The sequence below is a fragment of the Microbispora bryophytorum genome, from assembly GCF_043197435.1.
GTDB lineage: Bacteria > Actinomycetota > Actinomycetes > Streptosporangiales > Streptosporangiaceae > Microbispora > Microbispora bryophytorum.
Genome location: NZ_JBICTF010000005.1, coordinates 277,727 through 728,051 on the forward strand (window position 1 = coordinate 277,727; position 450,325 = coordinate 728,051).

Annotated in this window: 413 protein-coding genes, 2 pseudogenes and 5 riboswitches (2 of these 420 cut by a window edge); of the genes and pseudogenes, 214 read left to right on the forward strand and 201 right to left on the reverse strand. The window is 72.1% G+C overall.

Annotated features, from left to right (window positions below):
* Nucleotides 1-271 carry the 5' end (the start) of an NADP-dependent oxidoreductase gene (locus ACGFIB_RS18700; RefSeq protein ID WP_393373347.1) on the reverse strand. It extends 671 nt beyond the left edge of the window, so only the first 271 of its 942 coding nucleotides appear in the window; the start codon lies at nt 269-271; its stop codon lies beyond the left edge, outside the window.
* An 83-nt stretch (nt 272-354) separates the two neighbouring features.
* On the opposite strand from ACGFIB_RS18700, the gene ACGFIB_RS18705 reads away from it, so the two are divergent.
* Nucleotides 355-924 carry a TetR/AcrR family transcriptional regulator gene (locus ACGFIB_RS18705; protein WP_142571096.1) on the forward strand — a complete coding sequence of 190 codons (570 nt, stop codon included), beginning with the start codon at nt 355-357 and terminating at the stop codon, nt 922-924.
* 98 nt (nt 925-1,022) lie between these two features.
* Here ACGFIB_RS18705 and ACGFIB_RS18710 read toward each other — a convergent pair whose 3' ends face one another.
* The 10 genes from ACGFIB_RS18710 to ACGFIB_RS18755 form a co-directional block, all read right to left on the reverse strand.
* Complete coding sequence (locus ACGFIB_RS18710) at nt 1,023-1,547, reverse strand: DUF6294 family protein (protein ID WP_393373350.1); 525 nt, start codon at nt 1,545-1,547, stop codon at nt 1,023-1,025.
* Nucleotides 1,548-1,783: 236 nt separating this feature from the next.
* The gene (locus tag ACGFIB_RS18715; protein WP_393373353.1) at nt 1,784-3,019 is read right to left on the reverse strand and encodes an iron-containing alcohol dehydrogenase; all 1,236 of its coding nucleotides are present in this window, start codon (nt 3,017-3,019) and stop codon (nt 1,784-1,786) included.
* A 1-nt stretch (nt 3,020) separates the two neighbouring features.
* Nucleotides 3,021-3,230, reverse strand: a complete 210-nt coding sequence (locus ACGFIB_RS18720) for a hypothetical protein (protein WP_393373356.1) — start codon at nt 3,228-3,230, stop codon at nt 3,021-3,023.
* A complete protein-coding gene (locus tag ACGFIB_RS18725; protein ID WP_393373359.1) occupies nt 3,227-4,687 on the reverse strand; it encodes an NAD-dependent succinate-semialdehyde dehydrogenase in 1,461 nt (486 codons plus the stop codon). The genes ACGFIB_RS18720 and ACGFIB_RS18725 overlap by 4 nt, the downstream gene beginning before the upstream one ends.
* A 76-nt stretch (nt 4,688-4,763) precedes the next feature.
* Nucleotides 4,764-4,928 (reverse strand): hypothetical protein, encoded by a 165-nt coding sequence (locus ACGFIB_RS18730; RefSeq protein WP_393373362.1) that lies wholly within the window; start codon nt 4,926-4,928, stop codon nt 4,764-4,766.
* A 35-nt stretch (nt 4,929-4,963) separates the two neighbouring features.
* Complete coding sequence (locus ACGFIB_RS18735; RefSeq protein ID WP_142571092.1) at nt 4,964-6,040, reverse strand: ABC transporter ATP-binding protein; 1,077 nt, start codon at nt 6,038-6,040, stop codon at nt 4,964-4,966.
* The gene (locus tag ACGFIB_RS18740; RefSeq protein WP_393373365.1) at nt 6,040-7,107 is read right to left on the reverse strand and encodes an ABC transporter ATP-binding protein; all 1,068 of its coding nucleotides are present in this window, start codon (nt 7,105-7,107) and stop codon (nt 6,040-6,042) included. Before ACGFIB_RS18740 ends, ACGFIB_RS18735 begins: the two co-directional genes overlap by 1 nt.
* Entirely contained in the window at nt 7,107-8,018 is a 912-nt protein-coding gene (locus ACGFIB_RS18745; RefSeq protein WP_142571090.1) for a carbohydrate ABC transporter permease, read from the reverse strand. Before ACGFIB_RS18745 ends, ACGFIB_RS18740 begins: the two co-directional genes overlap by 1 nt.
* On the reverse strand, nt 8,018-8,884 hold the full coding sequence (locus tag ACGFIB_RS18750; RefSeq protein ID WP_208762196.1) for a carbohydrate ABC transporter permease: 867 nt from the start codon (nt 8,882-8,884) through the stop codon (nt 8,018-8,020). Before ACGFIB_RS18750 ends, ACGFIB_RS18745 begins: the two co-directional genes overlap by 1 nt.
* A gap of 80 nt (nt 8,885-8,964) precedes the next feature.
* Entirely contained in the window at nt 8,965-10,323 is a 1,359-nt protein-coding gene (locus ACGFIB_RS18755; protein WP_393373368.1) for an extracellular solute-binding protein, read from the reverse strand.
* 479 nt (nt 10,324-10,802) lie between these two features.
* Between ACGFIB_RS18755 and ACGFIB_RS18760 the strand changes: the two genes are divergently transcribed.
* The 3 genes from ACGFIB_RS18760 to ACGFIB_RS18770 all read left to right on the forward strand — a co-directional run bounded on the left by ACGFIB_RS18760 (nt 10,803) and on the right by ACGFIB_RS18770 (nt 13,028).
* On the forward strand, nt 10,803-11,522 hold the full coding sequence (locus ACGFIB_RS18760; protein WP_393373371.1) for a GntR family transcriptional regulator: 720 nt from the start codon (nt 10,803-10,805) through the stop codon (nt 11,520-11,522).
* A 95-nt stretch (nt 11,523-11,617) separates the two neighbouring features.
* Complete coding sequence (locus ACGFIB_RS18765; protein WP_142571086.1) at nt 11,618-12,187, forward strand: DJ-1/PfpI family protein; 570 nt, start codon at nt 11,618-11,620, stop codon at nt 12,185-12,187.
* 19 nt (nt 12,188-12,206) lie between these two features.
* Nucleotides 12,207-13,028 carry an alpha/beta fold hydrolase gene (locus ACGFIB_RS18770; protein WP_357252316.1) on the forward strand — a complete coding sequence of 274 codons (822 nt, stop codon included), beginning with the start codon at nt 12,207-12,209 and terminating at the stop codon, nt 13,026-13,028.
* 345 nt (nt 13,029-13,373) lie between these two features.
* On the opposite strand, the gene ACGFIB_RS18775 is transcribed toward ACGFIB_RS18770, so the two are convergent.
* The 3 genes from ACGFIB_RS18775 to ACGFIB_RS18785 all read right to left on the reverse strand — a co-directional run bounded on the left by ACGFIB_RS18775 (nt 13,374) and on the right by ACGFIB_RS18785 (nt 19,023).
* A complete protein-coding gene (locus ACGFIB_RS18775) occupies nt 13,374-16,202 on the reverse strand; it encodes a glycosyl hydrolase family 95 catalytic domain-containing protein (RefSeq protein WP_393373375.1) in 2,829 nt (942 codons plus the stop codon).
* Between the two features lie 259 nt (nt 16,203-16,461).
* A complete protein-coding gene (locus ACGFIB_RS18780) occupies nt 16,462-17,775 on the reverse strand; it encodes a poly(ethylene terephthalate) hydrolase family protein (protein WP_393373378.1) in 1,314 nt (437 codons plus the stop codon).
* 849 nt (nt 17,776-18,624) lie between these two features.
* Entirely contained in the window at nt 18,625-19,023 is a 399-nt protein-coding gene (locus ACGFIB_RS18785; RefSeq protein ID WP_142571082.1) for a hypothetical protein, read from the reverse strand.
* 245 nt (nt 19,024-19,268) lie between these two features.
* Between ACGFIB_RS18785 and ACGFIB_RS18790 the strand changes: the two are divergent.
* Nucleotides 19,269-19,397: pseudogene (locus ACGFIB_RS18790) on the forward strand (FAD-binding protein); the annotation flags it as partial.
* A 217-nt stretch (nt 19,398-19,614) separates the two neighbouring features.
* On the opposite strand, the gene ACGFIB_RS18795 reads toward ACGFIB_RS18790, so the two are convergent.
* The 9 genes from ACGFIB_RS18795 to ACGFIB_RS18835 form a co-directional block, all read right to left on the reverse strand.
* The gene (locus tag ACGFIB_RS18795; RefSeq protein ID WP_393373381.1) at nt 19,615-20,778 is read right to left on the reverse strand and encodes a thiopeptide maturation pyridine synthase; all 1,164 of its coding nucleotides are present in this window, start codon (nt 20,776-20,778) and stop codon (nt 19,615-19,617) included.
* Complete coding sequence (locus tag ACGFIB_RS18800) at nt 20,766-21,800, reverse strand: lantibiotic dehydratase C-terminal domain-containing protein (RefSeq protein ID WP_393373384.1); 1,035 nt, start codon at nt 21,798-21,800, stop codon at nt 20,766-20,768. The genes ACGFIB_RS18795 and ACGFIB_RS18800 overlap by 13 nt, the downstream gene beginning before the upstream one ends.
* Nucleotides 21,797-24,421, reverse strand: coding sequence for a lantibiotic dehydratase (locus tag ACGFIB_RS18805; RefSeq protein WP_393373387.1), 2,625 nt, complete (start codon nt 24,419-24,421; stop codon nt 21,797-21,799). The genes ACGFIB_RS18800 and ACGFIB_RS18805 overlap by 4 nt, the downstream gene beginning before the upstream one ends.
* A 147-nt stretch (nt 24,422-24,568) precedes the next feature.
* Nucleotides 24,569-24,748 carry a hypothetical protein gene (locus ACGFIB_RS18810; protein WP_142571078.1) on the reverse strand — a complete coding sequence of 60 codons (180 nt, stop codon included), beginning with the start codon at nt 24,746-24,748 and terminating at the stop codon, nt 24,569-24,571.
* Between the two features lie 79 nt (nt 24,749-24,827).
* Entirely contained in the window at nt 24,828-26,477 is a 1,650-nt protein-coding gene (locus ACGFIB_RS18815) for a SagB/ThcOx family dehydrogenase (RefSeq protein ID WP_393373390.1), read from the reverse strand.
* Nucleotides 26,474-28,447, reverse strand: a complete 1,974-nt coding sequence (locus tag ACGFIB_RS18820; RefSeq protein WP_393373393.1) for a TOMM precursor leader peptide-binding protein — start codon at nt 28,445-28,447, stop codon at nt 26,474-26,476. Before ACGFIB_RS18820 ends, ACGFIB_RS18815 begins: the two co-directional genes overlap by 4 nt.
* On the reverse strand, nt 28,437-30,383 hold the full coding sequence (locus ACGFIB_RS18825; RefSeq protein ID WP_393373395.1) for a hypothetical protein: 1,947 nt from the start codon (nt 30,381-30,383) through the stop codon (nt 28,437-28,439). The genes ACGFIB_RS18820 and ACGFIB_RS18825 overlap by 11 nt, the downstream gene beginning before the upstream one ends.
* A gap of 289 nt (nt 30,384-30,672) precedes the next feature.
* Complete coding sequence (locus ACGFIB_RS18830) at nt 30,673-31,239, reverse strand: GNAT family N-acetyltransferase (RefSeq protein WP_393373398.1); 567 nt, start codon at nt 31,237-31,239, stop codon at nt 30,673-30,675.
* An 8-nt stretch (nt 31,240-31,247) separates the two neighbouring features.
* Nucleotides 31,248-33,257, reverse strand: coding sequence for a heavy metal translocating P-type ATPase (locus ACGFIB_RS18835; protein ID WP_393373400.1), 2,010 nt, complete (start codon nt 33,255-33,257; stop codon nt 31,248-31,250).
* A gap of 65 nt (nt 33,258-33,322) precedes the next feature.
* Between ACGFIB_RS18835 and ACGFIB_RS18840 the strand changes: the two genes are divergently transcribed.
* Complete coding sequence (locus ACGFIB_RS18840; protein ID WP_393373403.1) at nt 33,323-33,697, forward strand: ArsR/SmtB family transcription factor; 375 nt, start codon at nt 33,323-33,325, stop codon at nt 33,695-33,697.
* A 320-nt stretch (nt 33,698-34,017) separates the two neighbouring features.
* Here the strand turns inward: ACGFIB_RS18840 and ACGFIB_RS18845 are convergent, their stop codons facing one another.
* The 3 genes from ACGFIB_RS18845 to ACGFIB_RS18855 all read right to left on the reverse strand — a co-directional run bounded on the left by ACGFIB_RS18845 (nt 34,018) and on the right by ACGFIB_RS18855 (nt 35,828).
* Complete coding sequence (locus ACGFIB_RS18845) at nt 34,018-34,329, reverse strand: type II toxin-antitoxin system PemK/MazF family toxin (RefSeq protein WP_142571071.1); 312 nt, start codon at nt 34,327-34,329, stop codon at nt 34,018-34,020.
* Nucleotides 34,326-34,586: a hypothetical protein gene (locus tag ACGFIB_RS18850; protein WP_142571070.1), complete on the reverse strand. Its 261-nt coding sequence runs from the start codon at nt 34,584-34,586 to the stop codon at nt 34,326-34,328. Before ACGFIB_RS18850 ends, ACGFIB_RS18845 begins: the two co-directional genes overlap by 4 nt.
* Nucleotides 34,587-34,733: 147 nt before the next feature.
* Complete coding sequence (locus tag ACGFIB_RS18855) at nt 34,734-35,828, reverse strand: NAD(P)-dependent alcohol dehydrogenase (protein ID WP_393373407.1); 1,095 nt, start codon at nt 35,826-35,828, stop codon at nt 34,734-34,736.
* 45 nt (nt 35,829-35,873) lie between these two features.
* On the opposite strand from ACGFIB_RS18855, the gene ACGFIB_RS18860 reads away from it, so the two are divergent.
* A complete protein-coding gene (locus ACGFIB_RS18860) occupies nt 35,874-36,461 on the forward strand; it encodes a TetR family transcriptional regulator (protein WP_357159127.1) in 588 nt (195 codons plus the stop codon).
* 43 nt (nt 36,462-36,504) lie between these two features.
* Here the strand turns inward: ACGFIB_RS18860 and ACGFIB_RS18865 are convergent, their stop codons facing one another.
* Nucleotides 36,505-37,530, reverse strand: a complete 1,026-nt coding sequence (locus ACGFIB_RS18865) for an SDR family NAD(P)-dependent oxidoreductase (protein ID WP_393373410.1) — start codon at nt 37,528-37,530, stop codon at nt 36,505-36,507.
* A gap of 46 nt (nt 37,531-37,576) precedes the next feature.
* Here ACGFIB_RS18865 and ACGFIB_RS18870 point away from each other — a divergent pair, with 46 nt between their 5' ends.
* The gene (locus tag ACGFIB_RS18870; protein ID WP_142571067.1) at nt 37,577-38,512 is read left to right on the forward strand and encodes an AraC family transcriptional regulator; all 936 of its coding nucleotides are present in this window, start codon (nt 37,577-37,579) and stop codon (nt 38,510-38,512) included.
* Between the two features lie 735 nt (nt 38,513-39,247).
* Here the strand turns inward: ACGFIB_RS18870 and ACGFIB_RS18875 are convergent.
* Nucleotides 39,248-39,943: an alpha/beta fold hydrolase gene (locus ACGFIB_RS18875; protein ID WP_393373413.1), complete on the reverse strand. Its 696-nt coding sequence runs from the start codon at nt 39,941-39,943 to the stop codon at nt 39,248-39,250.
* Nucleotides 39,944-40,019: 76 nt separating this feature from the next.
* On the opposite strand from ACGFIB_RS18875, the gene ACGFIB_RS18880 reads away from it, so the two are divergent.
* On the forward strand, nt 40,020-40,676 hold the full coding sequence (locus tag ACGFIB_RS18880) for a TetR/AcrR family transcriptional regulator (RefSeq protein WP_393373416.1): 657 nt from the start codon (nt 40,020-40,022) through the stop codon (nt 40,674-40,676).
* A 705-nt stretch (nt 40,677-41,381) separates the two neighbouring features.
* Entirely contained in the window at nt 41,382-42,578 is a 1,197-nt protein-coding gene (locus tag ACGFIB_RS18885; protein ID WP_142571062.1) for a coiled-coil domain-containing protein, read from the forward strand.
* A 73-nt stretch (nt 42,579-42,651) separates the two neighbouring features.
* Here ACGFIB_RS18885 and ACGFIB_RS18890 read toward each other — a convergent pair whose 3' ends face one another.
* The 6 genes from ACGFIB_RS18890 to ACGFIB_RS18915 form a co-directional block, all read right to left on the reverse strand.
* A complete protein-coding gene (locus tag ACGFIB_RS18890; protein ID WP_393373418.1) occupies nt 42,652-43,881 on the reverse strand; it encodes an NAD(P)/FAD-dependent oxidoreductase in 1,230 nt (409 codons plus the stop codon).
* A gap of 115 nt (nt 43,882-43,996) precedes the next feature.
* Nucleotides 43,997-44,410 (reverse strand): SRPBCC family protein, encoded by a 414-nt coding sequence (locus tag ACGFIB_RS18895; RefSeq protein WP_393373421.1) that lies wholly within the window; start codon nt 44,408-44,410, stop codon nt 43,997-43,999.
* A gap of 119 nt (nt 44,411-44,529) precedes the next feature.
* Nucleotides 44,530-45,018 (reverse strand): MarR family winged helix-turn-helix transcriptional regulator, encoded by a 489-nt coding sequence (locus ACGFIB_RS18900; RefSeq protein ID WP_393373424.1) that lies wholly within the window; start codon nt 45,016-45,018, stop codon nt 44,530-44,532.
* A 177-nt stretch (nt 45,019-45,195) separates the two neighbouring features.
* Nucleotides 45,196-46,146 (reverse strand): RNA polymerase sigma-70 factor, encoded by a 951-nt coding sequence (locus ACGFIB_RS18905; RefSeq protein ID WP_357242924.1) that lies wholly within the window; start codon nt 46,144-46,146, stop codon nt 45,196-45,198.
* A 48-nt stretch (nt 46,147-46,194) separates the two neighbouring features.
* A complete protein-coding gene (locus tag ACGFIB_RS18910) occupies nt 46,195-47,394 on the reverse strand; it encodes a PAS domain-containing sensor histidine kinase (RefSeq protein ID WP_393373427.1) in 1,200 nt (399 codons plus the stop codon).
* Nucleotides 47,395-47,582: 188 nt separating this feature from the next.
* The gene (locus ACGFIB_RS18915; RefSeq protein WP_393373431.1) at nt 47,583-48,965 is read right to left on the reverse strand and encodes an MFS transporter; all 1,383 of its coding nucleotides are present in this window, start codon (nt 48,963-48,965) and stop codon (nt 47,583-47,585) included.
* A 122-nt stretch (nt 48,966-49,087) separates the two neighbouring features.
* Here ACGFIB_RS18915 and ACGFIB_RS18920 point away from each other — a divergent pair, with 122 nt between their 5' ends.
* On the forward strand, nt 49,088-50,017 hold the full coding sequence (locus tag ACGFIB_RS18920; RefSeq protein WP_393373434.1) for a LysR family transcriptional regulator: 930 nt from the start codon (nt 49,088-49,090) through the stop codon (nt 50,015-50,017).
* Nucleotides 50,018-50,131: 114 nt separating this feature from the next.
* Here the strand turns inward: ACGFIB_RS18920 and sigJ are convergent, their stop codons facing one another.
* A complete protein-coding gene (gene sigJ / locus ACGFIB_RS18925; protein ID WP_393373437.1) occupies nt 50,132-51,070 on the reverse strand; it encodes an RNA polymerase sigma factor SigJ in 939 nt (312 codons plus the stop codon).
* 158 nt (nt 51,071-51,228) lie between these two features.
* Between sigJ and ACGFIB_RS18930 the strand changes: the two genes are divergently transcribed.
* From ACGFIB_RS18930 to ACGFIB_RS18945, 4 genes are all read left to right on the forward strand, one after another.
* Entirely contained in the window at nt 51,229-51,858 is a 630-nt protein-coding gene (locus ACGFIB_RS18930) for an LUD domain-containing protein (RefSeq protein WP_142571054.1), read from the forward strand.
* Between the two features lie 204 nt (nt 51,859-52,062).
* Nucleotides 52,063-52,512: a helix-turn-helix transcriptional regulator gene (locus ACGFIB_RS18935; RefSeq protein ID WP_357242940.1), complete on the forward strand. Its 450-nt coding sequence runs from the start codon at nt 52,063-52,065 to the stop codon at nt 52,510-52,512.
* Between the two features lie 5 nt (nt 52,513-52,517).
* Nucleotides 52,518-52,928 (forward strand): VOC family protein, encoded by a 411-nt coding sequence (locus ACGFIB_RS18940; protein WP_357242943.1) that lies wholly within the window; start codon nt 52,518-52,520, stop codon nt 52,926-52,928.
* A gap of 159 nt (nt 52,929-53,087) precedes the next feature.
* Complete coding sequence (locus ACGFIB_RS18945; RefSeq protein ID WP_393373440.1) at nt 53,088-55,472, forward strand: ATP-binding cassette domain-containing protein; 2,385 nt, start codon at nt 53,088-53,090, stop codon at nt 55,470-55,472.
* A gap of 92 nt (nt 55,473-55,564) precedes the next feature.
* On the opposite strand, the gene ACGFIB_RS18950 is transcribed toward ACGFIB_RS18945, so the two are convergent.
* From ACGFIB_RS18950 to ACGFIB_RS18970, 5 genes are all read right to left on the reverse strand, one after another.
* Entirely contained in the window at nt 55,565-56,023 is a 459-nt protein-coding gene (locus ACGFIB_RS18950) for a DUF5990 family protein (protein WP_393373442.1), read from the reverse strand.
* Nucleotides 56,024-56,141: 118 nt separating this feature from the next.
* Complete coding sequence (locus ACGFIB_RS18955) at nt 56,142-56,489, reverse strand: ArsR/SmtB family transcription factor (protein WP_357260461.1); 348 nt, start codon at nt 56,487-56,489, stop codon at nt 56,142-56,144.
* Between the two features lie 113 nt (nt 56,490-56,602).
* On the reverse strand, nt 56,603-57,277 hold the full coding sequence (locus ACGFIB_RS18960; protein ID WP_357242955.1) for a CHAP domain-containing protein: 675 nt from the start codon (nt 57,275-57,277) through the stop codon (nt 56,603-56,605).
* A 14-nt stretch (nt 57,278-57,291) separates the two neighbouring features.
* Nucleotides 57,292-57,425, reverse strand: a riboswitch (cyclic di-AMP (ydaO/yuaA leader).
* A gap of 182 nt (nt 57,426-57,607) precedes the next feature.
* Nucleotides 57,608-58,813: a sensor histidine kinase gene (locus tag ACGFIB_RS18965; RefSeq protein WP_393373444.1), complete on the reverse strand. Its 1,206-nt coding sequence runs from the start codon at nt 58,811-58,813 to the stop codon at nt 57,608-57,610.
* On the reverse strand, nt 58,810-59,463 hold the full coding sequence (locus ACGFIB_RS18970; protein WP_393373447.1) for a response regulator transcription factor: 654 nt from the start codon (nt 59,461-59,463) through the stop codon (nt 58,810-58,812). Before ACGFIB_RS18970 ends, ACGFIB_RS18965 begins: the two co-directional genes overlap by 4 nt.
* A 160-nt stretch (nt 59,464-59,623) precedes the next feature.
* On the opposite strand from ACGFIB_RS18970, the gene ACGFIB_RS18975 reads away from it, so the two are divergent.
* The 4 genes from ACGFIB_RS18975 to ACGFIB_RS18990 are packed head-to-tail and all read left to right on the forward strand — an operon-like array spanning nt 59,624 to nt 63,220.
* Nucleotides 59,624-60,178, forward strand: a complete 555-nt coding sequence (locus ACGFIB_RS18975; RefSeq protein ID WP_393373450.1) for a hypothetical protein — start codon at nt 59,624-59,626, stop codon at nt 60,176-60,178.
* Nucleotides 60,175-61,239: an efflux RND transporter periplasmic adaptor subunit gene (locus ACGFIB_RS18980; protein WP_393373453.1), complete on the forward strand. Its 1,065-nt coding sequence runs from the start codon at nt 60,175-60,177 to the stop codon at nt 61,237-61,239. Before ACGFIB_RS18975 ends, ACGFIB_RS18980 begins: the two co-directional genes overlap by 4 nt.
* Nucleotides 61,236-62,027 carry an ABC transporter ATP-binding protein gene (locus ACGFIB_RS18985; protein ID WP_393373455.1) on the forward strand — a complete coding sequence of 264 codons (792 nt, stop codon included), beginning with the start codon at nt 61,236-61,238 and terminating at the stop codon, nt 62,025-62,027. Before ACGFIB_RS18980 ends, ACGFIB_RS18985 begins: the two co-directional genes overlap by 4 nt.
* Nucleotides 62,024-63,220, forward strand: a complete 1,197-nt coding sequence (locus ACGFIB_RS18990) for an ABC transporter permease (protein ID WP_393373458.1) — start codon at nt 62,024-62,026, stop codon at nt 63,218-63,220. Before ACGFIB_RS18985 ends, ACGFIB_RS18990 begins: the two co-directional genes overlap by 4 nt.
* Before the next feature lie 5 nt (nt 63,221-63,225).
* On the opposite strand, the gene ACGFIB_RS18995 is transcribed toward ACGFIB_RS18990, so the two are convergent.
* From ACGFIB_RS18995 to ACGFIB_RS19010, 4 genes are all read right to left on the reverse strand, one after another.
* Nucleotides 63,226-64,578: a serine hydrolase domain-containing protein gene (locus ACGFIB_RS18995; RefSeq protein WP_142571040.1), complete on the reverse strand. Its 1,353-nt coding sequence runs from the start codon at nt 64,576-64,578 to the stop codon at nt 63,226-63,228.
* A gap of 107 nt (nt 64,579-64,685) precedes the next feature.
* Entirely contained in the window at nt 64,686-65,633 is a 948-nt protein-coding gene (add, locus tag ACGFIB_RS19000) for an adenosine deaminase (protein WP_393373461.1), read from the reverse strand.
* Nucleotides 65,634-65,816: 183 nt separating this feature from the next.
* Complete coding sequence (locus ACGFIB_RS19005; RefSeq protein ID WP_393373464.1) at nt 65,817-66,668, reverse strand: alpha/beta fold hydrolase; 852 nt, start codon at nt 66,666-66,668, stop codon at nt 65,817-65,819.
* Nucleotides 66,665-67,102 (reverse strand): MarR family winged helix-turn-helix transcriptional regulator, encoded by a 438-nt coding sequence (locus tag ACGFIB_RS19010; RefSeq protein WP_393373466.1) that lies wholly within the window; start codon nt 67,100-67,102, stop codon nt 66,665-66,667. The genes ACGFIB_RS19005 and ACGFIB_RS19010 overlap by 4 nt, the downstream gene beginning before the upstream one ends.
* A 121-nt stretch (nt 67,103-67,223) precedes the next feature.
* On the opposite strand from ACGFIB_RS19010, the gene ACGFIB_RS19015 reads away from it, so the two are divergent.
* Nucleotides 67,224-67,538 carry a hypothetical protein gene (locus tag ACGFIB_RS19015; RefSeq protein ID WP_393373469.1) on the forward strand — a complete coding sequence of 105 codons (315 nt, stop codon included), beginning with the start codon at nt 67,224-67,226 and terminating at the stop codon, nt 67,536-67,538.
* A gap of 190 nt (nt 67,539-67,728) precedes the next feature.
* On the forward strand, nt 67,729-67,872 hold the full coding sequence (locus ACGFIB_RS19020) for a hypothetical protein (RefSeq protein WP_393373472.1): 144 nt from the start codon (nt 67,729-67,731) through the stop codon (nt 67,870-67,872).
* On the opposite strand, the gene ACGFIB_RS19025 is transcribed toward ACGFIB_RS19020, so the two are convergent.
* A complete protein-coding gene (locus ACGFIB_RS19025) occupies nt 67,856-68,362 on the reverse strand; it encodes a winged helix-turn-helix transcriptional regulator (protein WP_393374123.1) in 507 nt (168 codons plus the stop codon). The genes ACGFIB_RS19020 and ACGFIB_RS19025 overlap by 17 nt on opposite strands.
* Before the next feature lie 88 nt (nt 68,363-68,450).
* Between ACGFIB_RS19025 and ACGFIB_RS19030 the strand changes: the two genes are divergently transcribed.
* Nucleotides 68,451-69,152 (forward strand): SDR family oxidoreductase, encoded by a 702-nt coding sequence (locus ACGFIB_RS19030; RefSeq protein WP_393373474.1) that lies wholly within the window; start codon nt 68,451-68,453, stop codon nt 69,150-69,152.
* 36 nt (nt 69,153-69,188) lie between these two features.
* Nucleotides 69,189-69,614 (forward strand): tautomerase family protein, encoded by a 426-nt coding sequence (locus tag ACGFIB_RS19035; protein ID WP_393373476.1) that lies wholly within the window; start codon nt 69,189-69,191, stop codon nt 69,612-69,614.
* A gap of 96 nt (nt 69,615-69,710) precedes the next feature.
* On the opposite strand, the gene ACGFIB_RS19040 is transcribed toward ACGFIB_RS19035, so the two are convergent.
* Nucleotides 69,711-70,655 carry an alpha/beta hydrolase family protein gene (locus ACGFIB_RS19040; RefSeq protein ID WP_393373479.1) on the reverse strand — a complete coding sequence of 315 codons (945 nt, stop codon included), beginning with the start codon at nt 70,653-70,655 and terminating at the stop codon, nt 69,711-69,713.
* 15 nt (nt 70,656-70,670) lie between these two features.
* Entirely contained in the window at nt 70,671-71,516 is an 846-nt protein-coding gene (locus ACGFIB_RS19045; protein ID WP_393373482.1) for an LLM class flavin-dependent oxidoreductase, read from the reverse strand.
* Between the two features lie 236 nt (nt 71,517-71,752).
* On the opposite strand from ACGFIB_RS19045, the gene ACGFIB_RS19050 reads away from it, so the two are divergent.
* On the forward strand, nt 71,753-72,343 hold the full coding sequence (locus tag ACGFIB_RS19050) for a TetR/AcrR family transcriptional regulator (RefSeq protein WP_393373485.1): 591 nt from the start codon (nt 71,753-71,755) through the stop codon (nt 72,341-72,343).
* 86 nt (nt 72,344-72,429) lie between these two features.
* Nucleotides 72,430-74,685, forward strand: a complete 2,256-nt coding sequence (recD2, locus tag ACGFIB_RS19055; protein WP_142571031.1) for an SF1B family DNA helicase RecD2 — start codon at nt 72,430-72,432, stop codon at nt 74,683-74,685.
* Between the two features lie 60 nt (nt 74,686-74,745).
* Here recD2 and ACGFIB_RS19060 read toward each other — a convergent pair whose 3' ends face one another.
* Complete coding sequence (locus ACGFIB_RS19060) at nt 74,746-75,840, reverse strand: hypothetical protein (RefSeq protein WP_142571030.1); 1,095 nt, start codon at nt 75,838-75,840, stop codon at nt 74,746-74,748.
* Nucleotides 75,841-76,156: 316 nt separating this feature from the next.
* Between ACGFIB_RS19060 and ACGFIB_RS19065 the strand changes: the two genes are divergently transcribed.
* The 5 genes from ACGFIB_RS19065 to ACGFIB_RS19085 all read left to right on the forward strand — a co-directional run bounded on the left by ACGFIB_RS19065 (nt 76,157) and on the right by ACGFIB_RS19085 (nt 80,839).
* Complete coding sequence (locus ACGFIB_RS19065) at nt 76,157-77,281, forward strand: cytochrome P450 (RefSeq protein WP_393373488.1); 1,125 nt, start codon at nt 76,157-76,159, stop codon at nt 77,279-77,281.
* Nucleotides 77,278-78,087: an isocitrate lyase/PEP mutase family protein gene (locus ACGFIB_RS19070; RefSeq protein ID WP_393373490.1), complete on the forward strand. Its 810-nt coding sequence runs from the start codon at nt 77,278-77,280 to the stop codon at nt 78,085-78,087. The genes ACGFIB_RS19065 and ACGFIB_RS19070 overlap by 4 nt, the downstream gene beginning before the upstream one ends.
* Nucleotides 78,088-78,226: 139 nt before the next feature.
* Entirely contained in the window at nt 78,227-79,438 is a 1,212-nt protein-coding gene (locus ACGFIB_RS19075) for a L,D-transpeptidase (RefSeq protein ID WP_393373493.1), read from the forward strand.
* A gap of 58 nt (nt 79,439-79,496) precedes the next feature.
* Entirely contained in the window at nt 79,497-79,829 is a 333-nt protein-coding gene (locus tag ACGFIB_RS19080; RefSeq protein WP_357243013.1) for an ArsR/SmtB family transcription factor, read from the forward strand.
* Nucleotides 79,830-79,933: 104 nt separating this feature from the next.
* Nucleotides 79,934-80,839 carry a TIGR03620 family F420-dependent LLM class oxidoreductase gene (locus ACGFIB_RS19085; RefSeq protein WP_393373495.1) on the forward strand — a complete coding sequence of 302 codons (906 nt, stop codon included), beginning with the start codon at nt 79,934-79,936 and terminating at the stop codon, nt 80,837-80,839.
* A 15-nt stretch (nt 80,840-80,854) separates the two neighbouring features.
* Here the strand turns inward: ACGFIB_RS19085 and ACGFIB_RS19090 are convergent, their stop codons facing one another.
* Nucleotides 80,855-81,034, reverse strand: a complete 180-nt coding sequence (locus tag ACGFIB_RS19090) for a hypothetical protein (protein ID WP_142571026.1) — start codon at nt 81,032-81,034, stop codon at nt 80,855-80,857.
* 356 nt (nt 81,035-81,390) lie between these two features.
* Between ACGFIB_RS19090 and rox the strand changes: the two genes are divergently transcribed.
* Nucleotides 81,391-82,815, forward strand: coding sequence for a rifampin monooxygenase (gene rox / locus ACGFIB_RS19095; RefSeq protein WP_393374125.1), 1,425 nt, complete (start codon nt 81,391-81,393; stop codon nt 82,813-82,815).
* A 119-nt stretch (nt 82,816-82,934) separates the two neighbouring features.
* Nucleotides 82,935-83,282, forward strand: coding sequence for a MerR family DNA-binding protein (locus ACGFIB_RS19100; RefSeq protein ID WP_393373498.1), 348 nt, complete (start codon nt 82,935-82,937; stop codon nt 83,280-83,282).
* Between the two features lie 85 nt (nt 83,283-83,367).
* Here ACGFIB_RS19100 and ACGFIB_RS19105 read toward each other — a convergent pair whose 3' ends face one another.
* The 3 genes from ACGFIB_RS19105 to ACGFIB_RS19125 all read right to left on the reverse strand — a co-directional run bounded on the left by ACGFIB_RS19105 (nt 83,368) and on the right by ACGFIB_RS19125 (nt 87,310).
* Nucleotides 83,368-84,129 (reverse strand): phytanoyl-CoA dioxygenase family protein, encoded by a 762-nt coding sequence (locus ACGFIB_RS19105; RefSeq protein ID WP_393373500.1) that lies wholly within the window; start codon nt 84,127-84,129, stop codon nt 83,368-83,370.
* Between the two features lie 181 nt (nt 84,130-84,310).
* On the reverse strand, nt 84,311-85,810 hold the full coding sequence (locus ACGFIB_RS36700; RefSeq protein ID WP_409348769.1) for a cellulose binding domain-containing protein: 1,500 nt from the start codon (nt 85,808-85,810) through the stop codon (nt 84,311-84,313).
* A 459-nt stretch (nt 85,811-86,269) separates the two neighbouring features.
* Nucleotides 86,270-87,310, reverse strand: coding sequence for a LacI family DNA-binding transcriptional regulator (locus ACGFIB_RS19125; RefSeq protein WP_142571020.1), 1,041 nt, complete (start codon nt 87,308-87,310; stop codon nt 86,270-86,272).
* A gap of 285 nt (nt 87,311-87,595) precedes the next feature.
* On the opposite strand from ACGFIB_RS19125, the gene ACGFIB_RS19130 reads away from it, so the two are divergent.
* Complete coding sequence (locus ACGFIB_RS19130) at nt 87,596-88,672, forward strand: RNA polymerase subunit sigma-70 (RefSeq protein WP_393373503.1); 1,077 nt, start codon at nt 87,596-87,598, stop codon at nt 88,670-88,672.
* Nucleotides 88,673-88,841: 169 nt separating this feature from the next.
* On the opposite strand, the gene ACGFIB_RS19135 is transcribed toward ACGFIB_RS19130, so the two are convergent.
* Complete coding sequence (locus ACGFIB_RS19135; protein WP_357243033.1) at nt 88,842-89,405, reverse strand: dihydrofolate reductase family protein; 564 nt, start codon at nt 89,403-89,405, stop codon at nt 88,842-88,844.
* Nucleotides 89,406-89,777: 372 nt separating this feature from the next.
* On the opposite strand from ACGFIB_RS19135, the gene ACGFIB_RS19140 reads away from it, so the two are divergent.
* Complete coding sequence (locus tag ACGFIB_RS19140) at nt 89,778-90,638, forward strand: class I SAM-dependent methyltransferase (protein WP_357260387.1); 861 nt, start codon at nt 89,778-89,780, stop codon at nt 90,636-90,638.
* An 85-nt stretch (nt 90,639-90,723) separates the two neighbouring features.
* On the opposite strand, the gene ACGFIB_RS19145 is transcribed toward ACGFIB_RS19140, so the two are convergent.
* On the reverse strand, nt 90,724-91,173 hold the full coding sequence (locus tag ACGFIB_RS19145) for a carboxymuconolactone decarboxylase family protein (protein WP_393373507.1): 450 nt from the start codon (nt 91,171-91,173) through the stop codon (nt 90,724-90,726).
* 83 nt (nt 91,174-91,256) lie between these two features.
* Here ACGFIB_RS19145 and ACGFIB_RS19150 point away from each other — a divergent pair, with 83 nt between their 5' ends.
* Nucleotides 91,257-92,141 (forward strand): sigma-70 family RNA polymerase sigma factor, encoded by an 885-nt coding sequence (locus ACGFIB_RS19150; protein WP_393373509.1) that lies wholly within the window; start codon nt 91,257-91,259, stop codon nt 92,139-92,141.
* Between the two features lie 144 nt (nt 92,142-92,285).
* Here the strand turns inward: ACGFIB_RS19150 and ACGFIB_RS19155 are convergent, their stop codons facing one another.
* Together ACGFIB_RS19155 and ACGFIB_RS19160 are read right to left on the reverse strand one after the other, a co-directional pair.
* Entirely contained in the window at nt 92,286-93,434 is a 1,149-nt protein-coding gene (locus tag ACGFIB_RS19155; protein ID WP_393373512.1) for an epoxide hydrolase family protein, read from the reverse strand.
* A gap of 214 nt (nt 93,435-93,648) precedes the next feature.
* On the reverse strand, nt 93,649-94,674 hold the full coding sequence (locus tag ACGFIB_RS19160; RefSeq protein WP_393373514.1) for a radical SAM protein: 1,026 nt from the start codon (nt 94,672-94,674) through the stop codon (nt 93,649-93,651).
* Here ACGFIB_RS19160 and ACGFIB_RS19165 point away from each other — a divergent pair.
* Nucleotides 94,657-94,851: a hypothetical protein gene (locus ACGFIB_RS19165; RefSeq protein ID WP_393373517.1), complete on the forward strand. Its 195-nt coding sequence runs from the start codon at nt 94,657-94,659 to the stop codon at nt 94,849-94,851. The genes ACGFIB_RS19160 and ACGFIB_RS19165 overlap by 18 nt on opposite strands.
* A 94-nt stretch (nt 94,852-94,945) precedes the next feature.
* Here the strand turns inward: ACGFIB_RS19165 and ACGFIB_RS19170 are convergent, their stop codons facing one another.
* Entirely contained in the window at nt 94,946-96,097 is a 1,152-nt protein-coding gene (locus ACGFIB_RS19170) for a TetR/AcrR family transcriptional regulator (RefSeq protein WP_393373519.1), read from the reverse strand.
* Nucleotides 96,098-96,200: 103 nt separating this feature from the next.
* On the opposite strand from ACGFIB_RS19170, the gene ACGFIB_RS19175 reads away from it, so the two are divergent.
* From ACGFIB_RS19175 to ACGFIB_RS19195, 5 genes are all read left to right on the forward strand, one after another.
* A complete protein-coding gene (locus ACGFIB_RS19175; RefSeq protein ID WP_393373522.1) occupies nt 96,201-97,421 on the forward strand; it encodes a cytochrome P450 family protein in 1,221 nt (406 codons plus the stop codon).
* 195 nt (nt 97,422-97,616) lie between these two features.
* On the forward strand, nt 97,617-97,940 hold the full coding sequence (locus ACGFIB_RS19180; protein WP_030508172.1) for a DMT family transporter: 324 nt from the start codon (nt 97,617-97,619) through the stop codon (nt 97,938-97,940).
* Between the two features lie 108 nt (nt 97,941-98,048).
* Entirely contained in the window at nt 98,049-98,717 is a 669-nt protein-coding gene (locus ACGFIB_RS19185) for a TetR/AcrR family transcriptional regulator (protein ID WP_393373525.1), read from the forward strand.
* Nucleotides 98,714-99,031 carry a DUF952 domain-containing protein gene (locus ACGFIB_RS19190; protein WP_142571010.1) on the forward strand — a complete coding sequence of 106 codons (318 nt, stop codon included), beginning with the start codon at nt 98,714-98,716 and terminating at the stop codon, nt 99,029-99,031. Before ACGFIB_RS19185 ends, ACGFIB_RS19190 begins: the two co-directional genes overlap by 4 nt.
* 52 nt (nt 99,032-99,083) lie before the next feature.
* Nucleotides 99,084-99,482: a VOC family protein gene (locus ACGFIB_RS19195; RefSeq protein WP_357260362.1), complete on the forward strand. Its 399-nt coding sequence runs from the start codon at nt 99,084-99,086 to the stop codon at nt 99,480-99,482.
* Nucleotides 99,483-99,558: 76 nt separating this feature from the next.
* Here the strand turns inward: ACGFIB_RS19195 and ACGFIB_RS19200 are convergent, their stop codons facing one another.
* Both ACGFIB_RS19200 and ACGFIB_RS19205 read right to left on the reverse strand, forming a co-directional pair.
* The gene (locus ACGFIB_RS19200) at nt 99,559-100,302 is read right to left on the reverse strand and encodes a helix-turn-helix domain-containing protein (protein WP_393373528.1); all 744 of its coding nucleotides are present in this window, start codon (nt 100,300-100,302) and stop codon (nt 99,559-99,561) included.
* Nucleotides 100,303-100,330: 28 nt separating this feature from the next.
* On the reverse strand, nt 100,331-101,353 hold the full coding sequence (locus ACGFIB_RS19205) for an NAD-dependent epimerase/dehydratase family protein (protein WP_393373531.1): 1,023 nt from the start codon (nt 101,351-101,353) through the stop codon (nt 100,331-100,333).
* Between the two features lie 84 nt (nt 101,354-101,437).
* Between ACGFIB_RS19205 and ACGFIB_RS19210 the strand changes: the two genes are divergently transcribed.
* The 3 genes from ACGFIB_RS19210 to ACGFIB_RS19220 all read left to right on the forward strand — a co-directional run bounded on the left by ACGFIB_RS19210 (nt 101,438) and on the right by ACGFIB_RS19220 (nt 103,318).
* Nucleotides 101,438-101,887, forward strand: a complete 450-nt coding sequence (locus ACGFIB_RS19210) for a MarR family winged helix-turn-helix transcriptional regulator (RefSeq protein ID WP_393373533.1) — start codon at nt 101,438-101,440, stop codon at nt 101,885-101,887.
* Nucleotides 101,888-102,233: 346 nt separating this feature from the next.
* A complete protein-coding gene (locus ACGFIB_RS19215) occupies nt 102,234-102,557 on the forward strand; it encodes a VOC family protein (protein ID WP_357260350.1) in 324 nt (107 codons plus the stop codon).
* A 59-nt stretch (nt 102,558-102,616) separates the two neighbouring features.
* The gene (locus ACGFIB_RS19220; protein ID WP_393373536.1) at nt 102,617-103,318 is read left to right on the forward strand and encodes a 2-phosphosulfolactate phosphatase; all 702 of its coding nucleotides are present in this window, start codon (nt 102,617-102,619) and stop codon (nt 103,316-103,318) included.
* Nucleotides 103,319-103,490: 172 nt separating this feature from the next.
* On the opposite strand, the gene ACGFIB_RS19225 is transcribed toward ACGFIB_RS19220, so the two are convergent.
* Nucleotides 103,491-104,252, reverse strand: a complete 762-nt coding sequence (locus ACGFIB_RS19225) for an SDR family oxidoreductase (RefSeq protein ID WP_393373539.1) — start codon at nt 104,250-104,252, stop codon at nt 103,491-103,493.
* Nucleotides 104,253-104,444: 192 nt separating this feature from the next.
* On the opposite strand from ACGFIB_RS19225, the gene ACGFIB_RS19230 reads away from it, so the two are divergent.
* Nucleotides 104,445-105,293, forward strand: a complete 849-nt coding sequence (locus tag ACGFIB_RS19230; RefSeq protein WP_357243085.1) for a helix-turn-helix domain-containing protein — start codon at nt 104,445-104,447, stop codon at nt 105,291-105,293.
* Here ACGFIB_RS19230 and ACGFIB_RS19235 read toward each other — a convergent pair.
* On the reverse strand, nt 105,282-106,319 hold the full coding sequence (locus ACGFIB_RS19235; RefSeq protein WP_357243088.1) for a helix-turn-helix transcriptional regulator: 1,038 nt from the start codon (nt 106,317-106,319) through the stop codon (nt 105,282-105,284). The genes ACGFIB_RS19230 and ACGFIB_RS19235 overlap by 12 nt on opposite strands.
* Nucleotides 106,320-106,487: 168 nt before the next feature.
* Here ACGFIB_RS19235 and ACGFIB_RS19240 point away from each other — a divergent pair, with 168 nt between their 5' ends.
* A complete protein-coding gene (locus ACGFIB_RS19240) occupies nt 106,488-106,910 on the forward strand; it encodes a VOC family protein (RefSeq protein WP_357243091.1) in 423 nt (140 codons plus the stop codon).
* Nucleotides 106,911-106,924: 14 nt separating this feature from the next.
* On the opposite strand, the gene ACGFIB_RS19245 is transcribed toward ACGFIB_RS19240, so the two are convergent.
* Genes ACGFIB_RS19245 through ACGFIB_RS19255 form a run of 3 tightly spaced genes read right to left on the reverse strand, consistent with a single transcriptional unit; the run spans nt 106,925 to nt 109,453 of the window.
* Nucleotides 106,925-107,725, reverse strand: a complete 801-nt coding sequence (locus ACGFIB_RS19245) for an ABC transporter permease (protein ID WP_393373543.1) — start codon at nt 107,723-107,725, stop codon at nt 106,925-106,927.
* Complete coding sequence (locus ACGFIB_RS19250) at nt 107,725-108,516, reverse strand: ABC transporter permease (protein WP_142571000.1); 792 nt, start codon at nt 108,514-108,516, stop codon at nt 107,725-107,727. Before ACGFIB_RS19250 ends, ACGFIB_RS19245 begins: the two co-directional genes overlap by 1 nt.
* A gap of 1 nt (nt 108,517) precedes the next feature.
* On the reverse strand, nt 108,518-109,453 hold the full coding sequence (locus ACGFIB_RS19255; protein ID WP_208762191.1) for an ABC transporter ATP-binding protein: 936 nt from the start codon (nt 109,451-109,453) through the stop codon (nt 108,518-108,520).
* 186 nt (nt 109,454-109,639) lie between these two features.
* On the opposite strand from ACGFIB_RS19255, the gene ACGFIB_RS19260 reads away from it, so the two are divergent.
* Nucleotides 109,640-110,089, forward strand: coding sequence for a universal stress protein (locus tag ACGFIB_RS19260; RefSeq protein ID WP_357243100.1), 450 nt, complete (start codon nt 109,640-109,642; stop codon nt 110,087-110,089).
* Between the two features lie 22 nt (nt 110,090-110,111).
* Here the strand turns inward: ACGFIB_RS19260 and ACGFIB_RS19265 are convergent, their stop codons facing one another.
* Nucleotides 110,112-110,891, reverse strand: a complete 780-nt coding sequence (locus tag ACGFIB_RS19265) for an ATP-binding protein (RefSeq protein WP_393373547.1) — start codon at nt 110,889-110,891, stop codon at nt 110,112-110,114.
* Nucleotides 110,892-111,104: 213 nt separating this feature from the next.
* Between ACGFIB_RS19265 and ACGFIB_RS19270 the strand changes: the two genes are divergently transcribed.
* From ACGFIB_RS19270 to ACGFIB_RS19290, 5 genes are all read left to right on the forward strand, one after another.
* Entirely contained in the window at nt 111,105-111,500 is a 396-nt protein-coding gene (locus ACGFIB_RS19270) for a DUF3224 domain-containing protein (RefSeq protein ID WP_191050096.1), read from the forward strand.
* A 29-nt stretch (nt 111,501-111,529) separates the two neighbouring features.
* Nucleotides 111,530-112,483 (forward strand): diacylglycerol/lipid kinase family protein, encoded by a 954-nt coding sequence (locus ACGFIB_RS19275; RefSeq protein ID WP_393373550.1) that lies wholly within the window; start codon nt 111,530-111,532, stop codon nt 112,481-112,483.
* 1,420 nt (nt 112,484-113,903) lie between these two features.
* Nucleotides 113,904-115,235, forward strand: a complete 1,332-nt coding sequence (locus tag ACGFIB_RS19280) for a nitroreductase/quinone reductase family protein (protein ID WP_393373553.1) — start codon at nt 113,904-113,906, stop codon at nt 115,233-115,235.
* Nucleotides 115,236-115,442: 207 nt separating this feature from the next.
* Entirely contained in the window at nt 115,443-116,423 is a 981-nt protein-coding gene (locus ACGFIB_RS19285) for an alpha/beta hydrolase (protein ID WP_393373555.1), read from the forward strand.
* Between the two features lie 116 nt (nt 116,424-116,539).
* Nucleotides 116,540-117,307, forward strand: coding sequence for a group II truncated hemoglobin (locus ACGFIB_RS19290; protein WP_393373557.1), 768 nt, complete (start codon nt 116,540-116,542; stop codon nt 117,305-117,307).
* 62 nt (nt 117,308-117,369) lie between these two features.
* Here the strand turns inward: ACGFIB_RS19290 and ACGFIB_RS19295 are convergent, their stop codons facing one another.
* Nucleotides 117,370-117,789: an ester cyclase gene (locus tag ACGFIB_RS19295; RefSeq protein WP_167748222.1), complete on the reverse strand. Its 420-nt coding sequence runs from the start codon at nt 117,787-117,789 to the stop codon at nt 117,370-117,372.
* Between the two features lie 285 nt (nt 117,790-118,074).
* Between ACGFIB_RS19295 and ACGFIB_RS19300 the strand changes: the two genes are divergently transcribed.
* Nucleotides 118,075-119,391 (forward strand): phosphotransferase, encoded by a 1,317-nt coding sequence (locus ACGFIB_RS19300; RefSeq protein WP_393373560.1) that lies wholly within the window; start codon nt 118,075-118,077, stop codon nt 119,389-119,391.
* Here the strand turns inward: ACGFIB_RS19300 and ACGFIB_RS19305 are convergent.
* The gene (locus ACGFIB_RS19305; RefSeq protein WP_393373563.1) at nt 119,386-119,985 is read right to left on the reverse strand and encodes an ArsR/SmtB family transcription factor; all 600 of its coding nucleotides are present in this window, start codon (nt 119,983-119,985) and stop codon (nt 119,386-119,388) included. The genes ACGFIB_RS19300 and ACGFIB_RS19305 overlap by 6 nt on opposite strands.
* A 117-nt stretch (nt 119,986-120,102) precedes the next feature.
* On the opposite strand from ACGFIB_RS19305, the gene ACGFIB_RS19310 reads away from it, so the two are divergent.
* A complete protein-coding gene (locus tag ACGFIB_RS19310) occupies nt 120,103-121,053 on the forward strand; it encodes a DUF2218 domain-containing protein (RefSeq protein WP_357243126.1) in 951 nt (316 codons plus the stop codon).
* Between the two features lie 23 nt (nt 121,054-121,076).
* On the opposite strand, the gene ACGFIB_RS19315 is transcribed toward ACGFIB_RS19310, so the two are convergent.
* The 3 genes from ACGFIB_RS19315 to ACGFIB_RS19325 form a co-directional block, all read right to left on the reverse strand.
* Nucleotides 121,077-121,958 (reverse strand): NmrA family NAD(P)-binding protein, encoded by an 882-nt coding sequence (locus tag ACGFIB_RS19315; protein WP_357243129.1) that lies wholly within the window; start codon nt 121,956-121,958, stop codon nt 121,077-121,079.
* A gap of 84 nt (nt 121,959-122,042) precedes the next feature.
* Nucleotides 122,043-122,972: a helix-turn-helix domain-containing protein gene (locus tag ACGFIB_RS19320; RefSeq protein WP_393373566.1), complete on the reverse strand. Its 930-nt coding sequence runs from the start codon at nt 122,970-122,972 to the stop codon at nt 122,043-122,045.
* Nucleotides 122,969-123,871, reverse strand: a complete 903-nt coding sequence (locus tag ACGFIB_RS19325) for an MBL fold metallo-hydrolase (RefSeq protein WP_357243135.1) — start codon at nt 123,869-123,871, stop codon at nt 122,969-122,971. The genes ACGFIB_RS19320 and ACGFIB_RS19325 overlap by 4 nt, the downstream gene beginning before the upstream one ends.
* A gap of 124 nt (nt 123,872-123,995) precedes the next feature.
* On the opposite strand from ACGFIB_RS19325, the gene ACGFIB_RS19330 reads away from it, so the two are divergent.
* The 7 genes from ACGFIB_RS19330 to ACGFIB_RS19360 all read left to right on the forward strand — a co-directional run bounded on the left by ACGFIB_RS19330 (nt 123,996) and on the right by ACGFIB_RS19360 (nt 129,632).
* Complete coding sequence (locus ACGFIB_RS19330) at nt 123,996-124,475, forward strand: ribosomal protein L7/L12 (RefSeq protein WP_393373568.1); 480 nt, start codon at nt 123,996-123,998, stop codon at nt 124,473-124,475.
* Nucleotides 124,476-124,527: 52 nt separating this feature from the next.
* A complete protein-coding gene (locus ACGFIB_RS19335) occupies nt 124,528-125,631 on the forward strand; it encodes a tyrosine-type recombinase/integrase (RefSeq protein WP_393373571.1) in 1,104 nt (367 codons plus the stop codon).
* A 123-nt stretch (nt 125,632-125,754) separates the two neighbouring features.
* Nucleotides 125,755-126,162, forward strand: a complete 408-nt coding sequence (locus tag ACGFIB_RS19340) for a YciI family protein (RefSeq protein ID WP_142570980.1) — start codon at nt 125,755-125,757, stop codon at nt 126,160-126,162.
* A complete protein-coding gene (locus tag ACGFIB_RS19345; RefSeq protein ID WP_393373573.1) occupies nt 126,159-127,322 on the forward strand; it encodes an RNA polymerase sigma factor in 1,164 nt (387 codons plus the stop codon). Before ACGFIB_RS19340 ends, ACGFIB_RS19345 begins: the two co-directional genes overlap by 4 nt.
* Before the next feature lie 143 nt (nt 127,323-127,465).
* Nucleotides 127,466-127,789: a YciI family protein gene (locus ACGFIB_RS19350; protein ID WP_142570976.1), complete on the forward strand. Its 324-nt coding sequence runs from the start codon at nt 127,466-127,468 to the stop codon at nt 127,787-127,789.
* Nucleotides 127,790-128,004: 215 nt separating this feature from the next.
* Entirely contained in the window at nt 128,005-128,763 is a 759-nt protein-coding gene (locus ACGFIB_RS19355; RefSeq protein WP_142570974.1) for a MerR family transcriptional regulator, read from the forward strand.
* Between the two features lie 116 nt (nt 128,764-128,879).
* Entirely contained in the window at nt 128,880-129,632 is a 753-nt protein-coding gene (locus tag ACGFIB_RS19360) for an HAD family hydrolase (protein ID WP_357243150.1), read from the forward strand.
* A gap of 51 nt (nt 129,633-129,683) precedes the next feature.
* Here ACGFIB_RS19360 and ACGFIB_RS19365 read toward each other — a convergent pair whose 3' ends face one another.
* The 3 genes from ACGFIB_RS19365 to ACGFIB_RS19375 all read right to left on the reverse strand — a co-directional run bounded on the left by ACGFIB_RS19365 (nt 129,684) and on the right by ACGFIB_RS19375 (nt 135,480).
* Entirely contained in the window at nt 129,684-130,478 is a 795-nt protein-coding gene (locus ACGFIB_RS19365) for a GNAT family N-acetyltransferase (protein ID WP_393373577.1), read from the reverse strand.
* Between the two features lie 8 nt (nt 130,479-130,486).
* On the reverse strand, nt 130,487-131,914 hold the full coding sequence (purB, locus tag ACGFIB_RS19370) for an adenylosuccinate lyase (RefSeq protein WP_393373580.1): 1,428 nt from the start codon (nt 131,912-131,914) through the stop codon (nt 130,487-130,489).
* A 272-nt stretch (nt 131,915-132,186) separates the two neighbouring features.
* Complete coding sequence (locus ACGFIB_RS19375) at nt 132,187-135,480, reverse strand: efflux RND transporter permease subunit (RefSeq protein WP_393373583.1); 3,294 nt, start codon at nt 135,478-135,480, stop codon at nt 132,187-132,189.
* A 111-nt stretch (nt 135,481-135,591) separates the two neighbouring features.
* On the opposite strand from ACGFIB_RS19375, the gene ACGFIB_RS19380 reads away from it, so the two are divergent.
* From ACGFIB_RS19380 to ACGFIB_RS19390, 3 genes are all read left to right on the forward strand, one after another.
* Nucleotides 135,592-136,149, forward strand: a complete 558-nt coding sequence (locus ACGFIB_RS19380; protein WP_357260266.1) for a MarR family winged helix-turn-helix transcriptional regulator — start codon at nt 135,592-135,594, stop codon at nt 136,147-136,149.
* 58 nt (nt 136,150-136,207) lie between these two features.
* The gene (locus tag ACGFIB_RS19385) at nt 136,208-136,981 is read left to right on the forward strand and encodes an SDR family NAD(P)-dependent oxidoreductase (protein WP_142570967.1); all 774 of its coding nucleotides are present in this window, start codon (nt 136,208-136,210) and stop codon (nt 136,979-136,981) included.
* Between the two features lie 265 nt (nt 136,982-137,246).
* Nucleotides 137,247-137,702: a hypothetical protein gene (locus ACGFIB_RS19390; protein WP_393373588.1), complete on the forward strand. Its 456-nt coding sequence runs from the start codon at nt 137,247-137,249 to the stop codon at nt 137,700-137,702.
* Between the two features lie 116 nt (nt 137,703-137,818).
* Here the strand turns inward: ACGFIB_RS19390 and ACGFIB_RS19395 are convergent, their stop codons facing one another.
* From ACGFIB_RS19395 to ACGFIB_RS19405, 3 genes are all read right to left on the reverse strand, one after another.
* A complete protein-coding gene (locus ACGFIB_RS19395; RefSeq protein WP_393373591.1) occupies nt 137,819-138,100 on the reverse strand; it encodes a hypothetical protein in 282 nt (93 codons plus the stop codon).
* A 491-nt stretch (nt 138,101-138,591) separates the two neighbouring features.
* Nucleotides 138,592-139,551: a quinone oxidoreductase family protein gene (locus ACGFIB_RS19400; protein WP_357260257.1), complete on the reverse strand. Its 960-nt coding sequence runs from the start codon at nt 139,549-139,551 to the stop codon at nt 138,592-138,594.
* Nucleotides 139,548-139,820 (reverse strand): hypothetical protein, encoded by a 273-nt coding sequence (locus ACGFIB_RS19405; RefSeq protein ID WP_393373594.1) that lies wholly within the window; start codon nt 139,818-139,820, stop codon nt 139,548-139,550. The genes ACGFIB_RS19400 and ACGFIB_RS19405 overlap by 4 nt, the downstream gene beginning before the upstream one ends.
* An 81-nt stretch (nt 139,821-139,901) precedes the next feature.
* Here ACGFIB_RS19405 and ACGFIB_RS19410 point away from each other — a divergent pair, with 81 nt between their 5' ends.
* Together ACGFIB_RS19410 and ACGFIB_RS19415 are read left to right on the forward strand one after the other, a co-directional pair.
* Nucleotides 139,902-140,534, forward strand: a complete 633-nt coding sequence (locus ACGFIB_RS19410; protein ID WP_393373596.1) for a TetR family transcriptional regulator — start codon at nt 139,902-139,904, stop codon at nt 140,532-140,534.
* Nucleotides 140,535-140,690: 156 nt separating this feature from the next.
* The gene (locus ACGFIB_RS19415) at nt 140,691-142,751 is read left to right on the forward strand and encodes a cellulose binding domain-containing protein (RefSeq protein WP_393373599.1); all 2,061 of its coding nucleotides are present in this window, start codon (nt 140,691-140,693) and stop codon (nt 142,749-142,751) included.
* Between the two features lie 205 nt (nt 142,752-142,956).
* On the opposite strand, the gene ACGFIB_RS19420 is transcribed toward ACGFIB_RS19415, so the two are convergent.
* The gene (locus ACGFIB_RS19420; protein ID WP_393373602.1) at nt 142,957-144,426 is read right to left on the reverse strand and encodes an MDR family MFS transporter; all 1,470 of its coding nucleotides are present in this window, start codon (nt 144,424-144,426) and stop codon (nt 142,957-142,959) included.
* A gap of 90 nt (nt 144,427-144,516) precedes the next feature.
* Here ACGFIB_RS19420 and ACGFIB_RS19425 point away from each other — a divergent pair, with 90 nt between their 5' ends.
* Together ACGFIB_RS19425 and ACGFIB_RS19430 are read left to right on the forward strand one after the other, a co-directional pair.
* Entirely contained in the window at nt 144,517-145,152 is a 636-nt protein-coding gene (locus ACGFIB_RS19425) for a TetR/AcrR family transcriptional regulator (RefSeq protein ID WP_357243185.1), read from the forward strand.
* Nucleotides 145,153-145,240: 88 nt separating this feature from the next.
* Entirely contained in the window at nt 145,241-145,831 is a 591-nt protein-coding gene (locus ACGFIB_RS19430) for an HAD domain-containing protein (RefSeq protein ID WP_393373606.1), read from the forward strand.
* Here ACGFIB_RS19430 and ACGFIB_RS19435 read toward each other — a convergent pair.
* From ACGFIB_RS19435 to ACGFIB_RS19465, 7 genes are all read right to left on the reverse strand, one after another.
* Nucleotides 145,785-146,489, reverse strand: a complete 705-nt coding sequence (locus ACGFIB_RS19435) for a Clp protease N-terminal domain-containing protein (protein WP_393373607.1) — start codon at nt 146,487-146,489, stop codon at nt 145,785-145,787. The genes ACGFIB_RS19430 and ACGFIB_RS19435 overlap by 47 nt on opposite strands.
* Complete coding sequence (locus ACGFIB_RS19440; protein WP_393374131.1) at nt 146,486-147,088, reverse strand: helix-turn-helix domain-containing protein; 603 nt, start codon at nt 147,086-147,088, stop codon at nt 146,486-146,488. Before ACGFIB_RS19440 ends, ACGFIB_RS19435 begins: the two co-directional genes overlap by 4 nt.
* Nucleotides 147,089-147,258: 170 nt before the next feature.
* On the reverse strand, nt 147,259-149,031 hold the full coding sequence (locus ACGFIB_RS19445; protein ID WP_393373610.1) for an ABC transporter ATP-binding protein: 1,773 nt from the start codon (nt 149,029-149,031) through the stop codon (nt 147,259-147,261).
* Nucleotides 149,028-150,863, reverse strand: a complete 1,836-nt coding sequence (locus ACGFIB_RS19450) for an ABC transporter ATP-binding protein (RefSeq protein WP_393373613.1) — start codon at nt 150,861-150,863, stop codon at nt 149,028-149,030. Before ACGFIB_RS19450 ends, ACGFIB_RS19445 begins: the two co-directional genes overlap by 4 nt.
* Nucleotides 150,864-150,953: 90 nt before the next feature.
* On the reverse strand, nt 150,954-151,697 hold the full coding sequence (locus ACGFIB_RS19455) for an alpha/beta fold hydrolase (protein WP_393373616.1): 744 nt from the start codon (nt 151,695-151,697) through the stop codon (nt 150,954-150,956).
* Nucleotides 151,694-151,816 (reverse strand): hypothetical protein, encoded by a 123-nt coding sequence (locus ACGFIB_RS19460; protein WP_393373618.1) that lies wholly within the window; start codon nt 151,814-151,816, stop codon nt 151,694-151,696. Before ACGFIB_RS19460 ends, ACGFIB_RS19455 begins: the two co-directional genes overlap by 4 nt.
* Nucleotides 151,817-151,821: 5 nt before the next feature.
* A complete protein-coding gene (locus tag ACGFIB_RS19465) occupies nt 151,822-153,381 on the reverse strand; it encodes an MFS transporter (RefSeq protein WP_393373621.1) in 1,560 nt (519 codons plus the stop codon).
* A 115-nt stretch (nt 153,382-153,496) separates the two neighbouring features.
* Here ACGFIB_RS19465 and ACGFIB_RS19470 point away from each other — a divergent pair, with 115 nt between their 5' ends.
* Nucleotides 153,497-154,063 carry a TetR/AcrR family transcriptional regulator gene (locus ACGFIB_RS19470; protein WP_393373623.1) on the forward strand — a complete coding sequence of 189 codons (567 nt, stop codon included), beginning with the start codon at nt 153,497-153,499 and terminating at the stop codon, nt 154,061-154,063.
* A gap of 105 nt (nt 154,064-154,168) precedes the next feature.
* Here ACGFIB_RS19470 and ACGFIB_RS19475 read toward each other — a convergent pair whose 3' ends face one another.
* The 3 genes from ACGFIB_RS19475 to ACGFIB_RS19485 all read right to left on the reverse strand — a co-directional run bounded on the left by ACGFIB_RS19475 (nt 154,169) and on the right by ACGFIB_RS19485 (nt 156,972).
* Nucleotides 154,169-155,539, reverse strand: coding sequence for a phenylacetate--CoA ligase family protein (locus tag ACGFIB_RS19475; protein WP_393373625.1), 1,371 nt, complete (start codon nt 155,537-155,539; stop codon nt 154,169-154,171).
* The gene (locus ACGFIB_RS19480) at nt 155,536-156,177 is read right to left on the reverse strand and encodes a TetR/AcrR family transcriptional regulator (RefSeq protein ID WP_393373628.1); all 642 of its coding nucleotides are present in this window, start codon (nt 156,175-156,177) and stop codon (nt 155,536-155,538) included. Before ACGFIB_RS19480 ends, ACGFIB_RS19475 begins: the two co-directional genes overlap by 4 nt.
* Before the next feature lie 153 nt (nt 156,178-156,330).
* Nucleotides 156,331-156,972 (reverse strand): LysE family translocator, encoded by a 642-nt coding sequence (locus ACGFIB_RS19485; protein ID WP_393373631.1) that lies wholly within the window; start codon nt 156,970-156,972, stop codon nt 156,331-156,333.
* Nucleotides 156,973-157,365: 393 nt separating this feature from the next.
* Here ACGFIB_RS19485 and helR point away from each other — a divergent pair, with 393 nt between their 5' ends.
* On the forward strand, nt 157,366-159,513 hold the full coding sequence (helR, locus tag ACGFIB_RS19490) for an RNA polymerase recycling motor ATPase HelR (RefSeq protein ID WP_393373634.1): 2,148 nt from the start codon (nt 157,366-157,368) through the stop codon (nt 159,511-159,513).
* A gap of 178 nt (nt 159,514-159,691) precedes the next feature.
* Here helR and ACGFIB_RS19495 read toward each other — a convergent pair whose 3' ends face one another.
* Entirely contained in the window at nt 159,692-160,435 is a 744-nt protein-coding gene (locus ACGFIB_RS19495) for an SDR family NAD(P)-dependent oxidoreductase (RefSeq protein WP_357243224.1), read from the reverse strand.
* Between the two features lie 196 nt (nt 160,436-160,631).
* Between ACGFIB_RS19495 and ACGFIB_RS19500 the strand changes: the two genes are divergently transcribed.
* On the forward strand, nt 160,632-161,585 hold the full coding sequence (locus ACGFIB_RS19500) for an RNA polymerase sigma-70 factor (RefSeq protein WP_142570931.1): 954 nt from the start codon (nt 160,632-160,634) through the stop codon (nt 161,583-161,585).
* Between the two features lie 39 nt (nt 161,586-161,624).
* Here the strand turns inward: ACGFIB_RS19500 and ACGFIB_RS19505 are convergent, their stop codons facing one another.
* A complete protein-coding gene (locus tag ACGFIB_RS19505; protein WP_393373637.1) occupies nt 161,625-162,650 on the reverse strand; it encodes a helix-turn-helix transcriptional regulator in 1,026 nt (341 codons plus the stop codon).
* 71 nt (nt 162,651-162,721) lie between these two features.
* On the opposite strand from ACGFIB_RS19505, the gene ACGFIB_RS19510 reads away from it, so the two are divergent.
* The 3 genes from ACGFIB_RS19510 (at nt 162,722) to ACGFIB_RS19520 (ending at nt 165,339) form a co-directional block, all read left to right on the forward strand.
* Nucleotides 162,722-163,501, forward strand: a complete 780-nt coding sequence (locus ACGFIB_RS19510) for a DeoR/GlpR family DNA-binding transcription regulator (RefSeq protein ID WP_357260225.1) — start codon at nt 162,722-162,724, stop codon at nt 163,499-163,501.
* Nucleotides 163,502-163,769: 268 nt separating this feature from the next.
* On the forward strand, nt 163,770-165,014 hold the full coding sequence (locus ACGFIB_RS19515) for an MFS transporter (protein WP_393373640.1): 1,245 nt from the start codon (nt 163,770-163,772) through the stop codon (nt 165,012-165,014).
* A 64-nt stretch (nt 165,015-165,078) separates the two neighbouring features.
* Nucleotides 165,079-165,339: a winged helix-turn-helix domain-containing protein gene (locus ACGFIB_RS19520; RefSeq protein WP_208762187.1), complete on the forward strand. Its 261-nt coding sequence runs from the start codon at nt 165,079-165,081 to the stop codon at nt 165,337-165,339.
* 31 nt (nt 165,340-165,370) lie between these two features.
* Here ACGFIB_RS19520 and ACGFIB_RS19525 read toward each other — a convergent pair whose 3' ends face one another.
* From ACGFIB_RS19525 to ACGFIB_RS19535, 3 genes are read right to left on the reverse strand one after another with little or no spacing between them, the layout of a single operon-like run.
* Nucleotides 165,371-165,949: a GNAT family N-acetyltransferase gene (locus ACGFIB_RS19525; RefSeq protein WP_393373643.1), complete on the reverse strand. Its 579-nt coding sequence runs from the start codon at nt 165,947-165,949 to the stop codon at nt 165,371-165,373.
* A 17-nt stretch (nt 165,950-165,966) separates the two neighbouring features.
* Nucleotides 165,967-167,439 carry an APC family permease gene (locus ACGFIB_RS19530; RefSeq protein WP_357260216.1) on the reverse strand — a complete coding sequence of 491 codons (1,473 nt, stop codon included), beginning with the start codon at nt 167,437-167,439 and terminating at the stop codon, nt 165,967-165,969.
* A 29-nt stretch (nt 167,440-167,468) separates the two neighbouring features.
* Complete coding sequence (locus tag ACGFIB_RS19535) at nt 167,469-168,110, reverse strand: GOLPH3/VPS74 family protein (RefSeq protein WP_393373646.1); 642 nt, start codon at nt 168,108-168,110, stop codon at nt 167,469-167,471.
* A 374-nt stretch (nt 168,111-168,484) separates the two neighbouring features.
* Between ACGFIB_RS19535 and ACGFIB_RS19540 the strand changes: the two genes are divergently transcribed.
* Nucleotides 168,485-169,021 carry a hypothetical protein gene (locus ACGFIB_RS19540; protein WP_357243239.1) on the forward strand — a complete coding sequence of 179 codons (537 nt, stop codon included), beginning with the start codon at nt 168,485-168,487 and terminating at the stop codon, nt 169,019-169,021.
* A gap of 102 nt (nt 169,022-169,123) precedes the next feature.
* Here ACGFIB_RS19540 and ACGFIB_RS19545 read toward each other — a convergent pair whose 3' ends face one another.
* The gene (locus tag ACGFIB_RS19545) at nt 169,124-169,987 is read right to left on the reverse strand and encodes an SDR family oxidoreductase (protein WP_393373648.1); all 864 of its coding nucleotides are present in this window, start codon (nt 169,985-169,987) and stop codon (nt 169,124-169,126) included.
* Between the two features lie 135 nt (nt 169,988-170,122).
* Between ACGFIB_RS19545 and ACGFIB_RS19550 the strand changes: the two genes are divergently transcribed.
* The 9 genes from ACGFIB_RS19550 (at nt 170,123) to ACGFIB_RS19590 (ending at nt 180,617) form a co-directional block, all read left to right on the forward strand.
* Entirely contained in the window at nt 170,123-171,739 is a 1,617-nt protein-coding gene (locus ACGFIB_RS19550; protein ID WP_393373650.1) for a pentapeptide repeat-containing protein, read from the forward strand.
* Nucleotides 171,740-171,902: 163 nt separating this feature from the next.
* Nucleotides 171,903-172,790, forward strand: a complete 888-nt coding sequence (locus tag ACGFIB_RS19555; RefSeq protein WP_142570912.1) for an ABC transporter substrate-binding protein — start codon at nt 171,903-171,905, stop codon at nt 172,788-172,790.
* The gene (locus tag ACGFIB_RS19560) at nt 172,781-173,743 is read left to right on the forward strand and encodes an amino acid ABC transporter permease (protein ID WP_357243247.1); all 963 of its coding nucleotides are present in this window, start codon (nt 172,781-172,783) and stop codon (nt 173,741-173,743) included. The genes ACGFIB_RS19555 and ACGFIB_RS19560 overlap by 10 nt, the downstream gene beginning before the upstream one ends.
* Before the next feature lie 17 nt (nt 173,744-173,760).
* Complete coding sequence (locus ACGFIB_RS19565; RefSeq protein WP_142571145.1) at nt 173,761-174,513, forward strand: amino acid ABC transporter ATP-binding protein; 753 nt, start codon at nt 173,761-173,763, stop codon at nt 174,511-174,513.
* Nucleotides 174,510-176,117: an N-acyl-D-amino-acid deacylase family protein gene (locus ACGFIB_RS19570; RefSeq protein WP_393373653.1), complete on the forward strand. Its 1,608-nt coding sequence runs from the start codon at nt 174,510-174,512 to the stop codon at nt 176,115-176,117. The genes ACGFIB_RS19565 and ACGFIB_RS19570 overlap by 4 nt, the downstream gene beginning before the upstream one ends.
* Nucleotides 176,118-176,130: 13 nt before the next feature.
* Entirely contained in the window at nt 176,131-177,021 is an 891-nt protein-coding gene (locus ACGFIB_RS19575; RefSeq protein WP_393373655.1) for a serine hydrolase, read from the forward strand.
* Nucleotides 177,022-177,151: 130 nt separating this feature from the next.
* Nucleotides 177,152-178,411, forward strand: coding sequence for an NAD(P)/FAD-dependent oxidoreductase (locus ACGFIB_RS19580; RefSeq protein WP_393373657.1), 1,260 nt, complete (start codon nt 177,152-177,154; stop codon nt 178,409-178,411).
* A 97-nt stretch (nt 178,412-178,508) separates the two neighbouring features.
* Nucleotides 178,509-179,549, forward strand: coding sequence for a sigma-70 family RNA polymerase sigma factor (locus tag ACGFIB_RS19585; protein ID WP_393373660.1), 1,041 nt, complete (start codon nt 178,509-178,511; stop codon nt 179,547-179,549).
* Nucleotides 179,550-179,705: 156 nt separating this feature from the next.
* Complete coding sequence (locus ACGFIB_RS19590; RefSeq protein WP_142570901.1) at nt 179,706-180,617, forward strand: LysR family transcriptional regulator; 912 nt, start codon at nt 179,706-179,708, stop codon at nt 180,615-180,617.
* Between the two features lie 87 nt (nt 180,618-180,704).
* On the opposite strand, the gene ACGFIB_RS19595 is transcribed toward ACGFIB_RS19590, so the two are convergent.
* On the reverse strand, nt 180,705-181,172 hold the full coding sequence (locus ACGFIB_RS19595; RefSeq protein ID WP_357243262.1) for an SPW repeat protein: 468 nt from the start codon (nt 181,170-181,172) through the stop codon (nt 180,705-180,707).
* 224 nt (nt 181,173-181,396) lie between these two features.
* Between ACGFIB_RS19595 and ACGFIB_RS19600 the strand changes: the two genes are divergently transcribed.
* Complete coding sequence (locus ACGFIB_RS19600) at nt 181,397-182,314, forward strand: DMT family transporter (protein WP_357243264.1); 918 nt, start codon at nt 181,397-181,399, stop codon at nt 182,312-182,314.
* Here the strand turns inward: ACGFIB_RS19600 and ACGFIB_RS19605 are convergent.
* Nucleotides 182,226-183,359: an MGDG synthase family glycosyltransferase gene (locus ACGFIB_RS19605; protein ID WP_357243267.1), complete on the reverse strand. Its 1,134-nt coding sequence runs from the start codon at nt 183,357-183,359 to the stop codon at nt 182,226-182,228. The two genes, ACGFIB_RS19600 and ACGFIB_RS19605, sit on opposite strands and share 89 nt — an antisense overlap.
* Nucleotides 183,360-183,406: 47 nt before the next feature.
* On the opposite strand from ACGFIB_RS19605, the gene ACGFIB_RS19610 reads away from it, so the two are divergent.
* From ACGFIB_RS19610 to hpnH, 7 genes are all read left to right on the forward strand, one after another.
* On the forward strand, nt 183,407-184,189 hold the full coding sequence (locus ACGFIB_RS19610) for a polysaccharide deacetylase family protein (protein ID WP_393373664.1): 783 nt from the start codon (nt 183,407-183,409) through the stop codon (nt 184,187-184,189).
* 171 nt (nt 184,190-184,360) lie between these two features.
* Nucleotides 184,361-185,212 (forward strand): squalene synthase HpnC, encoded by an 852-nt coding sequence (hpnC, locus tag ACGFIB_RS19615; protein ID WP_357243272.1) that lies wholly within the window; start codon nt 184,361-184,363, stop codon nt 185,210-185,212.
* Complete coding sequence (locus tag ACGFIB_RS19620; protein ID WP_393373667.1) at nt 185,187-186,185, forward strand: phytoene/squalene synthase family protein; 999 nt, start codon at nt 185,187-185,189, stop codon at nt 186,183-186,185. The genes hpnC and ACGFIB_RS19620 overlap by 26 nt, the downstream gene beginning before the upstream one ends.
* Nucleotides 186,182-187,594 carry a hydroxysqualene dehydroxylase HpnE gene (gene hpnE, locus ACGFIB_RS19625; RefSeq protein WP_393373670.1) on the forward strand — a complete coding sequence of 471 codons (1,413 nt, stop codon included), beginning with the start codon at nt 186,182-186,184 and terminating at the stop codon, nt 187,592-187,594. Before ACGFIB_RS19620 ends, hpnE begins: the two co-directional genes overlap by 4 nt.
* Nucleotides 187,591-189,537 carry a squalene--hopene cyclase gene (shc, locus tag ACGFIB_RS19630; protein WP_393373672.1) on the forward strand — a complete coding sequence of 649 codons (1,947 nt, stop codon included), beginning with the start codon at nt 187,591-187,593 and terminating at the stop codon, nt 189,535-189,537. Before hpnE ends, shc begins: the two co-directional genes overlap by 4 nt.
* Nucleotides 189,534-191,075 carry a 4-hydroxy-3-methylbut-2-enyl diphosphate reductase gene (ispH, locus tag ACGFIB_RS19635; RefSeq protein WP_393373674.1) on the forward strand — a complete coding sequence of 514 codons (1,542 nt, stop codon included), beginning with the start codon at nt 189,534-189,536 and terminating at the stop codon, nt 191,073-191,075. The genes shc and ispH overlap by 4 nt, the downstream gene beginning before the upstream one ends.
* Complete coding sequence (gene hpnH, locus ACGFIB_RS19640; protein ID WP_357243287.1) at nt 191,075-192,079, forward strand: adenosyl-hopene transferase HpnH; 1,005 nt, start codon at nt 191,075-191,077, stop codon at nt 192,077-192,079. Before ispH ends, hpnH begins: the two co-directional genes overlap by 1 nt.
* A 51-nt stretch (nt 192,080-192,130) precedes the next feature.
* Here the strand turns inward: hpnH and ACGFIB_RS19645 are convergent, their stop codons facing one another.
* A complete protein-coding gene (locus ACGFIB_RS19645) occupies nt 192,131-192,913 on the reverse strand; it encodes an SDR family NAD(P)-dependent oxidoreductase (protein WP_393373678.1) in 783 nt (260 codons plus the stop codon).
* A gap of 117 nt (nt 192,914-193,030) precedes the next feature.
* Between ACGFIB_RS19645 and ACGFIB_RS19650 the strand changes: the two genes are divergently transcribed.
* The 5 genes from ACGFIB_RS19650 (at nt 193,031) to ACGFIB_RS19670 (ending at nt 196,488) form a co-directional block, all read left to right on the forward strand.
* Nucleotides 193,031-193,267: a ribbon-helix-helix domain-containing protein gene (locus tag ACGFIB_RS19650; protein ID WP_142570881.1), complete on the forward strand. Its 237-nt coding sequence runs from the start codon at nt 193,031-193,033 to the stop codon at nt 193,265-193,267.
* Nucleotides 193,264-193,713 (forward strand): hypothetical protein, encoded by a 450-nt coding sequence (locus ACGFIB_RS19655; protein ID WP_142570880.1) that lies wholly within the window; start codon nt 193,264-193,266, stop codon nt 193,711-193,713. The genes ACGFIB_RS19650 and ACGFIB_RS19655 overlap by 4 nt, the downstream gene beginning before the upstream one ends.
* A 97-nt stretch (nt 193,714-193,810) precedes the next feature.
* A complete protein-coding gene (gene ligD / locus ACGFIB_RS19660; RefSeq protein ID WP_393373681.1) occupies nt 193,811-194,779 on the forward strand; it encodes a non-homologous end-joining DNA ligase in 969 nt (322 codons plus the stop codon).
* A 97-nt stretch (nt 194,780-194,876) separates the two neighbouring features.
* On the forward strand, nt 194,877-195,617 hold the full coding sequence (locus tag ACGFIB_RS19665) for a VOC family protein (protein ID WP_357260163.1): 741 nt from the start codon (nt 194,877-194,879) through the stop codon (nt 195,615-195,617).
* 331 nt (nt 195,618-195,948) lie between these two features.
* Nucleotides 195,949-196,488, forward strand: a complete 540-nt coding sequence (locus tag ACGFIB_RS19670; RefSeq protein ID WP_357260161.1) for a DUF1062 domain-containing protein — start codon at nt 195,949-195,951, stop codon at nt 196,486-196,488.
* A gap of 63 nt (nt 196,489-196,551) precedes the next feature.
* Here the strand turns inward: ACGFIB_RS19670 and ACGFIB_RS19675 are convergent, their stop codons facing one another.
* Nucleotides 196,552-196,785, reverse strand: a complete 234-nt coding sequence (locus tag ACGFIB_RS19675) for a hypothetical protein (RefSeq protein ID WP_357243305.1) — start codon at nt 196,783-196,785, stop codon at nt 196,552-196,554.
* Nucleotides 196,786-196,967: 182 nt separating this feature from the next.
* Between ACGFIB_RS19675 and ACGFIB_RS19680 the strand changes: the two genes are divergently transcribed.
* Both ACGFIB_RS19680 and ACGFIB_RS19685 read left to right on the forward strand, forming a co-directional pair.
* Complete coding sequence (locus ACGFIB_RS19680) at nt 196,968-198,161, forward strand: sensor histidine kinase (protein WP_393373686.1); 1,194 nt, start codon at nt 196,968-196,970, stop codon at nt 198,159-198,161.
* Nucleotides 198,158-198,877, forward strand: a complete 720-nt coding sequence (locus ACGFIB_RS19685; RefSeq protein WP_393373689.1) for a response regulator — start codon at nt 198,158-198,160, stop codon at nt 198,875-198,877. Before ACGFIB_RS19680 ends, ACGFIB_RS19685 begins: the two co-directional genes overlap by 4 nt.
* Before the next feature lie 22 nt (nt 198,878-198,899).
* On the opposite strand, the gene ACGFIB_RS19690 is transcribed toward ACGFIB_RS19685, so the two are convergent.
* From ACGFIB_RS19690 to ACGFIB_RS19700, 3 genes are read right to left on the reverse strand one after another with little or no spacing between them, the layout of a single operon-like run.
* A complete protein-coding gene (locus ACGFIB_RS19690) occupies nt 198,900-199,595 on the reverse strand; it encodes a haloacid dehalogenase-like hydrolase (protein ID WP_357260155.1) in 696 nt (231 codons plus the stop codon).
* Entirely contained in the window at nt 199,592-200,197 is a 606-nt protein-coding gene (locus tag ACGFIB_RS19695) for a TetR/AcrR family transcriptional regulator (protein ID WP_393373692.1), read from the reverse strand. The genes ACGFIB_RS19690 and ACGFIB_RS19695 overlap by 4 nt, the downstream gene beginning before the upstream one ends.
* A gap of 54 nt (nt 200,198-200,251) precedes the next feature.
* Nucleotides 200,252-201,355 carry an enolase C-terminal domain-like protein gene (locus ACGFIB_RS19700; RefSeq protein WP_393373695.1) on the reverse strand — a complete coding sequence of 368 codons (1,104 nt, stop codon included), beginning with the start codon at nt 201,353-201,355 and terminating at the stop codon, nt 200,252-200,254.
* A gap of 103 nt (nt 201,356-201,458) precedes the next feature.
* Between ACGFIB_RS19700 and ACGFIB_RS19705 the strand changes: the two genes are divergently transcribed.
* Genes ACGFIB_RS19705 through ACGFIB_RS19720 form a run of 4 tightly spaced genes read left to right on the forward strand, consistent with a single transcriptional unit; the run spans nt 201,459 to nt 207,731 of the window.
* A complete protein-coding gene (locus tag ACGFIB_RS19705) occupies nt 201,459-203,225 on the forward strand; it encodes a thiamine pyrophosphate-dependent enzyme (RefSeq protein ID WP_357260146.1) in 1,767 nt (588 codons plus the stop codon).
* Between the two features lie 4 nt (nt 203,226-203,229).
* The gene (locus tag ACGFIB_RS19710) at nt 203,230-206,232 is read left to right on the forward strand and encodes an FAD-binding and (Fe-S)-binding domain-containing protein (RefSeq protein WP_393373698.1); all 3,003 of its coding nucleotides are present in this window, start codon (nt 203,230-203,232) and stop codon (nt 206,230-206,232) included.
* Nucleotides 206,229-206,720, forward strand: a complete 492-nt coding sequence (locus ACGFIB_RS19715) for a MarR family winged helix-turn-helix transcriptional regulator (protein ID WP_393373701.1) — start codon at nt 206,229-206,231, stop codon at nt 206,718-206,720. The genes ACGFIB_RS19710 and ACGFIB_RS19715 overlap by 4 nt, the downstream gene beginning before the upstream one ends.
* Before the next feature lie 39 nt (nt 206,721-206,759).
* A complete protein-coding gene (locus ACGFIB_RS19720) occupies nt 206,760-207,731 on the forward strand; it encodes a zinc-binding alcohol dehydrogenase family protein (RefSeq protein ID WP_357243330.1) in 972 nt (323 codons plus the stop codon).
* A 67-nt stretch (nt 207,732-207,798) separates the two neighbouring features.
* Here ACGFIB_RS19720 and ACGFIB_RS19725 read toward each other — a convergent pair whose 3' ends face one another.
* Entirely contained in the window at nt 207,799-208,839 is a 1,041-nt protein-coding gene (locus ACGFIB_RS19725) for a family 2 encapsulin nanocompartment cargo protein polyprenyl transferase (RefSeq protein ID WP_393373704.1), read from the reverse strand.
* Between the two features lie 168 nt (nt 208,840-209,007).
* Here ACGFIB_RS19725 and ACGFIB_RS19730 point away from each other — a divergent pair, with 168 nt between their 5' ends.
* Nucleotides 209,008-209,943: an aldo/keto reductase gene (locus ACGFIB_RS19730; protein ID WP_393373706.1), complete on the forward strand. Its 936-nt coding sequence runs from the start codon at nt 209,008-209,010 to the stop codon at nt 209,941-209,943.
* On the opposite strand, the gene ACGFIB_RS19735 is transcribed toward ACGFIB_RS19730, so the two are convergent.
* From ACGFIB_RS19735 to ACGFIB_RS19750, 4 genes are all read right to left on the reverse strand, one after another.
* A complete protein-coding gene (locus ACGFIB_RS19735; protein ID WP_393373709.1) occupies nt 209,944-210,612 on the reverse strand; it encodes an ABC transporter ATP-binding protein in 669 nt (222 codons plus the stop codon).
* Entirely contained in the window at nt 210,605-211,576 is a 972-nt protein-coding gene (locus ACGFIB_RS19740) for an ABC transporter ATP-binding protein (protein WP_393373711.1), read from the reverse strand. The genes ACGFIB_RS19735 and ACGFIB_RS19740 overlap by 8 nt, the downstream gene beginning before the upstream one ends.
* Nucleotides 211,560-214,031 carry an FtsX-like permease family protein gene (locus ACGFIB_RS19745; RefSeq protein WP_393373714.1) on the reverse strand — a complete coding sequence of 824 codons (2,472 nt, stop codon included), beginning with the start codon at nt 214,029-214,031 and terminating at the stop codon, nt 211,560-211,562. Before ACGFIB_RS19745 ends, ACGFIB_RS19740 begins: the two co-directional genes overlap by 17 nt.
* Before the next feature lie 62 nt (nt 214,032-214,093).
* Nucleotides 214,094-216,751, reverse strand: coding sequence for an FtsX-like permease family protein (locus tag ACGFIB_RS19750; protein WP_393373717.1), 2,658 nt, complete (start codon nt 216,749-216,751; stop codon nt 214,094-214,096).
* Nucleotides 216,752-217,053: 302 nt separating this feature from the next.
* Nucleotides 217,054-217,249, forward strand: a riboswitch (cobalamin riboswitch).
* A gap of 30 nt (nt 217,250-217,279) precedes the next feature.
* On the opposite strand from ACGFIB_RS19750, the gene ACGFIB_RS19755 reads away from it, so the two are divergent.
* Genes ACGFIB_RS19755 through ACGFIB_RS19775 form a run of 5 tightly spaced genes read left to right on the forward strand, consistent with a single transcriptional unit; the run spans nt 217,280 to nt 223,418 of the window.
* Nucleotides 217,280-218,827 carry a cobyric acid synthase gene (locus ACGFIB_RS19755; RefSeq protein WP_393373719.1) on the forward strand — a complete coding sequence of 516 codons (1,548 nt, stop codon included), beginning with the start codon at nt 217,280-217,282 and terminating at the stop codon, nt 218,825-218,827.
* Nucleotides 218,821-219,378, forward strand: coding sequence for a histidine phosphatase family protein (locus ACGFIB_RS19760; protein ID WP_393373722.1), 558 nt, complete (start codon nt 218,821-218,823; stop codon nt 219,376-219,378). Before ACGFIB_RS19755 ends, ACGFIB_RS19760 begins: the two co-directional genes overlap by 7 nt.
* A complete protein-coding gene (locus tag ACGFIB_RS19765; protein ID WP_393373724.1) occupies nt 219,375-221,462 on the forward strand; it encodes a VWA domain-containing protein in 2,088 nt (695 codons plus the stop codon). Before ACGFIB_RS19760 ends, ACGFIB_RS19765 begins: the two co-directional genes overlap by 4 nt.
* Nucleotide 221,463: 1 nt before the next feature.
* Nucleotides 221,464-222,066 (forward strand): cob(I)yrinic acid a,c-diamide adenosyltransferase, encoded by a 603-nt coding sequence (cobO, locus tag ACGFIB_RS19770; RefSeq protein WP_208762183.1) that lies wholly within the window; start codon nt 221,464-221,466, stop codon nt 222,064-222,066.
* Nucleotides 222,060-223,418, forward strand: coding sequence for a cobyrinate a,c-diamide synthase (locus ACGFIB_RS19775; RefSeq protein WP_393373727.1), 1,359 nt, complete (start codon nt 222,060-222,062; stop codon nt 223,416-223,418). The genes cobO and ACGFIB_RS19775 overlap by 7 nt, the downstream gene beginning before the upstream one ends.
* Here ACGFIB_RS19775 and cobN read toward each other — a convergent pair.
* Complete coding sequence (gene cobN / locus ACGFIB_RS19780; RefSeq protein ID WP_393373730.1) at nt 223,376-226,975, reverse strand: cobaltochelatase subunit CobN; 3,600 nt, start codon at nt 226,973-226,975, stop codon at nt 223,376-223,378. The genes ACGFIB_RS19775 and cobN overlap by 43 nt on opposite strands.
* Nucleotides 226,976-227,028: 53 nt before the next feature.
* A riboswitch (cobalamin riboswitch) is annotated at nt 227,029-227,151 on the reverse strand.
* Nucleotides 227,152-227,250: 99 nt separating this feature from the next.
* On the opposite strand from cobN, the gene cobG reads away from it, so the two are divergent.
* Genes cobG through ACGFIB_RS19795 form a run of 3 tightly spaced genes read left to right on the forward strand, consistent with a single transcriptional unit; the run spans nt 227,251 to nt 230,533 of the window.
* Nucleotides 227,251-228,387: a precorrin-3B synthase gene (gene cobG / locus ACGFIB_RS19785; protein ID WP_357260111.1), complete on the forward strand. Its 1,137-nt coding sequence runs from the start codon at nt 227,251-227,253 to the stop codon at nt 228,385-228,387.
* A 16-nt stretch (nt 228,388-228,403) separates the two neighbouring features.
* Entirely contained in the window at nt 228,404-229,030 is a 627-nt protein-coding gene (locus ACGFIB_RS19790; RefSeq protein WP_357243362.1) for a precorrin-8X methylmutase, read from the forward strand.
* 6 nt (nt 229,031-229,036) lie between these two features.
* Entirely contained in the window at nt 229,037-230,533 is a 1,497-nt protein-coding gene (locus ACGFIB_RS19795) for a precorrin-2 C(20)-methyltransferase (protein WP_357243365.1), read from the forward strand.
* On the opposite strand, the gene ACGFIB_RS19800 is transcribed toward ACGFIB_RS19795, so the two are convergent.
* From ACGFIB_RS19800 to cobF, 4 genes are read right to left on the reverse strand one after another with little or no spacing between them, the layout of a single operon-like run.
* Nucleotides 230,521-231,261 carry a cobalt-precorrin-6A reductase gene (locus ACGFIB_RS19800; RefSeq protein ID WP_393373734.1) on the reverse strand — a complete coding sequence of 247 codons (741 nt, stop codon included), beginning with the start codon at nt 231,259-231,261 and terminating at the stop codon, nt 230,521-230,523. The two genes, ACGFIB_RS19795 and ACGFIB_RS19800, sit on opposite strands and share 13 nt — an antisense overlap.
* Entirely contained in the window at nt 231,249-232,001 is a 753-nt protein-coding gene (cobM, locus tag ACGFIB_RS19805; protein ID WP_142570826.1) for a precorrin-4 C(11)-methyltransferase, read from the reverse strand. The genes ACGFIB_RS19800 and cobM overlap by 13 nt, the downstream gene beginning before the upstream one ends.
* Nucleotides 231,998-233,233 (reverse strand): precorrin-6y C5,15-methyltransferase (decarboxylating) subunit CbiE, encoded by a 1,236-nt coding sequence (gene cbiE, locus ACGFIB_RS19810; protein WP_393373737.1) that lies wholly within the window; start codon nt 233,231-233,233, stop codon nt 231,998-232,000. The genes cobM and cbiE overlap by 4 nt, the downstream gene beginning before the upstream one ends.
* Nucleotides 233,230-233,988: a precorrin-6A synthase (deacetylating) gene (gene cobF / locus ACGFIB_RS19815; RefSeq protein WP_142570822.1), complete on the reverse strand. Its 759-nt coding sequence runs from the start codon at nt 233,986-233,988 to the stop codon at nt 233,230-233,232. Before cobF ends, cbiE begins: the two co-directional genes overlap by 4 nt.
* A gap of 64 nt (nt 233,989-234,052) precedes the next feature.
* A riboswitch (cobalamin riboswitch) is annotated at nt 234,053-234,216 on the forward strand.
* 30 nt (nt 234,217-234,246) lie between these two features.
* Here cobF and ACGFIB_RS19820 point away from each other — a divergent pair.
* Together ACGFIB_RS19820 and ACGFIB_RS19825 are read left to right on the forward strand one after the other, a co-directional pair.
* Nucleotides 234,247-234,459 (forward strand): CbtB domain-containing protein, encoded by a 213-nt coding sequence (locus tag ACGFIB_RS19820; protein WP_393373740.1) that lies wholly within the window; start codon nt 234,247-234,249, stop codon nt 234,457-234,459.
* 10 nt (nt 234,460-234,469) lie between these two features.
* On the forward strand, nt 234,470-235,225 hold the full coding sequence (locus ACGFIB_RS19825) for a CbtA family protein (RefSeq protein ID WP_357243378.1): 756 nt from the start codon (nt 234,470-234,472) through the stop codon (nt 235,223-235,225).
* A 7-nt stretch (nt 235,226-235,232) separates the two neighbouring features.
* On the opposite strand, the gene ACGFIB_RS19830 is transcribed toward ACGFIB_RS19825, so the two are convergent.
* Both ACGFIB_RS19830 and ACGFIB_RS19835 read right to left on the reverse strand, forming a co-directional pair.
* Nucleotides 235,233-236,048 carry an NAD-dependent protein deacetylase gene (locus tag ACGFIB_RS19830; RefSeq protein WP_393374133.1) on the reverse strand — a complete coding sequence of 272 codons (816 nt, stop codon included), beginning with the start codon at nt 236,046-236,048 and terminating at the stop codon, nt 235,233-235,235.
* Nucleotides 236,049-236,120: 72 nt separating this feature from the next.
* On the reverse strand, nt 236,121-236,729 hold the full coding sequence (locus ACGFIB_RS19835; protein ID WP_223853354.1) for a YceI family protein: 609 nt from the start codon (nt 236,727-236,729) through the stop codon (nt 236,121-236,123).
* 33 nt (nt 236,730-236,762) lie between these two features.
* On the opposite strand from ACGFIB_RS19835, the gene tsaA reads away from it, so the two are divergent.
* Nucleotides 236,763-237,182: a tRNA (N6-threonylcarbamoyladenosine(37)-N6)-methyltransferase TrmO gene (gene tsaA / locus ACGFIB_RS19840; RefSeq protein WP_393373744.1), complete on the forward strand. Its 420-nt coding sequence runs from the start codon at nt 236,763-236,765 to the stop codon at nt 237,180-237,182.
* Between the two features lie 754 nt (nt 237,183-237,936).
* Nucleotides 237,937-239,286, forward strand: a complete 1,350-nt coding sequence (locus ACGFIB_RS19845) for a glycoside hydrolase family 30 protein (RefSeq protein WP_142570818.1) — start codon at nt 237,937-237,939, stop codon at nt 239,284-239,286.
* A gap of 74 nt (nt 239,287-239,360) precedes the next feature.
* Here ACGFIB_RS19845 and ACGFIB_RS19850 read toward each other — a convergent pair whose 3' ends face one another.
* Entirely contained in the window at nt 239,361-240,230 is an 870-nt protein-coding gene (locus tag ACGFIB_RS19850) for a universal stress protein (protein WP_393373747.1), read from the reverse strand.
* 150 nt (nt 240,231-240,380) lie between these two features.
* A complete protein-coding gene (gene arfA, locus ACGFIB_RS19855) occupies nt 240,381-241,889 on the reverse strand; it encodes an arabinosylfuranosidase ArfA (RefSeq protein ID WP_393373750.1) in 1,509 nt (502 codons plus the stop codon).
* Nucleotides 241,890-242,067: 178 nt separating this feature from the next.
* Here arfA and ACGFIB_RS19860 point away from each other — a divergent pair, with 178 nt between their 5' ends.
* Entirely contained in the window at nt 242,068-242,958 is an 891-nt protein-coding gene (locus ACGFIB_RS19860) for a hypothetical protein (RefSeq protein ID WP_393373753.1), read from the forward strand.
* A gap of 23 nt (nt 242,959-242,981) precedes the next feature.
* Here the strand turns inward: ACGFIB_RS19860 and ACGFIB_RS19865 are convergent, their stop codons facing one another.
* From ACGFIB_RS19865 to ACGFIB_RS19875, 3 genes are all read right to left on the reverse strand, one after another.
* A complete protein-coding gene (locus ACGFIB_RS19865; protein ID WP_393373756.1) occupies nt 242,982-245,885 on the reverse strand; it encodes a family 43 glycosylhydrolase in 2,904 nt (967 codons plus the stop codon).
* A gap of 156 nt (nt 245,886-246,041) precedes the next feature.
* Complete coding sequence (locus ACGFIB_RS19870) at nt 246,042-246,671, reverse strand: MBL fold metallo-hydrolase (protein WP_142570810.1); 630 nt, start codon at nt 246,669-246,671, stop codon at nt 246,042-246,044.
* Nucleotides 246,672-246,740: 69 nt separating this feature from the next.
* Nucleotides 246,741-247,247, reverse strand: coding sequence for a CBS domain-containing protein (locus ACGFIB_RS19875; protein ID WP_142570808.1), 507 nt, complete (start codon nt 247,245-247,247; stop codon nt 246,741-246,743).
* Between the two features lie 177 nt (nt 247,248-247,424).
* Here ACGFIB_RS19875 and ACGFIB_RS19880 point away from each other — a divergent pair, with 177 nt between their 5' ends.
* Nucleotides 247,425-248,030 carry a CBS domain-containing protein gene (locus ACGFIB_RS19880; RefSeq protein ID WP_393373759.1) on the forward strand — a complete coding sequence of 202 codons (606 nt, stop codon included), beginning with the start codon at nt 247,425-247,427 and terminating at the stop codon, nt 248,028-248,030.
* Here ACGFIB_RS19880 and ACGFIB_RS19885 read toward each other — a convergent pair.
* Nucleotides 247,980-248,960, reverse strand: coding sequence for a universal stress protein (locus ACGFIB_RS19885; protein WP_393373761.1), 981 nt, complete (start codon nt 248,958-248,960; stop codon nt 247,980-247,982). The genes ACGFIB_RS19880 and ACGFIB_RS19885 overlap by 51 nt on opposite strands.
* Nucleotides 248,961-248,987: 27 nt before the next feature.
* Complete coding sequence (locus tag ACGFIB_RS19890; protein ID WP_357243402.1) at nt 248,988-250,667, reverse strand: sensor histidine kinase; 1,680 nt, start codon at nt 250,665-250,667, stop codon at nt 248,988-248,990.
* Nucleotides 250,668-250,843: 176 nt separating this feature from the next.
* Between ACGFIB_RS19890 and ACGFIB_RS19895 the strand changes: the two genes are divergently transcribed.
* Complete coding sequence (locus tag ACGFIB_RS19895) at nt 250,844-251,299, forward strand: OsmC family protein (protein WP_142570801.1); 456 nt, start codon at nt 250,844-250,846, stop codon at nt 251,297-251,299.
* Here ACGFIB_RS19895 and ACGFIB_RS19900 read toward each other — a convergent pair.
* Nucleotides 251,266-252,069 (reverse strand): SAM-dependent methyltransferase, encoded by an 804-nt coding sequence (locus ACGFIB_RS19900; protein WP_357243405.1) that lies wholly within the window; start codon nt 252,067-252,069, stop codon nt 251,266-251,268. The genes ACGFIB_RS19895 and ACGFIB_RS19900 overlap by 34 nt on opposite strands.
* 53 nt (nt 252,070-252,122) lie before the next feature.
* Nucleotides 252,123-252,890 carry an IclR family transcriptional regulator gene (locus tag ACGFIB_RS19905; RefSeq protein WP_142570796.1) on the reverse strand — a complete coding sequence of 256 codons (768 nt, stop codon included), beginning with the start codon at nt 252,888-252,890 and terminating at the stop codon, nt 252,123-252,125.
* 70 nt (nt 252,891-252,960) lie between these two features.
* Between ACGFIB_RS19905 and pobA the strand changes: the two genes are divergently transcribed.
* The 7 genes from pobA (at nt 252,961) to ACGFIB_RS19940 (ending at nt 258,304) form a co-directional block, all read left to right on the forward strand.
* Nucleotides 252,961-254,136, forward strand: a complete 1,176-nt coding sequence (pobA, locus tag ACGFIB_RS19910; RefSeq protein WP_357260073.1) for a 4-hydroxybenzoate 3-monooxygenase — start codon at nt 252,961-252,963, stop codon at nt 254,134-254,136.
* Nucleotides 254,133-254,837 (forward strand): protocatechuate 3,4-dioxygenase subunit beta, encoded by a 705-nt coding sequence (gene pcaH / locus ACGFIB_RS19915; RefSeq protein WP_393373765.1) that lies wholly within the window; start codon nt 254,133-254,135, stop codon nt 254,835-254,837. The genes pobA and pcaH overlap by 4 nt, the downstream gene beginning before the upstream one ends.
* Nucleotides 254,834-255,325 (forward strand): peptidase associated/transthyretin-like domain-containing protein, encoded by a 492-nt coding sequence (locus tag ACGFIB_RS19920; RefSeq protein ID WP_393373768.1) that lies wholly within the window; start codon nt 254,834-254,836, stop codon nt 255,323-255,325. Before pcaH ends, ACGFIB_RS19920 begins: the two co-directional genes overlap by 4 nt.
* Entirely contained in the window at nt 255,315-256,520 is a 1,206-nt protein-coding gene (gene pcaB / locus ACGFIB_RS19925; protein ID WP_393373770.1) for a 3-carboxy-cis,cis-muconate cycloisomerase, read from the forward strand. The genes ACGFIB_RS19920 and pcaB overlap by 11 nt, the downstream gene beginning before the upstream one ends.
* Nucleotides 256,517-257,284, forward strand: coding sequence for a 3-oxoadipate enol-lactonase (gene pcaD / locus ACGFIB_RS19930; protein ID WP_393373772.1), 768 nt, complete (start codon nt 256,517-256,519; stop codon nt 257,282-257,284). Before pcaB ends, pcaD begins: the two co-directional genes overlap by 4 nt.
* Complete coding sequence (pcaC, locus tag ACGFIB_RS19935) at nt 257,281-257,661, forward strand: 4-carboxymuconolactone decarboxylase (protein ID WP_393373775.1); 381 nt, start codon at nt 257,281-257,283, stop codon at nt 257,659-257,661. The genes pcaD and pcaC overlap by 4 nt, the downstream gene beginning before the upstream one ends.
* Before the next feature lie 73 nt (nt 257,662-257,734).
* Complete coding sequence (locus ACGFIB_RS19940; protein ID WP_393373777.1) at nt 257,735-258,304, forward strand: nitroreductase family protein; 570 nt, start codon at nt 257,735-257,737, stop codon at nt 258,302-258,304.
* 23 nt (nt 258,305-258,327) lie between these two features.
* Here the strand turns inward: ACGFIB_RS19940 and polX are convergent, their stop codons facing one another.
* Nucleotides 258,328-260,046: a DNA polymerase/3'-5' exonuclease PolX gene (polX, locus tag ACGFIB_RS19945; protein ID WP_393373780.1), complete on the reverse strand. Its 1,719-nt coding sequence runs from the start codon at nt 260,044-260,046 to the stop codon at nt 258,328-258,330.
* Nucleotides 260,047-260,195: 149 nt separating this feature from the next.
* On the opposite strand from polX, the gene ACGFIB_RS19950 reads away from it, so the two are divergent.
* Both ACGFIB_RS19950 and ACGFIB_RS19955 read left to right on the forward strand, forming a co-directional pair.
* Nucleotides 260,196-261,419, forward strand: a complete 1,224-nt coding sequence (locus ACGFIB_RS19950; RefSeq protein ID WP_393373782.1) for a sensor histidine kinase — start codon at nt 260,196-260,198, stop codon at nt 261,417-261,419.
* Nucleotides 261,416-262,021, forward strand: a complete 606-nt coding sequence (locus tag ACGFIB_RS19955; protein WP_142570780.1) for a response regulator transcription factor — start codon at nt 261,416-261,418, stop codon at nt 262,019-262,021. Before ACGFIB_RS19950 ends, ACGFIB_RS19955 begins: the two co-directional genes overlap by 4 nt.
* 12 nt (nt 262,022-262,033) lie before the next feature.
* On the opposite strand, the gene ACGFIB_RS19960 is transcribed toward ACGFIB_RS19955, so the two are convergent.
* The 3 genes from ACGFIB_RS19960 to ACGFIB_RS19970 form a co-directional block, all read right to left on the reverse strand.
* Nucleotides 262,034-263,032, reverse strand: a complete 999-nt coding sequence (locus ACGFIB_RS19960; protein WP_393373785.1) for an acetamidase/formamidase family protein — start codon at nt 263,030-263,032, stop codon at nt 262,034-262,036.
* Nucleotides 263,033-263,037: 5 nt separating this feature from the next.
* Nucleotides 263,038-264,438: an APC family permease gene (locus tag ACGFIB_RS19965; protein ID WP_357243435.1), complete on the reverse strand. Its 1,401-nt coding sequence runs from the start codon at nt 264,436-264,438 to the stop codon at nt 263,038-263,040.
* 80 nt (nt 264,439-264,518) lie between these two features.
* Entirely contained in the window at nt 264,519-265,625 is a 1,107-nt protein-coding gene (locus ACGFIB_RS19970) for a substrate-binding domain-containing protein (protein ID WP_357243438.1), read from the reverse strand.
* Between ACGFIB_RS19970 and ACGFIB_RS19975 the strand changes: the two genes are divergently transcribed.
* The 3 genes from ACGFIB_RS19975 to ACGFIB_RS19985 all read left to right on the forward strand — a co-directional run bounded on the left by ACGFIB_RS19975 (nt 265,626) and on the right by ACGFIB_RS19985 (nt 268,217).
* Complete coding sequence (locus ACGFIB_RS19975) at nt 265,626-266,078, forward strand: MarR family winged helix-turn-helix transcriptional regulator (RefSeq protein WP_268239459.1); 453 nt, start codon at nt 265,626-265,628, stop codon at nt 266,076-266,078.
* 105 nt (nt 266,079-266,183) lie between these two features.
* Nucleotides 266,184-266,939 (forward strand): TetR/AcrR family transcriptional regulator, encoded by a 756-nt coding sequence (locus ACGFIB_RS19980; protein WP_393373789.1) that lies wholly within the window; start codon nt 266,184-266,186, stop codon nt 266,937-266,939.
* A 15-nt stretch (nt 266,940-266,954) separates the two neighbouring features.
* Nucleotides 266,955-268,217, forward strand: coding sequence for a cytochrome P450 family protein (locus tag ACGFIB_RS19985; protein WP_393373792.1), 1,263 nt, complete (start codon nt 266,955-266,957; stop codon nt 268,215-268,217).
* Between the two features lie 57 nt (nt 268,218-268,274).
* Here ACGFIB_RS19985 and ACGFIB_RS19990 read toward each other — a convergent pair whose 3' ends face one another.
* Nucleotides 268,275-269,873: a peptide chain release factor 3 gene (locus ACGFIB_RS19990; protein ID WP_142570765.1), complete on the reverse strand. Its 1,599-nt coding sequence runs from the start codon at nt 269,871-269,873 to the stop codon at nt 268,275-268,277.
* A 521-nt stretch (nt 269,874-270,394) separates the two neighbouring features.
* On the opposite strand from ACGFIB_RS19990, the gene ACGFIB_RS19995 reads away from it, so the two are divergent.
* Complete coding sequence (locus tag ACGFIB_RS19995; protein ID WP_393373794.1) at nt 270,395-273,154, forward strand: HNH endonuclease signature motif containing protein; 2,760 nt, start codon at nt 270,395-270,397, stop codon at nt 273,152-273,154.
* A gap of 173 nt (nt 273,155-273,327) precedes the next feature.
* Here ACGFIB_RS19995 and ACGFIB_RS20000 read toward each other — a convergent pair whose 3' ends face one another.
* From ACGFIB_RS20000 to ACGFIB_RS20010, 3 genes are all read right to left on the reverse strand, one after another.
* A complete protein-coding gene (locus ACGFIB_RS20000; RefSeq protein WP_393373797.1) occupies nt 273,328-274,629 on the reverse strand; it encodes a condensation domain-containing protein in 1,302 nt (433 codons plus the stop codon).
* Nucleotides 274,630-274,799: 170 nt separating this feature from the next.
* A complete protein-coding gene (locus ACGFIB_RS20005) occupies nt 274,800-275,639 on the reverse strand; it encodes a phosphoenolpyruvate hydrolase family protein (protein WP_393373800.1) in 840 nt (279 codons plus the stop codon).
* A 1-nt stretch (nt 275,640) separates the two neighbouring features.
* Nucleotides 275,641-276,900 carry a Tm-1-like ATP-binding domain-containing protein gene (locus tag ACGFIB_RS20010; RefSeq protein ID WP_393373803.1) on the reverse strand — a complete coding sequence of 420 codons (1,260 nt, stop codon included), beginning with the start codon at nt 276,898-276,900 and terminating at the stop codon, nt 275,641-275,643.
* Between the two features lie 91 nt (nt 276,901-276,991).
* Between ACGFIB_RS20010 and ACGFIB_RS20015 the strand changes: the two genes are divergently transcribed.
* The gene (locus ACGFIB_RS20015) at nt 276,992-278,383 is read left to right on the forward strand and encodes an aminotransferase-like domain-containing protein (protein WP_393373805.1); all 1,392 of its coding nucleotides are present in this window, start codon (nt 276,992-276,994) and stop codon (nt 278,381-278,383) included.
* 69 nt (nt 278,384-278,452) lie between these two features.
* On the opposite strand, the gene ACGFIB_RS20020 is transcribed toward ACGFIB_RS20015, so the two are convergent.
* The 9 genes from ACGFIB_RS20020 to ACGFIB_RS20060 all read right to left on the reverse strand — a co-directional run bounded on the left by ACGFIB_RS20020 (nt 278,453) and on the right by ACGFIB_RS20060 (nt 287,273).
* The gene (locus tag ACGFIB_RS20020; protein WP_357019838.1) at nt 278,453-279,211 is read right to left on the reverse strand and encodes an SIS domain-containing protein; all 759 of its coding nucleotides are present in this window, start codon (nt 279,209-279,211) and stop codon (nt 278,453-278,455) included.
* A gap of 11 nt (nt 279,212-279,222) precedes the next feature.
* Nucleotides 279,223-279,966: a GntR family transcriptional regulator gene (locus ACGFIB_RS20025; RefSeq protein WP_357243460.1), complete on the reverse strand. Its 744-nt coding sequence runs from the start codon at nt 279,964-279,966 to the stop codon at nt 279,223-279,225.
* A complete protein-coding gene (locus ACGFIB_RS20030) occupies nt 279,960-280,814 on the reverse strand; it encodes an ROK family protein (RefSeq protein ID WP_357243463.1) in 855 nt (284 codons plus the stop codon). Before ACGFIB_RS20030 ends, ACGFIB_RS20025 begins: the two co-directional genes overlap by 7 nt.
* Nucleotides 280,811-281,635 (reverse strand): carbohydrate ABC transporter permease, encoded by an 825-nt coding sequence (locus ACGFIB_RS20035; protein ID WP_142570750.1) that lies wholly within the window; start codon nt 281,633-281,635, stop codon nt 280,811-280,813. Before ACGFIB_RS20035 ends, ACGFIB_RS20030 begins: the two co-directional genes overlap by 4 nt.
* Complete coding sequence (locus tag ACGFIB_RS20040; RefSeq protein ID WP_357243466.1) at nt 281,632-282,537, reverse strand: carbohydrate ABC transporter permease; 906 nt, start codon at nt 282,535-282,537, stop codon at nt 281,632-281,634. Before ACGFIB_RS20040 ends, ACGFIB_RS20035 begins: the two co-directional genes overlap by 4 nt.
* Entirely contained in the window at nt 282,534-283,853 is a 1,320-nt protein-coding gene (locus ACGFIB_RS20045; RefSeq protein ID WP_393373809.1) for an extracellular solute-binding protein, read from the reverse strand. Before ACGFIB_RS20045 ends, ACGFIB_RS20040 begins: the two co-directional genes overlap by 4 nt.
* 120 nt (nt 283,854-283,973) lie before the next feature.
* A complete protein-coding gene (locus tag ACGFIB_RS20050; RefSeq protein ID WP_393373811.1) occupies nt 283,974-285,191 on the reverse strand; it encodes a hypothetical protein in 1,218 nt (405 codons plus the stop codon).
* A 112-nt stretch (nt 285,192-285,303) separates the two neighbouring features.
* Complete coding sequence (gene hsaA, locus ACGFIB_RS20055; RefSeq protein ID WP_357260018.1) at nt 285,304-286,470, reverse strand: 3-hydroxy-9,10-secoandrosta-1,3,5(10)-triene-9,17-dione monooxygenase oxygenase subunit; 1,167 nt, start codon at nt 286,468-286,470, stop codon at nt 285,304-285,306.
* Nucleotides 286,471-286,532: 62 nt separating this feature from the next.
* Nucleotides 286,533-287,273: a TetR/AcrR family transcriptional regulator gene (locus ACGFIB_RS20060; RefSeq protein WP_393373815.1), complete on the reverse strand. Its 741-nt coding sequence runs from the start codon at nt 287,271-287,273 to the stop codon at nt 286,533-286,535.
* A 113-nt stretch (nt 287,274-287,386) separates the two neighbouring features.
* On the opposite strand from ACGFIB_RS20060, the gene ACGFIB_RS20065 reads away from it, so the two are divergent.
* Genes ACGFIB_RS20065 through ACGFIB_RS20075 form a run of 3 tightly spaced genes read left to right on the forward strand, consistent with a single transcriptional unit; the run spans nt 287,387 to nt 291,532 of the window.
* Nucleotides 287,387-287,977 carry an NADPH-dependent FMN reductase gene (locus tag ACGFIB_RS20065; protein WP_393373818.1) on the forward strand — a complete coding sequence of 197 codons (591 nt, stop codon included), beginning with the start codon at nt 287,387-287,389 and terminating at the stop codon, nt 287,975-287,977.
* 1 nt (nt 287,978) lies between these two features.
* Nucleotides 287,979-289,736: an ABC transporter ATP-binding protein gene (locus ACGFIB_RS20070; protein ID WP_393373821.1), complete on the forward strand. Its 1,758-nt coding sequence runs from the start codon at nt 287,979-287,981 to the stop codon at nt 289,734-289,736.
* Nucleotides 289,733-291,532, forward strand: a complete 1,800-nt coding sequence (locus ACGFIB_RS20075; RefSeq protein ID WP_393373823.1) for an ABC transporter ATP-binding protein — start codon at nt 289,733-289,735, stop codon at nt 291,530-291,532. Before ACGFIB_RS20070 ends, ACGFIB_RS20075 begins: the two co-directional genes overlap by 4 nt.
* A gap of 165 nt (nt 291,533-291,697) precedes the next feature.
* On the opposite strand, the gene ACGFIB_RS20080 is transcribed toward ACGFIB_RS20075, so the two are convergent.
* The 4 genes from ACGFIB_RS20080 to ACGFIB_RS20095 form a co-directional block, all read right to left on the reverse strand.
* Entirely contained in the window at nt 291,698-292,036 is a 339-nt protein-coding gene (locus ACGFIB_RS20080) for a TraR/DksA family transcriptional regulator (protein ID WP_191050232.1), read from the reverse strand.
* Nucleotides 292,023-292,802 carry a rod shape-determining protein gene (locus ACGFIB_RS20085; RefSeq protein ID WP_393373826.1) on the reverse strand — a complete coding sequence of 260 codons (780 nt, stop codon included), beginning with the start codon at nt 292,800-292,802 and terminating at the stop codon, nt 292,023-292,025. The genes ACGFIB_RS20080 and ACGFIB_RS20085 overlap by 14 nt, the downstream gene beginning before the upstream one ends.
* Nucleotides 292,799-293,167: a TraR/DksA family transcriptional regulator gene (locus ACGFIB_RS20090; RefSeq protein ID WP_393373828.1), complete on the reverse strand. Its 369-nt coding sequence runs from the start codon at nt 293,165-293,167 to the stop codon at nt 292,799-292,801. Before ACGFIB_RS20090 ends, ACGFIB_RS20085 begins: the two co-directional genes overlap by 4 nt.
* A 311-nt stretch (nt 293,168-293,478) precedes the next feature.
* Nucleotides 293,479-293,850: a hypothetical protein gene (locus ACGFIB_RS20095; RefSeq protein WP_142570727.1), complete on the reverse strand. Its 372-nt coding sequence runs from the start codon at nt 293,848-293,850 to the stop codon at nt 293,479-293,481.
* Between the two features lie 235 nt (nt 293,851-294,085).
* Here ACGFIB_RS20095 and ACGFIB_RS20100 point away from each other — a divergent pair, with 235 nt between their 5' ends.
* Nucleotides 294,086-294,499 (forward strand): hypothetical protein, encoded by a 414-nt coding sequence (locus ACGFIB_RS20100; protein ID WP_393373831.1) that lies wholly within the window; start codon nt 294,086-294,088, stop codon nt 294,497-294,499.
* Nucleotides 294,500-294,532: 33 nt separating this feature from the next.
* Entirely contained in the window at nt 294,533-296,791 is a 2,259-nt protein-coding gene (secD, locus tag ACGFIB_RS20105; protein ID WP_393373833.1) for a protein translocase subunit SecD, read from the forward strand.
* Nucleotides 296,792-296,804: 13 nt separating this feature from the next.
* Here the strand turns inward: secD and ACGFIB_RS20110 are convergent, their stop codons facing one another.
* Nucleotides 296,805-297,518, reverse strand: coding sequence for a glycoside hydrolase family 25 protein (locus ACGFIB_RS20110; RefSeq protein ID WP_357243498.1), 714 nt, complete (start codon nt 297,516-297,518; stop codon nt 296,805-296,807).
* Between the two features lie 12 nt (nt 297,519-297,530).
* Nucleotides 297,531-297,676, reverse strand: a riboswitch (cyclic di-AMP (ydaO/yuaA leader).
* A 376-nt stretch (nt 297,677-298,052) separates the two neighbouring features.
* Between ACGFIB_RS20110 and uppS the strand changes: the two genes are divergently transcribed.
* From uppS to ACGFIB_RS20130, 4 genes are all read left to right on the forward strand, one after another.
* On the forward strand, nt 298,053-298,757 hold the full coding sequence (gene uppS / locus ACGFIB_RS20115) for a polyprenyl diphosphate synthase (protein ID WP_393374136.1): 705 nt from the start codon (nt 298,053-298,055) through the stop codon (nt 298,755-298,757).
* Nucleotides 298,754-300,229: an oxygenase MpaB family protein gene (locus tag ACGFIB_RS20120; RefSeq protein WP_393373837.1), complete on the forward strand. Its 1,476-nt coding sequence runs from the start codon at nt 298,754-298,756 to the stop codon at nt 300,227-300,229. The genes uppS and ACGFIB_RS20120 overlap by 4 nt, the downstream gene beginning before the upstream one ends.
* A gap of 198 nt (nt 300,230-300,427) precedes the next feature.
* Complete coding sequence (locus tag ACGFIB_RS20125; protein ID WP_142570718.1) at nt 300,428-301,000, forward strand: flavin reductase family protein; 573 nt, start codon at nt 300,428-300,430, stop codon at nt 300,998-301,000.
* 118 nt (nt 301,001-301,118) lie between these two features.
* Nucleotides 301,119-302,804 (forward strand): alpha/beta hydrolase, encoded by a 1,686-nt coding sequence (locus ACGFIB_RS20130; protein WP_357259991.1) that lies wholly within the window; start codon nt 301,119-301,121, stop codon nt 302,802-302,804.
* On the opposite strand, the gene ACGFIB_RS20135 is transcribed toward ACGFIB_RS20130, so the two are convergent.
* Together ACGFIB_RS20135 and ACGFIB_RS20140 are read right to left on the reverse strand one after the other, a co-directional pair.
* A complete protein-coding gene (locus tag ACGFIB_RS20135) occupies nt 302,790-303,392 on the reverse strand; it encodes a TetR/AcrR family transcriptional regulator (protein WP_357019896.1) in 603 nt (200 codons plus the stop codon). The two genes, ACGFIB_RS20130 and ACGFIB_RS20135, sit on opposite strands and share 15 nt — an antisense overlap.
* Nucleotides 303,393-303,450: 58 nt before the next feature.
* Nucleotides 303,451-304,722 carry a C39 family peptidase gene (locus ACGFIB_RS20140; RefSeq protein ID WP_393373842.1) on the reverse strand — a complete coding sequence of 424 codons (1,272 nt, stop codon included), beginning with the start codon at nt 304,720-304,722 and terminating at the stop codon, nt 303,451-303,453.
* A 302-nt stretch (nt 304,723-305,024) separates the two neighbouring features.
* On the opposite strand from ACGFIB_RS20140, the gene ACGFIB_RS20145 reads away from it, so the two are divergent.
* Both ACGFIB_RS20145 and ACGFIB_RS20150 read left to right on the forward strand, forming a co-directional pair.
* On the forward strand, nt 305,025-305,867 hold the full coding sequence (locus ACGFIB_RS20145) for a D-alanyl-D-alanine carboxypeptidase family protein (RefSeq protein WP_357259985.1): 843 nt from the start codon (nt 305,025-305,027) through the stop codon (nt 305,865-305,867).
* A gap of 156 nt (nt 305,868-306,023) precedes the next feature.
* Nucleotides 306,024-307,610, forward strand: a complete 1,587-nt coding sequence (locus tag ACGFIB_RS20150; protein ID WP_393373845.1) for a M28 family metallopeptidase — start codon at nt 306,024-306,026, stop codon at nt 307,608-307,610.
* Between the two features lie 200 nt (nt 307,611-307,810).
* Here ACGFIB_RS20150 and ACGFIB_RS20155 read toward each other — a convergent pair whose 3' ends face one another.
* Nucleotides 307,811-308,692 carry a DMT family transporter gene (locus tag ACGFIB_RS20155; RefSeq protein ID WP_357243519.1) on the reverse strand — a complete coding sequence of 294 codons (882 nt, stop codon included), beginning with the start codon at nt 308,690-308,692 and terminating at the stop codon, nt 307,811-307,813.
* 198 nt (nt 308,693-308,890) lie between these two features.
* Here ACGFIB_RS20155 and ACGFIB_RS20160 point away from each other — a divergent pair, with 198 nt between their 5' ends.
* The 11 genes from ACGFIB_RS20160 to ACGFIB_RS20210 all read left to right on the forward strand — a co-directional run bounded on the left by ACGFIB_RS20160 (nt 308,891) and on the right by ACGFIB_RS20210 (nt 319,345).
* Nucleotides 308,891-309,484: a TetR/AcrR family transcriptional regulator gene (locus ACGFIB_RS20160; protein ID WP_393373849.1), complete on the forward strand. Its 594-nt coding sequence runs from the start codon at nt 308,891-308,893 to the stop codon at nt 309,482-309,484.
* Complete coding sequence (locus tag ACGFIB_RS20165; protein WP_393373852.1) at nt 309,481-310,632, forward strand: FAD-dependent monooxygenase; 1,152 nt, start codon at nt 309,481-309,483, stop codon at nt 310,630-310,632. The genes ACGFIB_RS20160 and ACGFIB_RS20165 overlap by 4 nt, the downstream gene beginning before the upstream one ends.
* Nucleotides 310,633-310,715: 83 nt before the next feature.
* Nucleotides 310,716-312,047, forward strand: a complete 1,332-nt coding sequence (locus ACGFIB_RS20170; protein ID WP_393373855.1) for an MSMEG_0569 family flavin-dependent oxidoreductase — start codon at nt 310,716-310,718, stop codon at nt 312,045-312,047.
* A 17-nt stretch (nt 312,048-312,064) separates the two neighbouring features.
* Nucleotides 312,065-312,880, forward strand: a complete 816-nt coding sequence (locus ACGFIB_RS20175) for an amidohydrolase family protein (protein WP_393373858.1) — start codon at nt 312,065-312,067, stop codon at nt 312,878-312,880.
* A gap of 37 nt (nt 312,881-312,917) precedes the next feature.
* Entirely contained in the window at nt 312,918-313,433 is a 516-nt protein-coding gene (locus ACGFIB_RS20180) for an MSMEG_0572/Sll0783 family nitrogen starvation response protein (protein ID WP_142562294.1), read from the forward strand.
* A 4-nt stretch (nt 313,434-313,437) separates the two neighbouring features.
* On the forward strand, nt 313,438-314,502 hold the full coding sequence (locus tag ACGFIB_RS20185) for an MSMEG_0568 family radical SAM protein (protein WP_393373861.1): 1,065 nt from the start codon (nt 313,438-313,440) through the stop codon (nt 314,500-314,502).
* Between the two features lie 7 nt (nt 314,503-314,509).
* Nucleotides 314,510-315,940 carry an MSMEG_0567/sll0787 family protein gene (locus tag ACGFIB_RS20190; protein ID WP_393374139.1) on the forward strand — a complete coding sequence of 477 codons (1,431 nt, stop codon included), beginning with the start codon at nt 314,510-314,512 and terminating at the stop codon, nt 315,938-315,940.
* The gene (locus ACGFIB_RS20195; RefSeq protein ID WP_393373863.1) at nt 315,937-316,797 is read left to right on the forward strand and encodes a carbon-nitrogen hydrolase family protein; all 861 of its coding nucleotides are present in this window, start codon (nt 315,937-315,939) and stop codon (nt 316,795-316,797) included. The genes ACGFIB_RS20190 and ACGFIB_RS20195 overlap by 4 nt, the downstream gene beginning before the upstream one ends.
* Entirely contained in the window at nt 316,794-317,630 is an 837-nt protein-coding gene (locus ACGFIB_RS20200) for a carbon-nitrogen hydrolase family protein (RefSeq protein WP_357243543.1), read from the forward strand. Before ACGFIB_RS20195 ends, ACGFIB_RS20200 begins: the two co-directional genes overlap by 4 nt.
* Nucleotides 317,627-318,709 carry an MSMEG_0565 family glycosyltransferase gene (locus ACGFIB_RS20205; protein ID WP_357243546.1) on the forward strand — a complete coding sequence of 361 codons (1,083 nt, stop codon included), beginning with the start codon at nt 317,627-317,629 and terminating at the stop codon, nt 318,707-318,709. The genes ACGFIB_RS20200 and ACGFIB_RS20205 overlap by 4 nt, the downstream gene beginning before the upstream one ends.
* A 9-nt stretch (nt 318,710-318,718) precedes the next feature.
* Nucleotides 318,719-319,345: an HAD-IA family hydrolase gene (locus tag ACGFIB_RS20210; RefSeq protein ID WP_357243549.1), complete on the forward strand. Its 627-nt coding sequence runs from the start codon at nt 318,719-318,721 to the stop codon at nt 319,343-319,345.
* 14 nt (nt 319,346-319,359) lie between these two features.
* On the opposite strand, the gene ACGFIB_RS20215 is transcribed toward ACGFIB_RS20210, so the two are convergent.
* Complete coding sequence (locus ACGFIB_RS20215; protein ID WP_357243552.1) at nt 319,360-319,935, reverse strand: NADPH-dependent FMN reductase; 576 nt, start codon at nt 319,933-319,935, stop codon at nt 319,360-319,362.
* Nucleotides 319,936-320,200: 265 nt separating this feature from the next.
* On the opposite strand from ACGFIB_RS20215, the gene ACGFIB_RS20220 reads away from it, so the two are divergent.
* A complete protein-coding gene (locus ACGFIB_RS20220; RefSeq protein WP_393373868.1) occupies nt 320,201-320,644 on the forward strand; it encodes a hypothetical protein in 444 nt (147 codons plus the stop codon).
* An 83-nt stretch (nt 320,645-320,727) separates the two neighbouring features.
* Here the strand turns inward: ACGFIB_RS20220 and ACGFIB_RS20225 are convergent, their stop codons facing one another.
* Both ACGFIB_RS20225 and ACGFIB_RS20230 read right to left on the reverse strand, forming a co-directional pair.
* Complete coding sequence (locus ACGFIB_RS20225; RefSeq protein WP_357243558.1) at nt 320,728-321,867, reverse strand: acyl-CoA dehydrogenase family protein; 1,140 nt, start codon at nt 321,865-321,867, stop codon at nt 320,728-320,730.
* On the reverse strand, nt 321,864-325,340 hold the full coding sequence (locus ACGFIB_RS20230) for an indolepyruvate ferredoxin oxidoreductase family protein (protein WP_393373871.1): 3,477 nt from the start codon (nt 325,338-325,340) through the stop codon (nt 321,864-321,866). Before ACGFIB_RS20230 ends, ACGFIB_RS20225 begins: the two co-directional genes overlap by 4 nt.
* A 177-nt stretch (nt 325,341-325,517) precedes the next feature.
* Here ACGFIB_RS20230 and ACGFIB_RS20235 point away from each other — a divergent pair, with 177 nt between their 5' ends.
* The gene (locus tag ACGFIB_RS20235; RefSeq protein ID WP_142570688.1) at nt 325,518-325,997 is read left to right on the forward strand and encodes an Lrp/AsnC family transcriptional regulator; all 480 of its coding nucleotides are present in this window, start codon (nt 325,518-325,520) and stop codon (nt 325,995-325,997) included.
* Here ACGFIB_RS20235 and ACGFIB_RS20240 read toward each other — a convergent pair.
* The 6 genes from ACGFIB_RS20240 to ACGFIB_RS20265 all read right to left on the reverse strand — a co-directional run bounded on the left by ACGFIB_RS20240 (nt 325,972) and on the right by ACGFIB_RS20265 (nt 333,531).
* Nucleotides 325,972-327,576: a serine/threonine-protein kinase gene (locus ACGFIB_RS20240; protein ID WP_393373874.1), complete on the reverse strand. Its 1,605-nt coding sequence runs from the start codon at nt 327,574-327,576 to the stop codon at nt 325,972-325,974. The two genes, ACGFIB_RS20235 and ACGFIB_RS20240, sit on opposite strands and share 26 nt — an antisense overlap.
* 98 nt (nt 327,577-327,674) lie before the next feature.
* Nucleotides 327,675-328,703: a LacI family DNA-binding transcriptional regulator gene (locus ACGFIB_RS20245; RefSeq protein ID WP_393373877.1), complete on the reverse strand. Its 1,029-nt coding sequence runs from the start codon at nt 328,701-328,703 to the stop codon at nt 327,675-327,677.
* 33 nt (nt 328,704-328,736) lie between these two features.
* Complete coding sequence (locus tag ACGFIB_RS20250; RefSeq protein WP_393373880.1) at nt 328,737-330,467, reverse strand: amylo-alpha-1,6-glucosidase; 1,731 nt, start codon at nt 330,465-330,467, stop codon at nt 328,737-328,739.
* 27 nt (nt 330,468-330,494) lie between these two features.
* A complete protein-coding gene (locus ACGFIB_RS20255; RefSeq protein WP_142570682.1) occupies nt 330,495-331,301 on the reverse strand; it encodes a carbohydrate ABC transporter permease in 807 nt (268 codons plus the stop codon).
* Nucleotides 331,298-332,203 (reverse strand): carbohydrate ABC transporter permease, encoded by a 906-nt coding sequence (locus ACGFIB_RS20260; RefSeq protein WP_393373883.1) that lies wholly within the window; start codon nt 332,201-332,203, stop codon nt 331,298-331,300. Before ACGFIB_RS20260 ends, ACGFIB_RS20255 begins: the two co-directional genes overlap by 4 nt.
* 77 nt (nt 332,204-332,280) lie before the next feature.
* On the reverse strand, nt 332,281-333,531 hold the full coding sequence (locus ACGFIB_RS20265; protein ID WP_393373886.1) for a sugar ABC transporter substrate-binding protein: 1,251 nt from the start codon (nt 333,529-333,531) through the stop codon (nt 332,281-332,283).
* A 551-nt stretch (nt 333,532-334,082) separates the two neighbouring features.
* On the opposite strand from ACGFIB_RS20265, the gene ACGFIB_RS20270 reads away from it, so the two are divergent.
* Entirely contained in the window at nt 334,083-337,700 is a 3,618-nt protein-coding gene (locus ACGFIB_RS20270; protein ID WP_393373888.1) for a LamG-like jellyroll fold domain-containing protein, read from the forward strand.
* Nucleotides 337,701-337,771: 71 nt separating this feature from the next.
* Here the strand turns inward: ACGFIB_RS20270 and ACGFIB_RS20275 are convergent, their stop codons facing one another.
* A complete protein-coding gene (locus ACGFIB_RS20275; RefSeq protein WP_393373891.1) occupies nt 337,772-338,359 on the reverse strand; it encodes a TetR/AcrR family transcriptional regulator in 588 nt (195 codons plus the stop codon).
* 200 nt (nt 338,360-338,559) lie between these two features.
* Between ACGFIB_RS20275 and ACGFIB_RS20280 the strand changes: the two genes are divergently transcribed.
* Entirely contained in the window at nt 338,560-340,011 is a 1,452-nt protein-coding gene (locus tag ACGFIB_RS20280; protein WP_393373894.1) for an MFS transporter, read from the forward strand.
* 23 nt (nt 340,012-340,034) lie between these two features.
* Nucleotides 340,035-340,922, forward strand: a complete 888-nt coding sequence (locus ACGFIB_RS20285) for an oxidoreductase (protein ID WP_357259931.1) — start codon at nt 340,035-340,037, stop codon at nt 340,920-340,922.
* 86 nt (nt 340,923-341,008) lie between these two features.
* Here ACGFIB_RS20285 and ACGFIB_RS20290 read toward each other — a convergent pair whose 3' ends face one another.
* Complete coding sequence (locus tag ACGFIB_RS20290) at nt 341,009-342,703, reverse strand: AMP-binding protein (protein WP_393373897.1); 1,695 nt, start codon at nt 342,701-342,703, stop codon at nt 341,009-341,011.
* 224 nt (nt 342,704-342,927) lie between these two features.
* Here ACGFIB_RS20290 and ACGFIB_RS20295 point away from each other — a divergent pair, with 224 nt between their 5' ends.
* The gene (locus tag ACGFIB_RS20295) at nt 342,928-343,413 is read left to right on the forward strand and encodes a class I SAM-dependent methyltransferase (protein WP_393373900.1); all 486 of its coding nucleotides are present in this window, start codon (nt 342,928-342,930) and stop codon (nt 343,411-343,413) included.
* On the opposite strand, the gene ACGFIB_RS20300 is transcribed toward ACGFIB_RS20295, so the two are convergent.
* The 5 genes from ACGFIB_RS20300 to ACGFIB_RS20320 form a co-directional block, all read right to left on the reverse strand.
* The gene (locus tag ACGFIB_RS20300) at nt 343,352-347,737 is read right to left on the reverse strand and encodes an SbcC/MukB-like Walker B domain-containing protein (protein WP_393373902.1); all 4,386 of its coding nucleotides are present in this window, start codon (nt 347,735-347,737) and stop codon (nt 343,352-343,354) included. The two genes, ACGFIB_RS20295 and ACGFIB_RS20300, sit on opposite strands and share 62 nt — an antisense overlap.
* Nucleotides 347,734-349,212 (reverse strand): DUF2398 family protein, encoded by a 1,479-nt coding sequence (locus tag ACGFIB_RS20305; protein WP_393373905.1) that lies wholly within the window; start codon nt 349,210-349,212, stop codon nt 347,734-347,736. Before ACGFIB_RS20305 ends, ACGFIB_RS20300 begins: the two co-directional genes overlap by 4 nt.
* Nucleotides 349,209-350,843 (reverse strand): TIGR02677 family protein, encoded by a 1,635-nt coding sequence (locus ACGFIB_RS20310; RefSeq protein WP_393373908.1) that lies wholly within the window; start codon nt 350,841-350,843, stop codon nt 349,209-349,211. Before ACGFIB_RS20310 ends, ACGFIB_RS20305 begins: the two co-directional genes overlap by 4 nt.
* A gap of 195 nt (nt 350,844-351,038) precedes the next feature.
* Nucleotides 351,039-351,899: a haloalkane dehalogenase gene (locus ACGFIB_RS20315; RefSeq protein WP_357243604.1), complete on the reverse strand. Its 861-nt coding sequence runs from the start codon at nt 351,897-351,899 to the stop codon at nt 351,039-351,041.
* Nucleotides 351,900-351,967: 68 nt separating this feature from the next.
* Nucleotides 351,968-352,786, reverse strand: a complete 819-nt coding sequence (locus ACGFIB_RS20320; protein WP_393373911.1) for an NAD(P)H-binding protein — start codon at nt 352,784-352,786, stop codon at nt 351,968-351,970.
* A 254-nt stretch (nt 352,787-353,040) separates the two neighbouring features.
* Between ACGFIB_RS20320 and ACGFIB_RS20325 the strand changes: the two genes are divergently transcribed.
* The 9 genes from ACGFIB_RS20325 (at nt 353,041) to ACGFIB_RS20365 (ending at nt 367,280) form a co-directional block, all read left to right on the forward strand.
* Entirely contained in the window at nt 353,041-353,946 is a 906-nt protein-coding gene (locus ACGFIB_RS20325; protein WP_393373914.1) for an ABC transporter ATP-binding protein, read from the forward strand.
* Between the two features lies 1 nt (nt 353,947).
* The gene (locus ACGFIB_RS20330; protein ID WP_357259908.1) at nt 353,948-354,688 is read left to right on the forward strand and encodes an ABC transporter permease; all 741 of its coding nucleotides are present in this window, start codon (nt 353,948-353,950) and stop codon (nt 354,686-354,688) included.
* Nucleotides 354,685-355,911 (forward strand): sensor histidine kinase, encoded by a 1,227-nt coding sequence (locus ACGFIB_RS20335; RefSeq protein ID WP_357243615.1) that lies wholly within the window; start codon nt 354,685-354,687, stop codon nt 355,909-355,911. Before ACGFIB_RS20330 ends, ACGFIB_RS20335 begins: the two co-directional genes overlap by 4 nt.
* Complete coding sequence (locus ACGFIB_RS20340) at nt 355,904-356,563, forward strand: response regulator (RefSeq protein ID WP_393373918.1); 660 nt, start codon at nt 355,904-355,906, stop codon at nt 356,561-356,563. Before ACGFIB_RS20335 ends, ACGFIB_RS20340 begins: the two co-directional genes overlap by 8 nt.
* Nucleotides 356,564-356,929: 366 nt before the next feature.
* The gene (locus tag ACGFIB_RS20345) at nt 356,930-358,360 is read left to right on the forward strand and encodes a family 43 glycosylhydrolase (protein WP_357243621.1); all 1,431 of its coding nucleotides are present in this window, start codon (nt 356,930-356,932) and stop codon (nt 358,358-358,360) included.
* Nucleotides 358,361-358,555: 195 nt separating this feature from the next.
* The gene (locus ACGFIB_RS20350) at nt 358,556-361,027 is read left to right on the forward strand and encodes an N-acetylmuramoyl-L-alanine amidase (RefSeq protein ID WP_393373921.1); all 2,472 of its coding nucleotides are present in this window, start codon (nt 358,556-358,558) and stop codon (nt 361,025-361,027) included.
* Nucleotides 361,028-361,290: 263 nt separating this feature from the next.
* Entirely contained in the window at nt 361,291-361,518 is a 228-nt protein-coding gene (locus ACGFIB_RS20355) for a hypothetical protein (RefSeq protein WP_142574894.1), read from the forward strand.
* Between the two features lie 805 nt (nt 361,519-362,323).
* Nucleotides 362,324-363,883 (forward strand): alpha-L-arabinofuranosidase B, encoded by a 1,560-nt coding sequence (locus ACGFIB_RS20360; protein ID WP_393373924.1) that lies wholly within the window; start codon nt 362,324-362,326, stop codon nt 363,881-363,883.
* Between the two features lie 502 nt (nt 363,884-364,385).
* The gene (locus tag ACGFIB_RS20365) at nt 364,386-367,280 is read left to right on the forward strand and encodes an immunoglobulin-like domain-containing protein (protein WP_393373927.1); all 2,895 of its coding nucleotides are present in this window, start codon (nt 364,386-364,388) and stop codon (nt 367,278-367,280) included.
* Between the two features lie 37 nt (nt 367,281-367,317).
* Here ACGFIB_RS20365 and ACGFIB_RS20370 read toward each other — a convergent pair whose 3' ends face one another.
* Nucleotides 367,318-367,446 carry a hypothetical protein gene (locus ACGFIB_RS20370; protein ID WP_393373930.1) on the reverse strand — a complete coding sequence of 43 codons (129 nt, stop codon included), beginning with the start codon at nt 367,444-367,446 and terminating at the stop codon, nt 367,318-367,320.
* Nucleotides 367,447-367,643: 197 nt separating this feature from the next.
* On the opposite strand from ACGFIB_RS20370, the gene ACGFIB_RS20375 reads away from it, so the two are divergent.
* The 5 genes from ACGFIB_RS20375 to ACGFIB_RS20395 all read left to right on the forward strand — a co-directional run bounded on the left by ACGFIB_RS20375 (nt 367,644) and on the right by ACGFIB_RS20395 (nt 372,986).
* Nucleotides 367,644-368,213: a TetR/AcrR family transcriptional regulator gene (locus ACGFIB_RS20375; RefSeq protein WP_357259890.1), complete on the forward strand. Its 570-nt coding sequence runs from the start codon at nt 367,644-367,646 to the stop codon at nt 368,211-368,213.
* Nucleotides 368,214-368,300: 87 nt separating this feature from the next.
* The gene (locus tag ACGFIB_RS20380; protein WP_393373932.1) at nt 368,301-369,506 is read left to right on the forward strand and encodes a GDSL-type esterase/lipase family protein; all 1,206 of its coding nucleotides are present in this window, start codon (nt 368,301-368,303) and stop codon (nt 369,504-369,506) included.
* A 211-nt stretch (nt 369,507-369,717) separates the two neighbouring features.
* Nucleotides 369,718-371,067: a TrkH family potassium uptake protein gene (locus ACGFIB_RS20385; protein WP_357243642.1), complete on the forward strand. Its 1,350-nt coding sequence runs from the start codon at nt 369,718-369,720 to the stop codon at nt 371,065-371,067.
* A gap of 1 nt (nt 371,068) precedes the next feature.
* Complete coding sequence (locus ACGFIB_RS20390; RefSeq protein ID WP_189104911.1) at nt 371,069-371,722, forward strand: potassium channel family protein; 654 nt, start codon at nt 371,069-371,071, stop codon at nt 371,720-371,722.
* A gap of 223 nt (nt 371,723-371,945) precedes the next feature.
* Complete coding sequence (locus ACGFIB_RS20395; protein WP_142574887.1) at nt 371,946-372,986, forward strand: PP2C family protein-serine/threonine phosphatase; 1,041 nt, start codon at nt 371,946-371,948, stop codon at nt 372,984-372,986.
* 45 nt (nt 372,987-373,031) lie between these two features.
* Here the strand turns inward: ACGFIB_RS20395 and ACGFIB_RS20400 are convergent, their stop codons facing one another.
* Together ACGFIB_RS20400 and ACGFIB_RS20405 are read right to left on the reverse strand one after the other, a co-directional pair.
* Entirely contained in the window at nt 373,032-373,679 is a 648-nt protein-coding gene (locus ACGFIB_RS20400; protein ID WP_142574886.1) for a response regulator transcription factor, read from the reverse strand.
* Entirely contained in the window at nt 373,670-375,700 is a 2,031-nt protein-coding gene (locus ACGFIB_RS20405; RefSeq protein ID WP_393373937.1) for a sensor histidine kinase, read from the reverse strand. Before ACGFIB_RS20405 ends, ACGFIB_RS20400 begins: the two co-directional genes overlap by 10 nt.
* Before the next feature lie 134 nt (nt 375,701-375,834).
* Here ACGFIB_RS20405 and ACGFIB_RS20410 point away from each other — a divergent pair, with 134 nt between their 5' ends.
* The 8 genes from ACGFIB_RS20410 (at nt 375,835) to ACGFIB_RS20445 (ending at nt 384,160) form a co-directional block, all read left to right on the forward strand.
* Nucleotides 375,835-376,479 (forward strand): hypothetical protein, encoded by a 645-nt coding sequence (locus ACGFIB_RS20410; protein ID WP_393373939.1) that lies wholly within the window; start codon nt 375,835-375,837, stop codon nt 376,477-376,479.
* 186 nt (nt 376,480-376,665) lie between these two features.
* Nucleotides 376,666-376,899 (forward strand): hypothetical protein, encoded by a 234-nt coding sequence (locus tag ACGFIB_RS20415; RefSeq protein WP_357243657.1) that lies wholly within the window; start codon nt 376,666-376,668, stop codon nt 376,897-376,899.
* Between the two features lie 54 nt (nt 376,900-376,953).
* The gene (locus ACGFIB_RS20420) at nt 376,954-378,720 is read left to right on the forward strand and encodes a thiamine pyrophosphate-dependent enzyme (RefSeq protein ID WP_357243660.1); all 1,767 of its coding nucleotides are present in this window, start codon (nt 376,954-376,956) and stop codon (nt 378,718-378,720) included.
* 221 nt (nt 378,721-378,941) lie between these two features.
* Nucleotides 378,942-380,195: an MFS transporter gene (locus ACGFIB_RS20425; RefSeq protein WP_393373942.1), complete on the forward strand. Its 1,254-nt coding sequence runs from the start codon at nt 378,942-378,944 to the stop codon at nt 380,193-380,195.
* Nucleotides 380,196-380,328: 133 nt separating this feature from the next.
* Nucleotides 380,329-381,216: an NAD(P)-dependent oxidoreductase gene (locus ACGFIB_RS20430; protein ID WP_393373945.1), complete on the forward strand. Its 888-nt coding sequence runs from the start codon at nt 380,329-380,331 to the stop codon at nt 381,214-381,216.
* The gene (locus ACGFIB_RS20435) at nt 381,213-381,962 is read left to right on the forward strand and encodes an SDR family NAD(P)-dependent oxidoreductase (protein WP_393373947.1); all 750 of its coding nucleotides are present in this window, start codon (nt 381,213-381,215) and stop codon (nt 381,960-381,962) included. The genes ACGFIB_RS20430 and ACGFIB_RS20435 overlap by 4 nt, the downstream gene beginning before the upstream one ends.
* On the forward strand, nt 381,962-382,099 hold the full coding sequence (locus ACGFIB_RS20440; protein WP_393373950.1) for a hypothetical protein: 138 nt from the start codon (nt 381,962-381,964) through the stop codon (nt 382,097-382,099). Before ACGFIB_RS20435 ends, ACGFIB_RS20440 begins: the two co-directional genes overlap by 1 nt.
* Before the next feature lie 342 nt (nt 382,100-382,441).
* Entirely contained in the window at nt 382,442-384,160 is a 1,719-nt protein-coding gene (locus ACGFIB_RS20445) for a hypothetical protein (RefSeq protein WP_393373953.1), read from the forward strand.
* A gap of 194 nt (nt 384,161-384,354) precedes the next feature.
* Here the strand turns inward: ACGFIB_RS20445 and ACGFIB_RS20450 are convergent, their stop codons facing one another.
* The gene (locus tag ACGFIB_RS20450; protein WP_393373956.1) at nt 384,355-385,647 is read right to left on the reverse strand and encodes a DUF2716 domain-containing protein; all 1,293 of its coding nucleotides are present in this window, start codon (nt 385,645-385,647) and stop codon (nt 384,355-384,357) included.
* A gap of 321 nt (nt 385,648-385,968) precedes the next feature.
* Between ACGFIB_RS20450 and ACGFIB_RS20455 the strand changes: the two genes are divergently transcribed.
* Complete coding sequence (locus ACGFIB_RS20455; RefSeq protein WP_357248924.1) at nt 385,969-386,826, forward strand: hypothetical protein; 858 nt, start codon at nt 385,969-385,971, stop codon at nt 386,824-386,826.
* Nucleotides 386,827-387,075: 249 nt separating this feature from the next.
* On the opposite strand, the gene ACGFIB_RS20460 is transcribed toward ACGFIB_RS20455, so the two are convergent.
* Complete coding sequence (locus tag ACGFIB_RS20460) at nt 387,076-387,522, reverse strand: hypothetical protein (protein ID WP_357248927.1); 447 nt, start codon at nt 387,520-387,522, stop codon at nt 387,076-387,078.
* A gap of 603 nt (nt 387,523-388,125) precedes the next feature.
* A pseudogene (locus ACGFIB_RS20465) lies at nt 388,126-388,304 on the reverse strand (transposase); the annotation flags it as partial.
* Nucleotides 388,305-388,410: 106 nt separating this feature from the next.
* On the opposite strand from ACGFIB_RS20465, the gene ACGFIB_RS20470 reads away from it, so the two are divergent.
* Nucleotides 388,411-389,358 (forward strand): TolB-like translocation protein, encoded by a 948-nt coding sequence (locus ACGFIB_RS20470; RefSeq protein WP_393373961.1) that lies wholly within the window; start codon nt 388,411-388,413, stop codon nt 389,356-389,358.
* A gap of 98 nt (nt 389,359-389,456) precedes the next feature.
* Here the strand turns inward: ACGFIB_RS20470 and ACGFIB_RS20475 are convergent, their stop codons facing one another.
* Nucleotides 389,457-390,371 carry an AraC family transcriptional regulator gene (locus ACGFIB_RS20475; protein ID WP_393373963.1) on the reverse strand — a complete coding sequence of 305 codons (915 nt, stop codon included), beginning with the start codon at nt 390,369-390,371 and terminating at the stop codon, nt 389,457-389,459.
* 128 nt (nt 390,372-390,499) lie between these two features.
* Between ACGFIB_RS20475 and ACGFIB_RS20480 the strand changes: the two genes are divergently transcribed.
* From ACGFIB_RS20480 to ACGFIB_RS20490, 3 genes are all read left to right on the forward strand, one after another.
* On the forward strand, nt 390,500-391,546 hold the full coding sequence (locus ACGFIB_RS20480) for a LacI family DNA-binding transcriptional regulator (protein WP_393373966.1): 1,047 nt from the start codon (nt 390,500-390,502) through the stop codon (nt 391,544-391,546).
* A gap of 244 nt (nt 391,547-391,790) precedes the next feature.
* A complete protein-coding gene (locus ACGFIB_RS20485; protein ID WP_393373968.1) occupies nt 391,791-394,067 on the forward strand; it encodes an alpha-galactosidase in 2,277 nt (758 codons plus the stop codon).
* A 129-nt stretch (nt 394,068-394,196) separates the two neighbouring features.
* Nucleotides 394,197-396,740, forward strand: coding sequence for a CBM35 domain-containing protein (locus ACGFIB_RS20490; RefSeq protein WP_393373971.1), 2,544 nt, complete (start codon nt 394,197-394,199; stop codon nt 396,738-396,740).
* Nucleotides 396,741-396,807: 67 nt separating this feature from the next.
* Here ACGFIB_RS20490 and ACGFIB_RS20495 read toward each other — a convergent pair whose 3' ends face one another.
* From ACGFIB_RS20495 to ACGFIB_RS20510, 4 genes are all read right to left on the reverse strand, one after another.
* Entirely contained in the window at nt 396,808-397,320 is a 513-nt protein-coding gene (locus ACGFIB_RS20495; protein WP_229689569.1) for a GNAT family N-acetyltransferase, read from the reverse strand.
* 109 nt (nt 397,321-397,429) lie between these two features.
* Nucleotides 397,430-398,698 (reverse strand): cytochrome P450, encoded by a 1,269-nt coding sequence (locus tag ACGFIB_RS20500; protein WP_393373975.1) that lies wholly within the window; start codon nt 398,696-398,698, stop codon nt 397,430-397,432.
* 1 nt (nt 398,699) lies between these two features.
* Entirely contained in the window at nt 398,700-398,900 is a 201-nt protein-coding gene (locus ACGFIB_RS20505) for a ferredoxin (protein ID WP_393373977.1), read from the reverse strand.
* Nucleotides 398,897-399,526, reverse strand: coding sequence for a TetR/AcrR family transcriptional regulator (locus ACGFIB_RS20510; protein WP_142574869.1), 630 nt, complete (start codon nt 399,524-399,526; stop codon nt 398,897-398,899). Before ACGFIB_RS20510 ends, ACGFIB_RS20505 begins: the two co-directional genes overlap by 4 nt.
* A gap of 269 nt (nt 399,527-399,795) precedes the next feature.
* On the opposite strand from ACGFIB_RS20510, the gene ACGFIB_RS20515 reads away from it, so the two are divergent.
* The 5 genes from ACGFIB_RS20515 (at nt 399,796) to ACGFIB_RS20535 (ending at nt 404,657) form a co-directional block, all read left to right on the forward strand.
* Nucleotides 399,796-400,926: a sensor histidine kinase gene (locus tag ACGFIB_RS20515; RefSeq protein WP_357248950.1), complete on the forward strand. Its 1,131-nt coding sequence runs from the start codon at nt 399,796-399,798 to the stop codon at nt 400,924-400,926.
* 161 nt (nt 400,927-401,087) lie between these two features.
* On the forward strand, nt 401,088-402,239 hold the full coding sequence (locus ACGFIB_RS20520) for a glutathione-independent formaldehyde dehydrogenase (protein WP_142574867.1): 1,152 nt from the start codon (nt 401,088-401,090) through the stop codon (nt 402,237-402,239).
* Nucleotides 402,240-402,383: 144 nt separating this feature from the next.
* Nucleotides 402,384-403,289, forward strand: coding sequence for a D-isomer specific 2-hydroxyacid dehydrogenase family protein (locus ACGFIB_RS20525; RefSeq protein ID WP_393373981.1), 906 nt, complete (start codon nt 402,384-402,386; stop codon nt 403,287-403,289).
* An 86-nt stretch (nt 403,290-403,375) separates the two neighbouring features.
* The gene (locus tag ACGFIB_RS20530; protein ID WP_393373983.1) at nt 403,376-404,077 is read left to right on the forward strand and encodes a hypothetical protein; all 702 of its coding nucleotides are present in this window, start codon (nt 403,376-403,378) and stop codon (nt 404,075-404,077) included.
* Nucleotides 403,974-404,657 carry an endonuclease V gene (locus tag ACGFIB_RS20535; RefSeq protein WP_393373986.1) on the forward strand — a complete coding sequence of 228 codons (684 nt, stop codon included), beginning with the start codon at nt 403,974-403,976 and terminating at the stop codon, nt 404,655-404,657. The genes ACGFIB_RS20530 and ACGFIB_RS20535 overlap by 104 nt, the downstream gene beginning before the upstream one ends.
* Nucleotides 404,658-404,749: 92 nt before the next feature.
* Here the strand turns inward: ACGFIB_RS20535 and ACGFIB_RS20540 are convergent, their stop codons facing one another.
* From ACGFIB_RS20540 to ACGFIB_RS20565, 6 genes are all read right to left on the reverse strand, one after another.
* Nucleotides 404,750-405,058, reverse strand: a complete 309-nt coding sequence (locus ACGFIB_RS20540; RefSeq protein WP_393373989.1) for a thiamine-binding protein — start codon at nt 405,056-405,058, stop codon at nt 404,750-404,752.
* Between the two features lie 73 nt (nt 405,059-405,131).
* Complete coding sequence (locus tag ACGFIB_RS20545; RefSeq protein ID WP_393373992.1) at nt 405,132-405,617, reverse strand: DUF6194 family protein; 486 nt, start codon at nt 405,615-405,617, stop codon at nt 405,132-405,134.
* Between the two features lie 133 nt (nt 405,618-405,750).
* Nucleotides 405,751-406,608, reverse strand: a complete 858-nt coding sequence (locus ACGFIB_RS20550; protein ID WP_357259826.1) for a universal stress protein — start codon at nt 406,606-406,608, stop codon at nt 405,751-405,753.
* Between the two features lie 268 nt (nt 406,609-406,876).
* Nucleotides 406,877-408,265: a cellulose binding domain-containing protein gene (locus ACGFIB_RS20555; protein WP_393373995.1), complete on the reverse strand. Its 1,389-nt coding sequence runs from the start codon at nt 408,263-408,265 to the stop codon at nt 406,877-406,879.
* Nucleotides 408,266-408,569: 304 nt separating this feature from the next.
* Complete coding sequence (locus tag ACGFIB_RS20560; RefSeq protein ID WP_142574856.1) at nt 408,570-408,779, reverse strand: hypothetical protein; 210 nt, start codon at nt 408,777-408,779, stop codon at nt 408,570-408,572.
* Nucleotides 408,780-408,929: 150 nt separating this feature from the next.
* Nucleotides 408,930-409,649: a hypothetical protein gene (locus tag ACGFIB_RS20565; RefSeq protein ID WP_393373997.1), complete on the reverse strand. Its 720-nt coding sequence runs from the start codon at nt 409,647-409,649 to the stop codon at nt 408,930-408,932.
* A 17-nt stretch (nt 409,650-409,666) separates the two neighbouring features.
* On the opposite strand from ACGFIB_RS20565, the gene ACGFIB_RS20570 reads away from it, so the two are divergent.
* Nucleotides 409,667-409,882: a hypothetical protein gene (locus tag ACGFIB_RS20570; protein ID WP_357260555.1), complete on the forward strand. Its 216-nt coding sequence runs from the start codon at nt 409,667-409,669 to the stop codon at nt 409,880-409,882.
* On the opposite strand, the gene ACGFIB_RS20575 is transcribed toward ACGFIB_RS20570, so the two are convergent.
* The 3 genes from ACGFIB_RS20575 to ACGFIB_RS20585 all read right to left on the reverse strand — a co-directional run bounded on the left by ACGFIB_RS20575 (nt 409,867) and on the right by ACGFIB_RS20585 (nt 411,724).
* On the reverse strand, nt 409,867-410,613 hold the full coding sequence (locus ACGFIB_RS20575) for a sulfite exporter TauE/SafE family protein (protein ID WP_357248975.1): 747 nt from the start codon (nt 410,611-410,613) through the stop codon (nt 409,867-409,869). The two genes, ACGFIB_RS20570 and ACGFIB_RS20575, sit on opposite strands and share 16 nt — an antisense overlap.
* 85 nt (nt 410,614-410,698) lie before the next feature.
* Nucleotides 410,699-411,142 (reverse strand): protein-tyrosine phosphatase family protein, encoded by a 444-nt coding sequence (locus tag ACGFIB_RS20580; protein ID WP_393374000.1) that lies wholly within the window; start codon nt 411,140-411,142, stop codon nt 410,699-410,701.
* Nucleotides 411,143-411,190: 48 nt separating this feature from the next.
* Nucleotides 411,191-411,724 carry a GNAT family N-acetyltransferase gene (locus ACGFIB_RS20585; protein WP_393374002.1) on the reverse strand — a complete coding sequence of 178 codons (534 nt, stop codon included), beginning with the start codon at nt 411,722-411,724 and terminating at the stop codon, nt 411,191-411,193.
* 573 nt (nt 411,725-412,297) lie between these two features.
* Between ACGFIB_RS20585 and ACGFIB_RS20590 the strand changes: the two genes are divergently transcribed.
* Nucleotides 412,298-413,887 carry a flavin monoamine oxidase family protein gene (locus ACGFIB_RS20590; RefSeq protein ID WP_357259811.1) on the forward strand — a complete coding sequence of 530 codons (1,590 nt, stop codon included), beginning with the start codon at nt 412,298-412,300 and terminating at the stop codon, nt 413,885-413,887.
* Nucleotides 413,888-414,037: 150 nt separating this feature from the next.
* Nucleotides 414,038-415,087, forward strand: a complete 1,050-nt coding sequence (locus ACGFIB_RS20595; RefSeq protein ID WP_357259808.1) for a LacI family DNA-binding transcriptional regulator — start codon at nt 414,038-414,040, stop codon at nt 415,085-415,087.
* 23 nt (nt 415,088-415,110) lie between these two features.
* Here ACGFIB_RS20595 and ACGFIB_RS20600 read toward each other — a convergent pair whose 3' ends face one another.
* Together ACGFIB_RS20600 and ACGFIB_RS20605 are read right to left on the reverse strand one after the other, a co-directional pair.
* Nucleotides 415,111-416,481 (reverse strand): GH1 family beta-glucosidase, encoded by a 1,371-nt coding sequence (locus ACGFIB_RS20600; RefSeq protein WP_393374006.1) that lies wholly within the window; start codon nt 416,479-416,481, stop codon nt 415,111-415,113.
* 47 nt (nt 416,482-416,528) lie between these two features.
* Nucleotides 416,529-416,786 (reverse strand): hypothetical protein, encoded by a 258-nt coding sequence (locus ACGFIB_RS20605; RefSeq protein WP_393374009.1) that lies wholly within the window; start codon nt 416,784-416,786, stop codon nt 416,529-416,531.
* A gap of 418 nt (nt 416,787-417,204) precedes the next feature.
* Here ACGFIB_RS20605 and ACGFIB_RS20610 point away from each other — a divergent pair, with 418 nt between their 5' ends.
* The 3 genes from ACGFIB_RS20610 (at nt 417,205) to ACGFIB_RS20620 (ending at nt 419,752) form a co-directional block, all read left to right on the forward strand.
* Nucleotides 417,205-417,807, forward strand: a complete 603-nt coding sequence (locus ACGFIB_RS20610; RefSeq protein ID WP_357248994.1) for a TetR/AcrR family transcriptional regulator — start codon at nt 417,205-417,207, stop codon at nt 417,805-417,807.
* 16 nt (nt 417,808-417,823) lie between these two features.
* Nucleotides 417,824-418,645 (forward strand): class I SAM-dependent methyltransferase, encoded by an 822-nt coding sequence (locus ACGFIB_RS20615; protein ID WP_357248997.1) that lies wholly within the window; start codon nt 417,824-417,826, stop codon nt 418,643-418,645.
* Between the two features lie 90 nt (nt 418,646-418,735).
* Nucleotides 418,736-419,752 (forward strand): zinc-binding dehydrogenase, encoded by a 1,017-nt coding sequence (locus ACGFIB_RS20620; RefSeq protein WP_393374011.1) that lies wholly within the window; start codon nt 418,736-418,738, stop codon nt 419,750-419,752.
* 30 nt (nt 419,753-419,782) lie between these two features.
* Here the strand turns inward: ACGFIB_RS20620 and ACGFIB_RS20625 are convergent, their stop codons facing one another.
* Nucleotides 419,783-420,550: a sulfite exporter TauE/SafE family protein gene (locus tag ACGFIB_RS20625; RefSeq protein ID WP_142574844.1), complete on the reverse strand. Its 768-nt coding sequence runs from the start codon at nt 420,548-420,550 to the stop codon at nt 419,783-419,785.
* A 263-nt stretch (nt 420,551-420,813) separates the two neighbouring features.
* Between ACGFIB_RS20625 and ACGFIB_RS20630 the strand changes: the two genes are divergently transcribed.
* Nucleotides 420,814-422,127, forward strand: a complete 1,314-nt coding sequence (locus ACGFIB_RS20630; RefSeq protein WP_393374014.1) for an alpha-amylase family protein — start codon at nt 420,814-420,816, stop codon at nt 422,125-422,127.
* A gap of 301 nt (nt 422,128-422,428) precedes the next feature.
* The gene (locus ACGFIB_RS20635; RefSeq protein WP_142574842.1) at nt 422,429-423,652 is read left to right on the forward strand and encodes a beta-ketoacyl-[acyl-carrier-protein] synthase family protein; all 1,224 of its coding nucleotides are present in this window, start codon (nt 422,429-422,431) and stop codon (nt 423,650-423,652) included.
* Between the two features lie 8 nt (nt 423,653-423,660).
* On the opposite strand, the gene ACGFIB_RS20640 is transcribed toward ACGFIB_RS20635, so the two are convergent.
* Nucleotides 423,661-424,437, reverse strand: coding sequence for a hypothetical protein (locus ACGFIB_RS20640; RefSeq protein ID WP_393374017.1), 777 nt, complete (start codon nt 424,435-424,437; stop codon nt 423,661-423,663).
* 125 nt (nt 424,438-424,562) lie between these two features.
* Here ACGFIB_RS20640 and ACGFIB_RS20645 point away from each other — a divergent pair, with 125 nt between their 5' ends.
* The 3 genes from ACGFIB_RS20645 to ACGFIB_RS20655 are packed head-to-tail and all read left to right on the forward strand — an operon-like array spanning nt 424,563 to nt 427,467.
* On the forward strand, nt 424,563-425,606 hold the full coding sequence (locus tag ACGFIB_RS20645; protein WP_142574840.1) for an AAA family ATPase: 1,044 nt from the start codon (nt 424,563-424,565) through the stop codon (nt 425,604-425,606).
* The gene (locus ACGFIB_RS20650) at nt 425,603-426,523 is read left to right on the forward strand and encodes a DUF58 domain-containing protein (protein WP_357249011.1); all 921 of its coding nucleotides are present in this window, start codon (nt 425,603-425,605) and stop codon (nt 426,521-426,523) included. Before ACGFIB_RS20645 ends, ACGFIB_RS20650 begins: the two co-directional genes overlap by 4 nt.
* Entirely contained in the window at nt 426,520-427,467 is a 948-nt protein-coding gene (locus ACGFIB_RS20655) for a VWA domain-containing protein (protein ID WP_357249014.1), read from the forward strand. The genes ACGFIB_RS20650 and ACGFIB_RS20655 overlap by 4 nt, the downstream gene beginning before the upstream one ends.
* Nucleotides 427,468-427,472: 5 nt before the next feature.
* Here ACGFIB_RS20655 and ACGFIB_RS20660 read toward each other — a convergent pair whose 3' ends face one another.
* From ACGFIB_RS20660 to ACGFIB_RS20670, 3 genes are all read right to left on the reverse strand, one after another.
* Nucleotides 427,473-428,897: a hypothetical protein gene (locus tag ACGFIB_RS20660; RefSeq protein WP_393374021.1), complete on the reverse strand. Its 1,425-nt coding sequence runs from the start codon at nt 428,895-428,897 to the stop codon at nt 427,473-427,475.
* A gap of 108 nt (nt 428,898-429,005) precedes the next feature.
* A complete protein-coding gene (locus ACGFIB_RS20665; RefSeq protein WP_393374024.1) occupies nt 429,006-429,884 on the reverse strand; it encodes a hypothetical protein in 879 nt (292 codons plus the stop codon).
* Complete coding sequence (locus ACGFIB_RS20670; RefSeq protein ID WP_393374026.1) at nt 429,881-430,441, reverse strand: RNA polymerase sigma factor; 561 nt, start codon at nt 430,439-430,441, stop codon at nt 429,881-429,883. Before ACGFIB_RS20670 ends, ACGFIB_RS20665 begins: the two co-directional genes overlap by 4 nt.
* Nucleotides 430,442-430,569: 128 nt before the next feature.
* Between ACGFIB_RS20670 and ACGFIB_RS20675 the strand changes: the two genes are divergently transcribed.
* Together ACGFIB_RS20675 and ACGFIB_RS20680 are read left to right on the forward strand one after the other, a co-directional pair.
* Complete coding sequence (locus ACGFIB_RS20675) at nt 430,570-431,214, forward strand: class I SAM-dependent methyltransferase (protein WP_393374028.1); 645 nt, start codon at nt 430,570-430,572, stop codon at nt 431,212-431,214.
* Nucleotides 431,211-431,762, forward strand: coding sequence for a TrmH family RNA methyltransferase (locus ACGFIB_RS20680; protein ID WP_393374031.1), 552 nt, complete (start codon nt 431,211-431,213; stop codon nt 431,760-431,762). The genes ACGFIB_RS20675 and ACGFIB_RS20680 overlap by 4 nt, the downstream gene beginning before the upstream one ends.
* Before the next feature lie 124 nt (nt 431,763-431,886).
* Here ACGFIB_RS20680 and ACGFIB_RS20685 read toward each other — a convergent pair whose 3' ends face one another.
* Nucleotides 431,887-432,450: an EF-hand domain-containing protein gene (locus tag ACGFIB_RS20685; protein ID WP_191050329.1), complete on the reverse strand. Its 564-nt coding sequence runs from the start codon at nt 432,448-432,450 to the stop codon at nt 431,887-431,889.
* 75 nt (nt 432,451-432,525) lie between these two features.
* Between ACGFIB_RS20685 and ACGFIB_RS20690 the strand changes: the two genes are divergently transcribed.
* The 6 genes from ACGFIB_RS20690 to ACGFIB_RS20715 all read left to right on the forward strand — a co-directional run bounded on the left by ACGFIB_RS20690 (nt 432,526) and on the right by ACGFIB_RS20715 (nt 438,348).
* Entirely contained in the window at nt 432,526-433,587 is a 1,062-nt protein-coding gene (locus tag ACGFIB_RS20690; RefSeq protein ID WP_393374034.1) for an SDR family oxidoreductase, read from the forward strand.
* Entirely contained in the window at nt 433,584-435,254 is a 1,671-nt protein-coding gene (locus ACGFIB_RS20695; protein WP_393374037.1) for a fatty acyl-AMP ligase, read from the forward strand. The genes ACGFIB_RS20690 and ACGFIB_RS20695 overlap by 4 nt, the downstream gene beginning before the upstream one ends.
* Nucleotides 435,251-435,556, forward strand: a complete 306-nt coding sequence (locus tag ACGFIB_RS20700; RefSeq protein WP_393374040.1) for an acyl carrier protein — start codon at nt 435,251-435,253, stop codon at nt 435,554-435,556. Before ACGFIB_RS20695 ends, ACGFIB_RS20700 begins: the two co-directional genes overlap by 4 nt.
* A gap of 57 nt (nt 435,557-435,613) precedes the next feature.
* Complete coding sequence (locus ACGFIB_RS20705) at nt 435,614-436,411, forward strand: glycerophosphodiester phosphodiesterase (RefSeq protein ID WP_142574830.1); 798 nt, start codon at nt 435,614-435,616, stop codon at nt 436,409-436,411.
* A gap of 117 nt (nt 436,412-436,528) precedes the next feature.
* On the forward strand, nt 436,529-437,878 hold the full coding sequence (locus tag ACGFIB_RS20710) for an MFS transporter (RefSeq protein ID WP_142574829.1): 1,350 nt from the start codon (nt 436,529-436,531) through the stop codon (nt 437,876-437,878).
* A gap of 125 nt (nt 437,879-438,003) precedes the next feature.
* Nucleotides 438,004-438,348 (forward strand): RNA polymerase-binding protein RbpA, encoded by a 345-nt coding sequence (locus ACGFIB_RS20715; RefSeq protein WP_142574828.1) that lies wholly within the window; start codon nt 438,004-438,006, stop codon nt 438,346-438,348.
* 116 nt (nt 438,349-438,464) lie between these two features.
* On the opposite strand, the gene ACGFIB_RS20720 is transcribed toward ACGFIB_RS20715, so the two are convergent.
* The 9 genes from ACGFIB_RS20720 to ACGFIB_RS20760 form a co-directional block, all read right to left on the reverse strand.
* Entirely contained in the window at nt 438,465-439,352 is an 888-nt protein-coding gene (locus tag ACGFIB_RS20720) for a universal stress protein (protein ID WP_393374044.1), read from the reverse strand.
* Nucleotides 439,353-439,419: 67 nt separating this feature from the next.
* Nucleotides 439,420-441,582, reverse strand: a complete 2,163-nt coding sequence (locus tag ACGFIB_RS20725; RefSeq protein WP_393374047.1) for an MMPL family transporter — start codon at nt 441,580-441,582, stop codon at nt 439,420-439,422.
* 23 nt (nt 441,583-441,605) lie between these two features.
* Complete coding sequence (locus ACGFIB_RS20730) at nt 441,606-442,154, reverse strand: TetR/AcrR family transcriptional regulator (protein WP_393374050.1); 549 nt, start codon at nt 442,152-442,154, stop codon at nt 441,606-441,608.
* Between the two features lie 67 nt (nt 442,155-442,221).
* Complete coding sequence (locus ACGFIB_RS20735; RefSeq protein ID WP_393374053.1) at nt 442,222-442,944, reverse strand: class I SAM-dependent methyltransferase; 723 nt, start codon at nt 442,942-442,944, stop codon at nt 442,222-442,224.
* The gene (locus ACGFIB_RS20740; protein ID WP_393374055.1) at nt 442,892-443,743 is read right to left on the reverse strand and encodes an SRPBCC family protein; all 852 of its coding nucleotides are present in this window, start codon (nt 443,741-443,743) and stop codon (nt 442,892-442,894) included. Before ACGFIB_RS20740 ends, ACGFIB_RS20735 begins: the two co-directional genes overlap by 53 nt.
* Nucleotides 443,736-444,305, reverse strand: a complete 570-nt coding sequence (locus ACGFIB_RS20745) for an ArsR/SmtB family transcription factor (protein ID WP_191050339.1) — start codon at nt 444,303-444,305, stop codon at nt 443,736-443,738. Before ACGFIB_RS20745 ends, ACGFIB_RS20740 begins: the two co-directional genes overlap by 8 nt.
* A 77-nt stretch (nt 444,306-444,382) precedes the next feature.
* Nucleotides 444,383-445,663, reverse strand: coding sequence for an RNA polymerase sigma factor (locus ACGFIB_RS20750; RefSeq protein ID WP_393374057.1), 1,281 nt, complete (start codon nt 445,661-445,663; stop codon nt 444,383-444,385).
* A gap of 22 nt (nt 445,664-445,685) precedes the next feature.
* Nucleotides 445,686-446,057, reverse strand: coding sequence for a YciI family protein (locus tag ACGFIB_RS20755; RefSeq protein ID WP_357249057.1), 372 nt, complete (start codon nt 446,055-446,057; stop codon nt 445,686-445,688).
* 48 nt (nt 446,058-446,105) lie between these two features.
* Nucleotides 446,106-446,747 (reverse strand): DUF998 domain-containing protein, encoded by a 642-nt coding sequence (locus ACGFIB_RS20760; protein ID WP_393374060.1) that lies wholly within the window; start codon nt 446,745-446,747, stop codon nt 446,106-446,108.
* 223 nt (nt 446,748-446,970) lie between these two features.
* On the opposite strand from ACGFIB_RS20760, the gene ACGFIB_RS20765 reads away from it, so the two are divergent.
* Nucleotides 446,971-447,924, forward strand: a complete 954-nt coding sequence (locus ACGFIB_RS20765) for a methyltransferase domain-containing protein (protein WP_393374063.1) — start codon at nt 446,971-446,973, stop codon at nt 447,922-447,924.
* A gap of 59 nt (nt 447,925-447,983) precedes the next feature.
* Here ACGFIB_RS20765 and ACGFIB_RS20770 read toward each other — a convergent pair whose 3' ends face one another.
* Entirely contained in the window at nt 447,984-448,928 is a 945-nt protein-coding gene (locus ACGFIB_RS20770; RefSeq protein WP_393374066.1) for an SDR family NAD(P)-dependent oxidoreductase, read from the reverse strand.
* A gap of 140 nt (nt 448,929-449,068) precedes the next feature.
* On the opposite strand from ACGFIB_RS20770, the gene ACGFIB_RS20775 reads away from it, so the two are divergent.
* Nucleotides 449,069-449,668, forward strand: coding sequence for a TetR/AcrR family transcriptional regulator (locus tag ACGFIB_RS20775; protein WP_357259753.1), 600 nt, complete (start codon nt 449,069-449,071; stop codon nt 449,666-449,668).
* 22 nt (nt 449,669-449,690) lie between these two features.
* Here the strand turns inward: ACGFIB_RS20775 and ACGFIB_RS20780 are convergent, their stop codons facing one another.
* On the reverse strand, nt 449,691-450,325 hold the 3' portion of the coding sequence (locus tag ACGFIB_RS20780) for a DUF1206 domain-containing protein (protein ID WP_142574817.1). It continues 178 nt past the right edge of the window; only the last 635 of its 813 coding nucleotides appear in the window; its start codon lies off the right edge, out of view; it ends in the stop codon at nt 449,691-449,693.

Here is a 450,325-nt window from a genome sequence, read left to right on the forward strand (position 1 = left end):
GCACTTCGTCGCCGACGTGGAGCCGGGTGACGCCGGCGCCGACCGCCTCGACGACGCCCGCGAAGTCATAACCCATCGCGCGCGGGAAGCGCCGACCGGTCACGTGCTTCATGCGGCCGGCGCGGATCCCGAAGTCCATCGGGTTGACCGCGGCTGCGCGCACCCGGACAAGGACCTCGCCGGCGCCGAGCGGCGCCGGCTCGAAGGCTTCGAGCCGCATGACCTCCGGCCCGCCGTACTGGTGGTACTGGATGCGCTTCATCGCTTCCATGGGGGACTCCTCGCAGAACGAGTGACGGGACTTGGTTCCATCACCGTAGCATGTGATGGAACCAAGTCCCGTACACTGTGTTCATGGCACGCTGGGAACCGAACGCAGCAGAACGGCTCGCGCACGCCGCCCTCGACCTGTTCGCCGAGCGGGGCTACGAGAACACGACCGTGATCGACATAGCGCAGCGCGCGGGGCTGGCGAAGACCACCTTCTTCCGGCACTTCCAGGACAAGAGGGAGGTGCTCTTCGGCGGCGGCTCGATGAACGAACTGCTCGTCGAGGCGATAGCCGCAGCCCCGGCGACCGCCGCCCCGCTTGAGGCGGTCGCTCACGCGCTGGACGCGGCCGGCAGAGAGGTCTTCACGCCGGAACGCCGCGAATTCATCACCCGCAGACAGGCGGTGATCGCCGCCAACCCCGAACTGCAGGAACGCGAAGCGCTGAAGAACCTCGCCCTCATCGCGTCAATGATCGACGCGCTCGAACGGCGCGGCGTTCCCGGCCTGACCGCTCGGGTGGCCGCGGAGCTCGGCGCACTCGCCTCCACGATCGCCTACGAACGCTGGAGCCAGACGACCGCCGGCGACGACTTCGGCAAGGTCGCGCGACAGGCGCTCGACGACGTGCAGGCGTCTACGGCCTTTTGCTGACACGGCGGCTGCCGCCGGACGACAGCCGTGAACCAGCCGTCCGTCCTGTTGCGCATCGGGGGGTGTTTCATGACCATCAAGCTGGTGCTGCCGCGGGCTCAACAGTGCTTCGACAGCGACATGCTCTTGATCAGCGGGTACAGGCTCGGGTCGAACTGACCTTTGGCCAGCCACCGGTACTCCTGCCAGGCAACGGGCAGGTTCTTGACGAACTTGGTGCTGTTGCTGCCGGCCACCCGTATGTCGGCGAGGATAGCGCCATTCGCGTCCTTGAGGTGCGCCCACATCAGCCAGGCGTCGTCACCTGAAAAGCTGTCGACCGTGCCATCGAACTGCGCCGTGCCGTTCGGATAAAGCGTCCACTTCGCGCCGATGTACATGTTGCAGTGGCCCGCTGTCGAGCCTTTCCAGGTGAACGACTTTGAGGCCGTAGACGCGCCGGCCGCGCCGTTCGAGGCGCCTTTGGCCACCCGGCCGGCCGCGGCGGCGTTGTCGGCACGCACCTGCTGGCGGACGGTGGGGGTGACGCAGACGTCGTCGCCGGAGAACGCCTCACGCCAGACGTATCCCCGGGCGCAGGTGTGCGGGCCATACGCGCCGGAGACCCAGCGGGAGGCCTTCATCTGGCCGCCGGTGCTCTAGCCGAGGCCGACTACCTCCGCATCCGGCCGGCAGAACGCGCTGGCGGCGGCGCTGCCGGCCGGGTCGGGGCAGGGAGCGGATGCGATCACGACTTGGTGTTCACTCGCGTTGATCCATCCGCGGCGGAATGATGACGTTAGGTCACCGCGTGGAGCGAGGCGGGCCGGTGGGGTCAGGGTCGGGCAGGGAACTCGTCGTCATGTGAAAGGCCCGTCCGCTATCTCTGCTCCGGGGTCAGGACGCGTCGGCTCCGGTCCCCGGTCCAGGCCGCTTCGAGGATCGCGTTCAGGCTGGCGATGTCGGTCGGGCCTGGATGGTTCTGGACCAGGCGGGTGACGCCACTGGCCATCTCCGCGAAGCGCGGGAGGTCGGCGCGTGCCACGCCGATGTCCGCCAAGGTGGCAGGGATGCCGATGTCGGCAAGGAGCCGGTCGAGCCAGGTGAGGAACATATCTGCGGCCTCGGCATCCGAGGCGTCGGTCACGTCGAGCCCGCACACCCCGGCGAGGATGGCCAACCGGTCGGCGATGGCATCCTTGGCCGCGTCCAGCGCGTAGGGCAGCAGCATGCCGACGCCCAGGCCGTGCGGCGTGTGGGTGGCTGCGCCGATGGGGTACTGGAGGGCGTGCGGAGCCGCGGTGCCCGCGTGGGAGAACGCGAGCCCGGCGAGCATGGACCCATAGGACATGTCCGCGCGCGCCTCCTTGTCACCTCCGTCCCTGACGACATGGGGCAGGCTGCGGGCGATCCGCTCCGCGGCCAGGAGCGCGTAGTGATCGGTGATCGAGTTGCGGCCGAGGAAGACCTGCTCCACCGGGTCGCGCGGTCCGTGGGGCCGGGGCCGCGCGGTGTAGCTCTCCACCGCGTGACAGAACGCGTCGATCCCGGAGTGGGCAGTGACGGTCGCAGGGCAGGAGTACGTGAGCTCGGGGTCGACGATGGCGAAGTCGGGCACGATGTGGACGCTGGAGACCCCCACCTTCAGCTCGCGGTCCGGGTCGGTCAACACCGAGACGGGCGTGAGCTCGGAGCCGGTGCCTGACGTCGTCGGGACCGCGACGAGAGGAATCGTCGGCCCCGGCACCTTCGACTCGCCGTAGAAGTCGCGCGGCGTCCCACCGTGGCGCCGGATGACGCCGACGATTTTGGCGAGGTCGATCACCGTGCCGCCCCCGATGGCGAGGATCACGTCGGCGTCCACCTCTGCGGCGACCGCGACGGCCAGGTCGACATCGGAGAGTGGCACGTCCGGAGTCGCGTCGGCGAACACCCCGACGACTGCGACCTTCTCCCGCACGGCGGCCACGATCCCGGCCACGCTCGGCTGCCCAAGGAGAACCCGGTCGGTCACGATGAGGACTCGCGAGCCACACTCGGCCACCACTCGTGGGATGTTCTGCGCGACCCCTTCGCCCACTATCAGCTGGCGTGGTCCGCGGACGGTCTCAAGCATGTCAGTGCCTCTCTGGAACGTCGGCGGTGATTTGCGGGGCGGACGTCCGGGTCACCTGCGCGACCGGGACGGCGTCGGCGGCGTCCCCGGGTGCCGGCGGATTCGTGCCGGCCATGGCCCGGGGCCCGCCCCACGGGTGGAGGCCGGTCAGGTCATGCGTGCACAGGGCGCGGTGACCCTCGGCGGGCACCCGGAGCAGCAGACCGGTCACGGTAGGTCGATCGCCGCGTAGGTGACGTCGAGGTACTCAAGGATGCCCTCGTGCGACCCCTCCTTGCCGATCCCGGACTGCTTCACGCCTCCGAACGGAGCCGACGGGTCCGAGATCAGACCCCGGTTGATGCCGACCATCCCCGTCTCCAGCCCCTCGGCGAACCGGAGCGCCCGCTGGAGGTCACGGGTGAAGACGTATCCGACCAGGCCGTGCTCGGTGTCGTTGGCCTTCGCCAGTACCTCGTCGTCGGACGTGAACGAGATGATCGGCGCCACCGGGCCGAAGATCTCCTCCTCCAGCATCTGCGCGTCTTCGGGCACGTCGACGATGACCGTAGGCGGGTAGAAGTGGCCCGGCCCATCCGGACGCTCGCCGCCCACCAGGACACGGGCGCCGCGATCGACCGCGTCGGTGACGAGCTCGTCGATCTTGTCGACCGAGGCCTCGTCGATCAACGCCCCGACGTCCACGCCGTCGTCGAGACCATGGCCCACCGAGAGCGCGCCCATCCGCTCGGCGAAGCGCGCCGTGAACTCCTCGCGCACCGGCTCCTCGACGTAGATTCGGTTGGCCGCGATGCAGGACTCCCCGATGTTGCGCATCTTGGCCACCATGGCGCCGTCGATCGCGACGTCCAGGTCCGCGTCGGCACACACGATCAAGGCCGCGTTGCCGCCCAGTTCCATGGAGGTGCGCAGCACGTTGTCCGCCGCCTGCCGGAGCAGCACGCGCCCGACCTCGGTCGACCCGGTGAACGAGAGCTTGCGGGTCCGGCGGTCGGCCAGCAGCGCTGAGACCACCTCGCCGGAACGCTTGGTCGTCACGACGTTGACGACGCCCGGGGGAACGCCGACCTCCTCCATGATGCGGGCCAGCAACAGCATGGTGAGTGGTGTCTGGGCTGCCGGCTTGGTGATCGTCGTGCAACCCGCCGCCAGCGCGGGAGCGATCTTGCGGGCGCCCATGGCCAACGGAAAGTTCCAGGGCGTCACGAAGACGCACGGTCCGACCGGCTTCGGCACGGTGAGGATGCGATATCCACCGGCGGGAGCGGTGTTGTAACGCCCCTCGATGCGCACCGCCTCCTCGGCGAACCAACGGAAGAACTCGGCGCCGTAGGCCACCTCTCCCCGAGCCTCGGCGAGCGGCTTGCCCATCTCGAGCGTTATCAGCCGGGCGACCTCCTCGGATCGCTCGGTCAGTGCCCGGTACGTCGCCCTCAGCAGCTCTGACCGCTTTCGCGGCGGGGTCGCCGCCCACTCCGCCATTGCCTTGTCCGCCGCGTCCAGAGCGGCGAGCCCGTCGACGACGCCGGCGTCCGCCACCTCGGCGATGGTCTTGCCGGTGGCCGGGTCCTCGACGGCGAAGGTGGCTCCGCTGGCAGCGTCGCGCCAGGCGTCGCCGATCCGGAGCCGCCGGTGCTCAGGGGCCAGGACGTTCATCGGGTCACTCATTACGTCGCCTCCTGTGATGTTCTTGGTGATGTCCAGCGTGACCTCGGCGATCGCGCCACGCGCGTTGACGAACGGGTCACACGACCTCGTCGGTGCCGAGGTCGCCGAGCGGGTCGAACGTCGCCTCGGCCGTGGCCGCGGGGCGGCGCCCCGCGCCACCGATCGCCTTGCCGGGCCATGGCTGCTTCAGCGTCGTCAGGCCGTGCTCACCGGTGACGGTCCGCCGAGGCTCGATGGCCACATGCGGGCGCATGTCGACGTCGCCGCCCCGCGCGGCTACCTCCCGGCCTCGGCCAGCGCCAGCCCGGTGCTCGCATCGAACAGGTGCACACGGTCCAGGTCGACCGTGACATGCAGCCGCTCGCCCGGCGTACCGGTGATGGTGGGTCGTGCCTTGACCTTGAGGATCTCCGTCCCCACTCGGACGTCGACCACCGTCCGGTCACCGAGCGGCTCAAGGCCGTAGAGCTCACCCGGCAACGACGCGTCCCCGCGCTGCTCGACGGACAGGTCCTCTGCGCGCAGGCCCAGCAGCAGCGGCCGGCCGTCTTCAGCCGTGGTCCAGCGGGGCCGCGGCAGCGTCCAGCCTTCCGCCCCGACCAGACGATCTCCCTCGGCGTGGCAGGGGAGGAGGCTGATTGCCGGGCTCCCGACGAAGCCCGCGACCCACTGGTTGGCGGGACGCTCGTACACCTCGGTCGGCGTTCCGACCTGTTGCACCGTCCCCTCCTTGAGGACCGCGACCTGGTCGGCCATGGACAGGGCCTCGACCTGGTCGTTGGTCACGTAGACGAAGGTTCCCCCGAGGCTCCGGTGGATGCGGGTGAGCTCGGTGCGCATCTCGACGCGGAGCTTGAGGTCGAGGTTCGTCAGCGGCTCGTCCATGAGGAACGCGCGCGGGCGACGGACCAGCGCCCGGGCCAGGGCGACACGCTGCATCTCACCGCCCGACATCTGCGCGGGACGACGCTGCAGCAGACGTTCGATGTGCAGCAGGCTCGACATCTGCTCGACGGCGGCGGCGATCTCGCTCGAAGAACAGCGCCGTGCCCGCAGCGGCGAAGCGATGTTCTCGTACGCCGTGAGTCGCGGGTAGAGGGCGTAGCTCTGGAAGACCATGGCCAGGTCGCGTGCGGCCGGGGGGTCGGCGGTCGCGTCCCTCCCGTCCAGATGCACCGACCCGGCGTCAAGCTTCTCAAGGCCGGCGATCGCTCGCAGGGTCGTCGTCTTGCCTGCCCCGGAGGGGCCGAGCACGACGAAGAACGAGCCGTCCGGCACGTCCAGCGTCACCCCGTCCAGGGCCTGGACTTTGCCGAAGGACTTGCGCAGCCCCTGCACTGCCACGGTTCCCATCAGGCCACCAGCTCTTCCGTGCTCACGTCGTAGACCGGCGGGGGCCCGCCGGTGTGCCGCAGCCCGACCGGTGCGTCAGCGGCGAAACGGACAGTCGGCGGCATCCGGACCCGCACGTCGCGCTGGCCGCCGTGGTCGACCACGTAGATGATTTCGTCGCCCAGCCACTCCGCCGAGACCACGCGTGCCGGGACCGAATTTTCCGCCCCTTGTTCTGTGACTTCCAGCGCCTCCGGCCGGACGCCTGCGACCAGGCGACGGTCGCGCGGCAGCCCTGGCGGTGGCGTGAGGACCAGTCCGCCCTGACTGCGCAGCTTCCCGTCGGCCACCTCGACCTCGATCAGGTTCATCGGCGGGGAGCCGATGAACGCGGCGCAGAAAAGACTCGCCGGACGGTCGTAGACCTCCAGGGGCGTGCCGATCTGCTCGACGCGGCCCTTGTTGAGGATGGCGATTCTGTGGCCGAGCGACATCGCCTCGACCTGGTCGTGGGTGACGTAGACCATCGTCGTCCCCAGTTGCCCCTGGAGGTGCTTGATCTCCGTGCGCATGTCCGCCCTCAGCTCCGCGTCCAGGTTGGTGAGGGGTTCGTCCATGAGGAACGCGCGCGGTCGTCGCACCAGGGCGCGGGCAAGCGCGACGCGCTGCTGCTCCCCGCCGGACAGCCGGTGCGGTCGCCGGTCCAGGAGCGGACCAAGCCGCATCAGCCGGGCGGCCTCGTCGACCCGCTCGTGCACCTCCGACTTGGGCAGTCCCTCGGCCCGCAGCGGGAACGCCAGGTTGTCGCGGGTTCTGAGATGCGGGTAGAGAGCGTAGAACTGGAACACCATGGCGATGTCGCGCTCGGCGGGCGGCAGGTCGTTGACCAGCGTTTCGCCGATGCGGATGTCGCCCGTCGTCTGCCTCTCCAGGCCGGCTATGGCCCGCAGCGTGGTCGTCTTGCCGCACCCCGAAGGGCCGAGCATCACGAACAGCTCGCCGTCGCCGATGGACAGGTCCACGTGCTCGACCGCGACCGTGCCGTCCGGGTAGCGCTTGTGCAGGGCGGTCACCTCGATGCCCGCCATCAGCGTCGCACCGCCCCGAGCGTCACACCGGCGACGAGGTGCTTGCGCACCAGGTAGGCGAAGATGAGCACCGGTAGGGCGAACACCAGGGAGGCGGCGGCCACGAGACCCCAGTCCACTGTGGTTCCGCCGATGAGGCCGGCGATGGCGGGTGGGGCCGTCCGCACGCCGTCGCTGGAGGTGAGGAAGATGGCGAACACGAACTCGTTCCACGAGAAGATGAGTGCGAAGACCGCCGTCGCGGCGATCCCGGGCAGGAGCAGGGGAAGGGTAAATCGCCAGAACGCCTGCAAGCGGGTGTAGCCGTCGAGCATGGCGGCATCCTCGTACTCCGCGGGCACCTCGTCGACGAACCCCTTCATCATCCAGATCGTGAACGGGACGTTGAACGCGGCGTAGATGAGGATCAGGCCGAGCTTGCTGTCGATGAGCCCGACCTGGCGGTACATGAGGAAGATCGGGATCACGACCACCACAGGCGGCATGAAACGGGTGGACAGGATGAAGAACAGCTGGTCCTTCTTGGCCTTCACGGAGAAGCGTGAGTAGGCCCAGGCCGCCGGGACTCCCAGCACGGTGGCGAGCACCGTGGAGACCCCGGCGACCAGGACGGAGTTGAGGAACGAGACGGACAAGGCCGAGCGACCGCCGCCGGAGGCGACGAACACGTCCTTGAAATGGTCCAAGGTGACCTTGAAGTCGAAGAACTTGGCCGGGATGGCGTAGACATCCCGGTTCTCCTTGATGGACGTCTCGATCATCCACAGCACCGGAAAGAGCATCACGACGGCCAGCACGGCCAGCAGCGCGACCTCCAGCACGGTGCGGCCCAGGCCGCCACGGCGGCGCGCGGAGCGCGTGCGATCCGGCGCAGGACCTGTGGCCACGGCCTCGTCGACGGAGACGGCCATCAGTCCTCCTTGAGCTTGTTGAGGTAGCGCAGGTAGAGCTGCGTGAGGACCATGACGATGAGGACCATGAGGATCCCGTACGCCGAGGCGGTTCCGGTGTTGAAGCCCAGGAACGCGACCTTGTAGACGTGGAACGACAGCGTCTCCGTGGAGACCCCCGGACCTCCGCTGGTGAGGATGTAGACGAGGTCGAACAGCCGGAAGGCCTCGATGGCCCTGAACAACACGGCGATGAGGAGCAGCGGCCACACCAGCGGAAGAGTGATGGTGCGGAACCGGAACCACTCGGACGCCCGGTCGATCGAGGCGGCCTCATACAAGTACTTGGGGACCGCGGTAAGGCCGGCGAGTGCGATGAGCATGATGAACGGCGTCCACTGCCACGTGTCGACCACGATCAGGGAGAACAACGCCGTCTGCTGCCGGGTGAGCCACTCCACCTGCCCCAGGCCGAGCGAGCCGAGCATGCTGTTGATCACGCCGAACTGCGCGTCGAGCATGAATCGCCAGAACAGCCCGACCACGACCGGCGACAACATCATCGGAACCAGGAACAGAGTGGTCAGCAGTCCTCGCCCGTGCGTACGCCGTGAGATCAGGTAGGCGATGGAGAAACCGAGCACGGTCTGCAGGGCGACCGCGCCGACCACGTAGATCAGCGTCGTCAAGGCCCTCAGGTGGACCTGCGCCGAAGCCAGGATGGCGGTGTAGTTGCCGAACCAGACGAAATTGGCGGGCCCCCCGCGGGTGGCCGAGTAGTCGGTGAAAGACAGGTACAACGCCCATAGCAGCGGGAAGACCGACATCGCCAGCAACAGCAGCAACGCGGGGGAGATGAAGACCACCGCGAGCCAGCGGTCGCTCAAGTGGCGGGACCGGCCCGGAGCAGGCGGCGTCGCGGACGCCACCTGCCCGGGGCGGTCGGTCGTCAGAGGGGCGGGGTCACTCACAGTCCGCCGCCGCCCTTGCGGCCGCTGGAGTCGAGCACGCTCTGCTGCTCCTTGGCGATGTCGTCGAGCGCGTCCTTCGGCTGCTTCGCGCCGTTGAGAGCCGCGTTGACGTTGGTGTTCTCAATGTCGATGAGGCGCGCGTACTCGGGGACGTTCCACATGTCCCGCATCCGCGGAACCGAGTCGGCGTACACCTTGTTGAACGGTCCGGCGTTGAGGAACTCGGGCGACTCCAGGGCGTCCGTACGCGCCGGCACGCCGCCGGCCGCGGCCCACTTCTTCTGGATGTCAGCCTGCTCGAACCACTTCATGAAGTTCAGAGCCTCCGCCTGCTTCTCCTTGGAGGAGTAGGCCGACACGTGCATCCCCATGCCGCCGAGAGGCACCAGGTTCGTCTTCTGGCTCGGCAGGGTGGCGAATCCCAGCTTGCTGAGGATTTCCTCCCGCGTGGAGCCGAGCGTCGACTGCTTCGGGTCGAGCAGGCCGCCGCTCGCGGCGATCCAGTTGAACGCGATGCATGCCTTGCCCTGGGCGACCGCCGCGTTCACCTCGTCGATGAACCAGTTGCCGGAGCCCTTGGCGGTCAGCGGCTTCATCTTGTTGACCAGGACGTCCATCGCCTCCTGGCCCGCAGCGTCGTTGATGACGCCATCGATCTTGCGCGCCTTGGAGTCCCAGAGGTTGCCGCCGTAGAGGCCGTTGACCGTGTTGTAGGTCACGGCCGCGGCGTCGGAGCCGTTGGCCTGGTGGAAGGCCAGCCCGCTGATGCCAGGGTTGTCGGCCTGGCACTTCTCGGCGGCTGAGATCATCTCGTCCCAGGTCTGCGGTGGCTTGTCGCCGATCAGATCCTTGCGGTAGATCATCGTCCAGGTGTCACCGAGCAGCGGCAGTCCGTACAGGCTGGCGTTTTCGTCGCGCTTCCCGGTCTCCGCCTGGGGGAACTGGCCGTAGGCCGCCAGGAGGTACGGGTTGTAGGCGTTGACGTCGATGTTCTTCTTGACGAAGTCGGTGATGTCGAGGATGTTGCCGTTCGTCACGGCCTCGCCGATGTGCTGCGAGTCCAGGACCGGAATGTCGAAGTCGGTCTTGTGCGCTGCGAACTGGGTGAACATCGCGTCGTGCCAGTTCGCGTTCGGCACGGTGTTGACCTTGATGGTCACATTCGGCCGTTCCTTGGTGTACTCCGCGTTCGCGAAGGTCTCCAGGGCGTGGGCGGGGGGCCAGTCGAACCAGATGAAGCTGAGGGTCAGCGGGTCCTTGGTGAGCTCCGGGATGGTCGCCGGCGCCTTGGGGGCGCTCGCACTCGCGCCGTCGTCCTGGCCGCCGCAGGCCGCCATGGTCGTGGCCACCAACATGGCCGCCGTCGCCAGCTGCGCCGTTCTACGGGGAACGGACAGTCGTCCGCTTCGCTTTAAATACCGCATCTTCTTGCCTGCTTTCTGGGTGGTGACCTCTGGACCCTTGCTGCGTGCTTCGCCGAGCAGTTGCTGGGGGGGTGTTCAGGCGTGTTGCCGGCTGTCGCAGGGGCTGACCCGCAGACCGGCGTCACGAGTACGCCGCGACGTAATGGCGCTTCAAGCAGTCGAGAGGTCCTTCGGCCCTTGTACGGCCCGGTGGCGAACCGAGTAGGACGTCGAGCGTGCTCATAGGAGCTCCAACTGATCGAAGAGGAGCGATGGCGGAAGGTTCCGCGATGGGTGCAGGATGGCTGGCATCCGCCACCTTTCCTATACGATCCGGGTGGGGGCGTCAACATCCCGCAGCGTTGCGACGGACGTCAACAGGTTTCTGAAAACACCAGAAAGGACCTCACGTCACGATGGACGACGAAACGATGATCGCGCGGCGCCGTGGGGTCATGACGGGCGGAACGCCGCCGCGAAGATCTCGCGGCCGGCTTGCCGACGAGGTGTACGACACGCTGCTCGGACAGCTGATGTCGCTACGGATCGAGCCTGGCTCCCGCGTCACGATCGACGTCCTGGCGCGAGAACTGGGGGTCTCGCAGACGCCGATCCGAGACGCTCTGAACCGCATGGAGGCCGAGGGCCTGGTCGTGCGGGTGCCCCATGCCGGCTACCGCATTCCCCCCCAGATCACCCGTCAGCGATTCGAGGACATGCTTGAGGTCCGCCTGCTCCTCGAGCCGGCGGCGGCGCGCAGATCCGCAGAACGCGCATCGTTGAAGCAGGTGGCCGGTCTGCGACGGATGCTGGAGGAGATGGCGGAGCTGGAGGGGGGCAACGGGCTCATGGCCTATGGCGCCTTCGGGCTACGCGACGCCGCTTTTCACGATCTCGTCGCCCTGAGCGCGGAGAACCAGGTCATCCGCGAAACGCTCGCTCGCCTGCACACGCACGTGCACCTGTTCCGGCTCCTCCACGACACCCAGGTCACCCACCTGGCCATGGCCGAGCACGAAGAGGTTCTGGCCGCGGTCGCCGCACGTGACCCCGACGCCGCCGCCTACGCCATGCGCCGGCACATTCTGCTGTCCGGCGAGCGGTTCCGGCGATTGTTCGACGAAGTCAAGGACGCGGACGGAATCGCGTAAAGGCTTGACGGGCGGGCCGAGCCAGGGAATGCTAACGCAATCGGATCGGATCGGATTGGATCCACCTCACCCGCCCGAGATGCGAGGAGAAGTAGGTGCCTAGAGCACTGCTCCTTACCGGCGATGCCGCCGAGGAGCTCGACACCATGTATCCGTACTATCGCGTGCAGGAGGGCGGCTGGGACGTTGACGTCTCGTCACTGACGATGCGTGACGTTCAGCTGGTCATCCACGAGTTCGACCCCAACTCCGACGCCTACGTCGAGAAGAACGGTCGAAAGCTGCCGGTCGACGTGCCCTGGGCCGAGGTCGACGTCGAGCGCTATGACGCCCTCATCATCCCCGGGGGCCGTGCCCCCGAGTGGATCCGGGTCAACGCCGACGTCAGGCGCATCACCGAGCACTTCTTCGCGCGCAACCTCCCGATCGCGCTGGTGTGCCACGGCGCGCAGGTGCCGGCTGTGTACGGGCTGCTGAAGGGTCGAAAGACGGCGTGCTTCCCCCCCATCACCGGTGACATGGAGAACGCGGGCGCGACGGTCATCGACGCTCCCGACGTGGTGGACGGCAACCTCGTCTCCTGCCGGGGCTGGCCCGACATGCCGCAGTTCGGCAGGGCGATGATGGAGGTCTTCTCGAAGTCCATCGGCTCCGCATCGGCATGAGCACACCTGACCTGTCCCGGTGACGGCACTTCGGACCGTCACAGTCGACGGCTCTCCCGTCCACGTCCTGGAGAGCGGCACCGGGCCCGCAGTGCTGATGCTGCACGGCTCCGGACCCGGTACGACCGGATCCGGAGCCTGGGCGACGACGGCACAGGCGCTGGGCACGTCCTGGCACCTGGTGGCTCCTGACCAGGCGGGGTTCGGCAGTACACCGATCCCGTCGGGCTCCAGGGGTGGGCTCCGGCTGTGGACGGAGCAGGCCGCGGGCCTGATGGACGCTCTCGGTTTCGAGCACTACGCCGTGGTGGGCCACTCCATGGGCGGCGCCGTGGCGCTGGCGCTGGCGGCCGCGCGTCCCCAGCAGGTCACCCGTGTCGTGGCGGTCTCGACGATGGGCGCCCCTGGGGCGCCCCTGTCCGCTGATCTCGACGCGGTCTGGGCCGCCCCCGCCGGCCCGCTCGGGGCACGAGACATGTTGAGTCGCCTCGTCCTCGACCAAGCGCTCGTGACCGAGTCGGCCGTCGCCGCCCGTGCGGCCGCGATGCGAGCGGGGGCGGACGCATACGCGACGTTGTTCCCTCCGCCCAGGGCACGTTGGGCCGAGGACCTCACCCTCTCGGCGCAGACGCTGGCAGGGGTCCGCGCGCCCGTGCTGCTCGTCCACGGCGCCGAGGACCGAGTCACCCCGCTCGGGACGTCGGCCCTGCCCCTGCTCGAACACCTGGCCGATGTCCGTCTGCACGTCTTCGGCCGATGCGGGCACGTGCCGCCGCTTGAGCACCCGCACGAATTCAGGCGACTCCTGTCGTGCTTCCTCGGCCGGGAAGGAGGGCACTGATCGCTGCGACAGGTCCGCAGCCTGTGCTCAAGCAGATCGGCATGAAGCAGGCGTGATCCCCCCCCCACGCGCGTGCCGGAAGGCGCGAGCGTATCGGTGTGAGGTGATTCGGCCGATCGCGCCGACACCTTCATCTGCCCGGCATCTGCCTGGCATCCGCCCGATCAGCCTCGGTGACGGCACCGAGGCTGATCGGCTCGCACCACGTCCGGCCGCGCCGGGCGGGTGCTCCCTCCGCCCGGCGCGTCGTGCGCGTCCTCCGGCTCCGCGAGCCGCGCACCCGCCGTGTGCCCACGGCGGACGCCGCGGCCCCGGAACCCTCCTGTCATGCCCGGATCGGCCAGGTCAGACGGTGGTGATCGTCCACTGGTTGTTGGTGTTGCCGTTGGGTGTCCACATGCCGACGGCGGAGCCGGCGGTGGTGTAGCCCATGCCGTCGAGGGACGTGCCGGTGCCGCGGTTGACGATCTGGTAGCGGCCGTTGCCGAGGTCGTTCAGGCGCCACTGCTGGTTGTTGCCGCCGTTCCAGGCCGACTGCCGGGCGTTGGCGCCGTTGGCGGTGTTGCCCCAGCTGTCGGCGACCATGCCGTTGGTGCGGTTGACGATCCGGTACCAGCCGCCGCCCAGGTCGACCAGCTGCCACTGCAGGTTCGTGCTGCCGTCCCAGTTCCACTGCTTCAGGTTCGACCCCGACGCCACGTTGCCGCCGCTGTCCAGCGCCAGGCCGGTGGTGGCGTTGGCGATCCGCACGTAGCCAGTCGGGGTGCTGCCGCCGCCGGACCCGGTCAGGCGATAGGTGCGGCCGGCCTGGCCGGGCAGCGCGATGACGTCGGCCTCGGGTTTGGTGACGGTGACCGCGCCGCCGGTCTCGGCGTCGACCACCTGGTAGGTGCCGCTGAAGATCCGGTTGCGCACGTTGACCGTGCCGGTGCGGTCGAACTTGACGAGGATCTCGGTGTTCCCGCCGGAGCTCCACGTCGCGCCCACGGTGTAGCCGCCGCGCCCTCGCAGGCCCTGCACCTTCCCGCTCGGCCAGGCCGACGGCAGCGCGGGCAGCACGTGCAGCTCGCCGTTGTGGCTCTGCAGCAGCATCTCGGCGATGCCGGACGTCGCGCCGAAGTTGCCGTCGATCTGGAACGGCGGGTGCAGGTCGAACATGTTCGGCGCGAGCCGGTCGGTCCTCACCAGCAGGCCGATGAGGCTGCGCGCCTTGTTGCCCTCCTCCATCCGCGCCCAGTAGTTGATCTTCCAGGCGAGGGACCAGCCGGTGCCGTCGTCGCCGCGTAGTTCGAGGGTCCGCCGCGCGGCGTTGTAGAGGGTGGGGGTGCCCCGCTTGGTGATCTGGTTGCTGGGGTGCAGGCCGTACAGGTGGGAGATGTGGCGGTGGTTCTGCTCGGTCTCCACCCAGTCGGACAGCCACTCCTGGATGTTGCCGCGCGAGCCGACCTTCATCGGAGGGAGCCGGTCCCGGGCGGCCAGGACCTGGCTCCGGAAGCTCGCGTCGGTGCCGAGGACCTCGCTGGCCTTGGCGCAGCCGTTGAACAGGTCGCGCAGGATCTGGTTGTCCATCGTGGGGCCGGCGCACACGCTGACACCCGAGTGGTGGGGAAGCTCGGGGGAGTTCGACGGGTTCGTGACCAGGTAGCCCAGGCTCGGCTCCTGCACGAGGGTCTCCAGGAAGAACTGCGCCGCGCCCTTCATCGCCGGGTAGTTCTGCCGGAGGAACTCGACGTCGCCGGTGAACAGGTAGTGGTCCCAGATCATGGTGGACAGCCAGGCGCCGCCGGTCTGCCACATGCCCCAGAGCGCGCCGTCGACGACCGAGCTGCCCCGCCACGCGTCGGTGTTGTGGTGGGTGACCCAGCCGCCGGCGTTGTACTGCACCCGGGCGGTTCGGGCGCCGGTGACCGTGAGGTCGTTGATCATCCGGAACACCGGCTCGTAGCACTCCGACAGGTTCGTCGTGTCGGCCGGCCAGTAGTTCATCGGGAGGTTCGCGTTAAGGGTGTACTTGGAATCCCATGACGGGCTGAGGGAGTCGTTCCAGATGCCCTGGAGGTTGGCCGGCTGGCTCCCCGGCCGCGAGGAGGAGATCAGCAGGTAGCGGCCGAACTGGAACAGCAGCACCGAGAACTGCGGGTCGTTGGTGTTCGCGTGCTGCGCGATCCGCACGTCGGTCGGCTGGTCGGCCGCCGAGGTGCGGCCGAGGTCGAGCGTGGTGCGCCCGAACAGCCGCTGGTAGTCGGCGACGTGCCTGGAGCGCAGGTCGTCGTAGGTCCTGCCGTTGGCGGCGTTGAGGTACCCCCGCGCGATGCCCTGGTAGTCACCGCTGGTGTCCTTGTAGTTCACGTAGCTGGAGCCGATGGAGATCAGCACGGTCACGCTGTTGGCGTTCCGCACCTGCAGGGTGCCGCCGGAGCTGCTGACGCTGCCGCCGTCGGCGACGGCCTTGGCCAGCGCCAGGAACTTCACCTTGCCGGACAGGCCCCGCTGGTCGCCGGAGACGCCGTCGAGCGCCACCGTCGTGCCGTCCGGGCTGGAGCGCGTGGTCCGCTGTGGGCTGTCGAACGTCGCGGAGAACGTGATCGAGCCGCCCCTGTCGGCGGTGAGGCGGATGGCGATCACCTGATCCGGCGCGCTCGCGAGCACCTCACGCTTGTACCGCACGCCGTTCTGCAGGTACGACGTGGTCGTGGTGGCCGTGGTCAGGTCCAGGACACGGCTGTACTCCGAGACTCCGCTGCTGCTGCCGAAGGTGAGCCGCAGGTTGCCGACGGTCTGGTACGCCAGCTGGGCCGAGGGGTTGCCCAGCATGTTCTGGTCGATGAGGCTCTGGGCCTGGCTCCACTGGTTCTGGAAGACCAGCTGCCGGATCTGGCCGAGAGCTCCCGCGCCCCTCGTGTTGCTCTGGTCGTACGGGCCACCGGCCCAGACGGTGTCCTCGTTGAGCTGCAGCCGCTCGGTGTCGACGTTGCCGAACACCATCGCGCCCAGCCGGCCGTTGCCGATCGGCAGCGCGCGCAGCCAGTCGGTGCCGGCGCTCTCGTCGTACCAGAGGGCCAGGTCGTTCGCGGCGCTCACCTCGGAAGGGGTCGCCGCCGCGGCCCGGGCGACCGCCGTCCACTGGAACGGCGCCAGCGCGGCTCCGGCTCCGGCCGCGCCGAATCGCAGCACTTGCCGTCGGGTGAAATCAGACAATTCAGTTCTCCAAGTCCATGGGGGGTACGGACACTCAGAATCGTTTCGGCCGGGAGCTCCGCTCCGGCGAGACGCAGCGGGTGCCAGGGGGATGACCTGCGACCCGAAGGCCCTGAGCAGGGTCCTGAGCGAGGTGGCGGTGAGGACGGGTGTTCTCCGGCAGGGTCTCCCACCGCCATGAGAGGCCCTGCCCGGAGTCATTGGGACATCGATCGGCACAACGTGCCGGGATCGGTTACGGGCTGGTGCAGGTGAGCGAGGGGGTCGACGGCGTACCGGTGGCGAGGAACCCGAAGGTGGCCGAGCCGGACGCCGGGATCGAGCCGTTGTAGGAGGCGTTCTTCACCGTCACCGCGGAACCGCTCGTGCTCAGCGTGCCGTTCCACAGCTGGCTGATCGTCTGGCCGCCGCCGAGCGTCCACCTGACGGTCCAGCCGTTGACCGCCGTGCCGCCCGCCGTGACCGTGACCAACGCCTGGTAGCCGCCGGGCCACGAGTTCATCGTGCGGTACTCGGCCACGCAGGCGCCCGGCGGCGGGAGCGACGGACTGGCGGACGGCGACGGCGACGGGGACGGAGATGGGGACGGCGAGGGCGAGGGCGAGGGAGAGGGAGAGGGCGAGCGCGACGGGCTGGACGAGGGGGAGGCGCTCGGCGACGGCGACGATCCGCCCGGCGGCACGTACGGGCATTTGTCGCGGTACATCGAGATGCCGGTGGAGTCCGCCAGCGGGCACAGGAACTGGGTGTACCGGGTGTCGTTGTCCACCCAGATCTTCAGCCAGGGGATCAGCACCCGCATCTCGGTCGTGTTGGCCCGCGTCGCGAACAGGTGGTCCACCCCGGTGATCTCCACCCACGCGCTCGGCGTCGTGGCAGGCAACGTGCTGTACAGCCCGTTGAGATACGACTGCGTGACCGTCGTGTCCCGCTGCCCGGAGATGAACATCGTCGGCACCCGGTCGCTGTACAGGTCGTAGTTGCCCACGGGGGAGCCGGGCGCGAGCCCGACCCCGGCCTTGAGGGAGGGCCGCCGGAGCAGCGCGCTGAGGACTCCCGCGCCGCCCGCCGAGTGGCCGACGACCGACAACCGGTTCGGGTCGACCCGGTCGCGCACCGGACTGCGCTGGGTGAGGTAGTCCAGCGCGGCGAGCAGCTCGGTCCCACGGGCGTCCGCGCTGTCGGTGCGGCTGTTGGTCTCGATGCCGATCACGACGAAGCCGAACGAGGCGAGCCAGGGGCCCATCCAGGCCTCTTCGTCGGCGAACAGGGCGGAGTAGCCCGGCACGATCGCGACCCCGCCGAACGTCCCCTGGCTGGTGTCGGTCGGGTAGTAGACGACTCCGCCGCCGAAGCCGTTGCCGGCCGGCACGCTGGTCTGGGCGGTCGCGAAGGTCCCCCTGGTGGCCGCGACGCTCGCCACGGTCGGGTTCGGCCCGCGCTGGAAGGGGTTGTCCGCAGCCGAGGCCGGCCGCGTCACGATGGCCGCCGAGAACAGCCCGAGGACGGCCACCGCCGCCGCCATCGTCCGGCCAACCGTCCGGCCCATTGTCCGGCCAATCGCCCGGCCCATCGCACGCCGGAGCGACCGGCTCCGCGATCCGGGGCCGGACGCGGACGGGTCCGCGGGGGGCCACCGGGTCTCCGGCGGCGGAACGGCGGGTGCGCTCATGCCTGAGCCTCCATGACTGCGACCAGAAAAAGGGGGAAACGCGCGGCATCAAGCGATGGACGCCGTGCTCCCGTACAAGGGAGCGCACACCACGAGGGCGTCGCGAACGGCGGGCCTCCGCCCCGCGCACCACCACCGGACAGCGGGAGACCGTCTCGGGGCTCAGTGTGGAAACCTCGCCGAAATGTGTCAAGAGCAGGGGGGCGCCGCGAAAGGCGGAGCCGTGTAAATCACCTCGTGATCCCGGAACCGCCGTGGCCGGTGCGCGCTCCGGTGGCGCAGTCATCGGATGAACGTTTCACCCGGTCGCCGCCGCCGGCGAAGCCGGACAGTTCCCTGATGCGGCAGTTGGGGTGCCTCCGCACCCTCCCGCGTTCGCGTCCGGAGGCACCGCGCCACTTGACACCGTGCCCTCTTCTCGGCTTTGCTCCGCTCCACCACCACCGGTCGATCTGTCGAAGTGGAGGAGGACGATGGCGACTTCAGATTGTTAACGCTAACAATCATCCGAGGTGCACGGCTGCCAACCATCCGAGCAGGGGTCAAGAGGCACCCGCTCGCGGTCACGGCCGAAGCCGCACCCGTCCGTGCGCAGGCGGCGGCGACGAGCCGCTCGGACTCGCGGACGGTCGGCTCGTCGGCGACGGGCGAACCCGCCTGCCCTGAAGGCGGCGCGCATCCGGTTGAGGTGGTCACAGGCGGGCTCGCGGACAGGCGTGAGCGCCTTCAGCCCCCCAGTTTGCCCCCGGCGACCACGTCGATCGCGATCCGGTAGAAGCTGGAGATCGAGTCGCCGCCCTCCGTACCGTTGCGAAACTGCTTGCGCACCTTCGCGAAAGGGTAGGCCAGGCAGCCGTTCGGGAAACGCACGCCCCAGCCGTTCTCGTCGCTGTAGTGCCAGGCGCCGCCGGCCGCCGCGATCAGGCAGGCGCCCAGGAACGAGCCCAGCACGCCGGTCAGGCCCTCCACGTTGTCGGGGTCGAACCCGGGACGCTCGCGCTGGCGGTCGATGAAGCCCTCGACCCAGGCGACGGACTCCTCGTTCAGGCCGAAGGGCACGTCGCTGAGCGGGCCGAGCCTCTCCATCGCGAACGCCACGTTGGCCTCGATCTTCTCCATGCTCATCCGGGCATCGTGGCACGCGGCCGAATGCCCGATCATCAGGATTTCCACGGACGACGGGGCGAACCGGTCGCCCGCCTCACCCAGTGGGCCTTCGCGGCGGGCTACACCGTCACTTCCAGGGTGGCCCGCGGGGTGCCGGTCATCGCGGTCAAGGCCAACGCCGTCGTGCCTTGCGAGGCCCCCCTGACGCCGTCGGTCATCCCGGCCCGCTCGTGCCGGGGGAGGCGGACCGCCGCACCCGGGTCGTGTCGCGTACGGCGGGGGAGAGCACCGGCCGGCAGCAGCTCACCGAGGCCGACATCGTCGTGTCCGGCGGTCGCGGTCTAGGCGGAGCCGATCAGTTCGCCCTGGTCGAGCGGCTCGCGGACGCGCTGGGCGGGGGACTGCTCGGTGTCTCTCCCCGGTTGCCGTTCTTCGTGTATGGCGTGGCGGTCGCCATCGCGACCGTCGCGCTGGCCCGGGCCGCGCTGGTCACACCGCCGCCGCCCCCCGCGGGGAGCGCCCGGCCGGGCATCTCGCTGGCGCGGGCGCTGTGGAGCCGGCAGAGCCCTGAAGCGCTCGACTGCGTATGGAGTTGCAACTTCTTCGTTGTCAGCCTCCGGGACGAGTCTCCTGCGCGGCGGCGAACCGCCGGAGCGCGTCGAGGGCCGACAGGCCATAGACGTCCTCGACGGCGTCGGCCAGCAGATGGCACATCCGGAATCTGTCGAGCGGGGTCAGGCCCATCCGGGTGAGGTGCAGGTAGGTGTAGTTGAGCAGCACCCGGTAGCGCAGAAAGCCGGGGTCGGCGAAGACCGCCTCGTGGTAGGCCGGGCTGTCGAAGATCAGGCGCTGGAGCTCGTTCGGCTCGCGCCGAGGCACCGGCAGGTCGCCGAGCCTGGCCTCGAACGCCTCGCCCGGCCTGGTCGTCGGCTGGACCAGCCGGCCGTCGTCGATCAGGGCGCCCGCCCGGCCGCGGTACCGCTCCAATAGCGCCGCCCACTCCCGCGCGAACGGCGCGGACGGGGCGGACGGGGCGGACGGGTCGTCGAGCGCGGCGACCACGTCCCGCACTCGCGACGTCAGCGCCTCGCGCCGCTCACGGAAGTCGCGCTCGAAGGCGGCCCGGGTGGCCTCGGGGTCGGCCGCCCAGGTGATGAACCCCTCCGCGTGCATCCGGTAGGACAGGTAGCTGCGGGTGATGGGGTGCGAGGTGTGCGCGACGGTCAGCATGAGGCTCATCGCCAGGCCCAGTTTGCTGTCATCGCCCCCGCGCACATGGTCGAGCATGGCGAACAGCAGCGGCGTGCTGTCGGCGTAGAACGAGGTGAGCAGGTCGACCGCCTCGTCGCTGCCGAGGACGTGCCGCCGGGAGTCGTATGGCGCGTCCCGGATGGAGTTGTCGGGCGGCCACGGGGTGAGCGGCCCGTGCTCCTGCTCGCGCACGGCGAGCAGGCGGTGCCGCGTCAGACTCTCGTCCGGGTCGAGCACGGTCGTGGAGGGATGCTCGTGCAGGTAACCCCCGACGACCTGGTCGACGCGCGGGCGCACGACCTCCTCCCACAGCCGGGACGTCGCCTTGACGTTGATCCGCACGTGGGGGCCCTGCCGCCAGTGCCGCAGCACGTACGCCGCCTCCACCTGGCCGCGCAGTCCTTCCAACAGGGGACGTACGGCGTCGAGCAGCAGCCCGTCCTTGTCGGGGGCGTGGTAATAGACGTGGACGCAGTGCCAGATCGGGGCGTCCTGCGTGGGCGAGCCAGTCAGGGGGACCACCTCCGGGAGCCGGCCAGGCCGGCGAGGTCGGTGAGGGCGCGGGCGACGAGGAAGGACACGTGATGCTCGGTTCCCGCGCGCAGCCCCAGCCGGTTGTGGAACAGATGGGCGCATCGCAGCAGGATCAGCGGCACCGTGCGGCGCTCGGGCGGCACGGCGGTCGCGAGGAAGGCGTGCGGCGAGCCCGGGTCGGACGGCCCGCACCTGCCCGCGGCGTGCAGCGCGTCGAGGTCGTCGCGCAGGGCGCGCACCGACGACGCCCACATGCCGAGCAGGCCGCCGTCGGAGTCATGCGGATCAGCGCGGTTCGGCAGATCCCACAGCGCGCGGGTCTGGGCGAGCACGGCGTCGGCGCGGCGCAGCCAGTCGTCCTCCCCGCCGGGGATCTCGGGCCGCTTGTCCGCCTCCCCGATGGTCTCCGCGAACGCGCGCGCGGCGGTGAGCAGGTCGGGCTCGCAGGCCGCCAGCACGATGGTGAGCGCGGCGAGCCCGATGGCGGCGCGCTGCTCCATCGGCGCTCCCGCTCTCAGCACGTCGAGCGCGAGCGTGCTCGACACCGTGAAGTGCCGCTCGGCGGCCTCGACGCAGGCCGCGTCACCGTAGGCCGTGTGCTCGGGCCGGTAGGCGACGAACTCCACCGAGTCGGCGGGGCGTAGCCGGTCGTCGTACCGCTCGCGCCGCTCGCCCCGGGCGACGGCCGCCGCGAACGCGCGGTACGCCTCCAGGTTGACCGGGGGAGAGGGGTGCGTGGCGAAGTGGGCCGCTGCCCGCTCGCGCACGAGGCGGTGAACGCGTGAGACCCGCGAGGGGTCGGGAACCTCGAGCCGCAGCCGCACATGCTGGCCGCCCTCCCAGTAGCGGAGGAAGAAGTGGCCACGCGCCGTCCCGTTCGAAGTCAGCTCCCGGACGGCCGGGTCCACGACACCGGTGACCAGGGCGTCGAGGTCGCCGAAGTGGAACAGGTGGGCGCTGACCCAGCGGCCTCCGGCCTGCTCGGCGGCATCCGTCGGTGTCGCCGTCATCCGACCGGCCTCGCCGACAGCTGGACGACGTACTCGGTGACCCGTCTCCCGGTGCCGTACAGGGGGGCGTCGGCCGGGTCGGGCAGGGCCTCCTCCAGCACCACGAGTGATCCGGGATCGCGGAGCGAGCGCACGAACCCGGCCAGCAGCAGCATGTCGGCGACATCGACGTACATCGGCTTGCGGTCCTTGCTCAGCAGCCCGACCAGGAGGCCGTCCCCGAGGCCGACCACCCGGGCGAAGAAGCGGCGGGGAACGCCGTGCATCGCCAGCCACCCGGCGAGCCGCGGCAGGTAGGCGGCCTCGCTTTCGCCCTTGTCGGGCACGGGAAAGTCGCCTGCCCGCAGCCGCCAGGCCGCACGGGCGAGCGTCACCCGTCCGACGTCCATCCGCGGCCACCGCTCCACTTCGCCCTCCGCCGGCACGTCGCCGCGGGTGCGGAAGACCCAGCCCGGCACCATGGCCGTGGACGGCTCGCCGAAGGCCCGTACGAGGAACTGCAGCCACGGCGGCAGCCAGTGCTGGGCGGTCATCCCCAGATGGACCGGCCGGACGGTGCGGCCCTGTCGGTCGAGCAGCGCCAGCCGGTCGCGCCCGGCGTCGTAACCGACCGCGAGGTGCGCGGGCGCGAGGGGCGGCAGGTCGGCGTCCCCCGGCGCGAAGGGGTAGTCGAGGGCGAGGTCGGCCGTCGCGGGGCGCACGTTGAGCCCGCCGCCCACGAGTCCCCGGCACTCCGCCACCAGCACGTCACCCTGGTCGGCCCGCAGCTCCTCGGCGGGCGGGACCTCCCCTCCGGCCAGCGCGACCAGCCGGTGCAGCCGCGACAGCCCCCGGCCGTACCCGGCGGAGACCGAGTTGACGACGGCGCGCACCCCGTCCGGCCCGTCGGGTACGGCCTGCAGGTAACAGCAGATTGACCCGGGCGGCTGGACGAAGCGCGGCCAGGAGGCGGCCAGATCGACCAGGCGGGCAGCGGCGGCCTGGACCGTCGCCTCCCGCGCCGAGGGTCCTGCCCCCATCAGCTCCCAGAACCCCCGCCGCAGCTCGGACAGCTCGCGCAGGCCCAGCGGGGGCTCCTCCCCGGGCACCGCGCGGGGGGCCGCGACAGGGTTGCGCAGCATTCCGCGCAGCAGCGCGCCGCCCGCCCCCGGGGCTCCGGAGTGAATCTGGCGGTAGAGGTCCAGGGCGGAGATCCGGGCTCCGGGGCCGTGCAGGTCGAGGAAGAAGGCGGTGGCCGCGATCTTGACGGGCAGGTCGGGGTCGAACAGGCCCAGCAGGCGGCGTACGGCGTCGAGGTCGTCGAACACGTGCCGCCACGCCGTCGCGTTCAGCCGTCCCGCGACGCCGGGGATGACGGCGCTGTGCCAGAGCAGGTTCTTGTCGGGCAGCGACGGCCCGGCCGGCAGCACCTCCTCCAGCGCCTCGCGCGCTACGGCGGCGGGGTCTGCGGTCTCCTCGTGCGGCATGCGGGGCGAGGAGTGACCGGCGGCCTCCCGCAGCGCTTCGGCGATCCGGACGACCGCCGCCGCGCGCGGCGCCGCCGCCGGGCCCTCAGCGAGCCAGGACGCCAGCCGGCCCACCGGATCGGCCGCCTGCTCGTCGTACGGCGGGACCAGCTCCAGCAGCCCCGCGTCGACCAGCGGCTCGATCCCTGGCGCCTCGGTGAGGGTGGGGAAGGGATGCGCTCGGACCCAGTCGAGGGCCCGGCGCACAGCGGGGCCGGCGGCCACGCTCGTCAATGACTCGTCGGCGCCGGGACCGAGGAACCAGATCCGGCTCCCGTCGTCGGCCGCCGACGGGTTGACCCGCAGCCGCGCCCGCTCGCGCACGGCCCGGTGCCGCGTGAACGCCGACCACAGCGGGCGCAGAACCGCCCGGTCGAGCTCCGCGACGACCTGCCAGGACGGCTCGCCGCCGCTTCGCACCGCGGGCCCGACCGCCGTCCACCGGCCGAGGCCGCTGAAGGTGAACGTGGCGTACGGGCTGGTCTTGACCGTCGCCCTGGCGACGTACCTGGCCAGCCGCAGCAGCTCCTGCCGGCCCGGCGGGCGGTCCGCCGGACCCGCGAGCCACGCCTCGAGGCGGGCGGCCAGCACGGGGCTGCCCAGAGCGAGTCCGCGCCGGAAGGCGGGGCCCGCCACCGCCTCGCGCAGCAGGGCCGTCTTCTCCCGAGTCTCCTCCGCCAGCAGGGCGGGTAGTGCGGCCCGCAGCGTGTCGGCGTGGTCCCTGCGTACGGTCCACTGCCTGATCCGCTCGGCCAGGTCCTGGGGGAGAGCGGCCATCACCTCGGCGGAGACGGCTCGGCCGGACGGCCGGCGCCCGGTGAACACCGCGCGCCGCAGGGCGACCAGCCCCGCCCTGCGAGAGCCCGCCCCTGTTTCGCCGATCACGTCGTGCAGCGGGCCGGACAGGTCGGCGCCCTCCCGCCGCAGCCACGCCGAGACGTCCGCGAGCTCATCCACGACCGCCCAGGTGCGGGTGCAGCGCAGCCGGTCGAGCCCTGCCAGGGGCAGGCCCGCGACGCGTACCGCGAAGATCGGCGACACGGCATAATCTCGACCGGCGAGCCGTGCGGGACCGCCGCCCTCGGTGACGGGGGCGGCATGCGCTGAATGCGTCAAAGGAACGCGCTCCTCGTGTGGGTCGCCGGGGGCCGAGGGCGCCCGTGCCGTGGGCGCCCTCGGCCCTGCTGCTCGTCTCACCGGCGGCCCCGCGGGGTCACCGGTCCTGATCGCCGCCCGGGGCTCGCGGCCCGGGCGCCGCGGGGCTTACGCCTCGGGAGCCCAGCAGCTGGTGGCCGACAGGTAGGAGGAGCAGTAGCCGGCGGCGGAGGAGGCGCCCGTCTCGACCGCGCCGTGGCCCTCCGCCACGATGGAGTCGGCGGACAGCACGTCGATGGAATCGACGTCGAGGCCACGCAGGTCGAGCTTCAGGCTCTCGTTGGACATGTGCGTCTCCTTTTTAGGTCACTGCTTGCCGTACTGTTTTCCGCTTGCCGTACGAGGCCGTGCGCCGGAGGGCACGGCGTCATCCTGTGGTGCGCCTCACCTCCTCGTGTGAGCCGGCCGGGATCCCGCGGGCCACGAGGGGCCCGCTGGTCAGGGGCGTGCCCATCGCCAGGAAGGACAGGCTCCGCAGCGGAGTTCCGGCGATCCCGAGCACCTCGTCGGTCGTGTCGTTCGCGCCGTCGGAGTGGATGCGCGCGGCCAGGCCGAGGGCAGCGGCGGCCAGCGCCGCCCGCTGGGCGGCCAGGCCCGCCTCGGCCTGCTGAAGGCGGTACCAGCGGTCACCGAAAAGGCCGGCGCCCGCCAGGGGATCGCCTACCGGGACGAGCACGGCGGCCGCTCCCCGCAGGGCGGCCCGGGTGTTGCCCAGCAGGCGTCCGGCCGCCACCGCGGGCATCGGGTCCTGGCCGGCGGCCTCGTGCAGCATCCGCCGGTCGTGGTCATACCAGTACGCGCCGCGGGGTAGCCCGTGCACACGAAGGGCCAGCAGGCACAGGACGGTCGCCGCGAGTCCCGTCCCGGCCGCGGGTAGGTCGGCGGGGTAACCACCGCCCGCGGCCGCCAGGATGGCGCCGAGCTCGCCCGCCCGAAGGGGGACCGGGCGGTAACCGGCCGGCGGGGACGCGCGGCGCGGCACCCCCGCCGCCAGGCACACCCCGGGCGCCGGCTCCGGGACGGGGATGGCCGGGCCGATCCCCGGGGGAGGGGCGGGCCGCAGCCGGGTGGAGGAAGACGAGGACGCGCCGCCGCCGGCCGTGCTCGCCCGGTGCAGAGCGGCGGCGGGGCCGTCGGGCATCGGCAGGGGGAGCGGCATGCTCTCCCCGGCCGCCTCCCGGGCCGCCGGTCGCCGTGTGCTCCCGCCGCGGGGGGTCCGCGGGACTTCCCGGTTGACGAGAGAGCCGTGTGCTCGGGGCAGCGTGAACGTGAGCACGGCCATCGCGGCCTCCCGCGCGCCGTCAAGCCCCACTAGGCGGTCGACCTCCTCGTCCGAGAATCGCAGGTGCGCCCGGCCGGCCACGCGCAGCCGTCCGGCGACGGCGAGCGCTTGGGCGATGAGCACACCGGTCTCCTGGCAGATCAGGCGGTAGCCGAAGTCGCCGTACTTGAACATCGACCGCCAGAACACCGCCGACAGCACGAGCGTGACGTCCGGGTCCGGCGCGTCCGCGACCAGGCCGGTGAGAGCCGGGGTGTGGTCGCCCTCCCGCACGCGCTCCAGCGCGTGGTGGACCGAGTCGTAGTGGTACAAGGCGGCGGGCAGGCCGGGAACGCGGCGCTCCCCGGCCGCGACGTACGCCTCGATCGGGTAGAGCCCGCCCCCCGACGGCGCCGGGCGGCCGAGGAGGAACACGGGCGGCTCCCCCAGGGGGTCGCCGAGGTCGTCCATCGGGTGATACCAGACCACCCTGGCCAGGCCGAGCAGCTCCCGCAGCAGCTCGCCGACCAGGCCGAGGGCGGTGCCGTCCCGGGTGGCCCAGGGCAGGACGACGCGCTCGGCCCCCGGGTAGCGCTTGTGCCGGGTCGGTGCGTTGGCCCAGTCGATGGACAGCGGGCCCCGGTCACGCATCGCGGCCAGGTAGCGGCGCGTGGCGTCACCGGACGCGCTCGTCGCCGTGATGCCGTGCATCCGGTCTGCCTCGCTTCCTTCGTCGGTGCCGATGGGGCGCGTCATGGGAAGGGATGGGGGTGCGGGTTGAGGTCCTCGGGCCGCAGGTCGTCGTCCCGGTAGCCGAGCAGTCGGGGCAGGGACAGCAGTCGCGGCAGGCCGTGGACACGCCGGTACCGGTGCCCGAACGTCATCGGCATCGCCCCCGGCACGATGACCTTCGCACCGGCGAAGCCGCCCGCCCGGGCCTCGGGAGAGGTGATGTCGACGGCGATCACGTCGAGGCCGCTCGCCAGGTAGCGCCCGGCCAGCTCGGCGAGGTCCGCGGTGAGGTCGTCGTGCTCCGGCCAGCCGAGCCGGGCCGTGACCTCCGCCACCGTCAGGGCGGGCCCGTCGACCGGCAGGAAGCCCAGCCGCCCGAACGCCTCCGGGTGACCGTAGAGCAGAGGATGGTGCTCCAGGAGCCGCACCTCGCCGGGGTCGGCCGCCAGCCTGGCCGCCTCCGCCGGGTCGTAGCGCTCGATGTGCCCTACCAGCATCGGGCCGAGGTCGTCGAGCGCCCGGCGCAGCGCACGCTCGGGCATCAAATCGGCGGCGGTTCCGCACAGCGCCCGCGGCCGATCCGGTCGCCCCGTCGCCTCGACGGCCATCACCCAGAACACCGGCACTCGCTGCTCCAGCATGGCGGCGAACGCGTACACGTCGTAGCCCAGCCGATCCCGAATGCGCTGGGCGATCATGGGGATGCGCCGGTCGTGCGCCGACGCCAGGTCGACGCGGGGGATGGGCATCCGGGCGTACCACGTGGTGAGGAACGCGTCCCGCTCGGCCACCTCGAGCAGGCCGTGAAGGATCGCCTCGGCGGGGTGGCCGCCGAGGGCGCACCCGTTGGAGCACTCGTAGGCGAACCCGAGGTCCCCCGCCGGCCGAGGGCCGAAGTACGCGTAGCTCTCCGGCACCAGAACCGGCTCGTCCCGCTGGAACGAGTACGCCCACACCCACGACGTGGGCAGCTCCGGCCGGAAGCGGGTGAACCAGAAGTCGGGCTGGTCGTACCAGTCGTCGGGGTAGAGGCCCAGTGTCCTCGGGTCGAGGGCACGGTCGGCGACGTCGGCGTACGCGGCGCGCACGACGGTCCGCCGCCCGCGCGGATGGATGCCGGCGATCCGCTCCAGTGCCTCGGCGACCGCGGTCGCCCGCGCCGAGGCGAAGTCGTCGCTGCGCCCGTACCCGTGGTGGCTTTCGTGCGCGGTCCGCGCCGGGCTGAGCCGGGCGACCGCCATGGCGCTGCCGCCGCGCTCCTCCGCGACCAAGGCCTGCACGATTCCGGTCTCGGCGTCGACGAACCGCCGTTCCAGCTCCCCGGCCCTGCCGCTGATGGCGCCGACCCTGAACGCCCCCGGATGCGGTTTGGGCGCCGGCGCGGGGACGTAGCGGCCGGCGTCGGGCCCGTCGTCGGGTCGGGCGCCGCAGTCCGGGCAGAGCGGGTCGGGCAGGAACAGATGACGGCGCACCGTGCCGGTCGGCACGTGGACCCTGAGCAGCGCGCCCGTGGTCCGCGCGGACGCGGGGTCGCGCCACAGCCGGTCCACCTCGTCGGCCACCAGCGCCGCGACCGCTTTCGCGACGAGCGGCGTGAGGAGGGCGCACGGCCGGGTGTCCAGCTCCGCACCGTACCGCTCACGCAGCGCGTCACGCCCCAGCGCGTCGGGCCGGTTGCCCCTGCGCCGCCGCTCGACGCAGCTCGGGCAGCCCGGCAGCGGCGGGCGCGCCGCCGGGCCGACCAGCACCCAGCCGGCGTCGACTCGGACCGGCAGCCACGGCACACCCTGCTCGGCCGCGCGGCGCGCCACAGAGGGATAGGGCCGGACGTCGTCGGCGTCGCTCGCGACGACGATCGTCCCGCCGCCCGGACCGGCGGGTCCCGGAGCCGTGACGGCCGCGCGGATCGCGGCGCGCAGCCTGCCGATCCCCAGCACGGTCACGAGGGCCGGTGACTCGGCGAGCGCGCTCGTCGGCGCGTTCTCAGCCCTCAAGGAGCACGACCTGTGTGACGTAGGGGAGCAGCCGCGAAGCCTCGGCATCGCCGCCGAGCGGCACCGCGACCGGCACCCTGCCGGTCGCGCGCAACGCGCCCGCCATCAACCGCACGGCCTCCGCGGGGTCCCCTGCGGGCGCCCAGAGGGGACGGGCCCCGGCGTAGGCGCTCTGCCCTTCGGCCCGGGACTGCCAGCGCAGCAGCAGCCGTTCCAGGCCGTCCCGCAGCGCGGCCGGTGCAGTGGCCGCGGCCGACACCAGGACCGGCCCGCCGGGAACGGTGAAAGACAGAGCGGGTACGCCGAGGACGGACGTGTGGTCGCGCACATCCGGTCGCTCGCCGGCCAGCGCGAGCTGCCGCGCCGGCCCATCGGCAGTGAGATCCACCGGTAGGCCCGCTTCCGCCGTAGGGTCCTGCCGCAGGCGCGCGGCCAGCAGGGTTTCGCAGTGGGTCCGCAGCCCGGCGGCGACCGCCTCGGCCCAGCTCAGTCCTGCCCCCGCGCCGTCGGAGACCTGGAGCGCCCCGGCCCCGGCGAGGTGTAGGGCGGCCACAGGCACAGAGCGCGGCCGGCCGCCCGGCAGCTCGACGCCCCATAGGACGTCCTCCCCACCGGCGCGAGCGGCCGGCCCGGCGGCGAGGACGCCGTAGGTGGCGAGCGCGGCGAGCAGGCAGCGCAGCCGCGCCGTCCGCCGGTCCTCGCCCCACCCGACGACCCGAGGAGGCGGTGTCCAGCGCGGCAGCGCCCCGAACGGGTCGGAGACGGTCGCCAGGCAGACAGACAGCGGGGCCTGCGCCAGTCCCCGCTCGTCCAGCATGCCGAGGAGGCCCAGCCGGGAGTCGACCGCTTCCGCCGCCCGGTCGAGCAGTTCCCCCGCGTCGACCGAGGCGCCCGACGCCGGCGACCGCACCGCGTCCCGCACCGCATCGGCGCGCGGGGCGGCCGCACGGGCGCCCGCGCGGGGATGGGGGACGAACCGGTGCGGGACGGTGTCGAGGTTGCGCAGATCGACTCGGGTGAGCTGGAGCTTCTGGCTCGTGCCGACGGTGTCGAGGCCGGTCAGATGGGAGAAACAGGCCAGGGCCAGCATGGAGGCCACCACCGCGGGCACCGGGCCCACCAGCCAGTCCTCGCCTGAGCGGGGCGGGGTCACGGCGGGCATGGCGGCCAGCCGGTGCCAGCCCGACTCGGCAGCCGTCATCGAGGGCCTGCCGACCTGGCCGAGCCACACCTCCGCGGGGCGGACGAGGGCCTGCCCCAGGACGACCTCGGCCGCCTCGCAGGCGCGGGCGCTCGTCACGAGGGTGTCGATGTCGGTGCCGACCTGGAGGACGACGTCCGCGTCCCGGGTGAGGGCGCGGGGGTGGTCCTGGGCGGAAACGGCGTGTATCTCCTGCCCCGGATCGCGGCGGGCGCGGTCCGTGGCCTGGGCGACCGCCTCCGTGTCGGGGCATATCACGGTGATCCGTTGCCAGCCCGCCCCGGCGCACGCCTCCAGGAGCGCCACCAGCAGTGGACCGTCGCCCGTAACGACCAGCCGGGAGCGGCGGAGCCGCTCGAACCGCCACTCGGGGGAGTCGAGTACGTAGCCGATGAAGGCGATCTCCTCCGCGTACGTGCACCGCTCGGCCTCGGTCAGGCCGTGGGGCCGCGCCTGCCGGGCATCGACGACGAACCGCTGCTCCGCCAGCCGGCGCACCAGGCCCTCGACCATGTCGCGCTTGTCGTCCGGCAACTGTGCGGTCAGCTCCGCCAAGCTGTGCCGCCCGGTGAGCACCGGAGCCAGCCTGCTGAGCCAGGCGTACGCCTGGCGGCCCCGCAGCGTGCACGATCCGTAGTCGCTGTGGACGTACACCCCCTCTGGGCATTCGACGAACCGAACGTCGTCCCGCAATCGCGGCCGCATCGCCGTATCGGCGTGTGGGAGCGCTCCCATAGGCTCGATATTAAGATCGAATGACAATTAAGTAAAGTATGCGGCAATCTTTTTTGCACATCCGTTTCCATGTAAAATCCCCAGTTTCCGAATTCCCACGTCTCGGGCAATTACCGGAAACATGATCAAGAGGCATCCGGTAGAAGGTCTTCTCGCGCAGGCCGACCTCACGGTGGGCGATCAGACGGTCGATCGTCATTTTCGAGCGCGGCGGGGTCTGGCTGTTGGGCACCACCAGCCGATGCCGCAGATGAGAGGCCGTTTCCACGTACATGAACGGCGGTCGGGGCTAACCTGTGGCGGGCTGCCCCGCCCGGCAATGCAGCCAGGTGCGCAGCGGGTCGCGGGCGCCATCGCGGGTGACCAGTGGTGCCGTGGTCAGCTCGAAGCCCGCCGATCGGGCGACCGCCGCGCTGGCGCTGTTGCCCGGCGGGATGCGCAGGATCACGCGGGTGGCGTCCAGGGTGTCGTAGGCCCAGGTGGTGATCAGCTGGACGGCTCGGACGGCCAGGTGCCGGCGGCGGTACGCGGCGCCGACGGCGTAGGCCAGCTCCACCTCCCGGCCGGCGCCGGTGGGGAACAGCAGGATCTCGCCGAGCGGCTGGTGGCCGTCGGTGGTGATGGCGAGCTGGAGCCGGGCGCCGTGCGCGCGCCGCCGGCGGGCCTGATCGAGGTAGGCGCGGGCGGCCGTCTGGTCGAAGGGGGCCCGGAGCGGGGTCCACCGGTCGACGGCCTGGTCGTCGAACAGTTCGGTCATGGCGGGCACGTCGCCGTCGTCCCATTCGCGCAGGATGAGACCTGAGCCGGTGAGCTGGAGGTGCGCTGGGACGGTGATGCCGCCGGGCGTTGTGGTCATGGCGCAGATCAGCCTTCTGTGCGGCTGGCGGCGACGGCGCGGCGCCAGGCGGCGTCGCGAAGCAGACGCAACCCGTTGAGGCCGACGATGACGGTGGAGCCTTCGTGCCCGGCCACGCCCAGTGGCAGCGGCAGGTCGCCGAACAGGTCCCAGGCCACCAGCACGGCGATGAAGGTGGTGGCGATGACGAGGTTGGCCATCACCAGGCGGCGGGCCCGGCGGGCGAGCGCGATCACCGCCGGGACGGCCGCCAGCTCGTCGCGGGTGATGACCGCATCAGCGGTGTCCAGAGCCAGGTCCGATCCGGCGCGGCCCATCGCGATGCCGACGTGGGCGGTGGTCAGCGCGGGGGCGTCGTTGACGCCGTCGCCGACCAGCGCCACCTGTGCGCCGCCGGCCTGCAGCTCGCGCACCGCGGTCACCTTGCCGGCCGGCAGCAGGTCCGCGCGGACCTCGTCGATGCCCGCTTGGGCGGCCAGGCGCTCGGCGGCGCGGGCGTTGTCGCCGGTCAGCAGTACCGGTCGGGCCCCGGTCAAGTCGGTCAGCTGCGCGACCGCCTCGGCGGCGCCGGGGCGCATCCGGTCGGCCAGCGCGAGCACCCCGGCCAAGGCGCCGTTGACGCGGACGACGACGGCGGTGTGCCCGCTGTCCTCCAAGCCGGCCACCACCACTGCCGCGGCGGCGGTGTCCTGTCTGCGGTCGCCGTGGAGCAGCTGGGCGGGGCTTCCCACCTCGACCAGGTGGGCCTGCACGCGGGCTCGCACCCCGCGCCCGGGCTCGGAGCCGAACTCCTCGGCGGGCGCCGACATCAGACCGCGGTCGCGCGCGGCCCGCACCACCGCGCGCCCCAGCGGGTGCTCGCTGCCCTGCTCGGCCGCGGCCGCCAGGGCCAGCAGCCGGACCTCGGACACCTCGGCGCCGGGCAGCGCGTGCACGCCGGTCAGGTGCGGGCGGCCCTCGGTCAGCGTGCCGGTCTTGTCGAAGGCCACCTGGGTGATGTCGGCCAGGTGTTCCATCACCACCGCCGACTTGACGAGCACGCCGTTCCGGCCGGCGGTGGCGATCGCGGCCAGGAGCGGCGGCATGGTGGCCAGCACCACCGCACACGGCGAGGCCACGATCATGAAGGTCATCGCGCGCAGCAGGCTGTGGTGCACGCTCGCGCCCCACAGCAGCGGCAGCGTGAACAGCGCCAGCGTGGCGGCGACCATGACCACCGAGTAGCGCTGCTCGACCTTCTCGATGAACAGCTGCGTGCGCGCCTTGGTGGCGCTGGCCTGCTCCACCATGGCCACAATCCGGGCGATCACGGTCTCACCCGCCGCGCGGGTCACCCGCACCCGCAGCACGCCGGTGCCGTTGACCGTCCCGGCGAAGACCTCGTCCCCGGCCTGCTTGTCCACCGGCAGGCTCTCTCCGGTGATGGAAGCCTGGTCGACCGGGCCGGCCCCCGACAGCACCCGGCCGTCGGCGCCGACGCGTTCCCCGGGCCGGACCAGGATCACCTCGCCGACCTGCAGCACCGCCGCGTCGACGATGTCCTCCCGGGCATGGTCTCCGGCACCGGTCAGACGGGTGGCCTGCTCGGGCGTCAGATCCAGCAGGCCGCGCACCGAGTCGGCGGTGCGTTTGGTGGCCACCGCCTCCAGGGCGCCGGAGGTGGCGAAGATGACGATCAGCAGCGCGCCGTCGAAGACCTGCCCGATCGCCGCGGCGCCGATCGCCGCGGCGACCATCAGCAGGTCCACATCCAGCGTCCGCTCACGCAGCGCCCGCAGCCCTGCGAGGCCCGGCTCCCAGCCGCCGGCCGCGTAGCAGGCCAGATACAGGTTCCACCACAGCCACGGCGGAGCCGCGCCCAGCTGCGCGGCGCCGCCGGCGGCGAACAGCACGCTGGCGGCCGCCGCCCAGCGCACCTCCGCCAGCGACCACGCCCCGGACCGCCACCACGCGCCGGCGGCCGGGGGTGATGCGGCGGTCGCCGGCCGGGGATCGGCGGTTGCCAGTTCGGTTATCACCGCGCCATCGTACATGCGCATTCACGCAGATACGCAAGTAAGAAGATGGTGGGTAGGATGGGGGCATGCACACGTCGCTGCCGGACTTCGACATGCCGAACGAGGAACAGGTGCACCTGGCCGCCGAGTCGTTCCGGCTGCTGTCCGACCCCACCCGCATTAAGATCCTTTGGGCGCTGCTGCAGGGCGAGTCCAACGTCGCCTGCCTGGCCGAACTCGCCGACGCCGCGCCCACCGCGGTTAGCCAGCACCTGGCCAAGCTCCGCCTGGCCGGCCTGGTCAAAGGCCGCCGCGAGGGCACCTTCGTTTACTACAGCGCGGCCGACGAGCACGTCCGCCGACTGCTGACCCAGGGCATCTACCACGCCGACCACATCGACCGGCAGGACACCGACCGCGCGGCCGGCCATGCCACGGTCGACGGGCCCGCTGCCGGGTAGTCGCAGCAGCTCCCGGGTGTCCGGGGCGTCAAGCGTGGCGAGCGCGTCCCATCGCTCGTCGCCGCGATCGCAGAGTTCGGCATCGCGAACGCCACCGGGCCACAAGGTCATGCGGGCACTCAGAGCAGACGGCTTGATGTTCCAGAGCTCGGATGCGGCACGAACCAGACGTGCGTCGAGGACATGCGCCGACGCTATCCGGCCCTCACCCTGGCCGAGGTTGGCATGGGCCCTTCCCGTGTTGCGTCACGTCCGCCATGTATCGGGCTCATGGATGAGGAGCCCCCGGGGGTGAATCGCCGGGGGGCATACGCGTGGGATCAGCTGGCGAAGCCGAAGATGGCGGCGAGCATGCCTCGTACGTCGGCGAGCCGCGCCTCAGGCAGGTCGCCCACTTTCTCCTTCAGCCGGCCGCTGTGCACGGTTGCGATGCGGTCGACCATCGCCGCCCGGCCTCCACCCACGTCGATGGAGAACGCCGTCAACGCGCTGGCCATGTCGGCGGCTTCGACGTATGCGGTGAGCACGTTGTCGCCGTAGAGGGTGTGGTAGAAGTCGCCGGATACGACGAGACGTACCTCTTCGCGGTCGCCGAGCTGGACCGTCCAGAGTTCCCCGAACCGGTGGCTCACGCGGCGGCCCCGCCCTGCTTGTCCTTCAGATGGGCACGGATGTCGTCGTGCAGAGCGGCCTCGTCGGCTTCCTGGGCGGCGATCGCGGGGGAGCCGTAATACGCGGCGCGCGCGGACTGGTCGTGGGATGCGGCGAGCTCGCGCAGGATGCCCCGCTCGATGACGGCCGACACGCTGAGCCCGTTCGCCTCCGCGTGCGCCCGCGCCTTCTCCAGAATCCAGGGGGCGATGCTGATTGAGGTCTTATCCTTCGCCATACCCAGAGTGTAGCCATCAGGTATTACCTGGGGTAGGGAAGCCGGAGAATGCGGTTGGTCCCAGCTGCTTCTTTAATACTTTTTTGACGAACGGGTGCCGCACCTGCCCTAGATGTACGCCGGTTGGGGCGCTGTGGCCCTGGCCGCTCAGCTCAGGTCGGACATGTCGAGTACGAAACGGTAGCGGACATCGTTGCGGCGGAGGCGGTCGAGGGCCTCGTTGACCTGCGACGAGGGGAGCAGTTCGATCTCGGCGGTGATGCCTTTGTCGGCGCAGAAATCCAGCATGGCGGCAGTTGCGGGACGGCCGCCGCTACCCGCGGAGGTAAGTTTCTTGCGCCCCACGAGCAGGTCCATGGTCTCCACGGTGAGGGGTCCGAGATGCCCAATGTGGCTGAGCGTGCCGTCCAAGGCGACCAGTCGCAGGTACGGGCTGAGGTCGTGCGAGGTGGAGATGGTGTCGATGACAACATCGAACCCGTCTCGGGCCGAGGCCAGCTGTTGCGGATCTGTGGACACGATGAAGCCGTGGGCGCCGAGCCGGCGTGCGTCGTCTGCTTTGTCGGGTGAGCGGCTGATGACCGATACGGTAGCGCCGAGCGCCACTGCCATCTTGACCGCGAGATGCCCCAGGCCGCCCAGCCCCGCCACGGCGACGCGGCTGCCGGGACCCACGCCCAGCGCGTGCAGGGGTTCCCAGACTGTGACGCCGGCGCAGAGCAGGGGAGCGGCGGCCGCCGGGTCCAGACCGGGGGGAAGCGGGTAGGCGAACCGGTCGCGGACGACGTACTCGCGGGAGAATCCCCCCAGGGTGGTCGATCCGTCCTGCCGGTCGGTGCCGCCGTAGGTCAGGGTCGGGAAGGCGTGACAGAAATTCTCCTGACCGGCCCGACACATGGGGCACTCGCCACACGAATCGACGATGTTGCCGACCGCGACCCGGTCGCCGACGCGAAAGCGGGTGACCGCGGGCCCGGTCTCGGTCACCACGCCGGTGAACTCGTGACCCGGCACCAACGGATGCTCGGCCGCGCCGTCGTGGTCGCGCAGCGCGTGCAGGTCGCTGTGGCAGACGCCGCAGTAGTCGATCCGCACAGCGAGATCGTCGGGGCGCAGGTCGCGCCGCTCCAGCGGGGCCCGACGCAGCGCCGCCGCCGGGCCGTCCGCCCGCCATCCGATCGTGGTCCGCACAACAACTCTCCTTAAACAGACTGTTCGGTCTATCAGAAGAGTACGCGCCATCCACCATCGCAACAAACCAACCGTTCTGTCTGGTAGCGTCGCGGCATGGTGGACCAACCCGTGACCTCGCGCGGAGCCGCGACCTACCAGCGCATTCTCGACGTGGCTACCCGGGAGTTCGCCGAGCATGGCATCGCTGGGGCCCGCATCGAGCGGATCGTGTCCGCCGCGCGCACCAACAAGGCCCAGCTCTACGCCTACTTCGGCAACAAGGACAAGCTCTTCGACACGATCTTCTTCGGCTCGCTGGAGCGGATCGTGAACGTCGTCCCAATCGACGCCGCCGACCTTGCGGACTGGGCCGTACGCCTCTACGACGAGTATCTCCGCCGCCCCGACCTCATCCGGCTGGCCACTTGGGCGCGACTGGAGCGCCGGCCAACCGGCCACCTCGTGGAGGACCACGATCGCCTCGACGATCACAAGCTCCGTGTCATCGCCGAAGCCCAAGCCGCTGGGCGAGTGCGCCAGGGAGACCCGTTCGACGTGATGGCCATGGTCATCGCCATGTCCATGGCCTGGTCACCGGTCAGCAACGTCTATGCGGCGACTGCCCAAGAGCCCTCAGACGTACACGAACGGCGCCGCACCCTGCTCCACGAATGTGTTCGGCGCGCGGTTGCGCCCAAGTGACGCCGGCGGACGGCCTCGCCCCTCGCCGAGATCGCGGCAGGCGTCAGGCCTTGAGTAGTTGCTCGCTCAGCTCCCAGAGCCGCCGCGCCGACTCCGGATTGATGGCGTGCGGCACGACGTTGGACGAGACGATTCCCTCGGGGCCGAAGGTGACGGGCTTCGGATCGTGATCCAGCGGCGAGATGTCGTTGTTCCTCAGGTAGACACCGCCGATCTCGGCGAGCAACGGGCTGGTCGCGGCGAACACGATGGTGCTGGCCCCCTGCTGCGGCGTCTTCTTCTCACGGTCGGGGTCGATGATCGGCCGGCCGGACTCGTCAATGAGTCCCATGGCCAGGTTGACGGCCCGCGCTTGGTCCTCGGGCATCGAGCTTCCCAGGTTGGTGCCAACGATGATGCCGGGGTGTACGGCATAGCCGCGGATTCCCTCTCCGGCCCATCGGCGGTCCAGCTCGACGGCGAACAGCACGTTGGCGGTCTTGGACTGAGCGTAGGCGAGGTGGCCGTCGTAGCCGGTGGTGAAGTGCGGGTCGTCCCAGCGGATGTCGGAGATCCGCTGGGCGCCGGACGTCACGTTGACAACCCGGGCGCCATGGGCGGCGCGCAGCGCGGGCAGCAGGGCCAGTGTCAGCTGGAAGTGGCCGAGATGGTTGGTCGCGAAGTGAGATTCGTACCCGCGCGTGTCTCGGACCAGGGGGCCGCCCATGATGCCGGCCCCGTTGATCAAGATGTGAAGTGGACTGCCGGAGTCGAGGTAGCGGGCAGCGAAGGCGTCGATCGACGCAGGGTCGAGCAGGTCCAGCCGGCCGATCTCCACGCGCTCGATGCCGGCCAGCTCAGGCCCGGCACGGTCTGGGTTGCGCGAGCCCACCGTGACGGATGCGCCGGCCTTGCTGAGCGCACGGGTGGCCTCCCGGCCCAGGCCGACGTGGCCCGCGGTGACGACGACGTTCGTGCCGGACAGGTCGATGCCTTCGAGAACTTCGTCAGCCGTCGATGCCGCGGTGAAGCCGGATCCAATGGGGTGCTGCTTATGTGTCATGCCAGCAGTCTGCGTACGGCTGCTCAAACTCTGAATAGTTGTCCGTTCGCTTTTTTTGCGCGATAGTACGGAAATGGTCGCTGATCCCCTGTCGGAAGTGTTCGACGTCGTCAAGATCCGCGGCCTGGTGTCAGGCGGTTTCGCGGTGCGGGGCCCTTGGGTGGCGCGCGCGCCCATCGAGGACCCGCTGAAGCTCATCGCGATGGTGTACGGCCGGTCCCGGCTGATCGCCGACGGCAGCGACAGGCCGATCGAGTTGGAAGCGGGCGACGTCGCCATCCTGAACAACCGGTCGTGGCTGGAGCAGGAGGGCGGCATAGGCGACGAACCACGCCGCGAGATCAAGCCCGAGGAGAACTTCGCCCGACTCGTCGGTGCCGACCGCGGCACCGACGACGTCGTCATCGGAGTCGCAGTCGACATCAACCCGGCAGGTCGAGCGCTGATGCTGCAGGCGCTTCCGCCGCTCGGCCACGTCCGGGCCTTGGCTGCCACGGCGAGGAACCTGCGCGGCACGCTCGACCGGCTGTTCGACGAGGTGACCGGGAACCGGCTGGGCTCGGCGTTCGCGATTCGGCAGTACGGTCAGCTCCTGCTGCTCAATGTGCTGCGCGCCTACGTCGACCAGGCCCAGCTACCCCCGGGATGGCTGCAACTGCTGACCGACGAACGGTTGCGTCCAGCACTCAGCCTCATGCACGCCCAGCCTGGAAGGCACTGGAGCTTGGAGGAGTTGGCGCGGACTGTGGCAATGTCGCGGACGTCGTTCGCCGTACGCTTCCGGGCTGTGGCGGGCGTACCGCCGCTGACCTACCTCAACCGCTGGCGGATGCTGCTGGCGCAACGCGCTCTTCGTGACGGCGATGTCCGCGTCGGGTCACTGGCGGCCGAACTGGGCTACGCGTCGGAAAGCGCGTTCAGCACCGCGTTCAAACGGGAGGTAGGGGTGTCACCGCTGCGTTACCGATACCGGGTCCGCGATGAAGTGACGCACGCACCAAGTCGGTAGAGGTACTACCTGCTTGACCGGAACCTCTCTGCCTGCTGCTGCAACAGGGGCGCAGCCGGAATATGACACAAAGACACCGCGGAGCCTGACGGCTGGTCGTTAGGTGGCCGTCGTCGTGTTGGCTCCCCGTAATCTCTTCAAGGCAGCGTGCAGTTCCTCCTTGCCCTGCTCCAGTGCGTCTGCCGCGGTCGGCGGTTTGCCCACCAGGCGGCAGTACTCGCTGCGCCGGGGCGACCACTGCTCCGGCGTGTACAGGTAGGTGGCCGGGTAGTCGGCGTATTTAGACGGTCGGCTTCCCTGCAGGCACCTTGGCCGCCGAGCCGGTTCATCTCCTTCACAACGACCACAGCTTCCATCAGCTCGCCCGTGCCCGGCCCCTGGAAGTCGCTCGTGGCCAGCACGTTCGGGGTGAACTGGCGCAGGTAGGTGTGGCGCGCTCGATCAGCGCCTCGTCGGTCTTGGACTTCACCCGCGACTCCGAGCGGACACGGCCTGGTCGAACAGGGCCACCACCTCGTCGAGCTGGTCGACCGTGGCCTGGGCGACGAACGCCAGCATGATCGGGAACTTACGCTCTTGCGCCGCTCCAGCCCCTGGTTGGTCGAGCGGCGTGCGACCTGCGCCAGGAACCGGCGGCGCTCGTTCGGCAGCACCGACACATCCATCGGGTGCGCGTCGATCGCGGGCAACCAGGTCAGCTTGTCGATTGCCGGCCCGGCTCGTCCGTGGCTGCCGTCACAGGCTCAGCAGCAGGTCCCGGACCGCGGCGGGCTGGGACAGGAACGGGTGGTGGCCGGCCTCGAGTTCGACGACGTTGCCGGCCCGGCGAGCGAACTCGCGCTGTAGCCGCGGCGGGGTTCCCCGGTCCTGGCCGCAGATGAGGTACGTCGAGGGCACCTGCTGCCATGCGGCCGCCCCGACCGGCTGCCCGGTCACCCGCACGCTTTGCCGGGCGAGGTGGTCCGCCGCCTGCGCCTGGACCACGGGGTCGCAGTCCTGCAGGAACGTGTCCACGAGCAGCTCGGGGCGAACCCCGAAGGTGCCGGCGTCGGGGTCGACGTCGAGGAACGGGGCGGGGCCGCCGTCCCCGAACTCCGACAGGCTCTGCCCCACCTCGGGCAGGTAGCTGGAGACCAGCAGCAGGTGGCGTACCGACCCGATTCCCGCTGCAGCTTCCGCGGTGATGATGCCGCCGTAGCTGTGGGCGACCACGACGGTCGGCTCGTCGCTTTCCCGCAGCACCTGCCGCACCGCGGCAACGTCCTCGGACAGCCCCGGACCGTCAGCGCCACCGGGCAGGCCCGCCTCGCCGCAACTCGGCAGCGCCGGGGCCACGCTCGGCACCCCTCGCTCCTGCAGCAGCTCGGCGGTGCGGTGCCACCACCACGACCCGTCCCGCACGCAGGCCCCATGCACGAACACGACCCTCATCGCTACCTCCGCGTCTGCCTTGACTGCCTTTAGACCAACGGTAGACGTAATAGTCGTTACGTGAAAAGGTGGGGTTGTGGGTAGACGACCGGAACCGCATATCAAGGAGAGGCTGCTCGATGCCTGCACTGATCACGTCCTCGCGCATGGCCTCCCCGACCGGCTCGAGCCGCTGGCCACCGCCACCGGCACCTCAGCCCGGATGCTGATTTATCACTTCGGCACCCGCGACGCCCTGCTGCGGGCCGTCCTCGGGCGCGCGCGGCAACGTCAGCTCGACACATTCGGCGACCTCCTGCGGGTGCGACCCGACGAGCCGTACACGGTCACCCTGTATCGCGCCTGGACCTCCATCACCGGCCCGGACGGGCAGCCGTACCTGCGGATGTTCGGTCAGCTGCGCGAGAGCGCGGAGCAGAAGTTGTGGCCCAACTTCCGGCGCACCGCGACGACCGACTGGCTCGGCCCGCTCGAGGACGGCCTGCGCAGCATCGGTCGCCCGGATCTCGCGACGCTCGTTCTCGCCGTCATCCGTGGTCTCCTCATGGACCTCGATGCCACCGGCGACGCCACCCGCACCGACCAGGCCTTCCACGACTTCCTCGGCGCAGTCGAGCACCTGTCCACCGACGGAAGCGACCCGGGCGGCATCCGACTTGCCGATGTGAGCGAGCCGACTAGTGTCCCATCACGCAACCTTGGTCGGGTAACTGGTCCTGCTTCTGATCGGTGAGCTGGCGGCGAAGTTCGTCTTGGGCTCTGGGCCCGGGCGCTGCGCCAGGTCCAGCGTGAGGATGTCGGCCCCTGCAGCCGAGCGAGCATCACCGCGTGCGCGTCCTGCCACAGCGACAGGCCGCCGCCGGTCAGCCGTGCGGCGGCCTGCCCGAGTTCGAGCGCGTCATTGATGTTCAGCCGGGCGCCGAGAAGCGGCGGCCTGTGGTCCAGCGCCTATGGTTCCTGCAACGGATCCGGGCAGGAGGGAAACCCCTGGCACCTGTCGGCGCCGGAATCGGCCGGTATCGATCCGGGCAGCGTGCACCTGTGCGAGTAGCCGGGTGACGGCCGCCGACGGCCTGCCCGCCCCCAACGGTGCTCCTCTGCGAGAGTCGCACACGGGGAGGCGGGAGGCCGTCTGGTCGTCCGCAACGGCTACCACCAGCCGGCGCCATTGAGGCCAAGGCGCCGCGCGTCAACGACAAGCGCATCATTGAGCACCACCGGTAGACGGCGTCCAGCGGCCGGTTCTGCCACTTGGGCATGCCGTCCCGCCCACCCTGGGCGCGTGTTGAACCCGCCGGAGACGGGGGAGACCGCCCGGTTCGAATAGCTTGCGGGAATTACCCTTCTCACAAGCTATCCAAGCGGCACCGGCACACAACAGATCTCCTTTTCTGTTTTCTATTTCCAGAAATTCGATAAATCGCTACGCTGGGCCTCCGTGAAGACCTCCGTGACCGTCACCGCCTGCAAGCACTGCGGTGCGCCCATCGAGCAGCCGGCCCGGCGGGGCAGGCCGCGGGAGTACTGCCCGGACGGCGACTGCCAGGCGGCGGCCAAGAGGGAGCGGGAGCTCCGCCGCGCCACACCGGGCCTGGAGGGCGCGCTGGCGCGCGTGGAGGACCTGTACGAACGCATGGAGAAAGGCCTGGCGGCGGCGATCGAGCCGCTGGCGCAGGTGCTCGCCCAGGAGCTGAGCCCGGCAGGGGTCGAGGCGAAGCTGAGCGCGATCCAGGCGGAGGCGCACACGAGTGTCGCCATCGCCCGCGCCGAGCGCGAGCAGGCGCTGGAGCAGGTACGGCTGGCCCGCGAGGCCGCCGAGGAGGCCAGGCGGGAGGCGGAGGAGGCCCGCCGCCGGACGGAGGAGGCCTACGCCGAGCGGGACAACGCCTTCGCCGACGCGGAGACCGCCCGCGAGCAGGCCCTGGCCGCGCTCCGGGAGGCGGCGAGCACGGAACGCCGGGCCAGGCAGGAGGCCGACCAGGCCGTGCACCGGGCCGAGACCGCCGAGGCCGCCCGCGAGCAGGCCGTACGGGAACTGGCCGACCGGGTGGACCAGGCCGCGGCCGAGGTCCGCCTGACCCGGGAACAGGCCGAGCAGGCCGTTCAGGAACGCGACGCGGCGCAAGCCGACGCGCGGACGGCGCGGACGGAGGCGGAGCTGGCCCGCCGCGCGCATCGCGAGGCCGAGCAGTCCAGCGCCGCCGCGCTGGCCCGCGCGCAGGCGGCCGAGGCCGAACGCGACCGCGCGGTCGCGCGTGCGGAGGCCGAACGCGACCGGGCCGTGGCGCAGGCCCACGACGAGCGTGACCGGGTGCTGGCCAGGGCCGAGGCGGCGGAGGCGGCCCGCGAGCAGGTCGTCGCGGAGGCCGCCAGGCTGCGCGCGGAGGGGGCGCAGGCCGAGGCGCGCGCCGGCGCGGCGGACGCGGAGGCCGCTCGGGCGGAGCAGGACGCCCGGGCCGCCACGGCGGAGCGGGAGCGGATCCAGGCGGAGCTGTCGCTGGAGCGGGCCCGGCTGGCCGACCTGCGCGCGCAGCTCGACGTGGCCAGGGCCGAGGCGGCCCAGCTGCGCGAACGCGCGGTCGCCGCGGAGCTGCGGCTGCGACCGGAGGCTCCCGAGCTCCCGCCCGGCCCGTGACGACGCCCCGTCGCCCGCCCCATCGTCTGCTCCGTCACCTGCCTCGTCACCTGCTCCGGCCGCCTGCTTCGCGCTACGCCGACGCCTTGACGGCCGAGTCCGCCGCGGCCGGCTGCCGCGTGACGCGGCGGCGCCGGGTGGGCAGCCCGAGCGTCGGGTTGGCGACGCCCCAGGCTGCGCCCTTGCAGACCAGCTCCTTGTAGACGGCGGCCGGCCATCCGGTCAGGACCGCCCGGACGGCGCGGTCGTCGGCGGTGACGTACTGGATCAAGCCCTCCTTCCGGCCCAGCGAGATGCACTGGTTGAAGTAGCGGATCGGCGCGTTCGGGAGCTTCCCGCCGGTCAGGCGCGCCGCGATCGCGTCGGCGGCCTGCCAGGCGGCCGGGGTTCCCGAGGCGCACGACATGCGCAGCGGCTTGTTCCCGGGGCCCATCGCCATGGCGGCGTCGCCGATGGCGTACACGTCCGGGTGGGAGACCGAGCGCATGGTCCCGTCGACCACGATCTGGCCGGTGCCGGTGACCTCCAGACTCGTGGCCTTGGCGATCGGATGGACCGCGAAGCCGGTGGTCCACACGGTGACCGCGGCGGGGACGGCCGTGCCGTCGGCGGTGAGCACGCGCTCGGCCTCGACGCCGGTGACGGTGGCGTGCTCGTGCACGGTGATCCCGAGCGTGCCCAAGACCTTCCGCAGGTGCTCACGGCCCTTGGGCGACAGCCAGTCGCCGAGTCCGCCGCCGGTGACGACGGAGACGTGGAGGTCCGGGCGGGCTTCGGCGATTTCGGTGGCGCACTCCAGCCCGGTGAGGCCGCCGCCGACGACGACCACGGTCTGCCCGGCGTCGAGGCGGGTCAGGCGCTCGCGCAGCCGGAGTGCTCCGGGCCGGCCGGCGATCTCGTAGGCGTGCTCGGCCGCCCCGGGGACGGCCTGGGAGTTCCAGCCGCTGCCGAGGGCGTAGACGAGCGTGTCATAGGCGAGTTCTTCGGCGCCGGACCCGGGCGCGGCCACATCGGCGCCGTTCGCGTCGGCGTCGCTGACGGTTACGGTCTTGCGGTCGACGTCGACGCGGGTGACCTTCGCGAGCCGCAGTTCGACGCCGGTGCCCGCGAACATCTCGCTGAACGGCCGGGGCCTGAGGTCCTGGCCGGTCGCCAGCTGGTGCATGCGGACGCGTTCGACGAAATCGGGCTCGGCGTTGACGAGGGTGATGGCGACGTCCTCGCGGCGGAGCCGCTTGGCCAGGCGCCCGGCGGCGATGGCTCCGGTGTATCCGCCTCCGAGGACGATGATGCGGTGCTGCATGCCCATGCTCCTGTCTTGCGCGATTTGCCTCTTGAACCGGGCGGTGCGCCGTTTCCTGACAGGAACGCGGTGTGAAGCACCTCACACTGCGAAGGGGTTCCCAGGGGTGGGTGGCTCAGCCGCGTGCCGCGGCCTCGATCGCCTGCTTCATCTCCCGTGCGCCGTGCTCGACGCGAATGCGGACCTCGGTGGCGCGCGTGTGCGGCAGCACGTTGGTGGTCCAGATCAGCCGGCCCGCTTCGTCGCCCTCCGGGCGAACTTCGAATGAGGCGTGGTGGTGCTCGAGCGGAGGTCTCGCGCCGTCAACAACCGAATAGGCCAAGCAGCGGGAATCGTCATCGATCGCGACGATCAGCTCGCGGATGACGTGCCCGTCAGGGAAGGTCAGGAACCGCTGGTCGCCTTCCAGCCGGGTGTTCGTGACACGGCCCGGCAGCAGGCGCTCGTGTACGGCTCCGACGTCGCGCAGCACATCCCAGATGTGGTCAGGGGACGCGTCGATGACGATCTCGTGGCGGATGGAGGCCATGAGGTGGGGGACTCCTCTCGGGGATGGGGCGGTTCCTCGGCGGCAGACAGGGGACGCCACCCGTGGCCGGCGTGTTCTTCGGCGCGCGGTGCGACGGGTCTGTTCCTGAGCGGCCGTGGTCACGGCTGCTGTCCGGTCTGGCGCAGACGGTCGGCGAGGCGATGCTGGTTGGCGGCCAGCCGCAGGCACAGGTCGCGCAGAACGACCAGCTCTTCAGGGGCGAAGCCGTGGAACATCGCCCGCATGGCAAGCTGCGACGGTTTGCGGAACGCCTTCATCCACGCCCGCCCGGCAGGTGTGATCTCGGCCAGAACCGAACGCCGGTCCTTCGGGTCGGGGACCCGGCGGACCAGCCCGTCGTGCTCCAGCGTGTCGACCAAGCCGGTGGCGTTGCGGGAGCTGACCCCAGCGGTCCGGGCCAGCTCGCCGATGCTGATGCCGTGCTCGCTGCCGTTGAGGCGGATCAGCAGGTCGAGCGCGCCCGCGCTGACCCCTCGTCCCTGGGAGCCGTGGGCCCGCATGCGCTCGACGGCAAGGTTGGCGGTGCGGACGGCGGCGCCCGCCTCGAAGGTGAGCAGATCGTCGTCGCTGTCGGTGAACTGGGTCATCGCGGCCCTGACCCGAGGATCGTAGAGGAGGCCGTCAGAGTCGCTCTCGTAAGTATTTACATCCTTCATTATGTGGCACGACATTAGTACGTGCTTCCAGATTTGCCAATCCGCGCGTGACGTTCACGCTCACTCAGGGCGCCGGCTGGCGTAGGTGCGCGGGCCGCAGCGGCCGCTTCACTCCTCGGACCACCTGAGCAGCGGCTCCCCGTGGTCGGCGGCCGCCCACTGCGCGGTCGCGCGTTCGAGCTTGTCGGGATTGACCTGGCTACGGACCGCGGAGATGCCCCCGGCGGTGACCTCCAGGCACATGACCCCGACGACCCGGCCGTCCACGACGACCACGACGGCGGGCTCGCCGTTGGCGGTCCAGATGTAGACCTCGGGCGAACCGCCGACCAGGGCGCGCTTGACCTCGGCCGGTTTGAACAGGCCCCGCAGGAACTTCGCGACCGCGACGGCGCCCTGGAACGCCTTGGCACGGGCCGGGATCTTCCCGCCGCCGTCGCCGACCGCGACGGCGTCCTCGGTGAGCAGGCGTACGAGCGACTCGATCCGGCCGGTGGTCGCGGCCGTGAGGAACTCCTCGACGATGCGCCGGGCGGCGGCCTCGTCGGTCGCGGTGCGGGCCTTGCCGTCGGAGACGTGCTTCTTGGCGCGGTGGAAGATCTGCTGGCTGGCGGCCTCGGTGATGTCGAGGATCTCGGCGATCTCCCGGTGCGGGTAGTCGAAGGCCTCTCGCAGCACGTACACCGCCCGCTCGTTGGGCGACAGGCGCTCCATGAGCGTGAGGACCGCGTATGAGACCGATTCGCGCTGCTCGGCGGTGTCGGCCGGGCCGAGCAGCGGGTCCCCGGCGAGCAGCGGCTCGGGGAGCCACTGGCCCACGTAGGTCTCGCGGCGCGCCCGCGCGGAGGTGAGCTGGTTGAGGCACAGGTTGGTGAGGACCTTCGTCAGCCAGGCCTCGGGGACCTCGATGTGGTCGACGTCGGTGGCCTGCCAGCGCAGGAACGTCTCCTGCACGGCGTCCTCGGCCTCAGCCGCGGAGCCGAGAAGGCGGTAGGCGATGGCCTGCAGGCGCGGCCTGGAGGCCTCGAACCGGTCGACGTCGTCCACGGTCAAGGGCATGACACGATCCTAGATCGGGCGGCATGCACCGTCGCCAGCCACCGGGTTTCAGCGGTACCGCTCGGTGGCGAGGGGGAGACGCAGGACGAAGCGGGCTCCGCCGTGGTGTTCGGCGGCATACAGCCGGCCACCGTGCTCCTGGGCGATCTCCCGGGCGATGGACAGGCCGAGCCCCGACCCGCCGGGATCCCGCACGCGGGCCTCCTCCCGGCGGTAGCGGCGCTCGAAAACGCGTTCGCGGTCCTCCGGCGGGATGCCCAGGCCGTCGTCGAGGACCTCGAGGACGGCGTCGGGAGGGTCGGCGGTGACCACTACCTCGATCTTGGTGTGGGCGTGCCGCTCGGCGTTGGTCAGCAGATTGCCCAGCAGGCGGGCCAGGCGGATAACCGAGGCGCGTACGCACACGTGCGGATCGAGGCGGCTGAGGACGGGGGTGCCCGGAGTGCGGCGATCGAGCTCCTCACCGACGAACACGGCGAGTTCGATCAGGCGCTCGCTCTCGCGCGTCTCGCTGTCCACCCGGGCGAGGGCGAGCAGGTCGGTCACGATGTCGTTGAGCCGTTCTGCGTCCCGCAACAGCTTGCGCAAGATTGTCTGCAGGTCGATGCCGGGATCGGACAGCGCGACCTGCAACTCGGTGAGCAGGCCCGCGATGGGGTTGCGCAGGTCGTGTGAAGCGTCCTGGACCAGCCGCCGCTGCCGTTCGATGGCCTCGCTCAGGGCGGAGGTCGTCTCGCGCTGCTCCCGATGCGCCCGCCTGAGCTGGTCGTTGAGTGTCTGTAGCTGCAGGGCCAGGGAGTCCTGCTCGCAGGCCGGGCCGGAGCGCCGCAGCGCGCGGACGAAGTCGGTGACCTCCTCGCAGATGAGGAGGATGCACCGCACTTCGCCGTGCGAGCCGAGCACGGGCGTGTTGACCGTGCTCCAGTACCGCTCCTCGAACACGCCGGGCCGGTCCGCCATCTCGACGTCGTACCTCTGCAGAGGCATGAAGTCCCGGCGGCGGGTGGTCATCACCTGCTCCAGGGACGTTCGCAGCATCTGCGCACCCTGGTGCTCGGAGTCCTCCGGCGCGGCGGGGTTGGGCGGGAAGACGTCGAAGAGGTCGCGGCCCAGCAGGTCCTCCCGGCGGTGCCCGCTCACCTCCAGGAAGGCGTCGTTCACGGCGACGATGACGAGGGTGGGCGTCAGCACCGCCGACAGGGCCGGGCCGGTCCTGAACACCGCCTCATAGTCGATCTCTGACCTCATGACCACGGGGCCTTCCCAAACCTCGTCCTCCGGTCCAGGCAGTCGGGCATGCGGGGCCGCTCACCCGCGGCCGTACCGCGTCCCATTCCCGCGAGAGCCCGGGTCAACGGGGTACGCCCTCGGCCGGGCGACGGAAAAAGAGATGAACGCGCCCGAGACCATCACGCCGAGCGTTCGTCGGTCGCGCCTCATCGGGCCGGGCGACGGGCCGGCCGTGCGACGGCGACGGCGGCCGCGGCGCAGACCACGGCCGGCGCGATCAGCGCGTACGCCGCGCCGTGGTGTCCCTGATCGGGAACGCCGACGGTCACGAACGCGCCCGTCACGGCGACGCCGATCGTGGCACCGCACTGCCGGGCCGCGTTGAGCAGCCCACCGGCCACGCCGGCGGCGCCTTCGGGAGCGGCGGTCACGACCAGGGTGGCCAGGGCGGGCAGCGCGGACGAGACACCGAAGCCGGTGGCCACCAGCCCGGTCAGCAGGAGCGGGTAGGAGGCGCCCGCCCAGACGGCCGCGCCGAACGCGACACCGCCCGCCGTGAGCAGGCCGAGCCCTGCCAGCACCGGCGGCCGTGGCCCGGACCTGGCGACGATCCTGCCGGTCAGCAGCGGGTTGACCGCGAAGGGCAGCGTCATGGGCAGCAGCGCCGCCCCGATCTGCCCCGGCGTCAGGCCCAGCGCCTGCTGGAAGAGCAGCGGCAGCACGAACAGCACCCCGCTCATCGCGAAGTTGACCGCCGCCCCCGCCAGCAGCGCGCCGGGGACGCCGGGCCTCCGCAGCACGGCGGGCGCCAGGACCGGCGCGTGGCCCTGCCGCTCGCGTACGGCGAAGGCGCACACCGCCACGGCCGTGGCGCCCGCCGACCATGCGGCGTGGACGAAGGAGTGGGCGCCGAGCGCGATCAGCGTGTCGGTGAGCAGCGCCACGGCCGCGCAGGCCAGGATCTGGGCGGCCCAGTCGATACGCCGGTCGCCGCGCGGGCAGCGTACGGCGGCTCCGGCCGTGAGTGCGAGGGTGACGGCGGCGAGCGGGGCGTTGATCAGGAAGATCGCCCGCCAGCCCGCCAGGTCGGTCAGCGCCCCGCCGGCCACCGGACCGGCCACGAGCGCGGCACCGCTGGTCGCCGCCCAGACGGCGACGGCCTTGGCCCGCTCGGCGGGCACCGGGTACAACCGGGCGATCATCGCCATCGATGCGGGTACACAGCCCGCCGCGGCCAGGCCGAGCAGCGCCCGCAGGCCGACGAGCGCCCACAGCGACGGCGCGAACGCGCTCAGCAGGCTGCCGAGGCCGAAGGCGGCGACGGCCGCCCGGAACACGCGGTGCGCGCCGTACCGGTCGGCCACCGACCCGGCCGTCAGCAGCGCGGCGCCGAACACGAGGGTGTAGCCGGTCACGGTCCACTGCAGCCCCGCGACGCCCGCGCCGCCGAAGGACCGGGCGAGGTCGGGCTCGGCCACCGACAGGACGGTGGTGTCGAGCAGCACCATGAAATAGCCGAGCGCGATCCCGGTCAGCGCGCGGGCCCGGGCGGGCGCCGCCGGGGGAGCGGCGGAAACAGTCGACGGCACAAGGATCTCCAGGAGGTAGACGAACTGGGGGTCACTGTGGCGTCGGACGCCGAAGGGCTCCACCGCCCGGGCCGCAGGCGGCGTTCGGAATAACCGAACGCTCCCGGCCTGTTCGGTGCGGCATGGAACTGCGGCAGTTGCGCACCTTCGAGGCGGTTGTGGCACATCGGACGGTCACCGACGCCGCCGTCGCCCTGGATCTCGCGCCGTCGTCGGTGTCGGAGCAGATCAGGACCCTGGAACGGGACCTCGGAGTCGCACTGTTCGAGCGGGGTCCGCGGGGGATGCGCCTGACCGCGACGGGCGAGCGCCTGCGCGGCTGGGCGCGCCGTCTGCTCGACCAGGCCGACCAGGCCCGGCGCGACGTCCAGGAGACCCGCCCGGTGCTGCGGCTCGGCGCCCTGGAGACGATTGCGGCCGTGCACGTGCCCGCGGTCCTGGCACGGCTGGCCGAGCGCCGTCCCGACCTCGTGGTGGAGGTGCGGTCGGACGGCGCCCGCGACCGTCTCATGGACGCGGTCGCCGCCGCGGACCTCGACGCGGCGCTGCTGCTCGACACCGGGAACGATCTGGGCGGGCTCGGCTTCGGCGCGCCGGCCGCGCCGCTGGCCTTCCTCGATCTCGGTCCTGTGCCGCTCGCGCTTGTCGCCGCGCCGGACCATCCGCTGGCCGGCGCGTCCCGCCTGCGCAAGGAGGACCTGTACGGCCGGCGGCTGCTGGTGAACGTGCCCGCCTGCTCGTTCTGGCTGGCGGGGGAGCGCCTGCTGGGCGACCGGGTGGAGCGGGTGCGGGCGGGCGGCGTGCCCGTCATGCGGGCGTGGGCGGAGCGCGGCCTCGGGATGACGCTGCTGCCGTGGTTCGCGGTCGCCGACCGGGTCGCCGCCGGCGCCCTCGCCCGGCTCGCGTTCGACGTCCCCGGCCTGAGCCTGCGCCTGGTGTGGAGGGCCGACCGCGAGGCGCTCCCGGGCCTGCGCGAGATGCTGTACGCGAGCGCCGCCTCCGAGGCGGCCGGTCTCCCTTCACCGGCCGATCAGGGGGTCGCCTCGCGGTAAGGGCAGGTGGAGAATCGAGCCCGGCCTCGTTCCCGCTCGCTTGAAGGTGTCCCGCCGGTGAAGGTGTCCCGGCGGGTCGCGGCGGTGAGCGGACCGGTGGCGTGGAGACGCGGGTCAGCCCGTCGTCCAGCGACGGAGTTTCTCGGGGTTGCGTACCACCCAGATGCGCCTGATCCGGTCGCCCGCGACGTCGAAGGCGTACACCGTCACGGTGACGCCGTCCTGCTGAGCCACCAGGCCCGGCTGACCGTTGACCGTACGCTCCAGGAACGTCATGGCGCCGGTCCTCCTGCGGGCGATCTCGATCCAGGCGTGCGCGATCTGCTCGCCGCCTTCGATGGGGCGCAGGAAGGTGACGGCGAGGCCGCCGCCGTCGGCGATCGCCGTGGCGTCGGGGTCGAGCAGGCCGATGAGGGCGTCGATGTCCTTGGCCTCCCACGCCTGCTTGAAGTCCCTGACGATGCCGGCCCGATGGGCCGCCGGAGTCGCGGAAGGCTGCGAGGCCCGGATGCGGCGGCGGGCCGAAGAGGCCAGCTGACGGCACGCGGCCGGGGTGCGGCCGACGATCTCGGCCACTTCGGCGAACGAGTGGCAGAAGACGTCGTGCAGGATGAACGCGACGCGCTCGGCCGGGGTCATCGAGTCGAGCACGACCAGGAAGGCCAGGTTGACCGACTCGTCCAGGGTGACCCGGTCGGCCGGGTCGACAGCGGCGCCGTTCGGCCGGCCGGTGCTCCGCTCCGTACGTTCGGGTAGCGGCTCGGGGATCCACTCGCCCACGTAGGTCTCTCGCCGGGCCCGGGCGGAGCCGAGCAGGTTGAGGCAGATGCGACCGGCGACCGTCGTCAGCCAGGCGCCGGGAGATCGAATGGCGTCCTGCTGCTGCGGCGACATGGCATACCAGCGGGCGTAGGTCTCCTGGACGGCGTCCTCGGCCTCGGCCAGGGAGCCCAGGAGCCGGTAGGCGATATTGATCAGTTGGCCCCGCTCGCTCGTGATCGCGTCCAGGCCGGGATCGGGCCGGCCGTGTCCCGGCCGGGATTGGGTGGTCATGGTGCCGACGGCTCCCTCGGTCGCGTCTTCCCTCACCGGTTCGACAAGGCGGCGCACCGGAATGTGAGGCCGGTGCGCCGCCTCACATTCCAGGGGGCTGTGTTGTCGGACCGCTGAGACGAACACACGTCATCCAGCGAACAGGAAGTTCAGACATCATGACTACCTCGATGCCGGCGGCGCCCTTCGCCGACCCGGCGCCCGCGCCGCGCCTGGAGCGGGCGGCCGCCGCGCTCACCGCGCATGGGTTCACCGTCGAGATCCTCGACGACGCCGCCGCCGCGCGCACCCGCGTCAAAGAGCTGATACCCGAGGGCGCCAGCGTCTTCACCGGCGCCAGCGAGACCCTACGCCTGTCCGGCATCGATGAGGACATCAACGGCAGCGGGCGATACGCGTCCGTCAAGGCACGCAGCACGACCATGGACCGGGCCACCCAATTGGGCGAGATCTGGCGGATGATCGCCTGCCCGGACGTCGTCGTGGGCAGCGTCGCCGCGGTCACCGAGACCGGATCCCTTGTGGCCGCCTCGGCCAGCGGAAGCCAGCTGGCGGGCTACTCGGGCGCCGCGGCCCGCGCGATCTGGATCGTCGGGGCGCAGAAGGTGGTGCCCGACCTGGGCACCGCGCTGCGGCGCGTCGAAGACCACTGCCTTCCGCTGGAGAACGAGCGCGCCATGAAGGCCTACGGGCAGCCCAGTGCCCTCAACCGCCTGCTCATCCTCAACGCGGAACCTCACCCCGGGCGCGGCACCGTCCTGCTGCTCCGCGAAGCCATCGGCTACTGAACCTTGGTGGCGGCCGGGTCGCCGAGCACCTGAGTGATCTCCCGCGTGCCACGGCCTCACGCGGACGTTCGGGTCCGTCTGATGGGGTGGCGCCGGGGTGAGCCGCGGTGATCCGGCCGCGCCGCAGGTCAGGCGGCAGGTCAGGAGGCAGGTGCACGTCGCCCGGCACGCCGGATTGTCGGTGGCAGGACGTACGCTTCTCGCGTGACCAGCAAACCCGCCCCGGCACAGTACCTGCGTGATCTCGCGCTGCTGCGCCGAGTCCGCGACCGGATCGACCGGGAGTACGCCCAGCCGCTGGACGTCGAGGCGCTCGCCCGGGGCGTGAACGTGTCCGCCGGGCACCTCAGCCGCCAGTTCCGCCTCGCCTACGGGGAGTCGCCGTACAGCTATCTGATGACGCGGCGGATCGAGCGCGCGATGGCGCTGCTGCGCCGTGGCGACATGAGCGTCACCGAGGTCTGTTTCGCGGTCGGCTGTTCGTCGCTGGGCACCTTCAGCACCCGTTTCACCGAACTGGTCGGTGTGCCCCCCAGCACCTACCGGCGCCAGGCGGCGAGCGGGACGGCCGGGATGCCGCCGTGCCTGGCGAAACAGGTCACCAGGCCCGTCAGGAATCGAGAAGCGCGCGCCACCGAGCCGCAGCTAGCGTGACTACCATGGACGTCACCATTCACTCGGCCTTCCTCCCGCACGACGACCCCGACGCGGCGCTGGCCTTCTACCGCGACGTCCTCGGGTTCGAGGTCCGGGGCGACGCCGGTTACCGCGGCATGCGCTGGATCACCGTCGGTCCCGTCAACCAGCCCGGCACGTCCATCATCCTCTACCCGCCGGGCGGCAACCCCGGCATCACCGACGACGAGCGCCGCACCATCGCCGAGATGATGGCCAAGGGCACCTACGCCATGATCACACTTTCCGCCGAGGACCTCGACGGCCTCTTCGAGCGGCTGGCGGCCCACGGCGCCGAGGTGGTGCAGGAGCCGATCGAGCAGCCGTACGGGGTCCGCGACTGCGCCTTCCGCGATCCCGCCGGCAACCTGATCCGGATCAACGAGCTGCGCTGACCGGCCGCGCCGCACCGCCGGGTCCGCGTCCCCCACGCCGGCACGAGAACCAGACGGAGAACCACACGTACCGCTCGAAGCTGCTTGGATCGAGCCTGGCGACGCCGACGGAGACCACCGAGGCGGCCCCCGCCTGAACACATGGAGAACACGATAAGCATGACCACCAGGACGGATGCGCAGTCCCCCGCGCTGCACGTTGCCGACACCCACGATCTGATCCGCGTCTACGGCGCGCGCGAGAACAACCTCAAGGACGTCAGCATCGAGATCCCCAAGCGCCGGCTGACGGTGTTCACCGGTGTCTCGGGCTCGGGCAAGAGCTCACTGGTGTTCAGTACGATCGCCGCCGAATCGCAGCGGCTGATCAACGAGACCTACTCCGCGTTCGTGCAGGGTTTCATGCCGACGCTGGCACGGCCCGAGGTCGACGTGCTCGACGGGCTGACGACCGCGATCGTCGTCGACCAGGAGCGGATGGGCCCCAACCCCCGCTCCACGGTCGGCACCGTCACCGACGCCAACGCGATGCTGCGCATCCTGTTCAGCAGGCTCGGCCGGCCCCACATCGGCTCGCCCCAGGCGTTCTCCTTCAACGTGGCCTCGATCAGCGGAGCGGGCGCGGTCAAGTTCGAGCGCGGCGGCAAGACCGTGAAGGAGCGGCGCGAGTTCACCGTCACCGGCGGCATGTGCCCGCGCTGCGAGGGCCTGGGCCGGACCTCCGACATCGACCTGTCCCAGCTGTACGACGACTCCAAGTCGCTCAACGAGGGCGCGCTCACGATTCCCGGCTACAGCGTCGACGGCTGGTACGGCCGCATCTTCGGCGGCTCCGGCTTCTTCGACCCGGACAAGCCGATCCGTGACTTCACCACGACCGAGCTCCACGACCTGCTCTACAAGGAGCCGACCAAGATCAAGGTCGATAACATCAACCTCACCTACGAGGGTCTGATCCCACGCATCCAGAAGTCGATGCTGTCCAAGGACAAGGAGGGATTGCAGCCGCACGTCCGGGCGTTCGTGGAGCGGGCGGTCGCGTTCACGACCTGCCCCGAGTGCGGCGGCACCCGGCTCAGCGAGGCCGCCCGGTCCTCGAAGATCAAGCAGATCAGCATCGCCGACGCCTGCGCGATGCAGATCAGCGACCTGGCCGACTGGGTGCGCGGCCTCGACGAGCCGTCGATCGCGCCGCTGGTCACCACGTTGCGGCAGCTCCTCGACTCGTTCGTGGAGATCGGGCTGGGATACCTGTCCCTCGACCGTGCGTCGGGCACGCTGTCCGGCGGCGAGGCGCAGCGCGTCAAGATGATCCGCCACCTCGGCTCCTCGCTCACCGACGTCACCTACGTCTTCGACGAGCCCACGACGGGCCTGCACCCTCATGACATCCAGCGGATGAACGACCTGCTGCTGCGGCTGCGGGACAAGGGCAACACGGTGCTGGTGGTGGAGCACAAGCCGGAGATGATCGCGATCGCCGACCACGTCGTGGACCTCGGCCCCGGCGCCGGCACGGCGGGCGGCACGGTCTGCTTCGAGGGCACCGTCGAGGGGCTGCGGGCCAGCGGAACGATCACCGGCCGCCATTTCGACGACCGGGCCGCACTCAAGGAGAGCGTGCGCACGCCCACCGGCACGCTGGAGATCCGCGGCGCGACGGCGAACAACCTGCGCGACGTCGGCGTCGACATCCCGCTCGGGGTGCTCGTCGTCGTCACCGGAGTCGCCGGGTCGGGCAAGAGCTCGCTCATCCACGGGTCGGTCCCCGGCGGTGCCGGTGTGGTGTCGGTCGACCAGGGCGGCATCCGCGGCTCGCGGCGCAGCAACCCGGCGACGTACACCGGACTGCTCGACCCGATCCGTAAGGCGTTCGCGAAGGCCAACGGGGTGAAGCCGGCGCTGTTCAGCGCCAACTCCGAGGGCGCCTGCCCCGCCTGCAACGGCGCCGGCGTCATCTACACCGACCTGGCGATGATGGCGGGGGTCTCCACCACCTGCGAGGAGTGCGAGGGGAAGCGGTTCCAGGCGGCGGTGCTGGAGCACAAGCTCGGCGGGCGCGACATCAGCGAGGTGCTCGCGATGCCGGTGGCCGAGGCCCAGGAGTTCTTCGGCTCCGGCGAGGCGCGCACGCCCGCCGCGCGCGCCGTCCTCGACCGCCTCGCCGACGTCGGGCTCGGCTACCTCACCCTCGGCCAGCCGCTCACCACGTTGTCCGGCGGCGAGCGGCAGCGGCTCAAGCTGGCCACCCACATGGCCGACAAGGGCGGCGTCTACGTCCTCGACGAGCCGACCGCCGGCCTCCACCTGGCCGACGTCGAGCAGCTGCTCGGGCTGCTCGACCGGCTGGTCGACTCCGGCAAGTCGGTCATCGTGATCGAGCACCACCAGGCGGTCATGGCACACGCCGACTGGATCATCGATCTGGGTCCCGGCGCCGGTCACGACGGCGGCCGGATCGTCTTCGAAGGCACGCCGGCCGACCTCGTCGCCGCCCGCTCCACCCTCACCGGCCAGCACCTCGCGGCCTACGTCGGCGCCTGACCCGGGCCGTCGAGGTCTCCGGTGTTCAGGTTCTTCTTGGTCCAAAGGTCCTCCACCGGAGACCTCACTGCCTGTCGGGGCACGGCACGCCGTCAGACGGTGGGGGCGGACCATTCCACCAGCGGCGGGCGCACCGCCGCGCACAGCGGCTGACCGCGAGAATCGGTCAGCCCCAGCCGGGCCACCAGCAGGTCGTTGCCCACTGCGGCGTCCATCACGGCCCCGGGGATGCCGTCGAACGACAGCTTCGCCCGCCGGAACATCGCGAACACCCCGGCGTCATCGACAGTGCCCCACGACAGGTACACAAACCGGGCGCCCGGCCTGCCCTGCACACATGGGCCCCGGAGATCCCATCCGGTCTCCCTGCGGGCCGCGGTCACCTTCAGCTTCCAAACCGCCGAGGAAGCGTCTCCCGCATGCAGGTCGAGCAGTTCGTCACGGCGGCCGCGCCGCTGCACGCCGACATGGATGTTGCGGTAGCCGGGGAAATCGGGTGTCTGCCCGCATTCCCGCCCTGGCAGGTTGGATGCCTCGATACGGATCAGCACACCAGCATCATTCCCCAGGCTCCGTGCGGCAGGCGGGGAACACTCCGGTGCCGAGCCAGGGGGAGGAGGACGCCGAATGCGAGCGGCGAGTGCCCGGCACGGGTCAGGTGGCGCGCGATCACGGACGGGCGTCGTCCTGCAGGCGGCGCTCCCGCTTCCCGCGGGCGAGTTCGGTGCCCAGGGCGTCCAGGCGCTGGTTCCAGAAGCGGCGGAAGTGGTCGAGCCAGGTGTCGACTTCGCGCAGCGGCGCGAGGTCGACGGTGTACAGGCGCCGGGTGCCCTCGGCCCGGACCGTCGCGAAGCCGCTCTCCCTCAGCACGCGCAGGTGCTGTGACACCCCGGGCTGGGAGATCCCGAACTCCTCCTGCACGATGGAGCCGATCTCCCCGGCGGAGCGCTCGCCCTCGGCGAGCAGTTCCAGGATCCGGCGGCGCACCGGATCGCCGAGGACGTCGAACGCGTGCATGCCGCCAGGCTCGCAGCTCACGACCGCACAGGTCAATGTGATCAAGGCCCGGCGCCCTCGGCGGGGACGCCCGAAGCGCGCCGGGATCACCGGCGCGCTTCGGGCGTCGCCTGTCAGGAGGAGGCGGAGGTGTCCCCGGGATACACCGGGTAGCCGTATCCGGCCACCTGCCAGGTAGGACGGGTACGGGCCTCGACGGCGCCGCCGTCGCCGGTGTTGCCCTCGATCGTCTGGATAGTGCCGTCGTCGTTGTCCTTGACGACGAACCCCACGTGCTCGATGTCGTCGATGTCCTTGCTGCCGTTCCAGTTGAAGAACACCACCGCGCCCGGCTTGGGGGTGTGGCCCCAGCGGCCGTGTTCGGCGAACCAGCGTGCGTGCTCCACGGTGTAGGCGTCGGAGCCCATGACCGGAGCGATGCCGAGCTGCTGTCCCACCCACGAGACGAACATGTCGCACCAGGCCGCGTTGAGGTAGCCCTTCAGTGTGCCGCCGTCGCGGGCGAGGGTCTCGCGGGCGCGGGGCGTGGACATGTACCACTCCTGGAACTTGGTCCCGCCGCCCTTGGCGTTCTCACTGATCCCGATCTGGCTCCTGGCCAGGGTCAGCACGTCGGCCGCGCTGATCCTGGGCAGCGTGGAGGCGATCTCGGACGTGGACTTCGCGACCGCCGGGCCCTTGCCGGTGGCCGGGTTGTCCGCGTGCGCGGCCGGTGAGGCGATCAGCACGGCCGAGGCGAGGACCCCGCCCGCGAGGGCAGCGCGAAGACAGGTGTTGACGACGTGCATGGTGGGGCGTACTCCCTTGCTTCCATGCCGCCTACCGGGTTAGCTGACGGGTTCGGGCTGGAAGTCGCCCTACGGCACGTATGCCGATTCACCCCAGGAGAGGTGGGTCCCCGGCTCCGCGCGGACGCGGACTCGGCGGCCGGGCGACCGGCCGGGATCGGCCGGTCGCGTCGGTCTGAGGAGGGCTTCTTGACCATTGAGATGAGCAAGTGCCCCCGAGTTGCCTAAAACGTAATAGACCAGGTCAAACCGGTCAAGTTAGAACAACCCAGATTTTACCGGGCAGTAGGCAGCAGACCTCGCACTTGGGGGTAAAGGGCCCGCCGGTGATCACCGGCGGCAGGAGGATCCGGGCTGACCGGGCAGTCGTACGGTCACCGCCAGGCCGCCCTCCGGCCGGGCGAGCGCCTCCACCTCGCCGCCGTGCGCCACGGCGATGGCCCGGACGATGGACAGGCCCAGCCCCGACCCCCGGGCGGAGCGGACGCGGTCGCCGCCGAGCCGGCGGAACGGCTCGAACAGGTCGTCCACCTCGTACGGCGGGACCAGGGGCCCGGTGTTCTCCACCGTCACGCTCACCCCGGCCTCCTCCTCCCGCAACCGGACCCAGACCTCCCCGTCCCGCACGTTGTACTTGATCGCGTTTTCCAGCAGGTTGACCAGGCAGCGTTCGAGGAACAGCGGGTCGCCGTGCGCGACCGCCGGGCTCAGGTCCTCGTGGACGACCACCTTCCTGCGGCGCGGCTGCAGGTCGATCTGCTCCATCGCCGTACGGACGACCTGCCGCAGGTCGACCGGCTTGCGGGCCGTCGGCTCCTGCTCCGACTGCGCCAGCATGAGCAGGCCCTCGATCAGCCGCTCGTACCTCGCGTTGGTGCCGAGCAGCGCGCGGGCCAGCGCCTTGAGGTCCTCCGACGCCGCCGGTTCCTCCAGCGACACCTCCAGGACCGTACGGTTGACCGCCAGCGGGGTGCGCAGCTCGTGGGAGGCGTTGGCGATGAACCGGCGCTGCGCGTCGAACACGCGGTGCAGCCGGTCGAGCATCGCGTCGAAGGTGTCGGCGAGCCGCTTGATCTCGTCCTGCGGCCCGCGCAGCCCGATCCGCTCGTGCAGCGTGCTCTCCGACAGCCGCTGCGCGGTCTCGGTCACCCGGTCCAGCGGGCGCAGCGCGCGGTCGGCCACCAGGTAGCCCAGCACCACCGCGACGGCCCCCACCAGGATCATGACGATCATCGACGACCTGAGCACGTCGCTCAGCGCGTCGGCCGCCCCCTGCTCGACGTTGGTGCGCACCCGCTGCGCGAGCACGTCGCTGTCGGGCAACTTGCCCCCCAGCACGGCACCGCCGTTGACACTGGGGGCACCGGTCACCTTCGACGCCACCGCCACCACGAACCGCTGGTTGAGCGCCCGCGCGGTCAGCAGCTGGGTGAACCACAGCAGCACCGACCCCGCCAGGAAGAACAGCCCGCCGTACAGCAGGGTGAGCCGCATGCGCAGGCCGAGCCTGCGCCACGAGGACAGGACGCGGGTCACAGCCGATACCCCCGGCCCGGCACGTTCTCGATCACCGCGGGCTCGCCCAGCTTGCGGCGCAGCGAGGTGATCGTGACGCGCAGCACGCCCGTGCCGGCGTCGGCGTGCTCGTCCCACACGTTCGCGCGCAGCAGGGCCGAGGTCACCAGCCCTCCGCCGGCGCGCATGAGCTCGTGCAGCACGTCGAACTCCTTGCGGCCCAGCGCCACCTGCCGCCCGTCGCGCAGCACCGTACGGCGGGCGGGGTCGAGCCGGATCCCGGCCCGCTCCAGCACAGGCCGCACCGCCCGGGGCGAGCGCCGGGCCAGCGCCCGGATCCGAGCCACCAGCTCGGCGAACGCGAACGGCTTGACCAGGTAGTCGTCGGCGCCCAGGGACAGGCCCCCGACCCGGTCACGCACCCGCCCGGCCGCCGTCAGCATGAGGATGCGGCTCGCCCCGCGGGCCGTGACCAGCTCCCGGCACACCTCGTCGCCGTGCACCTCGGGCAGGTCGCGGTCGAGCACGACCACGTCGTAGTCGACGTAGGCGGCCAGCTCAAGCGCCTCCTGACCGTCGTAGGCCACGTCCACCGCGATCGCGTGCAGCCGCAGCCCCCGTGCCAGGGCCTCGGCCAGCTGTTCCTCGTCCTCGACCACGAGCACCCGCATCCCCACCAACCTCCCACTCGGCTCCGAGAGTGGCGCAGGCGGTGTTAGCCGCGGATAAGCCGGGCTCGCTTATCCGCGTTTAGCACCGCCTCCGCTGAAGTTGGGCCCCGTCCCGGGCGGACGCCCCGGACGAGAAGGAGCGACAGAGGAGGAACGACCCATGCGCTTACGACCCATGCGCTTACGACCAGTACGGGCCCTGGGCCCGGCACTGGGGCTCACCGTGGGGCTCGCACTGGCACTGGCCGGCTGCGGCGCGGCGCCCGCGGACGACGGGATCGCCAGCGCTGGCGGCGCCACGTCAGGCGGCGGCGCCACGGCGGGACCGTCGGCGTCGGCCCCGGTGGACCGCCAGGAGGCCCAGCTCAAGTTCGCCCAGTGCATGCGCGAGCACGGCGTGGACATCCCCGACCCCGGCCCGGACGGCCGCGTCCGCATCATCGGCAAGAAGGGCGACCAGGCCTCAATGGAGAAGGCCATGCAGGCCTGCCGGCACTTCATGAAGGACGCGGTCGGCGACAAGCTCGGCGGCGACGACCCCCAGGCGCGCGACCGGATGGTGAAGTTCGCCCAGTGCATGCGCGAGCACGGCATCGACATGCCCGACCCGGCCCCCGGCCAGGGCATCCAGGTCAAGATCAAGCGGGGCCAGGAGAAGGCGATGGAGGAGGCGCAGAAGGCCTGCGAGGAGCTCGCACCCGGGAGGAAGCCGTGAGGAAGAGCCTGGTGATCGCGGGCGCCGGTGTCCTCGCCCTGGCCGCCGCGGGAACCGCCGTCGCCGTGGCGGGCGGCGACGGCGCGGGCGCGGCCGAGTCGTCCCCGCCCCCGGTCCCCGCCACCGCGTCGATCGCGCGTCAGGACCTGGTCGACACCAAAACCGTGGAAGGGTCGCTGACCTACTCCGGCGAGCGGCAGGTCAGCACCGACGCCGCCGGCACCGTGACCTGGGCGCCCGCCGAGGGCGCACTCGTCCGGCGCGGCCGCCCGCTGCTCAGGGTCGACCGCAGGCCGGTGGTCCTCATGTACGGATCGCTGCCGATGTACCGCCCGCTGCGGCAGGGCGTCGACGACGGCCCGGACGTCGAGCAGCTCGAACGCAACCTCAAGGTCCTCGGCCACGGCGACGACCTGACCGTGGACGACCACTTCAGCTACGCCACCTATCTGGCCGTCAAGGAGTGGCAGGACGACGCCGGGCTCCCCGAGACCGGGCAGGTGGACGCCTCCCAGGTGGTCTTCCTGCCGGCCGCCGCCCGGGTGACCGACGCCAAGGTCGAGGTGGGCGACAGGACCGCCCCCGGACGTCCGGCCCTCACCGTGTCGGGCGTACGGCGGCTGGTGCACGTGGACCTGTCCACCGACGATCAGTCGCTGGCCAGGAAGGGCGCGAAGGTCACCGTGGAACTGCCCGGCGGCGAGCGGGTCACCGGGAAGATCACCTCGGTCGGCACGGTGGCCGAGGCCGTCTCGTCCGGTCAGGGCCAGGACGAGGGCAGCACCATCGACGTCGACATCACCCTGAGCAAGACCCCGAAGACCCGCCTCGACAGGGCCCCGGTCGAGGTGGAGTTGGTCAGCGAGCGGCGCGAGAACGTGCTGGCCGTCCCCGTGGAGGCGCTGCTGGCCCTGCGCGAGGGCGGCTTCGGCGTCGAGGTGGTCGAGGGCGCCTCCACCCGCCTGGTCCCGGTCGACCTCGGCGCCTTCGGCAGCGGCATGGTCGAGATCACCGGCGCCGGGCTCGCCGAGGGCATGAAGGTCGGGGTGCCCGCCACATGAGCGTCCCGCAGCCCGAGCGGCCCTACGTGGTGGAGCTGCGCGAGGTGACCAAGGAGTACGGCGGCGGCGTGCGGGCCCTGCGCGGGGTGAGCCTGCTGGTCGAACGCGGCGAACTGGTCGCCATCGCCGGGCCGTCCGGCTCCGGCAAGTCGACCCTGCTGCACCTCATCGGGACCCTGGACCGGCCCACCACGGGGACCGTACGGATCGCCGGGCACGACGTGGCCGGGCTTTCCGACCGTGAGCTGTCCGCGCTGCGCGCCCGCCACCTGGGCTTCGTCTTCCAGCAGTTCCACCTCGCGCCCGGGGTGAGCGCGCTGGACAACGTCGCCGACGGCCTGCTCTACACCGGCACGCCGCTGCGGGCGCGGCGGGAACGCGCCGCCGCCGCGCTGGAGCGGGTGGGCCTCGGTCACCGGCTGGGCCACCGCCCCAGCCAGCTGTCCGGCGGCGAGCAGCAGCGGGTGGCGGTGGCCCGCGCCGTGGCGGGCGACCCGCCGCTGCTGCTGGCCGACGAGCCGACCGGCAACCTGGACTCGGCGGCGGGCGGCGAGGTGCTGGGGGTTCTGCGTGACCTGCACGCCGCCGGCACCACGATCGCGGTCATCACCCACGACCCCGAGATCGCCGAGTGGTGCCCCCGTCAGGTGCGCGTACGCGACGGCCGCGTCGTCGCCGACGCCGGCGCGGGCACCGGACGACGCCCTCCCGGACCCAATCCGAAGCGCACCCCCGAACCGGCGCCGGACGCCGGAACAGCGGGAGCGGCGAAGGGAGCACCACGATGACCCGTCAGCGACCGGCCCCCGCCAGGCTCGGGCCGTCCGACGTCCTGCGGACCGGCGCGGCCGGGCTGCGCACCCGCCCCGCGCGGGTGGTCCTGTCCGCGCTCGGGATCGCCATCGGCATCGCCACTATGATCGCGGTGCTGGGCATCTCGTCCTCCTCCCGCGAGCAGCTGCTGCGCCAGCTCGACCGGCTCGGCACCAATCTGCTCACCGTCGCGCCCGGGCAGACGATGTTCGGCGAGGAGGCCAAGCTGCCCGTCGAGGCGCTCGGCATGGTCCGGCGCATCGGGCCGGTCCGCACGGCCTCGGCCACCGGCACGGTCGACACCACGATCCGGCGCACCGACCGCATCCCGAAGGCCGTGACCGGCGGCATCGCCGTCCAGGCCGCGACCGCCGACCTGCTCACCACCCTGGAGGGCCGGGTCGTCACGGGCGCCTGGCTGAACGCCGCAACCGAGGCGCGGCCCGCCGTCGTGCTGGGCGCCAAGGCCGCGATGCGGCTCGGCATCTCCAGGACCGGCGTACAGGTCTGGATGGGCGAACGGTGGTTCACCGTCGTCGGCGTCCTCGGCCCGATGCCGCTCGCCCCGGAGATCGAGCGCTCGGCGCTCGTCGGGTTCCCGGCCGCCGAGAAGTACCTGGCCTTCGACGCTCACCCGACGACCGTCTACGAGCGGTCCGCCGAGGAGTCGGTGGAGGCCGTACGGGCCGTGCTGCCGCGCACGGTCAACCCGGAGAACCCGGAGGAGGTCACGGTCAGCAGGCCCTCCGACGCGCTGGCGGCCCGGGCGGCGGCCGCGAGCGCGTTCACCAACCTGCTGCTCGGGCTCGGCGCGGTCGCGCTGCTGGTCGGCGGGGTCGGCGTGGCCAACACGATGGTGATCTCGGTGCTGGAGCGGCGCAAGGAGATCGGCCTGCGCCGCTCGCTGGGTGCCACCCGCGGGCAGGTGCGCCTGCAGTTCCTCGCCGAGTCGCTGCTGCTGTCGGCGCTCGGCGGGATCGCGGGGGCGGTGCTGGGCGGCCTGGCCACCGCCGGCTACGCGCTGTCGCGCGACTGGCCGCCGGTGGTCCCGGCCTGGGCGTTCGCGGGCGCCGTCGGCGCGACGCTCGTCATCGGCACCCTCGCCGGTCTCTACCCGGCGATGCGCGCGGCCCGCCTGTCGCCGACGGTCGCGCTGGCCACCACCTGAGGGGTCTACCTCCAGCCGGCCGGGTCGACGCCGCCCGGCACCGGGGCCGCCGGGTCGTACGGCTCACGCGTGAAGATGAACGTGTTGAGGTCGAGGTGGGTCACCCCGCCGGGGGAACGGACCACCCGCAGGGTCTCCCCGGCGTAGTAGCCGTCGAGCCCCACCCAGGTGCCCTCGGCCCGCGGGGCGAACCGGGAGGCGCGGCCCTGCCCGCTCACCGGGGTCAGCGAAAGGCCGCGCTGCGGCAGCACGCGGAGCACGTACGGCGTCGGCCCCCAGTACCACGGCCCGGTCAGCGCCAGCAGGTCCTCGTCCACCGGGGAGGGCGACCACTCGGCCGGCAGCGGCGGCTCGTGCTCGGCAAGGATGTCCAGCAGGGCGGTGTCGATGTTGCGCACGCCCGAGGTGGTGTTGGCCATCCACAGCACGGCCACGCGGTCGGCGGGGTCGGCCCACACGGTGGCGAGGAAGCCGGGCATCGACCCGGTGTGGCCGGCCAGCCGGCGCGGGCCGCCGGGGCCGATGTGCCGGGTGAGCTGGAGGCCGAGCCCGTAGCCGCGGATCCAGGCGTCGCCGTCCTCCACGACGGCCGGCTCGCGCATCTCGGCGACCGTGGCCGGGCGCAGCACCTCGCCGGTGTCGCCGCCGATGAAGGCCGCCCACCGGGCCAGGTCGGCGGCCGTGGACCACATCTGCCCGGCGGGGGCCATGGCGCCGTGGTCGTTCTCCGGCTCGGGCAGCAGCGCGTCGGCCCAAGGGTGCACCGCATACCCGGTGGCGTGCGGTGCACGGGGGCGCGGGGTGGTGTCGCGCATGCCGAGCGGCTCCAGGACCTCCTCGCGTACGACCTCCTCCCACGGCGCCGACCGCTTACGCGCGACCAGCTCGCCGAGCAGCGCGAACCCGAGGTTGGAGTAGTGGTAGCGGCGGCCGGGCCGGTGCCGGGCGGACTCGGTGCCGAGCGCGGCGATCAGGTCGCCCACCGGCACACCCGGGGTGCGCTCCCACCACTGGCCGGGCGACTCGGCGGTCAATCCGCCGCTGTGGGACAGCAGCTGGGCGACGGTGACGTCACCCAGCGGTGTGCCGGGCACGTGCTTGTCCAGGGGGTCGAGCAGGTCGAGCCGGCCCTCGTCGCGCAGCCGCATGACGACGGTCGCCACGAGGGTCTTGGTGATGGACCCGATTCGGTACTGGGTGTCCCGGGTGGGCGGCTCACCGCCGACCCGGCCGCGCGCCCCGAACCAGGCGATCTCGCCGCCCCGCACGATCGCCGCCACCATCGACGGCACCCGTGCCTCCGCCTGCTCGGCCGCCAGCCTGCGCAGCAGCGCGCGGGCCGTCCCCTCCAGCACCATTCCGGTCGTCCCCTCTCCGTGATCCGCACCAGGCTAGCGTCCCGCCGTCCACGCGGCCCGGTAGTCGGCCCAGGGCGCGCATCGTCTCGGGAAGGCGGAGCGGGCTCTCATCCGCTCAGCCAACGACTGATCTCGGCGCCGATCCGCGCCTTCACCTCGGCGGGTGCGAAGCTGCCCTCGACCGAGGCGCGGGCCAGGTTCGCCAGTTCGGCGTCACTGCATCCGAAGACCTCCCTGACGCGCTGATACTCCGCCGCCGGCGACGTCTCCCCGTCGGTGTTCAGGGTGACCGTCAGACCGGCCTCGACCAGGCGCGGCAGCGGGTGCTCCGCCAGCGAGGGGACCAGCCCGAGCAGGACGTTCGATGAGGGGCAGACCTCCAGCGGCACGCGGCGTCCGCGCAGTTCGGCCACCAGGTCCGGATCCTCCAGGACGCGGATGCCATGGCCGATCCGCTCCGCGTGCCCCACCGTCAACGCCTCCCGGACGCTGGCCGGGCCCGCCGTCTCCCCGGCGTGGTGCACCAGGTGCAGCCCCGCCTCGCGGGCGGCCTGGAACACCTCGGCGAACGGCGCCGCCGGGTAGGCCTCGTCTCCCGCCAGGCCGACGGCGACCACCCGGGGGTGGCGGGTGGCCAGCGTGAGGCTGCGCCACAGCCGCTCGACGGGACGACGGCGGGAGTGGTCCAGGATCACCCGAGTCTGGATGCCGTACCGCCGCTCGCCGGCGGCGAGTCCCTCCAGCACGGCCTCCAGCGGCATGTCCGGATCGCCGAGACGCTCGCCGTGCGCGGCGGCGGTGAAGGTGACCTCCGCGTAACGAACGCCCTGGGCGGCCTCGTCCTGGCAGAACTCCTCGGCGATCCGACGGAAGTGCTCATGGTCGCGCAGTAGCGCGCGCACCATGGCCCGTTGGTCGGCGAACTCCCTGAAATCGCTGAACGGCCGGTCCTGGACCGGCGGCTCGCCTCCCAGCTCGCGGATCGTCGCGGGACGGACGGTGCTTTCCAGGTGGGTGTGCAGGTGAGCCTTGGGCAACAGGCGGAGATCTCTCACCGGCAGAACCCTAGGCAGTCGGCGCCCGCGCCACGACGGGATTACGACGCGCGAAGGTGCCGGCGCCCTCGCCTCCCCGATGCCCGAACCGCCGCTCATCACCGAAACCCGCCGGCCCTTGAGCGCCATGACGGCCACCTCATCGGAGATCGCGGGCGTGGTCCGGCGACACGAGCGTCCACGTCATCGTCCCAGGAGGAACGGCAGGGCCCGCTCGGCCACGACCGGGCCCGTTTTCGGTTCCGTGGGCGACAGATGGTTCAGTCCGTCGATGGTGTCGAGGGTCGCCTCGGGAAGGGTGTCGCGGAGCATGGCGAACTCCGCTCGGTGCCCGGGCTTGGAGCGGCCGCCGACGAGGAGCAGCACCGGGGCGGTGACGTCGGCGAACTCGGCGAGCCGGCCATACTGGGCGGCGAGCTGCTCGTGCTCGGCCAGGCAGGCTCCCAGAAGGGGCCGCATCCGCTGCCAGGCCGGCCCGCGGAAGACGATGCGGAAGACCATGCGCAGATACCAGTGCGGCAGCTTGGTCATGAAGTCCGGCGCGCCGCCGGAGCCTTGGATGAAGTGGATGAACGCGCCGTAGTGGTCGCCGGCGGCCAGCCGTTCCCGGAAGGGCGCCATCCAGGCGGTGGGGACGGGGGAGCAGGGCACTCCGGGCTCGTAGACCGCGATGCGGTCGAACAGCGGGAAGGATCGTGCGGTCTCCAGGACGACCAGTCCGCCGTAGCTGTGGCCGAAGGCCAGGCGCGCCCCGGTGGCGGCCTGAACGGCGCGCAGGTCCTCCACTTCCCTGGCCAGGCAGTAGCCGGGTCCCTGGGGGTCGCTGGCGCCGCGTCCGCGCCGGTCGACGACGTGCACCGTGAACGAGCGGGCCAGCGTGGCGGCCGGCGGCAGGTAGTCGTCGGAGGTCCGCAGAGTTCCGCCGATCACGATGAGGTCGGGGCCCGTGCCCAGCGTCTGGTAGCCGATCGCCGTGCCGTCGGCGGAGACGGCCGTGCCTCGGCGTAAGGGCGGGGTGTCGATGGTCCTGCTCACTTGCCCGCCTCCCGCTCCAGCCGGTCGAACGTCGCCAGCAGCCGCGCGGTGTGCTCGGCGTACTCGGCGTACGGCACGCCGCTGTGGGCGACGACCATGGCCAGCCGATCTTCGAACTCCTGCCGGATCGAGGTCACCCGCCGCTTTCCCTCGTCGGTGAGGCTCAGCCGCCGGCGGTTCCCCCCGGCGGGGTCGGGCTGGACGTCGAGAAGACCGTCGGCTGCCAGGACGGTCGTCATGCGGCTCACCGACGGCTCGGTCACGCCGAGGTATTCGGCGAGGGTCCGCTGCGTCGAGGCTCCCAGCTCTCCCACCAGGGTCAGCGCCAGGAACCGGCTGTAGGAGATGCCGTGCTCCGCCCGCAGGATCCGGTCGGCGGCCCGGTCCAGCCGGGCGGTGAGCACATGCAGGTTGAGGCTGAGGTTCTGCTCCATGCGAGTAACTTAACATGCTAACTTGCTTAAGGCAACATGTAGGCGTGCGTGCACGGACAGTGACATCTAACTGCGACGCGGTGACGTGCGAGATCGATTTCTCGTCGGTCACACTGGGTCGATGGAATACGTCGGCCGGGTGCCCGCGCCGCCGTTCGACCGGTTCATCGACGACATCTACTGCCTGACCGGGGTGCCGCGACACCGCCGCGACATCGCATCGGCCACCGAGACGCTGCGGGTGGTGGAGGAGGAGCTGCGATCGCGATTCGCCGAGGCGGGGCGCGGTCTCGACCTGGTACGGCACACAGGCGGGCGTCTGGAGACCTCCTACGGCGCGGTCCCGGTCGGTGCGCTGGCCGAAGACGCCGGAGTGAGCGGCAATCACCTGGCCACTCAAGATGGGAGGGCCGGCCGCCCGCGGGCGACCACGTGATCGTGGTGTCCCACCGGCCCAGGCCCGACGGCTGGCACCCGGAGGGGTCGTACCACTTCGTCGATGGCGTGGCGGCCGCGATCGACAAGGCCCATGAGCTCGCCGGGGAGCGAACCGTCGTCGTGAACGCCGGCGACGTGGGCGGCCAGATCCTCGCGGCCAGATCCTCGCGGCCGGTCTCGTGGACGAGGTGGCGATGGACGTGGTGCCCGTGGTGTTTGGATCGGGCAAACGCTACTTCGGCAGCAACGACGGGCCGCATCCGCTGGAGGATCCCCATGTGGTCGTCCAGGGCGACGGAGTGCTGCACCTGAGGTTCAAGGTGCGCCGCTAGCCGCGTCCCAGGCGGGGTGCACCCGGATCTCGATGTCGTCGCACACCGTCTCCGGCGCCGTCTCCGGCGCCGGCTCGGCGCTGACGCGGACCTGTATCGGACGGCCGGTGCCGGCCTCGACGAACGACAGGGGCGGGCGGCCGTCCTGCAGGTGCCTGTCGCCCCACTGAATCAGCGACAGGAACACCGGCAGCAGGTCCTCGCCGGCCTCCGTCAGCCGGTATTCGTCGCGGGCCCGGCTCCCCGGCTCCCGATAGACGACGGGCGCGACGATGCCCGCGGCCTTCAGCTGTCTGAGCGCGCGCGACACCGCGGGCGCCGAGGCCCCGACCCGGGTCACGAAGTCGTCGAACCGCGTTGTGCCGTAGAAGCATTCGCGGACCACCAGGAACACCGTCTTGGTGCTGAGCAGGTCCAGCACCCGCCCGGCCGAGCATCCGTCGCCGATGGACCACGCGTCCCGGTCGCTCAGCCGTTCCTCGAACTTCATCGCCACCCCGGCATTGTAGCTAACGCTTGCGTTAGTCAGCAGGGTGTGATGCAATCTCGCTAACGAAGTCGTTACTCAGGGGGACGTCATGGTCGCGGTGGCGGGCAGGGTGGTTGTGGTGACGGGGGGCCGGCGTGGACTCGGCGCCGCGCTGGTCGACGAGGTGCTGGCCCGCGGGGCGCGAAAGGTGTACTCGACCGCGCGCTCGGCGTACGTCGACGACCGTCCAGGCGTCGTCGCCGCCCAACTGGAGGTCCGCTCGGCGGCGTCGGTCGCCGCCCTCGCGGAGATCGCCACCGACGCCGAGATCGTGTTCAACAACGCCGGGATCCTGCTGCCCGCCCCACTGCTGACGGGTGACTTCGAGGACGTCACCGTGACGTTCGACGTCAACGTCTTCGGACCCCTGCGGATGGCGCGGGCCTTCGCACCGATCCTGGCCGCGAACGGCGGAGGCGCGCTCGTCGACATGCACTCCGTGCTGTCCTGGCTGGCCGGCAGCGGCGCCTACGGAGCGTCCAAGGCGGCGGCGTGGTCCCTCACGAACTCGCTCCGGATCGAACTGGCGCGCCAGAACACCCAGGTCGTCGGTGTGCACGCGGGGTTCATCGACACTGACATGGTCTCCGCCCTCGAACTGCCGAAGGCCGATCCGGCCGACGTGGCCGCGCGGATCGTCGACGGCCTGGAGTCCGGGGCCGCGGAGGTGCTCGCCGACGACGTCACGGTCGCCGCCAAGGCGGCGCTGTCGGGCCCCGTGGAGAACCTGACCTTCTCGACCGCCCGCTGAGACCGCATCTGCGCACCCAAGGAGTACCGAACCGCCATGCCACTGTGGACCATTCATCACACGCCCGGGATCTTCACCGACACGGAGAAGCACCGGCTCGCAGCCCGTATCGCCGACCACTACGAACAGATCGGGCTGCCGCAGTTCTACGTGATCACGCTGTTCCACCAGACCCGGCCCGAGGACTTCTACGTCGGCGGGGAGCCCACCCCGGCCGGTGTCCGCATCACCGTCGACCACATCGCGCGCAGCAACCCCGACCAGGAGAGCCGGCGCCGGACCGCCCAGTGGATCAAGGGCATGCTGCAGCCCCACCTCGAAGGGCACGCGGCGCTGCACTGGGAGTTCCACGTCGACGAGACCAGCGAAGACCTCTGGATGATCAACGGGATCGCGCCGCCTCCGGCGGGCTCCGACGCCGAGAAGCACTGGGCCGCGAGCAACTCGGCGTCCCCTTACTGACCGCGCCGCCAGTGCGTCGCCCCGGCCGGTGAGCGACCGCGCGCCCCCGCCGGTGACGAGGCGGTTAAGGGGGCGCGCGGTGCGCTTGTCAGGGATTCATCGGGATTCGGTCCGGCCCAGCGGGTCGCCGGCCTCCGCCAACGCGGCACGCGCCGCCGGCCAGGCGGAATCGTCGAGGCCGAGCGCGGTGCGGAGGTAGGCCCACGTGAGCCGCCGGATCAGGGCGACCCGCGCAGGGTTCTCGTCCGTCGTCTCCGTGACGTTGTATCCGGAGATCCCGCCGAGCGAGTGTTCCGCCCCGAAGACAGTGAGCAGGCTCTTGCCGCCCGGGCTCAGGACGTACGCGTCGGTGAACCAGTCCGGCCCCCGGACCGACAGCAGGGACTGGTCGCGATCTCCCGCGACGATGAGAGCCGGTGTGGTCATCTCCGCGAAGCCCGGGTTCATGAAGGGGAAGTGCTCGGCGGCGAACGGAGTCAGGTCCGCTCCGCCCGTGCCGGGGACGGCGAGCAGCACACCCGCCGTGATCCGCGGGTCGGACAGGTCCTCTCCCGGCTCGCCCTTGGGATCGAGGACGCGCGCGCCCAGGAGCATGCTCGCCGTCTGGGCGCCCCAGGAGTGCCCGGCCACGGCGACGCGGCCTCGGTCGAGCCGCCCGCCGAGGCCGGGAACGGCGGCTTCGACGAGCTCCAGCCCGTCGAGGACGTGCTTCAGGTCCTCGACGCGCGACCGCCAGATCAGCGGCGTACGGGGGTCGTCGGGAGGAAGGTTCAGCGTCCTCGAATCGAGATGGGTGGGCTGGATCACCGCGAATCCGTGGGCGGTCCAGAAGTCGGCCAGCGGGCCGTAGCCGTCCATCGACTCCCCGAAGCCGTGCGAGAAGACGATGACCGGCAGTTCGCTCCCGGTCGCCGGCGCGGACACGCGCACGCGCAGATCCTCGCCGCGGCCGGGGGCCGGCAGCACCACCGGCTTCACCGAGACGACCGCGGTGGGCGCGCCGACGGCCATGTCCGTGGTCGCCGTGCCTGTGTGGCTCATGGGTGGGTTTTCCTCTCAGTTGTTTCGTGAGGTGATGAGTTCGTCGGCCACCCACCGGGCGACGCCGGCGGGGTAGGGCGATGGCAGTCCGAGGACGATGTGCCGGAAACCGGCGTCGATCGCCTCGCCGATCGCGTCCCGGGTGGGGCCGGGCCGGTCGTAGGAGACGGGCAGGTGGATCGAGCGGGTGATGGAGGCGGGGTCGCGGCCGATCTCGGCGCAGTAGCGGTCGAGCAGCGCGCTGCGGCCGACGACGTCGTCGATGTCGCCGCCGGGGATGTTCCACAGGTCGGCGTGTTCGGCGGCCACGCGCAGCGTCGGGGACGAGCGTCCGCCAATGAGGATCGGCGGATGGGGGCGCTGGACGGGTTTGGGGCTGCAGAACGCACCGGTGAGCCGGACGTGGGCGCCGTCGAAGTCGAACGGTTCGGCCTCGGTCCACAACCGCCGGATCACCGTGCATGCTTCGGCGAGGCTCTCCACGGCGTGCGCGGCGTCGTGGAAGGGCAGGCCGTGTGCGTCGTACTCACGCCGGGCCAGAGGGTGGCCGGGGCGTGAGCCGGCGCCGATGCCGAAGTCGAGCCGTCCGCCGCAGATGTCGTCGACGGTCGCGGCGATCTTGGCGAGCATCGCGGGCGGCCGGAACCGGTTGCTGGTCACCAGCACGCCGAGCCGCAGTCGGCGGGTCTGCGCGGCGAGGGCCGCGAGCAGCGTCCAGCCTTCGTAGGCCGGCCCGTCCGGGTCGCCGCCGATCGGCATGAGGTGGTCGAGCAGCCACGCGTGCTCGATCTGCGGGATCGCGTCCGCCTCGCGCCAGACCCGCAGGACGTCGTGGTAGGTGACCTGCTGCGGGGCGGTCATGACCCCGAAAGTGGGGTGAAGGGAATGCGGCATCGGATCGGTCCTTTCGGCACCGGCGGCACCGGAGTGGGGCGCGCGCCGCCGTCGTTCATCTGGGAGGGATACGCGGGGGCGACGCGCATGGCTTGGTCGCCGGCCCGCCGCTCTGGCATGATGAGCAAGCGGGACCGCGTTCCGTTTTGACGATACGAAACAGTGTCCCGTTTAGCAAGCCGGGCGACGGAGGGAGCCGCGCGATGAACGACAGCGACCGGGGCGCGGAGCGGGCGGCCCGGCCCAAACGGGCGGACGCACAGCGCAACGAGAAGACCCTGCTCGACGCGGCCGCCGCGGTCTTCGTCGCCTCAGGTGTGGACGCGCCCGTACGCGACATCGCGGCCAAGGCCGGTGTCGGGACGGCGACGATCTACCGCCACTTCCCGACGCGAGCCGATCTCATCATCGCCGTGTACCGGCACCAGGTCGAAGCCTGCGCCGAGGCGGGACCGGCCCTGCTGGAGGCCGGCGCGACGCCGTACGCCGCGCTGGAGCGCTGGATCGGCCTCTTCGTCGACTTCCTGGTCACCAAGCACGGACTGGCCGCCGTGCTGCGCTCCGACGACGCCGGTTTCGACGCCCTGCACGCCTACTTCCTCGACCGCCTCGTGCCCGTGTGCGCCCGGCTGCTCGACGCCGCGGCCGCCGTCGGCGAGATCCGCTCCGACATCCCGGCCATCCAGCTCATGCGCGGCGTGGGGAATCTCTGCATCGGCGCCGAGCACGACCCGCACTACGACGCACGCCGGCTGGCCGGACTGCTCATCGCAGGACTGCGCCTGCCGCGCTGACCGCCCGGACGCCGGGCGCGGGGTCCGTCCCCGGCGGCGCGGGTTCCGGTCGGGCGGGTCCCGCCGTTTGGGAGACAATGCGACCCATGACGAATCCTCCCGGAGGCGCCGCGGGCAGGCCGCCCGGCGTGCAGCTCGACGCCGTGCTGGAGCGGATCACCTACGCCAACGAGGAGACCGGCTACACGATCGCCAGGGTCGCCACCGAACGGTCCGGCACCGAGCTGCTGACCGTCGTCGGCCCACTGCTCGGGGCGCAGGTGGGCGAGTCGCTGCGGCTCACCGGCCGCTGGGGCTCCCACCCCAGGTACGGCAGGCAGTTCGAGGTCTGGTCGTACTCCACCGTCCTGCCGGCGACGATCCAGGGCATCCAGCGCTACCTCGGCTCCGGGCTGATCAAGGGCATCGGCCCGAAGATGGCCGAGCGGATCGTGGACCACTTCGGCACCGACACGCTGCGGGTGATCGAGGAGGAGCCCAAGCGCCTGGTCGAGGTCCCCGGTCTCGGGCCCAAGCGGACCAAGATGATCGCGGCCGCCTGGGAGGAACAGAAGATCATCAAAGAGGTGATGATCTTCCTGCAGGGCGTCGGGGTGTCCACCTCCATCGCCGTGCGCATCTTCAAGCAGTACGGCGAGGACTCCATCGACGTGGTCCGCAAGGAGCCCTATCGGCTCGCCGACGACGTGTGGGGCATCGGGTTCAAGACCGCCGACACCATCGCGCAGGCCGTGGGCATCCCGCACGACAGCCCCGAGCGGGTCAAGGCCGGCCTGCGCTACACGCTGTCGCAGGCCGCCGACGACGGCCACTGCTTCCTGCCCGCCCCCAACCTGGTCGCCGACGCCGTCAAGATCCTGGAGGTGCCGCCCGACCTGACCTCGGCGTGCCTGGAGGAGCTGATCGCCGAGGAGGGCGTGGTCCGCGAGGAGGTCCCGGCCAGGGGAAACGGTGAGCGGGACGGGGACGACGGCGAAAGCACCGTCCCCGCGATCTACCTCGTCCCCTTCCACCGCGCCGAGCTGTCGCTGGCCGGCACGCTGCGCACCCTCCTGACCTCCGGCCACGACCGGCTCGGAGCGTTCGAGGACGTGGACTGGCCGGCCGCCTTCGACTGGCTGCGCGGCCGGACCGGCGCCGACCTCGCCCCCGAGCAGGCCCAGGCCGTACGGCTCGCGCTCACGGAGAAGGTCGCCGTCCTGACCGGCGGCCCCGGCTGCGGCAAGAGCTTCACCGTGCGCTCGGTGGTGACCCTCGCCCGCGCGAAACGGGCCAAGGTCATCCTGGCCGCCCCGACCGGCCGGGCGGCCAAGCGGCTGGCGGAGCTGACCGGGCACGAGGCCACCACCGTGCACCGGCTGCTCCAGCTGCGCCCCGGCGGGGACGCGACCTTCGACCGCGACAACCCCCTCGACGCCGACCTGGTCGTGGTGGACGAGGCGTCCATGCTCGACCTGCTGCTGGCCAACAAGCTCGCCAAGGCGGTCGCCCCGGGCGCGCACCTGCTGTTCGTCGGCGACGTCGACCAGCTTCCCTCGGTCGGCGCCGGAGAGGTGCTGCGCGACCTGCTGGCCGCCCCCGGCATCCCCCGGGTGCGCCTGACGCAGATCTTCCGCCAGGCACAGGAGTCCGGCGTGGTCGTCAACGCCCACCGCGTCAACACCGGCCAGCACCCCCTGGTCCGGGATTTCCCCGACTTCTTCCTGTTCCCCTGCGAGGAACCCGAGGAGATCGCCGCCCTGACCGTGGACGTGGTCGCCCGCCGCATTCCCGGCAAATTCGGGCTCAACCCCCGCAGGGACGTTCAGGTGCTGGCGCCCATGCACCGCGGCCCTGCCGGTGCGGGCGCGCTCAACACCGCCCTGCAGGAGGCGCTGACCCCCGCCCGCGAGGGCATGCCGGAGCGCCGGTACGGCGGGCGGGTCTTCCGCGTCGGCGACAAGGTCACCCAGCTGCGCAACAACTACGACAAGGGCGCGGCCGGGGTGTTCAACGGCACCGTCGGCGTCGTCACCGCCATCGCCCCCGAGGAGAGCAAGCTGACCGTGCTGACCGACGAGGACGAGAACGTCGACTACTCCTTCGACGAGCTCGACGAACTCGCCCACGCCTACGCGGTCAGCATCCACCGCTCCCAGGGCAGCGAGTATCCGGCCGTGGTCATCCCGCTGTCCACCAGCGCCTGGATGATGCTGCAGCGCAACCTGCTCTACACCGCGATCACCCGGGCCAAGAAGCTCGTGGTCATCGTCGGGTCGCGGCGGGCGCTCGGCCAGGCCGTACGCACGCGGGGGGCGGGCCGCCGCCACACGGGGCTGACCCACCGCCTCCGCGTGCCCTGATCTTTCGTGGCCCTGATCTTTCATGATCCGGGCCGGCGCGCCCGCCCCTGCCGTCGGTCGTCAGTACACCGAGGTGTAGGTCACGAACGACGCCTGGTTGACCCTGGTGGTGGCGTTGTAGCAGGCGACGTCACGGACAACGGCGGTCGAACCCGAGGTCGTCCACAAGGTGAGCAGGTTGCAGAACCCCGGACCGGGGCCGTACGCCGTGACCTGCACGTCGTTGGGCAACGCCCCGACCTTGGGGAAGGTCACAAGGCGCAGGCCGGTCCCGGCCGACTGGATCGTGTTGACCGCGCCGGGGTAGTTGAAGTTGATCGCGGGGGGCACCGGCGCGTACGGCCCGGGGTTGGCCGGGGTGTTGTCGAAGGTGTAGGCGAACAGCTTCGGCGGCGCGAACGCTCCGGTGATGGCCCGCTCGCGCTGGTAGGTGAGGGTCCAGCCGGTGTCGAGTGGGTTGACGGTGGCGTCGTGGCACAGCACCTGGATCTTCTGCCCGGACGTCGCCCAGCTCCAGGCGCCCACCTTGCACCGCGCCGGCTGCCCGGAATCGACCGCGGTGACCTGGATGTTCCCCGCCTGCACGGACGAGCCGAGACCGGGCAGCCAGACGGTCCAGTCACCGGTGGCGTTGTGGAAGACGGAGTTCACCCCGAGCGAGGAGTTGTAGTCGGAGCCGATGGAGCTGCCGTTCCAGAAGACGTAGCCGAACGCCTGCGCCGCGGAGAACAGCGCCCCGCTGCTGCTTGCGAAGACGATGGAGAACAGCGCCTTGGCCGGGCCGCCGCCGTACCGGTAGCACCGCACCGCCACCATCTCGTCCGTGCCGACCTGGCCCCACTTCTCGATCTGGCACCACTCGGCCGACTGCGAGATCGCGGTCACGTGCGCGATCCCGCCGCCCTGGGGGATCCCGATCTGCGGGAACCGCACGAAGTACTCCCCGGGAACGCCGGGCGTGACGGAGACCGCACCGGATGTCCAGCTGCCCGCCTGGTAGGACAGGTTCGGCACGCCGGAGCTGGTGTCGACGTAGGCGAACCCCCACGCGTCGGGAACCGCCGCGTTCGCGGTCCCCGACCCGGCGACGGCGCCGGCGGCGACCATCGCGAACAGTAGAAGTAATCGAGTGAACACGTTGCGTAACAGGCGCATGCCGTCCTCCATCGCGGTGGTGCCCAGTGGGCGTACGAGATGCCGACGCCGGATGCCCGGCGAGTGGTGCCCGGTCGTGGAGCGGTGGAACGTTCTAGAAGGGCGCGGGGATCACGATCAACCCTCCTGCCCTGTGATAACCCGCGGGCCGATCTTTGAGAAGACCCAAAGGCCCATACGCCGCACAGCGCACATTTAGGCGTGAAACGTTCATCTTTCGACGGTTGCCGAAGGATCACGGCCCTAGCCTGCCGGGGAGGCGACGAGCACCACAGAAAGGGGGGAAGGGGGCGGCCTCCACGGCCCCCGGCCACCGATGACAGTAGATCCGCCCGCCGTACCGGAACGGCGGCTCATCCGGCACGCGGACGTGCGGTCCGTGCTCGCCGATCCCCGCTTTCTGGTACCCGCCGCCCCCGCCGCGCGACCGGGAACGGGAATGGCCTGGCTGCGGGGAGCGGTGAGCAGGTTCAGCAATGGAGCCGAACACGGCCGCCGCCGCGCGCGCGTGACGGGGATGCTCGGCGCCCTCGACCCCGTACGGCTGCGCCGGGAGGCGTTCGAGCGGACCGGCGCCGAACTGGCGAGCGGCGCCCGTGTGGACGTGATGGCCAGGATCGCCCGCCGGGTCCCCGTCGGCGTCCTCGCCACGCGGCTCGGCGTCCCGGAGGACCGGCGGGAGGAGGTGGTCGCCGCGGTGACCGCAATGGCCGCCGCCTACCACCTCCCGCCTGCCGCGGGTGCGGCGCCCGCGGGGGATGCGGCGGTGGGCGTGCTCGCGGCGGCGCTGGGCGACGGGGAGGAGCCCGAGCCCGGCCTGCTGGCCGCGGTGGCGGGGGCGCTGATCCAGGCGTGCGACGCCACCGCGGGCCTGGTGGGCAACACCCTCGTCGCCGTGGCCCGCCTGCCCGCCGGCCCGCCCTCCGGCTGGTCCGCTGACTTGTCCGCCGGCTTGTCCGCGCGGTGGCCGGTCGAGGCGCTGCTCGCCGAGACCCTGCGGTGGGACCCGCCCGTACGGCTCACGCGCCGGGTGGCGGCCGAGGATGCCGCGGCCGGGGGAGTGCGTGTGCCCGCGGGGGCCGTCCTCCTGCTGGACCTGGCGGCGGCCAACCGGGACCCCGACGTCTTCCCCGACCCCGACCGTTTCGACCCCGGCCGTTTCCTGCCGGGCGGTTTCGACCCGGCCTGTTTCGAGCCGGGCGGCGGGGGCGGCGGGCATCTGGGTTTCGGCAGCGGGATCAGGCCCTGCCCGGGGGAGCGGGCCGCGCTCGCCCTGGCGGCGGGCGTCGTCGAGGCTGTGCTGGCGCACCGCCTCGCCGGCCCCCCGAATCCGCACGAGCAGGTTCCGTACGAGCAGGTTCCGTACGAGCCGTCGCCGAACCTGCGTGTGCCCGCCCGTCTCTACCTGGAGGGCGCCACCACCACGGAAGGACCCCGATGACCACCCACGCCGAGACGTTCCGGGCTCTGCATCATGCACCGCGTCCCCTGGTGCTGCCCAACGCCTGGGACCACGCCTCGGCGGCCGTTCTGGCCGTCGCCGGGTTCGCCGCGATCGGGACCACGAGCCTCGGCGTCGCCGCGGCGGCGGGCAAACCCGACGCGACCGGCGACACCGCGGCGGAGACGCTGTCACTGGCCCGGCGACTGGCCGGGCTGCCGTGCCCGGTGTCGGTGGACATCGAGGGCGGCTTCGCGCAGACGCCGGAGGGGGTGGCCGAGATCGCCGCCGAACTCGCCGCCCTCGGCGTGGCCGGCGTCAACATCGAGGACGGCCGGCCGGCCGGGACGCTGGCGGACCTCGCCGAGCGGTGCGAGACGATCGCGGCGGTCAAGTCGCGGGCGCCGCGGTTGTTCGTCAACGCCCGCACCGACACCTACTGGCTGGGGGCCGGCGGCCTGGAGGTGACCGTCGCCAGGCTGCGGGCCTTCGCCGAGGCCGGGGCCGACGGGGTGTTCGTCCCCGGGGTCGCCGCCGACGACGACGTGCGGGCACTGGTGGACGCGGTCGACCTACCGCTCAACGTGCTGTTCCTGCCCGGCCGCCACACGGTCGACGGCCTGGCCGCGCTCGGCGTCCGCCGGATCAGCACCGGGTCGCTGCTGCTGCGGGCCGCCCTGCACGCGGTGACCGAGACCGCCCGGGCGGTCGCCGCGGGCGGGCAGATGCCCACGGGCCTTCCGTCGTACGCGGATGTGCAGGCCCTCGCCGCAGCGGGTGCTGACTCGCCACTTGATCAGTCTTGACGTGCACCTTACCGTCTACAGGGACGCGTCCACCGAAGAAGCGACCGAAATGTGACCTGAGCCCTGGAGAAAATGCCAACATAGGAGGCAACCCCGCATAAGGTCTTATGGTGCCCTTCGCGCTCATGGGGGAGTAGTTGTGCTGAGCACTGGAAGTCGTTCGAGGTGGCCGATCGCCGCAGTCGCCGTGGCGCTGACCGCGGCTCTGTCGGCATGCTCCGGCGGGTCGGGCACGCCGGGCACGCCGGGTGCGGCGGGCGGAGACTCCGGCGACACCGCGCCCGCCGTCCCCGCCCCGAAGATCGCGATCAGCCCGGCGACGGGCAGCGCGAAGGTGCGCCCCGACAAGACCGTGGTCGTCACGGCCGCCGACGGCGAGCTGGAGGAGGTCGTCGTCCAGGCGGGCGACGAGGCGGTCGAGGGTGAGTTCGACTCCACCCACACCAAGTGGACCTCCAAGGAGCCGCTCAAGCCCTCCGCCAAGTACACGGTGTCGGCCAAGGCCACCGGCAAGGGCGGCCCGGCGACCGCGACCAGCCGCTTCACCACGCTCAAGCCCAAGGTCGGGCTGGAGGTCGTGGACGTCACGCCCGGAATCAAGGGGGAGACCGTCGGCGTCGGCATGCCGATCATGGTGCGGTTCAACGCGCCGGTGCAGGACAAGGCCGCCGTGGAGCAGGCCCTCGAGGTGGACGCGGAGAAGCCGGTCAAGGGCGCGTGGCGGTGGATCGACGACCAGTACGTCATCTACCGGACGTCCAAATACTGGCCCGCGCACCAGAAGGTGAAGTTCACCGCGCACCTGACCGGCGTGAAGGCCGGGCCGGACACCTACGGCCTCGAGGACCACACGACGACCATCAAGATCGGTGCGGCCTGGATCAGCTCGGTCAGCACCAAGAGCCACATGATGGTGGTCCGGCGCGACGGCAAGGTCGTGCAGACCATGAAGATCAGCGCCGGCATGGCGACCACCCGCGAGTACACCACCACCACGGGCATCCACCTGACCATGGAACGCGGTAACCCCGTCACCATGATCTCCCCCGGCAAGAAGGAAGGCGACCCCGGCTACTACAAGGAGGTCGTCAACCACGCCGTGCGGATCTCCAACAGCGGCGAGTACGTCCACAGCGCGCCCTGGTCGGTCGGCTCGCAGGGCCGGGCCAACGTGAGCCACGGGTGTGTCAACGCCAGCCCCTCCCAGGCCAAGTGGTTCTACGACAACTTCCACCGGGGCGACGTCGTGAAGATCGTCGGCACCAGCCGGATCCTGGAGTGGAACAACGGCTGGGGCTTCTGGCAGATGCCGTTCAGCAAGTGGCAGCAGGGCAGCGCGCTGGAATCGTGATTCCTCGATCACATCGAGGAAATGCGAACTATCGGTGGGGGAGCTGTAGCCTGGGTTCATGGAGGAGACTGCGATCTCACCGGATCCCGGGCTGGTCGACGCGTTGCGCGCGCTGTCGAACCCGGTGCGGTTGCAGATGCTGATGTGGCTGCGTGAGCCGGAGCGTCACTTCCCGCTGGAGGAGGCGATCGCCGATCCGGCCGAAGTCGGCGTGTGCGTGAGCCACATCCAGGCCAGGGCGGGACTCGCACAGTCGACGGTGTCGGCATACATGGCCGAGCTGCAACGGGCGGGCCTGGTGAAGGCCACACGGGTGGGCAAATGGACCCACTACAAGCGCGACGATCAGCGCATCGCCCAGCTCTTCGCCACCTTGATGGAGACGCTCTAGAACCGCGACGCCGCACGACGAGGGACTCCGCATCGCACCTCATATCGATAATCTGCGATACTTCGATATGTACTGATGCGGAGACGAGCGCGAGGAGATCATCGATGGGCGACCTCGACGGCCTGGACCTGGGCAGGTTCGGGATCTACACCTTCGACTTCGAGCACCAACCGACCGCGCTGATGCGCGAGTCGGTGCAGGAACTGGAGGACCGGGGATGGCCGGCGTTCTGGATCCCGGAGCTGGCGGGGCGTGAGGCGTTCACGCACGCCGGTTACCTGCTCTCCTGCACGCGGCGGATCACCGTCGTCAACGGCATCGCGCAGATCTGGTCGCGCGAGGCCCCCAGGGCGTACGGCGCCGCGCTGCTCCTGGCCGACGCCTACCCCGGGCGGCACGTGCTGGGCCTGGGGTTCGGCGGCGTGCCGCGGCCGGGGATCACGCCGCTGGCGGCGATGGCCGGCTACCTCGACGAGATGGACGGGCTGACGACGCCCAACCCGCTGCCGCGGACGCCGATGCGCCGCATCCTCGCGGCGTACGGGCCCAAGATGCTCGAACTGGCCCGTGACCGCTCCGCCGGCGCGCTCACCTATCACGTCACCGTGGCGCACACCGCACAGGCGCGGGAGATTCTCGGGCCGGACGCGTTCCTGGGCGTCGAACACGCGGTGCTGTTCGAGTCCGACCCCGCCAGGGCCCGTGCGGCCGCGCGCGAGCACCTCCACCGTTACCTGAACACGCCGTACAACATCGCCAAGTTCCGGCGGCTGGGGTACGCCGATGAGGAGATCACGGGCGGCGGCAGCGACCGTCTCATCGACGACCTGGTGTTCTGGGGCGACCTCGACACCATCGTGGCCAAGCTCCGCGCGCACCTCGACGCGGGCGCCGACCACGTCGCGATCCAGGTCATCGGGATCGAGCCGGGGCGGTCGGCGATGCCGTACTGGCGGATGCTCGGCGACGCGCTGCTTCCCCAGGGGACCGGCGTCCGCCGCACGGCGTGAGGGGAAGCCGCGGTCCTACTTGACGCCCCACTTCATGAGGGCGAACGCGCCCACGATCTTCAGCGCGACCAGCGCGATGACCACGCAGAACACGATCAGCGCGGGGCGGTGCTCGAAGTGCTTGCCCTCCTTGAGCGGAGGCCGCTTGGCGACGCGCTCGGCGATGCGCTCTTCGAGGGGTTTGCGGTGGAACATGAACGCAGACTACTACCCGCGTCGCCCGGCCCATCTGCTGATCGGAGGGCCGGAAAAAGGATTGGACGAGATCACGCCCGGGCTTGTAGCGTGCGGTCTACCGTGACACCGTCCGAGGAGGTGAGACCCATGAACGCTGCATCGACGTGGGTGCTCCCCCTTCCCGTCACGGCCGGGCGATTGACGTAGGTGTCGCCGGGAGTGCCTCGCCATCACGGCACTCCCGAAAGGCAACACCTATGCGTTCTCAGTTCACCGCCGAGCCGTCGTCGAGCGACATGGCCGATCGCGACTTCACCGTGGGCGAGGTCCCCGCAGTTGTCCGGGCACCCGCCACCGACGCCGATCGCGCACCCGTGTTCGACGTGATCATCGCCGGGTGCGGGCCGACCGGCGCGATGCTGGCCGCCGAACTGCGGCTGCACGACATGCGGGTGCTCGTCGTGGAGAAGGAGACCGAGCCCAAGTCGTTCGTCCGCATCGTCGGTCTGCACATTCGCAGTATCGAGCTGATGGCGATGCGCGGACTGCTGGAGCGCGTTCTCCCGCATGCAAGACGGCGTCCGGCCGGCGGCTTCTTCGCCGCCATCGACAAACCCGCGCCCCAAGGGCTGGACTCCGCGCACGCCTATCTGCTGGGCATCCCGCAACCGGTCATCGAACGCCTGCTTGAGGAGCATGCGACCGAACTGGGCGCGCAGGTGCGGCGTGGTCGCGCGGTGACCGGTTTCGAGCAGGACGACGAGGGGGTGACCGTCGAGCTGGCCGACGGGGAACGGCTGCGTACGCGCTATCTCGTCGGCTGTGACGGCGCGCGCAGCACGGTGCGCAAACTGCTCGGCGTCGGCTTCCCCGGCGAGCCCTCCCGCACCGAGACGCTGATGGGCGAGATGGAAGTGGGTGTGCCGCAGGAGGAGATCACCGCCAAGGTGGCCGAGATCAACGAGACCCGCAAACCGTTCTGGCTCAGGCCCTTCGGCGGTGGGGTCTACAGCGTCGTCGTCCCCGCCGTGGGAGTCGTCGATCGCGCGGAACCGCCCACCCTCGAGGATTTCGAACACGCGCTGCGCGCCATCGCCGGAACGGATTTCGGCGTGCACTCCCCACGCTGGTTGTCCCGCTTCGGGGACGCCACCCGGCTGGCCGAACGGTATCGGGCCGGGCGGGTGCTGCTGGCCGGCGACGCGGCACACATCCATCCGCCCATCGGCGGACAGGGCCTCAACCTCGGCGTTCAGGACGCGGTCAACCTCGGCTGGAAACTGGCCGCGCAGATCCGCGGCTGGGCGCCGGAAGCGTTGCTGGACACCTACCAGGCCGAACGCCGTCCGGTCGCCGAGGACGTGCTGGACAACACCCGCGCCCAGAGGGAACTGCTGTCCGCCGAACCGGGCCCGCAGGCCGTACGCAGACTGCTCAGCGAACTGATGGACTTCGACGTGGTGAACCGCCATCTGATCGAGAAGATCACCGCGATCGGCATCCGCTACGACTTCGGCGACGGCCCCGACCTGCTCGGCCGCCGCCTGCGCGACATCGACGTGAAACAGGGCAGCCTCTACGATCTGCTGCATCGCGGCCGCGGCCTGCTGCTGGACCGCACCGGACGCCTGAGCGCCGGCGGCTGGTCGGACCGGATCGACTACCTCGCGGATCCCACCGCGGCGCTGGACGTCCCATGCGTCCTGCTACGCCCCGACGGCCACGTCGCCTGGATCGGCGACGATCAGCAGGATCTTGACGCCCACCTCTCCCACTGGTTCGGCACGCCCGCCGGCTGACCCTCCCGGGCACCGGTCATCTCGCGTGTCCTGGCGGTCATGACGGCCTGCCGGCTGGATCGGCGGCGAGGACGCAGGTGACGGGCGGGTCGAGGTCGAGGGTCTCGACCCGCAGGCCGGTGAAGCCGGCCCGGGTCTCGGGCCAACGGCGTTATCCGCCGTCGGCGGTCGGGCTGGTCGGTGTGGTCTTGATGCTGCGGGATGTCGGTTTCACGCTGCGCGAGGTCAAGACGTTCGTCGCGTCCCGGTCGCCGGCCGGCGACGGCTGGCGGGAGCTGTACCACCGCAAGCTCGCCGAGCTGGATCAACGGATCGCCCGGGCTCAGGTGGCCCGCACCGCCATCGCCCACGGCTTGGCTTGCCCGCACGAGGACATCTTCGAGTGCTCCAACTTCGCGAGTGGAGTCGGGGCGATCCTGGAGGGGCGTTCTCTCGAAGAGGCTCACGAAGAGACCCACTCGCACTGACCTCGCCGCCGAGAGCCGCCGAGAGCCGCTGGGAGCGGCCCGTGCCCGCCGCCGTACGCGGTAGTGCGGCCCGAAGCCGCGCCGGTCAGCCGCCGAGCCCGAGCCGTACGGCCCGCGCGAGGGGGGTGGTGTCGCCGGAGGTCAGCGGCTCGGTCAGGAAGAACGGAATCTGGGACATGAAACGAGGCCGGGTGCCGCGATGGGGCTGAGCGGCGTGGACGAGGTGCGGGTGGCACAGGTAGACGTCGCCGGGCAGTCCCGTCGCGCGGGTCTCGGGCCGATGCGCGGTCGCCTCGTCCAGCACCGGGCCGGAGGCGAAGAACTCCAGCCCCTGCGCGCCGTGCGGCTCCAGGACGCGGACGGTGTCGAGGTGGGAGCCGACCCTGATGCGGGTGGGCGCGTCGTCGGGACCGACCTCGGACAGCAACACCAGCACGAGCATCGTGTGGGACGCGAGGGCGACGGTCCCCCAGGCGCCGGCCGGGCCGGGGTCGTTCTGGTCGATGTGCCAGCCGGTGTCCCCGGCGTCGGAGGGGTGGGGGAAGCGGACCGGCGTGTTGCCGATGGTGCCGCGCGGCACCCACCCGCCCTTGCCCGCGACGAGGTCCAGCGCCTCGGCAAGACGCGGGCCGCGCATCGCCTCCCCGAACGGGCCCTGCCCGGCGGGGTCGGGGGCGGCCCACACCACCGGCTGCGTCCAGTCCTCCGGCCGGTCGGGGGACAGGCCGATCTGCCGCCACAGCAGATCCCTGATCCCGTCCCCCGTCTCGCGCGGGAACGCCTCCTCCACCTTGAGGAAGCCCTCGGCGACGAAGCGGTCGAGGTCGGCATCGGTGAAAACAGCCATGGCCGGACGCTAGCGAGCTCCGGCGCCGGGTGTCGATCGATTTATCCGGCGCCTCACCCGCCGAGCCCGGACGCCTCGCGGCGCGACGTTCCGCGGCGGGTGTGCCGTCGATGCAGGCGACCCGGTCAGGCCACCGGGTCGGTGCGAGGTGGCCTGACGGCGTGATGAGGCGTTCGTCGGGTCACGGGCTGGTGCAGGTGACCGTGGGCGATGCCGGCGATCCGTTGGCAAGGAACCCGAACGTGGCGGAGGCGTTCGCGCCCAGCGAGCCGTTCCAGCTCACGTTCTTCACCGTCACCGCGGAACCGCTGACACTCAAGGTGCCGTTCCAGAGCTGGCTGATCGTCTGCCCGCCGGCCAAGGTCCAGCGTGCCGCCCAACCGTTGATCCCCGAGGTCCCGGCGCGTACCGTCACCTCGCCCTGGAATCCGCCGGGCCACGAGTTGATCGTCGTGTAGGTGGCCGAGCACGCGCCGCCGACCGGCGACGGGCTCGCCGACGGCGAAGCCGAGGGGCTCGCGGACGGTGAAACCGACGGGCTCGGGGACGGCGAGGCTGATGGCGAGGCTGAGGGTGAGGGGCTCGGGGACGGTGAAACCGACGGGCTCGGGGACGGCGAGGGTGACGGGCTCGGAGACGTTCCCTTGTACTCCGCGGCCACCTTGGCCAGGTTCGTTCCCGTCCCCCTCATGTAGGTCTGGTTGACCCACGAGGTGAAAGCGGTTTGGACGGCCGACGACGAGGTGCCCGACCACCGCTCCTCCTTGTCCTGGTCGAAGTAGACGACGTTCTTCAGGTCGGGGTAGCGGCCCGACTGCAGGACGGACGCCATGTCGTTGATCCACTGGGCCTTGTTGCCGCCGTCCTCGCTGGAGCCGACCTCGCCGATCATGACCGGGCGCTTCGGGGCGACGGAGCGTGCCTTGGCGTAGGGGCTGGCGAACATCGAGTCGAAGCTCGTCCAGTAGTTGCCAGAGGGGTCCCAGGACGGGCCGAGGCCCCAGTTGTAGCCGTCGATGCCGACCCAGTCGACGTAGGCGTCACCGGGGTAGGACTGCCCGGGGTCGTTAAAGGAGGAGTTGGGGGTGGAGCTGTTGTTGAAGCACCACACCCACTGGACATTGGTGGCGCCGGCGGCGACGACCAGGTCGTGCACCCGCCGGTAGGCGCTTATGTACAGAGCGGGGTTGCTGCCGTTGTTGACGACGCCCCAGGGGTACCAGTCGCCGTTGAACTCGTGTCCCCAGCGCACCATGATCGGCGCGCCGACCGAGGCGAACTCCGCGCCGCGGGCCCTGATGTAGCTGTCCCATTTGCCGTTGACTATGTCCTGGAGGTGGATCTGGTTGGAGTCGCTCACGCTGAGAGCCGGGTTCCAGGGTTCCCAGGTGAAGTGCGTCATGACGCCCTGGTTCCACAGGGCCCTGGCCTCGGCCGCGTTGAAGGCGTTGCCGGTGGCCCAGCTGTCGAACCACTGGACGCTGGCCGGGGTGACCCCGTACCGGCTGACGGTTCCCGAGAGGATCTGGGAGGGGCTCGTCTCGCGGAACACCCCCAGGTACTTGGTTGAGGCGTCCGCGGTGGCGGCCTGCGGGGAGATGGTCAGCGCCGCGCACACGAGGAGACCGGCGACGAAGATGACCATGGTTCGGAGCCGCCCGAACTCGATCCGGTGTTTCATATGTCCTCCATGGATGTGACGCGATCCGATCGGGTCACGCGGATATCCGCGTGATCAGGTCCGTCGGCCCGCGCCACTCGCGCCGTCGGCCGCTCGTCGGCGCTTCGGGTCTGGTTCCGGCGGGGGCGGCGGCCGCGGCGGGCCCGTGCGCAGGAAGGGTCTGTGGCCGCTGCTCCCTGCCGACGGTGTTTCGACGGCTCCAATGGACGATCATGACCGCGGATGCGGACTACCGGCGCCGCCGCGCGCGGGGATGTTGATCTGTTCACCATTGACCCCTTAGGGCGTTCTGGGAGTTCGCGTGCCCAAATGGTGAAACAGCGGGCTATGCGGCGAACACCCCACGCTGGTTGTGGCGACCGTTTCCGCAGGTGAACGCGGATAATGGAATGAATGCTTCTGAAAATTGCACGAAACACTCGTTCCTGGGCCGGCCTGCGGATGGCCGGTAAACCTGGGTCAGAGGAGGGGAGCGGTGCTGGAGCGCACCTCCAGCCGGGTGGCCAGCTCCACCCGGTCCTCGACCGGGGCTGCGCGGGAGGCCAGGGCCAGCACCATCTCGGCGGCGCTGGTCCCCATCTTCTGCAAGGGCTGACGCACGGTGGTCATCGGCGGGTCCGCCCACTGCGCGAGGGGCAGGTCGTCGAACCCGACGACGCTCAGGTCCTCGGGAACGCGCAGCCCGGCCCGGTGGGCGGCCTGGTAGACCCCCAGGGCCTGCAAATCGTTGGCGGCAAAGATCGCGGTCGGCGGATCCGCGAGCGCCAGCAGCGCCTGGGCCTGCGTGCGGCCGCCCTCCACATACAGCGGGCCGGTGCGCACCAGGCCGGGATCGGCCGGGACGCCGGCCGAGTCCAGGGCGGCCCGGTAGCCGTCCAGTCGGGCCCGGCAGCACATCAGCGTGTCCGGCCCGTTGATCATGGCGATCCTGCGGTGGCCCAGCTCCAGCAGGTGGCGGGTGGCGGCCAGGCCGCCGTTCCAGTTGGTGGCCCCCACCGAGGGGACGCGGTGGTCGGGCTCGCCGCGGGGGTCCAGGGCGACCAGCGGAATGGAGCGGCTGGCCAGCCGGGCCCGCTGGCGTTCGCTGAGGTCGGCCGAGACCGCGATCACCCCGAGCGGGCGGCGGGCCAGCACCTGGTCGATCCAGCCCGAGTGCGGGGAGCGCCGACCGCGCATGTCGGTCAGGCCCAGGATCATGCCACGGTCCTGGACGACCTCGTCCATGCCCCGGATCAGCTCCAGCGCCCACAGGCTGTCGAGGGACTCGAAGACGACCTCCACCACCGCACTGGAGTCGACCGCGTCCGGCCGGCGCCGCCAGCCGTGCTCCTGCACCAGTTCCTCGACCTTGCGGCGGGTGCCGGCCGCCACACCGGGATGGCCGTTGATCACTTTGGAGACGGTCGGGGCGGACACGCCGGCCAGCTTCGCGATATGCGCCAGCGTGACCTCCGGGCGGGGACGCGGGGCCGCGTACGGGTCGTGGGGGGTAGCGGTCACACCGAGATTCTACGAAGAATAGAAGCAGTCAAGAAAATTGCGGAATCATTCGCCAGAAATACCATTATGAGCGGCGCGAAATCCTTTCTCATGGGGTGTCCACGAACCTTGGCCGGTCACTGCGCCAGAAGGAACCTCGGGTCCTCGCGAAGCCCGCTCCGCTCCACCCACCCCGGTGAACGTTCCCGACGAACGGCCCGGTGTCAGCGGCTTCACCGCTCAGAAATCCTCCGCCACGTCGTCAGTTCTGGCAGCCCCTCGCCACCCGCGGAAGGATTGACGACCATGACCGACGACAGACCGCTGGGCGACGACGAGGCCGCCTTCATCGCGGCGGCCCGCTCACGTGACGCAGCGCGGTTTGCGCTCATCACGGAGCGCCACCGGCGTGAGCTGCAGGTGCACTGCTACCGGATGCTCGCGAACTACGAGGACGCCCAGGACATGACGCAGGAGACGTTCCTGCGGGCGTGGCACAAGCGGGAGTCGTTCAAGGGCCACGCTGCGCTGCGGACCTGGCTGTACCGGATCGCGACGAACGCCTGCCTCGACTTCCTGGACAAGCGCAACGACCGCACACCCGTGCCTGCCGAGCTGCCGGGCGCGGGCTCGGAAATGCGCTACCTGCAGCCCTACCCGGACCGGATGCTCCCGGAGGACCCACAGGAGTCGGTGGTGGCTCGGGAGACGATCGAGCTGGCGTTCATCGTCGCCGTCCAGCACCTGCCGCCGCGGCAGCGGGCGGTGTTCATCTTGCGCGACGTCCTCGGCTGGCCGGCGTCGAAGGCCGCCGACGCCCTCGAACTGACCGTCGCATCGGTGACCAGCGCACTGCAGCGGGCGCGCGTGACGATGCGCGAGCAGCTGCCCGACCGCCGCCTCGACTGGCGGAGCCCTGCCACGCACGAGCTGTCGGATGACGAGCGCGGCGCGGTGAAGTCGTATATGGACGCCCATGAGCGCAACGACCTCGACGGGCTGATGGCCCTGCTGCGCGACGACCTGCGCTTCACGATGCTGCCCGAGCCGGGCACCTTGAGCGTCACGGCCAAGGACGCGGTGGACGGCTGGGTTTCCAATGGGCTCTTCCAGCGCGGCTACAACGACTGGCGCTGCATCGCCACGACGGTCAACCGCATGCCTGCCGCCGTGCTGTACCTCCGCACCCCCGACGACCCGGAATACCGGCTGTTCAACATCGCGGTCCTGCACATCGTCGACGGGAAGCTCGCCGAGCTCACCGGATTCGACGCGACCGGCAAACCATGGCTGGGCCTGCCCCCGACACTGTCATCGAACAAAGGCCCCGTCGTCGCCGAGTCCAGCGCACGGGCCGCCGTCACCGAAGCCACCGCCGAATGAGCACCCCGGCCAGCGGGACACCAACGCGGCGACGCGAACACCACCGCCCCGCCGGCGTTGCCGGCGGGGCGTCTTCATGCCCGACGATCATCGTCAGGATCAACGACGCCGTCGCCCTCCTCTCTGCTGCTCACTTGGAACGCGAGGAAGGGCCTGGGGGAGGGTTCCCTCATCGCCTCGTCTCGTATCGGGTCAGCACCACGCCGCCGGGAAATGCCCGCGTCTCGACCAGGTGCAGGTTCACCCAGCTGTCCAGCGCGGTGAAGAACGGCGTGCCGCCGCCCACCAGGACCGGCATGGTGACCAGCGCGTACTCGTCGATCAGCCCGGCCCGCATGGCGGCCCCGGCGAGCGTGGCGCCGCCGATGTCCATTGGGCCGCCGTCCTCGGCCTTGAGCCGGGTGATCTCGGTGACCGCGTCGCCGGTGACCAGGCGGGTGTTCCAGTCGACCGTGCTGGTCGTCGAGGAGAACACCACCTTCGGCATGTCCCGCCAGCGGCGGGCGTACTCGATCTGCGCCGGTGTGGCGCCGGGCTGCTGGTCGGCGGTCGGCCAGTGGGAGCTCATCGTCTCCCACAGTTTGCGCCCGTACAGCGCCAGGCCGGTCGCCCCCACCCGGTCGGACCACCACTGGAACAGCTCGTCGCTCGGTACGCCCCAGCCGAGGTCGTCGCCGGGCGCGGCGATGTAGCCGTCCAGGCTCAGGTTCATGCCGAAGATCAGTTTCCGCATCGTGCCAGCCTCTCGTGAGTCGATCTCACACGTACAGACGGGCGCGGCGCGGAAACCTCATCGGTGCACGAGCTGCGTCCGCAGGTAGTCCTCGCGTTCCGGACTCAGCGCGGCGTACTCGGCGGGCTAGAGCACCACCGATTCGCCGAGCGGCCTCCCGATGCGAAGGTGAACCAGCCGGCCATCTCGTGGACCCCGACGACCTGGCCACCGTCAGCCCGCTGATCACGCGTACCCTACGCCGCTTCGGTGACCGGCACCTGGACCTCACCCCGCCCAAGGACGTCGTCGCCACCAGGCTGGACCTGGCCCCGGAGCGCTGTTCCCGACCGCGCCGGTGTGACGCCCCGGCGGCCTGGCTAGGCTGCACGCATGACTGATGCGGCCGGAAGGGTCGAGCCGTCCGGGGTGTGGGCCACAGCCGTGGGCGTGGCCCGGGTGAGGGCGATGGAGACGGCACGCGAGCAGCCGCTGTTCCGGGACCCACTGGCGCTGGCCTTCGCCACGGCCGGTGGGAGAGGCCCAGGGACGCCGCCGCCCCCGCGCGCGGACGAGGCGGCGCGGCGCCGCTGGCTCGGTGTGGCCCTCTCGATCGTCATCCGGACGAAGTTCCTGGACGACCTGCTGGACCAGGCGGTCGCGTCCGGCGTCCGGCAGGTCGTGCTGCTCGGAGCCGGGATGGACAGCAGGGCCTTCCGGATGGACTGGCCGGCGGGGACCCGGCTGTTCGAGGTCGACACGGCCGAACCGCTGGGCTTCAAGGCATCGGTGCTGCGTCAGGAGCGGGCCGTTCCGCGCTGCGAGCGGATCACCGTCCCGGTCGACCTGCGCGAGGACTGGCCCGGCGCCCTGGCCGCGGCCGGGCACGATCCGGCGCAGCCGACAGTGTGGATCGCCGAGGGACTGCTGATCTATCTGCCCAAGGACGCGGTGCAGTCGCTGCTCGAACGGGTGGGCGCGCTGTCCGCCGCAGGCAGCAGGATGGGCCTGACGCTGGGCCCGCGCGGTGTGGTCGAACGCTTCCGCGGGGACGCCGCTCCGGGATCGGCAGCGTCGATGTGGGTCTCGGAGATGCCGGAGGACCCGGTCGGCTGGCTGGACGGCCTCGGCTGGAAGGCGGAGACCTTCACCCTGCGTGAGCGCGCCGAGGCCTACGGCCGTCCGGTGCTCACCCCGCCGCAGCAGGACGAGGGCAGCGGCGGACTGGTCTCGGCGGTGCGCGCGGCGCACTGAGCACGACGAAGGCCGCCGCGTGTGGCGGGGCGCCGGCCTTCGACTGTCGCCCCTGCTGTCACCGGCTGATGACGCCCCGCCCGGCTCACCAGGTCGTGCCGGCCTGCTCCCGGACCGCGCGGTTGATCCGGTTGAAGAAGTTGGTCAGCGAGACGTTCAGGATGATCGCGGACAGCTGCCCGTCGTCGAAGTGGGCGGCGGCGGCCTCCCAGATCTCGTCGGTCACGCCCGGCGCGCCGTCCTGGATGCGGGTGGCGGCCTCGGTCAGCGCGAGCGCCGCCCGCTCCGCCTCGGTGAAGAAGGGCGTCTCGCGCCACGCCACCACGCTGTGCAGCCGCTCGTCGGTCTCTCCGTGCTTCTTCGCCGACGCGACCCCGGCGAACACGCACGGGCTGCAGCCGTTGATCTGGCTGGCGCGCAGGTGGACCAGCTCGAGGACGCGCGGGTCGACGCCACCGGCGTGAATCGCCTTGTAGAGGTGCTGGACTGCCGTGATCACGTCGGGATTCGCCGGGCTCTTCATGCGTGCTTCCATCAGTGATGCTCCTTCATCGGTTACCTCGGCCCGTCCGGGCCCGTCATCCCGATGACGAAGCGCATTCGAGGAAGGTAACAAACATGTCCGACACCAGCCCGGCGGACCTGGTGGCCCAGACGTTCGAGGCCCAGCGCGACCGGCTGCGCGCGGTCGCCTACCGCATGCTCGGATCCCACGCCGACGCCGAGGATGTGGTCCAGGAGGCCTGGCTGCGGCTCTCCCGGCAGGACACGGCGGCCATCCACAACCTCGCCGGCTGGCTGACCACGGTGGTCGGCCGGATCAGCCTCGACGTCCTGCGATCGCGCCAGGCCCGCCCCGAGGCGTCCTACGACGACCGGCTGCCTGAGCTCGTCGTGACGGTCGACGACGGCCCCGCGCCGGAGGACGACGTGGCGCTCGCCGACTCGGTCGGGCTCGCGCTCCTCGTCGTCCTCGAGTCGCTCGGGCCGGGCGAGCGGCTGGCGTTCGTGCTGCACGACCTGTTCGCGGTGCCGTTCGACGAGATCGGCCAGATCCTCGGCAAATCCGCCGCCGCCGCCAAAATGCTCGCCAGCCGCGCCCGCAGGAAGGTGCAGACGACCGAGCACCCGGCGCCCGCCGGACCGCAGCAGCGCGAGGTGGTCCAGGCCTTCCTGGCGGCGGCACACCGGGGCGACTTCGAGGGACTGCTGCGCGTGCTCGACCCCGAGGTGAAGCTGACCGCCGACACCCCCGGCGGCGTGGTCGTCGTACTCGGCGCCACCGAGGTCGCCACCGGCGCACAGAGCCGTGTGGCCGCCGGCGCGGCCGTGCGAGGCCGGGCGGTGCTCGTCGACGGCCTTCCCGGATACGTGTCGTGGCGCGCGGACGGCACCCCGCTGTCGGTCATGGCGTTCACCATCGCCGACGGCCGGATCACCGGCATCACGGTCGTGATCGACCCGGCCAGGCTCGCGGCGATGGACCTACCCGAGCCGGAGTGAATCGCCGCTCTCGGTCATCATCGACCACAGGCTCACGTTGCCCGACGCCGACGTGACGAAAACCGGCAGGTCGAAGCCGTCGTCCTCGTCGGCCGGTGGTAGGTGGCCGGTGGCCGGTGTGGGCCGTACACGCCGGCCATGCCCCTACCGGGCTCTCAGACTCCGGAAGAAGTCCCGGATGTCGGCGACCAGGAGATCCGGGGCCTGCAGCGAGGCGAAGTGCCCGCCACGGGGAAACCGCGACCAGTGGACGACGGTGTTCGACAGCTCGGCCAGCCCGCGGATCGCCCGGTCACCGAGGAAGTTCGCCACCCCCGTCGGCACCGGCGAGGGCGGGGGCCGCCGGCCCCACGCCTCCGACGCGGTCTCCAGGTACAGCCGCGCGGCCGATCCCGCCGTGGCGGTCAGCCAGAAGATCGTGACGTTGGTCAAGACGGTGTCGCGGTCGACGGGGGTTCGCTCGGTGCGGGTGGGATCCCAGTCCACGAACCACTCCAGGTTCCACGCCAGCTGGCCGGCCGGGGAGTCGTTGAGCGCGTACGCCAGGGTCTGCGGCCGGGTGGACATCTGGGTGGCGTAGCCGGAGTGGCCGTACCACCACGACTGGTTCCGCCTGGCCTGTTCGCGTTCGTCGCCGGACAGCGCGTCCAGCTCGCCGGGGTCGATCGGCGTCGAGGCGGTGGCCAGCGCGTTGACATGGACGCCGATCACGCGCTCCGGCGCGATCCGGCCGAGCTCGGGGGAGACGATGCTGCCGAAGTCGCCCCCCTGCGCGCCGAAACGCTCATATCCCAGGCGGCGCATGAGCTCGGCCCAGGCCCGGGCGACGCGGCCGGCCCCCCACCCGGTCTCGCGGGTCGGCCCGGAGAACGCGAAACCCGGCACCGAGGGCGCGACGACGTGGAAGGCGTCCGCCGGATTCCCACCGTGCGCCCGGGGGTCGGTCAGCGGCCCGAGGATGTCCAGGAAGTCGTACACCGTGCTCGGCCAGCCGTGCGTGATGATCAGCGGGGTGGCGTCGGGCTCGGGGGAGCGTACGTGCAGGAAATGAATGTTCTGGCCATCGATCTCGGTGGTGAACTGCGGGACCTTGTTGAGGCGGGCCTCGTGCTCGCGCCAGTCGTAGCCGGTGCACCAGTGTTCGACCAGCCCCATGAGGTGGTCCTTGTTCACCCCGTAGGACCAGCCGACGCCGGGAAGCTCATCGGGCCAGCGGGTGCGGGCCAGACGGCCGGTCAGGTCGTCGAGGTCGGCCTGCGGGACGTCGACGCGAAACGGCTGTGGTGTGCTCATGGCGGCCAGCCTCCCGTCTGTTTAGGACAGTTGCCGTCCTACATGTCCATCACCATGGACGGATGTCGGACACCCCGGCCCGCCTGCTCCGCATGCTGTCGCTGTACTCACCCGGCACCTTCGCGGGCTGCCCGGCCGCTTCGCCGGTGCGGTGGCGCAGCGGTGACGGGGCTAGCGCCGCGACGGCTCCGGCGCATCCTCGTCCGCATTCTCGTCAGACGAGGGCGAGCTGGCGGGCGGGGGAGCGGCGCCGCCGCCACCGCCGGGCGTCCCTGCCGATGCCGTAGGTCTCGGCGAGGGCGCGCACCTGCTCGGCGATCCGCCGCCGATAGCCGTCCTCGGCGACCTGGCCCCTGCCGTACAGCGCCTGGTAGCGCGGCACGAGACCAGGATGCTCACGCTCCAGCCACCCCATGTACCACTCCCGGGCACCGGCGGGCAGGCGCAGCACTACGGGCGTCACGCTGACCGCGCCCGCCTCGGCCGCCCGCCGTACGGTCGCCAGCAGGTGATCGGTGGAGTCGGTGATGAGCGGCAGGATCGGCGCCATCAGCACACCGCAGGGAATGCCGGCCTCGTTCAGCGTCGCGCAGACCTCCAGGCGCCGCTGCGGCGTCGCGGCCCCTGGCTCGACGGCGCGCCGCAGCCGGTCGTCGACGAAGCCGACCGACACCAGGGCACCGACCTGCGTCACCTTCGCGGCCTCGCGTAACAGGTCCAGATCATTCAGGACGAGCGGGCTCTTGGTGAGCACGGTGAACGGGTTGGCCGCGTCGGCGAGCGTCCGGATGACGCCGGGCATCAGGCGGTAGATCTCCTCGGCGGGCTGGTAGCAGTCGCCGGTGAGGCCCAGCGCGACCGGCTCGCCGCTCCAGCGGGGGGAGTCCATCTCGCGCCGCAGGCGGCGGGCCAGGTCGGTCTTGACGACGATCTTCGTGGAGAAGTCGCAGCCGGGATCCAGGCCGAGGTAGCGGTGGCCGCGCCGGGCGGTGCAGTAGCCGCAGCCGACCTCGCAGCCGCGATAGGGGCTCGCGCCCCAGGTGAAGGGCAACTCGGCGGCCTCGGGCACCCGCTCCAGCGCCGCGCGGGCCGGCACCTCGTAGCAGGTGATGCCGTCGAAGACGCGGGTGACGGCCTGCCGCTCGATGCGCGGGCGGGCGGGCCCCTCACCGACGAGCGACTGCTGGACAGACGGTCCTCGCTGCCGCCCGGACTGCGCGGGTTGCTCGGACTGTCGCACGGACTGCTCAGGCTGCTCGGGCTGTCTCATGGAGTGTCCGGGCTGCTGCGCCGTCTGCTCGGGCTGCCGCGCCTGCTGCTGCCCGGACCGGCGCACCGTCTGCTGCTGCCCGCGGGGCCGCGCATCGGGCTGGTCCTCCGCGCAAGAAGTGGCGTCGCGACGCATGAGGTTCAGTAGAACACGCATTCGACCCTCGCGCCAAGTGTCCACGCCCGCGCGCGCCGCCCGTCGCCCGGCCTCCCGGCGGTCGGCCCAGCGGTCGGCGCGTCGATCAGAGTTCGGCGGAGGCGGCGGCGTGACAGGCGCCGTACCCGTCGGCGCGGGCGACCACGCGGCCCGACCGCACCAGCACGGCCGCCTCGGTCCCGTCGCTCACGGCGGTCACCCCGGCCGCCGCCGCCACGGCTCCCTCCTCGTCGTGCACCACGCGCAGGCGCGGCCAGGCCGGCGCGGGCAACACCTGCCGCAGGCAGGCGCGCAGGTCGGCGAGGGTCAGCCGGGCGAGCGGCCCCAGCTCGCCGGCATCGCCGGTGACCAGGACCGCGGTGACCTCGCCGCCGGGTGGCATGGCCCGCACCGCTTCCTCCACGGCCTCAAGACGGTGCAGCCCGAGGACCGCCACCACGCCGTCACGCGCGAGCGGGACCGGCTCGCCCCGCACCGCGTCCACCGCGAGCGGCGGCGACCAGGGCTCGCGGGCGGGCCGCGCGCGGGGCACGAAGGGCAGGTGAGGAGGATCCCACCGGTCGCCGAGATCGAGGTCCGCCAACCCGGCGCACGCCGCGACGATGTCGAACGGCTCGACGAACCCGGGCGCCGCGTCGGCCATCTGGCTCGCGCCGTGCAGTGTGGTCAGGGCCGTCTCCGCGACCCGCACCCGCCGCCGCGCGCGGGCGTGCCCGTCCAGTCGTTCGAGCGCGAGCCCGAGCACGATCGCGTTCAGCTTCATGAGCTGCGCGAACGGCTGGCGGATCCGCTGGTCGGCGAGCACCTCCGGCATGAGGTCCATGCCGAGCCTGGCCGGACCGTCGGTGGCCAGCGGAAGCCGGGAGACCCAGGCGCGGGCGAACGCGCCGAGCGCCTCGCGGGCCGTGGCCGCGGCGGGTGTCCCCAAATCAACCGTCCCGGCATCGTTCGTCTCGGCATCGGCCTCGCCGACGGGTGTTTCGCCGGACGCGGGGGAGGACCGCCGTAGGCCGTCCGGCTCGGCCTCCCGCTCGGCCAGGTCGGCCAGCACCGAGAAGTACAGGGCCCGCTTGCCCGGAAAGTTCGAGTAGACCGCGCCGCGGGTGAGCCCCGCCCGGTCGGCGATCGCGTCCACCTTGGCGTCGCGGAACCCCCGCTCGGTGAACTCGTCGCGGGCGGCGGTCAGCACCCTGGCCCGGTTGCGCGCCTGAAGCTCGGCCCTGGTGAGGCGTTCCATCCCTCTCCTCGTCCGCGTACGCCCGCTTGCCGTACGGCGGGACCCAAGATACCGTCGCCACTCAGATGATAAGACCATCTGGAATGAACATTTGGAGTTGCCTGTGACCCCCGTGCCCGAGGTGGACCTCACCGATCCCGAGGTCCTGCGCGACCCCTTCACCGCGTACGGACGGGCGCGCGAACGTGCGCCGCTCGCCCGGCTGCTGATTCCCGGCCTCGGCCCGATATGGGCTCTGACCAGGCACGATGGCGCGCGGGCGATGCTGGCGGACGCCCGTTTCGAGCTCACCGCCGACAGCTTCATGCGCCCGCAGGTCCCCGACGACTGCCTGCCGTACATGCGGACCATGAGCGAGATGAGCGGCCCCGGGCACGCGCGGCTGCGCCGGCTGGTCGCCCCGGCCTTCACCCCCCGGCGGGCCGCCCAGTTCCGGCCCCGGATCGAGGCCCTCGTCGAGGCGCTGCTCGACGACCTGCTCGACAATCTGCCCGCCCAGGCGGACGGCGGGCGGGTCGACCTGCTGCGGCACTTCGCCCGGCCACTGCCGATGGACGTCATCTGCGCCCTGGTCGGCATTCCCGAGCAGGACCGCCCGCGCTGGCGCGAGTGGGGCGCCACCGTCGCCGCCGGGGCCGGCCAGGACTTCGCGCGGGCCATTCCGGGCATCATGGCGGGCGCCGCGGACGCCGTCGCCGCCGCTCGCGCCGGTTACTCCGACAAGCCCGGGGGAGTGCCGGGCGAGTTGCTGGGCGAGTTGGTGCGCGTCCAGGCCGAAGACGGAGACCGGCTGAGCGACACTGAGATCGTCACCCTGGTCTGGCACCTGGTCATCGCCGGGCAGACCCCGACCAACCTCATCGCCAACGCCGTGGCCGCCCTGCTGTCCCACCCGGCCCAGCTCGCCGCCGTACGCGCCGATCCCGCGCTGATGCCGGGCGCCGTCGAGGAGCTCATCCGCTGGTGCGGCCCCACGCTGCTGGCGATCCCACGCCACGCCCGCCAAGACGTCGAACTGCACGGCGTGACCGTGCCCGAGGGTGCGAAGGTGACCGCCCTGATCGCCGCGGCCAACCGCGACCCGCGGGTGTTCGACGACCCCGACCGGCTGGAGGTGACCCGGGCCCCCGGCGCCGGCCACCTCGGGTTCGCCCACGGCCCGCACTTCTGCCTTGGCGCCTCCCTGGCCCGCGTGCAGACCCAGGTCGCGATCGCCGCGCTGCTGCGCCGCTTCCCCGGCCTGGCCCTGGCCGTCCCCGCCGACGAGCTGCGCGCCCCCGACCCGGGCACGTGGCGGCTGACCGCGCTGCCGGTGACCCTGTGAAACGCGGCCGATGACGCGGTGCTCGTCCTCGGGACGGGCGCCCAGGACCGGCCGGGCGCGGCAGGGCGCGGGGATGGTCCCCGTCTGCGCGACCGGTCGACAAGCCTGGAGCGCCTGGTTGGCCGGCCCATGGCTTTGCGGGGCGACGCCACGTAAAATTGGGACAAGCGTACCGTTTTTATTGAAGAGGTTCCCATGGCCTGGCTCCTGCTCGTCGGCGCGATCGCCTCGGAGGTCCTGGCCACCTCCGCGCTCAAACTCAGCGACGGCCTGACCCGCTGGGGCTGGACCATCGTGGTCGCCGCCGGGTACATCGCCTCGTTCCTCCTGCTGGCCTGGGCGCTCAAGCTCCGTATGCCCGTCGGCATCGCGTACGCGGTGTGGGCGGGCACCGGGACCGCGGCGATCGCGCTGATCGGCGCCCTGTTCCTCGGCGAGCACATGAACCTCGTCAAGGCCGCCGGCATCGCGCTGATCATCGCCGGGGTCGCCGTGCTCAACCTCTCCGGCGCGCACTGACCGACCGGGCACCGATCGTTTGACCCGGCGGCACACGCCCGCTAAGGGTGATCCGGACGGCTCCCCGCCCGGCGGCGGAGCCCCGACGATCCAGGGGAGGATCACGGCGTGCCCGATCAGGACCGGCCCGCACCCGTCCCGGCGGCGGCCCCCGCACGCGGCGTCGCCGTGCGGGCCGTCTCGCCCCAGTCGCGGCGCCCGCAGGAGCGCGCCGTACGCCGCAGGGAGGCGCTGCTGGACGCGGCCGTCGACCTGCTCGGCAACGGCGGCTTCGCGGCCGTGACGCACCGCGCCGTCGCCCGCCGGGCAGGACTGCCCCTCGCCGCCACCTCCTATTACTTCACCAGTCGCGACCAGTTGCTGGCCGAGGCGTTCGCCCTGCTGGTCGAGCGTGAACTCGCCCGCATGCGGACGACGGTGGACCACCTCGCGGGCCGTACGCCGCCGGCGGTCGCCGAGACCCTCACCGGCGTGTACGCCTCCGACCGGCTGCGCCAGCTCGGCCTGTGGGAGCTGTACCTCCAGGCCGGCCGCGACCCGGCGTTGCAGGCCATCGCCCGCGCCTGGACCGACGGCTGCGACGACGTCGTCGCCGCGGTGCTCGAATGCGCCGGTTACCCCTGCGGGCCGGGGGAGGTCCGCTTCGTCGCCGGTCTGCTGTCGGGACTGTGGGTGGAAGAGGTCGTGGAGGCCCGCCCCGACGGCGGGCAGCGGGCCCGGGAGGCGGTGGCCCGCGCGCTGGCCGCACTCGGACCGCCCGCTAGGGTCGGCCCATGATTTTCCATCTCGCGCTGGCCGCCGACTGGGACGCGGCCGTCATCACGGGCGAATACCGCGTTTCGACCCTCGGCCGGACCCTGGAGGAGGAAGGCTACATCCACGCCTCGGCCGACCCGGCCCAGGCGCGCGGCGTGGCAGGCCGCTACTACGGCCACGTCACCGAGCCCCTGGTGCTGCTGGAGATCGACGAGGACCGGCTCGGCTGCCCGGTCAGGCGAGAGGTGCCCGAGGGGGCGGACGAGGAGTTCCCCCACATCTACGGGCCGATCCCGGTGACCGCCGTCACGGCCGTCACGCCCTTCTCCCGCTGAGTGTCCGTTTCGTTCAAGACGACCGACCGGCCCGGCCCCTAGCGTGGTCGTCATGGCACCTACGTTCGATCTCATCGGCCTGGTCGTGACCGACATGGCCGCCTCCCTGTCCTTCTACCGCCGGCTCGGGCTGGACATCCCGTCCTCCGCCGACACCGAGCCCCACGTGGAGGTGACCCTGCCCGGCGGGCTGCGCCTCGTATGGGACACCGCTGACGTCGTCCGTTCGTTCGACCCTGCCTGGTCACCCGGCAGCGGTGGGCCGCGCATGGCGCTGGCCTTCCGCTGCGACGGCCCCGAGGAGGTCGACCGCCTGTACGCGGACCTGGTCGAGGCCGGATACGAGGGATACCTGCCGCCGTGGGACGCGTTCTGGGGGCAGCGCTACGCGGTGGTGCACGACCCGGACGGCAACGGCGTGGACCTGTTCGCCGCCCTGCCCACCGCCTGACGGGGCCCCAGACCAGCGGGTCCCCAGGTAACGGGTCACACGGGTCGGCGGTGACCCGGATTGCGGGCGGCACAGCTCAGCGGATCAGCGCGCCGAGGGTCACGCCGGTCAGCGACCTCACCTCACGAGACAGGTGGGCCTGGTCGGCGTACCCGGCGACGGCGGCCACTGTGGCCGGCGGCGTGCCCCCACGGGCCAGGTCCACCGCCCTGTTCATCCGCAGGATACGGCCGAGCGTCCGCGGCCCGTACCCGAACGCGTCCAGGCACCGGCGGTGCAGCCGCCGCTCGCCGATCCCCGTGTCGGCGGCGATCCGCGCGACCGGCCGGCCCGCGCGCACGCCCTCGACGACGCAGCCGACGAGAGGGGTGTCGACGGGGCGGCGCGTCGCGCCCAGGCGGCGCGCCGCCTCCTCCTCAAGCACCGCGCCCAGAACAGGGGCCAGTGCAGGGGCCAGTGCAGGGCCCAGTGCAGGGCCCGCATCGGCGGCCTCGCCCGCCCGCTCCGTCAGCCGCCGCGCCTCGGCGTCCGGCCACAGGTCGTCCAGCGGCACCCTCAGGTCGCGCAGCTCACGCGCCGGGACCCCGAAGACGGCCGGGCCGGTGCCTGGCCCGAAGCGAAGCCCCACGTAGCGGGCGCCGGGCCGGTCGGTCACCACGTGCGCGGCGGTGTCCGGGCCCGCCACCAGCAACGCGCCGTCCGCCCAGATCACGTCCATGCATCCGTCGGGCAGCACGCGTCGCCCGGCGGTCGCGGTGCCGGGGGCGGTGCTCCACCACAGCACCGCGTCCGGCACCCGCGACACCCTCTCCCGGTACATGGCCCGCATTATCCCGTGGGCGCGGCGATCAGCGGGGGTTGCCCGCCCGCAGCCAGCCGACGTAGTCGGTGATGGCCCGGTCGAGGTCCCACTCGGAGGCGTAGCCGGTGTCCTCCCGCAGCCGGGAGATGTCGAGACAGGCGTCCACGGCGGGCGCTCCCTGGGAGCGCCCGGGGAGCAGCGCGGGTGCCGCTCCCGGCACGGCCCTGCCGATGGCGGCGGCGACCTCCCGGTTGGCGACGGCCCGGCCCCCGCCGACGTTGTAGGTGCGGTGGCGCAGCGTCGCCGTCGTCTGCAGGAGCGCGAGGGCCCGCCCGCAGTCGCGCGCGTAGCACATGTCGACGGCGTCCTCCGCGTAGGAAGGCGCCGCCTCGCCTGGCACGCCGCCCTCGCCTGCGGCCTGGGTTTCCCCCGCGCGGGCGGTAGAGGAGACGCTCGCGCCGCCGGCCGCCATCGCATGCCGCGCGGCGGTGTGCACGAGCCGGGGAGCGGCGAGGAACGGCGAGGACGGCCTGCCCAGCGGGCCCCAGATCGCCCCGATCCGGGCGGCGACGACGTCCAGCCCGGAGGACGCGGCGGCGTCGGCGACCACTTCTGCGATCTTCTTGCCGGCGGGAATCGCATGCGGGCTCGCGACCGGCAACGGCGCGTCCTCGCGGAGGACCTGGTCCGTGACCCCCGCGTACACGCCGATCGTGCTCGCGACGACGACGCGGCCGGCGCCCCACTCCCGCGCCGCGCGCAGCACGGCGAACAGCCCGGCGGCGTTGGCCGACAGCTCGTCCAGCGGCGCCGATGCGCCCATCCCCGCCGCCGCCAGGTGCACGATGCCGGTCACGCGGTGACGCCTGCCTGCCGCCAGGACGCTGCCGGGGTCGGTGCAGTCCATCGGCTCCACCACGGCCCGCCCCTCCCGCACCTCCCGTTCGCTCACCAGGGCCGGCGGGGGTCCCGCCGCCCGCTGGCCGAGCACGCAGCGTTCGCCGAGGTCGAGCAGGGCACGCACGGTGTGCGCGCCGATGAAGCCGCGTCCGCCCGTCACGAGGATCATGCGGATCCCTCCAAATCGATAGCAAGCTAATGATAAGCGTAGCGGCGGGATCATTAGCGCGCAAACGAATCGTAGGATGGCCAGGTGACCGAAGTGCTGAGGCTGCTCACGCGGGCCCAGAAGCTGTTGCGGGCGGCGGCGGACGAGGCGATGAGCCGCCACGGCGTGCGCGTGGGGCAGAACCTCGTGCTGGAGGTCCTATGGGAGACCGACGGGCTGACACCCGGGGAGCTGGCGGCCCGCCTGCAGGTCACCACCCCGACCGTCGTCAACACCGCCACCCGGATGGAGGCGGCCGGACTGCTCGTGCGGCGCCGCGACCCGGCGGACGGCAGGCTCGTCCGGCTGCACCTGACCCCGAAGGCTCGCGCCGCGGAGCAACCGATCGCCGAGGCCAGGCGCCTGCTGGCCGAACATGCCACCGCGACCCTCACCGACGAGGAGCGGCGCCACCTGCACAGCGCACTGAAGAAGATCATCGAACGGATGACCGCATCCGCACCACCCCCCGGCCCCGGTGCGGACGGGGACTGAGGTACGCCCGCGTCCAGCTCCTCCGAGGGAGGACGCCATCAGCGCGGCAGCGTCACGAGTCCGGGACCGCCCTGTCTCGCGCGCCCAGGCCACCACCTCCAGTGCCAGGCGCTCGGCGATCCGACCGCCTCTGGCCCGGGGACGCACCCACATGCCGAACAACTCGACGGCCCCGGCAGGCGCAGACGACGCCAGGTGCGCCAGTCCTCACCGCTGAGACGGCCTATGGCAACCGGGCTCATGCTCACGCCCCCTCGGAAGATCCTCCTTCTGTCATGGTCGATATCCGGTCCGGGCCGGACAACCGGGCCCGGACATAATCGATCCGTACGCCGAGAGGGGAGCAATGAGCATTCGCGTGGGTGGCGTGGTCATCGACGTCAACGACCTCGACGGGCTCGCCGCGTTCTGGAGCCGCCTGCTGGAGCGGGACATCACCCGTCGCGAGGACGACTGGATCAGTCTCGGTCCCGACCTGGCCCTGCAGCGGGTCTCCGAACCCAAGACCGCGAAGAATCGCGTCCACCTGGACCTGGTCACCGACGACTTCGCCGCCGCGGTCGCCCGCGCCACCGCGCTCGGGGCCACCCCGGCAGGGGAGATGCACGAGGATCTCTGGCAGGTCTGGCGAGATCCCGAAGGCAACGAGTTCTGCGTGTGCGTGTCCTGAGCGGGCCTGCCGCCGACCCGCCCGGGTGCTCCGGATCGGGAATGTGTGATCATGACTGGATGGACGTCCGCTTCCTTGGGATCGCTGAGCTGGCCGAGACCCCGTCCACAGCGGTCGTCGTCGACGTCATGCGTGCCTTCACCGTGGCCGCCTGGGCCTTCGCCCGGGGAGCGGAAAAGATCGTTCTCGCTGAATCGCTGGACGAAGCCCTGGCGCTCAAGGCTCGCCACCCGGATTGGGTGACGCTCAAGGACGGTCCGCCCGCGGCCGGGTTCGACACCGTCAACTCACCGGGCCTGCTGCGGTCGGTCGACCTTGCCGGGCGGACCGTCGTGCAGAAGACCACGGCAGGGACGGTCGGCGCTCTTGCGGTCAAGGAGGCGTCGCTCGTGCTGTGCGCCGCCTTCGTGGTGGCGGAGGCAACGGCCCGGCTGTTACTGACACGCGAGTGCGGCAGTGTCACGTTCGTGGTCACCGGCGACGACGGGCACGCCGAAGAAGATCTGGCATGCGCCCAATACATCGCCCAGCGGGCCACCGGGGCCAGGACGGATCCGACCGAGTTCCTCCGCCGCGCCGGCACCTCACGCGCCGCCGCCGAGTTGGCGCAGGGCGTGCGTCAAGGAGCCCATGCCGATGACGTCGCGCTCTGCCTCGAACTCGACCGGTTCCCCTTCGCCATGGTGGCGGCCTTGGAGGAGCCGCTCATGGTCCTCCGCCCGTACGCCGTGCCCCCGCTGACCGGCGAGGCCTCGACCTGATCGCTGGTGAGGTCCGACCCTCGCCACCGCCCGGCGACGACGGCGAGGCGTCCCCGAAGTCCCGCGGCGAGTAGCCGCCGCCCGGCCACGCACGAGCTCACCACGGCCGGACGTGCTCTCCTCGAGGCGGCCCCGCCCCAACCATGACCGGTCCGGGACTGCCCGTCCGCGCCTACTGACGGCTCGGGAGCATCGCGAGCGCCTGCGACCGCTGGGCGACCAGACCGGCGTACGTGCCGTCGCGCTCGGCCCAGCGGTGCATCAGCACGCCCTTGACGAGGATCTCGCGCGGAGTGGGATCGGCCTGGAGCAGATCCATCACCTCGGCGGCGAACTCGGCGAGGTCGAGCGCGCGGGGGTTGAGCCGAGCCTGCTCGGGCGTGGTGGCCACAGCCGGGGGGACGAGCTCGGACACCTCGATGCCCGTGCCGTCCAGTTGCGCGCGCAGCGCCTCGGTGTAGGCGTGCACCGCGGCCTTCGACGCCGCGTACGTCGGCATGACCGGGAACGGCAGGAACCCGATACCCGAGGTGACCGTGATGACGGCGCCGGCGCCGCGCCCGACCAGGTGCGGGGTGAACGCGTCGATGACGCGGATGGTGCCCAAGAGGTTGGTGTCGATCATCTGCCGTGCGGCGCCGAAGTGCGCGGGATCGCGCAGGTCCTCGGGCATCCCGATCCCGGACATCGTCACGATCGTGTCGAGGCCCGGGTGGCTGCGGAGGATCGCGTCGCGGGCACGGCCGACGCTGTCCTGGTCGGTCACGTCGATGGGAACGGTGCCGAACCCCTCGGCTGCGAGCCGGTCGAGCAGGTCGGCCCGCCGGCCGCCCAGGACGACGGAGCTGCCGGCCGCGGCGAAGCGGCGAGCGAGCTCTAGACCGATTCCCGAGGTGGCGCCGGCGATGAAGACCGTGCGGTTGGTGATGTCCATTGATCGCTCCTGCTCAGGGCGGGCCCGTCGGCGGCAAAGCCGCTGGGCGCGCTCGTCGAAGTTCCGGATCGCGGCTCCTGCGCCGCGGCGTCTTCAGTGTCGATCCGCTCTCCGGCTGGAGGCAGTGCCCCCGTCTTCCGGGGTCCTGCCAGGGCCCCCTTGGCGCGGAAAGCCCGAAATACGATGGCGAACATGAGCGACGACACGCGTGCCAATCTGCTCGGCGGCTACCTGCGTGCCCGGCGGGCCCTGGTCACCCCGCAGCAGGCCGGGCTCGCGCCGGGCCTGAACCGGCGCGTTCCGGGGCTTCGCCGTGAAGAGGTCGCCATGCTCGCGGGCATCAGCGCCGACTACTACCTGCGGCTGGAGCGCGGCCGCGACAGGAACCCCTCAACGCAGGTGCTCGAATCGCTCGCGCGGGTCCTGCACCTCGACGAGCTCGAACAGGACTACCTTCTCGGCCTGGCCGCCGCACGTCCCAGGTCCCGGCCGCGCAGGAAGCCCGAACGCGTCCCCGCGCGGTTGCACCAGCTCCTCGCGAGCGTGCAGGTCCCCGCCTTCGTGGAGGGCCGCGCGTTCGACGTGCTCGCCTCCAACCGGCTCGCGGTCGCGCTCTCTCCGCGCCTCCAGCCCGGGTACAACCGTCTGCGGTCGCTGCTACTCGATCCCGAGGAGCAGGCGTTCCAGCAGGACTGGACACGCTCCGCGGAAGGATTCATCGCCGCCTTCAGGAAGTCCGCCGGGGACGACATCGACAACCCGCGCTTCGTGGAACTGGTCGGCGAGCTCGCCCTGTCGAGCGAGCGCTTCCGAACCCTCTGGGCGCGCCACGACATCCGCACCCTCGACGGCGGCACCACCACCGTGAACCATCCCGTCGTCGGTGAGTTGCGCCTGCACCGGGACAAGCTCCCCGTGGACGGCCTGCTCCTGGTGCTCTACTACGCCGATCAGGGCAGCGAGAGCGACGAGAAACTCCGCATCCTCGCCTCTATGGCCCGGACGGCACCCGCCCCGACGGGCGCCGGCTCACCTACATGACCTGAGCATCGGATCGGCCCTCCCCACGCCACCCCTCGCGCCGATCGCGGCCCTGGCGTAACGGCGGGCCAGCTGCGCGAAAGCCTCCCTGAGCTCGGCCGGGCCGACGACCTCGATGTCGGCGTCGAACCTGCCGACGGCGGCGGCCAGGCCAGGCCACGACCATGAGCCGAGTACGAGCCGGCAGCGGTCCGGGCCGAGCTCCTCCACGACTCCGTCGCGGGTGTATCCGGACACGGTGGCGGCCGGCAGGTCGAGGATCACCTCACCCCGGCAGGGCCAGTCGCCGGAGCCGTCGAAGCCCCGGAACCTTCCGGCCACGAAAGCGGCCACATCACCTCCGGGCACCTCGCGCGGAGGGAAACGCGGCCCGGTGGGGGAGCGGGGGGTGATCCGATCGGCGCGGAAGGTGCGCCAGTCCTCGCGGTCGAGGTCCCAGGCGACCAGATACCAGCGCCCGCCCCAGGTGACCAGATGATGAGGCTCCACCCGGCGCGGCGGCGTCAGCACCCCGTCGTCGTCCGCCTCCTGCGGGGACGCGGCCGCGTAGTCGAAACGCAGCACCTCACCGGCGTGGACGGCGGCGCTGAGCGCCGCGAGCACGCCGCCGTCGACCCGTACGTCCGGCCGCGTCGCGGGCCCCTCGACGGCGGTGACCTGGAGGGTGTCGATCCGGCGGCGCAGCCGCGCGGGCATGACCTGCCGGACGGTGTTCAGCGCACGCGCCGCGGCCTCCCCGATGCCGGCGCCGGTTGTGGTGGCCGTTTGGAGGGCCACGGCGAGGGCGACGGCCTGGTCGTCGTCGAACAGCAGCGGAGGCAGCCGCGAACCGGCATCGAGCCGGTATCCGCCGTCGGGCCCCTTGAAGGTAGTGATCGGATAACCGAGCTCGCGCAGACGGTCCACGTCACGGCGGACCGTACGCGCACTGATGCGCAGCCGCTCGGCCAGGTCCTCGCCCGACCAGTGACGACGGGTCTGCAGCAGCGACAGAAGCGCGAGCAGTCGCGCGGACGTCTTCGGCATGAGGCCCATCCTGCTCCCGGTAGCGGACACACCCTGTCCGCTACCGGTGGAAACCTGAGGTCACCGACGCCGGACCGGGGGCCGCACCCGCGGCAGCGACACACGCCCTGCCGCTTGTGACGCGAGCCCCTCCGGCGCTTGTCCCAGTGATCCAGGCGAGGAGCCGTCATGTCCATCACCACCACGACCCACCTGAACTTCCGCGGCGACGCCCGCGCAGCGCTCGACTTCTATCACTCCGTCTTCGGCGGGAACGTCGCCGCCGTCACCTACAAGGACGCGGGCACCGCGCAGAACCCGGACGAGGCCGACTGGGTGATGTGGGGCCAGGTGATCGCGGACAACGGCTTCCACGTCATGGCCTACGACGCGCCCTCCCACACACCGTGGAACCAGGGTGAGAACGCCGTCTTCGTCTCCGTACGCGGCGACGACACCGGCGAGATCACCGCCCTGTGGGAGAAGCTGGCCGCCGGCTCGACCGTCGTGCGGCCGCTGGAGCCCGCGCAGTGGGCGCCGCTCTACGGCATGCTCAAGGACCCCTTCGGCGTCGTCTGGGTCCTGGACGTCGCGGCCCTCTACACCGGCTGACCTTCCCCACACGGTCAGTCACACAAGGTCCTGGCCAGGCGCCGGGAGGCGAACCAGACCCCCGCCCCGGCCAGCACGACCAGGTAGGCCGCGTGCCCCAGCAGCCCCCACTCCAGCACCCCCATGCACAGGCCCCGCACCAGCTCCACCGCGTGGTAGAGCGGCGTGAGCTGGATCAGCACCTCGACCCCGACCGGGTAGCCCTGCACCGGGGAGAACGTCCCGGAGAACAGGAACAACGCGAACTGCCCGGTGCCCATCAGATCGAAGTCCTGCCACCCGCGCATCAGCGTGCTGACCGCCATGCCCAGCCCGCCGAAGGCCAGCCCCACCAGCACGGTCGCCGGAAACGCGGCCAGCGCCCAGCCGGGCTCCACCAGCCCCATCACCACCATCACGACCAGGAAGATCACGGTGTAGAGCGAACCCCGGACGATCGCCCACACCAGCTCGCCCACCGCGATCTCGATGGGCCGCACCGGCGTCGCCAGCACCGCCTCGAACGTCTTCATGTACTTCAACTTGAAAAAGAAGTTGAACGTCGTCTCGGCCAGTGCCCCCGACATCGCCGACACCGCCAGCATCGCCGGCGCGACGAACGTCGCGTACGGCATGGTCCGCCCGTCCACCGTCAGCTCACCGATCAGCGCGCCGACACCGACACCGATCGACAGCAGATACAGCAACGGCTCGAAGAAGCCCGACAGCAGCACGATCCAGTACGACGGCCCGGAGCGCAGCGCCCCCACATTGCGGCCGATGACGGCGCCCACCCGGCCGGGGGAGACCCGGGACGCCACCAGCGTCGTCACCATCAGTCCTCCAGCTTCCGGCGGAACGCCCGCACCGCCAGGAAAAGACCCGCCACCGCCCACACCAGCAGGTAGCCGGCATGCACCGGAACCGGCCAGGCCGGGGCCCTGCCCAGCGTCGCCGCCCGGCACAGCTCCACCGCATGCCACATCGGCGAGGCGTACGCCAGCGGGCGCAACACCGCCGTGAGCTGCTCGACCGGGAAGAACACCCCCGAGAACAACGACGCAGGAAGCACCACGAGCCGAAACAGCAGTGAGAAATAACTGTCATGGTCGATCGTGGCGGCGAACGCCGTCACCGGCGCCGCCACCGACACCGTCAGCAACGCGCACACCAGCGGGGTGACCAGCGCCCACGGCGAGTGCAGCCCGCCGAAGAACACCACCACGACCAGGAAGGCCACGACGGCGATCGTCACCCGGAAGACCAGGTAGAGCAGATGCCCCCGGACCATGTCCACCGGCTCCACCGGCGTGGCCCGCATCGCGTGGTAGGCCCGGACCCACTTGAAGTCACCCAGCACCGAATAGGTCGACTCGCCCACCGCGATCTGGAACGCCGTCGACGCGAGCACGCCCGGCACGATCCACGACAGGTAATCGACCCCCTGCACCCTGCCGACATAACCCCCCACCCCGATGCCGATGCTCAGCAGGAACAGCACCGGCAGCACGAACGAGGAGAACACCGACGCCTGCCACAACCGCCGGTAGAGGGTCAGGTGCCGCTCCAGCACCGCGACCGTCGGATGCACCACCCGCGCCGCAGCCGTCTCGGTCCGCAGTGCCATCTCAGTCCACCAACGTCCGGCCCGTCAGATGGAGGAACACATCCTCCAGCGTCGACCGCCGCACCAGCACGCTCGACGGCTCCAACCCGCGCCGCTGGATCTCGGCCAGCGCGGCGTCGCCGTCGTCCACGTAGACCAGCACCCGATCGGGCAGCGGATCGACCCGCTTGCCCACCCCCTCCAGCGCCCCCGCGTACCGCGCCCCCGCCTCCGGCATGCCGGGGAAACGCACCTCGACCACCTCGGCCGTCGAATAGGTCTCGATCAGCGACCTCGGCGACCCCTCCGCCACGATCCTGCCGCCGTCCATCACGACCAGCCGGTCGCACAACTGCTCCGCCTCGTCCATGTAATGCGTCGTCAGCACCAGCGTGGTGCCCCGCTGCTTGAGCCGGAACAACCGCTCCCACAACAGATGACGAGCCTGCGGGTCAAGCCCCGTCGTCGGCTCGTCGAGCAGCACGAGATCAGGCTCGTTCACCATCGCCCGCGCGATCGTCAGGCGCCGCTTCATGCCCCCCGACAGCGGCTCCACCTTCCCGCCCGCACGGTCGCGGAGCTGCACGAACTCCAGCAACTCGTCGGCCCGTCTGCGGCTCTCCGCCCGCGACAGCCCGAAATAGCGGGCGTAGGTCACCAGGTTCTCCCGCACCGTCAGATCGGGATCGAGATTGTCGAGCTGAGGACACACCCCCAGACGCGCGCGGATCCTCGGCCCGTCGTGAACCGCGTCCATGCCCAGGATCCGCAGCTCCCCGGCGGTCGGCGTGGACACACACCCGATCATCCGCATGGTCGAGGACTTGCCGGCCCCGTTGGGCCCGAGGAACCCGAACGCCTCACCCGGCGCCACATCGAGGTCGATCCCCGCCACGGCGGTGAACTCCCCGAAGCGTTTGACCAGGCCACGCGCGTAGATCAAAGGTTGACCAGCCACGATCCGAGACCCTAACCAACGGCCCCGACATTTCCGCAACAGATTATCCGCGCCACCCCGACCGGCCCTGCCCCACCTCCCCGGCGACCACCGCGAAGACGGTCACGCCGCACCTGATCCACCACGACCCGCCCCCAGCCCCGGCCCCGTATCCAGGGGCCCCCCGCGAGCCGTACGCTGACTGGCGTGAACACGTTCGAGCTGGGCACCGACGGCCCGCGAGTGATCCTCGTCGGCATCGACGGCTCGGATACCTCCCTGCGCGCCGCCGCGTACGCCTGGGGGCTCGCCCGACGCCAGGGCTCGCACGTCGTCCTCGTCTACGTCACCAACCCCGGCGCGATCAGCACGATGATGCCGGCCGCGTCGGCCTCGGTCATCGAGGCGGGGGAGGAGGTCGCCACGGACTTGCGCGCACAGGTGGAGCACTTCGCCCAGACCACGCACTCACGCGTCGACTACACCTTCCGCACCGAATACGGCGATGCCGCCGGCGTCCTCGCCAAGATCGCCGACGAGATCAGGGCGGACGCGGTCGTGGTGGGAGCCTCCACCCAGGCCGGCCACCGCTTCATCGGCTCGGTCGCGCTCCGCCTGGTCCGCACCGGCCGCTGGCCGGTCACCGTCGTTCCCTGATCCACCGCACATCCACCGGGGCTCAAGCTCGGCGGCGGTCCGGGTCCGACACGTCCAGCGCCCGCAGGCCTTCCAGCACCCGCAGCAGCGTCGCCTCGTCCGGGCCGTCCGTCCGCGCGCCCACCGGATGCCGCCGCCCCCGCCGCGGCAGCACCCCCGCCGACACCCCCGCCGACACCCCCGCCGACACCCCCGCCGACGCTGCGGCCGATGATCCTGCCGCTGCTCCTGCTCCTGCTCCTGCCCCTGCCGACGCCGCTGCCGCCGTCCGCCCGCGCGGCCCGGAACCGGCGGCCGGAGCACCCGCCGCCCCCGGCGGACGCGACACCTCCACCGGCGCGATGGCCAGCTCACACCACACGATCTTGCCCCGATCCGGCGCCGAATAGTGGCCCCAGCGCAGGGCCAGGCTGCCGACCAGCACGAGCCCCCGGCCGGTCTCGCCCAGGTCGCCTTCCCCCTCGCCGTGCGGCACCGGCTCGCGGTCGCTGACGTCCCACACCTCGATGAACAGGCTGCGCCGCTCCGGCGCCACCCGGACCCGCAGCGCCACCGTACGCAGAACCACCGGGAACATCGACGAGGCCATCGGCGGGCTGACCACGGCGTCCGTCGCCCGCACCGCGTTCGTCACCAGTTCGGAGACGACCAGCTCCGCCGTCTCGGCCAGGTCCGCGAGCTCCCACCCCCGTAACTGGCACCGCACGAACGCGCGGGCCCGCTGCGGGGCGCTCGCGGCCGACCCGAACACCTTGTAGGCGATCCTGCGGCCCTCCTGTGAAGGGAAGGGAGAGATCAGCATCACACCGGCCGGGCCTCGGCGGACCGGCCGGCGAGGACCGGGACGGCCGGTCGGGGAATACACATGCCTCCGATCATCTGTCATGAACGGCTGAAAAGTGACGGGCTTGACGGCATTCGTCTGACTTTCTCCTCCCGCTCACCATTGGACAGCACCGCATGGACACCGCCGTACCTGACGGAAGGTGTCAGGAAAACGCGGCACGCTGGACATATGAACGGACACGCCACCGGCGCCTTCGACATCACCAACTGGACCGAACTGGCCACCGAGGAGAAGGAAGGCACCACCTTCGGCCGCAACCACATCACCAAGGCCTTCCACGGTGACCTCGTCGGCACCAGCACCACCGAAATCCTCACCGTCGTCACCCCCGATGGGCCCGCCGCCTACGTCGGCGTCGAACACGTCGAAGGCACCCTCCACGGCCGCAAAGGGACCTTCGCACTCCAGCACAGCGCGGGCAGCCACAACGGCGAACAGTGGATGAAATGGCAGATCGTCCCCACCAGCGGCACCGGCGAACTGGCCGGCCTCACCGGCGAGGGCACCATCCGCGTGGACGACGGCCACCACTACCTCATCGACTACACCCTCCCCGAGGCCTAACCCGCCCCCATCCGGGTAGCCGCCGGTCCATGGTGAAATCCGCTGACCGGCGGCCCGCGGACGACCCCGCCGCCGCGCCTGCCACCCCCCGGACCCCGGTGCCCCGCGTCGCCGTCATCGCGCACCGCAAGAAGACCCTCGGCGGCGGCCTCGACGAGCTCCGCAAGATCATCACCGGCTACGACGTCGACGACCTGCTCTGGTACGAGGTCCCCAAGAGCAAGAAGGCCCCCAAGAAGGTCCGCCAGGCCCTCAAAGAAGGCGCCGAGCTGTTCTTCCTCTGGGGCGGCGACGGCACCGTGCAACGCTGCATCGACGCCCTCGCCGGCAGCGACGCCACCGCCGCCATCGTCCCCGCGGGAACCGCCAACCTCCTCGCCCGCAACCTCGGCATCCCCGAAGACCTCCCCGAGGCCGTACGGATCGGCTTCGAGGGCCGCCGCGCCAAACTCGACCTCGGCAAGATCAACGGCGAACACTTCGCCGTCATGGCAGGCGTCGGCTTCGACGCCGAGATGATCGCCGACGCCGACCGCGGCCTCAAGGATCGCCTCGGCCGCTTCGCCTACATCTGGACCGGCCTGCGCCACGTCGGCGGCGCCGTCACCCCCATGAAAATCAAAATCGACGACAACGACTGGTTCGAGGGCGACGCCAGCTGCGTGCTCATCGGCAACGTCGGCACCGTCACCGGCGGCATCGACGTCTTCGAAGACGCCCAATACGACGACGGCTGGCTCGAAGTCGGCGTCTCCACCGCGGAAGGCCCCATCCAATGGGCCCGCGCCCTCGGCCGCATGAGCGCCGGCAACGCCGAGAAATCCCCCTTCGTCCGCATCACCCGCGCCCGGAAGGTATCGGTCAAACTCCGCACCCCCATGGCGTACGAACTGGACGGGGGAGCCCGCGACCGGGTCAAGCGCATCACCGTCAAAGTCGTGCCCCAGGCCATCACCGTCTGCCTGCCCGGCACCACCACCTGACCCCACGATTCCCCAACGCTCCGCGCCCGGCTCAGGGACGAACCCCACCATCCGAACCGGCCGGGCGCCCCGAACGGCGACACGTCGCGCTCATGCACGCGGCCACGAGCGGCTGAACAGCGGGGGAGAGGGGCTGGATGGTCCGGCCGGATGACTCGGGTGTGTCCCGAGTCATCCGCAAATGATCATCTGTCGGCGCGACAGGGGGAGTAGCCCGTCACCGCTGACCTCGTCGGGCCTGAAGGCCTTCGCTGCCACACCCGCCCTCGGGGCAGCACGACCGGCTCGGTCCCGGGCCGCCCAATCCCGAGTGCACGAGCGCTGTGAGCCCGGCGTCGTCGTGATGCGGTGACGGGTCAGGATCGCGAGCGAAGAGTACGCGGGATCGGGCGGCGGGAGGAGCGGCAGGAACAGCTTACTTGACATAATGTTCATTATCGGGCAACAGAGAAAGGGGCTCGAAGGGCCCGCTCGACAGGGATTGTCCGATCGTCCGGCGGACTGCTCACCGGCTCGCCCGGCGGACTACGCCGTGCACGAATGACGCGGTACGCAAATGACGCAGCGCCCCGATGACGGCGTCCGGGCCGTCGCCGCGACGGGCTGCCGGCTGAGCTGTTCGGCCGCCGCGACGGTGATCCTTTTCGGGGGCCGGAGTGCCCGAGCGGGACCCCCGGGAGTCGCATTCTCGGCACCCGGGGTCCCGAGATGCTCCTTCCGGCTGCCCGCCTCGCCGAACGGGAACGCTCTCGCGTCTCTCCGCCGGGACGCAAAAACCCCCACCATGGGCGAAACACTCCGATTCTGGCTCATACCGGACAGAAGGTGAATTCTGTTCGGTTAGAGAGTGGTGTCCGATCTCTCTGTCGTCGGCCCCGCAACTGCTCGATCGGCTGCCGTACGCACCGCATAAGGGTGCCGTCACACGGGCGTGCACCTCGGCCATCCGCGGGCCGGTCGGCTCGCTCCGGCGATCTCGATCCCTCGGTCTGAACACGGCCGCCCGGAACGCCGCTCCCCCGCCTGCCGGCCGGTCAGGGAGTGACGACGCGGTGGCCCTGACCGAGGTGCCGTTCGAAGAACCGTAGTGACCCGAACTCAGGGATTTTGGCGCAGATGTGGTGTTGCCACATTTCTGCGGTGACGATAACGTCACACCGTGACTGCCGGGTCGGCCATGGGCCATAAGCGAGTGAGGCACCCGGCCACGGCGTGATGGCTGGGCGGGCGCGAGGCCCGCCGCATCTGCGACCTCCTGATTCGGAATTCTTCTTCCCGCGTGTCGGCACGCCCCTCGGCGCCGGCGACATCTCCGCCGCGCCTCCCCTTTGCCGTGCGCGGTTCCTTCATTCCTTCGTGACCGCCGTCCCTCATTCGGCGACGCGGTCGATTCGCCATGCCCGAAACAAGAAAGCAGAGAATGCCGCACGACTTCAATCAGCAAATCATTCAGGAATTCCGCGCGAACCGCGGGAAAGTGGGCGGCCCCTTCCAGGGAGCCAGGCTGCTCCTCCTGACCACCACCGGCGCCCGCTCGGGAGCCCCCCACACCGTGCCCCTCGGCTACCTGGATGATGAGGGGGGCCGAATGCTCGTCATCGCCTCGGCCGGCGGATCGCCGCGCCACCCTGCCTGGTATCACAATGTGCGTGCCAACCCCCACGTCACCGTGGAGACGGGCGTCTTCACGATCGAGGCCGAGGCCACTGTTGTGGAAGGCGCGGAGCGTGAGCGGCTCTTCGCCCGCGCCGTGGAGGCGGACTCCGGCTGGGCCGACTATCAAACGAGGTCCGGGCGCGTCCTGCCCGTCGTCGCGTTGACTCCGCGCTCCGGTTCCGAAGGGCACCGGCGCGAGGAACATCTGGACGTCACGCGGGTCCCCGCCACGTCCGACGACCGTGCGGCCGTGACGGCCTCGATCCGGGCTCTGGTCACCGACCCTCCGGCGCTCGCCGCCGACGTGACGCCCGCGCTCCCCCATACCGGAGGCGTACCGGGACGGTGGGTCAGCGCGGCCGGCGGGTCGGCCACCGAGGACGGCGTCACGCTGTACGTGCACGGAGGCGGCTTCGAGCACACCCAGCCGACCTTGGAGCCCCTCATGGCCTGCCGCCTGTCGCAGGCGACCGGGCGTCCCGCGTTCAAGGTGGACCAGCGCCTGGCGCCCGCCCATCCGTACCCCGCCGCTTTGGACGACGTCGTGGCCGTCTATCGCAGCCTGCTCCAGCAGGGCGTTCCCGCCGATCGCGTCATCGTGTGCGGCGAGTCGTCGGGCGGCACGCTCGTCCTGTCGGCGCTGCTGGCGCTCAGGCAGGCGGGTGATCCCCTCCCCTGCGCGGCCGTCGCGATTTCCCCGCTGACCGACCTGACCCTGTCGAGCCGGTCTCTGGACTCGGGCGACGGCCGCGATGTGATCGACCGCCGAGTCGCCGAACACGTCACCGCCCAGTATCTGGCCGGGGCCCGCGCCGATCAGGCTCCTCAGTCTCCGCTCCACGGTGACCTGCACGGCCTGCCCCCGCTCCTGCTCGTGGCGGGGACCGCGGAGGTGCTGCTGGACGACACCTGTCGCTTCGCCGCAGCCGCCTCGGCCGCCGGTGTCGAGGTGACCCTCGACCTGTATGAGGGCATGCCGCACGCGTTTCACGCGAGCGTGATGGCACAGGACCCGCCCCCCATCGCCGTGACGTTCCTGCGCCGCCTCACCGGCTGGGTCGCTGGAACCCGGGCGGGGAGCACGAGGCTGCGCTGATCAGGCCATAGCGGCCCCTGACCGCCCGAGCAGAACAACCCGCTGAGCGCCCCGTCCCGGGACGGGGCGCCCGGAAATCGGGGCTGCTCGGGCGGTCACCTCGGGAACCCACGTCAGTCAAGGCCCCGGAGGCCGTCCATGCCACCGCTCACGGTAGATTCCATGGAATATAGTGCAATGGAAGCTACTTACGGCGGGAGCACACCAATGAGCAAGGAACAGCGCGCCCAGATCGACGCGATGATGCGACAGCCGCGGCCCGATGGCCCCCGGTCGGTCGAGGCGATCCGAGCCGGGTTCAAGGCGCTGATGGCCCGGATGATCGTGCCTGACCGCATCCGCGTCACGCGGACGACGCTGGGCGACCGGCCCGCACTGCGTGTCGAGCCGGACAACGGGCACCGCGCCGGAACGATCCTGTACTTCCACGGCGGCGGCTGGGTCTTCGGCTCTCCGGAGACCGCCCTGTCGCTGACCGGAAATCTGGTGGCCAAGACCGGCTTCGGAGCGTACTCGGTGGACTATCGGCTTGCCCCCGAGCATCCGTTCCCGGCCGCAATCGAAGACACCCTGGGCGCCTACCGGGCCCTCCTCGACAGCGGGGAAGATCCCTCGACGATCGCGTTCGCCGGCGACTCCGCGGGCGGCGGCCTCACCGTCACCACCTGCCTGGCCGCCCGCGACGCGGGTCTTCCGCTGCCCGCCGCCATCGTGGCCTTCTCCGCGGGCCTCGACGCCACCCGGACGGGCGAGAGCATGGACACCAAGGAGGGCATCGATCCGATCTTCACCCGCGAGGCCGTCGAACGCACCGGAGCCATGTACCTCGCCGGAGCCGACCCGCACCAGCCCCTGCTCAGCCCGGCCGTCCTCGCCGATCTGACCGGCTTTCCTCCGATGCTGCTCCAGGTGGGCACCAATGAGATCCTCCTGGACGACTCCACCCGCCTGGCCGCGCGCGCCAGGGCGGCGGGAGTGGATGTCATCCTGGACGTCACCGCCGACGTGCCGCATGTGTTCCAGTCGTTCGCCGGTGTCCTGGACGAGGCGGACGAGGCGCTGGACCGCGCGGCCGTCTTCCTCGGTCAGCGCGTGCGCGCCGGGGGGCGTGGCGCGCACGCCGGTGGAGTGGGACCGGCCACGGCCGTCCTTGAGCTGATCGGCACCGATCCCGGCGACTCCGCGTGATCAGCCGGATGTGGCGGCGCCGACCCGTCGCCGCTCCGCGCACTCGGTGGGAGTTACATGATTACACTGCAACGGTTACCTTTTCTTCGGCAGTGCGACCTCTGGGGTGAAGATCAATGATTGTCGAGTACATCCGCTACCGGATCGGCCGGCCGGACGCGGAGGAGTTCGAGGTCGCCTACGGACGTGCCGCGGCTTCCCTGGCGGCCGCGCCGCAGTGTGTGGACTACGAACTGTCCCGGTGCGTGGATGAGCCCGAGTGGTACGTGCTGCGCATCACGTGGACCTCGGCGGATGATCATCTGCAGGGTTTCCGCGGTGGCGAGCACTTCGCGGCGTTCTTCTCCGCGATCAAACCCTACGTCCAGCAGATCGAGGAGATGCGGCACTACGAGCGCACCGCCGTGCGCGGCGCCGGCTCCTCGGTCCCGAGCATGTACGACTGGGCGGGCGGCATCGAGGCGTTGGAGCGGCTCACCGAGACGTTCTACGAGCAGGTGCTCAAGGACGACCTGATCGGTCCCCTCTTCGCCCACATGGACCCGGGACATCCGAAGTACGTCGCGATGTGGCTGGCGGAGGTCTTCGGCGGGCCGTCCCGCTACACCCACGAGCGGGGCGGCTACCATCACATGCTGGTCCAGCATCTCGGCAAGGCCATCACCGAACCTCAGCGCCGCCGCTGGGTGAATCTCCTCATGGACGCCGCCGACGTGGTCGGCCTGCCGTCGGATCCCGAGTTCCGCGCCGCCTTCGCGAGCTACATCGAGTGGGGCACCCGCCTCGCGTTCGCCAACTCCCAGCCCGGCGCCCGCCCTCCCCAGCAGGCTCCCGTCCCCCGCTGGGGCTGGGGGGTGGCCCCGCCCTACTCCCCCACGTCGTGATCTGTCACGGCCGGCGGGGTCGTCGATCCCGCCGGCCGGCGGCTGGGCATCGCGGCGGCGGGTCATCCGATCGGCATGCCGAGCTGGGCCAGCAGTTCCAGTTGGTCGAAGTAGAGGCGCATGCTGACGATCAGCCCGTTCTCGATGGCGCAGACATAGCAGCAGCGGAGATTCAGCGGGCGGCCTGTCGACGGGATGATCTTGCCGCCCGGTCCCAGGTAAGGCCCCTTGTGGGTGCCGATGAGCACCAGCTCGTCGACTGTCATGTCGTCGACGTCGAACGACTCCAGGACCACCGTGTGCACGTCGGGGAAGGCCGCCCAGAACTCCTCCAGGTAGGAGCCCAGCTCCTCACGGCCCTCGGCCATGCCTTCCGGGGTGAGGAACGCCCCGTCAGGGCTGACCGTGCCGAGCAGCGCGTCAATGTCATGCGCATTGAACGCGGCGTTGTATCTGTCGCGCACCCGGCGGGCTTCGCCCACGATGTCGGCCCTCCTTATCCGGATGGATGCCCTCGGAACGCGGCAAGGTGTCCCTGTCTTCGCAGTCTTTGCCGGGCTCTGTTCACAGCCATTGCCCGCCTGAGGCGTTTTCGTCCCGTACGGTGAGGCGGCCTTGGCCGTCGGAGGTCACCTCCGAGGGTCGCCGTGTCGATCCCGGCGCGTCCGCCCAGTGGTGGACCGGCTGCTTCGGCAGCGCGGCTACCCTGCAGCGCGAACACTATGCAGCGCTGGAGCCCAGCACGCCGGGTCTCGTACGATCACGGCATGGCGGAGCTCGACCGGCGTCATCCCGAGGGGCCCGAGCCGGATGGGCCGATCCCCCACAATAGGGAGGACTTCGATGTCGCCGCCTACGTGCGGCGCGTCAGGGGTGGTCCCTGTTTCGTCTGCGCGGTGGTGGCGGGCGACCCCGGCTACGACTTCGAACAGGTCGTGTTCGAAGACGATCATCACATCGCTTTCCTCGACCGTTACCCCACGTTGCCGGGGAAGGTCCTGGTGGCGCCGAAAGCCCACGTCGAGCATGTGGTGCGGGACCTGGACGAGGAGGCGTACGTGCGGCTGATGCGGACGGTGCGCCGGGTCGCCCTGGCGGTCGAGGCGGTCGCCCCCTCGGAGCGTACGTATCTGCTGTCACTGGGCAGCGGGCAGGGCAACGCCCACCTGCACTGGCACATCGCGCCACTGCCGCCTGGGACGCCGTACGAGCGGCAGCAGTTCCACGCGCTGATGACGGAGAACGGGGTGATCCCGTGGTCGCGGCGGCAGGCGGCCGATCTCGCGGAGAGGTTACGCGCGGCGCTCGGCGGTCCAGCCGGCCCGCGTGTCCCCGAAGAGCGCGAGGAGGTGCTGACCGGGGGTGGGGTCAACCGTGTCGTGCGGGTCGGCGGCACGGTGCGCCGACCGGCCCGCCGGTGGACGCGGGCGGTGCATGCCCTGCTGGACCATCTGGCGGCGGCCGGGTTCGGTGGCGCGCCGCGAGCTCACGGGTGCGACGGCGAGGGCCGGGAGGTGCTGGATTTCCTCCCGGGTGAGGTGCCGGACTATCCCCTGCCGGCGTACGCGATGGCGGATGAGGCGCTGGCCGGCGCCGGGGCGTTGCTGCGGGACTACCACGACGCGACGGTGGGATTCGCGCCTGCGGAGGGCGCCGAGTGGTGCTTTCCGCCGCGTGCTCCGGCGGAGGTGGTCTGTCATGGTGACGTGGCGCCGTACAACTGCGTGTTCCGGGAGGGGCGGCCGGTGGCGTTCATCGACTTCGACACCGCGCATCCGGGGCCGCGGGTGTGGGATGTGGCGTATGCCGCCTACCGGTTCGTGCCGTTGCATGATCCCGGCCGTGACCGGAGCGCTCCGGGAGTGGAGGAGCAGGCGCGGCGGCTGCGGGTGTTCGCCGACGGCTACGGGCTCGGTGTGCGGGACCGGGAGGTGCTGACGCGGACGGCGCGGGCCCGGCTGGAGCATCTGGTCGTCCACATGCGTGCGGAGGCGGCGGCGGGTCACGAGGCGTTCGCTGCTCATGTTCGCGGAGGGGCACGATCTGCTGTATCTCACCGACAGCGCGCATATCGCGCGTCATGAGGTGCTGTTCCTGGCGGCGCTTTCGTCGGAGGGGCGGGGCGGCAGGGTCGGGATGTCGGCGGGGTAGAGCGAGAGCAGCAGTCCGTACGGCTCGCCGCCGGGGGGCGGGGTGCGGCCGGGAGGGGGCAGGAGGTCGCGGAGCCGGGCGATGAGGGCGTGGGCTTCCTGCTGGGTGAGCCAGAGGTGGTTCAGCAGGGTGTGCTCGGCCTGGCCTGGCCGGGCGGGCAGCATCTCGGCGAGGGCGGCCCTGATGAGGAAGTCGGGGCCTGCCGCGGCCTCCTCGTGCAGCCGGAAGCCCTGGCTGACCAGGGCGAGGGTCTGCTCGGTGCCTCCGCGTACGTGCCGGGTGCCGGCGAGGCGGACGATGCCGGCGTCGCGCAGGACGCGGACGTGGTAGCCGACGGTGCCCTTGGCGGCCCCCAGTGCCGTGGTCAGCTCCCCGAGTGTCGCGGGGCGCTGGCGGAGCAGGTTGACGATGCGGTGACGGACGGGGTGGCCGAGGGCCTTGAACTGCGCGGGGGTGCGGAGCTCCAGAAGGTCGGGGTCGTGCGGGGGTGTGGCGGGGGGCTCCCCCGTCGTCGTCTCGTCGTTCACGGAGAAAAGTGTCGAGGATCGTCGATGCTTTGACAAACGGGTGGGGTGGCCAGCAGAATCGCCGGGTCGGAAGCGTCGAAAAGTCTCGACTCTTGATGTCTCACTTGGAGGAAGCCGATGCCTCATTCGACGGCGTACGTCGTCACCGACAGGCCCGAGCGCTACATCAAGCAGCTCGTGTCGCACATGAATCACAAGGTGGAGGCCGTGCTCGGCGGCGACGGCCGGGCGGTGATCGAACTGGGGTCCGCGCGGTGCGTGCTGCGGCCCCGCCGCGGCGGATTCGAGATGATCGCGACCGCCGCCGGCGAGGAGCCGCTGGCCGGGGTGCAGGACGTCGTCACCCGTCACCTGCTGCGGTTCGCCGCCCAGGAGGAGCTCGTGGTCGACTGGTCGCCGCCGGTCGGGGGCGACGCGGCGTGGACCCTGTCCCCGGTCGTGGACGACTACCTGCTCACGCACTGCTCCCCCGCCGACGAGGTGCTGCGGGATCTGGTCGTCAGGACGCGGGAGGAGACGGCCGGCGCGGCCGGGATGCAGGTCTCCCACGACGAGGGCGCCCTGCTGACGATGCTGGCGCGGATGTCGGGCGCCCGCCTGGCGGTGGAGGTGGGGGTGTTCACCGGCTACTCCTCGATCTGCATCGCCCGGGGGCTGCCCGCGGGCGGGCGGCTGCTGGCGTGCGACGTGAGCACGGAGTGGACCTCGATCGCCAGGAACTACTGGGAGCGCGCGGGCGTGGCCGACCGCATCGACCTGCGGATCGCGCCGGCGCTGGAGACGCTTCGGGCGCTTCCGGCCGAGCCGGTCATCGGTTTCGCCTTCATCGACGCCGACAAGGAGAGCTATCCGGACTACTACGAGGAGGTGGTCACGCGGCTGAGCCCCGGCGGCCTCGTCGTGGTCGACAACGTGTTCCAGGGTGGGCGGGTGTTCGACCCGGCCTTCCAGGGGGACGCGCAGGTGGCCGTACGCCGCCTGAACGAGACGATCGCGCGTGACGAGCGGGTCGAGTCGGTGATGCTGCCGGTGCGCGACGGCGTCACGATCGCCCGGCGGGTGGGCTGACCCGCAAGGGCTGGTGCGGGGGTTCAGTTGATCAGGCGGGCGAGGAATTCCTCGAAGGTCGTCGGGGTCGCGGTTTCGGCGTCACGCGGCTGAGTCATGGCGATCCGGCGCTCGGCGACGTCGATGGTCATGGCGGTGGTGCCGTCTGCCATGTGCGGGGAGAATCCCGCCGCGAGGAGACCTTCGCGCATGGTGGCGGCGTCGATCCGTTCATAGCGAGCCCCAGGTCGTCCGACCGCCTCGCCGATCGCGGCGGTGATCTCGTTGAGCGTGATCTCTCGGGGGCCCTGCAGTTCGAGTGCGCCGGCGCCGGCTTTGCGGCGCCCGGCGAGAAGATCGGCAGCGACGGCGCCGATGTCGGCCGTGGCGATGGCCGGGAGCGGAAGGTCCCCGGGAATGAGTCCGTGGGCGGTGCCGGTGGCCCGCACCTCCTCGATCATCGGCAGGGCGTTCTCCATGAACCACCCGGGCCGCAGGTGGGTCACCTCCACACCGGTCAGGGTGTCGAGCGCTTCTTCGAGTGGCCGCAGCCCCCACACCGGACCACGGGCACCGGCATAGTTCGCGGCCCAGCCGCTCAGACCGACGATCCGGGTGAGGCCGTCGAGCGCGTCGAGCGCCCGACGGTAGGCGCTGATCACGCGCCGCTGGTGGGCGGGGAAGTCACTGCTGCCGGGGATGAGACCGGGTGCGATCATGACGAACGCCCCGTGGGCATCGGCGAAGGCCTCCCGGAGGCTGTGGGGGTCGTCGGTGCGTACTTCGGCCGCTTCGGCGCCGCGCTCCACGAATCGCCGGAGGCGGTCGCGGTCGCGGCCCAGCACCCGAACCTGGTGTCCAGCGGCGAGCAGCGCGTCGGCGACGGCGGAGCCGGTGTTGCTGGCGGCGGATGAGACAACGATCATGAGTGTTCCTTGCGTGTGGGATCTGCGATGTGTTGGCGACCGGCGTGCGCGCAGGCCGGCGGTCGGCGGCGCGGACCCGGCCGGTCAGCCGGCGGCGCGGGCGCCGAGAAGTGCGAGCCGGTCGGCCGAGCGCGTGCCGGCCCCGGCGGCGCTGACGATCAGACGCTGCCCCGGATCGTCTGGCAGGCGGAGGATTTCCTCGTTCAGCTCCAGCTCGCCGACGAGAGGATGCCGATAGCGGCGAACGGTGTGCAGGCAGTCGCGTACCGGATGGTCGCGCCACAGGCGGGCGAAGTCGTCGCTGCCGGTGGCGAGCTCGGAGACGAGCCGGTGGAGGGCGAGGTCATCGGGCCGCTCCGCCGTGGCCAGCCGCAGGTAGGACGCGAGATCCTCGGCCTGGCGCTCCCAGTCGGCGAACAGATCGCGGGAATATGCGCCGAGGAAGACCCGCCGGGCCTGATTCGGTGCGTCAGGTGTCCCGATGGCGGCGATCTCGTCGGTCGTGAGGCACCACAGCGCGTATCCGAGCGGATTACCCCCGAGGATGTCCGTGCGCCGTCCGACGAGCACGACGGCGCCAAGGCTGCTGTCGACGAGATCACGGATGGAACCGCGTACGTGGTCCTCGTGGCCGGTCCCCCGCACGGGCGGGAGGGCCCGTGCCAGGCGGTAGAGGTGCGCGCGCTCGTCGGGTGACAGCTTCAGTGCCCGTGCGACGGACTCCAGGATCGCATCCGAGACCTGATGGCTCTCGCCTCGCTCCAATCGGGTGTAGTACGTCGTGCTGAGCCCGGCCAGCTCGGCGAGCTCCTCCCGTCTGAGTCCCGGCACCCGCCGGCGGTCCCCGTAGGAGGGGGTGATGCCGAGCTCCTGTGGGGTCACCGCGGCACGACGTGCCCGGAGAAACTCACCGAGCTCCTCCGACGAGGACTTGCCGGTCATCACCCCTCCATCATGTCTCGTCGCCCGGGCGGCCTGGTCGCGCCGGGAACCGCTCTCAGGGCCGGTGGTCATGCGGGCTCCAGTGGGCGATACGGCGCGGGCACCCACCGGGCCTCACCGTCACGGAATCGGATCCGCCCGATGCCGGGGAAGGGAAGATGTGCGCCTCCGACCACCCACCCCCGCGTCCGAATCTCCTCCAGGACGCGCATGCGGGCGGCGCGGGCACCGGGCCGATCGCTGTCGATGTCCATCGCGACGTGCGGGGCCCGCAGCTGAACGGTGTGACTGTGCATGGTGTCACCCCACAACAGCAGCTGCTCCCCTTCACCGCTCACCAGGTAGCCGCTGTGGCCTGGGGTGTGGCCGTGGAGATCCACTGCGGTCACGCCCCGCACCGGCTGCTCACCGTAGGCGAAGGTGGAGAACCGGCCGCCGGCGCGATATGGCGTCAGAGCCTGCACGGCCCATCGGTGGATCTGTGCCTGCACACCCTCGGCGTTCGCGGCTGCGGCGTCGTTCAACCAGTGCTGAGCGTCGAGTCTCGACAGATGCACGGTCGCGGACGGGAAGGCTGCCTCCCCGTCCGCGGTCACGAGACCGAAAGCGTGATCGGGATGCAGGTGCGTGATGAGTATGTCGTCGACCTGTTCCGGGCGGACTCCGGCGGCGCGAAGGTTCTCCAGCAGATGACCGGTGCCTGGTCCAAGGGATGTGCCGGCGCCCGCATCGACCAGCACTGTGCGTCCGCCCGTCTGGAAGAGGAAGGTGTTCACGGCCGTCAGAAGGTCGCCGTCCGGCGGGAGGAATCCGTCAGCCAGGAGCTCGGTGATCCGCTCCGGCGACTCGCCGTGCATGTCGACGGCGAGGATGGGCAGCGCCCCGTCGTAGACGGTGGTCACTGTGATCGCACCGACGCTGGTGCGCGCGAATCCCGGAGCCTGGGCTGAAGCTGTCGCGGTCGAACTCATGACTTGAGTATTCGAGAGCGCGGCTGTCGTGTGCCTGTCCATGTCGTGGTCAGGCACACGACCGCGGTATGGCGCTCGCCGGGAGGGGCTGACTGTTCCATGAACCGGGGCATACGATCACCACATGTTCGGCTTGGGCACGGTCGAGGTGTTGATCCTCGCCGTCATCGTGATCGCGCTGCTCGCTGTGGGATTCGCGGCCATGCGGGCCGGCGCCCGCCCGGCCGGGCCGCTGGCCTGGCGCAGCCCCGGGCTGCTGCCGCCGGTCTCGGCCGACCTGCAGCACCGGGTGCGGGACCTGTACGCCGAGGGCAAGAAGATCGAGGCGATCAAGGTGATCCGCGAGCAGACCGGGCTGGGCCTGACGGAGGCCAAGGACCTGGCCGACGCCCTGGCCTCCGGGCGGCCGCTGCCGGTGGCGCCGGGGCACGCGCGGCCGGACCTGGCGTCGCGGGTGCGGGAGCTGAAGGCGGCCGGGCGCGGCGAGCAGGCGGTGTTCCTGGTGCGCGGCGAGACGGGCATGGGCCAGGCGGAGGCCGAGCGGTTCGTCGAGGCGATCGACGTCACCGACGCGGGGGGCGACGCGGGGGGCGGCGGGGCGTAGGAGAGCGCCGCCGCGGCGTTCGCTGTCGGTGCGGCTCGGTACGGTGTCGATCATGCTGCCCGTACAGGTGAACAGGCTGACCGTGCAGGAGGCCGCCGACCGCTATGTGGAGCTGGTCCGGGCCAAGACGGTGACCGGTGCGCTGTCGCCCGCCACGGCCGAGGTCTACGCGCGGGACGTGGCCACGTTCGTTCGGCTGGCCGGGCCGGACCGGGTGCTGGACGACCTGACCGGTGAGGACGTGGACGCGGTGCTGCTGGCCTTCGCGCGCAAACCGGACGAGCGCAGGAAGATCAACGGCCGGGGGGAGGCCGCGGGGAAGAGCACGGGGAAGGAACCGGGGCAGAGCGCGGCGTCGCAGGCGAGGTTCCGCCGGTCGGTGTCGGCGTTGTTCCGGCACGCCACGTCGGCGGGCTGGGTGCATCTGGATCCGATGGCGGCCTCCTCGGTGCGGGCGCGGGAGCGGGGCGGGCTGCGGCCTGAGCGGCGGGCGCTGACACGGGAGCAGGCCGAGGGCCTGATCGAGGCCGCCGGCTCCCCCGGCGCGCCGCCCGTGGAGGCGACCGGTCCCGGCTCTGGGCGCCGCAGGCGGGCCGACCAGCGTACGGAGGTGCGTGACGCGCTGGTGGTGCTGCTGCTGACCACGCTCGGCCCGCGGGTGTCGGAGCTGGTGCGGGCCAACGTGGAGGACTTCTACACCAACGACGGGGTGCGTTACTGGCGGATCTTCGGCAAGGGCGGGCGCACCCGGGACGTTCCGCTGCCCGATGCCGTCGCGGTGGCGCTCGACGCGTACCTGGCGGTGCGGGCGGGTGGCGACGGCGAGAAGGCGCTGTTGCTGTCGTGGCGGGGCAGGCGGCTGGCGCGGGGCGATGTGCAGGCCGTCATCGACCGGGTGCAACGGCAGGTGGATCCGGGGCGGCGCCGGGAGGTGACCCCGCACGGGTTGCGGCACACCACGGCGACGCACCTGCTGGCGGACGGCACCGACATGGACGCGGTACGGCGGGTGCTGGGCCACAGCGATCTGTCGACGCTCGGCCGCTACCGGGACGACCTTCCCGGGGAGCTGGAGGTGGCGATGGGGTCGCATCCGCTGCTGCGCCGCCGGCGCGGCCAGGCCGTGCAGGACGACGAGGCCGGGCCGGACACCTGACATGGGAGAGTCCACCGCGGGATTTCTGGAAAAGTTGTCGCGCCGGGTGTCGAGAATGCGGTGGCGGCTCCGTCCCAGGGGCAGGAGCGGCCACGACGGGCCGCGCGAAGAAGGAGAACCACCGTGAAATACCTGCTGCTGAAGCACTACCGAGGTGGCCCGGCCCCCGTCGTCGACTACGGGTCGCTGGACCAGTGGACGCCGGAGGAGGTCGACGCGCACATCCAGTTCATGCGCGACTTCGCGGCCCGCCTGGAAGAGACGGGCGAGTACGTCGGCGAACAGGCGCTGGCGCCCGGGGGCACGTTCGTGCGGTACGACGGCGAGGGGCGCCCACCGGTGACCGACGGTCCGTTCGCCGAGACCAAGGACCTCATCGCCGGCTGGATGATCATCGACGTGGACTCGTGGGATCGTGCGGTGCAGTTGGCCGGGGAGCTGTCCGCCGCTCCCGGGCCCCGCGGCGAGCCGATCCACGAGTGGCTCGAGGTCCGGCCGTTCCTCACCGAGCCGCCCACGGTCACCGAGTGAACGAGTCACTGCTGCGGGAGCTGGTGCCCGCGGTGATCGGCGTCCTCGTCCGGCGCGGAGCCGACTTCGCCTCGGCCGAGGACGCCGTGCAGGAGGCCCTGATCCGGGCGCTGGACACCTGGCCCGGCGACCCGCCGCGCGATCCGAGGGCCTGGCTCGTCGCGGCCGCCTGGCGCAGGTTCCTCGACGCGGCGCGGGCCGAGGCGTCGCGGCGGGGGCGGGAGCTGACCGTGGAGGCCGAGCCTCCCGCCGGTCCCGCGCCCGCCGCCGACGACACGCTGCGGCTGTACTTCCTGTGCGCGCACCCCGCCCTGCCGCAGAGTTCGGCCGTCGCGCTGACGCTGCGCGCGGTCGGCGGCCTGACCACGCGGCAGATCGCGGCGGCCCACCTCGTTCCCGAGGCGACCATGGCGCAGCGGATCAGCAGGGCCAAGCGGCGGATCGCGGGGCTGCCGCTCGACCGGCCCGGCGATCTCGGGACGGTGCTGCGGGTCCTCTACCTCGTCTTCAACGAGGGGTACGGAGGAGACGTCGACCTGGCGGCCGAGGCGATCCGCCTGGCGCGCCAGCTCGTCACCTTGACCGGCGAGCCCGAGGTCGCCGGGCTGCTCGCGCTCATGCTGCTGCACCATGCGCGCCGCGCGTCCCGCACCGGCCCGGGAGGCCGCCTGGTGCCCCTCGCCGAGCAGGACCGATCGCGCTGGGACACCCGCCTGATCGCCGAGGGGGTGGCGATCCTGCAGGCCGCGCTGGCCCGCGACAGGTTGGGCGAATATCAGGCACAGGCCGCGATCGCCGCCCTGCACGCCGACGCCCGCAGCGCCTGCGAGACCGACTGGGTGCAGATCGTGGAGTGGTACGACGAGCTGCTGCTCCTCACCGGCAGCCCGGTGGTGCGGCTTAACCGCGCGGTGGCGGTCGGCGAGGCCGACGGACCGCAGGCGGGCCTGGCGGCGCTGACCGGCGTGGACCCCGGCCTGCCCCGCCACGCCGCGGTGCGGGCCTACCTCCTCGAACGCGCCGGCGACCTTACGCAGGCCGCCGAGCTGTATGCCGAGGCCGCCCGCGCCGCCACCAGCGTGCCGGAACGCGACCACCTCACCCGAGAGGCCGCCCGGGTGCGGCAACTGCTGCGGCGCCCGGATCGGGGGCTTCGGTGAGGGCCGCCGGTGTCGTGCCGGGTCTACCGGCCGGATGGGCGCCCGCGATATGCCACGGCCTGAAGGCCCTGCCCACCGAACAATGCTGTCGAACCATCCTGTCGAACTCATGCTGTCCCGACACCTCAGGAGGCGACCTTCAGATGCGGTACCTGGTTTCCGTGATCGACGACAAGAGCAATCCCGGCAGCACGGACAGGCAGCCTGCCATCAGCGCGTTCAACGAGCGACTGATCGCCGAGGGCTACTGGGTTTTCGCGGGCGGGCTCGCGGACACCGACGCGGCCACGGTGATCGACAACCGGGGCGAGCAGGCGGTGTTCAGCGACGGGCCTTTCGTGGAGTCGAAGGAGTACCTCGCCGGTGTCTGGGTGTGGGAGGCCCCCGATCTGGATGTGGCGCTCAAGCTCGCCGCCGAGGCGTCGAAGGTCTGCGATCGGAAGATCGAGGTGCGGCCGTTCCAGTGAGCGACGCCGAGGAGGCGATCACCCGGGCCCACCACGACGAGTGGGCGCGGGCGGTGGCCGCCCGGTCGCCGTCTGACCCCGCAAGGTACCGCCGGCCGGCCACCATCGGGCAACCATCGCGCCGCCGTCGGGCCGCAAGGGGCGTACGGGCGTAATCGGTTGACCCTCACGTAACGGGAGGCCGCAGGCTTGGACCTCGGAAGGGAGGAGAGCCCATGGGCTACTCGGTCGGCCAGGCCGCCCGCTTCGCGGGGATCACGGTGCGCTCGCTGCACCACTACGACGCGATCGGGCTGCTGCGGCCCAGCGAGCGGTCGGCTGCCGGATACCGGCGCTACAGCGACCCGGACCTCGACCGGCTGCAGCAGGTGCTGTTCTACCGGGAGCTCGGGTTCTCCTTGGAGGAGATCGCCGTCATCCTCGACGATCCGGGCGTGGACCCGGTGACCCACCTGCGCCGCCAGCACGAGTTGCTGCGGCGCAGGATCGGGCGCCTGGAGGCGATGGCGGCGGCGGTCGAACGTGCGATGGAGGCCAGGAAGATGGGGATTTCCCTCACGCCGCAGGAGCGGTTCGAGGTGTTCGGCGACGTCGATCCCGAGCAGTACGCCGAAGAGGCGGAGGAACGCTGGGGCGGCAGCGACGCGTTCGAGCAGAGCCGCCGCCGGACGGCCCGCTACACCAAGGACGACTGGCGGGCCGTCACGGCGGAGGCCGGAGAGGTGCTGGAGGCGTTCGCGGCGGCTTTCGCCGAGGGGGCGCCCGCGGACGGCGAGCGGGCGATGGGCGTGGCCGAACGGCACCGCGCGCACATCACCCGCTGGTTCTACGACTGCACGTACGAGATCCACAAGGGTCTCGGGGAGATGTACGTGGCCGATCCGCGTTTCGCGGCGAACTACGAGCGGGTCGCCGAGGGGCTGAGCCGCTACGTCCGCGACGCGATCCACGCCAACGCGGCGCCGCACGCCTGACGGTAGAGCCGGCGCCTGCCGTCCCTGCATTGGAACGACCAGGCGCGCCGGGTGTCTCTGGGGGCTTCACAGCCGGGAAACGCGTTGGAAACACGGCCCAGTCAAGATGGGGACTCGTGATCAGGGCCATTCTGTTCGACCTCGACGAGACCCTCTTCGATCATCGCCGGGCGGTCGCGCACGCCGCGACCCGCTGGACCGAGTCGGTCTGCCCCGGTCACGAGCTGCTGCCGGAGACACCCGCGCTGTGGCTCGACCTGGAGGACAAGCACGTGCCCGCGTGGCAGTCCGGGGAGTGCTCGCTGGCCGAGCAGCGGCGCCGGCGGCTGCGCGAGTTCTGCCGGCGGCTCGGGCTGCCCGAGCCGCCGGACCCGGACGCGGCCTTCGCCGGCTTCCTGACCCACTACGAGTCGGCCTGGGCCGCCTTCGCCGACGTGCCCGAGACGCTGGAGGCGCTGGCGGCCCTCGACGACGCCCCCGTGCTGGGCGTGCTCACCAACGGGGTGGCCGTGCAGCAGGAGGCCAAGCTTCGCCGCATCGGGCTGATGGACCGCATGGAGGTGGTGCTGACGCCCGACACGCTCGGTGCGTTCAAGCCCGCCCCGCAGTGCTACCACGAGGCGGCGGCGAAGCTCGGCCTGCGCCCGCAGGAGGTGCTCATGGTCGGCGACAACCTCCTGCTCGACGCGGTCGCGCCCACCCGGGCGGGGATGCGCGGGGTGTGGCTCGACCGCTACCGCGCCGAGCCCGGCGCCTCCTCCCCCGCCGTGACGAGGATCACCACCCTGCGCGACCTGCCCGATGTGCTGGCCGCGCTGAGCCCGCGCCTGCTCGGCCCGTCCCGCGCCGCCCGGTCCCGCGCTGCCTGAAGCGCGGCCCTGAACCGCGTCCCTGAACCGCGTCCCTGAACTGCCCAAGGCTCAGGCGCGTAGGCCGGTGGCGGCGACCCGGCGGCGGGCGAAGCCGAGCCGTTCGTAGACGACGACGGCCGCCCGGTTCGAGTCGTCCACCATCAGCGCCGCGCGGCCGTGCTCCGCGAGCAGCGCGGACGCCACGAACCTGCACACCCGCTCCCCCAGCCCCCGTCCCCGCGCCGGTGCGGCGGTCGCGACGCCGGCGAGCAGGCCCACCGTCGGCGCGGACCACGCGTCGGCCGCGACCGCCAGCAAGGCGCCCGATCCGTCGTCGCGGACGCCGGCCCAGCGGCGTACGCGCGGCAGGCCCGGCACGGCGTAGGAGCCGGGGTTGGCGGCGGCGAGAAGCGCTGCCACCTCCGGGGCGGCGGAGTCCGCCAGCCACGAGGCCGTCCCCTCCCGATACGCCCTCTCAGCGCCTGTCACCTCTGGGCCTGTCACCTCTTGACGGGGCGGGGCGAGTTTCTCGGTGCCCATCCAGGAGAAGCCGGCCGCCGGCTCCAGCTCCGGCACGGCCGCGACGACCTGTTCGATCAGCGCGGCGTCGCCGAGAGGCCGGTACGACGGCCCGGCCTCGGCCAGGGCGTGCCGCACAAGCGGGACGAGCCGGGCGGCCGTGCCCCCGGCTGTGCCCCGCACCACGAGGCGGTCGCGCCGGGACGCCGCGGGGCTGGCCACCGCCACCGCGTCCCCGTAGGCCCAGGCGCGTACGCCGGGCCGCATGCCCTGCGCCGCCCACACCACGAGGTCGTCGTCGCCCGAGGCGGCGACGACCTCGGCCTCGCTGACCAGCTCACGCACGCGTGTCCCTAGAGGATCGCGCCCGGGACGTAGGCGGCGTCGCCGGGATGGCGTGCGGTGATCTCGCCGACCCGCGCGGTCACGGCCGTCACCTGGCCGGCGGCCGCGCCCGCGAAGGAGGCCCGGTCGGCCAGCAGCGCGTCGAGCTCGGCCCGGCCGAGCGGGAAACGCTCGTCGGCGGCCAGCCGGTCGAGCAGCTCGTTGCCCACGCCGCGCGACCGCATGGCCAGCGCCGAGGCGACCGCGTGCTCCTTGATGATCTCGTGGGCGGTCTCGCGGCCGACCCCGGCCCGTACGGCCGCCATGAGCATCTTGGTCGTGGCGAGGAACGGCAGGTAGCGGCCCAGCTCGGCCTCGATGACCGCCGGGAACGCTCCGAACTCGTCCAGCACGGTCAGCATGGTCTCCGCCAGGCCGTCGAAGGCGAAGAACGCGTCGGGCAGGGCGACCCGGCGCACCACCGAGCAGGACACGTCACCCTCGTTCCACTGGTCGCCGGCGAGCTCCCCGCCCATCGAGGCGTACCCGCGCAGGATCACGGTGAGGCCGTTGACGCGCTCGCAGGAGCGGGTGTTCATCTTGTGCGGCATCGCCGACGAGCCGACCTGGCCTTCCTTGAAGCCCTCGGTGACCAGCTCGTGCCCGGCCATCAGGCGGATGGTCTTGGCCAGGGAGGACGGGGCGGCGGCCAGCTGCACCAGCGCGGTCAGCACGTCGTAGTCCAGCGAGCGGGGGTAGACCTGGCCGACGCTGGTGAAGCGGCGGGCGAACCCCAGGTGCGCGGCGACGCGGTCCTCCAGCTCGGCCAGCCGCTCATCGCCGCCGAGCAGGTCGAGCATGTCCTGCGCGGTGCCGACCGGGCCCTTGATCCCGCGCAGCGGGTAGCGCTCCAGCAGGTCCTCCAGCCGCTCGTAGGCCACCAGCAGCTCGTCGGCGGCGGTCGCGAAGCGCTTGCCGAGCGTGGTCGCCTGCGCGGCGACGTTGTGCGAGCGCCCCGCCATGACGGTCGAGGAGTGCTCGGCGGCCAGGCGGCCCAGCCGGGCCAGCAGCGCCACGACCCTGGCGCGCACCAGCAGCAGGCTGTCGCGGATCTGCAACTGCTCGACGTTCTCGGTCAGGTCGCGGGAGGTCATGCCCTTGTGGACGTGCTCGTGCCCGGCCAGGGCGTTGAACTCCTCGATGCGGGCCTTCACGTCGTGCCGCGTGACCTTCTCCCGCTCGGCGATGGAGGCCAGGTCGACCTGCTCGGCCACCTTCTCGTAGTCGGCGATCGCCTGCTCGGGCACCTCGATCCCGAGGTCGGCCTGGGCCCTGAGCACGGCGATCCAGAGCCTGCGTTCCAGCACCACCTTGTGCTCGGGAGACCACAGACGGGCCAGCTCCGGCGAAGCGTAACGGGCGGCCAGGACATTCGGGATACGCGGCTTGGCATTCACGTTGGCTCAGTCTATTGAGCCCGTTCCCTCCCGTTGTCCGCAGGTGCCGGGCACGGCGGGCGCGGCGGGCACGGGTGAGGGGCGCAAGCCGCGGCGGGCACCGGCGCCGCCTCACCTGACGCCCTCACCCAACGCCCTCACTTGACGGCCCTCACCGGGCAGGCTCGGCCGCCCGGGACCGCGAACAGTCCTTCGCGAAGACCTCTTCACGAAGGACTGTTCGCGGTTCATCTCCGCGGTGGGCTCATTGCGGTGGGCTCATTGCGGCTGGCTCACTTGGCCGGTTCGAGGGCCTCCTTGCCGTACACGGTCAGGTCACCGTCGCCGCCGCCCGATGCGGGCTGCTCCGGCGTACGGCGCATGCGCTCCTTCAGGCGCTCCACCATCGTGTAGAGGGTCGGCACCAGCACCAGCGTGAGCAGCGTTGAAGAGATCAGGCCGCCGATCACGACGATGGCCAGCGGCTGGGAGATGAACCCGCCCGAACCGGTCACGCCCAGCGCCATCGGGGTGAGCGCGCAGATCGTCGCGATCGCGGTCATCAGGATCGGGCGAAGCCGTCGCCGGCCGCCCTCCATGACCGCCTCGACCACGCCCAGCCCCTTCTCGCGATACTGGTTGATCAGGTCGATCAGCACGATCGCGTTGGTGACGACGATGCCGATCAGCATCAGCATGCCGATCAGCGCGGGCACGCCGAGCGCCGTGTCGGTGGCCAGCAGCAGCCCGATCGCGCCGGTCGCCGCGAACGGGATCGACACCAGCAGGATCAGCGGCTGCATCAGGCTGCGGAACGTCGCCACCATGATCATGAAGACGATCGCCACCGCGAGCAGCATGGCCAGCCCCAGGTCGGCGAACGCGTCCTGCTGCTGGGAACTCGCACCGCCGATCTTGTACGTCACCCCGGCCGGCAGCGTCAGCGTCTTCAGCGTGTCGGTGACCTTCGTGGTGATCGCACCGAGGTCGGACGCCTCGGCGGTGCCCGACACCGTCGCGGTGCGGTCGCCGTCCTGGCGGGTGATCTGGGTCGGCCCGTCGGCCTGCACCACGTCGGCGACGTCGCCCAGCTTCACCATGCCCGTCGCCGTCGGAATCGCGAGCTTCCTGATCGCCGCGATGTCCTCGGGCGCATCACCGCCGGCGCGCAGGATCACGTCGCTGGAGCGGCCGTCGACGTCGATCGAGCCGACCGGCGCGCCGCGGAACGCCTGCGCGACCAGCTGCCCGATCCCGGCCTCGGTCAGGCCCCGGGCGGCGGCCTTCTCCCGGTCCACGTGCACCTCGACCCTCGGGACGCTGTCTTCGAGGTTGGAGGCGACGTCCCGCAGCCCGCCGATCCCGGCCATGGCGTCGCGCACCGTGGTGGCGGCCGTCTTCAGCGCGGCCTGGTCCGAGCCCTGCACGATGACCTGCACCTGGTTGGAGTTGAACCCGCCGCCGCCGCTGCCGCCGACCGTGATGTCGCCGATTCCCGTCAGGCCCTTCAGCCTGTCTCGCAGCCGGTCCTCCAGTGCGGAGGTCTCCACGCCCTGCTTCAGCGTGATGGAGAACGACGCGTGGTCCGAGCCGCCGCCCACCCCGCCGAGGAAGCGGTTCCCGCCGCCGACCGTCACCTGGTAGGACTCCACGCCGCCGTCGGCCGCCAGCACCGTCTCGACCTTCTTGGCCGCCGCGTCGGTGGTCGCCAGGTCGGTCCCGGCCGGCATCCGCTGGCTGATCTGCGTGGTGTCGTTGCCCGAGTTGTCGAGGAAGTTCGTCTTGAGGTTGGGCGCCAGCGCCATCGTGGCGGCGAACACCACCACCCCGATCAGCAGCGTGACCAGCCGCCGCCGCGTCGCGAACCGCAGCACCGGCAGATAGACCCGCTGCAGCGGGCTGCGCAGCTCCTTGCGCTCGGCGTCCTCGCGCACGGCCTGCGCCTCCTGCGGCGTGAGCGCCGGCGCCTTGAGGAACCAGTAGGCCAGCACCGGGATGACGGTCAGCGCCACCAGCAGCGACGCCAGCAACGCCACGGTCACCGTGATCGCGAACGGGCTGAACAGCTGCCCCACCATCCCGCCGACGAAGGCGATCGGCAGGAACACCGCGACCGTCGTGAGCGTCGAGGCGGTCACCGCGCCGGACACCTCGCGCACCGCGCCGAGGATCGCCCGCCGCTTCTCCTCGCCGTAGGCGAGATGGCGCTTGATGTTCTCCAGCACCACGATCGAGTCGTCGACCACCCGGCCCACGGCGATCGTCAGCGCCCCCAGCGTCAGCAGGTTCAGCGAGTAGTCGCCGATCCACAGCGCGATCAGCGCGATCACCACCGACAGCGGGATCGACACGGCCGTGACCAGGGTCGAGCGGACCGACAGCAGGAACACCAGGATCACGAGCACGGCGAACGCCAGGCCCAGCAGACCCTCGGTGGTGAGGTCCTCGATGGACCGCTCGACGTACGGCGCCTGGTCGAACACCACGGTCAGCTCGGCGCTGTCGCCGAGGGCGCGGGTCAGGTCCGGCAGGGCGTCGTTCACGTCGTGGGAGATCTGCACGGCGTTGCCGTCGGGCACCATCGTGATCGACACGCCGAGGCTCGGGGTGCCGTTGGTGCGAGTGAGCGTGGTCGCGGAGGTGTCCTCGACCTTGATGTCGGCCACGTCACTGAGCTTGACCGGCTTCGGCCGGGCCACGGGGGTCCGCGGCTGCGCCGCGCCCTGCCCAGCGGCCTGAGCACCCTGCCCGGCGGTCTGTCCTGTGGCCTGTCCTGCGCTCGCGCCGCCGCGCGCTCCGGCCGCGGCGCCCTGGCCCGCTGTCGTACCTTGGCCCGCGGCGGGGACGGCGGGGGCGAGGTAGAGGTTCTCGAGGTCCTTGACCGTACGCACCGGGTCGCCGATCTGCACGGTCAGCGACTTGCCGTCCTCGCTGAGCGTGCCGGCGGGGATGGACACCCCGTTGGCGCGCAGCAGGTCGGGGATGGCCGCGGCCGACAGCCCCCGCGCGGCGAGCCTGCCCTGGTCGGGGGTGATGACGACCTGTTCCTCACGGGCGCCGCTGACCGCGACGTCCCGGACTCCCTCGATCGACTGCAGCTCCGGCACCATGATCTTCTCGATCTTGTCGGCCATGGCGTGCTGGTCGCCGCCGTCGCCCACCGCGAGCGCCATCACCGGGATGTCGTCGGTGCTGCCCGCGACCACCTGCGGATCGACGTCGGCCGGAAGCTGCGTCTTGATCCGGCTCACGGCCTGCTGCATCTTCGCGATCATCTGGTCGATGTCGGTGCCGTAGTCATAGGCCACCTGCACCTGGGCCATCCCCTCACGCGAGGTGGAGGTGATGTCGGTGACGCCGGCGATACCCTGGAACGCGCTCTCGATCGGTTTGGTGACCTGCTCCTCCACGATCTCAGGAGCGGCACCCGGATAACTCGCCACCGTGAACGCCGCCGGGAACTCCAGCGACGGGAAAAGCTGTTGCTTCAGCGAGGGGATCGCGAACAAGCCGAGACCCGCGAGCACCAGGGTGATCATGATCACGAGAGTGCGGTTGGCAAGGCTCAGCCTGGCCAAGGAGGTCATCCGAGCTCCTGACATCGGGGGAAAGTATTTGCCCAAGCCTAACACTTCGCCTTGTCCGAACATTCCGCTGTCGTATTAACGGCTGGTAACCTCTTGACCCGAGAGGTGACAGTGAACGACAGCCCAGCCGAGTGCCGCGCCACAGCCGGCGCGGCGGCCGCCCCCCGCCCGCAGAAAGACCCCGCCACCCTCAGGGAGGCCGGGGAGGACCCCGAGCGCGGGTGCCTCATCGCCCACCTCGCGGAGCTACAGCGCAGCGTAGGCCGCTTCTTCGCCCGCGACCGCTCGATGCCGCTGCTGGCCTCCACGCTCACCATGCAGCAACTCAAGGTCGTCATGTTCCTGTCGTTCGCCGGGCCCGCCTCCGGACAGGAACTCGCCCGCCACCTCGGCGTCGGCCTGGCCACCGTCACCGGCATCGTCGACCGCGTGGTCGCCCAGGGCCTGGCAGGCCGTCACGAAGACCCCCACGACCGCCGCGTACGCCGCGTCGAGCTCACCGAGGCCGGACGGCGACTCACCAGCGAGATCATCGAAGCCGGCACCGGCGGCTACATCCGCCTCCTGCGGCGCCTCGACACCGAGACCCTGCGCACCATGGAGACGGTGATGCGCAAGATCGAGGACGTGATGCGCGAGATTCACGCCGAAGACGCCGAAGACGCCTGACCCGCCTGCCCGACCCGTCCGCCGGGCCCGCCCCGGCCTGCTGCTAGCTTCCGGCGATATGCCGATCTACATCGAGGAACTCTTCTCCCTCACCGGCCGGGTCGCCCTGGTCACCGGAGGCAGCTCCGGCATCGGATACGCCGTCGCCGAGGCACTCGGACGCGCCGGGGCGGCCGTGGTCCTGGTCGCCCGGCGGCGCAAGGAACTCGCCGAGGCCGTCGGCAGGCTCCACGGCCACGGCGTGCGCGCGGCCGCGATCAGCGCCGACCTCGGCGACCGCGCCGACGTCGCCCGCGTGTGCGAGGAGGCGGAGGACTTCTTCGGCGACATCGACATCCTCGTCAACGACGCCGCCAACAACATCCGAAAGCCCATGGCCGAGCTGACCGTCGACGACTACGACCAGACCATCGCCGTCAACCTCACCGCGCCGTTCCTGCTCGGGCAGCACTTCGGCCCGCGCATGGCCGGCCGGGGCCGGGGGCGGATCATCAACATCGGCTCCCAGCAGTCGATCAGCGCCTTCGGCGACAGCGGCGCCTACGGTGCGTCCAAGGCCGCCGTCTGCGGCCTGACCCGCTCGCAGGCCGAGGCGTGGTCGGCACACGGGGTCACCAGCAACACGATCATTCCCGGCTTCATCCTGACCCCGCTGACCGCGGCCGCCCAAGCCGTCCCCGGACGGGTGGAGCAACTGGCCGCCCGGTCCATGAGCGGGCGCAACGGCGTCCCCGGCGACTTCCGCGGCGTGGCCGTCTTCCTCGCCTCCGACGCCTCGTCGTACGTCACCGGCCAGGCCATCTGCGTCGACGGCGGCTTCAGCGTCCACTAGCGGCGGCGCCGCTCGTCCGCGACCCGGCGGCCCCACCCGACAGCGCGGTCGAGCGTGTCCGGCTGATCCGGCGGTCGTACGTCGCGACACCACCGCGCCGATCGGTCCACCTGCGGGTTTCCGGCGCCATGGACGACAGCTGATCACCGCTTGGCCTCGCGCCGCAGCTACGGAGTTCCGGGCCCGGGTATGAGGGGCACGTCCCGGCTGGAACCGGACGAGCGACAGCGAACCCCGGGGCAGGAACAGGAAGGCGCACACCGAGATGTCCCGCTCCCGCGCGCGCGACCCGCGCGACACCAAGGTCCCCGCGTTGGGCCTCTCGTTCCGGCGGCTGGCCATGGCCGCGCTCGTGATCGCCGGGGCGGGAATAGCGGTCGCGCAGCCCGCGATCGCCCGCCTCGCCCCGCATCACCCGCGCGAGGGGCTCACCGCCCTCCGCAACCCCCGCCCGGGCGGAGACGGCCAGATGATCAGAAGAGGGCGCGCGGGCGGCGGTCAGACCATCAAAGGAGGGCGTGCGGGCGGCGGTCAGGGGCAGTCCGGCGCGGGCCGCTTCAATCAGAACCTGACCGGTGTCGTCAGCCCCACCTTCGTCCAGGGGAAGGCGCAGCAGGCCGTCACCGACCACGGCGTGTTCGAGGTGCAGTCCGCCTTCTGCGGATCCCAGCCGGACAACTGCTGGGTCGGGCAGAACCTGCCGGCCCGCCACGGGTCGTGACGCAACGGGACCACAACCGCGAGAGGCCTTCGGCGAGCACCCCCGGCTCGCCGCGGTCCGGGGCCCGCCGTCCGGGGCCGCTCCCCCGCGCCGCCTGACGCCTGCGGCGCCAGCCCTCACCCTGGCAGAACGGCCATCGACTCGGCGGAGAGCGTGACCTCGACGGTGATGTACGGGTTGTCCAGCCGCGGGAGCTGAAGCCCGCGCGTGAACTCGTCCGCATCGTCCGGCATCACCTTCGGCTGAACGACGACCTTGATGTGGCCGGTCTCGTCATCCGGGCGGGCCGTCATCGTGGCCACCTCGGAACGGGATCGGAGCCAGGAGACGACCGTGTCCTGGGCCCGCCGGAGCTCCGCGGCCGAGAATCCCTTGCCCCCGATCAGGGTGACTTCCAAGGGGAGGGTCCTGGCCAGCTCGATCGCGCGAGCCGGGATGGGACCCTTGAAGCCGACGCGCAGCCCCCGCTGGTCGTCGACGTACCCGACGCCGGAGATCTCGTCGGGGAACTCCGCGTTGAGTTGATCGATCCACCCGGGTCGCGTACCGCTTGACCAGCTCCTCCAGGGGCCGGCCCGACGACGCCGCCTCTCGCTCGAGCCCCTCCAGAGTGGGCCGGTGCACTGTGGGCTGATCGGCCCGGGACAACACGATCGTCTCGGTCCCGGCCGCAGCGGACATCGGACCAGCACCAGACTGGCCGCAGGCGCACAACGACACGAGCACCGCGACGACGGCCAAGCGCGATCTCTTCATACCTGAGGGACGCGCCACCGGCGTGGACGGTTCATCCAGTCACCCCGTCCAGTAAGGCGAAGCCCGTTCGTCAGAGTGCGCCTCCCGGGACGGTTCCGCTGATCACCGCTGGCCTGCACGTGGACGGGGCCGGTCACGGCATCACGACGAGTCGCCTGCCTTTGAGGTCGGTTCGCTGCCAGGCGGTCTCGATGTCGCTCAGCGGGACCTTCTCCATGTCGAAGGTGAGCTCGCCGGACCGCGTCCACGTCACAATCCGCTGGTACGCCTCCTCCATGGTCCGCGGGTCGAGCCCCTTGGCCGCGCCGTAGATCTCCACGCCCGAAGTACGCAGGCTCGACGCGGCGAGGGTGAGTTCGGCGCCGGCCGACTCGCCGATCTGGACCACGCGGGTCGGCTTGCCAAACGCGAACGACCGCGGCACCAGCGCGCGCAGCAGGATCTCGCTGGGCCTGCCCCACAGGTAGTCGAGGACGACGTCGTAGCCGTCCCCCCTGGCGTCGAGGTAGGCCTGCGCCAGCGCCTCGTCGGAGACCGCGGTGTTGATCACCGCGTCGGCCCCGATGGCCTGCACCTCGCGCAACTGGTCGTCGTCACGGCCGGTGGCGACGATCCGGCCGGCGCCCAGCAGCCGGGCCACCTTGACCGCGAGCCGCCCGGCAACCCCGGTGGCGCCCAGCACCAGCACCGTCTCCCCGGGAACGAACCCCGCGGCCGCCTTCATCGACATCGCGGTGACCGCCGAGGCCATCACGCTCGCCACGGCCGGGTCGACGCCCTCGGGGATCGGCACGTAGGAGCCCTGGGGCACCACGGTCTTCTCGGCGAGCGCGCCGTAGGGCAGGCGGATGCCGCCGAACCCGACGAGCGTGCCGTCCGGGAGGGCGCCGACGCCGTCGAAGGCAGGGATCACCGGGAACCGGCCGATGTACTTCTCACTGGCATAGTGCGTGCCGGCCGCGATCGCCTTGTCGACGTTCTCGACGGCGACCGCCTTGACGTCGATGATCACCTCTCCGTCGGCGGCCACCGGATCGGGGAAGTCCTCATAGCGCGGGATGCCGCCGGCCTCGTGAAGCACGGCTGCCTTCATCCCAGTTCCTGTCCGAACAGGCGGGCGATCCGCGTCTGCCACGCGGTCAGGACGCGAGGCGGACGGGCCGGAGAGTGGTTGAACCCGTGATGGTGCGAGCGGCGGTGCGGACGGTGGTGCGTGAGGGAGTCCTGCCACCCCTGAGCGTGGCGGGCCTGGCCCTGATGCCCGGCCGAGTGCCCGGCCAGCTGCCCGGCGTGCGCGGGAACACCTGGAATGCGGTGGGTCGCGCGGTGCAGCAGGTCGCGGAGCGAGTGCCGGTGTCTCATCGTTGCCTCCTCTGGCACGCGTTTCTCTATCACCGATAGGGAACCCTATCACTGCTAGAGTGCGCAAGGGAGGTGCCGGAATTGGCTCTGGACAAGCGGCGGATCGTCACCGAGGCGGTCGCGCTACTGGACGCGGAAGGCCTCGACGGCGTGACCACGCGCAGACTGGCCGCCCGGCTCGGCGTACAGTCGCCGACCCTTTACTGGCACTTCCCGAACAAGGCCGCGCTGGTCACCGCGATCGCCGAGGCGATTCTCGAGCAGCAGTTCCCCGAGCTGGAGCCGCCCGCGCCGGAGGAGCGCTGGCACGAATGGCTGATCGGCCTGGCCGGGCGGCTGCGCCGCGCGCTGCTGGCCCACCCGGACGGAGCCCGGATCATCGCGGTCTCCCAGCTGTCCCTCAAGATGGCCGCCATCTCCGAACTGGCGATGAGCACACTGGTCGGGCGGGGCATCGCCCTGCGGCAGGCTCGCCTGATCGTGTTGACGGTGCTGCGCTTCACCATCGGCTACGTCCTGGAGGAACAGGCCGGCCGCCCCGACGCCGACGCCCTCGACGGCTTCGACATGGCCGCGTACGCCGCGGCGTACCCCACCGTGATGGCCGGCGTGACCGAGTACTTCAAGCCCGGCCGCACCGTCGACGATCTGTTCCGCGACTGCCTGGAACAGATCATCCATAGTCCTGCGGCGCAGTCCGGCCCCACATCCTGACCACCCGGCCCGGCACGCTGCGGCGTTCCGCGTGAAAGTTGCACGACCCGCCTAACTCCGCCGCAGCTCAGGGCCCCTCCGGGGGCCTTCCGCTTGACCGTTTCAGTACGTCCTGATCACGATCGCACGGGCAAGATCCTCCAGAAAAGGGACGTAATGAGCACCCTGCGCATCGCCAGGCCGGCCATCGCACTCCTCACGGGCGCAGCGGTGGCCGCCCAGGTCCTCACCGGCGTACCCGCCGCGACCGCCGACACCGCGCCCGTCAACGTCACCGTCAACACCCGCGCGGGCCTGGCCGCCGCGTCCGACACCGCCGTCGGCACCAACCACGCGATCTGGGACAGCAACCTCGGCACGAACGAGACCGCCGACCTCCTCAAGGCCGCCGGCGTGAAGATGCTGCGCTACCCGGGTGGGTCGTACAGCGACATCTACCACTGGAAGACCCACACCGCGCCCGGCGGCTACGTCGCCCCCGACACCGACTTCGACACCTTCATCAGCGGAGCCAAGCGCACCGGCGCCCAGCCGATCGTCATCGCCAACTACGGCACCGGCACCGCCCAGGAGGCCGCCGACTGGGTCGAGTACGCCAACGTCACCAAGAAGTACGGCGTGAAGTACTGGGAGATCGGCAACGAGAACTACGGCAACGGCCACTACGGCGCCGACTGGGAGGCCGACGACCACGCCGACAAGAGCCCGGCCGAGTACGCCAGGAACCTCGTGCAGTACTCCGACGCCATGAAGGCCGTCGACCCCACCATCAAGATCGGTGCGGTGCTCACCACCCCCGCCAACTGGCCCGACGGCATCGTCGCCGCCGGCGACCAGGCCACCTGGAACGACACCGTCCTGTCGATCGCCGCCTCGAAGATCGACTTCGTCATCCTGCACTGGTATCCCCCGTACAACGACGTGGCCGACGTCCTCACCAAGACCGCCCACATCCCCGACATGATCTACATGGTCCGCAAGCAGATCGCCAAGCATGCCGGCGCCCGCGCCGGCGACATCGGCATCGCGGTCACCGAGATCAACAGCGGGATCGCGCCGAACACCCAGCCCGGCGCACTGTTCGCCGCCGACGCCTACGCCGGTTTCATGGAACAGGGCGTGTTCACCGTCGACTGGTGGAACGTCCACAACGGCGCCGGCACCATCAGCACCGTCGCCGGCCACACCGACTACGGCGACTTCGGCATGCTGTCCAGCGGCACCTGCTCGGGCGACACCTGCGAACCCCCGCTCAACACGCCCTTCGCCCCCTACCACGCGCTCACCATGGTCAGCGCGTTCGCCCGCCCCGGCGACCGGTTCGTCCGCGCGGCCACCGACGAGCCGCTGGTCGTCGCGCACGCCGCCCGCCGCCCCAACGGCGACCTCGCCGTCCTGCTGATCAACCGCGACCCGGACGGCGAACACCAGGTGGAGATCGGCTACGCCGGGTTCACCCCCGCCGCCGAGGCGCCCACCGTGCAGACCCTCACCAACGGCGCCACCTCGGTCAGCACCGGCCACGCCGGCACCGCCACCACCCAGACCCTCCCGCCGTACTCGCTGACCACGCTGGTGCTGCACCCGGCCACCACCACCACGGGCGCCCCCGCGGCCCCCGGACAGCCCACCGCGAGCGGCGTCACCGACAAGACCGCCACCATCTCCTGGCCCACAGCCGCCCCCGGCGCGAGCCCCGTCGCCAAGTACGAGATCCACCGCCAGAACGGCGCCGTCACCGAACAACTCGGCGAGACCCCCGGCACCTCCTTCACGGTCCGCAACCTCGTCCCCGGCACCCGCTACACGGTCAACGTCATCGCCCGCGACACCGCCGGCCGCGTCTCCTGGGCCTCCGCGCCGCTCACCTTCACCACCGGCACCCCCGACGAGAGCTCCTGCGCGGTACGCCTGACGGACACCAGCGACTGGGGCAACGGGTTCGTCGCCACCGTGGACGTCACCAACACCGGAACGGCCGCCGTCGACGGCTGGACGCTCCACTTCATCTGGCCCACCGGATGGCAGACCGTCAGCAGCGGATGGAGCGCCAACTGGACGCAGAACGGGACCGCGGTGAACGTCACCAGCACCCCGGACAACGGCAAGCTCGCACCCGGCGCGAGCACCTCCATCGGCTTCGTCGGCGCCTACAGCGGCCCCAACATCCTGCCGACCGCCTTCACCCTGAACGGCACCCTCTGCACCGCCCAATGAGCCGGCCCAATGAGCCGCACTCGATGATCCCCGGGTTGACCTGGAGCGCGCCGCGACTCCCCCGCGTGGCGCGCGGCTCGTAACGCCGGCCCGCCGACCGGCCGCCGACCGGCACCGCCGCCGTCAGCCGGCGCGTTCGACAACGTTCGCGCCGGCCACGGAGTACCGTTCGCGGATCGCCGGCACGGCGTCCGCCTCGTGCACCTCAACCTGCCCGAGCGTCCACGGCGGCGGACGCCGCCCGCCCGACATGACGCGACCGTGAGGCAGCCGGTCCGCGGCCCGTCGGCTTGCCGGCCGGGAGAACGACGGCGGGGATGACCGCGGCGACGGCGATGCCGGCCGCCCACCAGAACGCGCCCTGGAATGCGCCGGTGGCGCTCTGGCCGAGGAGCGACTGCAGGACGACGGCCACGATCGCCGTGCCGAACGAGGCGCCCACCTGCTGGACGATGCGGGTGTTCATGGTGGCGTGCGGGATGCCCGCCGGTTGGATGTCCTGGTAGGCGATGGACATCGGCGGGATCAGCACCGCCCCGATCCCCAGACCGCGAACCAGCAGCACGGCTCCCAGCCACCACAGGCTCGTGTCCGGCCCGGCGAGCGCGAACGGGACGGTGGCGACGGCGGCGAGCAGGAAGCCGGCGATCGTCACGGCTCGCGCCCCGAACCGGTCGACCACCCTGCCGATCAGGAAGCGCGAGGCGAGCGCGCCCACGCCCTGCGGGATCATCAGCAGCCCGGCGTCCAGCACGCTGTCGCCCCGCAGCTGCTGGTAGTACAGCGGCAGCAGGAACATGCCCGCGTACATCGCCGCGCCGGCGGTGAACAGGACCGCGGACGCGCTGCCGAGCGAGCGCACGCGCAGCAGCCGCACGTCGACGATCGGCTCGCGCTCGCCGGGCCGGGAGGCCCAGGCGATGAACGCGCCCAGCAGGACGACCCCGGCCGACAGCGGCACCAGCACCCCGGCGTGGCCGATCCCGCCATGCTCCGACAGCTGCGAGAGGCCGAGCAGGATCCCCGTCAGCGCCGGCGCGAGCAGCACCAGGCCGATCCAGTCCAGGCGCCCGCGCCCGGCGGAGGAGCCGGGACGGTCGGCGGGCAGGAACCGCCACGCCAGCAGCAGCCCGGCGGCGATCACCGGCACGTTGACGAGGAACAGCCAGCGCCAGTTCAGCCAGTTGAGGATCACGCCGCCGATCACCGGGCCGAGGATCGGACCAAGCGCGATCGGCAGGCTGACGGCCGCCATCAGCCGGCTGCTGACACGTCCGCCCGCGGCTCTCACCGCGAGCGTCTGCATCAGCGGGAAGATCAGCCCGGCCGAGAAGCCCTGCAGCGCCCGGAACCCGATCAAGCCGGCGTCGTTCCACGCCGCCGCGCACAGCACCGAGGCGAGCATGAACAGCACCAGCGCGGCCATCCACGCCCGCCTGCCGCCCCAGCGGCGTTCCGCCCACCCGGTGACCGGGATCGCGACGGCCATCGCCAGCAGGAAACCGGTGGTGACCCACTGGATCGTGTCGGCGGTCGAGTGCAGCTTCACCGCGAGCGTGTGGATCGCCAGCGTGACCATCGTCGAGTCGAGGATCGCCGCGATCCCGCCCACGATCAGCGCGGTCAGCGCGTTCTTCACCTGCGGCGACAGCTTCGCCTCGGTGGTCTCTGTCATCGCCCCGCCCTCACATTAAGAGTGGAATCCATCTCTTATGAGAGTAGGGTGCCTTTGCTAGGGAATGCAAACCTTCCTTATGATGGGGTCGTGACCACATCTGGCACCGAGCCCTCTCGCCAGCGCCGACGCGGGCCCGAGCTTGTGGCCGCGTTGCTGGACGCGGCCTGGGACGAGCTGGTCGAGGCCGGCTTCGCGAAGCTGACCATGGAGTCCGTCGCGTCCCGGGCCGGCACCGGTATCGCCGTGCTCTACCGCCGCTGGGCCAACAAGGACCAGCTCGTGCTCGCCGCGCTGGAGCACTATCGCAACAGCCACCCGGTCGACCTCCCCGACACCGGCACACTGCGCGGCGACCTCCTCGCCGCGCTGACCGGCATGGGCGAGGCACGCGCCGGCTTCTCCGCCATCGCCGCAGCCACCGCCTTCTCGGGGCTGCTGGCCGACACCGGGCTCACCCCCACCCAGGTGCGCGACAGGATCATCGGCGACCAGCGGCTTCCACGCGTTCGGGCCATCTACCAGCGTGCCCATGACCGCGGCGAGATCGACCTGGAACGGATCCCTCCCGCGGTGCTCGCCATGCCGTTCGACCTGGTGCGCCACGACCTGCTCATGGACCTCGAGCCCCTGAAGCCCGCCCGCATCCGATCGATCGTCGACGAGCTCTTCCTGCCCCTCGTTCTCAGCCACCACTATGGGCCGGGTCAGGCGGGAGCCGTCTGACCGCACCGCCACCTCACTCCGCGGCCCACAGGAGTCGGCGCATGAACATCGCAACCCCTTGTCGCGCGCACGCCAGGCATGCCGGCCGATGAACCGGCCGGTGTGGTTGCTCGACGTCGACGGCGTGATCAACGCCTCCCGGCCCGGCTGGGGAGGCGCCCCGCGCAGCGGCACCGCCTACTCCGGCAGCGACGCCTACCGCATACGGTGGGCACCGGCTCTGCTCGACCGCATCCGCGCTCTGCACCGGACGGGCGGTGTCGAAATCCGCTGGTGCAGCACCTGGTGCGCCGACGCCGACCAGATGGAACGGCTCTTCGCTCTGCCCCGCCTGACCCGCGCCTGGTCCGAGCAACTGTCCAGCACCGCCGCCGCGACGGCCAAACTCGCCGCCGCACGGCAGGTCCTGGCGCACGGGCGGGGGCTCATCTGGACCGACGACGTCGAAGTGCCCACCAGCGGGCCGGTCCACGACGAACTGACAAAGGGCGGCCGGGCCCTGCTGATCGCGCCGTTACCCAGCAGAGGTCTGCAGCCCGAACACATGGACGCTATCGAGGACTTCGTCTCCACCTCGATGACCGAAGCTCCCCGCTCTGCCGCGGACGCCGCCCTCGCGGCCGTGGCCCCCCTTACTGCGTGTCGTGCCTGGCGGACCGCTTGGCGATCTCGGTCTTGACGGTCTCGTGCAGCTCGTCCGACGCGAAACCGAGGTTGCGCAGGATCTGCGCGGACAGGCTCTCCTCGACGCGGATCAAGCCCAGCAGCGTGTGTTCCGTGCCGACCCAGTCGTGATCGAGATCGGCCGCCGCGCGCGATGCCTGCTCGATGGCCTCCTTGCTCTCCGGCCGGAACGCGATGTGACCCCGCAGCGCCTTCTGCCCGGCCGGCGGCATCGCTTCCTCGATCGCGTCACGGATACGTTGCTCCGACTCGGTCTTCGCCACCAGCACCTCGTACGCCAGGCCCCGCGGCTCGCCGAGCAGGCCGAGCAGGATGTGTTCGGTGCCGATGAAGTCGTGCTTGTGCGTCCGGGCGGCCTCCTGCGCCAGCACGATGCTGTGCCGGTTCAGGTCGGTGAACCGTTCGAACACGTTGGGCGCGTGGCGTTGCTGGGCGGCCTGTTTGGACACCCCGATGGCGTCGCCGACCTCGCTCCACGACGCGCCGGCCTGCCTGGCCTTGCGGACGTAGTGGTCGATGAGCTGGTCACCGAGGTCGGACAGGGTCTGGGCACGCAGATGCGCCTCGGAGATGCGGGACAGGTGGTCGGCGTCGCGGAATTCCTCGTCGAGACGGGCGATCAGGTCGGCGAGACTGACGTTGAGTGGGCTCATGCGTCAACCGTAGATTGACGATTCTCGATCGTCAACCTGTAGTTGACGGACACTCCCGGTGCACACGGCTGCGCCTGGGGTCCCGGAATACCGCGGCGCCGGCCAGAGCGGTCGGGGCCGGCGCCGCAGAGCAGGAATATCGAACCAGGCCAGGCACCGCCTAACATCACCGGAGGCGCGTGTCCGAGGCGGTTCCACGCGAGGACGTCGGCACGGTGATCGATCACGATCGCCGGTGTTCCAGGCATGGCGGCGAGCAGTTCACGCACTGAGGGCCTCAGCTTGCTTCTACGGGCACGAGGACGAGTCGGGCGTCGCGGAGCAGCAAGGATCCGCAGATGTTCGTGCTCAGCCGGAGAGAGCTGCAACGCCGCGGCCAGCGCGTCGATGACAGCATCAGAAGCGCTGCCACTGGCCCCCTGCTCCAGGCGCGTGCAGTAGCCGATACTGACCCGGCAAGTTCGGCCAGCTCTTCCCTGCGCAGCCCCCGGGACTCGCCGACGAGTAGCGCAGGGCTCGATACCCGCAGCGTCTGGCGTCAGGCGTTCGCGTCGACTACGCAGAAAGCCGCCGAGATCGTTCGCTCCTTTGTTGACCACCAGCCCATCGTCGCGCCGATCGCCGATTTCTGCCTGCCCCAAACACGGATACCTTCGCGGACCTCCCGTGCGTTACGCGCTCCTCTCATAAACGGTCCTTATGTCGAGGTCTTCGCGGTGGTACGCCCCTCCAACCGGGCGTGTTACACACACAACCTTCGACTACGGGCTCAGACGAAGTACCGGGCCTGCAGGCGGAACAACTCCGCGTAAAGCCCATCGGCCTCACTCAGCCTGTCGTGAGTGCCGGCCTCGACGACCCGGCCGCCGTCCAGAACCACGATGAGATCAGCCGCCCGGGCGGTGGTGAAACGATGCGTGACGAGGATGGTCACCCCGCCCTCCAGGCGGCTCAAGTCGGAGTACCGCTGGAACAGCCACTCCTCGGCCCGTGCGTCGAGACTGGCGGAGGGCTCGTCCAGGACCCTCAGCAGCGGCGCCTGCCGCATCGCCGCCCGGGCGTTGGCCACCGTCTGCCACTGGCCCCCCGACAGCCCCTTGCCGTCCCACGATTCTCGCCCGAGCCGGGTCTCCAGGCCCTCGGGCAGCGAAGCGAGAAGCTTGTCGCCGCCGGCCGTCCGCAGCGCCTCGAGGATCCGCTCCGGGTCGTCGCGATGCTCGAGCCAGCCCAGTCCGATCGTGTCCTTCAGGGACATCTCGATGTGTACCGGATCCTGGAAGGCCGCCGTGATCCGGGCGCGCCAGTCCTCCGGCGCGAACTGCGTGAGATCGGCCCCGTCCACCAGGACGCGCCCTGCGCTCGGCCGGTAGAGACCGCTGAGCATCTTGACGAGCGTCGACTTCCCCGCGCCGTTCTCGCCGACCAGGGCCACCACGGCGCCGGCCGGGAGTTCGAGGTCGATGTCGTTCAGTGAAGGCTGATCGCGGTTCCAGTACTGGAAGCTGAGACCCTCCACCTTGATGCCGCCGTCCAGCCGGGCCGGCACCGTCACCGGCGTGCTCGGCACGACGGCCGCCCGCTCCACTGCGCCGTCCTCCACGACGTCGAGGAACGCCCGGGCTGCCCGAAGCGACTCCAGCGTCCAGAAGGTCAAGGTCAACGAGCTCTGCACCTGCCCAGTGATCTGGCTCGCGACGGCGATGGCGGCGACGACGAGGCCGAGCGAGGCGTCCCCGGCCAGGCCGGCCCGCACCATCAGGACGATTGCGGTCGCGTACGCCAGCACGAAGAACAGCCAAGCCAGCGCGACCGGCACCCGGGTCCGTCGATCGGTCCGGGCGATGTCCTGGCCTGCGGAGTCCCACTCCTCGCGGTGCCTGCGCCGCAGCTCGCTCGCCAGTCCGAAAAGGCGGGTCTCGCGCCCGGGTGCGGCCGTGGTGGCGAGCGTGAACAGATGACCGGCCAGCCGGGTCCGAGGCGTAGCGCACTGCACGGCCCGACCGCGCTTCTTGTCCGCCGCCTGGGTGGCCAGCACCGCGGGGACGGCGAAAAGCGGCAGTACGGCGAGGATGGGAACGACCGAGGCCATCAGGACGGCCGAGGCGATCAGGGCCAGCGCGGCTCCGGCCAGCCACAGCAGCCGGTCGAAGGCCGGCCCGATGTCGCCCCGCGCACCACGGACCGCCGCCGCCTTTTCCGAGCGGCTCGAACGCTCGTGGATCTCCAGCGTCGGCGTGGTGCCGACGACGTCGATGAATTGGCGCTCGACTTCGTTCTGGATCTCCTCCTGCAGGCGAAGGCGGGTGAAATAGCCGGCGATGAAGGTGCCCTGGGTGAGCATCACGAAGATCGCCACGCACAGCGCGAGTGTCCCCGCACCGCTGATCGAATGCCGGCTCGCCACCTCGCTGAACAGTCCGAGCAGCACTGCGAGGCCGACCCCGGTGACCTGTTCGAGAATCGCCACCGCCACCACGAGCAAGGACCGGACCCAGTCGATGCGGGGTCCGGTCGTGAGAACAAAACGCAGGGCGCTGATCAAGACGGTGTCTCCTCGAAACGCTTCGCCTGCAGGCGGAACAGCTCGGCGTACCGGCCGTCGGCGGTGATCAGATCCTCATGCGTGCCATCCTCGACGATCTGGCCGTTATCGAGCACGACCACCCGCTCCGCCTTGCGCACGGTCGCGAACCGATGCGAGATCGCGATGGTGGTGGCGCCCGCGGTGAGCTCGTGGAACGTGTCGTAGAGCTGGGCCTCGGCGCGGGCGTCAAGGCTCGCGGCCGGCTCGTCCATGATCAGCAGCCGTGCGCCGTGCCGCAGACCGAACAGTGCCCGGGCGATGGCGATGCGCTGCCACTCGCCGCCCGACGCGTCGACCCCGCCGTCGAAGCCACTGGACATCACCGTGTCCCAGCCCTTTGGGAGTCCCTCGATGATCTTCAGGAGCCCGGCCTGGCGCGCCACAGCCCGCAGGCCCTCCTCGTCGTCCGCATGGGCCAGGGAACCGAAGGCGATGTTGTCCCGCACAGTCAGCTCATAGCGGCCGAAGTCCTGGAAGACGGCGACCACCTGACGCTGCCAGCTCTGGCGATTGGCGTCCTCGATCGGGGTCGCACCGACGCGCACGCAACCCCCGCTCGGAGCGTCCAGGCCGGCGATGAGCCGGGCCAGCGTGGTCTTGCCGGCCCCGTTGAGACCGACGATGGCGAGCGACTGACCCGCGGGAATGGCGAGGTCGATGCCGTGGAGCACCTCGCCGGAGGCGCCACCGTAGCGGAAGCGCAGATCCTCGCAGGAGATGGTCGCGACCGGCGCCGACCAGGGATCGGTGTCCGGCCCGACCGGCGTCGCCACGACCGGAAAAGCGAACGCCTCGGCGGCCGCCTTCGAGCCGAAGCCGATGCGGAGGTCGTCCTCGTCCGCCCGGAGCACCTGGAGGAGTGCCCGGACGGCAAGGCCGCCGAGCGCCAGATCACCCACCGTCGAACCTCCGGTTGCCGCCCGGTATCCCAGGTAGTAGAAAACCGAGGCGACCGTGACGCCGGTGACCACGACCACAATGACGACGAACAAGCGATGCTCACGCCGCCGTTGCCAGACCTCCATCATGTTCACGCGCCACTCCGCCTGGTAGGCATCGCGGAAAAAAGCCGCGAGGCCGAAGAGACGGACCTCCCGGGCCACACCCGGCGTGGTCGGCACGTCCCGCAAGTAGGACGTACGGCGCAGTTTCGTCGTCTGACTCACGGTCTCGATGACAGCGATCCGGTAGTTCCGGACCAGCCGGAAGTGGATCACGACGAAGACGGCGAAGACGATGAGCCCCAGCCCCCAGGTGACACGGGTGAGCAAAGCCGCGGAGCCGATGCTGCTCACCCACAGCGAGGCCCTGGTGGAGAAGCCGAAGATCGCTTCCCCGGGCGGCATGTCGATGGTCCCGTTGCCCCGGGCGCGCTCGATCCGGCCGAGGTAGGCCGGATCCTCGAGGTGGCCGATGGTCGCCGGCCCGGAGGCGGCCATCATCACTCGCTCGCTGAGCCGGCCGGTGACCCGGCGGCCGAGTGCCCGCCCCAGAGCCGTCCGCGCAGACTCGGTGATATGAGTGAGGAAGAACAGCATGACGATGAGGACGACCCAGCGATAGCACTCCCGCGCCGCCGGGGTGCCCAGCCCTTGGCCGATCGCCGAGGTGAGCCCGTCCACCAGCTCACCGATCCCAATGGTGATGCCGACCGGGGCCGCGCCGGCGAGGACGGCCAAGACCGCGGTCAGGGTGGTCAAGGCCGGTGCCACGGAGAAGGAGTATCCGACCAGGGCGGGCATCACCCACCTCGTCGCCGGAGACGGCAGCCGACTCGTACGCGCGGTCATGCCTGCTCCCCCGGCCTTGTTTGCTGGCTTTTCGCGGATATCGCGGCGATCTCTATATTTTGCAGCAAGCGGGCGCCTTTACAAAGTAGATTAAAAAAGGAACCCGGCCAGCAGCCGGGCGACCTCGGCGGGGCGCTCCAGGCTCGGCAGGTGGCCGGCCCAGTCGAGATCGAGCAGCGTCGCATCCGGCAGCGCCTCCGCCATGTGACGCCCGCTCTCCCGGAAGTACGGCAGGTCGTGGCCGCCCGTGACCACCAGCGTGGACGCGGTGACCACCGTCAGATCGATCGGCTCCCTCCGCCGCTCAGGCAGCGGATCGGCGGCCAGTTGCACCTCGAACGCGTGCCGCTGCATCGCCGCCAGCCGCGCCCTGGTCGGCGCGTCCGCCTCGGGACCCAGCCACGTGCGGACGTTGAGGTCCACCGCTCCCCCGACGTCGCCCGCCTCGATCAGCCGGTCCTCCTCTCCCCCGAACGCCTCAAGGTCGGGGGTCGCCGGCAGGCCACAGCCCGCGTTCAGCAGCACGAGCCGCGAGACGAGATCGGGATGACCGGTCGCGAGCTCCAGCGCGACCCGCCCGCCGTACGACGATCCGACGAGTCGGACCCGGCGCAGCCCGAGCGCCGCGAGCAGATCCGCGACGTCGCCGGCGTCCGAGTACGGCCCCTCGGACGCGCACGGCGTGTGCCCGTGTCCCCGGAAGTCGAGCCGGATGAGGCGGAACCGCTCCCCCAGCGGCTCCCACTGGGGATCCCACATGCCCGAGTCGGCGACGCCGGCGTGCAACAGGACGACGGGCTCACCGGAGCCCCGCTCCTCGTGCCAGACCGTCACCGGACCTCCAACGCGCCGAGGGCGACCAGGACGGCCCCCGGGGTGGGGAGGCTCTTGACCGGTTCGGGGGCTTCCGCGCGGCCGGCCACCGTGCGCTCTTCGATGGATACCTGGGTCACGTGGTTCAACGGGACTTCTCCTGTTCGTGCTCGGCGGCGATGCGTTCGATGTCGGCCGGGGTTCCGGCCCTGAGGGATGCCTCGTTCGATGTGGTGATCGCATCTGGATCGGTGGAACGTTGCGGCGCCGCGGAGCCTTCCGCGGGCTTGGACCTCGCCAGCCACAGGCCGGTGAACACGGCGGTGGCCAACGTGATGGCGCCGGCCGCGACGAAGGCGCTGTCGATGCCTGCCTCGAAGGACGCGCCGCCGGATTGCCGGGTGCGGACGATGGCTCCGAGTACCGCCACGCCGAGCACCGCGCCGATCTGCCGGGTCGTGCTGCTGATGCCAGAGGCGAGGCCGCCTTCCTGCGGACTGACCGCTTCGATGGCGGCGCCTGTCAGCGGGGACATGGTCAGGGCGAAGCCGATGCCGACGATTCCCAGCCGCCACCACACGTTCCCGTAGCCGGTGTCGGCGTGCACCATGCCGAGTGCCAGCAGTCCCAGGCCGGCCAGGGCCAGGCCGGTGGTGACCACGATTCGGAAGCCGTACCGGGCGGCGAGCCGGCCCGCGAACGGGCTGACGATCACCATGGCGAGGGAGGCGGGGAGGGTCTGCAGGCCGGCGCGCAGGATCGAGCTGTCCTGGACGTACACGAAGAACTGGGAGAAGAAGAACGACGAGCCCATGAGCGCGAACCCCACCACGATCATGGCGGTGTTGGACACGGTGAACAGCCGCTGCCGGAACAGCCGCAGCGGCAGCATCGGTGCCGAACAACGCGCTTCGACGGCGACGAAGGCGGCGAAGAGGATCACCGCGGCGGCGAAGCCGCCCAGGATCACCGGCGACGTCCAGCCGCGGGCACCACCCTCGATCAACCCGTAGGTCAGCGCCCCCACCGCCAGAACGGACAGCACCGTCCCCGGAACGTCGATTGCGGGGGCGCTCGGATTGCGGGCCTCTTCAAGATGGCGCAGGCCGACCAGCAGAAGGACCACGCCGATGGGCAGGTTGACCAGGAAGATGGCGGACCAGCCGAAGGCATCTGTCAGCACGCCGCCCGCCACGGGGCCCGCGGCCAGGCCGATTCCGCTGAATCCGGCCCACAGCCCGATCGCCTTGATTCGTTCTCGCGGCACGGGATAGGCGGCGGCGAGCAGGGCCAGCGAGGCAGGGCTCAGCGCCGCGGCCCCGATGCCCTGCAGCACCCGGCCGGCGACCAGCCAGCCGACCGAGGGCGCGAGGCTGCACAGCACCGACGCGGCGGTGAACACCACCACGCCGGTCAGGTACACCCGCTTGCGGCCGAACCGGTCGGCGAAGATACCGCCGGACAGCAGCAGCATGGCGACCAGCAGTACGTACGCGTCGACGATCCATTGCAGACCGGTCAGCTGAGTGCGCAGCCGGTGCTGCATATCGGGCAGCGCCGCTCCAACGATCGTGTTGTCGAGCAGGACCATGAATTGGCCTAGGCAGGTCACCGTGAGCAGCACGGCCCGGTTCGATCGACTGCCTACGGCCGCATGCGATGCGGTTATGGGGATTCCTCTCAATCGTGAGTTGCGCCCGGCCACGGCTGACGCGGGTGGCGATACACCTGAGCGCTCTAAAGCAGTCAAAGACTGCGTTAGGAGACCATAAGGTGGATTGCCATACAAACGCAAGTCGCGACTGCGTTAAGGTGATGGCATGGACGAGCGACAGCGGGCCCGGCGGCCTGGCGGGCGCAGCGCCCGCGTCGGCGCGCAGGTGCACCAGGCCGTCACCGAGCTGATCAGCGAGCACGGCTACGGCAACTTCACCGTCGGCGAGGTCGCGGTCCGCGCGGGCGTCGCCGACAGCAGCATCTACCGCCGGTGGGGCAGCCTGGAAGCCCTGCTCACCGACGTGGCGCTCACCCGCCTCAACACACGGTCGCCGATGCCCGACACCGGGAGCCTGGCCGGCGACCTGCGCACTTACGCGGCCAACGTGGCCCGCGAGATCACCGGACCCGACGGTCCGGCGGTGCTGCACCTGGCCGTCGCCCTGTCCGGCAACGGCCAGCAGGGCCGGCAGGCTGGTGACGACCTCCGCGCCGAACGCATGCGGCAACTGCAGTCCATGCTCGATCGCGCCCGCGAACGCGGCGAGCACGCCCCCGACGCGTTCGGCGTGCTGGACCACATCCTGGCCCCGATGTACATCCGCGTCTTGTTCGGCATGGGCCCGCTCACCCCGGACTACATCGACGGGCTGGTCGACCGGCTGCTGTGACCTCGGGGATCCCACATGCCCGAGTCGGCGACGCCGGAGCGCGACAGGACGACGGGCTCACGTACGGTGAGCGTGGTTCGGGGGCGAGGCCGGCCCGCGCCGCAGTCAGCGGGCCAGGGGGATGACCCTGCGGAACTTGCCGCCGGCCGACTGCTCCGGCGGCTCCTCGGCGCGTTCCAATGCGACGTGCTCGGCCCTGTGTTCGGCCAGCAGGCGCGAGATCTCCTCGCGCACGGTCCGCCACACGTGATCGGGATCGGCGCCGTCCGCCTGCTTCAGCCGCACCCGCAACGTGGCCGGCGCGCTCTGCACGACCTGGAACTGCGCGATGCCGGGGACGCGGTCCAGCAGCGTGCCGAACGCCATGGGGGAGATGCGGACGTGCCCGCCGTCACCGGCGGGGAACTCGAGCATCTCCGCCGCGCGGCCCTGCACCTGGACGGCGGGCAGCGGACTGCCGCACGGGCAGGCGTCGGGCCGCACCAGGACGTTGTCGCCCAGGTCGTAGCGGAGGATCGGCTGGACCCGGTTGGCGAGATTACTCAGCAGGACGGTGTGCGAGGGCCGCCCCGGCGGGACGGGCCGGTGGTCGGCGTCGACCGGCTCCAGCACCGCCCAGTCGGCGTTGACGTGCAGCCAGTTGTGCGCGCAGCCGTAGGCGAGGAAGCCGCACTCGGTGGCGGCGTAGGCGGAACGGACCTGGGCGTGGAACGCGGCGGCGATCCGGGCGCGGTTCTCCGCGGTGAGCGCCTCGCCGCCGGCGATAACCATCCCCGGGTGGATGCGCAGGCGGCCGGCCTCCTGCTCGCCGGCGAGCAGCCCGAGCATGCCGGAGAAGCCGGCGAGCGAGCTGGGGTTGTATCGGTTCAGCCCGGCGGCCAGTTCCGGCAGCGGCATGTGGATGGAGAACTCCCGCAGCATCCAGCCCAGCCGCGGGTGGTCGCGCCGGAACCGCGCGGCCGCGGCGACGGTGGAGAAGTGGCCAGGCGGCGCGGAGACGATGGCGGTGCGGCCGGCGCCGCGCATGAGGCGCACGAGGTCGCCGACCCCCAGCCCGGCTCGCGCGCGCCGCCCGACCGCGTTGCCCACGGCCACGCTCCGTTCGTCCTGCAGGAAGATGCCGCGCAGCCCGCTGGTGCCGGACGTGGTGGCCACCAGGTACCGCCCCTGGAAGCGCTCGCCCACGAGGGCGGGGTCGGCGACGAACTCCCGGGCCTTGGCCAGCGTCACGTCCGGGTCGGTGACCCAGTCGTCGAAGCGCGCCATGAGCGCCTTCTTGCCGGTGACCGGGAGCCGCGCCGGGTCGTCGATCTCGTCGGGCAGCGCCCGGTACAGCTCGCGGTAGTAGGGCGAGTGGGCGCGGGCATAGGCCACAGCCTCGGCCAGGCGGGCCCGTTGCCGCCGCGCGATCCCCTCGGGGCCCTCGCGCAGCGCCCGCCGCGCGTCGCGGGCGAGGCTCCGTTCGTTCTCTGTCATGACGGGTCGCTCCCTTCTGCGGCGTCCGCGCGGACCGAGAGCAGGCCGCGCGCGGCGACGTCGAGGCCGTGCCGCGCGGCCTGCCACAGCTCGTCCTGCGACCGGCCGAGCTCGACGCTCGCCAGGCTCGCCTGCTGGACGGCGCCGATCAGGGAGCCGGTCATCGCGGCGGCGGTGATCGGATCCAACTGGTCCGGGAACGCCTTCAGCAGTTCGCCGGCCATCCTCCGCTGCAGGTCCAGCATCAGGTACAACCCCTTGGCCTGCAGCGCCGGCGTCGTCATCATCAGGCGGACCCCCGCCGACAGCTCCTCGGGCTCCTTGCGGGGCACCTCGGGGCGGCGCCGGGCGGCGTACTCCTGCACCGCCCTGGTCAGCAGCTCGCCCGGCCCCTCCTGCGGCCGCGGCGCCGCCAACGCGCCGAGCAGCATGTCGAAGATGTGCTCGGTGTCGGCGAACACGACCTCGTCCTTGGCGCGGAAGTAGTTGAAGAACGTCTTGGGGTCGACGTCCGCCGCCACGGCGATCTGCGCCACCGTGGTCTGCTCATACCCCTGCTCGGCGAACAGCCTCATCGCCGCGGCGACGATCCGCTGCCTGGTCAGCCGCTTCTTACGATCGCGGCGCGATTCCTCCATGCGCAAAACATACATCACATGGAAATTTCCAGAGACTGGAGGATGTTTCGAGCCGGCCGACGCGGCCGCGCGTTCACGAACCGCGACGTGATTTCTCACACAGCTGCTTCGGGGCCGGGGACACCTTCGGGAGCGGAGGGCCCTGCCGGACCGTCACCGCACCTCCAACGCGACGCGGACGCCGAGGGCGACCAGGACGGCCCCCGACACCTGTTCCAGACGACGCCGGACCGCGGGTCTGCCGAGCACGGCACCGGCGCGGCCGATCAGCCAGATCACCCCGACGTACCAGACGACGTCCACGGCCACCCAGATCCCGGCGAGCAGCGTCAGCGTCAGCGGAACGTGGGCGCCCTGGGGCACGAACTGCGGCAGGAACGACATCGCGAACACGGCGGCCTTGGGGTTGGCGCCGCACGTGGCGAGCCCGAGACCGTACGAGCGGCGCAAGCCGCCGCCCGTGGTCCGCGCCTCGCCCCCGTCGTACGGCACGGACGCGTCGAGGGGCACGGACGCGCGCCTGGCCTTCCACAGCGACTGGACGCCCATCACGACCAGGAGCGCCGCGCCGACCGCCTTCATCGCGCCGTACGCCACCTCCGAGGCCAGGACCAGCGCGGACAGACCGAACACGGCGGCCATCGCCCACAGGAAGATGCCGGTTTCGTTGCCGAGGAGGGCGGCCGCTCCGGACGAGCGCCCGGCCCTGAGCGTCTGCCGCAGGATCACCGCGGTGCTGACACCCGGGATCATCGCGAGCAGGAGGCAGGAACCGACGAAAGCAAACCAAACCATATGCTCATCGTCCTGGCGGGAGTCCGAGCGCCACAACCGGATTCCCGCCCGGCGCACCGCGCCGCCGTAGCCGGGCTGACGCGGCCGGAAGGTGACGGGGCAGGAAGGGTTGTCCGTCCGCAGCGGACGATGCGAGGAACGGGGAGGCTCCACTCCCCTCCACTCTCAACGTATAGCGGCCAGGGGGACTTGCGGCAAGACCCCGGTCGTGCCGCACAATCGTCGGCCGGAAGCAGCGCCGGCGGAAAACGGGGGATGCGAACGTGCGTATGGTGTCGTGGACATATGGATCAGGGAGGCAGCGTTGCCCGTCATGGCCACCTGGCCGTCACGGCGGTTCGGGCGCCTTGGTGCGCGTAACGGTCGCAGCCGACCCAGATCGGAGCTGATAGCGTGAACCCGCTGCCCACCAGCGCGTTCGACCTTCCCGACCGCCTCGCCCACAAGGCCGATCCGAAGCTGATCGCCGCCGACGAGCGGCACTTCGCAGCCATCGCGGACAGCCTCGACCAGTCGATCGCCGACCTGGCCGGCCGCCTCGACGCCGAGCTCAGGGCGCCCGGCGGCAGAGGCCGGCAGGCGATGGACCGGGACCTGGAGGTCCATCGGCTGACCGCGCGCCTGCGCGTGCTGCGTCGTTTCGGTCTGGATCTTTGTCTCGGGCACATGGTCGGCGAGGACGACCCCGAGCCCGTGTACATCGGGCGGCTCGGCCTCGCCGACAGCGCGGGTCGCCGGCTGCTGCTCGACTGGCGCTCCCCCGCGGCCGAGCCGTTCTTCGGAGCTACCCACGCCAACCCGATGGGCCTGACGAGCCGCCGCCGGTATCGCTGGAGCCGTGGCCGGATCAGCGACTACTGGGACGAGGTGTTCACCCCGGACGGGTTCGAGGGGCACGCCGCGCTCGACGACCAGTCGGCGTTCATCGCCAGCCTCGGCAGCAGCCGGTCGCCGCGGATGCGCGACGTGCTCGGCACCATTCAGGCCGACCAGGACGCCGTCATCCGCGCGGGGTCCCAGGGCGCTCTCGTGGTCGACGGCGGCCCGGGAACGGGGAAGACCGTCGTCGCGCTGCATCGCTCCGCCTATCTCCTCTACTCCGATCCCCGCCTCGGTCACCGCCGGGGCGGCGTGCTGTTCGTCGGCCCGCACCAGCCCTATCTGGCGTACGTCGCCGACGTCCTGCCCAGCCTCGGCGAGGAGGGCGTGCAGACCTGCACCCTGCGGGACCTCGTCCCCGAGGGTGCGGCGGCGGCGGTCGAGACCGACCCGGACGTGGCCCGGCTCAAATCGTCCGCGGATCTGGTGAAGGCGATCGAGCCGGCCGTCAGGTTCTACGAGAATCCGCCCGCCACGGGGATGACGGTCACGACCCCCTGGTCCGGCATCTGGCTGAGCGCCGAGGATTGGGCCGAGGCGTTCGAGGCACCCGACCCGGGCACTCCGCACAACGAGGCGCGCGACCAGATCTGGGCGGAGCTGCTCACCATCCTGGTGGACAAGTACGACGGCGACACGCCCGCCGACCTGCTCCGCAAGTCGCTGCTGCGCAACAGGGAACTGCTCACGACCTTCAACCGCGCCTGGCCGCTGATCGAACCGAACGATCTCGTCGGCGACCTCTGGTCCGTGCCCGCCTATTTGCGGTTGTGCGCGCCCTGGCTCAGCCCCGAGGAGATTCGGAAGCTGCAGCGCGCGGACGCCCACGCCTGGACGGTGTCCGACCTGCCGCTCCTGGACGCCGCACGACAGCGGCTCGGCGACCCGCAGGCGTCACGGCGCAAGCGCCGGCGGGACGCCGCCCTCGCCGCCCAGCGCGAGCAGATGGCCCAGGTCGTCGAGAACCTGATCGAGGCCGACGACGACGGTGAAGGCCTTGTGACGCAGCTGAGCCGGGAGGACCTCCAGCGGAATCTGGTCGACGAGTCCGAGCTGCCCGCGCTCGACGCGGACACGCTCGCCGGTCCGTTCGCGCACGTCGTCGTTGACGAGGCTCAGGAGCTCACCGACGCGGAGTGGCAGATGCTGCTGCTGCGCTGCCCGTCCAGGAGCTTCACCATCGTGGGAGACCGCGCCCAGGCCAGGCACGGGTTCACCGAGTCGTGGCAGGAGCGGCTCAAGCGGGTCGGGCTCGACCGGATCGAGCTCGCGTCCCTGAGCATCAACTACCGGACGCCGGAAGAGGTCATGGCGGAGGCCGAGCCGGTCATCCGGGCCGCGCTCCCGGACGCCAACGTGCCGACCTCCATCCGCAGCGGCGGCTTCCCCGTCGTACGCGGATCCGTTTCGGAGCTGAGCGGGATCCTCGGCACCTGGCTCGCCGAGCACGCCGAAGGGACCGCATGCGTCATCGGCGATCCCGCGTTCGAGGAGACCACCCGCGTCCGGTCGCTGACCCCGGAGCTGTCGAAGGGGCTCGAGTTCGACCTGGTCGTCCTCATCGACCCGGAGAGGTTCGGCGAGGGCGTCCAAGGAGCGGTCGACCGCTATGTCGCCATGACCCGGGCAACCCAGCGACTCGTCATCCTCACCAGCTCCTGACGCCGACCGGGGCGACGGCCCTGTCCGGCTCGCGCGACGGCATTATCCGGCTCGGGGCGGGGCCAGGCTCGGATCGCACGAGCCGGGCTCCTTCCTCCCCTCGCCGGAGACGACCGCGAGGTCACCGGGTGCGCGGCGGCGCCCAGGCGCTGCCGCTGGCCGCCGTCACCAGGCGCCGTCACCAGGCGACGGGACCGAGGCGGTCGGTGAAGATCCCCGTCGGCCCGTCGGCGTCGATCATCGCGAGTCCGATGATCGAGTCCGTGCCCTCGGTGACCGTCAGCTGACCGGTGTGATTGTTCATGTCGGTGGCGGCGAAGGTTCGGTTCGCGACCTCTCCGGGAGTGGTGGCGTTGAACTTGATCTTCGGAAGGGCTTGGGCGTACCGGACGGTGACCATGTTCAGCGCCGCTTTCGACGAGGTGTAGGCGAGCTCGTGCATCCTCGAGACAGGCTGCTCCGGATCGGTCACGACCGCGAAGGAACCAGCGGCGCTGGACACCATCACCACCCGCGGATGGTCCGCCGCCTGCAGCAGGGGAAGGAACGCGTGCGTGACCCTGATCGGCCCGTACACGTTGGTTTCGTAGACGGAATGGATCTCGTCCACCGTCGCGTCCGCAGGCGGGACGACCCCTCCCGGCGCGCCGGCGTTGTTGATCAGGACATCCAGCCGGTCGGTGTGCTCCCGGACGAGCCGTACGGCGCCGGCCACCGACTCGTCCGAGGTCACGTCCAGTGGGACCATGATCACGTTGACGCCATTGGCGGTCAGCTTGTCGGCGGCCGCCCGCCCCCGGCCCTCGTCACGCGAGCCGAGAAAGACCGTCCACCCCTCTTCCCCGAGCCGCCGGGCCGTCTCGAAACCGAGTCCCTTGTTGCCTCCGGTGATCAGCACCGAGGTCTGCTCCGAGTTCGTCATCCGTCCTCACCCCTTGGAGTCACATGCCGCGCGGATCGTCCGCGCGGCGTCCTGACGAACACGAGATGCCGCTGCCCCGCTCCCTGTGACGGCACGGTTGTGTGACATACGCCACCGGTCACCGCGGTCACACAGCCGCGAGCACCGGCATCTTGTGCGTGTGGCACAGTCGAGAGCGATCAGGCAGGAGCCGGTGATGAGCGGAGGACAGGTGGACGCAGCCAAGCCGCTTGTGTGCGGGGAACCCACGGACCCGGCCACGGACCCGGCCACGGACCCGGCCACCGGGGCGTTCGTCGACCACCGCAACCTCTTGTTCACCGTCGCCTACGAGATGCTCGGTTCGGCCGCCGACGCCGAGGACGTGCTGCAGGAGACCTGGCTCCGATGGGTGGGCGTCGATCTCGGCACGGTGCGGGATCGGCGTGCGTACCTGGTGCGGATCGTCACCCGCCAGGCGCTGATCCGGCTGCGTGCGCTGGGGCGGCGCAGGGAGTCCTACGTCGGCCCTTGGTTGCCCGAGCCGCTACTGACCGCGCCCGACGTGGCCGAGGACGTCGAACTCGCCGACAGCGTCTCGATGGCGATGCTGCTGGTGCTGGAGACGCTGTCGCCGACCGAGCGGGCGGTGTTCGTGCTGCGCGAGGTGTTCGACCTCGACTACGACGAGATCGCCGAAGCCGTCGGCAAAAGCCAGCCCGCGGTCCGCCAGATCGCCCACCGCGCACGCGCACACGTCGCCGCCCGACGCCCCCGCGACACCGTCTCCCCGAACCAGACCCGCGAGGCCCTCCATGCCTTCCAGCAGGCGGTGGAGACCGGCGACCTGCAGAGCCTGCTCGACATCCTCGCCCCCGACGTCGTCCTCCTGAGCGACGGCGGCGGCATCAAACACGCCCTGCTCCGGCCCGTCGTGGGGGCCGGCAAGGTGGCTCGTCTTCTGGCCGCCGGCCTGGACAGGTTCGGCACCGAGGTGTCGGTCGAGCCGGTGGGGGTCAACGGTCACCCGGGTCTTGTCATGCGGATCCACGGGGAGATCGACGGCGTCGTGGCGATGCGAATCGAGGGCGGCCTCGTCACCGGGGTCTACTTCGTCCGCAATCCCGACAAGTTGTCGCATGTGGAACGAGAGACCTCACTGAGCCGCTGAGCAGCGGAACGACCGGCAGTCCGGGCCGGTGCCGGCCGCTTAGCTTTCGCCTGCGGCACCGGTCTCGCCCTCCGGGACTGGGCCGCCGCCCTCCGGGACCGCGCCGTACACGCGGGACAGGTCCGCGACCGCCTCGGCCATCAGTGCGCGGAGATCGGCCGGCTCCAGCACCTCGACGAGCGCGCCCATGCGCAGGAACAGCCACCGGGCGTGCGTGATGGACTCGATCGGCAGCGTCAGCCGGGTCCAGCCGCCGGGCTCCGGCCGCCCGTCGGCCAGCGCCTTGTCGACCACGTCTCCCCCGAGGGTGTATCGGAGCAGATCCTCCGCGCCCGGCGCGAGCCGCACCACCGCCTCGGCCGTGTACATGCGCGAGGCGAACTCCGCGGCGAAGCCGCGCCAGAACGCGGCGAGATCGAAGTCCTGCGGCCGTTCGAAGCGCTCCGGCAGCACCTCGGCCTCGATGATCCGGCTCACCCGGTAGGTCCGCACCGTGCCCGAGCAGGCGGCGGCGAGATACCAGGAGCCACCCTTGAGAACCAGCCCGTAGGGATGCAGCAGCCGTTCCACCTCGGCCGGCCCCCACCGTCGGTAACGCAGCCGGAGGACGCGCTCCTCCCACACCGCCTCGGCGACCTCCATCAGGAACGGCGCCTCGTCGGCGCCGCGATACCAGCCCGGCACGTCGAGGTGGAACCTCTCCCGCATCCTGGCCGCGTGGGAACGCGGCTCGGGCGGCAACGCGGCCAGCAGCTTCAGCTCCGCCGCCGCGGCGAAGTCGGCGAGCCCGAGTTCGGCGGCCGGGCCGGGCAGGCCGGCCAGGAACAGCGAGGACGCCTCCTCCACGGTCAGCCCGTTCAGGCGGGTACGGTAGCCGTCGAGCAGCCGGTATCCGCCGAGCGGCCCGCGGTCGGCATAGACGGGGACGCCGGCGGCCGACAGGGCTTCGACGTCCCTGTAGACGGTGCGGACCGACACCTCCAGCTCTTCGGCGATCTCTGGCGCGGTCATCCTGCCGCGGGTCTGCAGGAGGAGCAGCAGAGACAGCAACCGGCTCGCACGCATGTGACCCAGTGTGCCACCTTTACAAAGTAGATTTATTTGATTTCGCACATGTGCTGTGTTCAAATGCACACATGGAAAGTGCCGATCGGATCCGGGCCATCATGAACGCGTTGCGTACGTGTGACAGCGTCTCCGTGGCCGAACTGGCGCTGGCGTACGGCGTCTCGGAGATGACCATCCGGCGCGACCTTGACGAACTCGCCCAGCAAGGCGTGGTGCGCCGCGTTCGCGGCGGAGCCCTGAGCCTGCTGTTGCGCGGCGAGGAGCCGCCCTTCGGCGTGCGCGAAAGGGAGGCGATCGACGCCAAGCGCCGGATCGGCGCCGAGGTCGCCGCTCTGCTGGCCGACGGCGAGGCCGTGCTGCTCGACGGCGGCACGACCGCGCTCGAAGTCGCCAGAGCCCTGCACGAGCGCCGCCTGACCGTCCTGCCGCTGGCGCTGCAGGCGGCGCAGGAGCTGGCAGGCGCACCCCGCATCCGCCTGGTCCTGCCCGGCGGCGAGGTGCGGCACGGCGAGATGAACTTCGTGGGGCCGCTCACCGAGATGTCGATCAAGGCCCTCCGGTTCGACACCGCGGTGATCGGCTGCTGCGGCCTGTCGGCCGAACACGGCCTGACCGCGCACGACCTGCCCGAAGTCGCCATCAAACAGGCGGCGATCGCCTCTGCCCGTCGCGTCGTCGTCGCGTGCGACTCGGGCAAGTTCACCCGTACGGCGTTCGGCGCGGTCTGCGGGCTCGACCGGCTCGACATGGTCGTCACCGACGAGAACATCCCTCGGGACCAGCACGACGCTCTCACCGCCGCCGGCGTCGCCGTACGCACCACCCCCGCCTCCGTTCCCGTCACCTGAGCATCGCTCTCCCCGCGAACCGGCGCCGCCCGCGTCGCCTCACCTCACCCACGCCAGGCGGGCGACACGAGGGGGAACACGGGAGAGCACGGGGAGAGCACGGGGAGAGCGCGCACACCTCTCCTGATCGTTCGCACAGCTCGCCGACGACACCCGCGACGACATGTGCGGCGGACACCCGTGATGAGCCCCGCGATGACCCCCCGTGACGACTCCCGTGATGACACCGACGAATCGTACGAACCTCCCAGCGCCCGAGGAGCACACCATGGCCTTGTCCGCCCCCGCTCTCCCGGCACTCCTGCGCGCTCGCGTGGCCGTCTACGGACTGTTCCTGCTGGCCGGCATGGCCATCGGCACGTGGACGAGCAGGATCCCCGCCATCAAGGCGGACCTGCGGCTGAGCGACGGCGCGCTCAGCCTGGGGCTGCTCGGCATCGCGGCCGGCGCCATCACCGGCATGCAGGTCGTCGGCAGGTTGGTGGACCGCTACGGCAGCTACCGGACCATGCTGCCGATGGCCGTCGCCCAGGGCCTCGTCCTCGTGGTTCCCGCCTACATGCCGGGCCTGCCGGCGCTCGCGCTCTCCCTGTTCGCGTTCGGCGCGGTCAACGGCACGCTCGACGTCGCGATGAACGCCAACGCCGTGGTGGTGGAGCGGGCGTCCGGGAAATCGATGATGTCGTCCTTCCACGCGGTGTTCAGCGTCGGAGGGTTCGCCGGCGCGGCGGCCGGCGGCATGTTCGCCCACGCCGGAACGAGCCCCGGCGTCACCTTCGCCGCGATGGGGGCGGTGATCATGATCATCGCCCTGCTGAGCGCCCGCTGGGCGATGCGCGACGTCCCGGCCCGGGAGGCGGGGCGGGCGGGCTCCCCCGACGCCGGACCCGCGCGCCGGCGCGTCGGCGGCGGTGTGCTACTCCTCGGCGTCCTCGCGTTCTGCTGCATGATCGGCGAAGGCGCCGCGGCCGACTGGGGGTCGGTCTACCTGCGCGACAGCCTCGGCTCCTCCCCCGGCTTCGCCGCGGCCGCGTACGCCGCGTTCTCGATCATGATGACGGCCGGCCGGTTCGCCGGGGACCGCCTCGCCGCCTGGCTGGGGCCGGTCACGCTGGTGCGCTGCTGCGGAGCTCTCGCCGGGGCCGGTCTCGCGGCCGGGATCGTCGCCGGCGATCCGGTCGCGGGGGTCGTCGGATTCGGCCTGTTCGGCGCGGGTCTGTCGTGCATCATCCCGCAGGTGTTCTCGGCGGCCGGTCATCGCGACCCCGCTCAGTCGGGCCGCGCGCTCGCCGCCGTGGCGAGCCTCGGCTACACCGGCTTCCTCGCCGGCCCCGTGCTCATCGGCGGCCTGGCCGAGGCAGTCACCCTTCCGCATGCGCTGCTGGTGCCCGCCGTGCTCGCGCTGTTCGTGGCCTTCACCGCTCCGGTGATGCGCTCGCGCCGTCCTGAGCCCGCGTCCGAACCCACATCCGAACCCATGTCCGGACGCCGCTCCGAGCCCGCCCGCGACTGAGGCGCACGCCCTGCCCGGCCCACAGGCGAGGGTTGGATCGGGCGGGGCCGGGCAGTGGTGGGGCGTGGCCGTCACCAACGATCCCGAGGAGCCGATCCCCGCATACCGGCGGCTCGCGGCGATGCTCCGCGAGGAGATCGTCCACGGCCGGATCGAGCCCGATCGTCCCCTGCCGTCCGAGGAGCGCCTGACACGCGAGCACGGGTTCGCCCCCGAGGACGTCCGCCGTGCCGTCGAGGTGCTCGGCGGTGAGGGCCTCGTTTACACGGTCGAGGGCCGGGGGGCGTACGTGTCCACCCGGGCGGAGGAGACGGGCGGCGGCTGAGCGGCCGGCCCGTCCCCCACCGGTACGGCGGCTATCCGGCCTGCGCGGACGAGCGGGGCTCGCGCCACATGGGGTACATGACCGGGCCGTCGGGCAGCCGCAGCAGCTCGGGCATGTCGACGTAGCCGTGGCGGAGATAGAGCCGCCGGCTCGCCTCGCTGCTCGCCTCCAGGTAGGCCGGGATCCCTTCGGCGTCGAGCCTGCGGTGGTGCTCCTCCAGCAGCAGGCTGCCGAGGCCGCGGCCGGTCCTGCCCCGCTCCAGTGCGATGAACGCCAGGTAGTGGTGCGGCTGCTCGGGATGGAGCTTGCCCGCCACCTCCCCGAACAGGCGGTAGCGTTCGGCGTTGTCGCCCGCGAAGGACTCGATCGCCTCCTGCTCCCCGGCGATCTCGGGGAACGGCGCGGTGAACCAGACCGCCACGCCGGCCGGCTCGCCCGACTCGTGGATGCCGTAGACGTCGCCGTGCTCAAGCGCGTGCCCGGCCCACATCGTGAAGAATCGCCGCTGCATCGGCAGCCGGTCCTCCGCCCGCGGGATCAGCCACCTGGTGATCTCGTCGGTGTGGAAGGTCTCGGCGATGAGCCCGCCGGCCAGGGCCGCGTCCGTCATCCGAGTGATCTCGGCCGTCACTTGGCGCCCCCGTTGACGGCCTGGGCGCCCAGGCCGATGTTGGCGTAGACCTCGGGCCGGGTCGACTTCAGCACCCGCCCCCAGACGAGGCCGAGGACGATCGCGACGACGAAGATTCCGGGCAGGATCCAGCGGAGGATCGAGTCGGGCTCGACCCCGAGGACCGTGTCGAAGTTGATCAGCGTGAGGACGATGATCACGCAGAGCGCCAGGATCGCCAGGACGGGGGCGATGCGGGTGCGCCAGGCGGTCTCCCCTCGCGGATCACGGGCGAAGAACGCGATCACCGAGATCGAGGTGACAGTGAGCAGGGTCAGCAGCCCGAGACCGCCGAACGTGCCGAAGATGAAGAACATCTTGGTGACCGGGTCGAGGCCGGAGACCGCGTAGACGACGATCACGATCAGCCCGAGCACCGTCTGCAGCAGCGATCCGGAGATCGGAGCGGCGGTGCGGGCCGAGGTGCGGCCGAAGATCGAGGGCAGGACATGCTCCCGGCCCAGGGCGAAGATGTAGCGGGCCGTGGTGTTGTGGAAGGCGATCATGCAGGCGATGCTGCTGGTCACGAACAGCACCGAGCCGATCGTCGAGACGGCGGAGCCCAGGTGGGCGGCGGCCTGGTTGAAGATGAGCTCGGTCCCCTGCTCCGAGGACGCCTTGACGATCCCGTCCGGCCCGGTCGGCACCGTCTGCGCCCAGGCGGAGACGGAGTACAGCACGGCGATGATCGCGATGCCCAGATAGGTGGCGATGGGCACGGTCCGGTGGCGGTCCTTGGACTCCTCGGCGAAGACCACCGACGACTCGATGCCGGCGAACCCCGCGACGACGGTGGCGAGCGCCGCTCCCACGCCGGGCACGAACAGGGCGCCGGGGGTGAAGCCCTCGAAGCTGATCCCTCCCGCGGCGGCGTGGGTCACGTCGCCGAGGTCGAACAGCAGCACGATGACGATCTCACTGACCAGCAGGACGGACAGGATCTTTCCGTTGACGTCCACCCGCAGCAGGCCGAGCACGCCGGTCAGCGCCCAGGCCACGAGCGCGATCACCCACCACGGGGGCGAGCTGCCGAACCAGTCCACGAGCAGCGGCTCGGCCGCCGATCCGATGATTCCGTACAGACCGAGCTGCAGCGCGTTGTAGGCGAGCAGCGCCACCCAGGCGGTCGCGACTCCCTGGGTCCGGCCGAGTCCCTGGGCGGCATAGGCGTAAAAGGCGCCCGCGTTCACCACGTGCCTGGCCATCGTCACGTATCCGACGGCGAACAACGCGAAAATAGCGCCCAGCATCAGGAATGCGAATGGGACACCGATGACGCCCGTCACGGTATAGGCCGTCGGGACCGAACCCGCGACGACCATCAGCGGCGCCGCCGCGGAGATGACGAAGAACACGATGGACGGCACGCCGAGCCGGTCTTCGGCCAGTGCGGCCGTGACGGCGCTGGGCCGTTGCTGTGTGAGGGACACCTGGAACTCCGTGTGAGGGGGGGTGGAGGTCATCGACGGCTGATGACGGCCTGGCCGACGGCGACCTTGGTCTGGGTGATGAGGCTCCGCACGGGCATGGGGAGCGTGGCGGTCGTGGCGGACACGAACCGGGGATCGTGCTCGGACAGGACCCGCTGGGCGCAACCGGCCGCGACCAGGAGCCCCAGGAGAACGCAGTCCCGGTCCACCGGCGCCTTGCGCCGCTGGATGGCGAGATTCAGCCGGGCGAGCGGCCACGCGGCCCTGTTCATGTCCGCCGGGGCCGGGGGCTGCTGCTTCAGCAGGTGCCTGACCGGCGGCTTGAGCAGCTTCTCCGCGATCATCCTGGCGGTGACGTCGGCATAGAGCGTCCGGGCGAAGAACAGGAGCCACGTGCTGATCGGGTGGTGCGGTTCGGCGACGATGTGCCCGAGAACCGCACGGGTGAGCGGATCGCCGGCGATCTCCCCGGCTGTCGCGTAGAGGCGTTCCGGGTTCGACGCGATGTCGAGCGCCACGCGCTCGGCGAGCATCAGTTCACCGAGGACCCCGCCGGCCAGTGCCAGCCCCGTGAGCCGGGAATGAAGCAACGGATGGCCCGTCACATTGTCGTGCAGGACAAAGTACAGGTCATCGACAAGGGACGGGCTCGAAAGATCGCTTTCAGCCACGGTCGGCGATGATATAGGCGGAATGTTCCATCTGTCATCGCGCGAATTCGCAACGGGGCGATCCGGGCGCGAAATACCAGAATTTCGGCAACCGAAACACACTTTCGGTTAATGCAATTACGGCCCGCTTCGCAGAGGGTCACACCGGGCCGCGGAAACCCGCGGCAGGCGCGCCCCGGCTTCGCGACAGGCGCCGGCGCGACCTCCGGGCGGGGACGCGGCGCCGCGTACGGGGCGTGGGCGGATGCCGGCGATCGGACGCTCCACGCGCGCCCGCCCTCTGCCCGCTCCTTGCCCGCTCGCTGGGCCTCTCGCCGGCCCTCTCGCCGGGCCGAGCCCGGTTTGTCCGTTTTGTGGGCGGGCATCGTCGGCCTATGACCATCCAGGACGACAGGGGCGCGACGGCCCTGGCCCGCGCACACGGGCTCTTCAACATCGCGGGCGGCCTGTGGCCGTTGCTGCACCCGCCGAGCTTCGAGAAGGTGTTCGGCGCGAAGACCGACCGCTGGCTGGAGCGCACCGTCGCCGGGTTGCTCGTGGGCGTCGGATGGACGCAGATCCGGGCCGCGTCCGCTCCCGGCGGCGCCGACCACGCGCGCCGTCTCGGCATCGCCACGGCGGCTACGCTGCTCGCCGCCGACCTGGTCTACGTGCCCGCGGGCCGCATCCGGCCCACCTACCTTCTCGACGCGGCGGCCGAGGCGATGTGGCTGCGCGCCTGGCGGGCCCGCGCCGTACGGCCGGAGCCCGCGTCCAGCCGGGCCGGCTCGGTGTTCGCCGCGGCGGCGGCGCTGGCCGCCGGATGCGCCACGGGCGGTGTGCTGGCCGCGCGCATGCTGCGGCGGCGAGCCGCGCCGGACGAGTCCGAGCTCACCCGGGCCCGCTACATCCGCCACCCCGCGGCACGGTGAGCGCGGTGAGCACGGTGAGCACGGTGAGCGCGGGTCGCCGACCACGACGGCCGGGAGGGACGGGGGCAGGGAGGGACGGAGCCGGGAGGGACGGCCGTGCCCTCATCCGGGCAGCGTCTCGCCGCCGATCGGGGCGAGGACCTCACCCGTGTAGTACGACGACAGCCGGTTGGCGGCGAAGAACACATACGAGGGAGCGATCTCGTCCGGGTCGGCCGGCCGGCCCATCGGCGCCTGACTGCCGAACTGGTCCACCTTCTCCTCGGGGAACGTGGCGGGAATCAGCGGCGTCCAGACCGGGCCGGGGGCCACGGCGTTGATCCTGATTCCCCGCTCGACCAGCACCTGGGCCATGGAGTAGGTGAACGCGTTGATCGCGCCCTTGGTCGCCGAGTAGTCGATCAGGGTCTTGTTGCCGCGCAGCCCGTTGATCGACGAGGTGTTGACGATCGAGCCGCCCTCGGGCATGTGCCGCAGCGCGGCCTTGGTCACCCGGAAGTAGCTGTGGATGTTCACCGCGAAGGTGCGCTCCCACTGCTCGTCCGGCAGCTCTTCCAATGACCGCACCGGGGACTGCGTGGCCACGTTGTTCACGAGCACGTCGATCCCGCCGAGCTCGCGGACCGTGCGTTCCACGACCTCCTCGCAGTGACGGGGGTCGGCGAGGTCACCCGGAATGATCACGCAGCGGCGGCCCTCCTGCTCCACCAGCTTCCTGGTGTGCTCGGCGTCCTCGTGCTCGGTGAGGTAGGCGATCGCGACGTCCGCCCCTTCCTTGGCGAACGCCACGGCGACGGCCCGCCCGATGCCGGAGTCGCCGCCGGTGACGAGCGCCCGCTTGCCCGCCAGCAGGTCGCGTCCGGCGTAGTCGCGCATCTCGTCCCTGGGCTCGGGCGTCATCTCGCCCGTCCGGCCGGGGTAGGGCTGCGTCTGCGGTGGCGGCGTGGAGTTCGGCTGCTCAGACATGCACGTCGGGTACCCCTGCCCGTCCGGGGCAAACGGCCGGCGCGTCGCCCGGGAGCGATCGCCCGACGGATACACACTGTTACCTATCCATCACGCTTTAACGTCCTGAGAGGGGACATCGGGTATGACGTTGCCATGACACCCCGGTCGCGGATCGCTCCGCTCGACGTGGTCTGGAGAACGTGCGACGCCGTGCCCGAGTGCCTCGGCGTCGCCCACGAGCCGTACGGCAGATGCCTGGCGCACCTCACGCCGGCGCAGGCGGCCGAGTTCCTGCGGGGCCTGACGCGCGGCCAGGCCCTCGATCTGCGCGGCACCCTCGTGTCGGAGGACCTGCTCGCGCGGGTCCTCGACGGCGTGGAGCGCCACCTGGGCAGGGCGAGGTTCGATCGCGCGATCTTCACCGGCCCGGCCCGCTTCGGCGAGGTCGTCTTCGCCGGTGACGCGACCTTCGACCACGCGAAGTTCGACCACCTCGCCTCGTTCTACGGCGCCCGGTTCCTCCGCAACGTCTCCTTCCGCGAGGCCCGGTTCCTGCGCGAGTTCTCCCTGCACGACGCGCGAATGTGCGGCCACGCGACCTTCGACCACGTAACGGTGCGCGGCGACGCCCTGTTCGGCGCGGCACAGTTCGGTGCGGCGCCGCCCAGGGGCACGGGGAACGCATCGTTCGGGAGAGCGGACAACGGCCTTCTCCCGGAGGCGTCATCCCAGAAGGCGTCGTTCCAAAGAGCGCAGTTCCACGGATTCGCCGCGTTCGACGCGGCCGTCTTCCACGGGGAGGCCTGCTTCCGCGGCGCCCGGTTCCACCGGGCCGTCTCCTTCCGCGGCTCGGACTGCGGGGCGAGCGCCGAGTTCCAGAGCGCACGCTTCGAGGGGGCGGCCTACCTCGGCCCGATGCGGGTCGTGCGGCGCCTGTCGCTCGCGGGCGTACGGGCCTGCGCGCCGTTGCACATCGACACCGGCGGGTGCCGTGTGGTGCTGCGCGCGGCGGCCGTCCTCGGGCGGCTCGCCGCACGACTGTCCGACGCCGAGGTCGATCTGCGGGACGCGAGGCTCGCCGGGCTGTCGGCCGTCACCCGGCGCTCCGGCCGGCTGCGCGTGACCTCGCTCGACGGCCTGGACGCGGACGCGCTCACGCTGACCGGGGTGGACCTGCGGGCGTGCGGACTCGACGGGCTGCGCCGTCCCGAGGGGCTGCGCCTGCGGGAGTGCGTGTTCGCCGCGCCTCCGGGCGGGCTCGGGCTGCGCCTGGGATGGCCGCCCGTGCGGTGGTGGAGTCGCCGCCGGGTCATCGCCGACGAGCACCTGTGGCGGGGATGGGCGGCGCACGGTCTTGACGAGCACGGCGCCGGCGAACACAGTGCCGGCTACCACGGTGCCGGTCCGGCCGGCGATCGAGCGCCCGACCCGGCACGCCTGGCGGTTCTGTACGAGCGGCTGCGGCCGGGCGTCGACGACACCCGCGTGGCGGCCGACTTCGCGTTCGGCGCCATGGAGATGCGGCGGCTGGGCAGCCCCCGCGGTCGCGGCAGGCTGCTGCTGTCGCTGTACTGGCTCGCCTGCGGGTACGGCCTGCGCGCGGGGCGGGCCCTCGGATGGCTCGCGCTGGTGGCGGCCGTCGCCGCGGGCGCGGTGTGCTGGGCCGCCGGAGTGCGCCCGGAGGGCAAGCCCGCCGTCCACCGTCCCCGGGTCGCGGTCGTACGGCCCGCGGCGACGGCCTCCCGCCCGGCGCACGGGCTCGGGGGCTGACGACCAGGGGGGAAACAGGGAGGAAACAGGGGTGGAACACCGGGGGTGAGACACGGGGAGCATCGAAGACTTCGATGCTGAGGAGCACAAGCGTTCACGATTCTTACGGCCGTTACCTCCTGTCGCCAGCATAAGCTCAATCGTTCGCAAAACAGGAGGTTCCATGACAAAGCGCCTATCTGTGGCCATAGTCGGCGCGCTGGTCGTGTCGGCGCTCGCCGGCGGCTGCGGGCGTTCGTCGTCGGGGACCGCCGCGGGCGAGAACGCGGCGGCGACGACGACGGGCAAGACCGCGAAGGACCTGGTTCCCGAGGACGTGCGCAAGGCGGGCACGCTGCGGGTCGCCACGTCGGAGGGCTACCCGCCCATGGAGATGTACAAGAAGGGCACCCAGGAGCTCACCGGTGTCGACCCCGGCCTCGGCGCCGCCATCGCGGCCAAGCTCGGACTGAAGTTCTCGATCACCAACGCGGCCTTCGACGGACTCATCCCCGGCCTCCAGGGCGGGCGCTGGGACATCGTGATGTCCTCGATGAGCGACACCGAGGAGCGGCGCGCGGCGGTCGACTTCGTCGACTACTTCAACGCCGGCGGCGCCATCATGGTGAAGAAGGGCAACCCGGAGGGCATCAAGAACCTCGAGGACCTGTGCGGCCGCACGGTGGTGCTGGCCAAGGGCAGCTCCAACCTCGCCATCGGCGAGAAGCAGAACGAGAAGTGCGCCACGAAGATGAAGATCATGCAGAGCGAGGACGCGCCCACCGGCCTGCTCTCGATCGACTCCGGGCGCGCGACGGCCACGATCGTGGACTATCCCGTCGCCGTCATGTACGCCAAGGACACCGGCAAGTACGACGTGCTGCCCGAGCAGTACGAGGCCGGCCCGTGGGGCATCGCGATCGACAAGCGCAAGACGGCGCTGCGCGACGCGGTCGCCAAGGCGATGGAGGAGCTCCAGGCCGACGGCGGCTACACCTCCGTCCTGGACGAGTACGGCGTGACGGCCAACGCCGTCGACGGCGTGCTGGTCAACACCCAGCCGTGGAAGTGAACGGGGAGAAGGCGGCCGGAGCCGAACTGCCGATCGAGGCCGTGCGTCCCGTACGGCCCGGCCGGTGGCTGGGCGCGGCCGTCGCCCTCCTCTTCCTCGTCTGGCTGGCCTACACGGTCATCGTCAACGAGAACCTGCACTGGGACGTCATCGTCGCCTACCTGACCGACGGCAGGATCCTCGGCGGTCTGTGGGTCACGATCCAGCTCACCGTGCTGTCCATGGCCATCGGCCTGGCGCTGGGCGTGCTGGCCGCCGTCATGCAGCTGTCGGACAACCCCGTGCTGCGCGGCACCTCCGCTCTCTACACGTGGTTCTTCCGCGGCACGCCGCTGCTGGTGCAGCTCATCTTCTGGTTCAACATCGGGCTGGTCTTCCCCACCTTCGCGATCGGCGTGCCGTTCGGCGGGCCCAAGCTGATCGAGTGGCAGGCGAACGCGGTCATCACGCCGTTCACCGCCGCGCTGCTCGGCCTGGCCATCAACGAGGGCGCGTACATGGCGGAGATCGTGCGTGCGGGCATCCGCTCGGTCGACCCGGGCCAGCGGGAGGCGGCCGAGTCGCTCGGCATGTCGCATCGGCAGGTGCTGCGCCGCGTGGTGCTGCCGCAGGCCATGCGGGTGATCATCCCGCCGACCGGCAACCAGTTCATCTCGATGCTGAAGACCACCTCGATGGTCTCCGTGATCGCCGGCGCCGAGCTGCTGACCGTGGCACAGCGCATCTATCTCGGCAACTTCGAGGTCATCGCGATGCTCGTGGTCGCCTCGATCTGGTACGTCGTGCTCACCACGATCGCCAGCGTCGGGCAGCACTTCGTCGAGAAGCGGTTCGAGCGCGGCCACGTGCGGCTGTCCTCCCGGGTGCGCCGCAACCTGTCTCCGCTGCCGTCGAAGGAGCCCCTGCCGGTCGAGTCGTCGAAGGAGCCCCCGTTGCCGAAGGAGCCCTCGTGAACGCGCAGGACCAGCCGATGGTGCGGATCCGTTCCGTCCGCAAGCGCTTCGGGTCGCTGGAGGTGCTCAAGGGCATCGACCTCGACGTCCCCGCCGGCGAGGTGGTGTGCGTCGTGGGCCCGTCGGGGTCGGGCAAGTCGACCCTGCTGCGCTGCGTCAACCGCCTGGAGAGCATCGACTCGGGCCGGATCTGGGTGAACGGCGAGCTGATGGGCTACGCCGAGCGCGACGGACGGCTGCACACGCTGCGTCCTCACGAGCTGTCCCGGCAGCGGCGCGGCATCGGCATGGTGTTCCAGCGCTTCCACCTTTTCCCGCACCGCACCGCGATCGAGAACGTGATGGAGGGGCCGGTCACCGTGTTGCGCACGTCCACCGCCCAGGCCAGGCGGCAGGCGCAGGAGCTGCTCGATCGGGTCGGCCTGGCCGACCGGGGGCACCACTACCCGGCTCAGCTGTCCGGGGGCCAGCAGCAGCGGGTGGCCATCGCCCGTAGCCTGGCGATGCGGCCCAGCCTGATGCTGTTCGACGAGCCGACCAGCGCGCTCGACCCCGAGCTCGTGCAGGAGGTGCTGGCCGTCATGCGGGACCTCGCGGCGACCGGCATGACCATGATGGTCGTCACCCACGAGATGAACTTCGCCCGCGAGGTCGGCGACCAGCTCGTGTTCATGGACGACGGCGTCATCGTCGAGCGCGGCGACCCCCGCGAGGTGCTCGCGGCGCCCCGCCACGAGCGGCTGCGCGCCTTCCTCGGGCAGGTCCAGTGAGCGGTTTCGATCTGCTCATCCGGGGCGGCCTGCTGGTGGACGGCACCGGCCGCCCCGGCAGGCCCGCCGACGTCGGGGTCGCCGCCGGGCGGCTGACCGTGCTGACCCCGGGCGAGGCCCCGCGCACGGGCGCGGCCGAGGTGATCGACGCGCGCGGGCGCGTGGTCGCCCCCGGATTCGTCGACGTGCACACGCACTCCGACGGCGTCACACTGCTCGGCCCGTCCGGCGGCCGTTCCGCGCTGGTGCGGGCGTCGGTCCTGCAGGGCGTGACCACCGAGATCTGCGGCAACTGCGGGTCCAGTCTCTTCCCCGCGGCGCCGGAGCGGCTGGCCGCCATGCGGGCCGAGACGCGGATCACCTTCGGCGGCGACGTCGGCGCGTACGCCGACTTCGCGGGCTTCGCCGCCGCGCAGGCCGAAGTGCCCCGGGCCAACCATCTGGCGTCACTCGTCGGCCACGGCACGCTCCGGGCGGGCGTGCTCGGCCCCGTGGACCGGCCCGCCCGCCCGGACGAGCTGCACACGATGTGCGCGCTGCTCGACGCCTCCCTGGCGCAGGGCGCGGCCGGGCTGTCCACCGGCCTGATCTACACCCCGGGCTCGTACGCGGGCACCGACGAGGTGGTGGCGCTGGCGGCGGTGGCCGCCCGGCACGGCAAGCCGTACGTCACCCACCTGCGGGACGAGATGTCGCGCGTCGAGGAGGCGCTGGAGGAGGCGATCGAGATCTCCCGGCGCAGCGGCGCGGCGCTGCACGTCTCGCACCACAAGACCGCGGGCCGGTACGCCTGGGGCCGCACCGAGCAGACGCTGCCGCGCATCGCCGCGCTGCGCGCCGAGGGCATGGACGTCACCTGCGACGTCTACCCCTACACGGCGGGCAGCACGGCATTGGCCGCCATGCTGCCGCCCTGGGCGAACGACGGCGGCGTTGGGGCGCTCACCGGGCGGCTCGGCGACCCCGCCCAGCGCGACCGGATGCGCCGCGCCATCGCGGAGGGCGTGCCCGGCTGGGAGAACACGGTCGGCAACGGCGGCTGGGACCGGATCTCGGTCGCGTGCGCGCCCCGCCACCCGCAGGTCGAGGGCAGGACCATCGCCGACCTCGCGGCGTCGGCGGGCGCTGACCCCCTCGACACGGTCGCCGAGCTGCTGCTGGCGGAGGCCGGCGAGGTGACGATCATCAGTCACTCGATGGTCGAGGAGGACGTGCGGCGGGTGCTGGCCGCGCCGTACGCGATGATCGGCTCCGACGGCGTGCCGAAGCCGGGCGGGCGCCCGCATCCGCGCTGGGCCGGGACGTTCCCCCGGGTGCTCGGCCGGTACGTCCGGGAGCTGGGGCTGCTGCGGCTGGAGGAGGCGGTGCACAAGATGACCGGGATGGCCGCGGCGCGCTTCGGGCTGACCGGGCGCGGCGTGGTCCGCGACGGCGCGCACGCCGACCTGGTGGTCTTCGACTACGCGACGGTCGCCGACCGGGCGACGTTCACCGAACCGCTGCTGCCGCCCGCCGGGATCGACGCGGTCGTCGCGGCCGGTGAGGTCGTGGTACGCGACGGCGAGGAGACCGGCGCCCGGCCGGGAAGGGTACTGGCCCTGTGAGGGGGACGACGTCATGAGCGGAAAGGCCGCCGGCGGCACGGGCGGCACGGGCGGCACGGGCGGCACGGGCGGCACGGGCGGCCGCACGCCGGAAGCGGTGCGGCCGGAGAAAGCGCGGCTGCAGGAGGCGGCGGCCGCCTGCCCGGGCACGCTGGCCGTCTGCGTGCCCGGGGTGCTCGGCCTGAACGAGGACGTGGTGCTGCCGCTGGCCAGCACCGGCAAGGTGCTGCTGCTCGCGGCGCTCGCGCAGGACGTGGCGGCGGGCGTCGTTGACCCGGACGAGCGCGTGACGCTGCGCGATGAGGACTACGCGGGCGGGTCGGGCCTGCTGACGGGCCTGTCGGCCCGCGATTGGACGGCCGGCGACCTCGCGCTGCTCACCGCCGCCGTCAGCGACAACACCGCGACCAACGCGCTGCTGCGGCGGCTCGGGCTCGGCCGGGTGGACGCGGCCGCCGCCGCGCTCGGGCTGACCAGGACCCGGATCCACGACACGATCCGCGAGCCCCGGCTCCCGGAGCATCCGCCGGCCTTCGCCTCGGGCACGGCGCGCGAGCTGGCGGGCCTGATGCGGTCGCTGGCGCACGGGCGTGAACCGTGGCAGCGGCTGCTGCTCGGCTGGATGGCGCACAACACCGACCGCGCGCTGGTGCCCGCGCTCCTCCCGCACGAGCCCGAGGACCGCGACCCGCCGGCGGCCCTGCCGTACGCCGCCGGAGTCTGGGTGGCGAACAAGACCGGCACGGACGCCGGGACGCGGGCCGACGTGGGCGTCATGGCCGGGGCGCGGTGGGAGGGCTACGCCGTGCTCGCGCACGGGCCCGCGGGCCGCGAGCACGCCCTGGTCCAGGCGATCCGCCAGGCCGGTCTCGCCATAGCGGAGACCGTCCTCCCGGCCGGGTGACGGGGGCCGTCGCGAGCGCCTCGGGTGACGCTGCCGCCGCTGTGACCCAGGCCACATGGAGTTCCTGTCAGCAATCGGGGCGCTGCTCCGCTCAATTCACCGGAAGCAGGTGAAACGACAGGAGCAACACATGAAGCACCGCATCGTCGTACTCGGCGCCGGTTATGCCGGAGCCTACGTGGCCGGGACCCTGGCCCGCCGCCTGTCCCCCGCGGACACCCAGATCACCGTCGTCAACGCCGTGCCGGACTTCGTCCAGCGAATGCGACTGCACCAGTTGGCGGCAGGCCGCCACGTCGACGCGCCGATGCTCGCCGACGTCTTCGCGGGCACGGGGATACGGCTGCGCGTGGCCCGCGTCACCGTGGTCGACCCCGAGCGCCAGGTCGTCGCCGTGGCCGATGACGGCGGCGGCGGCGAGCTCGGCTACGACACGCTTGTGTACGCGCTCGGCAGCCGCGGCGCGGGCCACGCCGTTCCCGGCGCGGCGGAGCACGCCTTCGACGTCGCCGCCAGGCCCTCGGCGCTGCGCCTGCGCGAGCGCCTCGACGGCATGCTGGGCATGGTCGGCATGGTCGGCCAGGACAGGGGCGAAGGCGGGCGGGTGGTGGTCGTCGGCGACGGGTTGACGGGCATCGAGACCGCCACCGAGATCGCGGAAGCCCGGCCCGGTCTGTCGGTGACGCTGGTCGCCCGCGGCGAGCTCGGCGCCCGGCTCTCCGCCGGGGCCCGCAGCCACCTGCGCCAGGCCTGCGACCGGCTGGGCATCACCGTCCTGGAGCACACCATCGTCGAGGCCGTCGAGGCGACGCGGGTGCTGTGCGCCGACGGCACCGCCCTGGCGTCCGACGCGACCGTGTGGGCGGCCGGGTTCGCGGTCAGCCCCATCGCCGCCGTCGCCGGGCTGGAGGTCACCGAGAGCGGTCAGATCGTCGTCGATCGCACCATGCGGTCGGTCTCGCACCCGAACGTCTACGCCATCGGCGACAGCGCCTACGCCATCGGCGACAACGGCCGGCCGCTGCCGATGTCCTGCGCTTCGGCCGCTTGTATCGGCCGGCAGGCTGTGGAGGCGATCGTGGGACGCCTGACCGGCCGCGCGATCGCGAACACCAAGCTGATCTATACGCTGAACCACATCAGCCTCGGACGGCGAGACGGGATCCTGCAGATGGTCGGCGACGAGGGACAGGCAAAACCGAAGTACCTCGGCGGCCGGAAGGTCGCGAGGGCCAAGGCGGGCATACTCGCGATGTCGCTGTGGGCCACTTCGCACCCGACCTTCGGCATGCCCGGCCGCAAGCGCCACCTGGCCGGCGGCCCGCGCACCCGCCCCACCGCGACCGTCGCGGACACGGCCGCGCAGCAGGCCACGCACGCGACGCCCTGACCCCCCACCACACACAGCACCCGCCGGCTCAGCAGGTGCCGTCGATCGGATCGCCGCCCCCGTTCACTTCTGAAACACCCGCTGGAGGGTGATCCCCGTGGACAGCACCGAGACGGAGCGCTTCGACACCGGCCCGTTCGACACCAGCCGGTTCGAGGCCGACCGGTTCGAGGCCGACCGGTTCGAGGCCGACCGGTTCGAGGCCGACCGGTTCGAGGCCGACCGGTTCGAGGCCGACCGGAACCGGCTGGCCGCACTGGCCTACCGGCTCTTGGGCTCCGCCGCCGACGCCGAGGACACCGTCCAGGATGCCTTCCTGCACTGGCAGGCCGCGGACCGGCAACGGATCAAGGTGCCGGAAGCATGGCTGACCAGAGTCGTCACCAACCTGTGCCTCGACCGGCTCCGCTCGGCGCGGGCCCGCCGCGAACGCGCCGCCGGCGTCTGGCTGCCCGAACCGCTCCTCGACGGCGACCCGATGCTCGGCCCGGCCGACTCGTTCGAGCAGCGCGAATCGGTCTCCCTCGCCGTGCTGACGCTCATGGAACGCCTGTCACCCCTCGAGCGAGCCGTCTACGTCCTGCGCGAAGCGTTCTCCCACAGCCACGCCGAGATCGCGGAGATCCTCGACATCACCGAGTCCGCGAGCCAGCAGCACCTCCACCGGGCCCGGCGCCGCATCACCGCCACCCGCCGCGGCGGCGAAGTCGACCCGGCGTCCGCCCGCAGGGTCGTCGAGGAATTCCTCGCCGCCGCCGCCTCGGGCCACACCGAACGGCTGGTGGCGCTGCTCACCGACGACGCGACCGCGGTCTCCGACGGCGCCGGCCAGGCCGAGAAGCTGCTGTGGTACGACACTCCGCAGCGCATCGCCGCCGTCGTGCGAGCCGGCTTCAAACCCACACCCGCGAAGCGGCGCGTCGCCGGCGGCACGCCCGCCATCCACTACGCGCTCGTCAACGGCGCCCCCGCCATTCTCTTCGTGATCGACGACCGGGTTGTCCTCGCCATGACGTTCGACATCACAGGCGGCAAGATCGCAAGCGTGCGCGGCATCGCCGCCCCCGCCCCTCTCGTCCGCCTCACCGAAACCTGGCGGCAGCACGATCCGGACCCGCCGCTCATCAGCCAGTGGTGACCCGTGCCGACCGCGCGGTCAGGCGCGGCGGCCGCGTTTCACAGAAGGTCGCCCGTGAACACGCGCCGCCTGGCGGCGCGGTGGAACGGCACCACCGCGATGCATATGACCAGGTCTGATGCCGATTCGCCGATACTCGTCGCCGATACTGGGGGAATGCTCAGCAGCCACCGCCTCAAGGTGCTCCTGGAGGTCTTCAGAACCGGGAGCATCGCCGGAGCCGCCAAGTCCCTGCGGCTGTCGCCCTCCGCCGTCTCCCACCAGCTCGCCCGGCTGGAGGAGGAGGCGGGGGTCGGGCTGGTGGAGCGGGCCGCGCACAGCCTGCGGCTGACGGCCGCAGGCCACCGCCTGGCCGGGCGGGCCCAGGAGGTGCTCGACCTCATCGAATCGGCCGAGAAGGACCTGCTCGCCCAGGCGCGGGCGGACGCCGGGCAGCTGCGCATCGGGTTCTTCGCCTCGGCCGGCTACCGGCTGCTGCCGATGGCGTTGTCGTCCTTCACCGCGCGTCACCCGGGCGTCGAGCTCGATCTGGTGCTCGGGCAGCCGCACGAGCTGCTTCCCGACGTGGAACGCGGCGAGCTGGACGTGCTGGTCGTGTTCGAGCACGCGCTGGACCCCTGGAAGGCGCCGAAGGGTGTCGAGGTCGTCCACCTGTTCGACGAACCGCAGCTCCTGGTCATGCCGCTCGGTCATCCCGCGGGACACCGGTCCCGCGTACGGCTGACCGACCTGGCCGACGAGCCGTGGATCACCACGTTCGGCACCGAGACCCCGGTGTCGGTGCTGGAGCGGGCCGGCGCCCTGGAAGGGATGACGCCCACCATCCGCTGCCGCAGCGACCACTACGAGGTGACGCTCGGCCTGGTCCGGGCCGGGCTCGGCGTGGCCCTCGTGCCGAGCCTCGGCGTGCAGGGCGCGGCGGGCATCCAGGTGTGCCAGGTGGAGGGACCCAAGCTCTACCGCCGGGTGGGCGCCGCCCTGCGCCCGACCAATCCCAATCCCGCGCTGCGCGCGTTCGCCGACTACCTCAGGGACGCCTCGGCCCGCCTCAGCGTCACCCTCCGATAGGTGGAGCGGCCGCGGAGGTTCCATCGGCCGCCCGGACGTCCGGAAACGGCGCCCGGCCCGCCGGGAGGCGGGCCGGGCGTTCGCTCGTCACCAGTTGCCGAGCCTGCGCGTGCTTCCCTCGCCCCGCTCGTGCCGGCGGTACACCTGCGCCATCGCGAGCGCGGCGGCTCCCAGCGCCAGGGTCACGATGCCGATCGCGACGTTGTTCCAAATGGTCGTCGCCGTGGCCTCACGTCCCCCGCGCAGCACAAACGGCGAGACGATCGCCCACACGCCGAGCAGCGGGAGAAGCCACCCCATGCCGTAGGTGCGCCCGTAGGCGGACGCGAGGCCCAGCGCGAGGGCGCTGATCACGAGGCCGATGATCAGGTTGTTGACGGTCATGCCCCGGAATCCGAAGAACCCGATGATCCACGGCGAGAGGGCCAGATACAGGCCGGCCAGGAAGGCCAGCCCCTCCAACACCTGGGCGGGGGCCGTCGAGCCCGCCCGATCGTAGGTCTGGCGCAGTTCGCTGACGTCGGGATGACGTTCGAGGCCGGTGGGTCCAACCATGTCTGATTCCGCCTTTCCTGCCGCGTGCGTTTGCGCGGACAGCCATACCCCCTTGAATCCCCGCATTCTCGATTCTGATTAAAATTACCGTACTTATTCGACATTGTCGGTTAAATACGTTTCGGACCTATCCAAGCCGACATGCGGCGGGCAGAGCCGGGGAGGGTACCGATAAGCCCGGAAGGGACGGCCCGCGACGAGACCGGAAACGGGGCGCTGGGGTCATGATCGCTGTTGTCCTGGCGGTGCTCGCCGCGGCGGCCAACGCCGTCGCGTCGGTGCTGCAGCGCCAGGCCGCCCGCGGCGCTCCGGCCGACGAGGCGTTCCGGCTCGGCCTGATCTGGGACCTCCTGCGGCGGCCCGCCTGGCTGGGCGGCATCGCCGCGCTCATCGCGGGCTTCCTGCTGCAGGCGGGCGCCCTGACCTCGGGAGGGCTCGCGCTCGTCCAGCCCCTGCTCGTCGCGGAGCTGCCGATCACGATGCTCGTGGCGGGCTGGATGTTCCGGGTTCGCGTCACCCCGCAGACATGGCTCGCCGTCGGCTCGCTGACGGCAGGCCTGGCCGCGTTCCTCGTGGCGGCCTCACCCACCCCCGGTCGCCGGCTTCCCGGCGTGCTGACCTGGGTGGTCTCCGCGGGCGTGACCGCCGGGCTCCTCGCCTGCTGTGTGGCCGTCGCCATCGCCAGCGGCGGGCACGCCCGCGCGGTGCTGCTCGGGGTCGCCGCGGGCCTCGGCTTCGCCTACACCGCCGTCCTCATGAAGCGCACGGTGGAGGAGCTGCCGGGGGGCGTGCGGACGCTCGCCGGCTCCTGGTCGCTGTGGGCCATGGTGGCCGCCGGTCTGTGCAGCCTGTTCCTGCTGCAGAACGCCCTGCACAGCGGTCCGCTCGTCGCCGTGCAGCCCGCGCTGACCGTGACCGACCCCGTGGCGAGCACGGCGTACGGCGTGGCGATGTTCGGCGAGGACATCCGCACCGGCCCGTGGGTGGTGCCCGAGCTGACGGGCATGGCCCTCATCCTGTACGGCAGCGTGCTGCTGTCGAGGTACGCGCCGCTCACGGAGCAGGCTCCCATGGCCGGGGTACGGCATCGCCGGGGAGCAGGAGGCCGGGGAGGAGAAGGGACTCGGCCGGCGCCGAGGTGAACAGCGCGGCCGCCCGCGCGGTGAGCGCGCCCCGCCCGGGCAGACCGGGTTCGAGCCGGTCGAGCGCCCGCAGCAGGTCCGCGCGGCGCCGCGCGTGCACGCTCACCCCGGCGCGGGCCATCGCGAGCACACCGTCCCTGCCGTGCCCCGCGATGGGCCGGTAGGTGACGACCGGCACTCCCGCCGCGAACGCCTCCCTGCAGGTCAGCCCGCCCGCGTTGTCCACCAGCGCGTACGCGGAGGCGAGCAGGTCCGCCAGGTCGTCCCGCCAGCCGACGGCGGCCCCCGCGCCGGCGCGGCCGAGCAGGCGCCCGAGGCGGCGGCGCAGCCGCTCGTTGCGCCCGCACAGCACGACGGGCGCGTACCGGCCCGAGCGGGCCAGGAGCCGGGCGGTCGCCGCCACCCGGCCGACCCCCCAGGACCCGGCGCACACGAGCACGATCCGGTCGCCGTCCCGCAGGCCGATGCGGGCCCGGACCTCCGCCACCGCGGCGCCCGGAGCCGCGAACCGGGGGCGGACGATGGGGGCGCAGCGGAAGGCCGGGCGACCGGCGGCGGCCGTCACGGCGAGGGCCGTGGCCGTGTCCGGGCACAGGTAGCGGTCGTTGCCGGGGTGCAGCCAGAGGCGGTGCACGGCGAAGTCGGTCAGCACGACCACGCTCGGCACGGCCAGCCGCCCCCGCGCCCGCAGGTGGCCGGCGGCCTGCGCGGCCACGTGGAAGACCGGCACCACCACGGAGGGCCGGAAGCGGCGCACCACCCGGGCCAGCCCGGCCGCGGCCACGACCGTCAGAGGCGAGGTGGCGGGGGCGCGGGGGGAGACGAAGAAGACGCGGTAGACCAGCGCGTACAGCCACGGCGCCCGCAGCATGACCCCGCGATACCACCACCGCAGGAGCGCGCCCAGCCGCAGCGGCAGCAGGGCGAGCACGTCCACGACCTCCGTACGCGCGCCGGAGGCGCCCAGGCGGCGGGCCAGCTCCTCGGCCACGGCGTCGTGGCCCGCTCCCATCGAGGCGCTGACGATCAATGCCCTGTCCCTCATGACCCTCCTTTCCGGGTGGGGGGAGGCGTGACGGACACTGGAATGCGATGAGACCTCACGCGCTCGTCGTCGCCGGGCCGGCCCTGCTGGCCGCCCTGCTGCACGCCGGGCCGGGGGCCACCTGGCTGCCTCCGGTCCGCCGTCTGCTGCCGTCCCTCGCCGGCGAGGGCGACCCCGGGCACGTGGCGCTGACCTTCGACGACGGGCCCGACCCCCGGTCGACCCCGCTGTTCCTCGACGAGCTGGACCGGCTCGGCTGCCGGGCGACCTTCTTCCTCCTCGGCGAGATGCTCGACCGCCACCCCGAGGCCGGGCGGAGCATCGCGCGGGCCGGGCACGAGGTCGCCGTGCACGGCTGGCGGCACCACAACGCCCTGGTCACCCCGCCGGGCAGGGTCGCGGCGGAGATGGGCAGGGCCGCGCGCCTCGTCACCGCCGTCACCGGCGCACGCCCCTCGTGGTATCGCCCGCCGTACGGCGTGCTCAGCGCCGAGGCGCTGCTCGCGGCCCGGTGGCACGGCCTGCGGCCGGTGCTGTGGACGGCCTGGGGCGAGGACTGGACGGAACGGGCCACGCCCGGCTCGGTGCTGCGCACCCTGGAGCCCGGCCTGCGCGGCGGGGCGACGCTGCTGCTGCACGACTGCGACCACACCTCCGCCCCGGATTCCTGGCGCTCGGCACTGGGCGCGCTCGCCGGCGTGGTCAGCCGCTGCCGCGCCGCCGGGCTCCGTGTCGGACCGCTCGGCGCCCACGGCGTGGGTGTACCCGGCGGCGTGCGGCCCCACCGGCGCCCGGTCCCGGCAAGCTTTTACCTGCGGCCGGAAGCATAAACACCCGGAAAAAAGGCCACCCGCTCTCGGCGTTATTCTCGACCACACTTTTGCCGTTTTTTCCTGATATCGCCCGGCCGCGTGCGCCGCTTTTCCCGCGGGTTTGCCCATGCAAAGGCGCCTGCCGGGCGGTCGGGTTTTGTGGTGAATTGCGATGGAGATTCTTCAGACATGTCCGCAGCGGACGTACGCGACGCCGCGCGCCGGGAAAACTTCCCGGTGGCCTCCCGCCTGCTTCCGCGCGCGTACCGCCGCGACCTGATGGCCGTGTACTGCTTCGCCCGCTACGTGGACGACGTCGGCGACGAGGCGGACCCGGCCGAGCGCCCCGCCCTGCTCGACGCGGTGGAGGCCGATCTCGGCCGCCTGTACGCCGGGGGAAGCCCGCGGCTGCCCGCCGTGGGCGCGCTGGCGCCGCTGGTCGCCGGGCGGGGCGTGCCGCGGACGCCCTTCCTCCACCTCGTGGAGGCCAACCGGCGCGACCAGGTGGTGCGGCGCTACGACACCTTCGGGCAGTTGCTGGCCTACTGCGAGCTGTCCGCCAATCCGGTCGGCCGGATCGTCCTGCACGTCTTCGGCGTGGCCACCCCGGAGCGGGCGCGGCTGTCGGACCGCATCTGCTCGGCGCTGCAGGTGATCGAGCACTGTCAGGACGTGGGTGAGGACCACGCCCGCGGCCGCGTCTACCTCCCCGGCGAGGACCTGCGCAGGTTCGGCTGCCGCGCGTCCGACCTGGACGCCCCGCGCACGTGCCCGCGGCTGCGCCGGGCCGTCGCGCTGCAGGCCCGCCGCGCCGCCACCCTGCTGGACGAGGGAATGCCGCTGCTGGAGACGCTGAGCGGGTTCGCCCGCACCGCGGTCGCCGGGTACGTCGCGGGCGGCCGCGCGGCGCTCGCGGCGCTGGAGCGAGGCCGGCACGACGTCCTCGGCGGGGCGGTCCGCGCGCGCCGCCGCGCGGTGCTGAGCGAGTGGGTACGCGTGCTGAAGGAGGTGAACGGTGACGGTTCCCGGCGCGATTCCTGATCCCGTTCCCGATCACCCGCCCGGCCCCGCGCTGCACCCCGTCACGCCCGCGTCCGTACCGGTGCCGGTTCGGGTGCCGGTTCGGGTGGCCGTGCCGGTTCCGGTGGCCTACCGGTACTGCGAGCGCGTCGTCCGCACCCAGGCCCGCAACTTCGCCTACGGCATCCGCCTGCTCGCCCCGCCCAAGCGCCGCGCGCTCAGCGCGCTCTACGCCTTCGCCCGGCGGATCGACGACATCGGCGACGCGGCCGGACCGGTGGACGCGCGGCTGTCGGCCCTTGAGGAGGCGCGGACGGGGCTGCGCGCTCCGCGGCCGGACCCCGCCGACCCCGTCCTGGTGGCCCTGCGCGACACCGCCGTGCGCTTCCCCGTCCCGCTGGAGGCGTTCGAGGAGCTCATCGACGGATGCGCCGACGACGTCGCGGGCGCGCGCTACCAGTCCTACGAGGATCTGGTCGGCTACTGCCGGGATGTCGCCGGATCCATCGGGCGGCTGTCCCTCGGCGTGTTCGGCCTCGCCGACGGGGCGGCACGCGGGGACGGGGCGCTGCGGCGGGCCGCGCGGCTCGCGGACGCCCTCGGCGTGGCGCTCCAGCTCACCAACGTGCTCAGGGACCTGCGCGAGGACCGATGCGCGGGCCGCGTGTATCTGCCCGCCGACGACCTGCGCAGGTTCGGCTGCACGCTCGATCTGGACGCGTCGGGGGCGTTCGCCGACCCGCCCGAGCGGCTGGCGCGGCTCATCCGGTACGAGGCCGGGCGGGCGCTCGGCTGGTACGCCGAGGGGATGAGCCTGATCCCGCTGCTCGACCGGCGCAGCGCGGCCTGCACCGCGGCGATGGCGGGCATCTACCGGCGCCTGCTCGCCCGCATCGCCGCCGACCCCGGCCGGGCGCTGGCCGGGCGCGTGTCGCTCACGCCGTGGGCGAAGGCGATGGAGGCGGCGCGGGCGATCAAGGGAGCGGCCCGATGAACGGCCAGCTGAACGGCCAGCTGAACGGCCCGGAGAACGGCACGCGGAGCGCCGGGGAGGGCGCGGCCGTTCCGCCCGTGGCCGTGGTGGGCGGCGGCCTCGCCGGCATCACCGCGGCCCTCGCGCTCGCGGAGGCCGGATGGCCGGTGACCCTGTACGAGGCGAGGCCCCGGCTCGGCGGCGCCACCCACTCCTTCACCCGGGGCGGCCTGACGGCCGACAACGGGCAGCACGTCTTCCTGCGCTGCTGCACCGCCTACCGCGGGCTGCTGGACCGGCTCGGCGGCACCGGGCGGGTGCGCCTGCAGGAGCGCTTCGACGTACGCGTGCTCACCCCGCACGGCGGACGGGGACGGCTGCGCCGGGCCGCGCTGCCCGGGCCGCTCCACCTGCTGCCCGCGCTCGCGGGCTACCGCCTGCTGTCCCCCGCCGACCGGCTGCGCGCGGCGCGCGGCGCGTTCGCGCTGCGCGGGCTCGACCCGGCGGAGCCCGCCCTCGACCGGGCCGCGCTCGGCGGCTGGCTGGCCGAAAACGGCCAGCGGGAGACCGTGCGGCGGGCGCTGTGGGATCTGTTCGCGGTGGCCGCGCTCAACATCCCGGCCGACGAGGCGGCGCTGGGCCCGGCGGCGATGGTCTTCAGGACGGCCCTGCTCGGCCGCGCCGACGCCGCCGACATCGGCGTGCCGTCCGTCCCCCTGGGCGACCTGCACGGCGGCGCCGCGCTGTCCGCGATCGCCCGGCTGGGCGGCGAGGTGCGGCTGGCGGCGAAGGTCGAGCGGGTGCTGCCGTGCCTGCCGGGCCTGAGCGGACCTTCGATCCTCGTGGGCGGCGCGCGCGTCGGCGCGTCGGCCGTCGTCGTCGCCACCCCGCACGGCCAGGCCGCGCGGCTCGTGCCGCCGGAGGCCGCGCCGGACCGGGACGCCTGGGCGGGCCTCGGAGCGAGCCCGATCGTCAACGTGCACGTCGTCTACGACCGGCCCGTCACCCGGCTGCCGTTCGCCGCCGTCGTCGGCTCGCCCGTGCAGTGGATCTTCGACAGGACCGCCTCCGGCGGGCTGACCCGGGGCCAGTACCTCACCGTCTCGGTGTCGGCGGCGCGGCACTGGATCGACGTGCCCACGGCCGTGATGCGGGAGGTGTTCCTGCCCGAGCTGGAGCGGCTGCTCCCGGCCGCGCGGGCGGCGCGGGTCGTGGACCTGTTCATCACCAGGGAGCGGCGGGCGACCTTCCGGCAGGTCCCGGGCAGCGGGGGTTTGCGCCCCGGCGCGGCCACCCGGTGGCCCGGACTGTTCCTCGCCGGCGCGTGGACCGACACGGGCTGGCCCGACACGATGGAGGGAGCCGTGCGCAGCGGACTCCACGCGGCCCGCCTCGCCAGGCGGCATCTCGAACGGGAGCTGGCGCGATGACCGGCGTCACCACCGGCGTCACCGCCGGAGTCGAGACGGGTGTCACCACCGGGGTCGCCACGGGGGTCGCCACCGGCGCCGCCCGCGCCGCGACCGCCCTGAAGGCGGCCCGCGACCACCTGCTCGGCCTGCAGGCGCCCGAGGGCTGGTGGAAGGGCGAGCTCCAGACCAACGTGACCATGGACGCCGAGGACCTCCTGCTGCGCGAGTTCCTGGGCGTGCGGACCGACGAGGAGACCGCCGAGGCCGCCCGGTGGATCAGGTCGCAGCAGCGTGAGGACGGCAGCTGGGCCAACTTCCACGACGGGCCCGCCGATCTGTCCACCACGGTCGAGGCGTACGTCGCGCTGCGGCTCGCGGGCGACCCGCCCTCGGCTCCGCACATGCGCGCCGCGGCGGCGTGCGTGCGCGGGGCCGGTGGCGTCGAGTCGGCCCGGGTCTTCACCCGGATCTGGCTCGCCCTGTTCGGGCAGTGGCGGTGGGAGGATCTGCCGGTCATCCCCCCGGAGATCATGTTCCTGCCGCCGTGGTGCCCGCTGAACGTGTACGACTGGGCCTGCTGGGCGCGGCAGACCATCGTCCCGCTCACGATCGTGACCGCGCACCGGCCGGTCCGGCCGCTGCCGTTCGGCCTGCCCGAGCTGCGCACCGGAAGGCCCGTGCGGCGGGCGCCGCGCACCGGCTGGGACGCGGCGTTCGCGGCCCTCGACCGCGCCCTGCACCGGTATGAACGGCGCCCGGTCGCGGGGCTTCGCCGCGCCGCCCTGAGGCGGGCCGTCGAGTGGGTCATGGCCCGGCAGGAGGCCGACGGCTCGTGGGGCGGCATCCAGCCTCCCTGGGTCTACTCGCTGATCGCGTTGCACCTGAGTGGGTACGGCATCGATCACCCCGTCATCCGCGCCGGCCTCGCGGGGCTGGACAGGTTCACCATCAGGGAGGACGGCACGCGCAGGCTGGAGGCGTGTCAGTCGCCGGTCTGGGACACCGCGCTCGCGATGACCGCCCTCCTGGACGCCGGCCTGCCCCGCGACCATGCCGCGCTCACCCGGGCGGGCGAGTGGCTGCTGCGCGAGGAGATCCGGGGGCCGGGCGACTGGACGGTGCGGCGTCCCGGTCTCGCGCCGGGCGGATGGGCGTTCGAGTTCGACAACGACGGCTACCCCGATGTCGACGACACGGCCGAGGTGATCCTCGCGTTGCGCCGGTTGCGCCGGCCCGATGCCCGGCCTGCGCTGGAGCGGGGGCTGCGGTGGATGGCCGGGATGGTCTCCCGCGACGGCGGCTTCGCCGCCTTCGACGCCGACAACACCCGCGAGCTGTGCCTGCGGCTGCCGTTCTGCGACTTCGGCGCGGTCGTCGACCCGCCGTCGGCCGACGTGACCGCGCACGTGGTCGAGGCGCTCGCGGTCGAGGGCATGGCCCGCTCCCCCGTCGTACGGCGGGCCGTGGTGTGGCTGCTGCGGGCGCAGGAGGCCGACGGCTCGTGGTTCGGCCGCTGGGGGGCCAACCACGTGTACGGCACCGGCGCGGTGCTGCCCGCCCTCGTGGCGGCCGGGGTGCGGCCGGGAGCCCCCTGCGTGCGGCGGGCCGTCGCCTGGCTGCGGGCGCACCAGCATCCCAGCGGCGGCTGGGGCGAGGACATGCGCTCCTACCGCGACCCCGCCTGGATCGGGCGGGGCGAGCCGACCGCGTCCCAGACGGCCTGGGCCCTCATCGGCCTGCTCGCGGCCGGGGAGCGAGGGCCGTCCGTGGACAGGGGCGTGGCCTGGCTGGCCGACACCCAGCGCCCCGACGGCACCTGGGACGAGCCGCACTACACCGGGACGGGCTTCCCCGGCGACTTCTCCATCAACTACCACCTCTACCGCCTCGTCTTCCCGGTCAGCGCGCTCGGCCGCTACCTGCGCCTGCACGAGACGGCCGGACCGGAGGCCACACCATGACCGATCTGGGCGACGCCATGACCGATCTGATCGTGTGCACCGCGCTGGGGATGGAGGCCCGGGCCGTCGCTCGCGGCCTGCGGCCGGAGCTCGGGGGCGACCATCCGCGGGTCCGGGTCGTGCGGGTCGGGATGGGCCCCGACCGGGCGGCGCGCGCCGCGGCCCTGCTCCCGCCCGCCGCCGCCCTCGCCGTCACCGGCTTCGGCGGCGCCGTCCACGACGGGCTGCGCCCCGGGGACGTGCTCGTCGCCACCGAGGTCCGCTCCGGCGACCGGGTCTGGCCGTGCCCGTCGGCCCCGCTGCTCGCCGGAGAGCTCCTCCGCGCCGGGCTGCCGGCCCGCACCGGCCCGCTCGTCACCTCCCCGCACGTCGTCACCGGCCGCGGGCGGCACGCGCTGGCCCGCGAGGGCGCCTGCGCCGTCGACATGGAAAGCGCCCCGCTGGCCGAGGCGGCGGGGGCCCGGCCGTTCGCGGCCGTGCGGGTCATCGTGGACACTCCCGACGCGCCCCTGCTGAACCTCGCCACGATGGGCGGCGCGGTCGCCGCACGGCGCACGCTCGCCCGGATCGGCCCGGTGCTGGCGCGCTGGGCGGCGGCGGCCGGGCCGCGGCGGGTCCTGCTGGCCTCGCCCCGCTCGTTCTGCGCCGGGGTCGAGCGGGCCATCGAGATCGTGGAGCGCGCGCTGGACCGGTTCGGCGCGCCGGTGTACGTGCGCAAGCAGATCGTGCACAACATCCACGTCGTACGCGACCTGGAGCGGCGCGGCGCGGTGTTCGTCGACGACCTCGCCGAGGTGCCGGAGGGCGCGGTCACCGTCTTCTCCGCGCACGGGGTCGCGCCCGCCGTGCGGGAGGAGGCGGGGCGGCGCGGGCTGCGCGTCGTCGACGCGACGTGCCCGCTTGTCGCGAAGGTCCACGCGGAGGCCCGCAGGTTCGCCGCGCGCGGCGACCTCGTCGTGCTGATCGGCCACGCCGGGCACGAGGAGGTCGAGGGCGTGCTCGGGGAGGTGCCCGGCGCGGGCGTGCTGGTCGAGGACGAGGCCGGGGTGGCGGAGGCGGCGCAGAACGTGCCGTGGGGGCGCGGTGTCGCCTACCTGACCCAGACCACGCTGGCGGCCGACGAGGCCGGGCGGGTCGCGGCGGCGATACGGCGGCGCTTCCCGGACGCCGAGGGCCCGCGCGGCGACGACATCTGCTACGCGACGACCAACCGGCAGCACGCGGTGCGGGCCGTCGCCGCGCAGGCCGACCTGGTGCTGGTCGTCGGCTCGGCCAACTCCTCCAACGCCCTGCGCCTCACCGAGGTCGCCGCGCGACAGGCGCCGCTCGCCCGCCTGATCGACGATCCGGGCGACATCGCGCTCGACTGGCTGCGGGGTGCGCGGACGGTCGGGCTGACCGCCGGGGCGTCCACCCCCGGCGCGATGGTGGACGCCGTCGTGGCCGCCCTCGGCGGGCTCGGCCCGCTGGAGGTGGAGGAACGGCGGGTGACCGAGGAGAACGTCGAGTTCACATTGCCGAAGGAGGTGCGGCCCTGATGCCGATGCCCGTACGCCAGAGTCTGCGTGTCGGTGCGTACATCCTGGCCCAGCGGCTGCGCCGGCGGGAGAAGTTCCCACTGCTGGTGGAGCTTGAGCCGTTGTTCGCGTGCAACCTGAAGTGCGCGGGCTGCGGGAAGATCCAGCACCCGGCCGGCGTGCTGAAGCAGCGCATGCCGGTCGAGCAGGCGGTGGCCGCCGTCGAGGAGTGCGGCGCCCCGATGGTGTCGATCGCCGGCGGGGAACCGCTCATGCACCCCCAGATCGGGGAGATGGTCGAGGAACTGGTGGCCCGCAGGAAATACGTCTTCCTGTGCACCAACGCGCTGCTGATCCCGCGCAAGATCGAACGGTTCACGCCCTCGCCGTACTTCGCCTGGGCCGTGCACATCGACGGCCTGCGCGAGCGGCACGACGCGTCGGTGTGCAAGGAGGGGGTGTTCGACGAGGCGGTCGCGGCGGTGCGCGAGTGCCGGCGGCGCGGCTTCCGGGTCACCACCAACACCACGTTCTTCGCCGGGGACAGCCCGCGCACCGTGATCGAGGTGCTCGACTTCCTCAACGACGACCTGGGCGTCGACCAGATGATGATCTCGCCCGGGTACGCGTACGAGAAGGCGCCAGACCAGGACTGCTTCCTGGGGGTGCGGCAGACGCGGGAGATGTTTCGCGCCGCGTTCGCGGACGGCAACCGCAAGCGCTGGCGGTTCAACCACTCGCCGCTGTTCCTCGACTTCCTGGAGGGGAAGGCCGACTTCCCCTGCACGGCCTGGGCGATCCCGTCCTACTCGGTGTTCGGCTGGCAGCGGCCCTGCTACCTGATGGCCGACGGGTACGCGCAGAGCTATCGGGAGCTGGTCGAGGAGACCGACTGGAGCTCCTACGGCCGGGGGCGGGACCCGCGCTGCGCCAACTGCATGGCGCACTGCGGCTACGAGCCGACGGCGGTCTTCGCCACCCTCGGCTCGCTGCGCGAGTCCCTGCGCGCGCTGCGCGGCGCCTGAGCCTCAGGGGCTGAATCTCAGGGGCTGAAGAATCTCAGGGGCTGAAGAATCTCAGGGCCGGCCGAAGCGGCGGGCGAGGGCGCGGAACGCGCCGGGCGCGGCCCCGTGCAGGCGGGCGGGCAGCCGCAGCCAGGCAGGCACGTACACCTCGGCGCGGTCGCGCTCAACGGCGGCCGCGATGGCCCGGGCCACCCGCTCCGGCGGGACGGGCGCCGGCCTGCGGCGCGTGTACGGCCTGCCGCGCCGGGCGAAGAACGCCGTGTCGACCACCCCGGGCACCACGGACGTCACGCCCACGCCGTTCCCGTTCCCGTCGACCCCGTTCCCATCAACCGCGGGCAGTTCGTACCGCAGGCTCTCGGCGAAGGCCAGCAGGCCCGCCTTGGTCGCGGCGTACACCGCCTCCTCCCGCACGCCCACCGCGCCGGCGATCGAGGCGACGTAGACGAGGTGACCCCGGCCGCGCTCCAGCATCCCGGGCAGCAGCAGCCGGGTGAGCCGCACGTGCGCCGTCAGGTTGACCTCGATCATGCGTTCGGCCGTGCCGCCGGGCATCCGGTCGAGCGGCCCGCTCCAGCCCTCGCCCGCGCAGGCCACCAGCACGTCCACCGGTCCCGCGCGTACGGCGAGGTCGGCCGAGGGGTCGGCCGAGGGGTCGGACAGGTCGGCGGGCACGACCTGCCCGCCGGTCCTGGCGGCGACGCCGGCGAGCGCCTCCTGGTCGCGCCCGGACAGCACCAGCCGCGCGCCGCGCGCCGACAGCTCCAGCGCCGTGGCCGCGCCGATGCCCGACGACGCCCCCGTGACGAGCACCCGCGCCCCCGCCAGCCGCATGCGCCCCACCCCCTCGCCCCGGGTCGTACCCCCTGGCTTCCCGCCACGTGGTTTCCCGCGAAGTGGTTTCCGCGAACCGGTGGACCACCGACGGTATGACTGGGTAGCCTGCCAAGTATGACCAAGAAGATTACGATCTCTTTGCCGGACGAACTCGCCGACGAGGCGCAGGCGTCCGGCAACGCCTCGGCCTACATCGCCGCGGCGCTGCGGGAGCGGCGGCGCATCCAGGGCGACCTGGCCATCATGGCCGATTTATGGGGGCCGGGCTGGCAGGACGGGATCACCGATGACGACAGCGCCCGCGCGGCTCGCCTGATGACCGGCGGCGACGCCACGGCGGACGCCGCGTGAGCGACCCCGTCCCACCGGCCGGCGCCCTGTCCGGCCACGTGCTGGACCTCGACGCCGTGGTCCACCTGATCGAGGGCAAGAGCATGTACGGCAGGGCCGTCGTGCGGCAGTCCTCGGCGCACGGCGTCACCCTCCTCGTCCCCGCGCTCGCCGTCCAGGTGCTGTCGCTGGGCCCCATCCAGCCCCGGCTCGAACGCTTCCTGCGCATGTCGATGGTGGTCACCGGCGCGCTCTCCCCCGACGACGCCGTCGAAGGCGGGCCGTACGCGCAGGCGATCATGACGAGCCTGCGGCGCCACCGGCCGTCCGCCGCCGACGCGCTCCTGCCCGACGTCCTGGTGGCCGCCCACGCGGCCGTCCACGCCACCCGCCGCAGCTGGCGGATCATCACCGCCACCCCCTACCTGTACGAGGGCCTCGGCGTCCGCCTGGAGATCCTCCCCTAGACGAGCCCTCGCTCCATAACTACGACGGCGACCACGACGGCCCGGCCCTGCCGCCGGCAGGAGGTACGCGCCGGGCGTGCCGGGGTACCAGCAGGGCATGGCCGCCCTTCCGGCGTACACGCCGATGATGGCCCGGCTCGGGCCGCTGCCCGAGCCCGAGGGCGGCTACGCGTACGAGATGAAGTGGGACGGCGTCCGCGCGCTCGGCTACGTCGAGGACGGCACACTGCGACTGGTCTCCCGCAACGCCAAGGACATCACTGCCGCCTATCCGGAACTCGCCGGCCTGGCCGGAGCCACGGGCGGGCACGCGGTGGTGCTCGACGGGGAGATCGTCGCCTTCGACCAGCAGGGCAGGCCGTCGTTCGAGGCGCTGCAGCCGCGCATGCACCAGCGCAACCCGCTGAAGATCAGGCAGCTCCTGGTCACCACGCCCGTGACCTACCTGCTGTTCGACGTGCTGCACGTCGATGCCGCGACCGCGATCACGATGACCTACACCGAGCGGCGGCGGCGCCTGGAGGACCTCGTCCACGCCGGCCGCCACTGGGCCGTCCCGCCCTGCTACGCCGACGGCGGCGAGCACGCGCTGGCCGACTCCCGGCGACTGGGGCTGGAGGGCGTCGTGGCCAAGCGGCTCGCCTCGCCCTACCACCCCGGCCGCCGCTCCCCCGACTGGGTGAAGGTCAAGAACGTCCGTACACAGGAGGTCGTCGTCGGCGGGTGGCGGGCCGGGGAGGGCCGCCGGGCCGGCACGGTCGGCTCGCTGCTCGTGGGCGTCCACGACGACAGCGGCCGCCTGCGGTACGCCGGCAGCGTCGGCACCGGCTTCACCGACGAGGCGCTGCGGCGGCTGGGCGAGCGCCTGGCGCCGCTGCGCCGGGACACGCCCCCCTTCGGCGACATCCCCCGGGAGGAGGCCAGGGGCGGCCGGTGGGTGGACCCGGTCCTGGTCGGCGAGGTGCAGTTCGCCGAGTGGACGGGCGAGGGGCGGCTGCGCCACCCCTCCTGGCGGGGCCTGCGCGACGACAAGGAGCCCGGCGATGTCGTCCGCGGGGAAGGATGAACGCCGCAGTCGCGGCACTCCGCCGGGCTGCCGGTCGGCCAGGCGGGCGGTCCCGCCCGAAGCCGCGGGGATTCACTCGGCCGTAGGGTTGGGCGGCATGGCGCTGCGACTTGCTCAGGTGAATTTCAAGGCTCGGGATGACGCGGCCCTCGGCCGGTTCTGGGCGGAGGCGCTGGGCTGGGGTGTTTTCAGCGAGGGACCCTGTGTGACAGGCGTTGGGCCCCTGGGTTTCGTCTGGCCGGACCCCGCCGCCGTCTGCGTCTGTGTCGTCACCGTCCCGGAGCCCGAAACGGTGAAGTACCGCGTGCACCTCGATCTCGCCACCACCTCCGCGGCCCATCAGGCGGAGCTGGTCGCGCGCCTGAAGGAGCTCGGTGCGACGCCCGCCGACGTGGGCCAGGGCGACGTGCCGTGGACGGTCCTGGCCGACCCGGAGGGCAACGTGTTCTGCGTGCTGGAGCCTCGGGAGATCTACCGGGACACCGGGCCGATCGCCACGGTGGTGGTCGACTGCGCGGACCCGCGGGCCATGGCCCGGTTCTGGGGCCAGGCGACGGACTGGACCCTGCACGAGGTGACCGACGACCACGCGCGGCTGCGCTCGGCCACGGGTGTCGGGCCGTACCTGGAGTTCCTGCGCACCACGCCCAGCGTGAAGACCGTGTGGAACCGGGTCCATCTCGACCTGCTGCCCTACCCCGGTGACGACCAAGCGGCGGAGGTGGCCCGCCTGCGGGCCCTCGGCGCGACGCCCGCCGACGTCGGCCAGGGCGATGTGTCGTGGATCGTCCTCGCCGACCCGGAGGGCAACGAGTTCTGCGTCCTCGCTCCAGCCTGACGCGGAGCCTTCCCGGCCAGCACCGTGGACACCGGTGAGGGCGACCGGCCGGGCCTCGGCGACACCGTCGAAGTTCCGGCCGGAAAACCGTTTGAGCCCTCCGCCCGTAGTCCCGTAGGGTGCCGGCAGCCCGTCGCCGTGAGGACAGAGGACAAGACCGCGTGACCCCGCCTGCTCTTCAGATCTGACACGTTCTTCCGCCCACCTGTAGCCGACGCTCCCGTCGGTTCTGCCGGGCTGCCCTTGTGCGCCCGGTCATACGGCGTCTGAGGCCGCGCGCAATCGGCCTCGTGTCAGGTCTTGAGAGATCATGTCTTCACATCCTCATATCGTGCTGCCCTGGGTCGTCCGCCGGACCAGGCTGCCTCTGCTGTCGTCGCGGTGCGTGGACTGCGGGTCGCGGTCGGCCACCACCGGCGAGGGCAGGTTCCGCGTCAACGCCAACGGCAAGCTGCTGGACGTGTGGCTGCTGGTCCGCTGCGTGTCCTGCGATCGGACGAGCAAGCTCACCGTGCACGAGCGGGCGCCGGTCAGATCCTTCGATCCGGCCGAGCTCCACGGCTACCGCGTCAACGATCCGGAACTGGTGGCGGCCACGCTGCTGGATCCGCTGCTCGCCCGGCGGGGCCGCTTCACCCTGGACTGGACGGGGGCCTGGCGGCTGGACACCCCGTCCGCACGGCTCGACGACGCGTGGCCGGTCCGGGTGGAGGTCGTCTTCGACGATCCGGTGCCGGTGCGCCCGGAACGGCTCATCGCGCACGGGCTCGGCCTCAGCAGGAACGAGGTACTGCGCCGGATCAAGTGCGACATTCCGCTGCGCCGTTCGACGAGCACCGGCTTCACCTTCACCGTGATGGCCGGAGACTAGCCGGGCGGGCCGGGCGGGCCCACCCGGCCCGCCCGGCCTCAGCCGGCGCCTCGACGCCACCGGTCAGGCGTCCTCGTCACGCCTCCACACGGCGGCGAGGACGACGGCGCCGACGACCGCGACGAGCAGGTTGGCGTAGATCTCATAGCCGGTCAGGAAGTCCAGGCGCGGGATGACCTGGCGGTTGAAGACGTTGAGTATCGCGCCCCAGAACGGCTGCACGGCCAGGTGGTCGATGGTCCCGCTGATGCCCGCGGCGACCAGGAACGCCCCGGCGAGCCGGATGACTTCACGCATGGCGCCGACGCTAGGGACCGGCGCACCCTGCGGGGATCGGGCGTCGGCATGCTCCCGTCCGGCGAAGGTCTCCGGCCGGGAGGCGGGCCGTCCGACCGAAGTCGGACGGCGCCCGACTTCGGTATGGTCTTCGCCGCTCGGCCGTGGGCGCGCCGCCTGGGAGGTCGTACGCTGCGGAGGTAATGGACCCCTCCGCCACCCCCCGGCACCGGCGAAGCCGGCGCGACTGGCTCGTGGACTCGGTGATGTTCGTCCTCGCCGTGGCCTTCACGCTTCTCACATCGGCGGACCGCCTCGACACCGCGCCGCTGCCGCCGGCGTGGCTGTTCCCCTTCGACCAGTTCGCAGGCGCGCTCGCCTGCGCCGCGTTGTGGCTGCGCCGCCGGTGGCCGGTCGGGCTCGCGGTGACGCTCGTCGCGCTGTCGGCCGTCTTCGAGATGATCGCGGGCCCGATGCTGGCCGCGCTCTTCTCCGTCGGGGTCCACCGCCGCCCGCGTACCTCGGGGACGGTGTTCGCGCTCAGCGTGCTCGCCGCGGCCGTCTTCACATATCTGCGCCCCGACCCGGACCTACCGCCGCTCGCGATGCTGATGCTGGGCCTGGCCCTCCAGGGCGCGGCGGTCGGCTGGGGGCTGTTCGTCCACCACCGGCGGCGGCTGGTGCTGGCCCAGTGCGACCGCGCGGCCCGGATGGAGACCGAGGCGAGGCTGCGGGCCGAGCAGGTGCAACACCAGGTGCGCGAGGCGATCGCCCGTGAGATCCACGACGTGCTCGGCCACCGGCTGTCGCTGCTGAGCGTGCACGCGGGGGCGCTGGAGTTCAATCCCGGCGCCGACCCCGCCGACGTCGCCCGCGCGGCACGGGTGATCAGGGAGAGCGCCCACCAGGCCCTGCAGGATCTGCGCGAGGTGATCGGCGTGCTGCGCGCCCCGACCGGCGAACCCTCCGCGCCCACGCGGCCCGGCCTGCCCACCCTCGCCGAACTGCGAAAACTCGTCGCGGAGTCGGGGCAGGCGGGCATGCCGGTCGAGCTGTGCGACGACCTCGGCGCGCGCGAGACGGTCCCGGACCGGACGGGCCACACGGCCTACCGCGTCGTGCAGGAGGCCCTGACCAACGCCCGCAAGTACGCGCCGGGCGCCGGTGTCCGCCTGCGGCTGGCGGGCGCGCCCGGCGAGGGCCTGACGGTCGAGGTGGTCAACGACGTCCCCGCCGCTGTCGCATCGGACGCCGCCGGTGGGGGTCACGGCCTCGCCGGCCTGGCCGAGCGCGTCACGCTGGCAGGGGGACGGCTGGAGCACGGGCCCGTGCGTCGCGACGGCGACGGGGGCCCGGGTGGCTGGCGCGTGCGGGCCTGGCTACCGTGGCCTGCATGATCACGCCAGAAGCCGCGCCGATCGGCGTGCTCATCGCCGACGACGATCCCCTGGTCCGGGCCGGGCTCGTGATGATGCTCGGCGGCGCCCCGGACATCCGCGTCCTCGCCCAGGCCGGTGACGGCGCCGAGGTGCTGCCGCTGGCCGGCCGGCATCACCCCGACGTGGTGCTGATGGACATCCGGATGCCGGTGATGGACGGCCTGGCCGCCACCGAGGCGCTGCGCGCCCGCGACCGCGCGCCCGAGGTGATCGTGCTGACCACCTTCGACGCCGACGAGCACGTGCTGCGCGCCCTGCGCGCGGGGGCCGCCGGGTTCCTGCTGAAGGACACCCCGCCGGGCGAGATCGTGGAGGCCGTCCGCCGGGTGGCCGCCGGCCATCCGGTCCTGTCCCCGGCGGTCACCCGGCGGCTCATCGCCCGGGTCGCCGAGGACGGACAGGACCGGCGCCGGGCCCGCGCCCGGGAGCGTCTGGCACTGCTCAACGACCGGGAACGGGAGGTCGCGGTGGCGGTCGGCCAGGGCAGGCCGAACGCCCAGATCGGCGCCCTGCTGCACCTCAGCGTCCCCACCGTCAAGACGCACGTGTCGAGCATCCTCGCCAAGCTCGGCCTCAACAACCGCGTCCAGATCGCTCTGCTCGTCCACGACGCCGGGCTGCTCGACGACCCGCACGACGACCCGCTCGACGACCCGCACGGCACCGGCGGCTGACGCGGCCGTCGTGGCGGCGCCGCTATGTCCCGGCCTGCCCGGCGGACCACAGGACGGTGACCTCTTCACCCAGCTCGGCCCGGACCCGCTGAAGGGTGCGCGGGCTGGGGTCGACCAGGCAACGCCGTGCCGCGGCCCGCAGCAGCGGCAGGTCGACGGCGCTGTCGGTGTAGGCGTGGGCCACCGGTATCGTGACGCCGATCTCCCGCAGCCGCTCCGGTTTGGCCGCGCCGTGGCAGCCGCGTACCGCCTTGAATGCGTGGCGGCCACGACGCAGCTGCGCGGCGATCACCTCCACCCCGTCCAGGCCCAGACTCCGGCAGACGGCGGTGGCGAGCGGGTCGGCGCAGGCGGTGGCGACGACGACCCGATCACCGGCGTCCAGATGCGCCTGGAGCCGGTCCAGCGCCACGCTGATCCGGCGGGGCCCGGCGGTGTGCGCGACGGCGAACTCCTCCACCAGGTCGAGGAAACGCTCCGGCGGCACCCCGGCCGTGGCCAGCCATATGAACCCCTGCGTCGCCCGCCGCCTGGTGGGCGGCAGGAGGAACAGCGGCACCAGCACCACCGCCGTGGTCAGGGCCACCGTCGCCCGTAACGGGCGCCGCAGCAGCAGCATGCGCAGGAAACGCGAGAAGGAGTCGCCGCGTACGAGGGTGTCGTCGAGATCGAAGACGACGACGGGCCGTTCAGGGCGCGAAGCGGCGGGGCCGGTCATCGGCGCTCCCGGTTCTCCGGCAGGCCGAGCAGGCCGAGCAGGACCTCCAGGACCTCATCGGAGGACCGCGCCCCGGTGGCGCCGGGCAGCGCGTTCCAGATCCACAATTGCGCCAGCCCGTGGAGGGCCGCCCACAGCGCGCCGGTGACCTGCCGGTTGTCGGCCGCCGGGTTCCACCCCTCCGCCTGGCAGGCGCCCACCAGCGCAGCCAGGGTGTCGAACACCTCCAGGCTCGCCCCGGCCAGCTTCGGCTCCTGCGGATCGACGAGGTCGTGCCGGAACATCAGGGCGAACATGCCTGGCTGTTCGAGCGCGAACCCCACGTACTCGCTCGCGGCCGCCCGCAGTCGCTCGAAGGCGCCGGCATGCGCGGGAAGTGCGCCGAGGACCCGTTCGCCCCGTGACGCCAGGTCGCCGAACCCCAGGGCGGCCACCGCCGACAACAGGGCCGCCCGCCCGGAGAAGTGCCGGAGCGGCGCGCTGTGCGACACCCCCGCCTCCCGCGCGATGGCACGCAGGGTGACGGTCCCGGGGTCGCCCTCGGCGACCATCCCCCTCGCCACCGCGATCAGGTGATCGCGGAGGCCGATCTCCACGTCCATGTGGACAGTGTCTACACCACCGGTGTAGACACTGTCCACAAAGACCGCCTCGCGCTAGGCGACGCGGTACGGCTCGGCCACTCCGGCGCGCAGCGACAGGCCGTGGCCCGGCGCGTCCGGCGGGCGTACGGCGCCTCCCGTGGGATCGGCCGCGCCGTCGAACAGGTCGCCCTCGATGCGCACGTGGTCGTGGAACCACTCGATGTGGCGCAGGTTCGGCGTCGCGGCGGCGACCGGCGCGTGCAGGTTGGGCGCGCAGTGCGCCGACACCTCCAGCCCGTGCCCGGCGGCGATCGCCGCCGCGCCGGACCAGCCCGTGTAGCCGCCGCAGCGGGTCGCGTCGATCTGCAGGCAGTCGACCGCGCCCGCCGCGCACATGCGGGTGAAGTAGACGAGGTCGCCGCCGTACTCCCCGGCCGCGACGTCGGCGTCGGCCCGCTCGCGCACCAGGCGCAGCCCGGCCAGGTCGTCGGAGGACACCGGCTCCTCGAACCACCGCACGTCGTGGTCGCGCATGCGGCGTTCGATCCGCACGGCCTGCTTCGCGCCGTAGCCGCCGTTGGCGTCCACGTACAGCTCCGCGGCGTCCCCGACGACGCGGCGGGCGAGCGCCACGCGGTGCAGGTCGCGGGCGGGCGCGGCGCCCGCGGACTCCCCGATCTTGATCTTGACGCGGGGGATGCCCTGCTCGTGCGCCCAGTGCGCGAGCTGCGCCGTCGTGACGTCGTCGTCGTAGGTGGTGAACCCGCCCGAGCCGTACACGGGCACGGACCTCCTGGCCAGGCCGAACAGGCGGGCGAGCGGCACCCCGAGCAGCCGGGCCTTGAGGTCCCAGAGCGCGACGTCGACCGCGGAGATCGCATACCCGGCGACGCCCGTGCGGCCCGCGTTGCGCACCCGGCGGACCATCGCGGTCCACAGGCCCGGCACGTCCATGGGGTCGCCCCCGCGCACCACCGGCGCGAGCAGATCCGTGACGACCGCCGCGGCGGCGGCCGGCGCGTAGGTCCAGCCGAGCCCGGCCGCCTCGCCGGCGTCCGCGCGGACCACCACCATCGTGGTCGCGTCCCAGCTCAGCGTGCCGTCGGCCTCCGGGCGATCGGTCGGCACGCGGTAGGCCGACACGTGGAGGTCCCTGATCACGAGGTCCCTGATCACGGGCGTCCCCCTACCCGGGCGCGCCCCCCGGACTCTGGATCGGAGGAAAGATTTTCCATGCGGTGAGTGTTCGGCTTCCCATTCCGGGGGCAGCGCGGCACGTATGACGGAAATCGCCGCAGAAGTACTCATCAGACGGCTCGCCGACTGGGGGGTCGACACCGTCTTCGGGCTCCCCGGTGACGGCATCAACGGCATCATGGAAGGGCTGCGCCGCCACGCCGATCGTGTCCGCTTCGTGCTGGTGCATCACGAGGAGGCGGCCGCGTTCATGGCGGCCGCGCACGCCAAGGCCACCGGCCGCATCGGGGTGTGCCTGGCCACCTCGGGCCCCGGCGGGATCCACCTGCTCAACGGCCTGTACGACGCCAAGCTCGACCACCAGCCGGTGCTGGCCATCACGGGCATGCAGGAGACCAGCGTGCTGGGCACCGGCTACCAGCAGGAGGTCCACCTCGACCGGCTGTACGAGGACGTGGCGGAGTACAACCTCGTGGTGGACAACCCGGCCCAGCTGCCGGGAGTGGTGGACATCGCCATCCGCACGGCGTACGCGCGGCGCGGGGTGGCCCACCTGTGCCTGCCCAACGACGTCCAGGTGGCCCCCGCCGACGCCGACCCCTACCAGCACGTCGCCCCCGCGCGGCCGCCCGCGACCGCCCCCATCTATCTGTCCCCGCCCGGCGTGCCGCGTCAGGAGGACCTGCGGGCCGCCGCCGAGGTGCTCAACGCGGCCCGGCGGCCCGCGATCCTGGCCGGGGCCGGCGCCCTGCACGCCCGCGAGGAGGTGCTGGCCGTCGCCGAGGCGCTGGGCGCCCCCGTGATCAAGACGCTGCCCGGCAAGGCGGTCATCCCCGACGACTCGCCGTACGCGGTAGGCGGGATCGGCCTGCTCGGCACGAAGCCGGGCGAGGAGCTGGTCGAGGACTGCGACACCCTGCTGATGGTCGGCACCAACTTCCCCTACACCAAGCACCTGCCGGAGCCCGGCAAGGTCCGCGTCGTGCAGATCGACGCCGACCCCGCCCGCGCGGGCGTGCGCATGCCGACCGAGGTGCCGATGGTCGGGGACGCCAAGGAGGGGCTGGCCGCGCTGCTGCCGCTGCTGCGCCGCGTCGACGACCGGGCGCACCTGGAGAAGTACCAGAAGGCCATGGCCGGATGGCGCAAGAACATGGCCGCGCTGGAGAACCCGGAGCGCGCCCCGATCGCCCCGCAGTACCTGATCGGCTGCGTGGACCGGGCCGCCTCCGACGACGCCATCCTCACCTGCGACTCCGGCACGATCGCGACCTGGGCGGCCCGGCACTGGACGATCCGCGGCGACCGGGAGTTCTACCTGTCGGGCAACCTCGCCACGATGGCCCCCGGCCTGCCGTACGCGATCGCGGCGCAGCTCGCCCACCCCGACCGGCAGGTGATCGCCTTCATCGGCGACGGCGGCTTCGCGATGCTGATGGCCGAGTTCCTCACCGCGGCCCGGCTCGGCCTGCCGATCACGGTGGTGGTGAACAACAACGACTCGCTCGGCCAGATCCTGTGGGAGCAGATGGTGCTGGGATATCCCGAGCACGGGGTCAGGTTCGGCGAGCCGTCCTCCGACTTCTCCGCCTGGGCCCGCTCCTGCGGCGGGTACGGCCGCAAGGTCACCGACCCCGCCGACGTGGACGAGGCCGTACGGCAGGCCCTCGCCCATCCGGGGCCGGCGCTGGTGGACGTGGACGTCGACCCGAACGAGCCGCCCATGCCGGGCAAGGTCGCCCGCGACCAGGCGGTCAAGTTCGCCGAGGCGTTCCTGAAGGGGCAGCCGCACAAGGCGGCCATCGCGACGACGCTGTTCAAGGACAAGATCTCTCAATTGGGGCGGTGACGCCATGACGGACCAGGTGCTCGTTCCCGGGCCCGTGACCACCCGGCCGCGCGAGCCGTACGTGCGGCTGCGCGACCTGGAGCGGGACCTCGCCGCCCGGGTGGACGGCGAGGTCAGGTTCGATCCGGGCAGCCGGGGGGCCTACTCCACCGACGGATCGAACTACCGGCAGGTGCCGCTCGGGGTGGTGGTGCCGCGCACGGTCGACGCGGCGGCCGAGGCGATCGCCGTCTGCCGGGAGCACGGCGCGCCCATCACCTCACGGGGCGGCGGGACGAGCCTGGGCGGTCAGACCTGCAACGCCGCCGTCGTCATCGACTGGTCCAAGTACTGCCACCGGCTGGTGTCGGTGGACGCCGCGGCCCGCACCTGCGTGGTCGAGCCCGGCATCGTGCTCGACGTGCTGAACCGGCTGCTGGCCGACACCGGCCTGACGTTCGGGCCGCGCCCGTCCACCCACTCCCAGTGCACGCTCGGCGGCATGATCGGCAACAACTCCTGCGGCTCGACCGCCCAGGCGTACGGCAAGACCGCCGACAACATCGCGCGGCTGGAGATCCTCACCTACGACGGCCAGCGGATGTGGGTGGGGCCGACCGGCGAGGAGGAGTTCGACCGGATCGTCGCCGAGGGCGGGCCGAGGGCGCGGATCTACCGCGAGCTACGCGCGATCGTGGACGAGCACGCCGACGAGATCCGCCGCCGCTTCCCCGGCATCCCCCGCCGGGTGTCGGGCTACAACCTCGACCAGCTCCTGCCCGAGGCCGGGTTCGACCTGGCCAGGGCGCTGGTCGGGTCGGAGGGCACGCTGGTCACCGTGTTGCGGGCCGAGCTGCGCCTGGTGCCCGCGCCCAAGGCTGAGTGCCTCGTCCTGCTCGGCTACCACGACATCGACGTGGCCGCCGACGCCGTGCCGCGCATCGCCCGCTACGGCCCGCTCCAGCTGGAGGGGGTGGACGACAAGCTCGTGGACTACGAGCGGCGCAAGCACATGCATCCCGACGCCCTCAAGCGGCTGCCGGAGGGCGGCGGCTGGCTGATGGTCTCCTTCGGCGCCGACTCCCAGAAGGAGGCGGACGCCAAGGCGTGTGACCTGCTGAAAGAGCTGAAGGGCAGCGAGCACGCGCCGCACATCTCCTTCATCGACGACGCCAAGATCGAGAAGGAGCTGTGGGAGGTCCGCGAGTCCGGGCTCGGCGCCACCGCCCGCGTGCCCGGCATGCGCGAGACGTGGGAGGGCTTCGAGGACTCGGCCGTCCCGCCGGACAGGCTCGGCGGCTACCTGCGCGACCTGCGCCGCCTGTTCGAGGAGTTCGGCTACGGCGACGCCTCCCTGTACGGCCACTTCGGGCAGGGCTGCGTGCACACCCGCATCCCGTTCGACCTGGTGACCGCCGAGGGGGTGGCGGCCTTCCGCGCCTTCCTCGAACGGGCCGCCGACCTTGTCATCTCCTACGGCGGCTCGCTGTCGGGCGAGCACGGCGACGGGCAGGCCAGGGGCGAGCTGCTGCCCAGGATGTTCGGCCCCGCGGTCATGACCGCCTTCGAGCGGGTCAAGGCCGTCTTCGATCCCGGTGACCGGATGAACCCGGGCAAGGTCGTCGCGCCGTACCGGCTGGACGAGAACCTGCGGCTCGGCCCCGAGTGGACGCCCGCCGACCCGGCCGTCCACTTCGGCTACCCCGACGACGAGGGCAGCTTCCAGCGGGCCGTCATGCGGTGCGTGGGGGTCGGCCAATGCCGCGAGCACACCGGCGGGGTGATGTGCCCGTCCTACCGGGCCACCGGCGAGGAGGAGCACTCCACCCGCGGGCGCTCCCGGCTGCTGTTCGAGATGCTGAACGGCCACGCCGACTCCGCGGTGCGGGACGGCTGGCGCTCCACTGCCGTGCACGACGCCCTCGACCTGTGCCTGGCCTGCAAGGGCTGCAAGCACGACTGCCCGATGCAGGTCGACATGGCGACGTACAAGGCCGAGTTCCTCGCCCACCACTACGCCCGCAGGATCAGGCCCATGGACCACTACGTCATGGGGTGGCTGCCGGTGTGGGCCCGCGTCGCCGCGCTGGCCCCCGGCGTGGTCAACGCGCTGGCGCACGCGCCCGTGCTGTCCGGGCTCGGCAAGCGCCTGGCGGGGCTCGAACCGGCCCGGCCGGTGCCGGAGTTCGCGCGGGTCCGCTTCAGCGACTGGTATCGGCGGCGCAGGACGCGCGGCGGGGGCGAGCGGGGGCCCGTGGTGCTGTGGCCGGACACCTTCACCGACAACCTCCACCCCCACATCGGCCGCGCCGCCGTCGAGGTGCTGGAGGCGGCGGGCTATCGCGTGCTGATCCCGCCGCGCACGCTGTGCTGCGGCCTGACGTGGATATCGACCGGCCAGCTCGGCGTTGCGCGCCGGGTGCTGCGCCGCACCGTGCGGACCCTCGCCCCGGCGTTGCGCCGCGGCATCCCGATCGTCGGGCTGGAGCCGAGTTGCACGGCGGTGTTCCGCGCCGACGCGCCCGAGATGTTCGCGCACGACCGGGACTTCGCCCGGCTGCGCGAGCAGACCAGGACCCTCGCCGAGCTGCTGAGCGCGACCGACGGGTGGGATCCGCCCCGGATCGACCGGGACGCGGTCGCCCAGCCGCACTGCCACCACCACTCGGTGCTCGGCTTCGAGACCGACCGGGCCCTGCTGTCGCGGGCCGGGGTGCGGGTGGAGGCGGTGGGCGGCTGCTGCGGCCTCGCCGGGAACTTCGGCTTCACCGCCGGTCACCTGGAGGTGTCGATGACCTGCGCGGAGCACGAGATCCTGCCGGCCATCCGCGCCGCCGACGCCCGCACGGTCGTCCTCGCCGACGGCTTCAGCTGCCGTACGCAGATCGAGCAGGCGGGGGTGGGACGCCAGGCGATCCACCTGGCGGAGTTGCTGGCGGCCGGGGTGCGCGGCACACCGCTGGGCGACCACCCCGAGTGGCGCGCCGCGCGCAGGCCCGGCCCGCCGCGGGTCCTGGGGACGCGATGAGCGCCGGAGCCCTGGATTCCCGAGCCCTGGACTCCGGAGCGTCGCCGGAGACGGACCCCGCGCTGGAGGAGGACGCGTGGTCGGTCGAGGACGCCTCGCTCGCCCTGGTGGAGATGACCCTCAACGCGCTGGCCCGCGGCTCCGACCTGTCGGTCACCCAGTTACGGGTGCTGCTCGCGGTCGACCGGCACGGCCCGCTGAACCTGAGCGGGCTCGCCGCCCTGCTGGGCATGTCGGTCTCGGCCGCGGGCCGTCTGGTGGCCCGCCTGCACACCGCCGGGCTGCTGACGCGCCTGCTGTCCCCGCACAGCCGCCGTGAGGTCAGCATCGACGTCACCGAGACCGGCCGACGCTCGCTCGAACGCATCCGCGCGGCGCGGCGCGGGCAGATCGCCACCGCGCTGCGCCGTCTGGCCCCGGTCAGTCGCCGTACGCTCGCGCAGACCCTGCGCGAGCTCACCGCGGCGGCCGAGGCGGACACCCGCTAGCCCCGTTTTCCGCCCGACCTGTGACGTCTGGGGGCCGCCATGCGTGCCATCGTGATCGAGAGATTCGGCGGACCGGAGTGCCTGGTGTACCGGGAACTGCCGGAGCCCGAGCCCGCGGCGGGCCACGTCGTCATCGAGGTGAAGGCGTTCGGCCTCAACCATGCCGAGTTGCACATGCGCAGGGGCGAATGGGCCGAGGCCGCGCCGGTGAGCGGCATCGAGTGCGTCGGCCTCGTCCATGCCTGCCCCAGCGGCGAGTTCCCCATCGGAGCCAGGGTGGCCGCGCTGATGGGCGGCCTCGGCCGCACCGTCAACGGCAGCTACGCGGAGTACACCCGGGCGCCCGCGTCCAACGTGGCGCTCATCGACTCCGACCTGCCGTGGGCGGATCTCGCAGCGATCCCCGAGACGTACGCCACCGCCTGGACCTGCCTGTTCCGCAACCTGGAGATCAGCCGAGGGCAGACCCTGGTCGTCCGGGGCGGGACCTCCTCCTTCGGCCAGGCCGCGATCAACCTCGCGGTGGACGCCGGCGTGCGGGTCATCGCCACCACCCGCGACCCTGACCGGTTCCGTCTGCTGGAAGAGCTCGGCGCGGAGCGCGCCGAACTGGACAGACCCGATCTCGGCCGGCGGATACCCGAGGCCAAGCGCCTGGACGCCGTGCTCGACCTGGTGGGCAACAGCACCATCCTGGACTCCTTGGCGATGCTGCGCCGGGGCGGGCGCGCCTGCCTGGCCGGGTGGCTGGGAGGCCTCGACCCGATCCCCGATTTCAACCCGCTGGCGCAGATGGCCAGTGGCGTCCATCTGACCTTCTTCGCCAGTTTCGTCTTCGGCACCCCGGGTTTTCCGTTGTCCGACGTGCCGCTGCAAGCCATCGCCGACAAGGTGGCGGCCGGCCGCCTTCGGGGGAGACCGTCGCGGGTGTTCCGCTTCGAGGAGATCAGGGAGGCGCATCGCGTGATGGAGGCCGGGGAGGCGGGCGGCAAGATGGTGGTCGTCCTCTGAGATTCGAGCCGCGTTCCCCGGCGGGTGATCAGACCGGCGGTGTGGCCGCCCGCGTGCGGAGAACGACCTAGCGGTCGCGGTCGGCGGCGAGGCGGGCCAGGGCCTCCAGACCCGCCGCCGGCCCCGGCGCCAGCTCCGCCGACCGCAGCGCCTCCAGCGCCTCGGACAGCAGGTCGTCGACCCTGGCGAGGCTCCACGCCCGTCCGCCCGCCTCGTCCACCAGCCGCGCCGCGCGTGCGAGGTCGGTCTGCGCGAGCGGGTGACGGTACAGCACGGCGAGCGCCCGCCCGGCAGACGTGCCCGACGTCAGCGCGGCGACGACCGGCAGGGACTTCTTCCGGTTGCGCAGGTCGGAATGCACGGGTTTGCCGGTGACGGCCGGGTCGCCCCAGATGCCCAGCAGGTCGTCCACGATCTGGAACGCCAGCCCCACGCGCTCGCCGAACACCCGCAGGAAGGCCGTCTGCTCGGTGGTGGCGCCCCCCGGAAGACCGGCGGCCTGCAGCGCGCCGAGGGCGCAGGCGCAGCCGAACAGCGCGCCCGTCTTGCCCTCCGCCATGCGGACGCACTCCCCCAGGCTCACGTCCCCGCGTTCCTCGAAGCCGAGGTCGGCGCTCTGGCCGTCCAGCAGCGACTGGACACAGCGGGCTAGCGTGCGCGCGCTGTCGGCGGGCCGGCCGCCCTCGGCGAGCACGGCGAAGGCCAGCGCCAGCAGGGAGTCGCCGGCCAGGATCGCCTCGGAGCGCCCGAAGACGTTCCACACCGTGGGGCGGTGGCGGCGGACCGCGTCACCGTCCATCACGTCGTCGTGGACGAGGGAGAAGTTGTGCACCAGCTCGACCGCGACGGCGGCCGGCAGTGCCGTGTCCGGGTCTCCCCCGGCGCTTTCGGCCGCCAGGAGCGTGAACGCGGGCCGGAGGGCCTTTCCTCCGCCCGCCGGCGTCGGCCGCCCCCGCGCGTCCCACCATCCGAAGTGGTATCCCGCCACCCGGCGCATCGACGGAGGCAGGGTGCCGACCGCACGGCGCAGGGCGGGCTCCACGAGGTCGCGCGTCCGGGCGAGCACGTCCGCCGCGGTCCGCACTCCCTCTGCAACCGGTTCCGTCACGCTCCCACCACCTCGGGCTCGGTTGGACCCCACAGGCCGGCTGGACTTGCGGCATACCCCGGCCGTCCTCTCACCACACGTGCTTCCCGCTCCCCGCCGCGGCGCGCACGTCCGCGAACTCAGCCCTCGTGGCCGGCACCCGCTCGCCATCTCCTAACGTGGTTCCCCATGCGGAAATGGGTGCAGGAGATGGGTCTCGGGCTCGCCGCGCTCGGGCGTCCGGCGTACATCACGCTCGGCCGGGACGAAGACCTCGGCGGCGACCGCGACGTGGCGGCGATGCGGGCGCGCACCTGGGAGGTGCTGGACGCCGCCCGGGCGGCGGGCGTGCGCTACTACGACACGGCCCGCTCCTACGGCCTGGCGGAGGAGTTCCTCGCGGGCTGGCTGGCCGACCGGGGCATCCGGCCCGGCGAGGTCGAGGCCGGGTCGAAGTGGGGATACGAGTACGTCGGCGGCTGGCGCATGGACGCCGGCCGCCATGAGGAGAAGGACCTGTCGGCCGCGCGGCTGCGCCGCCAGCTCGGCGAGACCCGGGAGCTGCTCGGCGAGCATCTGTCGCTCTACCAGATCCATTCCGCCACGGTCGAAAGCGGGGTGCTCGACGACGAGGAGGTGCTCGGCGAGCTGCGCGCCCTGCGCGCCGAGGGCGTCGCCGTGGGCCTGTCCACCACCGGCCCCCGCCAGGCCGCGACGATCGACGAAGCGATCGCGACCGGGCTCTTCGACACCGTGCAGTCGACCTGGAACCTGCTGGAGCGCTCGGCCGGCGAGGCCCTGGCCCGGGCGCACGCGGCCGGCCTCGGCGTGATCGTCAAGGAGGGCGTGGCCAACGGCAGGCTGACCGCCCGCGGCGCGCCGCCGGCGCTGGTGCGTGCGGCACGCGAACGCGGCGTCACCCCCGACGCCCTGGCGCTGGCCGCCGTGCTCGCCCGCCCGTGGGCGGGGATGGTGCTGAGCGGCGCGGCCACGACCGCCCAGCTCGCCGAGAACCTGGCGGCGACCGCCGTCACCTGGGACGACGCGGCCGAGGAGGCGCTCGCCGATCTGGCGGAGGACGCCGAGACCTACTGGGCCCGCCGCGCCGCCCTCCCCTGGAGCTGACTAGGCGCGTAGCTCACCGTCCGTGAGTTCCAGGACGCGGTCGGCCACGCCGACGAGGCCCTCGTCGTGCGTGGCCACCAGCGCGGTGACGCCCTCGCCCCGGACGAGCACCCGGAGCAGCTCCATGATCTGGAGGGCGGTCCGGGAGTCGAGCTGACCGGTCGGCTCGTCGGCGAGCAGCAGGCGGGGCCGGTTGGCCAGGGCCCTGGCGATGGCCACGCGCTGCTGCTGGCCGCCCGACAGCTCGTAGGGCCGCTGCTCGGCCTGGCCGGACAGCCCGACCAGGGACAGCAGCACCTTCACCCGCTCGTCCCTGTCCTTGGCGGGCACCCGCGCCAGCCGCAGCGGCACGCCCACGTTCTCGGCGGCCGACAGCACCGGGATCAGCCGGAACGACTGGAAGACGAACCCGACGACGTCGCGGCGCAGCCGCAGCAGGCCCTCCTCGGGCAGCTCGGGCACCGGCTGCCCCGCGACCCGCACCCGCCCCGCGTCCGGCCGGTCCAGGCCGCCGACCAGGTTGAGCAGCGTCGTCTTGCCCGCGCCGGAACGGCCGCGGATCGCGATCAGCTCGCCGGGGTGCGCCTCGAAGGAGACCCCTCTCAGGGCGCGCACGCCCTTGGGGTAGGTCTTGCGCAGGTCCTCGACGACGACCAGCGGCTCACTCATTCGTCTCTTCCTCCGCGTCGTCCGCGTCCTCCGCGTCGCTGCCGGTGGCCGAGGGCCAGACCCCGATGTGGTCGCGTTCGAGCTCCAGGCGCACCCGGTGCTCCATGGACAGGGCGTCGATGAACTCCCTCGGCAGCTGCAGGCGCCCGGCCCGGTCCAGCACCGCGTACTCCTCGGCGACCACCCTCCCGTCGGAGGAGGTGCGGCGGAGTGTCTCGCTGGAGGTGCGGCCGTCCCGGATGCCGATGGTCCGGTCGACCTGCCGCGACACCATCGGGTCGTGCGTCACGACGACGGTCGTGACCCCGAGCTCGCGGTTGGCGTGGCGCAGCACGCCGAAGACCGTCTCGGCGCTGTCGCTGTCCAGCTCCCCGGTGGGCTCGTCGGCGAGCACCACCTCGGGCGCGTTGGCCAGAGCCACGGCGACGGCCACCCGCTGCTGCTCGCCGCCGGACATCTCCCCGGGCCGGCGGTCCGCACGGTCCGCCATCCCCGTCAGCTCCAGCAGCTCGTCAGTACGGGACGACCTGGCCCGCCGGGACGTGCCGCCCGCCAGCCGCATGGGGAGCATGACGTTCTCCCGCGCGGTGACATACGGCAGCAGGTTGCGGGCGGTCTCCTGCCAGACGAAGCCGACGACCGAACGCCGGTAGCGGAGGCGGTCGCGCGGGGTCATGGACAGCAGGTCGATCCCGGCGACCCGGGCCAGCCCGGCCGTCGGCACGTCGAGCCCCGACAGGATGTTGAGCAGCGTCGACTTGCCCGATCCCGAGGCCCCGACGATCGCCACCAGCTCACCCCGGCCGATGAGCAGGTCGAGGCCCTGCAGGGCGACCACCTCGACTGCGGCCGACCCCTCGGTCTTGTAGATCCGCACGAGGTTGTCGCACAGGATGTGGGCGTCCGCGCCGAACGCGGGACCGCCCCGCGCGGCCCGGGCCTCCAGGTCAGCCAGCGTGTCCACGGCTTCCTCCCAGGTAGGCGCCCGCGAGGGCGACGGCGGCGACCCCGGCGGCCAGCGCGCCGGCCAGGGCAGTGGGCAGGATGGGCAGGGCCGCACCTGCGGCCAGGGCGCCGGGGCGCCCTCCCGCGTACGCCGACAGGTCGATGCCCGGCCCGAGCAGCGCGGGCATGGCGAGACCGGCCGCCAGCCCGGCGACGGCGGTCAGGACGAGCAGCGGGGCCGCCTCCAGGACGGTGATCAGCCCGGCCTGCCTGCGGGTGAGGCCGAGGGCGCGCAGCAGGCCGAGGTCCTCCGCCCGCCGGGCCGCGCCCCCGGTCAGGGCGATCGCGACGGCCGCCAGCGCGTACGCCGCCAGCGCCGCGGCGGCGACCCGCAGCGTCGCGGTCAGCGCCGCCGTCAGCGGCGTGCCGGTGATGTCGGCGAGCGCGCCCGCCACGGTCGTCATGCGCGCGCCGGACGGCAGCAGCGGCCTGACCGCGCCGGCGTCTCCCGCGATCAGCAGCGTGTTGGTGTGCTCGGGAGCCGCGGGGAGGACGATGAGAGCGCCGTCACCCGCCCGCACCCCCGGCATCGCGTCGACGGTCCCCGCCGGGGTGACCGTCGTCCGCACGGGCCAGCCGATCTCGAAGCTCCGCATGGCGGACAGGTCGTGCGACACCAGCGCGCCCGTCGCCCGCGCCGGGCGGCCGGGCAGGCGCAGGGGACTGCCCGCGACCAGCCGGCGGTAGGCGTCGAGGTCGACCGCGACGACCGTGGCCGGCCGCCCGCCGAAGCCCACCTCGGCGGTCGTCGTCCCGACGGCGGCCGGGACGACGGCCCTGACGCCCGGCGCGTGGACGATCCGCTCCAGCGTCTCCCTGGGGATGCCCTGCTCGCGCTCCACCCTGATCTCGGCGCCGGTCCGCTCCCACGCCGCCTGCCGCTGGGCGTCCTCCAGGCCCCCGGCGGCGACCATTCCGTACGCCGCCAGGGCGACGGCCGGCAGCAGCGTGAGCACCGGCAGCGCGGCTCCCGGCACGGCCCGGGCGGCGGCGAGCCCGAGGAACGGAACGGCGGCGGTGCGCCGGGCGGCGGCCCGGAAGGCCAGGTGGATCACGGCCGGGCCGCCGCGCAGCACAGCCAGCGCGGCGGCCAGCGTCAGCAGCACGGGGGCCGGCGCGAGGAACGCGTCGCCGGTGCCGAGGCCGCGTGTGCGCATCAGACGCAGGCTCGCCAGGGCGACGACGAGCACCAGGATCTCCATCACGATCCGGCGGGCCGCGCTTCCGGTCAGCCATCCTTGAGCCCGCTGTCGTGGGGAGTGGCGCCTCGGGGAGTGGCGCAGCGCGACGGCGGCGCAGGCGATCGCGACGGTCCCCGCCGCCAACGCGGCGGGTCCCAGCCGCGCGGGCGCCGTCGTGGCGCCCGGGACGAGACCCGCGGCCGCCTGGCCCGCCGCGGCCGCCGGCACGGCCACGAGCGCGACCGCTCCCCCGCAGGCGAGCACGACCTGGGCCAGGGACGCGCCGCGTGCGCGCATCAGCAGCAGGGCGCCGTGCGCCCGCCGCACGAGCAGCAGCACGGCCAGGGCCGTGGTGCCCAGGCACACGACGGCCAGCCCACTCAGGAACACCATGATCAGCGCGCGTGTGACGGCCAGCCGGTCCAAGTACTCCCGCAGCATGCGGTCGAACCCGGTCGACAGGGTCAGTTCGAGGTCCTGCCTGTCCAGGCGGCGGCCGTACTCCTCCACGGCGGCGAGCACGGCCGCCGTGTTGCCCGCGGTGACGCGGTCCGGCACGGGGGTGACGAGCCATCGGAAGATCATGGGCAGTTCGGCGCCCGCGAGGCTGTCGCCGTCGGTGAGCGCGGTGACGATCAGGTCGTCCTCTGTGGCGAGCGGCACCCGGTTGTGGATGACATAGGTGAGGTCCGGCTCAAGGGCCCAGAACCGGTCGGCGGGACGCGCCGGCTCGAACAGGCCGGTGACCTTCGCGGTCAGCTCGCCGAGGCGGACCGTGTCACCTGTTCTGATCGACATCTCCGTGGCGGCGGCCGCGGGGACCGCCATCTCGAGACGAGTACCCGAGCCGGGGCCCGGGGGGCCGCCCTCGACGTACCGCACCCGCCGGTCCGCCCCGGAGACCCATTTCAGCGTCAGGTATCGATGCGCCTGGCCGTTGATCAGCACCGGCAAGGCGGAGAAATCGAAGAGCGGGTCGGGATCGGCGACCTCCCGCAGCGCCGGGGGAAGCAGGGCGCGCCAGGCGGTGTCCGCCCCGGCCGCGTCGGCCGTCGTCCGCATCGGCCTCAGGTCGAAGCCCCGGGTGTGCCGGACCGTCAGCGAGGCCGTGCCGGGCGGGGCGGCGCCGATGAGTGACCTGGCCGCCGCGTCGAGGGAGGACTCGACCATCCGGGGCAGGGCCGAGACGACCAGGGCGGCGCCGAACACCAGCGCGGCCAGCAGCGCCGCCACTCCCCTGTGTATTCCTAGAAGCCTGTGTACTCCTAGAAGCCTGTGCACACCCAGCAGGCGGATCACGACGTCTCCCCCGCACGCAGCACGGCGGCCGGCTCACGGCGGTGCAGCGACCGCGCGAGCCCCGCCACGATCACGAGGAGCACCGCGAGGACCGCGACGGCGAGCGCCGCCACCTGTGGCCACGGAATGTGGAGCAGCACCGGCAGCCCGCCCCCGGTCGCGTATCCGGCGGTCACCATCGGCGGCACCACCGCGGCGGAGACGGCCACGGCGAGCGCCACCCCTCCGGCCAGCGACAGCCCGATCACGAACGACTGCTCGGCGGCGAGCAGGCCGAGCGTCTGCCGGAAGCTCGCGCCGAGCGCGCCGAGCACGGCGAACTCGCCTCTGCGCTCGCGCGCCGAGACCGCCGCGTTGACCAGGAATCCCAGCACGGCGAACGCCAGCGCCGCCGCGAAGCCGAGCAGCAGCGCGCCCTGCAGACCCGCCGCCGTGGGGTCGTCCCTGTAGCCGGCGGTCAGCGTGGCCACGTCGACGACGTCCCTGCGCGCCAGCGCGGTGGCGGCACGCGTGGTGTCGTTCCCGTCGGCGGCCAGCCACCACTCCGTCACCGGCCAGTCCGCCCCCTTCGCGCCTTGTCCCCGCAGCGCCGACAGGTCGGCGAGCAGGGCCGGGGCGCCCTCCGGCGTGCCGGGCATCGCCGTGACGACGCCCACGACCCGGATCGGGATCGACGCCGTGCCGGCCGTGATCCGTACGGTGTCGGCCAGGCCGGGGGTCACCACGACCGGAAGCGGCTGTCCGGCGGACCCGGCGATCCGGGACATCAGCGTGGCCGGCGACAGCTCCGACAGGTCGGGGCGCAACAGCAGGGCACGGCCCAGATGCGCCGCGTCCGCGGCGATCAGCGTGGCGTCCGCGCCGTCCGCGACGACCCTGGCGCGGTGCGCGGGCACGGCCGCCGCGACCCCCGGCAGCGTGGTGAAGGTCCGCGCGTCGTCCCCGGGGAGGGCCGGGACGCGCAGGGCGGCGCCGGCGAGGTGCCGGGCCCGGTCCTCCTGGGCGCCGCGCCAGGTCGCGGCGGTGGTCAGGGACAGCACACCGATCGCCGTCGCCATCGTCAGCAGCAGCGCGGGGCCCGAATAGCGGGCCGGGCGCCGGCTCACCTGCCGGGCGGCCAGGGCCGGCCCGAACCCGGGGCGCCGCCGCGTCGCCCGCTCGGCGACCCTGGCGACGGCGGGCACCAGCCGCAGGGCGGCCATCCCGCCGCAGAGCAGGGCGAGCGCCGGTCCCGCCCCGACGAGCGGGTCGAGCCCGAGCTCGCCGCCGAGACGCGTCGTCTCCGGCGCGTCCTGGCCGCGCAGGCGCCAGACGGCGAGCGCCGCCAGAACGAGCAGCGCCACGTCGGCCCCGGCCCGCTGGACCAGGCCCGGCCGGTCGGCGCGCCCGCGCGCCGCCTGCTCCTCGACGTACGTGCGGCGGGCGGCGAGCAGGGGCGGGGCGGCCAGCATGGCGGCGCAGGCGAGCGCGACCGCCGCCGCGACCGCGAACGTGGTCCCGTCGGGCGCGCGGGGCGGCTCCACGCCGGTGGCCTCGATCCAGGGGAGGGCGCTCATCGGCCGCAGGAGGACGGGCGCGAGGAACGGCGCCGCGGGCGCGCAGGGCAGCGCGATCAGCAGCGCCTCCCCCGCCGCCATGGCGGCGAGCCGCGGCGACCCGCCGCCCCTCGATCGCAGCAGGGCCGTCTCCATCCGGCGGTGCTCGGCGAGCAGCCGCGCGGTCAGCGCCAGCGCGTACGCGCTCAGCACCAGCAGTTGAAGCACCGGCACGAGCATGGTCGAGCGGGCGACCAGGGCGCCGCGGTCGAGCCGCAGCAGCGTGCCGGACAGCGTCTCGGTGACCGAGCACCGGGGGCAGCCGGCCCGTACGTCCGCCGAGACCGCGGCGACCGACGCCGAGAACGGCCGCAGCCGGTCGGGGGAAAGCCGGCGCAGATCGGGTTCGGCGAGCCAGCGGGCCGAGACGCCGGTCGCGAACCGGTCGAAGAAGGCGCCGGCCGGCACGACCAGGGGGCCGCGGGAGGTGAAGTCGCCTGTCTGCGTGCCGTAGCGCAGCAGCTCCTCCCCCTTCCAGCGCGGGTCGTCGGGGTCGCGCAGCCGGAAGACGCCGGTGACGCGCACGCGGGCGGGTTTGCCGTCCAGGCGTCCGACGACGGTGAACTCGTCGCCGGTGGCGACTCCCATCGCCCGCGCGGCCGGCTCAGAGAGCGCCACCGTGGTTCCCTCCGTGGGCCAGCGGCCACTCACCAGGTCCGCCTGGCCGTCCAGTCCCTCGTACGCGGCGAACCGGGTCAGGACGGGCCGGCCGCCGTGGTCCCCTTCCTTCAGCGCGTACGAGGCGGACTCGACACGCACGGTGACCCGTACGGGCACCTCGCCGTGGGCGTGGGCGATCCCCGCGCGGACGGCCCGGTCGGCCCCGGCGAAGTCGCCGGCGGCGACGGAGGAGGTGACGACGGTGGCGGTGGCGGCGAGCGGAGCCGTGTCCAGGGCCCGCCGCACGCCGGCCTGGGTCGCCGACCCCGCGTGCAGCAGGAGAGCCGAGACCGCCGTGGTGGCGAGCAGGATGGAGCCGAACGCGGCGGCCAGCAGCAGGGGCTCGGCCAGCGCGCGCCGGACCACCAGCGGCAGCCGTCCGCGCACCGTACTCACCATCCGGGCCTCACCATCCGGGCCTCACCATCCGGACATCACCACGTGCATCCCGGCATCATGGCAAGCATGATCGAGGAGCACCAGCGTTCCGTTCATCTGAGGTGAGGGGAAACGGGCCGAGGAGGGCTGCATGCCTGCGGTGGGGCCGTTGCTCACGGGAGCCCGGCGGGTCGCGCCACTCTGCGTGGCCCGGGTGTTCGACTTCGACCTGGACGGCCCCCGGCGCCGCGCGCGTGCCCCTGCGCGAAGAACGAGCCGTTCTCCATGATCGCCACGCTGGAACGTACATAGAGGCACACTTGCGAAACATCCGGCACGAAGGTGTATGTTGACCACCGCAAGCGACGGACGTGGAGGAAGCCGGTGTGAATCCGGCGCGGTCCCGCCACTGTCACCGGGGAGCGACCCTCACCACGCCACTGCCCTGCACGGGCGGGAAGGCTGAGGGAAGCGCCGATCCGGGAGCCAGGATACTCCGGCCGTCGGACCTTCGACCGGGGGCGCGGACACCCCCAGGGGGGACATCCCATGGCCGGGATGCCCGGCGGCGGCCTGCTTGTCGCGGGCACCACCTCCGATGCCGGGAAGAGCGTGCTGGTGACCGGCCTGTGCCGGTGGCTGGCCCGCCGCGGCGTACGGGTCGCGCCGTTCAAGGCGCAGAACATGTCGCTGAACTCCTATGTCACCGCCGACGGCGCGGAGATCGGGCGGGCGCAGGCCGTGCAGGCGGCCGCCTGCGGGCTGGAGCCGACGGCCGACATGAACCCGATCCTGCTCAAGCCGGGCAGCGACCGACGCAGCCAGATCGTCGTGCGCGGACGGCCGGTCGCGGACGTGGACGCCATGGAATACGGCGCGCGCCGCGACGAGCTGCGCGCGATCGCCGTGGAGTCGTATCGGCGGCTGGCCGGCGAGTTCGACGTGGTGATCTGCGAGGGGGCGGGGTCCCCCGCCGAGATCAACCTCCGGGCCGGGGACATCGCGAACATGGGCCTGGCCAGAGCCGTCGGGCTGCCGGTGATCGTCGTGGGTGACATCGACCGCGGTGGCGTCTTCGCGCACCTGTACGGCACGGTCGCGCTGCTCGACGCCGCCGACCAGGCGCATATTTCCGGATTCATCGTGAACAAGTTCCGGGGCGCGCGGGAGCTGCTCGCGCCGGGGCTGGACATGATCGAAGGGCTGACCGGGCGCCGGGTCTACGGGGTCGTGCCGTGGCTCGACGGATTGTGGATGGACGTCGAGGACTCGCTGTCGCTCGACACCCGGCCCGCGCACGCGGCGAGCGCGCCCGTCGACGGCGCGTTGCGGGTGGCCGTCGTGCGGTATCCGCGCATCTCCAACTTCACCGACGTGGACGCGCTGGCCGCCGAGCCTGGAGTCACGGTCAGCTTCGTCACCTCACCCGCCGCCTGCGCCGACGCCGACCTGCTGGTTCTCCCGGGTTCGCGGGCCACGGTGCACGACCTGGCCTGGCTGCGCGACACCGGCATCGCCGACGCCGTCGTCCGCAGGACGGGTCCGGTGCTCGGGATCTGCGGCGGCTACCAGATGCTCGCCCGCACCATCACCGACCACGTGGAGTCCGGCGCGGGCACCGTGCCCGGCCTGGGGCTGCTCCCCGCCGACGTCACGTTCGCGCCGGACAAGACGCTCGGCCGGCCGGCCGGCGAGGGCTACGGGCATCCGGTACGCGCGTACGAGATCCACCACGGGGTCGTCACCCGCGACGGCGGCGAACCGTTCCTCGACGGGTCCCGCGCCGGAAACGTGTGGGGCACGACCTGGCACGGCGCGCTGGAGAACGACGGGTTCCGGCGAGCCTTCCTCGGAGAGGTGGCGCGGGCGGCGGGGCGGGAGTTCCGCGGTGATCCGTCGCTGTCATTCGCGGGGCTGCGGGAGGCGCGGCTGGACGCGCTCGGCGACCTGGTCGAGCGCAACGTCGACACCGACGCACTGATCTCGCTCATCGCAAGCGGGCCCACGCCGGGCCTGCGGACCCTGCCACCCGGCGCCCCCGGCACGGGCGGCGCGGGCGGCGCGGGCGGCGCGGGCGGCGCGGGCGGCCCATGCTGATCATCCGCCAGGCGGGGACGCCGGGCACGCGGCGCGCCTGTTTCCCCACGCCGGAGGACGCCGACCCGTCGGGGCTGGCGCAGGCGGCCACGCCGGCCCTGCCCGAGGACGCGGTGGTCTTCGCCGCGCCCTGGCCCGCGGCCGTGGCGACCGCGCGCGCCGCGTCCGGGCGGGAGCCGGTCGTGGCCGGCGCGCTCGCCGAGGCCGACTACGGCACGTGGGCGGGCAGGCCGTTCGCGGAGATCGCGGAGACCGAGCCCGAGGGTCTCGCCGCCTGGCTGACCGACCCCGGCGCCACCCCGCACGGCGGGGAGAGTCTCGCCGGGCTGGGCGCGCGGGTGGCCGAGTGGCTGGAGTCGGTACGGCCGGATGCCGCCCGCGTGGTCGCGGTCTGCGACGCCGGGCCCATCCGGGCCGCGCTCGCGCACGCGCTCGGCCTGACCGCGACGCGAGCCGCGTCCTTCGACATCGCCCCGCTGTCCCGCACCAAGCTGGCCGCCCGGCACGGCGGCTGGCGGATCGCCTACGTCAACCGGAAAGCCACCCTGTGAACCCCGCCTATCCGTTCAGCGCCGTCGTCGGACTCGCCGATCTGAAGCTGGCCCTGGTGCTCAACGCGGTCTCGTCCCGGGTCGGCGGCGTTCTCGTCCGCGGGGAGAAGGGGACCGCGAAGTCCACGATCGTGCGCGCCCTGGCGGCGCAGTTGCCGCGGGTGGCGGTGGTGGCGGGGTGCCGGTTCCACTGCGATCCCGGGGCGCCGGACCCCGGCTGCCCCGACGGGCCGCACGAGACCACCGCTGCCGGCGGGGCCGACGCGGCCGGAGCGCTGCGGGCGGCGTCCCTCGTCGAGCTTCCGGTGGGGGCGTCCGAGGATCGGCTGGTCGGTTCGCTCGATCTGGAACGGGCGCTGACCGAGGGCGTGAAGGCGTTCGAGCCGGGGCTGCTCGCGGCGGCCCATCGCGGCGTGCTCTACGTGGACGAGGTCAACCTCCTGCACGACCACCTCGTGGACCTGCTGCTCGACGCGGCCGCTCTCGGGGTCTGCTACGTCGAGCGGGAGACCGTCTCGGTACGGCACGCCGCGCGGTTTCTGCTCGTGGGGACCATGAATCCGGAGGAGGGCGAGCTGCGGCCGCAGTTGCTCGACCGGTTCGGGCTGACCGTGGAGGTGCGCGCGACACGGGAGCCGGACGAGCGTGCCGAGGTCGTACGGCGGCGCTTCGCCTTTGACGCCGATCCGGAGGCGTTCGCCGCGCGCTGGGCCTCGGAGGAGGCCGCCCTGGCCGCACGGATCGCGCGTGCCCGCGCCGCCCTCGGCTCGGTGCGGCTGCCCGACTCTCGCCTGCGGCAGATCACGGCCGTCTGCGCGGGGTTCGAGGTGGACGGGCTGCGGGCCGACCTCGTCACGGCGCACGCGGCGGTCGCGCACGCGGCGTGGCAGGGCCGGGACGTGGTGACCCGGGAGGACGTCCGGGTGGCGGCCCGGCTGGCACTGCCCCACCGGCGTCGCCGGGATCCGTTCGACGCGCCCGGCTTGGACGAGCGTCTTCTCGACGAGCTCCTGGACCAGACCGAGCCCGCCGCCCCCGACGACCCCGACAAACCCGAAAGCCCCGAGGATCCCGACGACTCCGGCGGGCCCGGCTCCGGCGGCTCGGGCGGCTCGGGGGCCGGCGACGGCGCGCCCGCCGCCCCCGAAAGTGCTCCCGAAAGTGCTCCCGAAGGCGCCCCCGACGGCGCTCCCAAAGGCGGTCCCGAAGGCGCTCCCGACGCCGCTCCCGAAGGCGCTGCGGGCCCCTCCGAAGGGTCCGGCTCCGGCACCGGCTCCGGCGATCGCCCCCAAGACGTGGCGGCGGCCGGTGCTCCCTTCCGCGTTCCCGTGCTCAAGGTCGCCGGGGTCGGGGCGGGCGTGGCGGGGCGGCGGTCGAGCGGCCGGGGACGGCACGGCCGGACGATCGGCGCCCGCGTTCCGACCGGCGCCGGCCCCGCCGGCATCGACCTTCCCGCGACCCTCCTCGCCGCCGCCCCGCACCAGCTGCGCCGCGGCAGGCGCGGCCCCGGCCTGGTCCTCAGGCGGGACGACCTGCGCGAGCCCGTCCGCGAAGGCCGCGAAGGCAACCTCGTCCTGTTCGTCGTGGACGCCAGCGGCTCGATGGGCGCGCGCAGGCGGATGACGGCCGTCAAGACGGCGGTGCTGAGCCTGCTGCTGGACGCGTACCAGCGCAGGGACAAGATCGGCCTCGTCGTCTTCCGGGGCGCGGGCGCCACGGTCGCGCTCCCCCCGACCTCGTCGGTCGAAGCCGGCGCGGCCCGCCTCCGGGCGCTCCCGACCGGCGGCCGCACCCCGCTCGCCGAGGGCCTGGCCACCGCCGCCGAGGTGCTCCGCGTGGAACGGCTCCGCGACCCCGACCGCCGCCCCCTGCTGGTCGTCGTGACCGACGGCCGCGCGACCTCCGGCGGCGACGTGGCCCGCGCGGCCGCCGCGCTCGCCGGTGTGACCTCGGTGGTCGTGGACTGCGAGAGCGGCCCGGTCCGCCTGGGCATGGCGCAGGCGCTCGCCCTGCGACTGGGCGCGCGCGTGCTTCCGCTGGAGTCGCTCGGTGATCTCGTACGCGATCGAAGGAAGGCGGGCTGACATGCCGCAGGGCAAGCCGGAGAACGTACCCGACGACGGCCTGACGACCCGGCAGCGCCGGACGAGGCCGCTGCTGATGGTCCACACGGGCCCGGGGAAGGGCAAGTCGACGGCCGCGTTCGGGATGGCGCTGCGCGCCTGGAACCAGGGCTGGCCGATCGGCGTGTTCCAGTTCGTGAAGTCGGCCAAATGGCGGGTCGGCGAGGAGCGCGCGCTGACCGTGCTGGGCGCGAGCGGCGAGGGCGGCACGGTCGCCTGGCACAAGATGGGCGAGGGCTGGTCGTGGATCCAGCGGCCGGGCACCGAGGCCGACCACGCCGCCGACGCGCGTGAGGGCTGGGAGCAGATCAAGCGCGACCTCGCGGCGGAGACCTACCGCTTCTACGTGCTGGACGAGTTCACCTACCCGCTCAAGTGGGGATGGATCGACCTCGACGATGTGATCTCGGCGCTCGCCGGCCGGCCGGGTGCGCAGCATGTCGTCATCACCGGCCGCGACGCCCCGGCGGGGCTCGTCGAGGCCGCCGACCTCGTCACGGAGATGGGCAAGGTCCGCCACCCCATGGACGCCGGGCAGAAGGGTCAGAAGGGCATCGAGTGGTGACCGGCGTCCCGCGTCTCGTGGTCGCCGCCCCGGCCTCGGGGAGCGGCAAGACGACCGTGGCCACCGGGCTGATGGCGGCGCTGGCGGCGCGCGGGCTGCGCGTCGCGCCGTTCAAGGTGGGCCCCGACTACATCGACCCGGGGTATCACACGCTGGCCGCCGGGCGTCCCGGCCGCAACCTCGACCCCTGGCTGACCGGCGAGGACCAGGTGACGCCGCTGTTCCTGCACGGCTCCGCGGGCTGTGACATCGCGGTCGTCGAGGGCGTGATGGGGCTGTTCGACGGGCGCGGCGAGGGCGACTTCGCCTCGACCGCGCACGTGGCGCGGCTGCTCGGCGCGCCCGTGCTGCTCGTGGTGGACGCCGGGAAGCAGAGCAGGTCGGTGGCGGCGCTGGTGCACGGGTTCGCGACGTTCGACCCGCGGGTGCGGGTGGCGGGCGTGGTGCTGAACCGTCTCGGGTCGGCGCGCCACGAGGAGCTGTGCCGGGCCGCGCTGGAGGAGACCGGGGTCCCCGTGCTGGGGGCGGTCCGCCGCGACGACGCCGTGATGACGCCGTCTCGGCACCTCGGACTGGTCCCGGCGGCGGAGCGGCTGCCCGCCGCCGTGTCGGCGGTGGACCGGCTCGGCGCGCTCGTGGCGGACTCGTGCGATCTGGACGGTCTCGTACGCCTCGCCGCGACGGCGTCCCCGCTCACCGGGCAACCGTGGGACCCGTCGGACGGACGCGAACCCGGCGAACGGCGGGTGGTGGCGGTCGCGGGCGGCGCGGCGTTCACGTTCGGCTACGCCGAGCACGTGGAGATGCTGGCCGCCGCCGGGGCCGAGGTCGCCGTGTTCGATCCGGTGCGCGAGGAGTCCCTGCCCGAGGGCGCGTCCGCGCTGGTCGTCGGCGGCGGTTTCCCCGAGATGTACGCGGCGGAGCTGTCGGCCAACGAGCGGCTGCGCGCCGAGGTGGCCGCCTTCCCCGGTTCGGTGGCGGCCGAGTGCGCGGGCCTGCTCTATCTCTGCGAGGAGCTGGACGGCCGTCCGATGTGCGGCCGGGTGCCGGGAGTGGGGCGGATGACCGACCGGCTGACGTTGGGATACCGCGACGCCGTGGCCGTACGCGACACGCTGCTCACCCGGCAGGGCGAGCGGCTGCGCGGCCACGAGTTCCACCGGACCGTGATCACCGGCGGCGGGCAGCCCGTCTTCCGGTGGCGGGACGGTGCCGGCGGGGCCGACGGGGCCGGCGACGCCCGGCTCACCGCGTCCTACCTGCACCTGCACTGGGCGGGCGCGCCACAGCTCGCGCGGCGGCTGCTGGCCTACGCCGAACCCTCTTCGAGGTCGCCCTCGATCGCGAGGTAGGCCTCGCGCACCCCGGCGAGCACATCGGGGTCGGGGTGCTCCCACATGCGCCGCTCGGCGGCCTCCAGGAGGCGCTGCGCGATGCCGTGCAGCGCCCACGGGTTCGACGCGGCCATGAAGTCGCGGTTGACCGGGTCCAGCACGTACGCCGAGGCGAGCGTGTCGTACATCCAGTCGGCGACGACGCCGGTGGTGGCGTCGTACCCGAACAGGTAGTCCACCGTCGCGGCCAGCTCGAACGCGCCCTTGTAGCCGTGGCGGCGCATCGCGGCCAGCCAGTTGGGGTTGACGACCCGGGCGCGGAAGATCCGCGCGGTCTCCTCCGACAGGGTCCGGGTGCGGACCGCGTCGGGACGGGTGCTGTCGCCCACGTACGCGGCGGGCGCGCGGCCCGTCAGCGCGCGGACGGTCGCGATCATGCCGCCGTGGTACTGGAAGTAGTCGTCGGAGTCGGCGATGTCGTGTTCGCGGGTGTCCACGTTCTTGGCCGCGACGGCGATTCGGCGGTAGGCGTTCTCCATGTCCTCGCGGGCGGGCGCGCCGTCGAGGTCGCGGCCGTAGGCGTAGCCGCCCCAGACGGCGTACACCTCGGCGAGGTCGGCGTCGTCGCGCCAGTTGCCGCTGTCCATGAGCGGCAGCAGGCCCGCGCCGTACGCGCCGGGACGCGACCCGAACACGCGCAGCGTCGCACGCCGGGTATCGCCGTGCGCGGCCCGGTCGGCGTCCACGTGGGCGCGCACGTAGTTGTCCTCGGGGCTTTCCTCCAGCCCCGCGACGAGCCGGACGGCGTCGTCGAGCATGGCCACCACGTGCGGGAACGCGTCCCTGAAGAACCCGCTGATGCGCACCGTCACATCCACCCGCGGGCGGCCCAGCTCGGCCGGCGGCACCGGTTCGAGCGTGGTGACGCGCCGCGACGCCTCGTCCCAGACGGGCCGCACGCCGAGCAGCGCGAGCACCTCGGCGATGTCGTCGCCGGCGGTGCGCATGGCGCTGGTCCCCCACACCGACAGCCCGACCGAGCGCGGCCACGCGCCGGTCTCCGCGCGGTAGCGGGCCAGCAGGGAGTCCGCCATGGCCTGCCCGGTCTCCCAGGCGAGGCGGCTCGGCACGGCGCGCGGGTCGACGGAGTAGAAGTTGCGGCCGGTCGGCAGCACGTTGATCAGCCCGCGCAGCGGCGACCCGGACGGCCCGGCGGGCACATACCCCCCGGCGAGCGCGTGCAGCACGTGGTCGAGTTCGTCGGTGGTGCGCGCGAGGCGCGGCACCACCTCGGTCGCCGCGAACGTCAGCACCCGCGCGACCGCCGGGTCGCCGGTGACATCGGCGACGGCGGCCGGGTCCCAGCCGCGTTCCTCCATGGCGGTGACGAGCGCGCGGGCCTCGGCCTCGACGCGGTCCACGACGCCGGTCGCGGCGCTGCCGTCCTCGGCCAGGCCGAGCGCCTCGCGCAGGCCGGGCAGGGTCTCGCGGCCGGCCCACATCTGGCGGGCGCGCAGCATGGCCAGCACGAGGTTCACCCGGGCCTCGCCGGTCGGGGCCGCGCCGAGGACGTGCAGGCCGTCGCGGATCTGGGCGTCCTTGACCTCGCAGAGCCAGCCGTCCACGTGCAGGATGAACTCGTCGAACTCGGCGTCGTGCGGGCGCTCGCTCAGGCCGAGGTCGTGGTCGAGGCGGGCGGCCTGGATGAGGGTCCAGATCTGGGCGCGGATCGCGGGCAGCTTCGCCGGGTCCATCGCCGCGATCGTCGCGTGCTCGTCGAGGAGCTGTTCCAGGCGGGCGATGTCGCCGTAGGTCTCGGCCCTGGCCATCGGCGGCACCAGGTGGTCCACGAGCACGGCGTGCGCCCGGCGCTTGGCCTGGGTGCCCTCGCCGGGGTCGTTGACCAGGAACGGGTAGACGAGCGGGAGGTCGCCGATCGCCGCGTCGGTGCCGCAGGACGCCGACAGGCCCGCCGCCTTGCCCGGCAGCCACTCCAGGTTGCCGTGCTTGCCGACGTGGACCATGGCGTGCGCGCCGAACCCTGTGCCTTCCCCAGCCGACAGCCACCGGTAGGCCGCCAGGTAGTGATGGCTCGGCGGCAGGTCGGGGTCGTGGTAGATCGCGATCGGGTTCTCCCCGAAGCCGCGCGGGGGCTGGACCATCACCACGACGTTCCCGCTGCGCAGCGCCGCGAGCACGATGTCGCCCTCGTGGACGAACAGCTCGCCGGGCGGTGCGCCCCAGTGGCGTTCCACGCCGGCGCGCAGGCCGGCGGGCAGCGTGTCGTACCAGGCGCGGTAGGTCTCGGCGGGGATGCGCACGGGGTTGGCCGCGAGCTGCTCCTCGGTGAGCCAGTCCTGGTCCTGGCCGCCCGCGGCGATGAGCGCGTGGATCAGCGCGTCGCCGTCCTGCGCGGCCTGACCGGGGAACCCGTCGCCGAGGTCGTAGCCCTCCTCGGCCAGGCGGGCCAGCAGCCTGACCGTGCTGGCCGGGGTGTCCAGGCCGACGGCGTTGCCGACCCGCGAGTTCTTCGTCGGATACGCCGACAGCATCACGACGAGCCTCTTGTCCCGCGGGGGCACGTGACGCAGCAGGCCGTGCCGGACGGCGATGCCCGCGACCCGGGCCGCGCGCTCGGGGTCGGCGACGTAGACGGTCAGGCCGTCGTCGTCGATCTCCTTGAACGAGAACGGCACCGTGATGATCCGCCCGTCGAACTCGGGGATCGCGACCTGTGAGGCGGCGTCCAGCGGCGACAGGCCGTCGTCGCCGGCCTCCCACTCGGCGCGGCCGGTCGTCAGGCACAGGCCCTGCAGGATGGGCACGTCGAGGCCGGCGAGCGCGCCGACGTCCCAGGCCGCGTCGTCCCCGCCCGCGGACGCGGTCGCGGGCCGCGATCCGCCCGCCGCGAGCACGGTCACGACGAGGGCGTCCGCGCGGCGCAGCACGTCGAGCAGCTCGGGCTCGGCGGTGCGCAACGAGGAGCAGAAGACCGGCAGGGCCCGGCCGCCCGCGTCCTCGATCGCCTCGCACAGCGCGGTGACGAAGCCGGTGTTGCCCGCCATGTGGTGCGCCCGGTAGTAGAGCACGCCGATCACCGGGCCGTCGCCGGGCCGGGCGTCGCGTTCGAGTACGCCCCAGGTCGGGGTGGCGGCCGGGGCCGCGAAGCCGCGACCGGTCAGCAGGACCGTGTCCGACAGGAACGCGTGCAGCTCGGCGAGGTTGGCCGGGCCGCCGTGCGCGAGATAGGCGTGCGCCTCGGCGCAGACGCCGCCGCTCACCCCGCCGCTCACCGTGGACAGCTCCATCAGCTCGGCGTCCGGGGCCTGCTCGCCGCCGAGGACGACCACCGGGCGCGGGCCGGCGAGCAGGGCGTCCAGCCCGTCCTCCCAGGCGCGCCGCCCGCCGAGCAGCCGGACGACCACGAGGCCGGCCCCCTCGACCAGGGCGGGCAGGTCGTCCACGGTGAGCCGGGCCGGGTTTCCCAGGCGGAACGCCGCCCCGCTGGCGCGCGCGCTCAGCAGATCGGTGTCCGACGTGGACAGCAGCGCGATGAGCGGCTCGTCCGTGCGCATGGCAGGGTCCTCCCTCGGGGTCCTCGCCCCGGGTCGTGGCGGTACGACGGCAGGAGTCTCCTGGCTCCCGGATCGACGCTCACCCCGGCCTTCCCGTCTTCCGACAGTGGCCGTGTGGTGGGGTTCGCTCCCCGGTCACAGTGGCGGGACCGCGCCGGATTCACACCGGCTTCCTCCGCTTGCCATCGTTCACCGCAGACCTTACGGGACGGAGGCCTGATCGAAAAACTGGCGTTAGCATCCTGCTTGTGGTCATAGGTGGCATTTCCGGACGCGTGGCTCGGGACGCCTGCCCCGGCGCGCTCCAGGTGCACGCCGCCGCGGACGGGGCCCTGGCGCGCGTCCGCGTGCCCGGCGGCGCGCTGACCGCCGGCGCGCTGCGCGAGCTGGCCGCCTGCGCGGAAGAGCTGGGCAACGGCGTCATCGAGCTCACCTCACGCGCCAACGTCCAGGTGCGCGGGCTGGCCGACCCGGCCGCGTTCGCCACGCGGACGGCCGCCGCCGGGCTGCTGCCCTCGGCAACCCACGAACGCGTGCGCAACATCGTCGCCTCACCCCTCAGCGGCCGGTCGGCCACGAGCGTCCTCGACGTCCGGCCGCTGGTGGCGGCGCTGGACGCGGGCCTGTGCGGGCGTCCCACGCTGGCCGATCTGCCCGGCCGGTTCCTGTTCGCGCTCGACGACGGCACCGGCGACGTCCTCGGGCTCGGCGCGGACGTGACGCTCGCCGCGCACCCCGTTGCTCACCCCGGCGGGGATGTGACGCTCCTGCTCGCGGGCGAGCCGGTCGGCTCGGTGACCGCCGGCGACGCCGTCGCCGTCGCTCTCGCCGCCGCCGAGGTCTTCCAGTCGGTACGCGGGGACGCCTGGCGGGTGGCCGAGCTCCCCGACGGCCCCGCGACGATCGCCGCCCGCCTGCCCGGCCGCGCGCCCGTGGCCGTGACGGCCGCCGAACCGCGTAAGGGCGGCGTGTTCGCGCAGGTGGACGGGCGAATCGCGGTCGACGTGATCGTGCCGCTCGGCCGGCTCACCACCGCGCAGGCGGGCCTGCTCGCCGACCTGACCCCCGCCGAGGTGCGGCTGACGCCGTGGCGTACCGTCGTGCTGCCCGATCTCGCCCCCGAGGCGGCCGGGCCGGTGACCGCCGCGCTCACCGGAGCGGGTCTGGTGACCGATCCCGCCTCCCCGTACGCCCGGCTGTCGGCCTGCACCGGGCGGCCCGGCTGCGCGAAGGCCCTGGCCGACGTCCAGGCCGACGCGCTGCGCTGGGCGGAGACCGGTATGCCCGAGCTGCCTGCTGGGGCGCCGCACGGGCTCCTGCATTGGGCCGGGTGCGAGCGCCGCTGCGGGCGTCCGCGCGGGCGGGTCACCGATGTGGTCGCCACGCCCGGCGGCTACCGCGTGAGCCATTGAACGAACAGGGGTACCCGTGCCCGAGCACGACTACGTCCGCGACGGAGCGGAGATCTACCGGCGGTCGTTCGCGACCATCAGGGCCGAGGCCGACCTGACGGGCCTGCCCGCCGACGTGGCCAGGGTCGCGGTCCGCATGATCCACGCCTGCGGCATGACCGACCTGGTCGCCGACCTCGGCTACTCCCCCGCCGTGGTCGCGAAGGCGCGCGCCGCGCTGCTGGCGGGCGCGCCCGTGCTGTGCGACGCGCAGATGGTGGCCTCCGGTGTCACCAGGAAACGCCTGCCGGCCGCCAACGAGATCATCTGCACACTGAACGACCCCCGGGTGCCCGCGCTCGCCGAGCGGCTCGGCACCACGCGCAGCGCCGCCGCCCTCGACCTGTGGCTCGACCGCCTCGACGGCGCGGTCGTGGCCGTCGGCAACGCCCCGACCGCGCTGTTCCGGCTGCTCGAACTGGTCGCGCGGGGCGCGGGACGGCCCGCCGCCGTGCTGGGCGTCCCGGTCGGCTTCATCGGCGCGGCCGAGTCCAAGCGCGCCCTCGCCGCGTCCGGCCTGGAGTTTCTGGTTGTCCACGGCCGCCGGGGCGGCAGTGCCATGACGGCGGCGGCGATCAACGCCATCGCCAGCGAGCAGGAGTGACGTGACGTGACAGGTACCCTCTACGGCGTCGGCCTCGGCCCCGGCGACCCCGAACTGATGACGGTCAAGGCCGCCCGCCTGATCGGCGCGGCCGACGTGATCGCCTACCACGCCGCCCGGCACGGCCGCAGCATCGCGCGCTCGATCGCCGCCCACCACATGCGCGACGGCCAGGTGGAGGAGCTGCTCCAGTATCCCCTGACGACCGAGACGACCGACCACCCCGGCGGCTACCAGGGCGCGCTCGACGACTTCTACGCCGACTGCGCGGCCCGGCTGGCCGCCCACCTGGACGCCGGGCGCGACGTCGTCGTCCTGTGCGAGGGCGACCCGCTCTTCTACGGCTCCTACATGCACATGCACAAGCGGCTGGCGCACCGCTACCCGGCCGAGGTCGTCCCCGGCGTCACGTCGATCGCGGGCGCGTCGGCCGTGCTCGGCCGCCCGCTGGTCGAACGCGACGAGACGCTGACGGTCCTGCCCGGGACCCTGCCCGCCGACGTGCTCGCGGAGAGACTGCGCGGCGCGGATTCCGCGGCGGTGCTCAAGCTGGGCCGCACGTTCGAGAAGGTGCGCGACGCCCTCGCCGAGGCGGGCCGTCTCGACGAGGCCTGGTATGTCGAACGCGCCACCACCGACGCCCAGCGCGTCGCCCCGCTCAAGGACGTGGAGCCCGGCCAGGCGCCGTACTTCTCGCTGGCGCTGATCCCGAGCCCGGCCCAGCTCACGTTCGTGCCGGAGACCGCGGAACGCACCGGTCCCGGCGAGGTCGCGGTCGTCGGCCTCGGCCCCGCGGGACGGCCCTGGCTGACCCCGGAGGCGCAGGAGGTCCTCGCCGGGGCCACCGACCTGGTCGGATACGGCCCCTACGTGGACCGCGTCGCGCCCAACCCGCGGCAGAACCGGCACCGCACCGACAACCGGGTCGAGGCCGAACGCGCGCGTCACGCGCTCGACCTCGCCGTCGCCGGGGCGCGGGTGGCGGTCGTGTCGTCGGGCGATCCGGGGGTGTTCGCGATGGCCGCCGCGGTGCTGGAGGCCGCCGCCGACCCGCGTTACGCGGACGTCCCGGTGCGGGTGGTGCCCGGTCTGACCGCCGCGCAGGCCGTGGCGAGCCGGGCCGGCGCGCCGCTCGGCCACGACTACTGCGTGCTGTCGCTGTCGGACCAGCTCAAGCCGTGGGAGGTGGTCGCGGGCCGGATCTCCGCCGCGGCCCGCGCCGACCTGGTGCTCGCGATCTACAACCCGGCGTCGAAGACCCGCACCTGGCAGGTCGCCGCGGCCCGTGACCTGCTGCTCGAACACCGCGACCCGGCCACGCCCGTGGTCGTCGGCCGCGACGTCGGCGGCGCGCAGGAGTCGGTCGCGGTCACGACGCTCGGCGACCTCGACCCGGCCACGATCGACATGCGCTGCCTGCTGATCATCGGCTCGTCCACCACTCGCGTCGTCGAACGCGCCGGCCGGGCGACCGTTTACACGCCGCGCCGCTATCCCGCGTGATCGCGAACCCAGGTGACGGCGTCGGCGACGTCCGTCACCTGGGTGACGCCGCCGGGCGCCGGTGGCCGGTCCACCATGACGACCGGCAGCCCGAGCTCGCGCGCCGCGACCAGCTTGGCGCGGGTCAGCTCACCGCCGCTGTCCTTGGTGACCAGCACGTCGAGCCGGTGCTCGCCGATCAGGGCGCGCTCCCCCGCCACCGTGTAGGGCCCCCGATCGAGGATCACGTGGACGTTCGCGGGCACCGGCGGCTCCGGCGGGTCCACCGACCTGGCCAGGAACCACAGCCCGGTCACCGGCGCGAAGACCGGCAGGCTGCGGCGGCCCGTGGTGAGGAACACCCGGCTGCCGAGGCGGGGAAGCGCGTCCGCCGCGGCCTTCAGCGACGGCACCCGCAGCCACGCGTCCTCCGGCCCCTGCGGCCAGCCGGGACGCCGCAGCCCGAGCAGCGGCACGCCGGTCGCCGCGCACGCGCGCGCCGCCGACTCGCTCATCGTCCGCGCGAACGGATGCGTGGCGTCCACCACGGCGCCGGGGCCGTGCTCGGTGAGCCACCGGGCGAGCCCCTCCGGGCCGCCGAAGCCGCCGGATTTGACCTCGCCCACCGGCAGCCGGGGGTCGGCGACCCGACCGGCCAGCGACGACACCACCCGCAGGCCGGGCAGGGCGGCCAGCCCGGCCGCCAGCGCCCGCGCCTCCGCGGTGCCGCCGAGGATCAGGACGAGCACGCCCGATCCCGCTCGGCCGAGTAGAGGTGGCTGTCGCGGAACTTCTGCGCGGCCAGCGCCCGGCCCACCACGATGACGGCGGTCCGCTTGATCCCCGCCGCGACCACCCGGTCGGCGATGTCGTCCAGGGTGCCCCTGATGATCTCCTCGTCGTCCCGGCTCGCCCGCGCGACGACCGCCACCGGGCAGTCCGCGCCGTACGCGGGCAGCAGCTCGGCCACGACGGCGCCGATCCGCTGCACGGCGAGGTGCAGCACCATCGTGGCGCGGCTGGCCGACAGCGTCGCGAGGTCCTCGCCGGGCGGCATCTTGGTGGCGCGCGCCGACGTCCTGGTCAGGATGATGGTCTGGCTCACCTCGGGCACCGTGAGTTCCCGCCCCAGCGCCGCGGCGGCGGCGGCGAAGGCGGGCACGCCGGGGACCACCTCGTACGGCACACCGTGCGCGTCGAGCCTGCGCATCTGCTCGGCGACCGCGCTGAACAGCGAGGGATCGCCCGAGTGCAGGCGCGCCACGTCGAGCCCGGCTTCGTGCGCCGCCGTCATCTCGGCGATGATCTCGTCCAGGGTGAGGTCGGCGGTGTCGACGAGCCGCGCGCCGGGCGGGCAGTCGGCGAGCAGGTCGCGTGGCACGAGCGACCCCGCGTACAGGCAGACCGGGGCCGCCTGCAGGGCGCGCAGCCCGCGCACCGTGATGAGGTCGGCCGCGCCGGGTCCCGCACCGATGAATCGAACCGTCACTGCTCGCGCTCCTTCCGCGCCGTCCAAATGGTCACCGGCATCAGGGGACGCCACCCGGTGAAGCCGCCCACCGGGGAGGCACGCTGCACCGACACCCGCACGAGGTCCCCGCCGAGCCGGGCGCGCCACGTGGCGACAGCCGCCTCCGACTCCACGGTGACCGCGTTCGCCACCAGCCTTCCGCCGGGGGCGAGGGCGTCCCAGCAGGTCTCGACCACGCCGGCCCCCGTCACGCCGCCGCCCACGAAGACGGCCGCCGGGGCCGGCAGGCCGTGGAGCGCGTCCGGCGCGGACCCGGTGACGACGCGCAGGCGCGGCACGCCCAGCGTGTCCGCGTTGCGCCTGACGCGGTCCGCCCGCACGGGGTCGCGCTCGACGGCGACCGCCCGGCACGAGGGATGGACGCGCAGCCACTCGATGGCCACGCTTCCCGAACCCGCGCCCACGTCCCACAGCAACTCGCCCGGCAGGGGCGCCAGCTTGGCCAGGGTGACCGCGCGCACCTCCTGCTTGGTCAGCTGACCGTCCGACTCGTACGCGCCGTCCGCGAGCCCGGACGCCCATCCCGGTGGCTCGGCGTCCGGGACGTCGGCGCAGGTCACCGCCACGATGTTCAGGGCCGGCATCGGCCCGGCGCCCGTCCAGCCGGCGCCTGTCCAGTCGGCCGCCGTGCCGTCGTGGCGCGATTCGGTCGCCGCGCCGAGATCGCCGAGGACGGTGACGCGGCTCGCCCCGTAGCCCCGTTCGGTCAGCAGGGCGGCGACCCGCGCGGGCGTGTCCGCGTCGGCGCTGAGGACGAGGACGCGGCGGCCCGGCGCGAGCGCGGCGGTCAGCGCGGCGAGCGGACGCCCGACCAGGCTGACGGTCTCGACGTCCTCGGCGGGCCAGCCGAGCCGCGCGCAGGCCAGGGTGACCGACGACACGTGCGGCAGCACGCGCAGCCGCTCGGGTCCGAGCAGCCGGGCCAGCGTCGCGCCGATCCCGAAGAACATGGGATCGCCGCTCGCCAGCACCACGACCGCGCGCCGCGCGTGCGCATCGAGCAGCCCCGGCAGCCCTTCGACCAGCGGCGACGGGTACGGCACCCGCTCGGGGGCCACCGACGCGGGCAGCAGCGCGAGCTGCCTGGCCGATCCGACAACGACGTCCGCGGCGACCAGCTCGGCGCGCGCGGTGTCGGTGAGACCGGCCCAGCCGTCCGCGCCGATCCCGACGACCGGCACCGGCCTCATCGAGCGGGCTTCCTGAGCAGGTAGGTGTCCATGACCCAGCCGTGCGCCTCCCGCGCCTGCGCCCTGAGCCGCCGGATCTCGCCCGCGACCTCGCGCACCGGCCCGGCGAGGAGGATCTCGTCCTCGGTCCCGACGTACGCGCCCCAGTAGACGTCCGCGTCGGCGGCCTCCGGCAGGTCGGCGAACGCGCATCCCGCGTCGAGCATCACCACGAGGTCGTCGGCGGCCTCGACGTCGGCGGGCAGGCGGCGGCCGGTCGTGATGTGCAGCGGCCTGGCGACCCTGGTCAGGCTGACGCGGTGCCGCGCGGCCAGCGCCGACACGCTGCTGATCCCCGGGATCACCTCGTAGTCGAACGGCTCCCCGCCCCTGGCCAGGACGTCCTCGACGATGGCGATCGTGCTGTCGTAGAGGGCGGGGTCGCCCCAGACGAGGAACGCGCCGACGCCGTCCTCGGGCACCTCGTCGGCGATGAGCCGCGCGTAGACGCCGGCCCGGCGGGCCCGCCAGTCGGCCACCGCCTCCGCGTAGGCGCCGCTCGTCCGGTCACGTTCCGGGTCGCGGGCCTCCACCGTCCGGTACGGCTCCCGCGCGTGGGCCGCGATCAGCTCGCGCCGCAGCCGCACCAGGCCGTCCTTCTCCGCACCCTTGTCGAGCAGGAAGAACACGTCCGCCGACGCGATCGCCGCGGCGGCCTGGAAGGTGAGGTGGGCTGGGTCCCCGGCTCCGATGCCGATGATGAGGACGCGCTTCATAGGTCACGAGTATGGACCACGGCTTGACGTACCTATGCCGACGGTGCACGCTCTAGAGGACAAATACAGACAGAGGCGACGGTGTGCAGGAACCTGGTGCGAATCCAGGACGGTCCCGCCACTGTGACCGGGGAGTGTCCCCGCTGGTGACCACGGCCGAGACGGCTGGAAGGTCGGGCGACACGATGACCCGGGAGTCAGGACACTGACCCGTTGTCCTCCATCACCGGGGCGAGCGACCCCGTGAGGAGAAGGCACATGGCTCAGCCGGCCATTCCCGTATCCCGGCCCCTGCCGGTCACCATCCCCGTACGCGAGATTCTGCCCTGGGCGATCTTCGCCGCCGTGGTCGGGCTCATCCTGGTCTACTTCGTCGGCGCGGAGCAGGGCGCCACCCACCTCATCAGCGGGCACATCGTGCACGAGTTCGTGCACGACGGCCGCCACCTTCTCGGCTTCCCCTGCCACTGAGGCCCGCCCGATGCCCACCATGCGCGCCCTGCTGGTGCGCGGCATGCTCGTCGGCCTCGCGGCCGCGCTGCTCGCCTACGTCGTGGCCTGGTTCGCCGGCGAACCCCAGGTCGCCGCGGCCATCTCCATCGAGGAGACCCGGGCCGCCGCGACCGGGGAGGCCGCCGAGCCCGAACTCGTCAGCCGGATCGTCCAGGAGACCGCCGGCCTCCTGACCGCCCTGCTCGTCTACGGCGCCGCACTCGGCGGTTTCTTCTCCATCGCGTACGCCTTCGCGCACGGCCGCCTCGGCGCCCTCGGCGCCCGCGCGACGGCCCTCGTCGTCGCGTCCGCCGGATTCGTCGCGGTGTACGTGACCCCCGTCCTGAAGTACCCGCCCAATCCCCCGGCCGTCGGCAACCCCGACACCATCGGCCGGCGGACCGCGCTGCACTTCACGATGATCCTGATCGCCCTGCTGGCCGCCGCGGTCGCGGCGTACGCGGGCCGCGCCCTGTCACCCCGGTTGGGCGGCTGGAACGCGACCCTCGCGGGCATCGCCGTCTACGCCGTCCTCGTGGGCGTCTCGTACGCCGTGCTGCCCCGGATCAACGAGGTCTCCGGCGACTTCCCCGCCGACACCCTCTGGTGGTTCAGGGTGTCGTCGTTCGGCGTCCAGTTCGTCCTGTGGGCCGCCATCGGACTGCTGTTCGGCGGCCTCACCGAGCGTTCCCTGCGCCAGGGCGCCCGCGCCGGGGCGCGAGCGCATCCGGCCGCGACCGCCTGACTCCGCATCAGCCGAGGGCCTCCAGGAGAGAGGTGAGGGCCGGTCCGAGAGGGACGTCGAAGGTCATCAGCGCCTCGCCGTCGCCCCGGGTCGGCCCCTGGTTGATGATCGCGACGGGGATCGAGCGGGCGGCGGCGTGCCGGACGAATCGATACCCGGACATGACGGTCAGCGAGGATCCCAGGACGAGCAGCAGACCGGCCCGCTCGGTCAGCGCGTAGCACTCCTCGACCCGGGACGGCGGCACGTTCTCGCCGAAGAACACCACGTCGGGCTTGAGCACGCCGCCGCAGCCCCCGCAGTCCACCGTGCGGAACGTCTCGATCTCGTCCACGGCCAGGACCGCGTCGCCGTCGGGGTTGATCACCGCGTCGGTCACCTTCGTGCGGGCCGGCCAGCCGGAGTTGGCCGCGCGCAGCCGCCGGTCCAGCCCGTGCCGCGACGTGCGGTGGCCGCAGGTCAGGCAGCGCACCCGATGCAGACTGCCGTGCAGTTCGACGACCTTCTGCGCGCCCGCCGCCTGGTGCAGGCCGTCCACGTTCTGCGTGATGATCCCGGCGACCAGGCCACGGCGCTCCAGCTCGGCGACCGCGTGGTGCCCGGAGTTGGGCGAGGCGTCCACGATGTGACGCCACCCCAGATGGCTGCGCGCCCAGTAGCGCCTGCGAGCGGCGTCGCTGCTCACGAACGTCTGGTAGGTCATCGGCTCGGCCCTGCGCCTGCGGCCGGTCTCCCCCCGGTAGTCCGGGATCCCGGACTCGGTCGACAGGCCGGCCCCGCTGAGGACCACCACCTCTCCGTCGGCCACGAGATCGGCCAGCATCCCCCACCGCTCGGCAATCCCCGCATCACGCACCACAGTCACTCATCCATGGTGCCCGAAGCATCACACATGTCAGCCCCGCCCCTCCCCCAGCCGGACGTCGAAGATGATCTCGACCTCGTCACGCAGCTTGAGCGCCCCGAAGAACGCGGAGTAGGGGCGGATGCCCCACCCGGACTGCGTGACGATCGCCCGTCCCCGGGCCCGCCCTTCCGCCAGCGCACCGTCCACCACGGCCGGCCGCGTGACGCCCACGATCGTCAGTTCGCCCTCGACGCGGAACGCCTCGGGATCGCCCTCGACCCGGGTCGACCGGAACGTGACCAGAGGGTGCTGATCCGCCTTGAGGACCTTGTCACGCATGTTCTTCTCGATCTCGACGCGGTCGGAGTCGGTGAGCGGCTTGACTCCGCCCGTGCCCTCCCGGACCCGCATCGAGGCCGCCTCGGCCTCCACCGTCACCCGGCAGGCCGCCGGGTCGTCCGGCTCCACCACCGCCTCGCCCCGCCACCGGGTGACCTCGATGGTCAGATCGTGCCCGGCCTTGGCGCCCAGCCCCGCGCGGCCGGTGAGGACCAGGAGCCGGCCGGACCTCGGCCCCAGCGCGTACGTGCCCGCCTCGACGTCCATTTCGTGGGCATTCCCGCGGAACGGGCCGGAGATGTCGGCGCGGGATGACATCGTGGTGATCCAATCACCCGAAGGAGACGGATCATGAGTGAGCCCGAGACGTTCACCGTGCGGCCCGTCGGCGTCGTACGGTCCGTGCTGACCGATCTCGCCGAGGCGCCGCGGCAGGGGCGCGAGGGGGCGCCGGACGCCTGGCTGGAGGTCGACCCGGCCTTCTCGCAGGCCCTCGACGGAGTGACGGCGGGCGACGATGTGCTCGTCCTCACCTGGTTTCACCAGGCCGATCGCGAAACCCTGCGGGTCCACCCGCGCGGGGAGACGAGCAACCCGTTGACCGGCGTGTTCGCCACACGCTCCCCGGACCGCCCCAACCCGATCGGCCTGCACCGGGCCACGGTCCTGGAGGCCGACCCGGCCCGGGGCCTGCGCGTGCACCCGCTGGAGGCGATCGACGGCACCCCCGTCATCGACGTCAAGCCCGTGCTGGACGCGACCGAGCGCTGACGACCGTCCGAGCTCCTTTACGCTGTAGATCAGGAGATCGACCCTTCCCGTCGCCCGGCGAAGCCGATGAATGCGAGCGGCGTTTGCGAAATGGCGGGCATGCGGAATTCGACGACACGGGATTTCGCGCCGATGCGACCCCATGACCGGCCGCCGTCCGGCTCCGCCCGCTCGGCCCGGCACGCGAGCAATTACCGGTAATCGATCGGAAACTTTCGGACTCGAACTGCAATTTCGGGCCGAATTTTAGGTCCGCCGCTAACAGCCGTCAAGAGCGTCCGCACAGCCGCCGGCTCCGCGCGCCCCGCGAGGGGTCTCCCTGACGACAGGGCGTTTGCCCAGGCAGAGCCGCCTCTACTCGGGCTCCCACCGGGCCTGGGCCGGTCGATTCGAGGGGCGCCCCCGTGAAGGCGTCCGTCGCCGGGCCGCCGCGGCGCGGCACGCGGCCCTGCGGCCGGCGGGCGGGTTCCCACCCCTCGGACCGGAGGAGCGGCCTGAAATTTTCGCCAATCCGGCCCGACGTATTGAGCCGGACTACCCGGCGTGCTATCACTATGGGTGTTCACCTCAAGTGCGATTCACGCAATTCCTCCCCCAATCATCAGTCGCAATTGTTAACGCTATCAATGATTGGCCGCACCGAGAGAGACTCGCACGCGAAGCCCTGTCGCGAGCCGCCGGCCCTGCCGCAAGGTCCCGAGATGCCGGTTCGGGCACCGAAAGCTCCCCCTGACAACCGAACCCCGGAGTAGCCATGCGTAGACATCTGATCGTGGCCTCACTACTCGTCGTTCCGCTGATTTGGCAGGCGCAGCCGGCGGCCGCGTCGGCGGTCGCCATCGACATCGACAACAGCGCCAAGTACCAGAAGATCGACGGGTTCGGCGTCTCCACCGCGTTCCGCCGCAATGAGCTGATCAAGGCTCTGCCGGAGGACAAACAGCGGGAGATCCTCGACCTCTGGTTCAGCCGCGAGAAGGGTGCCGGGTTCAGCCTCCTGCGGCTCGGCATCGGATCGAGGCCGGCCGGCGTTCCGTACGACCAGATGGTCTCGATCCAGCCGGAGGACCCGGGCGGCCCGGCCGCGCCGCCCAAGTACGTCTGGGACGGCGACGACAACAGCCAGGTCTGGATGGCGAAGGCGGCCCGGAGATACGGGGTCGAGCGCTTCTTCGCCGACGCCTGGAGCGCCCCCGGCTACATGAAGGACAACGGCGACGCGAGGAACGGCGGCACGCTGCTGCCCGAGTGGCAGCAGGCCTACGCGAACTACCTCGTGCAGTACGCGAAGTTCTACGCGCAGGAAGGGATCAAGATCACCGACTTGGGCTTCACGAACGAGCCCGACTGGACGGCCCCCTACGAGTCCATGCGCTTCACTCCTGAGCAGGCCGCCCAGTTCGTCAAGGTGCTCGGCCCGGTGGCCTCGGCCGCGCACGTGAACCTGGTGTGCTGCGACTCGTTCGGCTGGGACCAGGCCAAGGCGTACACGGAGGCGATCGAAGCCGACCCTGAGGCCAGGCGGTGGGTGAAGGTCCACAGCGGGCACTCCTACGCCAGCCCCCCGACCTCCCCGCTGCCGACGGACCGGAACACCTGGATGTCGGAGTGGGGCCCCGGCGGCAGCACCTGGGACGAGAACTGGGACGACGGCAGCGGCCAGGACGGCATGACGGTCGCGCAGGCCGTCAACGACGCGCTCACACTCGGCAACGCCTCCGCCTACATCTACTGGCTGGCGGTCTCAAGCGGCGCCACCAGGGCGTTCATCAGCGTCGACACCACGAACAAGACCTACCGGGTGTCCAAGCGGCTGTGGGCGATGGCCGCCTACAGCCGGTTCATCAGGCCTGGCGCGGTACGGCTCGGGGCGACGGCCTCGGACCCCGCGCTGAAGGTCTCCGCGTTCCGCAACGCCGACGGCTCCCGCGTGATCGAGATCCTCAACACGGGCACGAGCCCCGTCACCTGGGACAAGATCAAGGGACACGGCCGGGCGAGGGCGTACGTGACCGACGAGAACAACGCGGTGGCCCCCATCGCCCTGCACGGCAAGAGCGTGACGGTCGCGCCGCGCGCCCTGACCACCGTCGTCCTGGGCTGACTCGTCAGGCACCGCTGAACCAGGGCCGCACCCGCGCTCCGGCGCCGGTGCGGCCCTCGGCCGGTCCGGCGCCGTCAGTGCTCGCCGTCGCGGGGCCGTACGACCGCGACGGGGCAGTGCGCGCGGTGCAGCACGGCGTGACCGACCGAGCCGATCAGCGCGCCGCGCACGCCGCCCAGCCCCCGCGACCCGACGACCACGAGGTCGGCGACGAGCGAGGCGTCGGCCAGCGCCGGGACCGGGTGGCCGCAGACCGCCGACTCGACGAGCGGGACGTCCGGGTGCTTGTCGCGCCACGGCGCGAGCCGCAGCCGCGCCGCCCGGCGCTCGTTGTCGAACACCTCCTGGAGTGCCGTCCCGTAGCCGACCGCGAAGGGCGAGAACGTCGGCATCTCCCAGGCGTAGACCGCGTGCACCCGCCCGTGCCGCGCCCGGGCCTCCTCGAAGGCGAACTGCAGAGCCGCCTCCGAATGAGGTGATCCGTCGAAGCCGACGACGACCTCGTGGTAGTCGTCCCGGTGCGGTTTGCGCACCACCACGACAGGGACCTGCGCGTGACCGGCCAGGCCGAGGCCGACGGAGCCCAGGAGCAGGCCGGAGAAGCCGCCCATCCCCCGGCTGCCGACCACGAGGGCGTCGGCATCGGCCGACCGGGCGCGCAGGGTCTCGACGACCGTCCCCTCGACGAGCTCCGTGGTCGTCTCCAGGCCGGGGGCGATCTCGCGGGCGCGGGCGGCCGCCGCCGCGAGCACGCCCTCGCAGAACTCGCTGTAGGACTGGGCGAAGCCTTCGACGGCATGGAACGGGTATTCGTGCGCCCACGCCTCTCGCACATGGACGATCCTCAGGGCGGCCCCCCGGCGCCGCGCGTCGTCCGCCGCCCACTCCAGCGCCGCCGTCGCCGGCTTCGATCCGTCGACGGCGGCCACGATCTGTCCGGCCATGTGTTTCTCCTCCTGTGCTCGGCGGGCACGGGAACGCGCGGGGGTCGGCGCTCCCGGCCACCATCGCACCGTGTCCGCCGCCCACGCCGCAGCAGACGAAAGTCCTCAAGCACAGGGACTTCCGCCCGCCCCGGCGTGCCCTGACCCCGCTCAGGCCCTCGACAGCCTGATCACGTTCCAGGAGACCGGCGGCAGCACGATCCGGAGCCGATCGCTCCGGTGGCTCGTGTTGGGCCGAGGCGCCACCCGGTCGGGGTCGTCGGCGGAGTTACGGGCGTACACGTCCTCATGGGTGAGCGTCGTCGCCTCGACGATCCGCACCGCGCCTCCACCCGCGCCCAGCGGCCCCGCGTCGAGCTCCAGCTCCAGCGGCTCGGCCGTCGACCTGTTCACCACGAACAGCGTGGTGTCCGCCCCGTCCTGGGTGGCGACCGCGTGGAGCACGGGCACCTCGCCGAACTCGGCCGTCTCGTACGTCGGGCAGACGGGCTCGACCCGTACGACGTCGCCCCTGGCGTGCTGTGTCGCCTGCGCGAACGGGTGGAAGGTCGTCTGCCGCCAGGCCCGGCCGCCCGGCTCGGTCATGATGGGCGCGATCACGTTCACGAGCTGGGCCATGCAGGCCGCCGCGACCCGGTCGCTGTGCCGCAGCAGCGTGATGAGCAGGCTGCCGAAGGCCACGGCGTCGGCGAGGTGGTAGTGGTCCTCCAGGAGCGGCGGCGCGACCGGCCAGTCCTGCCGGGGCGCCGCCGCCTGGACGCGGCTCAGGTACCAGACGTTCCACTCGTCGAAGGACAGGGAGATCTTCTTCCGGGAGCCGAGCCTGGCCCCCACCTGGTCGGCCGTGGAGACGACCGTCGAGATGAAGTGCTCCATGTCGGTGGCGCAGGCCAGGAAACCGCCGAGGTCGCCGTCCTTCTCCTCGTAGTAGGCGTGGCAGGAGATGTGGTCGACCAGGTCGTAGGTCTCCTCCAGGACGGTCGCCTCCCAGGTGCCGAAGGTCGGCATGGAGGAGCCGGAGCTGCCGCAGGCCACCAGCTCGAGACCGGGGTCGACCATGCGCATGGCCCGGGCGGTCTCGGCGGCGAGTCTGCCGTACTCGTGGGCGGTCTTGTGCCCGATCTGCCAGGGGCCGTCCATCTCGTTGCCCAGGCACCACATGCGGATGTCGTGCGGCTCCTTGGCGCCGTTGGCGATCCGCAGGTCCGACAGCGCGGTGCCGGACGGGATGTTGCAGTATTCGAGCAGATCCACGGCCTCCTGCACGCCGCGTGTACCGAGGTTGACCGCCATCATCGGTTCAAGGCCGGCTATCCGGGTCCACCGGACGAACTCGTCGATCCCGATCTCGTTGGTCTCAGTGGTGTGCCAGGCGAGGTCGAGCCGCCGGGGGCGCCGATCACGCGGGCCGACGCCGTCCTCCCAGCGGTAGCCGGAGACGAAGTTGCCGCCGGGGTAGCGCACGGTGGTCACGCCGAGCTCGCGGGTGAGCGCGAGCACGTCGCCCCGGAACCCCTCCTCGTCCGCCGTGGGGTGGCCCGGCTCGTAGATTCCGGTGTAGACGCAGCGGCCGAGGTGCTCGACGAACGTGCCGAACGTGCGGCGCCGTACGGGGGCCACCCGGTGGGCGGGATCGATGGTCAGCTGTGCCTGGAGCACGAAGATCTCCTTCAACGGGCAGGGGTCTCGCGTGCCGATTGTTAGCGTTCGCATTGTCTCTGGTCAAGGTTTCGTTCTGGAAGACTCGACCGCTGACCCACCGCACTGTTATCGCTAACAGACCGCACATCCGCATCGCAGGCATGTGCGCCGGCGAATGCCCGGCATCCCTCCGGGCATGCTCTCAGTCAAGGAAACTCTCGGGGCGGGAGCGTGCATCGTGAACGGCGGCGTGACAGACGGCCGGGCGGGCCGTGCCAGGTGGGCGTCCGCCGTGCTGGCCGCGCTCGGCCTGCTGGCGGGCGCGTGCGGAGCCAGCCAGGGAGCCAGCCAGGGAGTCAGCCAGGGCACCGGCCGGCAGAGCGGCGCGGCGACCGTCCAGCGGAGCAGCCCGGTGGCCACCGCCCCCACTCCCTCCACCACCACCCCCACCACCTCCTCTGCGGGTTCCCTCGTGGCGGGCCGCTACCAGCCGCTGTGGCCGTTCGCCGACGAGAAACAGGCGCGGGACTGGCAGGAGAGCTACCGCTCGGGCGGCCATCAGCCCTGGCATCTGGACGCGGAACGGACCGCGCTGTCCTTCACCCAGGGATTTCTGGGCTTCACCGGCGTCGACCAGGTGGTCAAGCGCACGGTGACCGGCGGGGACGCCCGCGTCTCCGTCGGCATCCGCGGCGAGGGCGGCGGACGGCCCGGCATCGCCGCCGTCATCCACCTGGTCAGGTTCGGCGCCGGGCCGGACGCGCCGTGGGAGGTGGTGGGCACCGACGACACCACCTTCTCCCTCACCACTCCCGGCTACGGCGCCGTCGTGTCCTCACCCGTCACGGTGGGCGGCAGGATCACCGGGGTGGACGAGAGCATCCGGGTGGACGTGCGCGCGACCGGGAGCGCCCGCCCCCTCGGCGAACGCTGCTGCGTCGCGGCCGGAGGAGACGGCGTCCCCTGGTCCGCCACCGTGACCTTCCGCGCGGTCCCGGGCCGGACGCTCACCCTCGTCGCCAGCACCGGCGGCCACGTGGCGAAGGTCGAGCGCTTCGCCGTCACCGGCGTCCGGGTGGCCCGATAAGCCGCTCGCTTCGCGTGGACGCCCTACTTCGCGTGGACGACGACGCTGCCGCGGGCCGCGTCACCGGCTCCGTTCTGGTAGACCACGTCGCCGGTCCTCTCGTCCCAGATCCGGACGGCGAAGCGGTCCACGCCGTCCCCGTCGCGGGTGTCGCCGTCCCGGGCGACGACCTCGAAGCCGAACCGCCCGGCGCCGCCGATCGTCCCGATGCCGCGGTAGCGGACCTCCCCGCCAGAGACCACGAGCCAGTCGTACGCCGTGGACGTGAATTCCATGGGCCCGGACTGGAACGAGAAGGTGGTGCTCCCTGTCGGAGTGGCGTGGTCCTTCCCCGCCGCGTTCTTCGCGTACCTGGCCGTGAACTCGAAGGTGGCCATGCCGGTCAGCGCGGGATTGGCGCGGTAGGCGCGGGGAGGCGAGTCGATCCAGCCGCCGCCGGTGACGAAGCCGGCGTCCCGGTCGTACACGACCACCGGACGGCCGGTCGCCGTGGCGGTCGCGCCGTCGTCGTCGGCGACGGCGACCGCGGGCTCGTGGACGCCCGGTTTCGCATAGGTGTGCCGGGCCGTGCACGTCCCGCCGGCGACCGCGCCGGGCCGGGTGGTCCCGTCCTTCCAGTCCACCGTGCAGGTGAGCTCGTCGTTCGCGCCCCGGTCGGCGACCGGGACCGAAAGGGTCACCCGCGTGCCCGCCTCGACCGGGCCGGTGGGGGTGACGACGTCCCCGGGCTCGGGAACGGCGTTGGCGATGGTCACCCTCGCGCTGTCGCGGCTGCGGCCGGAGGTCAGCGTGACGGTGTAGGCCCCGTCGTCGCTGCAGGTGAAGGCGGTCTCGGCGGCGCCGGGATCCGCGAAGGAGCAGGTGGCGCCGGAGTCGACGCCCTCGCCAGGCTCGTAGCTCCACTTGGCCGCGCCACTCGCCGACCCGGCCAGCCGGATCGGGGTCCCCTCGCTGCCCTTGACGGCCGGTCCGGCGTTCGCGACCGACACCGGGGCGACGCTCTCCAGCGTCGGCACGACCTTCTTGATCAGGCCGTTCTCGTCGAACTCCATCCGGTCGACGGTGGTCTCCCGGTGGGTGCCGTCGCCGCCGGGGATGGCGAAGCGGTGATAGGCGATGTACCAGTCGTCGGTCCCGGGCACCCGTACGACCGAGTTGTGACCGGTGCCCTTGATCCCGAGGGACGGGTCCTTCTGCAGGATCACGCCCCGCTTGGTCCACGGGCCGAGCGGCGAGGCGCCGGTGGCGTACGCGACCTGGTAGTTCTCGTCGCGCGTGTCGTTCTCCGACCACGTGAAGTAGTAGATCCCGCCGCGCTTGAAGACGAACGAGCCCTCGTTGTAACCGCTCGGCTTGTACGTCTTCACCTTGGCGGGGTCGAACGACACCATGTCGTCGTTCAGCGGCACCTGGTAGGAGCCGCCGTTGCCCCAGTAGAGGTACGCCTGGCCGTCGTCGTCGACGAACACATCCGAGTCGATCATCTGGCCGCCGTAGGTCCCGGCCGCCACCAGCGGCTTGCCCAGGGCGTCCCGGAACGGCCCGGCCGGCGAGTCGGACACGGCGACGCCGAGGTGCTTGCCGGTGTTGCCGGTGGCCATGCCGCCGCTGAAGTAGAAGTAGTACGTGCCGTTCCGCTCGGCGATCGTCGGCGCCCAGGCGCTGTTGTCGGCCCAGGTCACGTCGGGCCCGAGGTCGAGGACGACGCCGTGGTCGGTCCAGTGGACCAGGTCCTTGGACGAGAACGCGTGGAACTGCGTGCCGCTCCAGCCGGCGAAGCCGTCGGTGGTCGGATACATGTAGAACGTGTCGCCGAACACGGCGATGTTCGGGTCGGCGTACAGGCCGGGGATCACCGGACTCCGCATCACCCGCGCCTCGGCCGTCCACGTCCGCCGGGCGCCGTCGGAGCCGGTGACGGTGTAGGTGACCGGCTCCGACAGGTCGCGCACGGTGCCCGACGCCGGGCTGATGCCCGCCCCCGGGACCAGGGTGAACGCGGGCGCGAGCCGGGTGAGGTCGGTGCCCTCCTTCACCGGCAGCACGATCCTGCCGTTCGCTCCGTCCACGATCGCCGGGACCTTGAGCTCGGGCAGCGTGGCGCCGGCGACGGCCGCCGTGTTGCCGGAGACCTGGAGCACCTCGGTCGCCGACAGCGCGTGGTCGTAGATCCGGAAGTCGTCCACCTCACCGGCGAAGTAGGGGTCGGCCGCGTAGAGCGACTTCCCGATGTAGCCGGTGTAGTCCTTGGTCGCGTCGTACAGGTCGGAGGGCTCGACCGGCACGTCGGTCGCGCGCGCCACCTCGATGCCGTCGAGGTACATGACGGCGGTCCCGCTGCCGCCGTCGACGGTCACCGCGACGTGCTTCCAGGCGCCGCCCGGCAGGGCCGCGCCGCCGGACAGCTTCGACTCGGCCTGCCAGCCACCCGTCGTGATCGCCGAGTAGAGGATCTTGCCGCCGTTGTACGGCGAGGCGAACAGGTATCGGGTGCTGTCCGGGCCGAGGCCGTACAGCCACTGGTTCACCGTCGTGGAGGCGTTCCACTTCACGTACGTGGCGACGGTGACACCGCCGCGGCCCTTCAGCACGCCGTTCGGGATCTTCACGTACGGCGCGGTGGTGGACGAGGACGGCCCTCCGGCCATGGCGAACGAGCCGCCCTCGACGCCCTGGCCGAAGGCGGGCGTCCGCTCGTAGCTGCCGTCGTTGCCGTGGCCCGAGGCGTCGTGGACGACGGTGCCGCCCGTCTCGTCGAACGTGTACCGCAGCAGCAGGCCGGACGGATCCGCCGCTTCGGCCGCGTGCGCCGGGGGCGTGAGCCCGCCCGCCGCCAGGAACAGCGCGGCGACCGCCGCGATGGCTCTGCGGGCGAGGCGAGGGAGACGGCCTGGGGGGCGGCGTGGGGGGCTGGTGCGGCTGTGCATCGTCTCTCCCGGCCGGCGGCGCGGGACCACCGGTCTTGTTAGCGTTAACACCAGGAAACCTGGGCCACCCCCGGCGGGCCGGGGGCGGGTTGAGTCGGTTTCGTGAGTGTCAACCGCGGGACGTCTGATCGTCAAGACCCCCGCGCGGGCCGGATGTCAGTGGCCCCGGCGGATCCACTCGTCGAGGTGCGGCAGCTCCGCGCCGATCGTCGTGCTGTCGCCGTGGCCGGTGTGGACGACGGTCTCGGGCGGCAGGACCAGCAGGCGGTCGCGGATCGAGTCGACGATCAGGCCGAAGTCGGAGAACGAGCGCCCGGTCGCACCGGGACCGCCCTGGAACAGGGTGTCGCCGGTGAAGACGACGCCCAGATCCGGCGCGTGGAAGCAGCAGGCGCCGGGGGCGTGCCCGGGAGTGTGGAGCACTTCCAGGCGGGTTCCGCCGACCTCGATGACCTGGCCGTCCGAAAGCGTGCCGCCGGGCTCGCGATCGGGGTGGGTGAGCCGCCAGACCGGCAGGTCGGCCGGGTGCAGCAGAACGGGCGCCCCGGTCGCCTCCGACAGCTCCGGCGCGACCCGCACATGGTCGTCGTGGGCGTGGGTGGCGAGGATGGCGAGGACGCGCCGGCCCGCGATCACGTCCGTGATCGCCTTGACGTCGTGGGGCGCGTCGAACACCACGCATTCGGCGTCGTCGCCGAGCACCCAGACGTTGTTGTCGACGTCGAAGGTCTGGCCGTCCAGGCTGAAGGTGCCCGACGTGACGGCATGGTCGATACGGGCACTCACTTGAAGATCACCACCGTGCGGAACATGACCTTATTCTGCACGTGGTCCGCGGGAAATCGCGACCGGGGGTCACGGCCCCTGCCGTTGGTCCTCGGCGGTCCGGGAGGGCTTGGGCGGCAGCACCGGCTCAAGGCGGAACATCCCGGCCGGCACCTCCTCGTGCGCAGACGCGGCCCCCCGCCTGCCCGCGACCGCCACGAGCACGTCGGTCACGGTGACGAGACCCTGCAGGGTGCCGGAGGCCCCGATGACCGGGACGACGTCCACCCCCGACTCCAGCATGACGGCCGCGACCGCGGGAAGCGACGCGTCGGGCGGCACATGCGGGCATCTGCGCCCGGTCAGCAGCTGGCGCACCTGGCTGCTGGACTGCTCCGCCGGCCCGCCCGACCAGTGGGCCGCGATGTCCTCGCGCGTGAGCACGCCGATGATGCGGGAACCGGAATCCACCACGGGCAGGTGATGCATCGATCCGCGGCGCATGAGTTCCCACGCCATGAGCGGCGACTCGTCCGGCTTCACGGTCACGAGCACTCTGCTCATCACGTCGGCGGCGGTCATGGCTTCTACGGTCATCGTTCCTCCCCGCGGGCGCCACGCCGACGCACACGGGCGGTGCGCCCTGGGCCGAGCACGTGCACCCACCTCCATCCGACCACCCGGGCGCGGGCGCCGCACGGGCCCAAAGGCCCCACCGCCGGGGACCTCCGGCACCTGCCCGTCCGGCCCGGGCGGCGGTGGAATAACGGTGGAATGAGCCTGCGAGACCACGAGGGCGACGGACGGGGGAGGTGGACCATGCTGGCCGGTGAAGTCATGCGCAGCCCGGCGATCACCCTGCGCCGCGACGACTCCGTGCGGCGGGCGATCCGGGTGCTGTACGACCACGACATCACGGCCGCCCCCGTGCTCGGGGAGCACGGCGAACTGGTCGGGATGGTCAGCGAAATAGACCTGCTGTGCGGCGCGTTCACGCCGGGCGTCTCGGCGCCCCGCGCCGTGGGAGACGTCATGTCGCGCCAGGTGAGCTCGGTCGAGGACACCACCGACGCGCGGGTGCTGACCGACCTCATGATCACGAAGAGGGTCAAGAGCGTGCCGGTGCTGCGTGACGAGCGGGTCGTCGGGATCGTCAGCCGCCGCGACCTCATGGCGCTGCTGGCCAGGTCGGACGACGAGCTGCGCGAAGCCGTCCTGGCCGCCCTGCGCGAGCGCTACCCCTCCGAGGCGTCCTGGGAGGTCCTCGTGCGCGACGGCGAGATCGACCTGCGGGGTCCCGAGGGCCAGGGCCCCGGGCACGTGGCCGACCTACTGGAGCGGACGGTCCCGGGAGTGCGGCCGGCCCGCCTCCTCGGGTGACTCACCGCCCCCTGCCGCCTCCCCTCGCGACCGCGCCCCCCTCACCACGGCCACCGGGCAGTGCGCGTGGGCGAGCACGGCGCGGCTCACCGAGCCGAGCACGGCCGCGGTGAAGGCGTTGCGCCCGTGCGAGCCGACGACGAGCATGACGGCCCGGGACGAAGCCTCGATGAGCGCGGCGACCGGATGGCCGCGCACCATGTCCAGCTCGGTCTTGACCTCGGTGTTCCCGCCCTGCCACGGCTGCAGCTCGGTGCGCGCGTAGTCCTCCGCGGCCCGCCGCATGTCGTCCGGGTCCCCGGCGATCACGGGTGCGTACGGCACCGGCGGCTCCCAGGCGCAGACGATCCGCACCCGGTGGCCGCGCAGCCGCGCCTCCTCGAACGCGTACGCCAGGGCGGGCCCGGACGCCTCCGAGCAGTCGAACCCCACCGCGATCTCGGCCACCGCCTCCGGGGGCGCCGGCCGTACGACGACGACCGGCACGGCCACGTGCCCGGCGACGTGGTTGCCCACCGATCCGAGCAGCATGCCGGGGAAGCCGCCCGCACCGTGGCTGCCGAGCACCACCTCGGCGGCGCGGGCGGCCTGGTCGCGCAGGACCCGGCCGGGACGCCCCTCGGCCGGCTCCGTCGTCACGTCGAGGCCGGGCCGCCGGTCCCGGGCGATCCGCTCGGCATGGTCGAGGATCTGCCGGACCGAGGGCGCCAGCCTGTCGTAGCTGTCGGGGATGGGATAGCGCGGGACGTCGTAGGGCAGGCGCTCGACGGCGTGGACCACCCGCAGGGGCAGGCCCCGCAGGCCGGCGTGGTCGGCCGCCCACTCCACCGCCCGGGTCGCCCCCGTAGACCCGTCGGTGCCGACGACGACCGGATCGACGACCGGATCGACGACCGGATCGGCGCCCGGGTCACTGAACGGCTCGGTCATGGCGCGATGCCTCCTCCCGACGTCTTCTCACAGGGTCTGCTCATGCTGCTGCGGCAGCGGGACGCTCCAGCACAGGCGCGTTCCTCCGCAGGCGAGGGCCTCGGCGGCGCACGACCCGCCCAGGCCCTCGGCGCGGTCGCTCAGGTTGCGCAGGCCGCTGCGGCGTCCCCCCGCCGGGATGCCGACCCCGTCGTCCTCCACGAGCAGGGTCAGCCGGTCCTCCTCCAGGCGCACGGTGACGCCGGCGCGGGTGGCATGCGCGTGCCGCACCACGTTGGAGATCGCCTCCCGCGCCACGGCCAGCAGGTGCTCCCCGACCGGGGCGGGCACGCGGGTGTCGAGCTGCCCGTCCATGCACAGGGCCGGCATGAAGCCGAGGGGCCGCCGCGCGCCCTCGACCAGCTCGACGAGCCGGGCGCGCAGCCCGGGGGCGCCGGCCGGGGTCCGCAGTGCGAAGATCGTGGAGCGGATCTGCCGGATCGTGCCGTCGAGTTCGTCGATCGCGGTCCGCAGCCGCGCGGCCGCCTCCGGGTGCTCCACGAGCCGCGCGGCGCCCGTCAGCGTCATCGCGACCGCGAACAGCCGCTGGATGACCACGTCGTGCAGGTCCTTGGCGATGCGGTCGCGGTCCTCCAGCAGGCCGAGCCGCTCGGCGTCCCTGCGCGCCTCGTCCAGTTCGAGCGCGACGGCCGCGTGCCCGGCGAAGGAGTGGACCATGCACACCTCCGCGCGGCTGAACGGGACGCGGCCGGGCCGCCTGCCCAGCGACAACACCCCGCGCACCGCTCCCGGGGCCCCCAGCGGCACGGCGCACACCGCTCCCGTCTCCCCGGCCGCCGTCCGCAGGTCGGTGTCGCCCACGTCGGAGACCACGCGGGGCTTCGCGCAGGCGAACGCCTGCCCGGCCAGCGAGTCCTCGACGGGCAGCCGGCACCCCCGGGCAGGGCCGGGCATGCCGTCCGCGATCGCGATCCGCAGCGTCCGGCCGCCGTCCTCCGGCAGCAGGATCGCCACCGTGTCGGCTCCGGCCATCCGCCGGGCACGGCGGGCGATCAGCGTCAGCACCCGCGGCGTCTCGGCGCCGGACAGCAGGCTCCTGGTGATCTCCGCCGACGCCTGCAGCCAGGTCTCCCTGCGGCGGGTGTCCTCGTACAGGCGGGCGTTCTCGATGGCCACCCCGGCGGCGCTGGCGAGGGCCACGACGATCGCCTCGTCGTCCTCGTCGAACTCCCCTCCCCCGCGCTTCTCCGTCAGGTAGAGGTTGCCGAACACCTGACCCCGGACCCGTACGGGCACGCCGAGCAGGGCCGCCATCGGGGGGTGGCCGGACGGGAAGCCGTACGACTCGGGGTGGTCGCAGATGCGGGGCAGCCGCAGGGGCCGGGGTTCCTTGATCAGCAGCCCGAGCAGGCCCAGGCCGTGCGGCCAGTGCTCGATCCCGGCGATCTCCTCCTCGCTCATCCCCACCGGGACGAAGCGGGCGAGGGTGTTGTCCTCCCCGATCACGCCGAGCGCGCCGTATCTGGCGTCGACCAGCTTGGCGGCGGTCTCGACGATCCGGCGTAGCACGGTCTCCAGATCGAGGTCGCCGCCCACCGAGACAACCGCCTCCAGCAACGCGTGGACCCGGTCACGCGTCGACAGGACCGCCTGCAACCTCGTGTGCAGTTCGGCCAGCAGCCCGTCCAGGTGCGTCTGCGGGATCATGGTCCGCTCCCCCGTCGGCGCCACGCACGCCCCCACAGTTGGAGTCTCGCAAACCGGGGCACCGCGGGCTCCTGGTCTTTGTCAGGTCACGACCGGCTTCTTACGGTCCGTATGCGCTCATCCGCCGTCGGCGACGGACATACTCGGATAGAGCCCAATGGACGCGGGGGTGCGCCATGAGGGAGCCGCGTGACGGCGTCATCCGGGTCGCCTGGCACGGAGCCGACCGGTTCGACGTCCGCGTCCGGCGCCACGTGGTCCGCGCCGACCAGCCCGCGGACGTCGGCGGGAGCGACACCGGCCCCACTCCGGCCGAGCTGTTCGTGGGCAGCGTGGCCGCCGGCGTCGCCTGCTGCGCCGAACGCTACCTGCGCCAGCGCCAGTTACCCGCAGGGGTGGGCGTGACCGCGCGCTACGACCTGGGCGTCTGCCCGGGACGGATCGACTCCATCGAGCTGTCGGTGGAGGCCCCCGGCCTGCCCGCGGGGCTGCGCGCCTCGCTCCTGTCGGTCCTGGAGCACTGCGCCGTCTGCACCACGCTGCGGGTTCCGCCGCGGGTCACGTTCGAGGTCCGCCAGGAAGCCTGCCCGCGGGCCGGTCAGGCCAGCCGGCCGACGCCGCCGAGGACGTAGCCGCCCTTGCTGTGCTCGACGAAGCCGCCGTCGGTGCGCCAGTCGGCCACGTCGACCAGCCCCGGCTCGACCAGCTCGAACCCCGTGAAGAACCGGGCGATGTGCTCGGGTGTGCGGTCGCGCAGCGCGGCCGTGGACTTCTCGTACACCGCCCGGGCCCCGGTGATCGTGTCCTCGCTCAGGCGGCCCTGCGTGCCGTGGGAGATGACGAGGTAGCTGCCGGGGGCCATGCGCTCCCGGAAGTGGGCCACGACGCGCTCGGCGTCGTCGTCGTCCACGAAGTGCAGCACGGCGACGAGCAGCACGGCCACCGGCTCGGTGAAGTCGATCAGCTCCGTGGTGATCGGGCTTTCGACGATCGCGTCCGGGTCGCGCATGTCGGCCTGCACCACGCCCGTACGGCCGCTGCCGGTCAGCAGCGCCCGGCCGTGCGCGGCGACGATCGGGTCGTTGTCGACGTAGACGACGGTCGCCTCGGGATCGACCTCGTGGGCGACCTCGTGGACGTTGCCCCGCGTGGGAATGCCGGTGCCGAGGTCGAGGAACTGCCGGATGCCCGACTCGCTGAGGAAGCGGACGGCGCGGCCGAGGAACTCCCGGTTCTGCCTGATCACCAGGCGGCCGTCGGGGCCGACCAGTTCGAGGAGTTTCTCGGCGGCGGCCCTGTCGACCGCGAAGTTGTCTTTGCCGCCCAGCCACCAGTCGTAGATCCGCGCCACACTCGGCGTGGAGAAGTCGATGGCCTGCAGCGCTTCCTCGTCCCGGCTCACCCGCGATCTCCGTTTCTCACGTTCGCCGCCGATCTTAACGAACGTTGATCGATTCAGGCATCGCCGGTGACGGCGGCCCGGTAGTCGCCGGCGATGCGGGCCGCGACGGCCAGCAGCGGATCGACCAGGCGGGGCAGCTCGCGCACCCGCCTGGAGGAGACCACGATGCCGACGGCCGCGACGGGCCGGTCCCCGACCAGCACCGGCGCGGCCGCCGAGCAGGAGCCGAGCGTCATCTCCTCGTGCGTGGTCGCGTATCCCTGAGCGCGCACCTGGGACAGCTCGCGGGCCAGCCGGCCCGGCTCGGTGACGGTGTGCGGGGTCGGCCGCTCCAGCGGCCGGGACAGGTAGGACGTGACGAACCAGCCCGGCTCGAAGGCCAGCAGCGCCTTGCCGACGCCGGTCGGGTGCATGGGCAGGCGCGAGCCGGTCCGCGACACGATCGGCACGGCCCGCTTGCCGTACACCTTGTCGACGTAGAGCACCTCGACCCCGTCGCGCACCGCCAGGTGGACGTTCTCCCCGGTGCCGCCGAACAGCTCCTGCAGCCAGGGGTGCGCCACCTCCTGCAGCGGGTCGGGGGCGAGCTGTCCCAGCTCCCACATGCGGCGGCCGATCTGGTAGCGCCCGTCGGCGCCGCGGCGCAGCGCGCGCCACTCCTCCAGCTCCGCGACGAGCCGGTGAACGGTGCTCAGCGCCATGCCGGTCCGGCCGGCGATCTCCGTCAGCGTGAGCCGCGGGTGGCGGGCGTCGAAGGCGCCGAGCACGGCCAGCACCCGCGACGTGACGGAACGCCCCGGATCGCGTGCGCCGCCGGCCATGTGACCCCTTCTTCCACTCAGTAGAAGCAAAGCCTACGCGGGACGGCGGGTGCTTCCCGATGCTTGGGCCATGCGAACTCAGGTCGGGATCATCGGAGCAGGACCGGCCGGCCTGCTGCTCTCCCATCTCCTCCATCTGCGCGGAATCGAGTCCGTGGTGCTCGAACGCCGCAGCAGGGAGTACGTCGAGCGGCGGGTGCGTGCGGGGGTGCTCGAACAGGGCACGGTGGACACGCTCGTCGAGGCGGGCGTCGGCGAGCGGATGAAGCGGGAGGGCCTGCCCCACCACGGCATCGAGCTGCGGTACGGCGGAGCGGGCCACCGCATCGCCTTCGAACGGCTGGTGCCCGGACGGGCCATCACCGTGTACGGCCAGCAGGAGGTCGTCAAGGACCTGATCGCCGCCCGGCTGGCGGCCGGGGGCGACGTCCGCTTCGAGGTGGACGACGTGGCCGTGCACGACATCGACACCGACCGGCCGTACCTCACTTTCGGGGGCGAGCGGCTGGACTGCGACGTGATCGCCGGGTGCGACGGCTTCCACGGCGTGTCCCGGCCGTCGATCCCCGAGGGCGTGCTGACCGAGTACCAGCGCGACTACCCGTTCGCCTGGCTCGGCATCCTCGCGAAGGTGAAGCCGTCGTCGGAGGAGCTGATCTACTCGCGGACCGAGCGCGGCTTCGCGCTGCACAGCATGCGCACCCCGGAGATCAGCCGCTTCTATCTGCAGGTGGCCCCCGACGAGGACCTCGCCGCGTGGCCCGACGAGCGGATCTGGGCCGAGCTGCGGGCCAGGCTGGAGACCGTGCCCGGCTTCACCCTCGCGACCGGCGAGATCGTCGAAAGAGGGATCACGCCCATGCGCGGCTTCGTGGCCGAGCCCATGCAGTACGGCAGGCTGTTCCTGGCCGGGGACGCGGCCCACATCGTGCCGCCGACCGGCGCGAAGGGGCTCAACCTGGCGGTGGCCGACGTCCGCGTGCTGACCGAGGCGCTGGCGCGCCTGTTCGCCGACGGCTCGACGGAGGCCCTGGACGGCTATTCGACGGCCTGCCTGCCCCGGGTGTGGCGGGCCCAGCACTTCTCGTGGTGGATGACGACGCTGCTGCACACGTTCGAGTCCGACGACGCCTACGCCCGGCGGCTGCAGACCTCCTACCTCGACTACGTGACATCCTCCGAGGCGGCCGGGACGACGCTGGCGGAGAACTACGTGGGCCTGCCCTACCAAGAGGAGACATCGTGACGCACCCCCCCTACCTGCACCCGGACTACGCCAGCACGGTCCTGCGGGCGCCGTCCCGGCCGCCGCTGCAGATGAAGGAGGACCCGGAGGCGGCCGAGCTGACCGGCCCGGTCTTCGGCCGCGACGAGGTGGACCCGCTCGACGCCGACCTGACCGCGGGCCACGCGGGCGAGCCGCTCGGCGAGCGCATCATCGTCACCGGGCGGGTCCTCGACGCCTCGGGCCGGCCGATCCCGGACACGCTGGTGGAGCTCTGGCAGGCGAACGCCGCCGGCCGGTACGCCCACCAGCGCGACCAGCACCCGGCGCCGCTCGACCCCAACTTCACCGGCGCGGGCCGGTGCCTGACCGACGGCGAGGGCCGCTACCGGTTCGTCACGATCAAGCCGGGGGCCTATCCCTGGCGCAACCACCCGAACGCCTGGCGGCCCGCGCACATCCACTTCTCGATCTTCGGCACGGCGTTCACCCAGCGCCTGGTGACACAGATGTACTTCCCCGGCGACCCGCTGTTCGCCTTCGACCCGATCTTCCGGTCCATTCCCGACCCGGCCGCCCGCGAGCGGCTCGTCGCCACGTTCGACCTGGACATCACCGAGCCGGAGTGGGCGCTCGGCTACCGGTGGGACGTCGTGCTCGGCCGTACCCCGATGGAGACCCCGATGGAGACCCCGGTAGAGACCCCGATGGAGGACGCGTGACCACCCCTTCGCAGACCGTCGGCCCGTTCTTCGGGTTCGCCCTGCCGTACGCGGCCGACTGGGAGCTCGTCCCCGAGGGCCATCCGGGGGCCGTGACGATCACCGGCCGGGTGTTCGACGGCGCCGGCGAGCCGGTGCCCGACGCCCTGCTGGAGCTGTGGACCGGGGAAGGCAGCGATCGGGGCGCCCTCGGCCGCGGCGGGAGCGGGGTCTCCGGCTTCGGGCGATGCGGCACCGCCCCCGACGGCTCCTACCGGTTCCGCCTCGCGCCGCCCGCCCGGCCGTACGCCGCGCTGCTGGTCTTCGCGCGGGGCCTGCTCAAGCCGGTGTGGACCCGCGTCTACCTCGCGGACACGCCCGACCCCCTGCTCGACTCCCTCGACCCGGTCCGCCGCGCGACGTTGCTCGCCCAGGCCGAGGGGCAGGGCGTCTATCGGTTCGACGTACGGCTGCAGGGCGAGCAGGAGACGGTCTTCCTTGAGTTCTGACGCGGGTTCCGACGCGGGTTCTGATGTGGGGTTGCTGTCCCCGGTGTGGGCGGGCACGGAGGTGGCGGCGGTCACGGCCGACGACGCCTGGCTCCGGGCCATGCTGGAGGCGGAGGTCTGCCTCGCGCGGGCGCAGGCCCGCCTCGGCGTCGTCCCCGAGTGGGCCGTCGCCGCGATCGCCGAAGCGGCCGTGGCCATGAGCGGGCAGGACCGCTACGACCCCGCCGGCCTCGCCCGCCGCGCCAGGGACGCCGGCAACCCCGTCGTGCCGCTGGTCAAGGACCTGCGGGCCGCCGCAGGCGAGGCGGGATCCTGGGTGCATCACGGCGCCACCAGCCAGGACATCCTCGACACGGCGGCGATGCTGGTGGCCGCGCGGGCCCGCGAGACCATCCTGCGCGACCTCGGCCTGACGCTCGCCGCGCTGGCCCGGCTGGCCGGCGAGCACCGGGACACCCCGATGGCGGGCCGCACGCTCGGGCAGCAGGCGGTGCCCACCACGTTCGGTCTGAAGGCCGCCGGTTGGCTGGTCGGCTGCCGCGACGCGCGCGACCGCCTGGCGGCGGTGCGGCTGCCGGTCCAGCTCGGCGGCGCGGCCGGCACCATGGCCGGGTACGGCGAGCGTGCGCTGGAGCTGCTGCCGCTGTTCGCGGCCGAGACCGGGCTGGCCGAGCCGGTGCTGCCCTGGCACGCGCTGCGCACGCCCGTGACCGACCTGGCCTGCGCGCTCGCCGCCGTGACGGGCGCGCTGGGCAAGCTCGCCACCGACGTGATCCTGCTGGCGCAGAGCGAGGTGGGCGAGGTGGCCGAGCCCGCCGCGCCGGGCCGGGGCGGCTCGTCGGCGATGGCGCACAAGCGCAACCCGGTGCTCGCCACGATGATCAGGTCGGCGGCGCTGCAGACGCCCGCGCTCGCGCAGATCCTGCTCGCCTCGCGGGTCGCCGAGCACGAGCGGCCCGCGGGGAGCTGGCACGCCGAGTGGCAGCCGCTGCGCGAGTGCCTGCGCCTGGCCGGCGGCGCGGCCGGGACGGCCGCCGAGCTGACCGAGGGGCTGGAGGTGTTCCCCGAGCGCATGCGGCACAATCTCGATCATCTACTCGCCGTGCTGGCCGAGCATGGGGAGGACCCGGGCATCGGGGCGGCGCCCGCCCTCGTCGACCGGGCTCTGGAGCACCACGAGGAAAAGGCATCATGATCCTGCACCACCGCTTCGACGGGCCGCCGGACGCCCCGGTCGTCGTGCTCGGGCCCTCGCTGGGCACGACGCTCGACCTCTGGGAGCCGCAGCTTCCCGCACTCACGCGCACCTGGCGGGTGCTCCGCTACGACCTGCCCGGCCACGGCGGCTCGCCCGCCGCCTCCGGTCCCACGCGTGATCTGACCGTGGACGACCTCGCCGACGGGGTGCTGGCGCTGCTCGACCGCGCCGGCCTGGAGTCGGTCTCGTACGCGGGGGTGTCGCTGGGCGGGGCCGTCGGGAGCACGCTGGCGCTGCGCGCGCCGGACCGCGTCGCGAGCCTGGTCCTGTGCTGCACCTCCGCGCGGTTCGGCACGGCGGAAAGCTGGCACGAGCGCGCCGCGCTGGTCCGTGCGGAGGGCACGAAGCCGCTGGCCGAGGCGACGAGGAGACGGTGGTTCACCGCGGGTTTCCCCCACGCCGAGCGCTACCTGGACATGCTCCGCGAGGCCGACCCCGAGGGATACGCCGCGTGCTGCGACGCCTTGGCGATCTTCGACGTCCGCGACCGGCTCGGCGAGGTCCGCGCGCCCGCCCTGGTGATCGCCGGAGCCGAGGACCCGGCGACCCCGCCCGCGCACGCCGAGGTCCTGGCCGGGGGCATCCCGGACGCCGAGCTGCTGGTCGTGCCGCGGGCGGCCCACCTGGCCACGGCCGAACGCCCGGACGTCGTGAACGACGCGATCACGCGGCATCTGACCACCCGCTGGAGGACGGCATGAGCGGCGAGGACGGCATGCGGGTGCGCCGCGAGGTGCTGGGCGACGCCCACGTGGACCGGGCGCAGGCCCGGACCACCGAGTTCACCGCGGACTTCCAGGACCTGATCACCCGGTACGCCTGGGGGGAGATCTGGACCCGGCCGGGGCTGGACCGCCGCACCCGCAGCTGCATCACGCTCACCGCCCTGGTGGCCCGCGGGCAGTTGGAGGAGCTGGGCATGCACGTGCGGGCCGCGCGGCGCAACGGGCTCACGATCGACGAGATCAAAGAGGTGCTGCTGCAGACCGCGATCTACTGCGGGGTTCCCGCCGCCAACGCCGCGTTCTCCGTCGCCCAGCGGGTGCTGGAGGAGGACCAGGACGAGGATCGCGCATGACCTTCCTCGTGACCGGCGAGAGCGCCGACCGGCGGCCCGCACCAATCATCGGACCGTCCGGGCGGTGTCAGGGATGAACGCCCCGCAGCTCACATCGGCCCTGCAGGGGCGCTTCAGTCCTCTGCGCTTCGACCCCAGCCATGTGCTGTCCGGCTCGGACGTCGAAACCCTGCTGGAGGCGGCCCGGTGGGCTCCCTCCGCCGGCAACGCTCAGCCCTGGTCGTTCCATCTGCGCCGCCGGGGAGAGGACGGACACGATCAACTTGTCGAACACCTCGCTGGAAGCTCGCGCCGATGGGCGCCCGCCGCCGGCGCGCTGGTCGTCAACATGGCTCGCCGCGAAGTCGACGACACCGGCATGCTCTACTCCGAGTTCGCCGACTACGACCTCGGCCAGGCGGTGGCGCACATGACCGTGCAGGCCCACGCCATGGGCCTGTCCTGCCGGCAGTTCCGCGCCTTCGATCTCGAAGGGCTGCACAACCGGCTCGGCGTCAGGCCCGGTTGGCGCATCCTCACGATGACGGCCATCGGAGTTCCGCTCCGAAGCGACACGACGCTCCCCGCACGAGAGCGCCGGAGCATCGCGGACCTGCGCACCGCAGGTGTGGCATCTCCACGAGACCGGCAGCCACCGGAGTGAGCAGGGCGCGGCAGCGCGCCCCTTCATCCCGGGCGGAGGAACTCCCGCAGCCGATCCGCCGGCCACGTGTTGATCACCCGGTCGGGGGTGAGCCAGCCGCGCTGCGCGGTGCCGACGCCGTACCGCATGACGTCGAGGTGCGGCACGGCGTGCGCGTCGCTGTCGATCGAGAACAGCACGCCCCGGTCGGCGGCACGCCGGACGAGGCCCGAGGGCAGGTCGAGCCGGTCGGGGAAGGAGTCGATCTCCAGCGCCGTCCCGGTGCGCACGCAGGCGTCGAAAACCCTCGGCCAGTCGGCGTCCACCGGCTCGCGCCTGCCGATGATCCGCGCCGTCGGATGGCCGATGATCTTCACGTACGGGTTCTCGCAGGCCCGGATCAGCCGCCGGGTCATCTCCTCGGGCGGCTGGGTGAAGTGCGAGTGCACCGAGGCCACGCACAGGTCGAACCCGGCCAGGAACTCCGGCGGCCAGTCGACCTCGCCCTCCGGGCCGATGTTGAGCTCGCACCCGTGCAGCAGCGTCATGCCGTGGCGGGCCGTGCCGAGGCGGCGGAGCCGCTCGCGCTGCTGCAGCGCCTTCTCGTCGGTCATCCGCTGCATGAAGAGGTTGGGCGCGTGGTCGGTCACCGCATAGTAGGCGTAGCCGCGCGCCGCGGCCGCCTCGACCATCTCCTCCAGCGGCGCGAGCCCGTCGGTCAGGTCGGTGTGGGTGTGCAGGTCGCCGCGGATGTCGGTCGAGGTCACCACCCTCGGCAGCCCCACGCTGAGCGCGGCCTCGATCTCCCCGGTGTCCTCGCGCAGCGTCGGCTCGATCCACGGCAGGCCGAGCATGCCGTACACCTCCGCCTCGTCCGCCGAGGTGATCTTCTCGCCGGTCGCCACGTCGAACACGCCATACTCCGACAGCTTCAGCTTCCGGTGCACGGCGATCTCCCGGGTGCGGATGTTGTGCGCCTTCGACCCGGTGAAGTACTGCAGCGCGGCTCCCCAGGAGTCCCTCGGCACCACCCGCAGGTCGACCTGGAGTCCCGCGGCCGTGCGGACCGAGCTTTTCGTCTCGCCGTGGGCGATCACCTCGGTGACGTACGGCAGCGCGGTGAAGGCCGCCATCAGGGCCGGCGGATCCTGCGCGGTGGCCAGGATGTCGACGTCGCCGATCGTGTCCTTCATCCGCCGCAGCGACCCGGCGTACGCGCACCGCTCGCAGCCCGGCACGGCCGACAACGCGGCGACGACCTCCTCGGCGACCGCCATGGCGATCCCGATGTGCACCCGGCTGCCGGTCTTGCGCATCACCTCGATGCCATGCAGCAGGTTCTCCTCCGTCTTCGTCCCGAACCCGCGCAGCCCCTCCAGGGCCCCGGCGTGAATGGCGTCCTCCAGCTTCTCGATCGAGTCGACGCCCCGCTCGTGATACAGGACCATGGCCTTCTTCGGCCCGAGCGTGGGGATCGTGGTCAGCAGGCGCACCCCGGCGGGGATATTCGTCCGCAGTTCCTCCAACTGGTGGATCGACCCGGTCCGCAGGTATTCGTCGATCTTCGCGGCGATCGACGCGCCGACGTTCGGGATCGCCCGCAGGGCCGCCGCGTCCATGCCGTCGATCTCGCGGCCGTACCCGCCGACCGACCGGGCCGCCTTCTCGTAGACCCGCACCTTGAACGCGTCACCTCCGGTGATCGCGATCAGGTCGGCGTACTCCTGCAGCAGCCCGGCGACCTCCTCGTTGCACCGTCTCATCGCAGGCACCCCCAGGCCAGGCTGCGACGCGCCCCGGCGACCTCTCCAGGTGCGGAGGTCCCCGGCCGGTGTGACCGAAGACCCGGGTGATTCGTACTGCCGGGAAAGCGATATTCCGCCCTGCCCGCCTGGGGCGGAAGCAGACGATAATGACGGTCATGACAGAGGCGGCGTTGGCGGAGGAGTGCGAGCCCGGGGACGCCCGGCCGGGCCGTTTCCGGCCCCGGCTGCCCATTCGGCTCCCCGCACGGGTGCCGGCCCGGTTGCTCGCCCCCGCGCTCGGGCTGACCGTCCTCCTGCTGCTGGCGCCGGGCGCCGTCGCGATGTCGGCGGATCCCTCCTGGCCCGCCTTGACCCTGGTGGCCGCCGCGGGGTTGTCGTTCGTGGGGGCCGTGGTGACCGCTCACCTGGCCCGCCCCGCCGTGCGGCCCCTGCCCGTGGCCTTCGTCGTGCTGCTCGCGGCGGTGACGATCACGGCGTCCCTGGCCTACCGGACGAACGGGTGGCAGACGCTGTTCTCCCTGCTCGCCGTGGCCGTGTCGCTCGTGCTCCCGGTTCGGTTCGCGCCCCCGCTCATCACCGTCACGGCCGCGCTGGCCGCGATCGTCCCGGTGCACGACGGCTCGTTCGGCGAGGCGCTGTGGGGCGCCGCGCTGACCACCTTCCTCGCCGGGATCACGACGTACGGCTTCCGCCGGATGGCCGAGGTGATCGAGGAACTCGGCCGGACCCGGGAGAAGCTCGCCGTCGCCGCCGTCTCGGCCGAACGCCTGCGCTTCTCCCGCGACCTGCACGACCTGCTCGGCCACACGCTCTCGATGGTGGTGGTCAAGGCCGAGGCCGTGCGGCGGCTGGCCCCGCGCGACACGGAGGCGGCCATGCGGCACGCCGCGGACATCGAGGCCATCGGACGGCAGGCGCTGACCGAGGTGCGCGAGGCGGTCACGGGTTACCGGGACGCGAGCCTCGCCTTCGAGCTCGACAGCGCACGGGCGGCCCTGGCCACGGCCGGCGTCGACTGCGTGGTGAAGGAGTCGGGGCCGGCGCTGTCGCGGGAGACCGACATGCTGCTGAGCTGGGTCGTGCGGGAAGGGATCACGAACGTCGTGCGGCACTCCGGCGCCCGGCGCTGCGTCATCACGCTGCGCCGCGACCGCGACCCGGTCCTGGTCGAGATCACCGACGACGGCCCTGGTGACGACGGCGCGGGCGGCGCCGCCGGCGAGGAGGACGGCAGCGGCCTGCGCGGGCTGCGCGAGCGCCTGGCCGCCGCGGGCGGGCGGCTGACCGCCGCCCGCCTGCCGCAGGGGTTCGTCCTCACCGCCGAGATCCCGCACGCGGGCGTGGACGACGACGGAGAGGACGGCCTGTGACCCGCGTGCTGATCGCCGAGGACCAGACGATGATGCGCGACGCGCTCACCGTGCTGCTCGACCTGGAGGACGACTTCGAGGTCGTCGCGCAGGTCGCGACGGCGGGCGAGATCGTTCCCACCGCCTTGCGGGTCAAGCCCGACGTGGCCCTGCTCGACATCGAGCTGCCCGGCGGCAGCGGGCTCGACGCGACCGCGGACCTGCGGGCCGCCCTCCCGGAGTGCGTGGTGGTCATCGTCACGACGTTCGGACGGCCCGGTTACCTGCGCCGGGCGCTGGACGCGGGCGCCCGCGGGTTCGTGGTCAAGGACCGGCCCGTCGGCGAGCTGGCCCAGGCGATCAGGCGCGTGCTCGCGGGCGAGATCGTGGTTGATCCCGCCCTGGCCACGGCCGCTTTGAGCGCCGGGCCGAACCCGCTGACGCCGCGGGAGCGTGAGGTGCTCACCGCCGCCGCCGACGGCTCCGCCGCCGGCGACATCTCCCGCCGTCTCTTTCTGTCGGAGAGCACCGTACGCAACCACCTGTCGGCGTGCATCACCAAGACCGGCACCCGCAACCGCATGGAGGCCGTCCGGGTCGCCCGCCACAACGGCTGGCTCTGAGCCGGGCGTTCCTCAACGGCTGAGGTACTCCTCGCCGAGGGCGCGCAGGCGGGCGTGCGCGGAGCCGTACACGTCCGGGTCGCCCAGGTACGCCTTGGGCAGCTTGGCCACCATCGTGTAGTTGGTGTCGCAGACGTTGCCGACCGGAGCCTGTCCGCCCTGGCTGACGAGCTGGTAGGCGTCCAGCTCGTCGAGGCCGGTGAGGGAGGCGGCCCAGGTGACGAGGTCGTGCTGGCTGATGCGGTAGGCGTCCTCCAGCGGCCGGGCCGAGCCGGTCGACATGATGTGGCGGTCGTCCTCCAGCCGCGGCCACGGCGTCGCGACCCCCTTGATCAGCTCGACGGCCACGACGGTGTTCATCGCCGCCTCCACGGCGGTGCCGCAGACCTCGCCGTCGCCCTGGCGGCAGTGGCCGTCGCCGATCGCGAACAGCGCGCCGGGAACGTTGACGCCCAGGTAGACCGTGACCCCGGCACGCAGCTCGGGGGTGTCCATGTTGCCGCCGTGGGCGTCCGGCGTGATGGTCATCCGCGCCTCGGCGGCGGCCGGGGCGACGCCCACGGTCCCATGCATCGGGTCGAGCGGCATCTCGACGGCGAAGTCGCCGCGCCGGGCCCGGTAACGCACGGTCCGCCGCCCGGCGTCCACCTCGTACATCCACACGGCCTCCTCCAGCGGGGGCTGCAGCGTCGGGGTGGTGTGCGTGCTCGTCAGCGCCCCGAAGTGCGGGAACGTCGTGGAGACCGCCCAGTCGCGGGCGGGCTCGATGGAGACGAAGTGGAGGGCCAGGGTGTCGCCGGGCTCGGCCCCCTCGACGTGGAACGGGCCGGTGACCGGATTCAGATAGGGGAACTCGCAGACCTGCGACGGCAGGTCTGCGATGCCGCGCACCCGGCCGCCGAAGCAGTCCTCGGTGTACAGCTCCAGCACCGCTCCGGGCGCGACGGATTCGACGGCCGGGCGGCCGCCGAAGGTGTACGACAGGTCGTCGGGGCGGGGACGGTAGGACACGACGTTCACTCGTTGGCCTCCGGGGTGACGGCGGACAGGGTGGGGCGCCGGCCCATCATGTAGGAGCCGGCGAGGATCACGACGCCGATGGCCAGCCAGACGAAACCGAGCACCTGGGCGGCGATGCTGGCGTTGATCACGACGTAGAGCAGGATCAGGAAGCCGATCGCGGGGGCCACGAGGTGCCGCCACCAGTCACGGCTGCGGTTGCGGACGACGTAGTGGACGACGACCGAGACGTGCAGGGCGAGGAACGCGGTCATCGCGCCGAAGTTGACCAGCGTGCCGAGCAGCGTGATGCCGTCGTCGCGCGAGCTCATGTAGAGGCCGAGGACCAGGGACACCCCGGCCACCAGGAACGTCGCGTTGACCGGCACCCTGTGCTTGGGGTGCACCTTGCCGAGGAACGCCGGGAGCTGGCGGTCGCGGGCCATCGCGAACAGCAGGCGGGAGGTGGCCGCCTGGGCGACGAGGGAGTTCGCGAACCCCCAGGCCACGGCGGTGGCGACGGCCGTCAGCACGCTCAGCCAGTGGCCACCGGCGTACTCCGCGGTGTCGTAGAACGCGGTGCCGGCCGGGTCGCCCTTCGTGAGCAGGTCGGCGCGGTTGGGGGCGAGCAGCGCCGCCACCCAGGTCTGCACGACGAACAGCGCGCCGGCCAGGGCGAGGGCGAAGATCATCGAGCGGCCGAGCCGGCGGCTGCTCTCGCGGCTCTCCTCGGCGAGCATCGAGATGCCGTCGAACCCGAGGAAGGACAGCACCGCCACGGACACGGCCCCGAACGCCAGCGGCCAGGAGAACGTCGAGGAGTCGAACAGCGGGCTGAGCGCGGCGCCGTGGCCCTTGCCCTGGGCCAGGGCCACGGCCCCGACGACCAGGAAGATCGCCAGCACGATCAGCTCGGCGACCAGCATGATCTTGTTCATCCGGGCGGTCATCTCGATGCCGAGGTAGTTGACCACCGTGTTGAGCACGATGAAGGCGATCAGCCACACCCAGATCGGCACGCCGGGCACGAACGACGTCATGGCCGCGCTCGCCACGAGGTACAGCAGCGACGGCACGAGCACGTAGTCGAGCAGGATCACCCAGCCGGCGAGGAAGCCGACCGGGGCGGCGATGCCCCGGCCCGCGTACGTGTAGACCGAGCCCGCCATCGGGAACGCGCGGGCCATCTGGGCGTACGACAGGGCGGTGAACGCCATCGCGACCATGCCGATGACGTAGGCGAGCGCCACCATCCCGCCGGACGACTGGAAGACGCTGCCGAAGATGCCGAACGGCGCGATCGGCACCATGAAGATCAAACCGTAGATGAGCAGGTCGGCGAAGCCGAGCGAGCGCCGCAGCTCCTGCTGGTAACCGAAGCGCTCGACGCCGGGCGCCTCTGACTGTGGGGAGGACATGGATCCGCTCCTAAACGCACGGGGGCAGAGCCGTACGATAGGGGCATTCCTTGAAAACGAAAAGGTTTCTGGTGGAAGTTTTACATCGGGTACATCAGCGACGTCACGACCTCGAAGTCCAGCCCGTCGGCCCGGCCGAGGTACACCCGCTGGCGCACCCGGCCCTCGGTAAGCGTGAGCGGGCCGCGCCCGGACACGACCGTCGTGCCGTCGGCGACCGCCTCGACGGCCGGCACCGCCAGCGTGCCCGCGCGCCGCGCCAGGGCGGCCAGCATGAGCACCCCCTCGTAGCAGCCGTGCCCGTGCCCGTTCAGCAGCGGCGCCTCCGGGCCGAACATCGCCGTGTACCGCTCGGCCAGACTGAGATTGGCGTCGGTCGCGATGCCCCCGAAGTAGCCCATCGCGGCGTAAAGCCCACCGGTCGTGTCGCCCCCGGCGGCGAGCAGGCCGTGCTCCTCCAGCGCGCCGCACAGCCGCTCGCAGCCGAGACCGCTCGCGGCGAACGCCCGGTTGAACGCGATCAGGTCGCTGCCGATGAGAGTGAGCAGCACGGCGTCCGGCCGCACGGTGACCAGTTGCTCCAGCAGCCGGTCCATCGCGGCCGTCCCGGGCGGGACGAGCCGCTCCCCCACGACCGTCGCGGACCGGGCGCGCAGGTGCCCGCGGGCCGAGGCGTGCACCAGGCGCGGCCAGACGTAGTCGTTGCCGAGCAGGAACCAGCGCCGGGCCCGCCGGTGCTCCACCAGCCAGTCGATTCCCGGGCCGACCTGCAGCGAGGCGGGCTCGCCGAGGTAGTAGACGCCCGGACGGCGGGCGCCGCCCTCGTACGGCGGGGTGTAGACGAAGGGGGCCGCGCCTCCCAGCGCCTGCTCGACCGCGACGCGCACGTCGCTGGCGTGGGTGCCGACCACCGCCTCCACGACCCCGGAGCGCACCAGGCCGCGCACCTCCCCGGCGACCGCGGCCGGGCCGCGGCCCCCGTCCACGAGCACGAGTTCGACCGGCCTGCCCAGCACTCCACCGGCGGCGTTGACCTCCCGGGCGGCCAGCAGGGCACAGTTGATCGCTCCCGGCCCGAGCAGGCCGAGCACGCCGGAGACCGGCACCACCAGCGCGACGCGGAGCGTGTCCGCGGGCAGCAGATGAGCCTCAAGAGAGTCGATGACGACTGTGACAGGATCGGCCACGTGCACGAGTATCCCCTGACCGAACCGGTGACCGGCCTCGGGTCGTCCCTCGCCTATCTGCTCAGCCGGGCCGAACGCAGCGTCAACCGGGGGCTGGCCGCCGCGCTCGCCACCGAGGACGTGACCGTCGAGCAGTGGCGCATCCTGCAGGCGCTCGCGGACGGGCGCGGGCACTCGATGGGCGATCTGGCCGAGGCCGCGCTGATGCCCCACCCCACGCTGACCAAGGCGGTGGACCGGCTGGTGGAACGCGCGGTGGTCTACCGGGGGCACGACCCGGCCGACCGCCGCAAGGTCGCGGTCTTCCTCGCCGACCGGGGCCGCGACCTGCTCGCCCGCCTGGAGGCGGGCATCGCCGAGCACCAGCGGGCGATCCTCGCGGCGTACGGCCCGGCCCGCACCGAGCGGCTGATGCGCGACCTCGAGTCATTGCCGGCCTGCCTGGAGGACTGAGCCCGGCCGGGTGACTTCGGCCTTGCCCGGTCGCCCTCCGCGGCGTACGGTCGACTGTGTGACCGGAATCGTCATCTCGGTCACGGCGGCGGCGAAGGGGGCGCGATGACGGACCTCGACTCCGGACCGGCGGGCCCGGCCTCCGCCCCGCGGGAGCGCGAGCGGCGGGCCGAGCGCATTCTGGACGCCGCGGGCGAGCTCCTGGTGGCCTGGGGATACCCGCGCATCACGGTCGAGGACGTGGCCCGGCGGGCCGGCGTCGGCAAGGGCACCGTCTACCTGCACTTCAGCACGAAGGAGCTGCTCTTCCTCGCGGTGTTGATACGGGCCGAGGCCCGCATCATCGAGCGCTTCGCCGCCGGCATGCGCGCCGACCCCTCCGCGGTCCTGCTCAGCAGCGTGGCCAGGTCGACGTACCTGTGGATGCACGAGGAGCCGATCTTCCGGGCGACGCTCCTCGGCGACGGCGACACCCTCGGCACGCTGAGCAGGAGCACCGCCGAGAACCTGCCCGACCTGCTCGACGCGCGCGATCGCGCGCTCCTGGCGCACGTCGAGGTGCTGCGCGAGCACGGCCTGGTCGGCACCGCGCAGTCCTCGGCCCTCCAGGTCCACGCGTACGAGTCGATCCTGACCGGCTTCGTCACGATCGAGCCTCTGTCGCCGTCCACCGTGCCCGCCCTGGAGGACAACGCCGACATGATCGCGCACGTCGTCCGCGCGGCCTTCGAGCTCCCGGGGCCGCCGGAGAGCGTCCGGGCGGCGGCGCCGCGAGTGAACGCGATCTACCAGTGCCTGCTGGAGCGGCTGAACTCCGCCGTACCGACCGCACGGGAGATCCACCGGCACGAACGCACCTGACACGTGGAGGTAGGCATGAGCACTTCCAGCACGGCAGGACCCGTCAACCTGTTCGACGCGGACCTGGTGCGCGACCCGTTCGGGGGCTACTCGCGTCTGCGGGAGCAGGCCCCGATGGTGCGCGGCTCCTTCCCCGGCCTGGACTCCCCGGTCTGGCTCGTCACGCACTACGACGACGTCAAGACCGTGCTGAGCGACCGCCGGTTCGTCAACAACCCGGCCAACGTGCCGGGAGCGGACGTGCACAACATCCGCGAGCAGCTCATCGAGGCCCGCGGGATCCCCCGCGAATACGCCGCGTACATCCTGGACAGCGTTCTCGACGCCGACGGCGACGACCACCTCCGGCTGCGCCGGCTGGTCTCGCGCGCCTTCACCGCCCGCCGCGTGGCGGAGCTGCGCCCCCGCGTCGAGGAGATCGCCGAGGAGCTCCTCGACCGGCTGCCCGGCCACACCGAGGACGGCGCCGCCGACCTGATCGAGCACTTCGCCTACCCGCTGCCGATCACCGTCATCTGCGAGCTGGTCGGCATCCCCGAGGAGGACCGCCCGCTGTGGCGGGAGTGGGGCAGGAGCCTGGTCTCACTCCAACCGGGAGCGGTGGCCGAGCCGCTGCGGCACATGGTGACCTACATCCGGGAACTCATCGCCCGCCGCCGGGCCGAGCCGGCCGGCGACCTGCTGACCGGTCTGATCCGCGCCCACGACGAGGACGGCGACCGGCTGACCGACACCGAGATGGTCACCATGGTCCTCACGCTCGTCCTCGCCGGGCACGAGACCACCGCCCACCTCATCGGCAACGGCACCGCCGCCCTGCTGACCCACCCGGACCAGCTCGCCGCGCTGCGGGCCGACCCGGGACTGCTGCCGCGCGCCGTCCACGAGCTGATGCGCTGGTGCGGGCCCGTCCAGGGCACCCGGATCCGGTACGCGGCCGAGGACGTCGACTTCGGCGGCATGACCGTGCGCCGGGGCGAGCCCGTGATGGCGGTGCTGGTCTCCGCCAACTACGACCCCCGGCGCTTCGACGATCCCGACCGGCTCGACGTCACCCGTGAGCCCGACGGCCACAAGGAGGTCCACGTCGGCTTCGGCCATGGCCTGCACTACTGCCTGGGCGCGGCGCTGGCCCGCCAGGAGGGCGAGGTGGCCTTCGGCGCGCTGCTGCGCCGCCACCCCCGGCTCGAACTCGCCGTCGCGCCGGAGGATCTCGACCGGCAGTTCCTCCCGCTCTCCTGGCGCCTCACCCGCCTTCCCGTACGCCTGGGGACGTGAAGGGCGCCCGTGTGATGCGGGTCCGGCGCGTGCGGCCGCAACGCGCGCGGCCGCCGCTCAGCCGGTCGCGCCGGGGATGCCCCGGCCGGCGATCAGCGGTTCCAGGGTCAGGCCCTCGTGCTCGCGCTGGATGGAGCGCATGCGCCACTGGTCGGTGAACACGGCGAGCAGGGCCTGGTCGCGGCTGCGGGAGAGCACCTCCGCGCCGCGCTGGCGCCGCAGCACCTCCGCGGACTCGGCGTCGGTGCGGAGGGCGAGGGTGTACTCCAGCCGGTCGAGGATGATCTCCGCGCCGAATTCGGTGGCCAGGCGGTGCTGCACGACCTCGAACTGCATGGGCCCGACCGCGGCGAGCACGGGGGCCTGGTCGCCGCGCAGGTCGGAGCGGAGCACCTGGATCACGCCCTCGCCGTCGAGCTGGTCGATGCCCCGGCGGAACTGCTTGGACTTGGCGGTGCTCCGGGACCGGGCCACGGCGAAGTGCTCGGGGGCGAAGCTGGGGATGGGCGGGAACTCCACCGGCTTCCCCTCGTAGAGGGTGTCCCCGGGCCGCAGCGCGGTGGCGTTCACCAGCCCGACCACGTCTCCCGGGTACGCCTCGTCGATGGTGGCGCGCTCCTGGCCGAACACCGACTGGGCGTACTTGGTGGCGAAGGGGCGGCCGGTGGCGGCGTGGGTGAGCACCATGCCGCGCTCGAACCGGCCGGAGCAGACCCGGACGAACGCGATGCGGTCGCGATGGGCGGGGTCCATGTTGGCCTGCACCTTGAAGACCAGGCCGGAGAACGGCGCGTCCAGCGGCCGGACGGTTCCCTCTACGTCCGGCCGGGGCGCCGGGGCCGGGGCGAGGTCGACGAGCACGTCGAGCAGCCGGGCCACGCCGAAGTTGGACAGCGCCGCGCCGAACAGCACCGGCGTTGACTCGTGCGCCTCGAACGCCTTCTGGTCGTGCTCGGCGCCGATCGCGGCGAGCAGATCGGTCTCCTCCCACGCGCGGGTCCAGTCGGCCCCGAGCTCGGCGGCGCCCTGCTCGGGGGTCAGCTCGGTCTCCAGCGCCTTCGTGGCGCCGCCGGGGGTGCGGGTGTAGCGAACCGCGCGGCCCTCCATCCGGTCGACCACGCCGTGGAAGTTTCCCGCGACGCCGATCGGCCAGGTGACCGGCGTGGGACGCAGGCCGGTGCGCTCCTCGATCTCGTCGAGCAGTTCCAGCGGCTCCTGGCCCGGCCGGTCCCACTTGTTGACGAACGTGATGACGGGGATGCGACGGTGACGGCAGACCTCGAACAGCTTCATGGTCTGCGGCTCCATGCCCTTGGCCGCGTCGAGCAGCATGACCGCGCAGTCGACCGCGGCCAGCACGCGGTAGGTGTCCTCGGAGAAGTCCGCGTGGCCGGGGGTGTCGACCAGGTTGAACATGTGGCCGCGGTAGTCGAAGCGCAGCGCGGCCGAGGTGATGGAGATGCCGCGGGCCCGCTCCATCTCCATCCAGTCGGACGTCACGCCCCGCCGGCCGGCCTTGCCGTGCACGGCTCCCGCCTGGGTGATCGCCGAGGCGTGCAGGGCGAGCGCCTCGGTCATCGTGGACTTTCCGGCGTCCGGGTGGCTGATCACCGCGAACGTGCGGCGGCGGGCCGCCTCACTTGTGGCGGTGCTCATCGCAGGATCCCCCTGTCGGCGCGGGCGCGGGTCGTCGTGGTGCGGTCGTGCGTGCAGGCCATCCGTGCTCCCAAACAGCGTTAGGACGGTTGAGGTTACCGCGCCGGGCGCCGCGCCCCGGAATCGGCGGCTCCCGGCGCGCGGCCCGACAGTCAGGAAACCGGCACTCGCGATGTCGCCATCGGGCCGATTCCGGCCCTGTCCACCGTGACCGGACCGGCTCCGCCCGGGACCTCCACCACGTCCAGGAGACGAAGCACGTCCTCTTCCCCAACGGAGCCGGCCGGAACCGCCGTGCCGGGACCGCTGTGCTTGGGGCGCTGCCGCTGGCTCGCCCTCCCAGTGATCCTCGTCGGTGCGTTCATAACGATCCTCGACGGGACGTGCGCTTTGCGGCGTTTTCTCCCGCGAAGCCGCTCGAATACACCTGCAACTCCAACTAATCCGTTCCGCCAGTTGCTTCCCACAAAGAGCGAGTGAAAGAATTAGCACAAGATTTCGAATTTACGGAGGAGGGCGAGATGGATCTGTTCAATCTGGATCCTGATCGCCCTCGTCGTACCAATAAGGCTGATGATGGCTGGTGGGATCGGCTCATCGCCGATTCGCCGCTGTGGTCGTCCAACAGTTCGCTCGCCCGCGACAAATACCCCTTTGGCCCCTTTCCGCTTGAACCCGAGACGCGCAATTTCGGGGGCCGGGGAAATAGTCCGCGTGATGGCGATACGACCAATGGTCAGAATGACGGAGCCACCGACGACTGTGCCGCGAATGCCCGGCCTGCGGGTGCCGGGCCTGGGGGTGCCGAGCGAGCTCGGTCGTCATGGGTGCTCGTTAGTTCGCTGCGTGAGTCGGCGCAGGCGTTGGCGCTGTCACCGTTGCCGGGCGATGCGGACATCTGCGTGGCCGAGGCCGAGGATTTGCTGTTCGCGCGGGATCGGATCACGTGCGCGTTGGCGGATCGGGTGGGGCAGGTGCATCGGGCGGGGCAGGCCAAACAGCATGGGCATGCCTCCACTCGTAGCTGGTTGCGCACCGCCGCCGGGATGAGCGTGGCCGGGGCGGGCCGTCTGCTGACCCTGGCGGTGGAGCTGGCCCGCCTACCCCAGGTGCGGGAGAAGTTCGCCGCCGGGCACCTGTCGGCGGGGGTGGTGGAGGCGATCTGCACGGCCACCGCGCGGTTGAGTGATGAGCACGCCGTCCTGGCCGAGCCGATCCTGCTGGAGCTGGCAGGCAAGGCCGGGCCGGCAGAGGTGGCCAAAGCCGGCCGATACCTGCGGGCGGTGCTCGACCCCGACGGCGAGGAGCGGGACGAGCAGGCCGACTACGGGCGGCGGTTTCTGCGGGTCCGCCCCAGTGCCGGTGGCGGCCTGGAGGGGGAGTTCTACCTGCCGCGTGAGGCGGCGGCCCGGCTGCGGGCGCTGCTGGATGCTTACGCCAAACCACGTGCGGAGGGCGATGACCGGCCGCTGCGGGTCCGCCAGGCGGATGCGTTCATCGCGCTCATGGAGCAGAAGATCGTCGCCGAGCTCCTGGTCCTGGTCAACGCCGAATCCCTCCCCACCGACCCCCAACCCGACCACCCTGAAGACCCTGCCCCCGGCCCCGACCACCTTGGAGACGCCCAGGGTGCCGAGGACGCTGAGGACGTCCAGGGTCCGGACAGAGCCGAGGACACCGAGGACGGCGAGAACGCCGAGGGTGGCGAGAACGCCGAAGAGGCCGAGGACGCTGACGCGCAGGGTGCTGAGGACACCGAGGACGGCCGGGACGCCCAGGGCGCGCACCGCGCCGAGGGCGGCCGGGACCGCGAGAACGACGAGAACGGCGAGGGCGTGCAGGGCGCCGGGGACGGCCGGGAAGCTCAGGATGCCGAGGGCGCGGCCAGAGCCGAAGACGGCTGGGACAGCGAGGACACCGGCGTCTCCGGCGGCACCGGAAGCGTTGGCGGGCCCTGCCCGGTGGAAGACAGCGACGTCGAAGACGCCATCCCCACCGACGCCGACCCCGGCAACCTCAGCGACGACGACCCCCGCGACGCGGACCCCAGCGATGTGGGCGACGCGGGCATGACCGGTGCTGCCACGCCTGCTCAGGGTGAGGGCCACTACCAGCCACGTGACCCCGATACCGCCGAGGCCGCAACAGCAGCCACCCCGGCAACCGATGCCGAGGCGGCAGCCGGTCCGGCAGCCGATGCCAATGCCGATGCCAATGCCGATGCAGCCGCGGACACCGCCGCCGGGAGCACCGACCTTGACCTTGCCGCCACCGCCCTGCGAAAAGGAGTCTCGCGACCCGAAGCCGACGAACAGGAGACCTGCGAGCACGAGGCCGACGAGCACCGAACCCGCGAGCACGGAGCCTGTGAGCGCGGGACTTGTGAGCACGAGGCCGGTGGGCGCGGGGTTCGTGAGCAGCGGGCCAGCGATAACGACACCGCGAACGCCGCCCCCCACGCAGCGCAATGGCCGGATCCTCCTCCCGAGGACGCCGCTGCGGATCACGCCCACGCTGGGCACCAGCCTGCGGGGAACTGCAGCCATGGGCAGGGCACGCCCGAAGGCCGTAACGACGTACACCATGAGCAGTCGGGAGCAGAGACCGCGCGAGGCACGGCGCCGGGCGCGTCGTGGCCGGAGCCGGGGACACCGCAGGGCGAGCCGGGGCCGGGGGCAGTTGGGACACCACTGGGTGCAGCACCGGGGACGCCGCCGGGTGCAGCGCCGGGGAGGCCGCCGGGGAGGCCAGCGGGAACAGCGTCAGGGACGCTGCCGGGAACAGCGCCGGGCAAGCCGGGGCTGGGGGCGGTGCCGGGAGCTCTGCTGGGGGCGGCGCCGGGGTTGTTGCTGGCGACCGGGCAGATGTTGCCGGTCTCCAGTGTGCATCGCCTGGCCCGCACCTCCGCGCTGGTGCGGTTGGTGATGGACGCCGAGGGGCAGGTGCTGGACATGGGCCGCAAGGTTCGCCTGGCCACGCCCGCCCAACGGCGGGCCGTCTACGCCCGCTACGCCACCTGCTGGATCGACGGCTGCCCCCTGCCCGCCACCATGTGCCAGATCGACCACGCCGACAACTGGAGCACCGGCGGCCTGACCAACCTGAAACTCCTCGGCCCCGCCTGCCAGTTCCACAACCGCGACCGCTACCAACACCCCGACCGCTACACCCGCCACAAGACCGGCACCGACCGCTGGACCTTCACTTACCACCCGGCCCGCATGAGGAGGCCGCGAGTTGACGGGCGGTGGCTGGGAGACGGTCAGGCGGCCGCTCGGTGAAGGCGGTGCAGGCTGGTCGCGGCAAGGCCCCGTACGCCCAGGACGGCCACGACGCAGGCCATCGAGATCGTGCGCGCCGAATACGACCCCGCCATCGGCGGCGTGGTCACCGCCACCCCGCGCGAGGAGGGCGGCCTGACCATCGCCGTCGAGCTGCCCTGTGTTGAACCCGTCTAGGAGGACGACCGAGCCGCGCCGGCCACGAAGGACTCCAACCGGTGCAGCAGGGCGGCTATCTCACCCTTGGGCAGACGGGTGGTGTCGGCGATCAACTCCACGCCGAGCGTGCCCTTCCAGCGCATCAAGGCCACACAGAAGTCGCAGCTGCGCTTGTCCGTGCTGGGGAGCCACTCCAGCTCGGACTCCCCGTCCTCGGGGCCGGCGCCGCCCGGATCCTCGCCAAGGCGCAGGTCGTTGAAACAGCACGACGGGAACATGGGGACGCCCCGGTCGGCGCTCATCCGGTCGATCATCGCCTTCAGAGCCAGCGAGTCGAAGCGGGCGCGACGATAGGAGGCGAGAACGGCCGGATAGGCGCTCACCAGGGTCTCGGAAAGGCTTCCGCTTGGGCCCAGGGTGAAAAGGCCCAGCTGGTTCAGGCTGGTGACCAGGTCCCGGGTCCGGTCGCTGAAGCGGTTGTGCACGATCGGGGTGATCGCGCACACCTCGTGCCCGGTCAGCTCCCGCAGCAGCATGGTGACCGCCACCAGCAGGACGGTGGCGGTGCTGACACCGGTACGGCCGGCGAGCACCTGGGCGGCGTGGTTGAGCCGGGGCGAGGACAGCACGGCCCGCGCGTACCTCGGCGTCGCGCCCGCCGCGACCGCTTTCGGGAACATGGCGGACGGCACGGTCCGGAGAAGCGTCTCCCACTGCGCGATCATCCGCTCGGAACGGGCCGACGCCGCCTCCTCATCCCGCACCAGGTCGAGCAGCTGCAGCGACGGCGGCCGGGGGATCGTCCCGCGGAGGAGCAGCATCCGCAGGTCGCGCACCACGACATCGGCCGCGCGCCAGTCCGCGACGACGTGGTTGAGCACGAGCGCCACGTGGGTGGCGGCGCCGTCGCAGACCACGAGACCGGCGCGCAGCGGCTGCTCGCCGTCGCCGAAGGATCGACCGGCCAGGCGGTCGACGAGGTCCGCCGCAGCGTCGTCCGCGTCGCCGCGCGCCGCCTCGACCAGCTCGATCGACACGGTCCCGGCCGCCGCCACCTCCTGGTACGGCCCGGCCGCGCCGATCCGTACCAGGGATCGCAGGGCGTCGTGGCGGCCCATCACCGCCGCCAGCGCGGCCCCCACGACCCGGGGAGGGCGCGGGCCGCCCGCACGCGGGACGGACAGGACCCGGGGCACGTTGAAATAGTGCGCGCTGTCCGGCCCCACACCGTCGATGGCCTCCCATATGTCCCGCTGCCCCCAGGCGAGCTCCGTTGTCCCGGAACGACCGGAGGCGAATTCCACAGAAAGCCGCATGACTCTCCTTCGCGGACCGTGTCGCGGGCGGGATGGGCGAACGCTTCCAAGAAGGCTAGGTTTCGCCTCCGGACGGGTCAAGATCCTCCCGCACCGGCGCGGCCTTGTCGATCGCGCCGGTGGCGTTGCGGCAGACGGGCGGGCCTACCCGCTCGGGGTGACGCGCGCGCTCATCCCGAGATCGGCCCGCCGAGCCGGAGGCGCTTGAACTGGGTCGCCTGGGCGGCGATCGCCTTCTCCGTGGGGAGGCGCTCCATCGACGAGGCCCCGAAGAAGCCCGCGATCCCGTTCGTGTGATCGAGCACGAACTGGGCGTCCTCCGGTTCGGCGATGGGACCGCCGTGGCACAGCACGATGACGTCGGGGTTCACCGCGACGGCGGCGTCGCGCATCTCCTGCACCGCGGCGGCCGCCTCTTCAAGGGTGAGGGCGGTCTCGGCGCCGATGCTGCCGCTCGTGGTCAGCCCGACGTGGGGCACGAGGACGTCGGCTCCGGCCTCGGCCATCGCCGCGGCCTGCTCGGCGTCGAAGACGTAGGGGGCGGTGAGCAGGTCACGCCGCCGCGCTTCCCTGATCATGTCCACCTCGAGCCCATACCCCATCCCCGTCTCCTCGAGGTTCTGCCGGAACTTGCCGTCGTACAGGCCCACGGTGGGGAAGTTCTGCACGCCGGCGAAGCCCATCGCCTTCAGCTGGTCGAGGAAAGGGCCCATGAGACGGAAGGGGTCCGTGCCGCAGACCCCGGCCAGCACGGGGGTGTCGCGCACGACCGGGAGGACCTCCCTGGCCATGTCGACGACGATCGCGTTGGCGTCGCCGTACGGGAGCAGCCCGGCGAGCGACCCCCGGCCGGCCATGCGGTAGCGGCCCGAGTTGTAGATGATGAGCAGGTCGACGCCGCCGGTCTCGGCGGCCTTGGCAGACAGGCCGGTGCCGGCGCCGGCTCCGATGATGGGCCGGCCGGCCTCGGCGGCGGCGCGCAGGCGTTCGAGAGCTGTCTCGCGGTTCATCTCATTCTCCAGTTCGGCGTGCGGGATCGGACGCACTGATGAGGCGGTGCAGGGCTTGCGCCGCGGTCCGGCCGAAGCCCGGATCGTTGATGGCGGCGTCTACGTCGTGGACGGGGACGCCGGTGTCCTTCAGTGCGTCCCGCAGCGCGGTGAAGCAGGCGGCGTCGGCGTCGGGGTCGCCGAAGGGCCCGCCTTCGACGTCGATCCCGGAGACGCCCTTCGCCGGCAGGTAGACCTCCACGGGCCCGGTGGCGCGGCTGAGCTTGTCGCCGATCCTGGCGCCCAGCGCCGCCATCTCGTCGCGGGTGGTCCGCATGAGGGTGACCGTGGGGTTGTGCACCAGGAACTTCCGGTCCGCGAACCTCTCCGGGACGGTGTCCCGGGGCCCGAAGTTGACCATGTCGAGCGCGCCGACGCTGACCACCTGCGGGATGCCGGCCCGCCCGGCCGCCTCCAGCCGGTCGGGGCCGGCGGTGAGCACCCCTCCGACGAGGTCGTCGGCCAGTTCGGTGGTGGTCAGGTCGAGGACGCCGTCGAGCATTCCGGAGGCGGCGAGGGCCTCCATCGCCCGCCCGCCGGATCCCGTGGCGTGGAAGACCAGCACTTCGTATCCGAGGCCGGTCAGTTCGTCGCGGGCCTCGTCGACGGCGGGCGTGGTGAGCCCGAACATCGTGGCGGCCACGAGCTTGCGCTCGTCGCCGATGTCGTCCCCGCTCTCGCCGCGGACCCGCGCGTACCGCTGGGCCATGCCGGCCACCGCGGCGGCGGCGTTGCCGAGGACCGCCCGCGAGAGCCGGTTGATGCCGGAGATGTCCACGACGGAGTACATGAGGGTGACGTCCACGTCTCCGACGTAGGGGCGGACGTCGCCCGAGGCCATGGTCGAGACCAGCAGCTTGGGCACTCCGACGGGCAGGGCCTGGAGCGCCCGGGCGGCGACCGACGAGCCGCCGGAGCCGCCGATCGCGAGCAGCCCGTCGAGACGCCCCTCGTCGAGCAGCCGCCGGACGATCACGGCGGCGCCGGTCGCCATCGCATCCATCGCGGCGCCGCGGTCGCCGGCGTCGCGGAGCCGGTCGAGCTCGGCGCCCGCCGCCCGCGCCACCTCGTCCGCACCGATGTCGGCGAGCTCCGCCCCGTGGGCGAAGGTGCCGACGTTGATCAAAAGCACGTCGCAGCCCGCGTCGCGCAGTTGATCGCGGACCCAGCGATACTCCTCGGTCTTGGTGTCCAGCGTTCCCAGCAGCACCACCGTCGCCACCGCGACCTCCCTGTCGTCGTCGACCTGCGCGTACGGTCGAGGATGTCCGCCCGTCGCGGCATCGGCCAGGCCAATCACGCAGAATTGGTCCATGGCACGTGCGGAACATGTCGACAGCGCCGCGTTGGCCCGTCTGATCGGCGGGTGGCGGACGGAGGACGTGCCACTGCCGCACGCGCTCGCCGGAGCGCTCGCCGAGCTGATCGCCGGAAACGTGCTGGTCGAGGGGGCCGCGCTGCCGCCGCAACGCGCGCTGGCCGCCGCGCTCGGGGTCTCCCGCGGGACCGTCGCCGAGGCGTACGCGGAGCTGGCCGCGCGGGGGCGGCTGACCTCCCGGCAGGGGTCCGGGTCGCGCGTGCGGCGCGGCCGCGGCGCGGGAGGGGATCACGTCGTCGAGGGACGGCTGGCGTCCTTCGGCCGCACCCGCCGCCCCGTCGAGCTGGACCTTTCCAGCGGCGCCCTGCCCGCCCTGTCGCTGGTGCGCGACGCCGTGTCGGCGGTCGACCTGCGCGAGCTCGACGTCTATCTCGCGGACGACGGCTACTACGCGGCGGGGCTGCCCCGTCTCCGCACGGTCGTGGCCGAGCAGTACACCGTGCAGGGGCTGCCCACCGCGCCCGACCAGATCCTCGTCACCTCCGGCTCCCAGCAGGCCGTCTGGTTGTGCGCGTCGTCCCTGGTCGCGCCGGGAGACGAGGTCCTGGTCGAGGAGCCGGGCTACCGGGGCGCGATCGAGGCGTTCCGTACGGCCGGGGCGCGGCTGACGGGGGTGCCCGTACGGCAGGACGGCCTCGATCTCGACCACCTCGAACGGGTCGCGCATCGGGCCGCCCTCCTCTACTGCCAGCCCGCGGCGCACAACCCCACCGGCGTCAGCTGGCCGGCGGCGGGCCGGGAGCGGCTCAGCGAGATCGTCGGCAGGCACGGCGTGCTGACGATCGAGGACCGATCCTGCGCCGACCTCGTCCTCGACGACCGCGGGGTGCGGCCCCCGCTGCCCGAGCCGGCGGATCCCGGCTCGGTGGTCCGCATCGGCACCGCGTCCAAACTGCTCTGGGGCGGGCTGCGGGTCGGGTGGATCCGCGCGGAGCGTCCGATGATCACGCGGTTGACGCAGGCCAAGGCGGCACTGGACCTGGCGGCTCCGGTGCTCGACCAGATGGTGACCGCCGAACTCCTGGCGCAGGCCGACCGGGCCCGGCGGGAGCGCACCCGGCGCCTGCGCGCCCATCTCGCCGAGGCGGCGGCGGTCCTGGCGGAACGACGCCCGGCGTGGCGGTGGACGCCGCCGCACGGCGGCACGGCGCTGTGGATCGACACCGGAACCGACGCCGTCGCCCTGGCCGGACGGGCACGCGAGAAGGGCGTGCTGGTCACCGCCGGTCCGGCCTTCTCCCCCTCGAACGCGCAGCGTTCCCGGCTGCGGCTGCCGTTCTGGAGGCCCGTGGAGCAGTTCGCGCACGCGGTCGAACTGCTCGAATGAGGAAGGGCCTGACCACCGGCTACGGCGATCAGGCCCTCGAACATCGGCCGTCAGTCGTCGGCCGTCACCTCACCGCCGGTCGCGGCCCTCGGCGGCGTGCAGGCGGCGCTGGTGGTCGGCGAACACCTCGTCGTTCGACGACACGGTGGCCCCGGGCACGGTCGGGGAGACGAACGTCGGCACCACGACGCCCCGGCCGGCGAGCACGGCGGCCGTCCGGGTGACGATCTCGTGGCTGACCACACTGGCCACCACCGTCGAGGCGCCCCCTGTCGGACGGTCCCAGCCGTCCACCTCGATGATGGCGTCCTGCACCGGCACGCCGGTGTCGATCGTGACGTCGCAGATCTCCGCGATCCGCCGGCCGCTGGAGTGCTCGGCCGGGCGTTCGAGGTTGGCCACCGAGGTGACCGCGACGGTGAACAGGCCGCGCTCGGCGGCGTACATGGCCGCCTCGACGGGCGCCGCGTTCCTGCCGCCGTGGCTGTAGACCACCATCACATCGCCGGAGGCGAGCGGCTCGTGGTCCAGGTACTGCTTGATGTACCCCTCGGTGCGCTCCAGCCAGAGCAGTTCGCGCACACCGCCCGGCCCCAGCACGTTGTGCCACATCAGGCGGGGATCGGTGAGCGGGTGGATGCCCGCGAAGCTGCCGTACCTGGGGAAGGCGTCCATGGTGGGGATCACCGAGTGGCCGCTGCCGAACAGGTGGATCAGGCCGCCGTTCTGGATGGCGTCCGCGCAGCGCTCGGCCACGGTCGCCAGGGCCTCCTCCTGCGTGGAGTCGAGCCGGTCAAGGATGGTCATCAGGGTTCGGGTGTAACTCACGGGAGTTCCTTTCATGAGGTCCGCAACGCCAGTCGCACGCGGTATCGGTCACCGCGCATGACGCTGCGTACGTGTTCGAACGGGCCATGGGCGTCGAAGGTGAGGCGTTCGACGTAGAACGCGTGGGCGCCCGGGGCCACTCCGAGGGTCGTGGCGTCCTCGTCGAGCACGCCGCCGACCGTGAAGGTCTCGACGGCCTCGCGCGGGACCAGCCCGTAGCGCTCGTTGAGGGTGCGGTAGAGCGACCGGTCGGTGAAGTCGATGTCGGCGAGACCCGGAAACCGGTCGAGCGGGAGGAGCGCGGTCTGCACGCCCACCGGCCGGGAGCCGTCGGTCCTGAGCCTGCGCAGCCGCAGCATCCGGGCGTCGGCCGGCAACTGTATCTCGGGGGGCAGGTCCTCCTCGCCCGCCGTGACGACCGTCTGGCCGAGGACCCGCGAGCCCGCGCTGTGGCCGAGCTGCGCGAGCTCGGCGGTGAAGGACGTGACCCACCGTGCGCCGGCGGTCAGGCTCGTGTCGCGGACGAAGGTGCCCCGGCCCTGTTCCCGGACCAGCACCCCGCGGTCGACCAGCCGGGCCACCGCCTGCCGGACCGTGACGCGGCTCACGCCGTACGCCTTGCCCAGCTCCTCCTCGGTCGGCAGCCGCTCGCCGGGCACCCACTCGCCGACGTCGACGCGTTGCTGCAGGCTCCGTTCGACCTGCAGGTAGAGAGGCACTCCGGAAGTGGGGTCCAGCCTGTTGACGATCACCATTCCTCCGTTCTGGCGATGAGGAGTGCCCCCACGACGCCCGCCCGGGAGCCCAGGGCGGCTGGCCGCACGGGCACCCGGCGGCCGTCGGGTGAGGCGAACCTCGCGACATGCCGCTGCAGCGGAGGGCCGAGGACGTCCATCGCGTCGGCCAGCCCGCCGCCGATGAGAATGATCTCGGGATCGATCGTGCTGGCGACAGCCGCGACTCCCCTGCCGAGGCGGGCGGCGTACGCGTCGAGCGCGGCGCGTGCCCGCTCGTCCCCCGCGCGGGCCGCCGCCACCAGGGCGGGGCCGTCGCGCAGCGAGGAGCCGGAGGCGGCCTGCTCGAACGGGCCGTGCGCCGAATCGTGAACCGAATCGTGAACCGGGTCGTCCGGCACGCCGGCCGGCAACCAGCCCCACGATCCGGCGCTGCCGTGGACCCCGCGCCAGATCCTGCCGTCGATCAGGAGGGCGCCGCCGATGCCGGTCCCGACGGCCAGCAGAACGGCGGACCCGACCCCCTTGGCCGCGCCTTCCGCGGCCTCGGCGAGCAGGGTGAGGTGGCCGTCCAGGCCGAGCCGCACCGGCGCGTCGAGGCGCGCCTCCAGGTCCTCCCGCAGCGGACGGCCCTCCAGCCACGGCAGCGCGGGGACGAACAGCGGCCCGCTCTCGCCGGAGGTCCCCGGCAGGCCGACCCCGACTCCCGCCGGTCGTGCCGTTCCCGCGCAGAGCCCGGTCACCTGGGTGAGGAACGCGTCGTAGGAGCCGGCCACCGGAGCCGTGACCAGCTCGCCGCGTCCGTCCGGCGTCTCGGCCAGGACCCGTACGGAGGTGCCGCCGACGTCGATGCCGACGAACGTCGTCATCCCTTCACCCCCGTCCGGGAGATGCTCTGCACGAACACGCGCTGGGCGAGCAGGAACACCACGATCGTGGGCACGCTGGCGATCAGCGCTCCGGCCATGACCACGTTCTGGTACTGCACGCTCGTGCTGTAGGACAGCAGGCGGCTCAGCGCGAGAACGACGGGGAACTTGTCGTCCGACTGCAGGATCGACAGCGGCCACAGGAAGTTGTTCCAGTAGAAGACGAAAGCGAAGATCGCGAGGCTGACCAGCGCGGGGCGCAGCAACGGCGTGACGATCTGCCAGACGATGCGCGCCTCCGAGGCGCCGTCCAGCCGGGCGGCCTCGATCAGCTCCTCGGGAACGTCCGCGATGAACTGCCGCATCAGGAAGATGCCGAAGGCGTTGGCCAGCCAGGGCAGCATCACGCCCAGGTAGGAGTCGGCCAGGCCCATCGTGGAGACCAGCCAGTACAACGGCACCAGGGTCACGATCGGCGGCAGGAACATCGTGGCGACGACCGACCAGAAGAGCAGGTCACGGCCCCGGAATCGGTACTTCGCGAACACGAAGCCCGCCATGACGCTGGTCACCAGGACCGACAGCGTGGAGACCCCGGCGATCAGGACGCTGTTGAGGAAGGCGCTGCCGAAGGGGACGGCCTTGAAGACCTCGCCGAACGCGGAGAGCGTCACGTGGGACGGGAACCAGGTCGGCGGCGCCTTCTGGAGCTCTTCCGGGCCCTTCAGGGCCGAGATGACCATCCAGTACAGGGGGAACAGCGGCACCAGGATGACCAGCCCGAAGGCGAGAGCCGTGGCCGCGCGTACCGTCCGCCTCATGACCGTCCCTCCGCCGCCGTCCTCCGGCGCATCGCCGCGAGGACGACTCCCGCGACGGCCACCAGCACGAGCAGCAGGCTGAAGGCCATCGCGCTCGCCTGGCCCGCCATCCCGTTCTGGAACGCCGCCCGCTGGATCGCGTACGACAGGACCGTGGTGCTCTCGGCCGGCCCGCCCTGGGTGAGGATGTAGACGGGGTCGAAGACCTGGATCGCGTTGATCGCGGCGATCAGCACGATGAACGTCGTCGTACGGCGGAGCAGGGGCAGCGTGACGCTGAACGTCTGCCGCCAGAAGCCGGCGCCGTCGATGCGGGCCGCCTCGTACACGTCGTCGGGGATCTGGGTGAGCCCCGCGATGACCAGGATCGTGTAGTAACCGGTCATCTGCCAGACGTGGAAGACGCCCAGGGAGAGCAGCGCCGTCTGGGGGTCGCTCAGCCAGGCAGGCGAATCGATCCCGACAGCGCCGAGCGCCTGCGAGAGCGGGCCGTAGTCGGGCGCGTAGAGCGCTCCCCAGACGATCGCGATGGCCACCGTGGGGATCACATAGGTCGAGAACAGAGCGGCCCGCGCCACCGCCTTGCCCGCCATCTTGGGGAAGTAGAGCAGCATCCCGAGCGCCAGGGCCAGCGGAACCGTCGTCACCAGGACGATCACGACGTACACCAGGGTGTTTTCGAGCGCGTTCAGGAAGTCGTCGCTGTGCAGCAGGTCCGCGTAGTTGCCCAGGCCCCGCCACGTCATCTGCGACAGCGGCGTGTACATCGACCAGTCGTGCAGGCTGATCCAGAACGTCAGGGCGATCGGCACGGCGACGAACAGGACGATGACCGCCATCGCCGGCGAGAGGAAGGCGATCGCCGCCCCCCGCCTGGCGGTGTGGGACGTCTGGACCGTCATGCCCCGGCCTTGGCGAGGATGGCGGCGACCTCGTTCTGCGCCGCGGTCATCGCCTGCTGCGCGGTCTCCTTGCCGAACACGATGTTCTCGATGTGCTTCTGCACGGCCTGGCTCATGGCCTCGCCGCCCAGCACGGTCGGGAAGGGCTTGGCGTTCGGCAACTCCGCGACGTACGCCGCGATGAACGGGTCGGACAGGTCGGCCTTGTGCGCCGTGAGGTCACTGGTCCTGCTGGGCAGGATGCCCATCGACATCAGGATGTCGCCCATCGCGGACGATCCGCCCTTGCCGCTGTCGGGTCCGTTGAGGAACTGGAGGAACTTCCACGCCGCGTCCTGCTTGGCCGGCGAGGCCTTGCCGTTCACCATCGTCAGCCAGGAGTAGGACACGCCCGCCGACGCCGTGCCGTCCGGGCCGACCGGCACCGGCGCCACGCCGATGTCGGAGTAGCGGTCGCCCATCGCCTGCTTCAGCGAACTCTGCCACCAGTTCGCCATGATGATCATGCCGGTCTTCCCGTTGACGAAGTTGTCGAGGTACGGCCCGGTCGTGTTGGCGTTGGCGCTGCTCATGGACGGCTGGGTGGCCCCGCTCTTGACGAGGTCCGCGTAGAGCTGCGCGGCGGCCACGACCTTCGGGTCGTCCAGCTTGGGGGTGCTGCCCTCGAGCAGTTGCCCGCCGTTGGAGTTCACCAGCGACAGCCAGGGGTGGACGGCGCCCGAAGCCCAGCTCGTGATCACGCCGAGGCCCTGCTGCGTCACCTTGTCGCCGTCGCGCTTGGTCAGCTTGGCGGCGTCGGCCACCAGCTCGTCCCAGGTCTTGGGCGGCGCGGGGATGCCCGCCTCGGCGAACAGCTTCTTGTTGTAGTTGAGCGCGTAGAGGTCGACCTCGTTCGGATAACCGCGCACCTGGCCCTGCTTGGTGACGTCGTCGACCATGTTGCCCGGCCAGCCCGCCTTGACGTCCGCTGCCGCCCCCGAGGGGGCGGAGGCGGCGAGACCGTCCCGCACCAGTTCGGGAAGCCAGAGGTCGTAGATGCCCGCGATGGTGGGACCGTTCGGGCTCGAGCCCTGCGTCCTCAGCGTGCTGAGCAGATTGGCGAACGGAACCGGCCGGATGTCGACGGTGACATCGGGATTCTTGGTGTGGAACGCGGCGGCTGCGGCCTTGAGCGCCGTCACCTGCTCGGGTCCCCAATGGGTAAGGAATGAAATCGTCTGCGGGCCGCCGGCCGCTCCGGAATCACCCGAGCCGCCGCATCCGGCCAGCGCGAGCGCCAGCACGGCACCTAGTGAGATCGCTCCGACAGTTCTCAAGGGGGTCGCCTCCTCCCCGCTGTACGCCGCCGCCGACCGGGCGTCGTTACATCGTTATGTTGTTATAACGAATTTTGGGCGAGAGGGGAAGATAGTGGCCAGGACTTAACCTGGATTTTGCTAGTACGGGAGCGTCACCGGCGTGCGGAACGTCGCATGCGCGCAGTGAAGACCGGGGCGGCGACGGCCGCGGCGAGCACGGGCAGGCCGACGGCCAGGGCGGCGATCCACGGCCACGGCGTGGCGAATCCCGCCCGGGGCGGCGGCGCCCACGCGGAGGAGGTCGTGACCGGCCACGACGACGATCCGCCAGTCGGACGGAGGCTGGTACCCCCGTTCGACGTATGTCTGCGCCACGCCGCCGAGCGACCGGTCCAGCCGCCGCTGCTCGGTCACGGAAGTGGAGTGTGCGGAGGGATCGACGATCAGCGCATCAGGTCTGAGGTCCTGGCCGATGCCCCGGAAGACCTTGGCCGGAAGGAAGACCTCCTCCACCGAAGGATCGGCGGGCCTGACGACGACCGCGGGGACCTGCTTGACCACCGGTGCCGTGTCCTCATCCTGGCCGAAGAGGCCGTACTCGATCGTCACGGAGGCGACCTCGGCGTCGCCGGTCGTGACCACCACGGCCGTGTTCTCCTCGTAGGGCGTCGACGGGTCTCCGGTGAGATAGCGGAGCAGTGCGCCGTCGCCGATGACGCCCGATGTGACGAAGCCGTCCTGCTCCGGCAGATCCGCGCCGTCGGCGTGCAGGTTGTAGGGCAGGATCTCCCGGTGGCGGTAGGTCTGGACGACGGGAACACCCGGCAGTTCGCGCCGCACGGCCGCGAGCGCGGCCGGCGCGTCCCCCTCGGAGAAGTAGCGCACGAGGAGGGCGCCGGGCCGGGCCTCGGGTCTGTAGTCGGCCCTGTTCTGTGACGTCGCGGCGGCCGCCACGATCACCACCGTGACCGCGAGGGCCGTGGCGGACATCGTCGCCGCGATCCAGGGCACTGTCCGGGCACGATCACGCGCGAGAACGGACCACCGCCCGGCGACCCCCAGCAGCAGTGCGAGGAAGGGGCCCAGGCCGAGAAGGACCAGGGCACCGCCCACTATGGCCACCAGCAGGGTCACGGCCGATCCGAAGTCGTCGTAGCGCACGTCTTCGTGCGTGGACCACGCGGCGAGCGCCATGATCACGCAACCGCCCACGAGGAGCGCCGATCCCCAGACCGGGGGACGCCGGCGTACGAGCGCACCGGGGGCCGACCGGACCGACCGGACCGACCGGGCCGCGAGCACCATCGAGCCGAGCCCGAACCCCGCGAAAAGGAACGTGAGGATCTCCAGCGCCACGTCTGCAGCGTATGGCCCGAGACCGATCCCGGGCCATCACGGCGGTGAACAGTTGCCTGCCAACGGTCCATGCCACTCGGTGGGAGGAGCGGGCGCCGTCGTCTCCGGCGGTTCAGATCAGGTTGTCCTCGACCGTCAGGCCGAACTCGCCCTTGCCGTACATCGCGAGGGCCCGCTCCACGTCGTTGGCCACGTGGACGCTGCCCGCGTGGGCGTCGCGCCAGGCCCTCTCGATGGGGTTGCCCCGGCTGAGAGAGTTGCCCCCGGCGGTCTTGAACAGGATGTCGATCGCCTCCAGCGCCCGCTCGGTGGCGCGCACCTGGTCCCTGCGCGCCCGCAGCCGCAGCTCGGCCGGGATCGTCTCGCCCCGCACCGCGTGCTCGTACACCTCCCGCACGTTGCGGTCGGTCTGCAGGATCGCCGCGTCGATCTCCGACGCCGCCCGGGCCACGGCGACCTGCGCGAACTGGTCCTCGGTGAACCGGGCGCCGCCCAGGCTGAGCCGTACGCGGTCGCGCATCGCGCTCACGTACGACCGGTAGCAGCCGGCGGCCATCCCGATGACCGGGGCGGTGATCGTGGTGGTGAACACGGTGCCGAACGGGATGCGGAAGAGCGGGCCGGTGTTCACCTTCTGGCCGGGGCCGCGCAGCTGCGCCATCTCGTGGTTGCGCATCACGCGGTGGGCGGGCACGAAGGCGTCCTCGACGAGGATGTCGTTGCTGCCCGTGCCGCGCAGCCCGATGACGTCCCACACGTCCGCGATGCGGTAGTCGGAGCGGGGCACCAGCACGGTCATGAAGTCCACCGGCCTGTCCTGGTCGCCGAGGACGAGGCCGCCCAGCATCGCCCACGACGCGTGCTCGCAGCCCGAGGAGAACCGCCACCGGCCGGACAGCCGATAGCCGCCCTCGACGGGAACGAGCCGTCCGACCGGCGCGTACGACGAGGAGATCAGCGCGTCCGGGTCGCCTCCCCACACCTCGTCCTGGGCGGCCTCCTCGAACAGGGCGAGCTGCCAGGGGTGCACGCCGAGCACGGCGACGGTCCAGCCGGTGGACCCGCACACCGCCGAGATCTCCCGGACCGCCTCGTAGAAGCTCACCGGATCGCCTTCCAGGCCGCCGTACCTCTTGGGCTGCAGCATCCGGAAGACTCCGGCCCGGGCCAGCTCTCTGATCGACTCCGCCGGGACCCGCCGGTCCTCGTCGGTGGACCGGGCCCGTTCGGCGATCTTCGGCAGCAGCGCCCGAACCGCGTCCAGGACCTCGTTGCTCATCTGGGAGTCCTCCGTGTCACGCTCGCCGGTCAGATGCCGTCCATGATGGCGGTGCCGCGTTTTCAGACGGGCAGCCGGGCCGCGATGCCGTCGAGGACGCTGTCCAGCCCCAGCTCGAACTGCCAGTCGTCGTCGTCCTTCCTGACGCCCTGGCGGATGTAGCGCTCGAACGCGGGATAGCGGCCCGACTCCAGCAGCCACTTCATTCTCGATGAATAGAGGCTGCGCAGGTCGTCCATCTTCTCCGCGCCCTCCTTGCGCATCAACCTGACCATCCTGATCCGGGCGGTGGTCGCCCCGGTGACGAACGCGGTGACCGTGCCGATGACGGTCATCGCCGTGTCGGCGTCGAGGCCGAGACCGTCCAGCGAGGCGAGGAGCCGGTCGGTGCGCGCGACGAAATTGGGGGTCAGCGGGCCGGCCTGGGCCGTGGTCTCGATCAGCCAGGGATGGCGCAGGGTGAGGGCGCGCAGCCGCAGGGCGGACACGCGCAGGACCTCCCGCCAGTCCCCGCCCTCTCCGGCCCGCGCTTCCTCGGCGTAGACCGCGTCCACCATCAGCTCGATCACGTCGTCCTTGCCGCGCACATAGCGGTAGAGGCCCATGGTGGCGACGCCGAGCCGCTCGGCCAACCGGCGCATCGAGACCGCGTCGAGCCCCTCGGCGTCGGCGATCTCAACGGCCGCCGCCGCGATCTGCGCGTGGGTCAGCGCCGCGCGGGGAGGCCGGGCGGGACGCTCCATCCGCTGCCAGATGGACTCCTGGGCGCCGTCGTCCGCATCGTCCGTCTTCTTCCCGGCCATCGTCGCGTTCCTCCCCGGTTCGGTGTGTACATCGTACTCCCACTTGTACGCCGTACACATCCGCGCGTACGTTGTACGCGTTGCGTACGACGTACTCATCTCGTGGAGGAAGCATGTCCGGAGAAGACCGGCTCAATGTGGCGATGATCATCGGTAGCGTCCGGGACGGAAGGGTGGCGCCCCTCGTCGCGAACTGGTTCGCCGGTCAGGCGGAGCGGCGCGACGACGTCGTGCTCGACGTGATCGACCTGGCCGAGACCCGGCTCCCCGACGGGCTGCGCGGGCACTTCGGCGGCGAGAGGCCGCAGGAGGTGACCGGGCTGCGGCCCCGCGTGGAGGCGGCGGACGCCTTCGTCGTCGTGACCCCGGAATACAACCGCAGCTTCCCCGCCGCGCTCAAACTGATGATCGACAGCTACCACCGGGAGTGGGCGGCCAAGCCCGTGGGGTTCGTCTGCTACGGCGGTATGTCCAGCGGCCTGCGGGCCGTCGAGCAGCTCCGGCTGGTCTTCGCGGAGCTGCACGCGGTGACGATCCGCGACTCCGTCGCCTTCCAGAGCCCCTGGACGCTGTTCGACGCGGAGGGGAACTGGCCGAAGGACGCGGCGGGCCCGGAGGGCGCCGCCAAGGTCATGCTCGACGAGCTCGTCTGGTTCGGCCGGGCCCTGCGCGACGCGCGGGCGGCGCGTCCGTACGGGGGCTGAGATGGGCTCCCTGCTCCGCTCCAGTCTGCGTTCCCGTCGCGGCGCCGTCTCCCTGATCGCCGTACTCCAGATCGCGCAGGCGCTCGCCGCCCTCCTGCTGCCCACGGTCAACGCCGCGCTCATCGACGACGGCGTGCTGCGCGGCGACACCGGGCTGATCCTGCGTCTGGGCGGCGTCATGGTGGCCGGGACGCTGGCACAGGTCCTGTGCTCGGCCGTGGTGGGAGTCCTCGCCGCCAGGACCGCCGCCGCCGTCGCTCACGAGCTGCGCGCGGCCGTCTACGCGAAGGTCCAGTCGTTCTCGTCCCGCGAGGTGGGCCGCTTCGGGGTGCCGTCCCTGATCACCCGCACGGTCGGCGACGTGCAGCAGGTGCAGACGCTGGTCTTCATGGGGCTGACCGGCCTGGCCGCCACACCCATGATCTTCCTCGGCGGGGTGGTCATGGCGCTGCGGCAGGACCTGCGCCTGTCCACGCTGCTGCTGGTCGCGCTGCCCGCGCTGTCGGCCGTCCTGTGGGTGATCCTGCACCGGCTCACCCCGCTGTCGCAGGCGACGCAGCGCGGCGTCGACCAGGTCAACCGGCTGGTGCGCGAGCAGATCGCCGGGGTCCGGGTCGTCCGGGCGTTCGCCGCCGAGGACCGCGAACGCGCCAGGTTCGCCGAGGTCAACGGCGCGCTGCTGGGCTTCGCCGTCCGCGCCGCGCGGCTGGCGGCGGTGATGTATCCCGCCGGGATGCTGATCGGCAACCTGTGCGGCGTTGCGGTGGTCTGGTACGGCGGGCGCCTCGTGGACGACGGCGTCACCCAGGTGGGCTCGCTGGTGGCGTTCCTCAACTACCTGGCCGTGATCCTGGGGTCGGCCCTGCTCGCGACCTTCACCGTCCTGGCCGCGCCGCGCGCCCGGGTCTGCGCCCTGCGGGTGCGCGAGGTGCTGGAGACCGGGACGGAACCGGACGCGCCGCCGACCGGCGCCGACCGGATGTGGCAGGGCCGGATGTGGAAGGGCCGGACATGGAAGGGAGAGGTCGAGGTCCGCGACGCGCACCTGCGCTATCCGGGGGCCGAGGAACCGGTGCTGCGGGGCGTGAACCTCCTCGTCCGCCCCGGCGAGACCGTCGCCGTCGTCGGCTCCACCGCCTCGGGCAAGACGACCCTGCTCAACCTCGTGGCCCGGCTGCTCGATCCGACCGGCGGGCGGGTGCTCCTCGACGGGACGGACCTCGCGTCGCTGCCCCCGGAGGAGCCGGCCGGCGTCGTGGGGCTGGTGCCGCAGCGGCCGTACCTGTTCTCCGGCACCATCGGCGGCAACCTCAGGTATGGCAGGCCCGAGGCGACGGACGCCGAGCTGTGGCACGCGCTGGACGTCGCGCAGGCGCGCGACTTCGTGGAGGCGCTGCCGGAGGGCCTGGACACGCCGCTCGGGCAGGGGGGCGCGTCGCTGTCCGGCGGCCAGCGGCAGCGCCTGACGGTGGCGCGGGCCCTGGTCGCCCGCCCCCGGGTGCTGCTGCTCGACGACCCGTTCTCCGCGCTCGACCCGGTCACCGAGCGGGCGCTCACCGACGCGCTGGCGCGGGAGACCCGCGACGTCGCCGTCGTCCTGGTCGCCCAGCGGATCTCCTCGACCCGGCACGCCGACCGGCTGGTGGTGCTCGACGAGGGCCGCGTCGCCGGGTCGGGAACCCACGAGGAGCTGATGGCCTCGTGCCCCGCCTACCGCGAGATCGTCTTCTCCCAGACAGGCCAGGAGGTGGCCGCATGACAGCCCGGAACCGAGGCGCCGTACGGCGTCTGCTGGAGACGGCCCGCCCCGAACTCCCGCTCGCCGTGGCCGCCCTGGCCTGCGCGGCAGCGGCCGTGGCCCTGACCGTCGCGGTCCCCCGGCTGCTCGGCGCGGCCACCGACCTGGTGCTGTCGGCCGTGTCCGGGCACCACCGGGTGGACTTCACCGCGACCGGCCGGGTCCTGCTGGGCGCCCTCGCCTGCTATCTGGCCGCGTTCCTCCTCTCCTTCGCCCAGCAGCGGGCGACCGCGACCATCGCGCAGCGGCTGGTCTTCCGGCTGCGGGAGCGGACCCAGGCCAAGCTCGCACGGCTGCCGCTGGCCTACTTCGACGGGCGGCAGCGGGGCGACGTGCTCTCCCGCGTCACCAACGACGTCGACAACGTCGGCCAGACGCTGCAGCAAGTGCTCACCGTGGCGGTCACCGCGCTGCTCATGCTGGTCGGCGTGCTGGCGATGATGGTGTGGACCTCGCCACTGCTCGCCCTGATCTCGGTCGTCATGGTGCCGCTGTCCGTCGTGGCGGCCAGGGTGGTCGGCAGGCGGGCCCAGCCGAGGTTCGCCGAGCAGTTCGCCGCCACGGGCCGGCTCAACGCCCACATCGAGGAGACCTACACCGGGCACGCCCTGGTCAGGGTCTTCGGCCGGCGGCGCCAGGCCGTACGGGAGTTCGGCGAGCGCAACGACGCGGTGTTCCGCGCCGGGTTCCGGGCGCAACTGCTGTCGAGCCTGATCGGCCCGTCGATGTCGCTCGTCATGAACCTCAACTACGTGCTCGTCGCGGTGATCGGCGGCCTGCGGGTGGCGGTCGGCGCGCTGTCGATCGGCGACGTGCAGGCGTTCATCCAGTACTGCCTGCAGTTCGGGCAGCCGGTCAACCAGGTCGCGTCGATGTCCACCCTCCTGCAGTCGGTGCTCGCCTCGGCCGGCCGGATCTTCGAGCTGCTCGACGAGGACGAGGAGGAGCCCGTCGCCGACCCCGTCCACCTTCCGGCCACGGCCACGGGACGGGTGACGTTCGAGACCGTCTCGTTCCGGTATGCACCGGATCGTCCCCTCATCGAGGACCTGTCCCTGGTCGCGGAGCCGGGGCAGACCGTCGCGATCGTCGGCCCGACGGGCGCGGGCAAGACCACGCTGATCAACCTGCTCATGCGCTTCTACGACGTCACGGGCGGGCGGATCACGGTCGACGGGGTGGACATCGCCCGGGTGCCCAGGCAGGAGCTGCGCGCCAGGATCGGCATGGTGCTGCAGGACACCTGGCTGCGGCACGGCACGATCGCCGACAACATCGCGTACGGCGCCGGCGACGTGCCGCGTGAGCGGATCGTCGAGGTGGCCAGGGCCACCGGCGTCGACCACCTCGTGCGCACGCTGCCCGACGGGTACGACACGGTGGTCGACGACGACGGCGAGGGGCTGAGCGCGGGCGAGCGCCAGCTCGTCACCATCGCCCGCGCGTTCCTGGCCGATCCCCCGATCCTGGTGCTCGACGAGGCCACCAGCGCGCTCGACACCCGCACCGAGGTGCTGGTGCAGCGGGCCATGACCTCGCTGCGGGCCGGGCGCACCGGGTTCGTCATCGCGCACCGGCTGTCGACCGTCAGGAACGCCGACGTGATCCTCGTGATGGACGAGGGGCGGATCGTCGAGCAGGGCACGCACGACCGGTTGCTGGCGGCGGGAGGCGCCTACGCCCGGCTGTACCGCTCTCAACTCACCGGGGCTCAAGTCACCGGGGCCCAGCCCGCGGCGTCATTGCCGGCGAGCTGACACCGCGGTCCGTCACACGGCCGCCGAGACCAGACGCTCCACCGACTGCTCGACGAGCTCGTGCAGCCGGGCCGCAGGTGGTCCTTCGGCAACGGCGCCAGCGTCTTAAGCAGTTCGGTGCCGCCCGCTCCGCTCTATTGGCGGCGGAGCGGGCGGCACCGGGCGTCAGCGGGCCTCGTGGCGCCGCTGGCAGGCGATGCAGTAACGGGCCATGGGCCGGATCTTCAGCCGGCCGAACGGAATGACCGCGGTGCAGTCGGCGCAGCGGCCGTAGTTTCCCTCCTCGATCCGCTCCAGCGCCTTGCACAGCTCGGCCACCGCCCGCTCGGTGGCGGCGACGTCGGCGAGCAGCGCGAGCCTGGCGGTGTCGTCGTTGCCGCCGTCGACGGCGGCCCGCAGGTCACGCAGCTGCACCTCACGCCGGTGGAGCTGCTCCTCCAGGTCGGCGCGCATCGCCTGCCTCTGCGGCTCGCTGATGGCGGTGAACTCGTCACTGGTGGTCATCGTCGATGTCCTTTCGTCCGATGGCAGAGGTGCCAGAAGAGCCAGAGGTGCCAAGCAGGCAGGCCAGCCCTCTGACGGTCGCGTTGGCGGGATCGGCCACGGGGCTGACGGTGATCCGCAGCTCCGCGCAGAGCTTGCGGGCCAGCTCCGGGTCGCGGGCGCCGCCGCCCGTGATCAGCAGGCCCTGCTGCCGGACGGTCGCCCGCAGGGCGGCGGGAACACGCGCGATCAGGTCGGCGACCATCGCCACGACGCGTTCCCGCGCGTACGGCGGGCAGCCGGCGCCGACCTGCCCGGCGACCTGCCCGGCGACCTGCACGTCGCCCGCGTCGGCGATCTCTCCGGCGCGGATGACGACGGCCTCGGCGATCCCCGCTCCCGCGTCCAGCAGGAGCCGGGGCCTCGGGTCGGCGATGTCCACACCGCAGCCGACCGCCGCGGCCAGCGGCTCCTCGACGATCGCCACCCGGCAGCGGGCGGCGCTGCTGACCGCCGCGTACGCGGCCCGCCGGTCCAGTCGCGAGGCCGCGACGGGCACGCCGAGCAGTACGCGCTCCAGCGGCGGGTGCCGCTCGGTCACTGCGTCGCTCAGCGCCGTGCGGACCAGCCGGGCGCATCCCGGCATGTCGGCGACCATGCCGTGCCGCACCGGCCACCGGCGCGCCTCCGGATCGCCGCACGCCGACGGCCGCTCCCTGATCGTCGTGCTGCCGGACAGCAGCAGCCGGATCCGCGCGGTGCCGAGGTCGAGGGCCAGGGCCGTCATGCCGTCAACCGGGTCTCGCCGGCGCAGGAGGCGCACTGCTGCACGTGCGGCGCGAGCCGGAGCCGGTCGAGCGGCAGGAACACCTCGCATCGGGTGCAGGTGCCGTAGAGGCCCCGATCCATCCGCTCCAGCGCCGCCTCGATCGCGGCGACGTCGAGACGCGCCTGCCGTACGCGCGCGGCGGACGGGCGGGTGCGGGCGGCGGACGGCGCCACCTCGCAGTGGTCGTACGGGTCCCGCGGCCGGGCCAGCTCGGCCTGGGCGGCGTGGAGCCGCTCTTCGAGCAGCATGCGCAGCTCGGACAGCTGCGTCGTGTACCGCCGGCACTCCTCCATGAGGAGGCGCGGCGACCTGATCTCTGCCATAAGCGGCATCACTCCAGGTGAGGGATGAGGCGGCGCGCGAGCACGCGCGCCATCGACGCACCGATGCCGGTGCGCGAGACGGGTACGCGGGCGGGCCCGCATGTGCTGGTGGCCGAAACGCTCGGAGGGCGGCCCGGGGCGCGCCACGACCGCCGGGGCACGACGCGTGGTCGCGCCGCCGGACGGCTGGGCGGCTGGGCGGTATGGCGAAGTGCGACGCGCCGGGCCGGCGTGGCCGGGGACGGGTCAGGCGCGCGCGGACGAGGACCGGGACGGTGCCGCGGTTCCGGCGCGCTCCGAGCGGGCTCGGGTCACAGGGACTGTGGCGGGCTGCGCGAGCCGGCGGTGCGATGCCCGGTCTGTTGCGGGCTGAGGACGATGTCCTCGTGGTGCCGGGCCTGCGCCGGCGCGGAGACGGGAGCCGCCGGCGCGGCCGCCACATTGTGCGGCCGGGACGGGAACGGCAGATGCTCGGGACCGGCGGCGCCCGTGGGCAGCGTCGCCGACTGCGGCGTCCACGCCCCCGGCGTCCACACCTCGGCGGCGGCCTGGGGCATGCGCTGGGCGGGGTCCCCGCCATACCAGGCGGGCGTGGAGGCGACCAGCGCGAGGGCGAGCATCAGCAGGCCCACCACCAACGTGAAGGCGGTGGACCCGCACGTGCCACGTCGTGAGGTCGCCATGAGACCGACCATAACCCACCTTCGCGAAACGGTCATCCGCGTTTTCCGTTGCCCGTTTCTCCCAATCGGTCCCTGCCCGATTTCCGCCATTCGTAGTGCGTACCCGCATTCCGGACACGCTCCCGTCCGCCTGGGCGCGTTTTCCGTTCCCCCTGTCGCGGGTACGGCACGCGGCACCCGCGCACGGAACTCGCTACGGTGGCCGCAAGACCGGTTCGTGGGAGGGAGGGAACCCGTGCGACGCAGGCTGACCGCCGCGCTGCTGCTCCTGCTGCACGCGATCCTCCTGACCTCCGGCGGCGTGCCGGCGTCCGCGTCCGCGACGCAGACGCCGTATCGCGCCGCCGGCGTCCACAGCGCCCACGTCGACGCCGGCCCTCGCCACCACCAGGGCTCCCAGCTCGCCGCGGGCCGCCCGGCAGCCCGCACTCCCGCGCACGCGACGCGGCCGGCCCTGGGCGACCCACCTCGGGTCCAGGCGGGCGCGGGCGGCGCCGGCGCGTCCGGCGGCCCGGTCGTGCTGCCCAACCCGGCGGCGCCGCGCGGCGGCACCCGGGTCACCCGGGCCGGGCCGCACCATGACGGCCCGCCCGCCCAGTTCCCGCGCCGGCCCGCCACGGCCCGCGCTCCTCCCTCCACCGCGTACTGAGACCTTTCCCACTCGTACGCCTGTGGAGGCTTCATGTCCCGTGCGCCCATGTGGCGTGCGGTGGCGGCGCTCGCCGTCATCGCGACCTCACTTCTGCTCGCCCTCACCATGGCCCCGCGCCTCGGCCTCGACCTGCGCGGCGGCACCCAGCTCGTCTTCGAGACGAAGGACTCCCCCACGGTCAAGGCGGACGCCGACGCCACCGACCGTGCCCTCGACGTGCTCCGGCGCCGGGCGGACGCCCTCGGAGTCGTCGATCCCACCCTGGTCCGCTCCGGCGAAAGGCGGATCATCGTCGAACTGCCCGGCGTGCTCGACCCGCGCGAGGCCTCCGCGGTCATCGGCAAGACCGCCCAGCTCAACTTCCATCCGGTGCTCGGTCCCGCCGAGGACGGCGGTGCGGACGGCGGCGAGGACGCGGTCCCCGACGAGAGCGGCCAGAAGCTGAAGCTCGGCCCGGTCGCCCTCAGCGGGGCCGGCGTCACCGACGCCGCCGCGCGCAGCGACCCCCAGGCGGGGCCCGGCTGGTTCGTCACGATCGACTTCAAGGAACCCGGCCCCTGGCGGGAGCTGACCGGGAAGGCGGCCTGCGCGCCGCCCGGCGACCACAAGCGCCGCGTCGCCATCGTCCTCGACAAGGAGATCATCTCCTCGCCGCAGGTGGACGAGTCGATCGCCTGCGAGGTGGGAATCTCCGGCGGCACCACGCAGATCACCGGGTCGTTCACCCCGCAGGAGGCGCAGAACCTCGCGGTGCTGATCAAGGGCGGCTCGCTTCCGGTGCCGCTGGAACTGGTCGAGCAGCGCACGGTCGGCCCGACCCTTGGCGCCGACGCCATCGCCGCGAGCGCCAAGGCCGGCCTCGTCGGGGTGATCCTGACCGCGGTGTTCATCGGCGTCGTCTACCGGCTGGTGGGCGTGCTGGCCGCGGTCGCGCTCGCCTGCTACGGCCTGATCTCGTACGCCGGGCTCGTGGCCATGGGGGCCACGCTCACACTGCCCGGCCTGGCCGGGTTCGTCCTGGCGATCGGCATGGCGGTGGACGCCAACGTGCTGGTCTTCGAACGGGCCAGGGAGGAGTACGGCGCGGCGCCCCGCCGGGGCCTCAAGGCGGCCCTCGACCGGGGCTTCAAGAACGCCTGGAGCGCGATCGCCGACTCCAACATCACCACCCTGCTCGCCGCGGGGCTGCTGTTCTGGCTCGCCTCCGGGCCGGTGAAGGGCTTCGGCGTGACGCTGGCCATCGGCGTGCTCGCCTCGCTGGTCTCGGCGATGCTGATCACCCGGGTGCTCACCGCGGCCCTCATCGACAGGATCGGCCCCCGGGCGTCCGGGATCGGCTCGATCGGCCGGGTCAGGACCTGGCTGACCCGGCGCGACCCGGACCTGATGCGCGGCAGGCGGCTGTGGCTCGCCGTCGCGGCCGGGCTGCTCGTGCTGGCGGGGGCGGGGCTGGTCACCCGCGGCCTGAACTACGGCGTCGAGTTCACCGGCGGCCGGATCGTGGAGTTCGGCACGAGCAAACCCGTCGACGTCGCGGCGGCCAGGCAGGCGGTCGCGGACGCCGGGTTCCCCTCGGCCGTCGTGCAGCAGTCGGACGACGCGATCTCGGTCCGCACCGGGCAGATCAGCGCCGACGACGTGGTCCGCATGGAGGAGGCGCTGGACCGGAGTGTGGGCGAGGTCGCCAAGCAGCGCGACGAGCTCATCGGGCCGAGCCTCGGAGAGGAGCTGCGCCGCAACGCGCTCATCGCGCTCGCCGTCGCGCTCGCGGCGCAGCTCGCCTACCTGGCGTTCCGGTTCCGGTGGACGTTCGGCGCGGCGGCCGTGGCGGCGCTGTTCGTGGACGCGGCCGTCGTCGTCGGAGCGTTCGCCTGGATGGGCAAGCCGATCGACGGGGTGTTCCTGGCCGCGATGCTCACCATCATCGGCTATTCGGTCAACGACAAGGTCGTGCTCTTCGACCGGGTGCGCGAGCTGTGGCCGGTGCGGCGCGGGGAGCCGTTCGTCCGGGTGGTGAACACCGCGATCCTGCAGACCGTGCCGCGCACGGTCAACACCGGGCTCGGTGCGCTGTTCATCCTGGCGGCGCTGGCGGTGTTCGGCGGCGACTCGCTGCGCGACTTCGCCGTCGCCCTGCTGATCGGCATCATCGTGGGGACGCTGTCGTCGTCGTTCGTGGCCGGACCGGCGGCGATCGCGTTGGAGAAGCGCACCACCCAGCCGCCGCCGGTTCCCGCGGTCCCGCGTGCCAGGCCCGCGCGGCGCGACGGTTCCGGCGCGGTGGTCTGACCGGCCCGTACGGCTACGGCCGGCCGAGGGCGCGCAGCTGGGCCGGCGTCAGCGTGGAGACGTTCTGGTCGATGGGCGAGTCGGTGTACTGGTGGATCGCCCAGGACTTCCAGTCGGCGGGCGGCGTGATGTCACCCGGGGCCTTGCTGTAGTGGGCCACCCACAGGGGGTACTGGCCGAGGCCGCGGCCGTACTTGTTGGCGAAGTTCCACCCGCTGTAGAACATCGGCCTGGCGCCGGTCTTGGCCGTCACGTACTCCAGCCAGGTCTTGGCCCACTTGTTGACGTGCTCGACGGACTCGCCGTCGGTGTCCTCCAGGTCGAGGACCATGATGTCGCCGGGCTTGCTCGGCTGCGAGTTCACCACCTTGAGGAAGTGGTTGGCGTCGGCGATGGGGTCGTCGGAGGGATGGCCGTAGTGGTAGGCGCCGCGGACGATGCCCTTCTTGGCCAGCTCCTGCCAGTGCCGGGGGAAGGACGAGTCGACCCAGTCGGTCCCCTCCGTGGCCTTGATGAAGCCGAACTGCGCGCGGCTGTTCATCCAGTCGTGGTCGGCCTCGTAGCCGGAGACGTCCTGGCCGTACGTGTGCGGGTTCGCGTAGGCCGGGGCGGGCAGGGCGACGCCCGCCGTGACGGCGGCCGAGATGGCGAGGGTCGCCGCCGCGAGGGCGGAGCGCAGGCGCCGGCGGGAGGGCCGGCTCCCGGGGGAGAGCCGATGGGTGCACATGACGGGGTTGACTCCTTGCTTCCATGCCGCCTACCGGGTTAGCTGACGGGTTCGGGCAGGAAGTGCCCTACGGGCGCATCTGGGGGCCTGCGCGCCGATTCACCCCGAAGAGAGTGGGTCCCCGGCTCCACATGACGCGGATTCGGCGGCCGCGCGATCACCGCGCGGTCCGGGCAACGACACGGCAACGGATATGGCGCTGAAGTGTGGCCGGGTACCCATGCCGTGTGGCCTAAAGGTACACACATCCCCAGAAAGGTGTAAATAGGACAAAACACGTCTTTACCTGGGCCGATGCCGCCGCGGGCCACCCCGCCAGCCGGGGCGGTCGTACGGGACCAAAGCCTCCGAAGTAAGGACTGTGACTACCAACGGTAAGTAGTCACTCTCTAACGCACCGTGAAATGGTCGTCGCCGAGGGGTCCCGGGAGACCCCGCAACGGTCTCGGAAAGGGTGTCAATGGGAGTCTTCCGTCGTGTCCTCACCGTCCGCGTAGTAGCTCTCACGGCAGGGTGAGAGACATCCCTCGTCACGTGGCGTGCGTCATGGACGGGAACGGCCGGTGGGCCGCACAGCGGTCGCTGCCCCGCACCGAGGGGCATCGGGCGGCGGAGGTCGCCGTGATCGACGTCATCGAGGCGGCCCACACGGCCGGCGTCGAGTGGTTGAGCCTGTACGCCTTCTCCACCGAGAACTGGCGGCGCCCGGCCGCCGAGGTCGACGTCCTGCTGCGACTGGTGCGCCGGGCCGTCCGCAAACACGCCCTGTCACTGCACACACGCGGGATCCGCTGCCGATTCCTCGGGGTCGCCGACCCGCGGATCCCGCCCGCGCTGGCCCGGGACATCGCCGATTTGATGACGCTGACCCGCGACAACCGCCGGATGACGTTGACGGTGGCCTTCGACCACGGCGGCCGCCGCGACATCGTCGAGGCCGCCCGGTCGCTGATCCGCGACGGGGTGCCGGCCGAGCTGGTCACCGAGGAGAGTTTCGCCCGCCGTCTGCCCCACCCCGACATGCCGGAGGTGGACCTGGTCATCCGCACCTCCGGAGAGCAGCGGATCTCCAACTTCATGCTCTGGCAGGTGGCGTACGCCGAATGGGTCTTCCCCCGGGTGCTGTGGCCGGACTTCCGGGCCGGGCACTTCTGGGAATGCCTGGAGGTCTACCGACGGCGCGACCGCCGGTTCGGCGCCGCACAGGCACCGGCCACCACAGGAAAGGGATGTCAATGAGCGACGCCACAGCGGCCGGAACAGACGCCGATCCGCTCGGCCCGGGATCGATGCTCCACCAGTTGACCCGGCAGACGCGCTGGGGGCTGGTGGCGACCCGGGCCATCGTCTTGGAGGCCGCGCACCCGCAGATCGGCGCCGCACTGATCACCAACTCGACCTTCGTCGCGCACCCGTGGCGCCGGCTGCGCAACACCGTGCTCAGCGCACAGCGAATGGTCGACCCCGACGCGCGGGTGCGGCAGCGGGAGGCGGCCCGGCTCAACCGCCTGCACGCGCGCATCACCGGGACCGACGCCGAGGGCCGCCCGTTCAACGCCGCGGATTCCGAGGCGCGCGCCTGGGTGGTGGCGACGCTGTTCGAGTCCACGGTCACGATGTGCCGGTTGAGCGGCGAGTCCCTCGACGGCCCCACCTTGGACCGGCTGTACGCCGAGTTCCAGTCGTTCCTCGCCCTGATGGACCCCTACGGCGGCAAGCTTCCACCCACGCTGCGGGAGTTCTGGCGCTACTACGCGTCCGTCGTCGAGGAGCGACTGGAGAACACCGAAGCGGTCCACGTCATCCTCGACCGCCTGTTCGCGCAGGTGCCCGCTCCCCCGCTGCTCCGCGACCGGCCTGCGGTGTGGGCGGCGGGCAGGGCGCTCGCTGGTCCCGCCGCCACCGCGATCGTCGTGGCGTCGCTGCCCGAGCCGCTCCGCGCGCGCCTGGGGCTCGCCGAGGTGCCGGGCACGCGCACGCTGATGCACGCCGCCTACCTGTCCACCCGGCTCGCGACCCGGGTGCTGCCGGAGGCGTGGACGCGGCTCGACACGGTCATGACCATGCTCGACCCGGCGTACGCCCCGCAGCGCACCGGCGACGTCCCGGCCGGGGCACCCGCGCCGGAAGGGCTGCGCGCGCTGGACGGGCTACGCCGTGGTGTGTCGAAAGCGGGGGCGCTCCTGCGCCTCCTCACGCCCGATCCGGAGACGCCGACCGCCGGCGACGCGGCGACGCGCTCCGCCGCACGGTTCTTCTCCGAGGTCCTGGACCAGACCGGCGACGGCCACCTCGACTGGCCCGACCTCGCCGCGATGGCCCGGGAGATCGCCACCCGCCTCGATCTCGACGTCCAGGACGAGGACCGCCTGTTCGCCGCCTTCGCCGACTGGTGGCGCGAGCTGCAGAAAGAGCTCGACACCGACGGCGACGGACGCATCACCGGCCACGAGTACGCCGCGGCCGCCGCCGCCATGGCCGGCTCCGCCCTCATCAGGATCGCCGAAGTCCTGTTCGACGTCACCGACACCGACGACGACCAGGTCATCGACGCGCGGGAGTACCGGGCTCTCTTCCGCACGGCGTTCGACCACGACCCGGGCGGCGGAGGCGAGCAGTTGACGCGGGGCGAGTTCGTCCGCCGGTTCCTGGGCTTCATGGCGGGCCGTCGGCACTCCGGCGTCTACGACCAGATGTTCGCCCAGTCCTGACGGCATCGCCTCCTGGTGCGCCCACGCCGTGCGAAAGCAGCGGCGGCTCTTCCGTGACGCCAACTGGACAGACGCCGCGAACACGACGATCATCCCGATGAGCGAGAGGCTTCCGTCGACCGGGATCCCGTGCGATCCGCTCACGAGGGGTTTGTAAGTTCGTTACGTGAGGCACCGACACGCACGCGAGGTGAGTCCATGACCGCTGCACACGCCGACCCCGAGTTCACCGAGGTGGCGCCGCCGGCACCGGCCGAGTTCCGGCGTGCGCTGGGCATGTTCGCGACCGGCGTGACCGTGGTCACGGGCCTCGACGACGGCGAACCGGTGGGCTTCGCCTGCCAGTCCTTCGCATCGGTATCCCTCGAACCGCCGCTGATCCTGTTCTGCGCCGACCACAAGGGCCACGCCTGGCCGCGGATCCGGAAGTCGGGCCGCTTCTGCGTGAACGTGCTCGGCGAGGACCAGGTCGATCTGTGTGGCCGGTTCGGCTCCAGCAAGGGCGCCAAGTTCGCGGGACTCGACTGGGACCTGTCGCGGTGGGGAACTCCGGCGTTGCGGCAGGTGCTGCTGCGCGTGCACGGCGAGGTGCGCGACGTGCACGTCGCGGGGGACCACGACGTGATCATCGGTCACGTGTGCGAGCTCGAAACCGTCGACACCGAGCAGCGCCCGATGCTGTTCTTCCGCGGCCGGTTCGGCGTGGAGCAGGACGACCAGGCCGCCGCCCTCGGCCCCAACCTGTGGGGATGGGGCGACCACTGGGGCTGAGCACCCGCCTCCTCTGCGTGTGACCGGGACGTGCCCACACCCCGTTCGTGACCCGTTCGTGACCTTGATAGCCTGCCTGCCCCAGAGGCCGGCGGACGGTTCGTGGATCGGGGATCAGATGGGGGAAAGACAGCGGCTGCGTCTCAATCCTCCGCTGGACACGGCCGGGATCGTCCTCGCCGCCGCCTTCTTCTCCCTGTCCCTCACGCCGTCGTTGCTGCCCCGGCCCTGGACGCTGCAGGGGATCATCGCGGGCGTGCTCACCGCCACCGGATACCTGGTGGGAGTGTTCGCCGGCGCGCTCCTGCGCCCGGCCGCGGCACGACTCCCGGCGAGGTGGCGCGCGGCGTGGAACCGCACGGGACGGCGGCGGGTCCGGCGCCTGGTCGCGACGTTCGGCTGCGGTCTCGGCGCCGCCTCGCTGGTCCTGGGCGTGCGCGCGCAGCAGGACATCTACGTGCTGATGGGACTGGACCCGCCGGAGCGGCTCAACTACCTCGGCGTCCCGCTGATCGCGGCGGCCCTGTTCCTCGCCCTGCTGGCCGCCGCCCGGGCGTTGCGGATCGCGGCGCGGGCGCTCGGCCGCCTCCTCGGGCGGTGGTTTCCCGCCACGGCCGCGCAGTTCGCCGCGGGGCTCGGGGTGGGCGTGCTGGCCGTCTTCCTGACCGACGGGATCCTCGCCGAGGCCCTGCTCAAGGGGGCCGACCACAGCTTCGCCGCGATCAACACCGAGACCGCCCCCGGCGTCACCCCGCCGGTGGCCGCCACGCTGTCGGGCAGCCCCTCCTCGCTCGTCTCCTGGGCGTCCCTCGGGCTTGAGGGCCGCGCCTTCGTCGCGGACGCGCCGGCGGTGGGCGAGCTGAGCCGCTTCAGCGGGCGGCCCGCCGTCGCCCCGATCCGGGTCTACGCGGGGCTCGACTCCGCCGAGACCACCCGCGAAAGGGCCGCTCTGGCCGTACGGGAACTGGAGCGGACCGGTGCGTTCGGCCGCAGGGTGCTCTGCGTGATCACGACGACCGGCACCGGCTGGGTGGACCCGCAGGCGGCCGCCGCCCTGGAGTTCATGTACGGCGGCGACACCGCGCTGGTCTCCATGCAGTACTCCTACCTGCCGAGCTGGCTGTCGTTCCTGGTGGACCGCGAGCGGGCCATGACGGCCGGGCGCGAGCTGTTCGACCAGGTGTACGCCCGCTGGTCGAAGCTGCCCGCCGGTCACCGGCCCAAGCTGCTGGTCTTCGGGGAGAGCCTGGGGGCGTTTGGCGCGGAGTCGGCGTTCGGCGGCGACCGGGACCTACGCGAGCGCACCGACGGCGCGCTGTTCGTCGGGCCGCCGGACAGCAGCGCGCTGTGGCGGCGGCTCGTCGACGGCCGCGATCCCGGCAGCAGGGAGGCGCTGCCCGTCTACCGGGACGGCGAGACCGTGCGGTTCGCCAACCACCCCTCGGACCTGAATCTCCCCGCGTCACCGTGGAACGCCCCGCGGGTCGTCTACCTCCAGCACCCCTCCGACCCGATCGTGTGGTGGACGCCCCGCCTCGTCCTCACCCGGCCCGACTGGCTGGAGGAGCGGCGCGGCGCCGACGTGCTGCCCTGGATGCGGTGGTATCCGTTCGTGACGTTCTGGCAGATCACCGCCGATCTGGTGTTCTCCCTCGACGCGCCCCCGGGGCACGGGCACGACTACGACGGCGAGGTGATCGCCGCATGGGCGCGGATCGCGCCGCCGGACGGGTGGGACGACGGGCGGACCGCGGCGCTGACCACCCTGCTCGCGAAGCGCGTGGCAGGGTCAGGCGCCCGATGAGCCACCCAGTGAGTCGAGCCACCCGATCAGCCGGGCCCCCTCGCGCGTCATGATCTCGGGGTCGCGCAGGGCGTTGGCCAGCAGCGACATGCCCTGGTAGGCGCCCACCAGGGTCAGCGCGAGACCGTCGGGCTCGGGCAGGCCGAGCTCGCGGAACTGGCGCTCCACCCAGTCGAGCAGCAGCCGGATCACCCGGCCCGCCTCCGCGTCCAGGCCGCCCTCGTCGCGTTTGTCCAGCTCGGCGGCGAGTGTGCCGGTCGGGCAGCCGTACCGGGCCGCAAGATCGCGCCCGCCGACCCACGTCTCCACCAGGCCCTTGAGCCGCTCCCGGGGGTCCGGCAGGCGCTCCAGCCGTTCGGTGAGATCCCGCAGGTGGCGGGCGTGCTCGGCCAGCGCGGCGGCGACGAGCTCGTCCTTGGTCTTGAAGTAGTAGTACACGTTGCCGACCGGCACGTCGGCGGCGCGGGCGATGTCGGCGATGGTGGTCCGTTCCGCGCCCTGCTGGTGCACCACCTCAGCGGCGGCGGCCATGAGCCGCTGCCGCTTGGCGCTCGCGGCCCTCACCCGGACACTCGTCGAGTCAGTCACCTGACTGACTATAGGAGGGCCGGGCCCGGGTCCAACACCGCCGGGCCCGGCGTGACCGTCACCAGTTGGCCGGCAGCCCCGGCGTGGTGGGCGGCAGGGGGCGGTTCTTCGGGTGGATGACGTACACGATCCCGCCGCTGCCGGTGCTGCGCAGCCAGACGTTCTCGAAGGCGGCCCGCGGGTAGACGTGGCGCACCGCGTCGTTGTCCGGCGACGCGGGGTCGTTGGCGATCACGTCACCGTCGGCGGTGAAGCCGATGATGACCATGAGGTGACCGTTGGTGCCGTATCCCGCGCCGGGCAGTTCCTCGGCCTTGAACGACTGCGAGGTGACGACCGGAATGCCGGCCCGGATCAGCCGCTCCATCTCGGTCAGCGAGCGGAGCCGGGTGACGAATCCCTCCAGTCCGTACCGTCCCGCGTAGGCCGTGTTGAACGGCCAGTTGCCCGCTCCCTCGTACGCGTAGTCGTAGGTGTACCGGGCGGCGTAGTCGACCTCGGGGTTGGGATCGGAGGGATCCACCCAGGAGGTGTCCTGCTTGCCGGGCCACTTGCCCCAGTAGCCGAGGACCATGGTGGTCGAGGTCGGGCTGCACCACGCCTCTCCCCCGCCGTCCCACTCGGGGTAGTGGCCCTCGTGGACGTTCTGCGACCGGCGGGGCACGGGCAGCTCGACGCCCCAGGCGATGCCGCCGGGGCTGACCGGGACGCTCGCCCGGTCGGGCACGGCGGAGGCCATCGCGCCGAGTTCGCGCACGACCGGCTGCACGGCCGAGCCCGGCGTGCGGTACAGCGTGACGCGCAACTGGTAGGAGGTGATCGCCTTGCCCGCCGCGGCCACGAACGTGTCGACCGAGACGGTGCCGTCGGCGTCCCGCTGCCCGGACAGCGACGTGCGGCGGATGTCCTCGTCGCCGTACGCCCAGCGGCCGAGTACGTACCACTTCGTCTGCCCGGCGGAGTGGCGGCCGCGCATCTCGACCTGCAGCCAGCTACCGGCGGGCACGTCGGCGTTCCAGGAGGCCACCAGCTCGGTGGCGGCGAACCCGATGGGACGCTCGGTGCCGGTCCACCGGGCGTACTCCCAGGTCTTGGTGCCGAGTGCGTCGCTGTAGGAGATCGTGCCCACGGGGACGGCGAAGGACAGGGTGTTGCCCGGCTTCACGCCCTCCCGCAGGCCGGGCCCGAAGTGGGCCCGCTGGTAGACGACGTCGACGGCGGACGTCGCGGGCGGCGGCGGGGGCTTGGCCACGGCCTCGGCGGCCGTGGAGGTGACGGTGAGTGAGGAGGTCATCAGAAGGGCGGACAGGAACGCGGTCAGCACGCGCATGGCTCACCTCGGGGTCTCGTCGGCGCCCTCGACGGTAGAGACCGGCGCCCGTCCGGCACATCGGCAGGAATACGTATCCGCTGACGATGGTGCGCTGGGAGCACCGCGGTCACCACCGGCGACGGCGGGCGGCGGATCCGCCACGAAGCGGCGGCGAATTACCCGAGAAGCCACACCAAACCTCATATGTCACATGAGTGTCGGCACTTTGCCGATATTTTGCGATGTTTCATCCGAAATGCCCGAATAGTCATGGCACGCTGATTCGCATGTCCGCTCGGAAACTTTCTCTTGGTGTCTCCATGGTCGCTTTTGCCCTGGTCACGGGGGTGGCGTCGCCGGTTCTCGCGCCTGCCGCCCTGGCCGCACCCGGCCCGGCTCGGCACGTTTCCACGCTCGCGTACGCACCGCCGCAGGTGCATGGGCGGGCCGTCTATCTGTGGGACGCCACGACGGGGAAGGACCTGCTGGACAAGCAGGCCGGCAAGCGCATGCCGGTCGCCAGCCTGACCAAGATGATGACCGCCTACATCGTCCTGCGGGACGCGAACCTCGACGACGAGGTCACGATCAAGCGGGAGGACGTCGAGTACGCCGAGGACAACGACGGCACGACGGCCGACCTCGAGCCCGGCGACACCCTGCCGGTCCACGAGCTGCTGTACGCGCTGCTGCTGCCCTCGGGCGCGGACGCTGCGCACGCCCTGGCCCGCGTGTACGGCCCCGGCGTGCCCGGTTTCGTGGACAAGATGAACGCCACCGCACGCCAACTCGGACTGAACGACACCCTCTACGTCAACGCCGACGGGCTCCCGACCTCCCACGGCGACGGTTACTCCACCGCCCGCGACCAGGCCAGGCTCGCGGAGATCGCGCTGCGGAACCCGGTCTTCAAGAAGATCACGTCGACCAGCGAGCACTCGACGGAGGACGGCCGGTACGACTGGTACAACACCAACCACATGCTCGGCCTGCCGGGCGCGATCGGCGTGAAGACCGGCTCGACGAACGCCGCCGGGTTCTGCCTGGCGTTCGCGGCCGACCGGGGCGGCCACCGGCTGATCGGGATCATCCTCGGCGAGAACGTCGCCAACCGCCGCTGGGACACCGCCGAGACGCTGCTCGACTGGGCGAGCGACCGCTGAGCCAGCGCGCGGCGAGGCGGGCCCGCGCAATACCCCGGCGGGCCAGAAAACAGGTCCTTTCCGAATCAGTCAAACCCGGTTAGGTTCCCGATCAGTGTCCATCGGGAGCAGACCACTGGACCGTTCGGACCGTCATTGGACCCAAAGGAGAGCCCAATGCGCGCCTCGCTCGGCATGCGGGCCGCCGTCGCCACCGCGGCGTCCGCCCTCGTGCTTCCCCTCCTGCCGGCCGCACCGGCGAACGCCGATCCCGACCCCGCCCGCATCGCGCAGACGGTGGTCGCGTCGGCGGTGAAGAAGCATCTGCGCAAGCTGCAGGACATCGCGAACGCCAACGGCGGCACCCGCGCCGCCGGCACTCCCGGTTACGCGGCCTCCCGCGACTACGTCGCCGGAGTGCTGAAGAAGGCCGGCTACACGGTGGCCCTGCAGGAGTTCGACTTCCCGTTCTTCAAGGAGAACTCCACCGCGGCCCTGCAGCGGACCGCGCCCTCCGCCAAGACGTACGCGCCCACCCCGCCGGACGGCAGCAGTGTCGGCGACTTCGCCACGATGACCTACTCCGGATCGGGAGACGTCACCGGAGCCGTCCGGAACGTCGACCTCGTGCTGCCTCCCGGCCCCACGGCCAACACGTCGACCTCCGGCTGCGAGGCCGCCGACTTCGCCGGCTTCCCGGCCGGCGCCGTCGCACTGGTGCAGCGCGGCACCTGCAACTTCCAGGTGAAGGCCGAGAACGCGCAGGCCGCGGGCGCGTCCGCGGTGATCATCATGAACGAGGGCCAGCCCGGGCGCACCGAGACCCTGCAGGGCACGCTGGGAGAGCCCACCGTGCACATCCCCGCCGTGGGCGTGAGCTTCGCGGTCGGCGAGGAACTGGCCGCCGCCGGCACGTCCGTACGGGTGAAGACCGACACCACGAGCGAGATCCGTAAGACCCACAACGTCGTCGCCGACTCGCGGTGGGGCGACTCGAACAAGGTGGTGCAGCTCGGGGCGCACCTCGACAGCGTGCTGGCGGGGCCCGGCATCAACGACAACGGCTCCGGCAGCGCCGCGATCCTGGAGGTCGCCACCGCGTTGGGCAAGATCCCGACCAGGAACAAGCTGCGCTTCTCCTTCTGGAGCGCGGAGGAGCTGGGCCTGCTCGGCGCCGAGCACTACGTCGCGAGCCTGTCCCCCGCCGACCTGGCCAAGATCAAGGTGTACCTGAACTTCGACATGGTCGCCTCCCCGAACTACGCCCTGAAGATCTACGACGGCGACGACTCCGACGCCACCGGCGCCGGCCCCGGTCCCGAGGGATCCGGCGAGATCGAGAAGCTCTTCGAGAAGTACTTCGACACGCTCCGTCAGCGCCACAACGGCACCGACTTCGACGGACGGTCGGACTACGGGCCGTTCATCGCGGCCGGCATTCCGTCCGGCGGGACGTTCACCGGTGCCGAGGGCGTCAAGACGCCCGAGGAGCAGACGATGTTCGGCGGCACCGCGGGCCAGGCGTACGACCCCTGCTACCACCAGGCCTGCGACACCACCGCCAACATCAGCGACAAGGCCCTCGCGCTGAACACCGGCGCGATCGCCACCGCCGCGGCCGTGTACGCGTTCAGCCGGGACCTGCCCGGTCCGGACAACCGCCCCACCGCGGCCGCCGCGCGCACCGCCGCGGCCACCACCGGATTCACCACCGGGTCCGCCGCTGCTCACCGGAGCCGGGGGCACGCCGCGCCCGCCCAGTGATCCCCGCGCCGATCCGTGCGCGGTAGCCGTATGCGGTAGCCGTACCCGGTAGCCGTACACGCGGGCCCCGCCGGCCGACGTTAGGCGGGGCCCCTCACCGGGTCGTCACCCCATGAAGTTCACGTCGCCGCATCGTGTGGACCACGGCCCGGCCGGTGCGGCCCGACGTGCCGAGGTCGACCGAGTAGCCCGCCCCCGGTTCAGGTGCGGTCGCGAGGGGCCTGCTGCACCTGCTCCGACTTGGCCAGGAACGGCGAGCGGCCGAGGATGACAATCCCCGCCACAAGCGCCACCAGGCCGCCGACCTCCCCCGCGAGAGCCGGCGGATCGACGCGCAGGCGCTCGCCGAAGATCACGACTCCCAGGACGATCCCGACGATCGGCTCGGTCGCGGTGGTGGCGGGCAGCGAGATCCGCAGCGGCGCGGCGTCGAAGGCGCTCTGGTTGAGCAGGATGCCGGTCGCCGCGATCACGGGGAGCAGGTAGGGCTCCCACGAGGTGAACAGCGCCACCGGTCCCCATGCCAGGATCAGCAGGGACCCGCGGGTCAGCGCGTCCTGGAGGCCGTACAACGCCCCCGCGGCCGCGGCGAGCAGCATCGCCTTGGGCTGCAGGGGCATCCGAAGCGCCACGGCGACCACGCCCGCGGCCACTCCCACCACGGCCAGCACGGCGATCCACACCGCGGAGCCCGGCGCCGGCACCCCGCCGCCCTGGGGGCGGCCGGCCACGAGGAAGGCGGCCACGCCGCCGCTGACCAGCACCGCGCCCAGCCACTCCGCCGCTCCCAGGCGCTCCTTGTAGAACAGGGCCGCGGCGGCGAGGGCGAAGATGAGGTTGGTCGCCAGGAGCGGCTCCACGGACGCCACGTCGGCACGCCGCAGGGCCAGCGCCCCGAGGACCTGCCCGCCGATCATGGCGACGATCCCCGCCAGCCAGACCGGCTTGCGCGCCAGGTCGAACAGCAGGCGCACGTGCAGCATCTCGCCCAGCGGTTCGGTGTACGCGACGTGCTGCTGCGCGACCCAGCCGAGGCCGAGGAAGGCCGCCGCCGCGAGACCGAGAACCACCGTGACGATCACGGCGGCGCCCCGCCCGCCGGAGCCCTCGGCAACATGACCGGTCCCTCCCCTCGGCGGCGGGGTCTCCCCCTGTATTCGCCCATCCCCCGCGACGGCGACCTCATGTCCGGTGTTAGGCTTCTGGGCAGTCGTCCAAGTCGATCGTCCAAGTCGACCGACCGAGACGGTCGTACGAGAACCGAACGGAGCACGTGGGAGATGGCAGAGGCGTCCGCCGACCGGGGCAGGACCACACGGCAGCGGCTGCTGGGCGCGGCGGCGGCCCTGATCGCCGAGGTCGGCTGGGGCGGCGTGAGCACGCGGATGGTGGCCGAGCGGGCCGGGGTCGCCCCCGGAGTCGTCCACTACCACTTCGCGTCGCTGCCCGACCTGCTGATCGCGGCCTCGACCGGGGTCGCGCGCGCGATCCTGGATGAGCTGACCGGGCGGCTGGCGGAGCAGCCCGACCCCGAGACCGGCGTCGAGTGGCTGCTGGGCGAGCTGTCCCGCTACACGGGAACCGACCCCGCCTCCCTGCTGATCGTGGAGATGTACCTGGCGGCCGCCCGGCTGCCGGAGCTCCGCGACCTGCTGCACGAGATCGTCGCCGATTCCCGCACACAGATCGCCTCCTGGCTGCGTGACCGCGGCCACACACGCGACACCGAGGCCACCGCGGCGGTCCTGGTCGCGGCGGTGGACGGCCTGGTGCTGCACCGCGGGCTCGACCCCGGCCTCGACCTCACCGCGCTGGCCGGGCCGCTGCGGGCGATGGTGCGTACGGACGGACACGAGGAGGGCAGTGGGACATGAGAGCGATCGTCTGCGGCGCCGGGATAGCCGGGACGGCCCTGGCCTGGCACCTGGAGCGCGCCGGCTGGGACGTCGAAATGGTCGAGCGCGCTCCGGCGTTCCGCGAGGGCGGATACATGATCGATTTCTACGGCCCGGGGCTGGAGGCGGCCGGGCGGATGGGGCTGCGTCCCCGGCTGGAGGAGGTCCGCCACCCCGTCCACGAGATCGGTTACGTCGACGGCTCCGGACGGCAGACCAGCCGTCTCGCCGTCAAGGAGGGATTCGCCGAGGTGGTCAGCCTGCTGCGGGGCGACCTCGCCCGCGTGCTCGCCGAGCAGGTGCGCGCGCCGGTGCGGTACGGCACGACGGTCGCGGCCGTCGAGCACGACGACGGGGGCGTCGAGGTCGAACTGACCGACGGCACCCGGCACGAGGCGGACCTGCTGGTCGGCGCCGACGGCGTGCACTCGCGGGTCAGGGAGCTGGTCTTGGGTCCCGAGGAGCGCTTCATCCGCTATCTCGACCACCACGTGGCCGCGTACGTGGTCGAGGACGAGGACCTCAGCCGGCTGGTCGGCCCGCGCTATCGGATGCTGACCGTGCCGCATCTGATGGCCGGCGCCTACGCGGTGGGCGGGAACCGGCTCGCCCTGCTGTTCCTGCGCCACGAGCCCGACCCCGCCGTTCCCGCCGACCCGGCCGCCTCGCTGCGCGAGCACTTCGGGCAGCTCGGCTGGATCCTGCCCGAGGTGCTCGGCCGGTGCCCGCAACCGCCGGAGCTGTACTACGACCAGGTGACACAGGTCGAGGCCCCGCGGTGGAGCAGCGGCCGTGTGGTCCTGCTCGGCGACGCCTGCCAGGCGGTCTCCCTGTTCGCCGGGCACGGCGCGTCCCTCGCGGTGGCCGCGGCGTGGGTGCTCGCCGGCGAACTGCGCACGGCCGCCTCCGGCGACCTGTCCCCCGCCCTCGACCGGTACGCGGCGCGTATGCGACCGGTCGTGGGCGACGTCCAGTCGTTCGGCCGCCGCTTCCTCCCCTGGATGGCGCCGTCCAGCCGCCTGCGCATCACGGCCCGCGACTGGCTGCTGCGGCTGGCCTCCCTCCCCGGAGCCGACCGGCTCTTCATGAACTCCCTCAGCCCCGGCGGCCACCGCCTCATCACCTGACCGACCGCGGGGTGACGCACCGGTAACGGCTTTTTATTCCGGATGCCGTGGTCCGGTAATCGGGGCGGACTGAAGTGGCCGTCATGGAAACGGCGGCAGTCACCAGCACACCGCGGATCGCCGGAGCCCACTACCCGGTCGCGGTCGTCGGCGGCGGCCAGGCGGGGCTGTCGGTCAGCCACTGCCTGGGCCGGCGCGGCATCGAACATGTCGTCATCGAAGCGCGGCGGGTCGGCCACGAGTGGCGCGAGCGCCGTTGGGACTCCTTCTGCCTGGTCACCCCCAACTGGCAGTGCGACCTGCCGGGCTTCCCCTACCGCGGGCCCGACCCCGACGGTTTCATGGTCCGCGAGGAGATCGTCCGCTATCTGGAGGACTACGCCGCCTCCTTCGGGCCCCCGCTCACCGAGGGTGTGCGCGTCACCCGGTTGCGGAGGGCCGCGAGCGGGACGTTCGAGCTCGCGACCACCGCCGGAGACCTCACCGCCGACCAGGTCGTGGTCGCCACCGGCCCCTACCACGCGGCCGCCGTCCCCCGGCTGGCCGAGCGGCTGCCCGAGGGGATCACCCAGATCCACTCCTCGCGGTATCGCGGTCCCGCGCAGCTTCCAGAGGGCGAGGTCCTCGTCATCGGCACCGGGCAGTCGGGCTGCCAGATCGCCGAGGACCTGCATCTGGCCGGGCGCAGGGTCCACCTCGCCGTCGGGAGCGCGCCCCGCGTCGCCCGTTTCTACCGGGGCAGGGACTGCGTGGCGTGGCTGCACGACATGGGCCACTACGCCAGGAGCATCGACGAGTTCGACGACGCGGACGCCGTACGGCTGCGGGCCAACCACTACGTCACCGGGCGGGACGGCGGGCGCGACATCGACCTGCGGGCCTTCGCCCGCGACGGGATGCGCCTGTACGGCCGGCTGACCGGCGTGACCGGCACGACGCTGGAGTTCGCCGCCGACCTGAAGGACAACCTCGACCGGGCCGACGCGGTGGCCGAGGGGATCAAGGACGCCATCGACGCGTACATCGCCGCGCGCGGCGTCGACGCCCCCGCCGAGCCCCGCTATGTGGCGGTCTGGGAGCCGGGCGAGCCGGTGCGCGCCCTCGACCCGGCCGCCGCCGGGATCACCTCGGTCGTCTGGGCGACCGGGTTCACCCGCGACCACCGCTGGATCGAGATCCCCGCCTTCGACGGCCGGGGCTATCCGATGCACTGGCGCGGCGTGACGAACTGTCCCGGGCTCTACTTCCTGGGGCTGCCCTGGCAGCACACCTGGGGCTCGGGCCGGTTCGAGGCGGTGGGCCGGGACGCCGAGTTCCTGGCCGGGCACATCGAGGCGTCCCGGCGGCTGGCCGACGTCTGCGGCGCGCTGACCGGCGCGCCCGCCGAACTCTCACCCGCGCTTCCGGTCGGGTGAGTGCGATGGTCCACGACATGATCTTCGACGCACACCGGCACATCGGCGTGCTGCCCGCCCATCCCTTCTACGGCGGCCCCGCGGTGAACCCCGACGTCACGGCGCGGGCCACGGTCAAACAGCTGATCGCCGACCTCGACGCGGAGGGCACCGAACGCGCGCTGGTGCTGCCCAACTACGGCGTGCCCGACCCGGCGGTCGCCTTCGCGCTCAACGACCTCGTCCTGGAGGCCGCGCAGGCCGACGACCGGATCCGCGCCGGGCTGTGGGTCTCGCCGCTGCCGCGCGACGAGGAACGCACCACCGGCGCCCTCGCCCTGGCCGGAGAGCGAGGCGTGCGGGCGCTCAAGCTCAGCTTCCTGCTCGGCGGGCGGCCCACCGACCCCGCCTGCCGTCCCGGCCTCGACCGGATCTTCGCGGCGGCCGAACGCCACGGCCTGGTCGTCCACGTCCACACCTCACCGGGCGCCGCCTCGGACGTCGACGAGGTCGGGCACCTGGTCGAGTGGTACGCCGACCGCGTGCCGGTGCACCTCGTGCACTTCGGCGGCGGGATGAGCGGCCACATCAAGCTGGCCGGCTCCCGGTTCTTCGACTGGATCGCGGCCGGCAAACGCGTCTACACCGACCTGTCCTGGGCCATCGGCTTCGCGCCGTACTGGCTGGCCAAGGAGATCGAGCGGCGCGGCCTCGGGCACGACCGCGTGCTGTTCGCCAGCGACCAGCCGTGGGGCGACTTCGCGGGCGAGCACGCCCGGATGCGCGCCGCGGCCGGGGACGGCGAGCTGGGCGCGCTCGTCTTCCGCCGCACGTTCGCCTCCCTCTACGACTGACCCCCACTCACCCCCCTGCGGCCAAAGGAGAGACACCATGTCCGTCGACATGACCGACCTCGAGAAGAAGAGCATCGAGGAGATCCCCCACCCGTCCCTGCCCGAGGGCTCCAGCATCTACGGCACGACCAAGGTGTTCCCCGACTACAAGGCCGAGAACGGCGAGTCGTACTTCACGCTCGTCCACGGCATCGCGCACGAGTCGTCGGTCAGCTTCGTGGCCGTGCTGCAGGCCACCCGGGCGCTGCGCAAGGGCTTCGAGACCGCCATCTACTTCTACGGCCCGGGGTCGCTGAACTGCCTGGCCACCCGCGGCTTCCCGACGACCGGCAACTCGGCGTTCCCGGGCGAGCACAACATCAACAACCAGCTCAAGACGTTCATCGCCGAGGGCGGGAAGGTCTACTGCTGCCGGTTCGGCCTGTCCCTGCACGGCGCCCGCGAGGAGGACCTCATCGAGGGCGTGATCCCGACCCACCCGCTGGACGTGCAGGACGCACTGATCCACTACGCCCGCAAGGGCGCCATCATCAACTCCACCTACCAGCTGTAGTGCCGTGACCGTCGATCTGCGGATCATGACCCGCGCCGAGCTGGCCCTGCGCGGCGTGGCCTTCGACACGCCCGTGCGGCGGCAGGACGGCGCGGGGCCCAGCGGCGACGGCCACGTCCTCGTCGACGGCGCCGGCGCGGCGCTGCCCATCGATCCCGGCAGCCCCTACACGGTTCGCGACGGCACGGTCTGGCTCGGCGAGCAGGACACCGGGGTCTCCCTGGTGCCCGTGCGGCGTCCGAGGTTCTACGACCTGACCACCGCCGACGGCGTGCCGTACGAGAAGATCGCCCGGCTGCACGGCGCGGACGTGCTCGCCACGACCGTCGTGCAGACGTGCGTCCGGTACGGCGAGGCCGAGCGCTGCCGTTTCTGCACCATCGAGGAGTCGCTGCGGTCGGGCGCGACGGTCGCCGCGAAGACGCCCGCCCAGCTCGCCGAGGTGGCGGAGGCGGCCGTGCGGCTCGACGGCGTACGGCACATGGTGATGACCACCGGCACGACCACCGGGCCCGATCGCGGCGCGCGCACCCTGGCGCGGTGCGTGCGCGCCGTGCTGGCCGCCGTGCCGCACCTGCCGATCCAGGTGCAGTGCGAGCCGCCGGGCGACCTGGCCTGGATCGGCGCGCTGCGCGAGGCCGGGGCCACCGCGATCGGCATCCACGTGGAGTCGCTGGACGAGGAGGTCCGGCGGCGCTGGATGCCGGGAAAATCGTCGGTGCCGCTCGCCGAGTACGAGGCCGCCTGGGACGAGGCGGTCCGGGTGTTCGGGCGCAACCGCGTCTCGACGTACCTGCTGGTGGGGCTGGGCGAGGACCCCGACGAGCTGATCGCGGGCGCGGGCCGCCTCATCCGGCGCGGTGTCTATCCCTTCGTGGTCCCGTTCCGCCCGATGCGGGGCACGCTGGCGGCCCGCGACGGGATCGGCGCCCCCGGCGCGGGCCTGCTGACGTACGTCACCGAGGGCGTGGCGGCGCTGCTGCGCGCGGCCGGCATGCGCGGTGCGGACCAGGGGGCGGGCTGCGCCGCCTGCGGGGCGTGCGGCGTGCTGAGCGCGGCGGGCGGGTGAGGTGACGATGCACCTCGACGGCGACACGGCGCCCGACATCCTCGCGCTGCTCGGTGACCGCAGCACGCTGGCGCGCCGCCCGGGAGTCCGGATCGAGCAGGCGGCCGACGCAGCGGCCCTCCGGGCCTACCGGCGGCTGCGGCACGAGGCGTTCGTCCGGGAGCAGGGCTTGTTCGACAAGCACGACCTCGACGACAGGGACGACGATCCCCGCACGGTCACGCTGGTGGCCAGGGACGCGGCGGGCACGGTCGTCGGCGGCGTGCGGCTCGGACCGGCCGGCGACGGCCCCGACATCGGCTGGTGGACGGGCGGGCGGCTGGTCGCCGCGCGTGGTTCCGGGGGCACGGGAGGCATCGGTGCGGCCCTGGTGCGGGCCGCGTGCGCCCGCGCCGAGGCGGAGGGCGTGCTGCGGTTCGAGGCGACCGTCCAGATCAAAGCCGAGACGTTCTTCCGCCGCCTGGGCTGGACCCGGGTGGGGCCGGTGACGGTCGCGGGCGCGCCGCACGTGCTGATGCGTCACCCGATCGGCCGGGTCGCGGCCCACGCGGCGGCGGCCAAATCGGCGCTCGGGCCGCTGCTCGCCGCCCTCGCCGGGCAGGCCCCGCACGCCCTCGGCGGCCCCGGTTTCGTCGGCGACGACGGAGCGCCGGTGCCCGGCGGCGACGTCGTCGCGGCCTGCGACGCGATCGTGCCGTCCATGGTCGAGCGCGACCCGGAGTGGGCCGGCTGGTGCTCGGTCCTGGTCAACCTCAACGACCTGGCCGCGATGGGCGCCGCCCCGGCGGGCCTGCTCGACGCGCTCGCCGCGCCCGACGCCGCGCACGCCGCCCGGGTGCTCGACGGCCTGGCCCGGGCCGCCCGCGCGTACGGGGTGCCGGTGCTCGGCGGGCACACGCAACTCGGGGTGCCGGCCGCGCTGTCGGTGACGGCGCTGGGCCGCGCCGCGCGTCCCGTGCCGGGCGGCGGCGGACGCCCCGGCCACGCCGTGCGCCTCACGGCGGACCTCGGCGGCGGCTGGCGGGCCGGCTACCGGGGCCGCCAGTGGGACTCGACCACCTCCCGGCGTACGGACGAGCTGCGCGCGATGCTCGGCGCGGTCGCGGCCGGCCGCCCCGCCGCCGCCAAGGACGTGTCGATGGCGGGGATCGCCGGCACGCTCGGCATGCTGGCCGAGGCGAGCGGCTGCGCGGCCGTGCTGGACGTGGCCGCGCTGCCGCGCCCGGCCGCCGCCTCCATGGGGGACTGGCTCACCTGCTTTCCCGGCTTCGCGATGCTCACGGCGGACGAGCCGGGCGCGCCTGCGCCTCCGGCGGGGCCGGCCGCCTCGGCGGTGTGCGGGGAGTTGACCACCGGCAGCGGCGTGTCGCTGCGCTGGCCCGACGGACAGGTCACGGAGGCCGTCGGCGGCCCCGTGACCGGATTGGGGGCCGCGTGAGCGCCCTGCGCATGGCGGCGGTGTCCGCCGGTTTCGGCCGCGACCTCGACGAGGACTTCGCGATCGTCGAACGCCTCGTCAAGGAAGCGCGCAACGCGGGCGTGCGGCTCCTCGCGCTGCCCGAGGCGTGCCTCGGCGGCTACCTGCTCAGCCTCGACGGCGACGCCGCGGACGCCGGGCCGCCCCCGCTCGCCGTGGACGGCCCCGAGATCCGGCGGCTGGCCGCGCTGGCCGGCGACGCCAGCGACGCCGGCGACATGGTCGTGGTCGCGGGCTACTGCGAGGACGGCGGTGACGCCCGCTACAACAGCGTGGTGTGCGTCAGCGGCGACGGCGTGCTGGGCAACCACCGCAAGGTGCACCAGCCGCTCGGCGAGAACGCCAGCTACGCCTCGGGCGACGGCTTCCGGGCCTTCGACACGCCCGTCGGCAGGATCGGCATGATGATCTGCTACGACAAGGCGTTCCCCGAGTCCGCCCGCGCGCTGGCCCTCGACGGCGCGCAGATCGGGGTGTGCGTGTCGGCCTGGCCCGGCTCGCGGACGAACGCGGCGGCGGACCTGGAACGCGACCGCTGGAAGCGGCGCTTCGACCTGTTCGACCGGGCGCGGGCGCTGGAGAACCAGATCGTGTGGCTGTCGGCCAACCAGGCGGGCACGTTCGGGTCTCTGCGCTTCGTGGGCAGCGCGAAGGTCGTGGACCCCGGCGGTGAGATCGTCGCGGCGACGGGCGTCGGGCCGGGCGCGGCCGTCGCCGAGATCGACGTGCCGAGGGCGCTGGAGGCCGCGCGCCGGTCGATGGGCCACCTGCGCGACCGCCGGCCGGAGACGTACGGGACGGCGGGGCACGCGGCGTGACCGTTCTGCGGATCGCCGCGGCGGCCGCCCACTTCGGCCGCGACCTCGCCTTCGACCTGGCCCGCATCGCCAAACTGATCGACGACGCCCGCGCCGCGGGCGCCCGGCTGCTCGTGCTGCCCGACGCCGCGCTCGGGGGCTACCTCGCCGACCTGCGCAGGCCGGACGCCGACGCGCTGCCGCCCGCGCTGAAGCCGGACGACCCGGTGATCGCGCGGGTGGCGGCGCTGGCCGCCGAGATGGTGGTGTGCGTCGGATTCTGCGAGGACGGCGGCGACGTCCGCTACAACGCGGCCGTGTGCGTCAGCGGCGACGGGGTGCTCGGCCTGCACCGCAAGGTGCACCTGCCCGCGGGCGAGACCGCGGCCTACGGCCCGGGCGACCGCTTCGACGCCTTCGACACCCCGGCCGGGCGGATCGGCATGCTGATCGACTACGACAAGACCTTCCCCGAGTCGGCCCGCAGCCTCGCGCTCGACGGCGCGCAGATCCTGGCGTGCCTGTCGGCGTGGCCCACCAGCGTCACCAACCGCGCGCCCCGGATGGCCCAGGACCGGCAGTCGCGGCTGTTCGACCTGTACGACCAGGCGCGGGCCGCCGAGAACCAGGTCGTGCTCGCCTCCTCCAACCAGACCGGGGTGATGGGCGGCATGCGGTTCCTGGGACAGGCCAAGGTCGTCGGGCCGGGCGGGGACGTGCTCGCCCGCACCTGGTCGAAGGCCGGGCTGGCCGTGGCCGAGCTCGACGTCGCCGCGGAGATCGACCGGGCCCGGCGGATCCTCCATCACCTCGACGAGCGCAGGGCCGACGTCTACCGGGAGGCGCGCGGGTGAGGATAGCGCTGCTCAGCTACTCGACCAGGCCCCGCGGCGGGGTCGTGCACACCCTCGCCCTCGCCGAGGCGCTCGCGGCGGCGGGACAGCACGTGACCGTGTGGACGCTCGGCCGGGGCGGCGACACGGGGTTCTTCCGCCCGGTCGACCCGGCCGTGCGGCTGCGCGTCGTGCCGTTCTCCGACATCCCCGGAGAGGGCGTCGGCCCGCGGGTGCTGCGGTCGATCGCGGTGCTGCGCGGGGCGTTCGCCCCGGAGGCGGCGTCGTACGACGTCGTGCACGCCCAGGACTGCATCAGCGCCAACGCGGCGGGCCGGTGCGTGCGGACGGTCCACCACGTGGACCACTTCACCACGCCCGAGCTGGCCGCCTGTCACGAGCGCGCCATCGTCACGCCCTACGCGCACGTCTGCGTGTCACAGGCGGTGGCCGCCGAGCTCGCGGCCGGGTGGGGCATCACCGCGACGGTGATTCCCAACGGCGTCGCCTACGAGCGCTTCGCGTGCGCCGATCCGGTCGCCACCCACATGTGGCGCAGACGGCTCGGGACGTACGTCCTGACGGTCGGCGGCATCGAGCCGCGCAAGGGCTCGCTCGACCTGCTGGAGGCGTACGCGCTGCTGCGGGAGGCGCGCCCGGACGTCCGGCTGGTGATCGCCGGAGGCGAGACGCTCTTCGACTACCGCGACTACCGCGCGCGGTGGGAGGCCCGGGCGGCGGAGCTGGGCGCCGAGCCGCTGGTCCTCGGGCCGGTCGCCGACGCGGACCTGCCGCCGCTCGTGGCGGGCGCCGCCGCCTTCGCCTTCCCGTCGGTGAAGGAGGGCTTCGGCCTCGCCGCGATGGAGGCCCTGGCGGCGGGGGTCCCCCTGGTGATGCGCGATCTGCCGGTCCTGCGTGAGGTCTTCGGCTCCGCCGCGCGCTTCGCCGTCAGCCCCGCCGGGCTCGCCGCCGAGCTCGCCGACGCCCTCGCCGCCGACGATCCCGGCAGGCGTACGGCGGGCCGGGCGGTCGCCGTCCGGCACACCTGGCGGGCCGCCGCCGAACGGCACATCGCCCTGTACGAGTCGCTCGCGTCGTAGTCTCGGACCATGGCGGCCAGAGCGTTCGACGCGGTGCTGTGCGATTTCGACGGCGTCCTGAAATTCGCCGATCTTGAGCAGCAGGCCGAGATCGAGCGGGCGTACGGGGTGGAGCCGGGCACGGTGGCGCGGGTGACCGGCGAGTCGGCCCTGGTGGTCCCCGCCCTGACCGGGCTGGTGACCCGTGAGGAGTGGCTGGCCTCGGCCGTTCCCGTCCTCGCCGGGCTGGTGGGCTCGGCCGCGCGGGCGAGCGCGCTGACCGCCGAATGGCTGGCCGCCCGCACCTGGGCGGACGAGGAGGTGCTCGCGCTGCTCACGCGGGCGCGCGCCCGCGTCCCCGTCGTGCTCGTCAGCAACGCCACCTCGGAACTGGCCGCCCACCTGCGCGAGCTGGAGCTGCACGACGCCTTCGACCACGTCGTGAGCAGTTACGACGTGGGGGTGGCCAAGCCCGACCCACGGATCTTCGAGATCGCCGCCGGGCACGCGGGCGTGCCGCCGGAGCGGTGCCTGTTCGTCGACGACCGGGCCGAGAACGTCGACGCGGCGAGGGTGCTCGGCATGACCGGGGTCGTCTACCGCGCCCCGGCGGACCTGGAGACGGCGCTGCTGGCGCTGTTCGAAGAGGCTCCGTGACGGCCCCTGTGTGATCAGCCGGCGGGACGCAGGTGCCGCAGCGCGGGGGCGAGCCGGGCCAGTTCGGCCACCATCGCGTCCGCCGCCGAGTTCATGACCTCGTTGGGCTGCAGGCGGCCCTCCTCGTCGAGGAGCTGGGCGACGAAGGGGATCGAGACCGCCTCGAACAGCGGCACCATCTTCAGCGTGGTGACGACCTGCTTGAGCATCTGCACGGCCCGCGTGCCCGCGGACACGCCGCCGTAGCTGACGAACCCGGCCGGCTTGTACTGCCACTCGTGGTGCAGGTAGTCGAGGGCGTTCTTCAGGACGGCGTTGAAGCCGTAGTTGTACTCCGGCGTGACGAACACGAACGCGTCGCCGCGCTCGATGGTCGCGCTCCACTCCTTGGTGTGCTGGTGGACGTACTGCCGGAGGCGGGGGTGGTTGGGCTCGTTCATGAACGGCAGGTTCACCTCCGCCAGGTCGACGAGCTCGACCTCGAAGAGGTCCTGGGCGGCCGCGCGCTCATGGAACCACTCCGCGACCGGTAGCCCCACCCGCCCCGGACGCGTGCTGGCGATGACGATCTGCAGAACAGGCTTCGCCACAATCTCCCCCAAAACACTCATAAGCGGATATAACCCGCCCAACAGTACGGTCTGCCCGATGAGAACACCGATCGGGGTGCGCGGCTTCCCGCACTCCGGCTCGATGTCGTGAACGGAAGCGAACCTCTCGGCCCGGCGGGGTCCGCGGCGTCTCGCCACCCTCCACACCGAGGCCACCCACCGTCCGTTCGGCCTGCAGAGCATCCGATCTCAATCACATCAACACTGCCACGCCTGGATCGATCCAGAATGTATGCATGACCTCATGATCCAATTACGACGACGCCCTCGCGCCGCCGCCGCGCTCGCACTGGTCGGCCTCCTCACCGCCTGCGGCGGGGCCACGACGAACAAGGACGCCACTGCCATCATCGGCGCCCTCGGCACCAACGGAGTGCCCGCCAAGCTCGGCACCGTCTACGACGAGAACACCGACCCGAACAAGCTGCTTGGCCGCCCCAACGGCTACCTCAGCAAGGCCGAGTTCACCGATAGCAGGGTCAAGGCCGATAAGGCGGGCAGTGTCGAGGTGTTCGAGGACGCCGACGGCGCCGAGGCCCGCGCCGAGTACATACAGGCGCTCGGGAAGACTCCGATGCTGGCTGAGTACACATATGTGAAGGGGAACGTCGTGGTGCGCGTGGACAAGGACATGGCCCCCTCCGATGCCAAGGCGTACGAGGACGCGCTCAACGAGATCGTCAAATAGCTCCGAAACACGCCAAACGGCCCCGCCTCCAGAAGAGGACGGGGCCGGAGCTGGTGGGCGGGCCGGCCGGACCGTTGCCAGGGCTACTTGCCCAGGTGGCGGCTGATGACCAGGCGCTGGATCTGGTTGGTGCCCTCGAATATCTGCATGATCTTGGCCTCGCGCATGTAGCGCTCGACGCGGAACTCGCGCGTGTAGCCGTAGCCGCCGAGGACCTGGACGGCGTCGGTGGTGACCCGCATCGCGGTGTCGGTCGCGACGAGCTTGGCGACGCTGGCCTGCCTGCTGTACGGCAGGCCGGCGTCGCGGCGGCGGGCCGCGTCGATGTACGTCGCCCGGGCGCAGTCCACCCCGGCGGCCATGTCGGCGAGCAGGAAGCCGAGCCCCTCGTGGTCGATGATCTTCTTGCCGAACGCCTCGCGCTCCTTGGCGTACGCGACGGCCTCGTCGAGCGCGGCCTGGGCGAGGCCGACGGCGCAGGCGGCGATGCCCAGCCTGCCGGAGTCGAGTGCGCCGAAGGCGATGGACAGGCCCTGGCCCTCCTCACCGATGCGGCGGTCGGCGTCGATCAGCACGCCGTCCCAGTGGGCGGTCGTGGTGGGGACGGCGTGCAGGCCCATCTTCTCCTCGGGGCGGCCGAAGGTCAGGCCCTCGGCGGCGCCGGGCGCGAGGAAGCAGGAGATGCCGTGCGAGCCGGAGCCCGTGCGGGCGAACAGCGCGTAGAAGTCCGCCCGGCCGCCATGGGTGATCCACGCCTTGGTGCCGGTGATCCGGTAGCCGCCCTCGGTCTTCTCGGCCTTGCAGGTCAGAGCCGCGGCGTCCGACCCGGCCTGAGGCTCCGACAGGCTGTAGCCGCCGATCAGCCGCCCGGCGAGCATGTCCGGCAGCCAGCGCTCCCGTTGCTCCGGTGTGCCGTACACCGCCAGGGGCAGGCAGGACAGCGTGTGCACGCTGACCGCGACCGCGACGGCGGCCCACCGCGCGGCCAGCTCCTCGATCACCTGGAGATACACCTCGTACGGCTGGCCGCCGCCGCCGTGCTCCTCCGGGTAGGGAAGGCCGAGGAGCCCGGCGGCCCCGAGCGTGGCGAACAGCCCCTCCGGGTAGGTCTCCGCGCGCTCGTGCTCGTCGACGCGGCGGGCGAGTTCCTTGTCGGCGATCTCACGGGTCAGCTCGATGAGGTCCCGGGCGTCCGGGCCGGGCAGCAGACGGTCGACGGTCACGATGACTCCTGGAGGACGGGCGCGTTCAGCTCGGCGAGAAGGGCGGCGGCGCGGTCGCGGAACTCCGCGACACGGGCGAGCTTGATGTCCTCGTACCCCCGGATCAGGTCCGGCAGGGCGGCGATCTCCGCGACGGCCGCAGCGGTCGCCGGGGTGAGCCGGTCGAACGCGCGCCTCACCAGCTCGCGGTACTCCACCACCAGCGTACGCTCCACCCGGCGGACGGCGGCGTACCCGAACACGTCCAACGCGGTGCCGCGTAGCACGCGGGCGGCCCGCAGCCCGCGGAACACGACGCCGGCGGACCGGCGCAGCCTGATCTTGCGCGTGAGGCCCATCGCCCGCAGCAGCGGCGGGTGCAGCAGCACCGACACGGCGGCGCCGGGGCCGAACTCCCGCTCGCGCCGGGCCCGCTCCACCGGGTCGAGGTGCAGCCGGGCGACCTCGTACTCGTCCTTGTACGCCATGAGCCTGTGCAGGCCCCGGGCGTAGGCGAGCCCGATGCGCGCCCCGGCCTCCTCCCCCGCCCGTTCGGCGGCCAGCGCGGCCACCCGGCGCACCTCCCGGGCGTACGAGCGGGCGTAGGCCGCGTTCTGGTAGCCGGTCAGATCGGCGACGCGGACGGCCAGCGCCTCCTCGATCGCCCCGGTTCCCGCCGCCTCGCGCAGGGCGGCGTCGTCCACCGGAACGACCGGCGGCTCCGGAGGGACGGCGGCCCGGAAGACGGCCTCGCGGTCGATCACGGCGGCCCGCCCCCAGCGGAAGGCGGCCAGATTCCGCTCCACGGCCGCACTGCTGGAACCACCGTTGAGGCGGATGGCCCGTTCGATCGCGTCCACCGAGATCGGGATGCAGCCGTGCTGGTAGGCCGCGCCGACGAGCACGAGGTTGGCGGGCATGTGATCGCCGAACAGCGCCTCGGACAGCGCTCCGGCGTCCAGGTGGAGGTCCGTTCCGGGCACGGTGGCCGAGGCGATGCGGGCGATCGCGTCCCCGGCCCCGGAGAGCGCGGCGCGGCCGGTGACCATGGCGGCCGTCGGCACGATCGCGGTGTTCACGACGGCGACCGTGCGGCCGGGCGAGGCGACGGCGAGGGTGTCGTCGGCGGCGGCGCCGAGCGCGTCGAAGCCGATGAGGACGTCGGCGGTGCCGCGGGCGGCGCGCACCGAGCCGGTGATCGGGTGGGGAGAGATCCGCACGTCGCTGACGACGGGGCCGCCCTTCTGCGCCAGCCCGGTCTGGTCGAGCCCGGCGGCGTGCAGGCCGTCGAGGTGGGCGGCCATCTGCAGGATCTGCGAGACGGTCACCACCCCCGTGCCGCCGATGCCGGGCATCCGCAGCAGCGCCGCGCGCTCCGGGAACCGCGCCACCGGCTCGGTCAGCGCCACCGGCGGCGCGGGCACCGTACGCGGGGTCCGAGGGCGAGGCTCGACGAGCAGGAACGACGGGCAATCGCCCTTGAGGCAGCTCAGGTCGGAGTTGCACGACGCCTGGTGGATGCGGGTCTTGCGGCCGAACTCGGTCTCCACCGGCTGCACGGACAGGCAGGTGGAGGCGTCCCCGCAGTCGCCGCAGCCCTCGCACACGCGCTCGTTGACCACGACCCTGGCCGTCGGCGTGGGCAGTTTCCCGCGTTTGCGCAGCCGCCGCTCCTCGGCCGCGCAGCGGTCGTCGTGGATGAGCACGGTCACCCCGTCGACCGCGGCGAGCTCCCGCTCCACTGCCGGGAGGTCGTCGCGGTGCCGTACGGACGCGATCGGCGCCAGCCGGACGCCCCGGTAGGTCTGCGGCTCCGGCGTGGTGACCACCACCCGGCGCACCCCCTCGGCCGCCAGCCACCGCGTCAGCGCCGGGACGTCGAGGCGGCCCTCCGCGCGCTGCCCGCCGGTCATCGCGACCGCGTCGTTGTAGAGCAGCTTGTACGTCATCGAGACGCCGGCCGCGACGGCGGCGCGTACGGCCAGGGAGCCGGAGTGGTGGAAGGTGCCGTCGCCGAGGTTCTGGGTGAAGTGTCGGTCGGAGGTGAAGGGGGCCAGGCCGAACCACTGGGCGCCCTCGCCCCCCATCTGCGTCATGCCGACCTGCCTGCCGCGTCCGTTCCCGTCCAGGGCGATCATGGCGTGGCAGCCGATGCCCGCGCCCACCAGCGTGTCGCCGGAGGCGCGCGTGGCGGCGTTGTGCGGGCAGCCCGAGCAGAAGTACGGCGTGCGGGCGGCGACCAGCGGGAGCATGACGCGGCGCCGGGCAGGGGCGGGCGCCAGGATCGCCGCTTGGCGGGGCAGGCGGTCCGGGCCGAGACAGGTGGCGAGCGCCCCGGCCACGTCCTGCGCGCCGACCGTGCCGCGCGCCGTCAGCAGTTCCCTGCCGATGACGTCGGGGCGCTGCCCGGTGTCGTACAGCGCCTGCTTGAGGTGCCCCTCCAGGAACGGCACCTTGTCCTCGACCACGAGCACCCGGTCGAGCCCTGCGGTCATGGCGGCGAGGTCGTCGTACGCGAGCGGGAACGGCATGGCGAGCCGGATGAGCCGCAGGCCGAGGTGGTCCATCGCGGCCTCGTCCAGGCCGAGGTCGGCGAGGGCGCGCAGGACCACGGCGTAGGAGGTGCCGGACGCGAGCACGCCCGTCGTGGCTCGCGGCGCGTCGTGGGTCACCCGGTTGAGGCCGTGCGCGCGGGCGTACTCGCGGGCCAGGCCGAGCCGGCGGGTGAGCATGTCGTGCTCGGCCTCGAGCGAGGCCGGGCCGACCAGGGTGGGCGGCGCCCCCCGGTCGGCGCGGTCCGGCACCGGGACGCCCGACCGGATGTCGTCGCGCAGCGGTCCGAGGTCGACGGTGGCGGAGGCGTCGGCGACGTCGGCGACGATCTTCAGGCCTGCCCACAGGCCGGTGGCCCGCGACAGCGCCACCGCGTGCAGCCCGAGCTCGACGACCTCCGCCACGGAGCCGGGGGCGAGCAGCGGCATCGACAGGCTCTGGCACATCGGCTCGCAGGAGCTGGGCACGGTCGAGGACTTGCTGCCGGGGTCGTCGCCGATCCAGGCCACCGCCCCGCCGAGCGGCGCGGTGCCGGCGAGGTTGCCGTGCCGGATCGCGTCGGCGGCCCGGTCGAGGCCCGGGTTCTTCCCGTACCAGAACCCGGTCACCCCCTCGTGCCGACGGCCCGGCACCTGGGCGAGCAGCTGGGTGCCCGCGACCGCCGTGGCCGCGAGCTCCTCGTTGAGGCCGGGCCGGGCCACCACGCCCGCCTCCGTGAGGAACCGCGCGGCCCGCGCCATCTCCAGGTCGACGCCGCCCAGCGGTGAGCCGGGGTATCCGGAGACGAAGACCCGCGTGTCCAGGCCGCGCTCGGCGTCGAGGCGGCGCTGCTCCAGGGTCAGCCGGACGAGGGCCTGGACGCCCGAGATCAGCACGGTGCCGTGCTCGGCCGCGTACTTGTCGTCGAGCGAGACGGGAGACGTGGACGCGAGGGCAGACACGGTGCGAACCTCCTGAGTTCCGAGGGTGACCCACAGCACACCAACGCCCTGGGCGTACGCGCAAGCATCACGCGGGAAACGGCCGACAAGACGCAAAAAGATGGAGAAGTCCGCGTTGGGCGCTACTGTTCTTTGCGCCGCGCCGGTTGGACGGGCAGGCTGAAGAGGGAGCACGCCATGGCGGAGATCGACGACATCGACCACCGGCTGCTGCGCCTGCTACGCGAGGACGGGCGCAGGACCTTCTCCGAGATGGCGGCCGAGATCGGCCTGTCGGTGGCCGCCGTCAAGCGGCGGGTCGACCGCCTGCGGGAGATCGGCGTCATCACCGGCTTCACCGTGCGGATCGACTACGCCAAGCTCGGCTGGGGCATCGAGGCGTTCACCGAACTGCGCTATCCGGGCACGACCCCGGTCGGCAAGATCGTCCGTACCGTGACGGACGTGCCGGAGGTGCAGGAGGTGTTCACCATCGCCGGGGACCCGGACGCGCTCATCCACGTCCGCGTCCGCGACCTCGGGCACCTGCAGCAGGTCATCGACCGGCTGCGCCGCGCCGGCGACGTGACCGGCACCAAGACCCTGCTCGTGCTCGGCTCGTGGACCCGCGACGTCGGCGCGGTCGAGGACCTCAGTCGCCGCCCCTCCGCGCGCTGAGGCCGGCGGCGTTCAGGAAGTCGACGAGCGGGCCGTCGGCGAGCCGGCCGTCCTGGTGCGCCTGCTGGAGTTTGCCGAGCAGGTCGCGGACGCGCTCCGCGGCTTTGTCGCCCCCGTCCCCGCCCCGGCCCCTGCCCCTTCCCCTGTCCCGGCCCCTGGGCATGTCCCTGGACATGTCCCTGGCCGTCCTCCTGATCTCCTCGTGGGCGTCGCGGGCCAGCTTCGGCTCGATGCCGCCCCGGCGCTCCTGCTCCTGCACGGCGTGGTCGAAGGCGGCCAGCCACTCCTGGTAGCTGCGGTAGACGCGGCGCGCGGACGGCGTGGGAGACGGCTTCGGGGACGGCGTGGGGGACGGCTTCGGGGACGGCCTGAGAGACGGTGTCCTGCTCGGCCGGGGCGTCGGAGCGGCCGAGCCCTTCCCCTCCGGGGTGGGTGAGTCGCCGGCGGCCGCCGGCGACTGGGCCGCGACCGCGGATTCCGCCTGCTCGCCGCCGCCGGACAGCGCCGCCACCCCGATCGTGACCGCGGCGAGCCCCGCCACCGCGGCGCCGAGCCGGATGAGCGTGCGCCGCTCGGGCGACGCCCCCGCCCCACGACCGGACGCCCCCGCCCCACGACCGGCCGCGACGCCGGGCGGCGGGGCGTCGAGCAGCGCGGCGTCGGGCAGCGCGGCGTCCAGCAGCGTGGCGTCCAGCAGCGCCGTGTCGCCCGCACGCGCGCCGTACGGCGCCTGCGGCATCCCGGCCTCGCGCGGCGGGTTCCCCGGGGCGAGGGCGACGGCCGCCAGGATCCGGCGGGCGACCTCCGCCTCGGCGGGCCGGCCGGCGGAGTCCTTGGCGAGCAGCGCCATGATGAGGCGCTCCAGCTCGGCGGGGATGTCGGGACGGTGCCGGCTGGGCGGCACCGGAGCCTGGTGGATGTGCTGATAGACCAGCTCCGGGGCCGACCCGGTGAACGGCGGATGCCCGCACAGCAGCTCGTAGCAGACGCACCCCAGCGCGTACAGATCGCAGGCGGACCCGCCGCCCCTGCCGTCGATCTGCTCCGGAGCCAGGTAGGCGGCGGTGCCGACGACGGTGCCCACCATGGTGAGCCGCGCCGCCTCGGTCGCCACCTGGGCGACGCCGAAGTCGACCACCTTGAGCACGCCGCTCGCGGTGAGGTGCAGGTTGGCGGGTTTGACGTCCCGGTGCACGACCCCGGCGCGGTGCGCGGCGTCCAGGCCCGCGGCGGCCTGGCTCATGAGATGGCACGCCTCCGCCACGCCGTACCGGCCCCGGTCGAGCAGCTCCTCGGCCAGGCTGCGGCCGGTGAGCAGCTCCATCACCAGATAGGGCCGCGCGTCCTGCTCGCCCACGTCGAGCACGGTGACCACGTTCGGGTGCACCACGCGGGCGGCGGCGCGGGCCTCACGGGCGAAGCGCTCCCGCGAGGCGACCCCGGCGACCTGCGGCGCGAGGATCTTCACCGCCACGGGGCGGTGGGCCCGCAGGTCCCGGCCCCGCCAGACCTCGCCCATCCCGCCCCGGCCGATCAGCTCCTCCAGCTCGTAACGACCGCCGAGCGTGGACGGCACCACTCCCGAACCTCCCCATGGCCACTCGCGCCCCGATGATCGTGAGCCAACCTATCCTCTCGGGCAGACGACACGAGAACGGCCGGATCGGCGGAACCCGTTCACGGCGGCGGCGCCGTGCTCGAACGCAGGGAGATCGGCGGGGCGAGCAGAACGTTGCGGGGCGGCGTGCCGGGCTCGGCCAGCCGCTCGGCCAGCAGTTCGACGGCCCTTTCCGCCATGTCGGTGATCGGGACGTCGGCCGCGGTGAGCGGCGGGTGGAACTCCTCGGCCCAGTGCCGCCCCACGACCCCGGTGACGGACATCTGGCGGGGTATCGCGCGGCCGAGGCGTCCCAGCGCCCGCTCGATGCCGGGCAGGGCCGCCTCGTTCACCGTGACGAGGCCGGTGACCCCCGGCCGGGCCGCCAGCAGGGCCTCGACGAAGCTCTCGCCCGCCGTCGCCTCGTCGGGGCAGCACGAGGCGGTCGCGGACAGGGACCGTGCCGCCGCGGCGGCGTTGAACCCGTCCAGGGCGCGACGGGCCGGGCCGTAGCCGGAGTCCAGGAGCTCTCGCGGCCGGTTGATCAAGGCGATCTCGCGGTGCCCGAGGTCGGCCAGATGACGCACACAGCTCGCGACGAGCCCTTGGTAGTCCAGATCCACCCAGTGTCCGGTCGCGGCGTCCGCGGTGTGGCCGATCGCCACGAAGGGCACATCGGACTCCCGCAGGCGGGCGGCTCTCGCGTCCCGCAGCCGGACCTCCATCAGGATCACGCCGTCGACGCGGCGGCCACGGACCATCCGCTCGAACGAGCGGTCGTGTTCGCCGCCGCTGGGCGACAGGAGCACGTCCAGTTCGCGCCGCCCGGCGGCGGCCACGACATCGGCGACGAAGCCGAGCTGGATCGGGGTCAGCCGCCTCCCGGCGGGCGGGATGACCAGGCCGATCGCACGGGTGCGGCCCTCCGCCAGGGCTCGGGCGGAGGCGTTGGGCCGGTAGCCGGCGTCGTCGATGACCTGGAGGATGCGCAGGCGGGTCGCGGCGGAGACCGCGCGCTTGCCGCTGAGCGCGTACGAGACCGTGCTCCGCGACACGCCCGCCCGCCTGGCGATCTCCCCGATGTTCACCCGTCCCCCGCGGCAGCTCATCGACGCGAGGCTTCGAATCGATTCGACCGCAGGCTACGCAGGCGTGCGCGGTCGTGTCAAAGCCGCCGTCTCCGCCGCCTGCGCCGGCTGCGTCCGCTGTTCGTGCCGCCGTTCGTCGGCGGCGGCGAGGATGAGGTAGGCACTGGCCGTCCAGGTGTAGGCGCGGTCGCGCAGCCCCTCGCCGGTGCGCGCGTCGAAGTTCTCCGCGAATCCGGACCGCTCACAGAGCCCGCGGAAGCGGGCGCTGATCTCGTCGGCCAGCTCGACGTGGCCGGCGCGGCGCAGGCCGTCCTCGATGAGCACGGTCGAAGGAGCCCAGATCGGCCCCCGCCAGTAGCCGTCGTCCTGGTAGTGCTCGGACTCGGGGTGCTCGGTGGCGGGCCCGAACGCGGTCAGATGCGCGGCGATGCGTGCGGCGAGCGCCGTGTGCACCGGCTCGGGAAGCTCGTCGCCGAGCACGATGGGCATGAGGTCGAGCAGGCTGGAGCTCGACCAGGTGCGCCCGGAGTTCGCGCCGCGGGCGACGAAGCGGTCCCCCGTCCACAGCTCGGCGAGCAGCGCGTCGCGCAGCCGGTCGGCGGCGCCCGACCACTGGGCCGCCGCGGCCGGGTCCGGGGCCCGGCGGGCCAGCTCGCGCAGCTGCAGGACGAGGAAGGCGGCCAGGTCGGCGGTCTCGACCACGCGCTCGGGGTCGAAGGTGGTGGCGTTGTCCCAGCCGCTGTCGTTGCCGTGCTGGTAGTGCGGCAGTTCACCGCCCGGGACGCGCCGCGCCGTGAGCCAGAAGGTCGTCCAGCGTTCCAGCAGCCGGTAGACCTCCTCCGGCTCGGCCGCCGGCGGGAGGCCGCGCAGGGCCCAGCCGTGGATGGGCGGCTTCACGAAGTTGTAGAGGATCTCCGAGTGGGTGACGGAGTCGGGCAGCGCGCCCGCGTCGTCCTGGTGGTCGAAGGGCAGCCGGAACTGGTCCCACGCCAGGTCCGGCAGGCCGTCGGCGAGGGCGATGGCGTTGAAACAGTGGTCCCAGCTCCACACCTTGTCCATCCAGTGCTTGGACATCAGCACGGCGGGCCGGGTGACGAATCCGGCCGGACGCACGGTCGCCGACCACAGGACGTAGGCGGCCAGCTCGGCCGCGGGCGTCCGGTCGCTGCGCCAGGGCGCGACCGCGGCGGTGAACGCGTCGAACTCGGCCCGCGCCGCCGCGGCCACCTGCTCGAAGGCGTCCGTGCGCGCATAGGGGGCGCGCGCGGTCTCGTACTCCTCGACGGCGATCTCCCACTCGCCGCTCAGGACGACGCCGCGTTCGGCGGTGCCGAGCGCCTGGGCGCCCCGCGCCTCGGCCTGACCGGCCAGCACCGTGATCCGGTAGCGGCGGCCGGTCTGGTAGACGGTGAAGACGAACGATCCGTCCACCGGGTCCTGGTAGAAGTACGGACCGCTGAACGGCGTCAGGGCGGGGTCGGCGGCCAGGAGGCTCAGCCCGAGGCCCCGGCCGCGCAGCCGCACCGTGTCGGCGTTCTCGTAGGCGAGGTCGATCCGGCCGTCGGCGCGGCTCCAGGTGAGCTGGTGGGGCGTGGCGGTGACGTCGCTCTCGGCGGACGGCGCCAGCCGCAGGATCGGATGCATGCCGGTCTGGTGGGAGACCAGGTGCACGTCCGGGGCGTAGGTCTTCTGCGCGATCACCGGCGAGAAGCCGAACCAGGAGCCGCGGTAGCTGAACGGGATTTCCCGCAGGGAGAACACCGGGCCTGAAGCGGCGACGGTCATGAAGAGGGGGTCCCTTCTCGGAGAGGCTCAGTCCTTGACGGCGCCGGCGGTGACGCCCGCGGCGACGTAACGCTGGGCGACGATGAGCAGAACGGTGGCCGGGATGGAGGCGACCACGGCGGTGGCCATGATGGCGTTCCATTCCTGGTTGTTGTTGCCGATGTAGTGGTAGATGCCGAGCGTGATCGGCTGGTGGGCGCCGCCCTGGTCGAGGGTGGAGGCGAAGACGAAGTCCGACCAGGCCCACAGGAACGCGAACAGCGACACCGTGATGATCGAGTTGCGGGAGACCGGCAGCACGATCGAGACGAACGTGCGCATCACCCCGGCGCCGTCCACGCGGGCCGCCTGCAGCAGCTCCTCGGGGATGCCGGACATGAACGCGGTGAGGATCAGCACGGCGAACGGCACCGCGAGGGTGGAGTCGGCCACGATCAGCCCGGGAACGGTGTTGAGCACGCCGGTGGTGAGGAAGATGGCGTAGAAGCCCATCGCCATGATGATCCCCGGGATCATCTGCGCGATCAGCAGCACGAAGCTCAGCACGCCGCCCCCGCGCGGGCGCAGCTTGGCCAGCGAGTACGCCGCCGGCGCCGCGACCAGGAGGGTCAGCACGACGGTGCCCAGCCCCACGACGAGGCTGGTGGCGAGGTAGGGCCCCTGCTGCTCCAGCACCGCGCGATACCCCTCCAGCGTCCCGTGGACGGGGAACCAGTACGGCGGCGACTTGCGCATGTCCTGGTCGCGGGTGAACGAGACGTTGATCATCCAGTAGACCGGGAACAGCATCACCGCGGTCAGCGCCAGCCCGATGACGGTCGTGAGCCGCCTCATGCCGCGGCCTGCCGTCGCTGCACGCGGATGTAGACGAGGCCGAAGGCCAGCGCCATGAGGATCAGCAGATTGCCGACCGCCGCGCCGGGGCCGAAGGAGGGCAGCATGTTGCCGAATCCCAGCCGGTAGGACCAGGTGGCCAGCGTCGTGGAAGCGTCGCTCGGCCCGCCCTTGGTCATGATCCAGATGATGTCGAACACCTTGAGCGTGTAGACCAGCCCCAGCAGGACGGTGATCGCCGAGACCGGACGCAGCAGCGGGAAGGTCACCCGCCAGAACCGCTGCCAGGCGCCGGCACCGTCGAGCGCCGCCGCCTCGTACACCGCCGATGGGATCGCCTGCAGGCCGCTGTAGAGCACGACCAGGTTGAACGGGATGCCGATCCAGATGTTGGCGATGATCACCGACCACAGCGACCAGTCGGGGGAGGTCAGCCAGTTGACCGGCCCGACGCCGACCCAGCTCAGGGCGGTGTTGACCACCCCGGACTCGCTGTTGAGCATCCACGACCAGGTCGAGGCGGACACGATCAGCGGCAGCAGCCACGGCACCAGGAACAGCGCGCGCAGTGTGGCCGACAGCCGGAAGTTCCGGCTGAAGAACACGGCCAGAGCGAGCCCGATGACGAACTGGAAGGCCAGCGACACCAGCGTGAACACGATGGTGTGCCACAGCGCCGGCGCGAAGGTGGCGTCGGCGAACACCTTGGCGTAGTTGGCGACTCCGGCGAACGGCGCGTCGCCCTGCACGAACGAGCGCACCGTGTAGTTGCGCAGGCTCAGCTCGACGTTGCGATACAGCGGGTAGGCGTAGAAGACCAGCAGGTAGACGACGACGGGGGCGAGGAACGCCCACGCCGCCCACTGCTGCGCCGCCCGCTTCCCCGGCCGGGTGCGTGCCACCCGGCGCTCCCGCCCCTGAGCGGGGGCGGGGGCGGGGGCGGAACGCACCGGCGTTCGCGGCACTCGGCTCGTGCTCATTACTGGGTCGCGCTCGCCGCCGTCGACTGGGCCGCCGCCATCGCCTCCTGAGGAGCCGTGGAACCGCTCAGCGCCGCCTGCACGGCGCCCCACATCGGCTCGGAGATCTTCGGATACTTCGTGCCCAGGTTGTCGCTGGTGCGGCCCTTGGCGGCCTTGACCGCCTCCACCCACACCTTGAGCTCGGCGTTCTGCTCGACCTGCTTGGCCTGCACCGCTTCCGCCGGCGCGATGTACGACAGCGTGGTCGTGGTCGCCAGGGAGTTGTCGGTGCTGGTCAGGCAGCTCACGAGCTTCTGGGAGGCGACGTAGCGCGCGGCGTCCGACTGCACCGGGATGCTCACGAACTCACCGCCGGTCGGGGCGGGGGCGGTGCCGCCGTCCTTGGCGGGGATCGGGATGATGCCGTAGTCGAAGCCGGCCTTCTTCGCGTTGGCCAGCTGCCAGGTGCCGTTCTCGGCGAAGGCGAAGTCCCCGGTCGCGAACTCCTGCCAGCTCGTGGTCTGGGTGTTGTTGATGACCGAGTTGGGGGCGTAGCCCTTCTTCAGCCAGTCGGCCCACAGGGCCACCGCCGAGACGCCCTCGGGTGAGTCGAGCTTCGTGAGGTTCGCGCCCGAGCCCCAGAACCAGGGCAGGAACTGGAAGCTGCCCTCCTCGGTGCCGATGGCCGAGAACGTGATGCCCTTCTTGCCCGCCGCCTTGACCTTCTCCAGCGCCGCGGTCAGCGACGCCCAGTCCTTCACCGCGTCCGCGTCCACCCCGGCCTTCTTCAGCACCTCCTTGTTGTAGTAGAGGGCGAGCGTGTTGGCCCCGATCGGGACGCCGTACGTCTTGCCGCCGAGCTGGCCCGCCGCGAGCAGGTTCGGCGCGATCGACGCGACGTCGAGCTTGTTCTCCTCGGTCGTCGTCAGCACGCCGGCCTCGGCCAGCGTCGAGACGACCGGGTTGTCCACGATCAGCACGTCCGGCGAGTTGCCCTGCTGGGCGGCCAGCAGCGCCTTGTTGGTCAGGTCGGTGGTGTCGTAGCCCGTCCGCTTGACGGTCACCCCGGCCTCCGTCCCGCACTGCGTGAGCAGCTTCACCCAGTCGGAGGAGTCATCGAACTGCGGGTACGGATCCCAGATCGTGTAGGTCCCGCCCCCGGCGGCCTGGCTCGCGCCCGCCGAGGCGACACCGGCGCCGTCGGAGCCGCCGGACGGTGACGAGCAGGCGGCCAGTCCGGTGGCCGCCGCGAGGATCGCCGCACCCATCCCTGCCGCACGCCGGCCGCTTGACCCTGGTCTCATTGACGTGACCTCCACTGACAGCGTTACGCGCCTGTTTCCGATCGAAGTCGAACCGATTCGGCGAATCGGTTCGCTGACGATAGGCCCGGCCCGTCGCACGCGTCAATGGGGTTCGCGGCACGAATTGCGGAGACCTGGCCGGCGACCTGGCCGGACACATGGACGGACGCATAGCCGGGGACTTGGCCGCAGACGCCCTCCGCGGCGTGCGCCGCACGGCTTCCCGGGTTCGCGCCAGCCGTCGTCCGGCGCGGGCCGTGCCAGGTGCCGGCAGGCGCCGGCGTATGGAGGCGTGTGTCGGCGAGATGACGATGGCGTGCCGGAAGGGTTTCCGGCCCTTGACCGTTTCCCGGCACCCCGCTTATCGTCCAGTCGAATCGATTCGCCGAACCGATTCGACGTCTCCCGTGATTCCCCCCATCACTCACCCCCCGCGAATGGGACAGCGCATGGCCGTACCCCCGTCCGGGCGAGCACGCAGGCTCGCGCCTCATGTCGTTCTCGCCTCCGCCCTCGTGACGACCGCGATCCCCCTTGCCGCCTTGCCGGCGCACGCCCTCCCGGCGCACGCCCCGACACTCAGCGCCGACTCACCGGCACTCGTCCTCCACTACGACTTCGACGGCGACCTGTCGAGCGGCGTCGTCGAGGACGACTCCCCCTCCGGCCTCGACGGAGCCCTGTCCAACCCCGGCTCGGCCAAGACCGCCGTGGGTCCCGACGGCACGCAGGCCCTTTCGCTGCCCGGCGGGCCGACCGGCTCGGCGACCGCCCCCTACGTGACGATCCCGAACGGCCTGTTCCGCGACCTCCACGCCATGACCATCTCCACCTGGCTCAAGTGGGCGGGCGGCGCCGACTTCCAGTGGGTCTACAACCTCGGCAAGGACAATGCGACCGCCACCTTCGTCACCCCGTCGTACGCCGGCGACGCCACCACCAGGTCGTCCATCAAGCCGGTCAACGGCAACGCCGAGGTGGGGGTGCCGGGCGCGCAGAAGCTGCCCACCGGTCAGTGGGTCAACCTCGTCACCACGATCGACGGCAGAACCCTCACCTACTACGTGAACGGCGTGGCCATCGGCAGCACCACCGCCCAGATCGACCTGGCCGCGGTGATGCACTCCGACCGCAACAGCACCTCCGGCTTCCTGGGCAAGCCGTTCTGGGGCGGGCACCCGTTCCTGGCGGGCGACCTGGACGACTTCCGCGTCTACGACGCCGCCATGAACGCCGAGCAGGTCGCGGCGCTCGCCGGAGACCGCAAGGCCTCGGTCACCAAGGTCGAGCAGGCCTCCTTCGCGATCACCACCTACCCGGGCATCGCGCCGGCACTGCCCGCGACCGTCAACGCGCAGTTCTCCGACGGCATCCGCCGGGGCGTGCCGGTCGTCTGGGAGGCGGTCGACCCGGCCGCGTACGCCAGGCCGGGGCAGTTCACGGTCGAGGGCTCCGCCTACGGGAGCACGGTCCAGGCCACGGTCAAGGTCGTCGCCAACGACCTGACCGTCGACCTCGGCACCGAGACCGGCGCCTTCCACGGCGGCGCGTCCGGCACTCTGTACGGCGTGTACGGCGAGGGCGTGCCGACCTCCAACCTCCTTGAGGGCATGCGGCTGCGCACGGTCGCGACGAAGGCCCAGGACGGCCCGCAGCACCCCGGTGCCGACGCGCTGGAGGTGGTCAAGCCGCTCGCCGACAGCACCGGCGGCGACGTGTACATCTACATGACCGACATCTACCGGGGCTTCCCCTACGAGTGGCCCGGCACCACGCCCGAGGCCAGGCTGAACGACTTCAAGGCAAAGATCGCCAAGCAGGTCGACCAGGTCCGCACGCTCGACCCGAAATATCAGGACCACATCGTCTTCGTGCCGTTCAACGAGCCCGAGGGCAACATGTTCGGCACCGGCACGTGGAGCTACAACAAGATCAGCTGGCTGAGCGACCCCCAGTACTACTTCAAGGCCTGGGACGAGGTCAACGCCCTGATCAAGGGCAAGCTGCCGAAGGCCAGGATCGCCGGCCCCAACACGAGTGTCCTGTACGACCAGGTGCAGGGCTTCCTGCGGCACGCCGTGCAGGCCGGGACGGTCCCCGAGGTCATGACCTGGCACGAGCTGGGCGACCCGGCCCGCATCCGCACCAACGTGGCGAAGTATCGCCAGTGGGAGCAGGCCATCTTCGCGGGCACCCCGTATGAGGGCAGGCAACTCCCGATCAACCTCGACGAGTACGCCTTCAACTACCACACGTCGGTGCCCGGCCAGATGGTCCAGTGGGCCTCGGCCATCGAGGAGTCGAAGGTCGACGCCGACATCGCGTACTGGAACATCGACGGCAACCTGTCCGACTCGGCCGTCCAGGCCAATCGCGGCAACGGCCAGTGGTGGCTGCTCCACGCCTACGGCCAGATGACCGGCAACACGGTCAAGGTCACCCCGCCGCGGCCGAATGTCAGCTACACCCTGCAGGGCGTCGCGACGCTCGACAAGGACAAGTCGCAGGCCCGCGCGCTGTTCGGCGGAGCGTCCGGTCTCGTCGGCGTTCACTTCGACAACGTCGACACCGCGCTGTTCGGCCGCAAGGGGTTCGCCGGCACGGGGTCTGGGGGCACGGTACACGCCCTGGTCCAGGAGATCCCGTGGACCGGCCAGGTCGGCGACTCCGCGCAGCCCCGGGTCGTCGCCGAGCTGAACCAGAAGGTGACGGACGGCTCGGTGACCGTCGAGTTCGGGTCCGCGCTGCCCGCCCTGAAGGAGTCGTCGGCCTACCAGATCATCCTCACCCCCGGCGACCACGCCGCCTCCGGCACTCCGGCGACCACGCTCTGGCAGGCCACGTACGAGGCGGAGGACGCCGGCCACACCGGCACGGGGTACAGCCGCAACGGTCCCGAGGGGACTCCGTCCGACGTCGGCAAGTTCTACACCTCCGGCGGCTACGACGTCGGCGGGCTGCGCACCGGCTCCGACGTCACGCTGAACTTCCCGGTGTCGGTCCCGCAGGACGGCACGTACGACCTGTCGGTCTTCGCGAACTCGCTGAACACCTACGGCGCGGTCCAGGAGCAGGGCCCGACCAACGTCTTCCTCCGCGTCGACGGCGAGGACGAGCAGGAGCTCCACCTTCCGCTGGGGTACAAGTGGGTGGTCTGGGACCACACCGACACGAAGGTCGCCCTGTCCAAGGGGGACCACACGATCACCCTGGCCGCCAGGAGCCTCGACGGCACCGGCGCCACCAAGGGGGACGCGATCGTCGACAAGATCGACCTGACCCTCGCCAACCCGGCCGCGAGCGAGTCCGTCTACGAGGCCGAGTACGCCACGCTCGTCGGAGCACGCCCCGGCTACGGCGAGAAGAAGGTGTCCGGCTCCGGTGTGGCCGACCTGCGCAAGGGGCAGTCGGCGACGTTCTGGGTGTACTCCCCCGGCGACGGCGAGTCCACGCTGGGTGTCGACCTGCGCGGCGGCGGCAAGGGCACGCTGACCGTCAACGGGCAGGACATCGCCGAGCCGTCCGGGTCCTCCCAGGTCAAGGCATTCCTGTCCGGCGGCGTCAACAAGGTCACCTACACCGCGCGGACGGGCAGGGTGCGGCTGGACCGGCTGCGGGTGGAGAAGACCGAGGGCGCGCTCACGCCGACCTGGTATGAGGCCGAGTCGGCCCACGTCGCCGGCGCCGCCAAGGTGGCCGCCTATCCGCTGGCGAGCGGCGGGAAGGCCGTCACCGGCATCGGCGGCGCCCCCGGTGACGCCGGCACCCTCACCTTCGACGTCACCGCGCCCGCGAACGGGACGTACGCGCTGACGGTGCGCTACTCCAACCCCGAGCAGTCTCCCGCGTCCCACTACAACCCCGACCCGCTGGCCCGCCACGCCGAGATCTCCGTCAACGGCGCCGCACCGCGGCGGGCCTGGTTCCCCCACTCCTTCCACGCCGACAACTTCTGGGAGCTGACCATCCCCGTTCAGCTCACGAAGGGAGCCAACACCGTCGCCTTCGACTCACGGGAACTGCCGAACTTCGACGGCACCACCTACATCTCCGCGACCTTCCCCGACATCCTGCTCCGATCGCAGTACGCCCCGATCATCGACAAGATCGCGATCACGCCGCTCGCCAAGTAACCCGATCTCCGCGTAACACGCCGGGCACCTCAGCCGGGCGGGGCCGACGGCCCCGCCCGGCGTTGTTGTTCTCAGCGGGATTCAGCCGGGCGGGAGCGGACGCCGTCGAGGGCCATGCCCAGCACCCGCTCACGCTGGTCGTCGTCGACGAACCCGCCCCCGGTGATGCCGGAGATCATCCGCAGGACGTCGTCGAAGGTCACGTCGCCGCGGACCGCCCCGGCCTCCTTCGCCCGGTCGAACAGCGGCCCCCCCGCCTCGTACATGGCGGTCCGGCTCGACCGCATCATCTCCGAGTCGCGGTTGAGCGCCTCGGAGATCGCCCGCTTGGTGGCCGCGTAGTCCACGAACCGCCGCAGCCAGGCGGCCAGCGCCTCCCACGGCGGCAGGTTCGCGACCTGCCCCGCGGCGCCGCACAGCTCGTCGATCTCGTCCAGGTACACGCTGTCGAACAGGTCCTGCCGCGTGGGGAAGTTCCGGTAGAGCGTGCCGATGCCGACGCCGGCGCGCCGGGCGATGTCCTCCAGGGAGGCCCTCGTGCCGTGTTCGGCGAACGCCTCCCGGGCCGCGGCGAGCAGCGCGTCGAAGTTGCGCCGCGCGTCCGCGCGCTGGGGGCGGCGCACCCTCGTCCGGGGGCCTTCGGCCGCCTTGTCCTTCACCGGTCTCCTCTCGAAGTTGAACCGGAGGCATACCTCCGCTAATGTGGAGGCACGCCTCGACTTTAGCAGGCGGGCATTCGCGTTCGCGTCTTCCTTTCAACGCCGCCCTGATCGTCTTTTCGTCGTGCGCCGTGCCCGTCGCCGGGGCGGCGTCGCCGCCGCGCCTCGTCGCGCGGGCTCCTCCTGTCGAAGGATGTTCGATGTCACGCACCACCTCGCCACAACGGCTGACCTTCCTCGCGCTGGCAGCCGCCACGGCCTCGTTCTCCATGCTGCAGTCCCTGGTCAGCCCCGTGCTGTCCACCATCCAGCACGACCTGCACACCGGCCAGAGCACGGTGACCTGGGTGCTCACCGCCTGGCTGCTGTCCGCGTCCGTCGCCACGCCCTTGATGGGCCGCATCGCCGACATGATCGGCAAGGACCGCACGCTGCTCATCGCACTGGGCGCCATCGCGCTCGGCTGCCTCATCGCCGCCGTCGCCCCCAACGTCGGGGTGCTCATCGTCGGACGGATCGTGCAGGGGCTCGGCGGCGCCGTGTTCCCCGTGTCGTTCGGGATCGTGCGCGACGAGTTCCCCGCCAACCGGGTGCCCTCGATGGTGGGCGTCATCTCCGCCGTCATCGCCGCAGGCGGCGGCGTCGGGATCGTGCTCGCCGGCCCGATCGTCGACGCCCTCGGCTGGCGCTGGCTGTTCTGGATCCCCACGATCGTCGTCGTCGCCACCGCGTTCCTGGCCCACCGCAGCGTGCCCCGGTCACCACTGCGCACGCCCGGCCGGGTCAACTGGACGGCCGCGGCGCTGCTGTCCGGATGGCTGGTGGCACTGCTGGTCCCGCTCACCGAGGCGTCCGCCTGGGGCTGGAGTTCGGCCGCCGTCATCGCTCCGCTCGCCGCCGCCGTGGTGCTGTTCGCCGCGTGGATCGCGGTCGAGCTGCGCTCGCGCGACCCGCTGATCGACATGCGCATGATGCGGCTTCCGGCCGTCTGGACGACCAACCTGGTGGCGCTGCTGTTCGGCGCCGGCATGTTCGCCTCGTACGCGTTCCTGCCGCAGTTCATGCAGATACCGGCGGCCGTGACGGGCTACGGCTTCGGGTCGAGCGTGACCGAGGCCGGGCTGCTGATGCTGCCCATGCTCGTCACGATGGCCGTCGCCGGCACGGTGAGCGGCCCGATCTCCCGCGTCGCCGGGGTCAAGGCCCAGCTCGTGGTGGGATGCGCGCTCGGCGCGCTGGCGAGCGCCGGCATCGCCCTCTGGCACGACCGGCCCTGGCAGCTCGCCGTCGCGACCGCCGTGTTCGGGCTCGGTCTCGGCCTGGCCTACGCCTCGATGACCAACCTGATCGTGCAGAGCGTGCCGGCCGGTCAGACCGCCGTCGCCGGCGGAATGAACACCAACATCCGCACCATCGGCGGCTCCATCGGCACCGCCGTGGTCAGCTCCGTCATCACCGGTCACCTGCGCCCCGACGGCCTGCCGTACGAGTCGGGCTTCACCACCGCCTTCCTGGTGCTGGCCGTGACCCTGGCGGCCACCGTCGCCGTGGCGCTGCTGGTCCCAGGGGCGCGCCGCCGTACGGCGCCCGCCGGCGAAGCGGCCGCGCGGGTCCCGGCGGGCACGGTGGGCACGGCGGGCACGGCCCGCTGAACATCACGCGAAGGAGACACATCATGCAGAGGACATGGCTCATCACCGGCGCCTCCCGGGGCCTGGGACACGCGCTCGCCCGGGAGGTGCTCGAACGCGGCGACCGCCTCGTGGCCACCGCCCGCCGGCCGGAACTGCTGGACGACCTCGTCCGGGCCCACGGTGACAGGGCGCGCGCCGTCGCGCTGGACGTCACCGACGCCGCGGCGGCGGAGCGCGCCGTACGGCTGGCCGTCGAGGAGTTCGGCGCGCTGGACGTGCTGGTGAACAACGCGGGGTACGCCAACTCCTCGCCCATCGAGGAGACCCCCGACGAGGATTTCCGGGCGCAGTTCGAGACCAACCTGTTCGGCGTCGTCACCATGACCCGGGCCGCGCTGCCGGTGCTGCGCGCGCAGCGGTCCGGTCACATCCTGCAGATCGGCTCGGTGGGCGGCCGGGTCGGGGGCACGCCGGGGCTCGGCGCCTACCAGTCCGCCAAGTTCGCCGTCGAGGGGTTCTCCGAGGTGCTGAACAGCGAGGTCCGGCCGTTGGGGATCACCGTGGTGATCGTCGAGCCGGGCGGGTTCCGTACGGACTGGGGCGGCTCGTCGATGCGCATCCCGCCGGTGGGACCGGACTACGAGCAGACCGTCGGCCGGGTCAACGCCTACCGGCGAGCGGTGGACGGCGCCCAGCCGGGCGACCCTCGGCGGGCGGCCAGGGTGATCGCCGAGCTGGTCGACGTGGACGATCCGCCGCTGCGGCTGCTGCTCGGCTCCGACGCGCTGCGCCTGGCCGAGCAGGCGTCCCGCTCCCGCGCGGCCGAGACGGAGCGATGGGCCGCCGTCAGCCGTTCGACGGATTTCGACGGGGTCGTGGGGCTGACCGAGGAGCCGGTCGCCCGCCTCCTCGCGCACGGCGAGCGGTGACGGCCCCGGCCCCGCTGCCCGGCCCCGCTCCCGGGCAGCGGGCCGGAGGGGCAGGGCCGAGGGTAGGGCCTGGAGGACCGGCCGGGTCAGGCCCGGAGCTCGGGGAACTGGTCGTCCCGCCACTCCCCGGACGGCGGGGCGCCGGCCTGCGCGGCGTCGCTCTCCCTGGCCCGCAGCTCGACCCGGCGGATCTTCCCCGAGATGGTCTTGGGCAGCTCGGCGAACTCGAGCCGACGCACCCGCTGGTAGGGCGCGAGCCTGTCACGGGCGTGCCGCAGGATGGCCGCGGCGGTCTCCCGGTTCGGCTCCCACCCCGCGGCCGGCACCACGTACGCCTTGGGCACGGCGAGGCGGATCGGGTCGGGGGCGGGCACGACCGCCGCCTCCGCCACGGCGGGATGCTCGATGAGCACGCTCTCCAGCTCGAACGGCGAGATCTTGTAGTCGGACGCCTTGAACACGTCGTCGGTGCGTCCCACGAAGGTGATCGAGCCGTCGGCGTCCCGGACCGCGACGTCGCCGGTGTGGTAGAGACCCCCGGACATGGCCCCCTCCTCACCGTCCAGGTATCCGGTCATCAGGTTGACCGGGCGGGCGGTGAGGTCGAGGCAGATCTCGCCCTCGTCCGCCGGGAGGCCGGTCACCGGGTCGACGACGACGACCGGGACGCCGGGAAGGGGGCGGCCCATCGAGCCGGGCTTCACGGGCACGCCGGGCGTGTTGGCGATCAGGGCGGTCGTCTCGGTCTGGCCGTACCCGTCCCGCACCGTCAGCCCCCAGGCCCGCTCCACCTGGGTGATGACCTCGGGATTCAGCGGCTCCCCCGCGGCGACCGCCTCACGCAGGCCGCCCGGCCCGTCTCCGAGGTCGGCCTGGATGAGCATCCGCCAGACCGTGGGCGGCGCGCAGAACGTGGTGACCCCGGCGCGGCGGATCTGCCCGAGCAGGGCGGCGGCGTCGAAGCGGGAGTAGTTGTGCACGAACACCGTCGCCTCGGCGTTCCACGGGGCGAACAGGCAGCTCCAGGCGTGCTTGGCCCAGCCGGGCGAGCTGATGTTGAGGTGGACGTCCCCCGGCCGCACCCCGATGAAGTACATCGTCGTCAGGTGCCCCACCGGATAGGACACCTGGGTGTGCCGCACGAGCTTGGGCCTGCTCGTCGTCCCCGAGGTGAAGTACAGCAGAAGCGGGTCGCCGGGAGAGGTCCGGGCCTCGAACGGATCCGGCTCCGGCGTCGCGTAGGCGTCGCCGTACCGGAGCCACCCGGTCGCCTCGCCCACGCACACCCGGCCGTACTCTCCCGGCACGCCATCGAACTTGTGCGTGTCGGCCGCGTTGACGATGACGTGCCGGGCGCGTCCCCGCCCTATGCGGTCGGCGAGGTCCGCCGCGCCCAGGGCGGTGGTCGCCGGCATGATCACCGCGCCGAGCTTCATGACCGCCAGCATCGACTCCCACAACTCGACCTGGTTGCCGAGCATCAGCAGCACGTGGTCGCCCTTGCCGACCCCTTGGGCGGCCAGCCAGGCCGCCACCTGGTCGGAACGGCGGGCCATCTCGTCGAAGGAGTAGCGCCGCTCGGAGCCGTCCTCCTCCACGATCCACAACGCCGTGCGGGGGTTGCCCCGGGCGATCGCGTCGAACCAGTCCGTGGCCCAGTTGAACCTGTCGCCGAAGACCGGCCAGGCGAACTCGCGTGCCGCCCGCTCGGGCTCCTCCCTCAGGCTGAGCAGCAGGTCGCGGGCTTGCCTGAAGACATGGGTGCTGGTCGTCTCGCTCACGGTGACTCCCTTTGTCGCGCAGGCCACTGTCGCGCAGGCCACTGTCGCGCAGGCCACGGAGGTCAACGTACGACCGCCGCTCGCGTCATGTCACCCCCGAAGATCCGCCACCAGCGAGCCGGCGACGGTCGCGCGCCGGGGCTTCGCGCCGCACGTCGCAGGAACGGCGCCTTCGCAGACCGGCGCAGGGGAACGGCCCGCTCGGCTCTTTTCGGTCAGGGCGCTTGTCGCGCTCCACGTCGGACATTCCGGTGCCGTCCGCCGGCGCTGACTACGCTGTCATGCTGCAGGCCTGGCACCACGTCCAGGACAAGCCACGGGCAGCCCGGGAGCTGGCCAGGGTGCTCAGGCCCGGCGGGCGGCTGCTACTGCGCTCCGGGTTCAGCGACCACATGCCCAGGATCTGGTGGCTGGAGTATTTCCCCCGCGGCTTCGAGGTGGACGCCTCCCTGTTTCAGCCGCTGCACGAGGTCGTCGAAACATTCACCTCGGCCGGCTGGCGCGTCGCCGGCTTCGACACGGTCACAGAGCCGTCCTCCGGCACCCGTGGTGAGGCGCTCGAACGGCTGCGCCTGCGCACCCATTCCGTCTTCGCTCACTTCACTCCGGACGAGCTGGAAGTCGGTTTCCGCCGCCTGGAGCAGGCTGTTAGGCCTCCGCGTCGTCGGGTTCCTCGTCGCCGTCGGCGGCGAGGAGGGTGCCCTCGGTGAGGGCGGGGGCGCGGCGGCTCGGCCGGAGGCCGAGCAGTGTCTCGGCCAGCTCCTCGTTGCCGGAGAAACCGGCGTCGGCGTCGATGGTCTGGGCGCCGTCCCAGAGCATCAGCATCGCCGACACCGCGTGCGCGCTCTTGTCGTGGTGCATGTCGTAGTGCGCGGCCATCGGCACGGTGTCGAAGTGGACCCACAGGTCGTGGCCGGTCATGAACAGATCGAGGCCGAACTTCACGGTCAGGCCCAGCAGCTCGGGCTTGTACCGGTCGTCGATGCCGGCGAACGCCTCGTCCAGCGCGATCACGCGCGGGCACGTGGGCTTGGCGGACGAGTAGAGGGCGTTGGCCGCGGCGAACAGCGGGAGGTGGATGGCCGCGGACTTCTCCCCGCCGGACATCTCCTCGTGCTTGGCCCGGGTGAGCTTCACCTCCTTGTCCCCCGGCACGGCGAGCACCAGCTCGAAGCCGTACCAGGTGCGGTAGTCGAGCACGTCGGCCAGGGCCTGCTTGTAGGTGGCGCGCGGATGGGCGGCCCGGTAGTCGCGGATCATCTCCCGCAGCAGGCCGCGCAGCTCGGCCAGCCCGGCCGCGCCGAGCCCCTGCGTGTCCCGGTCGAGGAGCCGCGACACCGTGACCTGCCGGTCGTTCAGCCGGTCGGAGCGGCCCCATCGGATGCCGATCCTGGTGCCGGACGACATGGGCCGTGACCGGGTGTCCTCGTTCATCCCGCGCACCAGGTCGCGTGCGGTGCGGACCCGGTCGTGCACCTGCTGGGCGAGCGCGGTGAGCAACTCGTCCTCCAGCACGGTCCGCTCCCGCTCCTCCAGCAGCGTTCCCTGTTCCTGGACACGGTCGGCGACCCGCCGGGCGAACGCGGCGACCGGATTGCGGCCGCCCTCGTCGCTGACGTAGACCATGACGACGCCGGTGGGGTCGTGCTCCAGGCGGTAGTCCTCGGCGCAGCCGTCGAGCGCGTCCTGGAAGGTCCGCAGCGAGGCCGACAGCCGGGTCGCGGCGCTCTTGAGCGTGCTCTCCCCGGGCACGCGGATGTCGGCCGTCCCCGCGGCGAAGGCGTCCAGCAGCGCGGACACGTCTCCCGGCAGCATCCGGCCGACCAGGGCGGCGGCATCGGGCGGCGGTCCGCCTGCCTGCCCGGCGCCGGGGTGGGCCGACAGCTCCGCCGCCGCCGACGCGGCCGCCTCCGCCGGTTCGGGCCAGCCGACGTGGGCGGGCCACGGCGCGGTGGCGGTGACGCCGAGCAGCGGGCGCAGCTCCGGATGCGCGTACGGCCCGAACGCCGCCACGTGCTCGAAGAGGTGCCCGAGCGCCTGGCCGAGGGAAGCCTGGCCGTGCCTGAGGTCGGCCTGGGCGACGATCAGCGCCTCGTTCTCCCGCGCCGCCGTCGCGGCATGCTCCTCGCACCGCCGGCGGGTCTCGGCGAGGCGCTGCTCAGCCTCGGCGATCTGGGCGAGCACCTCGCGCAGCGGCGCGTCCAAGGCCTCCTCGCCCGTCCTGAGCTCCTCGGCGTCGGCCCGATGCTCCCGCTCCTTGTCCTCCAGGGCGCGGGAGTCCGCGTCGTGCCGCTCACGCTGCCGGGCGATGGCGGCCTGCCGCGACGCGAGGTCCCGCTCCTCGGACGCGGCCCGCTCGCGGCCGTCGTGCAGCCGCTGCGCCGTCGTGAGGAAGTCGTCCACGGCCCGCGCGATCGCGTCGACCTCCGGTTCCGCGACGGACATGCTCCGTTCCGCCGCGACCTGCCGCAGCCGCCGGCGCGCCGCGTCGACCTGGGCCACCGCGGCGTCGAGGTCGCGGCGGCGGTCCGCGAGCACCGACCGCGCCTGGGCCAGCAGCGCGGACTCCTGCGACACGCGGGTGACCGCTTCGACGACCGCCGTGGCGGCCGGAAGCTCCCGCCGGGCGCGGGCGAAGTCCTCCAGCCGGCGGTTCGCGCGTGCCAGGTCGCGCTCGGCGTCCTCGTGCGCCCGGCTCGTCTCGCCGATCGTCTCGTCATACTCGGCGAGCCTGGCCGCGCGGCGGTTGGCCCGGTTCGTGGCGCCGATGTACTCGGGCGACGGCTTGGGCAGGGCGCCGAGGAGGAGCCCGAGGCCGAACTGGGCCAGGCCGGTCACCGTCGGCGCCGGTCCGCCCTGCCGCTCTCGGCAGGGTGTGATCGTGTCGGCGACCGCGACCGACCGCAGCACGTCCGCGACGACCGCCGCCGGCACCAGGTCCTGCTTCTCCGGCACGAGGACGTCGGCGAGCGTACGGCCGGACGGGCGGCTCTCCTCGGGAAGCGGGAGCAGGTAGCCGTCGGATTCCAGGAGCGCGACGGCGTCGAGTGTGTGGCGCACCTCCGGATGCACCCAGGCGGTCAGCAGCCCCGCGCCGTACAGTGCGCCTTCGAGGCCGGCCGCCTCCTTCTCGTCGAGACCGTCGGCGAACCGGACGAGCCGCCACAGAGGCGCCCCCGGGCGTCCGTCGCGGTCCGCCGTCCTGCGGTCGTCGTGCGGCGGCGCCTCGTCGCGTTCCGCCGCGATCTCCTCCCGCTCGCGGCGCAGGCGGACGAGGTCGGCGGCGAGGTCGCGCACCCGCGCGGACAGGCGCTCGGCGGACCTGGCCGCCTCCGTCCGCCGTTCCTCGGTCCGCACGCTGTAGACCTCGGCCAGGGACGGCGCCCCGGCGTCTCCGGCGTGGGCGAGGGCCTCCGCCAGCGCCGCCACATCGGCGGGCTCGGCCACCGCCTCGCCGTCCTCCGGGTGCAGGTCTCCTGAAGGCTCGTCTCCCGAGGACTCGTCTCCCGGGGACTCATCTTCCAGGGACTCCGACGAGCGGGCCCAGCGGGCGGCCCAGACGTCGAGCGCCTCGCCCGCGAGGCGGCGCGCCGTCGTCAGCGCGGCGTCGGCGGCCTCGCACCGCGATTCCCGTTCCTCGACGTCCTTGTCCGCCCTGTCCCTGTCGGTCTCCGCCCGCAGGCGGTCCCGCTCCGCGCCCGACACCCTGGCGATCTCGTCGCGGACCTTCGCGACGTCGTCCCGGCGGGCGGTGGCGCGTGCCCTCGCCGTCGTGAGCAGGTCGTCCCCCGTGTCGGCCGGGCCGTCCCCGTCGTGGGAGACTCCGGCCCGCTCCGCCGCGTCGGCGAGATCGGTGGCGTGACGGACGATCGCCGTCCGTGCGCCCTCCAGCCGCTCCGCGAGTTCGCCCGCCTCGCCTTCGAGGGCGGTCAGGTGCTCGGCGCCGTCCGCCAGCCGTGCGCGCTCCCGCTCGATCTCCTCGCCGGTCCTGACGATCTGACGGCGGCGCAGCTCCAGCTCGCCCCGGGCGCGGTAGGCGTCGTCCGCACGCAACACGGCGAGGCGGCGCTCCAGCCCTTCGCGTTCGGCCTCGGCCGCGGTGGCCGCCGCCGAGGCGGCCTCGCGTGCGGCGGCCGCTTCCCTACGCGCCTCCTCGGCGCGCACGAGCGTGCGGGCGTGCTCCTCCGCGCCGTCCCTCTCGGTCTGGATACGGACGAGCCGGGCCTTCGCATGGGTGCGCAGGTACGCCACGTAGTCGGTCAGGAACGCCCGCACGGCCGCGTCGGCGACCGCGAAGTCGTCGAACTGCTTCTGGACCGCCGCCAGGTTCTCGAAGTCGCGGGCCGCCTGGTCGACGAGCTCCTCGTCGATGGGGCTGAGACCCGAGGTGAGCGTGCCCGAGACCTTGTCCGGGTCGAGGTCCTTGGCCAGCAGCGGGCGGCGCAGCGCCAGCAGCAGGTCGAGGAGCTGGGTGTAGCGCTCCCTGCCGAGCCCGAACAGCCGGGCGTCCACCGCGTCCCGATACTGGGTGGCGGTCTCGCTGTGGGCGTCCGGCCCGAGGACGGCCTTGAGCTGCCGCTCGGTGAGCGGCCGGGAGTCGGGCGCAAGCAGCCCGAAGTCGACGCCGAGGCGCTTGCCTGTCACGAAGAACGAGGTCCGCACCCCGTCCCTGTGCCGGTGCGCGCGGATGCCGATGACGAGGGTGACGGTCTCGTCGTTCGCGGCGGGCTCCGCCCCGATCTCCCGCCGGGCGAACTCCATCCACACGTAGCCGTACTCGGCCTCCTGCCCCCGGTAGAGCAGGTTGGACTTCATGGTGCGGTTCTCGCCGCTGAACGGGTCGAGCCGCCGGGCGTCCGCCACGCCGTCGAGGATGAACGGGAAGAGCACCTCCAGCGCCTTGGTCTTGCCCGAGCCGTTGTGCCCGCGCAGCACCAGGCGCCCGTCCGCGAAGGCGAACTCCTCGTCCACGTAGTCCCAGACGTTGATCACACCGGCCCTGCTGGGCTGGAACCGGTCGCTCGGCGGCGTCATCGCTCCTCCTCCTGCGTGAACGAAACCTCCCGGCCGGACGAACCGTGCTGCCCGGACGAACCCTGCTGCCCGGACGAACCCTGCTGGCCGGACGGAGCCTGCTGCGCCGCCGGCTCGGGCAGGGCCACCAGCGCCATCTGGCCGCCCGATGACCGGGTGGGCAGAGCGGCCCGGATGTTGCGGTACCGCAGCGCGGCGGGCAGGACGAGCACGCCGCCGGGCACCGGCCTGAGCAGCGTCAGGTCCGCGAGGAAGCCGATGACGGCGTCGAGCAGCCCGCGGGGATCCTGCTGCCAGATGGTGGTGAACGAGGCCGCCCCGAACTCGTCGTACAGCTCGGTCGTCATCGTCTGCAGGCGGCTGCGCTCCACGAACGGCGCCTGCGCGGGCGCGGGCCGGTCGTCGGGGGACGGCGGCTCTGCCTCGGACGGGGACCAGGCGAGCTGCGCGACGATACCGTCCCGGGGCAGGCCCGCGTCCATCCGCGCCACAAGGCCGGCCTGGTCGTCGGCGAGCGCGGGCACGGGCAGCGGCTCCGGCACGTGCTCAGGGTCCTCCAGCAGGTCGGCGATCTTCGCCAGCAGCAGCCCCGCCGCCCGGCTCACCGCGTTGCCCCGGCCCGGGAACGGCCGGTCGGTGAAGACGCCGCCCGGATCGGCGAGCATGACGCCCTCCGCACGCTGCTCCAGGACCAGGCCGGTGAACCGGACGAGGTCCTCGGCGAGGCCCGGGGCGCGCAGCGCGTCGGCCACCTGCGGCTCGACGTCCGCGTAGTACACCACGGGGAACTCGACGAGCAGCCGCCGCGCCCTGCGGGCCGGGTTCGAGTGCGGCGGCTCGTGCACCAGGCCGGCCGCGCTGGTGAGGTGCTGGACGGGCCGGGCCGGTTTGAACAGCACCGCGCAGATGTCATGGTCGATGTCGTACAGCGCGTCGCCGCGTTCGGTGTCGCGCGCCCACCACTCCAGGCTGCCGTCGGACAGCCGGAGCGCGCCGCGGTCCACCAGCCAGCCCAGCACGTCGACGAGGGCCGCCTTGTGCGATCCGATCGCGGGGTCGAAGCCGAGGCCGTCGATGGCGTTGGCCAGCGGCGTGAAGATCCGCACCAGGTCCGCCAGGCTGATCTCGATGCGGGAGCGCTGGAACGACCCGAGGACCAGGCACAGGTAGGCCAGCCGGCGGCGGTCGAACGGCTTGCCCTTGCGGGAGAAGATCGAGCGCTGCGTCTCGTCGAGGACGTCGAGATGGCGGACCAGCCGCACATGGTGGGTGGTGGCGATCAGCGTGTAGCCGAGCAGCTCACGGAAGTCGCGCGCCATCTCGTCGGCCCAGCGCAGCACCTGGTCGAGCACGCCGGGCCGCGGCCGCTCCTTGGTGATCAGATCGCAGGTCAGCACGCGGCGGACCGCCTGCTGGTAGGAGCCGAGGTCGGCGACGGAGACGCCGGCGGCGGCCCCCGCGCGGGGACTCGTCACCTGCCGCCCCCTGCTTCCGAACCTGCTTCCGAACCTGCTTTCGAACCCGCCTTGGCCCGTGTCCCCGAACCCGTCCCCGAGCGTGCGCCGGGGCCTGTCACCGGCGTCCGTCCGGCGAGCTCGACCCGGAACCCGGGCAGGTGAAGCAGCCCCTGCGCGGTGCGCACGGCGCTTCCCGTGTCGCTCGGCACGAGCCGGATCATCACGGCGTCGTCGGCGCCGGATCCTCTCTTCAGACGGCCGGCGACGACCGTTCGTCCCTCCAGCGCCCGCGTCATCAGCTTCAGCAGGACCCGGGTCTCCGACTCGTCGAGCACCCGCCCGTACGCGCCCAGATCCGTCAGGTGACCGGCGGCCTCGCGCTCGGCCGCGCGTTGCCCGGCCTGCTCGCGGCGCAGCGCCGCCCGCGCGCCGGGGTTGCCGCGCACCGGCGCGGGCACGCCCGGGGTCGGCGCCTTGCCGCTGCGGAAGAGCGTGACCGACACCTCCACCCCCGGCGCGTCCCACCAGGTCGCCCGGGGCGAGATCTGTTCGGCGTCCTCGTGGGCGGCGCCGAGGTGCCGTGCGCTCCGCAGGTTGAACGCCGCGCCCATCAGCGCGTGGGCGGCGCCCTCGTCCGGCGCGTTCCAGACCCACTCGGCCAGATGCCGCAGCTGGGTGGCCCGGTTGACGCCGCCGCGCTGCGCCTCCGAGATCTGCCGCAGCAGCGCGATCACCCCCGAGACCGCGATGCGCGTGGCGTTGCGCAGCTCCCCGGCGCGGGACTCCTGCGATCCCTCGGGGGCGAACCACGCCCGCAGGGCCGACCAGCGGCGGCGCCAGTCCCCCAGCCGCTCGTGGCGGTCCACGAAGGGCCGCTCGTCCGCGGCCGCCGCGCGGTCGAGCAGGGAGGCCAGACCGCTCGCCTCGACGTCCCGTACGGCCGTGGCCAGGCGGGGCAGGTAGCGGTCGAGCTCCGCCATGAACTCCGACATGTGCGTCAGCAGGGCGTTCTTGTGGCGAAGGAACGTCTCTGGAGAGGCGTCGGTGGACCGGATGATCTCGCCGAGCGTCACGTGGAAGTGCGCGGAGCGGCGTCCCATGTCCTCCATCACCGAGTCCAGCCGCGACAGCCGGCGGTAGACCTGCTCGCCCTCCCCCGCGCGGTTGGCCGCCGCGAGCGCCTTGAGGTCCTCCAGGATGTCGGAGAAGACCAGCCGCGACAGGTTGGCGTCCTGGATGCGGGCCGCGAGCAGCCCCTCGACCGACGTGTACGCCCAGTAGCCGAGCTCACTGAACTGGTAGACCGACTGCCTGTTGCGGTAGCGGACGAGGTTACCGGCCCGGGACGCGTCGTCGAACCGGTGCACCACCCCGTCCTCGTACAGGGCGTCCAGCCGGTCGCGCAGGTTGCCGTCGAACGTCGGGACCTCGTCGTGGAGCCGGGCCAGCTCGTTCAGGGCCGCCTGCACCTCACCGGCGTCCACCTGGACCTGGTGCACCTCCCGCAGCCGGTCCATCGCCCGCAGGACCCAGAGATAGGCCACATGGTCGTCGCGCCTGGTGAAGTTGAACAGCCTGAAACGATCGCTGATCGCCAGCGAGTCGAGGTCCAACGCCCTGCGGTCCGCCATCCGGTCCCCCCGATCCATGTCGCGCAGTCCCGCCCACCAGGAGAGGTGGGCGGGGCTCCCCGTGCCGAGAAGACCGTATTGGAGGGCACCGACAGTTGCGACTCGCGCGGCGGTGGACCCGCGGCAGGTGTCCCGGCTGGAGCCGCCGACCGGCACGCTCGTCTGCCGGGAGCCGAGCGGCCCGACCGGGCCGGACCGGCGCCGCCGCCGGTGTCACCGGAGCCCGTGCGCCTCCGCCCAGCCCGCGACGGCCGAGGCGATCAGCTCCGGGTGGTCTTCCGGGGTGTGGTGCCCGGCGACCTCGTCGAACCGCCGGATCTCCAGGCCGGCGAAGGTGGCCGCACACCAATCGATCATGTCCTGGTGCACCATCGTGCCGGGCCCGGGCGCGAAGGCGAGCAGCAGCTTCGGCACCTGCGGGCTGGCGGCCAGCCACGCGTCGTACGCCTCCACGCGCGCCACGACGTCGGCGGGCTCACCGCCCAGCGGCATCGAGCGCGCCCACCGCAGCAGCGGCAGGCGGCTCTCCCGCGTCGGGTACGGCTTGCGGTAGACGGCCAGGTCACTCGGGTCCATGGGAGCCGCGACGGTGCCCGGCAGTCCCTGTTCGATGAAGGCGTCGTCGTCGAGGATCATCTTCTCCCCGACGCCCTCGGCCTTGATCGCCGCGAACAGCTCCCGGCCGCCTTCGGGGAACTCCTCCCAGGTCATCGGCTTGACGATGGTCTCGGTGACGACGATGCCCCGCACCCGGTCCGGATGCCGGGCGGCCCAGTCGAAGGCCAGCGCGCCGCCCCAGTCATGGCCGACAAGGACGACGTCGTCCAGGCCGAGGCCGTCGAACCAGGCGTCCAGATAGCGGGCGTGGTCCGCGAAGGTGTACGCGATGTCGGGCTTGCCGGACTCACCCATGCCGATCAGGTCGGGGGCCAGCCGGCGACCCCCGCCGATCGCGGGGATGACATGCCTCCACAGATGGGACGAGGTGGGGTTGCCGTGCAGGAAGACCATCGGCGCCCCGGTGCCGGTGTCGCGGTAGTGGATGGTGGAGTCGAGAACGTGCTGAACCGGCACGACAGGTCCTTTCAAGGGTTGAGCTTCATGATTCGATCGATCGCCATTCCGATCGGGCCCGGTCAGGGTCATCGGAAGGCGGTGGCGTTGCGGCCGGCCCAGTCGGCGAATGACCGGGGAGCACGGCCGAGGACGCGCTCGACGTCCGGGCTGACCCGCCGCTCGGCGTCCGTCGGCTCCCCCAGGATGGCGAGCGTGCCCTCCACCACCTGCTCGGGCATGAACCGCAGCATCTGCGCCCGGGCCTCCTCCCTGGTCTGCTCGTCGAACCGCACCGGCGTGCCGAGCGCGGCGCCGATCGCCGCCGCGCGATACCGCGGCGTGGTCGGCGCGGGGCCGGTCAGCTCGTAGACGCGGCCGGCGTGCCCGTCCTCGCGCAGGACGGTCGCGGCGACCTCGGCGATGTCGGCCGGGTCGACGGTCGGCAGGCCGATGTCACCGAACGGTGCGGCGGCCGTGCGGCTCCCGCGCACGGACTCCGCCCAGGCGTAGGCGTTGGAGTGGAAGCCGCCAGGCCGCAGGATCGTCCACTCCAGGCCTGAGCGGCGCACCGCGTCCTCGAAGGCGACGGGGTGGCGGTAGAACTCGGGCCTGGTGCCCGCTCCCTGCGAGGACAGCAGGACGACACGCCGGACCCCACCCGCCCGGGCGGCGTCGAGGATCGCCTGCGGGTCCTGACCCGCCACCAGCAGGAACAGCGCGTCCGCACCGTCGAAGGCGTCCTTCAGCCCGGCGGGGTCGTCCAGGTCGGCGCGGACCTGCCGTACGCCCTCGGGGAGTTCGGCGGTCCGCCGGGAGAAGGCGGTCACCCGCTCCCCCGCGCCGGCGAGCAGGGCGACCACCTGGCCGCCGACGTTTCCGCTGGCACCCGTTACCACGATCATCATTAACTCCTTTGTTAGTTAGTTGGCTGACTGAGAAGAACCGTAGCCGCCCGCAGGGCCGCTTGTCCACTCGCAGTCAGTTGACCGACTCACATGTACGGAGAGGCGCCGGCGACGTGACGGTCCGCGCTCGCGTACGGCGCTCTCACGGCCCCGGAAAGCCCGAAGGTCGTACGCCGGTATCAACCGATCGGCGGATGCGGACTCCAGCGCGGTGGACGATGCCCGGTGAAGGCGCGCCGGGCGATCCTCAACGCATGGCGATCATCGAAGTCGACCGGCTGCGGAAGTCCTACGGCGGCCGGACCGTGGTGGACGACGTGTCCTTCGCCGTCGAAGAAGGCGAGATCTTCGGCTTGCTCGGCCCCAACGGGGCGGGCAAGACCACGACCGTCGAGTGCATCGAGGGGCTGCGCAAGCCCGACGCCGGGCGCGTTCGGCTGTCCGGCCTGGACCCGGTGGCCGACCGGGAGCGGGTCACCCCGATCCTCGGCGTCCAGCTGCAGCACAGCGACCTGCAGGGCAAGCTCACCGTACGCGAGGTACTCGAGCTCTACAGCGCCTTCTACCCACGTCCCGCGGACTGGCGAGGCCTCGTCGAGCGGCTCGGCCTGACCGACCGGCAGGGCGTGCGCTTCGAGAAGTTGTCCGGCGGTCAGAAGCAGCGCCTGTTCATCGCGCTCGCGCTCATCGGCCGCCCGAAGGTGGTGGTGCTGGACGAGCTGACCACCGGGCTGGACCCGCAGGCGCGGCGCGACACCTGGGACCTCATCGGCGGCTTCCGCGACGAGGGCGTGACCGTCGTCCTCGTCACGCACTTCATGGAGGAGGCGCAGCACCTGTGCGACCGTGTGGCCCTCCTCCGCGCGGGCGCGCTGGTGGCCCTGGACACGCCCGCAGGGCTCGTCGAGAGCACCGGAAGCGCCACGGTCGTCTCCTTCACCCCCTCGCGGAGGCTGGACGACGGCGAGCTGGCCGCACTGCCCGCGATCCGCTCCGTACGGCGCCCGGACGGCGACCGGCTGGTCGTCACCGGGACCGACGAGACCGTCGAGGCACTGATGTCCATGCTCGCGCTCAACGGCATCACCGCGCGCAACCTGCGGGTTGAGAGCGCCTCTCTCGACGACGCCTACCTCGACCTCACCGCCAAGGAGTTGTGACATGTCCGCGTCCATCGCCGTTCTGAAGGCCGAAGGCCGGCTGTTCCGCCGCGAAGCCGGCAGCGTGTTCTGGATCCTCGCCTTTCCCCTCTTGCTCCTGGTGATCCTCGGCCTGATCCCGTCGTTCCGAGAGGCGGGATCGGCCCCCGGCGGTGCGCGGCCGATCGATCTGTACCTCCCGGTGGCCGTGCTGCTCAGCGTGATCCTGGCCGGGCTGACCTCTCTGCCGCCGACGCTCACCGCCTACCGCGAGAAGGGCATCCTGCGCCGCATGTCCACCACACCGGTGCGGCCGGCCGCGCTCCTGGCCGCCCAGGTGATCGTGCACGGCGCCGCCGCGCTGGCCGGGGGGATCGTCATCATCGCCGCGGGCCGCCTGCTGTATGGCGTCCCCCTGCCTGCCAACCTGCCCGCCTACGCGCTGACGCTGGTCCTGGGCACGCTCGGCGCGCTGGTGGGCGGGGCGCTCATCGCCGCGCTGTCGCGCAGCGCCAAGGCCTCCACCACCACAGGGACGATCGTCTTCTTCCCGGCGGCGTTCACCGCGGGCGTGTACGTTCCGGTCCAGTCCATGCCCGAGGCCCTGAGACGTGTGGTGGAGTTCACGCCTTTCGGCGCCGCCTCCCAGGCTCTCGACCAGGCCTCCGCCGGAAGCTGGCCTGCCCTGCCGCTCCTTGCGATCATGCTGGTGTGGATCACAGTGCTGGCGGGCGCGTCCATCCGGTGGTTTCGCTGGGAATGACCCAGGCGGAGGCCGTCCGTTCGTGGCGGCACCGGTTCGCGACCACCGGACCGTACGTCCTGCTTGGGCTCGGCGCGGCGCTCGCCACCGCCAGCGCGGAGGCGGTGATGGACGCCGGCGAGCGATACGTCGCCGCCGTCCTGGCAGTGGCCGCGCTGGCACTCCAGATTTGGTGGAGCGTCGACGGCAGGCGGCGGGTCGGACGCGGCCGGGCGCACCGTCTCTACTACCTTCTGCGGTGGGCGCTCGGCTTCGCGCTCTCCTGGTGCAACCCGATCTTCGCCGTATACGCGGTGCTGGGCTATTACGACGCCGACCTGCTGCTGCCCCGCCGCCTGGTACGCCCCGCGCTGTTCGCCACAGCGATCACCATGGCCGGCTCCAACATCGGCGGCCTGCCCCCGGCCGAGGGCATGTACTGGCTGGCGTTCGTCGCGCTGCTGGCCCTGCACTCCGGCCTCGCCATCGGGTTCGACCACATCGCGGTCAAGGAGAGCGAACACGCCGCCGAACTGCGGGCCGCGAACGACCGCCTGGCCCGAGCGCTCCGGGAGAACGCCGGCCTGCACGCCCAGCTCCTCCTCCAGGCCAGGGAGGCCGGCGTCGCCGACGAACGCGGACGACTGGCCACGGAGATCCACGACACCCTCGCCCAAGGGCTGACCGGCATCGTCACCCAGCTCCAGGCCGCGGCCGACAGCACCGATCCCGCGGCCACCCGCGACCACATCGGACGCGCCGCCGTCCTGGCCCGGCACAGCCTCCGGGAGGCACGGCGTTCGGTGCAGAATCTCAGCCCCGGGCAACTGGAACACGACCCCCTGCCCACAGCCTTGGAGAAGATCGTCGCAGCCTGGTCGGCGCAGACCGGGGTCCGGGCCGAGATCACCGTCACCGGAACCGTCGAACCGCTGCATCACGAGATCGAGGCCACGCTGCTCCGCATCGCCCAGGAGGCCCTCACCAACGTCGGCCGGCACGCCGGGGCGCAACGGACCGGAGTCACCCTCTCCTACATGGACGACGAGGTGAGCCTGGACATCCGCGACGACGGGAGCGGCTTCGATCCGGGCAGCCTTCCGCCGCGCGGCGCCACCGGAGGCTTCGGCCTCGGCGGTATGCGGGTCCGCGCCGAGCGGGTCGCCGGGACCATCGAGCTCGAGTCGGAGCCGGGCCTCGGCACCGCCCTGTCCGCGCGAGTACCGTTGGTCCGTCATGAGTGAACCCGCCGCGCCCCCCGGCTCGTCGCCACCGCCCATCACCCTGGTCATCGCCGACGACCATCCCGTCGTGCGGCACGGTCTGCGCAGCATCTTCGAGGCGTCGTCCGGCTTCGCCGTACTGGGCGAGGCGGCCGACGGGGTCGAGGCGGTCGAGCTAGTCACCCGCCTCGACCCCGACGTGGTCCTGATGGACCTGCGCATGCCTGGCGGCGGCGGGGTGGAGGCGATCGCGGAGCTGTCGCGCCGCGGCGCACGGGCCGGGGTGCTCGTGCTCACCACGTACGACACCGACTCCGACACCCTTCCGGCGATCGAGAACGGCGCGACCGGTTATCTGCTAAAGGACGCTCCGCGCGACGACCTGTTCGGCGCGGTGCGGGCCGCCGCCGAGGGCCGGACCGTGCTGTCCCCCGGCATCGCCGCGCGGCTGGTCGCCCGGGTGCGGGCGCCCGCGAACCACAGCCTGAGCAGCCGCGAACGCGAGGTGCTGCGCCTGGTCGCCGAGGGCTCATCCAACCGTGAGATCGCCGCGGCTCTGTTCGTCAGCGAGGCCACGGTCAAGACCCATCTGACCCATATCTTCGGCAAGCTCGGTGCCAAGGACCGCGCGGCCGCCGTCGCCATCGCCTACAACCGGGGCATCCTCGGCTGATCGAAACCGGGCCACGTCCGGCCGGAAGAAACTTTCACCACCATCGCCGGGTTCCTCGCGCGCGACGGCGCCTCGTCGCACCGGCAGACGGCGACGACCGCTCCGGGGCGCCGGGAGCAGGCCGAACGGGCGATTCCCGCCCGGCGACCCGAGCCGGCGCAAGCGTCTTCACCACGCGCGTACGCGGCCGGGCGAGCGCCGGCGCATCGGCGCCGCGTGACGGGATCCTTGACGACCCGGGAACCGGCGCTGACACTGAGCGGCAATCCCCGGTGAACGACAGCGTGATCGAGGGCGCCCCGAACCGCGTTTGTTAGCGCTCACATTTGTCCCCGTACCGTCCCGTCCCGACGAGAGGCACCCCCCATGGACACCTCCGCACGTTCTCCCGCATGGCCGCGCCGCGTCCTCGCCCTGGCGATCCTGGCGCTACTCGCGGTCTGTCCGTCCCTTGTGGCCGCCGGCCCCGCCCAGGCGGCGACCATCGACACGAGCGCGTCGTACGTGCTGGTCAACCGCAACAGCGGCAAGGCGCTGGACGTCTACAACAGGGCGACGAACGACGGCGCGCCCCTGGTGCAGTGGTCCCGCAACGACGGCACCAACCAGCAGTGGCAGTTCGTCGACTCCGGCGGCGGCTACTACCGCCTCAGGTCGAGTCTCAGCGGCAAGGTCGCCGACATCTCCGGCCGCTCCACCGCCGACGGCGCCGACGTCATCCAGTACACCGACAAGAACGCCACCAACCAGCAGTTCCGGGTCGTCGACACCGACAGCGGCTACGTCAAGCTGATCAACCGCAACAGCGGCAAGGCCCTCGAAATCTGGGAGTGGTCGACCGCCGACGGCGGCCGCGTCTCCCAGTACACCGACCTCAACGGCGCCAACCAGCAGTGGCAGCTCGTCAAGCTCACCTCCTACCCCGGCCCGGGCTACGTCACCGGTGACGTCACCGTCCACGACCCCGAGGTGACCAAGAAGCCGGACGGCACCTACCTCCTCGCGCACACGGGCGACAACATCACGCTCAAGACCTCGTCCGACCGGACCGCCTGGCGCAACGCGGGCGTGGCCTTCCCCGGCGGGGCCTCCTGGACGCACGCCTACACCAACGGCAGCAACACGCTGTGGGCGCCGGACATCACCTACGTCAACGGCAAGTACTTCATGTACTACGCGGCCTCGACCTTCGGCTCCAACCACTCGGGCATCTTCCTGGCCACCAGCACGACCGGCGCGTCCGGGTCGTGGACCAACCAGGGTCTGGTCATCGAGTCGAACACCTCCGATAACTGGAACGCCATCGATCCCAACCTGGTCGTCGACGACCAGGGCCGCTGGTGGCTCGACTTCGGCTCGTTCTGGTCCGGGATCAAGATGGTCCAACTCGACCCGGCGACCGGAAAGCGGCTGAACAGCACCATCGTCAGCATCTCCGGCCGCAACGGCGGTGCGACCGAGGCGCCGTTCATCTACCGGCACGGCGGCTACTACTACCAGTTCGTCTCCTTCGACCTGTGCTGCAAGGGCGCGTCCAGCACCTACCGCATCATGGTCGGCCGCTCCACCTCGGTCACCGGCCCGTACGTCGACCGGAACGGGACGGCGATGACGTCAGGGGGCGGCACGCAGGTGCTGGCCGGGCACGGGAGCATCCACGGCCCCGGCCACCAGGCCGTCCTCGCCGACAACGACGGAGACATCCTCTTCTACCACTGGTACGCCGACGACGGCTCCTCCCGCCTCGGCATCAACAAGCTCGGCTGGGACGGCGCCGGCTGGCCCTACGTCTACTGAGTTCCCGGACAGGCACGAAGACCGGCGTCCGGTGGAGGTGCGCCCCCGGCGAGGATTTTCATCTGACTCGGCCTGTCCGGCGAAAAGTTACGATCTCGACGAGATTCGCGTGCCGCTCTGGCGTAGGGCGGCGCGCGGCGGTGTGATTGCCCCGGCCTGATCCCCCCGCAGGCATTCGAGAAGGGGTCGCACACGTTGAGAACTCCACATCGCGGCATCGCCGTCGCGGTCGTCGCGGCGGCGGTGCTGTTCCCCGCCGCGCCGTCCGTCCTGGCCTCCACCCCCGCCTCCACCTCCACCGCCGGGCCGGAAGTCTCCTGCACCGCGACGCTGTCGGCGCCCACGCGCGAAGCCGCCTTCGGCGAGGCGGCCACGGCGACGGGCGTGCCGGAACCGCTGCTGAAGGCCGTGGCGTACATGCTGTCCCGCTGGGACGACCACCAGGGCAGGCCGAGCGCCGACGGCGGCTACGGCGTGTTCGACCTGAGCGACCGGGCGCCCAAGGCAGGGGACGGCGCGGACAAGGGGCGCCCGGTCGGGGCCACGAGCCAGATCGCGGCGGCGTCCGGGCTGACCGGGCTCACGGCCGACGCGCTGCGCCGGGAGCCGAACGCCGGCATCTGCGGCGGCGCCGCGCTGCTGGCGTCCTACCACGACCGCGGCGACAGCGACAATCTGGGCTCCTGGCGGGACGCGGTGGCACGGTTCGGGGCGAGGAACGACTTCGTCCGGCAGGTCTACCAGACCCTCCGCACCGGTCAGAGCCGCGTCACCGCCGACGGCGGGCGGGTCACCCTCGCCGCCGACGACTCCGTCGCCCTGCCCGCCGCGCGGCTCGCCGCCGATGCCGGCGTCGACTGCCCATCCGGCCTCGACTGCGAGTGGCTGGAGGCGCCGTACGCCAAGGGCTCCGCCGGCGAGCCGGACAACACGACCGACTACGGCAACCACGACCTCGCCGACCGGACCGGGCCGGGCGGGCCCACGCTCGACTACATCGTCATCCACGACACCGAGGGCTACTACGACCCCTCAGTCCGGTTGGCCCAGGACCCGACGTACCTCGCGTGGAACTACACCATCCGGTCCTCCGACGGCCACATCGCCCAGCACCTCGACGCCGGGGACGTCGGCTGGCACGCCGGCAACTGGTACGTCAACATGCACTCCATCGGCATCGAACACGAGGGCTTCGCCGGGACCGCCGGCTGGTTCACCGAGTCGATGTACCAGACCTCGGCCACGCTGGTGAAACACCTCGCGCAGAAGTACGGCATCCCCCTCGACCGGGCGCACGTCATCGGCCACGACCAGGTGCCCGGAACCGTCCTCGGCGCCACCAGGAGCATGCACTGGGACCCGGGCCCCTACTGGGACTGGGACCACTACTTCGAGCTGCTCGGCGCCCCCATCGGCGGCGACCTGAAGACCACCGCCGACGTCGCCCCGGGCGACGTCGTGGAGGTCCGCACCGGCTACCGGGACAACCCCCAGCCGGTGACCGGCTGCGCCGCCGCCTCCCCGCCCTCCCCCGACTGCGTCACCGGGGCCGGCACCAACTTCCTGCCCCTCTACCAGTCGCCGTCCGAGACGGCGCCCCTCGCCGCCGACCCCGGCTGGAAGCCCGGCTCCACCGCGGGCTCGACGTACGCGAGCGACATCAGCGCCCGCGTCGTCTCCGGCCACAAGCTCATCGTCGCCCAGGTGCAAAGCGACTGGCTCGGCGTGTGGTGGGCCGGCTCCCTGGCCTGGCTGCACAGCCCCGCCGACCATCCGGTCGTGGTCCGCACCCGGGCCAAGACCGTCACCGTGAAGGCCGGGGCGGCCGGCCCCGCCGCCGTCTACGGCCGGGCCTACCCCGAGTCGAGCGCCTACGCCGGCACCGGCATCCCCGTCCAGGCCCTGTCTCCGCTGGAGTACAAGATCCCGGCCGGCCAGACGTACGCCGTGAGCGACGACGACGTGGTCACCGACTACTACCGAGCCACCACATTCGACGGATCGGCCCCCGGCGACCGCACCGACCTCAAAGGACAGGACCGCTACTACCAACTCTGGTACGCCCACCGCCAGGTCTTCGTCCGCACGGCCGAGGTGGACCTCCACGACGCGCAGCGGTCGCCGGTGAGCGCCACCACGCCGCCGACGATCAGCGGGCCCGCCAAGGTCGGCGGTGAGCTCAGCGCCTCCGCGGGGACCTGGTCGCGGCAGGTGGCGGGCTTCACCTACCAGTGGTACGTGGACGGTGCGAAGGTCCCGGGGGCCACCGAGCCGACGTACCGGCCGGGCGTCGCGGACCTCGGCAGGAGCGTGGTCGTCGAGGTGACCGTCGACGACCCGTACTTCACCGCCGCCTCCGCACGGTCGGCGGCGACCGCGCCGGTCGCGCCGGGAACGTTCACCTCGGCCCAGCCGCCCGCCGTGAGCGGGACACCGAAGATCGGCCGCACGCTGACGGCGTCCCCCGGCACGTGGACGCCGTCGCCCGAGAAGGTCACCTACCAGTGGCTGCGCGACGGCGTTGCGGTCAAGGGCGCCACGGGGCGGACCTATCACCTCACGGGCCACGACCGCGGCGCCCGCGTCGCCGTACGGGTCACCGTGTCGGCGAAGGCCTACGCGAAGGCCGTCGCCACCTCGGCGGCGACCCGGCCGGTCACCCCCTGATGGTGCGGCCCGCCGGGGAGGGCTTTCCCTCCCCGGCGATCGTCCACGTCCAGCCCGGCCAGGCGCACAGTGGCCGTCGGCTGGAGCACGTTCAGGGGCTTCCCCGCAGGCAGGTGGGACTGCGAATCGCCGCGCCGGCGCCTGCGGTGAGCGTCCTCGCACCGCCATAGATCACCGAAACAGACCGCTGCCAGGACGAAGACAGCGGGTCAAGGCCCTGGGTTGGTTGTGAGCGGCTCTGCGAGCGGCCCATACTGGAGGGAATGAAGCCAGCCAGCGGCGCGTCCCGCCGTCACCTGCCCACCAGTCCCTTCAAGCCCCCGCCCCCCGCCCCGCCTCTTGAGAAGTTCAGTGTGAACGACCAGGTCACCCACGACCGATACGGTCTCGGTGTGGTCCTGGAAGTAGAGGACGGGGTGGCGGTGCTCGTCGATTTCCGATCACAGCAGGAACGCATCACTGCCCCATTCAAGAAACTGCACAAACTCTGAGGCGGACGCCCCGTCGAGGAAGCGCCTCATGCGAGTACCGCTCCCTCGGCGGCACGTCGGCGGGCGTCCACGCGCAGGCGCCCTCCCCGGCCAGGGCCTTGATCTTCATGCGCCCTCGCTCGAAGCGCACATGCCGTCAGGCGCACACACATTTTTTTGGTACCGCGACCGCACCGACGCGCAAGACCGGCTACACCCTGATCCAGACCGGGCGCCGGCCGTCCGCAGGAGACGCCGTCGCGACTGCGGGCCGACCACCGGGGAATCGTCGATGAGACGTGTCCGCCTCGCGTGGCGGTCACCGTCGGCACCAGGATGGCGCGGCGGCCGTCGGCCGTCGCGCCATGAGTGCGGTGTTTCCGGTGTGCAGGTCAGCTCGCGCTGACCGCGCCGCACTGTCACCCAAGCCGCACAGCAGCGTCCGGGCGTCGAGACGCGGCGCGTGAGCGTCGGTCGTGAAACTTTCAGGGCTTTCCGTTCCACGCCCGCGCGGCCGGACGGATCGGGATGTCGCGGCGCCGGGCGAGCGCGGCGGAATATCTCCCGAGCAGCACAACGCGACGCTGATCAATACAGGCGGGTCGCAGCCTCCCGCGCGGCAAGCCGATCCCGGACGAGACCCAGGCGGCGCGAGTGAAGGCCTCACCCACGAATTCGGGCCTTGACGGAGACGGGTCAGAAGCAAAAACTGAGCGCACCGATCCCCCGTGCACGACTGTGAGACGGCAGGCTCACAACTGCAATTGTTAACGCTAACACTCTCTGTACCAGAGACACCCCCCACCAGGAAGGCACGGAAAGCCTCATGATTTTCCGATCAGGGCGTCTGAAGCGGGTGGCGCTGTCCGCGGGCGCGGCGATCACGCTCGCCGCGGGCCTGCTGGCCGGCCTCGCGGCACCGTCGGAGGCGGCCGGGCAGGGGCCGTGTGACATCTACGCGGCGGGCGGCACGCCGTGCGTCGCGGCGCACAGCACGACCCGCGCGCTCTACGGCAACTACAACGGTCCGCTCTATCAGGTGCGCCGCACCTCGGACAACGCCACGCGCGACATCGGCGTGCTGAGCACGGGCGGGGTGGCCGACGCTTCCGCGCAGGACTCGTTCTGCTCCGGCACCACCTGCCTGATCACGATCATCTACGACCAGTCCGGCCGCAACAACCGGCTCACGCAGGCGCCTCCCGGCGGGTTCGCCGGCCCGGCCGCGGGCGGCTACGACAACCTCGCGGTCGCCACCGCGGCGCCGATCACGGTCGGCGGTCACAAGGCCTACGGCGTCTACGTGGCCCCCGGCACCGGCTACCGCAACAACAACACCAACGGCGTCGCCAAGGGCGACCAGCCGGAGGGCATGTACGCCATCTTCGACGGCACCCACTACAACGGCGGCTGCTGCTTCGACTACGGCAACGCCGAGACCAACAGCCGCGACAACGGCAACGGCACGATGGAGGCCATCTACTTCGGCAACATCAAGGTCTGGGGATACGGCGCCGGCAACGGCCCCTGGATCATGGCCGACCTGGAGAACGGCCTGTTCTCGGGCGTGAACCAGCACTACAACGCGGGCGACCCGAGCATCAGCCACCGGTTCCTGACCGCCATCGTCAAGGGTGAGCCCAACCACTGGGCCATCCGCGGCGGCAACGCCCAGTCGGGCAGCCTGTCGACCTTCTACAACGGGGTGCGGCCCAACGTCTCGGGCTACAACCCGATGAAGAAGGAAGGCGCCATCATCCTCGGCATCGGCGGTGACAACAGCGTGGGCGCCAGGGGCACCTTCTACGAGGGCGTGATGACTTCGGGCTATCCGACCGACGCCACCGAGAACGCGGTCCAGGCCAACATCGTCGCCGCCGGATACTCGACGTCGGGCACCGGCACCCCCGGTGGGACGCTCACCCCCGGCTCGTCGATCTCGTTGCGCGCGACGACGTCCGGCTACACCGACCGCTACATCCGGCACTATGAAGACGACGCCATCACGTCGGTGATCACCTCGTCCAGCTCCACACTGGACAAGAACGACGCCACCTGGATCGTGCGCAGCGGCCTGGCCAGCAGTTCGTGCGTGTCGTTCGAGTCGCGGAACTACCCCGGCGACTTCCTGCGCCACCAGAACTACCAGCTCCACCGGCAGCCCAACGACGGCAGTTCGCTGTTCGCCTCCGACGCCACCTTCTGCCCGCAGGCGGGGAAGAGCGGTCAGGGCACGTCGTTCGCCTCCTACAACTTCCCGACCCGGTTCATCCGCCATTACAACAATGTCGTCTACATCGCCAGCAACGGCGGCTCGAACACCTTCGACAACGCCACCGCATGGAACGCCGACGTGAGCTGGGTCGTCTCCCAGCCCTGGGCATAGGCCCTCCGGCGTGAGCGGAGCCGCCCCCGGACACCGGGGGCGGCTCCCGTCGTCTGCGCGACTTCCGGGCGACTCTTCCGGGCGACTCTTCCGGGCGACCGACCGCGGGACAGGGTCAGATTAGTCGCAAGGATGAGACCTTTATCCGGGCCTCGCCTATCTTTCACCAGTTAACTCGCAAAGTTTGCTTCTAGTGAAGCTATCTTTCGCTGGGACTGGAGGTTAGTGTCTGCATTCAAGACCGGACACCTGCGACATATAGCTCATCCCCCAGTTCACTCCGTCCCCCCATCACACGCCGAGGTGAACCTTTGTCTGTGCTGCCCTTGTCTCGTCGAAGCGCTCGACGAGACCAGTCCCCCGCGAGTGCGGTCGGGCCCGCCCCGAACGGGGCCGCGCCCCACGTGTTCACAGTGACCGCATCAAGGAGGACCAATTGAGATCGCGACAGCGAAGGTCACGTCCCAGGCTGAGTCGCAAGGGTAGAGGTGTCGCGGGCCTGGTGCTGGGTGCGCTTGTCTCGGTCTCGTTCGCGGCGACGCCCTCGCACGCCGCCGAGGAGAACCTCAACGAGGGGCTGGTGCACCACTTCGTCCTCAACGAGACGAGTGGGACGACGCTGGTCAACTCGGGCAGCGCGGGCTCGGCGGCGAACGCCACGCTCGTGCATCCGGAGAAGGCCACCTTGACCGGGGATGGAGTCAGGTTCAACCCCGACTCCTACGAGAGCGCCCTCACCGGTGCGTATGTGGCGCTGCCGAACGACATCACCGCCGGCATGTCGAACCTCACCGTCGACTATGACGTGTGGATCGACCCGGCGAACGTCGGCGAGCACCAGATGTGGGGCTTCGGCGCGAAGTCCGGCTCGTGCGACGCCGACACCGGCGCCCAGGGCTCCATCTTCGCGTCGAACACCCAGCGGTTCCGCATCGCGGTGGGTTCGGCGAACCTCCAGCAGAACCGGGTCCGCATGCCTGAGGCGGCGTGGACGCACGTCACCTACACCCAGTCGCAGAACGCGAACGGCACGAGCTGGACCGGCAGGCTTTACCTCGACGGCGTGCTGCATGCGACGTCGACGAACCTGACCACGGCGCCGTCGGTGAACGCCGCGGGGACCAACTGCAACTTCCTCGCTCGCTCCCAGACGTCGGGCAACTACTCATTCCGCGGAACGATCCGGGACTTCCGGGTCTACGACCGGGCGGTGAGCCTCGACGAGACGCTCGCCCTGGCGGGAAAGACCGTCTCCACCGGCGTTCACGCCGACGCCGACGCCATCGACCTCGGCCTGACCAGTGCGATCGTCCGTGACATCGTTCTGCCCAAGGTGGGCTCCGTGGCGGGCTCGGCCATCACGTGGACGAGTTCGGACCCGTCGGTCGTCGAGGTCTCCACCCCGCCGGCCCTCCCCAGCGCACGCAAGGTCGCGGTGACCGGCAGGATCACCCGGCCCGCGAAGGGGCAGCCCGACGCGACGGCCACGCTCACGGCGACGGTCCGCAAGGGCGCCCAGGAGGTCACCACACGGGAGATCCCCATCGTGGTGAAGGCCGAGTTCGACGACGCGCAGGCGGTCGGCCGTGACACGTTCGACCTGAGCCTGCACGCCATCGACGACGTACGCGGAAACATCGACCTCCCTGCCACCGGCGAGTTCGGATCCACGATCAGCTGGAAGTCGACCAGCGACCTCGTCACTCCGACGGGCAAGGTGACCCGCCCGGCCTTCGGCCGCGCGAATGTCGAGGCCGTGCTGACGGCGACCATCACCAAGGGTTCGGCCTCGCAGACGAAGTCGTTCCCGGTGACCATCACCGCCATGCCCCGCTCCGAGGAGTACGAGCGGTACTTCATGGGGTACTTCAAGGGCGAGGGAATCGCCGACGGCGAGCAGATCATGTTCGCGACGTCCAACGGGAACACCGCTCTGGACTGGACCGGTCTGACCGGAGGCCGGCCGTCGCTCATCTCCCAGCTGGGCGACCAGGGCCTTCGTGACCCGCACATCGTCCGCTCCCCCGACGGCGACACGTTCTACATGATCGCCACCGACCTGAACTGGTACGACCAGGGCGGATACGCCATCAACGACACCCAGTACATCGAGGTGTTCGAGTCGCACGACCTCGTGCACTGGACTCCTCAGCGGCACGTGAAGGTCGCGCCCGACAACGCGGGCAACGCCTTCGCACCCGAGTCGCTGTGGGTCGAGGAGATCGGCGCCTACGCCGTCTTCTGGGCACAGTCGATGTGGAACGACCCCGTGAACCGCACCGGTCAGGGGAACGCGCAGATGTGGTACGCCACGACGCGCGACTTCCAGACGTTCTCCGGTCCCAAGGTCTGGCAGAACCCGGCCCCTCTGTCGCGGATCGACACGACCGCGATCCGGGTCGGTGACAACTACTACCGCGTGACCAAGAACGAGGCCGGCAACCAGGGCTCGGACATCTTCTCGGAGAAGCACACCGACTTCCTCGACAGCAACATCAACAACTGGACGTTGGTCGCTCCGGCTCTGGGGCGCACGACGTGGGTCGCCAACCAGGGGTACGAGGGGCCGATCATCTTCAAGGCCAACCCCGGTGACACCTCCTGCCCCGGCCAGTTCTACCTCTGGGGTGACCGGTACACCAACGGTGGTGGATACCAGGCCGCGTGCCACGACAACATCGAGGCTCCGACCTGGAACGCCAAGGCGATCACGATGACCAACGCGGGCGTCGTCCGTCCGCGTCACGGAACCGTGATCCCGATCACCGTCCGCGAGTGGAACGACATCCGCGGGATCGCGAACAGCGACGTCACGACCACCACCGAGGTGGCCGTCGCGCCGTACGCGAGCGGGGCCCAGACGACCACGGCCACCGCCACCGTCAAGGCGGCCGACGGGTTCGAGACCGGCGGTCAGGTGCGGTTCAGCATCGGCTCGTGGTCGAAGCTCGCCCACCTGGACGACGGCGTGGCCACGGTCACGCTGCCCGCGGATCTGCCCGCGGGCGCCCGGACGGTCAAGGCCGAGTACCTCGGGTTCGACTACCTGGGGGCGTCGGAGGGCACGGCGTCGTTCCAGGTGCCCTCCGGCCCGAACGCCGTCAAGGTGAAGGCGAAAACGGCGCCGGCGTCGGTTGTCCGCGGCGACACGTTCAAGCTGGACGTGACCGTCGGGCCGGCGGGCGGGCAGAAGAAGAGCGCTCCGACCCCGACCGGCGAGGTCACCGTCAGCTTCGGCGGCACCGTGCAGGTCGTGCCACTGGTGGACGGCGAGGCCGTCGTCACACTGCGGACCGCCGATCTGCAGCCCGGGGGGTACACGGTCCACGTTGCCTACTCCGGCAACCCGACCTACCAGCCCCACGCCGCCGACTACCAGAAGTTGAGGGTGCGGTAGCCGGTAGGTGACGAGCGGCCTGGGCGGGCCGGCGAGCTCATCCTCGCCGGCCCGCCCGGTTGTCGTGGGGCAGATCCTGGAGCCCGGCGAGCCCGCCGATGGCCACCTCGCCCACCCCGTCCTCGCCCGCGCCCACCCCGTCCGCACCCGCCCCGTCCGCGCCCACCCTGTCCGCACCCCACCCTGTCCGCACCCACCCTGTCCGCGACGCCCGTGCGGCACATGCCTGAGCCGCGGCCGCCCGACCTCCTGCACGACGCCGTAGCCGGGTACGCGCCGGACAGCCTCGCGAGACTCATTCGCGATTTGCCTAAACATGTTAGGCAAATCCATAATGAGTTCAGGCGGAGTGGGGAGAGGGTTATGGCGCGAGCGGGACTGACCACGGAACGTCTGATCAGGGCGGGGGCGGAGCTGGCCGACGAGGTCGGCTTCGACCAGGTGACGATCTCGGCGCTGGCCCGGCGGTTCGGCGTCAAGGTCGCGAGTCTCTACTCCCACCTGAAGAGCTCCCATGACCTGAAGACCGCGATCGCGCTGTTCGCGCTGGAGGAACTCGCCGACCGGGTCGCGGACGCGCTGGCCGGGCGCGCCGGCAAGGACGCCCTGGCCGCCTTCGCGGACGCCTATCGCGGCTACGCCCGGGAGCATCCCGGCCGCTACGACGCCGCCCGGCTCAGGCTCGACCCCGAGACGGCGGCCGCCAGCGCCGGAGTCAGGCACGCGCAGATGACGCGGGCCATCCTGCGCGGCTACGACATCGCCGAGCCGGACCAGACGCACGCGGTCCGGATGCTGGGCAGCGTGTTCCACGGCTACGTCAGCCTGGAGATGAGCGGAGGCTTCAGCCACACCGCCGTCGACCCGGAGGAATCCTGGTCCTGGATCGTGGACTCCCTCGACGCCCTGCTGCGCGACCGGACGACGCCGTGACCACCCGTGACCACCAGGGGCCGTGACCACCAGGGGCCGCACCGACGCGGCGTAACACCCGGAAATCCCGATCAACAGGCTGAGGCGATGAGCGTCGAACACGACTGGATCACCACACCCGTCACCCCGGACATCGTGCGCGGCGCCCTCGACGTGGAACGCACGGCGCGCGGCCTGCTGCCGCACCGGCTGCCCGCCTGGGCCCGCCGGCAGATCCCCGACGGGCAACTGGCCATGGCCGAGGCCCAGCCGTCCGGCGTACGCCTGGCGTTCCGGACCCGGGCCACCACCATCGAACTCGACACGCTGCCCACCAAGAGGGCCTACCGGGGTCTTCCCGCCCCGGCGGACGGTGTGTACGACCTGCTCGTCGACGGCCGCCTCACGGCCCAGGCCACGGTGGCCGGCGGCAACGTCCGCGTGATCGACCTGGCCTCCCAGGCCGCCGAGCTGCGCGAAGGGCCGCCCGGCACCGCCCGGTTCGCCGATCTCCCCGCGCGTGACAAGAACGTCGAGATCTGGCTGCCGCATACGGAGATCACCGAGCTGATCGCCCTGCGCACCGACACCCCGATCGAGCCGGCGCCGGACGGCGGATTCCAAGACGGCGGACCCCCGGACGGCGGACTTAGGGTGTGGCTGCACCACGGCAGTTCCATCAGCCACGGCTCGAACGCCGCCCACCCGACCGCCATATGGCCGGCTCTGGCCGCCGCCCTGGGCGGAGTGGAGCTGATCAATCTGGGGTTCGGCGGCAGCGCGCTACTCGACCCGTTCACCGCCCGCGCGATGCGGGACACCCCCGCCGACGTGATCAGCGTCAAGATTGGCATCAACATCGTCAACGGCGACGTGATGCGCCTGCGTGCCTTCACCCCCGCGGTCCACGGCTTCCTCGACACCATTCGCGAGGGGCATCCGGCCACGCCGCTGCTGGTCGTGTCCTCCATCCTGTGCCCGGTCCAGGAGGACACCCCCGGCCCGCTCGCGCCCCGCTTCGAAGGCGGGACCGTGCGATTCACGGCCACGGGCGATCCCGCCGAGCGCGCCGCCGGGCGTCTGACGCTCAACGTCATCCGCGACGAACTCGCCCGGATCGTGCGACAGCGGGCGGCCGACGACCCGAACCTGCACTACCTCGACGGTCGCGACCTCTACGGCGAGGCGGACTACGCGGAACTGCCGCTGCCCGACGAGGTGCACCCCGGCCCCGAGGGACATCGCCGCATCGGCGAGAACTTCGCCCGCCTCGTGTTCGGCGCCGGTGGCCCGTTCGCCGTCACCACGGGGTGAGAGCCCTGATGTGCCTGGCGGGAAATGTGCTGTTACGGTAGGCCGCGGTGTTCCGGGAAGTCGGGTCGGCGGACGTGGTTCCGGTGCCCACACGGAGGTTCTCGGTGGTATCGCAGACGCCCCGCCCGTTAGACGACGAACGCGAGCTCCCCGCCTGGCACGGCCACCTGCGCGAACGCACAGGAGGCCGCGACGACGGAGAGAAGCCTGCATGAGGCTGTTTTGGGCCATGGTGGCGCGTTTCCACCAGCCGGCGCAGGTCATCACGACAGTGTTCGGGGTGACGGTCCTCCTGGGAACCGCCCTGCTGTCCAGTCCGCTCGCCACGACCTCGGGCAAGCCCGCGAACTGGATCACCGCCCTGTTCACCGCGACGTCGGCGGTGTGCGTGAACGGGCTGACCGTCGTCGACACGGCCACCCACTGGTCGGTGTTCGGCGAGGTGGTCATCGCCGTCCTCATCCAGGTGGGCGGCCTCGGCATCATGACCCTGGCGACCGTCTTCACCCTGCTCGTCTCCCGCAGGCTGGGCCTGCGGGCCCGGTTGTCCGCGCAGGCCGAGACCCGGGTGCTCAACGGCAGCGACCTGCGGCGCGTGGTGGGCAAGGTCGTGCTCTTCAACCTGCTCTGCGAGGCCGTCGTGGGAGCCGTTCTCACGCTCAGGTTCGTGCTCGGATACGGCGAGCCCGTCGGGCGAGGGCTGTATCTGGGCCTGTTCCACGCGGTCTCGTCGTTCAACAACGCCGGTTTCGCGCTGTGGCCCGACAGCCTGGTCAGGTTCGCCGCCGATCCGTGGGTCTGCCTGACCGTCGCGACGGCGGTGATCGTGGGCGGGCTCGGCTACCCCGTGGTGTTCGAACTGCGCCGTTCCTGGCGCCGCCCCGGCCGCTGGTCGCTGCTCACCCGCATCACGCTCACGGTCACCACCGTCCTGGTGGCGGGCGGCACTCTGCTGTTCCTCCTCACGGAGTGGACCAACCCCCGCACGCTCGGGCCGATGGACGAGCAGGGCAAGCTGCTCACCGCGTTCTTCACCGCCGTCATGCCACGCAGCGCAGGGTTCAACAGCATCGACATCACGCAGATGCACCCCTCCAGCTGGCTCGTCACCGAGCTGCTGATGTTCGTCGGCGGCGGCAGCGCGGGCACCGCCGGCGGGATCAAGGTCACCACGCTGGGCCTGCTCACGTTCATCGTCTGGGCGGAGCTGCGCGGCGAGAGCCGGGTGAACATCGGCCACCGCCGCCTCACCGAGGCGGCGCAGCGGCAGGCGGTCTCGCTGACCGTGCTGAGCGTGGCCCTGGTCGCGCTGTTCAGCTACACCCTGCTGGTTCTGACGCCGCACTCCCCGGACCGGGTGCTCTTCGAGGTCGTCTCCGCCTTCGGCACGACCGGGCTGTCCGTCGGCGTCGCCTCCACCGTCTCCCCCGCCGCGCAGATGCTGCTCACGCTGCTGATGTTCGTCGGCCGGATCGGCCCGCTCACGCTGGGCTCCGCCCTGGCGCTCAAGGAGCGCACCCGCCGCTACGAATTACCGGAAGAGGACGTCATCGTTGGCTGACATGAGAAACGACCCCGTGGCCGTGATCGGTCTGGGCCGCTTCGGCACCGCGCTCGCCCTCGAGCTGGTGCGGCGCGGCACCGAGGTGCTCGCCATCGACCATCGCCCCAAGGTGGTGCAGAGCCTCGCGGGACAGATCACGCACATCGCCACCGCCGACGCCACCGACCCCGAGGCGTTGCGCCAGCTCGGCCTGCCGGACTTCTACCGCGCGGTGTGCGCCATCGGCAACGACCTGGAGGCGAGCATCCTCACCTCGTCGCTGCTGGTGGAGATGGAGATCGACGACATCTGGGCCAAGGCCGTCAGCCGGCAGCACGGCCGTATCCTCAGCCGGATCGGCGTCCAGCACGTGGTCTTCCCCGAGCACGACATGGGTGAGCGCGTGGCCCACCTGGTGAGCGGGCGGATGCTCGACTACATGGAGGTCGACGAGAACTTCGCCCTGGTCAAGACCCTTCCGCCCAAGGAGTACGTCGGAGTCCCCCTCGGCGAGTCGAGCCTGCGCCGAAAGTGCGGGGTGACGGTGGTGGCGGTCAAGCGGCCGGGCGAGGAGTTCACCTACGCCACCGCCGAGACCGAGCTCGGCTATGGCGACGTCATCATCGTGTCAGGCCGTACGGACCAGGTCGAGCGCTTCGCGGAGCTGCCGTGACGGCGTGGGCGGGAGCCAGATGTCCGGCTTTACCGGCAACCGCCTCACGTATTCGAGTAACGTCACTACTGATAGTGATCGGTAGGGACGTGCCCGACTTGACCGGCCCGCCCGACATGGCATCCGCGGCGGGCAAGGGGGAGTGCCCCGTTCACTACGCGGGAAGGAGTAAAGCCATCAAAGGAATCATGTGCTGACGGTGGGGGCCGGCTATGGAGTCGCGATGAGTTCCCAGAGCGTCCTGCGTGCGTTGCCGTTCATCGCGATTCTCCTGGTCGTCGTGGTCGACCTGATCACCGGACCCCGTGTGGGCTTCCTGGCGCTCCTCACGCTGGGCCCGGCCTTCGCCTCGGTGACGGGCAGCGTGCGCCGCACGGCCCTGGTGGGGGTGCTGGCCCTCGCCATCTGCGTCCCCCTCGCCGTGTACGACGGCCTGCTCGGCCGGACGAGCAACTACCTCACTCTCGCCGCGATCGTCGGCGTCACCGCCGCGAGCATGCTGGCCAGCAGACTGCGCAACCGGCGCGAGCGCGAGCTGGCCAATGTCCGCCTCGTCGCCGAGGCGGCCCAGAGGGTGCTCCTGCGCCCGGTCCCCCGCCGCGCGAGCGACCTGCGGATCGCGCTCTCCTACACCTCCGCCGCCGCGGAGGCCCAGATCGGCGGCGACCTCTACGAGGTGGTGACCACCCCGGAGGGCGTACGGATTCTCATCGGCGACGTGCAGGGCAAGGGCCTGGAGGCGGTCGAAACCGCGGCGTGGGTGCTCGGCGCGTTCCGTGAGGCCGCCTACGACCAGTCCGAACTCGCCGGTGTGGTCGAGCGCGTGGAGACCAGTCTGGCCCGGCACCTGAGCGGCGAGAAGTTCGTCACCGCCATACTCGCGGAGGTGCATGAGGGGGAGATCTCCCTGCTCAACTGCGGCCACCCCGCCCCTCTCGTGCTGCGGCGCGACGGCGGCGTCCACTTCGCGGAGCCGCAGGAGGAGGCCCTCCCGCTCGGGCTCGGCGCGCTCGGGTCGCCACGGCCCAAGCCCCACCGGGTGCCGTTCGAGGAGGGTGACCAGATCCTCTTCTACACCGACGGCGTGATCGAGTGCCGCGACCGTCAGGGCCGCTTCTATCCGCTCGCGGAGCGGGCGCATCTGCTGCGGAGCGACGATCCGCAGGCGGCCCTCGACGAACTGCGCGCCGACATGCTGCGCCACGCCGGCGGCCCCTTCCCCGACGACGCCGCCATGCTCCTGCTGCGCCGTCATCCCGGATGAGCCGGCGCTCCGGACGAGCCGTCCGGGCATGTCGCCGACGATGGGTCAGGGCTTGCGCAGGAACTGCAACACCGCCAGCACGCGCCGGTGCTCCCGCTCGCCCGGCGCCAGACCGAGTTTGGTGAAGACGCTGCGCACGTAGCCCTCGACGGTCTTCGGGCTGACGAAAAGCTCCTTGGCCAGTGCCGCATTGGTCAGGCCCTGGGCCATCAGCGCCAGGACCTCGCGCTCGCGATCGGTCAGCTCGGCGAGGGGGTCGTGTTCCCTGCGGCGGCCGACCAGCCGCGACACCAGCTCCGGGTCGATGACGACCTCGCCGGCCGCGACCCGGCGGATGTCGACGGCGAACGCTCCGAGATCCGACACCCGGTCCTTGAGGAGATAACCGACCGCGCCGTCGAACTCGTTCATGAGCCGCAGTGCGTGGTGCACCTCGACGTACTGCGACAGGAGCATGAGTCCCACCTGCGGTGCGAAACACCGGATCTCGGTGGCAGCCTCGATGCCTTCGTCGGCGAAGCCCGGCGGCATTCGCAGGTCGGTGATGACCACGGCGGGTGGATCCCGGCGTACCAGGCCGACCAGCTCGGCACCATGGCGCGCCTGGCCGATCACCTCGAAACCCATCTCGGTGAGGATGCGCGTCATCCCCTCCCGGAACAGCAGCGCATCGTCGGCGACGATCACCCGCATGGCAGAACCGTCCTGAGTCGCGTCCCACCACCGGCAGGGCTGTCGAGTTCGAGCCTGGCTCCCAACGCGGCGACCCGGTCCGCGAGCCCTTGCAGCCCGCTGCCCGCCGCGGGCCGTGCACCGCCGCGACCGTCGTCGGTCACCACGATCCGCAGCCCATCGCCACCTATGGTGACGTCGGCGGTCACCACGCTCGCCGCCGAGTGCCGCGCCGCGTTCGTGATCGACTCGCTGACCAGGTAGTACGCCGTCGCCTCGATCTCGCGTGGCAGTCTGCTCGCGACACTCACCCGCAGCCGCACGGGGATGGCGGACCTGTCGGCCACGGCGGCCAGCGCGGCTTCCAAACCGTCCTGCGCGAGCACCATGGGATGCAGGCCGCGGGCCAGTTCGCGAAGATCCGCCGTGGCCTCCAGCAGGTGCGCGCGAGCGTCTTTGGCCCTGGACGCGAGGAGGCCGTCGCCGGACTCCTTCGCCTGCTCGGCGAGAGCGCCGAGCTCCAGCCCCAGCGTCACCAGCCGGAGTTGCACGCCGTCATGGAGGTCACGCTCCAAGCGCCGCCGGGCCGCGTCCTCCGCGGAGACGATGCGCCGCGCGGCCGCCTGCAACTGCTGAGCCTGCTCCTGCTGGACGATCACCAGACCGGTCTGCGCGACCAGGTCCGTCAGCAGCCGCTCCTCGGCCGCGGTCAGGGGCTCACCGGGCGGTTTGCGGACGGCGATCGCGCCACGGGCAGTGCCCTGGTCGACGATCGGCCGCACGTGCCAGCGCGGCCCCCCGTGATGCAGTCCATGGTGCAGTGCATGGTGCAGCCCGCTCAGAGGCGCAGGATCGACCCGGCCCACGGGGTGAGGCCAGCCCGCCCGCGGGACCATGCACGCCTCGTCGCCGACCCAGACGACCACCTCCCTTGCGCCGAGCGCGCTCGCGACCGTCGCGGCGATCCCGTCCAGCAGCTCCTCAGGTGCCGCGGTGAGCTGAGCCGACAGCCGGGACAGCGCCTCGTACGGCGTCGCCCGCGGCCCGTAGACGAGGCGGTCGGCCAGACGCTGGGCACGTCGCCGCAACGGCTCGAACACCACTGCGACGACGGCGGTCGCGAACAGCGACCGCCAGCGTTCCTCTACCGGCACCAGCCCGCCGACGCCGACCACGAGCGCGACGTAGCCGGCGGTGATGAGCAGCAGCATCGCTCCGACGACGATGGTCTTGTTGATGACCGGATCGATGTCGTAGAGCCGGTGCCTCAAGATCCCGAACGCGGCGGCGACCGGCACGAGCGGCAAGACGAGCAACCCCGGCACCGGGCTGCCGAGGATCACCACGCCGGTCGCCAGGATCAGGAGGTCCATCACGACCGCGAACGTCAGCCACCGCATCCGGCGCGCCTCGTCGCCGCCGGTGCGCCGCAGGCGGATCACGATCGCGGCCGTCCCGAGCGCCTGGAAGAGCAGGTAGCCGAACTGCGCGTACTCCCACGCCCGGGCGGCCGCCGCGGCCCCCGGCACATCGAACGGGTGCGGCGCGACCAGACCGGTCCGGTCGTACTCCACCGGCCACAACGCGGAGGCCGTCGCCATCGCGACCGCCACCGCGGCCATGCCCCATGCGGCACCGAGCCATCTCCGGGAGAGCAGCCTGCCGTCGGGGAACGCCATCAGCATCCAGCCGAACGCCGCGATCGCGAGCGGCAGCGGCCAGACGCCGACCCACCCCAGCCATGACGCCGCCGGCAGCGGACCTTCGTGCAGGCCGTACTGCCGGCCGAAGAACATCACGGCGTGCACCACACCGGTGGCCACGAACAGCCAGCCCTCCCGGTGCCGGGGCCGCATCCGGACGACGTAGAGCCCGACCGCCGTCCACGACGCCGCGATCAGCCCGTTGTGGGCGTTCGCGAGGTGGAACCCGAGATGCCACCCGTAGCCGACGAGCACGGCGACCACCAGCGCCACCACGCCGAGTCCCGCCTCGCGGGCGGCCGGCGGGGCCTCCTCGTACGCGTTCGCCGCTGCGGCCACACCGGAATGGTGACACAGCCGAACGCCCCTGCGAATGAGGGTTTTCCCTGCGGAAGAGCAGGGTCTGCACGCATCCGCGAAGGACGCCTGTCGGCCACCGTTGACCCATCAACGGCATGCACGAGGAGGCAACCATGAGCACGCCGGTCACGACGCGCCCTTCCACCGTCTCGCGGCTCAACCGGGTCAGTGGCATCTGCCTGGTGCTGGGCGGCATCACCTTCATCGCCGGCGGCGCCACCCATCCCGGCGACAGCGGCGAGGGCGACAAGGTCCAGCAGCTGCACGAGATGCTTGTGCAGCCGAGCTGGTATCCCTCCCACGCGCTGCTGCTGCTCTCGATGGGCCTGTTCGCCGCCGGGATCTTCGCGATCTCACGCCGCGACGTCGGCAGGAGCATGGCCGCGGCGACCAAGGTCGTCGCCGGCATCGGCGCCCTCGCCACCGTCGGTATGGCGGCGCACCTGTTCGCCGCGCTGGAGGCCGACTCCCTCGCGGCGGGTCAGCCGACGATCATCTCCACGATGCAAACGTGGAACGAGACGACCATCGACACGCTCTGGGGCCTGAGCATCGCGTTCCTCGCCGTCGCCGGCGGCCTCACCCGGACGGTCGGCAACCGCATCACGCTCGCGCTCGGCCTGGCCGGCGGGCTGGCCTATGCGCTCGCCTCCGCCACGATCGCGTTCACCGACCGGTTCGACCCCCTGTTCCCGGTCGGGTCGCTCATCGGCATCTGGGCCGCCGCTGCCGGAGTGATGGCGGTGACCCGGAAATGACCCCCGAGCACACGCCGCACTCGGTCACCCTGCCGCCCGCGCGACATCCGGGTCTGCTGCGGACAAAGCCGCCGTGACCTGGGGCGTCGTTTACGGGTTCGAGGGGCGGGAAGGGCTCGTCGCGCGAGCCGTTCGGAAGCCGCGAGCTGATCGGGTGACGCGAGCCGTTCGATGCCGGAGTCGATCATGAATGTTCGGAGCAACGCGGTGAAGAGCGCGGGCGACAGACTGGCGTCGGCGATCGGCAGTGTCGCGGGCGCCGTGGCCGACCCGAAGGGCGGCGCGAAACAGCTGAAGTCCGCGCTGTCATCCCCGAAGCGGCTCGCCGTCGCCGCCGGCCTCGTCGCCGCGTACGCCCTCGGCCGGCGGGGCGGTCACCGGGCCGCAACGGCCGCCAGGGGCAGAGCGCGGGGCCGCTGAGGGCACACGGGGACGCCGGGGCGCCCGTACGGCCGCTGTCGATCGGAGGCGGACATGACCGAGATCGTGGGTGAGAGCCTGGCCCGGCGGCTGGTGGAGTGGGGGGTCGACACGATCTTCGGGCTCCCCGGTGACGGGATCAACGGCCTGATGGAGGGCTTCCGCCGGCACCGGAAGGAGCTGCGGTTCATCCTGGTGCACCACGAGGAGGCCGCCGCGTTCATGGCGACCGGCTACGCGAAGGCGACCGGCCGTCTCGGCGTGTGCGCCGCGACCTCCGGGCCGGGTGCCATCCACCTGCTGAACGGCCTGTACGACGCCAAGCTCGACCACGTCCCCGTGCTGGCCCTGACCGGCATGCAGGAGACCGCGGTGCTGGGGACCCATTACCAGCAGGAGGTCCACCTCGACCGCCTCTACCAGGACCTGGCCGCCTACAACCTGATGGTCACCAATCCACAGCAGATGCCCGGCGTGGTCGACCTCGCGGTGCGCAACGCGCTGACCAGGCGGACGGTGTCGCACCTGACCTTCCCCAACGACATCCAGGTGGCGCCTGCGAGCGAGGACCCGTACCGGCACGTCGGCCCCGGCACCCCGCCCGCGAGCCTGACGACCTGTTCCGACCCGCCGCTACGGCCGGTCGAGGAGGACCTGACCAGGGCGGCCGAGGTGCTGCGGCAGGGCAAGAAGATCGCCATGCTCGTCGGCGTCGGCGCGCGGCATGCCCGCGAGGAGGTGCTGGCGGTCGCCGACAGGCTGGCCAGCCCCATCGTCAAGAGCCTGCCGGGCAAGTTCGTGGTGCCCGACGACCACCCGCTCACCACCGGCGGGCTCGGCCTGCTCGGCACCGCGCCGAGCGAGGAGCTCATGGAGGAGTGCGACACGCTGTTCATGGTCGGCACGTCCTTCCCCTACGGCACGTTCCTGCCGCCCGAGGGACATGCGCGGGTGGTGCAGATCGACGTCGACCCCACCCTGCTCGGCATCCGGCGGCCGACGCAGGCCCCGGTCGCCGCCGACGCCAAACTGGCGTTGCAGGCACTGCTGCCCATGATCGAACCGGCGAAGGACCGGTCGTTCCTGGAGAAGTACCAGCGCAAGATGGACACCTGGCGGAAGGACATGAAGGCGCTGCAGGACCCCTCGCGCGACCCCATCGCGCCGCAGTACCTCATGGGCTGCGTCGACGAGGCGGCCTCCGACGACGCCGTCCTGACCTGCGACTCCGGGACGATCGCGACGTGGGCCGCGCGGCACTGGACGATCCGCGGCGGGCGGGAGTTCTACCTGTCGGGCAACCTCGCGACCATGGCCCCGGGCCTGCCGTACGCCATCGGCATCCAGCACGCCTTCCCCGGCCGCCAGGTGATCGCCTTCGTGGGCGACGGAGGCTTCGCCATGCTCATGGCCGACTTCCTCACCGCCGTGCGGCACGACCTGCCCATCAAGGTCGTGGTCAACAACAACAACAGCTACGGGCAGATTCTGTGGGAGCAGATCATCCTCGGCTACCCCGAGTACGCCGTGCGGCACCGGCAGCCCGAGGCCGACTTCTCCGCCTGGGCCCGCGCCTGCGGAGCGTACGGCGCGAAGATCAAGGACCCGAAGGACCTGCCGGGGGCGATCCGCGAGGCCCTGGCGCACGACGGGCCGGCCCTGGTGGACTGCGACGTCAATCCCAACGAGCCGCCGATGCCGGGCAAGGTGAAGTACGAGCAGGCCAAGCACTTCACCGAGGCGTTCCTGCGCGGCCAGCCGCACAGGGCGGGCGTCCTCGCCACGGTCGCTCGCGACAAGATCAACGAGCTGCTGTCCTGACGGCGCCGGCGACCTGCGGCGTGACCAGCCGTACCCGCGCGACCTGTTCCCGGCCGCCCCCCTTCCACGGCCAACCTGTCACCGTGATCGGCATCGTCGGCTCCGGCAGTGGGGAAGCTCACGCGTCACGGCGGGCGAACATTTCGAGATTTTTGGAACTAAATGCGGGGCGGGGCGGTTACAACCGTTCGATCTGTTTCGAACGCCAGCCCGGAGCCACGATGACAAGTCGCCTGCACGAACGACAGCACGCCCTCGACACCCCGGCGATACGACGCCGCGGCCTCCCGGCGCTGCCGCGCGCCGCGGCCTTCTGGCTGGTGGCGGGCACCACCGCCATCCTGCTGTCCGCATCGAGCGCGCCGAGCCCCCTCTATCCCGTGTACCAGGCCGAGTTCGGCTTCAGCGCCCTCACGCTCACGGGGATCTTCGCCGTCTACGTGCTCGCACTGCTGGTCAGTCTGCTCACGGTGGGACGGCTCTCCGACTTCCTCGGCCGCCGGCCGGTCCTCGCCGCGGCGCTGGTCGCCGAGGCGGCCGCGATGGCCGTCTTCCTCGGCGCGCACGGCGTCGCCGCCCTCTTCGCCGCCCGGGTCATCCAGGGCCTCGCGACCGGTGCCGCGATCGGTGTGGTCGGCGCGTACCTGCTCGACCTGCAACCCGCCGACGGCTCGCGGCTCGGATCGCTCGTCAACGGCGCGGCCACTACCGCAGGCTTGAGCATCGGCACGATCGGGACCGGGGTGCTGATCCAGTACGCCCCGCACCCCACCCGGCTGATCTTCGTGATTCTCACGGCGGCGTTCATCGTCCTCGCGATCGCGACGGCGGTGCTTCCGGAGACCGTCGCCCGGACCCCCGGCGCCGCCGCCGCGCTGCGCCCGAAGGTGCTCGTCCCCGCGCCGGCCAAGCGTGCGTTCCTGCGCGCGGTCCCCGTCATGGTCTCCACGTGGATGCTCGGCGGGCTGATCCTCTCCGTCGGGGCCTCGCTGCTCGCCGCGGTGTTCGACGAGCACAACCACGCGGCGATCGGCCTCACGCTCGGAGCGCTCGCCGCAGTCTCGGCGTTGGCGTCCGTGCTGCTCAGGAAGCGTGCACCGGAGCGCCTCCAGCGCGAGGGAACGCTGCTGCTCCTCCTCGGAACGATTCTGCTGATCGTCGCCGTGGCGTCGTCTTCGCTGACCGTCTTCGTCGCGGCGACGCTCGTCGCCGGCGCCGGGTGGGGGCCGGCCTACCTCGGCGCCTTCCGGACGGTCAGCCAGCTCGCGGCGCCGCATGAGCGAGGTGCGCTGATCTCCGCGATCTACGTGGTGAGCTACCTGGCTTTCAGTATCCCGGCGTTGATCGCCGGGATAGCCATCACCACGCAGGGCCTGCGGGAAACCGCACTGGTCTACGGTGTCGTGGTCGCCCTCGTGGCCGTCGGCACCCTCGTCTACGAGGCGCTGAGCCGGCGCGAGCCGGCCGGTTCGTGACGGGGGCCGTGGCCGGCGCGGAGTGACGGAACCCCCGACGAGCACAATCGTTCAAGACCACCGCCGCGCCATCGGCTACAACGGTTCCGGCGTGCCGTCAGGCGGCACGGGACGTGCGTGGGGAGGCGAACGGATGGACGTGGGTTTCGTCGGTCTCGGGATCATGGGGCAGCCCATGGCGCTCAACCTGGTCCGCGCCGGAACCCCGCTCGTGGTGTGGAACCGCACGGCCGCCAGGAGCGAGCCGCTGCGCGCCGCGGGCGCGGAGGTGGCCGGCAGCGCGGCCGAGGTGTTCCGGCGGGCTCGGGTGGTGATCCTCATGCTGGCCGACGAGGCCGCGATCGACGCGGTGCTGGAGCGGGGCACGCCCGCCTTCGCCCGCAACGTCGCGGACCGGGTCGTGGTGCACATGGGCACGACCTCTCCCGTCTACTCGGCAGGGCTGGAGGCCGACGTGCTCGCGGCCGGAGGCGGCTACGTCGAGGCGCCGATCTCCGGCTCCCGCGTGCCGGCCGAGCAGGGACGGCTGGTGGCCATGCTCGCCGGCCGGCCGGAGGCCGTGGAGGAGGTCCGCCCGCTGCTGAAGCCGATGTGCGTCAAGACGGTGGTGTGCGGGCCCGCCCCCAAGGCGCTGCTGACGAAGCTCGCCGTCAACATCTTCCTGATCACCACGGTCACCGGCCTCGCGGAGTCGCTGCACTTCGGCGAGCGCCAGGGCCTCGACGTGGGGCTGCTCGTGGACGTGCTGAACTCGGGCCAGATGGCGAGCGACGTGTCGCGGGTGAAGGCGGTGAAGCTGGCCGGGCGCGACTTCGCCGCCCAGGCCGCCATCGCCGACGTGCTCAAGAACAACCGGCTCATCGCCGAGTCGGCACGCCGGGCCGGCATCGCCTCGCCGCTGCTGGACGTCTGCCATACCCTCTTCGGCGAGACCCTCGCGCTGGGCCACGCCGGTCTGGACATGGCCGCCGTCGTCCACGCGATCGAGGCCAGGACAGACGAGGAAGAAGCACGCGGATGACCTCTCACCCGATCGTCATCGTCACCGGAGGGACGCGCGGGATCGGCCGGAGCACGGTGCGGCGCCTGTGCGCGGACGGATGCGGCGTCGTCTTCACGCACTCGAGCTCGGACGCCGAGGCCGAGACGCTGGAGGCCGAGCTCGGCCGCTCCGGCTCCCTCGCCCGCGGCGTACGGCTCGACGTGACCGAACAGGACGCGCCGGAGAGGCTGTTCGAGCTGGCCGAGTCCGTCGGTGAGGTCGCGGGCCTGGTGAACAACGCGGGGGTGACCGGCAGGATCGGGCCGTTCACCGACCTGACCGACGCCGATCTGCGGCGGGTCGTCGAGGTGAACCTGGTGGCGCCCGTACGGCTGTGCCGGGAGGCGGCGCGGCGCTGGACCGGACGCACACCGGTGCCCCCGCCCGCCATCGTCAACGTCTCCTCGATCGCTGCCCGCACCGGCTCGCCGCACGAGTACGTCGCCTACGCCGCGACCAAGGCGGCGGTCGAGACGCTGACCGTGGGACTGGCCCGGGAGCTCGCCCCGGCGGGGATCCGGGTCAACGCCGTCTCGCCGGGAACCATCGACACCACGATCCACGCCCGCGCCGGGGAGCCGGGACGGGCGGAGCGGGTGGCGGCCCGCATCCCGATGGGACGCCCCGGCAGACCGGAGGAGATCGCCGATGCGGTCGCCTGGTTGCTGTCGGACCAGGCGTCCTATGTCACCGGCACCGTCCTCGACGTCGGCGGCGGTCTCTAGTGGACGTCCACGCCTACGGCACCCCGGCAGCTCAAGCCCCCGTGCCGTACCTGACGGCGGCCAAGGACGAAGACAGCACAGCCATTTATTTCACCAGCCTCGAACGCGCCTGGACCACCGCCGAACCGCTTCGCTGACCACCCGTAACCCGGAGTCGTGCCGGCTGTGCCACTTGGGGGCATGTCCGGATGGCCAGGGGTGCGACTCGCGGCGTGTGTGGCCGGTTCTTTCGCGAAATGACGTACCTCGAGATGCGCACGCAATGCGGCATGGCCGTGGCGGGTCGATAGAGCCAGCCGGCATCAAACGCCCCGTCGTGGCGCGGTGAATCCTGACGTTTGCACGTTTCGCGCGAGCGAACGGATAGTGCCATCGTGACGCAACTGTGATCATGTGAACCGTGGGGCGTGGATAGACCGTTCCAATAAGATTTCCCCGCCAGAAGACCGGAGTGTCCGAACTCGCATAAAGGGAGAGATATGGGCAATACCGCCGACTCACCTATTTCGGACGATCCGACGCCCAACTCAGACGTCGACTCAACGACGGCATCGACGGTCCTGGCGGAGGTGCTCCCAGGGGTTGCTGTCGTCTTCGGTGAGGTCCCGGTGGAACTCAAACTCGATTTGATCGACTTTGGGCTCGTGCCGGCCGCCGACCGCACGCAGATCTCCACAGTCCTCGCCTCAATCGGAAACACGGCGACCGTGGCAGGCAACCTCGGAAACGCATTCGCCAGCGTGCAGGGGCTCTACAGGATCAGCGACGCGACACAGGCCCTGCTGAAGGCCGGCGGATCACTCGCCGTCAAGGACGGCGCGAACCTCGGAGCAGTGTTCGCCAACGGCAAGATAGTCGGTCAGGCCCGCCTCATTCCCTTGAACGCGGTGAGCGTGGCACAGACCGTGGCCGCGATCGGGCCAGCGCTGGCCATGGTCGCCCTTCAGATGCAGCTGAGTGAGGTCACGGGGCTTGTCAGGACCAACATCGCGTTGACAAGCCAGGTACTCACCACTATCCGCCACGGACAGTGGGCCGAACTGACGGCACTCGTCGCCACCGTCGATCACGTAGTTGACCAGGCGCGAGAGGTCGGATCGGTCCCGACGTCCCTGTGGGACACCGTCGCGGGCAAAAGGGCGGACCTGCGTAAGCAGCTTGACCTGTACCGACTGAACGTCGGCAATCACATCCGGCAGATCCACCGGCTCGACACACACGCCCGCCGTGAGTATCTCGAGACGAACGCCGAGGCGATCCTTTTCGACGCCAACGCCCTCCTGTCTTCCCTCAAGGCGTGGACCGGATACCAGGCGCTCCACGCCGCGCGGGCGAGAGCCGCTGGACTCGAAGACGCCGGCGAGGCCCGGCTGGTCGACACCATTGCGCACGACACTCGCACGGAGCTCGACTCCGCTCTCGCCGAGACGACGAGCCTCGTCGGCTCGCTGACGCGGGAGCTACGAATCATCGCCGAGCTCCCCGGACGCGACACACTGCCACTGACGGGGAAGCGGAAGGATTCGAAGGCAGCCCGCCAAACCTCTGCCCGTCTTCTAGAAGCGCTCGAGCCTCTTGCCGATGCTCTCCATCCACCAGCCCCTCCGCTCGAGGCTCCGGGCGTCGCCTGCGCACCCAAATCGCTGGATCTCGAGCCGTACCTTCGCATTCTGCGGTGGTTCCTCGAGGACGGTGAGACTTTACGTGTCCTCGGCTTCTCCGACCAGCTCGATGCCCTCGATCCAGTTTCTGCGATCTTCAGCGGGGCGAAGGAGAAGTTGGCGGCAGCGATGGACAAGGCGGCGGCAAAGACACTCGTCGCCGTCACGGATCGCCGCATCATCACGGCCAAGACGAGCGCATTCCTTGAGCAAGGCGAGATCCGTCAGGACATCCCGATTGACCGAGTGCGATACGTCCGAGCAGCGACCCCACAGGACAAAAACGGGCGCTTGGCGATCGACCTCATCACGCGCGATGAGAATATCCGGTGGCTCTTCCACACTGACATCGACAACACTCAGGTGGACGCGCTCGCCGCCGTGCTTGCTGAATCGATGACGATCCCGGACGTCGAACGCGATGAGCTTCAACGGCGGCGCTACGCTCCCATCGAGGCGGGCAAGAAGGGCGAAGGTACTGGCACGAGGTCTACGGAACCGACTGGGTCCGTGGCCACCACCTGCGATGCCGAGTAGGTCGCGAACCGATTGACGAGGAGCCGCCCCGACCGCACGTACCGAGCCTGGTCACGTGCGGCGGCAGGCACGGGTGCCAGATGCGCTGACGGTGGACGGAACGGATGAGCAGGCAAGATCGTAGGTTCCGGAGTGGACTTCAGGGCATGTCAGGACAATCTCGGGATCTTGCCAACACCTTCGCGGGGCAGGTCTCAGGGGCCGAAGCTCCAAATATTGCCGACGGGACGGCCGCCACGCCGCAGCACCGTGCCGAGGAGGTTAGTGAGGTCCTCGTCCACGTGGGCGAGAAGTTCCTCGCCGAAGACACAGAGGGAAGATTCCCGCCAGTTGCCGAACGTGCCCATCCGAAGGTCCTCGGTGACTTGGACCACGTATTCGTCGACAAGGTACGCGTAGCTCGACCAGGGGGGCTGGCCCGGACCGCCGACGCGGTTCGGGTCGATACGGGAGCCGCTGATGTACCACTTGAGGCGGTAGAGCCAATCGCCGGGCCGGGCGCCGGCCCGTAGTCCGCGCGCGACGATCGCCTCCACCTCGGCGAGCAGCGGGTCGTCCTGACGGACGGCGGTGTAGAGGTGCCACGTGGCGGAAGCCGGAGGTTCGGCGAAGCCACGGTCGGCCGTCTCGTAGGTCACATCGAACCGTGCTTCGAAACGATTCCAGATCTCGTCATGCTCCGGTTCGGACAGGAGTTGCTTCGCGGGACGCTCCCGGGCCGGCTCACCGGGCGGCGCCCAGCGGTACGTGCTCACCCGGGCGATCTCATGAAAACCAGCCGCGACGTAGGCGGGGACAAAGGCGTCAACTGCTTCGGCGACAAGATGACGTGGCGTGTTTCCGGGAATCACGTACCGGTGACCGTGCCGCGCTGCCCAGGCCCCCGCGGCGTGGAGTAGCTCAGGACGCGGGCGGGTGATCCCGCCGATGGCCGCGAAGTCAGTGCCGCCCACACGCTCGACCCAGACCGCGTCCAGGATCCGCCCGTCGTACTCCAGCACCAGGACCTCCATCTCCGATCCCGTACCGCGGGCCGTTCCATCAGCCTCCAACTCCGTGAGCGGCCGTCGTTGCTCGGGCGCGGCCGCGGCCATGCGGCGCAGCCGCTCCTGCTCCCCGTGGAGGTGGGGTCGTACGCGTGCGCCGCTCCGTAGCCCTTCGGGTGCCGGAATATCGGCGATGTCGGCCGCCAGGAGAGTGCGTTCCGGCCCTGGCGTGAACGCTGCAGCTCGCAGCGATTCGGCGAGCAGGGGTGAGTCGTGGGAGTGGACCTTCCACTCGATCGGTTCGCAGCGGGCGGCGAAGATCTCCTGTTGGCGGCGGATCAGTCCCGCCAGATCGCCGCGGAGGAGAGCGGTGTGCTCGACAATCCCGTGGGTTCCGTAGTGGGTTCGCACCAACGGTCCATCCCGCTCGACTACGGCTCCCCACGGCAGCTCCTGCGGCAGCAGGCCCCGTAACTGATTCTCGTATTCGGCTAACAGCACCTCAGTTGCTCCGCTCACTCCCTCCACCCCAAACCAGTCTCGATCAAACCTATGCGGCAACGTCTGCCGCCACGGGCGCGCGGCATTCGTGGCAAACATCCTGCGACTTCCGTCTGCGCCCCAGCAGTCGCATGTCCCCGTCGCGCTCCCTGTAGTCCAGGTCCCACGCGATCATGCCTGCCGGGCCGCGAAGGGGCAACCGGTTCATTCCGCCGCGATTCGCAAGGTTCTTCAGAGCCGCACCCTGCGAGCAGCATCCGGCTCCCGGTGCTGAGCGCGAAGCCGCCGGTGTCGGAAACGGGACTCTGACAAGATCATCACATGGTGCGATTTGCCGCGATTCTTCTGGCAGCGGTGCTACTCCTCAACGACAGCTCTGGCCTGTTGGGACCGACGTTCGAGGAAAACGCCGTACAAGCCATCTCGACCTGGCGGGCCAGCGGCGCCGCGGAGATCTGGCGTGAGGGGTTCGTTCCGCTCGAGGACCTGAGGCAGATGTCCCAGAAGGTGAGCGAGCACATCGATTATGAGTGGCACGGCTGGGTTGTCGCCGGCCCGCTCCCCACTCCACCTGCCAGGGCACAGGTCCGCTGGGACGACGGGTCCGCGATGCGGGTCCCCGTGATCGCACCGCGCGAGGCGCTGATGGCACTGTCCCCTTGGCCCGAGAACATGACCTTCCCCGACAACAAGCAGTACAAGCTGACCGGCGCCACCTTCACGGCCATTCGGCTGATGACCTCACGCGGCATGGCGACCGTACCCGCCTGGCGGCTGCACTTCTCGAACCTCCCCGGTCCCATTGACTACGTCGCGATCGATCAGAAGGCGATCGGGACCATCGAAGACTCGGTCGGCGAACGTCTGTCAGGTGAGGGGATCACAGATTTCGCCGTGCTCGACGAACACACACTGCTGGTGAAGTACGACTACGGCGTCTGCTCCGGCGACGAACCGTTCGATGTCACCCTGCGAGCCGGCGAGAGGCGAGATGTCGTGGTCGTGGGACTCGAGATGCCCTATCAGGGCTACGGCTTCTGCGCAGGCCTCGGCAAGTCCGGCCAGGGCGTCGTCAGGCTGGACGAGCCGCTGGGCGATCGCGTGGTGCTGGACGGATGGAGCATGCTCCCCGTCCTCTGCCATCGTGCGCAGAACACGTGCCACGCCGGGAACGGGTGACCTACGCCGCCCCGAAAGCGACGGGACGACGTGATGAGCACGAGCTATACGCGAAATGATCAATTAGAGCGCATGGGATCGCCAAATCGTCCAAGCAGATAAAGGCTGTAGTTCAAGTACAACGACCATGGCTTTCCTAAAGCAGGTGCCCATAACGCTGCTCGGCGACCAGGGCAGCGCTCGACCTCCAGCCCTACCGGCCACCTTTAGTGATGTTATGTTCTCGCAGGCCATCGTACTGATTGATGGCTACCCCACCTTGATCCAGGAGCCGCAGCCGCTACTCTTGAAATCCTGGCCGACCTTCAGCGTAACGCGCGGGTAGCCTCCCTCGACGATGTCGTTCTCGACGATGTCCGACCCGTTTGTACCCGATCGCGTGATTCCCCAGTAGCACATAGAGGTGACAGCATCAGCGGTCTTATATGTCCCCGGTGCGATGTCTTCGCCAATCGTCCACGTCCCCTCCTCGATCGTCGCTGCCTGAGCGGGCTGCGTTTCCCTTGGCTTGCTGGTCTCGGCTTCAGCGGGCTGCGTTTCCCTCGGCTTGCTGGTCTCGGCTTTAGCGCGCTTGGTCACCGTCTCGGTTGCAGTGGCGGTCACTGTCTCCACCGGGCCGACCGCCGCACTGGTTGTCGTGCGGTCGCCCTTTGACGCACTGCCAACGGCAATGCCACCGACACATCCGGCTGCCATCGCTCCCGCCGCGATAAGCGTGGCTGCCAGAGCGGAGACCCCTGTTCGGCGTGAAGGAGGAGTGGGATATCCATGGGGAGGTTGGGGCGGGTAGCTGTACTGGCCGTACACAGGGTGCTGCGGTGCCATGGTGGCCTCTCATGGTCAGGTGCTGACGACCCGGTAGATGCGTCATTGATCTTCCAACAGGCACCTGATGTAACGGTCCACAATCGGGACTCGATTTGGTTACGGCTTGCGCATACAGGCGAGCAGCGTCATGTCGGCGTGTCCGCCTTTTCTCCGCATTCGGAATCGTCCATTGATGGGGACGTGAGGGAAGATGCGGACCCGGGGCCCGGGCAGGCAAGTTCACGACGCCACCGGCGAAATCAGCGTACGAGAACGCAATGGCGCCGCCCGTAATTTCACATAGTTCGAACGAGACAGAGCCGTTGGTGAAGGTTGCGCCAAATCGGACTCTGCTGCCTGTGAACTCTGTCTGTTCGGAAGACGAATGGCCGAAGAGATCTGATGAGGTCCGGCAGAGTCTTCAGTCCGAAATTCCCGCGGTTCGCCTGAGGTGGGCCAAGCCAGGCAGGGCTCCTCCCATGAGCAGGACTATTTGGCGGCTTCCTCGTTCACCCCCTCCAGCAAGGCGTCGAAGACGTCGGCATCCCTCCACTGCCGGAAGCGATTGTGAACGGTCCGCGGGCTCCGAATTCCTCGGACATCTCCCGCCACTGCCCGCCCGTCCTGAACCGCCAGGTCACGCCCTCGAACCGCTGCCGCAGCCGCTGGGGTAGGGACGATCACAACGCGATACGCGCCCTGGTTCTGTGACCGGCCTCAGAAGCCGGATCGCGCGACCACCATCCTTGATGTCGGCATCAATGCGAAGATGTCGGAATGCTGTCCCGAGTAGCATCGGCCGCGGTGCTGGCCGCCGCGGCGTTCATGACCACCCCCCAGGCCGAGGCAGCGGCGACCCCACCCGTGATCCGTTACGCGGGTCTCGGGTCCTGCCTCCAGGCCGACGGGGGCCGTCATCCCTGCGGCCCGTTGAAGATCTGGCTGAGCAACGGCCGTGTCGTCGCGCTCCCCGGCGCCCGCAGGACCGTGGCGGCCGACGAGTACACCGTCGCCGGCGTCATCGCCGTCTCCCAGGACGGCGCGCAGGCCGCGTACTTCGCGGGGAAGGACGGCGTGCTCACGATCTTGAACGCCGCCACCGGCAGGGCGCGCGAGGTTCCCACGGTGGCATGGCCGGACGACCTCCGGATGGACGCGCTCACCCTCTCTCCGGGTGGCCGGTTTCTCAGCATGCGCGGGGTGAACGCCTCCGAACGGGAGGTCGACCGAGTGGCGGACACGACCACGGGGAAGGTGTTCACCCTGCCGAGGGGATACCAGACCTGGGACTTCAGCCCGGACGGGAAGCGCATGATGGCGGGCGACAACCGCAGGGCGGTGCTCTACGCGACCGGCACGTGGTCGGTGAAGCTACGGCGGTCGGTCTACATGCGGGGCGACCTCGGCCCCGACGGCGTCACCGTGGCCGCGCCGAAATGGACGAAGACCGGCGGTTCCGTCAAGAACGTGGTCCTCACCCGCAACCTCGCCACCGCGAAGAAGACCAGCATCCCCATCCGGCTCCGCACTGGTGAGACCGCCTTGACGGCACGCTGGGACAAGGCTGGCCACCTTGATGTCCTGACCCGCTCCGATCGTCACGTGAACGGTGACCTGCGCAGGACGCACACCTGGTATCGGGTGAACCGCGCCACACACCAGCTGCGCCGGCTCGACTCCTTCGTCATCCCGTCCTCGGTGGGAGGCTACGTACTCGCCGAGTGACGATTCGGGCGGCCTCGGCTGACGCCGGGCGAACGATGCGCTGACATCACCGGCGAGAAGCCCGAGACAGTGCTCCGCGGACGCAGAGCGGCCCATCGTCAGGCGAGCGCGGCGGTCCACTTCGCGGGCGTGAGGCCGTAGGCCCGTTTGAACATGCGCGACATGTGGGCCTGGTCGGCGAAGCCCGCGAGCTGGGCCGCCCCGGCCAGGGGCACGCCGCCGCGCAGCAGCCGGCGGGCCAGGTCGAGTTGCCGCATCGTGCGGAAGCGGGTCGGGCTGGTACCGAACGCGACGCGGAACTGGCGTGCGACCGTCCACCGGTCCAGGCCCGCGATCTGCTCGAACTCGGCGAGCGTGTGCCGCACCGTCGGGTCGTCGGCGATCAGGTCGCGGACGCGGGCCAGCGCCTCCAGCGCCAGCGGAGCCCGCACACCCGGCCGCACGGTGCTTCCCCCGGAGGAGTGCCGCACAGAGGAGTGCCGCACAGAGGAGTCCCGCCCGGAGGAGTGCCGCACGAGCATGTGGACCGCCCGCAGGGTGAGCGTCAGCCGTCCGGCCTCGTCCAGCGGCTCGTCGATGTCCCGCAGGCACGCCGCGAGTGCGGGGTCGGCGTCGCGCCGCCCGATCACGGGATCGGCGACGAACGGCAGCGGCGCCCCGCGCAGCGCCTCCTGCACGAGGGAGGGGTCGAGGTAGATGATCCGGTAACCGAACCCCTCGTCGGTGCCCGCCACACCGTCGTGCGGCTCGTCGGGATGCAGGACGTGCCACTCCCCCGGCAGGCAGTGCCGCAGCTCCCCGCGGTAGCGGAACGTCTGCACGCCCCGCAGCGTCATCCCGATCGCGTACGTGTCGTGGCGGTGCGTGGCGAACCCCTCGCCGGTGAGCGACGCCTCCAGCCGCTCGATGCCCGCCGCGCCGGAGCCGAACCGCAGCCGATGGCCGGGCCGGTCCCCGCCGTCCCGCAGATGCCGGCGCAGGCCCGCACCGCCCTCCGGTGACTCGTACCCCACGCGCCGAGACTACAGGCGCTCGCGGCCGTCGCCGGAGCCGCCGGCCGCCGTGACCAAGGCCGGGCCCCGCGTCGCGAGCCCGCACGGCGGTTTTGACCCCGGCTCGCCGCACCGATCACGATGGGTGCGTGAACGCAACCCCTGTTGAGATGCCCTCGCCGCGTCCCGGCCGGGAGACGGCGCCGAGCATCCGCGACGTCGCGGCGGCGGCGGGCGTGTCCAGGCAGACGGTGTCGCGGGTGCTCAACGCCTCGCCCAAGGTGAGCGCCGAGACGCGGCGGACCGTCATGGAGGTCATCGAACGGCTGCGGTACCGGCCCAACCGGGTGGCGCGGGCGCTGGGAACGGGGCGGGCGCGGGGCGTGACGGTGGTCACCTCCGACACCATGCTGTACGGCTACGCCTCGACACTGCAGGGCATCGAGGAGGCGGCCCGGGTCGAGGGCCTGGCCGTCGGGGTGCGGGTGGTCGAATCGGACCGCGAGGGCGACGTGCGCAGCGCCGCCGACTACGTCAGCGATCCGAGCGCCGGGGGCGTGATCGTGATCGCGTTCGACGCGGCCGGCATCGCGGTGCTGCGCGCGCTCCCCGAGTCCCTGCCCGGGGCGGCCGCCGTCGAGCCGGGCGTGCGCGGTGTGGCGCGGCCCGCGATCTGCCTGGACGAGCAGCAGGCGTCGGCCGAGGCGACGCGGCACCTGCTGGCCCTGGGACACCGGACCGTCCATCACGTGGCGATCCCCTCGGAGTCGGAGCACAGCGGACGTCAGGCGGGCTGGCGCCGTGCGCTGGCGGAAGCCGGAGCGGCAGTCCCGCCGGTGGTGCTGGTGGGCTGGGACGTGCGATCGGCGTACGAGGCGGGACGGGTCCTGGCCGCCGACGCCGGTGTGACCGCGATCCTGTGCGGCAACGACCACATCGCCCTGGCGGTGCGGCGGGCGCTGTTCGAGGCGGGCAAGGACGTGCCGGGTGACGTGAGCATCGTGGGCTTCGACGGGGTGCCCGGCGCGGAGTATTGGACACCTTCGCTGACGACGGTGGAGATGGACTTCGCCGGGCTGGGCCGTGCCACGGTGGCGGCGGTGCTGGCCGAGCTCGCGGGGGCGCCTCAGCCCGCGGTGTCGCTGACGCCGCCGCGGCTGGTGGTGCGCGAGTCCACGGCGCCTCCGCGCACGTGAGCCGCATCGGCGCCGCCCGGCCGGCCAGCCCGTAGGAGGCCGTACGGCCGGAGGCGGCCGATCCGGACGGGTCGCCGGGTGTTGATAACAACAACGTAACGGGGCCTTCTCGTCGCTCATGTGACCGGTCACACTCTGATTTATGCTGATGTGACCGGTCACACATTGCAAGGGAGAGCCCCTCATCGCGGCCCGCACGCCGTACGACCTCCGGAGAACCCGGCTCGATCGTCAGGAGACGCAGTTGGACTCACCGCCCACCGAGACCAGCCTGGAGTGGGGGCACTCGGCACTGCGGGTGGTGATCGCCATATCACCCGACGGTGTGGCGAGCATCCGCGAGCTGGGCACGGGCGATCCGGGGCCGAGGCCGCCCGCGCAGCCTCTCGTGGAGGTGCTGCTGGCCGGTCACGGACGGGCGCGGGCGTCCCACCGCTTCTCCGACACCGCGGTCGGCCGCCGTCTCACCTACGCAGGGGCCGAGCGGGTCCGCGACGGGCGGTGGCACGAGTTGCGGGTCACCCTGCGGGACGAGCAGACCGGCCTGGAGGCGCACGCGCACCTGCGCTCGGCCGAGGGCGTGCCGGCCGTGCGGTCCTGGACGACGATCGTCAACCGCGGCGCCGCAGAGGTGGTCGTGCTGGGCGTGACCTCGTTCGCCGCCGCGTTCCCGTCCGGCTCGGTGGGCGGGCTGCAGGTCGTGCACGCCGACAGCGAATGGCTGGGCGAGAGCCGCTGGCACCTGCGGCCGCTGCGCGAGGAGATGGCGGACCTCAACCTGCCGCTGCACGGCCAGGACGGCCGGGGCCGTCTCGCGGTCACCAGCACCGGCACCTGGTCGACGGGGCAGCACCTGCCCACGGCGGCCCTGCTCGACCCGGACTCCGGCCGGGCATGGCTGTGGCAGGTCGAGCACAACGGCCCGTGGCGGTGGGAGGTCGGCGAGCGCAGGGACGGCGCCTACGTCGCACTGCTCGGCCCCACCGACATCGACCACCAGTGGCACGCCGTCCTCGCCCCCGGCGAATCGTTCACCACGGTCCCGGCGTCCGTGGCGGTCTCCTCCTTCCGGCCGCACAGCACCCCCGGTGCGATGCACGGCACCCCCGGTGCGATGCACGGCACCCCCGGTGCGATGCACGGCACCCCCGGTGCGATGCACGGCACCCCCGGTGCGATGCACGGCGCCCCCGGTGCGATGCACAGCGCCTACGCTGCGTTACACGATGCGGCGGCGGCACTGACCGCCCACCGCCGCGCCCTGGTGCGCCCCCATCCGGACCGGGCCCGCCTGCCCGTCGTGTTCAACGACTACATGAACACCCTCATGGGCGATCCGACGACCGCGAAGCTGGTCCCGCTGATCGACGCCGCCGCCGAGGCGGGCGCCGAGGTGTTCTGCATCGACGCCGGCTGGTACGACGACGACGGCGACTGGTGGGACAGCGTCGGCGAGTGGCAGCCGTCCCGGACGCGCTTCCCGCAGGGCATCGAGGAGGTCCTGTCCCACATCAGGAGGCGCGGCATGGTCCCGGGCCTGTGGCTGGAGCCCGAGGTGATCGGCGTGCGCAGCCCCATGGCCGGCAAGCTGCCCGCCGAGGCGTTCCTGCAGCGGGGCGGCACGAGGATCGTGGAGCACGGCCGCTACCACCTCGACCTGCGCCACCCCGCCGCCGTCGCCCATCTCGACGAGGTCGTCGACCGGCTCGTGGAACAGCTCGGCGTGGGCTACTTCAAGCTCGACTACAACATCGACCCCGGCGCGGGCACCGACGTGGACGCCGCGAGCCCGGGCGCGGGGCTGCTTGCCTGCAACCGGGCGCACCAGGCGTGGCTGGAGGCGGTCCTCGACCGCCATCCGGACCTGATCCTGGAGAACTGCGCCTCCGGCGCGATGCGCATGGACTACGCCCTGCTGTCGCGCATGCAACTCCAGTCGACCAGCGACCAGCAGGACCCCCTGCTGTATCCCCCGATCGCGGTGGCCGCTCCGCTGTCCGTCCTGCCGGAGCAGTCGGCGAGCTGGGCCTATCCCCAGCCCGGCATGGACGACGAGCGGGTCGCCTACAGCCTGTGCACCGGCATGCTGGGCCGCCTCTACCTGTCCGGCCACCTGCCCACCATGACCGGCGCGCAGCGCGAGGCGGTGAGGGCGGCCGTCGCCGCCTACCGGGACCTCCGCACCGACCTGGCCGCGGCCGTCCCCGTCTGGCCGCTGGGGCTTCCGGGCTGGGCCGACCCCTGGCTCAGCCTCGGCCTGACCACGCCTGACCACACGTACGTGGGGGTCTGGTGCCGCGCGGACGAGCGGGCGACGGCCTCGCTGTCGCTCCCGCATCTCGCCGGACGACAGGTCGATGTCGAGGTCGTCTACCCCCGCCACCTGCCCGCCTGGGACGGGGAGTGGGATCAGGAGACGGGCCGGCTCATCCTCGGCAAGCCGGTTCCCGGCCCTTCCGCCCGGATCTTTCGCGTTTCAGCCGTCTCACCATCCTCAGCCCATTCGTCCCTCGTGCTCTGAGTCCCGGGTCTGCGGTCTTGGACCCCCACATGGTCTTCTCCGTCGCCCATCACATGATCGTCTCTGCCCTATCACCCCTCCAGCCATCACTGCAGGGCGCTCACGCGTCCCGGCAACAGGAGAGGACACATGCACCGACAAAGGTCACTCCGGCGCACCCGCGAGTCCACCGCGGCCGACGTCGTCGCGGTGGACTTCGCGCAGCGCACCGGGCCGGTCCACGGCGGCGCGACCGGCATGCTGTACGGCCTGTCCGACCCGGGGGTCCCGGGAGATCCCCTCGTCGCAGGCGCCCGGCCGCGTACGGTCGCCCAGAAGGCCCCGGACGGCGACCAGCACCCCAACGGCGACGCGCTCAGGATCGCGGACGGCTTCTTCGCGGCGGGCGGCGAGGAGATCGTCGTCTACATGCAGGACGTCTACAGCAATTGGCCCTACGAGAACCTCGGCATCGACGACTACCTCGCCAAGGTCGGCGCGATGGTGCGCAAGGTTGTCACGGAGCGTCCGCAGGACAAGCGCAAGTTCGTCTGGGTGCCGTTCAACGAGCCCGACTTCATCTGGTACGAGGACTGGTCCACGATGAAGCAGAAGTTCTTCGACGACTGGAAGGCGGTCGTCGAGCGCATCCGCTCCATCGACCCCGGCGCCCGCATCGTCGGCCCCAACGAGGCCGGCTACAACCCCGGCCGCCTGCGCGACTTCCTCACCTGGGCCCGGGACGCCACCTGCGGCGCGAGGAGTTGCCTGCCGGACATCATGGCCTGGCATGAACTGTCGCGCGACAGCCTCGCCGCCTACCGGGACCACTACGAGAACTACCGGCAGATGGAGCGCGACCTCGGCGTCGGCCCGCTGCCGATCACCATCGACGAGTACGGCAACCGGCGCGACATGTCCGTCCCCGGCCAGATGGTCCAGTGGATCACGATGTTCGAGGACACCAAGGTGGACGCCGACATGGCGTTCTGGACCTACGCCGGCAACCTCTCCGACCACGCGGTGCGCACCCGTCAGGCCAACGGCGCGTGGTGGCTGCTCAAGTGGTACGCGGATCTGACCGGGCAGACGGTGAGGGCGACCCCGCCGCAGCCGGGGGTCGCCGACACGGTCCAGGCCCTCGCGGCCGTCGATCCCTCCGCACGGCGGGGCACCGTGCTGGTCGGCGGCGGCGCCGCGCCGGTCCGGCTCGACGTCTCCGGGCTCGACCCCGCGATCTTCGGCAAGCAGGTCGACGTCGTCGTGTCCAGGACGACGTGGACCGGATACGAGGGCGACGCCCTGCAGCCGCCGGTCGTCGCGGCCACCCGGACCACCCTGCGCGGCGGCACGCTGCGGGTGGACCTGCCGGGCGGCGACGTGATGGCCGCCTACCGGGTCATGATCGTCCCCGCCAGCGGCGGCGCGCCCGCCGCCGGCGCGCCGTGGAGCGTCTCGGTGGAGGCCGAGTCGGCCACGCTCACCTCGGCCCAGGCGTACGACCAGGACACCACGGCCGACCCGCAGCTCTACGCGACCTCCGGCAAGCGGGACGTCGGCTCCATGAACAGGGCCGGCTCCGCCGTCACGTTCCCGGTCACCGTGCCGCGCGACGGTCGCTACCGCCTGGGCATCTTCCAGGGCGCGAACAAGGCGCCCGGCAGGCACGCGCTGTTCGTGGACGGCGCGCTCGACCAGATCGTGCAGTATTCGGCCGGTCTCGGCTGGACCTACCGCGGCCGCACCGATGTGGAGGTCGAGTTGACCGCCGGCGTCCACGAGCTGTCCCTGCGCGCCGGCGCGGACGGGACGGCCCTGCTGCCCGGCTGCGACGTCACGCTGGACAAGTTCGACCTCACCGAGCTCACCGGCCCCGAGCGGGCGGCGTACCCGGCCGACGAGGCGCGGCTGTCCGGGGGCGCGGGCATGACCCGCGAGGGCAGGGGGGCCGCCGTCACCCTCGGTGGCGCCGCCCAGGCCACGTTCTTCGCCGCGGTGAGCGAGGACGGCTACTACGACCTGACCTTCTCCTACGAGGCGGCCCAAGCCGGCGGCCTCGACGTCCGCGTCGACGGACGGCGGATCGCCGGTCTGCGCGCGGTTCGGCCCGGTGAGGCGGCCTCCCGTGCCCGCGTCCACCTCCCCGCCGGCGTCTCGGTGGTCGAGGTGGGCGGCCCGGCCGGCCTGCGGTTACGCGGGCTGACCACGGTCAGGGCCGAGGAGGCGGACGCGGCGGTCCACCGGATCGAGGCCCAGCATGCGCAGCGCGCCGGAACGGCGCGCGTGGTCGCCGTCCCCGCCACGAGCGGCTCGAACGCCTCCGGGGGCGCCTACGTCAGCGACCTCGGCGACGGCGCGGCCAACACGCTCACCCTCACCCGGCCCGCCGGGTTCGGCCCCGGCGAGTACGTCCTCGTGGCGCACTACGCCAACGCCGACCGGAACACCGGTCACCCCTACAACACCGATGTCATCAGTCGGTTCCTCGACATCACCGAGACGGGCGGGGCGACGACGCGCGGCGTGTTCCGGCACTCCTACGCCTGGGACAACTTCTGGTCCCAGGCGACGCCGCTCACCCTGACGACCGCCTCCGGCGCGCTCGTCCTGGGCAACGCCACGGCGCAGGCCCCCAATCTCGACCGGTTGGAACTCGCGCGGCTCGTGCTGGAGGTCGACAACACAGCCAAGTGACCGGAAAAGCCCGCGGGACATCGGCAAGGGGGCACCGCCTCGGGCCTCGGTGGAGACCTCCCGTGGCTCACGTGGCCGGGGGCCGCAGGCCGAGCCACTGCTCGGCGTCCCAGGCCTGGAACCGCTCGACCTCGGTGAACCCCAGCTTTGCCGCGAGGCGCATCGAGCCGGCGTTGGCGCTCTGGGTGGTGAGCACCACCGGCTCGCCGGGAAGGGCACCGTCGAACCAGTCGAGTGCCGCCGCGCACGCCTCGGCGGCGTACCCCTGCCTCCAGGCCTTCGGCAGGAACAGGTAACCGAGATCGGCCTTCCCCACGGCGGCCGGGCGACGGTGCCCGGTCGCTCTCCTGAGCAGGATCTGGCCGATCATCGCCCCGTCGAGCTCGACGACGAAACTCCCGGGCCACCGCTCGGGCACTTCGGGCATCTCACGCTCGAGCTCGTCACGCGGCCGGGGACCGCCGAGGTAGGTGTGCACCTCCGGCGAGGCGAGCATCTCGATGAACGTCGCCCGGTCCCGCGCCTCGGGCTCACGGAGCACGAGCCGCTCGGTCAGGATCGGCTCAGGCGGCCAAGCCACATCTCCTAGATCTGACATGCGCGCAAGCTAACAACCCTGCAGGACGACGTTCAACGTGAACATGAACGCGTGGCTCACCGGCCGGCCCGGCGATCGGGCCGGCGACCGGTCAGCCGATGCGGAGCGGAAGCGTGCGCGGCCCCCGCACCTGGCCAGGGGCCCAGGCCACCGTCGAGGGGTCGGCGAGGCCGAACACGGGGACCCGCTCCAGCCAGACCTCCAGGGCGACCCGGAGCTCCATGCGGGCCAGATGGGAACCGACGCAGCGGTGGATGCCGAGCCCGAACGCCGCGTGCCGGTTGATCTCCCGGTCGATCACCACTTCGCCGGGCCGGTCGAACTGCGCGGGATCACGGTTGGCGGCCGGGAACGACAGCAGGACCCAGTCGTCGGCCTTCATGTCGACGCCGCGCCAGTGCATGTCCTCCTTGACCAGCCGCGCCATCGTGACCGGCGCGTACGCCCGGAGGAACTCCTCCATCGCGGTCGGCAGCAGTTCCGGCTCGGCGACCAGGCGATCGCGGTCGGCCGGTGTCTTCGCCAGGTGCCACAGCGATGCGCCGATGGCGCTCCACGTCGTGTCGATCCCGGCGATGAGCAGCAGGGCCATCGTGCCGGCCACGTGCGAGGGATCGAGCTTGCGGCCGTACAGCTCCGCGTCGATGAGATAGGTGGTGAGGTCGTCGCGCGGGGCGGCGACGTGATCGCGGATCTGCTCCAGCAGGTAGTCGAACAGCTCCCCCATGTTCGCGACCCGCTGCTCCGGCGGCAGGTTGACGCCTTCGAGCGCGTGCTCGACGAACTCCCGGAACCTCGGCCCGTCCTCCGGCGGGAAGCCCAGCATGTCGGCGATGACCCGCATCGGTATGTGCTGCGCGTAGTCACGGGCGGCGTCGACGATCTCCGCGCCCTCGAAGCCGTCGATCAGCGAGTGGCAGAACGCCCGCGCCGCCTCCTCCCGCTTCGCCACCTCCTTCTTGGTGAACGCCGGGAGCAGCAGTTTGCGCGCGTCGTGGTGGAACGGCGGGTCGGAGGAGATCGGCGGCACGGCTCCCACCGGCGCGATGTCCCTGGGCGGTCGGTAGTTGCTCATGATGATCGCCCGGGAGGAGAAGTGCTCGGTGTCGTAGGCGATCGCCGCGACGTCCTCGTACCGCGTCGGCAGCCATCCGCCGCCGAACCTCTCGGTGTGCGCGATCGGGCAGCGCCCCCGCAGATCGTCCTGGATGGGGTACGGATCGGCGGCCCACTCGGGCTCCAGGTGGGAGAAGTCGGTGGCCCACTCGGAGACCGGGCCGGTGATGATCTCGCTGCGGGTGCCGAGGGGCTCCTCCTGACCCTCGCGGAAGTCGCGGACGAAGCGATCGTCGACGGTCATGTCATGCCTCCTCGACGAGAACGATCGCCTTCTCCGGGCAGTTGGAGGCCGCGACCCGCGCCGCGCGCTCGGCGCCCTCCGGCACGAGGCCGTCGCCGGCGACCCGGCCATAGCCCTCGTCGTCCTCGGTGAACAGGTCGGGCGACAGGTCGTAGCAACGGCCGTGTCCCTGACAGCGCTCGGGATCGATCTGCACTTTCACTGGTGCTCCCCTTTACTCAGTGGCGTCCGCGGGGCGGGGTCGGTCGGGGCGATGGCGGCGACGAGGCGGGTGAGCAGCGCGCTCCACTCCTCGTCGCCGACCGCGTGCAGGTCCGGCGTGAGGAGTGCGCTGCCCATCGTGAGCAGGAGGCAGAGATGGGCGACGGCGACGGGCGAGAGCGCCGGATCGATCTCGCCGGTGTCCTGGGCGGTGCGGACGAGCCCGGCGAGCCAGCCGGCCCGCTCGCCGACGTAGTCGTGCATCGGACGGGCCGCGTCCTCGTCGCGGCGGGCCGCGATCAGCGCCTCGACGATCAGGGAGCCGCGGGCGTCAGGACGGCGAGGGAGGCGGCGGCCCACGGCGACCAGTAGCTCGGCGACCGGCCGGTCGGGATCGGCGGCCAGCAGGTCGGCCAGCAGTCGCGGCCCGTGGGCGCGCAGTGCGGCCACGATCAGCTCGGCCTTCGAGTCGAAGTGCGCGTACAGGGCGCCGTTGCTCACCCCGGCCGCCGCGGCGATGTCGGCCACGCGTGCGCCGTCGTACCCGCGCCGGGCGAACACGTCGACGGCCGCGCGCAGTAGCCGCTCCCGCGTCTCGGCGGCGGTGACACCCGCGATCCGGCCCACTACGGAATTAAATGGTCGTTCATTTGATCGCGTCAAGACCGCGCTTGCCCGATGGGCTCCGGCGATTCGGCGGCGATTAGCGTGCGGTGGGTGGCGTTCCTGGCATGGCGAACCACCCGCCGCCACCTCGCGATGAGCTGTCGTCGATCTGCTGACAGTCCGGTTCCGTCCGGGGCCCCAGAGTCAACTCGGTGACGTCGGACGCCATCGCTGCGTCAAAAATGACCGCCGATGTGACAAGCATGGGATAAAAGACGCAAACTGGCAGGATGTGGAACAAACCGGGCGTGCGCGGCGACTGGTTCGTGGACGCGGCGCTGGCCGCGGCTGTCATCGCGTTCACGATCCCCACCACACTCATCGGCTACAGCTTCTCCATCTGGGGCGGCGCGCCGGACGAGCTCGAGATCGCGACAGGGGTGATCACCGCGGCGGCCATGCTGGTGCGGCGCCGCACCCCGTGGCCCGCCATCGTCGCCTCGGCCGTGTGCGCCTGCGTAACCGGGCAGGTCGTGCCGATGATCCTCGCCGTCTTCTCGATGACCGCCGAGCATCGGGTGCGCCAGTGGCAGTACGTCGCCCTGGCCATGACTGCGGTCTACTTCACGGTCGACTACCGCAACCCTCACTCCGACCACTCGATCTACTTGAACGTCGTCCGCGCGCTGACCCTCATCTACCTGCCCGCGGTGGTCGGCACCTGGGTGCACGCCTACCGGCGGCTCATCCGTGACCTGCGTATCGGCGTGCGCGAACGCGAGGAGATCGCCGCCTCCGAGGAGCGCCGCAAGATCGCCAGGGAGATGCACGACACCGTCACCCACGCGGTCACCGCCATGGTGCTCAACGCGGGCATGGTCCGTGACGCCGCCGAGCCGGGCGAGATCCGGGAGCTGACGACGGTCATCGAGGACAAGGGCGTGCAGGCGCTCGGCGAACTGCGGCACCTGCTCACCGTGCTCCGGCACGAGGAAGGTGACCTCGCCGAGGGCATCGAAGCGATCGCCCGGCTGGTCGGCGAGGCGCAGGCGAGCGGGCTCAAGGTCGATCTCCGCCTCGACGTTCCCCAGGGGGCGCTGCCCCGGCAGATCTCGCACGCGTGTTACCGCCTGGTGCAGGAGGGGCTCAGCAACGTGCACAAGCACGCGCCGGACTCCCTCGTGCACGTCACCTGCGAGGTCAGCGGCGATCAGGTGGCCGTCTCCGTGGTCGACACGCCGGACCGCGCCGACCCCGGCGGGAAGACGATCAGGGCCGCGCCCTCCCTCGGCGGCGGGTACGGCCTGGCCGGCATCAGAGAGCGCGTCTCCCTCGCACAGGGCCGGTTCTTCTCCGGCCCGACCCCCGACGGCGGCTTCGTACTCAGCGCCTGGCTTCCCCTCCGATTCCCGCACGCCTAGACCTGTTTGTTTTCTCCCCACCCGGCGGGGTACGCCACCCACATCGATACAGCGCGGCACGGAGGCCCGGAGCGCATCGGCGCCGGGCCACCGTCGCGGAAAGCGGGTGCTGCGGGTCGCTTCGCACGCGCCCACCGTAACGATCGCCTTTGAGAGTAGCCATGAAAGCCGTGGTCTACGTAGGGCCTCGACAGGTCAGAGTCACCACCGTTCCGGACGCACGGATCGAACGGCACACCGACGTGCTCGTCCGCGTCACCACCTCCAACATCTGCGGGTCCGACCTGCACATGTACGAGGGCCGAACCAGTTTCGCGCCGGGCCGGGTCCTCGGTCACGAGAACCTCGGCGAGGTCGTGGAGATCGGGAGCGCCGTCGACCGGGTCAAGGTCGGCGACATGGTGTGCCTGCCGTTCAACATCTCGTGCGGCTTCTGCGCCAACTGCGAGAAGGGCCTGACAGCATTCTGCCTGACCACCAATCCCGATCCGTGCCTGGCCGGCGCCGCGTACGGCTATGCCGACATGGGCCCGTACAACGGCGGCCAGGCCGAGCTGCTGCGGGTGCCGTACGGGGACTTCAACTGCCTCGTCCTGCCGGAGGACGCGCGGGACAAGCAGACCGACTACGTCATGCTGGCCGACGTCTGGCCCACCGGCTGGCACGCGACCATGCTCGCCTGCGTGCAGCCGGGCGACACCGTCGCGATCTACGGCGCGGGCCCGGTCGGCCTGATGGCCGCGTACTCCGCCCTGCTCAGGAACGCGAGCTGCGTGATGGTCATCGACCACCATCAGGACCGGCTGACCAAGGCGGAGGAGATCGGCGCGATTCCGATCGACGACTCCCGCTCCTCCCCTGTCGAGCAGATCCTGGAGCTCACTCAGGGGATCGGCGCCGACCGGGGCTGCGAGTGCGTGGGCTTCCAGGCGCACGACTCGGAGGGCTCGGAGCGTCCCAACATGACGCTGAACGCGCTGGTCAAGTCGGTGAAGTTCACCGGGAACATCGCCGTCGTCGGCCTGTTCCTCCCTCGCGACCCGACCGGCCGGAACGACCTGTACAAGCGGGGAGAAATGGCCATCGACTACGGGACCTTCTGGTACAAGGGCCAGACGATGAGCACCGGCCAGTGCAACGTCAAGAACTACAACCGGCAGCTGTGCGCCCTCATCCACGAGGGCGGCGCCCGGCCGTCCTGGATCGTCTCGCACGAGCTGGACCTCGACGACGCGCCCGAGGCGTACGCGCACTTCGACGCGCGGGAGAAGGGCTGGACCAAGGTGGTCCTGCACCCGGGCAAGGCCGGCTGACCGCGCAGCGGCCCCCGTCCTGATCGGCATGGGCCGGTCCGGTGATCGGCGGAAGCGCGCAGACCATACTCTTGGGGCAGACCATACTCTTGGGGAGGAAAGCCGCGCCGCCGAGGCGCCCGGCGCGACCAGGAAGGGACAGGCGTGCTCACCGTCTGTGTGGCCCCGGAGGACCCGTCACTGATCGTCGAATCGATCCGCGCCGCCGGTGGTGAGGTGGTCGGCGATCCCCGCCGGGCGGAGGCGCTGGTCTGGACCGACTCGCGGCCGGAGGGCGTGCGCGACTACCTGACGCCGAGCGTGCGCTGGGTCCAGCTGCCCTCCGCGGGCATCGAACGGTGGACCCGGGAGGGGCTCGTCGACTCCACGCGCGTGTGGTGCTCGGCCGCGGGCGCCTACGCCCCGCAGGTCGCCGAGCACGCCCTCGCCCTGCTGCTGGCCGGGGTGCACCGGCTGCCCGCCGCCGCCCGGAGCCGTACGTGGCAGCGTGACCAGCCCGGCAGGCTGCGCGCGAGCACGGTGGCCGTCGTCGGCGCGGGCGGGATCGGCAGGGCGGTCATCCCCGCGCTGCGCGCCCTCGGCGCGGACGTCCTCGCGGTCAACCGCTCGGGCGAGCCCGTGGAGGGCGCGGTCGCGACCGTGCCGTTCGAGGACCTGGCCGCCGTCTGGCCACGGGCCGATCACGTCATCCTGGCCGCGCCCGCCACCCCCGAGACCTACCGGATGGTCGGGCGGGACGAACTGCGCGCCCTGGGCCCGAAGGCGTGGCTGGTCAACGTGGCCCGGGGTGAGCTGGTCGACACCGACGCACTGCTCGCCGCGCTGCGCGCCGGCGAGGTCGGCGGCGCCGCCCTCGACGTCACCGACCCGGAGCCGCTGCCGGACGGGCACGGCCTGTGGGCCGAGCCGAATGTGCTCATCACCTCGCACAGCGCCAACCCGCAGGCCCGCCTCACTGAGAGCCTCGCCGAGCGCGTACGCGAGAACGTCGCCCGCTACCTTCGGGGGGAGCCGCTCCTGGGCCAGATCGATCCGGCGCGGGGCTACTGACGCGGGGCTACTGACGCGGCCGTCGTGCCGATGAGGCTGACGGGGGGCCGCGGCATCCGGCGCTGCGGGCGATCGCCCTCTATCTGGTGCTGTCGGCCCTGGTCGCCGAGATCACTGGCGCGGTGGCGGGCGAGGCGTGGGAGACGGCGTTCCGCGGCCTGAGTGGGGCCGACAGCGGGTCCGTCTGGTGGCTGATGAGCGCGCCGGCGTACGTCCCTTCCGTCCTCGGGGCGCTGGTGGCCGTGCTGCTGCACCGCAGGATCGGGACCTTCCGCCTGGCCTGGTGGGCCCTGATCGTGACCAGGCCGTTCACCCTGCTGCTCGCCTTGTCCGGCATCGGGCCCGCGTGGGTCTGGTACGTCCTCGGGACCGCCGTCCCGGCGACCGGAAGCCTGGTCGCCTCCGTCGCCCTGCTCAGCCACCGGCAGGCCGTCACGCCCCACCGGCTGCTCGGGCGGACGGGCGCTGTGCTGGTCGTCCTCACCACCGTGGCCGGCGGCGTGGCGGACCTCCTGGAGGGGCCCGCGGAGCGGCTGACCGAGGTGGGCGGCGCCGCACTCGCCACCGTCGCCGCACTCGCCGCCACGATTCCGCTGCTGCGGGCCCGCCGGTCCGCGGCCGGGCACGAAGCGGGATCGGCGGGGGCGTTCCGGGACACTCGCCGGCGGCGTCTATCGTTCCCGCATGAAGATCTGTTCCATCGCCGCTCCGGCCACGGCCCAGGAGGCGGAGGCGATCCAGGACGCCCTGCGGCCCCGGCTGGACCTGACCGGCCCGGGTCCCCGTGACCCCGCCCTGGTCGCGGGGGTGGACGTGGCCTACGCCGACGACCTGCTGGCCGCCGCGGTCGTGGTGCTCGACGGGACGAGTCTGAACGTGGTCGAGCAGGTGACGGTGCCGGGACGGCCCGCCTTCGGCTACGTGCCCGGCCTGCTCGCCTTCCGCGAACTGCCCAGCCTCGTCGACGCGCTGGAGCGGCTCACCGTCACACCCGATTTGATCGTCTGCGACGGGTACGGCCTGGCGCATCCGCGGCGGTTCGGCCTCGCCTGCCATCTCGGGGTGCTCACCGGCCTGCCCACGATCGGCGTCGGCAAGACGGCCTTCGTCGGCTCCTTCGAGCCGCCCGGCCGGGAGCGCGGCTCATGGAGCGAGCTGCTCCTGGACGGACAGGTGGTCGGCCGGGTGCTGCGCACCCGGGACGGGGTCAAACCGGTCTTCGTCTCCGTCGGCCACCGCGTCGACCTGGAGACCGCCTGCCACGACGTGCTTACCCTGACCCCACGTCACCGGCTTCCTGAGACGACGCGCGCCGCCGACCGCCTGTCCCGCTCGGCGCTCAAGGCCGCCCTGGCTGCCTCCAACTGACCGTCACCTCACGCCGGCCGACCGAAGCGGAGAAGGTGCGGCCAGTCGAGGTGCGCCCGCGCGCGGTGGCGGCGAGGTGCCCCCGGCCGTGATCAGGAGGCGTCTTCGGCGAGGTGGCGTTCCACGGTGGCGACCTTGGCGTCGAGCCTGCCCTGCCCGGCGCGGGCGTCGGCCTTGAGCACCAGGCTGACGCGGGAGCAGCGGGCCTCCACGGCGGCGACCGCGTCCCTGACGACGCCGAGCACCTCGTCCCACGTCTCCCCCTCGACGGTGGTGAACATGGCGTCGGTGCGGTTGGGCAGTCCGGACGCGCGGACCACGCGCACCGCCTCCGCCACCATCTCGCCGACATCCTCACCGGCGCCGATCGGCGTGACGCTGAACGCGACGAGAACCGACATGTGACCTCCTCGAAGATCGCATTCCTCGGGCCACGCTAACACCCGCCGCCGGGCGGCAGCGGGTGCGGGTGGTTCACGCGCGGGTGGTCCGGTCACCCGTCCCGTGGCGGGCGGCCGCACGGGCGTGCGCGCCGGTGAGGAGGGCACGCACCCGTGCGGCGGTGGCGTCGCCGGGGTTGAGCACGCAGATCCACGACTGGGCGGCATACACGGGGTGCGGCAGGATGCGGTCCGGCACGCGGTAGTCCAGCGCCTCGTGGTGGTCGGCGTGCGCGGCCGGCGGATACCCGAGCAGTTCCTCGAACGCGGCACGGCCGACCCCGATGTTGACCCGGAAGACGCCGGGGCGGTTCAGGTCGGAGGCGGTGTCGAACCCCTCGTAGTCCTTCACGACGATCGTGGCGAAGGGCATCTTCCGGTTGGCCGGTTCGCCGTCGGGATCGCAGTAGAAGAAGGTGTCTCCCCATGCCGCCTGCGGGGCGCCGTTGTCCTGCGCGGCGGTGAAGGCGACGACACCCGGCAGGCCGGTCACGAATTCGATGACGTCGTTCTCGGTCACACGAGGTCCCTTTCTCGTCCGATTTCCTCCTTCAAGTTTCTCATTCAAGTCCTTTGTGAGACTTTTGCCGCGACTCCCGCTGGAGGTCCCTCGCCAACTCTCAACTCGCGGATGCGGACGCATGCGCTCGGCCTCAGCTCCGGGGAGGCCGCACCACCGCGACGGGGCAGTGCGCGTGGTGCAGGACCCCACGGCTCACCGAGCCGAGCACCGCCGAGCCGACGGCGCCGCGCCCTCGTGATCCCACGACGAGCAGGTCGGCCTTCTCCCCCGCCTCGACCAGCGCGGCGACCGGATGCGTGCAGACGGCCTGCATCTCTGCGGTGACGTCGGGATACCGGTCGCGGTGGGTCCGCAGTGCGCCCGCCACGTAGTCCTCCTGTGCCTTGCGCACCTCGTCGAGGTCATAGCTGATCTCGGGCGCGAAAGGGTGCACCGGAAGCTGCCAGGCGTACACGGCGAGCAGGCGGCAGTCGCGCAGCCGCGCTTCCTCGAACGCGTAGGTCAGGGCGGCTCCGGCCTCGTCGGAGCCGTCGATCCCGACGACGACCAGCCCGTGGAGCGCAGACACCCCGGCCCGCACCACGACGACGGGGACGTCGACCTGCCCGGCGACGTGCATGCCCACCGACCCGAGCAGCATGCCGGCGAACCCGCCGTGTCCCCTGCTGCCGATCACGATCTCCGCTGCGTTCCCGGCGCTCTGCCGCAGCACCCGGGACGGGTCGCCCTCGATCATGGTGGTGGTCACCCGGACCGCCGGATGGTTCTCCCGTACGGCCTGCTCGGCCTCCTCCAGGATCCGCCGGCCGGCCCGATCGAGCTGGTCCTCGATCGGGACCGGATAGCGCGCGATCTCGTACGGCAGGCGGTCCACCGCGTGGACGATCCGCAGCGGCAGGCCCTTGCGTGCCGCGTCGCCCGCGGCCCACTCCACCGCGGCGGCCGCGGCGCGCGATCCGTCGGTGCCCACGATGACGGGTTGGGTCATGGCTCCTCCTTCTGCTCCTGCCTCCTATCCGACCGCCTGCGCCTCGTCCGGGGCAGGGCCGCTGGTCCCTGCCCCGGGGGACCTTCCGCCTCCCAATGCAGACATTTCAGGGCAGCGGTCCCAGGGCAGCGGTCCCCAAGCAGAGATCGCGCCGAGGTGCTCACGTGGAGCGGCCGGCTCGCGTGGCGCCGAGGCGCGCGAGCCGGCCGGAGGTCGGGAGCAGGGCGGAGGGCGGAAGCGGGTCAGAGGACAGAGACGGGTTGGAGGGTCAGGAGCAGGCGAACCCGCTCGCCCCCGGCGAGGAGGAACCGGACCCCTGGAAGCCGAAGCTCGCCGACGCGCCGGGCGCGAGGCTCGTCGCCCACGAGGGCGCCTTGGCCGTCCAGCGGGTGCCGCTGGAGGTCACGGTCGCGCTCCACCCGCTGACGAGGCCCACTCCGGACGGCATGTCCCAGGTGACCGTCCAGTTCGGCCAGGCCGCCGTGCCGGTGTTCTTGACCGTGACGTTCGCCGTGAACCCGCCCTGCCACGAGCTGGCCACCTGGTAGGTCACCTGGCAGGTCCCGGGCTTCGCCGACGGCGACGCGCTGGGGCTGGGCGACGCGGACGGAGACACAGACGGGGACGCCGACGGAGACGGGGATGCGGACGGAGACGCAGACGGGGACGCCGAGGGCGAAGCGGACGGCGACGGCGACGGCGAGCCGCTGGGCGTCGTCGTGGTGTAGCTCGCCTCGGTGTAGTCCGCGCCGCACTGCGACCCGCAGGAGGCGGGCAGGGCGAAGCTGTAGACCCGGCCACCGTTCACCAGCGAGTCGGACACGTCGCGCACCCGGATCTGGAACTGCGTCGCGCCCTGCGTGACCCCGCCGATGATGTACGACTGGCCCATGTCGGAGTTCATCTGGGCCTGCTTCCAGGCGCCGTCGGCGTAGTACTCCACCCCGTGGATGCCGTTGGGCAGGTGGGAGACCGCGATCGCGGGCCACCATGCCTGCGCGCCCTTCATGAACCCGATCCTGATGTCGCCGCTGTAGCCGGGCGCCGGGATGAACGACCAGGTCATGTGGCGGTTGTTCCAGTGGTTCGGGTACATGTCCCCGACCGGCGTCCCGTTCTTGGCGAACCTGTTGAGCGACGGCTTCGACAGGTCCAGGTGATACGGGTCGTCGCGGCACCAGCCGTTGGAGTCGCCGCAGCTGTCGGCGACGAGCATCGTGAGCGTGGCGCCGTTGTAGGCGTCGGAGACCCACGAGCCGTTGCGGCAGAACGCCTGGCCGGGCGCGCCGTCGTTGACGCCGGTGCAGTAGTCGGAGACGGTCACCTTCACGTACCGGCCGCAGTTGAGGCCGTTGTTCCACAGCCCGGCCTTGGACGCGTTCGCGCCGGTCAGCGGCCGGGGGTAGAAGGAGTAGTCGCCGGGCGTGTCGTACACGTTGAGCGCGACGAAGTCCTGCGAGTCCAGCTCCGACTGCGGCATGCCACAGCCGCCGTACGGTGAGCCGAGCCCGTCGAAGTAGGTCGCGCTGCCGGTCACCGGTGCGGGCGGGTCGTCGACCGCGCCTGCCGGTGTCGCGGCGGGCCAGACGGTGAGCAGCACCGCGGCGACGGCGGCCGCCCAGATGCGGCGTCGGACGGAGTTTGCGCGGCCGGTCATCGGGCTCCCCTGCGGTCACGGTCGTGCTCGGAACGCCGAGATCGTGGCTGCGGGGCGGTCAGGCGGTCAAGGAGTCCTGGCGGACGATCACGGTGAGCTGGGAATCCTTCGGTGAATGCCTGTAACTTTCATCACCACGACAAACCAGAGACGGGCGTAAGCCGACTTTCAGAGCACAGGACACGAAAACACTCGTCGACTGGGGAGCGGCCACCGGATTCGCCCCGCGGAGCTCCGGCCTTCAGGGGAGGTGGAGCGGACTTTCCCCCCTTGGCAGGGCATGGGGGCCGCGCCCCGGCGGCGCTCAGCGCGACTCGTGCAGCCGCGCCAGGTCGCTCTCCATCTTGGCGATGAGCCGCTGGTACCCCTCCCAGCCGTACAACCGGAACAACTCGGATTTCATACGGAGCGTCTCCTCCTGCACCGCCTCTGGACCCTGGCGGCGTATGGCGTCGAGCGCGAGACGCGCTCGCCGCTCTCGGTCGGTGGTCCCGGCGAGATCCTCGCGTCTCATCTCAGGAGTAGGCATGGGGCTTTGCCCTCCGGGTCTGGACGAACGGTGTCTACACCTGACGCGCCTCGATGGCCTTAGGTTGACCGCCGCCAGAAAAACTTCACAACGAGCATGTACCGGCGGGTAGGTGTGGCCGGTCCCCCCGATGCGTCAGGGCGCCTCGCCGCCCGGGACGTCGACTGCGATCTCTCCGCCCAGCCGGCGCTCCTCACCGAGGACGAGGTTGTCGCCGCTCCAGAACCTTCCGGGGTCGTACCAGTTCGGGCGGCGACCGGCGGGCAGCAGGCCCATCGCTTCGTACGTCACCGCGACAACCTCGGCGCAATACGCCGTCTCCAGCGCGCCGTCCCGAACGCCGTCCAGCGCGCCGTCCCGAACGCCGTCCAGCGCGCCGTCCCGAACGCCGTCCTGTGTGCCGTCCCGTGCTTCGCGCCGGAGCGAGGGCAGCCGCCCGCGCAGCCAGCGCCCGGCCAGTCGGGCCGTGGACGGGAACGGCGTGCCGTCCAGCCGCGCGATCGTCCGCAGGACGGCGTCCTCCATCTCCCTGCCGGCGGACGGCTCCAACTGCCGCAGCCAGGCGCGCTGGCCGTACCTGGCCGCCCAGACGCAGACCGCGTCGCGCATGTCGTGCAACTGGACGCCGCGCTGATGCGTGCCCGACCACATGTCGGGCAGCGACCGGCCCAGTTCGGCGTGCCACATGAGCGGCGGCAGGTCCTCGATGACGACGGCCATGCCGACATGGTTCACCGGGCTGTTGGTGGTGACCTGGATGGCGCGGTCCGGCACCGTACGTCCGCGGAACACCCAGACGTCGCCAGTACGGGCTAGTTCGAGCGCTTTGTCGAGACTTATCCGCGTGTGAGGCACAGCAGTAGCCTAGGCACATGCGCTGGTGGAAGATACTCGGTCTGGCGGCCTTCGCGGGCGTGGCGGCGACCGGTGTGGTGATCGCCCGGGCCGAGCGCCGGCGGCGTGCGTACACACCCGAGGAGATCCGGGAGCGCCTGCGGATCCGGCACGCCGAGGCCGTCACCGGGGCCGTCACCGGGGCCGACACCAAAACGGAGCCATCCGGGACCGGCGATCAGCCACCGCGATAGGCGTCGACGCCGAGCTTGACCGCGACCGCGAGGCCGCACAGGGCCGCGACGAGGCGCAGCGTCTGGCCGGGCAGGCGGCGCGCGACCGCCGGGCCGATCCAGCCGCCCACCAGGAACCCCGCGGCCAGTGGGCCCACCGCCGCCCAGTCGACCGGACCGAAGACGGCGAACCCGACGGCGGCGACGGCGTTGGCGAGCGCCGAGATGACGTTCTTGACCGCGTTGACGCGCGCGGCGGGCCGGTCGAGCGCCGCCGCGAGCACGGCGAACATGATGATCCCGCCGGCGGCGCCGAAGTAGCCCGTGTAGACGGCGACGCAGAAGACCCCCAGGCGCAGCCGCAGGCCGCTTTCCCCGCCGAGGCCCACCTGGCCGGGGCGTGGCGGGCGCAGCAACAGCAGCAGCGAGGCGCCCGCGACCAGCAAGGGGGCGACCATCTCGAACATCCGCGACGGCGTGACCAGGAGCAGCCCGGCGCCGGCCGCGCCGCCCAGCGCGGCGGCGAAGCCGAGACGGCCGATGAGACGTCCCTGGTCCGCCAGTTCGGGCCGCGACCCGGCCGCCGCTCCCACGCCGGTGAACAGCAGCGCGACGGTGTTGGTGACGTTCGCCGCCAGCGGCGGCAGGCCGAGGGCCAGCAGCGCGGGGTACGACACGATCGAGGCCAGGCTCACAACCGTGCTGACCACCCCGGCGACCAGGCCGATCCCGGCCAGTCCCAGCACGTCCACAAGCACAAGGGCACCCAACCACACGGGTTCCGGACGGCCGTGCCCGGCCTCCTTCCCCGGCGCCCGGCTTCCCCCGGCCGGTAGATCAGGACGCGGGAAAGCGCAGCACCCAGCGACGCTGCCAGGGCGTCTCCACGGCCCGCGGATGATATTCGGCGCGGGTCCAGGCGACGGCGCGGTCGGCGGGCAGGCCCGACAGGACGGCCAGGCACGCGATCACGGTGCCGGTGCGCCCGACTCCCCCGCCGCAGGCGACCTCGACCCGGCGGCCCGCACGCGCGTGCGCGTACAGCGCCCGGATGCGGCCGATCGCGTGCTCCTCGTCGCGGGGCAGGAGGAAGTCGGGCCACTCGATCCACTCGTGCGGCCAGGTGAGGCCGTGGTCGTGCTTGTGCCTGAGCCGCCGGCCGCCCAGGTAGAGGCCGTGGTCGGGCAGGACGCCCGGCGGCGTGGGACGTCTCAGGCCGCGGCCCCGCACCGGGGTGCCGTCGGGAAGCCGGATGGCACCAGGAAGATCATCGATGGCCATGCCTCATCCTGCCTCCTGGAGTGCCGCCCGGGCAGCCGCTTTTCCGACTCACCCGGACGCGAGGTCGAACTCGTCCCGCAGGATGGAGAACAGGAGCTGGTCGTGCCAGCGCCCGCCTCGCCACTGTGCACGCCGGACCACGCCTTCGAGCTGGAACCCGATCTTCTCCAGGCACCGTGTCTCGGCAATGTTCTCCGGGTCGGTGGTCGCCTGGACGCGTTCCACCCGCGTGTGCGTGAACAGGTAACGGACGAGTTCCCGCTGGGCCCGGGTCCCGATTCCCCTGCCCCGCCAGTCCGGCAGCAGGCCGGCGGCGATCTCCCAGCACAGCGACGTGTCACGGCGGCCCCAGCGCCGCTCCAGCCACTCGACGCGCCCCGCGAGCTCGCCGTCCACGGTGACGGCGAGCATGTTGTCGGCTCCGGCCAGGAGCCCGCGGGTGCGCAGCACCTCCCGCAGCGCGATGGTCGGGGTGAATCCGAACCACTGATGCGGAGTCGCGCCGCTCTCACTCTGGAAGGCCGAGTCGAAGGCGTCCAGGTCGGCTTCGGTGACGGGTCGAAGTGCCAGGTGATCGGGCATTCCTGTCGCTCTTCCTCACGGTCGTCGGTCCGCTCCGGGCGGTGGGCGCAGTAGCCGATCATCGCATCCCGATCCGTCCGTTCGCCCGGCTGGGAGCCTGTCCACTGTGGGACCGGGGTGTGGTGCTGGTCCAGCTCGCGGTGGCGATCGTGCTCGCGGCCGGAGCATGCGGCAGGCAGAGTTGCCGCCGATCCGGCTACACGACCTGCGCCACGGCGCGGCAAGTGCGGCGCGGGCCTGGTATGCGCGCAGGTGCGGCACCCCCGTCGGCGCAGGCATTCGGCTTGCTCGCGTCCAGTACCCGGCGTAGGTGACGGCGTAGCTAAGGACCTCAAGGTTGGGCGGATCGTCCCAGGAATCCGATACCGATGTCCGCTGGTTGGGGACCAGGCTGGCAACACGCGAGCGAACAACGAGCGATCCCTTCCGACGTCGACCCGGGCGGAGCCCAGGAGGCACGCCCAGAGCACCGCCGTTCCTGAAGAAATCCTGAGAAATCCTGCCGGAACGTGATCGTCGATCTACGGCAACAGATCGTGCTGACACTGGCCTCCAAAGATCATGGAGGTGGCTGTGAGCTACAGCAGGCGCGGATTCCTGACCGCGGTGGGTGCCACTGGAGGCGCTGGAGCACTCCTGGCGACGATGGGAGCGCTCGGTCTCGCGCCCACCGCGGAGGCGGCGACCGGTGCTCCATTCGTCCCCCCGCAGCCGTCCGACTTCACACTCACCGGCAGAGGCGCCAAGAAGGTTGTCGTGCTCGGCGCCGGGATCGCCGGCCTGGCCACGGCGTACGAGCTTGGCAAGGCGGGCTACGACTGCACCGTCATCGAGGCCCTCGACCGGGTCGGCGGCCGCAACTGGACGATCAGGGGCGGCGACAGGATCACCGAGATCGACGGCTCCACCCAGATCGCTCGGTTCTCCGACGGTCTCTACCTCAACGCCGGGCCGGCCCGGCTCGCCCAGTGGATGGTCACCGTCGACTACTGCCGCGAGCTCGGCGTCGATCTGGAGGTCTTCACCAACTCCAACGCCCAGGCGTACATCTTCAACGAGGCCGCCGGAATGACCGCGCCGGTCCGCTGGCGCACGGCGAAGGCCGACGTGTACGGCTACATCTCCGAGCTGCTGTCGACCGCCACCGACGCCGGCGCGCTGAACGGCAAGCTGACCGCGGACGACAAGGAGCGCCTCCTGACCTTCCTGCGCGGGTTCGGCTCGATCGGCAGCAAGGCGAGCGGTTTCGCCTACACGGGCGGCGAACGCCGGGGATACAGCACCGACCCGGGCGCGGGCGAGCAGCCGGGCACGGAACTGGGCCCAGTGCCGTCCCTGTCGGAGGTGCTCGCCAGCGGCGTCGGCCAGCGGTTCTCCTTCGAGTTCGGCTATGACCAGGCGATGCTGATGTTCCAGCCGGTCGGCGGCATGGACGCCATCCCCAAGGCGTTCGCCGAAGCCGTCGGCAAGCACAAGATCTTGCTGCGCTCGAAGGTCACGAAGATCACCGACCTGGCGGACGGGGTCGAGGTCGAATACCAGGACAGTCACGGCAAGACGCGCACGATCAAGGCCGATCTCTGCGTGGCCGCGATGCCGCCGCACATCCTGGCGAGGACGCCGCACAACCTCGGGCCCGACGTGCAGGCCGCGCTGTCCACGCCGGTCGTCACGTCATCCGGCAAGATCGGCCTGGAGTACCGCCGGCGCTGGTGGGAGACCGACGAGAACATCTACGGCGGCATCACCAACACCGACCTTGACCTGTCCGTCCTCTGGTATCCCTCCTACGGGTACGGCGGGCGGCGCGGGCTCGTCGTCGGCTACTACAACAACGGCGCCAACGCGGACGCCTACGCCGCGCTCACCCATCCGCAGAGGGAGAAGCGCGCGATCGAGCAGGGCATGAAGATCCACGGCGCGAAGTACCGCGACGAGCTGGTGAGCTCCGCCTCGGTCTCCTGGAAGCTCCAGCCGAACATCGAGGGCGCCTGGGTCAGCTGGCCGTCCCGCCTCGGCGGCTACCAACTGCTCAACAGACCGGCCGGCCACGTCCACTTCGCGGGTGACTGGCTCAGCTACATGATCGCCTGGCAGGCGGGTGCGCTGGAGTCCGCCCGCAAGACGGTCACCGACATCCATCAGCGGGTCCTGGCGAACTGACTCGGAAGGCGTCTCCGGCCGCCGGGCGGACGTCGTCACGCCCGGCGGCCGGAGACGACTCGAACCAGACGGAGTCCGGGCTGCCTGCAGCCCGCGGGCCGCCCCCGCGACGCCGGAGAGCGCTCTCCACCTCGTGCTATAAATGGCTGCATGAGCACCGACCTCCCGCATACGTCGGGGGCCCCCACGCTGGAGGACGTGGCCCGTCTGGCGGGAGTGTCCCGGGCGACCGTCTCCCGCGTGATCAACGGAATCCGCAACGTCGCGCCGGACATCCAGGAGGCGGTGCACCGCGCCATCGCGACGACCGGCTACGTGCCGAACCGGGCCGCCCGCTCGCTCGTCACCCGCCGTACGGGAGCGGTCGCGCTGGTCGTGTCGGGCGCGGGCGACGCGGAGGGCGGCGAGCCGTTCGAGTCGCGCGTCTTCGCCGACCCGTTCTTCGGCCGGGTCGCCGGCGGGGTGGTGGGCTATCTGCGACCGCGCGGCATCCACCCGGTGCTGATGCTGGCGGACTCGGCGCAGACCCGCGACGACGTGGTGTCCTTCCTCCGCCAGGGCAGCGCCGACGGCGCCCTGGTGGTCTCGACGCACGGCGAGGACCCGCTGCCGAAGCTGCTGGTGGACGCCGGGCTGCCCGCCGTGCTGTGGGCGCGGCCCGCCCGCCCGATCCCGATCAGCTACGTCGACCTCGCCCACCGGGCCGGCGCGGCGCTGGCGGCCGACCGCCTGGTGGCGCGCGGCTGCCGGCGGGTGGCCACCATCAGCGGCCCCTTCGACGTGCCCGCCGCCCAGGACCGGCTGTCGGGATTCCAGGAGGCCATGGCCGGGCACGGCCACCCGTACGTGCCGGCCGTGGAGGGCGACTTCATGCCCGCGAGCGGAGAGGCCGGCATGCACCGGCTCATCAAGGAGCACCCGGACATCGACGGCGTCTTCGTCGCCAACGACCTCATGGCGCAGGGCGCGCTGCTCGCGCTGCGCGATCTCGGGCGACGGGTGCCCGAAGACATCGCGGTGATCGGGTTCGACGACAGCGCCGCGGTCACCTGCCGCCCGCCGCTGACGACCGTGCGCCAGCCGATGGAGGACATGGCGGCCGAGATGGCCCGTCTGCTGCTCGCGCATGCCGCGGACCCGGACTTCCAGGTCACCTCGGTCATCATGCGGCCGACGCTGGTGGTCCGCGAATCGGCCTGACAGACCACCGGCGCCGTGTCTTTTCAGGCCACCCGCGGCCGCCTGCTCGCTCCGATGATCTCGGCGTAGCGCCGGCCGCTCGACTTGAGAGTCCGCGCCTGGGTCTCGTAGTCGACGTGCACCAGGCCGAACCGCTTGTCGTATCCGTAGGCCCACTCGAAGTTGTCCAGCAGCGACCAGGCGAAGTAGCCCGCCACCGGCGCGCCCTGTTCGACGGCCCGGCCGCAGGCCGCGATGTGGTCCTCCAGGTAGGCCAGACGCTCAGGGTCGTCGACGGTTCCGTCGGCGCCGACCGTGTCGGGCCAGGCGGAGCCGCTCTCGGTGACGTACAGACGGGGCGCGGCGTACTCCCGGGCCAGGCGCACCAGCAGGCGCTCAAGACCGCCCGCGTCGACCTCCCAGCCCATGGCCGTGGTGGTCGCCCCCGGCACCTCGACCTGCCGGGCGTACGGCACGGGCCCCTCGGGGTCGGCCGCCACCACCTGCCGGAAGTAGTAGTTGACGCCTAGGTAGTCGAGCGGGGCGGCGATCGTCTCCAGGTCACCCGGCCGGATCGGCAGATCGACGCCATAGACCGCGAGCATGTCCTCGGGGTAGCCGCGACCGGTGACCGGGTCGAGCCACCACCGGTTGACGTGCCCGTCGAGGCGCCGCGCGGCGGCGTGGTCCTCCTCGCTGTCGGTCGCCGGGTCGATCGGGCTGAGGTTGTTGACGATCCCGATCGACGGCGTGAGCCGCGCGGCGGCCCGGATGGCCTGCGTGCCCAGGCCGTGGGCGAGGTGGAGGTGGTAGGACGTGCGGACCGCGGCCTCCAGGTCCTTCACCCCGGGCGCCATGGAGCCCTCCAGGTGCCCGTGCCAGGAGCAGCACAGCGGCTCGTTGAGCGTCGTCCAGTCGGCGACGCGGTCGCCGAGCCGTTCGGCCACGACGGCCGCGTAGTCGGCGAAGCGCTGGGCGGTGTCGCGCTCGGGCCACCCGCCGCGGTCCTGCAGCGCCTGCGGCAGGTCCCAGTGATAGAGGGTCACGAACGGCCGGATGCCGGCGTCGAGCAGGGTGTCCACGAGGCGGTCGTAGAAGGCGAGCCCCCGGGCGTTGACCGGTCCCGTGCCGTCGGGCACCACGCGCGGCCAGGCCACCGAGAAGCGGTAGGCGTCCACACCGAGGCGTTCGAGCAGGCCGAGGTCCTCGCGCCACCGGTGGTAGTGGTCACAGGCCACCTCCCCGGTGTCGCCGCCGTCGATCGCCCCGGGCACCTCGCAGAAGGTGTCCCAGATCGAGGGCAGCCTGCCGTCCTCGAGGGTCGCGCCCTCGATCTGGTAGGCCGAGGTGGCGACGCCCCACACGAAATCGGTGAAAGCGGTTACATCGGGGGCATGGCCGCGCTGCGGCTCCATTCGCTGGTTCTCCTTGGTTCGATGGTGGTGGCGGTGACCGTGAGCGTTCACTTCCCGGCGCCCGCGGTGAGTCCTTGCACGAGGTAGCGCTGCAGCAGCAGGAACCCGGCCACCACGGGGACGCCGACGACCAGGGAGGCCGCCATGATCTGGTTCCAGTAGACGTCGTTCTCGGTGGCGTATCCCCGGAGGCCGACGGCGAGCGTGCGGCTCGACTCGTCGGTCATGACCGAGGCGAACAGCACCTCCCCCCACGCGATCATGAACGCGTAGATCGCGACGGCCATCTGACAGACGTCTGCCACGTGAGCACCGGCTCTCCTCGCCGGCGTACGGCTTGGAGAGCGCTCTCCGCAGAGAGAGTGTCGCGGAAGACGAGGCGTGTCAAGGGGAGATCCTCCTCCGCGCCCGCGCAGCCGGCCGCTCCGACTCAGCCCTGCCTCATTTACCTGCGGATTCCCGGGCGCTGAGGGCCGGTATTGAGAGGGCAGACCATCGAGGCCCCGAGCTCCAGGAAAGCGCTCTCCAAACCGCTGCCCACACCCCGCCGAAGAAAAGACGCCGTGCTCCCCACCGCATGCCGGGCACGTCCCCGGGTTCCACCGGCCGGGCTCCCACACAACCGGACGGCCTCGCGCGTCGTACGCGCCGACCAGCCACCGGAGCCCCGGCCGACTCCACCGAGGCATTTACGATACAGATCTGCACTGTATTGTAAATGCCGTGAAGGAAGCGGAACGGGAGCGGCCGCCGGGACGTCCGCGAAGCGCGGACATCGACGCGGCCATCCTCGCGGCAGCCGTGGATCTGCTGATCGAGCGCGGGATCGACGCGGTCACGATCGAGCAGGTCGCCCGCCGCGCGGGGGTGACCCGGGCGACGGTGTACCGGCGGTTCCCCGACAAGATCCGGCTGCTCGTCGCCGCGATCGGCGCGGGCCAGGACGCGTCGCCTCCGCCGCCGGAGCCGGTCGACATCGAGCAGATGCTCGCCATATGGGCCCGCCACCTGGCCCTGCCCCGGCTACGCAAGCTCACCCGCCGGCTGATGACATCGCTCCACGACTATCCCGCCCTGCGGGAGGCGTACTGGAACGCAAGCATCCGGCGGCGCGAGGAGGCGATCCGCGCCAGCCTGGAGCACGCGCGCGATCGCGGGAGGTTCCCCCCCTCCGCCGACCTCGGCGTCATCCAGACGATTCTCACCGGCGCGGTCGGCACGCACCTCACCACCCAGCCCGACACCAGCAGCGAGGACGAGATCCGCGACTTCCTGCTGGCCGTGCTCCACCAGACCGGTTACCGCAGCGGCGAGCGACCGGTGTGACCACCGGGAGGACCGAATGGGAAAGATCCCCGTCAACTTCACGGGAGTGCGCGTCACCGCGCTTCTGGAGCTCTACCTGCGCTGGCTCGACAGCCGGGACCGGCACCCGATCCTCGGCGACGAGTGGGCCCAGCAGGCGATCACCCTGCTGGACTTCGACTTCGACCAGTTCAAGCCGCTCGGCCTCGGACGCTTCGCCGTCGGGGTGCGTTCGAGGATGATGGACGACTGGGTCAGGGCGTTTCTCGGCCGGACGCCCGGCGCGGTCGTCCTCGACATCGGCTGCGGGTTCGACAGCCGTGTCCGGCGCGTCGACCCGGGAGACGGCCACCATTGGTACGACGTGGACTTCCCGGACATCGTCGAGATCGCCGGCCGGCTGTACTCCCCACGGCCCGGTCACACCGCCGTCGGCGCGTCCGTCACCGAGCCCGGCTGGCTCGATTCGATCCCCCGGGACAGGCCCGCGATCGTGGTCGCCGACGGCCTGCTGAACTTCCTCCCCGAACACGACGTACGGCGGATCCTCACCCAGATCGTCGAGCACTTTCCCAGCGGCGAGGTCTGCTTCAACATCACCTCCCCCGTGGTGCGGAAGCAGCGCGAGAAACGGCCCGTGGCGCTTTTCACGAAATTCGGGATCGCCGAACAGTGGTTTCCCGACGACCCGCGCGACGTCGAAGGATTCCATCGCCGGCTTCGTCTCGCGGAGGTCGGCAGCCCGGGTGACGCCTCCCTGCTCAGCCGCTCCCCGCTGCACTACCGGCTGCTGGTGGCCCTGATCGGCCTGGTCCCCGCGTGGAGGAACGCCGGCTGGATCCTGCGTTATCGCTTCTGACGGGCGCCGGAACCCCCGTTCGGGCGCGGGGTTACGATCAAGGTGAAGGACGGATCAAGGGGGAGCGGCGATGGCGCGAGGGACCAGACGGTGAGGGCCGCCCGGCTGCACAAGGTGGGCGACATCCGGCTGTCCGAGGAGCCTCGCCCCGTTCCCGGGCCCGGCGAGAGCCTGGTGCGCGTCACCGCGGTCGGCCTGTGCGGCTCCGACCTGCACTGGTACGCCGAAGGCGGCATCGGCGACGCGGTGCTGGACGATCCGCTCGTCGTGGGGCACGAGATCGCCGGAGTGATCGAGGGCGGCCCGCGCCACGGCACCCGGGTCGCGGTCGACCCCGCCATCCCCTGCGGCACGTGCGGGGTGTGCGCGACGGGATACGGCAACCTGTGCCCGGATGTCCGCTTCGCCGGGCACGGCAGGCTCGACGGCGGCCTGCGCGAGTGGCTCGCCTGGCCCGACGACCTGCTGCATCCGCTGCCCGACTCGCTCTCCGACGGCGACGGGGCCATGCTCGAACCGCTCGGTGTGGCGATCCACGCCGTGGACCTGGGGCATCTGGGGCTCGGGGCGCCCGTCGCCGTCGTCGGCTGCGGGCCGATCGGGCTGCTGGTGGTCCGGCTCGCCCGGCTCGCCGGCGCCTCGACGGTGGTCGCCGTCGATCCCCTGCCGCACCGTCGCGCCGCCGCCCTGCGGTACGGCGCCGACCACGCCCTGTCCCCCGAGGAGGCGGGACCCGCCGCGTGGACCGGGATCGACGGGCTCGACAGCCTCGGTGTACGGGTGGCCTTCGAGGTGGCGGGCGACGACGACGCGGTCCGCGTCGCCATGACCGCGGCCCGGCCCGGCGGCCGGGTCGTCCTGGCCGGCATCCCGGACGAGGACCGCACGTCGTTTCCCGCGTCGCTGGCCCGGCGCAAGGGCCTCACGCTCGTGTTGGTCCGGCGGATGAACCTCACCTATCCCCGGGCGATCCGCCTTGTCGAAACCGGGTCGGTGGACGTGTCGTCGCTGGTCACCGACCGCTTCCCGCTCGCGGCCACGGCGGACGCGTTCGCCACCGCCGTCTCCCGGCGCGGGCTCAAGGTCGTGGTGGAACCCCACAGCTGAGGCGCCGACCCGGCCCCGGCCGGTGCGATCTCATCGAGCGAGGAACTGGTCGTACCCGAGCTTGGCGACCAGGGCGGCCACCACGCACAGCAGGACGACGCGGACGAACCCCGCGCCCCGGTTGAGCGCCATCCGCGCGCCGATCTGCGCCCCGGCGATGTTGCAGGCGGCCATGGCCAGGCCGAGCGCCCACACCACGTGGCCCTGCGCGGCGAAGACGACGAGCGCTCCGAGGTTGGTGCCGGTGTTGACGACCTTCGCGGTGGCGGAGGCCTGGACGAAGTCCATCCCGAGGATCGAGGTGAACGCGATGAGCAGGAACGTGCCGGTGCCCGGCCCCACGATGCCGTCGTAGTAGGCGATGCCGACGCCCGCCACCGCGACCCCCGTCACCACCCGGGCAGGCGTACGCAGCTGCGGGTGGGGCAGGCGGCCGAAACCCGGCCGCAGGGTCACGAACGCCCCCACGCCCAGCAGCACGACCATCACCAGCGGCTTCAGCACGTCCGCGTCGAGCAGCGCCGCCGACGCGGCGCCGAGGCCGGCGAAGGCGACCGCCAGCGCCGCGGCCGGCACGGCCACCGCCCGGTCGAGCTTCGTCTTGCTCGCGTAGGTGATGGCGGCCGAACCCGTCCCGAAGATCGCGGCGGACTTGTTCGTCGCCAGCGCCTGGACCGGCGTGAGCCCGGCCAGGAGCAGCACCGGAAGCTGAAGCAGCCCTCCCCCGCCGACGACGGCGTCCACCCATCCGGCGGCCATGGCGGCGAGGAGCAGGAGCACCACCTGTCCGACACCCATGCGACTTCGTCCCCCTATACACCCGTTTGTCCGTGACCCGACGAGCGAGCCTAGCGGGCGCCGGGCAGCCCGGTGTTGGCCAGGCTCACCTCTGCGGGCAACGCCGTGCTCTCGGCGGCGGTCAGGCTTCGGCCGCACAGGCCGGGGAGCGCCGCGGCGGGCCGCGACGAGACACTGTGACAGGACGACGACACTGTGACCAGGACGACGACACTGTGACGGGACAGACCGACGACCAGACAGCCCGACGATGAGGAGCAGATGTGACGTCGTGGAGCGACCACGCGATCTGGTGGCATGTCTACCCGCTGGGTTTCACCGGCGCCCCGTCGACGGCGACACCCGGGGAAGCGCCGGTCCGGCACCGGCTGCCGCGTCTGGAGAGCTGGCTCGACTACGCCGTGGACCTCGGCTGTTCGGGTCTCCAGCTCGGCCCGATCTTCGCGTCCGAGACGCACGGGTACGACACGGTGGATCACTTCCGGGTCGATCCCCGGCTCGGGGACGACGACGACTTCGACCACCTGGTGGCGCAGGCGCGGCGGCGCGGGCTGCGGGTGCTGCTCGACGGGGTGTTCAACCACGTGGGCAGGGGGTTCCCGATGTTCACGCGGGCACTCGCGGAAGGGCCGGACTCCCCCGCCGCCCGCTGGTTCCGTCCCGGTGACGGCGCCGGCGGCTTCGCCGTGTTCGAGGGCCACGACCAGCTGGTCGCGCTGAACCACGCGGAGCCCGCCGTCCTCGACCACGTCGTACGGGTGATGGGCCACTGGCTCGGCCGTGGCGCGTCCGGCTGGCGGCTCGATGCGGCGTACGCGGTGCCGCGCGCGTTCTGGCGGGAGGCCGTCACCCGGGTGCGGCGGGAGCATCCGGACGCCTGGTTCGCCGGCGAGGTGATCCACGGCGACTACGCGGCGTACGTGACCGAGGGCGGGCTCGACTCGGTGACGCAGTACGAACTGTGGAAGGCCATCTGGAGCTCGCTCAACGACGGCAACTTCTTCGAACTCGCCTGGGCGCTCGACCGGCACAACGGGCTGCTGGAGGTGTTCGCGCCCATGACGTTCGTCGGCAACCACGACGTGACGCGCCTGGCCAGCAGGCTCGCCGATCCGCGGCACCTGGGGCACGCGCTGGCCGTCCTGATGACCGTGGGCGGGGTGCCGAGCCTCTACTACGGCGACGAGCAGGCCTTCCTCGGGGTCAAGGAGGAACGGGCCGGGGGCGACGACGCGATCCGGCCCGCCTTCCCCGACGGCCCTGACGACCTGGCGTCGCACGGCATGCCCGTCTACCGGCTCCACCAGCGGCTGGCCGGGCTGCGCCGCCGGCACCCCTGGCTGGTCCGGGCTCGTACGGAGGCCGAGCACGTCGCCAACAGGGCCCTCGCGCTGCGCAGCCGGGCGGGGACGGGAGAGGTCGTCACGCTCCTCAACATCGGCGACGACGCCTACCGCTTCCCCGTGGACGTCTCCCGGCTGACCGTCGCAGAAAGCTGTGCCGGGGCGGGCGGCCCGGACGAGGATCCCGCTCTCGTGCCCGCGCACGGGTGGCGGGTGCTCGTCCCCGGACCGTGACCCGACGGCACGGCAGGCACCGCGAGCAACCGTGGATGTCGGCATCAGCAAGCAGGTAGACGAGCAGATCGGAGGCCCGCCGCCTCGGCCAGGGCCGGCAGGTGGCCGGCAGGCGAACCGCGGACCGGTGACAGGCGGCGGGCTGCGCGGCACCGACAAATCTTCCGCGGCTTTTTGGTTGATCAGCACGCCTGCCTGAGATGGGGGTGCTTTGGGAGCGTGAGAATCGGAAGAATCCGGCGCGACTCGCCCACCGCCGTACAAACGGGTCGGTGCGGCCGTCACAGAAAAGGGGTCGTCGATGGGAGACGGGATCAGGGCGCGGGTGTCGGTCACCGGGCTGGGCGCGATCACACCGCTGGGCGCGGACGTGGCCACCACCTGGGCGGGCCTGCTGGAAGGACGGTCCGGCATCGGCCTGATCGAGGAGGACTGGGCCGAGGATCTGCCCGTGCGGATCGCCGGCCGGCTGCCGGTGGACCCCGCCGAGGTGCTGGGCCGGGTGACGGCGCGGCGGCTCGACCGCTGCCAGCAGGCGGCGCTGATCGCCGCGCGGGAGGCGTGGGCGGACGCGGGGGCGCCCGGCGTCGAGCCCGAGCGCCTCGCCGTGGTGATCGGCACGGGAGTCGGCGGCGTCCTGACCACGCTGACGCAGAACGAGATCCTCGAACGGTCCGGCCCGCGCAGGATCTCGCCCTACACGGTGCCCATGCTGATGCCCAACGGGCCGGCGGCGGTGGTCAGCATCGAGCTCGGCGCGCGCGCGGGCGCGCACACGCCGGTGAGCGCGTGCGCCACCGGCGCGGAGGCGATCGGGATGGGTCTGGACCTCATCCGCCTGGGCCGCGCGGACGTGGTGATCGCCGGCGGGGCGGAGGCGTGCGTCCATCCGCTGACCCTGGCCGGGTTCGCGCAGGCCAAGGCCGTCTCCACGCGCAACGACGCCCCGCAGGAGGCGTCGCGGCCGTTCGACGTGGGTCGCGACGGCTTCGTGCTGGGCGAGGGGGCCGCGCTGGTGGTGCTGGAGCGCGAGGAGTTCGCCGCCGCCCGCGGCGCACGGGTGCACGCCGCCCTCGCCGGCTCCGGGGTCACCTCCGACGCCCACCACATCACCGCCGCCGACGCGGCCGGACAGGCGCGGGCGATTCGGCTCGCCCTGGCCGACGCCGGTCTGGACGCGCTCGACGTGGGGCTCGTGAACGCCCACGCCACCTCGACCCCCACGGGCGACCTGACCGAGAACGCCTCGATCGCCGAGGCGATCGGGACGCATCCCGCGGTCACCGCGATCAAGTCGATGACCGGTCACCTGTGTGGCGCCGCCGGGTCGCTGGGCGCGATCGCCACCGTCCTCGCCCTGCGCGACGGGGTGATCCCCGCGATCCGCAACCTCGGCGAAATGGACCCGGAGGTGAAGCTCGACCTGGTGGCCGGAGCGCCGCGCAGCGGCCGCTGGAGCGCCGGGCTGGTCAACTCCTTCGGCTTCGGCGGCCACAACGCCTCGCTGGTCTTCGCCGGCGCCTGACGTGTGCGTCAGATCGGGCCGCGGCCGTCGAAGAGGTCGTCCGGCCAGGGGCTCTCGCTGCCGTCGCCGCCGCCGGACGGGCCGGGGGTGGGCTGCTGCGGCTCGGGCGAGGCGGGCTCGGGCGGCGGGGTGGGCACGAACTGCGTGTTCGGCAGCGGCCGGGGCGGCTCCGGCTCGTCCTCGCCGCGGAACAGCAGCATCCAGACGACCAGCAGCAGCGCGAGCACGAGCGTGGCCAGCAGCGTCGAGGCGAGCACGACCGAGCGACGGGTGGCCACCGGCGGCGGGGGCGGCGCGGGCGGGGCCGGCAGCGCCGGGGTGCGGTCTCCCAGCCAGTAGTGCGCGAAGTCGGGCCCGTGCCGCTGCCCGATCAGCGTGCCGGACACGGTGACCGGGTCGAGGAACCGCTCGGCCCCCGGTCCGTTCGGCAGGTACGGCACGGCCACCCAGGGCGCGGGGCCGCCCTGCATCGCCAGGACGGGAGGCGTGTCGGGAGGCACCCGGCCGCGCACCCGGTCGACCAGGGAGGCGCCCCACCCGCGTACACCCGCACGGCCCTGTGCTTGCCTGACCGCGCTGCTCTGGGCATCCCTGATCGCGGTGACGAACCGGTCCCTCGCGGCGGCGTCGAGTGCGGCGCCGCTGGACAGGACGGCCACCGACACCACCCGGCCGTCGGGCGCCTGGCCCAGGTAGACCAGCCCGGCCGGGGCCGTCTGCAGACGCGCCTGCAGCGCGAACGGCCCCACGTGGGGCGGGTCGCCGTACTGCAGGGGAGTGACCATCCCCCACATCAAAACACACCCCCTCCGGCGGAACACGCGGGCGCGTCAAGGGGTGTGGCACGCGCCGGGACGGGCAAATGGGAGAGAAATGGATTCTCCAGCCGAGTCACGATTGAATAACGAGCATGACCGTTGCCGATGAACGCAGTGACCCGGAGCCCGGCAAGGGCGTGACGGAGCAGGAGGAGAGCGAGGTCCGGCTGGACGCCCTGCGGGAGGCGCTGGCCGAGGTCCGGCGTGTGATCGTCGGACAGGAGCACATGGTCGAGCGGCTGCTCGTGGCGCTGCTCGCCCGGGGACACTGCCTGCTCGAAGGCGTCCCGGGGGTCGCGAAGACGCTGGCCGCCTCCACGCTGGCCACCGTCGTGGGCGGCACGTTCGCCCGCATCCAGTTCACCCCCGACCTGGTGCCCAGCGACATCGTCGGCACCCGGGTCTATCACCCGAGCTCGGAGCGGTTCGACGTCGAGCTCGGGCCGGTGTTCGTCAACTTCCTGCTCACCGACGAGATCAACCGCGCTCCGGCGAAGGTGCAGTCGGCCCTGCTGGAGGTGATGGCCGAGCGGCAGGTGACGCTCGCGGGGCGCACCCATCCGCTGCCCCGGCCGTTCGTCGTGCTGGCCACGCAGAACCCGATCGAGTCGGAAGGCGTCTACCCGCTGCCCGAGGTGCAGCGCGACCGGTTCCTGTTCAAGGTGCGCGTGTCCCATCCGAGCGCGCACGAGGAGCTGGAGATCCTGCAGCGGATGAGCGTGCGCCCGCCCGTGCCCAGGCCGGTGCTCGACCCGGCCACGCTGGTACGGCTGCAGGACATGGCCGAGGAGGTCTCAGTTCACCAGCTCGTGGCCGACTACGTCGTACGGCTGGTCATGGCCACCCGCACCCCGGCGGACTACGGCCTGGCCGACCTGCAGGACACGATCGAGATCGGGGTGAGCCCCCGGGCGACGCTGGGCCTGATCGCCGCCGGACGGGCCCTGGCCCTGCTGCGCGGACGCGACTACCTGCTGCCCGACGACGTCCGCGACGTGGCGGTCGACGTCATGTCGCACCGGCTGATGCTCACCTTCGACGCCCTGGCCGACGAGGTGGACCCCGACGACGTCGTACGCCGGGTCCTGCAGGCGGTGCCGCCGCCGCTCGTCGTGTGGAACCAGGGCATGCGATGAGCGGGGCCAACCCCGACCAGGCGCTGCGGCGGCTGGAGCTGACGGTGGTGCGGCGCCTGGACGGGCTGCTGCAGGGCCGCCACCAGGGGTTGATCCCCGGGCCCGGCAGCGAGCACGGCGACACCCGCGTGTACGTGCCCGGCGAGGACGACGTGCGCCGCATGGACTGGGCGGTGACGGCGCGCACGACGGTCCCGCACGTGCGCGACCTGATCGCCGACCGGGAGCTGGAGACCTGGGCGGTGGCCGACCTGTCGGCCAGCATGGAGTTCGGCACGGCCGACATGTCCAAGCGCGACCTGGCCATCAGCGCCGTTGGAGCGATCGGGATCCTGGCCGGCCGGGTGGGCGACCGGTTCGGCGCCTACATCCTGCACGGCGACGACGTGCACCGCTTTCCGGCCAAGCCCGGCCGGCCCCGGCTGTACGCTCTGCTGCACTCGCTGCTCAGCGCGCCGCCGGCGCAGGGCGCGGTGGACCTCGGGGAGGCTCTGGAGATGATGGCGACGGCGCACCGCAAACGCGGGCTGCGGGTGGTCGTCTCCGACTTCCTCGACTCGCCCGACTCCTGGGAGCCGCCGCTGCGCCGCCTGGCCGCGCGGCACCAGGTGCTCGCCGTGGAGATCATCGATCCGCGCGAGCTGGAGCTGCCCGACGTCGGGTTCGTCACCCTCTCCGACCCCGAGACCGGGCGCTCGCGCGGCGTCCACCTGTCGCACGCGCTCAGGGAGCGGTACGCCGAGGCGGCGGCCGAGCAGCGCCTGGAGACCCGGGCGGCGCTGCGCCGGGCCGGGGCGGCCCACCTGGTGCTGCGCACCGACCGCGACTGGGTGTTCGACATCGCCGAGTTCGTGCTGCGCCAGCGGCGGGCCTCCCACCTGCTGCGCCGGGCCGCGAACAGGAAGGCGGGCGCATGACCTTCCTCGCCCCCGGCTGGCTCTGGCTGTTCGTCCTCGTCACCGCGCTGATCGCGGCGTACGTCGCGGTGCAGTTCGCGCGCCGCCGCTACACCGTGCGCTTCACGAACCTCGCGCTGCTGTCGCTGGTGGCGCCCGAGCGGCCCACCTGGCGGCGGCACGTGCCGGCGGTGCTGTTCCTCGTCATGATGAGCCTGCTGGTCCTCGGCGCCGCCCGGCCCGCGGGCGAGGTGCGGGTGCCCCGCGACCGCGCCACCATCATGGTCGCCGTGGACGTGTCGCTGTCGATGGAGTCGGCCGACGTCCCGCCCACCCGGCTCGTCGCGGCCAAGCAGGCCGCCCAGCAGTTCGTGAAAGACCTGCCCGAGCGGTTCAACGTCGGAGTGGTGGCCTTCGCCAGATCGGCCTCCGTCGTGGTCTCCCCCACCACCGACCACGCCGCCGTGAACACCGCGATCTCCAGCCTCACCACCCGGCCCGGCACGGCGATCGGCGAGGCCGTGTTCAACTCGCTCGACTCGATCAGGTCGTTCGACCAGCGGGCCGTCAGCGATCCGCCCCCGTCCGCCATCGTGCTGCTGTCGGACGGCGACAACACCTCCGGGCGGTCGGTCAACGAGGCCATCGAGGCGTCGGTCGGCGCCAAGGTGCCGGTCTCCACGATCGCGTACGGCACGCCCGACGGAACGGTGACGATCGATGGCCGGGCGGTGCAGGTGCCGGTCAACAAGACCACGCTGAAGTCGCTGTCGGACGGCACCGGAGGCCGGGCGTACACCGCGGAGTCGGGCAGCGAACTGCGCGACGTGTACACGCAGATCGGCACCTCGCTCGGCTACAAGGTCGTGCACCAGGAGATCACCCAGCGGTTCCTCGTCGCGGCGATCGTCGCGGGCCTGCTGGCCGCCGCGGCGGCGATGCTGCTGGGCGCCCGCATCCCCTGACCCCGTCACCCGCCGCGTTCAGCAGACGGCGCCTCGCGGGGCGTCTCACCGGCCTTCCGCACCGCCGCGCGGCGAGGAGGCCGGGCGAAGGCCAGCCCGGCCGCCAGGCACCCCACGGGCACGACGGGAAGCACGTAGCGGTGGTCGAAGTCGAGCACGGCCACCGGCGCGACCAGCAACGTCACGGCGACCGCCCACGGCAGCGCCGCCGCCCGCCCCGGTCGCCGCAGCGCCCCTGTCAAACCCAGCAGCAGGACGGCGGCCAGCAGCGGCCCGCGCAGGTAGGCCGGGTACTGGTAGGCGATCAGCAGGTCGGCGTACGGCCGGACCGAGCGCATGCCGGTGAGATCCGGGTCGTACTCCCGCCTGACCTGGTCGGCCAGCGGCTGGCCGGCGGGCAGCGGCCATGTGCCGAGGGCGAAGCCGAACGCGGGGACGGCGCGCGCCGGGTGGGCGACGGGGGTCCAGGGGAACGCGAGCGCCGTGTCCTTCACCACCTCGCGCAGGTAGTCCAACGGCTGGGCGGCGACGGCACGCAGCGCGAAGGCACGCGCCCGGTCGTTGAGCGCGACGTGTCCGCCGGGAAGCCGGTTGAGGGAGGACTCCTTCGCCCACACGTACTCCCCCGCGGCGTCGAGGACGGTCCCGTTCGGGCACAGCGGCGCGAGGTCCTGCGGAGGCTGGATGACCGCGCAGTCCGCGAAGGTCATCGAACGGGCCCACAACGCCACCCCGTCCGAGCCGCTGATGCCGATGCGGCCGTGGACCCCGCCGTACCACGCCGCGTACGCGGCGACCGGCAGCAGCCCGGCCAGCGCGAGCACGGCCGGCCGGCGCCAGGGCACGCGGCGGACGGCGAGCACCAGCAGGACCAGCAGGATCAGCGGCAGCGCGATCGTCCGGGTGAGGGCGGCGCCCCCGAGCAGCAGGCCGGCGGTCGCGGCGGCACGCGCCGACGGCGCCGGGCGGCGGACCAGCAGGGCCGTGGCGGCGACCACCAGCAGGATGAACAGCGTGTCGGACACCACGGCGTGCTCAAGACGGAGGAACGACGCGTCGAACAGCACCGGCGCCGAGGCGGCCACGGCGGCCCAGCCGGGTAGTCCCCTGCCGCGCAGCGCCGCGTAGACGACCACACCGGTCGCGAGGCCCATCGCGTGCTGCACGGCGACGACCACCCCGACGCTGTGGAAGGGCAGCAGGGCGCGCAGCAGCAGGGGGTACCCGATCGGGTGGAACCCCTGATCCGGCTGCAGATGGACGGCGTTGTGCAGGTAGGCGAACGAGTCGTACCAGTACATCCGGGCGGGCGGATAACCGAGCATGGTGATCACCCTGAGTGCGGCCGCGGCGACGAGCGTGACCGTGAAGACCCGGTGACGCCTGATCCCCGCGAGAACCGGGAGCAGGGCACGGATGTATGCGGGCATGAAGCACCCATTCGTTGAGGGAAGATCCGGCAGGGCGGCGCTCGCACGCGACAGCCGGGCATGACTGTGGGCATGGCTGGGGGCATGGGTCTCAGGGACGCCGGGGTCTCAGGGACCGTCGGGGCAGAAGGCGTCCGTGGGGCGCGGCTGGGGGTTCGGAGTGGGGTTGACCAGCACGAGCGCCTGCCCGTCGGCCACCATCACCCCTCCGTGGACGTACCAGCCGGCGGGGGCGGTCGGCCTCGGCCCCTTGGTGATGTAGGAAGTGAACTCCGCCCGCAGGCCGCGCTCCCGGAGCAGTGGCAGGACCTGTGCGACGGTCTTGTTGACGTAGTCCACGCAGTGGAAGGGCTGGCCCTCCAGGTCGAAGGACTCCAGGATTCCGTAGCGCTCCCCCGCCCGTGCGGCGCGGCCGAGGTACACGGTCGCGTGCCCCCGGAACCGGACCGGGATGCGAAAGCCGATGGGGCAGCCGCCGAAGCGGGCGCACTCGCCGGGTTTCTCGATCGCGGTGATGGCGCTGCGGTCCGTGGTGCCGTCGAGGTAGAACACCTGCCCGGCCGAGGCGGGCGAGACCGGCACGAGGCGCACCTCCACGTCCAGGCCGCGTTCGCGCAGTTCGCGCTGGTACATCGCGGGAGCGGCGAAAAGGTCCCGCACCTTGACGACGTAGTGGTCACCCTCCGGCCTGATGTCGAGCGCGGCGGAGGCGGGTGCGGGGCCGAGACCGGCCGCCCCGGGCACGAGCCAGCCCACGGCGAGCAGAACGGCGGTGAGCGAGACGATCGCGGGAACCAGCCGACGGCTGCGCAGGATGGTCCCGGCGGCCCCGGTGACCGCTGCCCTCACACGGCGCCGGTCCGCCGGAACCGGGCCGGAGACGATCTCCTCCAGCAGGTCCAGGGCGGCCGGCGTCATCCCCGGGCCGGGGGCAGGAGCGATGCCGGCGACGAGCCGGTGCAGGTCATCGCGGTCGTAGGTCATCATGCCTCTCCTCGCGCCATTGCGGGCATCCGGACGCCGTACCGGGCCACGTCCACTCCCGCGCGGGTCAGCTCCTTGGTCAGTCGCTTGCGGGCCCGGTGCAGCCGGAGGCGGGCGGCTCCGCGCGAGCAGCCCAGCACGGTGGCGATCTCCGCCGATCCCAGCCCCTCCCAGCTCACCAGCGCCAGCACCTCACGGTCGTCGGGACCGAGGTGCCGGAACGCCGCACGTACGGCGTCGAGATCCTCGTGGTCCGGCGTCCGATCGCGGTCGTCCCCTTGGCCGAGTTCCGCGCCGAGCCGCTCCACGAGCGCGCTCCTGCGGGTCTCGGCCCTGCGCCCGTTGGCCAGCACCCTCCGGGCCACTCCGTACAGCCATAATCGGGCCGACGGGCCGGCCGGGACGTCGCCGATGCGGCGCCATGCGGTGGCGAAGGTCTCGGCGAGAGTGTCGGCCGCGTCCTCGGGGGACTCGGTGCGGCGGCGCACGTATCCGAGGAGATCCGCGTAGTGCGCCAGATAGATCTCCTCGAAACGACGCCTCAGGTCCGAGCGGGCCACCGATACTCCCCTTTCACCGCTTTCTCCGTCATCTCGTACGTGTCCGGAAGGCCGGAAGTGTTTCAGCCTGTCCCCGGTCCTCGCACGCGCGGAGATCACAGGTCCGCGGCGTTGGTACGTTTGGGCACGTGGCCCATTACTTCGAGGAGAGCCCACAGGCGGCCAGCCGGCCCGCTTCGGTCGCCCTGGTCCTCCCGGATCTGCACCTGCGGCTGGAGACCGACCGCGGGGTGTTCTCCCCCGAGCGGATCGACCCGGGAACCCGGGTGCTGCTGGAGACCGTGCCCCCGCCCCCGGCCGAGGGCGACCTGCTCGACCTCGGGTGCGGATACGGGCCCGTCGCGATGACGATGGCGTCGCGGGCGCCGAAGGCCACGGTGTGGGCCGTCGACGTCAACCGCCGCTCGGTGGAGCTCTGCGCGCGGAACGCCAAGAGCGCCGGCCTTGACAAAGTAAGGTCGGTTCATGTCGACGAGATGCCGGAGGACGTCAGGTTCCGGGCCATCTGGTCGAACCCGGCCATCCGGATCGGCAAGGCCGCGCTCCACGAGATGCTCACCCGGTGGCTCGGCCGGCTCACCCCCGACGGCAGCGCGTATCTGGTCGTGCAGAAGCATCTGGGCTCCGACTCGCTGCAGCGCTGGCTGAGCGACCAGGGCCTGCCCACCTCACGGCTGGCCTCCCGGTCCGCCTACCGTGTGCTGCGGGTCGACGCCCGCCCCGCCGAGATCCTGGAGCGAGACCTCCAGGAGCGAGAGAGCAAGGAGCGATGAGCACTCCCAACCCGCGCAGGCAGCTCAAGCCGACCGACGTCAAGCGGCTCAACCGCACCTGGCGCCGCAACACCGAGGGGCGTCTCGCGCTGATCCTCGAGTCGGTGACCGGCCCCTTCAACATCGGCTCGATCTTCCGTACGGCCGCCGCCTTCGGCGCGGAGACGATCTGGCTGGCCGGCAACGCCACCCCGCCCACCAACCCCAAGGCCCAGAAGACGGCACTCGGCACCGACCGGCTGGTCGACTGGCACGAGCCCGTCCCGGTGACCGAGGCCGTACGCGCGGCGAGGGAGGAGGGGTTCCGGGTGGTCGCCGTCGAGCTGACCGGCGACGCCGCCCCCCTGCACGAGGCCAAGCTCGACGGCGACGTCTGCCTGGTGCTCGGCAGCGAGGACCACGGCTGCTCCCCCGCCTGCCTGGAGGCGGCCGACTCGGTGGCCTACATCCCCCAGGTCGGCCGGGTGGGCTCGGTCAACGTGGCCATCGCCGCGGCCATCGCGATGGCGGAGAGCCGGCGGCAGGAATGGGCGCCGTCCCGCGGGTAGCCGCCCACTGAAACGATCAACGGGACCACACAGGGGCTCGCGGCGCGACCGCGCCGCGAGCCCCCTGCCCACACCGGCTCAGCCCACACCGGCTCAGCCCGCGCGGGGTCAGTTCTGCGTGGGGTCAGTTCTGCGTGGGGAGCGGGCCGAACAGCCAGTTGCCGTGGGACTCCGCGTCCGGGCTGCGGAAGAACTGCTCGTTGGCCATGTGCAGCTCCTGCCGGCTCAGTGAGCCGTTGCCGTCCAGGTCGAGACGCTCGAACGCGGCGGCGGCGTTCGCCTCCGACATGCGGAAGGCGCTCGCGGCCATCCGCAGGTACTCGGTCCGGGTGATCCTCCCGTCTCCGTCCGTGTCCATGAGGTCGTAGAAGGCGTCGGCGACCGGTGCGACGTGGGTGTGGTAGCCCGCCTCGGGCTGAGTGACGAACCGGTAGAACCCGGCCATGAACTCCTTCAGCTCGACGCGCTCGTCCCCGTCGGCGTCCATGGGCAGGGTGACCTCGTCCCACAGCCGCGCGTACCGGTCCCGGACCCGCTGCGACTGCGTGGAGCCCGGCGCGAACCCGAAGGCGTTGACCAGCCGGTCGGCCGAGGCGGTGTAGTCCATCTTGTCGATGGTCCCGTCGTCGTCCACGTCCAGAAGCGTGAACAGATGGGTCAGCTTGCGCTGCTGCAGGTCGTTGAGCATGGACCCCTCCCGAGTTCCGTTACCGTGAGCGACCGCGACTTTACCTTCCGCGACCACTTGTGGGAAGGTGCCGTGGTGCGGATTCACGTGATCGACGGGGCCAACGGCTTCGTGGCCTCTCATCTCATCGGCACACTGCTCGCCCAGGGCGACGAGGTGATCGCCCTCGCCCGCGCCTCCGCGGAGGTGGTGCGCCGCCGGGTCGCGGACGCGCTGGGCTGCCTCGGCCTCGACGAGTCCCCGGCGGGACGCCTCCGGGTGCGCGGGCTGGCGCTGGACGAGCCGGACCTCGGCCTTCCGGTAGCCGAGGTGTTCGCCGAGCCCTGCACCTACTGGCATGTCGCCGCGCTCGTCACCTTCTTCCCCCGCCGCGAGGAGGAACTCCTGGACGTGAACGTGACGGGATCGGCGAACACGCTGTCCGCCTACGAGCGGCACGCCCGGCCCGGCTCGCGTTACATCCTCGTCGGGACGGCCTATCAGTGCGGGCTCGACACCGAGGGCCCCGTGCCCGAGGACTGGCCGTCGCACGATCCGCCGGACCGGTTCCGCAACTTCTACGAATACTCCAAACGCCAGGCGGAGATCGCGCTGGCACGGTCGCGGTCCGTCCGCGAGGGCACCGCCCTGGTGGCCCGGCTCGGCGTGATGGTCGGGCACTCCCGCACGGGACGGGCGCTGACCGACTACGGTCTGTACGACTTCCTCCGCGTGATCGCCTTCTTCGCCCGGCGCACGCCCGGGGAGCGGGTCCGCATCCCCTGCCATCCGGACGCCAACCTCCACCTGACCCCCGTCGACACCACGGTCTCCCGGCTGGACTCGCTCGCCGCCGCGGACCGGGTTCGTCCGGTCTCCCACGTGGTGAACGGAGCCACCGTGCCGGTGCGCGACCTGTTCGACGTGATCAACGCCCACCTGCCGATCGAACTGGTTCCCGCCACGCTCGAAGAGATCCGCGACAGGCCGTTCAGCCGGTTCGAGGCGGTGGTCAACATGCGGGCCAAGTACACCGCGGTCTACTTCCGGCACCACTACGAATTCGCGTGGCGGGACGCGACGGCCCCGCCCGCCGTCACCCGCTCGACCCTCGACCGGCTGATCTCCTGGTACGTACGAGAGGGCCTGCCCGAATGACCGACTTCGTCGCACACATACGGGCCCGCCTCGCCGACGATCGGGAGTTCGTCTTCGTGCGGGACGACGGCAGCCCGGTCCGGCTCCCCTTCACCGAGCTGGACAGGCGGGCACGCGCCACCGCCGTGTGGCTCGCCGGACGCGGCCTGACCGATCAGCCGGTGCTGCTGCTCTACCCGGCGGGGCTCGACTTCACCGTCGCGTTCCTCGGCTGTCTCTACGCCCGGGTGCCGGCGATCCCCGCTCCCCTGCCGGACACGGGCGCGGCGCACGGGAGCCGCGTACGGACACTGATGCGGGACGCGGGCGCGCGGCTGGTCCTGACCGATTCCGGGCACGTGTCCGAGCTGTCCGCCTTTTCGGCCTGTGTGGCCGATCACGCCGCCGCCGATCCGGACGCCTGGACCCCGCCGGCCATGACCGGCGCCACCATCGCCTATCTGCAGTACACCTCCGGCTCCACGAGCGACCCGCGCGGAGTCGAGGTCTCGCACGGCAACCTGCTGCACAACCTGGAGCTCTTCCGGTTGCTCGCCCGGGACAGGCCGGTGCGGCGGCTGGCCGGGTGGCTGCCCCACTATCACGACATGGGCCTGGTCGGCCTCCAGTTGCAGGCGCTCCATACGGGCGCTGACCTGGTGTTCATGTCACCGGCCTCATTCGTCGCGCGGCCGGTGCGCTGGCTGGAGCTGATCAGCCGGTACGGCGCGGACTGGACGGTGTCGCCGGACTTCGGATACGCCTGGTGCACGCGCAGGATCACCGACGAGCAACTCGCCGGCCTCGACCTGTCCTCACTGACCATGGCCGTGAGCGGAGCCGAGCCGATCCGCGCCGACACGCTCGCCGAGTTCGAGCGGCGGTTCGCTCCCGCCGGCTTCCGCCCGACCGCCTGGAATCCCGGCTACGGCCTGGCCGAGTGCACCTTGATGGTCACCTGCGTGCCCCAGGGGCAGGGCGTGACCGTGCGGCGGTTCGACCCTTCCGCGCTGGAACGGCATCGGGCGGTCCCGGCGCCCGAGGGGACTCCCCTGGTCGCGTGCGGCCCGGTCTCCGGGCTCGACCTGCGGATCGTCGAACCGGACGGCTCGCGCTCCCTCGCCGACGGCGAGATCGGGGAGATCTGGGTCTCGGGCCCCAGCGTCGCCCTCGGCTACCGGGGCCGCCCGGCGGAGACCCGCGCGACCTTCCGATCCGGCGATTCCGCACAGCACGGGCGCTGGCTGCGCACCGGGGATCTGGGGTTCCTGCTCGACGGCCAGCTCTACGTGACGGGGCGGATCAAGGATGTGATCATCGTCAACGGCCGCAACCTCTATCCGCAGGACCTGGAGGAGGCGGCCGCGCGGGCCAACCCGGCCGCGGGGCGCAGCGCCGCCTTCGGCGTCCGCCGCGCGGACGGCGGGGAGCACGTCGTTGTGGTCCAAGAGATGCGGCGGGGACAGGGAGACCTCGGCGAGACGGCCGACCGCGTCATGGACCAGGTGACGCGGGAGTTCGGCATCCCGCTGAGCCTGATGCTGGTGGCCCGTGGCGCGGTGCGGCAGACCACCAGCGGCAAGCTTCGCCGCCGCCACATGCGGGAGCTGTTCCTCAGCGGAACCCTCAGCCCGCTGCACGCCGAGCTGGAACCCGCGCTCAACGACCTGCTGGAGACCGTCGCATGAACACCGCCTTCGGGCCCCACGACGACCTGCGCCGATGGCTGATCGAGCGGGTGGCCGTCTATGTCGGGCGGCCACCCGCGGAGATCGACCCGTCGGTCAAGCTCCGCTCCTACGGTCTGGACTCGATCCACGCGCTCAGTCTGAGCGTCGACGTGGAGGAGGCCGTCGGCCTCCTGGTCGAGCCGACCCTGGCCTGGGATCACCCCACGATCGACGACATCGCCGCCCACCTGGCCGGCCTCCTGGCGCGCGACCGGACCGGACAAGGAGCGTCGGACATGGATGACAAGGGACTCTTGTGACGCAAATGTTCATCTTGGTGCGCTGACTGTTTGGCCGGAACCCGGCATACTCCTCTCGTGCATCGCCGTTTCGCGTTCCTCGACCATCCCGGACCGCTCGCCTTCGCGCATCGAGGCGGGGCGGCGGAGGCTCGCGAGAACACCATGGCCGCCTTCTCCCGGGCGGTCGAGCTCGGTTACACCTATCTGGAGACCGACGCGCACGCGACCGCCGACGGCGTCCTGCTCGCGTTCCACGACCACACTCTCGACCGCGTCACCGACCGCACCGGCCGCATCTCCCGGCTGCCCTACCGCGAGGTGCGCAGCGCCAGGATCGGCGGCCGGCACGAGATCCCGCTGATGGAGGACCTGCTCGGCGCCTGGCCGGACGTGCGGCTCAACATCGACGTCAAGGAGAGCGCCGCCATCGCGCCACTGGCCCGGGCGATCCGCCGCACCCGCGCCTACGACCGCGTGTGCCTGACCTCCTTCTCCGACGCGCGGCTGGCCCGCGCCCGGCGCGCGATCGACCGGGAGGTCTGCTTCTCGCTCGGCCCGCGCGGCCTGGCCGCCCTGCGCACGGCCGCGATGGGAGGCGGGTACGGCAGGCTGCTGTCCGGGCTGGCCCGGTCGGGAGTGCCGTGCGCGCAGGCGCCGATCGGGTTCCGCGGCCTGCGGGTGACCACCCGCGCCCTCGTGCGGACCGCGCACGCGATCGGCATGCAGGTGCACGTGTGGACGGTGAACGACCCGGTGACGATGGCGCATCTGCTCGATCTCGGCGTCGACGGGATCATGACGGACAACATCAGCGGCCTGCGCGACGTGCTCAAGTCACGCGGGCAGTGGCACCCCCGCCCGGCCGAGCCGTGACTCCGGACCGTCACGCCCGGCCGGGAACGCCCCGCCGAAGCCGCTGAGCCTCTGCCCCCGCCGAACCCCTGCGAGCCCCGGGCCCCCGGCGACGCTCCACCCCCGTGAGGAGAGACCATGACCGCTCCCCAGGTCGTTCAGGAGGAGATCCCCGGCGCCCGGCGGCGCGAGCAACGCGGCTGGTACTGGTACGACTGGGCGGACTCGGCGTTCCAGACGACCGTCCTGACCGTCTTCCTCGGGCCGTACCTGACCTCGGTCGCCACGACGGCGGCGGGCGGCGAGGACGGCTTCGTGGCGTTCCTGGGCCTCGACCTGCGGCCGAAGGCGTACTTCACGGCACTGGTGACGATCTCGGTGCTGCTGCAGATCGTGATCATGCCGATCGTCGGCGCCCTGGCCGACCACACCGGCCGCAAGAAGCAGATTCTGGGGGCCTTCGCCTATGTGGGCGCGGCGGCCACGCTCGGCTTCTACCTCGTCTCCGGCGGCGGCTACCTGCTCGGCGGCGTGCTGTTCCTGGTCGCCAACGTGACCTTCGGCTCGGCGCGCGTGGTCTACGACTCCTTCCTGCCGCAGATCTCCGGCGCGGAGGAACGCGACGCGATCTCCAGCAGGGGCTGGGGCTTCGGCTACCTCGGCGGCGGCCTGCTGCTCGCGCTCAACCTGGTGCTCTACCTGTCCGGCGCGGTCGAGGAGGGCCTGGCGGTCCGCGTGAGCCTGGCGTCGGCCGGCCTGTGGTGGGGCGCGTTCACCCTGATCCCGATGCTGCGCCTGCGCAACCGGCGGGTGCCGGTCCACGAGGCGACCGCCGCCCGGGTCGCGGCCGGCAGCGTCCGCCAGCTCGGCCGGACCCTCATGGACCTGCGGCGCTATCCCCGCACGCTGCTGTTCCTCGCGGCCTACCTGATCTACAACGACGGCGTGCAGACGGTGATCGGGTTCTCCGCGACGTACGCCGACCAGGAGCTGGGGCTCAGTCAGACGCACCAGATCGGGGCGATCCTCATGGTGCAGTTCATCGCCGTCGGCGGCGCGCTCGGGCTCGCGTGGATCGCGGCCAGGATCGGGACCAAGCGCACGGTCCTGGCCAGCCTGGTCGTGTGGACGGTGGTGGTGGCGGTGGCCTACTTCCTGCAGAAGGGAGCGGCGGTCCAGTTCTACGCGATCGCCTTCGCCATCGCGATCGTCATGGGCGGCACGCAGGCGCTGTCGCGCTCGCTGTACTCTTTGGTGATCCCACCCGGCCGGGAGGCGGAGTATTTCAGCCTCTACCAGATCAGCGACAAGGGCTCGGCGTTCCTCGGCTCGCTGGTGCTCACGCTGGCGCTCCAGCTCACCGACAGCTACCGCACCGCGATCGTCTCGCTGATCGTGTTCTTCGTCATCGGGTTCGTACTGCTCACCGTTGTCAACCTGCCTCAGGCCATCCGTGAGGCGGGGAACGAGGTGCCCGACCACATCTGAGACCAGTGGGACGGAAAAAGCGCGATTGGATCAGGTCTCGGCTGGGAATCCACACACGGTATCAGGCGTTGTACGCGGTGGCGAACGAACCCCTCGAAGGCGGGGACCTCAGGAGGCTTAAAGACATGGGCGAGCGTGCACTTCGCGGTACCCGGCTCGGCGCGACCAGCTACGAGAACGACCGCAACACCGATCTGGCCCCGCGCCAGGAGGTGTCCTACACGTGTCCCAAGGGCCATCTCACCACCGTCCCGCTCGCCGTCGAGGCCGAGATTCCCACGACCTGGGAGTGCCGTCACTGCGGCAGCCCGGCGTTGCGGGTGGACGCGGAGCAGCCCCAGCAGAAGAAGGCGAAGCCCCCGCGGACCCACTGGGACATGCTGCTGGAGCGTCGCTCGATCGAGGACCTCGAAGAGGTGCTGAACGAGCGCCTCGCCATTCTGCGCGAGCAGCGGCGCAGGAGCGCGTAGGACGTCGGCAACGCCCCCGGCGGCCGGAAGGAAATTCCGGCCGCCGGGGGCGTTCCGCGTGTCCGGACTGATCTTCCGGGCTGTTCGATCCGGGCTGACTGCTCGATCCGGGCTGCTCAGCCCGGCGGCGCCGGCACGCGTACGACGACCATGGGGCACGTCGCGTGCTGGAGCATGGCCTGGCAGACCGATCCGAAGACCAGGCCGCGGAACTCGCCGGCCCCCTGGGAGCCGATGACGAGCAGGTCGGCGTTCGCCGACGCCTGCCCCAGCACGTCCACCGGGTGACCCCGGACGACCTCCTCGACGATCTTGACGTCGGGATAGCGCTCGCGCCGCCCGGCGAGAGCCTCCCTGACCATCCGCACCTCGGCCTTCTCGTCGTCGAAGTCGTCGGGGAGCGGCGCCAGGCCGCCGCCCGCATTCAGGGAACTGTAGGCGTGCACCACGCGCAGGGTCGTCCCGCGCAGCGCCGCCTCGGCGAAGGCGAAGTCGAGCACCTTGGCGCAGGCGGGCGATCCGTCGATGCCCACCACGATCTCCGGGCGCGGCGCCGAGGGCACCTCCCGCACGACGACCACGTCGCACGGGGCGTGACCGGCCACGCCGTAGGCGACCGAGCCGAGCAGCAGGCCGCGGAAGCCGCCGAGCCCGTGGTTGCCGACCACCAGGAGATCGGCGTCCACCGCCGCCTCGACGAGCGCCGGGCGCGGGTCGCCGGCCAGGATCGCGGTGTCGACCGGCACCCGGGGGGCCTGCGCGAGAACCCGCTCGGTGGCGGCGCCGAGCACGGCCGCGGCGCCGTCGCGCATCCACGCCGCGACCTTCGTGTACGCACCCTGCTGCGCGGTCGAGCACGCCCAGGCGGGGATGGCGTTGGCGATGCGCAGGGGGACGCCGCGCAGGCCGGCCTCCCTGGCCGCCCAGCAGGCGGCCTCCATGCCGGCGTCCGAGCCGTCGACACCCACGACGATCATGAGGCCCTCCTTCTCCGGTCCTTCCATCAGACCGCTCCCCACCGGGGCGTGCGAGCGCCGAAGGTCCCGCCGGAGCGGGACCTCCGGCCCCGGGTCACATCACGCCGGCCCGCTCCGGGGATTCGGCGGCGCCGGTGGTGAGGTGGTGGCGCAGGCGCTCACCCTCGACGTCCAGGTCGGGCAGCGCCCGGCCCAGGGCGCGGGGCAGCCACCAGGCGGCGCGGCCGAGCATGGACATCACGGCGGGGACGAGGGTCATGCGGACCACGAAGGCGTCGACGAGCACGCCGACGGCCAGCGCGAAGCCCATCGACTTGATGATCGGGTCGTTCATGAACACGAACCCGCCGAACACGGCCGTCATGATCAGCGCCGCGGCGGTGACGACCCGCGCGTTGTGCCCCATACCGTTGATCGTCGCCTGGCGGGGAGCGTCACCGCGCACGTAGTCCTCGCGCATCCGCGAGACCAGGAACACCTCGTAGTCCATGGCCAGGCCGAACAGGATGCCGATGAGCAGGATCGGCAGGAAGCTCACCAGCGGGCCCGGCACGTCCACGCCCAGCAGATCGGCCAGGTGGCCCTCCTGGAAGATCGCCACGGTGATGCCGAAAGTCGAGCCGACGGTGAGCAGAAAGCCCAGCGCCGCCTTGACCGGCACCAGGATCGAGCGGAAGACGAGCATGAGCAGCAGCACCGACAGGCCGACCACCAGCAGCAGGTACACCGGCATGGCGTCGGCGAGCTTGTCGGAGACGTCGATGCCCACGGCCGTCGCGCCGGTGACGGCGATCTCGGCGCCGCCGATCTTGGCGACCTTGGCGCGAATGGTGTGGACGGCGTCCTCGGTGGCCGCGGCGGTGGGCCCGGCCTTGGGGATGATGGTCAGCAGCGCGGTGGTGCCCGCGGCGTTGGGCTGCGGCGGAGCCACGGCCAGCACGCCGGGGGTCTGCTGGATCAGCTTGGCGGCCTCGCCGGCGGCGGCGGTCGTGGCCGCCGGGTCCGCGGCCGAGACCACGGCGATCAGGCGGGCGTTGAAGCCCTCGCCGAACCCCTCGCTGGTCAGGTCGTAGGCCTCGCGGGCGGGGGTGCCGGGAGCGGCGGTGCCGGCGTCGGGCAGGGCCAGCCGCAGGTCCTGGGCCGGCAGCGCGAGCGCGCCGAGGCCGAGGACCCCGGCCAGCAGGATCGGCACGCGCAGCCGGGTGACCACCCGTCCCCAGGTGTAGCCGAAGCCCCTGCCGCCCGCGCCCGCGCTCTCGCCGGTGCGCTGCTTGCGGGGCAGCACCCGGGCTCCGGCGTACGACAGGAAGGCGGGCAGCAGCGTGAGGGCGACCAGCACGGCGACGGCCACGGTGCCGGCGGCGGCCAGGCCCATCACGCTCAGGAACGGGATGCCGACCACCGACAGACCGGCGAGGGCGATGACCACGGTGGCCCCGGCGAACACCACCGCGGAGCCGGCCGTGCCGACCGCCCGGCCCGCGGCCTCCTCCGGCGCCACGCCCTCGGCCAGGAACTGGCGGTAGCGGGAGGTGATGAACAGCGAGTAGTCGATGCCCACGGCCAGGCCCAGCATCAGCGCCAGCACCGGCGTGACGGAGGTCAGCTCGACGACGCCGCTGAGCGCGAACAGGCCGCCCATGCCGGCCCCCACGCCGATCAGCGCGTTCAGCAGGGTCATGCCGGCGGCCACCAGCGAGCCGAAGGTGACGATCAGCACCACCGCGGCGATGACGACGCCGATCCCTTCGGACCCGCCCACCTCCGGCGCGGCGTTCAGGACCTCGCCGCCGTGCTCGACCCGCAGCCCCGCCACCGAGGAGCCGGCCTTCGTGTACGCCTCGCGCTGGGCCTCGGTGACGTCCTTCAGCGCGTCGGCGAACTGCACCTGTACCAGGGCGTAGCGGCCGTCCGCGGAGACGGCGCCGGACTTGAACGGATCCATGGCGGCCACGACGCCGGGGATGCCGGCGGCCTCCTTGACCACGGGCGCGACCGCGGCCGGGTCCAGCTTCCGGCCCTGCGGAGCGGCGACGACGATTGTGCCGGTGGCACCGCTGGCCTGCGGGAACTCCTTGGCGAGGGCGTCCAGCGCCCGCTGCGACTCGGTGCCGGGCATGGCGAACTTGTCGCCGGTCGGGCCGTGGAAGGCCGCGGCGGCCAGGCCCAGGACCACGAGCAGCAGCAGCCACACGGCGGCCACGCGCCCGCGTCTGCGGAAGGAGAACCGGCCCAGCCGGTACAGCAGGGTTGCCACAGCAGATCTCTTTCTTCGGGAGGTCAGTCGGTCTGCAGACCGAGCGTCCGCAACGCGCCGCGGGTCAGCTCCGCGCGCAGCGTCTCCTCGGGGAGCGTGAGCTCGCCGGCGCTGGTCAGGATGATCCCCAGCATCGCCATCCAGGCCCAGACCCGGGCCTGGGGGGCGGCCGAACCGCCGGACAGGGCGTCCGTCAGCCGTTCGGTGATGCCGTCCACGTCCGGCAGTTCCGGCCGGTTGATCAGCGCGTCGACGTCCTGCAGGAGGATCTTCACCTGCAGCCGGAAGCGCAGGGACAGATCGACGAGCCCGGCGACGGCGGCACGGGCGGCCTCCTCGCCGGCCAGTTCGGCGAGCCGCCCCTCCAGCGCGGCGAACTCCGGCCCGACGGGCGCCAGCAGCTCGGTCAAGATCGCGTCCTTGTTCGTGAAGTGGTAGAGCAAGGACGCCTTGGAGCAGCCCGCGTCCGTGGCGATGTCCTGCAGGGAGGTGCCGCGGAAGCCGTGGGCGGCGAACAGCCGCACGGCCGAGTCCAGGATGTCCGCGCGCATGGTGGTTGCGGAACGTGCCATACGGACACCTTAGCTGACCGATCGGCCAGCATTTGACCGATCGGCCAGCTCTGACCGAGGCGGGAGCCTACGCGGGACGGCGGGCGAGGGTGAGCAGGTGGCCGCTGATCCCGAGAAGCGACGGCACGCGTTCCGGCGTGCGCTGGGCGTCGAGCATGAGCCTGCGGCGTTCGGGGTCGTCGAGCCAGTCGTTGACGTCGCCGTAAAGCCAGAAGGCGCCCTCCAGGCCGTAGCGCTCGGCGCCGGGAAGCCCGGCGTCGGCGAACTCCCCTGGCACCTCCTCGGGCTCGTGCAGGTAGGCCGGGAAACCCTGCCCGGGACCCAGCAGGCGGCCGTTCTCCAAGGCCTGGCGCGCGGCCAGGCGGTGTCGCTCCTGCTCGTAGACCCCCAGGTGGACCATGTCGTGCACGGCGGCGTAGCGGTTGATGGTCGCGGCGGCCACCAGCCCGCCGGGGCGCACCACGCGGCGCGCCTCGGCCAGGGCGGCGACCCGGTCGGCACGGCCGGCCAGGTGGTAGAGCGGGCCCAGCAGCAGGACCGCGTCGGCGCACGCGTCCGGCAGGGGCAGGTCGCGTGCGTCGCCCAGCCGCGCGATCAACCCCCGCAGGGCCCCGGCCCGCTCGACGTGGAGCGGGACCGGGTCAAGCAGTTCGACCTCGTAGCCGTCGGCGACCAGCCATTCGGCGTGCACTCCGGTGCCGCCGCCGACGTCGAGCACCCGGGCGGGCGGGGTGGGGTCAGGCCGCCGGCTCGACGGGGAGCCAGATCTGGTGGCGGCCGGGCGCCTCATGGTAACGACGCAGCGCGGCCAGGCCGCTGAGCCATCCGGTCCAGGCCGCGTACGGCGGATTGGCGGTGTCGAAGCCGCTCTGGACGAACGTCAGGCGGGTCTTGCCGCCGCTGTCCTCCAGGTCCCAGGTGACGACGCCCCCCGGTCCCCAGTCGGCCGACATGGTCTTGCCGGGGACCAGGTCGATGATCTTCGCGGGGTGCGGATCGGCGTCCAGGCCGCCCATGGCGAAGCGCCCGCCGACGTGCGGCTCGATGCCGATGGGGTATCCGAACCAGTCGCTCGCCTTGTCCGAGTCGGTCAGGGAGTCGAACACCTGGTCGACCGGCGCGTCAATGACCGTCTCGCCGCGGAAGTCGGCGGAGGTGAAGTCGGGCTGGGGGCCGATCTCGCGTCCCTCGACGTGGTCGGCCAGGTTGGACAGCGCCAGCGACCAGAAGGTCTGCAGCACGCCCCGGATGCTCGCTCCGGTGATGACGTCCTGGAAGTCGAAGTGGCTCTGCGACAGGGTCAGGACGGTCGCGTCCGGGGACTCCTCCGTCAGCGTGATCTCGGTGGTCGTCTCCACGCCGTCCAGCAGCCAGGCGAAACGCAGCGTGTGGTCGTCGGCGTGCAGCGGGCGCTGGTGGGGGGCGTCGCCCTCCGGGGTGCGGCGGCCCCAGAACGCGTAGCGGCCGGGCAGGTCGGTCTCGGCGTGCTCGGCCAGCCACACCCGCATCGCGGCGGGGTCGGTCAGCGCGTGGCGCACCTCCTTCACCGGGGCGGCGAGGCGGACGCGGACGATCATAGGTTCACTCACGGTCGTCTCCCTGGGGGTAGTGGGGATAGCAGGCCACGGCGAGTTTGAAGGCGTCGCCTTCCGCGCCGCCGTAGCGGGTGAACAGGTCCTGCAGCGCGGTGCGCAGGTCGGCCAGGAACTGCTGGCGGCGTTCCGGGGGCACGCGCACCTCGCCGGACACGGCGATGGACGGCAACTCCGGGGCGGCCCGGTCGAGCGCGGCGATGTCGGCCTGCACCTCTTCCATGAGGTCGAGCAGGTAGCCCAGGCTGAGCTCGTCCTGCCGCCGGCGCAGCCCGCCGATGCGGCCCACCAGGCTGGGCGCCAGCCAGTAGGAGCGGGCGCTCGCCTGGTAGATGCCTTCGGTGATGCCGCGCACCCGCCGCTCGGAGACCTGGTCGACCAGGCCCGCCTCCACGAGGCGTTTGACGTGGTAGTAGACCCGCTGCGGCGTCTGGTCGAGCACCGCCGCCACCTCGGTGCACGTGCGGGGCTCGGCCAGCTGCCGCAGCACCTCGATGCGCTGCGGCTTGAGCAGTGCCTCGGCCTGCTCGATCTGCTCCAGGTACAGGATGTCTCTCATCGCAAAAACAATGTTGTACGTAAAAATTGTCTTTGTCAATGGGTCGACGGAAGAAGAGGCACCAGAAGGGGGGTCGGCTACCCGCGGCCGACCGCGCGGGCCAGGAACAGGGCGTGGGCCAGGAACAGGGCGCGCTCCCGCTCGTTCCCGGTCAGGGACGCCGCCCGTTCGAACTCCCGCCGCGCCTCGTCCCTGCGGCCCAGCCGGGCCAGCAGGTCGCCGCGTACGGCCGGAAGTTGGGGGTAGCCGCGCAGGACCTTGTCGCCGGCGACGGCGTCGGCGATCTCCAGCCCGCGTGCCGGGTCGCCGGCCATGGCGACCGCGACGGCGCGGTTCAGTTCGACCACGGGAGAGGGCGAGACGTGGGCGAGCACCCGGTAGAGCGCGGCGACGCGCCCCCAGTCGGTGTCGCCGCCGCGGACGGCCCGGGCATGGCAGGCGGCGATGGCCGCCTGCAGGGCGTACGGCCCGAAGGCGCCGCCGAGCGACTCGGCCCGCTCCAGCGCCTCCAGGCCCCGGCGGATCAGGAGCCGGTCCCACAGGCGCCGGTCCTGGTCGGGGAGCAGGACCGGCGCGCCGTCCGGTCCGGTGCGGGCGCGCAGGCGGGAGGCCTGCAGTTCCATCAGCGCGGCCAGGCCGTGCACCTCCGGTTCGCCGGGGAGCAGGCCCGCCAGGAGACGGCCCAGGCGCAGCGCCTCGTGGCAGAGGTCGGGGCGGGTCCAGTCGTCTCCCGCCGTGGCCGAGTAGCCCTCGTTGAAGATCAGGTAGACGACTTCCAGCACCGAAGCCAGCCGCTCGGCCAGGTCGCCGGGGGCAGGCATCTCGAACCTGACCCCTTTGGCGGCCAGGGTGCGCTTGGCGCGGACGATCCGCTGCGCCACCGCCGGCTCGGTGGCCAGGAAGGCCCGGGCGATCTCCCCGGTGGTCAGACCGCCGAGCAGGCGCAAAGTGAGCGAGACGCGCGCCTCGGTGGTCAGCGCGAGATGGCAGGCGGTGAAGACGAGCCGCAGCATGTCGTCGCGGATGTGGTCGTCCATGTCGGCGTCCGGGTCCGGCTGCGGCCTGCTCCCGACGTCACGGCCGATCTCCTGGAGCTTGCGCTCGTAGCGGCTGCGCCGCCGCAGATGATCGATCGCGCGGTGCTTGGCGGTGGCCATGAGCCAGGCGCCCGGGTTGTCCGGGACGCCCGCCTCCGGCCACTGCTCCAGCGCGATGAGCAGCGCGTCCTGGGCGAGCTCCTCGGCCAGGCCGACATCGTCGACGAGGCGGGCCAGCCCCGCCACGAGCCTGGCGGACTCGATCCGCCAGACCGCCTCGATCGCGCGGTGCGCCGCGAGCAGCGCCTCGGTGCCGGTCATCGGAGTGCTCAGCTCACCATGTTCAGGCCGGCGGGGCGAAATCCTCGGGGCCGAGAACCTTGACCACCTCGGCCTCGCCCTCCCAGCCCTCCCACAGGTCGCGGTGCAGGCGCATGAAGCGCGCGGCCCACTCGACGGCCTCCTCCTTCGACCGCACGTCGTACAGGGCGTAGCTGATCAGCTCCTTCGACTCGGCGAACGGGCCGTCGGTCACGCTGAGCCCGCCCTCGGCCACGCGCACCCTCGCCCCGGACGCGCTGGGCGCCAGCCCGGCGGTGTCGAGCAGCGCCCCGGCGACGGTCGCCTCCTGGCCGAGCTTGGCGATGGCCTCCATGAGGTCGGCGGGCGGCGGGGTGGCGGGCTGGGCGGCCCTGAGCAGAACCATGTAACGCATCGGTCGTCTCCTTCCGGTCAATCATCTATCAGGTGAACGCGGGACGGGTCAGGCGTTCCGGTAGGCGTGCACGGCAAGGGCGCCGATCCAGGCCCAGCCGAGCACCACGGCGCCGGTGAAGGCGAGGTTGGCCCAGGTCGCACCCGCCCCCGAGGCCACGGCCAGGAACCCGGCCGCGAACAGCACGCCGATCGCCCGCGAACTCCACGCCCAGACCACCTGCCCGCTCCGGGCGAAACGGCGGGCGAGGGCGAAGCAGGCCGCGACGAGGCAGGCGAACCCGACGCCGCCGGAGACCAGGTGTGCGACGCCGTGCCAGCTCGCCTCGCCCGCCGGCACGCCGCGGGGGAAGCCGCCGGCCGGGTCGGCCCGGAAGGCGCCGGCCGCCAGCAGGCTCAGACCGTAGACGGCCAGCAGGCGGGGGGCCCAGCCGCGGCCGTGGGCCCGGCGCAGGCCCACGGCGAAGGCGACGGTCATCGCCCCCGTCAGCACGAAGACGGCGATGTGGACCCAGCCGAGGTCGCCGTTGGCGAGCAGGCTCCAGGCGTGCCGGGTCAGGTCGAAGCCGTCCCGGGTCAGGGCCTCGGCCAGCGACACCCCGACGTAGACCGGGCCGGCGATCACGCCGTACCCGAGCAGGCTGCGGGTGATGCCGGTCTCGCGGTCGCACGTGGCGCGGGCGGTGGTCATGGGTGGTTCTCCCTCCGGCGGGGCCGGTCCCTCACCGGCCCTTCACCCACTCCTCGAACGGGACGCTCCCGGATCGACACGCCTCCCGGACTTTTTCGAGATTTTTCCGGCGGCGCTTCCCGGAGAGCACCGCGCCCGGCCGCGGGCACAGACGGCCTGGCGAGCGGAGGCCGAACCGGCCGTGGCCGGCAGTCCGGTCAGCGCGCTGTCCTGTCATGGCTGTGTGAGATATCCCTCTCCCGTCGTCGTGGCGCTGGTGGTCTGGGGAGGTGACCATGTGGTGATGACCACCTCGCCTCGCCCGCCGCGCGACAGTGACCGACCGGATCCGACGGGCGGGACCACCGCGCTCGGTGGAGAGCCCGCTCCCGCTCGCGGGTACCTCCTGGACAACGCACGCGCCGAGGCGGGCGAGCGATTCGTTTGGCTGGCCGAGCTGTTCGACGGTGTGACGCGGGGGCACTTCGATCGGCTGGGGGTCGGGGCCGGCTCGCGCTGCTGGGAGGTGGGGGCCGGTGGCCGCAGCATCCCGGAGGCGCTCGCGGCGGCCGTCGGTCCGGCCGGGCACGTGCTGGCCACGGACATCGACCCGTCGTGGCTGGAGGCAGGCGGCGGATACGAGGTGCGCCGGCACGACGTCGCCCTTGATCCGCCCCCGGAGCCGGGAACGTTCGATCTGGTGCACGCCCGGCTCGTGCTGGTCCATGTGCCCGACCGGGCTCGGGCGTTGGCCACGATGGCGGCGGCGCTGCGGCCCGGCGGCTGGCTGCTGATCGAGGACGCCGACACCGCTCTGCAGCCACTGGCATGCCTGGACGACAGCGGCCCGGCGCAGCGGCGGGCCAACCGGCTGCGTGACGCGGTCCGGGAGCTGCTGACGCGCCGCGGCGCGGACCTGCGCTACGGCCGGACACTGCCGCGGGCATTGCGTGAGGCCGGCTTGGTGGATGTCGCCGCGGCGGGCTCTTTCCCGGTCGGCGGGCCGGCCTGCGACCGGCTGGAGGCGGCGACCATCCGGCACGTGCGCGGCGAGCTGCTCGCGGCCGGCCTGGCCGACGACGCCGAGATCGACGCGCACCTGGCCGCCATCCACGCGGGCGAACTCGACCTGACACTCGCGCCGCTGATCTCGGCCTGGGGACGCCGTCCAGCCGAGCAGCCGCCGGCACTCGGTTAGGCGCGGATCCAACGTTGTCCGACCGCTGCCAAGCCGCCAGGCTGTGAGACAGGCCCTGGCTAGAGGGCGAGCAGGTCCACCGACACCTGCCAGAGGAGGGTGGCCGCCTCCGGGTCGAGCGCGTACGCCGCGACGCCCCGGCCGGCGCCCTCCTGATTCGGCTCCGCCTCCTGGTTGTCCTCGAAGTAGCGTCCGCTGACGCCCTCGACCAGCGGCGACGCGGCGAGCAGCACGGAAGTGGCCGCGCCCTGCTCGGTGTTCTTCCACGTCACGCCGGTCGAGTTGCCCAGCGCGCGGCGGCGCTCGATGTAGTCCGGCTCCAGGTGCCGCTGCAGGCCGGTCGGGATGCCGCCGGGCATGAGCGCGTTGACCGCGATGCCGTCCCCGGCCCACCGCCGGGCGGCCTCGACCGCGAACAGCACGTTGGCCGTCTTCGACTGCCCGTACGCCAGCCACGGGTCGTACGGGCGCTCCTGGAAGTGGATGTCGTCGAAGACGACCGCCGACCGCAGGTGGGCGCTGGAGCTGACCGACACGACGCGGGCGCCGCCCGCCGCCGCGAGCGCCGGGTGCAGTCCCGTGGTCAGCGCGAAGTGACCGAGGTGATTGGTGGCGAACTGCAGCTCCCAGCCCTCCGGCGTCCGCGTTTCCGGGCACGCCATCACTCCGGCGTTGTTGACCAGGATGTGCAGCGGCCCCTCCCACGCGGCGGCGAACGCGGCGACGGAGGCCCGGTCGGCGAGGTCCAGCGGCGCGACGAGGACGGGCGCGCCCGCGGTGGTGGCGGCGACGGCCTCAGCGGTCCGCTTTCCCGCGTCGAGGTCGCGGACGGCGATCGTCACCTCCGCGCCCGCCGCGGCCAGCGCCCGGGCGGTCTCGACGCCGATTCCCGACGCCCCTCCGGTCACGATCGCCCGCCGCCCGCCCAGGTCGACGCCCTCCAGGACCTCGGCCGCGGTGGACTGCCCGGTGAACGGAGTGGTGATAGGCGTGGTCTGAGTCATGGTCGTCCCCGTCCCGTACGGCGGCAGGCGCCCCTCGGGAGCCCGGCCGCTACAATCAAGGAAAACCGGAGGAACCTCCGGTACGCCTGCAACTTTAATCGGAGGATCCTCCGGTTAGCAACCCGCGTCGTGGAGGAGCCGTGTCCACCCCCGCTCGACCATCCGGAGCCAAGCCCCTGCGCGCCGACGCCCGGCGCAACCGCGAGCGGTTGCTCGACGTCGCCGTGCGGGCGTTCTCCCAGGACGGGCCGGACGTCACGCTCGACGCGATCGCGAAGGAGGCGGGCGTCGGCATCGGCACGCTCTACCGCCACTTCCCCACCAGGGAGGCGCTGATCGAGGCGGCCTACCGCAACGAGCTGGCGAAGCTGTGCGACGCGGCGGCCGAGCTCGCGGACACGATGCCGCCCGACGTGGCGATGCGCGCCTGGATGGACCGTTTCGTCGACTACCTGGCGACCAAGCGGGGCATGGCCGACGCGTTGCGCGCCGTGATCGCCTCCGGCGCCAACCCGTACGCGCACAGCCGCGACCGGCTCATCGGCGCGATCGGCACGCTGCTCGACGCGGGCGGTGCGGCCGGGACGCTGCGGCGGGAAGTGGCGGCCGAGGACGTGCTCACCGGCGTGAACGGCATCTGCCTGGCCGCCGGCGAACCCGCGCAGCGCGAGCAGGCCGGGCGCCTGCTCGACCTGCTGATGGACGGCCTGCGCCACGGAGCGCCGGGCGCGCCTGCCTGAGGCGGGACTCCGGCGGGCCCGCTCACACCCGGTGCCAGCGGGCCTCCGCGAAGCAGTAGACGGCGAACAGCACCAGACCGACGGCGACCACGACGAGCAGCCACGGCCCGGCCGGGGTGTCGGCGAGCGCCTTGAGCGCGCCGTCGATGCCGGCCGCCTTGTCGGGGTCGTAGGTGAGGGCGGCCTGGCCGATCAGGGCGCCGGCGGCCAGCGCGATGACGCCGCGGGCGATGTAGCCGGCCTTGCCGAGCTTGACGACGACACCACGGGCACGGGGCCCGGTCACGTACATGTCCTTCATGAACTTCTCGGTCCAGCCCTCGTAGATCCAGAAGACGCCGAGGGCGATCACGCCCAGCGCCATCAGGCCGACCAGGAACTGGCCGCCGGGCAGCTCGAACAGCGTCTTGGTGACGTCCTGCGACTGGCTGTCGGACGAGGAGGCGGCCTTGTTGCGCGTGAGCAGCGCCACCATCGAGAACACCAGGGCGGCGTAGACGACGGCCTTGGCCACGGCCTCCACGCGCTCCTTGACCCCGGGCCGGCCCCAGACGGCCTCGGAGACCTGCCAGATCGTCAGTGCGGCCAGGCCGACGGCCATGACCCACAGCAGGGGGTCGCCCAGGGGCGCGTCGCGGACGATCTGGAGCGCGCTGC

Coding starts and splice junctions, on each gene's coding strand:
- ACGFIB_RS18705 (WP_142571096.1), top strand. CDS start 355: ATGGCACGCTGGGAACCGAACGCAGCAGAACGGCTCGCGCACGCCGCC.
- ACGFIB_RS18710 (WP_393373350.1), bottom strand. CDS start 1,547: ATGAAGGCCTCCCGCTGGGTCTCCGGCGCGTATGGCCCGCACACCTGC.
- ACGFIB_RS18715 (WP_393373353.1), bottom strand. CDS start 3,019: ATGCTTGAGACCGTCCGCGGACCACGCCAGCTGATAGTGGGCGAAGGG.
- ACGFIB_RS18725 (WP_393373359.1), bottom strand. CDS start 4,687: ATGAGTGACCCGATGAACGTCCTGGCCCCTGAGCACCGGCGGCTCCGG.
- ACGFIB_RS18735 (WP_142571092.1), bottom strand. CDS start 6,040: ATGGGAACCGTGGCAGTGCAGGGGCTGCGCAAGTCCTTCGGCAAAGTC.
- ACGFIB_RS18740 (WP_393373365.1), bottom strand. CDS start 7,107: ATGGCGGGCATCGAGGTGACCGCCCTGCACAAGCGCTACCCGGACGGC.
- ACGFIB_RS18745 (WP_142571090.1), bottom strand. CDS start 8,018: ATGGCCGTCTCCGTCGACGAGGCCGTGGCCACAGGTCCTGCGCCGGAT.
- ACGFIB_RS18755 (WP_393373368.1), bottom strand. CDS start 10,323: ATGTTGGTGGCCACGACCATGGCGGCCTGCGGCGGCCAGGACGACGGC.
- ACGFIB_RS18760 (WP_393373371.1), top strand. CDS start 10,803: ATGATCGCGCGGCGCCGTGGGGTCATGACGGGCGGAACGCCGCCGCGA.
- ACGFIB_RS18780 (WP_393373378.1), bottom strand. CDS start 17,775: ATGGGCCGGACGGTTGGCCGGACGATGGCGGCGGCGGTGGCCGTCCTC.
- ACGFIB_RS18785 (WP_142571082.1), bottom strand. CDS start 19,023: ATGAGCATGGAGAAGATCGAGGCCAACGTGGCGTTCGCGATGGAGAGG.
- ACGFIB_RS18800 (WP_393373384.1), bottom strand. CDS start 21,800: ATGACGGCGACACCGACGGATGCCGCCGAGCAGGCCGGAGGCCGCTGG.
- ACGFIB_RS18810 (WP_142571078.1), bottom strand. CDS start 24,748: ATGTCCAACGAGAGCCTGAAGCTCGACCTGCGTGGCCTCGACGTCGAT.
- ACGFIB_RS18815 (WP_393373390.1), bottom strand. CDS start 26,477: ATGACGCGCCCCATCGGCACCGACGAAGGAAGCGAGGCAGACCGGATG.
- ACGFIB_RS18825 (WP_393373395.1), bottom strand. CDS start 30,383: ATGGGAGCGCTCCCACACGCCGATACGGCGATGCGGCCGCGATTGCGG.
- ACGFIB_RS18830 (WP_393373398.1), bottom strand. CDS start 31,239: ATGACCACAACGCCCGGCGGCATCACCGTCCCAGCGCACCTCCAGCTC.
- ACGFIB_RS18840 (WP_393373403.1), top strand. CDS start 33,323: ATGCACACGTCGCTGCCGGACTTCGACATGCCGAACGAGGAACAGGTG.
- ACGFIB_RS18850 (WP_142571070.1), bottom strand. CDS start 34,586: ATGGCGAAGGATAAGACCTCAATCAGCATCGCCCCCTGGATTCTGGAG.
- ACGFIB_RS18855 (WP_393373407.1), bottom strand. CDS start 35,828: ATGGCGCGTACTCTTCTGATAGACCGAACAGTCTGTTTAAGGAGAGTT.
- ACGFIB_RS18860 (WP_357159127.1), top strand. CDS start 35,874: ATGGTGGACCAACCCGTGACCTCGCGCGGAGCCGCGACCTACCAGCGC.
- ACGFIB_RS18870 (WP_142571067.1), top strand. CDS start 37,577: ATGGTCGCTGATCCCCTGTCGGAAGTGTTCGACGTCGTCAAGATCCGC.
- ACGFIB_RS18875 (WP_393373413.1), bottom strand. CDS start 39,943: ATGAGGGTCGTGTTCGTGCATGGGGCCTGCGTGCGGGACGGGTCGTGG.
- ACGFIB_RS18890 (WP_393373418.1), bottom strand. CDS start 43,881: ATGCAGCACCGCATCATCGTCCTCGGAGGCGGATACACCGGAGCCATC.
- ACGFIB_RS18895 (WP_393373421.1), bottom strand. CDS start 44,410: ATGGCCTCCATCCGCCACGAGATCGTCATCGACGCGTCCCCTGACCAC.
- ACGFIB_RS18900 (WP_393373424.1), bottom strand. CDS start 45,018: ATGACCCAGTTCACCGACAGCGACGACGATCTGCTCACCTTCGAGGCG.
- ACGFIB_RS18905 (WP_357242924.1), bottom strand. CDS start 46,146: ATGCCCTTGACCGTGGACGACGTCGACCGGTTCGAGGCCTCCAGGCCG.
- ACGFIB_RS18910 (WP_393373427.1), bottom strand. CDS start 47,394: ATGAGGTCAGAGATCGACTATGAGGCGGTGTTCAGGACCGGCCCGGCC.
- ACGFIB_RS18920 (WP_393373434.1), top strand. CDS start 49,088: ATGGAACTGCGGCAGTTGCGCACCTTCGAGGCGGTTGTGGCACATCGG.
- sigJ (WP_393373437.1), bottom strand. CDS start 51,070: ATGACCACCCAATCCCGGCCGGGACACGGCCGGCCCGATCCCGGCCTG.
- ACGFIB_RS18930 (WP_142571054.1), top strand. CDS start 51,229: ATGACTACCTCGATGCCGGCGGCGCCCTTCGCCGACCCGGCGCCCGCG.
- ACGFIB_RS18940 (WP_357242943.1), top strand. CDS start 52,518: ATGGACGTCACCATTCACTCGGCCTTCCTCCCGCACGACGACCCCGAC.
- ACGFIB_RS18945 (WP_393373440.1), top strand. CDS start 53,088: ATGACCACCAGGACGGATGCGCAGTCCCCCGCGCTGCACGTTGCCGAC.
- ACGFIB_RS18955 (WP_357260461.1), bottom strand. CDS start 56,489: ATGCACGCGTTCGACGTCCTCGGCGATCCGGTGCGCCGCCGGATCCTG.
- ACGFIB_RS18960 (WP_357242955.1), bottom strand. CDS start 57,277: ATGCACGTCGTCAACACCTGTCTTCGCGCTGCCCTCGCGGGCGGGGTC.
- ACGFIB_RS18970 (WP_393373447.1), bottom strand. CDS start 59,463: ATGCGGGTGCTCGTGGTCGAGGACGAGGAACAGCTGGCCGAGGCCCTG.
- ACGFIB_RS18975 (WP_393373450.1), top strand. CDS start 59,624: ATGCGCTTACGACCCATGCGCTTACGACCAGTACGGGCCCTGGGCCCG.
- ACGFIB_RS18985 (WP_393373455.1), top strand. CDS start 61,236: ATGAGCGTCCCGCAGCCCGAGCGGCCCTACGTGGTGGAGCTGCGCGAG.
- ACGFIB_RS18990 (WP_393373458.1), top strand. CDS start 62,024: ATGACCCGTCAGCGACCGGCCCCCGCCAGGCTCGGGCCGTCCGACGTC.
- ACGFIB_RS18995 (WP_142571040.1), bottom strand. CDS start 64,578: ATGGTGCTGGAGGGGACGGCCCGCGCGCTGCTGCGCAGGCTGGCGGCC.
- ACGFIB_RS19010 (WP_393373466.1), bottom strand. CDS start 67,102: ATGGAGCAGAACCTCAGCCTCAACCTGCATGTGCTCACCGCCCGGCTG.
- ACGFIB_RS19015 (WP_393373469.1), top strand. CDS start 67,224: ATGGAATACGTCGGCCGGGTGCCCGCGCCGCCGTTCGACCGGTTCATC.
- ACGFIB_RS19025 (WP_393374123.1), bottom strand. CDS start 68,362: ATGAAGTTCGAGGAACGGCTGAGCGACCGGGACGCGTGGTCCATCGGC.
- ACGFIB_RS19030 (WP_393373474.1), top strand. CDS start 68,451: ATGGTCGCGGTGGCGGGCAGGGTGGTTGTGGTGACGGGGGGCCGGCGT.
- ACGFIB_RS19035 (WP_393373476.1), top strand. CDS start 69,189: ATGCCACTGTGGACCATTCATCACACGCCCGGGATCTTCACCGACACG.
- ACGFIB_RS19040 (WP_393373479.1), bottom strand. CDS start 70,655: ATGAGCCACACAGGCACGGCGACCACGGACATGGCCGTCGGCGCGCCC.
- ACGFIB_RS19045 (WP_393373482.1), bottom strand. CDS start 71,516: ATGACCGCCCCGCAGCAGGTCACCTACCACGACGTCCTGCGGGTCTGG.
- ACGFIB_RS19050 (WP_393373485.1), top strand. CDS start 71,753: ATGAACGACAGCGACCGGGGCGCGGAGCGGGCGGCCCGGCCCAAACGG.
- recD2 (WP_142571031.1), top strand. CDS start 72,430: ATGACGAATCCTCCCGGAGGCGCCGCGGGCAGGCCGCCCGGCGTGCAG.
- ACGFIB_RS19060 (WP_142571030.1), bottom strand. CDS start 75,840: ATGCGCCTGTTACGCAACGTGTTCACTCGATTACTTCTACTGTTCGCG.
- ACGFIB_RS19065 (WP_393373488.1), top strand. CDS start 76,157: ATGACAGTAGATCCGCCCGCCGTACCGGAACGGCGGCTCATCCGGCAC.
- ACGFIB_RS19070 (WP_393373490.1), top strand. CDS start 77,278: ATGACCACCCACGCCGAGACGTTCCGGGCTCTGCATCATGCACCGCGT.
- ACGFIB_RS19080 (WP_357243013.1), top strand. CDS start 79,497: ATGGAGGAGACTGCGATCTCACCGGATCCCGGGCTGGTCGACGCGTTG.
- ACGFIB_RS19085 (WP_393373495.1), top strand. CDS start 79,934: ATGGGCGACCTCGACGGCCTGGACCTGGGCAGGTTCGGGATCTACACC.
- ACGFIB_RS19090 (WP_142571026.1), bottom strand. CDS start 81,034: ATGTTCCACCGCAAACCCCTCGAAGAGCGCATCGCCGAGCGCGTCGCC.
- ACGFIB_RS19105 (WP_393373500.1), bottom strand. CDS start 84,129: ATGGCTGTTTTCACCGATGCCGACCTCGACCGCTTCGTCGCCGAGGGC.
- ACGFIB_RS36700 (WP_409348769.1), bottom strand. CDS start 85,810: ATGAAACACCGGATCGAGTTCGGGCGGCTCCGAACCATGGTCATCTTC.
- ACGFIB_RS19130 (WP_393373503.1), top strand. CDS start 87,596: ATGACCGACGACAGACCGCTGGGCGACGACGAGGCCGCCTTCATCGCG.
- ACGFIB_RS19135 (WP_357243033.1), bottom strand. CDS start 89,405: ATGCGGAAACTGATCTTCGGCATGAACCTGAGCCTGGACGGCTACATC.
- ACGFIB_RS19140 (WP_357260387.1), top strand. CDS start 89,778: ATGACTGATGCGGCCGGAAGGGTCGAGCCGTCCGGGGTGTGGGCCACA.
- ACGFIB_RS19145 (WP_393373507.1), bottom strand. CDS start 91,173: ATGGAAGCACGCATGAAGAGCCCGGCGAATCCCGACGTGATCACGGCA.
- ACGFIB_RS19150 (WP_393373509.1), top strand. CDS start 91,257: ATGTCCGACACCAGCCCGGCGGACCTGGTGGCCCAGACGTTCGAGGCC.
- ACGFIB_RS19155 (WP_393373512.1), bottom strand. CDS start 93,434: ATGAGCACACCACAGCCGTTTCGCGTCGACGTCCCGCAGGCCGACCTC.
- ACGFIB_RS19170 (WP_393373519.1), bottom strand. CDS start 96,097: ATGGAACGCCTCACCAGGGCCGAGCTTCAGGCGCGCAACCGGGCCAGG.
- ACGFIB_RS19180 (WP_030508172.1), top strand. CDS start 97,617: ATGGCCTGGCTCCTGCTCGTCGGCGCGATCGCCTCGGAGGTCCTGGCC.
- ACGFIB_RS19190 (WP_142571010.1), top strand. CDS start 98,714: ATGATTTTCCATCTCGCGCTGGCCGCCGACTGGGACGCGGCCGTCATC.
- ACGFIB_RS19195 (WP_357260362.1), top strand. CDS start 99,084: ATGGCACCTACGTTCGATCTCATCGGCCTGGTCGTGACCGACATGGCC.
- ACGFIB_RS19200 (WP_393373528.1), bottom strand. CDS start 100,302: ATGTACCGGGAGAGGGTGTCGCGGGTGCCGGACGCGGTGCTGTGGTGG.
- ACGFIB_RS19205 (WP_393373531.1), bottom strand. CDS start 101,353: ATGATCCTCGTGACGGGCGGACGCGGCTTCATCGGCGCGCACACCGTG.
- ACGFIB_RS19215 (WP_357260350.1), top strand. CDS start 102,234: ATGAGCATTCGCGTGGGTGGCGTGGTCATCGACGTCAACGACCTCGAC.
- ACGFIB_RS19220 (WP_393373536.1), top strand. CDS start 102,617: ATGGACGTCCGCTTCCTTGGGATCGCTGAGCTGGCCGAGACCCCGTCC.
- ACGFIB_RS19225 (WP_393373539.1), bottom strand. CDS start 104,252: ATGGACATCACCAACCGCACGGTCTTCATCGCCGGCGCCACCTCGGGA.
- ACGFIB_RS19230 (WP_357243085.1), top strand. CDS start 104,445: ATGAGCGACGACACGCGTGCCAATCTGCTCGGCGGCTACCTGCGTGCC.
- ACGFIB_RS19235 (WP_357243088.1), bottom strand. CDS start 106,319: ATGCCGAAGACGTCCGCGCGACTGCTCGCGCTTCTGTCGCTGCTGCAG.
- ACGFIB_RS19240 (WP_357243091.1), top strand. CDS start 106,488: ATGTCCATCACCACCACGACCCACCTGAACTTCCGCGGCGACGCCCGC.
- ACGFIB_RS19245 (WP_393373543.1), bottom strand. CDS start 107,725: ATGGTGACGACGCTGGTGGCGTCCCGGGTCTCCCCCGGCCGGGTGGGC.
- ACGFIB_RS19250 (WP_142571000.1), bottom strand. CDS start 108,516: ATGGCACTGCGGACCGAGACGGCTGCGGCGCGGGTGGTGCATCCGACG.
- ACGFIB_RS19265 (WP_393373547.1), bottom strand. CDS start 110,891: ATGCTGATCTCTCCCTTCCCTTCACAGGAGGGCCGCAGGATCGCCTAC.
- ACGFIB_RS19270 (WP_191050096.1), top strand. CDS start 111,105: ATGAACGGACACGCCACCGGCGCCTTCGACATCACCAACTGGACCGAA.
- ACGFIB_RS19275 (WP_393373550.1), top strand. CDS start 111,530: ATGGTGAAATCCGCTGACCGGCGGCCCGCGGACGACCCCGCCGCCGCG.
- ACGFIB_RS19280 (WP_393373553.1), top strand. CDS start 113,904: ATGCCGCACGACTTCAATCAGCAAATCATTCAGGAATTCCGCGCGAAC.
- ACGFIB_RS19285 (WP_393373555.1), top strand. CDS start 115,443: ATGAGCAAGGAACAGCGCGCCCAGATCGACGCGATGATGCGACAGCCG.
- ACGFIB_RS19290 (WP_393373557.1), top strand. CDS start 116,540: ATGATTGTCGAGTACATCCGCTACCGGATCGGCCGGCCGGACGCGGAG.
- ACGFIB_RS19300 (WP_393373560.1), top strand. CDS start 118,075: ATGGCGGAGCTCGACCGGCGTCATCCCGAGGGGCCCGAGCCGGATGGG.
- ACGFIB_RS19310 (WP_357243126.1), top strand. CDS start 120,103: ATGCCTCATTCGACGGCGTACGTCGTCACCGACAGGCCCGAGCGCTAC.
- ACGFIB_RS19315 (WP_357243129.1), bottom strand. CDS start 121,958: ATGATCGTTGTCTCATCCGCCGCCAGCAACACCGGCTCCGCCGTCGCC.
- ACGFIB_RS19320 (WP_393373566.1), bottom strand. CDS start 122,972: ATGACCACCGGCCCTGAGAGCGGTTCCCGGCGCGACCAGGCCGCCCGG.
- ACGFIB_RS19325 (WP_357243135.1), bottom strand. CDS start 123,871: ATGAGTTCGACCGCGACAGCTTCAGCCCAGGCTCCGGGATTCGCGCGC.
- ACGFIB_RS19330 (WP_393373568.1), top strand. CDS start 123,996: ATGTTCGGCTTGGGCACGGTCGAGGTGTTGATCCTCGCCGTCATCGTG.
- ACGFIB_RS19335 (WP_393373571.1), top strand. CDS start 124,528: ATGCTGCCCGTACAGGTGAACAGGCTGACCGTGCAGGAGGCCGCCGAC.
- ACGFIB_RS19350 (WP_142570976.1), top strand. CDS start 127,466: ATGCGGTACCTGGTTTCCGTGATCGACGACAAGAGCAATCCCGGCAGC.
- ACGFIB_RS19355 (WP_142570974.1), top strand. CDS start 128,005: ATGGGCTACTCGGTCGGCCAGGCCGCCCGCTTCGCGGGGATCACGGTG.
- ACGFIB_RS19375 (WP_393373583.1), bottom strand. CDS start 135,480: ATGACCTCCTTGGCCAGGCTGAGCCTTGCCAACCGCACTCTCGTGATC.
- ACGFIB_RS19385 (WP_142570967.1), top strand. CDS start 136,208: ATGCCGATCTACATCGAGGAACTCTTCTCCCTCACCGGCCGGGTCGCC.
- ACGFIB_RS19390 (WP_393373588.1), top strand. CDS start 137,247: ATGTCCCGCTCCCGCGCGCGCGACCCGCGCGACACCAAGGTCCCCGCG.
- ACGFIB_RS19400 (WP_357260257.1), bottom strand. CDS start 139,551: ATGAAGGCAGCCGTGCTTCACGAGGCCGGCGGCATCCCGCGCTATGAG.
- ACGFIB_RS19405 (WP_393373594.1), bottom strand. CDS start 139,820: ATGAGACACCGGCACTCGCTCCGCGACCTGCTGCACCGCGCGACCCAC.
- ACGFIB_RS19415 (WP_393373599.1), top strand. CDS start 140,691: ATGAGCACCCTGCGCATCGCCAGGCCGGCCATCGCACTCCTCACGGGC.
- ACGFIB_RS19420 (WP_393373602.1), bottom strand. CDS start 144,426: ATGACAGAGACCACCGAGGCGAAGCTGTCGCCGCAGGTGAAGAACGCG.
- ACGFIB_RS19430 (WP_393373606.1), top strand. CDS start 145,241: ATGAACCGGCCGGTGTGGTTGCTCGACGTCGACGGCGTGATCAACGCC.
- ACGFIB_RS19435 (WP_393373607.1), bottom strand. CDS start 146,489: ATGAGCCCACTCAACGTCAGTCTCGCCGACCTGATCGCCCGTCTCGAC.
- ACGFIB_RS19450 (WP_393373613.1), bottom strand. CDS start 150,863: ATGACCGCGCGTACGAGTCGGCTGCCGTCTCCGGCGACGAGGTGGGTG.
- ACGFIB_RS19470 (WP_393373623.1), top strand. CDS start 153,497: ATGGACGAGCGACAGCGGGCCCGGCGGCCTGGCGGGCGCAGCGCCCGC.
- ACGFIB_RS19475 (WP_393373625.1), bottom strand. CDS start 155,539: ATGACAGAGAACGAACGGAGCCTCGCCCGCGACGCGCGGCGGGCGCTG.
- ACGFIB_RS19480 (WP_393373628.1), bottom strand. CDS start 156,177: ATGGAGGAATCGCGCCGCGATCGTAAGAAGCGGCTGACCAGGCAGCGG.
- ACGFIB_RS19485 (WP_393373631.1), bottom strand. CDS start 156,972: ATGGTTTGGTTTGCTTTCGTCGGTTCCTGCCTCCTGCTCGCGATGATC.
- ACGFIB_RS19495 (WP_357243224.1), bottom strand. CDS start 160,435: ATGACGAACTCGGAGCAGACCTCGGTGCTGATCACCGGAGGCAACAAG.
- ACGFIB_RS19500 (WP_142570931.1), top strand. CDS start 160,632: ATGAGCGGAGGACAGGTGGACGCAGCCAAGCCGCTTGTGTGCGGGGAA.
- ACGFIB_RS19505 (WP_393373637.1), bottom strand. CDS start 162,650: ATGCGTGCGAGCCGGTTGCTGTCTCTGCTGCTCCTCCTGCAGACCCGC.
- ACGFIB_RS19510 (WP_357260225.1), top strand. CDS start 162,722: ATGGAAAGTGCCGATCGGATCCGGGCCATCATGAACGCGTTGCGTACG.
- ACGFIB_RS19515 (WP_393373640.1), top strand. CDS start 163,770: ATGGCCTTGTCCGCCCCCGCTCTCCCGGCACTCCTGCGCGCTCGCGTG.
- ACGFIB_RS19525 (WP_393373643.1), bottom strand. CDS start 165,949: ATGACGGACGCGGCCCTGGCCGGCGGGCTCATCGCCGAGACCTTCCAC.
- ACGFIB_RS19540 (WP_357243239.1), top strand. CDS start 168,485: ATGACCATCCAGGACGACAGGGGCGCGACGGCCCTGGCCCGCGCACAC.
- ACGFIB_RS19545 (WP_393373648.1), bottom strand. CDS start 169,987: ATGTCTGAGCAGCCGAACTCCACGCCGCCACCGCAGACGCAGCCCTAC.
- ACGFIB_RS19550 (WP_393373650.1), top strand. CDS start 170,123: ATGACACCCCGGTCGCGGATCGCTCCGCTCGACGTGGTCTGGAGAACG.
- ACGFIB_RS19555 (WP_142570912.1), top strand. CDS start 171,903: ATGACAAAGCGCCTATCTGTGGCCATAGTCGGCGCGCTGGTCGTGTCG.
- ACGFIB_RS19565 (WP_142571145.1), top strand. CDS start 173,761: ATGGTGCGGATCCGTTCCGTCCGCAAGCGCTTCGGGTCGCTGGAGGTG.
- ACGFIB_RS19575 (WP_393373655.1), top strand. CDS start 176,131: ATGAGCGGAAAGGCCGCCGGCGGCACGGGCGGCACGGGCGGCACGGGC.
- ACGFIB_RS19580 (WP_393373657.1), top strand. CDS start 177,152: ATGAAGCACCGCATCGTCGTACTCGGCGCCGGTTATGCCGGAGCCTAC.
- ACGFIB_RS19590 (WP_142570901.1), top strand. CDS start 179,706: ATGCTCAGCAGCCACCGCCTCAAGGTGCTCCTGGAGGTCTTCAGAACC.
- ACGFIB_RS19595 (WP_357243262.1), bottom strand. CDS start 181,172: ATGGTTGGACCCACCGGCCTCGAACGTCATCCCGACGTCAGCGAACTG.
- ACGFIB_RS19600 (WP_357243264.1), top strand. CDS start 181,397: ATGATCGCTGTTGTCCTGGCGGTGCTCGCCGCGGCGGCCAACGCCGTC.
- ACGFIB_RS19605 (WP_357243267.1), bottom strand. CDS start 183,359: ATGAGGGACAGGGCATTGATCGTCAGCGCCTCGATGGGAGCGGGCCAC.
- ACGFIB_RS19610 (WP_393373664.1), top strand. CDS start 183,407: ATGAGACCTCACGCGCTCGTCGTCGCCGGGCCGGCCCTGCTGGCCGCC.
- hpnC (WP_357243272.1), top strand. CDS start 184,361: ATGTCCGCAGCGGACGTACGCGACGCCGCGCGCCGGGAAAACTTCCCG.
- hpnE (WP_393373670.1), top strand. CDS start 186,182: ATGAACGGCCAGCTGAACGGCCAGCTGAACGGCCCGGAGAACGGCACG.
- shc (WP_393373672.1), top strand. CDS start 187,591: ATGACCGGCGTCACCACCGGCGTCACCGCCGGAGTCGAGACGGGTGTC.
- ispH (WP_393373674.1), top strand. CDS start 189,534: ATGACCGATCTGGGCGACGCCATGACCGATCTGATCGTGTGCACCGCG.
- hpnH (WP_357243287.1), top strand. CDS start 191,075: ATGCCGATGCCCGTACGCCAGAGTCTGCGTGTCGGTGCGTACATCCTG.
- ACGFIB_RS19645 (WP_393373678.1), bottom strand. CDS start 192,913: ATGCGGCTGGCGGGGGCGCGGGTGCTCGTCACGGGGGCGTCGTCGGGC.
- ACGFIB_RS19650 (WP_142570881.1), top strand. CDS start 193,031: ATGACCAAGAAGATTACGATCTCTTTGCCGGACGAACTCGCCGACGAG.
- ligD (WP_393373681.1), top strand. CDS start 193,811: ATGGCCGCCCTTCCGGCGTACACGCCGATGATGGCCCGGCTCGGGCCG.
- ACGFIB_RS19665 (WP_357260163.1), top strand. CDS start 194,877: ATGGCGCTGCGACTTGCTCAGGTGAATTTCAAGGCTCGGGATGACGCG.
- ACGFIB_RS19675 (WP_357243305.1), bottom strand. CDS start 196,785: ATGCGTGAAGTCATCCGGCTCGCCGGGGCGTTCCTGGTCGCCGCGGGC.
- ACGFIB_RS19680 (WP_393373686.1), top strand. CDS start 196,968: ATGGACCCCTCCGCCACCCCCCGGCACCGGCGAAGCCGGCGCGACTGG.
- ACGFIB_RS19685 (WP_393373689.1), top strand. CDS start 198,158: ATGATCACGCCAGAAGCCGCGCCGATCGGCGTGCTCATCGCCGACGAC.
- ACGFIB_RS19690 (WP_357260155.1), bottom strand. CDS start 199,595: ATGACCGGCCCCGCCGCTTCGCGCCCTGAACGGCCCGTCGTCGTCTTC.
- ACGFIB_RS19695 (WP_393373692.1), bottom strand. CDS start 200,197: ATGGACGTGGAGATCGGCCTCCGCGATCACCTGATCGCGGTGGCGAGG.
- ACGFIB_RS19705 (WP_357260146.1), top strand. CDS start 201,459: ATGACGGAAATCGCCGCAGAAGTACTCATCAGACGGCTCGCCGACTGG.
- ACGFIB_RS19710 (WP_393373698.1), top strand. CDS start 203,230: ATGACGGACCAGGTGCTCGTTCCCGGGCCCGTGACCACCCGGCCGCGC.
- ACGFIB_RS19715 (WP_393373701.1), top strand. CDS start 206,229: ATGAGCGCCGGAGCCCTGGATTCCCGAGCCCTGGACTCCGGAGCGTCG.
- ACGFIB_RS19720 (WP_357243330.1), top strand. CDS start 206,760: ATGCGTGCCATCGTGATCGAGAGATTCGGCGGACCGGAGTGCCTGGTG.
- ACGFIB_RS19730 (WP_393373706.1), top strand. CDS start 209,008: ATGCGGAAATGGGTGCAGGAGATGGGTCTCGGGCTCGCCGCGCTCGGG.
- ACGFIB_RS19735 (WP_393373709.1), bottom strand. CDS start 210,612: ATGAGTGAGCCGCTGGTCGTCGTCGAGGACCTGCGCAAGACCTACCCC.
- ACGFIB_RS19750 (WP_393373717.1), bottom strand. CDS start 216,751: ATGGTGAGTACGGTGCGCGGACGGCTGCCGCTGGTGGTCCGGCGCGCG.
- ACGFIB_RS19755 (WP_393373719.1), top strand. CDS start 217,280: ATGGCCGGGATGCCCGGCGGCGGCCTGCTTGTCGCGGGCACCACCTCC.
- ACGFIB_RS19760 (WP_393373722.1), top strand. CDS start 218,821: ATGCTGATCATCCGCCAGGCGGGGACGCCGGGCACGCGGCGCGCCTGT.
- cobO (WP_208762183.1), top strand. CDS start 221,464: ATGCCGCAGGGCAAGCCGGAGAACGTACCCGACGACGGCCTGACGACC.
- cobN (WP_393373730.1), bottom strand. CDS start 226,975: ATGCGCACGGACGAGCCGCTCATCGCGCTGCTGTCCACGTCGGACACC.
- cbiE (WP_393373737.1), bottom strand. CDS start 233,233: ATGAGGCCGGTGCCGGTCGTCGGGATCGGCGCGGACGGCTGGGCCGGT.
- cobF (WP_142570822.1), bottom strand. CDS start 233,988: ATGAAGCGCGTCCTCATCATCGGCATCGGAGCCGGGGACCCAGCCCAC.
- ACGFIB_RS19820 (WP_393373740.1), top strand. CDS start 234,247: ATGGCTCAGCCGGCCATTCCCGTATCCCGGCCCCTGCCGGTCACCATC.
- ACGFIB_RS19825 (WP_357243378.1), top strand. CDS start 234,470: ATGCCCACCATGCGCGCCCTGCTGGTGCGCGGCATGCTCGTCGGCCTC.
- ACGFIB_RS19830 (WP_393374133.1), bottom strand. CDS start 236,048: ATGCTGGCCGATCTCGTGGCCGACGGAGAGGTGGTGGTCCTCAGCGGG.
- ACGFIB_RS19835 (WP_223853354.1), bottom strand. CDS start 236,729: ATGTCATCCCGCGCCGACATCTCCGGCCCGTTCCGCGGGAATGCCCAC.
- tsaA (WP_393373744.1), top strand. CDS start 236,763: ATGAGTGAGCCCGAGACGTTCACCGTGCGGCCCGTCGGCGTCGTACGG.
- ACGFIB_RS19845 (WP_142570818.1), top strand. CDS start 237,937: ATGCGTAGACATCTGATCGTGGCCTCACTACTCGTCGTTCCGCTGATT.
- ACGFIB_RS19850 (WP_393373747.1), bottom strand. CDS start 240,230: ATGGCCGGACAGATCGTGGCCGCCGTCGACGGATCGAAGCCGGCGACG.
- ACGFIB_RS19860 (WP_393373753.1), top strand. CDS start 242,068: ATGCTCTCAGTCAAGGAAACTCTCGGGGCGGGAGCGTGCATCGTGAAC.
- ACGFIB_RS19865 (WP_393373756.1), bottom strand. CDS start 245,885: ATGCACAGCCGCACCAGCCCCCCACGCCGCCCCCCAGGCCGTCTCCCT.
- ACGFIB_RS19875 (WP_142570808.1), bottom strand. CDS start 247,247: ATGACCGTAGAAGCCATGACCGCCGCCGACGTGATGAGCAGAGTGCTC.
- ACGFIB_RS19880 (WP_393373759.1), top strand. CDS start 247,425: ATGAGCCTGCGAGACCACGAGGGCGACGGACGGGGGAGGTGGACCATG.
- ACGFIB_RS19885 (WP_393373761.1), bottom strand. CDS start 248,960: ATGACCGAGCCGTTCAGTGACCCGGGCGCCGATCCGGTCGTCGATCCG.
- ACGFIB_RS19890 (WP_357243402.1), bottom strand. CDS start 250,667: ATGATCCCGCAGACGCACCTGGACGGGCTGCTGGCCGAACTGCACACG.
- ACGFIB_RS19895 (WP_142570801.1), top strand. CDS start 250,844: ATGAGGGAGCCGCGTGACGGCGTCATCCGGGTCGCCTGGCACGGAGCC.
- ACGFIB_RS19905 (WP_142570796.1), bottom strand. CDS start 252,890: ATGGCCGGCGGCGCACGCGATCCGGGGCGTTCCGTCACGTCGCGGGTG.
- pobA (WP_357260073.1), top strand. CDS start 252,961: ATGCGAACTCAGGTCGGGATCATCGGAGCAGGACCGGCCGGCCTGCTG.
- pcaD (WP_393373772.1), top strand. CDS start 256,517: ATGATCCTGCACCACCGCTTCGACGGGCCGCCGGACGCCCCGGTCGTC.
- pcaC (WP_393373775.1), top strand. CDS start 257,281: ATGAGCGGCGAGGACGGCATGCGGGTGCGCCGCGAGGTGCTGGGCGAC.
- ACGFIB_RS19940 (WP_393373777.1), top strand. CDS start 257,735: ATGAACGCCCCGCAGCTCACATCGGCCCTGCAGGGGCGCTTCAGTCCT.
- polX (WP_393373780.1), bottom strand. CDS start 260,046: ATGAGACGGTGCAACGAGGAGGTCGCCGGGCTGCTGCAGGAGTACGCC.
- ACGFIB_RS19950 (WP_393373782.1), top strand. CDS start 260,196: ATGACGGTCATGACAGAGGCGGCGTTGGCGGAGGAGTGCGAGCCCGGG.
- ACGFIB_RS19965 (WP_357243435.1), bottom strand. CDS start 264,438: ATGTCCTCCCCACAGTCAGAGGCGCCCGGCGTCGAGCGCTTCGGTTAC.
- ACGFIB_RS19980 (WP_393373789.1), top strand. CDS start 266,184: ATGACGGACCTCGACTCCGGACCGGCGGGCCCGGCCTCCGCCCCGCGG.
- ACGFIB_RS19985 (WP_393373792.1), top strand. CDS start 266,955: ATGAGCACTTCCAGCACGGCAGGACCCGTCAACCTGTTCGACGCGGAC.
- ACGFIB_RS19990 (WP_142570765.1), bottom strand. CDS start 269,873: ATGAGCACCGCCACAAGTGAGGCGGCCCGCCGCCGCACGTTCGCGGTG.
- ACGFIB_RS19995 (WP_393373794.1), top strand. CDS start 270,395: ATGGATCTGTTCAATCTGGATCCTGATCGCCCTCGTCGTACCAATAAG.
- ACGFIB_RS20000 (WP_393373797.1), bottom strand. CDS start 274,629: ATGCGGCTTTCTGTGGAATTCGCCTCCGGTCGTTCCGGGACAACGGAG.
- ACGFIB_RS20005 (WP_393373800.1), bottom strand. CDS start 275,639: ATGAACCGCGAGACAGCTCTCGAACGCCTGCGCGCCGCCGCCGAGGCC.
- ACGFIB_RS20015 (WP_393373805.1), top strand. CDS start 276,992: ATGGCACGTGCGGAACATGTCGACAGCGCCGCGTTGGCCCGTCTGATC.
- ACGFIB_RS20025 (WP_357243460.1), bottom strand. CDS start 279,966: ATGGTGATCGTCAACAGGCTGGACCCCACTTCCGGAGTGCCTCTCTAC.
- ACGFIB_RS20030 (WP_357243463.1), bottom strand. CDS start 280,814: ATGACGACGTTCGTCGGCATCGACGTCGGCGGCACCTCCGTACGGGTC.
- ACGFIB_RS20035 (WP_142570750.1), bottom strand. CDS start 281,635: ATGAGGCGGACGGTACGCGCGGCCACGGCTCTCGCCTTCGGGCTGGTC.
- ACGFIB_RS20040 (WP_357243466.1), bottom strand. CDS start 282,537: ATGACGGTCCAGACGTCCCACACCGCCAGGCGGGGGGCGGCGATCGCC.
- hsaA (WP_357260018.1), bottom strand. CDS start 286,470: ATGAGCAACGAGGTCCTGGACGCGGTTCGGGCGCTGCTGCCGAAGATC.
- ACGFIB_RS20060 (WP_393373815.1), bottom strand. CDS start 287,273: ATGGCCGGGAAGAAGACGGACGATGCGGACGACGGCGCCCAGGAGTCC.
- ACGFIB_RS20065 (WP_393373818.1), top strand. CDS start 287,387: ATGTCCGGAGAAGACCGGCTCAATGTGGCGATGATCATCGGTAGCGTC.
- ACGFIB_RS20070 (WP_393373821.1), top strand. CDS start 287,979: ATGGGCTCCCTGCTCCGCTCCAGTCTGCGTTCCCGTCGCGGCGCCGTC.
- ACGFIB_RS20075 (WP_393373823.1), top strand. CDS start 289,733: ATGACAGCCCGGAACCGAGGCGCCGTACGGCGTCTGCTGGAGACGGCC.
- ACGFIB_RS20080 (WP_191050232.1), bottom strand. CDS start 292,036: ATGACCACCAGTGACGAGTTCACCGCCATCAGCGAGCCGCAGAGGCAG.
- ACGFIB_RS20085 (WP_393373826.1), bottom strand. CDS start 292,802: ATGACGGCCCTGGCCCTCGACCTCGGCACCGCGCGGATCCGGCTGCTG.
- ACGFIB_RS20090 (WP_393373828.1), bottom strand. CDS start 293,167: ATGGCAGAGATCAGGTCGCCGCGCCTCCTCATGGAGGAGTGCCGGCGG.
- ACGFIB_RS20095 (WP_142570727.1), bottom strand. CDS start 293,850: ATGGCGACCTCACGACGTGGCACGTGCGGGTCCACCGCCTTCACGTTG.
- secD (WP_393373833.1), top strand. CDS start 294,533: ATGTCCCGTGCGCCCATGTGGCGTGCGGTGGCGGCGCTCGCCGTCATC.
- ACGFIB_RS20110 (WP_357243498.1), bottom strand. CDS start 297,518: ATGTGCACCCATCGGCTCTCCCCCGGGAGCCGGCCCTCCCGCCGGCGC.
- ACGFIB_RS20120 (WP_393373837.1), top strand. CDS start 298,754: ATGAGCGACGCCACAGCGGCCGGAACAGACGCCGATCCGCTCGGCCCG.
- ACGFIB_RS20125 (WP_142570718.1), top strand. CDS start 300,428: ATGACCGCTGCACACGCCGACCCCGAGTTCACCGAGGTGGCGCCGCCG.
- ACGFIB_RS20130 (WP_357259991.1), top strand. CDS start 301,119: ATGGGGGAAAGACAGCGGCTGCGTCTCAATCCTCCGCTGGACACGGCC.
- ACGFIB_RS20140 (WP_393373842.1), bottom strand. CDS start 304,722: ATGCGCGTGCTGACCGCGTTCCTGTCCGCCCTTCTGATGACCTCCTCA.
- ACGFIB_RS20145 (WP_357259985.1), top strand. CDS start 305,025: ATGGTCGCTTTTGCCCTGGTCACGGGGGTGGCGTCGCCGGTTCTCGCG.
- ACGFIB_RS20150 (WP_393373845.1), top strand. CDS start 306,024: ATGCGCGCCTCGCTCGGCATGCGGGCCGCCGTCGCCACCGCGGCGTCC.
- ACGFIB_RS20160 (WP_393373849.1), top strand. CDS start 308,891: ATGGCAGAGGCGTCCGCCGACCGGGGCAGGACCACACGGCAGCGGCTG.
- ACGFIB_RS20165 (WP_393373852.1), top strand. CDS start 309,481: ATGAGAGCGATCGTCTGCGGCGCCGGGATAGCCGGGACGGCCCTGGCC.
- ACGFIB_RS20170 (WP_393373855.1), top strand. CDS start 310,716: ATGGAAACGGCGGCAGTCACCAGCACACCGCGGATCGCCGGAGCCCAC.
- ACGFIB_RS20175 (WP_393373858.1), top strand. CDS start 312,065: ATGATCTTCGACGCACACCGGCACATCGGCGTGCTGCCCGCCCATCCC.
- ACGFIB_RS20180 (WP_142562294.1), top strand. CDS start 312,918: ATGTCCGTCGACATGACCGACCTCGAGAAGAAGAGCATCGAGGAGATC.
- ACGFIB_RS20190 (WP_393374139.1), top strand. CDS start 314,510: ATGCACCTCGACGGCGACACGGCGCCCGACATCCTCGCGCTGCTCGGT.
- ACGFIB_RS20210 (WP_357243549.1), top strand. CDS start 318,719: ATGGCGGCCAGAGCGTTCGACGCGGTGCTGTGCGATTTCGACGGCGTC.
- ACGFIB_RS20220 (WP_393373868.1), top strand. CDS start 320,201: ATGATCCAATTACGACGACGCCCTCGCGCCGCCGCCGCGCTCGCACTG.
- ACGFIB_RS20235 (WP_142570688.1), top strand. CDS start 325,518: ATGGCGGAGATCGACGACATCGACCACCGGCTGCTGCGCCTGCTACGC.
- ACGFIB_RS20245 (WP_393373877.1), bottom strand. CDS start 328,703: ATGAGCTGCCGCGGGGGACGGGTGAACATCGGGGAGATCGCCAGGCGG.
- ACGFIB_RS20250 (WP_393373880.1), bottom strand. CDS start 330,467: ATGACCGTCGCCGCTTCAGGCCCGGTGTTCTCCCTGCGGGAAATCCCG.
- ACGFIB_RS20255 (WP_142570682.1), bottom strand. CDS start 331,301: ATGAGGCGGCTCACGACCGTCATCGGGCTGGCGCTGACCGCGGTGATG.
- ACGFIB_RS20265 (WP_393373886.1), bottom strand. CDS start 333,531: ATGGGTGCGGCGATCCTCGCGGCGGCCACCGGACTGGCCGCCTGCTCG.
- ACGFIB_RS20280 (WP_393373894.1), top strand. CDS start 338,560: ATGTCACGCACCACCTCGCCACAACGGCTGACCTTCCTCGCGCTGGCA.
- ACGFIB_RS20285 (WP_357259931.1), top strand. CDS start 340,035: ATGCAGAGGACATGGCTCATCACCGGCGCCTCCCGGGGCCTGGGACAC.
- ACGFIB_RS20300 (WP_393373902.1), bottom strand. CDS start 347,737: ATGACGCCGCCGAGCGACCGGTTCCAGCCCAGCAGGGCCGGTGTGATC.
- ACGFIB_RS20310 (WP_393373908.1), bottom strand. CDS start 350,843: ATGGATCGGGGGGACCGGATGGCGGACCGCAGGGCGTTGGACCTCGAC.
- ACGFIB_RS20320 (WP_393373911.1), bottom strand. CDS start 352,786: ATGATGATCGTGGTAACGGGTGCCAGCGGAAACGTCGGCGGCCAGGTG.
- ACGFIB_RS20325 (WP_393373914.1), top strand. CDS start 353,041: ATGGCGATCATCGAAGTCGACCGGCTGCGGAAGTCCTACGGCGGCCGG.
- ACGFIB_RS20330 (WP_357259908.1), top strand. CDS start 353,948: ATGTCCGCGTCCATCGCCGTTCTGAAGGCCGAAGGCCGGCTGTTCCGC.
- ACGFIB_RS20335 (WP_357243615.1), top strand. CDS start 354,685: ATGACCCAGGCGGAGGCCGTCCGTTCGTGGCGGCACCGGTTCGCGACC.
- ACGFIB_RS20340 (WP_393373918.1), top strand. CDS start 355,904: ATGAGTGAACCCGCCGCGCCCCCCGGCTCGTCGCCACCGCCCATCACC.
- ACGFIB_RS20345 (WP_357243621.1), top strand. CDS start 356,930: ATGGACACCTCCGCACGTTCTCCCGCATGGCCGCGCCGCGTCCTCGCC.
- ACGFIB_RS20355 (WP_142574894.1), top strand. CDS start 361,291: ATGAAGCCAGCCAGCGGCGCGTCCCGCCGTCACCTGCCCACCAGTCCC.
- ACGFIB_RS20360 (WP_393373924.1), top strand. CDS start 362,324: ATGATTTTCCGATCAGGGCGTCTGAAGCGGGTGGCGCTGTCCGCGGGC.
- ACGFIB_RS20375 (WP_357259890.1), top strand. CDS start 367,644: ATGGCGCGAGCGGGACTGACCACGGAACGTCTGATCAGGGCGGGGGCG.
- ACGFIB_RS20380 (WP_393373932.1), top strand. CDS start 368,301: ATGAGCGTCGAACACGACTGGATCACCACACCCGTCACCCCGGACATC.
- ACGFIB_RS20385 (WP_357243642.1), top strand. CDS start 369,718: ATGAGGCTGTTTTGGGCCATGGTGGCGCGTTTCCACCAGCCGGCGCAG.
- ACGFIB_RS20390 (WP_189104911.1), top strand. CDS start 371,069: ATGAGAAACGACCCCGTGGCCGTGATCGGTCTGGGCCGCTTCGGCACC.
- ACGFIB_RS20395 (WP_142574887.1), top strand. CDS start 371,946: ATGAGTTCCCAGAGCGTCCTGCGTGCGTTGCCGTTCATCGCGATTCTC.
- ACGFIB_RS20400 (WP_142574886.1), bottom strand. CDS start 373,679: ATGCGGGTGATCGTCGCCGACGATGCGCTGCTGTTCCGGGAGGGGATG.
- ACGFIB_RS20410 (WP_393373939.1), top strand. CDS start 375,835: ATGAGCACGCCGGTCACGACGCGCCCTTCCACCGTCTCGCGGCTCAAC.
- ACGFIB_RS20415 (WP_357243657.1), top strand. CDS start 376,666: ATGAATGTTCGGAGCAACGCGGTGAAGAGCGCGGGCGACAGACTGGCG.
- ACGFIB_RS20420 (WP_357243660.1), top strand. CDS start 376,954: ATGACCGAGATCGTGGGTGAGAGCCTGGCCCGGCGGCTGGTGGAGTGG.
- ACGFIB_RS20425 (WP_393373942.1), top strand. CDS start 378,942: ATGACAAGTCGCCTGCACGAACGACAGCACGCCCTCGACACCCCGGCG.
- ACGFIB_RS20430 (WP_393373945.1), top strand. CDS start 380,329: ATGGACGTGGGTTTCGTCGGTCTCGGGATCATGGGGCAGCCCATGGCG.
- ACGFIB_RS20435 (WP_393373947.1), top strand. CDS start 381,213: ATGACCTCTCACCCGATCGTCATCGTCACCGGAGGGACGCGCGGGATC.
- ACGFIB_RS20445 (WP_393373953.1), top strand. CDS start 382,442: ATGGGCAATACCGCCGACTCACCTATTTCGGACGATCCGACGCCCAAC.
- ACGFIB_RS20455 (WP_357248924.1), top strand. CDS start 385,969: ATGGTGCGATTTGCCGCGATTCTTCTGGCAGCGGTGCTACTCCTCAAC.
- ACGFIB_RS20460 (WP_357248927.1), bottom strand. CDS start 387,522: ATGGCAGCCGGATGTGTCGGTGGCATTGCCGTTGGCAGTGCGTCAAAG.
- ACGFIB_RS20470 (WP_393373961.1), top strand. CDS start 388,411: ATGCTGTCCCGAGTAGCATCGGCCGCGGTGCTGGCCGCCGCGGCGTTC.
- ACGFIB_RS20490 (WP_393373971.1), top strand. CDS start 394,197: ATGCACCGACAAAGGTCACTCCGGCGCACCCGCGAGTCCACCGCGGCC.
- ACGFIB_RS20500 (WP_393373975.1), bottom strand. CDS start 398,698: ATGACCGTCGACGATCGCTTCGTCCGCGACTTCCGCGAGGGTCAGGAG.
- ACGFIB_RS20515 (WP_357248950.1), top strand. CDS start 399,796: ATGTGGAACAAACCGGGCGTGCGCGGCGACTGGTTCGTGGACGCGGCG.
- ACGFIB_RS20520 (WP_142574867.1), top strand. CDS start 401,088: ATGAAAGCCGTGGTCTACGTAGGGCCTCGACAGGTCAGAGTCACCACC.
- ACGFIB_RS20535 (WP_393373986.1), top strand. CDS start 403,974: ATGAAGATCTGTTCCATCGCCGCTCCGGCCACGGCCCAGGAGGCGGAG.
- ACGFIB_RS20540 (WP_393373989.1), bottom strand. CDS start 405,058: ATGTCGGTTCTCGTCGCGTTCAGCGTCACGCCGATCGGCGCCGGTGAG.
- ACGFIB_RS20550 (WP_357259826.1), bottom strand. CDS start 406,608: ATGACCCAACCCGTCATCGTGGGCACCGACGGATCGCGCGCCGCGGCC.
- ACGFIB_RS20555 (WP_393373995.1), bottom strand. CDS start 408,265: ATGACCGGCCGCGCAAACTCCGTCCGACGCCGCATCTGGGCGGCCGCC.
- ACGFIB_RS20560 (WP_142574856.1), bottom strand. CDS start 408,779: ATGAGACGCGAGGATCTCGCCGGGACCACCGACCGAGAGCGGCGAGCG.
- ACGFIB_RS20570 (WP_357260555.1), top strand. CDS start 409,667: ATGCGCTGGTGGAAGATACTCGGTCTGGCGGCCTTCGCGGGCGTGGCG.
- ACGFIB_RS20580 (WP_393374000.1), bottom strand. CDS start 411,142: ATGGCCATCGATGATCTTCCTGGTGCCATCCGGCTTCCCGACGGCACC.
- ACGFIB_RS20585 (WP_393374002.1), bottom strand. CDS start 411,724: ATGCCCGATCACCTGGCACTTCGACCCGTCACCGAAGCCGACCTGGAC.
- ACGFIB_RS20595 (WP_357259808.1), top strand. CDS start 414,038: ATGAGCACCGACCTCCCGCATACGTCGGGGGCCCCCACGCTGGAGGAC.
- ACGFIB_RS20600 (WP_393374006.1), bottom strand. CDS start 416,481: ATGGAGCCGCAGCGCGGCCATGCCCCCGATGTAACCGCTTTCACCGAT.
- ACGFIB_RS20615 (WP_357248997.1), top strand. CDS start 417,824: ATGGGAAAGATCCCCGTCAACTTCACGGGAGTGCGCGTCACCGCGCTT.
- ACGFIB_RS20625 (WP_142574844.1), bottom strand. CDS start 420,550: ATGGGTGTCGGACAGGTGGTGCTCCTGCTCCTCGCCGCCATGGCCGCC.
- ACGFIB_RS20635 (WP_142574842.1), top strand. CDS start 422,429: ATGGGAGACGGGATCAGGGCGCGGGTGTCGGTCACCGGGCTGGGCGCG.
- ACGFIB_RS20640 (WP_393374017.1), bottom strand. CDS start 424,437: ATGGTCACTCCCCTGCAGTACGGCGACCCGCCCCACGTGGGGCCGTTC.
- ACGFIB_RS20645 (WP_142574840.1), top strand. CDS start 424,563: ATGACCGTTGCCGATGAACGCAGTGACCCGGAGCCCGGCAAGGGCGTG.
- ACGFIB_RS20650 (WP_357249011.1), top strand. CDS start 425,603: ATGAGCGGGGCCAACCCCGACCAGGCGCTGCGGCGGCTGGAGCTGACG.
- ACGFIB_RS20655 (WP_357249014.1), top strand. CDS start 426,520: ATGACCTTCCTCGCCCCCGGCTGGCTCTGGCTGTTCGTCCTCGTCACC.
- ACGFIB_RS20660 (WP_393374021.1), bottom strand. CDS start 428,897: ATGCCCGCATACATCCGTGCCCTGCTCCCGGTTCTCGCGGGGATCAGG.
- ACGFIB_RS20665 (WP_393374024.1), bottom strand. CDS start 429,884: ATGATGACCTACGACCGCGATGACCTGCACCGGCTCGTCGCCGGCATC.
- ACGFIB_RS20680 (WP_393374031.1), top strand. CDS start 431,211: ATGAGCACTCCCAACCCGCGCAGGCAGCTCAAGCCGACCGACGTCAAG.
- ACGFIB_RS20685 (WP_191050329.1), bottom strand. CDS start 432,450: ATGCTCAACGACCTGCAGCAGCGCAAGCTGACCCATCTGTTCACGCTT.
- ACGFIB_RS20695 (WP_393374037.1), top strand. CDS start 433,584: ATGACCGACTTCGTCGCACACATACGGGCCCGCCTCGCCGACGATCGG.
- ACGFIB_RS20700 (WP_393374040.1), top strand. CDS start 435,251: ATGAACACCGCCTTCGGGCCCCACGACGACCTGCGCCGATGGCTGATC.
- ACGFIB_RS20710 (WP_142574829.1), top strand. CDS start 436,529: ATGACCGCTCCCCAGGTCGTTCAGGAGGAGATCCCCGGCGCCCGGCGG.
- ACGFIB_RS20715 (WP_142574828.1), top strand. CDS start 438,004: ATGGGCGAGCGTGCACTTCGCGGTACCCGGCTCGGCGCGACCAGCTAC.
- ACGFIB_RS20720 (WP_393374044.1), bottom strand. CDS start 439,352: ATGGAAGGACCGGAGAAGGAGGGCCTCATGATCGTCGTGGGTGTCGAC.
- ACGFIB_RS20730 (WP_393374050.1), bottom strand. CDS start 442,154: ATGGCACGTTCCGCAACCACCATGCGCGCGGACATCCTGGACTCGGCC.
- ACGFIB_RS20735 (WP_393374053.1), bottom strand. CDS start 442,944: ATGAGGCGCCCGGCCGCCACCAGATCTGGCTCCCCGTCGAGCCGGCGG.
- ACGFIB_RS20745 (WP_191050339.1), bottom strand. CDS start 444,305: ATGAGAGACATCCTGTACCTGGAGCAGATCGAGCAGGCCGAGGCACTG.
- ACGFIB_RS20750 (WP_393374057.1), bottom strand. CDS start 445,663: ATGACCGGCACCGAGGCGCTGCTCGCGGCGCACCGCGCGATCGAGGCG.
- ACGFIB_RS20755 (WP_357249057.1), bottom strand. CDS start 446,057: ATGCGTTACATGGTTCTGCTCAGGGCCGCCCAGCCCGCCACCCCGCCG.
- ACGFIB_RS20760 (WP_393374060.1), bottom strand. CDS start 446,747: ATGACCACCGCCCGCGCCACGTGCGACCGCGAGACCGGCATCACCCGC.
- ACGFIB_RS20770 (WP_393374066.1), bottom strand. CDS start 448,928: ATGACTCAGACCACGCCTATCACCACTCCGTTCACCGGGCAGTCCACC.